Annotated in this window: 408 protein-coding genes, 1 tRNA gene and 20 pseudogenes (1 of these 429 running past the window's edge); 224 read left to right on the forward strand and 205 right to left on the reverse strand. The window is 63.4% G+C overall.

The window, feature by feature from the left end:
* Positions 1-100: 100 nt before the first annotated feature.
* A pseudogene (locus NLY37_RS00005) lies at positions 101-828 on the reverse strand (SDR family NAD(P)-dependent oxidoreductase).
* Positions 829-1,055: 227 nt separating this feature from the next.
* Between NLY37_RS00005 and NLY37_RS00010 the strand changes: the two are divergent.
* Positions 1,056-1,936: pseudogene (locus NLY37_RS00010) on the forward strand (LysR family transcriptional regulator).
* 129 nt (positions 1,937-2,065) lie between these two features.
* Here the strand turns inward: NLY37_RS00010 and NLY37_RS00015 are convergent.
* From NLY37_RS00015 to NLY37_RS00040, 7 genes and pseudogenes are all read right to left on the reverse strand, one after another.
* A pseudogene (locus NLY37_RS00015) lies at positions 2,066-3,534 on the reverse strand (indolepyruvate oxidoreductase subunit beta family protein).
* Positions 3,497-3,658: pseudogene (locus tag NLY37_RS30895) on the reverse strand (indolepyruvate oxidoreductase subunit beta family protein); the annotation flags it as partial. The pseudogenes NLY37_RS00015 and NLY37_RS30895, both read right to left, overlap by 38 nt.
* Positions 3,651-5,773, reverse strand: a pseudogene (locus NLY37_RS00020) (thiamine pyrophosphate-dependent enzyme). The pseudogenes NLY37_RS30895 and NLY37_RS00020, both read right to left, overlap by 8 nt.
* 57 nt (positions 5,774-5,830) lie before the next feature.
* Positions 5,831-6,294: pseudogene (locus NLY37_RS00025) on the reverse strand (MarR family winged helix-turn-helix transcriptional regulator); the annotation flags it as partial.
* Positions 6,294-7,851, reverse strand: a pseudogene (locus NLY37_RS00030) (phytoene desaturase family protein). The pseudogenes NLY37_RS00030 and NLY37_RS00025, both read right to left, overlap by 1 nt.
* 16 nt (positions 7,852-7,867) lie before the next feature.
* Positions 7,868-8,047, reverse strand: coding sequence for a cyclase family protein (locus tag NLY37_RS00035; RefSeq protein WP_286441225.1), 180 nt, complete (start codon positions 8,045-8,047; stop codon positions 7,868-7,870).
* Entirely contained in the window at positions 8,017-8,448 is a 432-nt protein-coding gene (locus NLY37_RS00040; RefSeq protein ID WP_286441227.1) for a cyclase family protein, read from the reverse strand. The genes NLY37_RS00035 and NLY37_RS00040 overlap by 31 nt, the downstream gene beginning before the upstream one ends.
* Before the next feature lie 309 nt (positions 8,449-8,757).
* On the opposite strand from NLY37_RS00040, the gene NLY37_RS00045 reads away from it, so the two are divergent.
* From NLY37_RS00045 to NLY37_RS00105, 13 genes and pseudogenes are all read left to right on the forward strand, one after another.
* The gene (locus tag NLY37_RS00045) at positions 8,758-10,332 is read left to right on the forward strand and encodes a phytoene desaturase family protein (protein WP_023740547.1); all 1,575 of its coding nucleotides are present in this window, start codon (positions 8,758-8,760) and stop codon (positions 10,330-10,332) included.
* 110 nt (positions 10,333-10,442) lie between these two features.
* A pseudogene (locus NLY37_RS00050) lies at positions 10,443-11,973 on the forward strand (ABC transporter substrate-binding protein).
* 184 nt (positions 11,974-12,157) lie between these two features.
* A pseudogene (locus NLY37_RS00055) lies at positions 12,158-13,166 on the forward strand (ABC transporter permease).
* Positions 13,159-14,008: pseudogene (locus tag NLY37_RS00060) on the forward strand (ABC transporter permease). The pseudogenes NLY37_RS00055 and NLY37_RS00060 overlap by 8 nt, the downstream one beginning before the upstream one ends.
* Complete coding sequence (locus tag NLY37_RS00065) at positions 14,005-14,883, forward strand: ABC transporter ATP-binding protein (protein ID WP_023740551.1); 879 nt, start codon at positions 14,005-14,007, stop codon at positions 14,881-14,883. Before NLY37_RS00060 ends, NLY37_RS00065 begins: the two are co-directional and overlap by 4 nt.
* Complete coding sequence (locus NLY37_RS00070) at positions 14,876-15,706, forward strand: ATP-binding cassette domain-containing protein (protein WP_023740552.1); 831 nt, start codon at positions 14,876-14,878, stop codon at positions 15,704-15,706. The genes NLY37_RS00065 and NLY37_RS00070 overlap by 8 nt, the downstream gene beginning before the upstream one ends.
* Before the next feature lie 77 nt (positions 15,707-15,783).
* On the forward strand, positions 15,784-16,383 hold the full coding sequence (locus NLY37_RS00075; RefSeq protein WP_023738334.1) for a VOC family protein: 600 nt from the start codon (positions 15,784-15,786) through the stop codon (positions 16,381-16,383).
* A gap of 141 nt (positions 16,384-16,524) precedes the next feature.
* Positions 16,525-18,819, forward strand: a complete 2,295-nt coding sequence (locus tag NLY37_RS00080; protein WP_286441221.1) for a bifunctional salicylyl-CoA 5-hydroxylase/oxidoreductase — start codon at positions 16,525-16,527, stop codon at positions 18,817-18,819.
* Positions 18,816-19,589: an SDR family NAD(P)-dependent oxidoreductase gene (locus NLY37_RS00085; protein ID WP_023740554.1), complete on the forward strand. Its 774-nt coding sequence runs from the start codon at positions 18,816-18,818 to the stop codon at positions 19,587-19,589. Before NLY37_RS00080 ends, NLY37_RS00085 begins: the two co-directional genes overlap by 4 nt.
* Positions 19,583-20,053: a MarR family winged helix-turn-helix transcriptional regulator gene (locus tag NLY37_RS00090; RefSeq protein WP_023667803.1), complete on the forward strand. Its 471-nt coding sequence runs from the start codon at positions 19,583-19,585 to the stop codon at positions 20,051-20,053. The genes NLY37_RS00085 and NLY37_RS00090 overlap by 7 nt, the downstream gene beginning before the upstream one ends.
* A pseudogene (locus NLY37_RS00095) lies at positions 20,050-20,864 on the forward strand (enoyl-CoA hydratase family protein). Before NLY37_RS00090 ends, NLY37_RS00095 begins: the two are co-directional and overlap by 4 nt.
* Positions 20,864-22,015: pseudogene (locus tag NLY37_RS00100) on the forward strand (acyl-CoA dehydrogenase family protein). Before NLY37_RS00095 ends, NLY37_RS00100 begins: the two co-directional pseudogenes overlap by 1 nt.
* 54 nt (positions 22,016-22,069) lie before the next feature.
* Positions 22,070-22,466, forward strand: a pseudogene (locus tag NLY37_RS00105) (RidA family protein).
* Between the two features lie 23 nt (positions 22,467-22,489).
* Here NLY37_RS00105 and NLY37_RS00110 read toward each other — a convergent pair.
* A pseudogene (locus NLY37_RS00110) lies at positions 22,490-23,582 on the reverse strand (LLM class flavin-dependent oxidoreductase).
* 208 nt (positions 23,583-23,790) lie between these two features.
* Here NLY37_RS00110 and NLY37_RS00115 point away from each other — a divergent pair.
* From NLY37_RS00115 to NLY37_RS00135, 5 genes and pseudogenes are all read left to right on the forward strand, one after another.
* Positions 23,791-24,495: an HpcH/HpaI aldolase family protein gene (locus NLY37_RS00115; protein ID WP_502882090.1), complete on the forward strand. Its 705-nt coding sequence runs from the start codon at positions 23,791-23,793 to the stop codon at positions 24,493-24,495.
* A gap of 126 nt (positions 24,496-24,621) precedes the next feature.
* Positions 24,622-25,770 (forward strand): aminotransferase class I/II-fold pyridoxal phosphate-dependent enzyme, encoded by a 1,149-nt coding sequence (locus tag NLY37_RS00120; RefSeq protein ID WP_286441231.1) that lies wholly within the window; start codon positions 24,622-24,624, stop codon positions 25,768-25,770.
* Positions 25,771-25,899: 129 nt separating this feature from the next.
* The gene (locus NLY37_RS00125; RefSeq protein ID WP_023740558.1) at positions 25,900-26,697 is read left to right on the forward strand and encodes an ABC transporter substrate-binding protein; all 798 of its coding nucleotides are present in this window, start codon (positions 25,900-25,902) and stop codon (positions 26,695-26,697) included.
* Positions 26,698-26,847: 150 nt separating this feature from the next.
* A pseudogene (locus NLY37_RS00130) lies at positions 26,848-27,523 on the forward strand (amino acid ABC transporter permease).
* A 45-nt stretch (positions 27,524-27,568) separates the two neighbouring features.
* The gene (locus tag NLY37_RS00135; RefSeq protein ID WP_023740559.1) at positions 27,569-28,840 is read left to right on the forward strand and encodes a cysteine desulfurase-like protein; all 1,272 of its coding nucleotides are present in this window, start codon (positions 27,569-27,571) and stop codon (positions 28,838-28,840) included.
* Positions 28,841-28,847: 7 nt separating this feature from the next.
* Here the strand turns inward: NLY37_RS00135 and NLY37_RS00140 are convergent, their stop codons facing one another.
* The 3 genes from NLY37_RS00140 to NLY37_RS00150 form a co-directional block, all read right to left on the reverse strand.
* Complete coding sequence (locus NLY37_RS00140; protein WP_023740560.1) at positions 28,848-30,809, reverse strand: 3-hydroxyacyl-CoA dehydrogenase NAD-binding domain-containing protein; 1,962 nt, start codon at positions 30,807-30,809, stop codon at positions 28,848-28,850.
* A 224-nt stretch (positions 30,810-31,033) separates the two neighbouring features.
* Positions 31,034-32,011 (reverse strand): UDP-glucuronic acid decarboxylase family protein, encoded by a 978-nt coding sequence (locus tag NLY37_RS00145; RefSeq protein WP_023667815.1) that lies wholly within the window; start codon positions 32,009-32,011, stop codon positions 31,034-31,036.
* A 179-nt stretch (positions 32,012-32,190) separates the two neighbouring features.
* Entirely contained in the window at positions 32,191-32,373 is a 183-nt protein-coding gene (locus tag NLY37_RS00150) for a hypothetical protein (protein WP_023667816.1), read from the reverse strand.
* Between the two features lie 102 nt (positions 32,374-32,475).
* Between NLY37_RS00150 and NLY37_RS00155 the strand changes: the two genes are divergently transcribed.
* Positions 32,476-33,756, forward strand: a complete 1,281-nt coding sequence (locus NLY37_RS00155; RefSeq protein ID WP_023682723.1) for a nucleotide sugar dehydrogenase — start codon at positions 32,476-32,478, stop codon at positions 33,754-33,756.
* 31 nt (positions 33,757-33,787) lie between these two features.
* Positions 33,788-34,807: an NAD-dependent epimerase gene (locus NLY37_RS00160; protein WP_023695199.1), complete on the forward strand. Its 1,020-nt coding sequence runs from the start codon at positions 33,788-33,790 to the stop codon at positions 34,805-34,807.
* 70 nt (positions 34,808-34,877) lie between these two features.
* Here NLY37_RS00160 and NLY37_RS00165 read toward each other — a convergent pair whose 3' ends face one another.
* Positions 34,878-35,774 (reverse strand): AraC family transcriptional regulator, encoded by an 897-nt coding sequence (locus NLY37_RS00165; RefSeq protein ID WP_023667819.1) that lies wholly within the window; start codon positions 35,772-35,774, stop codon positions 34,878-34,880.
* Positions 35,775-35,921: 147 nt separating this feature from the next.
* Between NLY37_RS00165 and NLY37_RS00170 the strand changes: the two genes are divergently transcribed.
* Complete coding sequence (locus tag NLY37_RS00170) at positions 35,922-36,647, forward strand: SDR family oxidoreductase (protein WP_023682721.1); 726 nt, start codon at positions 35,922-35,924, stop codon at positions 36,645-36,647.
* A gap of 83 nt (positions 36,648-36,730) precedes the next feature.
* On the opposite strand, the gene NLY37_RS00175 is transcribed toward NLY37_RS00170, so the two are convergent.
* The 3 genes from NLY37_RS00175 to NLY37_RS00185 form a co-directional block, all read right to left on the reverse strand.
* Positions 36,731-36,961 (reverse strand): helix-turn-helix domain-containing protein, encoded by a 231-nt coding sequence (locus NLY37_RS00175; protein ID WP_023708113.1) that lies wholly within the window; start codon positions 36,959-36,961, stop codon positions 36,731-36,733.
* A 22-nt stretch (positions 36,962-36,983) separates the two neighbouring features.
* Positions 36,984-37,730, reverse strand: coding sequence for an IclR family transcriptional regulator (locus tag NLY37_RS00180; RefSeq protein ID WP_023740561.1), 747 nt, complete (start codon positions 37,728-37,730; stop codon positions 36,984-36,986).
* 268 nt (positions 37,731-37,998) lie between these two features.
* Entirely contained in the window at positions 37,999-38,868 is an 870-nt protein-coding gene (locus NLY37_RS00185; protein ID WP_023740563.1) for a helix-turn-helix domain-containing protein, read from the reverse strand.
* 92 nt (positions 38,869-38,960) lie between these two features.
* Between NLY37_RS00185 and NLY37_RS00190 the strand changes: the two genes are divergently transcribed.
* The gene (locus NLY37_RS00190; protein ID WP_023740564.1) at positions 38,961-40,505 is read left to right on the forward strand and encodes a 4-hydroxyphenylacetate 3-hydroxylase N-terminal domain-containing protein; all 1,545 of its coding nucleotides are present in this window, start codon (positions 38,961-38,963) and stop codon (positions 40,503-40,505) included.
* 6 nt (positions 40,506-40,511) lie between these two features.
* Positions 40,512-41,021, forward strand: a complete 510-nt coding sequence (locus tag NLY37_RS00195; RefSeq protein ID WP_023682716.1) for a flavin reductase — start codon at positions 40,512-40,514, stop codon at positions 41,019-41,021.
* 10 nt (positions 41,022-41,031) lie between these two features.
* Here the strand turns inward: NLY37_RS00195 and hpaR are convergent, their stop codons facing one another.
* Positions 41,032-41,427, reverse strand: coding sequence for a homoprotocatechuate degradation operon regulator HpaR (hpaR, locus tag NLY37_RS00200; RefSeq protein ID WP_023704722.1), 396 nt, complete (start codon positions 41,425-41,427; stop codon positions 41,032-41,034).
* A 201-nt stretch (positions 41,428-41,628) separates the two neighbouring features.
* On the opposite strand from hpaR, the gene NLY37_RS00205 reads away from it, so the two are divergent.
* The 5 genes from NLY37_RS00205 to hpaH are packed head-to-tail and all read left to right on the forward strand — an operon-like array spanning position 41,629 to position 46,247.
* On the forward strand, positions 41,629-42,015 hold the full coding sequence (locus tag NLY37_RS00205; protein WP_023682714.1) for a 5-carboxymethyl-2-hydroxymuconate Delta-isomerase: 387 nt from the start codon (positions 41,629-41,631) through the stop codon (positions 42,013-42,015).
* 11 nt (positions 42,016-42,026) lie between these two features.
* On the forward strand, positions 42,027-43,544 hold the full coding sequence (gene hpaE / locus NLY37_RS00210; protein WP_023740565.1) for a 5-carboxymethyl-2-hydroxymuconate semialdehyde dehydrogenase: 1,518 nt from the start codon (positions 42,027-42,029) through the stop codon (positions 43,542-43,544).
* A 14-nt stretch (positions 43,545-43,558) separates the two neighbouring features.
* On the forward strand, positions 43,559-44,539 hold the full coding sequence (gene hpaD / locus NLY37_RS00215; protein WP_023704725.1) for a 3,4-dihydroxyphenylacetate 2,3-dioxygenase: 981 nt from the start codon (positions 43,559-43,561) through the stop codon (positions 44,537-44,539).
* Positions 44,540-44,568: 29 nt separating this feature from the next.
* A complete protein-coding gene (locus tag NLY37_RS00220; protein WP_023738348.1) occupies positions 44,569-45,444 on the forward strand; it encodes a fumarylacetoacetate hydrolase family protein in 876 nt (291 codons plus the stop codon).
* Positions 45,438-46,247, forward strand: coding sequence for a 2-oxo-hept-4-ene-1,7-dioate hydratase (gene hpaH, locus NLY37_RS00225; RefSeq protein ID WP_023749145.1), 810 nt, complete (start codon positions 45,438-45,440; stop codon positions 46,245-46,247). The genes NLY37_RS00220 and hpaH overlap by 7 nt, the downstream gene beginning before the upstream one ends.
* 17 nt (positions 46,248-46,264) lie before the next feature.
* On the opposite strand, the gene NLY37_RS00230 is transcribed toward hpaH, so the two are convergent.
* The 6 genes from NLY37_RS00230 to NLY37_RS00255 are packed head-to-tail and all read right to left on the reverse strand — an operon-like array spanning position 46,265 to position 52,716.
* The gene (locus NLY37_RS00230) at positions 46,265-47,296 is read right to left on the reverse strand and encodes a phosphotransferase enzyme family protein (RefSeq protein ID WP_023740566.1); all 1,032 of its coding nucleotides are present in this window, start codon (positions 47,294-47,296) and stop codon (positions 46,265-46,267) included.
* A complete protein-coding gene (locus NLY37_RS00235; protein ID WP_023729177.1) occupies positions 47,293-48,600 on the reverse strand; it encodes an aminotransferase class III-fold pyridoxal phosphate-dependent enzyme in 1,308 nt (435 codons plus the stop codon). Before NLY37_RS00235 ends, NLY37_RS00230 begins: the two co-directional genes overlap by 4 nt.
* Positions 48,601-48,633: 33 nt before the next feature.
* A complete protein-coding gene (locus NLY37_RS00240) occupies positions 48,634-49,983 on the reverse strand; it encodes an aminotransferase class III-fold pyridoxal phosphate-dependent enzyme (protein ID WP_023708115.1) in 1,350 nt (449 codons plus the stop codon).
* A gap of 20 nt (positions 49,984-50,003) precedes the next feature.
* The gene (locus tag NLY37_RS00245; protein ID WP_023726267.1) at positions 50,004-50,666 is read right to left on the reverse strand and encodes an HAD family hydrolase; all 663 of its coding nucleotides are present in this window, start codon (positions 50,664-50,666) and stop codon (positions 50,004-50,006) included.
* On the reverse strand, positions 50,663-51,946 hold the full coding sequence (locus NLY37_RS00250; RefSeq protein ID WP_023740567.1) for a Tm-1-like ATP-binding domain-containing protein: 1,284 nt from the start codon (positions 51,944-51,946) through the stop codon (positions 50,663-50,665). Before NLY37_RS00250 ends, NLY37_RS00245 begins: the two co-directional genes overlap by 4 nt.
* Positions 51,946-52,716 (reverse strand): IclR family transcriptional regulator, encoded by a 771-nt coding sequence (locus NLY37_RS00255; protein ID WP_286441247.1) that lies wholly within the window; start codon positions 52,714-52,716, stop codon positions 51,946-51,948. Before NLY37_RS00255 ends, NLY37_RS00250 begins: the two co-directional genes overlap by 1 nt.
* Before the next feature lie 166 nt (positions 52,717-52,882).
* On the opposite strand from NLY37_RS00255, the gene NLY37_RS00260 reads away from it, so the two are divergent.
* The 3 genes from NLY37_RS00260 (at position 52,883) to NLY37_RS00270 (ending at position 57,072) form a co-directional block, all read left to right on the forward strand.
* Positions 52,883-54,331, forward strand: coding sequence for an APC family permease (locus NLY37_RS00260; RefSeq protein WP_023726270.1), 1,449 nt, complete (start codon positions 52,883-52,885; stop codon positions 54,329-54,331).
* 63 nt (positions 54,332-54,394) lie between these two features.
* On the forward strand, positions 54,395-55,588 hold the full coding sequence (locus tag NLY37_RS00265) for a cytochrome P450 (RefSeq protein WP_023740569.1): 1,194 nt from the start codon (positions 54,395-54,397) through the stop codon (positions 55,586-55,588).
* Entirely contained in the window at positions 55,585-57,072 is a 1,488-nt protein-coding gene (locus NLY37_RS00270; protein WP_023695216.1) for an aldehyde dehydrogenase, read from the forward strand. Before NLY37_RS00265 ends, NLY37_RS00270 begins: the two co-directional genes overlap by 4 nt.
* A gap of 175 nt (positions 57,073-57,247) precedes the next feature.
* Here the strand turns inward: NLY37_RS00270 and NLY37_RS00275 are convergent, their stop codons facing one another.
* The gene (locus NLY37_RS00275) at positions 57,248-59,536 is read right to left on the reverse strand and encodes a mechanosensitive ion channel family protein (RefSeq protein WP_245270684.1); all 2,289 of its coding nucleotides are present in this window, start codon (positions 59,534-59,536) and stop codon (positions 57,248-57,250) included.
* 282 nt (positions 59,537-59,818) lie between these two features.
* Here NLY37_RS00275 and NLY37_RS00280 point away from each other — a divergent pair, with 282 nt between their 5' ends.
* From NLY37_RS00280 to NLY37_RS00315, 8 genes are all read left to right on the forward strand, one after another.
* Positions 59,819-60,421 carry an ANTAR domain-containing response regulator gene (locus NLY37_RS00280; protein ID WP_023667842.1) on the forward strand — a complete coding sequence of 201 codons (603 nt, stop codon included), beginning with the start codon at positions 59,819-59,821 and terminating at the stop codon, positions 60,419-60,421.
* A gap of 2 nt (positions 60,422-60,423) precedes the next feature.
* Complete coding sequence (locus tag NLY37_RS00285) at positions 60,424-61,662, forward strand: CmpA/NrtA family ABC transporter substrate-binding protein (RefSeq protein WP_031245870.1); 1,239 nt, start codon at positions 60,424-60,426, stop codon at positions 61,660-61,662.
* Between the two features lie 343 nt (positions 61,663-62,005).
* Positions 62,006-63,334, forward strand: coding sequence for a CmpA/NrtA family ABC transporter substrate-binding protein (locus tag NLY37_RS00290; protein ID WP_031196724.1), 1,329 nt, complete (start codon positions 62,006-62,008; stop codon positions 63,332-63,334).
* Positions 63,335-63,426: 92 nt separating this feature from the next.
* On the forward strand, positions 63,427-64,317 hold the full coding sequence (gene ntrB / locus NLY37_RS00295; RefSeq protein WP_023682697.1) for a nitrate ABC transporter permease: 891 nt from the start codon (positions 63,427-63,429) through the stop codon (positions 64,315-64,317).
* A gap of 10 nt (positions 64,318-64,327) precedes the next feature.
* Positions 64,328-65,125 carry an ABC transporter ATP-binding protein gene (locus NLY37_RS00300; RefSeq protein WP_023667847.1) on the forward strand — a complete coding sequence of 266 codons (798 nt, stop codon included), beginning with the start codon at positions 64,328-64,330 and terminating at the stop codon, positions 65,123-65,125.
* Positions 65,126-65,129: 4 nt separating this feature from the next.
* Complete coding sequence (gene nirB, locus NLY37_RS00305) at positions 65,130-67,580, forward strand: nitrite reductase large subunit NirB (protein WP_023740572.1); 2,451 nt, start codon at positions 65,130-65,132, stop codon at positions 67,578-67,580.
* Between the two features lie 5 nt (positions 67,581-67,585).
* A complete protein-coding gene (nirD, locus tag NLY37_RS00310; protein ID WP_023740573.1) occupies positions 67,586-67,915 on the forward strand; it encodes a nitrite reductase small subunit NirD in 330 nt (109 codons plus the stop codon).
* A gap of 3 nt (positions 67,916-67,918) precedes the next feature.
* Positions 67,919-70,756 carry a nitrate reductase gene (locus NLY37_RS00315; protein ID WP_023740574.1) on the forward strand — a complete coding sequence of 946 codons (2,838 nt, stop codon included), beginning with the start codon at positions 67,919-67,921 and terminating at the stop codon, positions 70,754-70,756.
* A gap of 132 nt (positions 70,757-70,888) precedes the next feature.
* On the opposite strand, the gene NLY37_RS00320 is transcribed toward NLY37_RS00315, so the two are convergent.
* From NLY37_RS00320 to NLY37_RS00340, 5 genes are read right to left on the reverse strand one after another with little or no spacing between them, the layout of a single operon-like run.
* Positions 70,889-72,184, reverse strand: coding sequence for an NAD(P)/FAD-dependent oxidoreductase (locus NLY37_RS00320; RefSeq protein ID WP_023732255.1), 1,296 nt, complete (start codon positions 72,182-72,184; stop codon positions 70,889-70,891).
* Positions 72,181-73,164, reverse strand: a complete 984-nt coding sequence (locus tag NLY37_RS00325; protein WP_023732254.1) for a branched-chain amino acid ABC transporter permease — start codon at positions 73,162-73,164, stop codon at positions 72,181-72,183. Before NLY37_RS00325 ends, NLY37_RS00320 begins: the two co-directional genes overlap by 4 nt.
* Positions 73,161-74,069, reverse strand: coding sequence for a branched-chain amino acid ABC transporter permease (locus NLY37_RS00330; protein WP_023710022.1), 909 nt, complete (start codon positions 74,067-74,069; stop codon positions 73,161-73,163). The genes NLY37_RS00325 and NLY37_RS00330 overlap by 4 nt, the downstream gene beginning before the upstream one ends.
* Positions 74,066-74,815, reverse strand: a complete 750-nt coding sequence (locus NLY37_RS00335) for a branched-chain amino acid ABC transporter ATP-binding protein (protein WP_023732253.1) — start codon at positions 74,813-74,815, stop codon at positions 74,066-74,068. The genes NLY37_RS00330 and NLY37_RS00335 overlap by 4 nt, the downstream gene beginning before the upstream one ends.
* Positions 74,812-75,612 (reverse strand): ABC transporter ATP-binding protein, encoded by an 801-nt coding sequence (locus NLY37_RS00340; RefSeq protein WP_023740575.1) that lies wholly within the window; start codon positions 75,610-75,612, stop codon positions 74,812-74,814. Before NLY37_RS00340 ends, NLY37_RS00335 begins: the two co-directional genes overlap by 4 nt.
* Before the next feature lie 123 nt (positions 75,613-75,735).
* Here NLY37_RS00340 and NLY37_RS00345 point away from each other — a divergent pair, with 123 nt between their 5' ends.
* The 6 genes from NLY37_RS00345 to NLY37_RS00370 are packed head-to-tail and all read left to right on the forward strand — an operon-like array spanning position 75,736 to position 80,075.
* Positions 75,736-76,458 (forward strand): GntR family transcriptional regulator, encoded by a 723-nt coding sequence (locus tag NLY37_RS00345; RefSeq protein ID WP_023682687.1) that lies wholly within the window; start codon positions 75,736-75,738, stop codon positions 76,456-76,458.
* Position 76,459: 1 nt separating this feature from the next.
* Positions 76,460-76,948: a DUF3830 family protein gene (locus NLY37_RS00350; protein WP_023740576.1), complete on the forward strand. Its 489-nt coding sequence runs from the start codon at positions 76,460-76,462 to the stop codon at positions 76,946-76,948.
* Positions 76,949-77,302 carry a TIGR04076 family protein gene (locus NLY37_RS00355; RefSeq protein ID WP_023682686.1) on the forward strand — a complete coding sequence of 118 codons (354 nt, stop codon included), beginning with the start codon at positions 76,949-76,951 and terminating at the stop codon, positions 77,300-77,302.
* Positions 77,299-78,354 (forward strand): aldo/keto reductase, encoded by a 1,056-nt coding sequence (locus NLY37_RS00360; RefSeq protein WP_023682685.1) that lies wholly within the window; start codon positions 77,299-77,301, stop codon positions 78,352-78,354. The genes NLY37_RS00355 and NLY37_RS00360 overlap by 4 nt, the downstream gene beginning before the upstream one ends.
* Positions 78,351-78,779, forward strand: a complete 429-nt coding sequence (locus NLY37_RS00365) for a hypothetical protein (protein ID WP_023667860.1) — start codon at positions 78,351-78,353, stop codon at positions 78,777-78,779. Before NLY37_RS00360 ends, NLY37_RS00365 begins: the two co-directional genes overlap by 4 nt.
* Before the next feature lie 36 nt (positions 78,780-78,815).
* Entirely contained in the window at positions 78,816-80,075 is a 1,260-nt protein-coding gene (locus tag NLY37_RS00370; protein ID WP_023704754.1) for an ABC transporter substrate-binding protein, read from the forward strand.
* An 81-nt stretch (positions 80,076-80,156) separates the two neighbouring features.
* Here the strand turns inward: NLY37_RS00370 and NLY37_RS00375 are convergent, their stop codons facing one another.
* The 6 genes from NLY37_RS00375 to NLY37_RS00400 are packed head-to-tail and all read right to left on the reverse strand — an operon-like array spanning position 80,157 to position 84,983.
* Positions 80,157-81,179 (reverse strand): LacI family DNA-binding transcriptional regulator, encoded by a 1,023-nt coding sequence (locus NLY37_RS00375; RefSeq protein WP_023740577.1) that lies wholly within the window; start codon positions 81,177-81,179, stop codon positions 80,157-80,159.
* Entirely contained in the window at positions 81,173-81,964 is a 792-nt protein-coding gene (locus NLY37_RS00380; protein ID WP_023704756.1) for a transporter substrate-binding domain-containing protein, read from the reverse strand. Before NLY37_RS00380 ends, NLY37_RS00375 begins: the two co-directional genes overlap by 7 nt.
* Positions 81,965-81,975: 11 nt before the next feature.
* Positions 81,976-82,902 (reverse strand): isoaspartyl peptidase/L-asparaginase, encoded by a 927-nt coding sequence (locus NLY37_RS00385; protein WP_023667864.1) that lies wholly within the window; start codon positions 82,900-82,902, stop codon positions 81,976-81,978.
* A gap of 2 nt (positions 82,903-82,904) precedes the next feature.
* On the reverse strand, positions 82,905-83,639 hold the full coding sequence (locus NLY37_RS00390) for an amino acid ABC transporter ATP-binding protein (protein ID WP_023699816.1): 735 nt from the start codon (positions 83,637-83,639) through the stop codon (positions 82,905-82,907).
* A gap of 1 nt (position 83,640) precedes the next feature.
* Positions 83,641-84,312, reverse strand: a complete 672-nt coding sequence (locus NLY37_RS00395; protein ID WP_023704757.1) for an amino acid ABC transporter permease — start codon at positions 84,310-84,312, stop codon at positions 83,641-83,643.
* Positions 84,312-84,983 carry an amino acid ABC transporter permease gene (locus NLY37_RS00400; protein ID WP_023695231.1) on the reverse strand — a complete coding sequence of 224 codons (672 nt, stop codon included), beginning with the start codon at positions 84,981-84,983 and terminating at the stop codon, positions 84,312-84,314. Before NLY37_RS00400 ends, NLY37_RS00395 begins: the two co-directional genes overlap by 1 nt.
* Before the next feature lie 178 nt (positions 84,984-85,161).
* Here NLY37_RS00400 and NLY37_RS00405 point away from each other — a divergent pair, with 178 nt between their 5' ends.
* On the forward strand, positions 85,162-85,332 hold the full coding sequence (locus NLY37_RS00405; RefSeq protein WP_023740578.1) for a hypothetical protein: 171 nt from the start codon (positions 85,162-85,164) through the stop codon (positions 85,330-85,332).
* A gap of 10 nt (positions 85,333-85,342) precedes the next feature.
* Here NLY37_RS00405 and NLY37_RS00410 read toward each other — a convergent pair whose 3' ends face one another.
* The 4 genes from NLY37_RS00410 to NLY37_RS00425 all read right to left on the reverse strand — a co-directional run bounded on the left by NLY37_RS00410 (position 85,343) and on the right by NLY37_RS00425 (position 89,985).
* Positions 85,343-86,452, reverse strand: a complete 1,110-nt coding sequence (locus tag NLY37_RS00410) for an alcohol dehydrogenase family protein (RefSeq protein ID WP_023740579.1) — start codon at positions 86,450-86,452, stop codon at positions 85,343-85,345.
* Between the two features lie 9 nt (positions 86,453-86,461).
* On the reverse strand, positions 86,462-87,841 hold the full coding sequence (locus NLY37_RS00415) for an aspartate aminotransferase family protein (protein WP_023740580.1): 1,380 nt from the start codon (positions 87,839-87,841) through the stop codon (positions 86,462-86,464).
* Positions 87,842-87,872: 31 nt separating this feature from the next.
* Positions 87,873-89,366, reverse strand: a complete 1,494-nt coding sequence (locus NLY37_RS00420) for an NAD-dependent succinate-semialdehyde dehydrogenase (protein WP_023740581.1) — start codon at positions 89,364-89,366, stop codon at positions 87,873-87,875.
* A gap of 130 nt (positions 89,367-89,496) precedes the next feature.
* Positions 89,497-89,985 (reverse strand): Lrp/AsnC family transcriptional regulator, encoded by a 489-nt coding sequence (locus NLY37_RS00425; RefSeq protein ID WP_023740582.1) that lies wholly within the window; start codon positions 89,983-89,985, stop codon positions 89,497-89,499.
* A gap of 82 nt (positions 89,986-90,067) precedes the next feature.
* Between NLY37_RS00425 and ehuR the strand changes: the two genes are divergently transcribed.
* The 10 genes from ehuR (at position 90,068) to doeB (ending at position 100,161) form a co-directional block, all read left to right on the forward strand.
* Positions 90,068-91,453: a MocR-like ectoine utilization transcription factor EhuR gene (ehuR, locus tag NLY37_RS00430; RefSeq protein WP_286441262.1), complete on the forward strand. Its 1,386-nt coding sequence runs from the start codon at positions 90,068-90,070 to the stop codon at positions 91,451-91,453.
* Positions 91,454-91,577: 124 nt separating this feature from the next.
* A complete protein-coding gene (gene ehuA / locus NLY37_RS00435) occupies positions 91,578-92,363 on the forward strand; it encodes an ectoine/hydroxyectoine ABC transporter ATP-binding protein EhuA (protein ID WP_023667873.1) in 786 nt (261 codons plus the stop codon).
* A gap of 63 nt (positions 92,364-92,426) precedes the next feature.
* Positions 92,427-93,278, forward strand: coding sequence for an ectoine/hydroxyectoine ABC transporter substrate-binding protein EhuB (gene ehuB / locus NLY37_RS00440; protein WP_023686968.1), 852 nt, complete (start codon positions 92,427-92,429; stop codon positions 93,276-93,278).
* A gap of 206 nt (positions 93,279-93,484) precedes the next feature.
* Positions 93,485-94,144 (forward strand): ectoine/hydroxyectoine ABC transporter permease subunit EhuC, encoded by a 660-nt coding sequence (ehuC, locus tag NLY37_RS00445; RefSeq protein ID WP_023667875.1) that lies wholly within the window; start codon positions 93,485-93,487, stop codon positions 94,142-94,144.
* A 34-nt stretch (positions 94,145-94,178) separates the two neighbouring features.
* Positions 94,179-94,838 (forward strand): ectoine/hydroxyectoine ABC transporter permease subunit EhuD, encoded by a 660-nt coding sequence (gene ehuD / locus NLY37_RS00450; protein WP_023686970.1) that lies wholly within the window; start codon positions 94,179-94,181, stop codon positions 94,836-94,838.
* A gap of 8 nt (positions 94,839-94,846) precedes the next feature.
* Positions 94,847-95,626 (forward strand): ectoine utilization protein EutA, encoded by a 780-nt coding sequence (gene eutA / locus NLY37_RS00455; protein WP_023710008.1) that lies wholly within the window; start codon positions 94,847-94,849, stop codon positions 95,624-95,626.
* Between the two features lie 5 nt (positions 95,627-95,631).
* Entirely contained in the window at positions 95,632-96,618 is a 987-nt protein-coding gene (gene eutB / locus NLY37_RS00460) for a hydroxyectoine utilization dehydratase EutB (RefSeq protein WP_023740584.1), read from the forward strand.
* A 232-nt stretch (positions 96,619-96,850) separates the two neighbouring features.
* Positions 96,851-97,843 carry a cyclodeaminase gene (locus NLY37_RS00465; protein WP_023749144.1) on the forward strand — a complete coding sequence of 331 codons (993 nt, stop codon included), beginning with the start codon at positions 96,851-96,853 and terminating at the stop codon, positions 97,841-97,843.
* A 129-nt stretch (positions 97,844-97,972) separates the two neighbouring features.
* A complete protein-coding gene (doeA, locus tag NLY37_RS00470) occupies positions 97,973-99,151 on the forward strand; it encodes an ectoine hydrolase DoeA (protein ID WP_023738380.1) in 1,179 nt (392 codons plus the stop codon).
* 5 nt (positions 99,152-99,156) lie between these two features.
* Positions 99,157-100,161: a N(2)-acetyl-L-2,4-diaminobutanoate deacetylase DoeB gene (gene doeB, locus NLY37_RS00475; RefSeq protein WP_023740585.1), complete on the forward strand. Its 1,005-nt coding sequence runs from the start codon at positions 99,157-99,159 to the stop codon at positions 100,159-100,161.
* Positions 100,162-100,186: 25 nt separating this feature from the next.
* Here doeB and NLY37_RS00480 read toward each other — a convergent pair whose 3' ends face one another.
* Together NLY37_RS00480 and NLY37_RS00485 are read right to left on the reverse strand one after the other, a co-directional pair.
* Positions 100,187-101,683 (reverse strand): aldehyde dehydrogenase family protein, encoded by a 1,497-nt coding sequence (locus tag NLY37_RS00480; RefSeq protein ID WP_023740586.1) that lies wholly within the window; start codon positions 101,681-101,683, stop codon positions 100,187-100,189.
* A 529-nt stretch (positions 101,684-102,212) separates the two neighbouring features.
* Positions 102,213-103,730: a winged helix-turn-helix domain-containing tetratricopeptide repeat protein gene (locus tag NLY37_RS00485; protein WP_027050146.1), complete on the reverse strand. Its 1,518-nt coding sequence runs from the start codon at positions 103,728-103,730 to the stop codon at positions 102,213-102,215.
* A 252-nt stretch (positions 103,731-103,982) separates the two neighbouring features.
* Here NLY37_RS00485 and NLY37_RS00490 point away from each other — a divergent pair, with 252 nt between their 5' ends.
* Both NLY37_RS00490 and NLY37_RS00495 read left to right on the forward strand, forming a co-directional pair.
* Positions 103,983-104,210: a DUF1127 domain-containing protein gene (locus NLY37_RS00490; RefSeq protein WP_023692229.1), complete on the forward strand. Its 228-nt coding sequence runs from the start codon at positions 103,983-103,985 to the stop codon at positions 104,208-104,210.
* 102 nt (positions 104,211-104,312) lie between these two features.
* Positions 104,313-105,494 carry an MFS transporter gene (locus tag NLY37_RS00495; protein WP_023740588.1) on the forward strand — a complete coding sequence of 394 codons (1,182 nt, stop codon included), beginning with the start codon at positions 104,313-104,315 and terminating at the stop codon, positions 105,492-105,494.
* Here the strand turns inward: NLY37_RS00495 and NLY37_RS00500 are convergent.
* The 4 genes from NLY37_RS00500 to NLY37_RS00515 form a co-directional block, all read right to left on the reverse strand.
* Entirely contained in the window at positions 105,485-105,682 is a 198-nt protein-coding gene (locus tag NLY37_RS00500) for a hypothetical protein (protein WP_023740589.1), read from the reverse strand. The genes NLY37_RS00495 and NLY37_RS00500 overlap by 10 nt on opposite strands.
* A 153-nt stretch (positions 105,683-105,835) precedes the next feature.
* Complete coding sequence (locus NLY37_RS00505) at positions 105,836-106,000, reverse strand: DUF3309 family protein (protein ID WP_023667887.1); 165 nt, start codon at positions 105,998-106,000, stop codon at positions 105,836-105,838.
* A 364-nt stretch (positions 106,001-106,364) separates the two neighbouring features.
* Positions 106,365-108,251 carry an ABC transporter ATP-binding protein gene (locus NLY37_RS00510; RefSeq protein ID WP_023740590.1) on the reverse strand — a complete coding sequence of 629 codons (1,887 nt, stop codon included), beginning with the start codon at positions 108,249-108,251 and terminating at the stop codon, positions 106,365-106,367.
* Positions 108,251-110,107: an ABC transporter ATP-binding protein gene (locus NLY37_RS00515; protein ID WP_084558894.1), complete on the reverse strand. Its 1,857-nt coding sequence runs from the start codon at positions 110,105-110,107 to the stop codon at positions 108,251-108,253. Before NLY37_RS00515 ends, NLY37_RS00510 begins: the two co-directional genes overlap by 1 nt.
* A gap of 355 nt (positions 110,108-110,462) precedes the next feature.
* On the opposite strand from NLY37_RS00515, the gene NLY37_RS00520 reads away from it, so the two are divergent.
* Both NLY37_RS00520 and NLY37_RS00525 read left to right on the forward strand, forming a co-directional pair.
* Positions 110,463-110,795, forward strand: a complete 333-nt coding sequence (locus tag NLY37_RS00520; RefSeq protein ID WP_023740592.1) for a toll/interleukin-1 receptor domain-containing protein — start codon at positions 110,463-110,465, stop codon at positions 110,793-110,795.
* An 832-nt stretch (positions 110,796-111,627) separates the two neighbouring features.
* The gene (locus NLY37_RS00525) at positions 111,628-113,229 is read left to right on the forward strand and encodes a S1 family peptidase (protein ID WP_023740593.1); all 1,602 of its coding nucleotides are present in this window, start codon (positions 111,628-111,630) and stop codon (positions 113,227-113,229) included.
* Positions 113,230-113,397: 168 nt separating this feature from the next.
* On the opposite strand, the gene NLY37_RS00530 is transcribed toward NLY37_RS00525, so the two are convergent.
* Positions 113,398-114,306, reverse strand: a complete 909-nt coding sequence (locus NLY37_RS00530; RefSeq protein WP_023740594.1) for a dihydrodipicolinate synthase family protein — start codon at positions 114,304-114,306, stop codon at positions 113,398-113,400.
* Between the two features lie 265 nt (positions 114,307-114,571).
* Here NLY37_RS00530 and NLY37_RS00535 point away from each other — a divergent pair.
* A pseudogene (locus NLY37_RS00535) lies at positions 114,572-115,500 on the forward strand (LysR family transcriptional regulator).
* Here NLY37_RS00535 and NLY37_RS00540 read toward each other — a convergent pair.
* The 3 genes from NLY37_RS00540 to NLY37_RS00550 all read right to left on the reverse strand — a co-directional run bounded on the left by NLY37_RS00540 (position 115,451) and on the right by NLY37_RS00550 (position 117,645).
* The gene (locus NLY37_RS00540) at positions 115,451-116,182 is read right to left on the reverse strand and encodes an SDR family oxidoreductase (RefSeq protein WP_023740595.1); all 732 of its coding nucleotides are present in this window, start codon (positions 116,180-116,182) and stop codon (positions 115,451-115,453) included. The pseudogene NLY37_RS00535 and the gene NLY37_RS00540 sit on opposite strands and share 50 nt — an antisense overlap.
* Positions 116,183-116,345: 163 nt before the next feature.
* Entirely contained in the window at positions 116,346-116,954 is a 609-nt protein-coding gene (locus NLY37_RS00545) for an NAD(P)-dependent oxidoreductase (RefSeq protein ID WP_023667893.1), read from the reverse strand.
* Between the two features lie 52 nt (positions 116,955-117,006).
* Entirely contained in the window at positions 117,007-117,645 is a 639-nt protein-coding gene (locus NLY37_RS00550; RefSeq protein WP_023740596.1) for a DsbA family protein, read from the reverse strand.
* Positions 117,646-117,747: 102 nt separating this feature from the next.
* Between NLY37_RS00550 and NLY37_RS00555 the strand changes: the two genes are divergently transcribed.
* The 3 genes from NLY37_RS00555 (at position 117,748) to frp (ending at position 119,454) form a co-directional block, all read left to right on the forward strand.
* Complete coding sequence (locus NLY37_RS00555) at positions 117,748-118,665, forward strand: LysR substrate-binding domain-containing protein (RefSeq protein WP_023740597.1); 918 nt, start codon at positions 117,748-117,750, stop codon at positions 118,663-118,665.
* Positions 118,666-118,756: 91 nt separating this feature from the next.
* Positions 118,757-119,038, forward strand: a complete 282-nt coding sequence (locus NLY37_RS00560; RefSeq protein ID WP_023740598.1) for a hypothetical protein — start codon at positions 118,757-118,759, stop codon at positions 119,036-119,038.
* 83 nt (positions 119,039-119,121) lie between these two features.
* Positions 119,122-119,454 (forward strand): fluorescence recovery protein, encoded by a 333-nt coding sequence (frp, locus tag NLY37_RS00565; RefSeq protein ID WP_023695254.1) that lies wholly within the window; start codon positions 119,122-119,124, stop codon positions 119,452-119,454.
* 46 nt (positions 119,455-119,500) lie between these two features.
* Here the strand turns inward: frp and NLY37_RS00570 are convergent, their stop codons facing one another.
* The 9 genes from NLY37_RS00570 to NLY37_RS00610 all read right to left on the reverse strand — a co-directional run bounded on the left by NLY37_RS00570 (position 119,501) and on the right by NLY37_RS00610 (position 128,356).
* Positions 119,501-120,529: an ROK family protein gene (locus NLY37_RS00570; protein WP_023695255.1), complete on the reverse strand. Its 1,029-nt coding sequence runs from the start codon at positions 120,527-120,529 to the stop codon at positions 119,501-119,503.
* A complete protein-coding gene (locus NLY37_RS00575; protein WP_031202456.1) occupies positions 120,529-121,254 on the reverse strand; it encodes a ribulose-phosphate 3-epimerase in 726 nt (241 codons plus the stop codon). The genes NLY37_RS00570 and NLY37_RS00575 overlap by 1 nt, the downstream gene beginning before the upstream one ends.
* 4 nt (positions 121,255-121,258) lie before the next feature.
* Positions 121,259-122,080, reverse strand: a complete 822-nt coding sequence (locus NLY37_RS00580) for a sugar phosphate isomerase/epimerase family protein (RefSeq protein WP_023740599.1) — start codon at positions 122,078-122,080, stop codon at positions 121,259-121,261.
* 39 nt (positions 122,081-122,119) lie between these two features.
* Entirely contained in the window at positions 122,120-122,962 is an 843-nt protein-coding gene (locus NLY37_RS00585; RefSeq protein ID WP_023740600.1) for a carbohydrate ABC transporter permease, read from the reverse strand.
* Positions 122,963-122,966: 4 nt separating this feature from the next.
* Positions 122,967-123,863, reverse strand: coding sequence for a carbohydrate ABC transporter permease (locus tag NLY37_RS00590; protein WP_023682645.1), 897 nt, complete (start codon positions 123,861-123,863; stop codon positions 122,967-122,969).
* Positions 123,864-124,003: 140 nt separating this feature from the next.
* Positions 124,004-125,251, reverse strand: a complete 1,248-nt coding sequence (locus NLY37_RS00595; RefSeq protein ID WP_023740601.1) for an ABC transporter substrate-binding protein — start codon at positions 125,249-125,251, stop codon at positions 124,004-124,006.
* Between the two features lie 115 nt (positions 125,252-125,366).
* Entirely contained in the window at positions 125,367-126,512 is a 1,146-nt protein-coding gene (locus NLY37_RS00600; RefSeq protein WP_023686996.1) for an ABC transporter ATP-binding protein, read from the reverse strand.
* Between the two features lie 89 nt (positions 126,513-126,601).
* Positions 126,602-127,552, reverse strand: a complete 951-nt coding sequence (locus NLY37_RS00605) for a PfkB family carbohydrate kinase (RefSeq protein WP_023740602.1) — start codon at positions 127,550-127,552, stop codon at positions 126,602-126,604.
* Between the two features lie 3 nt (positions 127,553-127,555).
* On the reverse strand, positions 127,556-128,356 hold the full coding sequence (locus tag NLY37_RS00610; RefSeq protein WP_023692211.1) for a beta/alpha barrel domain-containing protein: 801 nt from the start codon (positions 128,354-128,356) through the stop codon (positions 127,556-127,558).
* 162 nt (positions 128,357-128,518) lie between these two features.
* Here NLY37_RS00610 and NLY37_RS00615 point away from each other — a divergent pair, with 162 nt between their 5' ends.
* The 3 genes from NLY37_RS00615 (at position 128,519) to NLY37_RS00625 (ending at position 131,680) form a co-directional block, all read left to right on the forward strand.
* Positions 128,519-129,280 carry a DeoR/GlpR family DNA-binding transcription regulator gene (locus tag NLY37_RS00615; protein WP_023740603.1) on the forward strand — a complete coding sequence of 254 codons (762 nt, stop codon included), beginning with the start codon at positions 128,519-128,521 and terminating at the stop codon, positions 129,278-129,280.
* A 254-nt stretch (positions 129,281-129,534) separates the two neighbouring features.
* Positions 129,535-130,683, forward strand: a complete 1,149-nt coding sequence (locus NLY37_RS00620) for a Gfo/Idh/MocA family protein (RefSeq protein WP_023740604.1) — start codon at positions 129,535-129,537, stop codon at positions 130,681-130,683.
* Between the two features lie 64 nt (positions 130,684-130,747).
* Entirely contained in the window at positions 130,748-131,680 is a 933-nt protein-coding gene (locus NLY37_RS00625; protein ID WP_245270690.1) for an alpha/beta hydrolase, read from the forward strand.
* Here NLY37_RS00625 and NLY37_RS00630 read toward each other — a convergent pair.
* A complete protein-coding gene (locus tag NLY37_RS00630; protein ID WP_031194612.1) occupies positions 131,668-132,732 on the reverse strand; it encodes a LacI family DNA-binding transcriptional regulator in 1,065 nt (354 codons plus the stop codon). The genes NLY37_RS00625 and NLY37_RS00630 overlap by 13 nt on opposite strands.
* A gap of 226 nt (positions 132,733-132,958) precedes the next feature.
* Here NLY37_RS00630 and NLY37_RS00635 point away from each other — a divergent pair, with 226 nt between their 5' ends.
* Positions 132,959-134,344, forward strand: a complete 1,386-nt coding sequence (locus NLY37_RS00635) for an FAD-binding oxidoreductase (protein ID WP_023740607.1) — start codon at positions 132,959-132,961, stop codon at positions 134,342-134,344.
* 13 nt (positions 134,345-134,357) lie between these two features.
* On the opposite strand, the gene NLY37_RS00640 is transcribed toward NLY37_RS00635, so the two are convergent.
* The gene (locus NLY37_RS00640; protein ID WP_023740608.1) at positions 134,358-134,846 is read right to left on the reverse strand and encodes a TerC family protein; all 489 of its coding nucleotides are present in this window, start codon (positions 134,844-134,846) and stop codon (positions 134,358-134,360) included.
* 256 nt (positions 134,847-135,102) lie between these two features.
* Here NLY37_RS00640 and NLY37_RS00645 point away from each other — a divergent pair, with 256 nt between their 5' ends.
* On the forward strand, positions 135,103-135,750 hold the full coding sequence (locus tag NLY37_RS00645) for a ThuA domain-containing protein (protein ID WP_023740609.1): 648 nt from the start codon (positions 135,103-135,105) through the stop codon (positions 135,748-135,750).
* A gap of 199 nt (positions 135,751-135,949) precedes the next feature.
* Here the strand turns inward: NLY37_RS00645 and NLY37_RS00650 are convergent, their stop codons facing one another.
* The 4 genes from NLY37_RS00650 to NLY37_RS00665 all read right to left on the reverse strand — a co-directional run bounded on the left by NLY37_RS00650 (position 135,950) and on the right by NLY37_RS00665 (position 143,058).
* Positions 135,950-137,476 (reverse strand): HlyD family type I secretion periplasmic adaptor subunit, encoded by a 1,527-nt coding sequence (locus NLY37_RS00650; protein WP_023740610.1) that lies wholly within the window; start codon positions 137,474-137,476, stop codon positions 135,950-135,952.
* Between the two features lie 3 nt (positions 137,477-137,479).
* Positions 137,480-139,195 carry a type I secretion system permease/ATPase gene (locus NLY37_RS00655; protein WP_023726319.1) on the reverse strand — a complete coding sequence of 572 codons (1,716 nt, stop codon included), beginning with the start codon at positions 139,193-139,195 and terminating at the stop codon, positions 137,480-137,482.
* 105 nt (positions 139,196-139,300) lie between these two features.
* Entirely contained in the window at positions 139,301-142,108 is a 2,808-nt protein-coding gene (locus tag NLY37_RS00660) for a DUF5801 repeats-in-toxin domain-containing protein (RefSeq protein ID WP_023740611.1), read from the reverse strand.
* A 335-nt stretch (positions 142,109-142,443) separates the two neighbouring features.
* On the reverse strand, positions 142,444-143,058 hold the full coding sequence (locus NLY37_RS00665; RefSeq protein WP_286441287.1) for a LuxR C-terminal-related transcriptional regulator: 615 nt from the start codon (positions 143,056-143,058) through the stop codon (positions 142,444-142,446).
* 411 nt (positions 143,059-143,469) lie between these two features.
* On the opposite strand from NLY37_RS00665, the gene NLY37_RS00670 reads away from it, so the two are divergent.
* Together NLY37_RS00670 and NLY37_RS00675 are read left to right on the forward strand one after the other, a co-directional pair.
* On the forward strand, positions 143,470-144,555 hold the full coding sequence (locus NLY37_RS00670; protein WP_245270693.1) for an OmpA family protein: 1,086 nt from the start codon (positions 143,470-143,472) through the stop codon (positions 144,553-144,555).
* Between the two features lie 56 nt (positions 144,556-144,611).
* A complete protein-coding gene (locus tag NLY37_RS00675) occupies positions 144,612-145,856 on the forward strand; it encodes a caspase family protein (protein ID WP_023695269.1) in 1,245 nt (414 codons plus the stop codon).
* 58 nt (positions 145,857-145,914) lie between these two features.
* Here NLY37_RS00675 and NLY37_RS00680 read toward each other — a convergent pair whose 3' ends face one another.
* The gene (locus NLY37_RS00680; RefSeq protein ID WP_023687008.1) at positions 145,915-146,478 is read right to left on the reverse strand and encodes a DUF6931 family protein; all 564 of its coding nucleotides are present in this window, start codon (positions 146,476-146,478) and stop codon (positions 145,915-145,917) included.
* 229 nt (positions 146,479-146,707) lie between these two features.
* On the opposite strand from NLY37_RS00680, the gene NLY37_RS00685 reads away from it, so the two are divergent.
* Positions 146,708-147,244 carry an OmpA family protein gene (locus NLY37_RS00685; RefSeq protein ID WP_023682635.1) on the forward strand — a complete coding sequence of 179 codons (537 nt, stop codon included), beginning with the start codon at positions 146,708-146,710 and terminating at the stop codon, positions 147,242-147,244.
* 79 nt (positions 147,245-147,323) lie between these two features.
* Here the strand turns inward: NLY37_RS00685 and NLY37_RS00690 are convergent, their stop codons facing one another.
* The 8 genes from NLY37_RS00690 to tagH (NLY37_RS00725) form a co-directional block, all read right to left on the reverse strand.
* A complete protein-coding gene (locus tag NLY37_RS00690) occupies positions 147,324-148,937 on the reverse strand; it encodes a caspase family protein (protein WP_023695271.1) in 1,614 nt (537 codons plus the stop codon).
* Between the two features lie 265 nt (positions 148,938-149,202).
* A complete protein-coding gene (locus NLY37_RS00695) occupies positions 149,203-151,599 on the reverse strand; it encodes a M23 family metallopeptidase (protein ID WP_023740615.1) in 2,397 nt (798 codons plus the stop codon).
* Entirely contained in the window at positions 151,596-152,057 is a 462-nt protein-coding gene (locus NLY37_RS00700) for a DUF1036 domain-containing protein (protein ID WP_023667922.1), read from the reverse strand. Before NLY37_RS00700 ends, NLY37_RS00695 begins: the two co-directional genes overlap by 4 nt.
* An 11-nt stretch (positions 152,058-152,068) precedes the next feature.
* A complete protein-coding gene (locus NLY37_RS00705; RefSeq protein ID WP_023740616.1) occupies positions 152,069-154,480 on the reverse strand; it encodes a serine/threonine-protein kinase in 2,412 nt (803 codons plus the stop codon).
* Positions 154,477-155,235 carry a PP2C family protein-serine/threonine phosphatase gene (locus tag NLY37_RS00710; protein WP_023740617.1) on the reverse strand — a complete coding sequence of 253 codons (759 nt, stop codon included), beginning with the start codon at positions 155,233-155,235 and terminating at the stop codon, positions 154,477-154,479. The genes NLY37_RS00705 and NLY37_RS00710 overlap by 4 nt, the downstream gene beginning before the upstream one ends.
* 157 nt (positions 155,236-155,392) lie before the next feature.
* Entirely contained in the window at positions 155,393-158,914 is a 3,522-nt protein-coding gene (gene tssM / locus NLY37_RS00715; protein ID WP_023732201.1) for a type VI secretion system membrane subunit TssM, read from the reverse strand.
* A complete protein-coding gene (gene tssL, locus NLY37_RS00720) occupies positions 158,911-160,437 on the reverse strand; it encodes a type VI secretion system protein TssL, long form (protein ID WP_023732200.1) in 1,527 nt (508 codons plus the stop codon). The genes tssM (NLY37_RS00715) and tssL overlap by 4 nt, the downstream gene beginning before the upstream one ends.
* Positions 160,438-160,688: 251 nt before the next feature.
* Positions 160,689-161,708: a type VI secretion system-associated FHA domain protein TagH gene (gene tagH, locus NLY37_RS00725; protein ID WP_023740618.1), complete on the reverse strand. Its 1,020-nt coding sequence runs from the start codon at positions 161,706-161,708 to the stop codon at positions 160,689-160,691.
* A gap of 271 nt (positions 161,709-161,979) precedes the next feature.
* Here tagH (NLY37_RS00725) and NLY37_RS00730 point away from each other — a divergent pair, with 271 nt between their 5' ends.
* Genes NLY37_RS00730 through NLY37_RS00740 form a run of 3 tightly spaced genes read left to right on the forward strand, consistent with a single transcriptional unit; the run spans position 161,980 to position 165,920 of the window.
* Positions 161,980-164,313, forward strand: coding sequence for a type VI secretion system Vgr family protein (locus NLY37_RS00730; RefSeq protein WP_023740619.1), 2,334 nt, complete (start codon positions 161,980-161,982; stop codon positions 164,311-164,313).
* 1 nt (position 164,314) lies between these two features.
* Positions 164,315-164,749, forward strand: coding sequence for a DUF6484 domain-containing protein (locus NLY37_RS00735; RefSeq protein ID WP_023692191.1), 435 nt, complete (start codon positions 164,315-164,317; stop codon positions 164,747-164,749).
* A complete protein-coding gene (locus NLY37_RS00740) occupies positions 164,727-165,920 on the forward strand; it encodes a hypothetical protein (RefSeq protein ID WP_156933885.1) in 1,194 nt (397 codons plus the stop codon). The genes NLY37_RS00735 and NLY37_RS00740 overlap by 23 nt, the downstream gene beginning before the upstream one ends.
* A gap of 30 nt (positions 165,921-165,950) precedes the next feature.
* Here the strand turns inward: NLY37_RS00740 and NLY37_RS00745 are convergent, their stop codons facing one another.
* The 18 genes from NLY37_RS00745 to tssA are packed head-to-tail and all read right to left on the reverse strand — an operon-like array spanning position 165,951 to position 185,889.
* Positions 165,951-167,003: a hypothetical protein gene (locus NLY37_RS00745; RefSeq protein ID WP_023692189.1), complete on the reverse strand. Its 1,053-nt coding sequence runs from the start codon at positions 167,001-167,003 to the stop codon at positions 165,951-165,953.
* Positions 166,991-168,076, reverse strand: coding sequence for a DUF2169 family type VI secretion system accessory protein (locus NLY37_RS00750; protein ID WP_023692188.1), 1,086 nt, complete (start codon positions 168,074-168,076; stop codon positions 166,991-166,993). Before NLY37_RS00750 ends, NLY37_RS00745 begins: the two co-directional genes overlap by 13 nt.
* 6 nt (positions 168,077-168,082) lie before the next feature.
* Positions 168,083-168,571 carry a hypothetical protein gene (locus NLY37_RS00755; RefSeq protein WP_023692187.1) on the reverse strand — a complete coding sequence of 163 codons (489 nt, stop codon included), beginning with the start codon at positions 168,569-168,571 and terminating at the stop codon, positions 168,083-168,085.
* Positions 168,571-168,963 carry a hypothetical protein gene (locus NLY37_RS00760; protein ID WP_023692186.1) on the reverse strand — a complete coding sequence of 131 codons (393 nt, stop codon included), beginning with the start codon at positions 168,961-168,963 and terminating at the stop codon, positions 168,571-168,573. The genes NLY37_RS00755 and NLY37_RS00760 overlap by 1 nt, the downstream gene beginning before the upstream one ends.
* Before the next feature lie 3 nt (positions 168,964-168,966).
* The gene (locus tag NLY37_RS00765; RefSeq protein ID WP_198024917.1) at positions 168,967-169,776 is read right to left on the reverse strand and encodes a DUF4150 domain-containing protein; all 810 of its coding nucleotides are present in this window, start codon (positions 169,774-169,776) and stop codon (positions 168,967-168,969) included.
* Between the two features lie 29 nt (positions 169,777-169,805).
* A complete protein-coding gene (gene tagF / locus NLY37_RS00770; RefSeq protein WP_023692184.1) occupies positions 169,806-170,348 on the reverse strand; it encodes a type VI secretion system-associated protein TagF in 543 nt (180 codons plus the stop codon).
* On the reverse strand, positions 170,330-173,869 hold the full coding sequence (tssM, locus tag NLY37_RS00775; RefSeq protein WP_286441293.1) for a type VI secretion system membrane subunit TssM: 3,540 nt from the start codon (positions 173,867-173,869) through the stop codon (positions 170,330-170,332). The genes tagF and tssM (NLY37_RS00775) overlap by 19 nt, the downstream gene beginning before the upstream one ends.
* Position 173,870: 1 nt before the next feature.
* Positions 173,871-175,196 (reverse strand): type IVB secretion system protein IcmH/DotU, encoded by a 1,326-nt coding sequence (icmH, locus tag NLY37_RS00780; RefSeq protein ID WP_023709960.1) that lies wholly within the window; start codon positions 175,194-175,196, stop codon positions 173,871-173,873.
* 4 nt (positions 175,197-175,200) lie between these two features.
* The gene (gene tssK, locus NLY37_RS00785; RefSeq protein WP_023692181.1) at positions 175,201-176,535 is read right to left on the reverse strand and encodes a type VI secretion system baseplate subunit TssK; all 1,335 of its coding nucleotides are present in this window, start codon (positions 176,533-176,535) and stop codon (positions 175,201-175,203) included.
* A gap of 57 nt (positions 176,536-176,592) precedes the next feature.
* The gene (tssJ, locus tag NLY37_RS00790) at positions 176,593-177,045 is read right to left on the reverse strand and encodes a type VI secretion system lipoprotein TssJ (RefSeq protein WP_023740621.1); all 453 of its coding nucleotides are present in this window, start codon (positions 177,043-177,045) and stop codon (positions 176,593-176,595) included.
* 3 nt (positions 177,046-177,048) lie between these two features.
* Positions 177,049-178,533: a type VI secretion system-associated FHA domain protein TagH gene (gene tagH / locus NLY37_RS00795; RefSeq protein WP_023740622.1), complete on the reverse strand. Its 1,485-nt coding sequence runs from the start codon at positions 178,531-178,533 to the stop codon at positions 177,049-177,051.
* Entirely contained in the window at positions 178,530-179,573 is a 1,044-nt protein-coding gene (gene tssG, locus NLY37_RS00800; RefSeq protein WP_023740623.1) for a type VI secretion system baseplate subunit TssG, read from the reverse strand. Before tssG ends, tagH (NLY37_RS00795) begins: the two co-directional genes overlap by 4 nt.
* Positions 179,537-181,411: a type VI secretion system baseplate subunit TssF gene (gene tssF / locus NLY37_RS00805; protein WP_023740624.1), complete on the reverse strand. Its 1,875-nt coding sequence runs from the start codon at positions 181,409-181,411 to the stop codon at positions 179,537-179,539. Before tssF ends, tssG begins: the two co-directional genes overlap by 37 nt.
* Positions 181,412-181,414: 3 nt before the next feature.
* Complete coding sequence (gene tssE / locus NLY37_RS00810; protein WP_023740625.1) at positions 181,415-182,170, reverse strand: type VI secretion system baseplate subunit TssE; 756 nt, start codon at positions 182,168-182,170, stop codon at positions 181,415-181,417.
* Complete coding sequence (locus NLY37_RS00815) at positions 182,157-182,606, reverse strand: Hcp family type VI secretion system effector (RefSeq protein WP_023673716.1); 450 nt, start codon at positions 182,604-182,606, stop codon at positions 182,157-182,159. The genes tssE and NLY37_RS00815 overlap by 14 nt, the downstream gene beginning before the upstream one ends.
* Before the next feature lie 52 nt (positions 182,607-182,658).
* Positions 182,659-184,164, reverse strand: a complete 1,506-nt coding sequence (gene tssC / locus NLY37_RS00820) for a type VI secretion system contractile sheath large subunit (protein WP_023682611.1) — start codon at positions 184,162-184,164, stop codon at positions 182,659-182,661.
* A gap of 3 nt (positions 184,165-184,167) precedes the next feature.
* The gene (gene tssB / locus NLY37_RS00825; protein WP_023673718.1) at positions 184,168-184,704 is read right to left on the reverse strand and encodes a type VI secretion system contractile sheath small subunit; all 537 of its coding nucleotides are present in this window, start codon (positions 184,702-184,704) and stop codon (positions 184,168-184,170) included.
* A 6-nt stretch (positions 184,705-184,710) separates the two neighbouring features.
* The gene (gene tssA / locus NLY37_RS00830; RefSeq protein ID WP_023708140.1) at positions 184,711-185,889 is read right to left on the reverse strand and encodes a type VI secretion system protein TssA; all 1,179 of its coding nucleotides are present in this window, start codon (positions 185,887-185,889) and stop codon (positions 184,711-184,713) included.
* Positions 185,890-186,212: 323 nt separating this feature from the next.
* On the opposite strand from tssA, the gene tssH reads away from it, so the two are divergent.
* The gene (tssH, locus tag NLY37_RS00835) at positions 186,213-189,017 is read left to right on the forward strand and encodes a type VI secretion system ATPase TssH (protein ID WP_023740626.1); all 2,805 of its coding nucleotides are present in this window, start codon (positions 186,213-186,215) and stop codon (positions 189,015-189,017) included.
* Here tssH and NLY37_RS00840 read toward each other — a convergent pair whose 3' ends face one another.
* The 6 genes from NLY37_RS00840 to NLY37_RS00865 form a co-directional block, all read right to left on the reverse strand.
* Complete coding sequence (locus NLY37_RS00840; RefSeq protein WP_023704819.1) at positions 189,018-190,253, reverse strand: VWA domain-containing protein; 1,236 nt, start codon at positions 190,251-190,253, stop codon at positions 189,018-189,020.
* Between the two features lie 2 nt (positions 190,254-190,255).
* Positions 190,256-192,508, reverse strand: a complete 2,253-nt coding sequence (locus NLY37_RS00845) for a DUF5682 family protein (RefSeq protein ID WP_023708142.1) — start codon at positions 192,506-192,508, stop codon at positions 190,256-190,258.
* Positions 192,509-192,512: 4 nt separating this feature from the next.
* The gene (locus NLY37_RS00850) at positions 192,513-193,592 is read right to left on the reverse strand and encodes an ATP-binding protein (RefSeq protein WP_023701533.1); all 1,080 of its coding nucleotides are present in this window, start codon (positions 193,590-193,592) and stop codon (positions 192,513-192,515) included.
* 19 nt (positions 193,593-193,611) lie between these two features.
* Entirely contained in the window at positions 193,612-194,688 is a 1,077-nt protein-coding gene (locus tag NLY37_RS00855; protein WP_348626543.1) for a DUF5691 domain-containing protein, read from the reverse strand.
* Positions 194,657-196,447 carry an SWIM zinc finger family protein gene (locus tag NLY37_RS00860; RefSeq protein ID WP_245270713.1) on the reverse strand — a complete coding sequence of 597 codons (1,791 nt, stop codon included), beginning with the start codon at positions 196,445-196,447 and terminating at the stop codon, positions 194,657-194,659. The genes NLY37_RS00855 and NLY37_RS00860 overlap by 32 nt, the downstream gene beginning before the upstream one ends.
* A gap of 98 nt (positions 196,448-196,545) precedes the next feature.
* Complete coding sequence (locus tag NLY37_RS00865) at positions 196,546-197,085, reverse strand: Lrp/AsnC family transcriptional regulator (RefSeq protein ID WP_023687041.1); 540 nt, start codon at positions 197,083-197,085, stop codon at positions 196,546-196,548.
* 48 nt (positions 197,086-197,133) lie between these two features.
* On the opposite strand from NLY37_RS00865, the gene NLY37_RS00870 reads away from it, so the two are divergent.
* Together NLY37_RS00870 and NLY37_RS00875 are read left to right on the forward strand one after the other, a co-directional pair.
* Positions 197,134-198,312 (forward strand): MFS transporter, encoded by a 1,179-nt coding sequence (locus NLY37_RS00870; RefSeq protein WP_023740632.1) that lies wholly within the window; start codon positions 197,134-197,136, stop codon positions 198,310-198,312.
* Positions 198,313-198,372: 60 nt separating this feature from the next.
* Positions 198,373-198,792: a GNAT family N-acetyltransferase gene (locus NLY37_RS00875; RefSeq protein WP_023726346.1), complete on the forward strand. Its 420-nt coding sequence runs from the start codon at positions 198,373-198,375 to the stop codon at positions 198,790-198,792.
* Here NLY37_RS00875 and NLY37_RS00880 read toward each other — a convergent pair.
* A complete protein-coding gene (locus NLY37_RS00880) occupies positions 198,789-199,904 on the reverse strand; it encodes an anhydro-N-acetylmuramic acid kinase (protein ID WP_023749143.1) in 1,116 nt (371 codons plus the stop codon). The two genes, NLY37_RS00875 and NLY37_RS00880, sit on opposite strands and share 4 nt — an antisense overlap.
* Positions 199,905-200,117: 213 nt before the next feature.
* Between NLY37_RS00880 and NLY37_RS00885 the strand changes: the two genes are divergently transcribed.
* The 5 genes from NLY37_RS00885 (at position 200,118) to NLY37_RS00905 (ending at position 204,880) form a co-directional block, all read left to right on the forward strand.
* Positions 200,118-200,801 (forward strand): SDR family NAD(P)-dependent oxidoreductase, encoded by a 684-nt coding sequence (locus NLY37_RS00885; protein WP_023668581.1) that lies wholly within the window; start codon positions 200,118-200,120, stop codon positions 200,799-200,801.
* A gap of 172 nt (positions 200,802-200,973) precedes the next feature.
* Entirely contained in the window at positions 200,974-201,828 is an 855-nt protein-coding gene (locus NLY37_RS00890; RefSeq protein ID WP_023668580.1) for a MetQ/NlpA family lipoprotein, read from the forward strand.
* Positions 201,829-201,911: 83 nt separating this feature from the next.
* A complete protein-coding gene (locus tag NLY37_RS00895) occupies positions 201,912-203,000 on the forward strand; it encodes a methionine ABC transporter ATP-binding protein (RefSeq protein ID WP_023704825.1) in 1,089 nt (362 codons plus the stop codon).
* A complete protein-coding gene (locus NLY37_RS00900; RefSeq protein ID WP_023668578.1) occupies positions 202,981-203,637 on the forward strand; it encodes a methionine ABC transporter permease in 657 nt (218 codons plus the stop codon). The genes NLY37_RS00895 and NLY37_RS00900 overlap by 20 nt, the downstream gene beginning before the upstream one ends.
* A gap of 136 nt (positions 203,638-203,773) precedes the next feature.
* Positions 203,774-204,880 (forward strand): isopenicillin N synthase family dioxygenase, encoded by a 1,107-nt coding sequence (locus tag NLY37_RS00905; RefSeq protein ID WP_023687043.1) that lies wholly within the window; start codon positions 203,774-203,776, stop codon positions 204,878-204,880.
* 161 nt (positions 204,881-205,041) lie between these two features.
* On the opposite strand, the gene fba is transcribed toward NLY37_RS00905, so the two are convergent.
* The 3 genes from fba to mtnK all read right to left on the reverse strand — a co-directional run bounded on the left by fba (position 205,042) and on the right by mtnK (position 208,782).
* Positions 205,042-206,106 (reverse strand): class II fructose-bisphosphate aldolase, encoded by a 1,065-nt coding sequence (fba, locus tag NLY37_RS00910; protein WP_023687044.1) that lies wholly within the window; start codon positions 206,104-206,106, stop codon positions 205,042-205,044.
* A gap of 316 nt (positions 206,107-206,422) precedes the next feature.
* Entirely contained in the window at positions 206,423-207,517 is a 1,095-nt protein-coding gene (gene mtnA, locus NLY37_RS00915) for an S-methyl-5-thioribose-1-phosphate isomerase (RefSeq protein WP_023687045.1), read from the reverse strand.
* A complete protein-coding gene (gene mtnK / locus NLY37_RS00920) occupies positions 207,514-208,782 on the reverse strand; it encodes an S-methyl-5-thioribose kinase (RefSeq protein ID WP_023740635.1) in 1,269 nt (422 codons plus the stop codon). Before mtnK ends, mtnA begins: the two co-directional genes overlap by 4 nt.
* A 137-nt stretch (positions 208,783-208,919) precedes the next feature.
* Between mtnK and NLY37_RS00925 the strand changes: the two genes are divergently transcribed.
* The 3 genes from NLY37_RS00925 to NLY37_RS00935 all read left to right on the forward strand — a co-directional run bounded on the left by NLY37_RS00925 (position 208,920) and on the right by NLY37_RS00935 (position 212,600).
* A complete protein-coding gene (locus NLY37_RS00925) occupies positions 208,920-210,431 on the forward strand; it encodes a sugar ABC transporter ATP-binding protein (protein ID WP_023740636.1) in 1,512 nt (503 codons plus the stop codon).
* Positions 210,432-210,505: 74 nt separating this feature from the next.
* Positions 210,506-211,501 carry an ABC transporter permease gene (locus NLY37_RS00930; RefSeq protein ID WP_023668572.1) on the forward strand — a complete coding sequence of 332 codons (996 nt, stop codon included), beginning with the start codon at positions 210,506-210,508 and terminating at the stop codon, positions 211,499-211,501.
* 46 nt (positions 211,502-211,547) lie between these two features.
* Positions 211,548-212,600: a substrate-binding domain-containing protein gene (locus NLY37_RS00935; RefSeq protein WP_023692173.1), complete on the forward strand. Its 1,053-nt coding sequence runs from the start codon at positions 211,548-211,550 to the stop codon at positions 212,598-212,600.
* 70 nt (positions 212,601-212,670) lie between these two features.
* Here NLY37_RS00935 and NLY37_RS00940 read toward each other — a convergent pair whose 3' ends face one another.
* The 5 genes and pseudogenes from NLY37_RS00940 to NLY37_RS00960 all read right to left on the reverse strand — a co-directional run bounded on the left by NLY37_RS00940 (position 212,671) and on the right by NLY37_RS00960 (position 216,974).
* On the reverse strand, positions 212,671-212,859 hold the full coding sequence (locus tag NLY37_RS00940) for a type II toxin-antitoxin system RelE/ParE family toxin (protein ID WP_348626544.1): 189 nt from the start codon (positions 212,857-212,859) through the stop codon (positions 212,671-212,673).
* A gap of 90 nt (positions 212,860-212,949) precedes the next feature.
* A complete protein-coding gene (locus tag NLY37_RS00945; protein ID WP_023692171.1) occupies positions 212,950-213,210 on the reverse strand; it encodes a ribbon-helix-helix domain-containing protein in 261 nt (86 codons plus the stop codon).
* A 94-nt stretch (positions 213,211-213,304) separates the two neighbouring features.
* Positions 213,305-213,639 (reverse strand): annotated as a pseudogene (locus NLY37_RS00950) (D-alanine--D-alanine ligase A); the annotation flags it as partial.
* A 214-nt stretch (positions 213,640-213,853) separates the two neighbouring features.
* Positions 213,854-215,908: a bifunctional aldolase/short-chain dehydrogenase gene (locus NLY37_RS00955; protein WP_023709180.1), complete on the reverse strand. Its 2,055-nt coding sequence runs from the start codon at positions 215,906-215,908 to the stop codon at positions 213,854-213,856.
* Positions 215,909-216,002: 94 nt separating this feature from the next.
* The gene (locus tag NLY37_RS00960; RefSeq protein WP_023684445.1) at positions 216,003-216,974 is read right to left on the reverse strand and encodes a sugar-binding transcriptional regulator; all 972 of its coding nucleotides are present in this window, start codon (positions 216,972-216,974) and stop codon (positions 216,003-216,005) included.
* Between the two features lie 190 nt (positions 216,975-217,164).
* On the opposite strand from NLY37_RS00960, the gene NLY37_RS00965 reads away from it, so the two are divergent.
* The 5 genes from NLY37_RS00965 (at position 217,165) to NLY37_RS00985 (ending at position 225,778) form a co-directional block, all read left to right on the forward strand.
* Positions 217,165-218,805 (forward strand): acyl-CoA synthetase, encoded by a 1,641-nt coding sequence (locus NLY37_RS00965; RefSeq protein ID WP_023684444.1) that lies wholly within the window; start codon positions 217,165-217,167, stop codon positions 218,803-218,805.
* Between the two features lie 152 nt (positions 218,806-218,957).
* A complete protein-coding gene (locus NLY37_RS00970) occupies positions 218,958-219,563 on the forward strand; it encodes a TetR/AcrR family transcriptional regulator (RefSeq protein ID WP_023668564.1) in 606 nt (201 codons plus the stop codon).
* A gap of 58 nt (positions 219,564-219,621) precedes the next feature.
* Positions 219,622-220,761, forward strand: a complete 1,140-nt coding sequence (locus NLY37_RS00975) for an efflux RND transporter periplasmic adaptor subunit (protein ID WP_023692166.1) — start codon at positions 219,622-219,624, stop codon at positions 220,759-220,761.
* Positions 220,762-221,009: 248 nt separating this feature from the next.
* Positions 221,010-224,147 (forward strand): efflux RND transporter permease subunit, encoded by a 3,138-nt coding sequence (locus NLY37_RS00980; protein ID WP_023740637.1) that lies wholly within the window; start codon positions 221,010-221,012, stop codon positions 224,145-224,147.
* A gap of 275 nt (positions 224,148-224,422) precedes the next feature.
* Positions 224,423-225,778 (forward strand): LLM class flavin-dependent oxidoreductase, encoded by a 1,356-nt coding sequence (locus NLY37_RS00985; protein ID WP_023740638.1) that lies wholly within the window; start codon positions 224,423-224,425, stop codon positions 225,776-225,778.
* A gap of 61 nt (positions 225,779-225,839) precedes the next feature.
* Here NLY37_RS00985 and NLY37_RS00990 read toward each other — a convergent pair whose 3' ends face one another.
* The 16 genes from NLY37_RS00990 to NLY37_RS01065 all read right to left on the reverse strand — a co-directional run bounded on the left by NLY37_RS00990 (position 225,840) and on the right by NLY37_RS01065 (position 243,672).
* The gene (locus NLY37_RS00990; RefSeq protein WP_023668560.1) at positions 225,840-227,549 is read right to left on the reverse strand and encodes a trimethylamine N-oxide permease; all 1,710 of its coding nucleotides are present in this window, start codon (positions 227,547-227,549) and stop codon (positions 225,840-225,842) included.
* Between the two features lie 306 nt (positions 227,550-227,855).
* A complete protein-coding gene (locus NLY37_RS00995; protein ID WP_023740639.1) occupies positions 227,856-230,225 on the reverse strand; it encodes a trimethylamine N-oxide demethylase in 2,370 nt (789 codons plus the stop codon).
* A gap of 354 nt (positions 230,226-230,579) precedes the next feature.
* A complete protein-coding gene (locus tag NLY37_RS01000; RefSeq protein ID WP_084558897.1) occupies positions 230,580-231,212 on the reverse strand; it encodes a sarcosine oxidase subunit gamma in 633 nt (210 codons plus the stop codon).
* Entirely contained in the window at positions 231,190-234,183 is a 2,994-nt protein-coding gene (locus tag NLY37_RS01005; protein WP_031245881.1) for a sarcosine oxidase subunit alpha, read from the reverse strand. Before NLY37_RS01005 ends, NLY37_RS01000 begins: the two co-directional genes overlap by 23 nt.
* A 181-nt stretch (positions 234,184-234,364) precedes the next feature.
* Entirely contained in the window at positions 234,365-234,640 is a 276-nt protein-coding gene (locus NLY37_RS01010) for a sarcosine oxidase subunit delta (RefSeq protein WP_023684437.1), read from the reverse strand.
* A gap of 15 nt (positions 234,641-234,655) precedes the next feature.
* A complete protein-coding gene (locus NLY37_RS01015) occupies positions 234,656-235,909 on the reverse strand; it encodes a sarcosine oxidase subunit beta family protein (RefSeq protein WP_023740642.1) in 1,254 nt (417 codons plus the stop codon).
* A 36-nt stretch (positions 235,910-235,945) separates the two neighbouring features.
* Positions 235,946-237,253 carry a type III glutamate--ammonia ligase gene (gene glnT, locus NLY37_RS01020; RefSeq protein ID WP_023696631.1) on the reverse strand — a complete coding sequence of 436 codons (1,308 nt, stop codon included), beginning with the start codon at positions 237,251-237,253 and terminating at the stop codon, positions 235,946-235,948.
* 32 nt (positions 237,254-237,285) lie between these two features.
* Positions 237,286-238,614, reverse strand: a complete 1,329-nt coding sequence (locus NLY37_RS01025; protein ID WP_023696630.1) for an FMN-binding glutamate synthase family protein — start codon at positions 238,612-238,614, stop codon at positions 237,286-237,288.
* A gap of 6 nt (positions 238,615-238,620) precedes the next feature.
* On the reverse strand, positions 238,621-239,349 hold the full coding sequence (locus NLY37_RS01030) for a GltB/FmdC/FwdC-like GXGXG domain-containing protein (RefSeq protein ID WP_023668551.1): 729 nt from the start codon (positions 239,347-239,349) through the stop codon (positions 238,621-238,623).
* Positions 239,350-239,353: 4 nt separating this feature from the next.
* The gene (locus NLY37_RS01035) at positions 239,354-240,250 is read right to left on the reverse strand and encodes a class II glutamine amidotransferase (protein WP_023740643.1); all 897 of its coding nucleotides are present in this window, start codon (positions 240,248-240,250) and stop codon (positions 239,354-239,356) included.
* Positions 240,251-240,334: 84 nt separating this feature from the next.
* Positions 240,335-240,652 carry a hypothetical protein gene (locus NLY37_RS01040; protein ID WP_023740644.1) on the reverse strand — a complete coding sequence of 106 codons (318 nt, stop codon included), beginning with the start codon at positions 240,650-240,652 and terminating at the stop codon, positions 240,335-240,337.
* Complete coding sequence (locus NLY37_RS01045) at positions 240,649-241,338, reverse strand: hypothetical protein (protein ID WP_023740645.1); 690 nt, start codon at positions 241,336-241,338, stop codon at positions 240,649-240,651. Before NLY37_RS01045 ends, NLY37_RS01040 begins: the two co-directional genes overlap by 4 nt.
* A gap of 42 nt (positions 241,339-241,380) precedes the next feature.
* Positions 241,381-242,775, reverse strand: coding sequence for an APC family permease (locus NLY37_RS01050; RefSeq protein ID WP_023668547.1), 1,395 nt, complete (start codon positions 242,773-242,775; stop codon positions 241,381-241,383).
* Positions 242,776-242,789: 14 nt separating this feature from the next.
* Positions 242,790-242,951, reverse strand: a complete 162-nt coding sequence (locus NLY37_RS01055; protein ID WP_023668546.1) for a hypothetical protein — start codon at positions 242,949-242,951, stop codon at positions 242,790-242,792.
* 27 nt (positions 242,952-242,978) lie between these two features.
* Complete coding sequence (locus NLY37_RS01060) at positions 242,979-243,356, reverse strand: hypothetical protein (protein WP_023668545.1); 378 nt, start codon at positions 243,354-243,356, stop codon at positions 242,979-242,981.
* A gap of 28 nt (positions 243,357-243,384) precedes the next feature.
* Positions 243,385-243,672 carry a hypothetical protein gene (locus tag NLY37_RS01065; RefSeq protein WP_023684429.1) on the reverse strand — a complete coding sequence of 96 codons (288 nt, stop codon included), beginning with the start codon at positions 243,670-243,672 and terminating at the stop codon, positions 243,385-243,387.
* 286 nt (positions 243,673-243,958) lie between these two features.
* Here NLY37_RS01065 and NLY37_RS01070 point away from each other — a divergent pair, with 286 nt between their 5' ends.
* Genes NLY37_RS01070 through NLY37_RS01085 form a run of 4 tightly spaced genes read left to right on the forward strand, consistent with a single transcriptional unit; the run spans position 243,959 to position 247,742 of the window.
* Positions 243,959-245,092, forward strand: a complete 1,134-nt coding sequence (locus NLY37_RS01070; RefSeq protein ID WP_023684428.1) for an aminomethyl transferase family protein — start codon at positions 243,959-243,961, stop codon at positions 245,090-245,092.
* A 41-nt stretch (positions 245,093-245,133) separates the two neighbouring features.
* On the forward strand, positions 245,134-245,730 hold the full coding sequence (locus tag NLY37_RS01075; protein WP_023668542.1) for a dimethylamine monooxygenase subunit DmmA family protein: 597 nt from the start codon (positions 245,134-245,136) through the stop codon (positions 245,728-245,730).
* Entirely contained in the window at positions 245,727-246,692 is a 966-nt protein-coding gene (locus tag NLY37_RS01080) for a PDR/VanB family oxidoreductase (RefSeq protein WP_023740646.1), read from the forward strand. Before NLY37_RS01075 ends, NLY37_RS01080 begins: the two co-directional genes overlap by 4 nt.
* Positions 246,693-246,701: 9 nt before the next feature.
* Positions 246,702-247,742 carry a heme-dependent oxidative N-demethylase family protein gene (locus NLY37_RS01085; RefSeq protein WP_023687065.1) on the forward strand — a complete coding sequence of 347 codons (1,041 nt, stop codon included), beginning with the start codon at positions 246,702-246,704 and terminating at the stop codon, positions 247,740-247,742.
* Between the two features lie 122 nt (positions 247,743-247,864).
* Here NLY37_RS01085 and NLY37_RS01090 read toward each other — a convergent pair whose 3' ends face one another.
* Positions 247,865-248,575 carry a helix-turn-helix domain-containing protein gene (locus NLY37_RS01090; protein WP_023740647.1) on the reverse strand — a complete coding sequence of 237 codons (711 nt, stop codon included), beginning with the start codon at positions 248,573-248,575 and terminating at the stop codon, positions 247,865-247,867.
* A 269-nt stretch (positions 248,576-248,844) separates the two neighbouring features.
* Between NLY37_RS01090 and NLY37_RS01095 the strand changes: the two genes are divergently transcribed.
* On the forward strand, positions 248,845-250,203 hold the full coding sequence (locus tag NLY37_RS01095; protein ID WP_023740648.1) for a trimethylamine monooxygenase: 1,359 nt from the start codon (positions 248,845-248,847) through the stop codon (positions 250,201-250,203).
* Positions 250,204-250,244: 41 nt separating this feature from the next.
* Here NLY37_RS01095 and NLY37_RS01100 read toward each other — a convergent pair whose 3' ends face one another.
* The 11 genes from NLY37_RS01100 to NLY37_RS01150 all read right to left on the reverse strand — a co-directional run bounded on the left by NLY37_RS01100 (position 250,245) and on the right by NLY37_RS01150 (position 261,925).
* The gene (locus tag NLY37_RS01100) at positions 250,245-251,039 is read right to left on the reverse strand and encodes a hypothetical protein (protein WP_023740649.1); all 795 of its coding nucleotides are present in this window, start codon (positions 251,037-251,039) and stop codon (positions 250,245-250,247) included.
* A gap of 154 nt (positions 251,040-251,193) precedes the next feature.
* Positions 251,194-251,331, reverse strand: a complete 138-nt coding sequence (locus tag NLY37_RS01105; protein WP_023740650.1) for a hypothetical protein — start codon at positions 251,329-251,331, stop codon at positions 251,194-251,196.
* 4 nt (positions 251,332-251,335) lie between these two features.
* Positions 251,336-252,136, reverse strand: coding sequence for a hypothetical protein (locus NLY37_RS01110; protein WP_023740651.1), 801 nt, complete (start codon positions 252,134-252,136; stop codon positions 251,336-251,338).
* A gap of 7 nt (positions 252,137-252,143) precedes the next feature.
* Positions 252,144-254,123 carry an ABC transporter permease gene (locus tag NLY37_RS01115; protein ID WP_023740652.1) on the reverse strand — a complete coding sequence of 660 codons (1,980 nt, stop codon included), beginning with the start codon at positions 254,121-254,123 and terminating at the stop codon, positions 252,144-252,146.
* On the reverse strand, positions 254,120-255,199 hold the full coding sequence (locus NLY37_RS01120) for a quaternary amine ABC transporter ATP-binding protein (protein WP_023740653.1): 1,080 nt from the start codon (positions 255,197-255,199) through the stop codon (positions 254,120-254,122). The genes NLY37_RS01115 and NLY37_RS01120 overlap by 4 nt, the downstream gene beginning before the upstream one ends.
* Positions 255,200-255,271: 72 nt before the next feature.
* Positions 255,272-256,246 (reverse strand): ABC transporter substrate-binding protein, encoded by a 975-nt coding sequence (locus tag NLY37_RS01125; protein ID WP_023740654.1) that lies wholly within the window; start codon positions 256,244-256,246, stop codon positions 255,272-255,274.
* Positions 256,247-256,669: 423 nt separating this feature from the next.
* Positions 256,670-257,455 (reverse strand): glucose 1-dehydrogenase, encoded by a 786-nt coding sequence (locus tag NLY37_RS01130; RefSeq protein ID WP_023696617.1) that lies wholly within the window; start codon positions 257,453-257,455, stop codon positions 256,670-256,672.
* Between the two features lie 9 nt (positions 257,456-257,464).
* Positions 257,465-258,229: an SDR family oxidoreductase gene (locus NLY37_RS01135; RefSeq protein WP_023740655.1), complete on the reverse strand. Its 765-nt coding sequence runs from the start codon at positions 258,227-258,229 to the stop codon at positions 257,465-257,467.
* Between the two features lie 106 nt (positions 258,230-258,335).
* Entirely contained in the window at positions 258,336-259,844 is a 1,509-nt protein-coding gene (locus NLY37_RS01140) for a sugar ABC transporter ATP-binding protein (RefSeq protein WP_023740656.1), read from the reverse strand.
* 29 nt (positions 259,845-259,873) lie between these two features.
* On the reverse strand, positions 259,874-260,812 hold the full coding sequence (locus NLY37_RS01145; protein WP_023740657.1) for a sugar ABC transporter substrate-binding protein: 939 nt from the start codon (positions 260,810-260,812) through the stop codon (positions 259,874-259,876).
* Positions 260,813-260,941: 129 nt separating this feature from the next.
* Positions 260,942-261,925 carry an ABC transporter permease gene (locus tag NLY37_RS01150; protein ID WP_050587411.1) on the reverse strand — a complete coding sequence of 328 codons (984 nt, stop codon included), beginning with the start codon at positions 261,923-261,925 and terminating at the stop codon, positions 260,942-260,944.
* Positions 261,926-262,209: 284 nt separating this feature from the next.
* On the opposite strand from NLY37_RS01150, the gene NLY37_RS01155 reads away from it, so the two are divergent.
* The gene (locus NLY37_RS01155) at positions 262,210-263,172 is read left to right on the forward strand and encodes a sugar-binding transcriptional regulator (RefSeq protein WP_023668527.1); all 963 of its coding nucleotides are present in this window, start codon (positions 262,210-262,212) and stop codon (positions 263,170-263,172) included.
* On the opposite strand, the gene NLY37_RS01160 is transcribed toward NLY37_RS01155, so the two are convergent.
* The 8 genes from NLY37_RS01160 to NLY37_RS01195 form a co-directional block, all read right to left on the reverse strand.
* Positions 263,162-263,782, reverse strand: coding sequence for a hypothetical protein (locus NLY37_RS01160; protein WP_156933886.1), 621 nt, complete (start codon positions 263,780-263,782; stop codon positions 263,162-263,164). The genes NLY37_RS01155 and NLY37_RS01160 overlap by 11 nt on opposite strands.
* Before the next feature lie 97 nt (positions 263,783-263,879).
* Positions 263,880-265,367 carry a xylulokinase gene (locus NLY37_RS01165; RefSeq protein WP_023740659.1) on the reverse strand — a complete coding sequence of 496 codons (1,488 nt, stop codon included), beginning with the start codon at positions 265,365-265,367 and terminating at the stop codon, positions 263,880-263,882.
* Positions 265,368-265,387: 20 nt separating this feature from the next.
* Positions 265,388-266,710, reverse strand: a complete 1,323-nt coding sequence (locus tag NLY37_RS01170) for an NAD(P)H-dependent oxidoreductase (RefSeq protein ID WP_023668524.1) — start codon at positions 266,708-266,710, stop codon at positions 265,388-265,390.
* 161 nt (positions 266,711-266,871) lie between these two features.
* Positions 266,872-267,975, reverse strand: coding sequence for a mandelate racemase/muconate lactonizing enzyme family protein (locus tag NLY37_RS01175; protein WP_023740660.1), 1,104 nt, complete (start codon positions 267,973-267,975; stop codon positions 266,872-266,874).
* 17 nt (positions 267,976-267,992) lie between these two features.
* A complete protein-coding gene (locus NLY37_RS01180) occupies positions 267,993-268,700 on the reverse strand; it encodes a GntR family transcriptional regulator (RefSeq protein ID WP_023740661.1) in 708 nt (235 codons plus the stop codon).
* A gap of 180 nt (positions 268,701-268,880) precedes the next feature.
* Positions 268,881-270,035 (reverse strand): efflux RND transporter periplasmic adaptor subunit, encoded by a 1,155-nt coding sequence (locus NLY37_RS01185; RefSeq protein WP_023740662.1) that lies wholly within the window; start codon positions 270,033-270,035, stop codon positions 268,881-268,883.
* A 14-nt stretch (positions 270,036-270,049) separates the two neighbouring features.
* Positions 270,050-273,238, reverse strand: coding sequence for an efflux RND transporter permease subunit (locus NLY37_RS01190; protein WP_023740663.1), 3,189 nt, complete (start codon positions 273,236-273,238; stop codon positions 270,050-270,052).
* Positions 273,232-273,492 (reverse strand): hypothetical protein, encoded by a 261-nt coding sequence (locus NLY37_RS01195; RefSeq protein ID WP_023704858.1) that lies wholly within the window; start codon positions 273,490-273,492, stop codon positions 273,232-273,234. The genes NLY37_RS01190 and NLY37_RS01195 overlap by 7 nt, the downstream gene beginning before the upstream one ends.
* A 242-nt stretch (positions 273,493-273,734) precedes the next feature.
* On the opposite strand from NLY37_RS01195, the gene NLY37_RS01200 reads away from it, so the two are divergent.
* Positions 273,735-274,316 carry a TetR/AcrR family transcriptional regulator gene (locus tag NLY37_RS01200; protein ID WP_023668517.1) on the forward strand — a complete coding sequence of 194 codons (582 nt, stop codon included), beginning with the start codon at positions 273,735-273,737 and terminating at the stop codon, positions 274,314-274,316.
* Between the two features lie 335 nt (positions 274,317-274,651).
* Here the strand turns inward: NLY37_RS01200 and NLY37_RS01205 are convergent, their stop codons facing one another.
* From NLY37_RS01205 to NLY37_RS01235, 7 genes are all read right to left on the reverse strand, one after another.
* A complete protein-coding gene (locus tag NLY37_RS01205) occupies positions 274,652-275,674 on the reverse strand; it encodes a LacI family DNA-binding transcriptional regulator (protein WP_023668516.1) in 1,023 nt (340 codons plus the stop codon).
* Positions 275,675-275,810: 136 nt separating this feature from the next.
* Entirely contained in the window at positions 275,811-276,605 is a 795-nt protein-coding gene (locus NLY37_RS01210) for an ATP-binding cassette domain-containing protein (RefSeq protein ID WP_023668515.1), read from the reverse strand.
* 4 nt (positions 276,606-276,609) lie between these two features.
* On the reverse strand, positions 276,610-277,596 hold the full coding sequence (locus NLY37_RS01215) for an ABC transporter permease (RefSeq protein ID WP_023668514.1): 987 nt from the start codon (positions 277,594-277,596) through the stop codon (positions 276,610-276,612).
* A 109-nt stretch (positions 277,597-277,705) separates the two neighbouring features.
* Entirely contained in the window at positions 277,706-278,638 is a 933-nt protein-coding gene (locus tag NLY37_RS01220; protein ID WP_023687083.1) for a substrate-binding domain-containing protein, read from the reverse strand.
* Positions 278,639-278,934: 296 nt separating this feature from the next.
* Positions 278,935-279,963, reverse strand: coding sequence for an ABC transporter permease (locus NLY37_RS01225; RefSeq protein WP_198024918.1), 1,029 nt, complete (start codon positions 279,961-279,963; stop codon positions 278,935-278,937).
* Positions 279,960-281,504, reverse strand: coding sequence for a sugar ABC transporter ATP-binding protein (locus NLY37_RS01230; RefSeq protein ID WP_050588382.1), 1,545 nt, complete (start codon positions 281,502-281,504; stop codon positions 279,960-279,962). The genes NLY37_RS01225 and NLY37_RS01230 overlap by 4 nt, the downstream gene beginning before the upstream one ends.
* A gap of 137 nt (positions 281,505-281,641) precedes the next feature.
* Positions 281,642-282,799: a fumarylacetoacetate hydrolase family protein gene (locus tag NLY37_RS01235; protein ID WP_023740667.1), complete on the reverse strand. Its 1,158-nt coding sequence runs from the start codon at positions 282,797-282,799 to the stop codon at positions 281,642-281,644.
* Between the two features lie 176 nt (positions 282,800-282,975).
* On the opposite strand from NLY37_RS01235, the gene NLY37_RS01240 reads away from it, so the two are divergent.
* From NLY37_RS01240 to NLY37_RS01265, 6 genes are all read left to right on the forward strand, one after another.
* Positions 282,976-284,253 carry an NAD(P)/FAD-dependent oxidoreductase gene (locus tag NLY37_RS01240; RefSeq protein ID WP_023740668.1) on the forward strand — a complete coding sequence of 426 codons (1,278 nt, stop codon included), beginning with the start codon at positions 282,976-282,978 and terminating at the stop codon, positions 284,251-284,253.
* A gap of 96 nt (positions 284,254-284,349) precedes the next feature.
* The gene (locus NLY37_RS01245) at positions 284,350-285,231 is read left to right on the forward strand and encodes an ABC transporter permease (RefSeq protein WP_023740669.1); all 882 of its coding nucleotides are present in this window, start codon (positions 284,350-284,352) and stop codon (positions 285,229-285,231) included.
* Entirely contained in the window at positions 285,228-286,055 is an 828-nt protein-coding gene (locus NLY37_RS01250) for an ABC transporter permease (RefSeq protein WP_460221946.1), read from the forward strand. The genes NLY37_RS01245 and NLY37_RS01250 overlap by 4 nt, the downstream gene beginning before the upstream one ends.
* A 25-nt stretch (positions 286,056-286,080) precedes the next feature.
* On the forward strand, positions 286,081-287,187 hold the full coding sequence (locus tag NLY37_RS01255) for an ABC transporter substrate-binding protein (protein ID WP_023668506.1): 1,107 nt from the start codon (positions 286,081-286,083) through the stop codon (positions 287,185-287,187).
* Between the two features lie 282 nt (positions 287,188-287,469).
* The gene (locus NLY37_RS01260; RefSeq protein WP_023684396.1) at positions 287,470-288,069 is read left to right on the forward strand and encodes a helix-turn-helix domain-containing protein; all 600 of its coding nucleotides are present in this window, start codon (positions 287,470-287,472) and stop codon (positions 288,067-288,069) included.
* Positions 288,059-289,144 (forward strand): ABC transporter ATP-binding protein, encoded by a 1,086-nt coding sequence (locus tag NLY37_RS01265; protein ID WP_023687090.1) that lies wholly within the window; start codon positions 288,059-288,061, stop codon positions 289,142-289,144. Before NLY37_RS01260 ends, NLY37_RS01265 begins: the two co-directional genes overlap by 11 nt.
* A 440-nt stretch (positions 289,145-289,584) precedes the next feature.
* On the opposite strand, the gene NLY37_RS01270 is transcribed toward NLY37_RS01265, so the two are convergent.
* Entirely contained in the window at positions 289,585-290,289 is a 705-nt protein-coding gene (locus NLY37_RS01270) for an SOS response-associated peptidase (protein ID WP_023740670.1), read from the reverse strand.
* Between the two features lie 186 nt (positions 290,290-290,475).
* Between NLY37_RS01270 and NLY37_RS01275 the strand changes: the two genes are divergently transcribed.
* Positions 290,476-290,829 carry a nuclear transport factor 2 family protein gene (locus NLY37_RS01275; protein WP_023740671.1) on the forward strand — a complete coding sequence of 118 codons (354 nt, stop codon included), beginning with the start codon at positions 290,476-290,478 and terminating at the stop codon, positions 290,827-290,829.
* Positions 290,830-290,918: 89 nt separating this feature from the next.
* Here NLY37_RS01275 and NLY37_RS01280 read toward each other — a convergent pair whose 3' ends face one another.
* Positions 290,919-291,398, reverse strand: a complete 480-nt coding sequence (locus NLY37_RS01280; RefSeq protein WP_023668501.1) for an SRPBCC family protein — start codon at positions 291,396-291,398, stop codon at positions 290,919-290,921.
* On the reverse strand, positions 291,395-291,751 hold the full coding sequence (locus NLY37_RS01285; RefSeq protein ID WP_023687094.1) for an ArsR/SmtB family transcription factor: 357 nt from the start codon (positions 291,749-291,751) through the stop codon (positions 291,395-291,397). Before NLY37_RS01285 ends, NLY37_RS01280 begins: the two co-directional genes overlap by 4 nt.
* Before the next feature lie 163 nt (positions 291,752-291,914).
* On the opposite strand from NLY37_RS01285, the gene NLY37_RS01290 reads away from it, so the two are divergent.
* A complete protein-coding gene (locus tag NLY37_RS01290) occupies positions 291,915-292,262 on the forward strand; it encodes an ArsC family reductase (RefSeq protein ID WP_023687095.1) in 348 nt (115 codons plus the stop codon).
* Between the two features lie 210 nt (positions 292,263-292,472).
* Here NLY37_RS01290 and NLY37_RS01295 read toward each other — a convergent pair whose 3' ends face one another.
* The 3 genes from NLY37_RS01295 to NLY37_RS01305 form a co-directional block, all read right to left on the reverse strand.
* The gene (locus NLY37_RS01295) at positions 292,473-292,829 is read right to left on the reverse strand and encodes a DUF488 domain-containing protein (protein WP_023701480.1); all 357 of its coding nucleotides are present in this window, start codon (positions 292,827-292,829) and stop codon (positions 292,473-292,475) included.
* 9 nt (positions 292,830-292,838) lie between these two features.
* Positions 292,839-294,095: an aminopeptidase gene (locus tag NLY37_RS01300; RefSeq protein ID WP_023738452.1), complete on the reverse strand. Its 1,257-nt coding sequence runs from the start codon at positions 294,093-294,095 to the stop codon at positions 292,839-292,841.
* A gap of 86 nt (positions 294,096-294,181) precedes the next feature.
* Positions 294,182-295,096, reverse strand: a complete 915-nt coding sequence (locus tag NLY37_RS01305) for a LysR substrate-binding domain-containing protein (protein WP_023729300.1) — start codon at positions 295,094-295,096, stop codon at positions 294,182-294,184.
* Between the two features lie 94 nt (positions 295,097-295,190).
* Here NLY37_RS01305 and NLY37_RS01310 point away from each other — a divergent pair, with 94 nt between their 5' ends.
* The 3 genes from NLY37_RS01310 to sbmA all read left to right on the forward strand — a co-directional run bounded on the left by NLY37_RS01310 (position 295,191) and on the right by sbmA (position 298,029).
* The gene (locus tag NLY37_RS01310) at positions 295,191-295,406 is read left to right on the forward strand and encodes a hypothetical protein (RefSeq protein ID WP_031194592.1); all 216 of its coding nucleotides are present in this window, start codon (positions 295,191-295,193) and stop codon (positions 295,404-295,406) included.
* Between the two features lie 81 nt (positions 295,407-295,487).
* Positions 295,488-296,645, forward strand: a complete 1,158-nt coding sequence (locus NLY37_RS01315; RefSeq protein ID WP_023740672.1) for a YbfB/YjiJ family MFS transporter — start codon at positions 295,488-295,490, stop codon at positions 296,643-296,645.
* Positions 296,646-296,760: 115 nt separating this feature from the next.
* Entirely contained in the window at positions 296,761-298,029 is a 1,269-nt protein-coding gene (sbmA, locus tag NLY37_RS01320) for a peptide antibiotic transporter SbmA (protein ID WP_023704870.1), read from the forward strand.
* A gap of 26 nt (positions 298,030-298,055) precedes the next feature.
* Here sbmA and NLY37_RS01325 read toward each other — a convergent pair whose 3' ends face one another.
* Positions 298,056-299,060, reverse strand: coding sequence for a polysaccharide deacetylase family protein (locus tag NLY37_RS01325; protein ID WP_023729303.1), 1,005 nt, complete (start codon positions 299,058-299,060; stop codon positions 298,056-298,058).
* Between the two features lie 192 nt (positions 299,061-299,252).
* Between NLY37_RS01325 and NLY37_RS01330 the strand changes: the two genes are divergently transcribed.
* Entirely contained in the window at positions 299,253-299,915 is a 663-nt protein-coding gene (locus NLY37_RS01330) for a tetratricopeptide repeat protein (protein WP_023692117.1), read from the forward strand.
* A 76-nt stretch (positions 299,916-299,991) separates the two neighbouring features.
* Positions 299,992-301,422: a ribosome biogenesis GTPase Der gene (gene der, locus NLY37_RS01335; protein ID WP_023692116.1), complete on the forward strand. Its 1,431-nt coding sequence runs from the start codon at positions 299,992-299,994 to the stop codon at positions 301,420-301,422.
* Positions 301,423-301,642: 220 nt separating this feature from the next.
* On the opposite strand, the gene NLY37_RS01340 is transcribed toward der, so the two are convergent.
* Entirely contained in the window at positions 301,643-302,551 is a 909-nt protein-coding gene (locus NLY37_RS01340; RefSeq protein WP_023740673.1) for a LysR substrate-binding domain-containing protein, read from the reverse strand.
* 117 nt (positions 302,552-302,668) lie between these two features.
* On the opposite strand from NLY37_RS01340, the gene NLY37_RS01345 reads away from it, so the two are divergent.
* From NLY37_RS01345 to NLY37_RS01375, 7 genes are all read left to right on the forward strand, one after another.
* On the forward strand, positions 302,669-303,964 hold the full coding sequence (locus NLY37_RS01345; RefSeq protein ID WP_023740674.1) for an MFS transporter: 1,296 nt from the start codon (positions 302,669-302,671) through the stop codon (positions 303,962-303,964).
* A gap of 137 nt (positions 303,965-304,101) precedes the next feature.
* A complete protein-coding gene (locus tag NLY37_RS01350) occupies positions 304,102-305,286 on the forward strand; it encodes a cell wall hydrolase (protein WP_023668487.1) in 1,185 nt (394 codons plus the stop codon).
* Positions 305,287-305,552: 266 nt separating this feature from the next.
* On the forward strand, positions 305,553-305,945 hold the full coding sequence (locus NLY37_RS01355; RefSeq protein WP_023740675.1) for an AtpZ/AtpI family protein: 393 nt from the start codon (positions 305,553-305,555) through the stop codon (positions 305,943-305,945).
* A 65-nt stretch (positions 305,946-306,010) separates the two neighbouring features.
* Complete coding sequence (locus tag NLY37_RS01360; protein WP_023696586.1) at positions 306,011-306,769, forward strand: F0F1 ATP synthase subunit A; 759 nt, start codon at positions 306,011-306,013, stop codon at positions 306,767-306,769.
* Between the two features lie 65 nt (positions 306,770-306,834).
* Entirely contained in the window at positions 306,835-307,059 is a 225-nt protein-coding gene (locus NLY37_RS01365) for a F0F1 ATP synthase subunit C (RefSeq protein ID WP_006206606.1), read from the forward strand.
* A 92-nt stretch (positions 307,060-307,151) separates the two neighbouring features.
* Positions 307,152-307,751, forward strand: coding sequence for a F0F1 ATP synthase subunit B (locus tag NLY37_RS01370; RefSeq protein ID WP_023740676.1), 600 nt, complete (start codon positions 307,152-307,154; stop codon positions 307,749-307,751).
* A 10-nt stretch (positions 307,752-307,761) separates the two neighbouring features.
* A complete protein-coding gene (locus tag NLY37_RS01375; protein WP_023740677.1) occupies positions 307,762-308,253 on the forward strand; it encodes a F0F1 ATP synthase subunit B in 492 nt (163 codons plus the stop codon).
* Between the two features lie 214 nt (positions 308,254-308,467).
* On the opposite strand, the gene rnhB is transcribed toward NLY37_RS01375, so the two are convergent.
* Positions 308,468-309,166 (reverse strand): ribonuclease HII, encoded by a 699-nt coding sequence (gene rnhB, locus NLY37_RS01380; RefSeq protein WP_023740678.1) that lies wholly within the window; start codon positions 309,164-309,166, stop codon positions 308,468-308,470.
* Between the two features lie 154 nt (positions 309,167-309,320).
* Positions 309,321-310,475, reverse strand: a complete 1,155-nt coding sequence (locus NLY37_RS01385; RefSeq protein WP_023684378.1) for a PA0069 family radical SAM protein — start codon at positions 310,473-310,475, stop codon at positions 309,321-309,323.
* 150 nt (positions 310,476-310,625) lie between these two features.
* Between NLY37_RS01385 and NLY37_RS01390 the strand changes: the two genes are divergently transcribed.
* Both NLY37_RS01390 and NLY37_RS01395 read left to right on the forward strand, forming a co-directional pair.
* Complete coding sequence (locus NLY37_RS01390; protein WP_023740679.1) at positions 310,626-311,129, forward strand: glycosyltransferase; 504 nt, start codon at positions 310,626-310,628, stop codon at positions 311,127-311,129.
* A gap of 252 nt (positions 311,130-311,381) precedes the next feature.
* Positions 311,382-312,356 carry a hypothetical protein gene (locus NLY37_RS01395; RefSeq protein ID WP_023740680.1) on the forward strand — a complete coding sequence of 325 codons (975 nt, stop codon included), beginning with the start codon at positions 311,382-311,384 and terminating at the stop codon, positions 312,354-312,356.
* Here NLY37_RS01395 and NLY37_RS01400 read toward each other — a convergent pair.
* The 7 genes from NLY37_RS01400 to NLY37_RS01430 form a co-directional block, all read right to left on the reverse strand.
* Positions 312,346-312,777 (reverse strand): GFA family protein, encoded by a 432-nt coding sequence (locus tag NLY37_RS01400; RefSeq protein ID WP_023709898.1) that lies wholly within the window; start codon positions 312,775-312,777, stop codon positions 312,346-312,348. The genes NLY37_RS01395 and NLY37_RS01400 overlap by 11 nt on opposite strands.
* A 124-nt stretch (positions 312,778-312,901) precedes the next feature.
* Complete coding sequence (moaB, locus tag NLY37_RS01405) at positions 312,902-313,456, reverse strand: molybdenum cofactor biosynthesis protein B (protein WP_023732120.1); 555 nt, start codon at positions 313,454-313,456, stop codon at positions 312,902-312,904.
* Positions 313,443-314,336: a 4-(cytidine 5'-diphospho)-2-C-methyl-D-erythritol kinase gene (locus NLY37_RS01410; protein ID WP_023740681.1), complete on the reverse strand. Its 894-nt coding sequence runs from the start codon at positions 314,334-314,336 to the stop codon at positions 313,443-313,445. The genes moaB and NLY37_RS01410 overlap by 14 nt, the downstream gene beginning before the upstream one ends.
* Before the next feature lie 26 nt (positions 314,337-314,362).
* On the reverse strand, positions 314,363-314,548 hold the full coding sequence (locus NLY37_RS01415; RefSeq protein WP_023668475.1) for a membrane protein: 186 nt from the start codon (positions 314,546-314,548) through the stop codon (positions 314,363-314,365).
* A gap of 72 nt (positions 314,549-314,620) precedes the next feature.
* Entirely contained in the window at positions 314,621-315,478 is an 858-nt protein-coding gene (locus NLY37_RS01420; RefSeq protein WP_023740682.1) for a S49 family peptidase, read from the reverse strand.
* Between the two features lie 120 nt (positions 315,479-315,598).
* Positions 315,599-316,393: a tRNA1(Val) (adenine(37)-N6)-methyltransferase gene (locus NLY37_RS01425; RefSeq protein WP_023696580.1), complete on the reverse strand. Its 795-nt coding sequence runs from the start codon at positions 316,391-316,393 to the stop codon at positions 315,599-315,601.
* Positions 316,393-316,617, reverse strand: a complete 225-nt coding sequence (locus NLY37_RS01430; protein WP_023692106.1) for a putative signal transducing protein — start codon at positions 316,615-316,617, stop codon at positions 316,393-316,395. The genes NLY37_RS01425 and NLY37_RS01430 overlap by 1 nt, the downstream gene beginning before the upstream one ends.
* A gap of 220 nt (positions 316,618-316,837) precedes the next feature.
* Between NLY37_RS01430 and NLY37_RS01435 the strand changes: the two genes are divergently transcribed.
* From NLY37_RS01435 to NLY37_RS01455, 5 genes are all read left to right on the forward strand, one after another.
* A complete protein-coding gene (locus NLY37_RS01435) occupies positions 316,838-317,854 on the forward strand; it encodes a polyprenyl synthetase family protein (protein WP_023668471.1) in 1,017 nt (338 codons plus the stop codon).
* Between the two features lie 88 nt (positions 317,855-317,942).
* Complete coding sequence (locus NLY37_RS01440) at positions 317,943-318,611, forward strand: GntR family transcriptional regulator (RefSeq protein WP_023702055.1); 669 nt, start codon at positions 317,943-317,945, stop codon at positions 318,609-318,611.
* 352 nt (positions 318,612-318,963) lie between these two features.
* Positions 318,964-319,554, forward strand: a complete 591-nt coding sequence (locus NLY37_RS01445) for a biotin transporter BioY (RefSeq protein ID WP_023740683.1) — start codon at positions 318,964-318,966, stop codon at positions 319,552-319,554.
* A 109-nt stretch (positions 319,555-319,663) separates the two neighbouring features.
* Positions 319,664-320,080 carry a DUF1284 domain-containing protein gene (locus tag NLY37_RS01450; protein WP_023740684.1) on the forward strand — a complete coding sequence of 139 codons (417 nt, stop codon included), beginning with the start codon at positions 319,664-319,666 and terminating at the stop codon, positions 320,078-320,080.
* A gap of 191 nt (positions 320,081-320,271) precedes the next feature.
* Positions 320,272-322,047, forward strand: a complete 1,776-nt coding sequence (locus tag NLY37_RS01455) for a tetratricopeptide repeat protein (protein ID WP_023740685.1) — start codon at positions 320,272-320,274, stop codon at positions 322,045-322,047.
* A gap of 205 nt (positions 322,048-322,252) precedes the next feature.
* Here NLY37_RS01455 and NLY37_RS01460 read toward each other — a convergent pair whose 3' ends face one another.
* Complete coding sequence (locus tag NLY37_RS01460; protein WP_023687114.1) at positions 322,253-322,714, reverse strand: GNAT family N-acetyltransferase; 462 nt, start codon at positions 322,712-322,714, stop codon at positions 322,253-322,255.
* Positions 322,715-322,914: 200 nt separating this feature from the next.
* Here NLY37_RS01460 and NLY37_RS01465 point away from each other — a divergent pair, with 200 nt between their 5' ends.
* From NLY37_RS01465 to NLY37_RS01480, 4 genes and pseudogenes are all read left to right on the forward strand, one after another.
* Complete coding sequence (locus tag NLY37_RS01465; protein ID WP_023696573.1) at positions 322,915-323,835, forward strand: glycine--tRNA ligase subunit alpha; 921 nt, start codon at positions 322,915-322,917, stop codon at positions 323,833-323,835.
* A gap of 64 nt (positions 323,836-323,899) precedes the next feature.
* A complete protein-coding gene (locus NLY37_RS01470; RefSeq protein WP_156933887.1) occupies positions 323,900-324,175 on the forward strand; it encodes a hypothetical protein in 276 nt (91 codons plus the stop codon).
* 54 nt (positions 324,176-324,229) lie between these two features.
* Positions 324,230-326,317 carry a glycine--tRNA ligase subunit beta gene (gene glyS / locus NLY37_RS01475; protein WP_286441352.1) on the forward strand — a complete coding sequence of 696 codons (2,088 nt, stop codon included), beginning with the start codon at positions 324,230-324,232 and terminating at the stop codon, positions 326,315-326,317.
* Positions 326,272-326,697 (forward strand): annotated as a pseudogene (locus tag NLY37_RS01480) (DALR anticodon-binding domain-containing protein); the annotation flags it as partial. The gene glyS and the pseudogene NLY37_RS01480, both read left to right, overlap by 46 nt.
* A gap of 120 nt (positions 326,698-326,817) precedes the next feature.
* Here the strand turns inward: NLY37_RS01480 and NLY37_RS01485 are convergent.
* On the reverse strand, positions 326,818-327,201 hold the full coding sequence (locus NLY37_RS01485; protein ID WP_245270717.1) for a hypothetical protein: 384 nt from the start codon (positions 327,199-327,201) through the stop codon (positions 326,818-326,820).
* 112 nt (positions 327,202-327,313) lie between these two features.
* Complete coding sequence (locus tag NLY37_RS01490; protein WP_245270720.1) at positions 327,314-327,820, reverse strand: hypothetical protein; 507 nt, start codon at positions 327,818-327,820, stop codon at positions 327,314-327,316.
* 372 nt (positions 327,821-328,192) lie between these two features.
* Here NLY37_RS01490 and NLY37_RS01495 point away from each other — a divergent pair, with 372 nt between their 5' ends.
* From NLY37_RS01495 to NLY37_RS01505, 3 genes are all read left to right on the forward strand, one after another.
* On the forward strand, positions 328,193-329,158 hold the full coding sequence (locus NLY37_RS01495; protein ID WP_023709889.1) for an L-threonylcarbamoyladenylate synthase: 966 nt from the start codon (positions 328,193-328,195) through the stop codon (positions 329,156-329,158).
* 18 nt (positions 329,159-329,176) lie between these two features.
* Positions 329,177-330,607, forward strand: coding sequence for an FAD-binding oxidoreductase (locus NLY37_RS01500; protein WP_023740689.1), 1,431 nt, complete (start codon positions 329,177-329,179; stop codon positions 330,605-330,607).
* A 183-nt stretch (positions 330,608-330,790) separates the two neighbouring features.
* Complete coding sequence (locus NLY37_RS01505) at positions 330,791-331,357, forward strand: DUF6101 family protein (RefSeq protein WP_023684357.1); 567 nt, start codon at positions 330,791-330,793, stop codon at positions 331,355-331,357.
* 173 nt (positions 331,358-331,530) lie between these two features.
* On the opposite strand, the gene ubiA is transcribed toward NLY37_RS01505, so the two are convergent.
* Positions 331,531-332,514 carry a 4-hydroxybenzoate octaprenyltransferase gene (gene ubiA / locus NLY37_RS01510; protein ID WP_023740690.1) on the reverse strand — a complete coding sequence of 328 codons (984 nt, stop codon included), beginning with the start codon at positions 332,512-332,514 and terminating at the stop codon, positions 331,531-331,533.
* Between the two features lie 51 nt (positions 332,515-332,565).
* On the reverse strand, positions 332,566-333,477 hold the full coding sequence (locus NLY37_RS01515; RefSeq protein ID WP_023740691.1) for a LysR family transcriptional regulator: 912 nt from the start codon (positions 333,475-333,477) through the stop codon (positions 332,566-332,568).
* A 91-nt stretch (positions 333,478-333,568) separates the two neighbouring features.
* Between NLY37_RS01515 and NLY37_RS01520 the strand changes: the two genes are divergently transcribed.
* The gene (locus NLY37_RS01520; RefSeq protein ID WP_023740692.1) at positions 333,569-334,363 is read left to right on the forward strand and encodes a phytanoyl-CoA dioxygenase family protein; all 795 of its coding nucleotides are present in this window, start codon (positions 333,569-333,571) and stop codon (positions 334,361-334,363) included.
* A 145-nt stretch (positions 334,364-334,508) separates the two neighbouring features.
* Positions 334,509-335,795: a phosphoribosylamine--glycine ligase gene (purD, locus tag NLY37_RS01525; protein WP_023740693.1), complete on the forward strand. Its 1,287-nt coding sequence runs from the start codon at positions 334,509-334,511 to the stop codon at positions 335,793-335,795.
* A gap of 3 nt (positions 335,796-335,798) precedes the next feature.
* On the opposite strand, the gene NLY37_RS01530 is transcribed toward purD, so the two are convergent.
* The gene (locus NLY37_RS01530; protein WP_023723281.1) at positions 335,799-336,911 is read right to left on the reverse strand and encodes a glycoside hydrolase family 25 protein; all 1,113 of its coding nucleotides are present in this window, start codon (positions 336,909-336,911) and stop codon (positions 335,799-335,801) included.
* A gap of 448 nt (positions 336,912-337,359) precedes the next feature.
* Here NLY37_RS01530 and NLY37_RS01535 point away from each other — a divergent pair, with 448 nt between their 5' ends.
* From NLY37_RS01535 to NLY37_RS01565, 7 genes are all read left to right on the forward strand, one after another.
* Positions 337,360-339,129, forward strand: a complete 1,770-nt coding sequence (locus tag NLY37_RS01535; RefSeq protein ID WP_286441358.1) for an acyl-CoA dehydrogenase family protein — start codon at positions 337,360-337,362, stop codon at positions 339,127-339,129.
* 31 nt (positions 339,130-339,160) lie between these two features.
* Positions 339,161-339,913, forward strand: coding sequence for a crotonase/enoyl-CoA hydratase family protein (locus NLY37_RS01540; protein ID WP_023740694.1), 753 nt, complete (start codon positions 339,161-339,163; stop codon positions 339,911-339,913).
* 199 nt (positions 339,914-340,112) lie between these two features.
* Positions 340,113-341,450: a hypothetical protein gene (locus NLY37_RS01545; RefSeq protein WP_023740695.1), complete on the forward strand. Its 1,338-nt coding sequence runs from the start codon at positions 340,113-340,115 to the stop codon at positions 341,448-341,450.
* On the forward strand, positions 341,443-342,027 hold the full coding sequence (locus NLY37_RS01550; protein WP_023740696.1) for a hypothetical protein: 585 nt from the start codon (positions 341,443-341,445) through the stop codon (positions 342,025-342,027). The genes NLY37_RS01545 and NLY37_RS01550 overlap by 8 nt, the downstream gene beginning before the upstream one ends.
* Positions 342,024-342,617: a hypothetical protein gene (locus tag NLY37_RS01555; protein ID WP_031245892.1), complete on the forward strand. Its 594-nt coding sequence runs from the start codon at positions 342,024-342,026 to the stop codon at positions 342,615-342,617. The genes NLY37_RS01550 and NLY37_RS01555 overlap by 4 nt, the downstream gene beginning before the upstream one ends.
* Positions 342,614-342,817 (forward strand): hypothetical protein, encoded by a 204-nt coding sequence (locus tag NLY37_RS01560; RefSeq protein WP_245270722.1) that lies wholly within the window; start codon positions 342,614-342,616, stop codon positions 342,815-342,817. The genes NLY37_RS01555 and NLY37_RS01560 overlap by 4 nt, the downstream gene beginning before the upstream one ends.
* Before the next feature lie 23 nt (positions 342,818-342,840).
* Complete coding sequence (locus tag NLY37_RS01565) at positions 342,841-343,176, forward strand: hypothetical protein (protein ID WP_245270725.1); 336 nt, start codon at positions 342,841-342,843, stop codon at positions 343,174-343,176.
* A gap of 22 nt (positions 343,177-343,198) precedes the next feature.
* Here NLY37_RS01565 and pdxH read toward each other — a convergent pair whose 3' ends face one another.
* Positions 343,199-343,828: a pyridoxamine 5'-phosphate oxidase gene (pdxH, locus tag NLY37_RS01570; protein ID WP_280938676.1), complete on the reverse strand. Its 630-nt coding sequence runs from the start codon at positions 343,826-343,828 to the stop codon at positions 343,199-343,201.
* A gap of 28 nt (positions 343,829-343,856) precedes the next feature.
* Between pdxH and NLY37_RS01575 the strand changes: the two genes are divergently transcribed.
* Both NLY37_RS01575 and NLY37_RS01580 read left to right on the forward strand, forming a co-directional pair.
* Positions 343,857-344,318 carry an RT0821/Lpp0805 family surface protein gene (locus tag NLY37_RS01575; protein ID WP_023687129.1) on the forward strand — a complete coding sequence of 154 codons (462 nt, stop codon included), beginning with the start codon at positions 343,857-343,859 and terminating at the stop codon, positions 344,316-344,318.
* Between the two features lie 125 nt (positions 344,319-344,443).
* Positions 344,444-345,373 (forward strand): DnaJ C-terminal domain-containing protein, encoded by a 930-nt coding sequence (locus tag NLY37_RS01580; protein ID WP_023692090.1) that lies wholly within the window; start codon positions 344,444-344,446, stop codon positions 345,371-345,373.
* Positions 345,374-345,392: 19 nt separating this feature from the next.
* Here the strand turns inward: NLY37_RS01580 and NLY37_RS01585 are convergent, their stop codons facing one another.
* Complete coding sequence (locus NLY37_RS01585) at positions 345,393-346,028, reverse strand: TetR/AcrR family transcriptional regulator (RefSeq protein WP_023740699.1); 636 nt, start codon at positions 346,026-346,028, stop codon at positions 345,393-345,395.
* Positions 346,029-346,215: 187 nt separating this feature from the next.
* Here NLY37_RS01585 and mddA point away from each other — a divergent pair, with 187 nt between their 5' ends.
* The 3 genes from mddA (at position 346,216) to NLY37_RS01600 (ending at position 348,629) form a co-directional block, all read left to right on the forward strand.
* Positions 346,216-346,950, forward strand: coding sequence for a methanethiol S-methyltransferase (mddA, locus tag NLY37_RS01590; protein ID WP_023740700.1), 735 nt, complete (start codon positions 346,216-346,218; stop codon positions 346,948-346,950).
* 223 nt (positions 346,951-347,173) lie between these two features.
* A complete protein-coding gene (gene fabI, locus NLY37_RS01595; protein WP_023692087.1) occupies positions 347,174-347,995 on the forward strand; it encodes an enoyl-ACP reductase FabI in 822 nt (273 codons plus the stop codon).
* Between the two features lie 46 nt (positions 347,996-348,041).
* The gene (locus tag NLY37_RS01600) at positions 348,042-348,629 is read left to right on the forward strand and encodes a histidine phosphatase family protein (RefSeq protein ID WP_023740701.1); all 588 of its coding nucleotides are present in this window, start codon (positions 348,042-348,044) and stop codon (positions 348,627-348,629) included.
* An 82-nt stretch (positions 348,630-348,711) separates the two neighbouring features.
* On the opposite strand, the gene NLY37_RS01605 is transcribed toward NLY37_RS01600, so the two are convergent.
* Positions 348,712-348,966 (reverse strand): DUF1344 domain-containing protein, encoded by a 255-nt coding sequence (locus NLY37_RS01605; RefSeq protein WP_023685405.1) that lies wholly within the window; start codon positions 348,964-348,966, stop codon positions 348,712-348,714.
* 184 nt (positions 348,967-349,150) lie between these two features.
* On the opposite strand from NLY37_RS01605, the gene aroC reads away from it, so the two are divergent.
* The 3 genes from aroC (at position 349,151) to NLY37_RS01620 (ending at position 351,882) form a co-directional block, all read left to right on the forward strand.
* Entirely contained in the window at positions 349,151-350,266 is a 1,116-nt protein-coding gene (gene aroC, locus NLY37_RS01610; protein WP_286441366.1) for a chorismate synthase, read from the forward strand.
* Between the two features lie 74 nt (positions 350,267-350,340).
* A complete protein-coding gene (ribB, locus tag NLY37_RS01615; protein WP_023685407.1) occupies positions 350,341-351,441 on the forward strand; it encodes a 3,4-dihydroxy-2-butanone-4-phosphate synthase in 1,101 nt (366 codons plus the stop codon).
* A gap of 18 nt (positions 351,442-351,459) precedes the next feature.
* Positions 351,460-351,882: a hypothetical protein gene (locus NLY37_RS01620; RefSeq protein ID WP_023692085.1), complete on the forward strand. Its 423-nt coding sequence runs from the start codon at positions 351,460-351,462 to the stop codon at positions 351,880-351,882.
* 63 nt (positions 351,883-351,945) lie between these two features.
* On the opposite strand, the gene NLY37_RS01625 is transcribed toward NLY37_RS01620, so the two are convergent.
* Positions 351,946-353,169, reverse strand: coding sequence for an MFS transporter (locus tag NLY37_RS01625; protein WP_023692084.1), 1,224 nt, complete (start codon positions 353,167-353,169; stop codon positions 351,946-351,948).
* Positions 353,170-353,288: 119 nt separating this feature from the next.
* Between NLY37_RS01625 and NLY37_RS01630 the strand changes: the two genes are divergently transcribed.
* From NLY37_RS01630 to NLY37_RS01665, 9 genes are all read left to right on the forward strand, one after another.
* Positions 353,289-353,897 carry a TetR/AcrR family transcriptional regulator gene (locus NLY37_RS01630; protein WP_023692083.1) on the forward strand — a complete coding sequence of 203 codons (609 nt, stop codon included), beginning with the start codon at positions 353,289-353,291 and terminating at the stop codon, positions 353,895-353,897.
* Positions 353,898-354,031: 134 nt separating this feature from the next.
* A complete protein-coding gene (locus NLY37_RS30740) occupies positions 354,032-354,406 on the forward strand; it encodes an Imm8 family immunity protein (RefSeq protein WP_023692082.1) in 375 nt (124 codons plus the stop codon).
* Positions 354,407-354,491: 85 nt separating this feature from the next.
* Entirely contained in the window at positions 354,492-355,469 is a 978-nt protein-coding gene (locus NLY37_RS01635) for a hypothetical protein (RefSeq protein WP_023740702.1), read from the forward strand.
* 71 nt (positions 355,470-355,540) lie between these two features.
* On the forward strand, positions 355,541-356,467 hold the full coding sequence (locus NLY37_RS01640; RefSeq protein ID WP_023692080.1) for a histone deacetylase family protein: 927 nt from the start codon (positions 355,541-355,543) through the stop codon (positions 356,465-356,467).
* A gap of 3 nt (positions 356,468-356,470) precedes the next feature.
* On the forward strand, positions 356,471-356,722 hold the full coding sequence (locus NLY37_RS01645) for an exodeoxyribonuclease VII small subunit (RefSeq protein ID WP_023668433.1): 252 nt from the start codon (positions 356,471-356,473) through the stop codon (positions 356,720-356,722).
* 38 nt (positions 356,723-356,760) lie between these two features.
* On the forward strand, positions 356,761-357,027 hold the full coding sequence (locus tag NLY37_RS01650; protein WP_023668432.1) for a DUF2277 domain-containing protein: 267 nt from the start codon (positions 356,761-356,763) through the stop codon (positions 357,025-357,027).
* A gap of 10 nt (positions 357,028-357,037) precedes the next feature.
* A complete protein-coding gene (locus tag NLY37_RS01655; protein ID WP_023685413.1) occupies positions 357,038-357,958 on the forward strand; it encodes a pirin family protein in 921 nt (306 codons plus the stop codon).
* A 102-nt stretch (positions 357,959-358,060) separates the two neighbouring features.
* Entirely contained in the window at positions 358,061-359,974 is a 1,914-nt protein-coding gene (gene dxs, locus NLY37_RS01660; RefSeq protein WP_023685414.1) for a 1-deoxy-D-xylulose-5-phosphate synthase, read from the forward strand.
* 145 nt (positions 359,975-360,119) lie between these two features.
* The gene (locus NLY37_RS01665) at positions 360,120-360,404 is read left to right on the forward strand and encodes a hypothetical protein (protein WP_023740703.1); all 285 of its coding nucleotides are present in this window, start codon (positions 360,120-360,122) and stop codon (positions 360,402-360,404) included.
* On the opposite strand, the gene NLY37_RS01670 is transcribed toward NLY37_RS01665, so the two are convergent.
* Complete coding sequence (locus NLY37_RS01670; protein ID WP_023687142.1) at positions 360,401-360,802, reverse strand: GFA family protein; 402 nt, start codon at positions 360,800-360,802, stop codon at positions 360,401-360,403. The two genes, NLY37_RS01665 and NLY37_RS01670, sit on opposite strands and share 4 nt — an antisense overlap.
* A gap of 146 nt (positions 360,803-360,948) precedes the next feature.
* Between NLY37_RS01670 and NLY37_RS01675 the strand changes: the two genes are divergently transcribed.
* Together NLY37_RS01675 and NLY37_RS01680 are read left to right on the forward strand one after the other, a co-directional pair.
* The gene (locus NLY37_RS01675; protein WP_023740704.1) at positions 360,949-361,728 is read left to right on the forward strand and encodes a TlyA family RNA methyltransferase; all 780 of its coding nucleotides are present in this window, start codon (positions 360,949-360,951) and stop codon (positions 361,726-361,728) included.
* Entirely contained in the window at positions 361,725-362,960 is a 1,236-nt protein-coding gene (locus tag NLY37_RS01680; RefSeq protein WP_023740705.1) for a class I SAM-dependent RNA methyltransferase, read from the forward strand. The genes NLY37_RS01675 and NLY37_RS01680 overlap by 4 nt, the downstream gene beginning before the upstream one ends.
* A 61-nt stretch (positions 362,961-363,021) precedes the next feature.
* On the opposite strand, the gene NLY37_RS01685 is transcribed toward NLY37_RS01680, so the two are convergent.
* The 5 genes from NLY37_RS01685 to NLY37_RS01705 all read right to left on the reverse strand — a co-directional run bounded on the left by NLY37_RS01685 (position 363,022) and on the right by NLY37_RS01705 (position 366,303).
* Positions 363,022-363,411, reverse strand: a complete 390-nt coding sequence (locus NLY37_RS01685) for a type II toxin-antitoxin system VapC family toxin (protein ID WP_023692077.1) — start codon at positions 363,409-363,411, stop codon at positions 363,022-363,024.
* Positions 363,398-363,673, reverse strand: coding sequence for an AbrB/MazE/SpoVT family DNA-binding domain-containing protein (locus NLY37_RS01690; RefSeq protein WP_081732289.1), 276 nt, complete (start codon positions 363,671-363,673; stop codon positions 363,398-363,400). Before NLY37_RS01690 ends, NLY37_RS01685 begins: the two co-directional genes overlap by 14 nt.
* Before the next feature lie 78 nt (positions 363,674-363,751).
* Positions 363,752-365,455, reverse strand: a complete 1,704-nt coding sequence (gene tldD / locus NLY37_RS01695; RefSeq protein WP_023816786.1) for a metalloprotease TldD — start codon at positions 365,453-365,455, stop codon at positions 363,752-363,754.
* Positions 365,452-365,649 (reverse strand): hypothetical protein, encoded by a 198-nt coding sequence (locus NLY37_RS01700; RefSeq protein ID WP_155923284.1) that lies wholly within the window; start codon positions 365,647-365,649, stop codon positions 365,452-365,454. The genes tldD and NLY37_RS01700 overlap by 4 nt, the downstream gene beginning before the upstream one ends.
* A 69-nt stretch (positions 365,650-365,718) precedes the next feature.
* Positions 365,719-366,303, reverse strand: a complete 585-nt coding sequence (locus tag NLY37_RS01705; protein ID WP_023668422.1) for an invasion associated locus B family protein — start codon at positions 366,301-366,303, stop codon at positions 365,719-365,721.
* 363 nt (positions 366,304-366,666) lie between these two features.
* On the opposite strand from NLY37_RS01705, the gene coxB reads away from it, so the two are divergent.
* The 13 genes from coxB (at position 366,667) to NLY37_RS01770 (ending at position 376,600) form a co-directional block, all read left to right on the forward strand.
* A complete protein-coding gene (gene coxB / locus NLY37_RS01710) occupies positions 366,667-367,563 on the forward strand; it encodes a cytochrome c oxidase subunit II (RefSeq protein WP_050485823.1) in 897 nt (298 codons plus the stop codon).
* A 38-nt stretch (positions 367,564-367,601) separates the two neighbouring features.
* Positions 367,602-369,254, forward strand: a complete 1,653-nt coding sequence (gene ctaD, locus NLY37_RS01715; protein WP_023668420.1) for a cytochrome c oxidase subunit I — start codon at positions 367,602-367,604, stop codon at positions 369,252-369,254.
* A 70-nt stretch (positions 369,255-369,324) separates the two neighbouring features.
* The gene (locus NLY37_RS01720; protein ID WP_023668419.1) at positions 369,325-370,269 is read left to right on the forward strand and encodes a heme o synthase; all 945 of its coding nucleotides are present in this window, start codon (positions 369,325-369,327) and stop codon (positions 370,267-370,269) included.
* Positions 370,266-370,421, forward strand: coding sequence for a cytochrome c oxidase system small membrane protein (locus tag NLY37_RS01725; RefSeq protein WP_023668418.1), 156 nt, complete (start codon positions 370,266-370,268; stop codon positions 370,419-370,421). Before NLY37_RS01720 ends, NLY37_RS01725 begins: the two co-directional genes overlap by 4 nt.
* An 8-nt stretch (positions 370,422-370,429) precedes the next feature.
* A complete protein-coding gene (locus NLY37_RS01730; protein WP_023740706.1) occupies positions 370,430-371,056 on the forward strand; it encodes a cytochrome c oxidase assembly protein in 627 nt (208 codons plus the stop codon).
* Position 371,057: 1 nt separating this feature from the next.
* Positions 371,058-371,939, forward strand: coding sequence for a cytochrome c oxidase subunit 3 (locus tag NLY37_RS01735; RefSeq protein ID WP_023668416.1), 882 nt, complete (start codon positions 371,058-371,060; stop codon positions 371,937-371,939).
* Between the two features lie 76 nt (positions 371,940-372,015).
* Positions 372,016-372,156 (forward strand): L,D-transpeptidase family protein, encoded by a 141-nt coding sequence (locus NLY37_RS01740; RefSeq protein WP_023668415.1) that lies wholly within the window; start codon positions 372,016-372,018, stop codon positions 372,154-372,156.
* Positions 372,157-372,169: 13 nt separating this feature from the next.
* A complete protein-coding gene (locus tag NLY37_RS01745) occupies positions 372,170-372,556 on the forward strand; it encodes a DUF983 domain-containing protein (RefSeq protein ID WP_023740707.1) in 387 nt (128 codons plus the stop codon).
* Positions 372,553-373,308, forward strand: a complete 756-nt coding sequence (locus tag NLY37_RS01750; protein ID WP_023740708.1) for an SURF1 family protein — start codon at positions 372,553-372,555, stop codon at positions 373,306-373,308. The genes NLY37_RS01745 and NLY37_RS01750 overlap by 4 nt, the downstream gene beginning before the upstream one ends.
* Before the next feature lie 164 nt (positions 373,309-373,472).
* The gene (ispH, locus tag NLY37_RS01755; RefSeq protein WP_023732092.1) at positions 373,473-374,483 is read left to right on the forward strand and encodes a 4-hydroxy-3-methylbut-2-enyl diphosphate reductase; all 1,011 of its coding nucleotides are present in this window, start codon (positions 373,473-373,475) and stop codon (positions 374,481-374,483) included.
* Positions 374,484-374,490: 7 nt separating this feature from the next.
* The gene (locus tag NLY37_RS01760) at positions 374,491-375,453 is read left to right on the forward strand and encodes a homoserine kinase (protein WP_023740709.1); all 963 of its coding nucleotides are present in this window, start codon (positions 374,491-374,493) and stop codon (positions 375,451-375,453) included.
* Positions 375,450-375,986, forward strand: coding sequence for a ribonuclease HI (gene rnhA, locus NLY37_RS01765; RefSeq protein WP_023692070.1), 537 nt, complete (start codon positions 375,450-375,452; stop codon positions 375,984-375,986). Before NLY37_RS01760 ends, rnhA begins: the two co-directional genes overlap by 4 nt.
* 29 nt (positions 375,987-376,015) lie before the next feature.
* Positions 376,016-376,600: a histidine phosphatase family protein gene (locus NLY37_RS01770; protein WP_023740710.1), complete on the forward strand. Its 585-nt coding sequence runs from the start codon at positions 376,016-376,018 to the stop codon at positions 376,598-376,600.
* 63 nt (positions 376,601-376,663) lie between these two features.
* Here the strand turns inward: NLY37_RS01770 and NLY37_RS01775 are convergent, their stop codons facing one another.
* From NLY37_RS01775 to NLY37_RS01785, 3 genes are all read right to left on the reverse strand, one after another.
* Positions 376,664-377,143, reverse strand: coding sequence for a DUF2938 domain-containing protein (locus NLY37_RS01775; protein ID WP_023740711.1), 480 nt, complete (start codon positions 377,141-377,143; stop codon positions 376,664-376,666).
* An 87-nt stretch (positions 377,144-377,230) separates the two neighbouring features.
* A complete protein-coding gene (locus NLY37_RS01780; RefSeq protein ID WP_023668407.1) occupies positions 377,231-377,713 on the reverse strand; it encodes a peroxiredoxin in 483 nt (160 codons plus the stop codon).
* Positions 377,714-377,824: 111 nt separating this feature from the next.
* Positions 377,825-378,631, reverse strand: coding sequence for a protein-disulfide reductase DsbD domain-containing protein (locus tag NLY37_RS01785; RefSeq protein ID WP_023740712.1), 807 nt, complete (start codon positions 378,629-378,631; stop codon positions 377,825-377,827).
* Positions 378,632-378,846: 215 nt separating this feature from the next.
* On the opposite strand from NLY37_RS01785, the gene NLY37_RS01790 reads away from it, so the two are divergent.
* Positions 378,847-379,455, forward strand: coding sequence for a YqgE/AlgH family protein (locus tag NLY37_RS01790; RefSeq protein WP_023668405.1), 609 nt, complete (start codon positions 378,847-378,849; stop codon positions 379,453-379,455).
* A 195-nt stretch (positions 379,456-379,650) separates the two neighbouring features.
* Here the strand turns inward: NLY37_RS01790 and NLY37_RS01795 are convergent, their stop codons facing one another.
* From NLY37_RS01795 to thrC, 4 genes are read right to left on the reverse strand one after another with little or no spacing between them, the layout of a single operon-like run.
* Positions 379,651-382,539, reverse strand: a complete 2,889-nt coding sequence (locus NLY37_RS01795; protein ID WP_023706671.1) for an EAL domain-containing protein — start codon at positions 382,537-382,539, stop codon at positions 379,651-379,653.
* A 3-nt stretch (positions 382,540-382,542) separates the two neighbouring features.
* Positions 382,543-383,139, reverse strand: coding sequence for a GNAT family N-acetyltransferase (locus tag NLY37_RS01800; protein WP_023668403.1), 597 nt, complete (start codon positions 383,137-383,139; stop codon positions 382,543-382,545).
* Between the two features lie 14 nt (positions 383,140-383,153).
* A complete protein-coding gene (locus tag NLY37_RS01805; RefSeq protein ID WP_023668402.1) occupies positions 383,154-384,446 on the reverse strand; it encodes a M16 family metallopeptidase in 1,293 nt (430 codons plus the stop codon).
* A 14-nt stretch (positions 384,447-384,460) separates the two neighbouring features.
* A complete protein-coding gene (thrC, locus tag NLY37_RS01810; RefSeq protein WP_023740714.1) occupies positions 384,461-385,858 on the reverse strand; it encodes a threonine synthase in 1,398 nt (465 codons plus the stop codon).
* Positions 385,859-385,986: 128 nt separating this feature from the next.
* On the opposite strand from thrC, the gene NLY37_RS01815 reads away from it, so the two are divergent.
* The 7 genes from NLY37_RS01815 to NLY37_RS01845 all read left to right on the forward strand — a co-directional run bounded on the left by NLY37_RS01815 (position 385,987) and on the right by NLY37_RS01845 (position 389,267).
* Complete coding sequence (locus tag NLY37_RS01815; RefSeq protein ID WP_023740715.1) at positions 385,987-386,718, forward strand: hypothetical protein; 732 nt, start codon at positions 385,987-385,989, stop codon at positions 386,716-386,718.
* A 199-nt stretch (positions 386,719-386,917) separates the two neighbouring features.
* Entirely contained in the window at positions 386,918-387,241 is a 324-nt protein-coding gene (locus tag NLY37_RS01820; RefSeq protein ID WP_023740716.1) for an ArsR/SmtB family transcription factor, read from the forward strand.
* Positions 387,238-387,663 (forward strand): SRPBCC family protein, encoded by a 426-nt coding sequence (locus NLY37_RS01825; RefSeq protein WP_023740717.1) that lies wholly within the window; start codon positions 387,238-387,240, stop codon positions 387,661-387,663. The genes NLY37_RS01820 and NLY37_RS01825 overlap by 4 nt, the downstream gene beginning before the upstream one ends.
* 57 nt (positions 387,664-387,720) lie before the next feature.
* A complete protein-coding gene (locus tag NLY37_RS01830) occupies positions 387,721-388,113 on the forward strand; it encodes a VOC family protein (RefSeq protein WP_023687162.1) in 393 nt (130 codons plus the stop codon).
* Between the two features lie 25 nt (positions 388,114-388,138).
* The gene (locus NLY37_RS01835) at positions 388,139-388,360 is read left to right on the forward strand and encodes a hypothetical protein (RefSeq protein ID WP_023668396.1); all 222 of its coding nucleotides are present in this window, start codon (positions 388,139-388,141) and stop codon (positions 388,358-388,360) included.
* A 3-nt stretch (positions 388,361-388,363) separates the two neighbouring features.
* Complete coding sequence (locus tag NLY37_RS01840; RefSeq protein ID WP_023668395.1) at positions 388,364-388,822, forward strand: DUF1801 domain-containing protein; 459 nt, start codon at positions 388,364-388,366, stop codon at positions 388,820-388,822.
* A gap of 13 nt (positions 388,823-388,835) precedes the next feature.
* Complete coding sequence (locus tag NLY37_RS01845) at positions 388,836-389,267, forward strand: DUF1801 domain-containing protein (RefSeq protein WP_023668394.1); 432 nt, start codon at positions 388,836-388,838, stop codon at positions 389,265-389,267.
* A gap of 5 nt (positions 389,268-389,272) precedes the next feature.
* On the opposite strand, the gene NLY37_RS01850 is transcribed toward NLY37_RS01845, so the two are convergent.
* On the reverse strand, positions 389,273-389,959 hold the full coding sequence (locus NLY37_RS01850) for an HAD family hydrolase (RefSeq protein WP_023740718.1): 687 nt from the start codon (positions 389,957-389,959) through the stop codon (positions 389,273-389,275).
* Between the two features lie 188 nt (positions 389,960-390,147).
* Here NLY37_RS01850 and NLY37_RS01855 point away from each other — a divergent pair, with 188 nt between their 5' ends.
* The gene (locus NLY37_RS01855; RefSeq protein ID WP_023668392.1) at positions 390,148-391,281 is read left to right on the forward strand and encodes a site-specific DNA-methyltransferase; all 1,134 of its coding nucleotides are present in this window, start codon (positions 390,148-390,150) and stop codon (positions 391,279-391,281) included.
* Positions 391,282-391,500: 219 nt separating this feature from the next.
* On the opposite strand, the gene NLY37_RS01860 is transcribed toward NLY37_RS01855, so the two are convergent.
* Together NLY37_RS01860 and mutY are read right to left on the reverse strand one after the other, a co-directional pair.
* Positions 391,501-392,112, reverse strand: a complete 612-nt coding sequence (locus tag NLY37_RS01860) for an HAD family hydrolase (RefSeq protein WP_023740719.1) — start codon at positions 392,110-392,112, stop codon at positions 391,501-391,503.
* 22 nt (positions 392,113-392,134) lie between these two features.
* Positions 392,135-393,256 (reverse strand): A/G-specific adenine glycosylase, encoded by a 1,122-nt coding sequence (gene mutY, locus NLY37_RS01865; protein ID WP_023740720.1) that lies wholly within the window; start codon positions 393,254-393,256, stop codon positions 392,135-392,137.
* A gap of 50 nt (positions 393,257-393,306) precedes the next feature.
* On the opposite strand from mutY, the gene NLY37_RS01870 reads away from it, so the two are divergent.
* The 4 genes from NLY37_RS01870 to NLY37_RS01885 all read left to right on the forward strand — a co-directional run bounded on the left by NLY37_RS01870 (position 393,307) and on the right by NLY37_RS01885 (position 399,780).
* Positions 393,307-393,813 (forward strand): DUF721 domain-containing protein, encoded by a 507-nt coding sequence (locus NLY37_RS01870; RefSeq protein ID WP_023687168.1) that lies wholly within the window; start codon positions 393,307-393,309, stop codon positions 393,811-393,813.
* A gap of 167 nt (positions 393,814-393,980) precedes the next feature.
* On the forward strand, positions 393,981-394,712 hold the full coding sequence (locus NLY37_RS01875; protein ID WP_023687169.1) for a DsbA family protein: 732 nt from the start codon (positions 393,981-393,983) through the stop codon (positions 394,710-394,712).
* A 69-nt stretch (positions 394,713-394,781) separates the two neighbouring features.
* Positions 394,782-398,240, forward strand: coding sequence for a chromosome segregation protein SMC (smc, locus tag NLY37_RS01880; protein WP_286441385.1), 3,459 nt, complete (start codon positions 394,782-394,784; stop codon positions 398,238-398,240).
* A gap of 1,231 nt (positions 398,241-399,471) precedes the next feature.
* Positions 399,472-399,780, forward strand: coding sequence for a hypothetical protein (locus NLY37_RS01885; RefSeq protein ID WP_023670691.1), 309 nt, complete (start codon positions 399,472-399,474; stop codon positions 399,778-399,780).
* A gap of 117 nt (positions 399,781-399,897) precedes the next feature.
* Here NLY37_RS01885 and NLY37_RS01890 read toward each other — a convergent pair.
* Both NLY37_RS01890 and NLY37_RS01895 read right to left on the reverse strand, forming a co-directional pair.
* Positions 399,898-399,972: transfer RNA gene (locus NLY37_RS01890), tRNA-Gln, on the reverse strand.
* 110 nt (positions 399,973-400,082) lie between these two features.
* A pseudogene (locus NLY37_RS01895) lies at positions 400,083-400,424 on the reverse strand (VOC family protein); the annotation flags it as partial.
* A gap of 216 nt (positions 400,425-400,640) precedes the next feature.
* Here NLY37_RS01895 and ppdK point away from each other — a divergent pair.
* The 3 genes from ppdK (at position 400,641) to NLY37_RS01910 (ending at position 405,481) form a co-directional block, all read left to right on the forward strand.
* Positions 400,641-403,346 carry a pyruvate, phosphate dikinase gene (ppdK, locus tag NLY37_RS01900; RefSeq protein WP_023742711.1) on the forward strand — a complete coding sequence of 902 codons (2,706 nt, stop codon included), beginning with the start codon at positions 400,641-400,643 and terminating at the stop codon, positions 403,344-403,346.
* A gap of 174 nt (positions 403,347-403,520) precedes the next feature.
* Positions 403,521-404,621, forward strand: a complete 1,101-nt coding sequence (locus NLY37_RS01905; RefSeq protein WP_023742710.1) for a glycosyltransferase family 9 protein — start codon at positions 403,521-403,523, stop codon at positions 404,619-404,621.
* A gap of 89 nt (positions 404,622-404,710) precedes the next feature.
* The gene (locus NLY37_RS01910; protein ID WP_050588449.1) at positions 404,711-405,481 is read left to right on the forward strand and encodes a polysaccharide deacetylase family protein; all 771 of its coding nucleotides are present in this window, start codon (positions 404,711-404,713) and stop codon (positions 405,479-405,481) included.
* Between the two features lie 165 nt (positions 405,482-405,646).
* On the opposite strand, the gene NLY37_RS01915 is transcribed toward NLY37_RS01910, so the two are convergent.
* Both NLY37_RS01915 and NLY37_RS01920 read right to left on the reverse strand, forming a co-directional pair.
* Entirely contained in the window at positions 405,647-406,036 is a 390-nt protein-coding gene (locus NLY37_RS01915; RefSeq protein WP_023731365.1) for a DUF427 domain-containing protein, read from the reverse strand.
* 159 nt (positions 406,037-406,195) lie between these two features.
* Positions 406,196-406,555, reverse strand: coding sequence for a hypothetical protein (locus tag NLY37_RS01920; protein ID WP_023670697.1), 360 nt, complete (start codon positions 406,553-406,555; stop codon positions 406,196-406,198).
* A 327-nt stretch (positions 406,556-406,882) separates the two neighbouring features.
* On the opposite strand from NLY37_RS01920, the gene NLY37_RS01925 reads away from it, so the two are divergent.
* Positions 406,883-408,511 carry a fatty-acid--CoA ligase gene (locus NLY37_RS01925; RefSeq protein WP_023742708.1) on the forward strand — a complete coding sequence of 543 codons (1,629 nt, stop codon included), beginning with the start codon at positions 406,883-406,885 and terminating at the stop codon, positions 408,509-408,511.
* A 122-nt stretch (positions 408,512-408,633) separates the two neighbouring features.
* A complete protein-coding gene (locus tag NLY37_RS01930) occupies positions 408,634-409,416 on the forward strand; it encodes a DUF1499 domain-containing protein (protein WP_023731363.1) in 783 nt (260 codons plus the stop codon).
* 2 nt (positions 409,417-409,418) lie between these two features.
* On the opposite strand, the gene NLY37_RS01935 is transcribed toward NLY37_RS01930, so the two are convergent.
* A complete protein-coding gene (locus tag NLY37_RS01935; protein WP_023742707.1) occupies positions 409,419-410,327 on the reverse strand; it encodes an MBL fold metallo-hydrolase in 909 nt (302 codons plus the stop codon).
* A 117-nt stretch (positions 410,328-410,444) separates the two neighbouring features.
* Here NLY37_RS01935 and NLY37_RS01940 point away from each other — a divergent pair, with 117 nt between their 5' ends.
* From NLY37_RS01940 to NLY37_RS01995, 12 genes are all read left to right on the forward strand, one after another.
* Entirely contained in the window at positions 410,445-411,038 is a 594-nt protein-coding gene (locus NLY37_RS01940; protein WP_023705510.1) for a biotin transporter BioY, read from the forward strand.
* Positions 411,039-411,310: 272 nt separating this feature from the next.
* Positions 411,311-412,192: a glucose-1-phosphate thymidylyltransferase RfbA gene (rfbA, locus tag NLY37_RS01945; protein ID WP_023684600.1), complete on the forward strand. Its 882-nt coding sequence runs from the start codon at positions 411,311-411,313 to the stop codon at positions 412,190-412,192.
* Between the two features lies 1 nt (position 412,193).
* The gene (rfbC, locus tag NLY37_RS01950) at positions 412,194-412,745 is read left to right on the forward strand and encodes a dTDP-4-dehydrorhamnose 3,5-epimerase (RefSeq protein WP_023684599.1); all 552 of its coding nucleotides are present in this window, start codon (positions 412,194-412,196) and stop codon (positions 412,743-412,745) included.
* Between the two features lie 25 nt (positions 412,746-412,770).
* Positions 412,771-413,865 (forward strand): dTDP-glucose 4,6-dehydratase, encoded by a 1,095-nt coding sequence (rfbB, locus tag NLY37_RS01955; RefSeq protein WP_023742706.1) that lies wholly within the window; start codon positions 412,771-412,773, stop codon positions 413,863-413,865.
* Positions 413,862-414,803: a dTDP-4-dehydrorhamnose reductase gene (gene rfbD, locus NLY37_RS01960; protein ID WP_023742705.1), complete on the forward strand. Its 942-nt coding sequence runs from the start codon at positions 413,862-413,864 to the stop codon at positions 414,801-414,803. The genes rfbB and rfbD overlap by 4 nt, the downstream gene beginning before the upstream one ends.
* Entirely contained in the window at positions 414,800-415,798 is a 999-nt protein-coding gene (locus tag NLY37_RS01965) for a class I SAM-dependent methyltransferase (protein ID WP_023742704.1), read from the forward strand. The genes rfbD and NLY37_RS01965 overlap by 4 nt, the downstream gene beginning before the upstream one ends.
* A gap of 76 nt (positions 415,799-415,874) precedes the next feature.
* Entirely contained in the window at positions 415,875-416,972 is a 1,098-nt protein-coding gene (locus tag NLY37_RS01970) for a rhamnan synthesis F family protein (RefSeq protein WP_031246426.1), read from the forward strand.
* 214 nt (positions 416,973-417,186) lie between these two features.
* A complete protein-coding gene (locus NLY37_RS01975) occupies positions 417,187-418,179 on the forward strand; it encodes a class I SAM-dependent methyltransferase (RefSeq protein WP_023742702.1) in 993 nt (330 codons plus the stop codon).
* A gap of 168 nt (positions 418,180-418,347) precedes the next feature.
* Complete coding sequence (locus NLY37_RS01980) at positions 418,348-420,087, forward strand: hypothetical protein (protein WP_023742701.1); 1,740 nt, start codon at positions 418,348-418,350, stop codon at positions 420,085-420,087.
* Positions 420,084-420,782, forward strand: a complete 699-nt coding sequence (locus NLY37_RS01985) for an O-methyltransferase (protein WP_023742700.1) — start codon at positions 420,084-420,086, stop codon at positions 420,780-420,782. The genes NLY37_RS01980 and NLY37_RS01985 overlap by 4 nt, the downstream gene beginning before the upstream one ends.
* Position 420,783: 1 nt before the next feature.
* Positions 420,784-421,773, forward strand: a complete 990-nt coding sequence (locus tag NLY37_RS01990; protein ID WP_031246422.1) for a glycosyltransferase family 2 protein — start codon at positions 420,784-420,786, stop codon at positions 421,771-421,773.
* Positions 421,760-422,674, forward strand: coding sequence for a lysylphosphatidylglycerol synthase transmembrane domain-containing protein (locus NLY37_RS01995; RefSeq protein WP_023742698.1), 915 nt, complete (start codon positions 421,760-421,762; stop codon positions 422,672-422,674). Before NLY37_RS01990 ends, NLY37_RS01995 begins: the two co-directional genes overlap by 14 nt.
* A gap of 85 nt (positions 422,675-422,759) precedes the next feature.
* Here NLY37_RS01995 and NLY37_RS02000 read toward each other — a convergent pair whose 3' ends face one another.
* Both NLY37_RS02000 and NLY37_RS02005 read right to left on the reverse strand, forming a co-directional pair.
* Positions 422,760-423,485 carry an ABC transporter ATP-binding protein gene (locus tag NLY37_RS02000; protein WP_245270990.1) on the reverse strand — a complete coding sequence of 242 codons (726 nt, stop codon included), beginning with the start codon at positions 423,483-423,485 and terminating at the stop codon, positions 422,760-422,762.
* 37 nt (positions 423,486-423,522) lie between these two features.
* Positions 423,523-424,377: an ABC transporter permease gene (locus NLY37_RS02005; protein ID WP_245259960.1), complete on the reverse strand. Its 855-nt coding sequence runs from the start codon at positions 424,375-424,377 to the stop codon at positions 423,523-423,525.
* A 459-nt stretch (positions 424,378-424,836) separates the two neighbouring features.
* Here NLY37_RS02005 and NLY37_RS02010 point away from each other — a divergent pair, with 459 nt between their 5' ends.
* The 3 genes from NLY37_RS02010 (at position 424,837) to NLY37_RS02020 (ending at position 428,475) form a co-directional block, all read left to right on the forward strand.
* Entirely contained in the window at positions 424,837-426,825 is a 1,989-nt protein-coding gene (locus NLY37_RS02010; RefSeq protein WP_031246420.1) for a nucleoside-diphosphate sugar epimerase/dehydratase, read from the forward strand.
* Positions 426,826-426,985: 160 nt separating this feature from the next.
* Positions 426,986-427,918, forward strand: a complete 933-nt coding sequence (locus tag NLY37_RS02015; protein ID WP_023742694.1) for a glycosyltransferase family 2 protein — start codon at positions 426,986-426,988, stop codon at positions 427,916-427,918.
* A gap of 17 nt (positions 427,919-427,935) precedes the next feature.
* Entirely contained in the window at positions 427,936-428,475 is a 540-nt protein-coding gene (locus tag NLY37_RS02020) for a sugar transferase (protein WP_023742693.1), read from the forward strand.
* On the opposite strand, the gene NLY37_RS02025 is transcribed toward NLY37_RS02020, so the two are convergent.
* Entirely contained in the window at positions 428,463-429,398 is a 936-nt protein-coding gene (locus NLY37_RS02025) for an NAD-dependent epimerase/dehydratase family protein (protein WP_023698142.1), read from the reverse strand. The genes NLY37_RS02020 and NLY37_RS02025 overlap by 13 nt on opposite strands.
* Positions 429,395-430,687, reverse strand: coding sequence for an O-antigen ligase family protein (locus NLY37_RS02030; RefSeq protein ID WP_031246419.1), 1,293 nt, complete (start codon positions 430,685-430,687; stop codon positions 429,395-429,397). Before NLY37_RS02030 ends, NLY37_RS02025 begins: the two co-directional genes overlap by 4 nt.
* Positions 430,688-431,101: 414 nt before the next feature.
* On the opposite strand from NLY37_RS02030, the gene cysD reads away from it, so the two are divergent.
* The 3 genes from cysD to cysQ are packed head-to-tail and all read left to right on the forward strand — an operon-like array spanning position 431,102 to position 434,746.
* Positions 431,102-432,007, forward strand: coding sequence for a sulfate adenylyltransferase subunit CysD (gene cysD, locus NLY37_RS02035; RefSeq protein ID WP_023670717.1), 906 nt, complete (start codon positions 431,102-431,104; stop codon positions 432,005-432,007).
* A gap of 2 nt (positions 432,008-432,009) precedes the next feature.
* Positions 432,010-433,947: a sulfate adenylyltransferase subunit CysN gene (gene cysN / locus NLY37_RS02040; protein ID WP_023742691.1), complete on the forward strand. Its 1,938-nt coding sequence runs from the start codon at positions 432,010-432,012 to the stop codon at positions 433,945-433,947.
* Complete coding sequence (cysQ, locus tag NLY37_RS02045) at positions 433,898-434,746, forward strand: 3'(2'),5'-bisphosphate nucleotidase CysQ (protein WP_198020976.1); 849 nt, start codon at positions 433,898-433,900, stop codon at positions 434,744-434,746. The genes cysN and cysQ overlap by 50 nt, the downstream gene beginning before the upstream one ends.
* Before the next feature lies 1 nt (position 434,747).
* Here the strand turns inward: cysQ and NLY37_RS02050 are convergent, their stop codons facing one another.
* The 4 genes from NLY37_RS02050 to NLY37_RS02065 all read right to left on the reverse strand — a co-directional run bounded on the left by NLY37_RS02050 (position 434,748) and on the right by NLY37_RS02065 (position 438,782).
* Entirely contained in the window at positions 434,748-435,890 is a 1,143-nt protein-coding gene (locus NLY37_RS02050; RefSeq protein ID WP_023742689.1) for a DegT/DnrJ/EryC1/StrS family aminotransferase, read from the reverse strand.
* Between the two features lie 298 nt (positions 435,891-436,188).
* Complete coding sequence (locus NLY37_RS02055) at positions 436,189-437,112, reverse strand: carbohydrate kinase family protein (RefSeq protein ID WP_023684582.1); 924 nt, start codon at positions 437,110-437,112, stop codon at positions 436,189-436,191.
* Positions 437,109-437,555, reverse strand: a complete 447-nt coding sequence (locus tag NLY37_RS02060; protein WP_023684581.1) for an RbsD/FucU family protein — start codon at positions 437,553-437,555, stop codon at positions 437,109-437,111. The genes NLY37_RS02055 and NLY37_RS02060 overlap by 4 nt, the downstream gene beginning before the upstream one ends.
* Complete coding sequence (locus NLY37_RS02065; protein WP_023742688.1) at positions 437,556-438,782, reverse strand: ROK family transcriptional regulator; 1,227 nt, start codon at positions 438,780-438,782, stop codon at positions 437,556-437,558. It abuts the gene before it with no gap.
* Between the two features lie 264 nt (positions 438,783-439,046).
* Here NLY37_RS02065 and NLY37_RS02070 point away from each other — a divergent pair, with 264 nt between their 5' ends.
* From NLY37_RS02070 to NLY37_RS02135, 14 genes and pseudogenes are all read left to right on the forward strand, one after another.
* Positions 439,047-440,024 carry a sugar ABC transporter substrate-binding protein gene (locus NLY37_RS02070; RefSeq protein WP_081725578.1) on the forward strand — a complete coding sequence of 326 codons (978 nt, stop codon included), beginning with the start codon at positions 439,047-439,049 and terminating at the stop codon, positions 440,022-440,024.
* A 150-nt stretch (positions 440,025-440,174) separates the two neighbouring features.
* Complete coding sequence (locus tag NLY37_RS02075; protein ID WP_023670725.1) at positions 440,175-441,236, forward strand: ABC transporter permease; 1,062 nt, start codon at positions 440,175-440,177, stop codon at positions 441,234-441,236.
* A complete protein-coding gene (locus tag NLY37_RS02080; RefSeq protein ID WP_245269849.1) occupies positions 441,212-442,015 on the forward strand; it encodes an ATP-binding cassette domain-containing protein in 804 nt (267 codons plus the stop codon). The genes NLY37_RS02075 and NLY37_RS02080 overlap by 25 nt, the downstream gene beginning before the upstream one ends.
* A gap of 140 nt (positions 442,016-442,155) precedes the next feature.
* Positions 442,156-444,618: a glycogen/starch/alpha-glucan phosphorylase gene (locus tag NLY37_RS02085; RefSeq protein WP_023742687.1), complete on the forward strand. Its 2,463-nt coding sequence runs from the start codon at positions 442,156-442,158 to the stop codon at positions 444,616-444,618.
* A 71-nt stretch (positions 444,619-444,689) separates the two neighbouring features.
* On the forward strand, positions 444,690-446,903 hold the full coding sequence (glgB, locus tag NLY37_RS02090) for a 1,4-alpha-glucan branching protein GlgB (RefSeq protein ID WP_023738523.1): 2,214 nt from the start codon (positions 444,690-444,692) through the stop codon (positions 446,901-446,903).
* Positions 446,904-446,986: 83 nt separating this feature from the next.
* Positions 446,987-448,252, forward strand: coding sequence for a glucose-1-phosphate adenylyltransferase (glgC, locus tag NLY37_RS02095; protein ID WP_023670729.1), 1,266 nt, complete (start codon positions 446,987-446,989; stop codon positions 448,250-448,252).
* A gap of 19 nt (positions 448,253-448,271) precedes the next feature.
* The gene (gene glgA, locus NLY37_RS02100; protein ID WP_023705469.1) at positions 448,272-449,717 is read left to right on the forward strand and encodes a glycogen synthase GlgA; all 1,446 of its coding nucleotides are present in this window, start codon (positions 448,272-448,274) and stop codon (positions 449,715-449,717) included.
* A 3-nt stretch (positions 449,718-449,720) separates the two neighbouring features.
* Positions 449,721-451,349: an alpha-D-glucose phosphate-specific phosphoglucomutase gene (locus NLY37_RS02105; RefSeq protein ID WP_023708425.1), complete on the forward strand. Its 1,629-nt coding sequence runs from the start codon at positions 449,721-449,723 to the stop codon at positions 451,347-451,349.
* A 157-nt stretch (positions 451,350-451,506) separates the two neighbouring features.
* A complete protein-coding gene (glgX, locus tag NLY37_RS02110; RefSeq protein ID WP_023705467.1) occupies positions 451,507-453,507 on the forward strand; it encodes a glycogen debranching protein GlgX in 2,001 nt (666 codons plus the stop codon).
* Positions 453,507-455,156: a beta-galactosidase BglA gene (gene bglA / locus NLY37_RS02115; protein WP_023705466.1), complete on the forward strand. Its 1,650-nt coding sequence runs from the start codon at positions 453,507-453,509 to the stop codon at positions 455,154-455,156. The genes glgX and bglA overlap by 1 nt, the downstream gene beginning before the upstream one ends.
* Positions 455,157-455,800: 644 nt before the next feature.
* A pseudogene (locus tag NLY37_RS02120) lies at positions 455,801-456,946 on the forward strand (peptide ABC transporter substrate-binding protein); the annotation flags it as partial.
* A gap of 426 nt (positions 456,947-457,372) precedes the next feature.
* Positions 457,373-458,296: an ABC transporter permease subunit gene (locus NLY37_RS02125; protein ID WP_023684574.1), complete on the forward strand. Its 924-nt coding sequence runs from the start codon at positions 457,373-457,375 to the stop codon at positions 458,294-458,296.
* Positions 458,297-458,305: 9 nt separating this feature from the next.
* Positions 458,306-459,433 (forward strand): ABC transporter permease, encoded by a 1,128-nt coding sequence (locus tag NLY37_RS02130; RefSeq protein WP_023705465.1) that lies wholly within the window; start codon positions 458,306-458,308, stop codon positions 459,431-459,433.
* 47 nt (positions 459,434-459,480) lie between these two features.
* Positions 459,481-459,866, forward strand: partial view of an ABC transporter ATP-binding protein gene (locus tag NLY37_RS02135; protein WP_023705464.1) — the 5' end (the start) only. It continues 1,234 nt past the right edge of the window; the window shows 386 of its 1,620 coding nt (coding positions 1-386); it begins with the start codon at positions 459,481-459,483; the stop codon falls past the right edge of the window.

Raw genomic sequence — 459,866 nt, forward strand, 5'->3', positions numbered from 1 at the left:
TCCGCTGCTTCCGCCCGTGATGACTGCGATCTTGCCTTCGAGTTTTTTCATAATTCTTTGTCTTTCGTTGCGCGCGGGCCAGGTACGGACCGCGCTGGGGTCAGAGTTGAGCCAGGCCGCCGTCGACGGCGACCTCGCTGGCGGTCATGAAGCTGCTGTCCGGCGACGCGAGGAAGGCGGCGCGGCGCCGATCTCCGCCGGATCGGCCATGCGCTGGAGCGGGGTCATCGCGCCGTAGGCCTTCTGGCCTTCCTCGCCTAACGCCTCCTTCGCGAGTTCGGTCGCCGTCGCTCCGGCGACAGCACGTTTACGCGGATGCCGGTGCCCTTCAGGTCTTCCGCCCAGGTCCGCGCCAGGTTGCGCACTGCCGCCTTGCTCGCGCTATAGGCAGTGAACCCGGAGCGCCCGTGGTGCCGGCGCTCGACCCGGTCAGGATGATCGAACCGCCCTGGCTCATCAGCGGCAGCGCCTTCTGGACCGTGAAGATCGTACCCTTCACATTGGTGTCGAAGGTTTCGTCAATGTGCCTGGCGGTGATCTGGCCGAGCGGAAGCGGGCTTCCCGCCCCGGCATTGGCGAAGACGATATCGAGGCTTCCGCGCTCGGCCTTCACCGCAGCGTAGAGTCGGTCGAGGTCGGCCTCATCCGAGACCGAGCCTTAACGGCGCGGGCACCAGGCCCAAGGTCGGCCACGGCTGCGTCGAGCGCTTCCTGCCGGCGGCCAAAGATGAAGACGAAGGCGCCCTCCTCGATAAAGCGCTTGGCTGCGGCGCGGCCGATGCCCGTAGCGCCGGTTATCACAGCGGTCTTTCCATTCAGTCTGTTCATGCCATGCATCCTTCGTTTCGCCGTCTCGTGTCTTTGGCTGCACGGGAAAGCCCGCGAGAGCCTCAAGATGGGTTCGCCGAAGTCGGGCGGTGAGTGCGCAATCGCGCACATCGCTGGTGCGAAAACGATCCAGCTAGATGATTGAAGGCCACGATGACCGCACGAACTACGGCTGATCGTGTTAGTATGGGCTTTGCAAGCCGCACTGCGCTGCGCAGGAATGCACCATGATCGACTGGGATGACGTTCGCTACTTTCTTGCCGCCGCGCGCGGAGGCTCGGTGCGTGCCGCCGGCGCGCGCTCGGTGTGAACCACTCGACCGTGCTGCGACGCATCGCTCAGCTCGAGGAACGCCTCGGGGCGCAGATGTTCGAAAAGCTGCCTTCCGGCTACCGCCTGACGGCTGCGGGCGAAGAGGTCCTCGATCTCGCGACCCAGATGGAAGCGTCGTCGCACCAGCTGGAGACGCGCGTCTTCGGTCGTGACCAGAGCGCGCGCGGACTTTTGCGGGTGACGCTTCCACCGTTCCTCGCCACACACCTGCTCATGCCGGATCTCGCCGACTTCGCGCGTTTGCATCGCGACATCGAGATGGAAATCTTGTCGTCCGGTGAGCTGGCCAATCTGACCAACCGAGAGGCCGACGTCGCGATCCGCATTGTCGCCGACCGCAAGACCCTGCCGCTCAATCTTCACGGCCTGAAGGGACCGGAGCTGTTCAGCGGCGTCTACATGTCTCGCGATCGACTAGCCGCGTGGCGTGCGGGGCCTGATCCTATCCGTGGATAGGCATAGACAATCATGGACTGGGCGCGCGAGGGAGAGTTCACGTCACGGAGTACCGTTCAGGACACCTGACGCCGAGACGCAGATCATCGCGGCGCACCAAGGATTGGGATAACGAAACTGCCGTGCTTCGTTGGAGATGCCGACCCCCTGCTGGTGAGGGTGCCGGGAATCGACGTGCCCATGCATGGGACACTGTGGCTTCTCACGCAAGGCGAGACACGCAAGACGAAGCGGGTGCGGCTCTTCACGGAGTTCGTATCCCGCAGGCTCGCCGCGTACGCTCCGCTTCTCTCGGGGCTGTCCATATCGCGCGACTGACGCCCGGCAGGTCCGCCGGCAACGCTTCCGCAATCCCGTGTGGAAGCCGAGCTGCGGCGCTTGCGGCGTGTTCAATCCGCGAATCCAGTGGGAGTAGGGAAACGGCGGCAGTGGCGTAGAGGTGCCAGCCTAAGCTCGACCTCTTCCCACACCATGATCAGACAACGATGCCACCGTCTTCAGCGCGCCATCGAGCATGTCGCCTTTCTCGTCTTTCAGCGCAGCTTCGCGCAACCGCCTGATCCAGTCGGCAGCGTCATCGCGGCCCTTGACCAGATCGAGCGCCGACAGCACGCGATCGAATTTGGACTGGGCGCGGAGGTGGGTGTCGCTGTAGCCCTTGATCAGCCGGCGGCAGTTCAAGATTTCGACGGCGAGCGCGTAGTCCTGAGGCGCGTGGCTGAGCGCCAGCGCATACCAGCGCTCCAGATGCGCCGTCTCGACCTTGTGGCGCAACAGGCGCCGCCGCCAGCGGCGCAGGCCGCCGATGAACCAGAGGACCGCAAAGCCGGCAAAGCTGTCGGTGCGGATGCGCGGCCATGATTGATGCGCCGGTCGAGAAAGCCTGCAAGTTTCGGTCGGTTCTCGATGTAGCTGCCCAACCCCGCCGGCAAAGTGCCGCAGAACTCCTCGATGCGCGGATGGAAATACTCGGTCACCTGCAGGATGGAGCCGTTCTTGACGCCCACCTCCTTGCGCACACGCCGGTCACGCGTCGAACGTGTCTTGAGATCGGCGACGCGGATCATGTCGTCGTAGCACAGCGCGTTGGCCAGATGCTTGGCGGCAGCGATGGACAATGCATGGGCATGTTCAGCGCTATCCAGCGCGACCGCCTGGTCGAGCCGGTCGAGATACTCGCCGCCATAGGAGATGTCCTGGTAGTCGACGATCTTTCTCAGGCCCCGGAGCGCCATGTCGCGGACCGCCGCGGGCATCAGGTCGATGCGGGCGGCCAGTGCCTGCCAACCCTGCAGCAGGTTCTGCGGACCGCTCACGCGCCCTGCACCCGGAGCGGGGTCGACCGTGGCCGGTTCTGCCGGCTCTGACGCGGGGACCGTCGTACCGCGCGCGCGGTCGTAAGCAACGGCGAAGGCAGCGAGGCTGGCTTTCGCGCCCCGGCCGCCGGCGCCGATCGCTTGCTCATAGCTTTCACGCCTGAACGGCAATGCGTCGGAGCCGGCCAGCGCGCCAAGCAGACTGGCGGAAATCATCGAGCCATTGTTGGCGGCGATCTTTTCCATGTCGAAGGCGATGAAGCGTTTCGATGCAGCTTCCGCCGTCGCGCGTACCTTGGAAGACGAGGCCCGGCCGTCACCCGGCTCGATCTTTTCCGACACCGCCGCAATGCGATGCGAAGAAGCAATGAGCGTGGTGCGATCGGGCGTGACGAAGCCCCTGATGATGGCGCGGCCGGCTTCCATCAGCTCGGCGGCGATCAATATGTCGACGTCGCCCTGCGAAGGCGACAGGGCAAAGACCGGCAGCCGGCCGGTTGTCGCGGGCCATCTCGACGTAATAGATCGTAGCGCCGGTGCGCTGGGCGACGCCGGCGACGGAGGTCGATTGCGCGACGTAACCATTGCGCTCGGCGACATCGGTGATCCAGTCGGCGAGCACGCCGCCGCCCTGGCCACCGACCGCGAGCAAAGCGAGTTTGATCACCGGCTCGGTATCGGCGGCACCGGATTTCGGGCGCAAGGGCGAAGCCTGGTCAAGCATCGGCGAACGTCAACCTACGGCTCTCGCGGCGGCGCTGCATCAGGCCGATCACGGCGCGGCGAGCGCTTTCCAGGAAACGGTCCCAGCGGCCCGGATTGTGCACGACATCGGCGCGGTAGAAGGATGGGCACAGCACGGCGGCGTCCGCCACCTCCCCGCAATTGCCGCAGCCGACGCAGCTCTGGTCGATCGATGCCACCGGATCGTCACGCAAGGGATCGTCGAGCGATTTCACCGACAGCGACGGGCAGCCGGACAGCCGCATGCAGGCGTGGTCGCCGGTGCAGATGTCCTCGTCGACGCCGAATTTCGGCTTGACGACACGGGTCCCTCCCTTGATCGCCTTGTCGACCAGCGGCTTTTCGCGACGCTGGCGGTTGAGCATGCATTCGGAAGAGGCGACGATGACCTTTGGTCCTTTTCCTCCGTCGTCAGCGCCTCGCGCAGCGTGTCCTGCATCTTGCCGACATCGTAGGTGCGGTCGATGTGGCGCAGCCATTTGACGCCCATGCCCTTCACCGCTTCGGTGATCGGATGCTTGGTCGACTTGGTCTTGTTGCCCGCACGCGACGACAATATGTCCTGCCCACCGGTGGCGGCGGAGTAAAAATTGTCGACGATGACGATGACGCCGTCGTTCTTGTTGAACACCGCGTTGCGATCGAGGAGGTCAGGCCGTTGTGCCAGAAGCCGCCATCGCCGACGAAGGGATCGACCTCCGTTTGGCGTCGGGCGAATTGAAGGCTGAAGCCGAGGCCGGCCGAGCCCGTAACCCATGGTGGTGGCGCCAAGCTCGAAAGGCGGCATGATCGAGAACAGGTGGCAGCCGATGTCGGAGGCGATGTGGTGCTTGCCGAGTTCCTGCTCGACCAGCTTTGTCGCGGCAAAGATCGGCCGCTCCGGGCAACCGATGCAGAAGCCCGGCGGACGGCCCGGCACGATATTGATCAGGTCGGCGGTGTCGACGCCGTCGCCGACCTTGTTGGGCGCGCGCACTCGCCCGGCAAGAGATGCGAGGCCTCGGCGCGCAGGAAGGCGCCGATGCCGTCGAGCATGACCTGGCCGGTGTATTCGCCGGCCATCGGCAGATACTCCTTGCCGACCAGCCTGGTACCGCGCCCGGCCTTGTGCAGCATGGCGGCAAAGGCTTGCTCGATGTAGTTGGGCTGGCCCTCCTCGACCACGAGCACCGCCTGCTTGCCTTCGCAGAAAGACAGGAACTCATCGTCTATCAGGGGATAGACGGCGTTGAGCACATAGAGCGGCACATCTCTCCGGCCGAGACGCTGCAAGGCGCGGATGACCGAATTGTACATGCCGCCCTGCATGACGATGCCGACCGAACCGTGATCCGAGCCGAAGAATTCGTTGATCTTGTTCCTCGCGATGAAATCGACAGCCGCCGGCCAGCGTTTTTGCACCTTCTCCTTCTCGTGCAGGAAGGAGGCGGGTGGCAGCACGATGCGGCCGGTGTCGCGGCGCGGCGCGTCGAGCGCATCGGCCACCGTCATCGGCGGCGCTTGTTGTCCTTGGCGATGAAATGGCCGTGGACGTGGCAGCAGCGGATGCGCACCTGCAGCATCACCGGCGTATTGGACGCCTCGGATAGCTCGAAGCCATCCTCGACCGCCTTGACGATCGAAGGCAGGTTCGGGCGCGGGTCGAGCAGCCAGACCTGGCTTTTCATGGCGAAGGCATGGCTGCGCTCCTGCATGATCGAGGAACCCTCGCCATAATCCTCGCCGACGATGATCAGCGCGCCGCCGGTAACGCCGGAGGCAAGGTTGGCGAGCGCGTCGGACGCGACATTGGTGCCGACGGTCGACTTGAAGGTCGCCGCACGCGAATGGGTAATGCACCGAGGCCGCCAGCATGGCGGTGGCGGTGGCTTCCGAGGCGCTCGCCTCGAAATGCACCCGAGTTCGCCCAGAATCTCCTGTGCGTCGGCCAGCACGTCCATCAGATGGCTGATCGGCGCGCCCTGGTATCCGCCGACATAGCCGACGCCGCATTGCAGCAGCGCCTTGGTGATGGCGAGAATGCCTTCGCCCGCAAATTCCTCGCCGGCGCCGAGCCTGAGTTTTTCGACTTCCTTGGCAAAGAGCGTTCGGCCATTTTTCCAACCTTCCGTTGCCGGCGGTGCGGCCGGCGCCTAACGTCTAGATGTCGTGCTTGAATGTTCTTCAGCATCTTCTGCAATGTGGCGATCAGCGCGCGTATTCGGCGTCGTCGACATCGTCGAACATCGCCTCGAACGCGTCATGCATTGCCGGCCAGGCGCGCGCGAACTCGGCGCGGCCGTCATCGGTCAGGAAGACATGGCGGATGCGGCTGTCTGTGACGCCTTGCTCGCGCCGCACGAAGCCTTGCCCTTCCAGCGTGTCGAGCGTGGCTCAAGGTCGACTGCTCGATGACGGTGTAGACCGAGAGGTCGTTGACGGTGACACCGTCGGTGACCGACAGCACGGCGAGCGTGCGGACCTGCGGAATGGTCAGGCCCTGCTTGCGGAAATCGTCGCGCAAGGTGGCGTTGTAGCGCCCCATGATGCGGTTCATCAGATAGGGCGCGAATTGCTGCAGGCGATCTGGCCAAGCGTCGAAATCCGCTGGCGTTTTTCTGCGACCTTCTGCTCCATCACAGCCTGCCCGCCAGAAGAAAGCCGGAGCCGCCGCCGAGCCCTGCACCCGGATGGTGGAGGCGCCGATGTGATAGAGGTTTTTGATGCCGGTCTGATGGTTGCGGCTGGTCTTGAACGGCCGCCACAGGAACGACTGGTCGATGGTGGACGACCCGCCATACGGGTCGCCGCCGACCAGATTGATGTTCATCGCTTCGAGATCGGCCGGTGAATAGGCGCGGCGCGCAATCACGCTGCCCTTGAAGCCATCGATGTGGCTGGCGAGAATGGTTTCGACGCGGTCGGCGTAGGCTTCACGCAGCGCCTCGGTCCATTGTCCGTCAGCCGGTGCATGCAGCGTGCCTGCGGCGTCGCCCTTGATGTGCCTGGGCGCCTCGGGCAGTTGCAGCCACAGGATCGCCTTGCCCGGGCAGCGCGACGGATCGAGCGCATGCGGCTGGCCGACGCAGATGGTCGGCACTTCGGGCAGCATGCCGCGCGCCGCCTCGTTGCAGGCTTTCGAAACGCCATCGAGCCCGGCGTCAGGTGCAACAATGCCACCTGGTCCAGGCCATCACCGCGCCATGCCGGCGGCTTGTTCAGCGCATAGTGAATCTGGAATTGCCTTTGCCGTAGCGATATTTCTGTGTCGCTTCGACATCGGCCTTGGGAGCCTCGCTGCCGAGCAACCGGTGGTAAAGCTGCGTCGGCGTGACCGAACAGATGACGCTCTTGTTTGCTGTAATCGTTTCGCCCGAGGCGAGCCGTACGCCGGTCGCGCGGCCACCGCTCTGGACGATCGAGGCGACATCGGCGGCGGTACGGATGTCGCCACCACGTTCCCTTATCAGAGCTTCGAAGGCGGTGAGCAGGGTCTTCGCTCCACCCTTGACGATCGGCGCCCCGGCCGCTTCCAGCGCGAAGGCAATGACCTTGGCGATCTGCCCTGAGAAGGCGTCTTCCGGTCCGAGCCCGGCGTGCAGCACCCAGGCGCCCACAGCGCGCGGATTGTCTCGGACCGATAGGTGCTTTCCAGCCAGCTGCGCGCCGGCACCAGTGCTTCGCCGAGAAAGGCGGCAAGGCCGCGTGGGCTGCGCCGCCAGGCATCGCGGCCAGCAGTTTCGCCGTCGGATAGGACCACAGGCTGCCGCCGAGCAGGCCGAACAACAGGCCGGCATTGCGCTCGATGCCGCTGACATCGTCGCATGCCGGTCGCCATCGTCGCGGCAATCGCATTGATTGCCGCGACATTGGCGGCGCGGTTGGTGGTGAGCACTGCATGACTGCCGTCCGGCCGCAGCACGCGGTTGGCGTGCCGGTGTGGCAGAATTCCAGCCCGTGCCTGGCGAGATCGCCGCCCAACGCCGCAAAAGCCGGCGAGGTGATGAACAGCACGAAGGGTTGCCATCACGTCATGGATAAAGCCGGGAGCGGTGATCTCCTCGGTACGCACGCAGCCGCCGATGCGGTCATTGCGCTCGAGGACGAGCACACGCGCCCCTTTGCCGCCGAGCATCGCCGCGCAGACCAGCGCGTTGATGCCACTGCAACGATGATGTGATCCGGCTGGCTCACCTTGGCGTGCTTTCACCTAGCCGTTGGATACAAGCGCCAGCGCGCGGATAGGGCTGCCGGTGCCATGCTCGATCTTGAGCGGTGCGGCGATCAGGATGGCGCCCTTTGGAGGCAACTGGTCGAGGTTGCAGAGGCTGGCGAGGCCATAGCGGTTCGCCTTGTGCATCAGCGTGTGGGCTGGAAATGGCGGCTCCATCCCGCCTGCCTTGCATCGGTGCCGATCGTCTCTGAGCCCCAGCCCTTGATATCCTTGCTGATCAGGAACTGGATGGCTTCGGCTGTCGGACCTGGCGTATGTGGGCCGGTTTCGTTGGCGTTGAGGAATTCGGCTTCCGAGCCATTGCGCTTATACCAGTCGGTGCGCATCACCACCCACCCGGCGTTGATGGATGGGCCAGGTCTTGATGTGGTCGACGGTGAGCAGGAAGTCGTGGTCAGCGCGGCTTCCTTCGAGCAGTCGATGACATTGACCGGACCAATGAAATTCTGCGCCGGAATGGTGTCGGTGGCGCCGTCCGGATAGTCCTTGCCGCTGATCCAATGCTGCGGCGCATCGAAATGCGTGCCCGAATGCTCCCAAGCTTCAGCCAGTTCCATGCCCACCACGGGCCGTTCTTGTCATAACGGGAGATGTTATGGATCTCGACCTTTGGCGTGTCGACGGCAAGCTCCGGCGGCAGCTTGATAAGAGGCGTGTCGGGTCCGAGTTGCGCAGAGAGGTCGACCACCCTGATGGCGCCTGAAAGCAGTTGGCCGGCGACTTCGCCGAGGAGTTTTTGCGTGTCCATGGTCTGAAGTTCCCTCTTGTCGGTGATGATCAAGGCTCGTCTCGGCCCTTAATATCCTACTAGACGAAAACATATGCATCTGCAATTATCTTTAAGCATAAAGGAAATGGGAACGGGCGTGAGCGAGTTCGACGCCATCTTTGTCGGGGCGGGCCACAACAGTCTGGCATGCGCCGCGCATCTCGCGCTCAAAGGCTGGAAAACCGGGATTTTCGAGCGCAGCGCAGCAATCGGTGGCGCCGTCCAGACTCGTGAATTCACCCTTCCAGGCTTCCGGCACGATTTCGGTGCAATGAATCTGAGCCTGTTCGCCGGCTCCGCCTTCCACCGGAAATATGCAAATGAATTGAAAGCACAGGGTCTTGAGTTCGCGCCGGTCGCCGACTGTTTTGCCAGCGCCTTCCCGGACGGACGCTGGTTCGGCGTCAGCAACGATCTGGAAAAAACCACCGGCCGCATGGCCGCTTTCTCCGCCGCGGATGCCGCGACCTGGCGTAGACTGGTCGCCGCCTTTCCGGGTGAAGCCGAGCACCTGTTCCGGCTGCTGGGATCGCCGATGAGTGCGCGTGCGCTTGCCGGCACCGCCTGGAACCTGTGGCGCAAGAAAGGCATGTCCGGCGCGCTCGATACGGGACGGCTGCTGTTGTCATCGCCTCGCGCCTGGCTGGAGGAAAATTTCGAGTCCGCGCATGTGCGGGCAACGCTTGCCACCTGGGGCATGCATCTCGACTTCGCCCCCGACATCGCCGGCGGCGCCGTATTCCCCTATCTTGAATCGATGGCCAATCAGAGCTTCGGCATGGTGCTGGGCAAGGGTGGCGCCGACACCATCATCCGCGCGTTGTCGGGCATGGTGGCGTCGGCCGGCGGCACGATCGTCACCGGGGCGGAAGTTGCCGAGATCACCGTTGCCGGCGGCAAGGCATCGGGCGTGCGACTCGCTTCAGGTGAGACACATACGGCCACCAAGGCAGTGATTGCCGGCGTCGCGCCCAAGGCGTTGAGCGGCAGGTTGCTACCCAACGGTTTCGGCGACGCCGGCTTCGACACGGCGATGCAGAAATTCCGGCACGCGCCGGGCACGATGATGATCCATCTGGCGCTCGACGACCTGCCCGATTGGCGCGCCGGCGCGGAGCTTCGGCAGTTCGCTTATGTGCATCTGTCGCCGTCGCTCGACGCGATGTCGCGCACCTATCAGCAGGCGATGGCGGGCATGCTGCCGGACGAACCGGTGCTGGTCGTCGGCCAGCCGACCGCGATCGATCCGTCGCGCGCGCCTCAGGGCAAACATGTGCTGTGGGTGCAAGTGCGCATGCTGCCTGCCGAAATCCTGGGCGATGCGGCAGGCAGGATCGCTCACGCGCATTGGGATCAGGTCAAGGATGCCTACGCCGAGCGCGTGCTCGACATCATCGAGATATACGCACCCGGACTGCGCCCGAAAATCCTCGGCCGTGCAGTGTTCTCGCCAATCGACCTCGAGCGTGAGAACCCCAATCTCGTCGGTGGCGACCAGGTCTGCGGCAGCCATCATCTGGCGCAGAACTTCTTGTTTCGCCCGGCGCGCGGCTATGCCGGCTGGAACACGCCGGTCGCCAATCTGCACCTCACGGGCGCCGCGACATGGCCGGGCGCCGGCACCGGCGCGGCCTCGGGCTACATGCTCGCGCAACAGCTTGGCGGGAGGTAGCTCGGAAGATTTCAGGAGGGCGACGAGAGGCAAGGCGCTGCTGCCCACGAAGCCTGAAGCTATGAACTGGTAGTGCCGCGCAAAGACAACAAACAACAAGGGGAACGACCATGACAATCAACAGACGCGAATTGCTGGGATACAGTGCCGCGGCACTTGGTGCGGCCGCAATCGGCCTGCCGCAGATCGCCAAGGCAGCGGGCGAACTGACCATCGCCTATAACGTCAACCTGCCGTCCTGGGATCCGACCACCGGACCCTCGGCCGTCAACCCGACGATCCAGGGCCTCTACCAGTCAGTGTTCGACCAGTTCATTCCGCAAAAGCCGGACCTGTCCTTTGCGCCTGGCCTGCTCACCGAATGGGGCTGGAACGAGGATCGCACCAAGGTGACGATGACGGTGCGCGAAGGCGTGACCTGGCATGGACGGCTCGCCCTTCACGCCCGAGGACGTGGTCTGGTCGCTGCAGCGGGCGGGCGACGAAAAGACCGGCAATCCGATCCAGTTCGTCTGGAAGAACGTCAACAATTTCAAGATCGACGGCAACAAGATCACCGGCGACGTTCGTGCAGTTCGATCCGGTCTACTTCAAATGGGATGTCGTTCCTGACCGGCTACATCCTGCNGAAGGCCTATTACGAGAAGGTCGGCGCCGAAGGGTTCGAGAAGGCGCCGATCGGCACCGGCCCGTACATGGTGGAAAAATTCGAGCGAAATGCTTTCCTCCGACTGAAGGCCAACCCGCACTATTGGGGCGACAAGCCGGCCTTCGAGAATGTGACGATCAAGTTCGTCACCGACGCGGCGAGCCGCGTTGCCGAAATCGAATCCGGTTCCTCGCAGGTGACGCTGGAGGTCCCCTACGAAGAGTATGACCGGCTGATCGCCAAGGACGGGCTTGCCGGCTCGTGCAAGCCCGTTTCCGACATCGGCATGATCTTCTTCAATGACATCGAAGCGATGCTGGACAAGAACGTCCGCCAGGCCGCCGTCATGGCTGTGGGACAAGGAGCTTCTGGTCAAACGGCTGCTGCGCGGCTATGGCCAGCCGATCGCCACGCTGGAGACCCCGGAGTACACGGCCTTCGACGCCTCGATCAAGGTCGAGCACAATCCTGAAANGNCAAGGAGCTGCTCGCGGCCTCCGGCTATTCGCCGGAAAAACCGGTCAAGTTCACAATCCAGACGACCAAGGGCTTCAAGCCCAAGGATTATGAGATGATCCAGGCGATCGTCGGCATGTGGCGCCAAGGTCGGCATCGAGGCGACGATCGAGGTCTACGAGATCGCCAAGCACTATGAACTGCGCGCCGCCGACAAGCTGGCGCCGGCCGCCTTCTACAATTGGGGCAATGCCATCGGCGATCCGACAACGTCGACTGGTTTTGCCATGTATGGGCCGAGCCCGCACTCGGTGTGGGACAGCCAGGACCTGATCGACATGATCAATCCGCTCTGGGGCGAGAAGGACGAGGCCAAGCGCATCGCCGGCTGGAAGGCTGTCGACAAGTATATCGCCGAGCAGGCCTATGTGCTGCCGCTGATTCAGTATGCGCAACCTATCGCGCATGCCAAGGGCGTCAACGTGGTGCAGCATGTGTCCGGCGCGCTGCTGCCGGCGCTGATGACCCCGGCCTGATATCGGCTTGTGGGCGCCACCCTTCGCTGAGCGGCCCATCCGGCCCTTCGGGCCACCTTCTCCCCGCTGGGGAGAAGAGACCAGCTCAGCTGTCCGTGACCTCTTCTCCCCTCGGGGAGAAGGTGGCCGCGAAGCGGACGAATGAGGGGGCTCTTCGTTAGAAACGCACTGGGCCAACACCAGAATGCTCCTGCAACGATTCCTGATCCGTCTGCTGACGATGCTGATCACGCTGTTCGGCGTGGCTGTCGTCGTCTTCGTCGTGATCCGCGTCGCGCCTGGTGACCCGATCGCCATGATGCTGCCCCCCCGGTGCGACAGATGCCGACATCGACCGGCTGCGTGCACTCTACGGGCTCGACAAGACCATCGTGCAGCAATTCTTCATCTGGCTGTCCGGCGTCGTCAGGGGCGATTTCGGCACCTCGATTTCGCTCAGGCAAGATGTGCTCAGCCTTGTCTTCAATCGTTTGCCGGCAACGCTGGAACTTGCCATCATCGCGCTCGTCATGGCGGTTGGGCTCGGCGGCACGACGGCGATCCTCGGAGCCCGCGAGCGCGGCACGGCGGTCGAAGCCGGCATCGATATCGCCAGCGGCGCCGCCCTTTCCATTCCCGATTTCCTGTGGGGCCTCGTGCTGATCCTTTTGTTTGGCGTGCTGGTGCCGATCTTCGATATCTCCGGCCGCGTGTCGCCGCAGCTCGATCTGCCCTTCGTCACCCAGTTCTATTTCTTCGAGAGCTTGCTTCGGCTGCGCTTCGACCTGACCTGGGATCTGCTGAAACACATGCTGATGCCGGCAGTAGCCTTGGCATTGCCGCTGGCGGCAATCATCGCGCAGTTGCTGAAACAGTCGCTGAAGGAAGTGCTTGACCTCGACTATGTCGTGCTGGCCCGGGTGAAGGGGTTTTCGGAAACGCAGGTTATCCTGCGCGAGGCGCTGAAGAACGCTGCCTTGCCGACACTGACTCTCGTGGGCGTCCAGTTCACCTTCCTTGTCGGCGGCACGGTCATCGTCGAGCGGCTGTTTTCCTACGAAGGGCTCGGCAACATGGCGATCGATGCCGTCATCAACCGCGACCTGCCGCTGATCCAAGGCATCGTGCTGGTGTTCGCGCTGCTGTTCGTGCTGATCAATCTTGGCGTCGACATGATGTACGCGCTGCTCAATCCGAGGCTGCGCCATGGATGAGGCACGCATCGCCCGGCGCGGACTAGGCCCGAGGCTGTGGCTGGCCGGCGGCTGGCTGCTGCTGGCGCTGCTGGCCGCGATCTTCGCGCCGCTGGTCGCACCGCAGGACCCGCTGGCGCAAGACCTGATGCTGGAACGGCTGCCGCCATTCTGGATGAGTGGTGCGGAATCCGGCTATTGGCTGGGCACCGACAGCCTCGGCCGCGATCTCCTCTCCCGGCTGATCTTCGGCGGCCGTATCGCCTTCATCGTCGCTTTCGCGGCGGCGATCGCCGCCTGCCTTGTCGGCTCGACGCTCGGACTGGTCGCCGGCTATTTCGGCGGCTGGGCCGACCGCATCATTTCACGCATCGTCGACGTCTGGATGGCATTCCCGCCGGTGCTGTTCGCCATCCTGCTGGTCGCGGTGCTCGGCACCGGCCTCAGTTCCGTCATCCTCGCCATCGTCATAATCGACTGGACGCGCTTTTGCCGGGTGATCCGCGCCGAAGCGATGGGCCAGTCGCGCACGGACTATGTCGAGAACGCCCGCATCGCCGGCTATGGCCGCATCGGCATCATGCTGCGCGAGGTGCTGCCCAATGTGGTGCCGTCGATCGTGGCACTGCTGTCGCTGGAGATGGGCATCGCCGTCATCGTGGAGGCCATCCTGTCCTTCGTCAATCTGTCGATCTCGACCGACGATCCGACCTGGGGCGGCATCATCGCCGAGGGCCGGCTGTCGATCCATCAGGCCTGGTGGGTGCTGGTGTTTCCGCTCGTAACGCTGATCCTCACCGTGCTGTCGGTTCAGCCAGTTCGGTGAGGCGCTGAAGACACGCTTCGATCCGGTGCTGCGATGAGCGCTTGCCTGGATATTGCCAATCTGAGCGCCGTGCTGCCGAACGGCCAGCGAGTGCTGCGCTCCGTGTCGCTTTCCGTGCAGCGGGGTGAGGTGCGTGCTCTTGTCGGCGAGAGCGGCGCCGGCAAGACGATGATCGGCAAGGCGGTGCTCGGTGTGCTGCCGTCAAGCGTGCGCATCGTCGAAGGCGCCATGCAGCTCGAAGGCCAAGACCTCGGCAGGCTGCAGCCCAAGGCAAGGCGTACGCTGATCGGCGCCCGCACGGCGCTGATCCCGCAGGATCCGTTGACTGCGCTCAACCCGTCGCGCCGCATCGGTCCGCAGATGACTGACCGGCTGGTGCGCATTCTCGGCTGGAGCGGTGACAAGGCGGACAAGCGTATCCGGCAATTGTTGGATGAAGTGCAGATCCGCGATCCCGACCGGGTGCTGAAATGCTATCCGCACGAGCTGTCCGGCGGCATGCGCCAGCGCGTGCTGATCGCCGCCGCCTTCGCCGCCGAGCCACGGCTGATCGTGGCCGACGAGCCGACAACCGCGCTCGACGTTACCGTGCAAAAGCAGATCCTGCGCCTGATCGCCGAGCTGCAGCGCGAGCATGGCACCGCGATCCTGTTCGTCACCCACGATCTCGGCGTCGTTGCAAAGATCAGCCAGAAGGTGTCGGTGCTTTATGCCGGCAAAGTGGTGGAGGAAGCCGAGACGGCTGCTCTCTTCGACGCCCCGCAGCACCCATACACGCGGGCACTGATGGCCGCGACGCCGCGTTACACAGATCCTTTCGCCTCGCTGATGCCGGTGGACGAGACCGTGCTGGCCGGGCTTGCCGCTGAGATCGATGCGGCAGACCAGGCGTGGAGGCGGCCGCATGGTTGAGCCGCTGTTTTCCGTGCGCGGGCTGAAGGTGGCGCTGCCCGACATGACCCGCAAGCCGCTGATCGGCCGCGCGCCGCTGGCCGAGATTTTGAAAGGCCTGGATTTCGATTTGCCGAGAGGTTCGGTGACCGGCATCGTCGGTGAATCCGGGTCCGGAAAATCGACGCTCGGCCGCACGCTTGTCAGACTTCTGGAGCCGAGCGTCGGCAGCATCCATTTCGAGGGCCGCGATATCGCCCATCTGCCGGATGCAGAGCTGCGACCTCTGCGCCGCGACCTGCAGATGATCTTCCAGGACCCGATGTCGTCGCTCAACCCGCGTCGCACCATCGCCGGCATCATTGCCGCGCCGCTCAAGCAGAATGGGCTTGGCGACAGGCTTAAGGAACGCGTCGCCGAGGCATTGCATCGCGTCGGCCTGCCGCAAGGCTTCTCCAGCCGCTATCGTCATGAACTGTCGGGCGGCCAACGCCAGCGCGTCGGCATTGCACGCGCGCTGGCGCTGTCGCCCAAATTCGTGCTCGCCGACGAGATCGTCTCCGGCCTCGACGTATCGACGCAGGCGCAGATCCTCACCCTTTTGGAGAGACTGGCCGCGGAGATGGGGCTGACGGTCGCCTTCATCAGCCACGACCTGTCGGTCATCCGGCGGCTGTGCCAGCAAGTGATCGTGATGCGCCAGGGCATGATCGTCGAGGCGAGCGCCACCGATGCGCTGTTCGACAATCCCAGGGAGACCTACACGCGCGACCTGCTTGCCGCCATCCCACTGCCTGAGATCGACGCGGACTGGTTGCGGCCAGCAACGAAAGCGCCGGCATAGGACTGTTCACCCACCACGCCGAACAGCGGGCTTCGGACGTGCATGAGGGCAAAATCAGCCCGCGAACGGAGGGTAATATGAATTACGCAGCCCGCGGCACGATGCTTGCCGCGATCCTGTTCTGCTCGATGGGAACGGCTTCGGCCGATGCGATCCCCGGCATGCGCGGCCACGACCACACCGGCATCACGGTGCCCGACATGAAGCAGGCAGTCGACTTCTTCACCGAAGTCGTCGGCTGCAAGAAGGCGATGTCGTTCGGTCCGTTCGCCGATGACAAGGGCACCTTCATGCAGGATCTTCTGGGCGTCGATCCGAAGGCTGTCATCGAGCAGGTCACCATGGTGCGTTGCGGTTATGGATCGAACATCGAGCTGTTCAAATACACCGCGCCCGACCAGAAGGATTTGACTCCGAAGAACAGCGATATCGGCGGCTTCCACATTGCCATGTATGTCGATGATGTCGCCGCGGCGAAAGCCTATCTCGACAGCAAGGGGGTGAAGACGCGGATGGGTCCGCTGCCGGTCAAGGAAGGTCCGGCGGCCGGCCAGACCATCCTCTATTTCCAGGCGCCATGGGGATTGCAACTGGAGGCGATCAGCTATCCCGATGGGATGGCCTATGAGAAGGGTGCCGAGACTGTGCTGTGGAGCCCGAAGAACCCGGACAAGTGATTTCCAGAGCGCGCTTGCGGGGCCAGCCCGCAGGCGCGCCACCCGTGTCCAGCAATCGTTCCAACATGAAACTTTAAGCTTGAAATATTTTGTCTCCGGCGCGATACTTGATATGCAGCAAGCGAAGAGGAGATCGCACGGATGAAGGTTGCGGTTCTCGGTGGCGGACCAGCCGGCCTCTACTTTGCCATTTCAATGAAGCTGCGGGACGCCGCCCACGAGGTCACGGTGTTTGAGCGCAACCGCGCCGACGATACGTTCGGCTGGGGCGTCGTGCTGTCGGCCGAAACACTCGACAACCTTGCCAAAAACGACCCGGTCAGCGCTGTATGGATCAAGAAGCATTTCGCCTATTGGGACGACATCGCCGTCATCCATGACGGCGTGCGCACGGTCTCGTCGGGCCACGGTTTCTGTGGCATCGGCCGCAAGCGGCTTCTGATCCTGCTGCAGCGACGCGCGCGCGAACTTGGCGTGAGGCTGATGTTCGAGAGCGATATCGCCGACCCTCAGCACTATATGGAGACGCATGATCTGGTCGTCGCCGCCGATGGGCTGAACTCAAGGGCGCGCAACACCTTCGTCGAAGTCTTCAAGCCCGACATCGACACCCGCAAATGCAAATTCGTCTGGCTCGGCACCAACCAGAAATTCGACGACGCCTTCACCTTCATCTTCGAGAAGACCGATCATGGCTGGGTGTGGGCGCACGCCTATCAATTCGACAGCGAGACAGCGACCTTCATTGTCGAGTGCAGCGAACAGACGTGGGCTGCCTTCGGCTTCGGCGCCATGTCGCAGCAGGAATCCATCGCTGTCTGCGAGCGCATCTTTGAGAAACATCTCGGCGGCCACGCGCTGATGACCAATGCCAATCACATCAGAGGTTCGGCCTGGATCAATTTCCCGCGCGTGCTGTGCGAACGCTGGTCCTACAAGAACCTGGCGCTGATGGGCGACGCGGCGGCCTCGGCACATTTCTCGATCGGCTCCGGCACCAAGCTCGCATTGGAAAGCGCGGTGGCGCTGGCCGAATATGTCAAAACCGAACCGGACCTCGACGCCGCCTTCCGCAAGTATGAGGATGCGCGCCGCACCGAGGTGCTGAAGCTGCAGTCGGCGGCGCGCAATTCGCTGGAGTGGTTCGAGGAGGTCGAGCGCTATCTCGGGCTCGATCCGGTGCAGTTCAATTATTCGCTGCTGACCCGCTCGCAGCGCATCAGCCACGAGAATTTGCGGCTGCGCGATGCCAAATGGCTTGAAAGCGCCGAGGAATGGTTCCAGCGCCAGGCGGGGGCAGGCGGCAACAGGCAGCGCCGGGCGCCGATGTTCGCGCCGTTCAAGCTGCGCGACATGCAGCTCAACAACCGGGTCGTCGTTTCGCCGATGGCGCAGTACAAGGCCGTCGACGGCTGCCCGACCGACTGGCATTTCGCCCACTATGCCGAGCGTGCCAAGGGCGGCGCCGGGCTTGTCTATATCGAGATGACCTGCGTCAGCCCGGAAGGACGCATCACGCCCGGTTGTCCCGGCTTCTATGCGTCCGAACATGAGGTGGCGTGGAAGCGGCTGGTCGATTTCGTCCACACCGAGACCGAGGCTAAAATCTGCGCCCAGATCGGGCATTCCGGGGCCAAGGGCTCGACCCGTGTCGGCTGGGAGGGCACCGACGTGCCGCTCTCCTCGGGCAATTGGCCGGTCATGGCGGCCTCGGCGATTGCATGGTCGCCGCAAAACCAGGTGCCGAAAGCCATGGACCGCGCCGATATGGATTTGGTGCGCGACCAGTTCGTGGCCTCCACCGAAATGGCCGATCGTTGCGGCTTCGACATGCTGGAGATCCACGCCGCGCACGGCTATCTCCTGTCGTCCTTCATCACGCCGGTCACCAACCAGCGCACGGATGAGTATGGCGGTTCGCTGGAAAATCGCATGCGCTATCCCCTGGAAGTCTTCCATGCGGTGCGCGCCGCCTGGCCGGCGCGAAAGCCGATTTCGGTGCGCATTTCGGCCAATGATTGGGTCGGCATCGAGGGTGTGACGCCGGCCGATGCGGTGGAGATCGCGCGCATGCTGCACGAAGCCGGCGTCGACATCTGCGACGTCTCGGCAGGTCAGACCTCGATTGCCGCCAAGCCTGTCTATGGCCGCATGTTCCAGACACCATTCTCGGACCGCATCCGCAACGAGGTCGGCATGGCGACGATGGCGGTCGGCAACATCTATGAGCCGGACCATGTCAATTCGATCCTGATGGCAGGCCGCGCCGACCTGGTGGCCCTGGCACGGCCGCATCTCGCCGATCCCTACTGGACGCTGCATGCGGCCGTGACGCTCGGTGATCGTGGTGTCAAATGGCTGGATCCCTATCTGCCCGGACGCGACCAGATCTACCGGCTGGCCGAGCGCGATGCGGCGTCGGGGTTGAAAGTATGACGACGGCCTCGGCGATCCCCGGCAAGCATGCTTTGGTCACCGGCGGCGGCTCCGGCGTCGGCCGGGTCATCGCACTCGTGCTGGCCGAAGCCGGTATCGAGGTGACCATATGCGGGCGGCGCGAGGCCGAGCTTGCCAAGGTGGCTGGAGAGAACGACCGCATCCACGCCATGTCAGCCGATGTTACAAATGAGGCGGCGATGATTTCGCTCTACTCGCAGGCGGAAGCCATGCGAGGCCCGTTCGACATCGTCGTCGCCAATGCCGGCATGGCCAGCAGCACGCCGGCGTACAAGACCTCGCTTGCCGACTGGCAGCGGACGCTCGACGTCAATTTGACCGGCGCCTTCCTGACGGTGAAGCCGGCGCTGGTCGGCATGGCTGCGCGCAAGGCGGGCCGGATCGTCTTCGTCGCGTCGACGGCAGGACTGAAAGGCTACGCCTATGTCGCACCCTATGTGGCGGCCAAGCACGGCGTCGTCGGGCTGATGCGGGCACTGGCGGCCGAGACGGCGAAATCCGGCGTGACCGTGAACGCCGTGTGCCCGGGCTTTGTCGAGACCGACATGCTCGAAGCATCCGTTCAGCGCATTGTCGAAAAGACTGGCCGCTCGGCTGGCGAGGCGCGGGCGAGCCTTGCCTCGACCAACCCGCAAGGCCGTTTCATCCAGCCGCAGGAAGTTGCCGCGGCGGTGCTCTGGCTGTGCGGCGATGCGGCTGCGTCGATTACCGGACAAGCAATTTCGATCTCAGGAGGCGAAACATGGTAGCCGGCCCATTGCCCGCGCCGTCGGGACCCGGCAAGGACCGGCTGCGTCTCTGGATCAGGCTGCTGCGCGCCTCGCGCACGATCGAGGCCGAACTGCGCGAGCGCCTGAAGAAGGAATTCGATACGACACTGCCGCGTTTCGACGTCATGGCCGCCCTCTACCGCGCGCCGGAAGGCATGCTGATGAGCGATCTGTCGCGCTTCCTGCTGGTATCCAACGGCAATGTCACCGGCATTGTCGACCGGCTGGTTTCGGAAGGGGTGGTCGCGCGCGCGCGCCGCAATGGCGATCGCCGCACATCCATGGTGCGACTGACCGACGAGGGTTCCAAATCTTTTGCCGCAATGGCCGCGGCGCATGAGGGTTGGATCGGAGAATTGCTGGCCAAGGTCAGCGAGGAGGATGCGCGCCGGCTGACCGGCATGCTGACCTCGTTCCGCAGCAACTGGGAGGGACGCGAATGAGTTCGATGGCCGGCCTCAAGCCGAAGCACTTCCTTTGGGAAGTCGAAGGCAGGATCGCCAGGGTGCGGCTCGACCGGCCGGAGCGCAAGAATCCGCTGACCTTCGACAGCTATGCGGAACTGCGCGACACGTTCCGCGATCTCGTCTATGCCGACGACGTCGACGCCGTGGTGTTCCTGCCCAATGGCGGCAATTTCTGCTCGGGCGGCGATGTCCACGACATTATCGGCCCCTTGGTCAAGATGGACATGAAGGAGTTGCTCGCCTTCACCCGCATGACCGGCGATTTCGTCAAGGCGATGCTCAATTGCGGCAAGCCGATTATCGCGGCTATCGACGGTGTCGCGGTCGGCGCCGGCGCTATCATCGCCATGAGCGCCGACATCCGCATCGCCTCGCCGGAGGCCAAGACCGCCTTCCTGTTCACCCCGCGTCGGGCTTGCCGGCTGCGATATGGGCGCGTGCGCGATCCTGCCGCGCATCATCGGCCAGGGCCGTGCCGCCGAATTGCTCTACACCGGCCGCACGATGACGGCGGCGGAAGGCGAGCGCTGGGGCTTCTACAACAGGCTGGTCGATGCCGCAGTGCTCGAGGCCGACGGCGCTCGAGATGGCGGCGCGCATCGTCTCGGGTCCGACCTTCGCGCACGGCATCACCAAGACGCAGCTCAACCAGGAATGGTCGATGGGCCTCGACCAGGCAATCGAAGCGGAAGCGCAGGCGCAGGCGATCTGCATGCAGACGCGTGACTTCGAGCGCGCCTACAAGGCCTTCGTGGCCAAGGAAAAACCGGTGTTCGAGGGGAATTGATGGCAGACAGGAGCTTCCTCAGCTGGCCGTTCTTTGAAGACCGGCATCGCGAACTCGCCGAACGCCTTGATGCCTGGTGCGCCAGGAACCTGCCCGTCGATCACCATGACGTCGATGCCGCCTGCCGCGAGCTGGTGGCGAAACTTGGCCGCGACGGCTGGCTGAAGCCGACGGCGCTCGATACGGACAATCCGGGACCGCTCGATGTCCGCACTTTGTGCATCACCCGCGAGACGCTGGCGCGCCATGACGGGTTGGCCGACTTTGCCTTCGCCATGCAGGGGCTCGGCACCGGCGCGCTCAGCCTGTTCGGCACGCCCGACCAGCAGCAATGGCTGGCAAAGACCAGGGCCGGCAAGACGATTTCCGCCTTCGCGCTTTCGGAGCCACGCTCCGGGTCGGATGTCGCCAACACCGAAATGATGGCGAGCCGCGATGGCGACTTCTATATCCTCAGCGGCGAGAAGACCTGGATTTCCAATGGCGGCATTGCCGATCTCTACGTCGTCTTTGCCCGCACCGCCGAGGCACCGGGGTGCCAAGGGACTTTCCGCCTTTCTCGTACCCGCTGATACCAAGGGGCTTGGCATCGCCGAGCGCCTTGAAGTGATCGCGCCGCATCCGCTGGCGCGGCTTTCCTTCGATCAGGTCCGGGTGCCGGCCTCGGCGCTGATCGGCAAACCGGGAGACGGCTTCCGCATCGCCATGTCGGTGCTTGACGTGTTCCGCTCCACGGTCGGCGCGGCGGCACTCGGCTTTGCCCGCCGGGCGCTGGACGAAAGCATCAGCAGGGTGGCCGAGCGCAAAACTTTTCGGCGCTCCGATGGCAGAGCTGCAGATGGTGCAAGGCCATATCGCCGACATGGCGCTGGACATCGATGCCGCAGCGCTGCTGGTCTACCGCGCTGCCTGGACCAAGGACATGGGCGCGGCTCGTGTCACCCGCGAGGCGGCGATGGCTAAGCTGTTCGCCACCGACAAGGCGCAAGAGGTGATCGACAAGGCTGTGCAGCTGCATGGGGGGGGACGGCGTCCGCAAGGGCCATATCGTCGAGAGCCTCTATCGCGAGATCCGCGCGCTACGCATCTACGAGGGCGCATCCGATGTGCAGAAGGTGGTGATCGCACGGCAGGTGATGGGCGCGGCCTGACGGCGATGTATTTGATTTGAGATTGATCTTTAAGAATACCGGGGAGGCTTGAAAATGCACGAGATCCTGCAGCCGGAGGGCTGGGCGAAACCGGTCGGCTACGCCAACGGCATTGCTGCGCGCGGCAGGCTCGTCTTCGTGGGCGGACAGGTCGGCTGGAACGGGCAGTGCCAGTTCGAGACCGACGATTTCGCCGGCCAGGTGCGGCAGACGCTGCAAAACATCGTCGCCGTGCTGGCGGGAAGCCGGCGCGGAGCCACGGCACATCACCGCGATGACCTGGTATTTCACCGACAAGGCCGAATATCTCGGCAATCTCAAGGGTATAGGCGAGGCCTATCGCGAGGTGATCGGCCGGCATTTCCCAGCGATGGCCGCCATGCAGGTGGTGGCGCTAGTGGAAGATCGCGCCAAGATCGAAATTCAGGCAACCGCCGTCATTCCGGATTAACGAATTCGTTATTCCCGGATTGATCAGCAGCGCAGCCCCGCCCGCTTCAGCAGCGGAAATACGTGGTCGCAGAAATAGGGCAGTNCCTGGGTGTAGTTGACGAACGACAGCGCGATGCCCTGGTAGCCATGCCCGGCTATTGCCGCCATCTCGGCGGCAATCGTCTCCGGCGTTCCAACCAGCGGGTAGGTGCCGGCGCCGCCGGCGAAACGCTGCCGGTAGCGGTCATAGGCATGCGGGTCATGCGACTGCGAGAACTCCTTCTTGCCTGCCATATGAGCATCGACCGCATCGTGGTCGACCAGATCGACGGCATAGCGCGTGTAGTAGGCCTGCGCCTCTTCCATGGTTGGACGGCAGACGACATGCGCCACCGTGTAGACGCCGACGTTGCGGCCAACCTTGTCGGCCCGCTCGCTGATGTCGGCGACATGCTTGCCGGCATCGCTCATTTCCGAAAAGGTCGTGAACAGATAATCGCATCGGGCGGCGGCGAAATCCCGGCCCGGGCCACCGAAAGCAGCGTTCATGGTCACCGGGCGTGGAACCTGCAGGCTCGCCGGCCGGCTCACCGCCTCCTTGAGGGCGATAGTAGGTGCCTTCATAGTCCAGAGGCTGGTCCGAGGCGTAGAGCTTTTCCAGGATTTCGATCCATTCGGCGGCCTGGTCGTAGCCCTTCTCGACCAAAGGCGTGCCGAACATGCCGAATTCCTTCGGGTTCCAGCCGCAGACGATGTTCAAGCCGGCGCGGCCCTGGCTGATATGGTCGACAGTTGCCAGCGCCTTGGCGGCATAGAGCGGATGCACCAGCGGCACATGCACGGTCATGAACAGGCCGATCTGCTCGGTGGCCACCGCCAGAGCTGCTGCCCAGGTGAAGGTCTCGAACGACCATTCGCGCACCTTGTTGCGGCCGCCAAAGCCACGCCAGCGCGCGATCGGAAGCATAAATTCCAGCCCGGCGCGGTCGGCGATCTGCGCCGCCGTCAGATTGTCCTGCCAGCTTGCCGTCCAGCGTTCCGGCACATCGGTGATGGCCAGACCGCCATCGGCATTGGTCGAAAAGACGCCGAGCTTCAGTTTGTTCGAGCCGTGCAGGGGATGCGTTTTGATCATCATGGGAACTCGTGGCGGGAGACCGACACGCTAGGCCCGCGCAAAAATATTTCAAGCCTGAAATAGCTTCGCCTCGCCGCCGATTGCGGATATCAATTTGGAGGGGAAAAGGGGATGGATATGAACGCGTTCCGTCAGAAGTGGCATCGGCAAGACCAATCTCGTCGGCTCCTTCGCCGCTATTCCCCATCCCGTCGCCGTCGAAGTGATGGCGCTCACCGGCCTCGACTTCGTCTGCATCGACTGGGAACATGCCCAGATCGCGCGCGACACGATCGAAACCATGGTGCGCGCGGCCGACGTGCATCGCGTGCCGGCCATGGTGCGTGTTCCCGGTCATGCGCCGGAAGCTATCCAGGCGGCGCTCGACAGCGGCGCACAAGGCGTGCTCGTGCCGCGCGTCTCGACCGCTGCTCAGGCCGAGGCGGCGGTGAAAGCCTCGCGCTATCCGCCGCTGGGCGAGCGCGGCGTCGGACCTGGCCGCGCGGCCGGCTATGGCTATCGCATTCCCGAATATCTGGCCGCGGCCAATGACAGGGTGGTCGTCGCGGTCCAGGTCGAGACATCGGAGGGGCTGGCCAACATCGAGGCGATCGCGGCCATAGACGGCATCGATGTGGTCTTCGTCGGCCCCGGCGATCTCTCCGTGTCGATCGATGCGATCGGGCCGAAAGGCGTGGACAAGCTCGATGAGGCGATCACAAGGATCATCCGCGCGACCGTCGCGCATGGCAGGACATCGGGCATATTTTGCGCCAGCCCACAGACGATCAGCCAGTGGGCCGCTATCGGCGCGAGCTTCTTCGTGCTGGCCAGCGATTACGATGTTTCTTGGCGCCGGCGCTGCGGCCAACTGCACCGCTGCGCGCGCCGAGCTGCGGTAGACGGGCGGGATCGGGCAAAAACTTTTTAAGCTTAAAACTTTTTCCTTGAAAAGCGCAGCACATTGGATAGCATCCAAACTCGATGGCGACTGTCGTGCCGGTGGGGCTTGCCGGGCAGTCCGTCGCGGTGCTCCGGGTGGGAGGGGTTTCAGTCCTTGTCGTTCATACTGCCCCAGTCATCGTCCAGCGCGCGTTATGCTTTCGACGGCGTACGTGCCCAGATCCGTGACCTGCACACCGAAAACATTGCCAACCTTGCCGTGCGCGCCCGAGAACTGGGCGACGTGATCGCGCTCTGGTACGGCGAAGGCGACATGGTGACGCCGGCCTTCATCCGCGATGCCGCGAAGGCCGCCTTCGATGAAGGCCAGACGTTCTACGTCCCTAACATGCGTGGGCACCCCCTACTGAACGAGGCGCTGTCGGAATACCAAACGCGCATTCACGGCCGGACGATCCCGATTGCGCGCACCACGGTCACGCCCGGCGGCATGCAGGCGCTGTACCTGGCGCTGGAACTGCTGGTCGATACTGGCAGCAACGTCGTCTATGTCGCGCCGCAATGGCCCAACATCCACAACGCCATCCATCTGATCGGCGGCGAGCCAAGGCCGTTTTCGCTCGACTTCAAGGGCGACTGGCATCTCGATCTCGACCGGCTGTTCGCCACTTGCGATGCGCGCACACGCGCGATCTTCCTGTCGACGCCGTCCAACCCGACCGGCTGGACCGCGTCGCGCGAGGAGATGCAGGCGCTGCTCGACTTCAGCCGGCGCACCGGCATCTGGATCATCTCCGACGAGGTCTATGGCCGGCTCTATTTCGACGGCAATGTTGCTCCTTCCATCCTGCAGATCGCCGAGGATGGCGACCGGGTGCTGTCGGTCAACAGTTTTTCGAAGGCGTGGGCGATGACCGGCTGGCGCATCGGCTGGCTGACGCATCCGTCGGGGGTGGCCGACCAGCTTGGCGCCATGACGCAGTACATCAACAGCGGCACCGCCGCGCCTATCCAGGCAGGCGCTGTCGCCGCCATCCGCCAAGGCGAGCCGCTGGTCGAGGAGATCAGGCAGCGGATCAAAACCGGCCTCGACCTTGCCTATGACAGGCTGGCCCAGATTCCCGGCATCATCCTGCCGACGAAACCGCGCGGGAGGCATGTATGCCTTCTTTGCCATGAACGGCGAAAGCGACGCCCGGCAGGCCTGCGCCAGGATACTGGAGACGGCGCGCGTCGGGCTGGCTCCCGGCCACCTCTTTGGAAATTCGGCAGCGGCCTTCCTGCGGATGTGCGTGTGCCGTGAACGCGACCAGATAGCGACCGCGCTCGAGCGCATGGTCGCCGCCATGAATTGACGCCCCGCTGGGAGGTGGGACGGCAACAAACCGTGCGGGAGCAAACCCGCCCGATCAACAACCAGAGGGAACACAAAATGAGCTTCACTCGTCGCAACCTGCTTCTTCTCGCCGCCACGATCGGCATCGCTGCCGGCCCGGCCACCGCCTTTGCCGCCGATGTGCTCAATGTCGGCGCCTACCCGACCAATCCGCCCTTCGAATACAAGAACGAGAGCGGCACTTTCGAGGGCTTTGAAGTCGACATCGTCAACGAAGCGGCCAAGCGTGCCGGCATGACCACCGACATTGCCGACCTCGGCTTCCAGGCGCTGTTCGCGGCTGTCAGTTCCAACCGCATCGATGTCGCGATCTCCTCGATCACCATCACGCCGGAGCGACTGAAAACGCTGTCCTTCACCCAGCCCTATTATGACTCCGACATGGGCATTGCGACGAAGACCGATAGCGCTGTTAACACCGAGGCCGACCTCAAGGGCAAGATCGTCGGCGTGCTTTCAGGCTCGACCGGCGAGACCTGGGTCAAGGCGCATCAGGAGGCTGACGGCTACAGCGACGTGAAGGGCTATGACACGCAGCAGAATCTTCTGCTCGACCTCAGCGCGGGCCGCGTGGACGCCGCCGTCAGCGATATTCCGGGCATGGAATACTCCTTCACCAAGATGAAGGACCTGAAGGTCAAGCAGCGCATCAAGACCGGCGAACAGTACGGCCTGATGATGAGCAAGGACCATCCGATGCTCGGCAAGCTGAACGACGCGCTGACCGCGATGAAGAAGGACGGAACGCTGGCCGCGATCCACAAGAAGTGGTTCGGCAGCGACGCGCCAGCCGATTCCTCGACGGTCAAGGAAATGCCGCTGCCCAAGGCCTGACCGGCAATGCACTTAAATCGTGCCGGCTCCCAGGCCGGCACGATTCATTTCACGCTCCGGCGCCTGCTGCCACACGGATAGCCTCATCGGAGGCAAGGTCGATTGGTTTTAACTTGAGCATCCTTTGCTCTGGGGTTCGGGAACGCTCCCATGTCGCTGATCGACACCTTCTTCAATCCTGACGTGATCATGTCCAGCCTGCCGGCGCTGTTGCGTGGCTTCCTGAACACGCTGCTGCTCGGCATTTTGAGTATCGGCATCGGCATTCCCATCGGCCTGGGGATCAGCCTGTTGCGGCTCTATGCGCCGAAGCCGCTGCGCTGGCTGGCGGTCGGCTACACCGACATCTTCCGCGCCCTGCCGGTGCTGGTGGTGCTGATCCTGATCTACTATGCGCTGCCCTTCCTCGGCATCCGTCTGTCGTCCTGGGCCTCCGCCGTGACGGGCGTTCGCCATCATCATGTCGGCCTATTCGGCAGAAGTGTTCCGCTCCGGCATTGAGAGCATTCCGAAAGGCCAATTCGAGGCAGCACAGGCGCTCGGCCTGCCTTTCCTTTTGACCTTGCGCAAGGTGGTGCTGCCGCAGGCGATCCGCGTCGTCATCCCGCCGATGACCAGCAATTGCGTCTCGATGTTCAAGGACACGTCGCTCGCTTCCACCGTTGCGCTGCCGGAACTGTTGAAGGAAGCGACCAACGCGCAATCGCTCTATGCCAATCCCTCGCCGCTGATCGGCGCCGCTTTGGTCTATCTCATCTTCCTCTGGCCCATGGTCCGCCTCGTCAGCCTGCTCGAAGACCGCTTCAAGACCGAGAAGACGCGCTGACCTCATCAACCGTCCCGCTTCCCAAGCCATTCGCAGGAGATACAGTTGAGCAATTCCCAAGCCGCCGGCGGCTTTCCGGTCGACACCATCCGCGCCATGTTTCCGGCCTTGCAGCGCGCCGGTGATTTCATCTTCATGGACAACGCCGCCGGCGCGCAGATCCCGCAGAGCGTGCTCGACGCGGTGACCAATCACCTGGTCTCGCACAATGTGCAGCGTGGTGGTCGCTATGGGCGCTCGGTCACGGTCGACCAATCGGTTGCGGATGCTCGGACGAGCGTGGCCTTGCTGATCAACGCCTACAGTCCGTCGGAAATCTGCTTCGGCATGAACGCCACCTCGTTCATTCGCCTGGTCAGCCTCGGCATCGGCCAGATGCTGGCCAAGGACACAGAGCGCGACGAGATCGTCATCACCGATATGGACCACGACGCCAACATCGCCACGTGGCTGGCGCTGGAGCCCGCCGGAGCCAAGTTCAAATGGTGGCGCATGCGCGAGGACGGCAACCTGCATGTCGACGACCTCAAGCCGCTGGTTTCCGATCGCACCCGTCTCGTCGCCTGCACGGTGACCGCGCATTCGATCGGCTCGATCGTCGAAGTCGCTTCGGTGGCCGCGATCGCGCATGCGGCCGGCGCCGAAGTGTTCCTTGACTGCGTGCATTACGGACCGCACGGGCTGATCGACGTGCAGGCCTGGGACTGTGATTATCTCGTCTGCTCCGGCTACAAGAATTTCTCGCCGCATATGGGCTTTCTGTGGGGCCGCTTCGAAACGCTGAAGCGGCTGCCGACCTTCCGCGAGGATTTCATCCCCGACGAGCCGCCTTACAAGGTCGAGGCAGGCACCTTCATCTACGAGAACGTCTCGGGCATGGATGCCGCAGTGCAGTACCTGGAACTGATCGGCCGCAATCTGGCGCCCTCCAACAACCGCTCGCGGCGCGACAACATCGTTGCCGGCATGGGCGCCATCCGCGATTACGAAGTGCTCCTGGCGCGTGAGATGCTCGCCGTGCTCAAGGGATGCAATGCCACGATCTACGGCGTCGCCGAGGAAGCCCGCATCAACGAACGCGTGCCGACATTCTGCTTCAACATCGGCAAGCTGTCGCCGCAGCGGATCGTCGAGGAAATGGCTGACATGCAGATCGGCATCCGCGACGGCCATATGTATGCGCCCCGGCTGATGAAGCGTCTCAACCTGTCGATGGACAGCGGCGCCATCCGCGCCTCGCTGGTCCATTACAACACGGTCGACGAGGTCAGGCGTTTCGGCGAGGCACTGCGCGCCGTCATCGCAAGGCTGTCGTAGCTGGTCCTTAAACCTCTCCGGCGCGGAACATCGGCCCGCCCTTGTGGGTCGGGAAGCCATAGCCGTTGATCATCACCAGATCGATGTCGGAGGCACGCGCCGCGATGCCTTCGGCGAGTAATGCCTTGCCCTCGTCGGCCATTGCCGCCAGCAAGCGCGTGACGATCTCATCGGGCGAAAAGCGGCGCGGCACGATGTCCTTGGCCGCCCGAACGGCCTCGATCAGCGCCGCCACTTGCGGGTCGCTCCTGCGCTCGCCGTCGGAATAATCGTACCAGCCGCGCCCGGTCTTGCGGCCGAAGCGGCCGGCCTCGCACAGCCGGTCGGCGATCTCGACATAACGTGCTTGCGGATCGCGCATCGCCGCCTGTCGCTTGCGCCGCGCCCAGGCTATCTCCAGCCCAGCCATGTCGTTGACCGCGAAGATCCCCATCGGGAAGCCCCAGGCCTCCAGCGCGGCATCCACCTCTTCCGGTGCTGCGCCATCCTCCACCATGAACTCCGCCTCGCGGCGGTAGGCCGAATAGAGGCGGTTGCCGATGAAACCCTCGGTAACGCCGCACACGACAGGCAGCTTGCCGAGTTTCCTGACGAACGCGATAGCCGAGGCGAGCACATCGGGCGCCGTCGCCGCGCAATCCACCACTTCGGTGAGCCGCATGACGTTGGCCGGGGAGAAAAAATGCAGGCCGGCGATCCGTTCGGGCCGGGCGGTTGCCGAGGCGATCTCGTCGGGGTTGAGGTAGCTGGTGTTGGTCGCCAGTATGGCGTCGGGGCGGACGATACGATCAAGCTTCCGGAAGAGTTCGGTTTTTACCGCGAGATCGTCGAACACTGCCTCGATGACCAGATCGGCCTGCACCAGCCTGCCGGCGTCACTGGCCGCTTCAAACCGGCTCAGCGCCTCCCTGCGGGCATGATCGGTGAGTCGGCCGGATTGGACCGACTTGTCGAGAAGGCCGGCGATCCGCTCGTATCCTTTTGCCGCGGCGTCGTCGTTCTGCTCGATGCCGATTACGCGATAGCCGGCATTCAAGGCCGAGACCGCGATGCCTGCACCCATCAGGCCGGTTCCGACGATACCGACGGTCTCGACCTTGCGAGGCGTGATACCCTCCAGCCTGTCGACTTTGCTGGCTTGCCTCTCGGCAAAGAAGACGTGGCGCAACGCTGCCGCCTCGCGAGAATCCCGGAGGCGCAGGAAGGTCGCGCGTTCGTGCACAAGACCGTCCTCAAGTCTGGCCGTGGACGCGGCCCGGACCAGTCTCACGGCCTCTGCAGGCGCGATCTGTCCACGGCTGCGGGAAAGCACCTTTCTTGCGGCTGCCGCGTCGGCCTCAGGTTGCGAGCGCGGGACGGAAAGCGCACCCGTGCGCCGCAGCGGTTGGCCAACGAGACGGCGGGCGACATCGAGCGCGCCTTCGGGAAGATCGTCCGCAATGGTATCGATCAGACCGAGAGCGAGAGCTTCGTCGGCATTTGCGGGCCGACCCGTGCCGATCAGGTCAATTGCGGCGACCGTGCCGATGAGGCGGGGCAGGCGTTGGGTTCCGCCGGCCCCGGGCACTAACCCGAGCTTGACCTCGGGCAGGCCGAAGCTGGCCGCCTTGCTGGCCACCCGGTAGTGGCAGGCCAGCGCAATCTCGCAGCCGCCGCCGAGCGCCGCGCCGCCTACTGCCGCGACGATCGGTTTGGCGAAGCTCTCCATCGCTTCGATCACGTCAGGCAGTGTGGGCCCGATAGCGGGCTTGCCGAATTCCTTGATATCGGCGCCACCGATGAAGGTGCGCCCAATGGCGGTCAGCACCACGGCAGACACTTCATCCGACGCCGCACGCCCAAGCGCAGCCATCAGTCCGGCCCTGACATGGAGGGACAGCGCGTTGACCGGCGGATTTTCGATCGTGACGATGAGAACGCCATCGACGATCTTGCCTGTGACACTCTCGGAAAATCGTGCTGTGTTCATGGAGTTTTATTCCGGAACAACGGCAAATCTTCCTCCTCCTTCTGCTCTCCGCCAAATGCCGGTGTCCCGGCTCGGACGGATGAAGCGCCATGGATCTTCAAAATAATTTCAAGCTTAAAATAATTAGAATTCGAAAAACTTCAAGCCTACCGGAGTCGACTGCAAAAGGCGTCGCTACCACGACGGTGATCGGTCAGACTTGACGGTTGCACTGCGGTGCCGGGTCAAGGCGAGTTTGTGGAAACCTTCGGCAGCAGGGCTTTGAAATAGTCGATCGTCTGTTGCAGCCCGGCTTCTAAAGTCACCGTCGGCTCCCAGCCGACAAGCCTTTTGGCAAGGGTGATATCGGGCTGGCGGTGCCGCGGATCGTCTTGCGGAAGATCGCGGTAAATTATATCCGAACCTGATCCGGTCATCTGCGTCGTCAGTTCGGCCAAGCGCCTGATCGTTACTTCCCTTGGATTGCCGATGTTTACTGGACCGGTCACCTCCGGCCCCGTATCCATGAGGCGCAGCATGCCGCTCACCAGGTCGTCGACGTAGCAAAACGACCTTGTCTGTGAGCCGTCGCCGAAAATGGTTATCGGTTCACCACGAAGCGCCTGCACGATGAAATTTGAGACAACCCTGCCGTCTGCCGGGTGCATGCGCGGCCCGAACGTATTGAAAATCCGCGCGACCTTGACCCACAAGCCATGTTGTCGGTGATAGTCGAAGAACAGCGTTTCGGCGCAGCGTTTGCCTTCATCGTAGCATGAGCGCGGCCCGATCGGGTTTACATTGCCCCAGTAACTCTCGGGCTGCGGATGCACAGACGCGTCACCATAGACCTCACTGGTGGAGGCCTGAAAGACTTTGCATTTCAGCCGCTTTGCCAATCCAAGAACATTGATGGCGCCGTGCACGGCGGTCTTGATCGTCTGAACCGGGTCGTACTGGTAGTGAACAGGCGAGGCCGGACACGCCAGGTTGTAAATCTCATCGACTTCGACGTAGAGCGGAAAGGTCACGTCATGGCGCATGAATTCGAAGCGGGGATGCTTGGCCAAATGGTCGATATTGCGCTTTGATCCGGTGAAAAGGTTGTCGACACACAAGATTTCGTCGCCTCGTTCCAACAGGCGGTCAATAAGATGCGAGCCGATAAACCCTGCGCCCCCGGTAACGAGAATGCGTCTGCGGCTGTCATAGAGTCTGGCCAATTTCTGCTCCCAGGCAAATGCTGATCGACCAGATATCGGTCGCCACACGCAGGATACGACGTGTCCGCAGCCAATGCACAAGGACCAAACTGAAATTTCGCAGATCCGCTCGGTGCCGATGCGAATTCCGATCCCGGCATTTGGTTTGATCAGAAGGCACGATTGAGGCCGATAGTGGCCTATGGATTGGCAGCAGAGAATATCAGCCCTGTCGTCAGGGCCGCCGCTGCGTAGATGGCCGGCAGAACCTGACGGTTCACCCCAATCCGCAGCAGAGAGTGGCTCGAAACCCGGTCCTGCTGGATTTTATCCACAACATCGATGGCATCGGCGGATGGCAACATGAAAATGGCAACGACCATTTTTCGTGAGACATTCCTCTTCGCGATAGAGCATCGTTGAATTGGCCAACAGCCTGCCATACAAGCACGTCGGCTCAACAGGTGGCTCGAGGAACCCCACGGATGTCCGAACGCATTGCAGTTATCGGCCTGGGTTATGTCGGCCTGCCGGTAGCCATTGCCTTTGGGAAGGTTTTCCCCGGCACCATAGCTTTTGACATCAGCGAGCGTCGGATCGGGGAATTGCGTGGCGGCGTCGATCGTACGGGGGAAGTTGACGCAACGGCGCTCAAGGAGACCTCGATAGGGCTGACCACCGACCGGGAGATGTTGAAAGGCGCTACTTTCTTCATCGTTGCCGTGCCAACCCCTATCGACGCAAATCGCGCTCCCGATCTAGCTTCTTTGAAACTGGCGTCCGAACTCGTCGGCGAGGCGGTGAGCAAAGGCGCCGTCGTCGTTTTTGAGTCGACAGTCTATCCAGGTGTGACCGAAGATTTCTGTGGGCCGATCATCGAGCAGGTTTCCGGCCTGCGACATCCCCGCGACTTTGCCCTCGGCTATTCGCCCGAACGCGCCAACCCCGGCGATCGAGAACACTCGCTGCAAAAGATCGTCAAAGTCGTCTCCGGCGAGAATAACGAGACGCTGGAGCGCGTCGCGAACGTTTATGGCCGTATCATCGATGCCGGCGTCTACCGCGCCCCGTCGATCAAGGTGGCCGAGGCAGCGAAGGTTATCGAGAACACCCAGCGCGATCTGAACATCGCGCTGATGAACGAACTGGCAATGATCTTCGAGCGGCTCGATATCCGGACGCAGGATGTTCTTGATGCTGCGTCGACGAAATGGAACTTCCTTCCCTTCAAACCGGGGTTCGTCGGCGGCCACTGCATCAGCGTCGATCCATATTATTTGACCGCCAAGGCCGAGGCCGAAGGTTACCATCCGCAGATCATCCTCGCCGGACGTCGCATCAATGACGGCATGGGGGCCTTCGTCGCCCAGCAGGTTGTCAAACGGCTGATTGGTTCTGACACGCCCGTCAAAGGGGCTTCTGTCGGCATTCTCGGGCTGACATTCAAGGAGGACGTGCCGGATTTGCGCAACAGCCGCGTTTTCGACATGGTCAAGGAACTAAGGCAGTTCGGAATTATCCCTAAAGTCCATGATCCCCTTGCCGATGTCGAAACCGCTCGGCGTGATCACGGCGAAACAATCCTGCCGCTCGATGAGATAAACGATTTGCAGGCGCTTGTTCTGGCGGTGCCTCACAGGCAATATCTCACCAACGAAAGAGCGCGTCTTTTTCAAATGATCAGGCCGGGGGGGACACTGTTCGATGTCAAGTCGGCCATCAAGCCCAATGAAGTTCCCGACAACATAAAATACTGGAGCTTGTAAAGCTCGCCTGAAATTAACGCTAGGATATGCAGTGACATCAAGCAGGCCGATACTGATCACCGGCGCAGCCGGGTTCATAGGGTTTCATCTTTGCCTGAGGCTGCTTGCCGAAGGACGCCAGGTTATCGGCCTCGACTCCATGAACGAGTATTATGACGTCAGCCTGAAGCAGGCTCGTCTCGAGCGGCTGAAAGCGTTTTCGAATTTTTGTTTCGAGCATGCCGATCTCACGGAGCGGGACCGTATTTCGGAGCTCTTCCTTTCGGCCGCGCCGGAGGTTGTCGTCAATCTCGCGGCGCAAGCCGGCGTACGCTATTCGATCAGCAATCCGCACGCCTATGTGGAAAGCAACCTCAGCGGCTTTGTCAACATCCTGGAAGGATGCCGGCAGGCGTCCGTCGGCCATCTGGTCTATGCATCGTCGAGTTCGATTTATGGCGGCAGCACCCGCATGCCGTTTTCCGTGCACGATCCGGCGGACCATCCGCTCAGCCTTTACGCCGCAAGCAAGAAGGCGAACGAGCTGATGGCGCACACATACAGCCATCTGTTTGGACTGCCGACCACCGGGCTGCGTTTTTTCACCGTCTATGGTCCGTGGGGGCGGCCGGACATGGCGCTGTTCATCTTCGCCAAGGCTATCCTCGCCGGCGAGCCGATCGAGGTCTTCAACTATGGCAACATGCAGCGGGATTTCACCTATATCGACGACATTGTCGAAGGTATTATCCGCGTCATGCAGCAACCCGCGACACCCAATCCTGAGTGGAAAAGTGTCGCGCCAGACCCAGCGACCAGCAACGCCCCGTTCAGGATTCACAACATCGGCGGCAATTCGCCCGTTCAACTGAACCGATTGATCGAGGTGCTCGAAGACGCGCTGGGACGCAAGGCAAACCGCAACCTCAGGCCACTTCAGCCAGGCGACGTTCCGGCAACTTTCGCCAATGTCAGCTCGCTCGAGGAGGCGACCGGCTTCAAGCCCAAAATCCCGATCGAAATAGGGGTTCCGCGCTTTGTCGAATGGTACCGGGAGTTCTACCGAGCATGATCGGACGCTTCGCCACCTGGAGGCGGCTGGCTCCTGACCAGCCATGGCTGGCGCATGCCGCTCGGAAAACTCAATAAGCCGCAGCCGAACTGGGTGTCGCCTGAAGGCGGTCAATATCTTTCCGGGGCGGCGCACCGAACAGGCGACGATATTCTCGGCTGAACTGCGAAGGGCTGTCATAGCCCACCGCGAACCCGGCCGTGCCTGCGTTTGCGCCGCCGGCAAGCATAATCCTTCGCGCCTCCTGCAGGCGCAGCTGCTTCTGGTATTCGAGCGGGGTCATGCGCGTAATCGCCTTGAAATGGGCATGAAGGGACGACGCGCTCATGCCTGATGCCGCCGCAATCTCTTCGATGCGCAGTTGTGCCTGGAAATGATTGCGGATCGTGGCGATGGCGCGGCTGACCTGGTTCAGGTGGCTGTCCACCGACGCCATCTGGCGAAGCGTGTCACCGTGCGGTCCGGTGAGGAGCCGGTAAAGGATTTCGCGTTCGATCAGCGGCGCCAGCACGGTGACGCTCTCGGGGCGATCGAGCAGCCTGACAAGCCGACAGGCGGCATCAATCAGGTCGGGGTCACTTGGATAGGCAGCTAACACCGGCAGATCCCTGCTGGGGGATGCACGTCCTTCTTTCACAAGCAGTTCGGCCAGCGCGGTGGAATCAAAATCTATCTTGCAACAGAGGTAGGGCGCCGCCGGGCTCGCCTCCAACACATGCCCGACCAGCGGCAGGTCGACCGAGACGAGCAGGTAGCTCGATGCGTCATAGACCACGCTCTGGTCGGCCAGCGAGACGCGCTTCGATCCTTGGGCGATTATGCAAAGCGACGCCTCGTAGACCGCAGGCACGGGTGCACTGGGCTGGTTGGCGCGAATGAGCGACAGCCGCGGCACCGCAGTGCCGGCCATGCCAGATTTCGGCGCAAAGCGGGTGATCAGCTCGGCGAGTTCATTGATTTTCTCCATGCCGCATAAATCTTCATGGCGCGAAATGTTGCAAGGCATTTCGAGTTCATTTGGAGGATCGTGCAAACTCTTTGGACGATCACGCTACCGGCCTTTGCCGGTTCGCGCCATCTATCTCCCCGTCACCGCAGCGAAAAAGGAACGATCATGACGGGACTTAAAGACAAGGTTGTACTCATCACCGGCGCCTCCAGCGGCATCGGCGAAGCGACGGTTCGGGAACTTGCCGGTGCCGGCGCCAGACTGTTCATCGGGGCCCGCCGCACCGAGCGGCTCAAGGCGCTGGCCGCAGAAATAGGCAAAGGCGTCGCGTGGCGCGAACTCGACGTGACTGACGCGGCGAATTTCGACGCCTTTGCCGATGCCGCTCATGCCGAATTCGGGCAGATCGATGTGCTGGTCAACAATGCCGGCGTCATGCCGCTGTCGCCGCTTGCCGCGCTGAAGCGCGATGAGTGGTCTCGCATGATCAATGTCAACATCGGCGGCGTGCTGAACGGGATCGCCGCGGTGCTGCCGCGCTTCGTCGCCCAGAAGAATGGGCATATCGTCAATGTCGCCTCGGTCGGTGCGCATATCGTGCTGCCCACCGCGGCGGTCTATTGCGGCACGAAATATGCCGTCTGGGCAATCACCGAGGGGCTGCGGCAGGAGCATGACGACATCCGCGCCACGATCATCTCCCCCGGAGTGACCGCAACCGAACTGGGCGACGATATCAGCGATCCTCAGGTCGCCACGGCTCTGAAAGAATGGCGGCAGAAGTCGCTCACACCGGACGCCATTGCACGGGCGATCCGTTTTGCGCTTGATCAACCCGATGGCGTGGACGTCAACGAAGTGATCGTGCGGCCAACCGCTGCCAATATGTAGAACTTGCTGCCGGATGCCGGCTTTCGGCGAGCTAGGGCGCTCTCCGAGATCCGGCAACGGCCCACCCCTTAATGCACCCGCCCTCAGCCTCTGGCGCAACTCCCGCGGGCCACATCGTACCGGCTCTCGAACGCGCGCGAAAAATGCGCACTCGAATTGAACCCGCAAGCAAAGGCGATTTCCGAGATCGTGGGCGACGCTCGGGCGGGCGACAACAATTCTTCCTTGCTGCGCTCCAGCCGCCTGTCCCAGACGAAGCGTTCCGGTCTCGCGGCAAGGCCGGTGCGCCGCTGGGAACTTAACCCGCTAATCATCTCCCCTGCGACGGTAGAGATGTCAGGCTTCGCCGGCCAGGCGCGCTGAAATCAGCCGCGCCGCCTTGATCACCGCTTCGCCCTGGCTGGCCGCCATGCTGTCATCGGCGCGTGACACAGGCGAGGCCACCGCCAGAGTGCCTAAAGGACGGCCATCGGAGCCGAGGATTGCCGCGGCTATGCTGTGGACGCCTTCTTCATAGCCTTGGGAGCTCGAGGAATAGCCGCGCTTGGCGGCAAGCCGGATCGCCTTCATCAGCCTGTCGGGCTGCGTCACCGTGTGTGGCGTGAAGGTCGGCAACGGCTTGTCGACATAGGCCTCGGCCGCTTCCTGAGGCGAAGCGGCGAGAAAGGCGATGCCGGAGGCGGTGCCGTGCAAGGGCAGCACCTGGCCGACATCGACATTGACCCGGTTGGCCTTTGCCGACAGCTCGACATGGACCGTCAGCAGTGCGCCGGCGCTGAATTCCGACAGATGCACCGTCTCGCCGGTTTCCAGCGCCAGCTCGCGAACCACAGGTGCTGCCACGCGCAAGAACGGAAAATGCGCGTCGCGAAAGCGGGCCAGCCGCGACAGGCCGGCGCCGAGCCGGTAGCGGCGGCTTGCCGGCTCCTGTTCGATCAAGCGGTGGTCGGCCAGCGCCATCAGCAGGCGCCGCGCCGTCGCCTTGTCGAGGCCGGTTTTGCGGGCGAGCTCGGACAGGCCGATCTCCGGTTCGCCGAGCGTGAACTGTTCCAACAGCGATATCGCTTTGCCGACTGTGCTCATCGTGCATCCTCAAGATACTTCGCATGGGAGGGAAGCCAATCCACCTTGCAGTCCGCTCATAGCACATAAAATGGTGGTTCAAATAACGAACCGTTTGGAAGCGACAAAAAACACCAGCAAGTTTCGCGGCGACATCAATCTCGATGCGCCGCGCCGTGCGCGGGGTGATGCTGCGCGGCAACACCTATCAACAGGTGGATCAACTCGGCGGCGCCGTGCCTGGCCGGCGTGTCGGCCCAAACGCCTGATCCTGGCCGGCGCGGAAGCTTCAACTCTGCCCCAGCTGCGCGCGGCGCCAGGCGGCGGGCGCCTGGCCAACCCGCTCCCGGAAGAAGCGTGAGAAATAGGCCGGATCTTCGAAGCCGATTTCGTAGGCGATGTCCTCGACGGTGCGCACGGTGAACAGCAGCAAGCGCTTGGCCTCCAGCAACCGTCGCTCGCCGATGAGTCGCTTGACGCCGCTGCCAAGCACCGTATGGGCGGCCTTGTCGAGAAGATGCGCTGTCGTGGCCAGCGCCTCGACGTAGCGGTCGACGGGCCAGTTGTCGCGGAAATGCGCATCGACCAGACGGCGCAAGCCGCGCGCCAATGCAGCATCGGAAGAGCCAGTGGCATCCATTACCTCGGGACCAAGACGCGCGATGTGGGAGAGCGCGACGGCAATCAGCGCCGGCAGGGTCTTGTCACTCCCGGCCTGCGCCTCGGCATATTCGGTGGCGATCATCTCCAGCACCGCCGCAAGCCTTTTCCACGCGACGTGCTGAGAAAGGCTATCGGCAAAGACCGGCCGGTCCAATGACAGCAGGCTGTGAGCGGCTATTGCCGCAAGCGCATCATCGGCGACCGAAACGACGATGGCGTCGGTGCCGGGCCCGATCGAGAAGCCATGCACGATGGTGCTCGGCACGAAGCTGACGGCCGGTGCCGAAAAGTCCCAGGATTGGTCTTCGATGCGGTAGGTGCCGGAGCCGCTGGTCCAGTAGGTGATCTGGCCCATTTGCGGATGTTTGTGCGCGGCAACCTGGCCGAGATGAATGTTGCTGCGCGCAAGCACCGTCTCGACATGCAGGAAGCCGACATCGAGCGGCCGCACCGGCTCGCCATAGACAAAGAAATCAGGGATGGAATTGAGGCTCATGGCGCCGGAAAAAGTCCAATCGGTTTTGCCGTTACGTCCTAACCGATCCTTGCCAGGAGCGCTAGAGTTGATGCCATAAGTGGAGGAACATCATGCGATCGGAAGACTTTCGTGCCGACAATGGGCGCCCGTTCACCGGGGCCGAGTATCTGGAGAGCTTGCGCGACGGCCGCGAGGTCTACATCAACGGCGAGCGCATCGCCGATGTCACCACCCATCCGGCGATGCGCAATTCGGCGCGGTCGCTGGCGCGCCTCTATGATGCGCTGCACGATCCCAAGCGGCAGGGCACGCTGACCTCGCCTACCGATACCGGTTCGGGCGGCTACACCCACAAATATTTCCGCGTCGCCAAATCCTCCGGCGAACTCGCGGCCCAGCAGACCGCGATCGCCGAGTGGTCACGCATGTCCTATGGCTGGATGGGCCGCACGCCCGATTACAAGGCGGCACTGATGAACACGCTCGGCGCCAATGCCGACTGGTACGGCCCGTTCAAGGACAATGCGCTCGCCTGGCACAAGCGTGCGCAGGAAGCCGTGCTGTTCATGAACCACGCCATCGTCAACCCGCCGATCGACCGCCACAAGCCGGCCGAACAGGTGAAGGATGTCTTCGTCCACATCACCAAGGAGACCGACGCCGGCATCTATGTCTCCGGCGCCAAGGTGGTGGCGACGTCCTCGGCGCTGACCCACTACAATTTCCTGGCGCAGAGTTCGGCGACGGTCACCGAAGATCCGTCGCTGTCGGTCATGTTCATCGTGCCGATGAATGCGCCGGGGGTAAAGATGTTCTGCCGCGTCTCCTATGAGCAAACGGCCAACACGGCGGCGGCTCCGTTCGACTATCCGTTGTCGTCGCGCTTCGACGAGAACGATGCCATTCTGGTGCTCGACAATGTCTTCATCCCCTGGGAGGACGTGCTGTTGCTGCGCGACGCGCAGAAAATCCTGTCCTTCCATCCGGCTTCGGGCTTCATGCATGGCTATTGCTTCCAGGGCTGCACACGCTTTGCCGTCAAGCTCGACTTCCTCGCCGGCCTGCTGGCAAAGGCGCTGCGCGCCACCGGCGGCGATGCCTTCCGCGGCAACCAGGCGGCGCTGGGCGAGGTGATCGCGCTCAGGCACATGTTCTGGAGTTTCTCCAACGCCATGGCTTATAATCCGATCCCCTGGGCGAATGGCGCTGTCCTGCCCAACCTGGAAGCAGCCCTTGCCTACCGGACTTTCATGTCGGAAGCCTATCCGCGCGTCATCGACACGGTGCGCCGGGTGATCGCTTCTGGGTTGATCTACCTGCCGTCATCAGTGCGCGACTTCAACAATCCCGAGATCGACAAATACCTCGCGCAATATGTGCGCGGTTCCAACGACATGGGCCATGTCGAGCGCATCAAGATCATGAAACTGTTGTGGGACGCGACCGGCACCGAGTTCGGCGGCCGCCACGCGCTCTACGAACTCAACTATGCCGGTGCGCCGGAAGAGGTGCGGCTGCAGGTGCTGAAGGGCGCCGAACGCGGCGGCCGGCTGAAGGCCATGGAAGAACTGGTCGATACCTGCATGGCCGACTATGACGAGAATGGCTGGACGGGAGATACCTGGCTCAATCCGCTCGCTTCATCGGCTGGGTGATGTCAGATGGCCACGCAGATTTCGAAGGCCGATTTCCGCGACGCCATGGCAAGGGTCTGCGCGCCGGTCAACATCGTCACGACAGATGGCCCGGCCGGGCGCGGCGGCTTCACCGCCACCGCCATGTGCAGTGTGTCGGACGAACCTCCGACACTGCTGGTGTGCATGAACGGACGCTCGGCGCAGGCGGCCATGTTCCTCGCCAACCGGCGCTTCTGCGTCAACGTGCTGACGCATGACCATATGCACCTGGCCGGCAAGTTCGCCGGCGCGACCAGGGACATGGAGGCACGCTATTCGGCGGCGCGCTGGCAAACGCTGACCTCGGGGACGCCGGCGCTATCCGATGCGATCGTCAATTTCGATTGCGAGATCGAGGATGTGCACATCGTCGGCACGCATAATGTCATGATCGGCCGCGTTATCGACGTCAGGCACGGCAGCGGCGGCTCGGCCTTGCTCTATGTCGACCGCAATTACACGCAGCCGACGCGGCTTGGCAGCTTTGGCGGCTGAGCCGCAGCAATCAGCTCTCGCCGGCGATCAGGCTCTCCAGCAGATCGAGCAATTGCTCGAGCCTCTCATGTCCGAAGCGCTGTTCGATGTCGCGGTAGATGACGAGGCGTTCCGGCGACAAGGCATCGATCAGGGCGGAACCCGCCGGGGCGATCGTCAGCACGACACGGCGGCCATCGCCTTCCGCCTTGTTGCGGGTGATGAATTTTCGGCCCTCGAGCGTCTTGATGATGCGTGTCAGGCTGGGCGGCAGCACCGAAGCGCGATCGGCAAGTTCCGTCGCCTCGACAGGGCCGGCCTCGCTCAGAACGCGCAGCACGCGCCATTGCTGTTCGGTCACATCATGCGCCGCCAGCATTGGACGAAACCGCGCCATCACCACTTCGCGGGCATGGAGCAGCGCCATCGGCAGAGAACGACGGGTGTTTTCAGGCAGCAAGAAGCAGCGTCCCCAATGATGCGGGCGGTCGGCGGGACCGCACGCCAAAACCTGACCTTTCCATCCCGTATCGTCGCCTCAACTTGGATGCAAGGCTTGACTTCAGTGATGCTGCATGTAATTAACGCGTTAACTACAGCAGTGGAACAATCCGGGGAACGAGACGCGGTGCCTCACTTTTCCATCGAGTATTCGGCCAACCTCGATGCCAAGGTCGACATGAGCGAATTGTGCGCGCTGGTGTTGCGCACCGTGCTCGGCACCGGGCTGTTTGAAACCGGCGCGGTGCGGGTGCGGGCCTTCCGCGCGGAGGCCTATGCGATCGCCGACAGCTTACCGGAAAACGCCTTTCTCGACATGTCGTTTCGCATTGGAACCGGCCGCAGTGCCGAGGACAAGAAACGAACCGGGGAGGCGGTCTTCTCCGCCGTGAGCGAATACCTCGCCCCCCTGTTCGAGACCCCGCATTTCGCTCTTTCCCTGGAGATCAGGGAAATCGATCCGGTCCTGAGCTGGAAGAAAAATGCAATCCACGCGCGACTGCGCGGCAAGTGACGGAAGCTGATATGTCCGACCTCGAAGGCAATCTGAAAAAGGCCGAGGCCTATCTGGCCCGTTTCAAGCGCGACGGCGTGCTGAACCAGATCGGCGGCGAAGCGGAGCCGGCGGTGGATGGCTCGACCTTCGAGGCCATGTCGCCGGTCGATCTCAAGCCGCTGGCCAAGGTCGCGCGTGGCAGTGCCGCCGATATCGACCGCGCCGCCAAGGCGGCAAAGGCGGCGTTCCCGGCCTGGGCCGCCATGCCGGGCGACGGGCGCAAGAAGCTGCTGCACAAGATAGCCGATGCGATCGAAGCGCGCGCCGAGGAGATCGCCTTCGTCGAGTGCATGGACACCGGCCAGGCGCTGAAATTCATGGCCAAGGCCGCGCTGCGCGGCGCCGAGAATTTCCGCTTCTTCGCCGACCGCGCGCCGGAAGCGCGCGACGGCGAGACGCTGCACACGACAGGCCAGGTCAACATCACCACGCGCGTGCCGATCGGCCCGGTCGGCATCATCACGCCGTGGAACACGCCGTTCATGCTGTCGACATGGAAGATCGCGCCGGCGCTGGCGGCAGGCTGCACCGTCGTCCACAAGCCGGCCGAATTTTCGCCGCTGACCGCTCGCCTGCTGGTCGAGATCGCCGAGGAGGCCGGCCTGCCGAAAGGCGTGTGGAACCTGGTCAACGGCCTCGGCGAGCACGCCGGCAAGGCGCTGACCGAGCACCCTGACATCAAGGCGATCGGTTTTGTCGGTGAGAGCCGCACCGGCTCGATGATCATGAAACAGGGCGCCGATACGCTGAAGCGCGTGCACTTCGAACTGGGCGGGAAGAACCCGGTGATCGTCTTCGCCGACGCCGATCTCGAACGTGCGGCGGATGCGGCCGTGTTCATGATCTACTCGCTTAACGGCGAACGCTGCACCTCATCGTCGCGGCTGCTGGTCGAAGCCTCGGTCTACGACACATTCACGGATCTGGTCGCGGAGAAGGCAAAGCGCATCAAGGTTGGCCATCCGCTCGATCCCAAAACGGTGGTCGGTCCGCTGATCCATCCGGTGCACGAGGAAAAGGTGCTGTCCTATATCGAGATCGGCAAATCGGAAGGCGCGGTGGTAGCCGCCGGCGGCGGCAAGTTCGCCGGTCCGGGCGGTGGCTGCTATGTCAGCCCGACGCTGTTTACCGGCGCCACCAACAGGATGCGCATTGCCCAGGAAGAGATTTTCGGGCCGGTGCTGACTGCCATTTCCTTCAAGGACGAGGCCGAAGCGCTGGCGCTGGCCAACGACACCCAATACGGCCTGACCGGCTATCTCTGGACGTCGGATGTTACCCGCGCCTTCCGCTTCACCGATGCGCTGGACGCCGGCATGATCTGGGTCAATTCGGAGAATGTGCGGCATTTGCCGACGCCGTTTGGCGGCGTCAAGAATTCCGGCATCGGCCGCGACGGCGGCGACCATTCCTTCGATTTCTACATGGAGACGAAGAACATCGCCTTCGCCACTTCAGCGCACGCGATCCAGAAACTCGGCGGCTGACCGGAGGACATCGCATGCCACTGCCCAAACCAAACCTCTATCCCGCCTTCAACATCGTGCGCCTCAGCCATGTCGAACTGGCGGCCACCGACCTTGCGAAATCCCGCGCCTTCTATGTCGACACGCTCGGCCTGCAGGTTACCGACGAGACATCGGACGCCATCTATCTAAGGGCCCTGGAAGAGCGCGGACACCACTGCATCGTGCTGAAGAGGGCCGGCAGCGCCGAAGCACGCGATCTCGGCTTCAAGGTTTTCTCGGATGAGGATCTCGACAAGGCCGAGCACTTCTTCAAGGCAAAAGGCCTGCCGGTCGAGTGGGTCGAGCGACCGTACCAGTCGCGCACCTTCCGCACCCGCGACCCGCACGGCATTCCGCTCGAGTTCTTTGCCCAAATGGAAAGGCTGCCGCCGATTCATCAGAAATATGCGCTCTACAAGGGCGTGAAGCCGCTGCGCATCGACCACTTCAACTGCTTCTCGCCCAATGTCGACGAGTCCGTCGCCTTCTACAACGAGCTTGGCTTCCGCGTCACCGAATACACCGAGGATGCCAGTAGCGGAAAGCTGTGGGCGGCCTGGACGCACCGCAAGGGCGGCGTCCACGACATCGCCTTCACCAACGGTGTGGGTCCGCGCCTGCATCACGTCGCCTTCTGGGTGCCGACACCGCTCAACATCATCGACCTGCTCGATCTGATGGCGACGACGGGTTACCTCGCAAATATCGAGCGCGGCCCCGGCCGGCATGGCATTTCCAACGCCTTCTTCCTCTATGTCAGAGACCCGGACAATCACCGCATCGAGATCTACTGCTCGGACTACCAGACGGTCGATCCGGATCTGGAGCCGATCAAGTGGGACCTCAAGGACCCGCAGCGCCAGACGCTGTGGGGCGCGCCGGCGCCGAAAAGCTGGTTCGAGGAGGGCAGCACCTTTGCCGGCGCGGCCGCACGCCAACCGGATTTGACGGCGTCGCCGATCATCGCACCGTGACCACAGACGCGAACCTGACGGAGACCGGGATGACTGCACCTGGGCGGCTCGCCACCTTCACCGTCGGCGGCAAGACGCGCTATGGCGCGGTCACAGATAAGGGCGTCGTCGACCTGTCGGCGCGGCACAGCCAGTGGCCGACGCTGCGCGAAGTGATCGAGGCCGGCGTGCTACGGCGGCTGGCGGAAGAGGCCGAAGCCTACGCCGTCGATTTTCCAGTCGGCGCCATCGCTTATGAAATCCCTCTGCCGTCGCCGGAAAAGATCATCTGCGTCGGCGTCAACTACCCGGACCGCAACGAAGAGTACAAGGACGGCCAGGCCGCGCCTTCCAACCCGTCGCTGTTCATCCGCTTCCCCCGCTCCTTCGTCGGCCACGACGCGCCGCTGGTGCGGCCGCCGGAATCGCCGCAGCTGGACTATGAGGGCGAGATCGTCATCGTCATCGGCAAGGGTGGACGACGCATCGCCGAGAGGGATGCGCTTGACCATATCGCGGCACTATCCCTGTGCAACGAAGGCACCATTCGCGATTGGGTACGGCACGCCAAGTTCAACGTCACGCAGGGCAAGAATTTCGACCGCACCGGCTCGCTCGGTCCGTGGCTGGTGCCGTTCACCGACGAGGCGCAGATTGCCGACATCGCGCTGACCACCCGCGTCAATGGCGAATTGCGCCAGCAGGACCGCACCAGCCGGATGATCTTCTCGTTCCGCAAGATCATCGCCTATGTCTCCACCTTCACCACGCTGGTGCCAGGCGATATCATCGTCACCGGTACGCCGACCGGCGCCGGCGCCCGCTTCGACCCGCCGATCTGGCTGAAGCCGGGCGACGTGATCGAAGTCGAAGCCGACGGCATCGGCGTGCTCCGCAACGGGGTCGTCGACGAGGCAGCATCGTGACCCCCGAGCAAGTTGAAGATGCCGCGGCAAGGCTGTTCGAAGCCGAGCGTTCGCGCCGCCAGATCCGTCTGCTCAGCCTCGATTTTCCCGACGCGACGATGGAGGATGCCTATCGCGTCCAGGCAGCGCTGGTGAAACGCAAGACCGATGCCGGGCTGACCCCGAAGGGCTGGAAGATCGGCCTGACATCGAAGGCGATGCAATATGCGCTCGCCATCGACACGCCGGATTCGGGCGTGCTGTTCGACGACATGTTCTTCAACGACGGCGCGACGATACCCGTCGGCCGCTTCATCCAGCCGCGCGTCGAGGCCGAGATAGCCTTCGTCATGAAGGCGCCGCTGAGGGGCCCAGGCGTGACCATCTTCGACGTGCTCAACGCCACCGATTATATCACGCCGGCGCTCGAAATCCTCGACACGCGCATCGAACGCGTCAATGCCGAGACAAAGAAGGCGCGCACTTTCTTCGATACGATTTCCGACAACGCCGCCAATGCCGGCATTGTCGTCGGCGGCCGGCCGCAACGACCCGATGAAGCCGATATGCGCTGGATCGGCGCCATCGTCTCGCGCAATGCGGAGGTCGAGGAGACCGGGCTTGGCGCCGGCGTGCTCAACCATCCGGCGATGGGCATTGCCTGGCTGGCGGACAGGCTCGCCCGCTACGGCATGTCCATCGCGGCCGGCGAGGTGGTGCTGTCCGGATCGTTTGTGCGCCCGGTCGAGGCGCGGCCCGGCGATACCATCGTCGCCGACTTCGGCAGCTCGGGAACGGTCAGCATCCATTTCGCCAAGAGCTGACGGCTCTCATCGGCTCGTCAGTTGGGCTGTTCGCCGCGCAGGTAGTCAATCACCACATCGGCTGCGATGGTCGACATCCGCAAGCCGACATCCCTGGTGATGTCGCCTTCGACGCGGCTTTGCACCCAGCCAAGAAAGGCGAAGGCACGCAACGCGGCGAATAGAGGCAATGCGGCGATGTCCTGCGGGATCAGCGCACGCTCTTGCTGGTAGCCGTCAAGCAAAGCGGTTTCGATCAGCGGGTAGATCGCCTCCTCGCGGTTCTGATAGAGGGCGACGGCAAGGTCGTACATGTGCCAGCCATGGCCGCAATCGTCGAAATCGATGATGCGCACCGCGCTGTCATGGATGAGCACATTTTCGCGCACCAGATCGGCGTGGATGATGCCGAAATTGCACGCGCTGCGCTCATGTTCCGACAGCGCCTTCACTGCCTTGTCGCGCGCCTGCAAGACCAGCGCGCGGCGAGGACCATCGAGAAAGGGCGAGGTCTCGAACCGGCCCCAGACCGGGTTCGCACCGAAGAAGCCGTCGAAGTCCCAGGCATGGCGGACGAAGCCCGCGGGCGGCGTCCACGAGGCAGTGACATTGTGCATATGGGCGATGGTCCGCCCGATCGCCGTGAAGATCTGGATCGACTGGTCGGCCGTGTGGGCCAGTGGCACGCCGCGTGCGCCCACGGCGCGGCCCTCCAGCCAGCTCAGGCAATCGGCCTGCCGGGGCTGCGCCGAGGTGGCCGTTCTGACAAGCACGAACGGATCGCCGGCCTGTGTTGCGACGCAAGACGGCGTGGCGACGCCGGCGGATTGCAGGAAGCCCATCCATTGCAGTTCCGAACGCAGCGCGGCGTCCGTGTGGTAGCCGAGCCGGTGGATGCGCATGGCTGCCGGCTGGCCATCCGGCAGCCGCACGCGGAAGACGGCGTTCTCGCGGTGCTTCAGAAGTTCCGGCTCAGAGTTGCGGACGCCCCAATGTTCGAGCGCACGCCTGGCGAGCTCCGTGACATCGGCTGCCGTTTCGGGCTGGGATTGGGTGGAAACAGAATTCACGCCGGCACTCCGCCGACTTGGCCCAGCACCTCGTCCAGCAGGCCGATCAGGAACTCGGCATTGTCGCGCGAGAACGGCATGGGCGGGCGGATCTTGAGCACATTGCCGTGGATGCCGGTCTTGCCCATCAGCACGCCGCGATGGCGCATGCGATTGGCGACCTGCTCGGCAATGTCGGGCGCCGGTTCGCGCGTGTCGCGGTCGTGGACCAGCTCGGCGCCGAAGAACAGTCCGGCCCCCCTGACCTCGCCGATGCACTCATGCCGATCGGCCAGCGGGCGCAGCAGGCCAAGCGCATAGGCGCCGACGTCTTGCGCGTTGGCGACAAGGTTTTCCTGTTCGATGACGTCGAGGACGGCATTGGCGACTGCGCAGGAGACCGGGTTGCCGCCAAAGGTGTTGAAGTAGCGGAAAGCGTCGCGGAAGGTCGCCAGTATCTCCTTGGTGGTGACCACGGCCGCGATCGGATGGCCATTGCCCATCGGCTTGCCCATGGTGACGATGTCGGGGACGAAGCCGGCGCGCTGATGGCCCCAGAAATGGCTGCCGGTGCGGCCGAAGCCGGGCTGCACTTCGTCGGCGATGACCAGACCACCGGCTTCGCGCACGGCCCCCAAGGCGTCGTCGAAAAATCCGGTGGGCAGAGCCGGGAAACCTTCATTGGCGAGCAGCGGACACAAGATGATGCCAGACAGGCCAATGCCATCCTGTGCCAGCGAGGCGATCGCTTGACGCACGGCGTCGCCAAAGGCCTTGCCATTGGCCATCGCATCGGGATGGCGATAGCTGTCGGGGGCCGGCACCAGCCTGACATGGGGGGCGCGGCCGCGGATCGGAGGCATGCGCGTGCTGAGCTGCGAAACCGCCGCCGTGTTGCCATGATAGGTGGCGTCGGTGGCGATGATGCCCATATTGCCGGAGGCGGCCTGCGCCATGCGCAGCGCTATGTCGTTGGCCTCGCTGCCGGTACAGGTCAGGATTGCGGTGGCGAGGCTTGCATCGAAGGTCGCCGTCAGCCGCTCGACATAGTCGAGAATTGCGGTATGCAGATAGCGTGTGTGGGTGTTGAGCAGGCTTGCCTGACGGCACAAGGCCTCGACCACATGCGGGTGGCAATGGCCGACATGGGCGACGTTGTTGTAGGCATCGAGATACTTGCGGCCGTCGGCATCGTAGAGCCAGACGCCTTCGCCGCGCACCAGGTGCACGGGCTCGTCGTAGAACAATTGCGATTTCGCGCCGAGCAGGCGGGCACGCCGCTTGACGAGCGCTTCCTCGCTCGGGTTCTTCTCAGATTGGGTCATTGCGTACCAAACTCCATTGCGTCAGCGGGTCCATCAGGCCCTCGACAGACCTGCATCGATGGCCTCGCCGATCTTTGCCACGTCGGCGGCGCCGATGATCAGCGGCGGCGACAGGATGATGTTGTTGCCGGACACGCGCAGCATGACGCCGGCGTCATAAGTGGCTTCCGAAACCACGGCCATGGTCTTCTTGTCCACCGGCTTTTTCGTCGTGCGATCGGAGACCAGCTCTAGCGCAGCCATCAGGCCCTTGTACCTGATGTCGCCGACGATCGCGTGCTTGGCTTTTAGCCCCTCCAGCGTCGCCGCCAGCTCGATGCCGCGCGCGGCTGCATTCTCGTCCAGGCGAAGCCGTTTGGTCTCGGCAAGTGCAGCCAGCCCTGCCGCGCAGCCGACAGGATGGCCGGAATAGGTATAGCCATGACCGATCGCCCCGAAGCTGGTCTTGTCGGCCTCGAAGACGTCGGCGACCTTGGCGCCGATCAAGGTGGCGCCGAGCGGGAAATAGCCCGAGGTGATCGCCTTGGCGATGGTCATGAAATCCGGCTTCACGCCGGATAGCCGCGAACCCGACCAGGCGCCGGTGCGACCGAAGCCCGTGACCACCTCGTCGGCGATCAGCAGGATTTCGTGGCGGTCGCATATCTCGCGGACCAGCGGCATGAAGCTGTCATGCGGAACGATGACGCCTCCGGCGCCGAGAACCGGCTCCATGATGAAGGCGGCAATGGTGTCGCCGCCCTGGAAGGCGATCTCGTCCTCCAGCGCTTTGGCGCACAGTTTGGCCAGCCGCGCCGGATCGGTCTCGTCGAACGGATTGCGGAAGGTCCAGGGTGCGGGAATGTGGAAGACGCCGGGCATAAGCGGCTCATAGTTGCGGCGGAAATTGGCGTTGCCGTTGACCGACGCGCCGCCGAAATGTGTGCCGTGATAGCCCTTCTTCAGGGCAAGGAATTTTGTCCGGTCGCCCTGGCCGCGGATCTTCCAGTATTGGCGGGCGAGCCGCAGTGCGGTTTCGACCGAATCCGAGCCGCCCGAGGTGAAGAAGGTCCGCACCATGCCTTCCGGTTCGAACCATTCGCTGAGTTCGTAAGCGAGCTCGATCGACGGGCCGGTCGACGTGCCGCGAAACCCGGAATAGTAGGGCAGGGCGCTGAGCTGGTCGGCGATGGCCTTCTTGATGGGGTCGCAGGAGTAGCCGAGATTGACGTTCCACAGGCCGCCAACCGCATCGAGCACGGTGTTGCCGTCGATGTCTGTGACCATCACGCCTTCGCCTTTCATGATCACCTTTGGCGGGTTGGCCCGCATCTCGGCCGGGTGTGCCATCGGATGCCAGATCGGCTTGGCGTTTTTCTCGGTGAGGAAATTGATGTCGCGCATCGCAAGGCTCCGCAAATGTCTCAGGAGATGAGGTCGAAATGGCCGAGGGCCTCGGCATAGGAAAGTGCCGGTCGCGCGACGTCGAAATGAACCGTGCGCATGCCGGCGGCACGGCCGCCATCGACATTGCGCTGCTGGTCGTCAACGAACACACAGGCGCCGGAAGGCAGGCCAAGCGCCTCGGTCACCAAGGCATAGGCGCGCGGATCGGGCTTGAGGATGCCGGTATAAGTGGCGTCGACGATGGTGTCGAACAGCTCGAGCAGCGGCAGCCGCTGACGGAAGCCGGCGCCATAGAACAGATCTAGCTCGTTGGACACGATCGCCAGGCGAAATCCCGCCGCATGCACGGTCCGGATTGCGCGGACGGCTTCGGGCCGCACGATCTTTTCCGGCTCGGCTCCGCGTGCGCGCTGGACGAATGTCTCCATCGCCTGCCAGTCCTCGCCGACGAGCCGGCCGACTTCGCTGGTGCGGGTGCGCCAATAATCGCGCTCGCTGATCTCGTCGGCCTGCATTGAGCGCCACAGCGGATCTGAATCCGGGTCGAACGGCCCGTACCATTGCAGCGTTCCCGGCGCGAGGCCGAGCGCCTGTTCGGTCAAGGCATGGGTCTCGAAAAGGGTCCGGGTGACGACGCCGCCGAAATCGAGGACGAGCGCCTGGGCAGGAACAGCGCTCACGCAGCCACTCCCTTGGCCGGCATGCCGCGCGGGATGATGCCTTCCTCGACCCAGCGGTCGAAGATTTCGAGCGCCTTGCCGACGAACTCGTCGCTGTTAATGTGGGCGTCGATCTCGTGGAACTCGACGCCGGCGGGAATGGTCTTGCGCATCTCATCGGTGAACGCCGCGAGGGCTTCGGGTTCGTACAGCGGCTCGCCCTGCGCATCCCATTCCTGGATGCCGCCGGAGGGCAGGATGAAAGCGGAGCGCCCCTTCGACGCACCGAGCTTGGCGGCGATGGTCCTGGCGACTTCACGGCGGTCGGCGGCATCGACGGTGATCGAGCCGATCAACCTGTTATGAGCATGGAATGGCCGCTGCGCGAACTTTGTCGGCAGCGCCTGCCAGGTCGGCAAATCGACCATGTCCACGGCGCCAGGGGCTGCGATCTGCGGAATGCCGCGGGCGCCGGCATTCTCGAGCCGGTCGGCGCCGGAGCTGACGACCGAGCCGGCAAGATGATTGGTGATCTCCTGCAGGCTGAAGTCGAACACCGCGCAGAAATGGTCCTGGCTGGCGATCGATTCGAAGGCCCGGCCGCCCATCCCGGTGGTGTGAAAGACCGCGACATCATAGCCGCGCTGCTCCAACGCCGGCTTCAGCGTCTTCATATAGCGCAGGCAACTGCTGCCCAGCGAAGTCATGCCGATGGTCGGTCCGACCGCCGGGGCCGAAGCACGGGATGCAAGCACGATCCTCGCCGCACCGACGACCGCGCCGCAGGCCTGGGAAAGGACCAGCTTGCAGATGGTGTTGAGGCCGTAGAGCCCGCCTGCCCACAGGATCATCATCAGGTCGGGCGCGACACGCTCGGGCGGAATGAGATGCGAGTAGGCGATGGTCGAGACGACGAATTTCGGCACGCCGAGCGGCAGGCACAGCGCGACATCGAGCGCCAAATCGGTTCCCATCGAACCACCGATGGCGATGAAAGCGTCGATCTCGCCGCGCTGGTGAAGTTGGCGCACCAGCTGAACGGCGCCGACGGCCATCAATGTCATGGCGGTGTTTTCATCGCCGCTCGAGACGATTTCGGCCATCGTCACGCCAGCGGCCCGCGCAACGGCATGCTTGTCGTGATCGGGACTATAGGCGGGGGCGCCCAGCACGCTGACATCCATCATCACGGCGCGGCCACTGGATGCCTCGATACACGCTTTCATGAACAGCAGTTCGTCGGTCTTGGTGTCGCCCGTGCCGATGACCAGGATGCGGGGCGTCGCCATATCTGCAGACATCAGGCCTGCCTCCTCAGGGTTTGCAGGTTTTCGCCATTGAGGCGCATCGAAATCTCCCGTGCCGCGGTCACAACCGCAAGCCCTCGTTCCACGATCGCAGCCGGTGTCGTCCTGGCCTTCGGGGCTGCCACCGCAATTGTCCCCAGCGCAAGTCCGTCGGCGGCGCGGATTGCAGCCGCGACGCCGATCACGCCGTCCTCATGGCCCTGGTCGCAGATCGAATAGCCGCGGTCGCGCGCCTCGCCGATCGACTTTGAAATGGCGGCCGGCTCGACGAGGGTATGATCGGTGAAGGCCTCAAGCGAACCTGTCAGGCATGCTTTCACGGTCGCGTTGTCGGCGAAGGCGAGATAGGCGATGCCGGAGGCGGTGGAATGCAGCGGCAGAAGCTGGCCGACATCGATGTTCACCCGGTTTGCCCAACTTGAATGCTCGACATGGACGGTGATCAGCCTGTCGACGCCGAATTCCGACAGATGCACCGTCTCGGTTGTCGAACCCGCCAAATCCTGCGCCACGGGAATTGCCGTTTGCAGGAACGGGAAGCAGGCTTCGCGGATACGCGCCAGCCGCGACAGGCCGGCGCCGAGGCGATAGTGCCGCGTGCCGGCATCCTGCTCGACGAAGCCATGGCCGCCCAGCGCCATCAGCAGCCGCCGCGTCGTCGCCTTGTCCAAGGCGCACCGCCGCGCGAGATCGGAAAGTCCGAGCTCGGGCTCGTCCGCCGTGAACAGCTCCAGAAGTGAAATCGCCTTGCCGACCGTACCCATCCAGCCTCCCGCTCGGATAGAAACTTAATGTGTGAATTAACTTGACAGGCATCCGCATTCTTTGCAAGTCTATATTCAAAATAAGGGTTCAAATAATGAACCGATGGCATTCAGGGAGCAGGCCGAGCGGCCGCGAACCCACGGGTTCGTAAAACTGGAGGGACAAATGTCAGCAGTTTCGGAACAGGCGCCCGCCAACAGGCTGCGCAAGAACAGTCTTGGCGTCGGCGCTATCACCTTCATGGTGATTTCGGCGGCGGCGCCGCTCACCGCGGTCGCCGGCGGCACGCCGCTCGGCATGCTTATGGGCAATGGGGCGGGCTTTGCCGGAACCTATCTTATCGTGACCGTGTTGCTGCTGCTGTTTGCGGTCGGCTACGTCGCCATGTCGCGCCATGTCGGCAATGCCGGCGCCTTCTATGCCTATGCCGCGCGCGGGCTCGGCGGTTTTGCCGGCGGCGCAACCGCAATCATCGCGATCCTGTCCTACAACGCCATGCAGATCGGGGTCATGGGCCTGCTGGGGGCCGCGACCGCCGGCCTGTTCGCCGGCTGGGGCATCGACCTGCCCTGGTGGGTGTGGAGCTTCATCGCCGTTGCCATCGTCGCGGTGTTGGGCTACCGCCAGGTCGACCTCTCGGCCAAGATCCTGACGGTGCTGGTGCTGTGCGAATACATCGTGGTGCTGGTGTTAGACCTCGCCATCCTCAAGACCGGTGGCGACAGCGGCCTCTCGGCGGCGCCGTTCAGCTGGAGCCAGATCGTCAGCGGCTCGCCCGCCATCGCCATCCTGTTCTGTTTCGCCGCCTTCATCGGTTTCGAGGCGACGACGATCTACGCCGAGGAAGCCCGCGACCCCAAGGTGACCATTCCGCGCGCCACCTATTTCTCCGTGCTGCTGATCGGCGTCTTCTACATGGTCACGGCCTGGCTGATGGCGGTCGGCGCCGGCGTCGACAAATTGTTGCCGGCACTGCAGGCGCTTCAGGATCCGACGACTTTCCTGTTCGGCCTGTCCGACCGCTACGCCGGAACCATGCTGTCGCACGCCATGGGCATCCTGTTCGTGTCGAGCCTGTTTGCCGGCGTGCTGGCGTTCCACAACGCGGTTGCCCGCTACATCTACGTCTCGGGCCGCGAGAAGCTGTTGCCTGAAGCGATCGGCGTGACGCATTCAGTGCACCAGAGCCCGCATGTCGCTTCCGTCATCCAGAGCGTGTTGGCAGCGATCGTCATCGGACTGTTCGCGATACTCGGCCTCGATCCGGTTCTGGCGCTGTTTTCCTGGCTGACCAATGTCGCGACGCTGGGAGTCATCGTCATGATGGCGGTGGCCTCGCTCGCCGTGGTGATGTACTTCCGCGCCAACCCGTCGACGCAGGAGAATGCGCTGAAGACCACCATCCTGCCTGGGCTGGCCTTCATCGCTTTCGTCGTCATCATCTACCTGATCGTCATTAATTTCGGTGGCCTGTCGGGCGCCAGCGGCTTCCTCGGCGCGTTGCTGCCGGGGTTGGTGCTGATTGCCGCGGTGGTCGGCCTGCTGCTTGCCGGTGCGTTGAAGAGCCGGGATCCGGTTGCCTTCGAAAATCTCGGCGTGCCGCTGAAGGACTAGGACAAAGGACAAGGGGGTAGCGCGTTCGGCGCCGCCCCTTTCCATCGCAAGGGAGTAACGGCGTTGAGCTTTGCCGAGAGCATCACCGTTGAGGCGCTGGAAGCCGATCCGTATCCGATCTATGCGAAACTGCGGCGCAGCGCGCCTGTCGCTTTCGTGCCGGCGGTCAATCTCTGGTTCGTCACCCGCTGGAAGGACGTCGAGACCGTCGCAAAGTCACCCGACATCTTCTCCGCCGTCGTCGGTACGTCTCCGGTCGAACGCTCGTTCGGCAAGCCGACCATCATGACCACCGACGGCGAAACGCATAGACAGCTGCGCCAAGGCGTCGATCCGAAATACCGGCCGCGCACCGTCGCCGCCTATGCCGGCGATCTCGTACGGTCGATTGCCGAACCTTTTCTCGACCGGATCGCCGAACAAGGCTCCGCCGAGCTGATGGCGGATTATTTCGAGCCGGTGTCGACGCTCAGCCTGGCGCGCTCGCTTGGCCTTGCCGACATCGACATGCCGACGCTGCGCCGCTGGTTCTATGGCCTTGCGCAGGGCGCCATCAATTTCGAGAACGACCCGAAGCGGCAAGAGATCGCCGACGCGATCAGCGCCGAGGTCGGCGCAGCCATCCGGCCGACTCTGGATAGACTTGCGCGCGCCCCCGACGGCTCGGCGCTGTCGCATATGCTGCATGACGGCATGCCGGAAGGCACGACGCGGCCGATCGATTTCTTGATGCCGAGCATCAAGGTCATTCTGCTTGGCGGCATGCAGGAGCCCGGACATGGTGCCGGTTCGATCCTCGCCGGCCTGCTTGCGCATCCCGAACAATTGCGGCAGGTGCTCGCCGATCCCGAGACCTTTGTGCCCAGGGCTGTCGATGAAGGCTTGCGCTGGGTGGCGCCGATCGGAACCCAGACGCGGCAGACGACGCAGGCGGTCGAGCTTGGCGGCGTAACCATCCCTGCCGGCGCCGCGGTCGCTGCACTTGTCTCCTCGGCAAGCCGCGACGAGAGCCGCTTTGCCGATCCAGACCGCTTCGACATCAACCGCAGGGAAGGCAATCATGCCGCCTTCGGCTTTGGTCATCATTTCTGTTCGGGCCGGTTTTTCGCGCGCGAGCAGATGTGCCTTGCGTTAAGGCTGCTGCTCCTGCGCTTCCCCGATCTCAGCTTGGTGCCAGGCAAGGTGCCGGTGTTTCGCGGCTGGGAATTCCGCGCGCCAACCACGTTGTATGTTTCCCTGGGAGTCCGCCACCAATGATCAGCCAGAATGCCATCGACGCGCTGCGCAAGACGGAGATCGGCGAGCGGGGCTTGTTTATCGACGGCGTACAGGCCGTAGCGACGAGCGGCGCGACGCTGGCGGTGATTTCGCCGATCGACGGCCGCCCTTTTGCCAGCATCGCTGACGGCAATGCCGCTGACATCGATCGCGCGGTCCGATCGGCGCGAAAAGCATTCGAGAAGGGTTCATGGTCGCGCGCCGCCCCTGCCTTTCGCAAGAAGGTGCTGACGAAATTTGCCGAGCTGATCGAAAAACATGTCGATGAGCTGGCCGTGCTTGGCGTGCGCGACAACGGCACCGAGATCGGCATGGCCTACAAGGCCGAGCCGCTGTCGGCGGCCGGCACCATCCGCTACTACGCCGAGGCGATCGACAAGGTCTATGGCGAGATCGCGCCGACGGCCGACAATGTGCTCGGGCTGATCCACAGGGAGCCACTCGGTGTCGTCGGCGTCATCGTGCCGTGGAACTTCCCGCTGATGATCGGTGCCTGGAAGATTGCGCCCGCACTGGCCACCGGCAACAGCGTCGTCGTCAAGCCGCCGGAGATCGCCTCGCTGACCTTGCTGCGGCTGGCCGAACTCGCAAGCGAGGCTGGACTTCCCGAAGGCGTGTTCAACGTCGTTACCGGTCATGGTGCTGTCGCCGGCGAAGCGCTTGGCCTCCATATGGATGTCGACGCCATCGCCTTTACCGGATCGGGGCCGGTCGGCCGGCGGCTGCTCGAATACTCCGCCCGTTCCAATTTGAAGCGGGTCTTCCTCGAGCTTGGCGGCAAGTCGCCCAACATCGTCTTTGCCGACGCTCCGGACCTGAAGCAGGCGGCGGTCGTCTCGGCTAACGGCATCTTTCGCAATTCAGGCCAGGTCTGCGTGGCGGGCTCGCGTCTGCTCGTCCAGTCGTCGGTCTATGATCTTTTCATGGACGAACTTGTCTCGGCAACCACGCGGCTCAAGGTCGGCGACCCGCTCGATCTCGCCAGCGATATCGGTGCGGTATCGAGCGCCGAACAGCTGGACAAGAATCTCGGCTTCGTCGCCATGGCGCAAGCCGAAGGCGCCCGTCTCGTCGCCGGTGGCGAACGGATACTGACCGAGACCGGCGGCAGCTACATGGCGCCGACGATCTTCGAGAACGTGACGCAAGAGATGCAGTTGGCGCGCGAGGAGGTGTTCGGACCGGTGCTCGGCGTGATGCGCTTCGAGACCGAGGAGGAGGCGGTGCATCTGGCCAACTCCACTGTCTACGGACTTGCCTCGGCGGTGTGGACCGCCAATCTTTCCACGGCCCATCGCATGGTGCGCGCCATCAACGCCGGTGTCGTCCACGTCAACACCTATGGCGGAGCCGATATCACCGTGCCGCTTGGCGGCGTCAAACAGTCCGGTTTCGGCCGTGACAAGTCGCTGCATGCGCTGGAGAAATTTGTCGACCTCAAGACCGCCTGGATTGCGCTCTGAGCCTCGCGGAAAGGCCAGCATATCTGCTCTTTTCGTCAAGCTTGGCCTCAGAACGCCACGCTGGTGCTGGTTGGCGGCGATCAGGTCGTCGCTATCGGCAGCTCGACTAGCGTGGTGTCGCGGGTCCAGGCTTTGCGCGGAAAGCCGTGTTGCGACCGGCGGGTATCACAGCGTCCTACTCCGTTGTGCCGGCTTTTTTTCTGCGCCGATTGGTGTGCGACTGGGCGACGGCCATTCGTAATTCAGGTGTGACCTCCAAACGCGCATTCTCTGTCCCATGCGGGTCTTGCAGCCCCTGGACGTGGACGGTCGGGAATGGGAGCTCGATGCCCTGCTCCTTGAAGGCCTGGCGGAGGCGCAAAAAGAACCTGCCTTTCATGCTGAAGGCGCCTCCAGGTCTGGTCGTGACCTTGACCCTCAAGACGATGCCGTACTCGCCGAACTCCTGCACCCCCTGCATCTTGATCGGTTCGATCACCCAGTGTTTGAACTCCGGATCTTCCGCCAGTTCCAGGCCAATTCGCTTGATCAGTTTGCGAGCAAAGTCGATATCGGTGTCATAGCCAACGGTGATGTTGAATTTGTCGGTGACCCAGTCACGGCTCTGGTTCTGCACGGCGCCGAGTTCGCCGAAAGGTATCGTGAACAGCGGACCACGATGGTGGCGCAGCTTCACCGAGCGCAGCGAAAAGCTCTCCACCGTACCCCTGTAGCTGCCCGATGAAATGTATTCGCCGACACGGAAAGCATCGTCGAGCAGATAAAACACGCCAGAAATCACGTCCTTGACGATGGTTTGCGCGCCAAAACCCACGGCGACGCCGACGACGCCGGCGCCGGCGATCAGCGGGCCGATCTGGATGCCGATCGAAGCGAGCATCATCAGCACCGCCATCACGATGATCACTGCTAGCAGAATGTTCTGGATGATCGGCAACAGCGTGTGCAGCCGCGCCTGATGCGGATCGAGGGTGAGGATGTCTTCTTCGCTCACCACCGCTTGCGGTATCGCGACGCCCAGCTTTCGTTCGATCAAGGCTTTGATGATCGACCAGCCGAAATCGGCAGCAAGGGCAATGACCACGACGTTGATCAAGCCGCGCAATATGAGCATGGTGGTCGTATCGCTGCCGCGCATGGATTGCATGTCCAGGCCCAGTACGCGTGCGAGAAGGTAAGCCGCCGCGAGGATGAAAATCATCCGGATACCGCGATCGATGACAGCGATCGTCACCGCCGGGATCGTCGGCCGGCCGGCATCTTCCGAACCGGGCCGCAGGACGAAATTAACCCCGCGCTCTGTCAGCACAATTGCCAAAGGCAGGAAGAATGCGGTGAAGGTAAACCAGAAGAATGTGTAGAGGCCGGCAATGCGTTCGAGGAACAGAACGACGAAGTAAGCCGTCAACAACCATGTCACTGCCGTGTGACCGCTGTGGCGCGCGCCGTCTCGCTGCGTTCTTGGCCGACGCCAAATGGCCAGCAGGAAGAGCAACAGCAGGATGAAATCGGCGCACACCGACAGGACCATCATTCCGTCCTGGTCTATGCCGAGACCCGGCAAGAGGACAAACGCGGCGGCGAAGAAGGCGAAAACGCCGACGATCCGGGGCAGCCAATAAGCCCAATGGTCAGCAGCTCCGTTGGTGATCGGCAGGGCACGAACCTCGATGGCGTGCTCGACCTCCATGAAAGAAGGGACGAGCGTGGCCATCACGTATAGGCGCACAGCCCACGTAAAGACCGCAGCCATCAGAAATGTCAGCACAATCTCGCGGATGAGCGCTGGCCAGTCGAACAGCATGAACGCGCCGGCGCTGCCCAATGCGAACGAGCCGATCATCATGCTGGAATAAAGCGTGCGGCCGCCGATCTTCTTGGCCCGCCCGATGGGCGTATCTCTGGGTTGCGCGATGATCCAAAGACGAAATGGACGGGTGAGCTTGTATATTGCCCAGGTGAGCGCCAGGCCGGCAGCGATAAAGATCGCAATCAGCAACAATATGCTGACGGAGCCCTTGCTGGACATATCGTCCATTGTCTGGGCTCGGACGCGCGCGAACTGGCCCGGCAGTGTGGGCACGGTTCGCACGATTTTCTCGATGTGATGCTTGATCCGATCGAGCGTCGAGGATGCCATTGTATTCATCTGGCCCGGTGCGGCCGCGGCGTCGGCCCGCGGAGTGCTAGCCGCAGCAGGCGCTTCCGTTGAACCAGCGGCCGGATTTCGTTGCTCGGCCACCCAGGCCTTCACCGATGGATCGTCGAGAAGCTCGAACAGCTGTTTGACCTTGTCGGGCGTGACGGCGGCCGGTGCCTGGGCCTGTGCGGGACCAGCCAACAGGAGGGCGATGCCAAGGACGAGCGGCCCGGCTATCAGGACGAACATCGCCGTCAGGTTCCCGGGACGCCGTGCTGGGCGCGCCGGCTCCCTGGCCCCTAATCGTCGTTTCATGAGCAGCATCGTGCGGTAACCTTCCGGTCAGATCGGCGAGCAAGGACAGCTATGTCCGTCGTTGCCCCCACCTTTAACAAGCCGATGTTGCGGTGCAAGTCTCATCGCACCTAGACCGTAGGGTAGGGCACCAGGCGACCGGCAAGGCTGTCATCACCAGTGCCAGCGTTGCGCTGCATTCCTTGTCCCGACCACCTAGACCGGGTCGTTGTCGGTCGGGGTTTGCTCCGCGGCGGGAGCCTGTGACCATGCCGCATTGCACAATTTTGCGACCTTGCCCACAATGCACGCATGGTCCGCAGCTCACTCGCCGTCCTGGTCATCGACGAAAACCGTATCCGCGCCGCGATCATTGAGGCAGGTTTGCGCGAGGCCGGCCATGAGCGGGTCACCGTCATCCACGACGTGACCGGCATTGCGCGGCGAATCGCCGAGATCGAGCCGGACGTCATCGTCATCGACCTGGAAAACCCGAACCGCGACATGCTGGAAAACATGTTCCAGCTGTCGCGTGCGGTGAAGCGGCCGATCGCCATGTTCGTCGACCGATCGGACCAGGCATCGATCGAAGCGGCGGTCGATGCCGGCGTTTCGGCCTATGTCGTCGACGGCCTCAGGCAAGAGCGCGTCAAGCCGATCCTGGACATGGCGGTCAGCCGCTTCAACGCTTTCTCGCGCATGGCGCGCGAGCTGGAAGAGGTTCGAGGGGAGCTTGAGAGCCGCAAGGTGATCGACCGTGCCAAGGGCATCCTGATGAAGTCGCGCGGCCTGACCGAAGAGGCCGCCTACACGCTGCTGCGCAAGACGGCGATGAACCAGAACCGCAAGATCGGCGACATTGCCCAGAGCCTGGTGACTGCCGCCGGGCTGCTCGGGCCGTCGGAGGACGAATGAGCATGAGCGCCGAGCACCAGATCACCGCCGGCTTCATGCCGCTCTTCGACAGTGCCGTGCTGGTTGCGGCGGGTGAGCTTGGATTTGCCGCGCGCGAGGGCATCGATCTCACACTGCACCGCGAGACCTCCTGGGCCAACATCCGTGACCGCATCGCCATCGGCCATTTCCACCTGGCGCACATGCTGGGGCCGATGCCGCTCGCCTGCAATCTCGGGCTGACGCCGCTTGCTTCCGAGACCATCGTGCCGTTTTCGCTCGGGCTTGGCGGCAATTGCGTCACCATCTCCAACGCCGTCTGGGAAGGCATGGCGGCACACGGCGCCATACCCGATCTCGAGCCCGCGCGCGCGGGCGCAGCCCTTCGTGCCTTCATTCGCGAGCGCGCCGGGGCTGGCGGCGATCCGCTGCGCTTTGCCGTGGTGCACCCGCATTCGGGGCATAATTACGAACTGCGCTACTGGCTTGCCGGATGCGGCATCGATCCGGAGCGCGAGATCGAGATCGTCATCGTGCCGCCGCCCTTCATGGCCGATGCGCTGGCCGCTGGGCGGATCGACGGCTACTGCGTCGGCGAGCCCTGGAACAGCGCCTCGGTCGCCGCCGGCACCGGCCATATCGTCACCGTCAAGGCGCTGCTGTGGCGCAACAGTCCGGAGAAGGTGATCGGCGTGCGCAAGGCCTGGTCGCAGGAGAACCCGGTCGCGCTGGCAGCATTGCTGCGCGCACTGCATCATTCGGCGCGCTGGTGCCAGGATCGGGGCAACCACGCCGAACTGGCTGGTGTGATGGCTCAAGCTGGCTTCCTCGGCCTGCCACCAGCTGTCCAGATGCCGATCCTGACCGGCCATCTTGAACTGGGCGGCGGCGCCGAACTGGATGTCGACGACTTCTTCCTGCCCTTCGACAAGGCGGCGAACTTTCCGTGGAAGAGCCATGCGCTGTGGTTCTATACGCAGATGGTGCGCTGGGGGCATGTCGAGCACACGCCGGAAAACCTTGTTATCGCCCGTGACTGCTACCGTCCCGACCTCTACCGCTCGGCGCTAAAGCCGCTTGGCGTTGCACTTCCCGGCGCCAATGCGAAGGTCGAGGGCGCGCTTAAGGTCGCCACGGCTGTCGGTGCGACCGGGGCAGGCCTGGTGCTTGGGCCGGACGGCTTCTTCGACGGTCAGACCTTCGACCCCGACGAGATCGACGGCTACATAGGGCGCCAGAAAGCGGCTCGCGCGGAAGCCTGATCATTCTCGCGCCATTCTTGTGCATTGCACAAAAAATGTGCGTGCGATTGCTGTAGTGAACAATCTTTGATCTGCTTGCGATGTCGCCTCGCGTGCCGGCATCTGGCGCGTAATGTTGATTTCATTTAGGTTTTTCGTTTCACCCAAAACTGGCACGGTTCCTGCTTTGAATTAGTCAGGCCCTTCGCGGGTCACGGAACAGGCGTCCAATGGCGGGCGCACAGGCAAAGCTGCCGCTCAGGACAACGACGCGATCCCGGATGTACGGACGCGCGAGGCCTGGACGGCGGCTTTTTTGTTTTGGGCCACTCGACGAAGCCCTCGCGTTCAACCGGAGATCACGATGAAAGAAAAAATAGGGAAATGGATCGGGACGGGAACATCGCTCAAGGATGTGACGCGCCGCGATTTTCTTGTCAGCAGCGCCATGACGGCCGGCCTGTTCGTGGCGGCCCGCAAGCTCTTCCCCTCGGGCGCCTATGCCGCCACGACCGCTCCGGAGGTCACCGGCGCCAAGCTCGGCTTCATCGCGCTGACCGACGCGGCGCCGCTGATGATCGCCAAGGAGAAGGGGCTGTTCGCCAAGTTCGGCATGCCCGACGTCGAGGTGCTCAAGCAGGCCTCCTGGGGCGCGACGCGCGACAATCTGATGCTCGGCGGCGAAGCCAACGGCATCGACGGCGCTCACATCCTGACGCCGCTGCCCTATCTCATGCACATCGGCAAGGTGACGCAGAACAACCAGCCGATGCCGATGGCTATCGTGGCGCGGCTCAACTACGACTGCCAGGGCATTTCGGTTGCGCAGGAATACGCCGGCACCGGTGTCGGTCTCGACGCCTCCAAGCTGAAGGACGCCTTCGCCGCCAAGAAGGCGGCTGGCAAGGAAATCAAGGCCGCCATGACATTCCCGGGCGGCACGCATGATTTGTGGCTGCGCTATTGGCTGGCCGCCGGCGGCATCGATCCCGACAAGGACGTCTCGACCATCGTCGTGCCGCCGCCGCAGATGGTCGCCAACATGAAAGTCGGCAACATGGACGTGTTCTGCGTTGGCGAACCGTGGAATGAACAGCTCGTCCACCAAGGCGTTGGTTTCACCGCCGCCACCACCGGCGAACTGTGGAAGGGTCATCCCGAAAAGGCGCTCGGCCTGCGCGCCGAATTCATCGACAAATACCCGAACGCCACCAAGGCGATCGTGATGGCCGTCATGGAGGCCCAGCAATGGTGCGAGGCCACGGAGAACAAGGACGAGATGGCCGCCATCATCGGCAAGCGGCAATGGATGAACGTGCCTGTCGCCGACATTATCGGCCGCCTCAAGGGCGACATCAACTACGGCAATGGCCGCGTGGCCACCGGCACTGACCTCTACATGAAATTCTGGAAGGGTGGCGTCTCCTATCCCTACAAGAGCCACGACAGCTGGTTCCTCGCCGAAAACATCCGTTGGGGAAAATTCGCGCCGACCACCGACATCAAGACGCTGGTCGATCAGGTCAATCGCGAGGATATCTGGCGCGAGGCGGCGAAGGATCTCGGCGTTGCCGCAGCCGATATTCCGGCCTCGTCGTCGCGCGGCGTCGAGACCTTCTTCGACGGCAAGATTTTCGACCCGGCCAACCCGTCGGCCTATCTCGACAGCCTGAAGATCAAGGCATCGGCTTGACCAGCGCAAACGGTGCGTTGCGCCGTTTGTCGCCCCAGCGCAACGGCGCTTCGCCGTTGTCGCCCGCATCGACCCCGGAGTTATTGTCAGACATGTCCATCCAAGCCATTGAGGAAACCACGGTGAAGGCGTTCCCCGCGAAGCCTGCCGCGGTCATCGCTTTCACCGCCAAAGCGCGGCGCCGCTTCGACCCGATCGCGATCGCCGGCAGGCTGGCCACCGCCCTGGTGCCGCCGGTCATCGTTATCGCCTTCATGCTGGTCGTGTGGCAGATCGCCTGCTCGTCGCCGACCGCCAGCCTACCGCCGCCCAGCCAGGTGTGGAACGAGGCCTATGACCTGATCGCGCATCCGTTCTTCAACAACGGCCCGCAGGATATCGGCCTTGCGTGGCGGGTGCTGATCTCTCTGCAGCGCGTCGCCATCGGCTTCGGCCTGGCGGCGATCGTCGGCGTCGCGCTCGGCGCCCTGGTCGGCCAGTCGATCTGGGCCATGCGTGGCCTCGATCCGGTGTTCCAGATACTGCGCACCGTGCCGCCGCTGGCCTGGTTGCCGCTGTCGCTGGCTGCTTTCCGCGATTCCAGCCCGTCGGCGCTGTTCGTTATCTTCATCACCTCGATCTGGCCGATCATCATCAACACCGCCGTCGGCGTGCGAAACATTCCGGAAGACTACCGCAACGTCTCGCGCATCTTGCGGCTCAACCAGTTCGAATTCTTCGTCAAGATCATGGTTCCGGCCGCCGCACCCTACATCTTCACCGGCCTCAGAATCGGCATCGGCCTGTCCTGGCTCGCCATCGTCGCCGCCGAAATGCTGACCGGCGGCGTCGGCATCGGCTTCTTCATCTGGGACGCCTGGAACTCGTCGCGGCTGCCCGACATCATCGTCGCGCTCGCCTATATCGGCGTCACCGGCTTCTGCCTCGACCGCCTGGTCGCTGCGGTCGGCGCTTTCGTCACCCGCGGCACAACGGCAAAGTGAGGAGAGGGCGATGACGGCCTATCTGAAGCTCGACCATATCGACAAATCCTTTGCCCGCGGCGGTCAGGTCAGCGAGGTGCTCAAGGACATCAGGCTGACCATCGACAAGGGCGAATTCGTCTCCATCATCGGCCATTCCGGCTGTGGCAAGTCGACCTTGCTCAATCTGATCGCCGGGCTGACCAAGGTTTCCGCCGGCGCCGTGCTGCTTGAAAACAAGGAGGTCGACAGCCCCGGACCCGAGCGCGCCGTGGTGTTCCAGAACCACAGCCTGCTGCCATGGCTCACCGTCTACGAAAACATCAGCCTGGCGGTGTCGAAAGTCTTTGGCCGTTCCAAGAGCAGGACCGAGCGACATGACTGGATCATGCGCAATCTCGATCTCGTGCAGATGGCCCATGCCAAGGACAAGCGGCCGGCCGAAATATCGGGCGGCATGAAGCAGCGCGTCGGCATTGCCCGGGCGCTTGCCATGGAGCCGAAGATCCTGTTGCTCGACGAGCCGTTCGGGGCACTCGACGCGCTGACGCGCGCCCATCTGCAGGATGCGGTTATGGACATCCATTCCAGGCTCGGCTCGACGACGATCATGATCACCCACGATGTCGACGAGGCGGTGCTGTTGTCCGACCGCATCGTCATGATGACCAACGGTCCGGCGGCAACCATCGGCGAGGTGCTTGCGGTGCCGCTGCTGCGGCCGCGTCGACGCGTCGAACTCTCTTCCGACCGCACCTTCCTGCGCTGCCGCGAAGCGGTGCTGAAGTTCCTCTATGAACGCCACCGCTTCGTCGAAGCCGCGGAGTAACGCCATGACCGAAAAACTCGTCATCATCGGCAACGGCATGGCCCCTGGGCGCATGCTGGAGCATCTGCTCGAACAGGCGCCGGGCCGCTACACCGTGACCATCTTCAACGCCGAGCCGCGGGTGAACTACGACCGCATCATGCTGTCGCCGGTTCTCTCCGGCGAAAAGGCCTATGAGGAAATCATCATCCACGGCGACGGCTGGTACATCGCCAACAACATCACCCTCTACAAGGGTCACAAGATCGTCGCCATCGACCGGGCGGCCAAGACCGTCACCTCCGATCACGGCGTCACCGAGCCTTACGACAAGCTCGTCATCGCCACCGGATCGGTGCCTTTCATCATTCCGGTGCCCGGTCACGATCTGCCGGGCGTGCTGACCTATCGCGACCTCGACGATGTTCAGGCCATGATGCTTGCCGCCCAGTCGCGGGCCAAGGCCGTGGTCATCGGCGGCGGCCTGCTCGGGCTGGAGGCGGCAGCAGGTTTGAACGCCCAAGGCATGGACGTCACCGTGCTGCATGTCATGCCGACATTGATGGAGCGTCAGCTCGATCCAGCCGCCGGCTATCTCCTGCAGCGCGCGGTGGAACAGCGCGGCATCAAGGTCATCACCAAGGCCAACACCCAGGCGATCACCGGCAACGGCAAGGTCGGGCAGGTGGAGCTTGCCGACGGCACTATTATCCCGGCAACGCTGGTGGTGATGGCGGTCGGCATCCGGCCGAATGCGGCGCTGGCCAGGGAGGCCGGCATAGCCGTCAATCGTGGTATTGTCGTCGATGCCGGCATGCGCAGCAACGACCCCGACATCTACGCGCTCGGCGAATGCGCCGAGGTCTACGGCCAGGTCTACGGGCTAGTCGCGCCGCTCTACGAGATGGCGCGCGTTGCCGCGAACCAGTTGGCCGGCAACGAGGCAGCGGCCTTCGTCCACATGGACACGCCGACCAAGCTCAAGGTCACCGGCATCGACCTGTTCTCGCTTGGCGACTTCGCCGAAGGCGAGGACCGCCAGGAGATCGTGCTGCGCGATGCCGCCGCCGGCGTCTACAAGCGCCTTGTCCTGAAAGACGACCGCATCATCGGCACCGTGCTTTATGGCGAGACGGCTGACGGCGCCTGGTTCAACGACCTCAAGAAGAAGCAGACCGACATATCGGAGATGCGCGACACGCTCATCTTCGGCCAGTCCTACCAGGGAGGTGCCCCGCTGGACCCTATGGCGGCCGTTGCAGCCTTGCCGGATGATGCGGAAATCTGCGGCTGCAACGGCGTTTGCAAGGGAAAGATCACCGGCGCGATCACGGCCAAGGGCCTGGCTTCGCTCGACGACGTGCGCGCGCACACCAAGGCATCGGCTTCCTGCGGCTCGTGCACCGGGCTGGTCGAGAAGCTGATGGTGCTGACCATCGGCGACAAGTACAACCCGGCCGCCGTGCAACCGATGTGCGGCTGCACCACGCTCGGTCACGACGAGGTGCGCCGGCTGATCATCGCCAAAAGCCTGAAGACCATTCCCGCCGTCATGCAGGAGCTGGAATGGACGACGTCCTGCGGCTGCGCCAAATGCCGACCGGCGCTCAACTACTACCTCGTCTGCGACTGGCCGAACGATTATGCCGACGACTACCAGTCGCGCTTCATCAATGAGCGCGTCCACGCCAACATCCAGAAGGACGGCACGTACTCGGTGGTGCCGCGCATGTGGGGCGGCGTCACCAACGCCGCCGAACTGCGCGCCATCGCCGACGTCGTCGACAAGTTCGAGATCCCGATGGTCAAGGTCACCGGCGGCCAGCGCATCGACATGCTCGGCATCCGCAAGGAGGATTTGCCGGCGGTCTGGGCCGATCTCGGCCAGGCCGGCTTCGTCTCTGGCCATGCCTACGCCAAGGGTCTGCGCACGGTGAAGACCTGTGTCGGCTCCGACTGGTGCCGCTTCGGCACGCAGGATTCGACCGGCCTCGGCATTCGCATCGAGAAATTCATGTGGGGCTCGTGGACGCCGGCCAAGGTCAAAATGGCGGTGTCGGGCTGTCCGCGCAACTGCGCCGAGGCGACCTGCAAGGATGTGGGCGTGATCTGTGTCGACAGTGGCTACGAGATCCATTTCGCCGGCGCCGCCGGCCTCGACATCAAGGGCACCGAAGTGCTTGGCCTGGTCAAGACCGAGGACGAGGCGCTGGAGCTTATCGTGGCGCTGACGCAGATGTATCGCGAGCAGGGCCGCTATCTCGAGCGTATCTACAAATGGGTCAAGCGCATCGGCATCCCCGAGATCAAGCGCCAGATCATGGACGACGGCGCCAAGCGCAAGGCCTATTACGAGCGCTTCGTCTTCAGCCAGAAATTCGCCCAGGTCGACCCGTGGTCGGAACGCGTCTCCGGCAAGGACAAGCACGAGTTCAGGCCGATGGCTTCGGTCGGGTTTGCGCAGGCGGCGGAGTGATCAAAATGGACTGGATATCGATCGGCTCACTCTCCGACATCCCGCGCCGTGGCGCGCGCTGTATCGCTACACCCGAGGGTAAGATCGCCGTCTTCCGCACGCAGGACGATCAGGTCTACGCCATCGACGACCATTGCCCGCACAGGGGTGGGCCGCTGAGCCAAGGCATCGTCCATGGCACCGCCGTCACCTGCCCCTTGCACAATTGGGTCATCTCGCTGGAGACGGGCAAGGCGCTCGGCGCCGACCAGGGCGCGGTGCGCACCATTCCTGTGCGCATCGAGGGCGAGCACCTGTTCATTGCGCTGAAAGCGCTGGCCAGCCGCGCGGCCTGAAGCATGGAACTTGGCGAAGCGCGCGAGGTGAGGACCACCTGCCCCTATTGCGGAGTGGGTTGCGGCGTGCTGGCGAAGGTCGCCGCGGACGGTGAAGTCAGCGTCCGCGGCGACCCCGACCATCCAGCGAACTTCGGCCGGCTCTGCTCCAAGGGCTCGGCCCTCGCCGAAACCATCGACCTCGACGGCAGGCTACTCTACCCGGAAATCCGCGGCCGCCGTGCCGGCTGGGACGAAGCGCTCGATCTCGTCGCTTCGACCTTTTCGCAAACCATCGCCGAGCACGGTCCGGACTCCGTCGCCTTCTATGTCTCCGGCCAGTTGCTGACCGAAGACTATTATGTCGCCAACAAGCTGATGAAGGGCTTCATCGGCTCGGCCAACATCGACACCAATTCGCGGCTATGCATGGCCTCCTCGGTTGCCGGCCACCGCCGCGCCTTCGGCTCCGACACCGTGCCCGGCACCTACGAGGATCTCGAGCTCGCCGACCTGATCGTGCTGGTCGGCTCCAATCTCGCCTGGTGCCATCCCGTGCTCTTCCAGCGCATCGCGGCGGCCCGGGAAAAACGACCGGAGATGAAGGTCGTGCTGGTCGACCCTCGCCGCACCATGACCGCTGATATCGCCGACATTCACCTAGCGATCGCGCCGGATGGCGACGTTGCTTTGTTCACTGGTCTGCTCGCCTGGCTCGGCCAGCACAACGCACTCGACCGCGCTTACATCACCGCCCACACGACCGGCTTCGGGCAAGCGCTCTTCGCTGCCTCGAAACTCGATCTTGCCGGCGTTGCCGCCGCCACCGGCTTGAGCGAAGAGGAGCTTGCCCGCTTCTATAGCCTGTTTGCCACCACCGCAAAGACAGTGACGGTCTACAGCCAAGGCGTGAACCAGTCGTCTTCGGGCACTGACAAGGTCAACGCCATCATCAACTGCCATCTCGCCACCGGCCGCATCGGCAAACCTGGGGCAGGACCGTTTTCAGTGACCGGCCAGCCCAACGCCATGGGCGGCCGCGAGGTCGGCGGCATGGCCAATATGCTGGCCGCCCATATGGAGATCGAAAACCCCGAGCACCGCGACCGCGTGCAGCGTTTCTGGAATGCGCCGGCCGTCGCCCCAAAGCCCGGTCTGAAGGCGGTCGAGATGTTTCAGGCGGTGGCCGCCGGCCGCATCAAGGCATTGTGGATCATGGCCACCAACCCGGTCGACTCGATGCCGGATGCCGATGCGGTCGAGGGGGCGATCAAGGCTTGCCCGTTCGTCGTGGTTTCGGATGTGCTGGCGAGCACGGACACCATGCGCCACGCCCATGTGCGGCTGCCCGCCGCCGCATGGGGCGAGAAGGACGGCACCGTGACCAATTCAGAGCGCCGCATCTCGCGCCAGCGCAGCTTTCTTGCTGTGCCCGGTGAGGCGCGGCCGGATTGGTTGATCGTCGCCGAGGTGGGCAAGCGGATGGGGTTTGACGAGGCGTTTTCCTATTCGTCGCCAGCGGAAATCTTCGCCGGACACGCCGCGCTGTCCGGGTTCGAGAATGACGGCGCACGGGATTTTGATATTGGCGCTTATGCTGGTGTTGATAAGGAGGCCTATGCAGCGCTTGAGCCTTTCCAATGGCCGGCGCCGAGCCCAGCCACCCCCCTCTGGCCTGCCGGCCATCTCCCCCGCAAGGGGGGAGATCAGCCGTCGCCTCGGCCTTCGCCAATTACCAACGATGCAGAAGATATGCCGGCGTCAAAGCTGCCAATCTCCCCCCTTGCGGGGGAGATGTCCGGCAGGACAGAGGGGGGTGTTCAAGCGGGACTTGACCCTTCCAGCACCCGCTTCTTCGCCAACGGCAATTTCTACAATCCCGACCGCAAGGCCCGCTTCATCGCCATTCGTCCCATCGTCGAGACACACACCAGCCCGGACTATCCGCTGATCCTCAACACCGGCCGTGTTCGCGACCATTGGCACACGATGACCCGCACTGGGAAAAGCCCACGTCTCTCCCAGCACATGGCCGAGCCCTTTGTAGAGATCCACCCGGCGGATGCCACGCATCACGGCATTGGCGACGCCGACATCGTGCGCGTCTCCAGCCCGCGCGGCGATGTGCTGGTGCGCGCGCTGGTGACGGCACGCCAGCGCCAGGGCAGCGTGTTTGCGCCGATGCACTGGACTGACCAGTTTTCGGCAAAAGGCCGGCTCGACACGCTGACCGCGCCTCTGACCGATCCGGTTTCCGGTCAGCCTGCGCTGAAACATGTCGGCGCCCGCATCGAGAAGTTCGCCGCGAGAGCCTTCGGCTTCGCCGTGGTGCGCCGCAAGCCGGTGGCGGTCGCAGCAGATTACTGGGCCGTGGCCAAATGCAAGGGCGGCTGGCGGGTGGAGCTTGCCTTTGCTGACGACGACATCGACTGGGCCGGTTTTGCTGGTTCGCTTTTCGATGTTCCCGTAGCCGATACGCTCGCTTATCACGACCGCGATACCGGCCAGCATCGTATTGCTGCCTTCGACGACCAGCACCTCGCCGGGGCTTTGTTTATCGCGTCGGGACCGGTGGCGGTTTCGCGGGGTTGGGCGGCACAGCAACTCCAGGAGGTTCACACCAGCCAGCGCGAACGCTTCAGGATCGTCGCCGGTCGCGCCGGCGCCGATCGGCCCGATGCGGGCGCGACCGTCTGCTCCTGTTTCAGCGTCGGGGTCAACCAGATCGCGGCGGCAGTGGCAGCCGGGTGCGCGACAGTCGAAGCCATAGGCGGCGCCCTGAAGGCCGGCACAAATTGCGGCTCCTGCCGGTCCGAGATCCGGGCGGTCATCCAGGCCAATCGGGTTCAGGCTGCGGAGTAGATGCGGCTGGCTGGGGAGGGGATCTGACGATATCCTCTTGGGCCACCATGGTCATCGATTGCGGAAGGTGGTGGCGGTCCTTTTCGGGCCGCCATGAGCGCGCCGGCAGGGGGGATCACCTGGCTTGGCTGTCTAATCCAGCCGGTCGCGCAGGATGCTCCAGGGGAGCAGCATATTCGGTGCATAGCGCACGAGCTTATGCAGCGGGATCGGCGCTGGCGGCGCGAAGGGGAGCGGCAGATCGCGGGCGTCCGTTCCGCTCGCCCAGTCCGCCAGCACTTTGCCCATTGCCGTGGTCATGGCGATGCCGCGACCGTTGCAGGCGAAGCCGGCGATCAGGCCCGGGCCGAGGTCGATGAGACGCGGCAGGAAATCCGGCACCACCGCCGCCACGCCTGTCCAGCTGTAGGCAAGCGGCGGCAGGTCAGGCAAATCGAGATGCCTGGCGAGCCGTCGCCAGATCGTTTGCGGCATGCGCGTCTCAGCGCCGGCTCCGACGACATGCATGCCGCCGCTGATCAGCCGGTTCTGGCCATCGAAGCGGCACGTGAACAGGTTGCGCCTGGTGTCGCCGACGCCCTGGCCGCCGGGCAGCAGGCGCGCGCGTATGGCCCGCGACAGCGGCGCAGTGGCGATCTGGAAGACTTTCAGCGGGATATAGGTCCGCGCCAGTGTCCGGTTCAGTGCCCCGCCATAGGCGTTGGTGGCGATCACCACCTTGCCCGCACGCACGGCGCCGGATGCGGTCGTCAAGGTCCAGCCATCCGCAGCGCGGTCAATGGAAGCGACGCGCGTCTGCTCGAAGATCCGCGCGCCGGCTTTTTCGGCGGCATCGGCTAGGCTGCGCGCATACTCGACCGGATTGAGGACGCCGCCAGATCTGTCCATCCAGCCGCCGGCATAGCCGTCGATGCCGGTGAGCTCCGTGACCGCCATGGCATCGAGCGCAACGGTCGGCCTGCCCCGCGCCGCCCATTGCTCGGCGCGCGATCGCGTCTTTTCCAGCGCGGCGGACGAATGCGCCGGCTGGATCCAACCATTCTGCACAGCGTCGCATTCGATGCCGTGCCGCTTGATCAGCCCGAAGACCAGGTCGGCGCTGCCGGCGGCGAAGTCAACCAGGCGCCCGCCGCGCTCGGGTCCGAGTTCGGCGATGATGTCGTCTGGATCCCGCTTGGCGAAGTTCGGAACGACGAAGCCGGCATTCCGGCCGGTCGCACCCCAGGCAAGGAATTCGGCTTCAAGGACCGCGACCGAAAGCCCTTTCTCGGCGGCATGCAATGCCGTCGAGAGGCCGGAAAAGCCGCCGCCAACGATTGCGAGATCGACGTCGAGCCCGCCTTGCAGCGTGCCCCGGTCGCGGCGGTTGCGGCTGACGGCATGCCAGAGTGAAACGCCATGCACGTCTTGCCGGATCATGGCATTCATGGTCCGGCCTCGTTCTCGCTGGCCGCCGCCTTTGTCTGTTTGCCGGGCTTCGGCCGGCGCGGCCGGTCGCCGAACAATCCGTTAGGCCGGATCAGCAGGATGACGCAGAGCATGACGCCGATGGCGACGATCTGCAGCGAGGCCGCGCGTGCCTGCTGCTCGGGCGCAAACAGCACGCTGGTCAGCGTGCCCGACCCCGCCCATATCGCCCAGACCAGGATGCTGCCGGCGATGGCGCCGGCATTGCTGCCCGAGCCGCCGACGATCAGCATCACCCAGACCTGGAAGGTCAGGATCGGCAGGTAATTGTCCGGCGCGATGAAGCCGGTGAAATGCGCCTGCAAAGCGCCGGCCAGCGCCATGATGGCGCCGCCGACGGCGAAGGCCTGGACGCGGTAGAAGCGCGCGCTCTTGCCTAGCGAAATCGCCGCTCGCTCGTCCTCGCGCAGCGCCTTGAGCACGCGGCCCCACGGACTGCGTGACAGGTGCTCCAGAGCGAGATAGGCCATCAGCGTCACAGCCGAAACGACCGCGAGGTTCGACAGGTTGAACAGCAGCGGCGTCTCGGCAAGGCTGCCGAAAGGACGCGGAATGAAGCCGATGCCGAACGGGCCGCCCGTGAGTTTCTGCGCGTTGAGCGCGACCAGCTGCACGACGACGGCGACGCCGAAGGTGGTGATCGCCAGGTAGTCTGATCGCAGACGCAGCGTGGCCATGCCGGTAAGTGCTGCGGCGATACCGCCGACGATCATGGCGCCCGCCCAGCCGGCCAGGATCGGCAGACCGAAGCCGCCGAAGCGCGCGGCATCGTCCGGGGTCGTGAGCAGCGCCGATGTATAGGCGCCGATGGCGACGAAACCGGCAAGGCCGACATTGAACAGGCCGGTCAGCCCCCACTGCAGATTGAGCCCCAGCGTGACCAGCGAAAAGATCAGCGCGGTGGTCAGGAAGAAGGCGCCGTAGCCGAGCAGGTCCATCAGCGTTCCCTCACACCAAACAGGCCGATCGGCCGCACGAACAGCACCGCCATCAGGATGATGAAGGAGATTGCGGCGCGCCATTCGGCGCCGATCAGCTGCACTGCGCCGGCTTCGGCGAGGCCGATGATCAGGCCGCCGAGCACGGCGCCTGGAATGCTGCCTATGCCGCCGAGAATGGCGGCTGCGAACATCGGCAGCAGCATGTCGAAGCCCATGAACGGGCGGATCTGCACCAGAATGCCGATCATCACGCCGGCCACGCAGGCCAGCGCCCCGCCGATGATCCAGGTGACGCGCACCACGGAGGCAACATCGATGCCGACGATGCGGGCCAGGGCCGCATTCTGGCTCAGCGCCTGCATGGAGCGGCCGGTCTGCGTGCGGGTCATCAACAGATGCACGCCGAGCACCAGCACTGCGGTCAGCAGCAGCAGCGCGATCTGATCGGGCGTGATGCGGATGCCGAAGCCGACCGGCATGGCGATCTGGATCGCCCGGCTGAAATAGGTCGGGCGTGAGCTGAAGGTGAATTCGAGCAGGCTGCGCAGCGCCATCGAGGCGCCGAAGCTCGCCATCACCACGATGATGGCTTGCCCCTGCGAGCGCAGCCGCGAAAACAGCACCTTGTCGAGCAACAGCGCCAGCAGGGCGGTGAAAGCCATGCCGACAACCAGCGCAACCAGCAGCGGCCAGCCGAAGGATAGCGGACCAATGGGCGCCACCTTGCCGAACATCGCGCCGATGGCGCTGACGACGGCGAGCGTCGCATAGGTGCCCCAGGCCATGAAGTCGCCATGGGCGAAGTTCGAGAAGCGCAGGATCGAGTAGGTCAGCGTCACGCCGATGGCGCCAAGGCCGATCATCGAGCCGGTCAGCAGCCCATCGACGACAAATTGCAGGCTCATGCCGCGCCTCCCTTGCCGACGGGGGACGGGCGTTGGCCGAGATAGAGTTCGGCGACGACAGGATCGTTCCACAGTTCGGAAGCAACGCCCTCGTGCCGGTCCTTGCCGTCGACCAGCACATAGGCGCGGTCGCCGATGGCAAGCGCTGCCTTGGCGTTCTGTTCGACCAGCAGGATGGTGACGCCGGACTTGCGGATGCCGGCCAGCATCTCGAACACCGTCGATACGAATTTCGGCGACAGGCCGGCCGACGGTTCGTCGAGTACCAGCACCTTGGGATGGACGATCAGGGCGCGCGCGACGGCAAGCATCTGCCGCTGTCCGCCCGACAGATTGCCGGCGGCGGTGCGGCGCTGGCGGACGAGGTCGGGGAAGGCCGTGTACATTTCCTCGATGCGGGCAGGGATTTCGCGTCGCTCGAGGATGCCGCAGGCGACTTTCAGATTGTCCTCGACCGACATCAGCGGGAAGATGTTCTCCGTCTGCGGTACGAAGGCCAGGCCGAGCCGAACCATGGTGTGGGCGGGAGCAGCAGTTATGTCCTTGCCGTCCAGGAACACCGCGCCGCCGGTGATCGGGACAAGGCCGGCGATCGCCTTGATGAAGCTCGACTTGCCGGCGCCGTTGGGACCGAGCACGACGACGATCTCGCCCTTGCCGACGGTGATCGAGGCGCCGCGCACGATCGGCACGCCGGGCTCGTAGCCGGCTTCGAGGTTGCGCACGTCGAGGACGGTCTCGTTCATGTGGCGCCCCCGAGATAAGCCTCGATGACGCGCGGGTCGCGGGCGACCTCTTCCGCCGTGCCTTCGCTGAGCAGTTGACCGCTCGCCATGACGAGGACGCGATGGCAGAGCCGCGTCACCATGTCGATATTGTGCTCGATCAGCAGAAAGGTGATGCCGTGCGCGTTGATGTCGCGGATGCGGTCGATGATGATCTCGAGCAGCGTTGCGTTGACGCCGGCCGCCGGCTCGTCGAGCAGGATGATCGCCGGATCGGCCATCATGACGCGGGCGAGTTCGAGCAGCTTGCGTTGACCGCCGGAAAGCACGCGCGCCGGTTCGTGCGCCAGCCGAGCGAGCGAGACGAGCTCGAGCAGCTCGAGGGCCTTTGCCCTGGCTGCTCTTTCCTGTGCCGCCACTCGCCACGGCGTGACGAAGTTGGCGAGCAATTTTTCGCCGGCTTGGCCCTGCGCCGCCAGCATGATGTTTTCGATCAGCGTCAGATTGGGCAGGGGGCGCGGGATCTGGAAGGTGCGGCCAAGACCACGGCCGATACGCAGATGAGCGGCTTCGCCGGAGACGCGCGTGCCATTGAGCAGGATATCGCCGCTGGTTGGCAATATGCTGCCCGCCAACAGATCGAACATCGTCGTCTTGCCGGCGCCATTCGGCCCGATCAGGCCGAGGATTTCGCCCGCTTTGACATCAAACGAGACATCGTCGACGGCGACAAGGCCGCCAAAACGCCTGACGACGTTTCGTGCCGTCAGAACTGGCGCACGGGTCTCCTGCCGTTGGCGCTCCGCTGCATCGCTCATCAAACCCTCTGGCCGAAGACGATGTTGTCGCCTCCTGATTTTTGATTTGTGATCACACTTGCGTTGATCACGCTATTCGGCTTTAATTTCATTCGCAAGCCGAAAACGGGGCAAATGCCGGTAATGCAGAAGGCTGCCATCGACAAGAACAACGGGACGATCGCAGCCCAGCTTACGCCGGTCGGCCGCGAGACGGTGCAGGATCGCGTCTATTCCGAGTTGCGCCGTGCTCTGATCGGTGGCCTTTTCGAGCCAAACCAGGTGCTGACTATCCGCGGTCTCGCCGATGCGCTGGTCACCTCGACCATGCCGGTACGCGAAGCGCTTGGACGGCTGATCACGGAAAAGGCGCTGGAGGCGCTGCCCAACCGCTCGGTGCGCGTGCCGCCGATCACGCTGGAGCGCATCGACGACCTCCTGCGCGCCCGCTCACTCATCGAAGGCGAAGCGATCGCGCTTGCCGCCACGCGTATGAGCCCGCGCCAGATCGCTTCGATCGAAGCCATGCTGGGCGAGTGGGACGAGATGCGGGCCCTGAAGCACAAGAAGGATATCGACCGCGAAGCGACGCTCAACCAGAGCTTCCATTTTGAGATCTACCGCTGCTGCGGCTCGGCTGTGCTGATCCCGATGATCGAAAGCCTCTGGCTTCAATCGGGACCCTGCATCCGCGTCGCCATCTATGCCTTCTCCGAGGCCGGCGAGGTCGATACCGCGCACTATCACCGCGGCATTGTCGCGGCACTTGCCAAACAGGATGCGCTAGCGGCGCGCGAGGCGCTGGTAGCCGACATCAGCCGCCCCTTCGCCTTCCTGCGCGACAAACTTCAATCGGCGAAGGACTGACATGCCCAAGCCCGCCATCGGCATCACAGAACCACGCTCGAAGCTTTCCGTGACGGCGCTGCTATTGCCCGAAAAGGCGCCGGAGAATGCCGCCTTCCTGCTGGCTTATCTGGCGCAGCCACGCATCATCCCAGGCATCCATGCGATGTGGACAGGACCGGAAATCTCGTGCCCGGTTCCGTCAGCCGATCTCCACGGCCAGGCCTATGCCCAGTCTTTGCCACCGGAGAATGCAACGCTGACGCCGCAGCCCGGCGATATCGTGCTGTCCTATGTGCCGCCACGCGTGTGGGGCGGCAATCCCAAAGCCATCTTCGATATCGGCCTGTACTACGGGCAGGGGGCGCGGCTGCTGTTCCCGATCGGCTGGCTGGCCGGCAGCGTGGTCGCGCAAGTGCTTGCCGGAGAGCGCGATCAGTTTGCCGCCGCCTGCGGCGTTATCCGCCGCAACGGCGCCTGTGACATCACCTTCAGCCTGGTGGAGGCCTGAATGGCCGACGACAGTTTCGAACTCTTCGATCTGCGCGTCGAAGCGGTCATCCCCGAGGGCAAGCCGGTCTATTGCGGCGCCAGGGCCGGCGACTATTTCGAACTCAAGGGCGAAATGCTGTCGCTGCCGGCGGGGCAGGGTTTTTCGATTTACTCGATCTCCGCCGTGTTGCCGCTCCTGGCGGCAAAGCAGCGCCCGACGCATGCAAATGACTGGATGACCTCGGATGCCGAGATCGCCTGTCCCGATCCCAATTGCGCCAGCCGGCTGCGGATCGTCAGGCTGGCCAAGCGGCGGTTCAGCCATGCCCAAACCACGGCTGTGCCGCTGCCGAAGGAGACCGACAAAAGATGAGCGCCAGGACCGTCGAACTCAGCCCCGGCTATACGATCTCGCGCGTCATCCGCGGCGGCTGGCAGCTGGCCGGCGGCCATGGCGCTATCGACCGCAGGCAGGCCGTGACCGACCTCATCGCCACCTTCGATGCCGGCATCTGGACCTATGATTGCGCCGACATCTACACCGGCGTCGAGGAACTGATCGGCGCCGCGCGCCTGCGGCTGGCCGGCGAGCGCGGTCTCGATGTTGCGGCCAGGATGAAGGTGCACACCAAGCTGGTGCCGGACCTCGAACGACTGGCAAGCATCAGCCGCGACTACATCAGGGGCATCGTCAATCAGTCGCTTCGCAGGCTGAAGACGGAGCGGATCGATCTTGTGCAGTTTCACTGGTGGGATTATGACCAGCCTCGTTACGTCGAGGCGATGGGTTGGCTCGACGAGCTTCGGCTGGAAGGCAAGGTGCGCAATCTCGGCACCACCAATTTCGATACGCCGAGGCTAGCCGAAATCCTCTCCGCGGGCATCCCGCTGGTCAGCCAGCAACTGCAATATTCAGTGCTCGACCAGCGGCCGGCAAACAGCCTTGCGGACCTTGCCGCTAAGAACGGTGTCCGCTTCCTCTGCTACGGCTCGGTGGCGGGCGGCTTCCTCAGCGACAAATGGCTTGGCGTGGCCGAGCCCTCCACGCCGCTCGAAAACCGCTCGCTGGTCAAATACAAGCTGATCATCGACGACTTCGGCGGCTGGGAGCTGTTCCAGTCCCTGCTCAAGGCGCTGAAAGCGGTCGGCGATCGCCACGGCGTCGACATCGCCACCATCGCCTCGGCATGGGTGCTCGAGCAGCCGCAGGTCGCGGCCGTCATTGTGGGTGCGCGCAACCAGGCACATGCGCTGGCCAATACGAAAATCATGGACGTCGCGCTCGACGCCGACGATCGCGCGCGGATTGCTGCCGCCATCGCACAAGGCACCGGCCTCGCGGGCGATGTCTACGCGCTGGAGCGCGACCGTCATGGCCGCCACGGCTCGATCATGCATTACAACCTCAATGCGGGGAAGAAATGAGCGGAGAGCCTTCCCTTTTTTCGCGTGCCAGCGCTGAAATCATCGACCTGCATCGCTTCTTCGTCGACTGGTTTGTCGCCGCGCGAGCCGACGCTGTGGAGTTCGGCCGCTTCGAGGCTGTCATGGGCGAAGGCCTCACCATGGTGGCGCCGAATGGCCAGATCCTCGATCGCGACGCGGTCGTAGATCATGTCCGGACAAGCCGCGCCACTTGCGACGACGGTTTTGCCATATCGATCGAGGACATCAGGCCGGGTTGGCAGGACGCGGACACGATCGTCATCTTCTACATCGAGGCGCAACTGCGCGCCGGCAAACACAGTCGCCGGCAGTCCAGTGCGGTCTTCACCACCAGTTCATCGGCACCAAACGGCGTCGAATGGCGGCATCTGCATGAGACCTGGCTGCAGGCGCCGGAAGGCTGAACAGGCAAAAGTTCAAACAAGAAAAGGGGAACGGCAATGAAGAAGACGATACTTCAAATCACCACAGCACTGGCTCTCGTGACGATGGCCGGCGCCGCACACGCAGCGGACTGCAAGATCACCGTCGGCCTGGTCATGGAGCTCACCGGTCCGGCCGGCGAATACGGCCAGGCCGGCGCGAAGTCCGTCGAAATGGCCTTCCGCGACATCAATGAAGCCGGTGGCGTACGCGGCTGCGATCTCGCAACCGACACGCGCGACAGCCAGAGCCAGGGCAATATCGCGGTCGATGCCGCGACCCAGCTGGTACAGGTCAAGAAGGTGCCGGTGATCATCGGCGGCATCATCTCCTCGGTGTCGATCCCGATTTTGACCTCGGTCACCGGGCCGGCCAAGATCGTGCAGGTGTCGCCGGCTTCGTCCTCGCCGACGCTGACCGCCCTTGGCCGCGACGGCAAGACCAACGGCATCTTCTTCCGCACCATCACGTCGGACGCGCTGCAAGGCGTGGCCGCCGCCAAATACGCCATCGACAAGGGCTTCAAGAAACTGTCGATCATCCATGTCAACAACGACTTCGGCGTCAACATGGTGGCCGAATTCTCGCGTGCCTACAAAGCGCTCGGCGGCACCATCGTCTCCGACACGCCCTACAACGAAAAGCAGTCGAGCTATGCTTCGGAAGTGACGGCGGCGATGGGAGGCGAGCCGGACGGACTCTACCTCGTCAGCACGCCGGTCGACGGCGCAACGGTCGCCCGCACCTGGATATCGCAGGGCGGCGTGCAGAAATTCCTGCTCAATGACGGGATGAACAGCCCGGACTTCATCGAATCCGTCGGCGCCGACTATCTCAAGGATGCCTATGGCACCTCTTCCGGCACCAGCCCGACGGCCTCCACCGACTACTTCCTGAAAAACTACAAGGAGTTTTCGGGTATCGAGCCGTCGAACCCGGCAGCCGACCGTTCCTATGATGCCGGCGCCATTGTCGGCCTCGCCATTGCCATTGCCGGCTCCGAGGATCCAGCCAAGATCAAGGATGCCATGTACAAGGCGGTCGATCCGGCCGGCACACCGATCTTTGCAGGCAAGGACGAATTCGCCAAGGCGCTCGGCCTGATCAAGGATGGCAAGCCGATCCGCTATGAAGGCGTCATCGGTCCGGTCAGCTTCGACAAATATGGCGACATCACCGGCCCGTTCCGGTTGTGGAAGATCGTCGACGGCAAGGTGACGACCGACGGTGAAATGACAACCGACGACGTCAACGCGCTGCAGGCGAAATTGCAGTAGGCGCTGGTACATTGTCCGGCGCGATCTCCGTTCGATCTCTGGGAGATCGACGCCGGACAAGCAGTCCAACATCGGCGCTAGTTACGCGGTCAAGCGCGAAATCAGCCGGGTCAATATAACGACAGGCGGCTGGCCGGGCATGAAGACCTGCGGATTGGAGAGGGCGCCAACGATATGACCCACATAGTCTGATTTGTCGTAGCCGATTGACGATATCGGGTAGGCGTAGAAATTGGTCAGGGACACATTGTCGAAGCCATAGAGGCGGAAGCGGCTGGGCCGGTTGTCGGGGAAATCCGCCCGGCAGACATCCAGAACACCCATGGCCATCGCGTCGGACGTACAAAAGACCGCATCTGGACAGCCGCGTTCCGTCAGGCCGACTGCCGCCGCATGACCCGACTCGTAGGAATAGTCTCCCTGGATCGTCTGCAGCAGTTCAATTCCATGATGCCGGAACGCTCCGAGGTAGTGGCCGATGCGCAGCTGTTCGACGCGCGAGGACGAACGGCCGGTCAGCAGGCTGGCCGTGCGCACGCGCTTGGCCGCCGCATCCGCCACGGCCTCGGCGATGCCGACGCCTTCATCGGGAATGACGGTGGGTGACAGATCGTCATGCAGTCCGTTCAGCATGATGACCAGGTCCGAGCGAAACATGCGCCGCACCGTCGCTGCATCGGCAAAGTCGGAGAACACCACGGCGGCATCGACATGATAGGCAACGCCGTTGCGCAGAAAATCCTCGACCCCTTCCGCCGAGCCGATGCGGATGAGGATGACCTGCTTGCCGATCGACTGGATTGCGTCGAGCAGCCGGTCGAACAGGTCGAGATCTGAAAGGTCGTGAATGTGGTTGACCACGACGGCAACCAGATTGACGGTCTTGGTGGTCAGGCTTTGCGCCAGGAGATTGGGTTTGTAGCCGAGCTGCGCGGCGGCCTGCACGACACGTTCGCGTTTGTCCGCCGAGACCGGTCGCGGTCCGCTCGACAGCGCACGGCTGGCCGCGGCACGCGACACGCCTGCCAGCCGCGCGACATCGGCGATCGTTGCGACGGCGCCTCGAGTGTGCGCCGATCGGTTACCGGTAGTGGGTGTCACCACAGCGGGTTGAGCGCCGGCGGGTTGGAGTCCGGCCCCCACCACTTCTTGTAGGTCGTCTCATAGGTGCCCGACTGGATGAAGTCGGACACGAACATGTCGAGCCAGCGGACGAATTCGGGATCGCCCTTGGCGACCGCGATGCCGATCGGATCGTTGGAATAGAGGCCAGGCAGCGTCACCAGGCTCGGTGTCTTGGTCGCGAGGTAATCGAGCAGCGAGGAATCCTCGATCGCCGCATCGACGCGCTTCTGTTGCAGCTGCAGAACCCCGTCGGGCGCGAACTGGTCGACATAGACGAGCTCTGCTTCCGGCACGGCCGCCTTGAGGAAGGTTTCGCCCGTGGTGCCGCGGCCGACGACAACCTTCTTGCCGGCGAGCCCCTTGAGGTCGGTTATCCCGGCATCCTTCTGGACGATGACGCGCAGCCCGGCCCGGTTGTAGGGGATGGTGAAGTTGACGGTCTTGGCCCGCTCGAGCGTTGCCGAGGTGTTTGCGACCGCGACATCGATCTGTCCCGACACCAGCATGGAAATACGGGCATCGCCCGAGACGTCGACGAACTCGACCGGCACCCCGAGCTTTTGCGCCAGCAGCGTCGCGACATCGACATCGTAGCCGACAGGGTTGTTTTGTGCATCGCGAAAGCCGATCGGCTCGCCGCCGAGCGATACGCCGATGCGAATGGTGCCGCGTGAGCGGATGTCGTCAATCATGCCGGCAAGGGCCGGAAAAGCCGAACCGGCCACGATGGCCAGCGCGGCGAAGGCACGCACTACGGTTTTCATGGTTCCTCTCCTTATTTTCTAGTGACACGTTTTGCTGCCCGCAATTCGGGTGCGGGCATGGAATCCTTCCAGAGCCAGTAGCGGACCTCGCCCTCGCATCTGAAATTCACCACCTCGTGGTTCTGCTCGGCGTCGACGGCGTGGATGACCACTCCGGCCAGGAAGCCGGTGTCGAGTTCAGCCAGTTCCTCGACCGCCAGCGCGACCGCATCCGACAGGGATCGGCCAAGCTTCATGGCCAGCACGACGGTCCGTGCGGTGGCGCAGCGCATCGTCATCTCGCCGGTATGGGTGCACGCCGCCGCGCCATAGCGGCTGTCGGCGTAAAAGCCTGCGCCGGGAATGGGAGAATCGCCGAGCCGGCCCGGATATTTCCACGCCCAGCCCGAGGTCGAACTCGCGGCATGGACGCCGCGCCGCGCATCCGCCGACAGGAAGACGGTGGTGTCGCGGACCCGCTCGGGATCGGTGATAGTACGGCTGAGCGGCGCCAGATCGATATCGGGGAATTTCGCCAGCTGTTGCGGTGTGAGTTCCTGTTGCAGCCGCTCCCACCAGACGCGCTTGCTGTCCTCGAACAAGACTTCGTCTTCGGCAAAACCGATTTCGCTGGCAAAGCGCCGCGCCCCTTCGCCGGTCAGCATCACATGCGGCAGGCGCTTCATTACCTGCTGCGCCAGGGCAGCGACCGCCAAGGTCCTTGGCACGGCGCCGACTGAACCGACCTCTCTTGTATTGCCGTCCATGACGCCGGCGTCGAACTCCATCTCGCCCAGCATGTTCGGCCAGCCGCCATAACCGACGCTGCGAACCTTGACCTCTTTCTCCACCATGCCGATGCCGGCAACCATCGCGTCCAGGCTGACGGCGCCATCGCGCAGCATTTGCACCGAGGTTTCGAATCCCGGCCATGCTTCGTTGTTGGCTAACAGCAGCATTCCTAGTCCTTGCGCATCTTGGAGAGAAACTGCGCAACCCGCGGCTGCGCCCGGCCGCCGTCCGCGGCGAAGAAACGATCCGTTGGCAGATCGACCACCAGCCTGCCCTTGTCGAGGAAGACGATGCGGTTGGAAATCTCGCGCGCGAATTCGATCTCGTGGGTGACGAACAGCATCGTCGTGCCTTGCGCGGCGAGCTTTGCCAGGATGGCCAGCACCTCGGAAGTCATTTCCGGGTCGAGCGCGCTGGTCACTTCATCGAGCAGCAGATAGCGCGGCTGCATGGCGAGCGCCCGGCAGATGCCGACACGCTGGCGCTGCCCGCCCGACAACTGCGCCGGGTAGGCGTTGGCCCGATCGGCGAGGCCGACGGACTCGAGCAGCTTGCGCGCCAGCGCCTCGGCCTCAGGGCGCGGCATCTTCAGCACCTCGATCGGGGCGAGCGTAATGTTCTGAAGCGCGCTCATATGCGGATAGAGGTTGAACAGCTGGAAGACGGTGCCTGAGCGCTTGCGCGCCTCGGCCAGCTCCTTCGGCTTGCTGACATCGAAATCGTCGACCGTGATGCGGCCCGACTTCAGCTTTTCGAGGCCGTTGATGCAACGGATCAGTGTCGACTTGCCGGACCCCGACGACCCGAGGATCGAGACCACTTCGCCGGGCGCGATCGTCAGGTCGACGCCGTCCAGCACAGTGACCTCGCCGAACGCTTTGTGCACGTTTTCGATCTTGAGCATGTTAAAGCCCCCGCCAGGCGCTGTGCGCCCGCAGGCGGTTTTCAAGACGCTCGCCAAGCAGGGCGACCAGCTTTGCCGCGCCATAGTAGAGCAGCCCGACGACGGTCCAGACCACGAACGGCTTCAAGGTTCGCATGTTGAGGATGTGGCCAATCTTGGTCAGGTCGACGACGCCGATGACAGAAATCAGCGACGTCACCTGAAGCTGGTTGACCAGCAGCGCGACGAGCGGGCCGACCGCGAAGGCGGCAGCCTGGGGCGAAACGATATGGCGCAGGACCTGCCACCGGGTCAGGCCGAAGACACGCGCGGCCTCGACCTGCTCGCGTTCGATCGACTCGATCGCCGAGACCGCGATGACATAGACGAATGCCGCGGTGTTCGCCGACAGAGTGATGGTCGCTGCGGTGACCGGCGTCACCCTTATATGCAACAGCGCCGGCAGGCCGAAGAACACCAGGAACAGCTGCACCAACACCGGCGAGTTCTTCAACAGCTCCGACAGGAAGGTGACGACCTGGGCCAGAACCGGCACACGGTAGAACCGCACCAGCGCCCAGCTCAGGCCAATCAGCAGTCCGATCAGAGAGGTGACGAGAAACAGCGCGACGTTGGTGCCGAGACCTTGCGCCAGCAGGATCAGGTCGTAGGAGGTGAAATCGCTGAACCGCATCAGCCGACCGCCTCCATCATGTCCCGATTGAGATGGCGGTGGAGCAGGGTGACGCCCAGCGAAACCAGATAAGTCAGGGCCGCATAGGCACAGAGCAGCACCACATAGACCTCGAAGGGCCGATAGGTCTGCGAGACCACGATCTGGGCTGAGCCGGTGAGCTCGTTGAGCGTGATGGTCGAGAGGATCGAGGACGTAAGGATCATGTTGATGAGCACGGATCCGAGCGGTCGCACGGAGGTGCGCAGCGCAATCGGCAGCACGATGCGGGTAAAGATCTTGCGCCTGGACAGGCCGCTCACTTCAGCGGCGTCGATGATGCCCTGGTCGATGGCGAGGATGCCGGCTCGAATGATGTCGGAGGCATAGGCGCCGCCGGCAATGGAAAGCGCCACGACGCCGGTGGTGAAGGCGTCGATGTAAATGCCGAGCTCGGGCAGGCCGTAATAGAAGAAGAACAGCTGGACGATGAACGGCACATTGCGGAAGAGATCGACGTAGACGAAGGCGATCCGTCGAAGCAGTGCCGAGGCGGAGGTGCGTGCGATCGCCACCAACGCGCCCATGACGACGCTTCCCACCAGCGACAGCGCGCAAGCCGCCGCCGTAAGTTCGGCGCCGCGCGCCAGAAAACCCAGATGCGGGAGCAGAATGGACAGATCGAAATGCACCGGCGGTCCCCAGTGAAACCGGTTTCACTCTTTTGGCTTTCGCCTCGTCTGTCAAGATGCAGGGTCTGGTTGCCGGCCTGTGGCTTGCATTCGTTGCGATGATTCCGGTTCGCCTCATGCGCGCTATGTCTCAAGCGCCGGCAATTCGCCGCCGGCTTTCAGCTCGAGGACGCCGCCTATGCCAGCGGCGCGTCGCCGCAATCCCTCGGCCATGGCGGCTGGGGGCGGCGCGCTCGATTTTGCCGATCCCGGCGCCGGTGTCGGATTCGGCTACGTCACCAACCGCATGCTGGGTTTCGACGACTCCACGCCGCAAGGTGTTGATGATGCCGTTTACGACGAGCTCTGACGTAGGGGCGTTATGTGCGGATATTCGGGTTCCACATGGCGTCCGGCACGATCACCAGCTTGCCGACGAAGTCCTTGGCGATGAAGTCGGCCTGCGCCTTGTGGAAATCGGACAGTTTGTAGACACCGCCGACCAGCGGCCGGATTTTCTTCGCTTCGATGTATCCAACGATGCGGCGGAAGTCGGCGCGCGTCCCCTGGCTCGATCCGTGCAGTTGCAGCTGCTTCAGATACATGGTCCGGAGATCGAGCTGCACAACCGGACCGGCAATCGCGCCGGCGGTGGTGTAGCGGCCTTCGGGCCTCAGGATGCGCAAGAGGTCGTTGAAGATCGCGCCGCCGACGAGATCGGCGACCACATCGATCGGCTGGCCGCCAGTGGCTTCATTCACGGCGGCGGGAAGATCGGCAACCCCACGGGTAATAACCGCTTCGGCGCCGATGTCGCGCACCGCCTGCTCCTTGCCCTTGCCGACGACGGCGTAGGGAATGGCGCCGCGCGCCCGCGCCAGCTGCACGATGCCGGAACCGACGCCGCCTGAGGCGCCCGTGACCAGCACGCGCTCGCCGGCTTTCAGCCCGGCGCGTTCCAGCATCTGCTCGCCGGTGAGGTAGGCGCAGCAGAAAGTGGCGAGTTCGATGTCGCTCATCCCGGTGTCGACGACATGAGCGTTCTCGGCCGGCACTGTCTGGTACTCGGCATACCCGCCATCGCGACCGTGGCCCATATAGTCGATGTCGGCGAGGGAATCGTCGTCGCGGTTGTAGATCGAAAAATCGACCATTACCCGTTCGCCGATACGGCCCGGGGAAACGCCTTCGCCGACGGCAGCGATGGTGCCGACCGTGTCGGTGCCCTGGATGCGCGGGAAGGTAAGCGTGTTGCCTTGCCGCCGCCACGTCGACACGGCGGCAGCGTCCTCCTCCGTGCCATAGGCGCCCTGGCGTACCCAGACATCGGTGTTGTTCATACCGCAAGCGCTGACCTTAACCAGCACCTCGCCGGCGGCAGGCACAGGCACTTTCACATCGCTGCGATAGACGAGCTTTTCCGGTCCGCCATGCCCGGTGAGCAGCACGGCGGCCATGGTGGCGGGGAGGGTCTTGGTCATGGCATTCATGGGTCGATCTCAGAGATTGGAAAACACGCTGTTGACGGCATCGGCGGTTTTCGAAACGACGATGTCGGCTTCCTCACGCGTCAGGCAGAGCGGCGGCGCGAAGCCAAGGATGTCGCCCTGCGGCATGGCGCGGCCGATGACACCGCTGGCGGCAAGTGCTGTCGCCACCTGCGGCCCGATCTTGAGCGAAGCATCGAAGAACACCCGGTCGTCCTTGTCGGCGACGAACTCGACCGCCGCCAGCATGCCGTCGCCGCGCACGTCGCCGACGTGTCTGTGGCCGCCGACAGCCTTGGTCAGTTCGGCGCGGAAATAAGCGCCGGTCTCATCGGCGTTCGTCACCAGGTCCATCTCGTCGATCAGTTCGAGATTGGCGACACCTGCGGCAACGCAGATCGGGTGCGCCGCATAGGTCCAGCCATGGCCGAGCGAACCGAGCTTGTCGGAGCCCTGCACCAGCACCTGCCACATCTTGTCGGCGACGATGACGCCCGACAGCGGCGCATAGGCCGAGGTCAAACCTTTGGCGATGGTGATCAGGTCCGGCTTGATGCCATAGTGGTCGGAGCCGAACATGGTGCCCAGACGGCCGAAGCCCGTCACCACCTCGTCGGCGACCAGCAGCACGTCATATTTCTTCAGCACCGCCTGGATTTTCTCCCAGTAGCCGGCCGGCGGCGGCACGATGCCGCCAGTGCCGAGAATCGGCTCGCCGATGAAAGCGGCGACGGTTTCGGGACCTTCAGCCAGGATCATCTCCTCAAGCTTGTCGGCGCAATGCTGCGAGAACTGCTCCTCGCTCATCGAGCGGTCGGCGCGGCGGAAATAATAGGGCGCCTCGGTGTGCAGGACCGGTGCGCGCGGCAGGTCGAAGGCATTGTGGAACAGGTCGAGCCCGGTCAGTGATCCCGTCATCACGCCCGAGCCGTGATAGCCGCGCCAGCGCGAGATGATCTTCTTCTTCTCCGGCCGGCCCAGCACATTGTTGTAGTACCAGATCAGCTTGATGTTGGTTTCGTTAGCGTCGGAACCGGAGAGGCCGAAATAGACCCTCGACATGCCCTTCGGCGCGCGGTCGATGATCATCTTGGCCAGCGTGATCGACGCCTCGGTGCCGTGGCCGACATAGGCGTGGTAGTAGGCGAGGTTCTTCGCCTGGGTGGCGATGGCGTCAGCGATCTTCTGGCGGCCATAGCCGACATTGACGCAATAGAGCCCGGCGAAGGCGTCGATGCTCTTCCTGCCATTGTTGTCCCAGACGGTGACGCCCTCGCCGCCGGCCATGATGCGGGTCGGCGATTCACCCCGCGCATGCGTGCCCATATGGGTCGAAGGATGGAAGAAATGGTCGCGATCCCAGGCGTTGAGTTCGTTGGACTGGTCGAGCATTTTTTGACTCCTTGAGAGATGGCCGGACGGACTATGCGACGTCCAGACAGAGGTACTTCAGATCGGTGAAAGCTTCGAGCCCGTGGCGCGAGCCTTCGCGGCCGATGCCGGATTGCTTGACGCCGCCGAAGGGGATCGGCGCTCCGGTGATCTTGACGCGGTTGATGGCGACCATGCCGTAGTCGAGCGCGCGGCCCATACGTTGCTGGCGGGCGCCGTTCTCGGTAACGACATAGGCGACGAGGCCATATTCTGTGGCGTTGGCACGGGCGATCACCTCGTCCTCACTGTCGAACGGCGTGACGGCGGCGACCGGCCCAAAGGTCTCCTCGCGCATGATCAGCGCTTCGTCGCTGACATCGGCCAGCAACGTCGGCTGGTAGAACAGCGGCCCGGCCTGATGCCGCTTGCCGCCGGTGAGGCAGCGCGCGCCACGAGCGATGGCATCGGCGACCTGTTCCTCGACCTTCGTCACGGCGCGCTCATGCATCAACGGTCCGATATCGATCTTGTCGCCAAGCCCATTGCCGGTCCGCAGCGCCTCGATACGCCTGGCGAAGGCGGCGCAGAAGCGATCGTAGATCGGGCGCTGGACATAGATGCGGTTGGCGGCAAGGCAGTCCTGGCCCGATGTGGCAAACTTGGCATCGATGGCGATGTTCACGGCCTTGTCGAGATCGGCGTCGGCAAAGACGATCAGCGGCGCATGGCCGCCAAGCTCCATCACCAGCCGCTTCATCGTCGGAGCACTCTGTGCCGCGATCAACCGGCCGATCTCCGTCGAGCCGGTAAAGCTCATGGCGCGGACGCGCGGGTCTTCGCACATGCGCCCGACGATCGTTGCCGCCTTGCCGGTGATGATGTTGAAGACACCTGCGGGCAGGCCGGCACGTTCGCCGAGTTCGGCCAGCGCAAGCGCCGACAGCGGTGTCTCGGATGAAGGATGCGCGACGATGGTGCAGCCGGCCGCGAGAGCGGCGGCCGCCTTGCGGGTCAGCATCGCCGCCGGAAAATTCCAGGGCGTGACGACGCCGACAACGCCGAGCGGCTCGCGCCTCACCATCATCTCGGCATTCGGCAGATGGCTGGTGACGCTCTCGGCGTTAGGGCGCTTTGCCTCTTCGGCATACCATTCGACGAAGGAGGCGGCGTAGTCGATTTCGCCAAGCGATTCCTGCAGCGGCTTGCCCTGTTCCAGTGTCATCAGCAGGGCCAGATCATCCTTGGCTGCAATGATCAGCTCGAACCATTTTCGCAGAATTTTGGACCGCTCCTGCGGCAGCAACGAACGCCAAGCCGGAAAGGCACGTGCGGCGGCGTCGATTGCTTTGGTCGTCTGCCCGGCATCGAGCGCCGCGACAAATGCGACAGTGGTGCCGGTCGCCGGATCGGTAACCTCGAAACTCTTCGCCGCTCCGCTTGCCGTCCAGTGACCGTCAACATAGGCGAGATCGCGCAGCAGCCGGCGGTCGGCGAGGAGATCAAGCGCTTCGTGGCGATGCGAGCGGGCGAAATGCGCGGACATGGTCGAGGCCTCCCGGTTCGGACTGATGCGGGAAGACTATCGGCCAGAAGCAGACAGAGAGGCTGTTTGCATGGCTTGAAGGAGAGAGAGTCTCTCTATTGTGTCGTTCCGGCAGATATTCTCTCCGGCTTCACGACGATGCGGGCAGCAGGTCGGCGATGGGGAGAACGATCTCTTCCTTCACCGTCTTGGTGACGATGTAGGTGAAGTAGCGGTCGATGCCGATCTCGCGCTCCAGCAAGCCGTCGACCAGCCGCTGATAGGCGTCGATGTCGCGCGCCATCACCTTCACCACATAGTCGACGCCGCCGCCAACCGACCAGCAGGCGACGATCTCGGGGATGTCGCGGATGACGCGTTCGAAGCGGTCGAAATCGGCCTGGCGATGGCTGGCCAGCGTCACCTCCATCAGCACCGTTGCGACCGGCGCCACGACGCGCATGGCGATCCTTGCGTGATAGCCCGAGACGATGCCGGCCTTCTCCAGCTTGCGCAACCGCATCCAGCACGGCGTCGGCGACAGCCCGACCTGTTCGGCCAGCGCCAGCTTGGTGATGCGCCCGTCGCGCTGGATGGCGTCGAGTATCCTGAGGTCGACCGCGTCGAGTTTCGATGTCATCGGCGTCCGCTTTTTGTCGGCATCACCATGACGGCGCATTATTTCGATTGTCAATTGCACTGATTTCGATCTCTATTAAGTCATGACATCATGGCAACCCGACCCTGCGCTCATCCGCCGGCCAGCCTATCAAACGCTGGCCGACCAGTTCGCCCGCGCCATTCATGACGGGCGGCTGGCCAAGGGCGCGCGGCTTCCAACGCATCGAAGGCTGGCAGACGATTTAAAACTGTCGGTGCAGACGGTCAGCCGCGCCTACGAAGAACTGATCCGGCGCGGCCTGATTTCGGGCGAGATCGGCCGTGGCAGCTTTGTCCAGACGCAGCGCCGCGACCCGGAGCCGCCCTATCTGCCGGAGCGCCTCGGCGAGGTCATCGATCTGTCAATCCTGAAGCCGGTCTGCGAGCCGATGCATTTGGAGCGGCTGAAGCAGGCGCTGGGCTGGCTGGCCGAAAACCTGCCATCCAGTTCGGCGTTGTCGTTCCGGCCCAACATGGTGTTCCCGCGTCACCGCGCGGTGGCTGTCGAATGGCTGAAACTGTGTGGGCTCGACACCTCCGCACAGAATATCAGCCTGACCAATGGCGCGACCGCCGGGATGACCGTGGCGCTGATGAGCGTTGCGCCGCCGGGATCGACTGTCGCCACCGAGGCCATCGGCCACCACACGCTGGTGCCGCTGGCGCGCTATCTCGGCTTCAACCTGGAAGGCCTGCCGATCGACGGCAATGGCTTGATCCCCGAGGCGCTGGACGAGGCCTGCCGGCTCACCGACATTCGCGCGGTATTCGTGCAGCCCTCGGTGATCAACCCGACGGCGACGCTGATGGACGCCAGACGGCGCGAAGAGATCGCCGCGGTCGCGCGCAAGCACGACATCGCCATCATCGAGAACGATGTGCTGGGTCCCTTGGTGGAGGACCGGCCGCCGCCTGTCGCGGCCTTTGCACCGGAGCGCACGCTCTACGTCACGTCCTTCACCAAGATCACCGTACCTGGCCTGCGCATCGGCTATCTCGCAGCGCCGGATCGCTACGTCGCGGCGGTGGCCAACCGGCATCTAGTGTCGAACTGGATGGCGACGCCGCTGGTGGCCGAGATCGCCACCAAATGGGTGACCGACGGCACCGCGATGGAACTCGTCCGCTGGCAGCGCACGGCCTTACGCCGCCGCCAGGATATCGCCGCCGAGGTGCTGGCCGGGGTCGACTACCGCGCCAGGCGCGACGGGCTGCATGTCTGGCTGCAGCTGCCACCCGACCGCGCCGAGGAGAGTTTTGTCGCCCAAGCCCGTTTGCAAGGCGTGGCAATAGCGCCCGGCACCTCTTTTCGCATTTCGGATACGCCTTGGCACCCGGCGGTGCGCATCTCGCTAGGCTCGACCACCGAGGGGGAACTGCGCGCCGGCTTAGGCGTTGTCACCAAGCTGCTGCTTGGCGATCCGGAGCATCTGCTGCTCGCTATCTGAGCGGAAATTGCCCTGAAATCATGCAGCGCCGGAAATATTGTCATGATTTTATTTTCCCAATTGACATGATTTGGCGCGTTCCCCATCGTTAAGGGCACAGGCTTCTCCAGCAGGGGAAATTCATTTGTCCACACCCATCATCAAGGTCGACGCCATTTCGAAGAGCTTCGGCTCGTTCAAGGTGCTGGACGGCCTGTCGATGCAGGTCATGCCCGGCGAGAAGCTGGCGCTGATCGGCCCGTCCGGCTCGGGCAAGACGACGATCCTGCGCATCCTGATGACGCTGGAGAAGATCGACGGCGGCCATATCCAGATCGATGGCGAGCAGCTCTACCACATGGAGCGCAACGGCCAGCTGCTGCCCGCCGACGAGCGGCACCTGACCAAGATGCGGCAGAAGATCGGCATGGTCTTCCAGCTGTTCAATCTGTTTCCGCACAAATGTGTCATGGATAACGTCACGCTGGCGCCGATGCTGACCAAGGGCACGCCTCGCGCCGCCGCTGAAAAGCGGGCCATGGAACTGCTCGACATGGTCGGCATGGCCGACAAGGCGAAGTCGATGCCGGCGCAGCTGTCCGGCGGCCAGAAGCAGCGCGTGGCGATTGCCCGTGCGCTGGCATTGTCGCCGAAGATCATGCTGTTCGACGAGGTGACGTCGGCCCTCGATCCGGAGCTGGTCGAGGAGGTGATGAATGTCATGCGCAAGCTCGCCGCAGAGACCGACATGACCATGCTGCTGGTCACCCACGAGATGGGCTTTGCCCACGACTTCGCCGACCGCGTGCTGTTCTTCGACCGCGGCAAGATCGTCGAAGAGGGCAAACCAGACGAGATTTTCCGCCATCCAAAGCAGGAGCGCACGCAAGGCTTCCTGAAGAAGATCATCGCGGCCGGACATCGTGTCTGACCGCTTTGCGGGGCGGAAGACCGCCCCAGACAAAACCAAGAAGACAACAAGGAGTTGGGAACAATGAAGAAACTTGGCATTCTGGCCGGCGTCGCCGGTCTCGCACTGACGGCGGTGCTCGCCGCGTCGAGCACCGGTTCGGCCGATGACGGCAAGCTCGAGCAATTGAAGGCACAGGGCTTTGCCCGCGTCGCCATCGCCAACGAGCCGCCCTATACTGCGGTCGCTGCCGACGGCAAGGTTTCGGGTGCGGCGCCCGACGTGGCGCGCGAGGTCTTCAAGCGCCTCGGTGTTGCCGACATCGTCGCTTCCATTTCGGAGTATGGCGCGATGATTCCCGGCCTGCAGGCCGGCCGCTTCGACGTCGTCACCGCCGGCCTGTTCATGAAGCCGGAGCGTTGCGCGGCGGTCGTCTATTCCGAGCCGGTGCTGTGCGACGCCGAGGCGATGCTGGTGAAGAAGGGCAATCCGAAGGGCTTCAAGAGCTACGAGGACGTCGCCAAGGACACGTCGGCCACCATCGGCGCGCCGGGCGGCGGCACCGAGGAGAAGCTGGCGCTCAACGCCGGCGTGCCGCGCGAGCGCGTCATCGTCGTGCCGGACGGCCAGAGCGGCCTGAAGATGCTGCAGGACGGTCGCATCGATGCCTATTCGCTTCCCGTCCTGTCGATCAACGACCTCGTCAAGAAAGCCAACGATCCGAACCTCGAAGTCATCGCCCCGGTGGTCGGAGCGCCGGTCTATTGCGACGGCGCCGCCTTCAAGAAAGGCGATGAGGCCCTGCGCGATGCCTTCGATGTCGAGCTCGCCAAGCTGAAGAAATCCGGCGAGTTCGCCAAGATCATCGAGCCCTACGGCTTCTCGGCCGCAGCCGCGATGTCGACCACGCGGGACAAGCTCTGCGCGGCGAAATAGCGCCGTTTTTGCCTTCTCCCTGTTCACGGGGAGAAGGTGGCCCGAAGGGCCGGATGAGGGGCGGCGCCAGGTTCTGAGAATTTAGCGCTGCCCCTCATCTGCCTGCCCGTCCTCCGCAGCAGCTGCGCTGCAGCTTCGGAGGGTGGACTGGCATCTTCTCTCCGTGAACGGGGAGAAGGAAGCTAACCGCCAACGTTGGAACCCGAATGACCCAGTGGTCCGGCTACCTCGGCCTGATATTGCAGGGAGCGCTTGTCACCATCGAGCTGACGCTGATGGGGTCGGTGCTCGCCCTGATCATGGCCTTCCTCGCCGGCATGGGCCGCGTGTCGCGCTTCTTTGCGCTGCGCTGGCTGGCCACCGCCTATATAGAATTCTTCCGCGGCACCTCGATCTTCGTGCAGCTGTTCTTTGCCTATTTCGTGTTGCCGTTGATCGGCCTCGAACTGACCCCGCTGCAGGCGGGTGTGCTGGCGCTGGGCCTCAATGTCGGCGCCTATGCGGCCGAGGTGGTACGCGGCGCCATCCAGTCGGTCGGCCGCGAACAATATGAAGCCTGCATCGCGCTCAACCTCGGCCGCTGGCAAGGTATGCGCCATGTCATCCTGCCGCAGGCGCTACTGGTCATGCTGCCGACCTTCGGCAACAATGCCATCGAACTGCTCAAGGCGACCTCCGTGGTGTCGCTGATCTCGCTCGCCGATCTCACCTTTCAGGCGCAGGTCGTGCGCTCGCAGACCGGCAACACGCTGGCGCCGTTCACCACCATCCTGATCATCTATTTCGCCCTGGCGCTGATCATCTCCTGGGGCGTGCGTTCTCTGGAACGCCGCATGGCGCGCGGCCTCGACGGGGTGCGCGTCTGATGGCCAATGCCCTTCTGATAAATTGGGCCTCCTGATGGATTGGGATTGGAACTTCGTCTGGGAGATCCTGCCGACGCTGATCCAGGGCGTGAAGATCACCATCCTGGCAACGCTGCTCGGCTCCGTGCTGGCCGCTATCGTGGGTCTGGGCATCGCGCTGGCGCGACGCTCGCCCAACAAGGTCCTGTCGCGCACCGTCGGCTGGGCGGCCGAATTCATCCGCGGCACGCCACTTCTGGTGCAACTTTATTTCATCTTCTATGTCCTGCCGGATTTCGGCATCCTGTTGCCGCCGCTGGTCGCCGGCGTCATCGGGCTCGGCCTGCACTACGGCACCTACACGGCGGAAGTCTATCGCGCCGGCATCGACAACGTGCCGCGCGGCCAGTGGGAGGCGGCCAAGGCCTGCAATCTGAGCGCCACGCAGACCTGGACCAACATCATCATTCCGCAAGCGATCCCACCGATGATCCCGGCTTTGGCCAATTATTTCATCGCCATGTTCAAGGAGACGCCGCTCCTATCGGCGATCACCGTGCTGGAGCTGATGAACCAGGCCAAGAGCGTCGCCAACACCTACTACCGCTACATTGAGCCGATCACGCTGGTCGGCGCTTTCTTCCTCGTTATCAGCCTCTTCTCGGTCGTGCTGCTGCGCTGGCTGGAACATCGCTACGGCAAGATCGAAAGGTAATTCTCAAGATGAAACCGCTGCCCGAGATCAGGCTGATGCCGACAAGGCCGGCGCTCGACGCGCGTCCGCTGGAAAAGCGCGTCGGCCTGATCATCCTTGCCACCGACCACACCAGCGAGCCGGACTTTCGCCGCATGGTGGCGAGCGAGCGGGTCGGCGTCTATGTCGCGCGCATTCCCTACAAGAATCCAACCACGCCCGAGAATCTCCGCAAGATGCAGCCCGAGCTGGCGGCGGGTGCTGCCCTCATCCTGCCCGATGAGCCGCTCGACGCGATCTGCTACTCCTGCACCTCGGCCTCGGTGGTGATTGGCGACGCTGAAATCGAGGCCGCGATCCAGTCTGCCAAGCCGGGTGTTCCCGTCGTCACGCCGCCGATGGCCGGCGTGCGCGGGCTGCAGGCGCTGGGCGCGAAAAAGATCAGCATCCTCACCCCCTACACCGTCGAAACCTCCAGGCCGATGGCAGCTTACTTCGCCGAGCGCGGCTTCGAGATCGTCAGCTTCACCTGTCTCGGCTTCGAGGACGATCGCGAGATGGCGCGCATTGCGCCGGCAGCGATTGTCGATCTCGCACGAGAGGCGACACACGCTGAGGCCGATGCACTGTTCGTGTCCTGCACCGCATTGCGCGGAGCGCTCGCGGTTCCCGGCATGGAACAGGCGATCGACCGCCCGGTCGTCACCAGCAATCAGGCCAGCGCCTGGAATTGTTTGCGGTTGTGTGGCGACGGGACGTCGCATCCCGAATTTGGCCGTCTGATGACGCTGCCTTTGCCGCGCGATTGACGATCATGACGACAGTCACCCTTAACGATATTCGTGCCGCCCGGGAGCGAATTGCCGGCAAAATCGAACGCACGCCGACAGGGTTATCTCACAGCCTTTCCGAACGACTGGGCATCCCCGTCCACCTCAAGCTTGAACACCGCCAGACCACCGGCAGCTTCAAGCTGCGCGGCGCCTCGAATGCCGTTGCTTCGCTGAGCGCCGAGGAGAAGGCGCGCGGCGTGGTCGCGGCGTCGACCGGCAATCATGGCCGTGCGCTGGCCCATGCTGCGAAGCTCGAAGGCATGCGTGCGGTGATCTGCATGTCGCGACTGGTGCCGGGCAACAAGCTCGACGAAATCCGTCGGCTTGGCGCGGATGTCCGCATGATCGGCAACAGTCAGGACGAGGCGCAGCAGGAGGTCGAACGGCTGGTGGCGCAGGAGGGACTGGTGATGCTGCCGCCCTTCGACCACCCGGCCATCATCGCCGGGCAAGGCACGCTCGGACTGGAGATGATCGAGCAGGTCCCGGATGCCGCTCTCGTCCTGGTGCAACTCTCCGGTGGTGGACTCGCCTCGGGCATCGCCGCCGCCGTCAAGGGCGTCAGCCCCGGGACAAAAATCATCGGCGTTTCGATGGCGCGTGGTGCTGCGATGAAGGCGAGCCTGGATGCCGGTCGCCCGGTCGAGGTGGAAGAACTGCCGACGCTGGCGGATTCGCTCGGCGGCGGCATCGGTCTCGGCAACCGGCTGACCTTCGCCATGTGCCGCGATCTGCTCGACGACGTCATCCTGCTCAGCGAGGACGAGATCGCCGCCGGCATCCGCCATGCCTATGAACAGGAGCGCGAGATCGTCGAAGGCGCCGGAGCGGTCGGCATCGCTGCGCTACTCGCCGGCAAGGTCAGGGCGACCGGGCCGGTGGTCGTTCTTCTCTCGGGCCGCAATATCGACATGAACACGCATCGCAAGATCGTCTGCGGTGACGCAATCGCGGAGCGCGCGGCATGAAAACTCTCCCACGCCGAATTCCCGCCCACCCCCCTCTGTCCTGCCGGACATCTCCCCCGCAAGGGGGGAGATCGGCAGCTTCGATGCGGTCGCTATTCTTGCTGCGCTGGAGATTGGAGAAGGCAGGAGTGCAGTCCAATCTCCCCCCTTGCGGGGGAGATGGCCGGCAGGCCAGAGGGGGGTGTGACGGAACACTATCCTTCGTGGTGCGCGCTAGTACGGAGCGCGACACATGAGTCCGATGACCATCCTCACCGAGAAGGAACTGCGCACAATCGTGCCGCTCGATCTCGACGCGGTCGCCTGCGTCGAAAACGCTTTCCGCGCGCTCGCCACATTGCCGGTGGCGATGCCGCCGATTCTGCGGTTGGACATTCACGAGCAGCGCGGCGAGGTGGATGTGAAGTCCGCCTATGTGCCAGGAATAGACGGTTTCGCCGTTAAGATAAGCTCCGGCTTCTTCGACAATCCGAAGCTCGGTCTGCCCAGCGGGGGCGGCATGATGGTGTTGCTCTCGGCAAGAACCGGTGTGGTCGAGGCGCTGCTGCTCGACAATGGCTATCTCACAGATGTCCGCACCGCTGCTGCCGGCGCCGTCGCGGCGAAGCATCTGTCGCGGCCGGATTCGTCCGTCGCCGCAATCTTCGGCGCCGGCGTGCAAGCCGGGCTGCAACTCGAAGCACTCATGTTGGTGCGGCCGATCGCCGAGGCACGTATCTGGGCGCGCGATGCGGTCAAGGCGGAGACGGCCGCAGGCGCGCTGCGCGAAAAGCTCGGCATTCTCGTGCGCGCCGAGCCGGATGCAGCCAAAGCAACCATCGGCGCCGACATCATCGTCACCACCACGCCGTCGACCGAGCCGCTGATCAAGGCCGGCTTTGTCGTTGCCGGGCAGCACATCACCGCCATGGGCTCGGATGCCGAACACAAGAACGAGATCGCGCCGGCGATCCTGCGCATGGCCGATCTCTATGTCGCCGACAGCGCCAAGCAGACACGGCGTCTGGGAGAACTGCATCACGCCATCGCATCGGGCGTGATGGGAGCCGATGCCGCGGTCACCGAACTCGGCCAGATCATCGCCGGCGAACGGCACGGAAGGCGCTCACCCAGCGACATCACCATCGCCGACCTCACCGGCACCGGCGTGCAGGATACGGCGATCGCCACGCTCGCTCGCAACCGGGCGCGGGCGGCCAATGCCGGAACCATTTTTGAAAGCTGATGCTGGCCAAAGCGTGATCCGGAAGTGGAACCCGGTTTTTCCCAGAGATCACGTTCAAACAAGAACGACGAGCCTGTTTCCAACAAAGTTGAAACAGGCTCCAGGCCCAACAAACGAGGACCAAGAACAATGCAGCCGAACCTAAAATTCTCGCGTGGCGAATTTGCGGATCGCCTCGCCAAGACGCGAAAAGCCATGGAGGGGAAAGGCGTCGATCTGCTTGTTATCAGCGACCCATCCAACATGGCCTGGCTGACCGGCTATGATGGCTGGTCGTTCTATGTGCATCAGGCGGTGATCGTGCCACCATCGGGCGAGCCGGTCTGGTACGGTCGCGGCCAGGATGCCAATGGCGCCAAGCGCACCGCCTATCTCGCGCATGACAACATCGTCGGCTATGCCGACCACTACGTGCAGTCGACCGAGCGCCACCCGATGGATTTTTTGGCAAGCGTGCTTAGTGATCGCGGCTGGGGCAAGCTGACCGTCGGCGTCGAGATGGACAATTACTGGTTCTCGGCTGCCGCCTTCGCCGCGTTGCAGAAGCACCTGCCCAACGCCCGCTTCGTCGACGCGACAGCGCTGGTCAATTGGCAGCGCGCGGTGAAGAGCCCGACTGAAATCGACTATATGCGCAAGGCGGCTCGGATCGTCGAAGCCATGCACCAGCGCATCGTCGACAAGATCGAAGTAGGCATGCGCAAATGCGATCTGGTCGCCGAGATCTACGATGCCGGCACGCGCGGTGTCGATGGCGTCGGCGGCGACTATCCGGCGATCGTGCCGCTGCTGCCGTCGGGCGCCGACGCCTCGGCGCCGCATCTCACCTGGGACGACCAGCCGATGAAGTCGGGCGAGGGCACCTTCTTCGAGATCGCCGGCTGCTACAACCGCTACCATTGCCCGCTGTCGCGCACCGTCTTTCTCGGCAAGCCGACACAGGAATTCCTCGATGCCGAGAAGGCGACACTGGAAGGCATGGAGGCGGGGCTGGCGGCGGCAAAGCCCGGCAATGCCTGTGAGGACATCGCCAACGCCTTTTTCGCCGTGTTGAAGAAATATGGCATCGTCAAGGACAACCGCACCGGCTATTCCATCGGTCTCTCGTATCCGCCGGATTGGGGCGAACGCACCATGAGCCTGCGCCCCGGCGACCGCACCGAACTCAAGCCTGGCATGACCTTCCATTTCATGACCGGTCTCTGGCTGGAGACCATGGGACTGGAAATCACCGAATCCATCCTGATCACCGAAACCGGTGTAGAGTGCCTCGCCAATGTACCGCGCAAACTGGTGGTGAAGAATTGAGCCCGATGCCTAGCCTCCGCCCTTCCCCGATCGCCCCGACCGTCGATTTCGACAAGGACGGCGTGCAACATGGTTTCCTGCGCCTGCCCTACAGCCGCGACGACTCGGCCTGGGGTTCGGTGATGATCCCGATCTGCGTCATCCGCAACGGCAAGGGGCCGGCCGCGCTGCTCACCGGCGGCAACCATGGCGACGAGTATGAGGGGCCGCTGGCGCTCTACGATCTCGCCCGCACGCTCGATCCCAAACAGGTCAGCGGCACGGTGATCATCGTGCCGGCGATGAACTATCCGGCCTTTCGCGCCGGCACCCGGACGTCGCCGATCGACAAGGGCAACATGAACCGCTGCTTTCCCGGCCGTCCCGACGGCACGGTGACCGAGAAGATCGCCGACTACTTTCAACGCGAACTGCTGCCGCGCGCCGACCTCGTCTTCGATTTCCACTCCGGCGGCAGGACGCTGGATTTCGTGCCCTTCTGTGCCGCCCACACGGTGCCCGACAAGGCGCTGGAGCAGAAAGCCTTAGACGCGGTCGCCGCGTTCTCGGCCCCGTTCTCGATGCGCATGATCGAGATTGACTCCGTCGGCATGTATGACACGGCGGCCGAGGAATTGGGCAAGGTCTTCGTCAGCACCGAGCTTGGCGGCGGCGGCACCTCGCGTGCCCAGACCGTGCGGATCGCGCGGCGCGGCATCAACAATGTGCTGCGCCATGCCGGTATCCTTGATGGTGCGGTCGAGAAGGGCAGAACTCAGTGGCTCGACATGCCGTCAGGCGATTGTTTCTCCTTCGCCGAGGACGACGGCATGATCGAGACCATGGTCGATCTCGGCGAGCCTGTGAAAGAAGGCGCGGTGCTGGCGCGCATCCATTCCACCGGCCGCACTGGCATCGCCCCGCAGGAGATCAAGGCAAAAATGTCCGGCATGCTGGCTGCGCGGCATTTCCCCGGCCTGGTCAAAGCCGGTGACTGCGCGGCCGTCCTGGCCGTTTTGGTTTCATCGTGATTTCGCATAGAACGCCGCGCGAATATCACTCGGTCTGGATCCAGACCGACTTGGTCTCCAGATACTCGTGCAGATGCTCGATGCCGCCCTCGCGGCCATAACCCGACATCTTCATGCCGCCGAACGGCACCGCCGGGTCGATGGCATGGTACATGTTGACCCAGACCGAGCCGGCCTTGACCCGGCGCGCAAGCTTGTGGGCGGTGCCCAGATGCGTGGTGAAGATGCCGGCGGCCAGGCCATAGGGCGTCGCATTGGCGCGCGCCACCGCTTCGTCGAGCGTGTCGAAGGGCATCGCCGAAATCACCGGGCCGAAAATCTCCTCGCGCGCGATGGTCATCTGGTCCGACACGGCGCCGAAGACCGTCGGCGCAATGAAGTTGCCGCCATCGTAGAGCTCGCCGGTCAGCCGCGAGCCACCGGCGACCAGTTCGGCGCCTTCGTCGCTGCCGGCCCTGATATAGCCCTCCACCTTGCCTGCCTGCCTGGCATTGATGAGCGGTCCGATTTCCGTCTCTGCCTCGATGCCATGGCCGATCCGCAGTCTGCCGGCGAAATCGGCGAGCCGGCGGACGAACTCGTCATGGATTTCGCGCGCCACGAACAGCCGCGAGCCGGCAATGCAGATCTGGCCCGAATGCACGAACACCGCCATCGCCGCGATCGGAACAGCCTTGTCGATGTCGGCGTCGCGGCAGACGATGATCGGCGACTTGCCGCCGAGCTCCAGCGAAACGCGCTTGAGGTTAGCCACGGCTGCCCGCGCGATGGCCTGGCCGGTCAGCGTCGATCCGGTGAAAACGATCTTGTTGACGTCTGGATGTTCGGCGAGCCGCGCACCGGCTTCGGCCCCGGTGCCGGTGACGACGTTGACGACGCCGTCGGGCACGCCGGCTTCCTGCATCAGTTGCGCGATCAGCAGCGGCGTCAGCGACGCATCCTCGGACGGTTTCAGCACGATGGTGCAGCCTGTCGCCAGCGCCGGCGCGATCTTCCAGATCGAGGCGGCGGTCGGCGCGTTCCAGGGAATGATCGCACCAACGACGCCCACCGGCTCGCGCCGGGTGAAGGTGACGATCTCGCCGGGAATCGAATTGTCGATAGCCTCGCCATGCAGCGCCGTCGCCATGCCGGCATAGAAGCGCAGCATGCCGATGACGCGGCGCCGGTTGGCGAGCGTGCGCGTGACCGGCAGCCCCATGTCCAGCGTGTCGGAAACGCTGAGCTCTTCCCAATGCGTCTCGAACAGATCGGCGATCCTGAGCAGCACGCACTGCCGCTCGTAGGGTGAGAATTTGGACCATGGGCCTTCGAAGGCCGCGCGCGCGGCGGCCACCGCCACGTCGATATCGGCAGCCCCGCCCCGCGGCACTGTCGCCAGCACCTCGCCTGTTGCCGGATTGAGTGCCTGCATGCCCTGGCCGGACTGCGCCGCGACCCACTTGCCGCCAATGAACATCGGTCGGAATTCGCCATGGTACAACGCCGTGGCCTTCGCCTTCGGGTCGAAGTTCAGCGTCATCTTTTCCTCCTCGCAATTCCGTGGCGACTATTACTCCCGCCGCCGGCCTCAAACAAGGAAAGCTAAAGGGCGCTCAGATAATCAGGTTGTGCGGACTTCCCGATCACGCCAGCCGCTAGAGCGTGATCCAGAAAAGTGGGAAACGGTTTTCGGAAAAGATCATGCTTCGACAAACGGCATCTAGAAAATCATCCGGCATCTAGAAAAATCGCGAGTTGTCGGAGCGCGTCGCTGAAAGCTCAACGAGGCAAGCCGATCATTGCCCACGGCGACCGCGATGCCGGCATTGCAGACGAGAGCGCAATCAGGCAGTCGCCAGCCGCCACCCAGCGCTCACCCGTGGCCGGATCGATCGTGGCCGTTCCAGCCGGCTTCACCGTGACAGAGGTTTCGCGCGCCGCTTCGCTGCAATCGCTGTTGGATGACTGCACGCGGAAGCAAGATCGGTCGAGCGGCCTCGCGACTTGCAAACATTGACAGATTGAGCCGCAACCGACGGTGCCTGGCATCGATCGAGCACGCCGGTCCGTCACTCCGGAAGGCCGGCCTTTCGGAAGCCATCGACGAAATGGTCGAGCGTGGCCGTGTCGCGGAACGGCTCCGTCTCGACCCAGTGGCGGGTGGTGAAATGTGGGTTCGCGACAAGGAAAAGGTCGACCTCGGCGCGCGCCTCATCGATCCGGCCGAGTTGCGCAAGGCTTGCCGCAAGGAAACGGCGCGAGCTTGTCCGATACGTCTCGTCCCGGCGCGTCGTCTCGACCGCGGCTTCATAGTCGCGCGCCGCATATTGCGCCTGGCCGAGCGTCAGGTAGTACCAGCTTGCCGGAAACGGGTTCAGCCGGAACGCCTTGCCGATATAGTCGAGGCCGTCCTCGACGCGCCCGGCCAGGACCGCGATGTCGGACAATGTCGCCCAGGCATCGGCCTCGTTCGGGTCGAGTTCGAACGCCTTGGCAAATCCCACATCCGCTTCGTCGAATCTGCGCTCATAGGCAAGCAGGTTGGCAAGCACCCAGTGGCAGCCGGCATCGTTGGGATCGATCGCCACAGCCTTGCGCGCCAGTTCCAGGGCAAGGCCGCGGGCAGGCTCAATGGGCTCTCCCCAATGCACCCATCCCATCCAGTGGTTCATGGCAAGCCAGCGATAGGCTTCGGCATAGTCCGGATCGAGCGCAAGCGCGCGCGTCAGCAACAGATGCGCTTCGCGCGCCGTCTCCGGCGAGACGTCGATCAGGTTGCGGGCCCGCACGCACAGATCGTAGGCCTCGAGATTTCGGGGCCGATTGCGCGGCAGCGGCGCGCGCAGCCGGCCAAGCAGCGCCTCGACGATCTTGGCCGTCACCTCGTCCTGAACGGCAAAGATATCTTCCAGGCCGCGATCGAAGCGGTCTGCCCATAAATGCTCGCCGCTCAGCGCGTCGACCAGCTGGGCGTTGATGCGCACGCGCCCGGCGGCGCGTCTGGCGCTGCCCTCCAACAGATAGCGCACGCCAAGTTCCCTGGCGACCTCGCGCACATCCACCGCCTTGCCCTTGTAGGCAAAGGTCGAGTTGCGCGCGATGACGAACAGGCCGCCGATCCTCGACAGGTCGGTGATCAGGTCTTCGCTCAACCCGTCGGCAAAGGCTTCCTGCTCGGGGTCGTTGCTGAAATTGGCAAAGGGCAGCACGGCTATCGACGGTTTGGCGGGCAGCGGCAAAGCCTGTCGCTTCTCGTCGCCGAGCTGTTCGATGGCGCCGGCGAAGCGATAGCCGACGCGCGGAACGGTCGATATCCATTCTCCGCCGTTCGTGGCCGGACCCAGCAGCTTGCGCAATTGCGCAATCTGGACGGTGAGGTTGCCTTCCTCAACGGCGGTGCCTGGCCATGCCGCATCCATCAACTCGGCCTTGGCCACGATCTCGCCGGGCCGGGCGACGAGCGCCGCCAGCAGCTGCAGTCCGCGGTGGCCGGCGGCGACGGGAACTTGGTCCCGAAGGAGCGTTCCCGCACCCGGATCGAGCACGAACGGACCAAAGGCAAAGCGCGATCCCTGCATAACGCGCATCTATAGAGCAATTCCAGGAAAGGTGTGAAGGCGGTTTTCCCACGGGAAAGCGCAGAGCGCTTCACGGACGTATGGCGTCAAAACAAAGAGTTGAGCACCTCGTCGTTTCGATGAATCGGCGAGGTGCTCTAACTGCTTTGGAACTTTTGAGAACTATTTGGCCGCGCTTAATTACGGCGCCGTCCGCATGCGGCAGAATTCAACCTCTTTCAAGCCGAGGGCTGTCGCTCCTCAAACCGAATGGAGGTTGCCATGAACGATACCCTTGCTTCTGCTCGTGCAGCCTTGCCGGAAAAGGCGGTGTCATCGGGCCGGCGTCCGACGGGCCCGCGGGGCATGATCGCGGCCTGGCGCGAGCGGATACGCTTTCGCTGGGACCTCAAGCAGATGGCGGAGGCCAATCCGCACCTGATCGACGATATCGGTCTTACCAGACGGCAGGTCGAGGCCGAAATCGTCAAACGCTTCTGGCAAGTGTGAGCTGATGTCGCGGATAAGACCCGCCCGCCTGTTTGGGCGTACCGCGGGGTTTTGCCGGCATTTGCACTTGCCGGAACGTGCCGATCCTGCTTCGAAGTCGGCATGAGCGCCGAAGACGCGACGTCACCGCCGGAGAACCGCATCGCATGGGCCGCGATGGCCGGCATCATCGCGACAGTTACGGTGTTCGCCATAGCACAGGGGCTGACGTATCCGCTGCTCAGCTTCATCCTGGAACGGCAAGGGACGACACCGGGCCTTATCGGCCTCTCGGCCGCGATGACGCCTCTGGGTTTCATTGTATCATCGCTCTTCACGCCGGCGCTGGTCCGGCGGGTGGGTGCGGCCCGCCTTGCGGTTGTGTGTTCGATCCTGGCAGCAACCGTCCTGATCGCGATTGCCTGGACGCAGGATGTATGGGCCTGGATGCCGTTGCGCCTCCTGCTCGGCTTCTTTGCCAATCCGCTTTACGTGATCAGCGAAACCTGGCTGGTCTCGATCACACCCGCCGCACGCCGAGGCCGCATCATGGGCCTTTATTCGTCGATCGTTTCGGCCGGCTTCGGCCTCGGCCCGCTGTCGCTAGGCTTGGTCGGCACGCAAGGATGGCCGCCCTTCATCATCGGCAGCGCGGCTTTCCTGGTCTGCGGCCTGATCGTGCTTGCCGTCGCGCCGCGCCTGCCCGACATGCCGCGTGAGGGCGAAGCGGTGTCGGTCGGCGGCTTCTTCGCGCTGGCGCCGCTGCTCTTGTTCGCAGTCTTCACGGCTGCCGCCTTCGAGCAAGTCCTGCTTTCGCTGTTCGCGGTCTATGGTGCCGCGCTCGGCAGCACTGAGCAGCGCATCGCTTCGCTCATCACCTGTTTCATCGCCGGCAATGCCGTGCTGCAGGTCGTGCTTGGGCGCGCCGCCGAACGGTTTGGCTCGAAGCCGATGATGCTGTTCTGTGTCCTGGCTTGCCTGGCCGGTTGCCTGCTGTTGCCATTGCTCTTCGCTACATGGCTTATCTGGCCGCTCTTCTTCGTTTGGGGCGGTGTCTCGTTCGGGATCTACACGCTGTCACTGATCCAGCTCGGCGAGCGTTTCACCGGTCAAGCCTTGATCGCCGGCAATGCCGCCTTTGCGTTCGTATGGGGCACAGGCGGCATCGTCGGCTCCCCGGTGGCCGGGCTGGCGATGCAACTGACCGGACATCAGGGACTGCCATCGTCGCTTGGCATCCTGTGCTGCGTGCTGGTGGTGTTTCTGCTGACGGAACTACGGCGGGTTGACCGCGTTCAGGCGTGAGGCGTGCCTGCCATTGCTGCCTTCGGGCCGATGCTGCCCTTGTCGACAAGAGCGAGAAAGGCCGAACTCGCCTGGTCGCCGTCCTGGGTTTCTCGAAGCGTCCGATCCGCCTCGATGAACGCCACGGCCGCCAGGCGGGTGTCGGGGTCTGCAGCATTACGCCCGCCGCCTTCGGATCGTGCCACCATTAGGATATCCCAGCTCGTCGCGTTCGCTCTCGCTCGCGCCGACGCCGGCCCAGCGTTTCCGGACCAGCAATGTCTTCAGCTGCCATGTCTTCAAACCTCAATGTCAGGCGAAAACGCGGCCGCCGTAGAACTCGGCGGCCGCCAATGGCGACGCTATATTCGCCCGAGAACAACCAGAATGATCACGATGATCAGCACCAGCCCGAGGCCACCGCCGCCATAGTAACCAGTGCCGTAGAAGGGGCCGCCGCCGAGGCCGCTGAAGCCGCCGAGCAACGCGATGATCAGGATGATAATAAGAATCGTACCCAGGCCCATATGCCGTCTCCTTCGCTGCCGCGCCGTTCACGGCGCGGCTCGAAGAACTAAACTCCCAGCAAGCCTTCCTGTTCCCCGGCGATTTTCATCCGACGGCTAAGGAACGAAAGTCATCATCACGGCGTTTGCTGAGGTTCAGGCGCAAACTGAGCGTGCATCGCGCGCTGGGCGGCGCGTAGAATTCAGAATTTAGGGGGGATCGCCCTCAAGGCGACCGGCGGCTCGTCCACCTGAACGCGCCGGCAGGCGTGACGCCGGGCTTGCGCTGGAAGGCGAGCTGAAACGTGTCGACATCTGAAGCCGAATTGGTCGACGACGAGTTTTGGCCCCGCACCATTTCCAGTCGAGCTGAACCGGCAGCAGCTCACGTCGCCTTGCCGGCCAGCGCGCCTATGTCTTCCTCGGCAATATCGTCGAACGATGCGTAGTTCATGTTGTAGAGCCTGGCATAGAGGCCCTTGGCCGCCATCAGCTGCTCGTGGTTGCCGCTTTCGACGATCTCGCCGTTCTGTAAGACGATGATGCGATCGGCGCCGCGTATGGTCGCCAGCCGGTGCGCGATGACCAGCCCGGTGCGGCCTTCCAGCAGCGTGACCAGCGCTTTCTGGATCAGCATCTCGGTGTAGGAATCGATGCTCGCCGTGGCCTCGTCGAGCACCAGGATTTTTGCGTCGGCGACCAGCGCCCGGGCGAAACTGATCAGCTGGCGCTGGCCGAGGGACAGATTGCCGCCGCGCTGTTCGAGCTCGGTGTCGTAGCCATCGGGCAAATGCTCGATGAAGTCGTGCGCGCCGACGGCCTGCGCGGCGCGCACAACCTCTTCGCGGGTAGCCGATGTCTTGTGGTAGCGGATGTTCTCCAGCACCGTGCCGGAAAACAGGAATGGCTCCTGCAGCACCATCGCCACCTGGTCGCCGAGCGAATCCTGCGTCACATCGCGCACATCGTGGCCGCCGACCCGCACCTCGCCCGACCAGACATCATAGAAGCGGTGCACCAGCGCCATGCAGCTCGACTTGCCCGAACCGGTCGGACCGACAAGCGCAACCGTCTCGCCGGGATTGACGCGGAAGGACATGTTTTTCAGCACCGGCTGGTTCTGCCGGTAGCCGAAAGTGACGTTCCTGAACTCGACCGAACCGTCCATGTCGCGCGTCAGCGCCACCGCGCCTTGTTTGTCGCTGACGTCGACCGGCACGTCCAGCACTTCGGAGATGCGTTGGCCCGACGCCATTGCGCGCTGCATGACACTGTACTGCATGGTGAGCGAGCGGATTGGGTCGAAGAAGCGCTGGATATAGAACAGGAACGCCACCATGACGCCGATGTCGAGGCTGTGCGACAGCACCATCGAACCGCCGACGACGATCACGGTTGCCATCGCAATGCCGGTCAGCGTGTCGACGATCGGCACCATCACCTGCGCATATTTGGCCGAGGTCAGGTGAGCCCTGAGATTGGCCAGCACCTTCTCGTCATAGAGGTCGAAATTGACGTGCTGGCGTTCGAGACTCTGCACCGTGCGCACGCCATGGATGCCTTCCGCCAGCGCCCCATTGGCAATCGAGTTGGTCTCGTGCGCGGCCATGAAAGCGACCTTGGCGCGCGGCAACCAGAACAGGCGCACGACGAACAGCACCGGCATGGTCGACAGCGTCAACAGGCCGAGACGAAAATCGAGCCACAAAAGCACGCTGACGATGCCGAACAGAAGCACGATGTCGCCCACCGACATGACCGACGTCTCAAGGAATTCCTGCATCGAATTGACGTCGCCCTGCAGGCGCGACATCAGCCGGCCCACCTCGGTCTTGTCCATGAAGCTCAGCGAGACGCGCTGCAGATGGCTGAACATGGCGCGGCGCAAGTCCGACAGCACATTCTCGGCCACCTTGCCGACGACACTTTCCTGGACATAGCTGGCGCCATAGTTGATCAGGATGATCAGAGCGAAGGCGCCGATCGCCCAGTTCATCACCGAGCGGTCGGCCTTGCCAGCGGCCATGCCGTGGTCGATGGCGTAACGGATGACCAGCGGGATCGCCAATTGCGTCAGCGTGAACACCAGCACAGCGGCAACCGAGATGAAGATCCGGCCCTGATACGGTTTCACGAAGCTCCAGATGCGGCGCACGATACGCGGATCGTAGACCTTGCCGAAGACCTCTTCCTCGTCGCGGTGCGAACCGACGACGGCCCTGGTGGGCCGCCGGCTGGTGTCTTCCTTCTGGTCGTCGTTTTGTGTCGACATTATGCGGCTCCCACCGCCACCGGCAAATCGTCGTCCGGCCGCAGCTGCAGGTCGTAAAGCGCGCGGTAGCGTCCACCCAGCGCCAGCAATTCCTGGTGCGTGCCGCGCTCGGCGATCCGGCCATTCTCGACGAACAGGATCTGGTCGGCATGCATCAGCGAGCTCAGCCGGTGCGAGATGATCAGCGTCACGCGGTCCTTGGCGAAGCGCTTCATCGCGGTACGGATTCGCTGCTCGGTGCCGGCGTCGACAGCCGCGGTGGAATCGTCGAAGACCAGCACCGAAGGCCGCAGCATCAGGGTGCGGGCGATGGTCAGGCGCTGCCGCTGGCCGCCGGAAAGCGATGACCCGCGCTCGCCCACGACCGTGGTGTAGCCGGCCGGAAGCCCGATGATGTAATTGTGCAGCTGGGCGTATTCAGCCGCCTGCCCGATGCGGGTCTCGCGCGCCCACGGATTGCCATAGGCGATGTTGTTTTCGATCGAGGTGGTGAACAGGAAGGCGTCCTGCTGCACGACGCCGACCGCCTTGCGCAGCGATTGCAGCGTGACCTCGCGGATATCTTGCCCGTCAATCGTGATCGCGCCCGACGTCACGTCGTAGAAGCGCGGGATCAGATGCGCGATGGTCGACTTGCCGCTGCCCGGCGGGCCGACAATGCCGACGGTCTCGCCGGACCTGGCCTCGAAGGAAATGCCCGACAGCGCCGGCCGGCCGCCGGCGCCCGCGTAGCGGAAGCCGACATTGTCGAAGCGCAGCACGCCTTCGCTGACCACGAGATCCTTGGCATCAGGCGCATCCTGAATGTCGAGTTCGGCGTCGAGCAGCTCGAACAGCCTTGTGCCGCAGGTCGAGGCGCGGGCGAACGAGTTGACCATCAGCCCGAGCTGGCGCACCGGCATCTGCAGGATGGTCATGAAGGTGAGGAATTGGGCCAGCGTGCCGACGCTGATCTGGCCCGCGATCACCTTCTGGCCACCGAACCACAGCACCAGGCCCATGGCAGCCAGGAAGGAAAAATTCATGGCGCTGGTGTTGGAGACGCGGATGTCGACGCGCTGGTCGGCAAGCTCCAGCGCCGACTTCTTGGCGCGGTCGAATTTTTCCAGCTCATGCCGCTGCGCCGCAAAGGCGCGCACGACGCGGATTCCGCCGAGGTTCTCGTCCATCACCCGGCTCAGCACTGACAGCCGCTCCTGCAGCGTCAGCCAGGTGCTGCGCAGCCTGAGCTGTGTGACCGAGGAGCGCCAGGCGACGAACGGCACGAAACTCAGACTGAGCAGCCCGAGCTCGAGATCGGTGCTGATCAGGAGATAGGAGCCGACGCCGATCAGCACGCCGAGCAGCACCACGCGCAATATGCCGGTGGAAAAGAACATGCGCACGCCGTCGAGGTCGAGCAGGCCAAGCGTAATCAGGTCGCCGGTATGCACCCGGTCATGGAAGGAAAAGCTCAGCCGCTGGATCTTTTCGTAGAAAGCCAGGCGCAGCTCATAGCCGGTGCGGTGGCCAACGGCCTCGCCATAATAATTCTGCGCCATGGTGAAGAGGCCGCGCAGGATGCTGACGACGAGCAAGGTGATCGCCGTCGTCCACAGCGCCTGCTCAGCCGCCGCGCCGCCGCCTCCAGCCATCACGCCTTGCGCCTGGTCGATGGCGTGGCCCAGCAGGCGCGGGATGAACAGCTGCAGCGTCGCGGCGATAAAGGTCGAGGCGATGGTGATCGCAACCTGCCAGGGATGGCGCAGCGTCATGCGCACGATGCGCAGCAGCGTGCTGAGGCCCTTGCCCCAAGACGCCTCCGCCACATGGGCAAACGATTTGCCGCGCTTCGCCGCGCCGCTGGTTGCGTCCATTGCCAAGGAAATATCCAATCCGGTCCGGACATTAGCCCAGACGAATGAAGAAGACTCAGTTTCAGATGCCGCGATCGTACGCCTCCATTTTGACCGTTCAAGGGCCAATGGCGGTATCGCACTGTGCCTGAAATGAAAGTGAATACTCGGCATCGGCCCAGCTGGATTTGCCTGTGGGGTAGTCATGCCTTCACCAGGCTGATCGCACGTTTGGCTGCTCCATGCTCTACTCGCGACTCTCAGGTGGTTGATAGCAGTCCTTCAATTTTCCTCGATCTCTTCGCTATTTCTTCTTCGTATACTTTCCCCGCATGACGATGTGTGTCAGTATTTATTGTCGCTGGGGGGCGATAACGTGTCACGCATTTTCATCAGCCATTCGAGCCGCAACAATGCCGAGGCGCGTGCCATACGCGACTGGCTGATTTCCAATGGCTGGGACGGCTATTTTCTCGATCTGGACCCGGAGCGCGGCATTGTCGCCGGCCAGCGCTGGCAGCGCGCACTGCACGAGGCGGCCAATCGCTGCCAGGCGGTGCTGTTCCTGGTCAGCGCGGCATGGTTGGAGTCTGAATGGTGCGAGAAGGAGTTGATGCTCGCCCACAAGCTCGACAAGCCGATGTTCGGCGTCATTATCGATGACAAGGTGTCGATCGCCTCGCTGCCGCCCAAGCTGAAGGATTTTTAGCAGGCAATGAGAATTGGTATAAAATTGCCTCCGACCGATCTCGGTCGGTAGTAATCCGGCGTGCCAACGGAGGTGTTCGGGAGGTTGGAACGGGTTTTATAATGAAAGGCTCTGATGTCATTGAGGGCTATGGTTCGGGGATTGTTATTGTAACGTGCGCTCACGTTGTTAAGGGAGTTGAATTAGTTGACGCATACTTTCCGAGCGTAGATGAAAGTAATGATGTAGAAATCGGAAGTATAGTTTTTCAGTCTCGGGCAAGTGAGCTAGATATATCTATTTTCCCTATAGAGCATGGTTTGCTGTTTGGGCCGTAGCCATAGATGATGTAACGCCAGACAGAGAAGCTTCAGTTTCATTCGCGCCGGCAATGGACACTGATGGAAATTCGTCAAAAACGTCTCTGGCCATGGTCGGATATTGTCGGTGTTGAGCCTTCCATCGGATTCCAGCTTTCCATTATGCAGCCGCTTAAAAGACTGCGATAGAAAGAAAATTGGAAGTCGACTTTCATCCACTATAGGTAGCCGACTTTGGTACACCTATGCTTCGGGCCCTGGCGCAAGTGGATCTCCCGTATGTAGCGACTACCCACCAGAATGGAGGCAAGGATATGGTCCATGACATACCCCTCAACTTAACCCGGGACGATTTCTCCGGAAGCCGTGTTGCCGCGAACCAGCTGCGAGCAAGCGCAGTGCCGGCAGGAGACGTACTGCGCTGCTTCAGATCGAGGGATATCTCGCAGCCCCTATGATTTCATTGCGGCTTACGGGCCGGCGGCGGACCGAATGACACAGGCAAGAGAGCCGTAGGGACGGGGAACAAGACAATGGACGACTACAAGGAACTCATCGAACAGGCAATTTCGGCCAATCGCAGGTATGATCTGAGGGAACTGCGAGAACTCTGCGAGCGGCTGGGGATGGCCCTGCCGGAGCCTTCGGACAGCGCGGGGGCGCTTGGCGCGGCGCTGATGAAAGAACTTCGGCGCAACCGCAGGTACGACCAGATACAGATGCTGGGTGAGACGTTCATCAAGGCCGGTTACTGCACGCCGCGTATCTGGACCATCTATGCGCAAGCCCTGGTCGACCGCGGCAATCAGGTGGCCGCAATCGGCATTCTGGGAAATCTTGCTTTGGAGGCCTCGGCCGAGGAGTTCGCCAAGGAAGCGTCGGAGATTCACGGCATACGCGGGAGGGCATGGAAGGACATTGCCTATGAGGCGATAGGACAAAAGCGCCTCAATGTAGCAAAGAGAGCATTAAAGAGCTCCTACGAGTGCTACTCGAAAGGATTGGAAACCAATCCCGACGATGTCGGAATGCTGGCATGGCACGGGACGCAGATCGTTGCCGTGGCACATCTCGCTGAAAGCCACGAGCTGCCCCATGATTTCGGCTCGAAGACCGAGCTTGCCAAAGATATTCTGAAACGCATGGCAGCTGACTATCGCGGCGACGGCAAGGATGACCCGTGGATCCCCACAGCGGCAGGCGAGATGTGCGTAGCGCTTCAGGACTATGCAGGGGCGCGTGATTGGTATCAAAAGGCGATCGGGTCCGAGCGCACCGACAATTTTACCCTTGCCAGCGCGCATCGGCAGCTTTCGCAAATATGGCGCATTGGCGAGATCGAGGAAGGCGCCATAATCGGAGGCCTCGTTCTGGACGCTCTCGTGGAGATGGGGGGAGGCTTCCATTTGACGAAAGGCAATGCCGACCAGCTTCAGGCCCTGATCGGCACAACGCCCCCGGTCTCACTCGTGGCGCTACGATTTGCGATGAAGTCGGCTGAATCGATCGCGATGATTCGTTCCGGCTTTGCCCCCCTTGGCACGGGCTTCCTCCTCTCCGCGGCCGACATTGGGCTCGACCCCGCAATCGGGCAGGTCGTGATAACCAACGCTCACGTGGTCAGCGATCCATCGCAGAGCGGGGCCGCATTGCCGGGAGACGTTCAGGTCACGTTCCAGCTTCAGCCCGGCAACAAGGTTTACACGGTGGCGAAGATTGTGAAGTGTCTTTCCGTAGGAACTCACGATTGCAGCGTGTTGAAGCTCAACAAAGACGTATCCGACATCGATCCTTTGGAAGTGGTGGATTTGCCGTTGGTGATGCCGCCCGATCCAACCGCGGTGGTTATTGGCCATCCGTTGGGGCAGGAAATTTCTTTTTCGTTCCTCGACGGCCGGCTTGTGGCGTTCGAGCCTCTGGCGGAAGCAAAGCCGCAGCGCATGCACTATCGATCGCCGACCGACAATGGCAGCTCAGGCAGCCCGGTGTTCAATCGCAATTGGAAAGTCGTGGGCATCCATCACAAATATGTCGAGAACGCCTCGCCGCTGGACGGCAAGGCGGGGGTTTATTCTGCCAATGAAGGCATCTCCATGGGATCGATCTGCCGGGCTTTCAAAGCTGGCCTGGGATAAGCGATCCGGTTGTCATGCCGTTGCGCGAATCCTGCCTCGGTTTGTGTAGAACAAAGCGGCTCCATTGTGAGGAGACAATCCGGGCTTCACTCGGCACGTTACTTCACGAAATCGGGACGGACGTTGGCTGTCGTGGCGCTCGGTGGCGGTTCGACGCTGTGCTGAGCCTCAGTTGCGGCCAATATGATCGGCTGCGGGACCGAGCGCCGTGAGCAGCGCCTTGCCGCTTTCCAGCGTCGCATTCTCATGCGGCGCGCGCAGGTTGAGCCAGCGTTTGTCGCCGGAGCGCACCGCCAGCACGGCCTTCATTGCCGGGATCAGGCCGGCATCCTGGATCACCTTGCGGAACGCCCTGATCGCGGCGTCCGCTTCCGTGACGTCTTGGCCAGCGATCGTCGCGTCGTAGAGGGCGCGGATGGCCCCAGCGTTGAGATTGACGGTCGCGGAGATACAGCCCGCAGCACCACTGGCGAGCCCCTTGGTCAGTTGCGCCTCCGAGCTGGGGAACACCGCGACGTCGGGTGCGGCGGCAATCACCGCCGCCGTGTTGTTCCAGTCGCCGGCGCTATCCTTGTAGGCGACGACCGTCTCTGGAAACGCCGCGCTCAACCGGGCGGTCAGGGCAGGGCTTACCGGCACGCCGGAGTTCTGCGGGATGTGGTAGAGGATCATCTTCAGCGCCGGGTTGGCCACCCTTTCGATCAGCTCGCTGTAGTAGCGCGCCTGGCCATCGTCCCCGGCGGCCGTGTAGAAGAACGATGGCAGCACCATCACGGCGGCGCAGCCGAGGCCGACCGCGTGCTTCGACAGTTCGACGGTTTCGGGCAGTGCGTTGACGCCGGTGCCGGGCATCATGCGCCCCGGCGAAATGCCTGATGCAACCAGCCATTCCAGCGCCTGCATGCGCTCGTCGAGCGAGAGCGACAGTGCCTCGCCCGTGGTGCCGAACGGCGACAGCAAATGGGCGCCCTGGCCCAGCACCCATTTAGCATGTGAGATCCACAGGTCACGGGCAATGCGGCCATCGTTCTCGAACGGCGTCAGGATCGGGGCGATGGTTCCTTGCGGGCGGGGCATGTCGGTCCTTCCATCGGTGCTGGAAATCAGCTTGGCATAGAGCATACGTGCGATGCGATCTGCCAGAGGCGATCTCTTGGGCCACCGCGCCGGCCGTGGGAAAACTTGCGGGTCATTGCCGCGAAATTCTGGCCCCTTGGTCTGCCGCAACCAGATGACGCCGGCGTCAATGGGTTGCAAATGGACCGGGGTTGCAAATGGACCAGGGTTGCAAATGGACCGGCCAAGCCCGAAATATCGGACTGAGACCAGATCCGGAAACGGCATGCACCCACGATTGCTCAAGACCTTCCTCGCCGTGGCGCGGCACCGCAACATCACCCAGCGCGGGAGGTTCATCTGGCGCAGTCGAGCGTCAGCGACCAGATCCAGTCGCTGGAAAGCGAACTTGGTATCGTCCTCTTCATCCGCTCGCGCCACGGCCTCGATCTGACGACGGCCGGCGGCGCGCTGAAACCCTATGCGGAAGAGATTCTGCAACTGGCGGAGGAGGCGCGTATTGCCGTCGAGGCAACGACGGGAATGACCGCCGGAACGGTTACGGTCGGCGCGCTGGAGACGATTGCCACTGTCAAACTTCCGCAATGGCTGGCGGCCTTTCGAGGCGACCACCCGGAGATCGGTCTGCGGCTCAAAATCGCCGGCAGCGATGCCCTGCTGCGGCAGCTCGAAGAAGGCGAGATCGACGTCGCCTTCTGTTTCGACAAAGGCGGTCTGGACGAACGTCTGGCCCGGCGCACGATATCGGCCGAGCCGCTGGTCCTTGTCGCCTCACCCGAACATGCGCCCGCATCGGGGCAGAGCGACCTGGCCGCGCTCGCCGTGATGCGTTTCGTGGTGACGGAAACCGGATGCGTCTACCGGCATCTGTTCGACACTGCCTTTGCCGAGATGGCAGCGCCAGAACTTGCCGCCGAAGTCGGCAGCATCGGCGCCATTGCGGGCCTGGTGGCGACTGGTGTCGGCATGGGCCTGGTGCCGCGGCTGGCCGTTGCCGACGCGCTCGATCGCGGCGAGATCGTCGAATTGCCGTGGCCGGGGTCGGCCCGCACGGCGTCGCTGGTCCTGATCTGGCGCCGCCGGCGGGTTCAGCCGCCGGCGCTGAAACTGCTGCTGGCGGCCGCGGCCAGGAATTTCGCTGCGCTCAGATCAGCCGGTGACCGCCCTCGACATGCAGAACCGTCCCTGTCGTAAAACCGTTGCCCATCAGAAAGGCGATGGCATCGGCAATGTCGTCCGGCTGTCCGACGCGGCCGACCGGCAGGCGCCTGGCCATTGCATCGAGCGTCTCGTCCTTCTTGTCGCCGGCCACAAAACTCCAGATCGGCGTGTCGACCCAGCCCGGCGAGACGGCGTTGACACGGACCGGCGCCAGCTCGACCGCCAGCGCCCGCACCAACCCTTCCAGCGCAGCGTTGACAGCGGCAACGACCGAGCCGCGCGCCGCCGGCCGGTAGGCGGCAATGCCTGAGGTGAAGGTGATGGAGCCGTTGGCCGAAAGCTGCGGCGCGCCATGCTTGGCGAGCAGCAGCGGCCCGTAGAATTTGCTTTCGACGACCCGCTGCGCCGCCTTCAGGTCGAGTGAAGGCAATAGCTCATAGGCGCCTTCGATGTCGGCGGCGGTGCTGACGATATGGTCGAGCCGGCCAATTCGCTTGAACAGGTCAGCGACCTGATCCTCCCTGGCGATATCGGCCGCGACGGCGCTCAAAGCGGAAGGGTTCTGCAGCGCCTCGCCGGCACGCTTGAGCCTGGCTTCACTGCGGCTGACGATGATGACTTCGGCGCCTGAGTCCAGGCACCGCCTTGCCACCGCCAGCCCCATTCCGGAGCTGCCGCCAATGATAGCGATTTTCGATTTTGCGATGTCTGCCATGTTTCCGTTCCTGTCCTGAACCGCTCCGGCGAGAGTCGCAGACCGGCGGCAGGAGTGGAAACGGAAGAAAGCGATAGTGCCATCGGAGGCTCCGATGGCACAATCGTCGATAGGAACCGACGCGGGCCGCTCCGTCGAGTGCCCGCCTGTCAATGAAGTGCGCTCAGTAGCCGACCGTAAAGCGCTGCTTGATATGCGCCGGCTTTTCGATCTCGTCAGCCATGACGATGGCGTAGTCCTCGAAGGAAATGCTGCTGCCCTTGTCGGACGTCAGCAGCGTGTCCTTGCCGATGCGGTATTTGCCGGTCCGCTCGCCGGCGACGAACAGCGCCGAAGGCGACAGCAAGGTCCAGTCGAGATCGTCGACCGTCCGCAGCGTGTCGAGGAAGTCGGCGCCCTTCTGCGCCTCGGCCTTGTAGATATCAGGGAAGGTCGGCGTGTCGACCAGGCGCTTGCCGGGCGCAACCTCAAGGCTGCCGGCGCCGCCGACGACGAGGTAGCGTTTGACGCCGGAAGCACGCACGGCTGCGATGAGCGTATCGGGATCGCTGTCGAGGAAATGAACCGAGGAGATCACCGCGTCATGACCCTTGATCAGGGCGGCAAGGCCATCCTTGTCGAAGACGTCGCCCTTCTTGGCAGTCACGCCCGGAAGTGCCGCGATCTTGTCTGGATGCCGGGCAATGGCGGTGATGCTGTGCCCGCGATCGGAGAGTTCCTTAAGCAGGCGGGAGCCGACCTGGCCGGACGCGCCGATAAGTGCGATTTTCATGGGGATTTTCCTTTCGTCTGGGGAGAATTTCATCTGGGGAGAATTTCTGGGATTACGCCGCCTCGATGTGAGCGACGAGATTGTCGTAGCTGCCGAACAGCGCGTTGGCGCCGATCAGGCGCGGCGCCGTTTGGCCGATCACCGCCAGCGCGGGAACGCCATTGGCATGCAGCCGTTGGAACAACATCCGCCCGCGGCTGACCAGGTCGTGATGCTTCGCCAGAAACGGCTGCGTCGGCGCTTTCAAGAGCTTTGCCGCGTCGCTCATGCCGGCGTCGGTCAGTACCGCGGCGACGCCGTCAACCGTCACAATATCGCGGCCGTCGACATAGCGCGCATGCTGGATCGCCTTCAGTGCCGCAAGTTCCTGGCGCCAGTCGTCCAGCCCGGCGGCGTTGATGCCCATGGTGGCAGCGGAAGAATCGAGCAAGGTGCCGCTGACATTGAGCACATTGTCGAGATAGGCCTGGCTGAAGCGCTGTCCGCTCAGCCGCGCGATGCGCTGGTCATTGTCCCAGGCGTGGGCGGCAAAACCTGTATCCAGCGGCCGCGCGCCGGCACCGGAGAAAAGCCCCACCGGCAGCAGTTGGAGCGCGGTCCCGCCGGCGGCCAGTCGATCAAGCATCGGCGTGGCGCCATAGCACCAACCGCAGAGCGGGTCGAAAAGATAGGTTAGGGTTGCATTGGTCATGGCGGCCTCATTCTGTTGCCCGATAGATGACAGCTGGACCGCTTGCGAAAAATAGCGATCAATCATACAAACTGTCTGATAAAATCAGACAATGAGTGGCCTGTGACCGAACTCCTCAATCTCAATCGGCTCGTCTACTTCGCCACCGTGGTGGAGACCGGCTCGTTCACGGCCGCTGCCGACCGTCTCGATGTTGCCAAGGCTGTGGTTAGCCATCAGGTCGGCAAGCTCGAAGAAGAGCTTGGCGCCACGCTGTTGCGGCGCACGACCCGGCGCGTGACGGCGACCGAAGAGGGTCGTCTGTTCTATGACCGGACCGCGATCATCCTGCGCGAGGCGGAGGCAGCCTATGGCGACATTTCGCAGCGAGCGGCGCAGCCGACGGGGACGCTGCGGCTGACGGCGCCGCTCGATTATGGCGAGAAGGTCGTGGCGCCGACCATCGCCGCCTACATCAGAAAATACCCGAAAATGCGGGTCGAGACGATCTTCGACGATGCGGTCAGCAACCTGGTCGACGAGCAGATCGATCTTGGCATCCGCGTCGGCTGGCTTGCCGATTCCAGCAATCTGGCGCGGCGGCTGGGCAGCCTGCAGCAATTCGTCGTCGCCAGCCCGGAACTGGCCGCCAGGCTGCCTGGGGAAGCCAGCCCCAGGCGGGCGAAGTCGCTGCCCTGGGTCGGCAACGCCCAGTTGCGCGGGGTGGGCCAATGGCTGTTCTCGAGGGGCACGGAAACGGTGCTGGCCGAACTCAACCCTGTCGTCAGTTGCGACAAGACACCGGGCGTTCTGTCCTGCGTGCTGGCCGGCATCGGCCTCGGCATCTTTCCGGACTACAGTGTCGCCGACGACATTGCGCGGGGACGGCTGGTGCGGGTGTTCGCGGATTGGACCTTGCCGTCCGGGGGCATCCACGCCGTCTTCCCGCCGGCGCGCTTCAGGCCGGCCAAGGTGCGCGCCTTCGTCGACTTGCTGGTTGCGGCGGAAAGGCGGCGGGCGCGCAGTGCCGTTACAGGCTGATTTCGGCGCTGGCTATGGTAATCAGGGAACCTTTGTTCGGCCCACGCTTTTGGATATGCTGCGATTCCGAACCGTCAGAAGGGTATTGCCGATGACCATCAAGATCCTCGCGACCTCCGCCCTTGTTCTCGCGCTTGGCTGCAGCCTGTCTACCGCAGCGCTCGCCAAGGAGAAGAAGCACCGCCATCGCCAGCCGGAACCGGAGCAACGCTACGTTCCCGCCCATCGCGACCTCTTCTATGCCCTGTTCGACGGCCCGCGCTACTATGATAAGATGCTGGTCACCACGGCTGCCGGCCCCTGCTCCTACGACAGGGTCGGGCCGGACGCGAATGCGCTGAACAAGGTCAACGATCACCATTGCGGGAAGTAGAACGGCCCCAAAAGCGGGGCTGTCCTGCGCCTGTCGCGGGTTCTACCGGATGCCGGCCACCGCGAACTCGATAGAGATAGCCGATGACCGTCGAAAAATGGTCTCCGTCCGAAAGGAAGGCCGCTCGCAGAGCCTATGACGCAGCGCTGAAGGTGGCGCTCGACAAGACGCTGGCTGAACTCAAGAGCAGGGCCCACGTTGCGGCAACGCCTTCCGAAATGTGGGACGTCGAAGACTTTCTGCGGCAGCAGCGACGGAAGATCGACCAGATGTTCGACTATCGCTATTCACAGCTAATACAGGTCTTCGCCAATCTCATCCGGCAAGGCTATCTCGAGGAGAATCTCTTTGTTGGCTTGTCGGAAGACAAGCGGCAAACGATCCGAAAATACGCCAGCTGGAATCGCGAAGGGTAGGGGTCCTCTTCGGGGACCCTGGCGCTGCGCGCCGCGCAGTTTGAGCTCAGCCGTGGCTTGCCTCTCTGGCATCGGCGGTCGCGCCTCTGTCCTTGTCGTCCTGCGCCATCGCCAGCGGCGCACCCGGTTCGCCTTCCCACAGGATCAGGCTGGCGGCACCGATCAGCCCGGCGCGGTCGCCGAGTTCAGCCTGCACGATCGGCACGTCGCGATAGGCCGGCATCGCCCGCTGCTGGATGACCGCTCTGATCGACGGTGCCAGAAGGTCGAACCCGTTGGAAAGGCCGCCACCCATGACAATCAGATCGGGCGAATAGAGATGCAAGACATTGGTGAAGCCGATGCCCAGCCATTGTGCTTCCGCCTCGATCAGGTCGAGAGCGTTGGCGTCGCCGGCCTTGGCAGCCTCTACGACATGCCTGGCCGAGACGTCGCCGTCATTTGACAGCCGTCGTAAGAGCGAGCCGTCGCCCGGCGCGGTCAGTCGCGTGGCGCGGCGGCCGAGCGCGGTTCCGGAGGCAACGGCCTCGAAGCAGCCGATGGCGCCGCAAAAGCAGCGGTCGCCTTCACCGGTGATGGTCATGTGGCCGATCTCGGCCGCCAGTCCGCGCCTGCCGTGATAGATGTGGCCATCGGCGACGACGCCGCCGCCAATGCCGGTGGACACAGTCACGAACACCAGCGATCCGCTGCCACGTCCGGCGCCAAAACGCCATTCGCCGAGCGCCGCCGCATTGGCGTCGTTTTCCAGCCGCACCGGCAGCCCGAAATGCCGCCCCAGAATGTCGATCAGCGGCACGTCGTGCCAGCCGGCCAGCGTTGGCGGCGCAATGACGATCCCCGCCTTGGGGTCGAGTGGCCCCGGCGCACCGACGCCGATGCCGGCGACGTTTGCCTGCGGGTGTTCCCTAAGCAGCGTGCCTGCCAGAGCGACGATCTGGCCGATCACCGCCTCCGATCCCGCACCGGCAAGCGTCGGCGCCGAAGCATGAGCGACGATACGGCCATCGCTCTCGACCAGCGCACCGCGCAGCGCCGTGCCGCCGAGATCGAAGGCGAGCGCAAGCTTGGTCATCAGGCGGCGACCTCCAGCCCGTGCAGCCAGGCCATGCGCCGGGCAAGGTCGGGATCGCCGAAGGCCAGCGAGCCCAGCACCACGGTCTCCGCACCTGCGGCGCGCAGCAGCGGCACGGTCTCGTGGCGGATGCCGCCATCGGCGGCAAGCACGATGTCGGCCTCGCGGCCGGCTTTGCGCATCAGCGCGCGCGCCTCGATCAGGCGCGGACACGCCTGCTCCGACAGGCTCTGGCCCTTGACGCCGATGGAGGTGCCGAGCAGCGTCACGAACGCCACTTCCGCCAGGAAGGGCGTGACGGCCGCGACCGGTGTTTCCAGCCGCAGTACCACGCCGGCCTCGGCCCCGAGTTCATGCGCCAGTTTCACGGCGCGCAGGCCGGTCTCGCCGTTTTCGGCGTGCACGCTGATCAGGTCGGCGCCGGCCTCGATGAACTGGCGCGTCTGTTCTTCGACGATCTCGGCTTCGACCATCAAATGGACATGGATCGGCTTCGCGGTGAGCTTGGCGATGCGCGCCACCAGGTCCGGGAAGAACAGGAAGCCAGGGGTGAAGCGGGCGTCGGCGACGTCGATATGATGGACATCGGCATGGGTCTCGATGCGCTTCAAATCGTGCTCCATATTGGCGAGGTCGGCCGACCACAGCGAGAACTCGCCGATCAGCCGGTTGCGCGGCAGGGCAGCGATCGCGGCGGGGCCGGACAGGGGCTTGTTCGTCGTCATCGTCTTAGGCTCCGTAGCCGCGCATTGTCTGGCGGTTGGTTTTGACGGCGCCGGCAGGGTCGGCGGCGGCCGTTTCGGACTCTTCCTCCAGCACCAGCCAGCCGTTGAAATTGGGTGCAGCACCAGCGATCTCGATCACCTTCGCCGTGTCACAGACGCCCTTGCCGAGCATCGCCCAGGTTCCATTCGCGTCGACATCCTTCAGATGCACATAGCGGATGCGGTCGCGATAAGTGGTGAGCGTATCCGCCATGTCCTGGCCACCGCGCAAGATGTGGCCGGTGTCGGGCACCCAGCCCACCAGCGAGGCGTCGAGCAGCCCGAAGATGCGGTCGTAGTTGGCGCGGTCGAACAGCAGCGTGTTGTGATGCGAGCTTGGATGCACCGCGACCTGGACGCCGGCCTCGCGCCCGAGCTCGCCGGCTTTGTTGTAGACCTCGGCGGCGATGGCAAACTTGTCGTCGCGCGGCCCGTCGGAAACGATCGTGGCCGAGCCCATCGACACCAGCGCGCCGGGAAAGGCGGCGGCGAAGTCGATCCAGCGTTTGGCGGTCTCCAGGTCGGCGCCGATCTCATCCCTGAGCGTGAAACCGCTCTTGGAGCCGAAGGCGAAGGAGACGAGCGTCAGCCCGGATGACTTCAGCGCGGCGGCGAACTCCGCTGGCTTGGCGGCATAGCGGCCGATCATCGTGTCGGTGATCTCGATCCCGGCATAGCCGCCATCGGCGATCGCCTTGAGCAGATCGTCCGGGCCGCCGGCGAAACGGTCGCCGAGCATTTCCCAGGTAAAGGTCTGGCAACCGACTTCCAGGTCTTTCACGGTCATCCTTTCATTCCTTGATTCCACCTCCGTTGGAGGGACATCCTACTTGACCGACCCTGCGGTCATGCCGGCGAGGAAGAACCTCTGGGCAACCAGGTAGATGACCAGGAGCGGCAGCGAGCCGAGCACGCTCATCGCCATCATCTGGTTCCATTCGAAGGCGTGTTGCCCCATCAACAACTGGATGCCGATCGGGACGGTGCGCATGGACGTCGACTTCGTCAGTGTCAGCGCAAAGAGAAATTCGTTCCAGCACAACAGGAAGGTGTAGACCGACGTCGCCACGATACCAGGCAGTGAAATCGGCACGATCACCCGCCACAGTGCGGTCCAACTGGTGCCGCCGTCGACAGCCACCGCTTCATCGAGGTCGTGGGGCAAGGTGTTCAGATATCCCGTCATCAGCAGGATCGCATAGGGCAGCGTAAACACCAGATAGGTCAGGATCAGCGCGACATAGGTGTCGAAGATGCCATACGAGACGACAAGCCCGAAGAAGGGGATCAAAAGCGTGATCGGCGGGATCGTCTGCGTGCTGATGATGAGAGTGTTGAGGCTGCCCTTGCCGCGGAAATTGAAACGGCTGAACCCATAGGCCGCCAGCAAGGCGATCAGCACCGTCAGCACGGTCACCGCTCCGGCCACGAAGTAGCTGTTGAAGAAGAAGCGCAGCTTTACCGGGTCGCCCAGGATGGCCGCATACGCTTCCAGCGTGAAGGCCTTCGGCAGGACGGTTGGTGGCAGGGCGAAGATTTCGGTGTTCGACTTGAACGAGCTGCTCAGCATCCAGTAGATCGGGAAGGCCGCGAAAAAGAGCCCTGCGGCAAGCGCGACATGCAGCGCGGCGGTGATCAGCCTGTCTTTCGGCGTGTGCATTTTCCTCATGTGACTACCGAGCCTTTTGATAGCGGATGTAGAACAGCGTCAGGCCGAGAGAGATCAGCAGGATGACCACGGCGCTCGCCGAGGCCTGCGACAGGTTGTAGCTCGAAAACGCCAGCTTGTACGTGTAGGTGCTGAGGACCTCGGTCGAGTAGATCGGACCGCCACCCGTCGTTATCCAGATCAATGGAAAGACCTGCATGGTCCAGATGAAGTCGAGCAGCGAGATGCTGATGATGATCGGCATCAGCTGCGGTATGGTGATGAAGATCAGCTTCTGGTAGGCCTTCGCGCCGTCGATATCGGCGGCCTCGTAGAAATCCTTGGGAATGCCCTGCAAGCCTGCGAGCAGGCTGACCATGAAAAGCGGGTAGCCCGCCCAGATATTGGCGAAGGTGACGGCGTGCAGCGCGGTCGCGGGCGAGGAAAACCACTCGACCTTGGAACCGATGATGCCCATCTGCATGAGAACACTGTTCACGACACCATTCGGCTCAAGCAGAAGGCGCCAGATCACCGCGATAATCACCGCGGTGAACAGCCAGGGCAGTATGTACAGCACGCGCAGGATGTTGCGCAGCGTCGGATTGATGCGGTCGCTGTTCAGCATGAGTGCGAAGAGCATGCCGATGGTCATATGGAAGACGACACTCATGCAGGTGAAGTAGAGCGTGTGCCACAGCGAGGCCCAGAACACCGGATCGGCAAAGATCGCCTGGTAGTGTTTCAGTCCGGCAAAGGACGGGTCGCGACGCAGCACCGCGCTGTTCTGGAACGAATAGCCAATCACCGTCACCATCGGCAGCAGCATCAGAAGGCCGATTATGAGGAGCGATGGTGACAGATAGAGATAGGGTGCGACCGCTCGTTTCAGTCGATGGTGGGAGCGCTTCTGCCCGGTCATGTGCGACCTCTGGGATGTGCCTTCAGGAGGAAGGTGCGCTTCAAAAACAGGTCCATCTCAAATTGCCGATCCGTTGTTGACGGGTGGCCTGGCCGAGGCCGGGCCACCCGGTGGAAGATAGCAAACGGGCAATGGGCCGCTCAGAATTTCGCCGTCCAGCCCTTTTGAGCGTTGGTTGCGGCTTGTTCCGGAGACTGCTCGCCGGCAAGCATCTTCTGAGCCTCCACGTCGAACTGGGTCATCAGGTCTTCAGCCACCGGCAGGCCCGTGAACTCGTTGGCGAGATAGCCGGTCTTGAAGATTTCGAAAGCCTTGGCGAAAGCCTTGTCCGAGGTCACGAAATCGGGCTTGGCGTTGACGTTGCCCGGGAAGGCGTTTGCAAGCGACACGAGCTTGGCATTCACCTTCTCGCTCATCAGATATTGGACGAGCTTCCAGGCTTCATCCTGATGTTTCGAGGCGGCAGAGATGCCGATGCCCCAGGAGGCATAGGGAAGGCCGCGCTTGCCGCTGTAGTCCGCCACGACCGGGACCGGGATGAGGTCGAAGTTCAGCTTGGGATTGCGTTTGCGGATGAGATTCACATGGGCGAGCGAGTCGATCATCATTCCGACCCGATCGTTGACGAATTCCTCGACCTTCTCCTGCTCGGTCTTGGTGGCAATGCCGGGCGAGATGACGCCGGCGTCGTTCAGCGATTTGACGAAAGTGAGCATATCGACGACCGGCTTGCCCTCGAGAGCCGGCTTGCCTTCAGCCATCATCGATTGACCCGAGGCCCAGACCCACGACATCAGGTCGTTCTGGACACCGGACGGCGTTTGCAGCGACAGGGGCAGCACCCAGCCATACTGGTTCTTGTCGGCATGGGTCATCTTCTTGGCGGCTTCGAGAAACTCCGCGCGGGTCGACGGCAGCTTGGTGACGCCTGCCTGGGCGGCGAGGTCCAGATTGACGAAGACCGGATAGACGAACGAAGCCACGGGAAACATCACCGCCTTGCCGTCCACCTTGATGATATCCGCGACCTGGGTCTTGTCGAACCCGCTCGCATCCATCATCGGGTTCATGTCGGCCAGCGCACCCTGCGCGTTCAGATTGTTCACCCAGGCGCCGTCGAGACCGACGACGTCGCTGAGCGTTCCGGTTGCGGCGCCGACCGAGATCTGGTCTCGCGTGGTCGCATAGGGACCGCTGACCAGCGTCACCTTGATGCCGGGGTTTGCAGCCTCGAAGTCGTTCATGATTGCCCTGAGCGATCCCGCCGGCAATTCGGGCTCCCACCATTGGGTGAATTCCAGCGTCGTGTCCGCCATGGCGCCGGTTGCACCAAGCAACCATGCGGCCGCGGCTATTTTCAGCATCGCGGGTCGTATCCGAAACATCATTTTCTCCTCCTTCTTCAAGGTCGGCCGCACAATGCGGACGATCGTCTGTTCATTCAGAAGCCTTCTTGTATCTTCCGCAGGCACCTCGCTCCCGCCCGCGGTCTTCCGCAGATCTTCAGATCGCCAGATGCGTTTCGGGATCGAAGAAATGGAACTTGGCATCATCCACGGCCAACCGGATTTCCGAGCCGGAGCGGACGGCGCTGATCGGCTCGAACCTCGCCACCGCGTTCGACGCCAGGCCGAAATCGTCCACCGCATCCGGATCGCCGGAGTCCACCCGGACCGCGTCGATGTTCATGTGGACGATCTGTTCGGAGCCGAGTTCCTCGATCGAGGTCACCCTGGCCGGTATCGTCTGATACTTGCGACCGGATTCAAGGCTGCTGTCATAAAGATCCTCCGGTCTGATCCCGAACACGACCTTGCGCCCCGCATACGACCTCAAGGCCGGCCTGCGCACGAAGGCTGCATCCTGCAGCCGGACGGCGAAGTCGCGAAAAGCGAGCTCGCCGCCCTTCAGGGTCGCCTCGAAAAGGTTCATCGAAGGAGAGCCGATGAAGCCGGCAACGAAGGCGTTAACCGGCGATTCATAGAGCCTCTTGGGTGTGTCGACCTGCTGCAGCACACCGCCTTTCAACACCGCGACTCTGTCGCCCATCGTCATCGCTTCGATCTGATCGTGGGTCACGTAAATGGTCGTGACGCCGAGCTGCTTTTGCAGGCTGGTGATTTCGGCGCGCATTTGCACACGCAGTTTCGCATCCAGATTGGAAAGCGGCTCGTCCATGAGAAAGGCGGCCGGCTCGCGCACCATGGCGCGGCCCATGGCAACCCGTTGACGCTGCCCGCCTGACAGGTTCGCGGGTTTGCTGTCCAGCAAAGACGTCAGCTGAAGAGTTTTGGCGATCTCGTCCACGCGCTTCTTGCGCTCGGCCTTCGGCTTGCCTGCCAGCCGCATCGAAAAGGCGATGTTTTCGGATACCGTCATATGCGGGTAGAGCGCGTAGCTCTGGAACACCATCGCGATGTCGCGGTCCTTGGGCGGCATGTCGACGACGTCGACCCCGCCGATCCGAAGGCTGCCGCTGGTGATGTCTTCCAACCCCGCGATCATTCGCAACGCCGTGGATTTGCCGCAGCCGGAAGGCCCGACGAGGATCAAGAACTCGCCGTCCTTGACCGACAGGTTCAACTGGTCGATTGCGCGAAAACTGTTCCCGTAGGTTTTGCAGATCTTCTCAAGAATGACTTCTGCCATATTCCTGCCTCCACAAGTATAAGCCCTGATTTTTATGATTCTCCTGGGCTTGTGTTCGCCTGCGAAATGTTTCGTCGGATCGTTTCAGGTCATACTCCAGCATCCACATGCGCATTTTTCAGGTCGACTGCTGACGGCGCGTTCGCCGATGCCAGGAGTTGCGTGACCTGGTCCTCGGTCGGAAGCGCCTCGCGCCCGCCACGCCCCGTTATCGAAACGGCCGCCGCCGCGGCCGCGAATGCGATCCGGCCCGCGGTGTCGGCTCCGCGCGTCAACGCATGGGCATAGGCGCCATGAAAGCAGTCACCCGCGCCCGTGGAGTCGACGACCGCAACCCGGTGCGGGGGCAGGTGCCAGAGACCTGTCTCTTCACGGCCGCGATAGTACACACCCCTGCCTCCATCGGTCAGAACCACGGCGGATCGCGATGGCAACCACAAGGCATCGAGCATCTCGGCAGGCGCTCGGCGCCCCGTGGCAGTCCGTGCAAAGCTAAGTGGAAGAATGAGATGGTCGCAGAGCGCGATCAGCCGTTCCGTGGCGGGACCGCTGCTCCATTCGATGTCGCCCAGGATCGCAAGGCCGAGATCGCGAGCCCGAGCCACGACATCCAGCGACCCGGTCGCATAGCTATCGACGATCAGGACGGTCGCGCGGCTGAGGATATCGTCCGGAAAGTCCGGAGCGGTGCCCAGCATCGCATCGTCGTCATACGCGATGAACCTTTCCCCGTCCGAGCCGACGGTGATCCGCGAGTGCACCGGGCGCGCGTCGGGATGGCGCGGCGCGAATGCGGTTTCAATACCGCTCGCCACGAGATCGAGCTGCACCGCGTCGTCCGAGGCACTGGCCAGCCATCCGACGAACCCGGCGGTTCCGCCGAGCCGCGCGACGGCGGCCAGCGCCGTCGCGACATTTCCCCCGAAGGCGCGGGTACTTTGCAGAACCTTACCCTTGCCCGCCGACAATGGCTGATCGACGTAGACGATGTCGTCGATCGCAATAGCGCCGAAGCCGAGGATCGAGGGGATGGTGGGCATCGTTCAGGCACCCGCCTTCGCCAGGGCGTCTTGCGCCGAAAGGCCGTCATGGATGACGCCGCGAAAGGCAAGCGCTGCCTTCTCCGGATCGCCGTGCCCCCAGAGATTGCGGCCGACCACGGCGCCGCGCGCGCCGGCACGGATGGCATCCGCCGTCTGCTGAAGCGCGCCGAGCAGCGTATCGGTCTTTGGACCGCCCGCGATGACAACCGGCACCGGGCAGGTCCGGACGGTCTCCCGGAACGACTCGAAATCCCCGGTGTAGCCGATCTTGATCACGTCGACGCCGGACTCGTAGCCGATGCGCGCCGCATAGGCGATCTCGTCGGGGGTGAAGACGATCTTTGCTCCGTCGGTGAAATCGCGAGGGTAGATATGCGCCACCACAGGCATGCCGTAGCGGGCCGCCGCATTCACCGAATCGGTCAGCCAGCGTATGTATTTGCCCTCCGTCGCGCCGCGCACCGGAATGGCCACGGCCAACGCATCGGCCCCCGCGCGCACCGCGTCCTCGGGCGTTGCGATCAACTCGCTGATGCGATCGTCCGCGGTGAAGCAGCCCGCCTGAATCACCAGGGAAGCTTTGCCCGCATATTGCGGCCACAGATGGCGCGCGGTGCCAGGCTGGATGCTGACGTAGTCGGGTTTGCCCGCCATGACGCGTGCGAGCGCACCCGGCAGGTCGGCAAGGCCGCCTTTGCGCACGTCGCCATAGCCGACGAAGTGGTCGACCGCGCCGCCAAAAAGGTTCCCCGATGGATGCGAGAAGAGGCGCGCGAGGCGCACCTTGGTTCCTAGGCTCATGAGTCCAAAATTCCCTGATCGGTTGATTTAAAAATGCTCGATCCAGTGTTTCCGAAAGAAAAAAGAAAAACAATCTTTCGAAAGCTTTCGAATCTGCATATTTCCGGTAAGGTGAGCCGAGGCCGGCGCGATTGCTCGGCGCAGGCAGGCAAGGGCAGGGCAATGTTGTCGGAGCAGAGACGCCAATCGATCCTGGGCGAGGTGCAACGCAGCGGACAGGTTCGCATCAAGGACCTGTCGGACGGGTTTGGCGTGTCGGAGGTCACGGTGCGCTCCGACCTCGAAATACTGGACCGCAAGGGACTGCTGACCAAGACCCGTGGAGGAGCGGTGACCCGGACCACCGATTCGACGACGGCCGCGTTCGCGCGGCGGATGCAAACGAACCTCGACGCAAAGAAGCGCATCGCCCGGGCGGCGCTCGACCTTTTCGAGGACAACCAGTCGATCATCTTCGACGGTGGCTCGACCTTGATGCAGCTTGCCATGCAGTTACCGCCGCTCAGCAATGTCGTGGTCGCGGCCACGGCCATGAATATCGTGCAGCATCTTATGCATCGTCCCGGGCTCGACGTTCATATGATCGGCGGCCGGGTCTATCCCGACACGGTGAGCACGCTGATCACCGATGCCGACACGGCTCTCGGCGGCCTGGTAGCGCATCAGGTCTTTGTTGGAGCGCATGCGATAGACTCGTCACTGGATGTGGTCGACGTGAACGAAGACATGGCGCGAACGAAGCGAAACCTCGTTCGCATGGCCCGGCGCGTTGTCCTGCTCGCCGATTCGAGCAAATGGGGCGTCAGCGGGACGTCCAAGGCATTTTCGCTGTCGGCCGTCGATCTGGTGATCACCGACGATGGCCTGCCCGGTCCAATACGCAGCGAGCTTGATAGGATCGGGGCCAAGGTGATCTATGCCTGAACCCATCCCGGTCTCTGATGCGCGACGGAAAGCGCGCATGAGCCACGGGCTTCGCAGCGGCCGTCGGCCGTTTTTCATGCCGGTCATGTTCTCCTCCTCACGCTGGCGGCCTCCCAGTGCACGCCAGAATTCTCATAAGCTCTATAAAAATTTTACGCGCGTCAACATTTAAAGTCCTGTATAGCGGATTGCGGGGGGTCGTGGGAACTGCAACGGTTGCGCAGCATGCCCTTGGCTTCGGAGGAAAGCTGGAAATGCACGGAAAATCAGAGACAAAGCTCGGCATCGGTGTCATCGGCTGCGGCAACATCTCGATGACCTATCTGCGCAATGCAGCGCTCTTCGGTGGTGTCGAGCTACGCGCCTGCGCCGACATTTCCGCTGACATGGCCGAGCTGCGCGCCAGGGAATACGGCATCCGCGCCCTCGGCGTTGACGCGCTGCTGGCCGACCCCGATATCGACCTCGTGCTGAACCTGACAATCCCGGCGGCGCATTTCGACATTTCGTTATCGGCGCTTTCAGCGGGCAAGCACGTCTTCACCGAAAAGCCGTTGGCAACCTCCGCCGCCGACGGCCGCCGGCTTGTCGCCGAGGCGGCCAGGCGCGGCCTGCTGATCGGCTCGGCGCCGGACACATTCCTCGGCGCCGCCGGCCGCCGCGCTCGCCGGCTGATGGATGACGGCGCCATCGGCAAGCCGGTGACCGGCACCGCCTTCATGATGGGACGCGGCATGGAGCACTGGCATCCCAATCCGCAATTCTACTATCAGCCCGGTGGCGGCCCGGTCTTCGATATGGGTCCCTATTACCTGACCATGCTGGTCAATCTGCTCGGCCCGGTCGAGCGCGTCATGGCGATGGCTACACGCGGCCAGGAGGAGAGGCTGATCACGGCCGACGGGCCGTTCAAGAACACGACATTCAAGGTCGGCACGCCGACCAACATAATGTCGCTGCTCGAATTCCGCTCGGGCGCCACCGTCACCTTCGGCGCCTCCTGGGACGTGTTCAAACACTCCAACCATCCGATCGAACTGCACGGCACCGAAGGCTCAATGAGACTGCCCGATCCCGACACGTTTGGCGGCACCGTTTCGCTGTCGGAGCGTGGCGCCGACTGGGCCGATTTCGCCAGCGAGAGCGAACTCTATGGCGACCGCAACTGGCCCTATGCGGCGCCCGACCGCGCCAATTACCGCATGCTCGGCGTCGCCGATCTGGCGCGCGCGCTGGCCGCGGGCAGAAAGCCGCGCGCCTCCGGTGAGCTGGCGCTGCATGTGCTTGAGATCATGGAGGCGATCCTGGCTTCGGGCGAAAGCCGTGGCTCGGTTGCCGTCAACGGCACGGTCGACCAGCCGCCGCTGCTTGGCGAAGACGAAGCCGCAACCCTGCTTGCCTGACGGAGGTTCGCCCGTGACGCCATCGCCACCGTCCCCGTCGCCCCTAGATCCGGAGGCCCGGCATGTGCTCGAGCTCGGCAGCCAGGCCGGCGCGCCGCCGTTCGAAACGGGAACGCCTGAGCAGGCGCGCCGTGCCTACAATGAAGGCTTCCCGACCCTGCAAGGCGAGCGCGAGCTGGTCGCGTCGATCAGCGAGCGCATCATTGCAGGACCCGGCGGTCCGCTGAGGCTCAGGATCTATCGCGGGCAGGGCGCGCCTTCGGCAGGCGCTCCGGCGCTGCTTTATCTCCATGGCGGCGGCTGGGTAATCGGCAATCTCGACTCGCATGACGAGATCTGCCGCTGGTTCGCCAACGAGGCGGGCGCAGTCGTCGTTTCCGTCGACTACCGGCTGGCGCCGGAACACAAATTCCCGGCGGCAATAGAGGATTGCCGAGCGGCACTTGCTTACATGCAAAGCGCCGCGGACGAGCTCGGCATCGAGGCTGCCCGCATTGCGGTTGCCGGCGACAGCGCGGGCGGCAATCTCGCCACGGTGCTTGGCCTGCTCACCCGGAGGGACAAAAATCCGCCGGCAGCGCAGCTTCTGTTTTATCCCAACACCGATGCTGGGCAGACGGCCGACAGCTATCGCCGCTTCGCTGCAGGCTTTGGACTGACCGCCTCGACCATGGCCTGGTTCCGAGATCACTATATCCGCAATGCCGCCGACATCGGCGACTGGCGCACCTCACCGCTGAAGGCGGAGAACCTCGCCGGTGCGCCGCCCGCCTTCATCGCCATCGCCGGTCACGACATCCTCGCCGACGAGGGCGACGCCTATGCCAGGCGTCTGCAGCAGGCCGGCGTGCCGGTCGTGCTGGAACACTGGCCCGGCCAGATCCACGGCTTCGTCTCGATGGGCCGTCACGGCCCGGCAGCGAGACAGGCGGTTGCCGCCGCCATTGCCGCGTGGCGAAGCTTCGATCCTGCCTTTGGAAAGGTTCAAGCGGACTGACGCATCACCAGGGCCGCGTCGAGGCTGACCTTCGGCGCGACGTTTGCCCTATCCTCGTTGAGCAGAGCGAGCAATGTCTCGACGCTGCGCCCCGCCATGGCGGCAAAATCCTGCGCGATGGTGGTCAGTGCGGGGCAGGTGTAGCGGCTCAGCGGATGGTCGTCATGGGCGGCGATACGCAGGTCGCAATCGGCCTTGCGGCCGATCTTCAGCCCTTTCGCGAAGGCTGCCGCCATCACGCCGAAGGCCAGGCGGTCATTCGCACACAGTATGGTCTTGCCGGGCAGACCCCCGGTCTTGCCGGGCAGACCTCTGGTCTTGCCCGGCAGGCCGCTGGCCCCGAGCATCTGTTCCATCTGCTCGTAGCCGATGCGCTCGAAATCCCATGTGTAGTCTCGGGTGTTGCCGATAACCACCGGCTCCTGGCCAAGCTGACGCATCGCGGCGACGTAACTGTTCAGGCGCTCCGGCGAATTGTGATTGACATGCGGGATGTCGAAATAGACCGGGGCGTCGCCGGAGCGGCAGAGATAGTCGACGATGGTCGAGACACTCTGGGCGTTGTTGTTGCCGACAAAGGGCGTGCCGCCTTCAAGATAGGTGTCGAAATAGACGACCGGCATTGTCTGGGTCAGCTTCTCCAGCGTGCGCCGGTCCGAGCGCAAGCCGAGCGGCGCGATCAGCGCGCCCGAAACTTTCAGCGACAGGATGGTACGTGTCGCCTCCATTTCGAGCTCGGTCGAGCCATGCGAGGAGATGACGATCGGCCAGTAGCCCTCGTCGCGCAGCCGAAGTTCGATGCGGCTGACCATTTCGGAATAGAAGGGGTCGGTGACCGTCGGTACGACAATGCCGATGGCGCGGGTGCGCTTGCGGTTGAGGTTGCGGGCAAACAGATTGGGCTGGTAGTCGGATGAGCGCAACGCCTCTTCGATGCGCTTGCGCGTTGCCGGCTTGACGCTGGTCGGATCGTCGAAATATTTCGACAGCGTCGGCCTCGAGACGCCGCAGGAGCGGGCGAAATCCTCCATCGTCTTGTGCGTCATCGGCATTCAATCCCTCGTCTGGCACGCGCCAGAACCTCGGTCATCCCTTGACGCTGCCCACGGTCCTGCAGCCGGCGCGTCTGCCACGCAACGGCAGACGAAATTTACAGGAAACGTGAGTGGGTTCAACGCGCAATGACAGATTATACCGTGCGTAAATTTGTTCAATTGACGCGAAAATTGTCGCGCATCAAAGTCTCGGTCACAAAGAGCGCTGAAAAGTCCAGGCACCATGACACAACAGATCGATCGGCTTCTTTCCCAGCTATATCGTCGGCTCGATGCCGCCGCGATTGTGATCGGCGATGCTATCGATCCGCGCTATGGCGACGACCTCTCCGGCAAGGGCGGCGGCCAGCCCGAACTGGTCTTGCGTCCGCGCAACGCCGCCGACGTCGCCGAAATCCTGCGCCTATGCAGTGGTATCGGCCAGAAGCTGGTCGTCCATGGTGGCCGCACCGGGCTGGCAGGCGGCGCGCGCGTGCAGCCGGGCGAAGCGGTGCTGTCGCTGGAGCGCATGACCGCGGTCGAAGCGCCCGACCGCGCCGCGGCAACCATCATCGCAGAGGCCGGCGCGCCGCTGCAAATGGTGCAGGAAGCGGCCGATGCAGCCGGCCTGATGTTCGGCGTCGATATCGGCGCGCGCGGCACGGCGACGGTCGGCGGCAACATCGCCACCAATGCCGGCGGCATTCGCGTGCTGCGCTACGGCATGTACCGCGCCCAGGTTCTGGGGCTGGAGGCCGTGCTTGCCGACGGTTCGATCCTGACTTCGTTGCGTGGCCTGGCCAAGGACAATTCGGGATACGATCTCAACCAGCTTTTCATTGGCAGCGAAGGCACGCTGGGCGTGGTTACTCGCGCCTGCCTGCGGCTGCATCCCAAGCCCGCCACCGAGGTTGCCGCATTCTGCGCGCTTGGCTCGCTGGGGGCGGCCATTGCGCTGCTCGACCTGCTCAAGCAGCGGCTCGGTCCCTTGCTGTCAGCCTATGAGGTGAATTTCTCGCCGCTCTACGGCTCCATGATTGCCGGCATGGCGGCGCCGGCGCCGCTGCCGGCCGGCGCGCCGGTTTACGTGCTGGCCGAGATCCAGGGCAACCAGGCCGAGCTGGACGGCGAGCGTTTCGCTTCGGTGCTGATGCAGGCGGTCGAAGACGGCATCGTCGCCGACGTGGTCGTCTCGCAGTCGCCGCGCGAATTCCGTGCGCTATGGGATGTGCGCGAAGAGGCCAACCGCTTCCTGTTTGCGATCGAGGGCATGATCGGCGTCGACATCAGCATCCCGTTGGCGACCATGGCGGATTTCCTGCGCAACGCCGAAGCCGCGATCCACGCCGTCGACAGCCGCGCCGAGATCTACGTCTTCGGCCATCTCGGCGACGGCAATCTTCACTATCAGGTCGACACCACGGAACCGGCCGCCGCCTATGAGATCATCTATCGCGGCGTTGCCGCATGCGGTGGCGCCGTCTCGGCCGAGCACGGCATCGGCCTCGACAAGAAGAAATGGCTGAACCTCGTGCGCAGCGACGCCGAGATATCAGCCATGCGCCGGCTGAAGGTGGCGTTCGATCCGCACAACATTCTCAACCCAGGGCGGATTTTCGATATCATTTGATCGCCAGGAGGATCTAGCTTGCAACTGGCGAGAGCAGCGCGTGGAAGTCGACCGTTCTCATCTGCTCGACGCCGTCCAGAGTCATATTTCCCGCGACATAGACGATGATTGCCAGACCGAGCCAGCCGATCCAGCGATACCTGGCAAGCAGCGCCGCCACCAGCGTCGAGGCGACCGCCATCAGAACCACCGACAGGATGAGACCGAACACCAGCGCATTCATGTCGTGGGCGGCGGCGCCCGCCACTGCCAGTACATTGTCCAGCGACATCGAGACATCGGCGACGACGATCTGCAGGATCGGTGCGCAGCGCCTTGGCCGGCCGCGCCGTCTGCGGATCACCGCCGCTGCGGCAATGCCGGCGATGATCGCCTTCTGTCGCAACGCCTTGGCGAGGCCTGCGGCCGCCATGCCGATCACCACGACATTGTCGCCAGAGAGCACAAGGTTGATGGTGATGACTTCCAGATAGGCGGCGACAGTCGTCTGGTCGAAACTCATAAAGCGGTCTCCCCGGAAGGCTCCGGCTGGTTGCGGGCGCATCGACCGATGTCTGCGCAAACGCGAAGACAGCTGATTTGAGTGCAGCCCGGTATTGAAACAAGACGCCAGCGCGGCCAATCGGTCCTCATCCACGGAATTCATCGCCGGGTCGTGATTTCCGACCAGAAATGCCCGTCCCAGAATGCCCGTCATGGAAGGAAGACAAAAGCGTTCCGCTTGCCTATCAATATTGCCGACCAAAGGAGAGACGAGCATGAGCAAGACGGCACTGATTTTCTGGGGCGGATGGGAAGGCCACACGCCGGCTCGCAGCGCCGCTGTCGTCAGCGAGTTATTGACCGGGCATGGCTTCGAGGTGCGGACAGAAGAGGGCACATCGGCGCTTGCCGATCCGCAGCTCCCGGCCATCGATCTGATCGTGCCGGTGATCACCATGTCGACGATCGATAAACCGGAGCTGCAAAACCTCACCGCCGCCGTCAGCGGCGGGACCGGCCTTGCCGGCTTCCACGGCACCATGGGCGACAGTTTTCGCAACGAGCCGAACTATCAGTTCATGACCGGCGGCCAATGGGTCGCGCACCCCGGCGACATCATCGACTACCGTGTAGACATCATCAGCGACGATCCGATCGTCAGGGGTATCGAGGGTTTCGCCTACCATTCCGAGCAGTATTACATGCATGTCGACCCTAGCAACGAGGTGCTGGCGACGACGACGTTCAGCGGTGAGCATCTCGACTTCATCGACGGCGTCGTCATGCCCGTGGTCTGGAAGCGCCGCTATGGCAAGGGCCGCGTCTTCTTCAGCGCGCTCGGCCACACCGCGGATGAGTTTTCCGTGCCGCAAATGCGCACCATCTTCGAGCGTGGGGTGCTGTGGGCCAGCCGATCGGCCTGATCCCGGGCTTGGCGTCAAGCTGAGCGCAGTGGGACGGATTGCTTATAGCGATCGTCCAGTTCCGCGAAGCGGCGCTCCCGACACTGCTGGGGGCGCGCTGGCGAAGGAATCGCCAATGCCATGACACTCGAGCCGTATCGTTCGACGGGCGGCTTTTCGGAGGATTGGATGGCGTCGGGATACGGGAAAGTAGAAGACTCTAATTCTCTCTGAATCCTCGATTGAGCGAGTCGCGAACCGGCGCCAGCATATAGTCGAGCAGTGTGTGCTCGCCAGTCAGGATCATCACTTCGGCAGGCATGCCGGGCGACAATTTTACGTCATGGAGGTTTGCGAGGTCAGCCATATCGACTTTGATCTTGGCGAGAAAATAGGGTTCTCCGGTCCTCTCGTCCGTCAGCCGGTCGGCCGATACCGAGGTGAGCAACCCGTGGATTTGCGGAAGATGCCGTGTTGGATAGGCTGACAGCACAACGCGTGCCGGCATGTCCGGATGCACCATGTCGATGTCCCGCGGCTTGATCCGTGAATCGATGACCAGGTTGGACTCATTCGGAACGATATCGAGGAGGGGCTGGCCGCTGGAAATCACGCCAGATTCAGTTGTGACACGCACGTTCATCACTGTTCCCGCGATCGGCGCGACAATGTCAGTCCTGGCCAGCACATCCTGACGCGAGGGTAACAGGCTCCGCAATTCGGCCAAATCGCCGCGCACCTTGCCAAGATCCTCGTTCGCTTTCTCACCATCCTGTTGCCGCAAATTGAGAAGCTGCAGCTCGGTCTCGCCGATCTGCTGTTCGTTGCGCGCGACCTGCGACCGGTTCGACGCCTGGCTCGCTCGGATGTCGGCCTGGGCACGCTGCAGCGCAAGGATCCGCGGCAGGCGCTCCAATCCCTTTTTGTACATTTCCTGTGCCGAAGCGATCTCGCGGTCGATCAGCCCCAGTTGCTCCTCCTCGGCTGCGATCACTTCCCTGGACCCGGTGATTTGCTCCTCTATCTGCCGTATCCGCTTGTTGAGGATCTGCTCGCGCCCCTCGCGAGTGGCAAGGCGGCTGCGAAGCAGTTCCTGCTCTTCAGCGGCCACTTTCTGCCCGGCCTGGTTGTCAGCCGATGTCAGTTCCTTGGGAAAAATGATTTGATCTTCTCCGGCAAGCTCCGCACCCAAGCGCGCTTCGACCGCCAGCAAGCGAATGTAGCGCGCATGCAGCTCGTCGTAGCGGCCCTGTGCATCGGTCGTCTTCATGCTTATCAGAACCTGGCCCGCTGTGACCTTGTCGCCATCCCGCACGTGGATCATCCCGATGATGCCGCCCTCCAGATGCTGAACGGTCTTCCGGTAGCCGTCCGGGCTGACGATGCCGGGGGCCACGATGGCGCTGGCCAGGAGGGCCACGTCTGACCAGAGGGCGATGCCGCCGACAAAGAACAGCGCGGAGAAATAGCCGAGTATACGCGCTGGACGCGTCCGGCGATTCAGGTCGCGCTTGCTATCGCGATATGTAGACGAACGCCGCCGGACAAGCCCGACAAGCACGAGCACGAACAGCGCGGTGGCAGTTGCAGCCAGCGCGGCGCGCGCCGGCACGTCCAGGCTGTCGAAACGGTTCGAAGCCGCCGCAGCTAGATCTCCAGCAGCGACAACTAACCTGTCCAGCACGTCACGCAGGCTGGCCATCAGCATGTCCATCATCTTCGACAGGTCGCTAAATCGGTCGCTCATGGCTCACTCCGCCGCCTTCAATTTTGCCGGAACGACGACGCTGGTCTTGTCTTGCCCGGACGACGGCACGGCAGTCGGTTTGCGGTGACCGCCCAGCGCGCCCAGCACCTCGTCGCGCGTGCCGAACATCTTAACGGTGCCGTCGTGCATGAAAACGACATGATCCGCCGTACGCAGCAGGTTCGTCTGGTGGCTGACGAGAATGACGGTGCAGCCCCGTTCCTTCAAATGGTGAAGAACATTGAACAGAGCCATTTCACCATCGCCGTCGAGGCCAGTGTTCGGTTCGTCGAGCACGACGAGCGCGGGATTGCCGAATAGCGCCCGGGCGAGAGCGATGCGCTGACGTTGGCCACGCGAGATTCGCGCCCCATGCGGCCCCACCTCCGTTTGATAGCCATTTGGCATCCGCAATATCGTCTCGTGGATACCTGCGGCCTGCGCCGCGGCGATCACTGCGGCACTATCGACATCGCGCAAGCGCGCAATGTTGTCGGCGATCGTTCCCGGAAACAGCTCGACCTGCTGCGGCAGGTAGCCGATGTGCATTCCAAGCTGGTCCGAAGGCCAACTCGCGAGCTCTGCGCCGTCCAGCCTTACATGACCGAGCGAAGGCCGCAACGTTCCCACCATGAGGCGGCAAAGTGTGGTCTTGCCGGAACCCGACGGACCAATCACGCCGCAGGTCTCGCCGGCCTCGACGTTGAACGATACTTTGTTCATCAGGGCCTGCTGTGTACCCGGCGCATGGTAGTGTGCGTTCTCGAGCCTTAGCCGGCCTTGCGGGCGGGGTAAGGTCACTTCACCGCCCTGCCTAGAATTGGTGTCCGCGAACAGGCGCATGAGGTTGCGACGCGCGGTGCGAGCGGTAACCAGGCTGCGCCAGGCTCCGATCGAGCGTTCTATCGGCGCAAGCGCGCGGCTCAGCAGTACCGATGCCGCGATCATCGATCCGGCCGTCAGTTCGCCGCGCAAGACAAAGTAGGCGCCAAGTCCCAGCACGGCCACTTGCAGGGCCATGCGCAGCGAGCGCGACAGGCTCCCGATGCTGGTCGTGCGACCGAGAAGTTGCGCCTGGATGGTCATCAACGACTGCTGCTTTTCTTCCCAGCGCTGCAGCGCCGAGCCCGACATGCCGAGCGAGCGCAACGTCTCAGCGCCATCGATGTATTGGCCGGCCGCGACCTGGTTGCGACGCAGCTCTGCCGACGTTTCCTGGCTCCTGCGGCGGGTAAAGAAATCATTGGCGAGCGCGCCGCAGAACAAAAGGATCGCCCCGATGAGTCCGAGCACGCCCAGTGCTGGGTGCAGAAGCCACATGAACGCCAGGAAGACGGGCGTCCACGGCGCGTCGAGAAAGGTCAGCATGCTGTCGCCACCGACGAAACCGCGCAGGTCCGCTACGTCCTTCAGGCCGGCCTCGACGTTGCTACCCGCGAGGCGAGCCTCCATGGCTCGTTCGATCACCGGGACGTTCAACTGGTCGTCGAGCCATTGGCTGATATGGCCGAGGATCATGCGGCGGGCTTGTTCCAAAAGGCCATAGACGGCGATCGCGCCGATCACCGCCAGGGTGAGCCACACCAGCGTGTCGATCGACCCGCTCGACAGCACCCTGTCGTAGATCTGCAGCATGTAGACGGTGCTGGCGAGCATCAGGACGTTTGCAAGCAGGCTGAAGATGAGCAGGGCGGGCGCCTGGCGCCGGGCCAGATGCATTACCTCTTCGAACTGCGGTCTTGGCTGCGGCACGGCTCGCCCCCCATTGTGATGCTTTGGATTGTGCCGGCCGGGCGCCAGGAAAGGCGCCCGCCCGGTGTCGGGTCAGATGATGCCGTCCGGGGCGTCGACATGGACCGAGAACGTGTCGGTAAAGCTGTCATTGTCGCCGTCGACGAGATTGGCCGTGAAATCCAGGTCGAGCGGCGCCGGGTTGGACTCCTGCTCGAGCGAGAACTGAATCACGGGGATCTTGACGGTGCCCACGCCCATGATGAGCTGGACCGCCTCGATCTGCTTCGCGCCGCCGTCGATCTCGAAGTACTTCCCGCCCTCCGCGACGTCAGGAATGAGCGGGTCGTGGCGCGGGGCATTGCTGAGCATGCCCGCCGTCACGTCGGTAGGACCGCTGACGGTACCGTCCGTATAGTAGACGATGTAATAGAGGTCTTCCGTAGCCGGGTTGTAGCCGCCGACGGAGTTGTCGATATAGACCGTGACCTTATCCACGTCTTGCTGGGGATTGACCACGAAGCTCTCGTCGCCCGAGGTGATTGAGGTGCCGGCGAACAGCGGGGTACCCCCGCTCTTGCCGTCGAGGTTGTTGTTGTTGACGCCGATGCCCGAAGTCGACACGTTCATCTTCGATGAGCTGTTGATCAGGCTGGTGGCACCATACCCCTCCAGCGTTGCCTCGGTAGGGTCATTGTTGACCAGGTCTTCGATGTCGTTCGGGAAACTGCCCGCCCCATTCTCCAGGGGAGCGGTCACCAGATTGCTGAAGAAGATGACGTCACCGTCGTGACCGGCCGGCGGGAATTGCAGCGTCTGCACCGCGTCCGGACCGCCCGCCTTCAGCGAACCCTGTGTGGTGTCGAAGGTCGTGATCGTTCCGGGAGGGGTGTCGACGTCAAGGTCGTAAGTGCCGTTGACCGGATCGAAGGTCAGTGTGAAGTCCACGTCTTCAGCCGTGCCGTCGCCGTTGAAGTCATCGTGGATCGAGCCTGTGAAGGTGTAAGGGTCTGCCGCGTCCGGTGTCAGGGATAGGCCCGACGTTACCTTCGGGTTGGAGTCGATTGTATAATCGTCCAGCGTTACGCCCAGCAGGTTGAACCCGTCGGCGTCTGGGTCGTGCGTCCAGGTGCCATGGGCGCCACTGTCGTAGTCACCGGTTGCGTTCTCCACAGCAATTGCCGGCCCGGTGTCTTCGAAGGTGAAGGCACCGCCTATGTCGACCGAGGTGTGCGCGCTGTCGCCGTCGCCGTCGGTTGCGGTTGCGGTCAGGCTCACCAGGTTGGCGGCAAGGATGACCGGAGTGTCCGCCTCTACGGGATCGGTTGGATCGCCATGGACAACCGCACGCGACTGGTCGAGGGTCACGTTGCCGTCGGCATCGACCGAGATGCGGAACACCTCATCCGTGCCGGCAGTGCCGACGATGTCGCCGCCGACAACATTGAGAAGCACCTCAAGGCCGCTGAGCGTATCGAACACGCCGCTGGCGACGTTACTGCCGCCGCCGAGTACATCCAGCGTGTAGGTCACATCGTCGGTGGCCGCTGGTCCATCGACGCCAAAGTTCGGCGTGAACAGCGCCGCGAAGCTGGTCGAGTCGTCGGTAACGAAGTCCGAATCGCCGACCACCAGGGTCGGTACGTCATTGCCGGACGGCACGATCGATGGGCCGTCATCGTCGAAGTTGATCAAGGAGCCGACCTCTGCGCTGGCGACGTTGGTCTGATCTGTGCCGAAATGCACTTCCTTGACATCGAAATAGTCTTTTTGCGCGTCAATGTTCTTGATGGTGAAGCGGTCAAAGGTTCCGTCTGCGGTGAAATCGACCGTCACACCCTCGCCGACATTGTGAAGGATCACTCCCAGGTTGGTGTAATCAACCGTGATGCCCAGGGTGGCGGCATCCGTTACCACGCCGTTCAGCTTGAAAGTCACTGAGGCGATGTTGACTTCCGCATCGTTGTCATCACCCGGTAACGTGGCGCCTTTCGCGTTGTCATCATTGTTGTAGGCGTGGACCTCTATGTCAGCCACGGTATGGGTCGGAGTAGACTGCGAAATCGAGAAACCCGCGGTGGAGACGGTCTCGATGTGATCTGTGTAGTTCGGCGCGGTCGGCGTATTGGTAAAGTTCTTGCCGGCGCTCTGGGTGCCGCCGTTGATCAGGTCGATCTGAAGCTCACGGCCAAAGCGCACGTCTTGAGATGAGACGCCCAGGCCTTGCGTGCTGACATTGACTTCAGCCTGTACGCCATTGTCATGAGCCGTGACCAGGATCTTCTGCGTGCTCGCCGTGTCGGCGTCGAGGATATACCACTTGTTGTGTCCGGGAGGGGCGTCACCAAGCGAGCTGAAATTCAGGACGCTGGTCCCGGTGACCGAGGCGTAGACTAGCTGATCCAGATCGATTAGATCGACGTCCGCGTTGTCAGGGTCCGGATTCATCAACGCCACGTACTGGACCAGGTACAGGTCCGCGTCGCCGTCCAGCGCAAACGAGAAGGCGAGGGGATCGAGTAATGGATCGGGCTCGCCAACTGAGGTCGGGTCAGAGGTCCCAATGACGCCGATCACGACGTCTGCATTGTTCGGGTCCTGGAACAGCCAGACATAATTGCCATCGACCGTCCGGATGCCGGTGACCGCGCCGTCGGTGGGTGAAAACGCAGTTCCCGAAGAGTCCTGGGCGAGAACGACCGAGGTGATGGTCTCCCCTGGGTCCGCAGAGGCCACCACGAAGTCCTCCTTGAAGGCGACCTCCAGCGCGGTGCCAAGATTCAGCAGATATTGCAGCGTGGTGTTGGTGCTGTACAGCGGATCGGATGGGTCAATATCATTGTCCGTGAGGCCAGCGCTCTCATCGATGATGATGTCATGAGCTGTGATGTCGATTGCCATGGAGATTCTCCCCTTTTTGAACAACATCAAGAAAAGGGGTTCACCCCCACCCGATGTCGGATGCACCTACCCCAGGGCATCCGCCGGCGCACAGAATTGCGGCCGTTTATCCTCCATTGTGCCGCCGACGCAGAGGACGCGTCCATTCGCGGTTCGATAGTGTTATGGTGAATGCCCCTACCTGATCGAACGATATACATCCTTCGAAAGATCGAGCCGCGACAGGCGCTCGCGGGCAACCGCGTTGGTATGGATCGATCGATATGCCGTGGGTTTCCGGCCTTTTGCCGGCATCCTGTCGACGCAGCTTGCCTTGCAGCGCGCCGAAGGTAGGATCAAAGCCCGCTTTTGTGACTTGGTCCCAGATGGTCGGAAGCTTCGCCAAAAGTCGCCCAGGCGAGTTCCGCCCTGCTGCCGAGGCGGAGCTTCTCGTAGACGTGATGCAGGTGCATCTTCACCGTGCCTTCGGATACATGCAGTCGCTGCGCAATGATCTTGTTGCGCAGGCCGCGTGAAACAAGGCCGGCGACTTCCGTCTCGCGTCCAGTAAGCTTTGGCGCGCGGTGAGGCAGCGGTCTCGGCGTCAGCAGATGCTGGAGGATATGGTCGTCGACCCACTTTCGGCCGCCTGCCACTGCATTGGCGCATTCGACAAGGTAGCTGTGGCTGATGCCGTCCATCAGCAGGCCGTCGGCATCGAGCTTGGGGATTTCGTTGAAGTCGAATCCGCCGTTTGGCTGCAGGATGTAGATGATGCCCAAAGGGCTGCTGGTGGCTCTCAGCCTTGCGGAAAGGCCGGCCGTCTGCCGGTCCACACCATCCAACCCTATGATGACAAGATCGGGCCGGTGGCGCTCCACCAAGGGGAGAACCTCAATCGTGTGGTGGCATTCTGCGACAACGCTGTGTCCCGCCTTCCGCAAAACCCACTCCAGACCGGCGAGATACACCCCCCGCGGGTCCGCGACTACCAAGCTCGACATGGGAACACGTCCGTAAAAAACGCAACGAACTTTGTTTAATATGTCAAGAAACCAGAGCTTCGGTCCATTGTCAAGGAGTTGCTAATATTGTAGTATATTCAAGGCTATGAATGGCATTTTCTGCGTTCGACAGGCCCGCCGAAGCGCTCGTGATCGCGCAAGGCGCCTCTGGATTTGACGCCTGTTAAGCTGCCAGTGATGACGGATTTTTGAGCTGTCTTCTCCCCTTGGGCAGACAGGCGGAGCTACTCGCAAAGCCAAATCATATGTTCTATGCTCGCTGGCATCACTGCGTTCGACAGCCGTGATCGGAACTGAGGTCTGTTGTCCTGAGGCGGGGCATCAATGTTCGAGGTCGGCGGATTTTTTCGGCAACGAATGCCGTTCTCAAAGGGCCGGCGCATCGTCGGCGCCCTTGCTCTCGTCGCCGCTGTATTCGGCCTGTTGCTGCTTGCGCCGGAAGTTGCGAATGCGCAGCCGAACTGGACGCTCGATCCGGCGAATTCGACACTCACCTATCAATCGGTGAAGAAGAACACCATTGTCGAAACCAACAAGATCAGGAACCTCTCGGGCACGCTGACATCGGATGGCGCCGCCAAGGTCACGTTCGACCTCAACTCGGTCGACACCGGCATAGACCTTCGCAATGTTCGCATGCGCTTCCTGTTCTTCGAAACCTTTAAGTTCCCGACGGCGGAAGTGACGGCGAAAGTCGATCCCGCCGCTATTGCCGATCTCGCCACCAAACGGCGCATGAGCGCGCATATCCCGTTTCGCCTGAGCCTGCACGGCGTCGACAAGGACCTTGAGGCCAATGTAGTGGTCACCATGATCACCGACAGCATGGTGTCGATCGCCTCGGAGGCGCCGGTCGCCGTGCATGTCGAGGATTTCGGCCTGTTGCCCAACATCGAAAAACTCCAGCAGGCGGCCAATGTCAGCAGCATCGTCCCGACGGCTTCGGTGTCGTTCGACTTCGTCTTCACCGCTGATGGGGCCAAGCCGGCGGCGGCGCCTGCCGTCGCGGCCGCAGCCCCAGCCGGTGCCGGGCCGGTCGCCACAGATGCAGGCAAGACGTCCTTCAGCGACGATGAATGCCTGAACAGGTTCGAGGTGCTGTCGCGCACCGGCGCCGTCTATTTTCGCCCAGCCAGCGCTCGGCTCGATGAAAAGAGCCGCCCACTGCTGGCCGAGGTGGTCGGCGTCGTCGGCAAATGTCCGAAACTGAAGGTCGAGGTTTCGGGCCATACCGATTCCGACGGGTCGCCGACGGCCAACAAGAACCTGTCGGAACGGCGCGCCAAGGCGGTCGCCGACGCGATCATCGCTGCGGGCATTCCATCGGCGCAGATCACGGCTTCCGGCTATGGCGAGGAAAAGCCGGTGGCGCCGAACGATACGCCGAAGAACAAAGCGCTGAACCGGCGGATCGAGTTCTCCGCCACGCCGCTCTCCAACTGAGCCGGTCCTTAACTGAGAAGGCCCGTCAACCGAAAAGGAATCCGGTGCGTTTGGACATGATTGCAAGTTGCGGCAACTTCATGCGCGGCATCGGCCTCGCCGTGCTGGCGCTTGCGTTGACCATGACCATTACCATGACCGCGGCCAGTGCCGAACGCCGCATCGCCCTGGTGCTCGGCAATTCCCATTACCGGAACGCGCCGGTGCTGCCCAATCCGGTGAACGATGCGCAGGCAATGTCCGATCGCCTGAAGGGGCTGGGCTTCGAAATCGTCTCCGGCCTCGATCTCACCAAGGCGCAGACGCAGGAAAAGATCGCGCAATTCGCGCGGCAGGTGCGTGGCGCCGATATCGCGCTGTTCTTCTATGCCGGTCATGGCCTGCAGGTCTCGGGCAGGAATTACCTGCTGCCTGTCGATGCGGCGCTGGAGGACGAGACCTCGCTCGACTTCGAAGCCGTGCAGGTGGACTTCATCCTGCGGCAGATGTCGCGCGAGACCAGCATCAGGCTGGTGTTCCTCGACGCCTGCCGCGACAACCCGCTCGCCGATGTGCTTGCCAAGGAGACTGGCGGCGACAGCACGGCAAGCAGCGGCCTTGCCGAAATACCGATCGAGAATGGCGGCGCCGGCACGCTGGTCGCCTTCGCTGCCAGTCCCAACCAGCTCGCCTATGACGGACCGGGCGAGCACTCGCCATTTTCGGCGGCGCTGCTTGCCCATATCGGCGAGGTCAACGTCTCGATCACCGAAGCGATGAACCGGGTTACGTCGGATGTGTTCAAGGCCACAGCCGGACGCCAGCGGCCCTGGATCAACGTTTCGCTGACCACCGATGTCGTGCTTCACAAGGTCGATCTCAAGGCGCCGCTGATCGTCGGCGATTCCGGCCCGGCTGCGCCCGAAGGCGATACGCAGGCGCGCACCGGCGCGGCCGCCAATCCGCCGGGTACGGACGCCGGCGAGCAGGCGCTGGAACAGCTGCGTGAGGAAATTCCGAAGCTGGGCTCGGACGCGCCAATCCTTTTCGATGTTCCGGTCAATTTCGGCGACCCGGCGATCGACGGCAAGAGCATCGCCCAACTCATCCAGGGCAAGCCGCACTTCAGTCCGGTCGAGGGCCTGGAAAAGTCCGTCTGGGACAACCAGTGCAGCAACTGTCATCAATGGACCGAGGAGCGGCTGTGCGACCAGGCCAAGACCTACGTCACCAATGATGCCTCGGTGTTGCGCCTGCAACACCCGCTGGGCACGCGCTTCAAGGTGGCACTCGGCAAATGGGCGCAAAACGGCTGCAAATGAGACCGCCAACAATGGGTTGGATCAGATTTCAATGAAATCTCATCACGATCCAGAGCAATCAGGCTCGGCGCAGCGCCTCGGTTTCGGCCAGATGGATGCCCATCTCGACAAAGGCGGTGAGCACGGAGAAACGGTCCGCCACCGCAACCCGCGCCAGTCCGGCCAGTATGCCGGCATTGACGGCATGCGCAGCCGGCAGCGGCCGCAGCCTCGACCCGTTGGTCTGCGGCGTCAGGCCATTGATGTGCCGTTGCGCCGCTAGCGCGATCCAGCCGGCAGGCGTGTGCTGCTGCGTCATCGCCGCCCCGGCGACAGCCTCCCGGCGGGTTGCATTGTTGGGGTCGCCGACCCACTCCTGGATCAGTGTCAGCGTTGCGAGGTCCTGCTCTTCGAGCAGCTCGGTCAGATGCCCCAGGCACTCATGGCCCCACCAGATTGCGGCCCGGTCAGGCAGGAGATAGGCGCAAAAGGTAATCGCTTCCTCGGGGATGCGCCCGGCCATCAGCCGGCGGCAGAACTCGAGCGAGGGTTGGTCGGTCGGAACGGCCGTCATGTCCCGAGCGACAGCCGTGTTCGCGGCGAAGAGATCGCGTGCGGTCTGGAATCGAAGCCCGTTGACCATCGCTGCTGTTATCCTCCCCCAGCCCTCACTCAACCCGCCTGCGAGGCGCGGGTCAAGTCTGTCGACCACCACATGTCCATGACGTTGTTCACAGACAAACGCCTCACGGTTTGGTATATTCCACAGCCGACCGTGATCTCGACAGATCATTGTCGAACAGGAAGAGTTGGCCCGGATCCATGGATCGGGCCTGAGTGAAAATCGGATGCTCGAAACGGGAGTAACCGTTATGCAGCGGCACATTTCAGTCTTGGCATTGGCGACCGTGCTTTTCTCGACTCACGTCTATGCCGACCCACTTCAGAAATCGGAAGACATTGTGAAGTTCTTTGCCGGCACGATCGATCACGGCGCGGCACGCGGGATTTGTGTCGGCACCGAGGACGAGTGCAAGAGCAAGACCGGCCAGAAAGAAAAGCCTCCGGAGAAGACCGGCCTCGATATGCTGATCAATTTCAGCCTGGATTCGTCCGAGCTCGACGCCAAGGCGCGCAGCGAACTCGACGAATTCGCCAAGGCGCTGAAGGACGATCGGCTGAGCAAGCTGTCCTTCGTCGTCGAAGGCTATACCGACGCATCCGGCTCGGCGACCTACAATGAGGGGCTGTCGCAGCGCAGGGCGCAGTCGGTGACGGCCTTCCTCGAATCCAACGGCATCGAAGCCACCCGCATCAAGGCGGTCGGTCTCGGCGAGGCCAATCCACGCAACCCCGACCCCTACGATCCCGTCAATCGCCGGGTCGAGATGCGGATCAAGGCGCAGTAGCGTCGCCGGCTGCGTTTTCCGGCCATCAACGCCGCGCGTCCAACGGACACGCGGCGTTTTTGTCGTTCGATGTGATCGATCAGTTCTTGAGCACGCCGCCGACCGCTACGCCGGTGCCGAAGATCAGCGCCTTGGTCAGGAAATCATTGTTGTCCCGCGGCGGCGGCTCATCCTCGCGCACGACCTCCCGGTTGCGCCTTTTCTGCACGAACTGCTGCTGTCGGCGCGGCTTCTGGGCGTACTGCTTCTTGCGTGGCTTTTCCGCCACCGGCTTCAGCGTGCGGGCCTTCTGCACCATCTGTTTTTTCGGCTTGTCCACGCCGGCCTGGTCGGCCTCATGCTTGGCACGCACGGCCTCCATCATCGGATCCGTCTGGATAACCAGGAATGCCAGTTGCTCGCGCGTCAGGAAGGTGGTCGGAGGCAGCCCGTTCCCCTCTTGCCAGTCGCCGATCGCTTGCCGGGTCTTGGCGCCGATATTGCCGTCAACGCGGCCAAGCTCGTTGCCCAGCGCCTCGACGCGCAATTGCAGGTCGATGCGGCCCTGGCGATCGAGACCGATCGCGTTCTCCGTCGCCTCGGTGCCCAGCACCTTCTTCATGTCGTCCGAAATGCCGACCGAGGTGCGCACGGCAGAACCCGAGTTCGCTTCGTCGGCATCGAGCGCTGCCACCTGCCGTTCCTGGGCTTTCGGATCGTTCAGCGCATCGATGTTGAGCCGCGCCACCGTGGCGAAGCGGCCATTCGGGAACTGTTCGAGATAGGCTTCGTAGAATGGCGCGGTGTTGCGCTTCGAGGCCTCGTCCCAAAGCCGCTGCTCGACTTCCCACGAAGGCGGTTCGCTGGTGACGGGGGCAGGGGCGGGCGCTGTCGCGGCGTTCGCGTCGTCGGCGGCCGGTTTTGCCACCGGCACGGCTTCGGCGGCCGGTTTGCCAAGGAAAACCTCGCGGCCCAGCGATGCGTTGTGCCATGGCCGCTGGCGGCCTTGCGTGGTCTCGGCCACTTCGCCGCGCACCCGCGTCAGCGCGCTCTGGATCTCGATGCCGGGTTCGGTCAGGTGCCTGGCGAGCGCGGTCGAGTAGGGGCTGTCGACGCCGTTGCCGTCAAAGGCGATGGCGCCCGGGTCGGTGGCATAAGCAATCAGGATGCCGCCGGTGCCGACGCCCTCTGATTTAGGGTCGATCGGCGCCAGGCCGGTGCCCAGCGCGGTGGAGCGGGTCTTCGGCATCGCGGCCGCCAGTGTGCGTGCCAGCGGATTGTCGCGGCAGGCATCGAGGATGATGACGCCGACCGCCGGGTCGGGTGGCAATGCGGCCATGAAGTCGTCGATCTGGACGGTGCGGGTCTTGAGATAGGCAGGTGACGTCAGTTCGGCGTCGACCGGGATCAAAAAGTTCTTGCCGTCGACCTGCATGCCGTGGCCGGCATAGAAAATGACGGCGAGGTCGGCATCGTAGGACTGCTCGGTGAATTTGCTGATCAGGCTGTGCATGCCGGCATTGTCCTGGTCGACGCCCTCGATCACCTCGAAGCCGGCATTGCGCAGCGTCGATGCGATGAGATGCGCGTCATTGGCCGGATTGGGCAATTCGACGGCATGGACGTATTTGCTGTTGCCGATGACCAGCGCGACGCGTTTGACGCCACCGGCATCCGGCGCCGCCGCCTGGACGGTGCCAAGCGCGGTCAGCATTAACAGAAAAAATCCGCTCAAAAGGACGGCAAACGCTTTCATGGGATCGGCCCTCCGCCCCAATGGGGCGCGTTATTGATGGCTGCGCATGCTAAATTTCACCAGCGACTGTATCGCTTCTGCCAAAATGGCTGTTGGGCGTATGTGATCCCAGCCACAGTTTTGGTTCACAAGGACCCAAAAACCTTCCCAAATATCCGCAAACATACCATTCGCCGGCCTCAGAACCAATCGGCTTGGCGAAAGCCGGGGCGAACTGCCAGCTCTAGCCCGGCTCAAGAGTATTTTGGATCGAGCCGACCAGTGCCGTTATCGCCTGCTTGTATTTTTCGAACTCCGGCGATGTCTGGCGGACTTCCGTCGTCGTCTGCTGGCCCGCATCGGTGGTGGCGGGCGTCGGCAATTTGCGGCCCATCTTCCGTTCCGCCCAGTCGACGACGTAGCTGGCGGTCTTGCCGGCAAGAAACGGGTTGGCCTGGATAACGGACGAGCCGAGCACGGCGCTCAACTGCGCCGATCCCGGCGACGCCAGCACCTGATGTGCGCCTTCCATGCCGAGGAAATGGCAGAGATAGAGCCGGCCGGCGGTAATCTGATGGCCGCGCGCCTTGAGATAGGCTTCGCCCTCGCGCGCCAGATTGCGCACCATCTCACGCGAGATGGTGGCGTCGTAGCGCAAAGCGAGCAGGTCTGCGGTCGACAGCGAGCGCGCCAGTTCGGGACGATAGGTGTTCATCATCCGGATCCAGGTCTTGGATATGAACTGGCCGGCGCCTGTCGCCGAAGACAGCGGGTTCTTGGCCCGCGCGCTACCGCCCGATTCGACGTGGACGATACGGTCGGTCAGGGTTTCGACGGCGGGATCGCTGGAAGTGACGGCGATTGCAGCGGTCACTGTTCCGAGCGGATCGATCGCCTGACCGCTTTGATAGAGTTCGAAATGCAAATGTGGCCCGGTCGACAGGCCGGTGGTGCCGATATAGCCGATGATGTCGCCGGCCTTCACCTTGGTGCCGACACCGCTGGCAATGGCGAATTTCGACATATGCGCGTAGCGCGTCTCGCGGCCGCCGCCATGGGCGATCTTGACCACATTGCCGTAGCCGCCGCCGTCGCCCTGGAAGATGATCTCGCCGTCGAAGGCTGCGGCGATCGGGGTCCCCACGGGTGCTGCCCAGTCGACGCCTTTGTGGATGCGAACAACGCCCAGGATCGGATGCTTGCGCGGCCCGAAGGTCGACGTCATGACTCCGTTGACCGGCGTCACCATGCCGTTGGTCACCGTCAGCGAGCGCACCTGGTCATCGCCCGAGACGCAGGAAAACTGGCCGTCGCTCTGCTGGAAAACGAAACAATCGAGGCTCTTTTGCGTGCCTTGGATGCCGACATAGAGCACCCGTCCGTCGGTCTCGTTCTTGCCGCGCGGCGTCTGCGAATAGATCAGCACAAGGCGCTGGTCCTCGCTGGCGAAAGCATCCAGATCCTGTCCGCGCGACAGATACATGATGGCTTCGCCGATGATGCCGCTCGGCACATTGTTGCGGGCCGCCGTCGAGTAGATCGCGTCGAGCAGGCGGTATTGCCGTTTCTGCGTGCCTTCGGTCTCGGCGCCCGAATAATTGAACAGGTCCTCGCGCACCCACGGGTCGACGCCCGACACGAAGGCGCCGGCCGCGTTGCGTGTCAGCGTGCCGACAAAGACGTTCCTGGCGTAGATCGAGACCTGCATCAGCGACATCGTCGCGGTCTCGCGCGTCGGCCTGAACCCGCGCATCGCCACGACATAGCCTGGCTGCAGGCCGTCCTTGTCGAACAGCGCCTTCAGCCCCTCGCCGGCAAGCTTTGCGTCGTCGGCGGAAAAATGCGCATCAAGCGCCACGCTGTCCAGGCTGCGGTCGTTGAGGATTTTCACGAAAATGTCCTGGGTCGCCTCGAAGCGCTGGTATTCCGAGCTGACGGTGGCAACGCTGGTGTTGTTTTCGACCGCTGTCTTCTGAAAGGCGGGGAGTGCTGCTTCGCCCTCATCGATGGTCTCGCCCCAGCCGGCCTCGGGGTCATCGGCCGCCGTCGATGCACCCGGAGCGACCTGCGGGTCAGGAGCTGGGCCGGAGGCCGCCGGAGCCCCGTCCGCGCCGGGCGATGGTTGAAGATCGTTCTGCAGGTCATTCTGCGGATCGTTGGGTTCGGCGGGTGGCGCGACCGCGGTCTTCCGCTGCGCCTGAAAGAAAGCGAAATCCTCTTGCGTCGAGGGGATCGTCGTCATGAATTTTTCGCTGGCGCTCAGCATCACGTCGGAGAGAACCATGATCTGAGGGGAGATGCCGGCCTGGTCGAGCTCCGTCGGGCGCGGCATCCCGCGGCTCTTGGCGGCGCCGGCTTCTGGCGCCAGTGTGATCCACATCGGGTCGCCGGCAAGGTCGATGATGGCCGGCACGTAGACCGATGCGTCGGCCGGTACGTCGTCCGAGCCTTCGACGGCGTGCAGTTCCTCGTCCTCGTCGCCAAACGACCAGTAGTCGGCGGTGAGATAAAAGCCGGTGGCAATCGCGGCGAGGACGATTGTCGCCAGGCCAGCCGCCAGTCCGAGCCAGATCCTGCGCCTGCGCAGCGCGGCGCGCGCCTGCTTCTTTGCTTTGAAGCTGGTGTCGATGCTGTGCGTCACGGCGCGCTTCCGGTCAGGAAGAAGGTCCAGCGCACCTGTTCCTGCGTGTCGACTTCGAGAAACTTCGCCGCGATATGGCCGCGCTGCCAGCATTCATCGATGCCGCGGATCGAGAACCGCCGCCGCTCGATGCACATGTCGGTGGAGCCTGCCAGAATGGCGTGGCCGAAGACATCCGTCGCGTAGATGTAGATGTAGCGGTTGGTCAGCTCCTCGCGGATGACGTTGACGCATTGATTGGCGCCGATGGTCCACCAGCCATCGGTCTGGTCGGCATCGTCGACCTTCTGACCGACGGCAAGATTGACGACGTCGAGCGTCTGGTTGCAGACGGTGAATTCGGCGCGCGCCTGCCCGGTGGAAAGAAGCGCCAGCAACAGCGTCGCGACCGCGCTCGCGGCGAGCTTCACGCGCACGTTCCGGGCAAGCAGGACGGGATCTCGGCGACGGCGTTGCATCGGCGTCGGTGCTAGCCGCCGAGGCGGAAGTATTTGGCGGTCGCCGAAAATCCCGAACTCCTGGCGCCGATCTCGTCGAGTATCCTGGGCAACAGCACCGAGGCCGGCGTCGGCGTTGTGAAGTCCGCCGCCTTAATGTCCTGCGGCCCGGTGATCACCATGATGATCTGCGGCAACGCCTTGCCTGCCGCCTTGTCGGCGGCGCCGAGCCCGATCGGGATCGAGAAGGTCGCCTTGTCGGCTTGTACGACAACATGGTCGTCGAGGTTGAAGGCGATGCCCCTGTGGTCGATCAGGAACACGCTCGACACCAGCCCGCCATGCGTCACCAGCGTGCCGTCGATCGGCGAGCCGTCCGGCACCGATGTCTGGTCGAGGACAAGCTGCGGCCTGTCGGCCGTGCTCGCGCCCATGAAACGCAGGAAGCCGGTGATCCCGCATTGCGGGGGCTGGATAAGGCGGACGCTGATATCCGGCTCGACATGGAACTTCGCCTGGAATTCCCCAAGCAACTGTTCGAAGGGTGGCACCGACGTGCCGAAGCCCTCGATCGCGACACCCTTGTCGGCGGCCGACGTCACCGTCGCAAAAAAACAATCACCACCATTGAAGGCGCGTACCCAGGTGACCCGCTCGGCGGCCGCATCGGCCGGTGGCGGCACCTCCGGCTTGGGCACGTTCATGGCAATGTCGGGCTCGGCCGGCTTGTCGGCCTGCTCACCGCTGGCAATATCGGGCTGGCTCGGCTTAGGCTCCGCGGTCGGTTCAGGCGCCTGCGTGTCCGGCTTGGGCGCCTGCGCGGTCGGTTCAGGCGCCTGCGCCTTGGGCTCGGGCGCTTGAGCGGTGGGTTCCGGCGTCGGTGCTGTGGGCGTGGGTGCCTGGGCCGTTGGTTCAGGTGGTTGCGTGGCCGGCGCTGTCGCCTTGGGCTCTACCGGCGGACTGACAGGCTCGGGGTTCTTCGCGGCATCGGACTGTGACGGGCCGGATGGCGGTTGCAGCGCGACGGTCTTGTCGATTGGTGCGGCCGGCAGCGGGGCCGTAGCGCTCGACGCGACTGGTGGCGTCGGCTGCGGCTCGACCGGCGCTTTGGCCTGATCTTCAGCCGCAGTCTCCGCTGGTTGCGTCTTTGGCACCGTCTTCTCGACCGGCGCAGTGTCCGGAACGGGCTTGTCAGCGACGATCGGCTTTGTCAGTTCGGGTTGGAGCGGCTTGCCGGTGTCGGTGACGCGAGGCCGGTCTCCGAATCCCACGATACCCGATGCATAGAGCCCTCCAAGCGATACCACGGCCACCGCCGACAGCACCGCGATCGTCAGATTTCTGCCTGTAGTAGCAGGCTTCGGCGGTGTGCTTGCTCGCTTGGGAGTTTCAGCAGCCGGTTTCGGCTGCGACAGGTGCGCCGGGCGCACGTGCGGCACGAAAGACGGCTCCGCCGTGCCGCTTGGCGGGGCCGAACCGAAGCCTTGGGCCGGCGAGTCCCCGACCTTCGAGACAGGCCCTGCGGTCTGCCCGGTTCGCGGCAGACCGGGCCGGGGCGCGAGCGATGCCGGCGGCAAGGTCGCGTCGCTGTCGTCGCGCGTCAACCGGGCGATTTCGGCCATGCTGGCCGGTCGATCATCCGGGTCAGGCTGCAGCATCGCTTCGACAATGTCCCTGAAATCGGCATCGATGCCGGAGAGATCAGGGACGGTCCGCCGTTTTTCGACGATCTCGTATTGCGAGCCGCCCATATCGATCGGCTTGCCGCGCAGCGCCGCCGCCAGCACCAGCCCCAGGCTGTAGATGTCGGACTGTTCGCTGACCTCGCCGCCATAGAGCCCGAGCTGCTCGGGGGAGACGTAATTGTATTTTCCGGCAAACTTGCCGCCGATCAGCGTCTCGCCACCGACCGCGGCCGATCGCGCAATGCCGAAATCGATGATCTTTGCCCGCTCGACCCGACCTCCCGGCAGGATGATGTTGTCGGGCGACAGATCGCGGTGGATGGCGCCGGCCTGGTGCACGGCGCTCAGGCCCGAGGCCAGCCGGTGGCACAGTTTGCGCACATCCGGAGTCGCCATCGCCCCGCCGCGCATGACGTCGTACAGCGACTGGCCGTCGACGAATTCCATCGCCAGATAGGGCCGCCCGATGCCGGGATCTATGGTGAAGACGTGGTAGCGCACGACCGCGTCATGCGACAGATGGTTGAGGATCGAGGCTTCCTTGCGAAACAGCGACAGGATCGTCTGGTCGCGGGCGAATTCCGGCAGCACGATCTTGATCGCGACATGATCGCCGGTCTGGATGTTGTGGCCGCGATAGACTTCGCCCATGCCGCCCGACGCGATGCGTTCGTCGAGCTCGTAGATGCCGCTGAGCTGCGTGCCGACGCTGGTATCCGCCATGTTGGGCAATAGCCGGGTCTTGTCGTCGGAGCTCATCGGTCGTAGCCTCCTGCTCGGGACAGGCCATTGCCTTTGTCTTTGATCTTGACCAGAACGATGGTAACGTTGTCCGTGCCGCCGCGCTCGAGCACCATGGTAAGCAGCTTTTCGCAGGCAGCCTGCGGCGCTGCCGAGAGCACTGCTGCCGCAATTTCCGCGTCGCTGACATGCGCCGTCAGCCCGTCCGTGCTGAGGATGAAAATGTCGCCGGCAAGGGTCTCTCCTTGCTGGAAGTCGATGGCGATCTCATCATTGACGCCGATAGCGCGCGTAATAACGTTGCGGCGCGGCCAGTTCTCCGCTTCGGCCGCGCTGATCGCGCCGCTGTCGAGCAGTTCCTGGACCTCGGTGTGGTCGCGCGAAATCTGCGAGATCGCGGCGTTGCGCACGAGATAGACGCGGCTGTCGCCCGACCACAGGCAGGCGAACCTGCCGTCCATGGCCAGCAGTGCGGCAACGGTGGAGCCGATGGTCACGCCGCGTGAACGCGAAATCCGGCGGATCTCGGCATGGGCCCGGTTCAACCGGTCCTCGAAGCGCGCGCGCAGATCCGGCGCCGAACTGGCGATGCCGATCGTCGCCAGATGCTCGACAATGCTTGCCGAAGCGACTTCTCCGGCCTCGTGCCCGCCCATGCCGTCGGCCACCACCCAGAGGCCGATCCGCGGCTCGACCAGAAAGCTGTCCTCATTGTGGTCGCGCACGCAGCCCTTGTGGCTCACGCCGTAGCTCTCAAAGGCGGCATCGTTCACTTGCCTACGCTCCGCAACGCCTTGGCTGACGTGCCTGGCCAGTCTGCCACAGCCCCATTCATTAGAGTATCGAAATCTAAGCCGCTGATGACGGACCGTGTGGTGCCGCCGCTGTCTCTGCGTCCTGCAATCGCTGGTCCTGCCATGCAATTCCCCATCAGAAAGCCTTCGGACAGCTGAACGCGGAAAGCGCCGGCAGCGTGAATGGGTTGCCGTTCTCCCCGGTCTTGATCGTGTAGGCGACATCCCGTCCGCCGATGACGAAATGCGCTTCGAGACTATCGCCATTGGCGGTGACCTGCCCCTTGTCCAGCAATCGTTTCAACGCCCAGGGACCGTCGAACTTGATTGCGGACTCGCGGCCGGGCAGCTCCGGCGTCAGGCTGAGACTGGCCGAACCGGTCTTGCCCGGCCACGGAATCAGGCCCGGCGTGTTGCCGGCCTGGGTGGCCTGCAGCACCTGGCCGTCGATATTGAGCAGCGCCATGTCGGCATCGCCATGCAGCGACAGCGGCGTGAAGGTGATGTTGATCGACGGCACCGGCCCGCCGAGCGGAAAGAAAGCCGCGCGGATTTGTGCCGCGAGCTGAAAGTTCTTCAGCGTCGATTTCGCCAGATTGCGGCCGAACCTGGTGTCCTGTTTCCAGTCCCAGTCCTGGCCGCTCATGTCGACCAGCGACGCCAGGTTCTGCGCGAAGAACCGGTCAAGAACCCCGCCCGGAGAAAACAATCTCGCAAAATCCGCCATGGCGACATCGTCGGTGCCGGCGGGGGCAAATGGAAAGCGCCCGGCAATCACCTCTTCGCACGGACGGCCGACGGTCTCCTCCAGCATTTCGTTGAGATGCGTGGTCGATGTTTCGGCGACGGTGCCCTCGAAACCGTCCGCCGCCGCGCTCACCATCCTGGCCAGCGCCTTCGGCAGCCGCGAAGCATTGGCGCGCAACGTCGAGATCTGCAGCTGCAGATTGGCGTTGGCCTGGTCCGTCTGGGCGGGGACATCGGCGGCCAGCCGCATGCTCTGATAGATTTCGCGGAAATTCTGGGTGAGGGCGTCGAGCGGCCGCTGCCCCGGCGCCCCGGCCACCAAAGCCTGGAAAGACCGGAACTGGGCTTCGATGTTGGCGCCGGGATCCTGGTTCTGGGTGCTGACAAAGGCGGTCCCGGCCCGGCTCTGCGATTTGCGCGCCGCAAGCTCGATGCCGATGCGGGCGAGGCCCTTGGCGCGCGCGGCGATTTCCTGGTCGCTGACTTGAGACGGCGCAGCCGGATTGCGCTCTTGCGTCAAAGCTGTTTCGCGCGCGATCGCCTCGAACAGCTGCATCAGCGGCGAACTCGGTGATCCCGCTGCGGACAGCGCCAGATATTGCGGTTTGTCGGCGGCCATTGCCTTGAACTTCAACCTGTCGAGCACCTCGTTCCACGCCGCCGCAAAGCCCTTGCCATAGCGATCGAGCAGCTCCGGGCCGAGCTTGAGCAATTCCTGGTCGAAACCGCCTTGCTCGCCGCTCGAGCCGATCACCCATTGATCGTCGACCAGCGCCTGCGCGCTCCTGGCAAGTTGCGCCAGATAGAAGTCGAAGCCGGCATGGGTGTAGAGACCGGGGACGCGAAGGCCGGCGAGATCGTTTCCGTCATTGCGCTCGAACAGCATCGGCGCCTCCGCGCCGGCTTGCGATGACACCGAAAAATCGTCCAGCGCCGCCGCATAGGTGGCCGACTGGATGAGCGCGGTGGCGCGATCGGCAAGGCTCATGCGGCCGAGCGAGCGCTGGGCGGATTCGACCAGCCCGCGGTTGAGTTCGAACGAGGGATCCTGGTCATCGTCGAGCGCCAGCATGGCGCGCAAATGCTTCTCCAGTTGCGCCCGGCCGTCGCGATTGTGGGCGCCGGGATAGCGGTTCTGTTCCCAGTCCCGCTTCAGCCAGGTGACGACCAGCTCGTCATCCACTTTCGGCGCCTTGCCGCCCAGCATCAGGTAAATCTTCAACGGCTCGTACAGCGCCATCGGATCGGCCATCCTGGCCTCGATCGTGCGTTCGAGCTGGAACAGCAGGCGCGAGCGGAACATCCGCTCCAGCCCCTGCCGGTAGGCGGTCTCGGAGGCCGAAAGGATACGTTCACGCTGGCTGAGGCCGAACGTCGCCGTGGCCGGGGTGGGCTGGTCTCTCGTATCGTAGCCGTCCGGCAGGCCGCGCAGCGCATCGAGCGCGCCGATGACGGTTTCGAGGTCGGCATCCAACACCGTCGTGCTGGCCAGCAGCGGCGCGGCTGTCGCGCGGTATTGGCCTGCCGCCTGGCCGGTCGCGGCGACCAGCGATTTGTTGGTCGTAAAGCTCAGGCCGAGAACGCCAAGCGCGGCGATCGCTATGGCCGCGATCGCTGTCAGGCCGGCGTAGCGGGCGATCGCAACGCGCCTGTCGGCCGCCCTGTCATAGGACACCCAGCCGGACTCGGCGAAAATGACGCGGCTCAACAGATCGTGCAGGAAGAAGCTTTTGCCGGTGCCGGAAAGATGCGCCTGGGCATTCCTGCCGAAACTGCGGCCTATGCTGCCCAGCAACTGGTCGATCGGCGTGCCTTCCTGCGTGCCGGAAGAAAAATACAGGCCGCGCAGGGGGGCGTTCAGCTGCTTGCGCGTCGGCTCGAAAACGCCCTCGAGGAAATTCACGATCCGGCCTTTCAGCGCACCGAGCTGCGCGGCGAAGCCGAAAATGGCGATGCGCGCGACCGGATCGGTCTCCGCCTGCAGCCGCTCGCTCATCTCTTCGGTCAGGCGCTTCACCAGCGCGTCGAATTCGGCTGGCGCTTCTGCGACCATGTTCAGGCCGCGCTCGGCGGTCTGGAAGGTCGCGCCCCACACCTTGCGCCGGCGTGCTTCGTCGAAACCGCCGAAATATTCCATGAATCCGGAGACCAGGTCGGCCTTGGTGAACAGCACGTAGACGGGAAAGCGGACCTTCAGGACCTCGTGGATTTCCTGCAGGCGGCTGCGGATCTCGGCGACACGGGCCGCCTGCTCTCCGTCCGCCATCAGATCGGCAAGGCTGATCGCCAGGATGACGCCATTGATCGGCTGACGCGTCCGGTGCCGCTTGAGCAGCGACAGGAACGCCAGCCAGCTTTTGCTGTCGGTCCGTGCATGGGAATCCTGCGTCGTGTAGCGCCCGGCCGTGTCGATCAGCACCGCCTCGTCGGTGAACCACCAGTCGCAATTGCGCGTACCGCCGACACCCGCCACCGGCTGCGCCTGGCCCGACCCGGCAAGCGGAAAGTTCAGGCCGGAATTGACCAGCGCGGTGGTCTTGCCGGCGCCCGGCGGGCCGATGACGATGTACCAGGGGACGTCGTAGAGGAAGTTGCGCTTGCCGCTCGACTGCCTGAGCGTCGCGACTGCTTCGTTCATGCGAGCTTCCAGCACCTTTGCATCGCTGCCGTCATCCTCGGCGCTGGCCATGGCGGCCTCCAGCGCCTTCTGCGCCTTGCGCCTGCGCCAGAACCGGATTGCATAGATGATCGCCACCGTTCCGACGACGATGCCGATGATCGCTGCCCGCAGCCAGATGGGATCCAACGGCCGGGCGCCGGCAAAGCGGATTAACGGGCCGGCGTACCAGACCGCGGCGGCAAAGCCGGCGAGCGCGAGCGCGCTGAAGATGCGCAGCAGCCAGCCGGTCACAGCATCTCCTCCCGCGGGATCATTACATCGACACGGCGGTTTTTGGCGCGGCCCTCCGGCGTTGCATTGTCGGCGATGGGCTCGTCCTCGCCCTTGCCCTCGACCTTTGTCCGCGACGGATCGCTGAAATGCGCTGCGATCATCTTTTCCACCGACTGGGCACGTGCGACGGAGAGGTCGAAATTCGATTTGAAGGCGCTGGTCTTCTTCGGTTTGACGTTGTCGGTGTGGCCGACGATCCGGATCGGCCCGCGCTCCGCGTCGAGAGCCGCCGCGATGCTGGCGGCCACCGGCTCGAACTCCGGCTTGACCTCGGCTCGTCCCGACTGGAACAGCAGGGCGTTGCTGATTTCCACGATGATGAAATCACCCTTAGTGCCGACGCTGACGCCGCGGCCTTCGATCTCCTTGGCCAAGGCAGTGCGGATGCGATCGACCTGCGCAATCGTCGTTGGCGCTGCGACGACCTTCACCTCCTCGGTCAGCGGCACGAAACCGGTGCGCTCGATGGTGACCGGCGTCGCCGGATTGAGCGCCAGCAACTCGCCGGCAATAGCCTCGCCATCATTGGTGATGAGGACCCGCAGCGTGAAAAAGGCTGCGGTCAAGCCCGCTGCGGTTGCAGCGGCTATGGCCCAGAGCGGAACCCGCCTGGAGCCTTGCGCCGATGTGACCGACAAGCCTTGCCAGCGCGGCGAGATGTCGTCGTCACCGAGGATGCGGAAATAGGCTGATGTCTCGTAGACGTCGCGGCGGACCCGTTCGAGGCTCTCGCGCGGCTGGCCGCGATACTGGCCTTCGAAGCCAAGCGACAGGCAGACATGCATCAGCTCGATGAGATTGCGATGAGGTTCCGGCGTCGCCAGCACCGTGTTCAGCGCCTGGAAAAAACCGGCGCCGGTGGGTTTGACCTGGAAGAAGCGCTGCAGCATGGCCTGCTGCGCCCAAGCATCCCGGCTGGAACCGGGCAGATTGGCGACGATATCGTCGGCGGTTTCGCAAAGCACATAGCTGGCGATTCGCGCATCCTCTTCCGAGGTATCGGTCCTGGCGATCTTGCGGTCGAAATCCTCGATCAGGCCGGCGACATGCTGCGCCAGCTTCTCGGCCGGTCTTTCGACAGCCATCAGCCGCAGATGCCCAAGCAGCATCAGCAAGGGCGCCGCGGCAGCGACGATCGGGTTGGCCGCGCCATAATCGACGGCATCGCTGGCGCCGAGCAGCGCATCCCATGGCGTTTTCCCCGCCGTCCCGGCTGAGCCGTGAACGGGCGGATCGGCCGGCGCGTTGGCGAAGGGCGTTCCCTGATAGATCACCGTCCCCGTGACGTCGGACGGCGGCTGGCGGCCGGCGTTGGGATCGAAAACCGTGGGTTCCGGGACGCTGGCAGGGGCGATCACCGTACTGCCGGGGGCCGGCGCATCGCGGGCGAGAACCGTCTTTTGCTTGCGGCCGGGATTGGGGCGGCTGGGGCGGATGACGGTTTTGCCGGTCGGATCGAAAGGATCATCCTTCGAGCTCATCGCCGATCCCTGCCTCTACGCCCGCGCGCCGCGACGCACAGCGCCATGTCCGCGCGAACGCGGACCGCAGGACGCTATCTCGCCGTGACATGACATGTGCCGCAGAACCCCGAGGTCGACCAACCGTACCCGCGTGCTCAATCGTCGTATGTGATCGTAGTCTCAGAAGGTTGCGATGGAAACCCGGCGCAATTTTGGTCGCGGCGGGCGCCTGGGTCGGCCTTCACGGTGTCTTCAGAAGTGCGCGGAGCTCAGCCCTTGCCGGTCTTCTGTTTGGCGGCCTTGGCATAGGCTTCGCTGAAATAGCTGAGGAATATGTCCAGCATGCCGTTCTCGTGCGCTTCCTCCTTGGCCCGCCAGGTCGCGACCAGTGCGTCCCAGGCGCGCGTCTTCTTCGAGGCAAAGGAGGATGGCGGCAGTTTTTTCGCAATCGCCTCGGGCGACAGATCGTCAAGCAACCGCGACAGCGCTGCCTGCATGGCGGCGAAGGTGGCGAATTCATGCGTTTTGAGGTCGTGGAAAGCGTCTTCGATGCTGTGCCGGGCATCGAGATAGCCGGCCCTGCGCCGCGCGAACATGATGTCGAGGATTTCGTCTGTCCCGGGCACGAACTTTAGCGGATTGTTGTCGGCGGAATTGATCATGGTGCGGTCGCTGGTCTTGGCCAGGACTTTTGCAGCGGCGCGCGCCTTCAACAGCAGCACCAGTTCGTCGACGACGATGCGCAGCACCGCGCCGATCTCGCCGGCCACCTCCTGCGGCTGGCGCAGCAAAAGCACCTCTGGCGGAATGCCGGCGCCGGCGGCAATCGCGCGCAGGATCTCGTCGGCTTGCTGCGGCCGGCTGGAGAGCGAAGCGGGCGGCGCGGTCGGTGACCGTGGCGATGCGGCATGGTCTGGAAAGGATCCAACGGGCATCTGCCGTTGCGTCGAACCATGGCCACCGAAGGCTGGGTTCCCGTCATCGATCGATACCGAGACGATATAGCGGCCGATCCGGAGCCGGTCACCCTGAGCCAGCCGGTGCGGGCCGGTCAGGCGCTGGCTCGACCCGTTGACGAATGTGCCGTTGCGCGAGACGTCGTGGAGAAAAAAAGCGCCGCCTTCGTAGCGGATTTCGCAATGCCGGCCGGAGATGAACTTGTCCGGATCGGGCAAGGTCCAGGCACAGTTCTCCCGCCCTATCTCGAAGCCGCGGTCGCGCGATGCGTAGCCGGGCGGCAGCCCGGCAGGCAGGACATCGACATTGCTGATCTGCAGACTGATGAACATGCGCTATGGACCGTCGACCGCTGCCGTTTCCATTGATCCGATGTGCCACAGTCTAGCAGCTTGCGGGCACAGCGGGAGAGCGGCGTTTCACACTGGCGAAAGCGGCGCCAACAGCAACTGCCTGCCGCTTGTCCTCTTTGGTCTGCCATAGAACATGTGGTAGGCTCAACATGGCTTGGGTGGCAAGTTGCGAAATGTCCCTGAACGTGAGGTCGTTAACACAAGAAGGGCATCGAACCTGCCACACTAGCGCTCAGGAGGGGCACGACCCATGCCGAGTGAACAACGCGCCGCGCTTGTGCAGACGCCGGTCGGCGCCGAACTGTTGACTTTCACGCATCTCGTCGGCCGCGACGAGATCAGCCGCTGCCTTGCCTACACCGTTGGATTTGTCTCGACCAATGCCGATATCGACCCGCTGAAGATGCTGGGCGGCGCCGTTTCGATCGAAGGCGAGGCCGATCCCAAACGCTGGTTCAGCGGCCTTATCGCCGAGTTTCGCCTTACCCGCATCGAAGATCGGCTGGCTCACTATGAGGCGGTCGTCAGGCCGTGGCTGTGGTTCCTCGGCAATACCACCGACTGCCGCATTTTCCAGGACAAGACCGCCGTCGAGATCGTCGAGGAGATCTTCTCCAAATATGGCGGCATCGCCAAGTTCGAGAAGCGCTTGCAAGGCTCCTATCCGCCGCGCGAATATTGCGTGCAATATGACGAGAGCGACCTCGATTTCGTGCAGCGGCTGCTCGAGCATGAAGGCATAATGTACTTCTTCGAGCATGCCGAGGGCGAGCACACGCTGATCCTGGCCGACGCCATGAGCAAGCTGAAGCCGGCGCCGGGCTATGAGACGGTGCTATATCAGTTCGAAGGGCAGGGCTCGCGCCGCGACGTCGAATACATCACCGACTGGATTCCAGGCAGCGCGGTGCGCCCCGGCGCCTATGCCCACACCGACTATGACTTCGAAAAACCCGCCGCCGATTTGATGGCGAAGTCGGCGCAGCCCTTCGGCCACAAGCAGGCCGCGGGCGAGAACTATCGCCACCCCGGCGCGCATCTGGAAGTCGGGCGCGGCGACAGCCTGGCGGCGATCAGGCGCGAAGAAATCCAGGCGCCACACCTGCGCATTGCCGCCGTCGGCACGGTGCGCGGCCTGTTTTCCGGCTGCACCTTCAAGCTCGACGGCTTTCCGCGCGACGACCAGAACAAGGACTATCTGGTGCTCAGCGCCGAGTACCGACTGTTCGATCCGGGTTACCGCGCCGGCGTCGACACCGATGGCGAGAATTTCAAGGTGGTGCTCGGCTTGGCGCCGACCTCAGTTGCTTATCGGCCGCCGCGCATGACGCCAAGGCCGATCATGCGCGGGCCGCAGACGGCGACGGTGGTCGGTCCCTCCGGCGAGGAGATCTTCACCGACAAATATGCCCGGGTGAAGGTGCAGTTCCACTGGGATCGCCTCGGCAAGAAGGACCAGAAGAGCTCCTGCTTCGTGCGGGTGTCGCAGACCTGGGCCGGCAGCGGCTGGGGCTTCATCCAGATCCCGCGCATCGGCCAGGAAGTCATCGTCGATTTCATCGAAGGCAATCCGGATCTGCCGATCATCACCGGCAGGGTCTACAACGCCTCGCAGATGCCGCCCTACGGCCTGCCCGGAAACGCCACGCAGTCGGGCTGGAAGTCCAACTCGTCGAAGGGCGGTGGCGGCTACAACGAGCTGATGTTCGAAGACAAGGCCGGCTCGGAGCTCGTCAACTTCCAGGCGCAGAAGGACCATCACCTTCTGATCAAGCACGACCGCAACAAGACGGTGCAGCACGACCAGTCCGACCGCATCGACCACGACGCCAAGCACTCCGTCGGCCACAATCTCGACGAGGACGTCGGCAACAACAAGACGGTCAAGGTCGGCGTCGATCAGACGACGAATATTGGCTCGAACGATACAGAGACGGTGGGCAAGAATCGCTCGCTGACGGTGGGGGTCGATGAAACGATCGGCATCGGGTCGAACTCGACGGAGACCATCGGCGCCAATCACACGCAGACCGTGGCGATCGTGCAGACGATCACGGTGGGCGCGGCCCGCGTCGACAGTGTCGGCGCGGCAGAGACCAGAAGCGTCGGTGCGGTGCAGACGAACCAGATCGGCGCATCGCGCTCGATGACGGTGGGCGCCGGACAGACGCACACAATAGGCGCGGCGGACAGCTGGACAATCGGCGCCGCCCAGAGCGTGACCGTTGGCGCGGACCAGAGTTTCGCTATCGGCGGTGCGCAGTCGTCGCAGATCGGCAAAGCCAGGTCGGCAAAGATCGCCGCCGACGATGCGACCGATGTCGGAGGTGGGTACGCGCTCAAAGTCGGCAAGGGCAGCGGCATCCAGGTTGCCGAAGACAGCACCATCAAGGTCGGCAAGAAGCTGATGATCGATGCCACCGACGAGATCACGTTGGTATGCGGCGATGCCTCGATCAACATGAAGAAGGATGGCACGATTTCCATCAAGGGCAAGGACATCCGCATCCAGGGCAGCGGCGATGTTCAGGTCAAAGCTGACGGCGACGTCAAGATCAAGGGTAGCAATGTCTTCAACAACTGAAATGACTGGACGCGACGAATCGGTTGAACGCATCGACGGGGTCGTCATCGGGCTGTTGATCGGCTTCGAGGATGGCGCGCCGCTGGTGGTGTTCGTCGGCAATCCCGGCGAGACGGCGCTCAGGGCTCGCAGCCTGGCGAGGCTCGACTCCTCGGCAGTCGGCGCGGAGGTGGCGCTGCTTTTCGAAGGCGGCGATCCGAGCCGCCCGCTCGTCGTCGGGCGCATCGTGGAACCGACACACACGAGCGAACAAGTGCAGGTGGTTCGCGACGGCGAAACCGTGACGCTGAAGGCCAAGGAGCGTATCGAGCTGCGTTGCGGCCTGGCCTCCATCATCCTGGAGAAGAACGGCCGCATCTCGATCCGCGGCAGTCAGTTGAGCAGCCAGGCAAGCGGTGTGAACCGTGTGCGGGGTGCGGCTGTTCATCTCAACTGAGACGTCCATGCAGCAAATTGCGACAATCCCGGCGATTATCGAGCAGCATGTCGAGGATGCCGCGTTCCTGTGGCACCGTCGTGCAAAGGAGATCGACGGTCCCGTGATGGGCGCTTTCGACATCGGCCGTATTGACCAGCGGCTCGACGCCAATCTCGATGGGCTGTTCGCGGCGGGCCAGGCAGCATGGGATCTCGCGGCGGCACGCTTTGCCGACTACCAGGAGCCGCCCGAACTGTTTCTGCTGGGAGCTCTGGCATTCGAATGGCAATCCGCGCCCGCTATCAAGTTTGTCCTCGAGAGTGCGGGGCCGCTTGGCAAGCGTGGGCTGTCGGCGCTGTCCGGCGCGGTTGCGCGCAGCTCGCCTGACAGGTTGAAGCCGTTCGTTGCGCGCTGGCTGGATTCGCCAGTCGCAATGGAGCGTGCGTTGGGCGTCGGCGCACTGCATCACCACAGCGTCAATCCCGGACCCAGGCTTGCGCAGTTGCTGACCGACCGTGACGCCGAAGTGCGTCGCCGGGCGTTGAAGCTTGCGGGTGCGCTGCGCCGTCGCGATGTGGTCGGCGAGGTTGCGGCCTGTCTGCAGGCGCGGGGCGCCGACGAACGGCTGGAGGCGGCGGTAGCGGCCTGCCTGCTGGGCGAGGCGCGGCTGGCGCAGCCCGTGCTCGACAAGATGCTTGTCAGCCACCCGAAGCTTGCGGGAGCCGCCATGGAAATCCGGCTGCTCACCACACCATCGATTGCGGCGCAGTCTTGGTGGCAGCAATTCGCATCCTCTCCAGCAACGCGGCAGGTGGCAGTCGCGACGAGCGGACTGCTGGGTGACAAGACGATAGTGCCGTGGCTCATCGAGAAGATGCAGTCGCCGGAACTTGCCTACGCTGCAGGGCTGGCGCTGCGCGACCTGATCGAGATTGATTTTAACGATACAGATGTGTTCGTCACGGACGCGGCCAAGCTCGGGCCGGAGTTCGAGACTATTGAGGCGACGCCACTGCCCTCTGCTTCGCAGGCACAGGCTTGGTGGGACAATGGCAGGGGTCCGGCGAGGTTCGAAAAATTCCAATCCATGCGGCGGCTGAAGGTGGATGCCATCAGGGGAGCGCTTGCCAACGCGGAGATCGCGCTGACCAACTGGCGGCGTTCACAGCCAATTCCGGCGTGGATGTGAAGATCCGTCCAGCTCCGCGGGGAGACGCGATCAGCCGCGCCGGACCGCGCTCACAAGCGCGGCAGCGCGCATGCCGGCTTCCGAAGTGGCTTCGCACATGGCGACTTTGCCAGGGGCATAGGCCTTGGCGAAGCTGTCGGCGGCAATGAGCAGTGTGAGCGCGCCGGCACCGGCGCCGATATCGCCTATCGTCATCGCGGGATAGGCCATTGGAAGGGTCTCGCGGCGCGTCCGGTAGAAGCGTGGACGTCCGATCAAACCCTCCCAGGCGCTATACCGTTCACCATTGTCGTTGCTGACGATAAACTTGATGTCGGGCTCGGTCGGCCCCTTGCCCTCGATTGCGGCGCGGCAGGCAGCTACCAAAGCTCGACCCTGGCTGTGATTTTCCGACAGCACGGAGTTTTCCTCCAAAGCAGCGCCGACGCCGTGAATAACGCATTGGGCCGGCAAATCGCGACCGGGCGAACGGCGCAGGCAGACGATGGCGGCGCCTTCGCCCGGCACAAGGCCTTGCGCGTTATCCTCGGCCTTCAGGCGGTTGGCGGCCATGAGGCGGGCGATATCCTTGTCGTTCACCAGGCTGTCGACGCCACCCAGCAGAACCTGCTCAACACCCGGCGTTGCAAGGAGGTCCGCCGCCTTGCCCAGCAGTCCGATGCAGGCCGCCGCGCCACCGTCGACCACGCGCGAGGTGGGATGGAACCTTTCGCCCAGCGTGTCTTGCAGGTCGGTGAGAAACACGCTGGCCGGCCTCTCCGAGAAGGCCAGATGTTCCCGGAACGCCTCCGGCGTCACCAGCAGCAAAGCGCTGGCGCCAGCTGCGACACCACCCTTTTCCAGCGCCTCGCTCACGGCGCGTGCAGCCATGCTGGTGAGCCACGCGTTTTCGGTGAGGCGAAGGGAGTAGTGCGAGGGAATGCGGGAAACGGTCTGATCGTCGCCGAACGGGTCGACGAGGGTACGCCGCTCGAACGCGGAAAGGCTGGCCCGAATCGCCGCCAGTGTCTGGCGCGCATTGAGGCCGGCCGGTGTAACGGCGCCACCGCCCATAATGTAGATCGGAGCCTTCAGCCCAGCCATGTCGCCCTCTCGGCAATCAGTCCGTCGTCGCCGCGCGGGCTGAGATAGGCTTTGCGCTTGCGTCGAGCGAGGAGAAAGGCTGGCGTCACATGGCCGAAGACGATCTCCCTGAGTGCGGGTGTGTTGCGCCTGGTGACCATGGACAAGCGCGACTTCAGCGTAACGCGGCGCAAATCCGGCTCGATGATGACCGTGTCGATGCGGAAGGGACGATCCTCCGCACGGTCGTCGTAAAGCAGGCGGATTGGCGCCACGACGCGCGGCAGATGGAAGTTCCAGCGGCCATCCGGCGTCATGCCGATGACGCTGATCTCCTCGCCTTCGTTCAGCTGCTGTAACTGCTGATCGGCGGGCGCGCAGAGATTGTAGCGCGCATCGAAATCCCTTGGCGGAAGAGGCCATTGATTGTCGATCCAGGCCTGATCGTAAGTACCCGCCAATGGCAGTCTTGGATGCCAGCCGCGGCCAACCACCCCAAACCCGGCCGGCCTTGACTGATCGGATGGGCTACGGAACGGCTCATTGGCATAGGTGACGTTTGGTGCGTGTGTCTTCACGGCTTTGTCCGCAGAGCGGGCATGATGGAAGCCGACGCCAAGCGGATTGCGTAGATCGGTCCTGCCGTTATCGTCGGTTCCGCCATATGCACGCTCGTAGACGATCGGCATCCTGGCGAAGGGATGCGGCTGGCTGTAGCCGCCCGCATCGTAGAGGCGATCGCCGGTCACGTTGAGCACCTTGCGGATGCTGGCGAGCTTCAACCCGACCTGCATTTCAGCGACGCGCCCTTCGCGCGGCGCGTATGCTTGGCCGTTCAAGATCACGTCGATCCCAGGCTTGGTCCACGCAATCTCACCTTCGTAACGGGTTGACGAGCAGGCAGGGTCGCCGAACGGTACGTCTCCAAAGCTCACCGGGAGTTGCTCCGCGGCCGGCTGAAATTGCCTGGCATCTTCCGACATATCGAAGCTGGCCGAGAAAACGGCTAGGAAAACCTCATTGCCGTCCGCATTTGCCTGGACAAACGTGCCGGCAACGAATGGCGTACGATTCTCGATCCAGATCGCAAACATTATGGTTCAGCACCAATTGCCTTTTTCGTTCTGACCGATGGGCCAATAGGGCATGCAGGCGACAAGCTTGACCAACTCCTGCTCGCCGGCGTCGATCAGCCATTGCAGCAGGAAGGTCTCGGCCGCGACCCCAGCCTCTTCGCCCGCAGTGACGTTGACCGTGACGCATTTCAACCAATAGCGGCGTATCACCCAGACCACATTCGGACTGGCTGCGGCACCTGCTACGCGGTCGTTGAAGGCTTTCTCGAGGGCCTTCTCGCGGCTGCCCTGAAGCTCTTCTTCGGTGGAGATGATGTCTGTCCACCACTCAACCGCAATGTCGTAGGCATCCGTCAACTCCGCCACATACTCGGCGAACAGGGTTTTGTGCATCGGGCTGGCCTCGTCGTGCCCGCGAGCGACGCGGATGTCAGACGACGGGGCGACATCACGAGGCTGCGCCAGCAAACGCCTGATACCGAGTTCGGGACTGTAGCGTGTGATCAGTGCCACTATTCAACCTCGTCGTCGGGATTCATGGCCATCGGCACGAAGCACAGGCCATCGATGATAGGTTGGAGTTCCGGGGCGAAATGCCGGATGTTGATGATGAGGATTTCGACAGGCCACTCGAAACTCTGGCTTCGGCCGCTGCTGTCAATGCCCCATTTCTCCTCCGGCTCGTCGCCCTCAGCGACTTGCGCATTGTTCCAGGCAACAATCTCAAGATAATGCTTGCGGAAGATCGCCAACACCCGCGGATGCCCCGCGATACCCGTCGGCCAGCGCTTCCAGACTGCCTGCCCCTCATCTGCGACCATGTCGTCCCACCAATCCTCCAACTCAGGCTGGATGGTGAGCAGTTCGCCTATGTAGCTGTCTCTGATTTCTTCTATGTCACGCATCGCTCATCGCCCAAGTTTCACAGGCATATCGTCGATAAAGTTCTTGGCATAGCTAGCGGCTGGAGAGCCTTGCGATGTTGAGCACCTGCCACAATGCGGCTTGACCGACTGCGGCGTCGAAAAATGAGCCAAAAATGCGTCGGGCGATATCTTCATGTTGCAGCCACCCATCTCCCACGCGACGCAAAGCGGCGGTTGATGATCATGGACCATCTCCTGCTTCATCTCGCCCTTGGGAGGAGTTGCAACCAGCTTCGAGTGGCGACCCCTTCTGGTCTTTTTGCATTGCCAGCAGGCCTTGCCATTCACCTTGGCCGCCTGGTCATCGTTGCGCTTGGGGCGGTGTGCGACCCGGTCGTATTTTTCCGCACACTTCGTGGTCTTTTGGTCTTTGGTCAAGGTCGCCAGAAACTTGTTGAACGCGGCCGGGTTGACGCAATTGGGCGGCGGGTCGCTGGCGGTATTCTGGTCCATCGTATCGCCATGACGGTCGACGCCTTTGCCTTCCGCCTTTACCGTGAACGACCATAGCTTGAAGACGCCCTTGCCCTTGATTTTGTGAGTTATGACCCCCGCGCCGAGGCCTTGGGTGGCCGGCTCGTTGCCGGTGCTGGTGGAGATTTCCGAGGCATTCTCGATGGCTGTCGGTTCGCCATCGATCTTGACGCTCTTCGTGCCCTTGGTCAGGTCGGATGACGACAGCATATTGACGTAGGGTACCGGAACCGGACCCGCGGGCGGGGATGGCGGCGAGAGGCAGACATCGCCGGGCGCAATGCCTTGGCCGTTGCTGCCCTTGTGGAAAAAGCCCATCTTCTCGGCATAGACAGTGAGCCCCATGGTCAGAACTCCTGCGGCACGGCGCGCGCCGCGCGCATCGCCGGCAGCGCGTTGTCCGCGAGGTCATGAATGTCAGCAAAGGCGAGTTCACGCACCTCCCAGTCATCCGTCCAGAAGACTATGCGCTTCACAGTGGAGAATTCCCTTGGCGGTTCCAATGCCCGCAGGTGCGCCGCGATATACTCCTGATCCCAACGTTCGTTCACAGTCAGTTTGGCGATGTTGGCCATGCCCTCGAACCATGGATCCGTAGCCTCTGGCATCGCGCCAACGCCTACGACAGCGAACGGATAGCGGCGGCCGACACGGTCCTGACTCATACGCCAGGCGCCGGCGCAGGGTTGTTCGCCGAAAATCGCGTCCTGAACGATGAAACGCCAGACTCGGTCGTCGATATCCTCGTGCTCATCGGGCCGGTCGCGCAACTCCATCGACATCCAGCGGTCCCAGCGGTCGATGAAAGTCCGCGGCAGGTTTACGGCGACGAAGTCCCCGGTCGCTGGAATCTTGCCGAAGAAGCCGGTGTTCAGATCTGCGGCGGACATGAGAATTTCTTGAACATCTGGAGGTTGTAGGGATTTTCCACGCTCGCCGCCTTGAGCTTGAAGTCGGCGTACATGCCTTTCGTTCCGAGCCGCAGGCTGTAGACGTCGGACAGCGACGTGCCGGTGAAGCGGCCTGCGCGCAGCATCCTCAGCCACGCCCAGCTTCCCGTCTCGTTGAGCATGATTTCGGGCGAGCCGTCGATCGGCTGGAAGGCGAGCGAGATGACGCCGGTGCCGTCCTTGCCGGGCCAGGTCATCGGTTGCGGTCGCGTCGCATTGTTGAAATAGACCAGGTTCTGGCCATCGAGGTTGAGCGTGACGCGGGTCACGTTGGGCGACAGGTCGGTCGGCTCGAGCGTGAAGGCCATCACCGGGCCCTGGCCGCCGGGAAAGAGATCGTCGCGGATGCGCCGCGCCTGCTCGAAGGCGGCGAGCGCCGATGGGTCGAGGCCGAAATCGGCACGCCATTTCCAAGGCTGCGCCGAGGTGTCGACATAGCCGATGAGATGGTCGTTGATGAAGCCGTCGATCATCCCTGCCGGTCCGAACAGGCGGGCGAAGTCGCGCACGTTGACGTCGACGGCACTGTCGGGGCTGAACGGATAGCGGTCGTTGAGCGCGGCCTGGCAGAAGGGCAGGATGTCGGCGCGCCAGATGGCGTTGAGCTCGGAGGCCACGGCCTTCTGCGTCAACCCGCTGGTGTCGCCGGCAATGCCGCTCAGCCAGGTGTTGACCGGGTCGGGCAGGATTTGCGCCTGGCGGGCGACGGCGCCGGTCAGTTCGGCAAGCCCGCCCTGTTTCTTGATCGCGTCCTGCGGGTCGGGATTGGCGGTCACCGTCTGCAGCACGTTGGACAGCGCCGTCAGCGCGACGACCGCGGCATCGAGCGCCGGCGGCTGGCCGTCGACCTCGGCAATCGTGCTCTTGAGCGGCTTGAAGTGTTCGGCCACCAACGTGCCGGTCAGGTCGACTTCGCTGGCCGATCCTGCGCGCGGCAATAGCTTGGCGCCGGTCTTGACGATCTTGCCCAGTTTGCCGAGCTTGCCCAGCAGTTTCGAGCCGCCCTTCGCCGCCGCCTTGTCGTCACCGGCCGGCGCGTCGTCCGAGCGGGTGAGGTCGACCTCCTGGACCACCGCCGTCAACAGCCGCTTCAACGCGGAATCGGCACTGGAAAGGTCTTTCAGATTCTCGCTGGCAATGTTGAGGTCGCTGAGCGGCGCCAGCCGCATGTCGCGCAAAAAACTGTCCCACTGCGCGATATAGTCGTCATAGTAGAGCTTCAGGATATCTTCCGACAGCGCCGACACCGACGTCTCGGAATTTTCCGAGCAGCCGCCGGCAAACACCGCGCGGTCGAGTGCCGCCTGGGCGGCGACATCCTCGACCCGGTCGAGGATCGCATCGTGGAAGCCGTCATAGGTGAAGGCGCCTGATATGCCGACGCGCAGCGTCTTGTCGGAGCGTCGCGAAAACACCTTGGCGCCGTTCGGCCCGGCGAAATTGGCGGGGATCCATTCCTTCAATCCGGCCACCGCCGGATCGGCCAGCAATTGCTTGTAGGCCCGCGCCGGCAGCGAGATCGTGCAGACCGTTTTCAGCGCTTCGGCGACCAGCGCCTGGTCGGGCGCGATGTAGCTGTCGTCGACCGCCATGCGGCGGATCGCTGCCAGCTGGTGTTCTTCCGCATCGGCTGTCGGGAAGGGCGCGGCCGGCGCGAATTCGGGCAGGTCGTTCACCCACCAATTCTCGACGAAGTCGGAGTCCATCTGAGACAGGCCGGTCATCATGCGGTAGGTCTTGAGCGCCCCCAGCATGAAGTCCGGATCGCGGATCTGCCGCCACATGGTCGCTTCGAGCAGCGCCACCATCCGCGGCTCCAGCACGTTGCGCAGAGCGTGGTCATAGGTGTCGGTCTGCGCCCGCATCATCTCGGCCGAAGCCGATGGTCCGAGCAGGTCCTGTGCCTTGTTCGGAGGCGCAGTCCTGGCATTGACGACTTCGTCCATGGCGGTCAGGGCAACGTCCATAGCCGGCTGCAGCACCGAGGCGGGCGTCGCGGCGGTCGACGTCAGCGGCGCCTGCAGTGCTTCGAACTGGCCGGCTTGCGCGGCGATGGCGTTGCGGTTGTCGTAGTAGGACCAGGTGAACAGGCCGCCGGCGAGTATGGCCGCAGCCGCGCAGGCAGCGGCGGCACCGCGCCAGATCCAGCTGCGGCGGCGCTGCGCCGGCGGATCGAAGGTGCCGAGCCCGGCCTCCTTGAAGATCACCTCGGTCAAAAGGTTCTTGAGGAAGAAGCTGCGCTTCTCGAAGCGCTGCGCCGGCATCGTGCGTCGTGCCGGCAGGCCGAAGGAGGAGGCGAGCGCCGCGGTCAGCCGGTCGGTCGGCGCGCCTTCCTGGGTCGCCGAGGTCAGATAGAGGCCGCGCAGCCAGGCCGCCTCCTCGTAGCGGCTCTCGCCGAACATCGCCTCGACCAGCACCTGGATCGGCTCGGACAGGCTTTGCAGCTGTGCGGGAAAGCGGAAGATCTCGGCCCGTTCGGCCAGCTTGTCCTCGTCTTCCAGCCGCGGCACCAACCGCTTTTCCAGCCCCCTCGACAGCGTCGTGATTTCGCCCGCGATCGTCTTGGCGTCGACGCGTGCATCGAGCGGGAAGGTCGTCCCCCATACCTGTTCGCGCGCCGCCGTCGACAGGCCGCTGAAGAAGGCCTCGAAGCCTCTGATCAGGTCGGCCTTGGTCAGCATGAGATAGACCGGCAAGCGGATTTCCAGCCGCTCCTCGAGCTCGGCCAGGCGCCTGCGGATCTTGCGGCCATGCGCCTTGACGGCTTCGTCGCCCTCGGACAGCGCGTCGATCCCAAGCGCAACGATGACGCCGTTGAGCGCACGACGGCCACGATGCTTCTTCAACAGATCGAGGAAGCCCAGCCATTCCACGGCGTCGACATCGGGCTGGCTTTCCTGCTGGACATAGCGGCCAGCGGTGTCGATCATCACTGCGTTTTCGGAGAAGAACCAGTCGCAGTTACGGGTACCGCCGATGCCCTGCAGATCGTCGGTCAGGTCGATCGGAAAGTTGAGGCCGGATTGGCGCAAGGCCGTCGTCTTGCCGGTCGCCGGGGGGCCGACGATCACATACCACGGCATCTCGCGCAGGAACTTGCGGCCGCCGAGCTTGCGGCGCTTCAACTCGACCATGACGTCCTGGAACTTGGCGCCGACCGCGGCGACGTTTTCCTCGCCCGGGCTGAGCCGCTTTTCCTCGACCGGGGCGGAAATCTCGGCGACGAACATGCGATTGGCGCGGATCGCGCGGCGCTGCGCGACAATCAGCCAGATCAGCCAGAAGATCACCAGAAGAGCGATGATGACGATGCGCACCGTCTCCGACGCCATCGGCACATAGTCGCCGACCCGTACGATCGGGCCGAATACCCAGATGATCAGCGACAGCAGCGCCAGGCCGATCAGCGTCCACAGGAAACGCGAAGTCAGGACCGCCCAGAGGAAGCGCAGGATGAACATGTCACAGCCTCTTTTCGACCAGCACTTCGACGCGGCGGTTCAAGGCCCGCCCTTCGCGTGTGCCGTCGTCGGCCACCGGATCGGTGGCGGCCCGGCCTTCGGAGCGCACGCGCTCCTTCGGCACGCCGTTCTGAATCAGGATATCGGCAATTTCCGCGGCGCGGGCTTCCGACAGCCGCTGGTTGGTGGACAGTGGGTTGGTCTTTTGCAAGGGAACGCCGTCGGTGTGGCCGACCACGGTGATATCGCCGATCAGCTCCTGGTTCTCGAGGATCACCCTGGCGACCGAGGCGATGAGCGGATCGAAGCCGTCTGTCAGCTGCGCGCGCGACGACTGGAAGAGTTCGGGATTGGAGGCCTGGATGACCAGCCGCGCCAGCGACACGCTCTCCGTGCCGCTCAGCGCTCTCTTGAGCTCGTCCGGCGCCGCCGCCTGGAATTCCGGCAGCAGCGCGAAATCCACGGCCACCGGCGGCGGCGCGTCGACCTTCGGCGAAGCGCGGGTGACATCCGTACGCGTCGGCGGCGGCAGTGCGCGCACCAGCGCCGAAAGCTCGACCGCCTGGCTGCTCAGGCTCATCGACAGGCCGATATGGATGGCTGTCGCGATCACCGCCGCTGCCGCAACCATCACCCAGATCGGCACGATGAAGCGCTGCGGTTCGTCGGAGGCGATCACGCCTTTCCAGTTGGGCGACAGCGGTGCGCCTTCGCCGTCGCTGTCGCGCAGGAAACGCGCGGCCGCCACACGCACGGCATTGAGCGAACGGTCGCCCGAGCGGCCCGGCACGCGATATTTGCCGCGGAAGCCGAGCGCCATGCAGTGATATTGCAGCTCCAGCATTTCGCGGTCGCGGTTGGGGTGGCGCTCCAGCTCTTCAAGACGGGCGAAGAATTGCGCGCCGGCGTCGACGTCGCCGCGCAGCATCACCACCAGCGGCTGGCGCGGCCAGGCGCTGGCCCCGCCCCACGGCGTATTCAGCGCCAGATCATCGAGCAACGCAGCCACCAGCCACGCGGCCTGGTCGGCGCGCTCGAGCGAGGAGCCCTGCGCCATGGTGGTGTCGCGGCAGCGCACAAGTTCGTCGAGCAGCCTGGTGCGCAGGGCTTCCGGGTTCTCCGGCGGCTGCGCGTTTTCGAGTTCGGGTGCAAATTCCAGCAGCGGCGAGAACGCGTTGACGAGCACGTTCGGATGCGCGCGCGCGGAGCGCTTCGCGGTGACGCCCGACGCCGGCAGCGGCATGGCGCGCGGCGTCGGCGCTCCGCTCAGGCGGATGCGCGTCCGCTCCCGATCCTCGGACAGTCCGAACGGATCGTCCCTGCTCATCATCTCACCTGTTGACCGAGTAGCAGTCGACCTGCGGTTCGCTGGGCAGCACGCCCGAAACGCCGATCACAAAACCCGGCGCTTCGAGCAGCGAGGCCCAGTGCTCGCTTTTCTGGTCCAGTTCGAGACACAGCCGGTCGCCGTCATAGGGAATTTCGCGCGGCTGCGAATGAAGGGGCTTCAGCGGAATGCCGGGCAGGCGTGATTTCCACAGCCCTTCGAATTCGCTGGCCGAGCCGACCGTCGCCTGGTTGACGAAAATCTTGCGCAAGGCATCCTCCGACAGTTCGGAGCCGATCCGCACCACGATGCGGCTCGCCACCAGAAGTTTCGGGTTGTCGATGCGGATCTTCCACACATTGGTGGCATGGCGCATGACCGGCAGGGCGCGCGATTTCGGCTCGATGTAGCGCAGGCTGAGGATCAGCGAACGCAGCGCATCGGCCAGCGCCGAATAGGCGGGTCCGGGCGCCATGTGGTCGTAGACAGGCAGTTCGCCGAGCCGCCTTGCGCTCGAACCGTAGGTCGCCATCGAGCCGGCAAGGCCGGCAAGTTCCATGTAGACCTCAGCCGGATGGAAAACGTCCTGCGCCAGCATGTGCGCCAGCCGCGGCCGCGCGGCGTTGACCAAATTGAGGATCAGAAGATCCTCGACGCTGCGGCCGGGGCCGCCCAGCACCATCTTGCCATGCGCCTCGGCGATCTGGTCGAGGCCGGTGACCACTTCCTGCAGCAGGCGGCTGTACCAGGACGCCGCGCCGATGACCAAGGTCGGCGGCAGGAAGGTGTCGTCCAAGGCCACGCCGCCATCGGCGCGCACGCCCTTGAGTTCGGCCACCGGCAGCGCGGTGTAACCGCCGACGGCCGTGCCCGGCGTCAGCAACAGCGCCTGCGGCCGCGCAATCTCGATTTCCTCGGGGTCGGAGCCGCCATGCACGGCGTCGCGCACCGAGACGATCCGGCCGCGATAGCGCGCGCCGGACGGCTCGGCGTGAGCGGGGTCGAAGCCGACGCCGCCTGGCGGTTCGAGCGGCAGCGCTATCAGCACCGGTCCAGCGCCCATCTCCGGCGTCACCGCCAGCGGCCGCGGCGCATCCATCGTCTCGGGGATCGCGAACGGCGTCCCGTCTGGAAAGATGCCGCGTGCCGAGAGCACCGAGATCTGGCCGGCATCGAGCTGTGCCTGATCGAGCGTCAGCGTTCGAAAGCCGAACGTATGCAGATGCCCGGCCTGCAAGGCGCCGCGCACCGTCGCTTCGAAGAAGCGGTCCTGTTGCTGGAAATGCTGGGTGCGGAGGAACAGTCCCTCCGACCACAGCACCCTGTTTGCATCGCTCATGCCGGCACTCTCTGCTTCCTGCTCATCATGTTGCGCGGCTTTGCGGACCCGCCGCCGCTAGGCGGAAATGCCGCCGCTGCCGAGCTTCACATTGACGGTGAACTTCGATCCCGGCGACACCGACTTGGTCGTGCGCCAGTTGCGTCCGGTGGGTTCCCTGATCAGCGCGACGAAGCCGAGTGCGGCCACTTCCGGTTCGACCGTGATGGTCTTCGATGCGGTCTTGCCGGGTCCGACCGAAATCGTATCGGAGCCGATGAGATCGCCGCCAAGTGCCGCGCCGGCGCCGCCCTGCAGGGCGAAGTAGTCGGCCGAATTGAAAGCGCCGGTGCTCTTCAGGCGTAGGATCATTACAGTCACCGGCCTGTCGCCGCCGCCCGGTCCCGGGTTCATGCCGGCGCCGCCGGCGAGGTTTACGGTGATGACGGATGGTTTCGGCGGGCCGCTCTGGCAAGCCGTCAGCAGTCCCGTCGCTCCGATGGCAAAAATAAATTCGCGTCTGTCGATCATGTCTCAGTCCTCCTCATATGCATCACGAAAATCAGCGCCGATCTCGCCCAGAAAACGCGTCTCGGCGCTGTGAGCGATTTCACGGTGGCGTTTCTGGTACAATTCCCAGAGCTTGGCGCCGCGCCCGCCGGTCAGCAGATTGCCGATCGCCGAGCTCGACTTCAGTTCCTGCTCGATCGCCGCCGGATCGAAGCGGTCGATCATGCGCTTGAGCGCGCCCTGCACGCCGCGCCAGGCGCGAACGTGATGCTGCGCCAGATCGCGCACCGCGTCCTGGATCGCCGCTTCGGCGCCGAGGAAACCGGGGCTGCGCTCGGCCAGAATGGTTACCAGCGCATCGTCGACCGAGGGCAGGAATTTGAGCGGGTTGACCTCGGACGCGCCAACCACGGTCTGCGCGACGCGAGCGTTGCCCTTCTCTTCGGCGCGCTTGCGCAAAAGCTGCATCAGCCCATCCATCATCAGCCGGTACTCGCGGCCGAATTTTTCCATGTCGGCCACCGGATCGCCGCCGGGAAAATCGGCCTCGTCCATGCCCATGCCGCGCAGGAAAGCGGCGCGCAATTCCGCGTCCGACGGTCCGGCTGACGGCCGCGCCGCGGATTGGCGGACAGGAGCGCGTGGTGGCGGTGGAGACGGGGGAGGCGGTGGCTGCGGTGGCGATGGCTCGACCGCGCGGACTGGCAGATCCCAGGGCGCTGCAGAGAGGGCAGGCGAGGGCGCATCGGTTGCACCGCCATCCGTCGCGCCGGCGTCGAGGCTGGTGGACCCGGCAGGGCCGAAACCAAACCCGTCATCGTAGGCCGGCGGCTTCTCAGGATTGGATCTGCTCGGCTCTCTCGACAGCGGCGCGGAGTCGAGGCCGAAGGGATCGTCGAACGATGGCTTGGCGCCGTTTCTGTCAGTGGGCTCGGCCACCGGCGTTGCCACAGGGTCGAGGCTGAACGGATCGTCGAACGCCTGCGAGCTGCGTTCATCGGACCGCGCACGCGCGAATGCGCCGGGCACCGGCTTTTCGAATGGATCGGGCAGGTTGGCAGGGCGTGGCCGTCCCGGCTCTTCTTCCGTGGTGGACGAAAAGAAATCGTCGCCGCCGAGGCTGACCGGCGCCCGCGACGCCGCCGGCTTACTGGCAGGCGCTGAAGGCCTGGAGGCCGGCGCCTCGGTCTTCGCCGTCTGCAAATCGACCCACACCACATAGTCGCCCAGTCGCAGTCGCATGCCGCTTTGCAGGCGCGCGGTATTTCCCGCGCCGAGCGGGCTGGCGGCATCGTCGATGAACAACCCGCTGCTGGAGGTATCGGTGACGAAATAGCCGCCCTGCTTGCTGGTGATCTTGCAGTGGGCGCGCGAGACGAACATGTCGGGATCGTTGATCTGCCAGTCGGCGTCGGCGCTGCGGCCGATTACCAGCTCGCCCTCGTCCAGCCGCGCCTGCCGCGTGACTTGCGCGCGTGGTCCCTGTTCGAGAGTCAGAAGCAGGCTCATGCCGCCACCTCTTCCCGCCAGCCGACGATGGTCCGCAACCGCATGTCGTCGGCGTCCCCCTTTTCGACCGGTCGCGCCAGCCAGGTGGTGCGGGCAAGCTGGACGGTGCCGAGCTTCGCCGGCGGCACTGCCTTTGCCGCAAGCACGATCCTGAGATCGACATCGATGGTCTCGCCGATCAGGTCGCGCACCGCCTGCTTCAACAGCTTCAGCCGCTCGCCGCCGGGCAGGAAGGCCTTGTAATCGACATAGCTGAGCGCACCGATGCGCAGTTCGATCCGGCTTTGCCGGCTGAAGCTGCGCGGGCCGATGGTGGCGCTGCGGCCGAGTGTGGCATAGCTGCCGGCAAGCCGCGTCTGCAGCGCCTTGGGGATGGTCATCCAGGCCGCGACGAACTCCTTCAGCACCACCGGCACTTTGAAGGCTTCGGCCAGGAACAGCGTCAGTCGCTCGGGGCCGTCGACTTGGGCAGCGAGCGAGGCGGCCTGGCGAAGTTTTACTGTATCGAGTTCGGCATCCTGCGTGCCCGGCAGCCCGATGCCGGCCATCGCTTCCAGCATGGAACGGACGCGGCCGCCGACACCGCGTTCGACCTGCACAGCCGGATGCGCATCCGCCCAGGCCCGATAGTAGAGTGCGATCATCCTGTGCTGCAGGATATTGACAAAATCGACGAAGGTCGTGTCGCTCGTCTGCCGCGCCTCGGCGCCGGCATACCAGCGTTGCGACAGGCGATCGAGCACCCAGCGCGTCAGATGCAGTGGCATCGGCCCTTCGGGTCCGAGCAGGCCGAGATTGTTGACCGTGACGCGTGCCGGCGACTTGTCCGTCGGCTCGCGGAAATCCACCACGTCCTGCACTGCGAAGGACAGCCGCACATTCTGGCCGAGCCTTGCCGGCTCGCGGTCCGGCCGGCCGGAATGGCCGAACAGGCCGCCTTGCCGTTCGAGCCGGCGCAGCAGTTCGAAAAAGTCGAAACTCTCGGACAGGGTTGCGGCTCGCTCTAGATCAGGTAGCGATTGCCGGGCGTCATCGGCCATGGCACATCCTCCTGTTTCTGGAGCAACCGCGTGCGCGTGCGCACGAACCCGTTAATGCCGGCATGGCGGGCAAACAGCCGCGACAGCAGGCCCGACAGCAGCAGAGTGCTCTGTCCCGCCAGCACCGACTGGTCGACATGCAGCGTCACTTCCGTGCCGCGGCCGAAGCACATCGGCCCTTCGATCGCCAGCCTTTCGATCACCGCGCGCGAGTCGATGCGCACGATCGAGCGCACATTGCGGGCGAGCCCGGGGTCGCCGCGCTCGGCATAGAGATCGAGCAGCGCGTGCAGCGGATCGACGCCGCGGCCTTCCTTGGCCAGACTGAGGAAGTTGAGCGCCAGCTGTGACACCAGCCGCCAGGCCAGGTCGTCGGCGCGCGACTCGCCGTCGGCGCCGGTCGGCAGCGCTGCCGGGATCGCCGGCTGCGGCGAACGCAATGCGCCGAGCAGCCGGACCGTCTCCACAGGGTCGCCGGCTTCCAGCGTCAGGGTCGGCGTGTCGTCGAGGATGGCCAGGTCGCGATTAGTGCAAAGCGCCATGATATCGACGCGCTTGAGCGGCCTGTTGGCCTGGCTGTGGACCGGGCGCGAGATCGCCAGGAAGACGTCGTCGCCGGCATAGGAGGTGCGGGTCACCCCCTGGCGCCGCTCGTCCTCGGTTGGCCGGCGCGGCCGCCGCTCGGTCGAATAGACCCAGCCGCTGCCGCGGTTTTGCCCGAGGCTGAACAGCTCCGGTATCTCGGCATCGGGCCCCTCGGCATCGGCGTCCTCGACGCGGATGACCCGGTAGATTTCAAAGTCGCGCGCCCGCGTACGGTCGGCATGCAACACCTGCCGCGTCTTGCGCTGGTCGAGCTCGATGACGTTGCACTCGCGCTCGAAGAGATTGATGATCGGCGTCGCGAACAGATCAAAATCCGCCGGCGTCAGGTCGGCGAGCTCGGGCACGGGACGCCTGAACAAAAAGACGATTTCGAGCCCGGCCTGGCATTTACGCACGACCGGCAGCAAGCCGGTGACGCGCGTATAATGGAAGCGCTCGGGCATCATGAAATATTCGCGTAGCAGGCGGTAGCCTTCGAAGGTCGGCCGCGTGCGCGGCATCAGCGCTTCGGCATCTGCGATGCCCACCATCTCCGGCGCCGGTAGCGGCGACAATGGATTGGTCTTGCCTTCCGGTCGTGCGCCGACACCGGAGCAGACGCCGAAGATGGCGTCGAAGATCAGCGGCGCCTTGGTGCGGTTGGCGAAATAGAAGTCGAGCCGGTCGAGCGCCAGTTCGTCGAGCTTGCCCTTTCCGGTCCGGGCAAGCGTGATGCGAAGTGCCGCTTCGCCACCCTTGCCGCTGATCGGGCCAATACCGGCGGCGGCAAGCGCGCTGCGGTCCTGGAAATAGCCGACCGAACTGATCGCGATCGGAAACAGCGTCATGTCCTGCGCGGTGGTGAAGGTGCAGCGCGTCGACAGGCCGGCCTGCAAGCTGGAGACCAGCCGCGTGCCGCGCTTGACGACATGGCCGGCAAGCATCGTCTGCACCTGCTGGCCGGGCTTCAGCACCACCATGGCGGTTGCCGGCGCCGGTGTGACCAGATCGGGGTAAAGCACGTCGAGGATGCTGCGCGAAAACCGCGAGCGCTCGGCATCCACCTTCAGGCGCGTGCGCGCGGCGAGGAAGGCGACACCGTCGAGCAGCCGCTCGACATAAGGGTCGGGACACGGCACCGTATCCAGCGACAAATTGCGGGCGACCGCCGGATGCATGTCGGCGAACTCCGCCGCCAGCCCGCGTATGTGGGACAGTTCCTCCTCGTAATATTCTACGAAGACCCGGTCCATCTCTCAGGCTTCCCTGAACTCGGTGCGCGCCAGTCCGTTGTCGAGATTGATCGTCGTGCGCAGGCGCATGCGCTCGGGCGTCGGCGTCATGATCAGCACGGCGTCGATCTCGATCTTCAGGCCGGTCTTGTCGCCGAGGTTGACCGTGACTTTCGTCGCGCTCTCCTTCAGCCGCGGCTCGAAGGTGGCAAGCACGGCGCGGATCTCGCGTGCCAGAACATCGCGGTCGAAGTCGCGCGACGACCGGCCCGAGAAGGACGGCACGCCATAATTGACCACGCTGCGGCGCACCTCCGGAAAATCGGCCAGCGATGTCGGACTGTCGGTCATCTGCTCGGCCTCATGATCGGAAAGCAGCGGCGCGGACTCGTAACGCTCGGTGTTGAACAACGCCTCGATGTCGCGCCGCACGGCTTCGCGCAGCACATCGGGCGACACCACGATGCCTCGGCTTTCAAGCTCGCCACGGTGCCGGTTCTGAAACGCCAGCCGGTGCAGCCGGCGCTTCTGGTCGGGGTTCAATGCGTCATCGGCGTCGATGCGCCTCGGTCCGTCTGCCAGCAGCTCGTCCAGGCGCTCTGCGCCAAGCTCCTCCTGCAGAGCCTGCCTGAGCCCGTCTATCTCCGAGCTCAGGCCCGGCAGGTCGTTGACGAGGCGGTCCCACAGCGAAGGCTGTACCGCCTCGCGCTTGGCCCGTGAACCGCCCGCCTGTACTTTGTCGGCGGCAGGGCGCTTTGCTCGCCCCTCACTTGCCGACATAGACATCCATTTCGGCTTCGTCATTGTCGTCATAGACGAACTTGATCTTCTTGTAGGCGAAGGAGACTTCCTCCTGGATCAGGTCGGCTTCATCATCGGCCTGCGACATGTCGTATTCCATGATCGAGGCGTCGGTCAGGGTAACGACCAGATAGTCCTTGCTCTCGCCGTCGATGGTCCGCCGAGCGGAGAATTTGACCTCGTCCAGCGCCTTGTTTTCGAACAGGGCCTTGGCCAGATAGGGTGAGGCCTTGTCGTAGTGCTTGGTGAACTTGATCATGCCCATCGACACGCGGCCTCGGCGCGAGAGGGAATTGGGGTCGTAGGGCGCGACCATCTTGTAATCGACGCCATGGATTTCGATCTCGTCGTCATGGCCGTCGCGCGTGCTGGGCCCCTTGATATCCGGAACTTTCAGAAAACCATCGATCTTCATTGTGGGCATTTTCGTTCTCCACCGCTTTCAAACAAAGGTTTGGTTGCTGCAATCAGGTCTTCACGGACGGCAATTCCGACACCAGCCTGAGCGAGGCGTTGATGCCCTCCAGTTGGTAGTGCGGGCGCAGATAGAAGCGGGCGTTGTAGTAGCCCGGCCGGCCCTCCACGCTGTCGACCTGCACCTCGGCGGCGGCAAGCGGACGCTTGGCGCGTGCCTTGTCGTCGGCGAAGGCCGGGTTGGCCAGCACGTACCGGTTGATCCACTCGGTCAACCAGATCTGCATGTCGGTGCGTTCCTTGAACGAGCCGACCTTGTCGCGCGCAATCGCCTTGAGGTAGTGGGCAAAGCGCGAGACCGGGAACAGGTAGGGCAGGTTGGCAGAGAGCCGCTCGTTGGACTGGGCGTCGGGGTCGACCAGGCGGCCCGCCCGCGTCTCGTCATCCTGCAGCGAGTGGGCGCCGATGAAGGCCGCGAGATCGGTGTTCTTGCGGTGCAGGATCGGCATCAGCCCGAGCTTGGCCAGTTCCGCCTCGCGCCGGTCGTCGATGGCGACTTCCGTCGGGCATTTCATCGCGATCGAGCCGTCATCGGTCGGGAACGAGTGCACCGGCAGGTTAAGCACCGTGCCGCCATTTTCGACGCCGCGGATCTGGGTGCCCCAGCCATAGAGCTTGTGGCTGCGGTTGATGTTGACGCCCATCGGGAAGGCAGCGTTCATCCAGACATATTTGTTGTGGTCGCCCTGCACTTCCTCCTCGAAGGAGAAGCCCTTGACCGGCACGGTCTCGGAGCCGTAGGGCAGCCGCGCCAGCACGCGCGGCATGGTCAGCCCGATATAGCGCGCATCCTCGCTCTCGCGCAGCGATTGCCACGAGGCGTAGGCCGGGTTGGAGACGATCTGCTGCAGGTCCTGCGGGTTGGGCAGTTCCTGCCAGCTGTCCATGCGGAACAGCCGTGGCGAGGCGGCGGCGATGAACGGCGTGTGCGCCGAGGCGCAGATGCCGGAGATGTTGCGCAACAGGCCGACGTCGCGCGGGTGGTTGGAGAACTCGTAGGCGCCGATGACGCAGCCGATCGGTTCGCCGCCGAGCATCGAATACTCGTCGGTGTAGACTTTCTTGAAGATCGGGCTCTGGTCCCACATCTGGCCTTCATAGTCTTCGAGCGTATCGGCCAGCTGCTCCTTGGAAATGTTCATCACCCGGATCTTCAGCTTCTGATCCGTCTCGGTGTTGTTGATGAGGTACCAGAGGCCGCGCCAGGTGCCTTCCATCTGCCGCACTTCCGGCGCGTGCAGGATTTCGTTGACCTGGGTCGTCAGCATCTTGTCGATACCGGCGATCAACGACTTGATCGACTTGATCGAGTTGGACGAGATCGTCGTCGTCTCGGAGCGCGACTGCGCCGCCAGAGCCAGGTTGCGCACCAGCTGCTGCAGCTTCTCGCTGTCGTCCTTCTTGACCTTGAAGTCCTTCTCCAAGAGCTGGCTGAATTCACCGAGATCGACGGCCTCGGCCTCGGCGACGGATGCTGCGGTCTTTTGCTGTTCGGCCATGATCTATTCCTCACCCTTGTCGTCGGACAGCGCCTGGGCGGCGATCTGGCCAAGCAGCGGCTGGTTGTTCAGCAATTGGGCGATGCGCTTTTCGGCATCGACGCGGCCGTCCATGAAGCCGAGCAGCTCCTCGAGCTGGCGCCGCATCTTGAGGATTTCGGCCAGTTGCGGGACCTGTTCGGCGATCTTGTCGGGGGCGAAATCGCCCATCTTGGTGAAGGTCAGGTCGAGCGCCAGTTCTTCGTCGCGCTCCTGTCCCTCGGCCTGCGGCAGCGTGTTCTTCACCCGCGCCTTGACCCTGGGTCCCAGCGCTTCCATGAATTTGGGGAAGCGGTTGGCATCGGTCTCGACAAAGGAACGGTCGAGCACCGTCTTGGACGCTTCCCTGGTCTGCGATGCGCCCGACAGGTCGGCCATCACGCCCATGACGAACGGCAGTTCAATCGTCGTCGGGCTGCCGTAGGTTTCGACATCGTAGGCGATCTGCACGCGCGGGGCGCGATTTCGCTCGATGACCTTCGCTTTGCTTTCGGCTGGCATGTGTTGCTACCTTTCATCCTTCTGGGCAGTCTTCTTGGCGTCGGGAACGCCGGCGAGCAGCCGGAATTCCTTGAGCCCCGACGGGGCGAGGTCTTCCATCAGTTCAACGAAATCCATGTGCACCATCCTGCGCACCCGGCGGGCGAGATGCGGGATCGGGCTCGACGGCTCGGTGCGGTCGTAGAACGCGACCACAAGGTCTAGGCACTTCACCACATCGTCGCGCGAGGAAATCCTGTCCGGGAGCCCCGCACCGGTCTCAGCGTAGCTTGCCATCGTCTCGGCTCCATGACCGTTTCTGACCGGCGCGGCCGGGCTTGCCGCGGCAGCAGCCGGGCTGGCGGCTCCCTTCGTCGCTGCCTCTTCCGTGGTCTCGACCGCCGTGTTGCGTTCCAGCGTCGTCAGCACGCGCTGCAAAAATCGTTTCAGGTCCGGGACGGCAGCCCCGTTGCTGTCAAGACGGGCATTCAGGGCCGTATCGACCGCGTCGAGCGCCTCGATCGCTGCGTGCGCCCCGGCGATGAGCGCTGTCATCTGTTCACCGGCCTGGTCCTGATGGGCGGCACAACCGCTGCCCACCCGGTTCAGGAGCTGTCCGTGCGCGCTGACCAGCGCTGCCTTCTCCGTGGCATTCAATCCCGACGCCGCTTCCTGAAGCATGACGCGATCGTCGAGCGCACCCTGTTCGAGATCGCGTCCGCTGATCGGCCCGATGGGACGAGGAGCGAAGAAGACCATCTGCCTGAGGTTCGCCAGCAGGCCTTCCTGGCCGTTCTGCAGGTCGGCCAGCGCGTTGAGGCGGCGCAAGGCGGCCTCGCGTGGTTGGGGGCTGGCCCGCAGCGCCGGATGCATCGTCTCCCAATGCGTCTCGAAGGTCCTTGAAATCAGGGTCAGGCCCTGTGCCAGTCCGGCCAGCCCCTCTTCATTGGCCAGCGCCCGTGCGACAATGACAAGCAAGCGCAGGTCGCGGCCATGCGAACGCAACTCCTCGGCCTTGCCGAGCACGGCAGGCCAGTCGACCGGAATGGTCGATTGCGCGGCTGGCTTGTTGCGCCCGTCATGGACGACCTTGACCTGCGGCTCCGTGAGCCGCTCCAGCTCATGAAAAGCCGGATCGTTGCGCAAGTCTTCGCCTGACGGATTTTCACCGTCCAGCGGAGCAAGCCAGAGTGCGAGATCGATCACAGATACCCCCGGCGACCGGCTCTAAAACCGTACGTGACCCAACGTTAGCACACGGTTGCATATTCCCACAATTCGCCATCCGCTCAAAAGTTAACGAGCGCTAATGAATGTCGGTGCAACTGCGTCTCGGATGGCGCAATTCATGGCGCGCCTGCCCGACCTCGTATGTGAAGCGCATCGCATAGGATTATAAAAAATCGTGGTTGTCTGCATTTGGCGGCGCGGGACTCTCCACAAAGAGAAAGGCCGGCTGCATCAAGCGCTTTGTCAAGCGGCTGCTTATGTGGCAGGCTGTCGACGGGCAGATTGCAGGAGCACGTTCGATGGAACAGCGCCGGTCGTCGCAGGGGTTCAAACGCAAGGAACTGGTTGGCAAGCTCAATCCGGTCTGCCTGCGCGCCTTCAAGGCCGCCGCCGACAGCGCCAAGCTGCGCGGCAATCCTTACGTCGAACTCGTCCATTTCATAGAACAACTGGTGCTGTCCGAGCGTTCGGATGTGCAGATGATCATTGCCGATGCCGGCGTCGATGCCAGCCGGCTTACCACCGAAATGACCCGCGCCGTCGACAAGCTGCCCTACGGCGCCACCTCGATCGAGGAATTTTCCGACCACATCTTCCACGCCATCCAGGAAGCCTGGAATCTGGCGACGCTGGAATTCGGCATGGAGGAGGTCCGCAGCGCCCATATCGTGCTCGCCTGCCTGAAGACGCCGGTGCTGGAAGGCCTGGTGGCGAAGATCAGCGGCGAATTCGACAAGATCGACGCCGACGGGGTCATCGCCCGCTTTGCCGAGGTGGTGGACGGTTCGCTCGAAGCCCGCGCCACGGCAGCAGTGGCTCCCACCGCGGAGGCGCCGCGGCGAGCTCCGGGCGGGGATTCCGCGCTGGCCAAATACGCCACAGACCTCACCCAGCGCGCCCATGACGGCAAGATCGACCCGGTCGTCGGCCGAGACCCGGAGATCCGGCAGATCATCGATATCCTGATGCGGCGCCGGCAGAACAACCCGATCCTGACCGGCGAGGCCGGTGTCGGCAAGACCGCGGTGGTCGAGGGGTTTGCCCTGCGCATCGCCCAGGGCGACGTGCCGCCGCCCCTGCAAGGCATCAGCGTGCGCATGCTCGACGTCGGCCTGATGCAGGCCGGCGCCAGCGTCAAGGGCGAGTTCGAGAAGCGCCTGAAGGCGGTGATCGACGAAGTTCAGTCATCCGAAACGCCGGTCATCCTGTTCATCGACGAGGCGCACACGCTGATCGGCGCCGGCGGTGCAGCGGGAACCGGCGATGCCGCCAATCTGCTGAAGCCGGCGCTGGCACGTGGCGAACTGCGCACCATCGCCGCAACCACCTGGGCCGAATACAAGCAGCACATCGAAAAGGACCCGGCGCTGACCCGCCGTTTCCAGGTGGTCAAGATCGACGAGCCGTCGGAAGCGGTGGCCGTGCTCATGCTGCGCGGTGTAGCCGGCGTGCTCGAACAGCATCACGAGGTGCAGATCCTGGACGAGGCGATCGAGGCGGCGGTCGGCCTGTCGCATCGCTACATCCCGGCGCGGCAATTGCCCGACAAGGCGGTCAGCCTGCTCGACACGGCTTGCGCCAGGGTCGCGATCTCGCAGCATGCGACGCCGGCCGAGGTCGAGGACATTTTGCGGCGCCGCCAGGCGCTCGAGGTCGAAAGCGGCATCATCGGCCGCGAGGCAGCGATCGGCATCGAAGTAACTGACCGGCAGGCGCGGGTCGAGGCCGGGCTCACTGAGACCGGGACCATGCTCGCCGCCGCCGAGGAGCGCTGGGAGCGCGAAAAGGCGCTGGTTGCCGAGATCCTCGAACTGCGCGCGCGGCTGCGCGGCGACGGCGTCCCGCTAGATGCGGTGGCGGCAGCTGAGGCCGATGCCGAACCAGCAGCGCCGGACGAAGAAAAGACCAAGGTCCCCAAGGCTGAACCGCCCAAGGCCGAAACGTCCGAGCCTGAAAAGCCGAAGGCCAAAGCGTCCGAGACCGAAGCGCCGGCTGCCGAAGCTGCGCCGTCAGATCCTGTCGCCGATCTGGCGCGGCTGCGTGAACTCATGGCCGAGCTTGCCACGGCGCAAGGCGAGACGCCGCTGATCCTGCCGTCGGTCGACCGCAATGCGGTAGCTGCCGTGGTCCAGGACTGGACCGGCATCCCGACGGGACGGATGCTGTCCAGCCAGACCGAAAAGGCGCTCAAGCTCGCCGACACTTTGTCCGAACGAGTCGTCGGCCAGGATCACGCCATGGAGATGATCGCCAAGCGCGTGCAAACCAGCCGCGCCGGGCTCGGAGCGCCGGAAAAGCCCGTCGGCGTGTTCCTGCTCTGCGGCCCCTCCGGCGTCGGCAAGACCGAGACGGCCCTGGCCTTGGCCGAGACGCTCTATGGCGGCGAACAGAACCTGATCTCGATCAACATGTCCGAGTTCCAGGAAGCCCACACCGTCTCGACGCTCAAGGGCGCGCCTCCCGGCTATGTCGGCTACGGCAAAGGCGGCATTCTCACCGAGGCCGTGCGCCGAAAACCCTATTCGGTGATCCTGCTCGACGAGGTCGAGAAGGCCCATCCCGACGTCCACGAGATCTTTTTCCAGGTCTTCGACAAGGGCATGATGGATGACAGCGAGGGAAGGCGCATCGACTTCAAGAACACGCTGATCCTGCTGACGTCCAATGTCGGCTCCGAAGTCATCATGGAGCGGACCGGCAACGGCACGGTGAGGGCAGGGCTCGACGGCCTCGATGCTGCACTGCGCGCTCCACTGCTGAAGGTGTTTCCAGCGGCCTTCCTCGGCCGCGTCGTGACCATCCCTTACTATCAACTCTCGGATTCGATGATCGAGGCCATCACCCGCCATCAGTTCGGCAAGATCGCGCGGCGGCTGCGCGCCAGCCACGACGCCGAACTGGTGATCGGCGACGGCGTCATGGCGCTGGTCAAGGCGCGCTGCACCGAAATCGAGTCTGGTGGCCGCATGATCGACGCCATCCTCACCAACACGCTGTTGCCGGAACTCAGCCGCGGCGTGCTGAACCGGTCGCTCGACGGCGAGAAGATGACCAAGGTGACCGTCAGCGCTTCCACTGACGGGTTTGCCTATTCGTTCGAATAGTCAGGCCTGACTGCTCGGCTCCGTCTCGGCGCGGATCAGCTTTATGTCGGCGCCGGCTGCCCAGGCGCCGATATCCTCGCGCCGCAACGCCGCCGCCATCATGTCGGGAAACAGGTCCGGCGTGCAGGCGAAGACCGGTATGCCAAGTGCCGCGACCGAAGCCGACATCGCCTGATCATAGCCCGGCCGGCCCTGATCGGTCAGCGCCAACAGCACGATGACATTGACGCCGGACCGGACCAGCGCCGCAAGCCGCCGCAGCAAGTCCTGGCCGTTGCCGCCCTCATAGAGGTCGGTGATCAGCACGAAGTGGGATTTGGTCGGCCGCTCGATGCGGTCGGCGCAATAGGCGACCGCCTGGTTGATGTCGGTGCCGCCGCCGAGCTGCACGCCAAACAGCACCTCGACCGGGTCGCTGAGCTCTTCGGTCAGGTCGACGATGGCCGTGTCGAAACAGACCAGCTTGGTGCGCACGACCGGCAGCGACGCCATCACCGCGGCGAAAATCGAGGCGTAGATCACCGAGCTCGCCATCGAGCCGGACTGGTCGACGCACAGCACCACTTCGTCGAGATCGACCAGCCGGCGTTGCTTGCGCATGAAGCCGACCAGTTTTTCCGGCACGACGGTTTTGTGCTCAGGCTGGTAGTGGCGAAGATTGGCCGAGATGGTGCGCGGCCAGTCGATGTCGCGTTGGCGCGGCCGGTTGGTGCGTCGCGACTTGTCGAGCGCGCCACGGATCGCCTCGGCGGTCTTCTGCTCCAGCCGCTGCATCAGCTTGGCAACGATGTCGGCGATAATGGTGCGGGCGATGTCCTTGGTCTTGGCCGGCATCACCGAACGCAGCGAGATCAGGTCGGCGACGAGGTTGACGTCGGCCTCGATCGCCTTGAGGAATTCCGGCTCCATCAGCATCTGCTTCAGGTTCAGCCGCTCAAAGGCATCCTTCTGGACGATCTGGACCACCTGGGCGGGAAAGAAGGAGCGGATATCGCCCATCCATTGCGCCACGCGTGGCGCCGAGCGGCCGAGCCCGCCGCGCCGCTTGCGCGGGTCGGCATCCGCATTGGCGCCGTCGCCGTAAAGCGCATCGAGCGCCGAAGACAGTTTTTTGTCATCACTGGAAAGGGCGGAGGAAGCCTCGTCATCGGCGCCGATCGCCAGCCGCCAGCGGCGCTCGCGCCCGCTATCGGAGGATGCTGGGCCGGGTTCGGGCACTTCGGCTTCGTCATCCATTGTCACACTCCGCCCGCCAGCAATGGCCCAAGCCGCTCCAGGTGACGGCGCCAGCCCTCGCCGCCATCCGGCGCCGGCGTCAGGCCGGCCGGCAACCTTGCGGTGCGGCCGAGCACGGCCTCGATCAACCGCCGCCGCTCCATCGAGTCCAGATTGGAGAAGACGCGGCGCAGCAATGGCAGATGCGCGATGAAAGCGTCCTCGTCGAGCGATTTCAGCCACCCATCGACGGCGCCGCGCAGGCCCTCGTCGTAGATCAGCCGCTGGCCGGCAGTGCTGAAGAAACCTTCGAAGAACCCCGCTGCCTGGGCGACCGGCGTCCCCGGCGACAGCCTGCGTCCGAGCAGCCCGGCGGCGTCCTCTGCCGACAGTTGGCCGGCTTCATAGAGCAGATGCGCGGCGCAGCCGGCGAGCAGCGCCGTCGAGCCCGGACCTTCCAGCACGCCGGTCAGGCCGTTGCGCCATGCATCGAGCACGCCTTCGCCGGGCTCGACCAGCCGGATCGCCGTGTCGGCCTTGCGCACAGCACCGACCAGCGTGGTGGCGGCCTGCTCGTCCAGGTCGCGCACCGCATAGGGCAGCGCGATCGCGCCTTCGACGATCAACCGTTCCAACAAACCGGACAGCCGGTTGGTTTCGGTCTTGCGCGCCTCGCCGTAACGGATGATGTCGGCAAGCGGCGGCACCGAGGCCAGCATCTCCAGGCATTCGCTGCTGTGCGCTGCGCGCGCCTCCAACGCTACAAGGCCGGCGCTCGCGGCCTCCGACAGATCCGCGGTAATGGCGCTCTGGACAAGGGCGGCAAGCGTGTCGAGGCTCGCGGCCGCACCGAGCATCTGGATCAGGCGGCCATTGGCGGCCTTTTCGATAGTCGGGCCGTAGATCAGGTTCTCGACCAGGCGCACGGCATATTCCGGCTCCCAGGCCAGCGTCCATTTTTCGCGAAAGGTGCCGCGGCTGCGGCCGGCGTCGGCCAGCCTGCCCCATTGCACGCCAAGCACGTTCAGCCGGTGCAGCAATGTCGAACGAAACAGTCCGCTTTCGCTGCGCAGATCGACCGACAGCTCGCGTTCCAGCGCCTCCGGCTTCAGCCGCGCCGCCTTCTGGTTGCGCTGCAGGTCCTCGATCAGCGGCGCCAGCGGCGTGTCGGGCGGAATCTCGCCGACATCCGCGCCCAAAAGCAGCTCGGCCTCGACCAGCGCCCACAGCACCGCTTCGCCGTTGAACAGCGCCGCGATCGCGGCATCGCGCAATTCCTCGAAGCCGGGCTTCGGCCGCTCGCGAATGGCAGCCAGTGTGCGCGCAAGCCGCTCGGCCTCGATCAGCGACGCGGTCGACACCAGATGGCCCTTCGCCCGCAGCACCGCCGCGATCGTCGCCAGCCACAGCGTCGCGGCGTCGCGCCGCCCTCGTGTGAGCCACAGATGTTTGCACCAGCCGGGTGCGACGACGCCAGCGCCATAACCATAGCCCAGCGCAAGACGCGGCCCGGTCCATGGCGCCCATGTCATGATGCTTTTGCGCCGGGCAATTCCCTTGATCAGCGCCTGGTCGTTCTTCTGCGTGTGCGCGGCCTGCAGGGCCGGCACATGCCATGCGCCGCAGACGACGGCGATCGGTCCGGCGAATTCCTTGCGCGCGGCGGCGATTTCCAATCGCATATGCGCTTCACGCTTGGCCTCGAACGGCGCGATCGCACCTTCGCCGTCGCGCAGCGTCGTCATCGCATCGGTGATGGCAGCGAAGATTGGACCCGGCTGCGGATTCTGCTCGATAATGTCGGCCCACCAGCTTTCGCCATCTTCATAGCCGGCGGCCGCAGCCAGCGTGCCGATCGGGTCGCGATGCGATGCGGGCTCGCCATCCTCACCGGTTTCGTCCTTGGGTTCGGGCTTGTCGGCGTCAGCCGTTTTGTCGGTGTCGTCGGTTGCCGGTGCCGCGAACCGTGCCGATGACGGCAGGTCGATGAACCGCAATGCCGCCTTGTTCTCCACCGCCCACACCGCCGCCTGGTATTCCGGCGAGAACTCGGCGAACGGCCAGAAACTTGTCGCGGCCGGGTCGTCCTCGGGGTAGCAGAGCAGCGCCACCGGCGGCTGCATCTGCGGGCGCGCCAGCAATGGCAGCAGGGCGGACGCGTCGCTCGGCCCTTCGATCAGCACCGCGACCGGCTGCAAGTCCCGCAGCGCCTGCACCAGGCTGTCGGCGGAGCCCGGCCCGTGATGACGGATGCCGAAATAGGCGACGTCGCTCATGACCTCAGATCGCTGCGTTCAGTGCCGCGTAATAGCCGGCATAGTCCGGCCGCTTCTTGAGCACCGTTTCGAGATATTCCTCCAGCACCACCTTGTCCTGCACCGGGTCCTTGACGATCGCTCCGACAAGGCTGGCGGCGAGGCCTTCGGCGCCGAGTTTGCCGCTGTCGAACCACGCCGCCTGGCTGAGGCCGCCGACCATGGTGGCGATCGCCTCGGCGGTCGACAATGAACCCGAAGGCGTCTTCAGCGTCACCTTGCCGTCAGCGGTTGCGCCCGAGCGCAGCTCGCGGAAAATGGTCAGCACGCGCGCAATCTCCTCGCCGACATTTTTCGGCACCGGCAGGTCGAGCCCGCCGGCCATCTCGTCGACCCGCTTGGAGACGATCGCCACCTCTTCCGCCATGTCCTCGGGCAGCGGCAGCACCACCACATTGAAGCGGCGTTTCAGCGCCGAGGACAGCTCGTTGACGCCCTTGTCGCGGTTGTTTGCGGTGGCGATGATGTTGAAGCCGCGCTGGGCATAGAGCGACGTGTTGAGTTCCGGGATCGGCATCATCTTTTCCGACAGCACGGTGATCAGCGTATCCTGTACATCGGAGCCCATGCGCGTCAACTCTTCCAGGCGGCATAGCTTGCCGCTCTCCATGGCGCGGTAGAGCGGCGTCGGCACCAGCGCCTCCTGGCTCGGCCCTTTGGCCAAAAGCTGCGCATAGTTCCAGCCGTAGCGGATCTGGTTCTCGTCGGTGCCGGCCGTGCACTGCACGATCAGCGTCGAGTTGCCCATGATGGCGGCGGCGAGATGTTCCGACACCCAGGACTTGGCGGTGCCGGGAACGCCGAGCAACAGCAGCGCGCGGTCGGTGGCGAGTGTCGCCACCGCGGTTTCCATCAGCCGGCGGCGGCCAACATATTTCGGCGATATCACGGTGCCGTCGCTTGCCTTGCCGCCGAGCAGATAGGTCAGCACGGCCTTCGGCGACAGGCTCCATCCGGCCGGCTTCTGGCGTTCGTCATTGCGCGCCAGCGCCTGCAGTTCAGCGGCATAGGCCTGCTCGACAGGGAGGCGGATGGCTGCGTTCATGGTGCTGTTCTCCGGATTGTCATGTGTTGGTTCCCGTCAGGGCCGCGTTGAGGCGCAGGAAAGCGAGCGAGGCTGCCGCCGGCGGCATGCCAGCCGCAACGACATGCTCGATCAATTTTTCCGCTGTCGCCGCAGTGGCCAGAAAGCCCATCGTTTCCAGCAGGTCGTCGGCGGTTCGCTTCATAGCGTCATCATCGCCGGCGACAGCCGAACGCAATGCCGCCAAGCCCTGGCCGTTCGTCAGGTCGGGCCATTCCAGCCAGTTGGCTTCGAAGCCCTCGGCAAGGGTGAGCGCGCCAATATACTGCGGCGTATCTTTCAGGATCAGTCTGACCAGGACACGCTTCCTGCGGCTATCCAGGCGCGGTGTCAGGTGCAGCACGAATAGTGCCGGCTTGCCTCCCCCGGCGACTAGTGTGTCGGCCATCTGCGTTACGGCAGCGTCGCTGCCCGACGCTGCGACCATTCGTGAGATCTGGATGTCCGCATTTTTGTCGGCACCGAATTGCCAGGCTGCAATGAAATCGGGTTCGCTGACCCCAAATCGGGAAGCGAGGTCGACCAGGTTGCAGGTCTCGAACAATTCGGCGCGGCGCTTTTCCTGCGCCGGGGATTTGAGCTTTGCCGGCGTGTAGGTGGTGCGGCGGCGGATGAAGCCGGATTTGCCTTCTGTGATGAAGGCGGCGAGTTCGGCAACGGGGCCGTCGGCTCCGTCGTTGCCCGGCCGGCCATGCTCGCCCAGCCTTGCCAGCAGCCGGCCCGCCAGCTCCCGCACCTTGCCGGAGCGGTCGGTGGCCAGGCTTTTCAGGAATGGCGCGTCCGTGGGCGTCAGGTTGAAATGCATGAGTTCGATGAGCGCCAGCCGGACTTCAGCCGGCTCGCCCGTCGCCTTGGCTTCCATCAGGCTGCGGGCCGTGGCCGGATCGCGACGGCGCATCTCGGCCAACGCGATACGGCGCGCGGCGGGGTAAAAGTCATCCCAGTTCTGCGCCGTCAGCTGCTCCTGCGGGGCAATCTTCAGCCCCTCGACGCTGGCCTGCCAGTCGATCCACGGCGCATAGATGTCAGGGCTGTTCTGGTCTGATGCCGACGGCATCCAGTCCATCGGATGCAGCACGTAGCCGCGGCTGGCGACGAGCGTCGCGACACGCGACTTGCGCTGCGCATCGGCGGCGTTCTTCAGGGCCGCCCGCAACAGCGGCCGCAACCGCTCCGGCAGCAGCGGCAGGCCAAGCCTCGGCAGCGGCGGGCGCCGCTTCAGCGTCTTCGGCGCCGACGGCCGCAGGCCGACATCGAGCGCCTGCGCCGCGATCGCCAGCAGACGTCGCTCCCGTTCGTCTGGGCTTGCGCCACCCGCGATCTCCTTCCATGCGGTTGGCGCCAGATCGAACGCGGTTCCGCCGGTGATCCAGCAGTCGCGCATCGTCGCCAGGCCGATTAGTTCGAGCTCGTTCATGACAGATCGAGCCTCCCGAAGCCGCTTTGCGCGGCCAGCAGATCGAGCCGCGCGCCGTTCCAAAGCGCTGCCGTGGCCGCGAGGTCGAGGCCAAGCACGGTCTGATCGACGGTCCCGCTAACAGGCAGGGCGATCCCTTGCGGTCGTGCGCCGCTTGCCACCAGGCGGTGCCGCGCTCATCGAGCAGGATCGCGCCGGCAGGCAGCATCAGCGGGCTATCGGTCGACCAGGGCGCTGCGTCCTGGTGCGCCGCATGCGCCGCGAGCGGGTCCTTGACAGCGTCGAGGCCGAAATCCGGCCAGGCGCCCGACACGACGTCGCCCTTGCGCTCCGCCACCAAGGCCCGCAGTGGCTGGCGCGACGGGTAGAATACCAGGCGGGCGTGGAACCGGTCACCGGGCGTGAACGCCGCCGAGCGGCGGCCGGCCGAAGCCGGAAAGAAATCGAGCAGCAGCGCAAACTGCGGCGTCGGGCTTTTCAGATCGAGCAGCCAGGTCGAATGGCTGACGAGACCGTCGCGGCGGGTCTCGATCTTCTCGCCTACGACCTCCCAATGGCTGTCGACCTGCTTCGCGTCGGGACTGGACAGAACCTGGTCGCGGGTTTCGGACGCCGACACCAGTCGCTTCAGCTCGGGATCGTCGGGCGCCGAGCGCCAGGCTTTGGCCAGCAGCACCAGCTTGCCGAGTTCGCGGATCGCCGCGTCCGGCCGTTCCTCGCTGCGCAGCGCCATTAGCCGGGCCGGGATTTCGTCGATGCGTCCGGCAAGCGCCGTCGCCTTCATGTCGACAAGCCGCGCCGCAATGCGGCGGCAGCGCTCGCTGCTGGCGTCGGCAAAGGCGGAAAGGCCGAGCCGCAGCTGGTCGGCAATCCACTGGTCGAGTTCGTCCAGCGCGCCTGCCACCGCGGTGCGCGTATCTTCCGCCCGCTTGCGCTGCGCCGTCTCGCGGCGCTCCGTCGCGGCGGCGTCATCGACGGTGCTTTCCTCTGCGTGCGAGGCCTCGCCAATGCTCTTGCCAGACGCGCCCCTGCCAGACTTTGCGTCGACCGGCGGGGGCGCACTCTTCCTGCGCCGGCCAAGCCAGTCATTGACCCATTCCGGCGTTGTTTCGGCTGATGTGAAGCTGGCCGGCGCCGTGGCGGCGATCCACATCAGCGCCAGCGTGTGCTTGCAGGGAAATTTTCGCGACGGGCAGGTGCATTTGTAGCCGTGGTCGCCGGTGTCGACGACGGTGCGATAGGGGTTGGATCCCGAGCCCTGGCATTCGCCCCAGATCAGCGCCTGCTGCTCGTTCTTCTCCAGCCGCGGCCAGTTCGAGCGCTTGGTGAGCTTCGAGGCGGCGCTTAGCGACGCCTGATCGGGGGCCAGCGCCTCGATGGTTTTCAGTTCGAATTCCAAGCCGCGCCTCTCGTCACCCCAAATCAATGCCTGGCATCAATATAGGGTGCCGTTTGTGAAGGATTGTTGTGGCCCCGGCAAGACGAAGATAGCGCAGATCAGTACAACGGCGTGGCCATATGCCGGGGCGTCGGCCATTGCGCCGTGATCTCGGGCTGCACCGGGCGCTCGAGATAGGTCGACAGCACGACATAGCTTCGCGTCGAGGTGACGCCGGGCGTTTCGTAGAGACGCGCCAGCAGGCCTTCGAGCGCCCTGGTGTCCTCGGTGCGGACCTTGAGAAGCATGCAGGTGTCGCCGGCCACCGAATGGATTTCCTCGACCTCAGGATATTGGGAGACGGCCATCAGCTCCGGTGTCTTGCCCCAGCCCTTGGTATCGATATGCACGAAGGTGAGCAGCGGCTTCTTCACCGCCTTGGGGTCGATGATCACAGCCGTGCCGCGGATGGCGCCGCTGCGCCGCAGGCGCTTGACCCGCTCATGCGCCGCCGGCGGCGAAAGGCAGACGCGTTCGCCAAGTTCGGCGTAGCTGATCGTCGCATCCTCGACCAGCACGCCTAATATTTTTCGGTCGATTGCGTCGAGCTCGCGGGGAGCTACCTTGTTCTGCAGAACCCCATCTGTTTCTTCGTCCATATCGAAATTCCTTGTTGTCGCGGAATTCAGTTCGGCCATTATGACCCGATGACGAACGCGCATCAAGCTGCAACGCTCCATCAGCCGATCCCGGCGCTGGCCTACCTCCTGACCGGCTGCATCGCCGTCGTCGGCTCGAACTCGCTGGTCCTGGGTCCAATTGCTCCGGCAGTCGCCGCATCCTTCGGCACCAGCGTGCCGGCGGTGATGGCCGCGTCGGCTGCCTTCGGTCTCGGCACTTCCGCCAGCGCTTTGTTCCTCGCCCGCTATATCGACGGCGTCGGCGCCCGCCGCATGCTGCAGGGCGCTCTGCTGTTGCTGGCGGTCGGGCTTCTCGCCAGCGCGCTGGCGCCGACGGTGATCATGCTGGTCGCGGCCCAGGCCGTCGCCGGCATCGCCGCCGGCGTCGCCATGCCGGCCATCTATGCCAGTGCAGCGGCAATTACGCCGCCCGGCCGCGAAAGCGGCACGATCGGCGTCGTGCTGACCGGCTGGACGGTCTCCATGGTGGCCGGCGTGTCGCTGTCGGCCGTGCTTGCCGATCTCGTGCACTGGCGCGCCGTCTTCGCCGCCGTCGCGGTGCTTTCCGCCATTGCGCTTGCTGCCTTGTCGATGACCTCGCTCAGCGACGTCAGGAAGAGCGGCCCGGCACCGTCGCCGTTCGTTGCGCTGGCCATTCCGGGGATCGTGCCGCTGCTCATCGCCTGCACCGCCTTCATGACCGCTTTTTACGGCGTCTACGGCTATCTCGGCGATCATCTGCACCAGGATCTGGGCGAGCCCGTCAGCGCCAATGCGCTGGCCGCGCTCGCCTATGGCGCCGGCTTCGGCGCCGCGGCCTTCCTCGACGGCGTCATCGACCGCATCGGCGCGCGGCGCGTCATGCCCTTCGCCTATCTGCTGGTCGCCGTCGTCTATGTCGCCATCGCGCTCGCAAGCAGCAATTTCGTGCTGATCCTGGCTATGATCGCCATATGGGGCCTTGCCAATCATTTCGGCCTGAACGTGCTGGTGATGCGCCTTACCGCGCTCGATCCGTCGCGCCGTGGCACCATCATGGGCCTGAACAGTTCGGTCACCTACTTCGCCGTCTTCATCGGCACCACCAGCTTCGGGCCGCTTTATTCATCGTTCGGCTTTGCCATCTGCGCGATCGTCGCCGCCGTGCTGATGCTGGTTGCGGCAGCAGCGGGGTCATGGCGGTCGCCTCCGCCCATCAAGCCGTAAAGCTTGCGTCCTCATCCCGTCCTTCGCTAGAGCTTGGCTTGCCATGCGAGCCCCGCCCGGATGAAGACGACGCTTGAAACCACTGCCGACCCCTCGTCAGACGACCTCGCCTTCCTGGCCGAGCGGCTGACGGCGTTCAATGACGGCGATGTCGGCCCCTCCGGCCGCAAGCCGATCGCGGTCTTCGTTCGTGACGAGCACGGCGCTGTCGTCGCCGGCATTTCGGGATACACCGCCTGGGGCTGGCTCTATGTGCAATGGCTGTGGGTCGACGAACGCCTGCGCGGCCAGCATATGGCCGGCGACATGCTGGACGCTGCCGAGCGCGAAGCAGTCGCCCGGGGCTGCCAGAACGCCTGGATCGACACGTTCAATCCGACAGCGGCCAAAGTCTATGAGCGGCAAGGCTACCGGCGCTTCGGCGAACTGCCTGACTTTCCCACCGGCCGCAGCCGCATCTTCCTGCAGAAGAAGCTCTAACCTGCCAGCCGCCCGCCTTGCATCGGCTGCGGCACGCCGGTGGTGCTGGGAAAGCTGATCGGCAGGCCGCGCAGCACGCGCACGGCAAGGAAGGCAAAGCATTCGGCCTCCACCGCATCGCCTTTCCAGCCCAGTGTCTCGGCCTGCACCACCTCGACGTTGGCGCGCCTCGCCAGCATCGCCATCATCGTCGGGTTGCGGCGGCCGCCGCCACTGACCGCTAGGCGCTTCGGCCGGCGCGGCAACAAATCGAGCGCCTTGCCGACGGCCGAGACGGTGAAGGCCGTCAGCGTCGCCGCCCCATCCTCTGCGCTGAGGCCGTCGGCCATGGCGGCGCCGAAGTCGAAACGGTCGAGCGATTTCGGATAGGGCTTGGTCAGATACGGATGCTGGAGCAATTTGGCCAGCCGCACTTCATCGACGGTGCCGGCCGCGCCCAGTGCGCCGTCGCGGTCCATCTCGCCGAGGCCGTTTGCCTTGATGAAATCGTTGAGCGGTGCGTTGGCCGGGCCAGTGTCGAAGGCGACGATGTTGTCCTTGCCGTCCCACCAGGTCACGTTGCCGACACCGCCGAGATTGAGCACAGCGGTGTCCCCGCTGGCGTCGGCTTCCCTCAAAAGCGCCGCGTGGTAGGCAGCCGCCAGTGGTGCGCCCTGGCCGCCAGCGCGCACATCGTCCGAGCGGAAATCATAGGCGACCTTGGCGCCCAGGATCGAATGCATCAGCTCGCCGTCGCCCAACTGGCGCGTATCGCCGCGCCGCCCGGGTTGCGGGGCACGATGCAGCACGGTTTGGCCGTGAAAGCCGACCACGCCGATATCGCCCATGGTCAGGCCGTAGCTTTCGACAAGGTCCTTCACCGCCGCCGACTGCGCCCGCGTCAGCGCCTCCTCGGCTTCGGCAAAGATCGCCGGCTCCGGCCCGTCGAAATTCCACACCCGGGCCTGACGCAGCGTCTCCTCCAGCAAGGCACGGATCGCTGCGGGGTAGGGGGCCAGCGTATAGGTGCCGAAATCGGCGATCCGCTCGCCATCGGTCTTGATCAGCGCCACGTCGATATTGCCGTCAAGCACGGTGCCGGTCATCAGGCCGACGGCCCAGATTGGTTCCACGGTCGACTCCCTTGCGACACCGTTTGCGATTCCAACGCAATCACCTGTCGGACGGATTGTCTCGCCAGGCAAGACCCTGGCCGCGGTCGATTGCTCCGAACCTGCCGGCAGAGTTTTTCACCGAACAGCGAAAATCGAGCAACGCCGTTCTTGCGTCTCGCCGCTCAAGACGCCAGCTATGAGACGAACACGTCATCGCCAAGGAGAAACGACATGGCATCCGAAGTCGCAGTGATCGCCGGCGCGGGTGCGGGCCTGAGCGCCTCTTTGGCACGCCTTCTCACCACGGAAGGCTATCGTGTGGTGCTGGCCGCCCGCAACACGGCCAAACTCGCGGCGCTGGTCGGGGAAACCGGCGCGCTGGCCGTCGAAACCGACGTCGCCGATCCGGCCTCCGTCGCCGGCCTGTTTGACGCCGCCGACAAGCAAGGCCCGCTGGCCCTTGCCGTCTTCAATGCCAGCGGCCGCACGCGCGGCCCGATCGCCGAGGTCGATCCCGATGCGGTCAAACAAGCCTTGCTTGTCGGCGCCTATGGCGGCTTCCTGGTCGGCCAGCAAGCGGCGCGGCGGCTGCTTGCGCGCGGCTCCGGTTCGATTCTTTTCACCGGCGCCTCCGCCAGCATCAAGGGCTTTCCCAACTCCGCCGGCTTTGCCATGCCGAAATTCGGCCTGCGCGGTCTGGCTCAGTCGATGGCGCGCGAACTCTTCCCGAAGAACATCCATGTCGCCCATTTCATTATCGACGGCCAGATCGAGCCGGTCGGGACGAAACCCGAGCGACCGGACAGCCAGCTGTCGCCCGATGCGATCGCGCAGACCTATCTCGCGACCCATCGCCAGCATCGCAGCGCCTGGAGCTTCGAGGTCGAGCTGCGGCCCTTTGTCGAGACATTCTGACCGGTCCGGCGTGACCGTTCTCGCAATTGCGAAATCTTTGAGAGAATATTCCCGGCTTCGTGTTTGAGAAGAAATGCGGTTCTTTGATCCGGCAAGCAGCATTGCCGATGATGTCGTCAAGGCTTGGTATTCCACCTCGCCGCAATGACTTCAGGATTACGAGGGATCGACAATGTCCGAACGCGGAAACGCTTCCAGCTCTCTTCTTTTTTCAGCCATCAGCCGGCGAGCTGCCCTTGCGGCACTTTTTGCCTCGGCCGTCACGCTTGCCGGTCTGGCTCAGCCGACGCCGTCCTTCGCCGAGGACAAGAAGTCTATCAAGGTCGGCATCATCAGCGGCGAGGATGAGGATGTCTGGCGCGTCGTCGTCGCCCAGGCCGCCGAAAAAGGCCTGACCGTCGAGACCGTGGTGTTCAACGACTACACCCAGCCCAACGAGGCGCTCGAGCGCGGCGAGATCGACGCCAACGCCTTCCAGCACCAGCCCTATCTCGACAACCAGATCAAGACCCAAGGGTACCACATCGTGCGCGTCGGCTACACCGGCGTCTGGCCGATCGGCCTCTACTCCAAGAAATACACCAAGGTTGCCGACCTGCCCGAAGGCGCCGTCATCGGCTTGCCCAACGACCCCTCGAATGAGGGCCGCGCGTTGCGCGTTCTGCAGAACGAAGGCGTGATCAAGCTGAAGGACGGCACCGGCATCCTGGCGACCACCGCCGACATTGCCGAGAACCCTAAGAAGGTCGTCATCAAGGAACTGGACGCCGGCATTGTCGGCCGCTCGGTCGAGGATCTCGACGCGGCTGTCGTCAACACCGACTGGGCGCTGAAGAGCGGTCTCGGCCCGGACAACCGCATCGCCCAGGAGCCAGTGGCCGACAACCCCTACCGCAACTTCATCGCCGTGAAATCCGGCAACGAGAACGAGGCGTGGGTGAAGACGCTGGTCGCGTCCTACCAGAACGAGGCGGTCAAGGCCGAGTTCGACAAGGTCTACAAGGGCACCGGGATCAGCGCCTATTGATTGGCGCCTGGTTGTCAGGAGCAGGCGGCCCGCTGTTGAGCGGGCCGCTGTCGCATTTGTCGAGCGTTGAAACGGACAGTGAGATGAACCAGCACGTCACGGCCGAGGCATCCGGTCCGGTCAATATATCGGCCGGGCAAGAAGATGTCGTACGCCTCGTCGACCTCAAGCGCCGCTTTGGCGCGACGCCTGCGCTCGACGGCGTCTCGCTGACGGTGAAGAAGGGCGAGATCCTCGGCATCATCGGCCGCAGCGGAGCCGGCAAGTCGACGCTGATCCGCTGCCTCAACGGGCTGGAGCGGCCGGACTCCGGCGACGTCTTCATCGAGGGCCGCGAGATCGGCCGGCTCGGCGAGCGTGAATTGCAGCCGCTGCGGCGTCGCATCGGCATGATCTTCCAGCACTTCAATCTGCTGTCGGCCAAAACCGTGGAGGACAATGTCGCGCTGCCGCTAAAGATCGAGGGCCGCCCAAAGGCCGAACGGCTGGCGCGCGCCGCCGAATTGCTCCACCTCGTCGGCCTGTCGGAGAAGGCGAAGGCCTATCCGTCCTCGCTGTCGGGCGGCCAGAAGCAGCGCGTCGGCATCGCCAGGGCGCTGGCCGCGCGGCCAGCGCTGCTGCTGTCCGACGAGGCGACCTCAGCGCTCGATCCGGAGACGACGCGCTCCATCCTGGCCTTGCTGAAAGACATCAACCGGCAGCTCGGCCTGACCATCCTGCTCATCACCCACGAGATGGAGGTGATCCGCTCGATCGCCGACCGCGTCGCGGTGATCGATGCCGGGCGCATCGTCGAGCAAGGCCCGGTGTGGTCGGTCTTTGCCGAGCCGCGTTCCGAAATCACCAGGAGCCTGCTCGGCGGCATCCGCCCGCAACTGCCGGCCGAGATTGCCGGCCGGCTTGCTCCCGGAGGCGGCGCCGAGCTCATCCTCAGGGTCGACGTCGCAGGTGAGGCCGCGCGCGGTCCGCTGCTGTCCGATCTTGCTGTGGCGGTGCCGGGGCCTTTCCGCCTCGTCCATGGTGGCATCGACCATGTCCAACAGCAGCCGGTCGGCACGCTGTTCCTTGCGGTCGCGGGCAACGATCCGAAACATCTGTCGAAAGTAATCGCATTCCTGAAGGCCCGCGACGCGCGGGTGGAGGTGCTTGGCCATGTCGCCGGTTCTGTTTGAACTTCTGCTGCGTTCGATCTGGGAGACGGTCCTGATGACAGCCGCGTCCGGTCTCATCTCGCTCGTCTTCGGACTGCCGCTCGGCCTGGCATTGATTGCCACCGAGCGCGGCGGCATTGCCGAAAGCCTGTGGGTGAACCGCGCGCTCGGCGCCGTCATCAACGGCTTCCGCTCGGTGCCTTTCATCATCCTTCTGGTGGCGCTGATCCCGGTGACGCGGCTGATCGTCGGCACCTCGATCGGCACCTGGGCGGCGATCGTGCCGTTGTCGATTGCGGCGACGCCCTACTATGCCCGCATCGCCGAAGTGTCGCTGCGCGAGGTCGATCGCGGCCTGATCGAGGCGGCGCGCGCCATGGGCGGCAACCGCTGGACGATCATCCGTGAGGTGCTGGTGCCCGAAGCTTTGCCCGGCATCGTTGCTGGTTTCACGGTGACGCTGGTGACCCTGATCGGCGCCTCGGCCATGGCCGGCGCCATCGGTGCCGGCGGGCTTGGCGACCTCGCCATCCGCTACGGCTACCAGCGTTTTGAGACCAGCGTCATGGTCGCCGTGGTCATTGTGCTGATCATCCTCGTTTGCGGCATCCAGTGGGTCGGTGACCGGCTGGTCGCCAGGCTGGACCGGCGCGGATGAGCGCCACGAACGTTATTTGCCGGCAGGCTGCCAAACGCAGCGCCGGCTTTCTCTATCGGCGCCGAGATTGGATTGCGCGTTGCTTTGATCGGACCGGCCTGCGTGCCACCGTGACAGCGGAACAAGGAGCTTGACCATGCCCAGGATCGTACCCGTGCTTGATCTCGGCCGTCTCGAACAGGGCGCTTCCGAGCGGCGAACGTTTCTCTTCGACCTGCGCACGGCCGCGCGCGATGTCGGCTTCTTCTATTTGACCGGCCACGGCATATCGGCTGCGGATACCGCAGAAGTGCTCGACGCCTCGCGCCGGTTCTTTGCCTTGCCGGAAGCCGACAAACTGGCGATCGAAATGGTGAAGTCCTCGCAGTTCCGCGGCTATACGCGCGCCGGCGGCGAGCTGACCAAAGGCAAGGCCGACTGGCGCGAACAGCTCGACATCGGCGTCGAACGCCCGGCCATCGAACAAGGCCCCGGCGTGCCCGCCTGGACGCGGCTGCAAGGGCCCAACCAGTGGCCGGCCACGCTGCCCGAGCTGAAGCCGGCGCTACTCGCATGGCAGGCCAAGGCGACGGCGGTGGCGATCCGGCTGCTCCGGGCCTTCGCTTTGTCGCTCGATCAGGCCGAGGACGCCTTCGATCCCGTCTACCGGGCCGAGCCCAACCATCGCATGAAGATCGTGCGCTACCCCGGCCGCGACGCCACCGGCGACAACCAAGGCGTCGGCGCGCACAAGGATGGCGGTTTCCTGACGCTTCTGTTGCAGGACGAGAGCAAGGGGCTGCAGGTCGAATATGACGGTGCCTGGGTCGACGTCGATCCGCTGCCCGACACGCTGGTGATCAACATCGGCGAACTGCTCGAGCTGGCCTCCAACGGGTATCTGAGAGCAACGGTCCACCGCGTGGTAACGCCACCGGCCGGTGTCGAGCGGATTTCGGTGCCCTTCTTCTTCAGCGCCCGGCTCGACGCCACGATCCCGCTGCTCAACCTGCCCGAGGAACTGGCGGCCGAGGCGCGGGGTCCGGCCAGCGATCCCGACAATCCGCTGTTTCGCAATGTCGGTACCAATGTGCTGAAGAGCCGCCTGCGCTCGCATCCCGACGTGGCGCGCCGGCACTACGCCGATCTCCTGGAAACCGGCGCTCAGCCGGCTGAAATCTTGGAAGACAAGAACGAAATTTCCGCATCCCGCATTGTTTTAGAAAGCCGTTCGTCGCCAACCGCAGCGAATGCGCGCATATAGGAATTATCGTTCGGCGGTTTCCTCCCATTCCACCGAACGGTGTTCCCCTCTGAAGGTTCTTGACCTTCTTTTGGCCGGGCTGCTTTCGCGCCCGGCCTTTTTTATGTCAATAGCTCTTCTTTCTTCCCCACAAGGGGAGAAGGAAGAGGCGCCAGGGGACTTCACCCAAACTTCGGATCAAGGCTGCCCGACTTGTAGCGCTTGGCCATCTCAGCTACCGGCAGCGGCTTGATCTTCTGGGCATTGCCGGCGGTGCCGAACTGCTCGAAGCGCTCCTTGCACAGTTTGCGCATCGCGGCCATGGCCGGCGTCAGGTATTTGCGCGGATCGAACTCGCTCGGGTTTTCGGTCAGCACCTTGCGGATGGCGCCGGTCAGCGCCATGCGGTTGTCGGTGTCGATGTTGATCTTGCGCACGCCGTGCTTGATGCCGCGCTGGATCTCTTCCACCGGCACGCCCCAGGTCGGCTTCATCTGGCCGCCATATCTATTGATGATTTCCTGCAGGTCCTCGGGCACCGAGGACGAGCCGTGCATCACCAGATGCATGTTGGGCAGGCGGCGGTGGATTTCCTCGATGACGTTCATCGCCAGCACCGCGCCGTCCGGCTTGCGTGAGAATTTGTAGGCGCCGTGGCTGGTGCCCATGGCGACAGCCAGCGCATCGACATGGGTGTCCTTGACGAACTCGACCGCCTGTTCCGGATCGGTCAAGAGCTGGTCGTGGCTGATGGCGCCTTCGACGCCGTGGCCGTCTTCCTGCTCGCCGCCGCCGCTCTCAAGCGAACCGAGCACACCGATCTCGCCTTCCACCGACACGCCGCCCCAATGCGCCATGTCGACGACGCGCCGGGTGATGCCGGAATTGTAGGCATAGTCGGCCGGCGTCTTGCCGTCCTCTTTCAGCGAGCCGTCCATCATCACCGAGGTGAAGCCGTACTGGATGGCGGTGACGCAGGTGGCTTCGTTGTTGCCATGGTCGAGATGCATGCAGACCGGGATGTCGGGGTGGATTTCGACCAGCGCGTCGATCAGCTTGGCCAGCACCACATCATTGGCGTAGGCGCGGGCGCCGCGGCTGGCCTGCAGGATGACCGGCGACTTGGTCTCCTCGGCCGCCTCCATGATGGCGAGGCCCTGTTCCATATTGTTCATGTTGAAGGCGGGTACGCCGTAGCCGTATTCGGCGGCGTGGTCGAGCAATTGTCTCAGTGTTATGCGAGCCACCCAATAGTCTCCCGTATCTGGTTTCAAGCGCAACGTCGCGGGCCGGCCGGTTGCCGGCCTAGATGCTTCTGGCCGGATTTCGCCAGAACCGCAACCGTCAGCGGCCATCGTGGCCGCAATTCTTGTTGCAGGGCTGAAATCCGGTAGCCAGCCGGTGAGGCGCTAATCTCCCCCATTGAGGGGGAGATGGCCGGCAGGCCAGAGGGGGTCGGTTCGACTGGAGCGCTAGCATCATCTGTCGGTGCTGGGAGGTCGCGTCAGGACGCGCCGACCCCCTCTGTCGCCTTTGGCGACATCTCCCCCTCAAGGGGGGAGATTATCCGCGTTCGGGGAACATCGCCTTCAACCCTTCGCGCGAAGCCTTGGCCAAACCGCGCTCGGTGATCAGCCCTGTCACCAACCGTGCCGGCGTCACGTCAAATGCCGGATTTGCCGCCGGCGTCGCTTCGGGCGAAACCCGCACCTGCGCGATCTTGCCGTCCGCCGTCTTGCCCCAGACCAGCGACACCTCGTCGCCGGAGCGTTCCTCGATCGGGATTTCGGTCAGCCCATCACCCACCGTCCAGTCGATGGTCGGCGAGGGCAGAGCGACGTAGAAGGGCACCTCATTATCGGAGGCGGCGAGCGCCTTGAGATAGGTGCCGATCTTGTTGCAGACGTCGCCATTGGCCGTGGTGCGGTCGGTGCCCACGATCACCATGTCGACCGCGCCACGCTGCATCAGATGGCCGCCGGCATTGTCGACGATCAGCGTGTGCGGCACGCCGTGGCCGGCCATCTCCCAGGCGGTCAGCTGGGCGCCCTGGTTGCGCGGGCGCGTCTCGTCGACATAGACATGGACCGGAATGCCGGCCTCGACGGCGAGATAGATCGGCGACGTGGCGGTGCCGTAATCGACCGTCGCCAGCCAACCGGCGTTGCAATGGGTGAGGATGTTGACCGGCTCGCCCGGCTTCTTGCGTGCCGCGATCTCCTTGATGATGGCAAGCCCGTTCTCGCCGATGGCGCGATTGAGATCCACATCCTCGTCGGCGATTTCCGCGGCGCGCTTATAGGCCGCCTCCGCGCGCTGTCCCAATACGATCGGCCTGAGGAACCGCCGCATCTCGTCCAGCGCCCAGCGTAGATTGATCGCAGTCGGCCGCGTCTTGTGCAGCGTCTCCCAGACCGCGTCGAGCGCTTCGTCAGACGGATCGTCCGCCATCTGGATGGCGACGCCGTAGGCCGCGGTGACGCCGATCAGCGGCGCGCCACGAACCCACATGTCACGGATCGCGGTGGCGATGCCGGCAACGCTCCCGATCGTCTCGACCCGGAACTCGTGCGGCAGCCAGCGCTGGTCGATGATCTCGACCGAACGCTGGTCGTCGCTCAGCCAGATGGTGCGGTAGTGGCGCTCGCCGACGTTCAAATCCTGCTCTCCCGTTCGATCAAAGCGGCCAGATTATTGACCTCGTCCATGCCGTGAATCTGGCGCCGGTTGACGGCGATGTGACGGCCGAATTTCAGCGCCTTGGCCTCGCAGGAGGCTCGCAGATCCTCGTCCTCGATGGTCTCGAAATCGGCATTGTGGGCGAGGCCGAGGATGCGCCGGTGCACCTCGATGCCGGCAAAGCCCAAGAGGTCGGTCCAGATCTGGTGCAGCACATGGTCGAGCGCCTGCTCCGAGGCGAGAATGTCGCCCTGATCCTCGAACAGGCTCTTCTGGTAAAGCATGCCGGTGCGCTCGGTGCGCCATAGATGCGAGAACTCGGCGCGGAACACCGTCCAGGTGTCGTTGGTCACCCCGAGCAGATAGGCACGCATGGCGTCACGCTTGCCCTTCTGTTCATGGCCGCGCTGCGAGAAGTAGGACATCCAGAAATTGGCGAGCAGCATGCCGACGTCGAAGGCCATCGGACCGTAGAAGGCGAACTCCGGATCGATCATCCGCGTCTCGGTGTCGGTGACCATGATCGAGCCCGAATGCAGGTCGCCATGCAGCAGCGTCTCGGCGTTGGCGGCGAAGATATGCTTCAGCCGCTGCGCTTCGACCTTGAGGTCGCGGTCGGCACGCAGTTCGGCAACCAGGCCGTCGAGCTGCGGCGAGGTGTGCCGGTTCAGCTTGGCGTCGAAATAGGGATCGGAAAACACCAGGTCTTCCGTGATGCCGCAGAGCTCGACATTGTCGGCGAACAGCGCCAGGTCGGCCTTGCGGTCCTTGGTCGGCATGGAGAGATCAGAGCCGCGGAACAAAGTGCGGGCCATGAACAGGCCGATGTCGCGGGCAATATTTGGCAACTCGCGGCCGCCGATCAGGGCACGGCGCAGGATGATGTGCGGCGGCGCCAGATATTCCATGATGATCAGCGCCTGGGCTTCGTCGAAATGGAGGATCGCCGGCACCGAACCCGGCGCGCGCGCCTCTTGCCGCGTCAGCGCGTGATACTCGAAGAAGGAGCGTTTGAGCGGCAACGGCCAGCTGTCGCCGACGAGGCGAACATAGGGCAGGGCCTGCTTGACCACGGCCGCACCCGAGCCGCCTTCGACGATGAAGACGAGGTTCAGATTGCCGTCGCCGACCTCGCGCACCTTCCAAGGGCCCTTGCCGATTTTGGCGCACAGCGCTTCGTTCGTACCGAGGCGCGTTGCAAGCGTCTCCACCGACAGTGCTTCAAACCGCAATTTCGCAGTCATTCCTCACCCTCCCGCTTGCTCGCTCCAATCATAGTGGAGCGATGGCGGTGAGGCCAAGCTAGGAAGCTGACTGGCAATTGTCAATCGAGTTGACAATTGATGACGTAGCCCATAGCGTCATCTTCAGGGAGGAACGAATGGGCAATGATGCCGTGTTCCGCGTGGACGGGCTGAGGAAATCCTTCGGCCATATCGAGGTGCTTGGCGGCGTCTCGCTCGAACTGCATGCCGGTGAGATCACCGTGCTGATGGGCGCCAACGGCGCCGGCAAGTCCACCCTCGTCAAGATCATCAGCGGCGTCTACGACCATGACGGCGGCATCATGCACCTCGCTGGCGGCAACTTTGTGCCGAACACGCCGGCAGAGGCGATCCGCGCCGGTGTCGTTACCGTGCACCAAAACATCAATGACGGCGTCGTCGCCGATCTCGATGTCGCCACCAATCTGACGCTCGACCGGCTGAGCGGCAAGGGCGCGCCGCTGCTGTTCAACCCCGGCCGGGTGCGCCGCGAAGCCAAAGCGGTGGCCGACCGCATGGGGCTCGCCATCGACCTCAAGGCCCGCATCAGCGACCTGTCGCTGGCCGATCGCCAGATGGTGGCCATCGCGCGCGCCATGGCGCACCAGCCGAAAGTGCTGATCCTCGACGAGCCGACCTCGTCGCTGTCCAGCGCCGAGGCCGACCGGCTGTTTGCGCTGCTCGACCGCTTGCGCGAGCAGGGCGTCGCCATCCTCTACATCTCGCATCGCATGTCGGATATCAGGCGGCTGGCCGACCGCATCGTCTCGATGCGCGATGGCGTCATCTCAGGCATCTTCGACAGCAAGCCTCTCGACTATGAGGGCGCCGTTAACGCCATGCTCGGCCGCAAGATCCATCTTGACCGCATCGAAGCCAGGAGTTCTGCCGAGCCGATCCTGACCGTCGATGCCTTCCGCATCGCCCCTGGTGCCCGGCCATTCTCGCTGACTCTCGGCGACGGCGAGGTCGTTGCCATTACCGGCCTCGTCGGCGTCGGCAAGACCGCGCTCGCCGAGACGCTGTTCGGCTTGCGCAAGCCGCTGTCCGGCACGATGACTTTATATGGCAAGCCCTATGCGCCCGCGTCGACCGGCGAAGCCATCGCCGCCGGCGTGTTTCTGGTCGCCAAGGACCGTGGCGAAAACGGCATCGTCGGCGGCTTCAACATCCAGGAAAACATCAGCCTGCCCTTCCACAAGCGCATGTCGCGCTTTTCAGTTCTCAAACGCGGCCTTGAACGCACTATTGCCCGCCGGCAGATCGAGGATCTCGGCATCGTCTGCCGCTCGGAGAAGGACGAGATGACCACTCTGTCGGGCGGCAACCAGCAGAAGGTGATGGTGGCCCGCTGGATGGCGCAGGACGCCCGATTGTTCATTCTCGACGAACCGTTCCAGGGCGTCGATATCTCCGCCAGGCGCGACATCGCCGCCAAGCTGAGGGCCAGCGCCAATGGCCGCGCCACGCTGCTGTTCGTCACCGAACTCGACGAGGCACTGGAGACGGCCGATCGCATATTGGTGATGTCCGAGCAGACCATCGTCGGCGAACACCGCAACGCCGATGTCGATCTCGACCGTCTGCTGGCCGAAGTCGCGGGCGGGCCGTTGCACAGTGCGGCCTGAGCCACGATGATTGAAGAACTGAGGGTTGGAATGGAGTGCACGGGTTTGAGTTGGGTATTGACGGCGGGCGCTGAATGACGCTGCGCGATTACGCTATCCGCTACGGGTTCATCGTGCTTCTGTTCGGGCTGATCGCGTATTTCGCCATCGCCGCCGACGGGTTCGTCTCGCCGCAAAGTGCCGTCTTCATTTTCCAGTCGGTCGCCATCACCGGCGTGCTGGCGCTGGGCGTCACCGCCACACTGGTTGTCGGCGGCTTCGATCTCTCGATCGGCTCGGTCGCCACATCGGCCATGATGGCGGCTGCCTATGTCATGGTGGTGCTGGAGCAGAACGTTGTCGTCGCTGTCCTCATCTGCCTGCTCATCGGCGCCCTTGTCGGCCTCATCAATGGCTGGCTGATCGTCTATATGCGCGTGCCCGATCTGCTGGCGACGCTCGGCATGATGTTCCTGCTCGTCGGCTTGCAGCGCATCCCGACTGAAGGACGCTCCATCGCCACCGGTATGACAATGCCGGACGGCTCGGTCGCCAACGGCAAATTCTCCGACGCCTTCCTGGCGCTCGGCCGCCACCGCTTCGACTTCTTCATCCCGAACCTCATTCCGGTCTCGGTGGTCGTGCTGATCGTGCTCGCCGTGCTGATCTGGTTCTTCCTCGAATACACACGCTTCGGCCGCATGATGTATGCCGTGGGCAGCAATGAACGGGCCGCCGAACTCGCCGGCGCGCCTGTCAAGGCATACAAGATCTGGGCCTACGTCATTTCAGGAGTTTTTGCCTCGATCGGCGGGATTTTGCTGGCCGCACGGCTTGGACGCGGTGACATCGCGTCGGGTAATAATCTGCTGCTCGATGCGGTTGCCGCGGCGCTGATCGGCTACGCGGTGCTCGGCGCCGCCAAGCCGAACGCCTTCGGCACCGCCATCGGCGCGCTGTTCGTCGGCATCCTGCTGCAAGGCCTGACGATGATGAACGCGCCTTACTACACGCAGGATTTCGTCAAGGGCGTGGTTCTCGTCGTCGCCCTTGTCTTTACCTTCGCCCTTTCCGGCCGGGGCAGGAGATAGAATGGCTGCCGGGACAGTTTTGGGTTCAACAAACGGAGGAAACAACGTGAACATCACAAGACGACTTTTGGGGAAGGTCGCGCTCGGATTGGCCGGCGCAACAATGCTGATGCAGGTCCCGGCCTTTGCCGCCGACAAGCCGGCGCCGTTCGACAAGCCCGGCGTCAAGATCGCGCTGGTGCGCTATCTCTCGACCGGCGATTTCTTCCAGGCCTATCTCTCGGGCGTCGAGTCCCAGTCCAAGGCGCTCGGCATCGATCTGCGTGTGCTCGACAGCCGCCAGGACGCCGCCCTTCAATCCGACATGGTCGACCAGGCCATCGCACTCGGCGTGCAGGGCATCATCATCCAGCACGGGCTGACGGAATCGATGAAGGACGCCGCCCAGCGCGCGGTCGATGCCGGCATCAAGGTCGTCGCCTTCGACGTCAATGTCGAAAACCCCAAGATCCCGCAGATCGAACAGTCCGACAAGGACCTTGCGCGCCTGGCGCTCGAGCAGGCGGTCAAGGACAATGGCGAGAGCTGGAACGCCGGCTATGTCTATGTCGCTGGCATCGCGCCGCTCGACCGCCGCAACGAGACCTGGGTCGACGTGAAGAAGAAACATGCCGGCATCAAGGAAGTCGCGATGTTCGGCACGCTCGACAACCCGATCGCCAACTCGGTCGCCAACCAGGCGCGCTCGGTGCTGCAGGCGCATCCCGACATCAATGTGATGTTCGCGCCCTATGACGAGTTCGCCAAGGGTGTGAAGATCGCCGTCGACGAGGCGGGGCTGAACAAGAAGATCAAGATCTACTCCGCCGACATCTCTACCTCGGACATCGCGGCCATGCGCGAGACCGACAGCGCCTGGGCCGCCACCGCCGCCACCAACCCTGCCGTCGTCGGCCAGGTCTCGGTGCGCGCGCTGGCGCAGCTGCTCGCCGGCGAGGACCCCGGCCACAACGTCATCGTGCCGCCGACGCTGATCACCCAGAAGGACCTGATCGACAAGGACATCAAGAACATGGAGGACCTGTCGGCCAAGCTGCCGCAATTCGCCCATGCCGATGTCGCCATGCCGGCCTGGATGCCGAACCCGAACGCGAAGTAGGATCGGACATCTGATAGATGCGAAGGGCGGCATGGGCCGCTCTTTTCATATTGATCGTAAGCCTGCCGGCCTACAACCAATGGTCTGGATCGCGCATCCCGTGGACAATCGCCACAGCGATAACACCATCGGGCTGCGGCTCGTAGATGATGATATAGCGGCCTTCGACGAGCACGCGGGCCGTTGCGCTTAACTCGGGCCGTGCGCTGCCCATCTTGGGGTGCTGCGCCGCCGGCTCCAGTCTTTCGAAAATGCGCATCAACAGTCTGTCTGCTGCCTTTCATTGTCGGCGGCGATGGTGTGCCAGATGTCTCGCAAATCCTGCGAAGCGCGCGGTGTGAGCCTATAGCTAGCCACGGGCGCGGCGTTCTGCCTTCAGGCTGCCGATGAACTCGGTGGGGTCGACAGCCACTGGCTTGCCGCTGCCCATCCCGTCGGCATAGGCCCGCTTCAAGTGCTGGAGTTCGAGCGTGCGCAATTCCTCGCGCTGCTCCCATAAGCGCAGGGCGTCGCGGACAATCTCGCTGTTGGAAGCATAACCGCCACCTTCGATAGCGCTTTGCAGGCGAGCTATCTGCTGCGCGGTGAGGGATATGGTGAGGGTGCGCATAGGTTCGTTTTTCATACCCACATTATAATGCATCCAACAAGGTCTAACAATATCTGTTAGGAATCTGCCCCTGCATCATGACCGCCCGACGCGCACCAGCCACCGCGCCGTCCTCGCCATGCAGGCGTGCAGCACCGGAACACCATATTCGATGGCAGGCAGGTCATGCGGCGCCCTTGGCGGGATCGCCAGCATCCGCCATGCCCGCCCGGCGGCAGGCAAAGCTGCGTCCCATCAGACGGTGTCGCCAGCGCGCCGTCCTTGAAATCGCTCAGCAGCCATTGGCCTTCGCGGGTGACGAAGGTGGGAACGGAGTCGTATTTCGCCGATCCAGAGTACGCATGACATGGTTGCCGAAAGCAGCGAAACCTCATGCTCGGCGGAGCGCCCGCCGAACAGCACGCCGACACGAAGTCTCTTCGCAGCCATCGACAACTCCACCAAGGATCAGGGTCGGAGCTCGCATGCGAAACACAAGGCGCGCCCTAAAGTGGTCGAGCAATAGGCCAAGGATTGGAGTGGATTTTGACCAGTTCGAGCAGTTTTTCAGCACGACCTGCAAAAGCAGTTCTCCGCCTGGAGTCCTTCAGGTGGGAGAGCGGTTCGTCGTTTTGGTGAACGATGAACCGCTCCAGGTCTATGTCTAGCGCAGCGCTGCGGCGATGTTGCCACCGTCGACCGTCGTCACATCGGCGGTGGTGCGTTCGGCCAATGCTTGGTGCAGGAAGGCCTGCGCCACGTCTTCTGCCGTCACCTCCTGTCCGAGCAGATTGCCCGACATGTATTCCTTCTCCGACACGCCGCGCGCGCCGGAACGGCTGGCGATCATGGCGTCGGTCAACAGGCCGGAGCGGATGCGGTCGGCGTTGACCGCATTGGAGCGGATGCCGTGCGCGCCGTAGTCGAGCGCATATTGCCGGGACAGGAATAGCGTCGCCGCCTTCGGCACACCATAGGCGCCGAATTTCGGACCCGGGTTGACCGCCTGCTTGGAGGTGTTGAACAACAACACACCGCCGGTGCCCTGTTCCAGCATGATGCGCACCGCGTTCTGCGCCGCCGACTGGTGGGCGAAGAAGTTGAGCTCGAAACTCTTGCGCAGCAGGGCATCGTCGAGCTCGCCGATGCGGCCTTCCCAGGCGGCACCGGCGTTGGAGACCAGAATGTCGACGCCGCCATAGACGGCGACAGCTTTGTCGAAGGCGGCGCGCAGCTCGGCCGGGTTGGTGATGTCGGCGCCGACGCCGATCGAATTGTTGCCGGCTGCCTTTGCCGCCTCGGCCGCCCTGGCCGCATCGAGATCGACGACGACGGCATGCGCGCCATTGGCGGCGAACAGTTTTGCCGTCGCAGCACCGATCGCGCCGGCGCCGCCAGTGATCAGCACCACCTGGCCGGTCAGCGGCTTCGGCTTGTTGGAGGCGAGCTTGGCCTGCTCAAGCGACCAGTACTCCAGCGGGAAGAGGTCGGCCTTCGATAGAGGATGGAAGCTGCCGACGGCCTCGGCGCCGCGCACCGCCTCGATCCACATCTCGCCGACATCAGATGCGATCTTCGCATCCTTCAGCGTGCGGCCATGGCCGAACATGCCGAGGCCCGGCACCAGCGTCAGCCGCGGCATCGGGTCGAGCATGGTGCGCTGGACGTCGTCCAGCGCATCGTTGGTTTCGAAATAGGCGCGATAGTCGTTGGCGAAGGCGTCGACATGGCTCTTGATGACGGCCTTGTAGTCGCCAATCTTGTCGGCGTCTGGCGCCGGAACCGCCATCGGTCCGGTCTTGATGCGGATCGACAGGTCGGGCGTCGACACGCCGCGTCCGGCATAGTCTGCAATGCCGGCCGAATTGATGAAATCGACAATGGCATCCGAGGTGCGGAAGTCGCTGATCATGCGGTCGAAGCGGCCTTCGCCACGCGCCACCGCCACCGCGCCACGCAGCATCGGCGCGATCGCTGCCGGCGTTGCGAGCTTGGCCGGCAGTGCGGCTTTCGCTGCCTTCGGCTTGCCGTTCTTCGCCACATAGTCTTCGGCCACGTTCACATAATGGATCATGCGGTCATAGGCCTGCTTCGCAGCGTCGCCGAAGGTGAAGATGCCATGCTTGTCGAGGATCAGGCCTTCGACGCTGGGGTCGGCGTCGTAGACATCGGCGGCCACCTTGGCGAGGTCGAAGCCCGGCTTGATGTAGGGCACGTACCCCATCTTGTCGCCGAACACGGTCTTGATCAGCGGCTTGCTGTCCGCCTGGTCGACGATGGCGAGGATCGCGGTCGAATGCGTGTGGTCGACGAATTTATGCGGCAGGAAGGCGTGCAGCAGCGTCTCGACCGATGGATTGGGGGAGGCGGGGTCGATGAGGTTCGCCCGCTGCAGCGCCACCATGTCCTCGTCGGCGAGGCTGGCCAGCGCACGCGCCTTCAGCAGCGCGCCGAGCTTGACCGCCGGCAGGCCTTGCGGCTCGATCACACCCATGTCCCAGCCGCTGCCCTTGACGCACAGCACATCCCATTCGTCGCCGACGAGATCGGTGGCCTTGGTCTTGCAGGAGGTGTTGCCGCCGCCATGCAGCACCAGCCGCGGCTCGCCGCCGAGCAGCCGGGTCGTGTAGACGCGCAGCGCGAGGTCGCGGGCAACGCCCTTTTTCGCATAGTCGGCAACCAGTCTTTCCGCGTCGCCGTCATTCCAAAGGTTCTTCATGTCGCTATGTCCGCTTTGCTGTCTTTGATGTTGCTGTGAACAGGAGTGCCGCGACGCCTTGATGACAATGCGCCTGCTGCTGGGATTTCGTTGGTCAGGAAGCCTTTTTTGCCCCCGCACTGGCTCCGGCATGGTCGAGCAGCCGCCGCGCCATGCTGGCGCCGACGACGAGATGCGTGCAGAGTCCGCCGGCGAGCGCGGCGAGCAGCGGTTCGAACTTGCTGTCTTCCTGCACCACCATCAGCCGCTTTTCGATCTGGCGCAGTGACGACAGCGAGGCCGAGATGACGCGGCGGTTGTAGCTGCAGTCGAGCGCCTTGCCGGTGGCATCGATGATCTGGCCGGCAACGACGCCGGCGGCGCCCGCTTCGCGCAACAGCCCCATCTCGCCGGGGCTGAGCGCGCCGCATTTGACGACATGGCTGTCGCCATCGACGGTGCCGACCGAATAGAGCGCCAGATCGCAGTTGGCAATATCGGCCAGTTGTTCGCGGATCACCGGTTCGGCGCGCAGCCCATGCGCCAGCAATTCCGTCGTCAGCACCAGCGGCGCGTAGAAATTGAGGCCCTTGGCGTTGAGCCGCCGGGCGATCTCCATCGTGCACTGGTCGGGACGGTAGGAGTAGGGCGCGCCGAGATTGCCGCAGAGCTGCACAACGGTGACGTCCTGCAGGTCGGCATAGGACATGACGTCGGCGATGGTGTAGACGGTGCGGCCCCAGGCGACGCCGATCCGGTCGCCCTTCTTGACCAGTTCGAGAAAGACGCCCGCCGCCAGCACCGCAACGTCCGTCGAAGGGTCGACGACATAGGCATTCTCCGGCGCGATCCACACCGCATCAAGCTTGAGCGCGTCCTCGAGCTGGCGCGCAAGCACGTCGTCGGTGAACAGCTGCGTCGAGGTCGAGATGTTGACGATGCCGGTCTCGCGCGCCTTGCGCAAATACATCGCGACCGAGGCGCGGGAGATGTTAAGCTGGCTGGCGACCTGGTCCTGGCGCAGGCCATGGGCATAATAGAGCCATGCGGCCTTGTGGATAAGCTGTTCTGCCGGTCGGATCGCCATGCCGTCTCCTCGGCTGACATTATTCACGGCTCTCGACAAAAGTCAAACTGGCGTGGGTACACGATACCTCTTTGCCCATCGAATCTGGACGATCATTGCGCCAAATGTGCCCGGTCGGGAATCGCCGATGGTGACGTGGCGGGAAGCTGTGGTTAGAAGTTCTCAACAATGAAAATTCGGGGAGCACGGGATGGGCAGTCCCTACGAGCAGGATCTCGGCAAGAACGCCGCCAACCATCAGCCGCTGACGCCGCTCACCTATCTGGAGCGGGCGGCAAGCACCTATCCCGATCATGTCGCCATCATCCATGGCAGCCAGCGCATCACCTATCGCACCTTCTGGCAGCGCTCGCTGAAGCTCGCCTCGGCTCTGTCGAAGCGCGGCATCGGCAAGGGTGATACGGTGACCGTCATGCTGTCCAACACGCCCCCCATGCTGGAGGCGCATTTCGGCGTGCCGATGGCCAAAGCGGTGCTGCATTCGCTCAACACAAGGCTCGATGCCGCCGTCATCGCGTTCCAGCTCGACCATGCCGAGACCAAGGTGCTCATCGTCGACCGCGAATTCGCTGCTGTCGTCAAACAGGCACTGGCACTGGCCAAGGTGAAGCCGCTGGTCATCGACTATGACGATCCCGACTATGCCGCCGATGCACCCTATCCCAAGGGCGAGCGCATCGGCGCGATCGACTATGAGGCGTTCGTCGCCGGCGGTGACCAGGGCTACGCCTGGTCGATGCCCGACGACGAATGGGACGCCATCTCGCTCAACTACACCTCCGGCACGACAGGCAATCCGAAGGGCGTCGTCTACCACCATCGCGGCGCTGCCCTGATGGCTTACACCAACACCATCCATGCCGGCATGGCCAAGCACGCCGTCTATCTGTGGACGCTGCCGATGTTCCACTGCAATGGTTGGTGCTTCCCATGGACAATGGCCGTCCAGGCCGGCACCCATGTCTGCCTGCGCTGGGTGCGGCCGAAGCCGATCTACGATGCCATCGCCGACCACGGCGTCACACATCTTTGCGGTGCGCCGGTCGTCATGTCGGTGCTCATCAACGCCAGCGATGAGGACAAGCGCCACTTCCCGCAGACCGTTACCTTCAACACCGCTGCCGCGCCGCCGCCGGAAGCCGTGCTGTCAGGCATGGCCGATGCCGGCTTTGCCGTCACCCATCTCTACGGCCTGACCGAGACCTATGGCCCGGCGGTCGTCAACGAATGGCACACCGCCTGGGACGGTCTCGACAAGGGCGAACGCAGCGCCAGAAAGGCCAGGCAGGGCGTGCGCTATGCCGCACTCGAAGGCCTGACGGTGATGGACGCGGAGACGATGCAGAAGACGCCGGCCGACGGCGAGACCATCGGCGAGGTCATGTTCCGCGGCAACATTGTCATGAAGGGCTATCTGAAGAACAGGAAGGCGACCGACGAGGCTTTCGCCGGCGGCTGGTTCCACTCCGGCGACCTCGGCGTCATGCATCCCGACGGCTACATCCAGCTCAAGGACCGCTCCAAGGACATCATCATCTCCGGCGGCGAGAACATTTCATCGATCGAGGTCGAGGAAGCCCTCTACAAACACCCGTCCGTGGCGTCCTGCGGCGTCGTCGCCAAGGCAGACGACAAATGGGGCGAGGTGCCGGTCGCCTATGTCGAGCTGAAGCCCGGCAAGGTGGCAAGCGAGGCCGAGATCATCGAACACTGCCGCGCGCTGCTCGCCCGCTTCAAGGTGCCGAAGGCGGTGATTTTTGCCGAGATCCCGAAGACATCGACGGGGAAGATCCAGAAGTTTCAGCTGCGGGAAATGGCGAAGGGATCTTAGTTCCAGAGTGCAACGGCACGCGCAAGGTCGAGTTCGCGCACACCCTCTGTCACAAATTATACGCGTACGTCGAATTCGCATTGACACTTCCCTCTTTTCGATTTACGACTGACGAAAGTTGAAATTCGTCACTCATAAATCGACAGAGAGCCATGTCCGAAGCCGCCAGCATAATGGCCGACTCCACCCGCCAGGAGAATGTCACCCGCATTCTCGACTGTGCCGAACGCCTGTTCCGGCACTATGGTTACGGCAAGACCAATGTCGCCGACATCGCCCGCGAACTCGGCATGTCGCCGGCCAATATCTACCGTTTCTTCGCCTCCAAGGTCGAAATCCACCAGGCCGTCTGCGGCCGCATGCTCCTCGCCAGCTACAACATGGCCTACGAGATTTCCCGGTTGCCGATCAGCGCCGAGGAGCGGCTGCGCCGCTACGTGCATGCGCAGTACAAGATGACGCTGGAAGTCATGCTCGACGACCAGAAGGTCCACGAAATGGTCATCGTCGCGCTCGAGCGCGACTGGGGCGTCATCGACAAGCATATCGACAGCATTCACGACCTGTTTGCCGAGGTCATCCGCGAGGGCATCGAGGCCGGCGAGTTTGCCGACCAGGATCCGGTCATCGCATCGCGCTGCTTCGGCGCCGCCACCGTCATTCTCTGCCACCCGCAAATGGTGGCGCAGTGCCTTGCCAAGACCAATCGGGCGATGCCCGACGATCTCATCGATTACGCGATCAAGGCTCTGAAGTAATAGCCGCCGCCCGCCGGGCGCCGGTGTCGACCGTTCATCTCCAGTCGGGAGCACGAAAGTGTCTTTGTCCAGTTCCATCATCCGCAAGCTGCCGGTCGCCGGCCTGATCGTCGCCACGCTCGGGCTCGCCGCCTGCAGCCAGGAGAAGACCGAGGTCCAGGACATCATCCGTCCGGTCAAGGTGGTCGAGATCGGCCAGGCCGAAAAGAGTCGCGAACTCACCTATTCCGGCTCGGTGCGAGCCCGTACCGAAATGAACCTCGGCTTTCGCATCTCGGGCAAGGTCACTGAGCGCCTGGTCGACATCGGCCAGCATGTGACGACAGGCGATGTGCTAGCCCGTATCGATCCCACGGACTATGAGCTGTCGGTCAAGAGCGCCAAGGCCAGCCTCGACGCCGCCGAGCGGCAGGTCGAGACGGTCGATCTGTCCCGCAAGCGCGCCGAACAGCTTTTTGCCAAGAACTTCACCTCCAAGTCGCAACTCGAACAGGCGACGCTGAGCTACAACCAGGCGGTAGCGACGCGCGATGCCGCCCGCTCTACCCTTGCCCAGGCGCAGAACCAGGTCGTCTACACCGATCTCAAGGCGAGCGAGAACGGCATCGTCACGGCGGTCTCGGCCGATGTCGGCCAGGTGGTCGGCGCCGGAACGCCTGTGATGACCGTCGCCGTCGACGGCGAAAAGGAAGTGCTGATCGCGGTTCCCGAAATGGACATCGCCGCCTTCAAGCCGGGAAAGGACGTCAAGGCCAGCTTCTGGTCCGATGACGCGCTGGCGCTCTCCGGCAAAGTGCGTGAAGTCGCCGGCAGCGCCGACCAGCAGTCGCGCACCTTTGCCGTCCGCGTCTCGCTGCCCGACGACCCGCGCGTGCTGCTCGGCATGACCGCCAACATCGAGGCCTCGGTGGCCAAGAAGCAGGAGATGGTGTCGATCCCGCTTAGCGCGCTTGCGGAAAAGGATGGTCGCAAGATTGTCTGGACCGTCGACCGCGCCGGCGAGACGGTGCACGAGCGCCTGGTCAAGGTTGCGGAGTTCACCGCCGACGGCGTCAGCGTCGCCGACGGGCTCAAGCCGGGGGATGTCGTCGTTGCCGCCGGCACCCAGTTCATGACCGAGAATCTCAAAGTCAAGCTGACCGGCGATGCGGTCCAGGCCGCCTCTGCGGAAGGCGATGCCGCAAAGGCCCTGCGCTGACGGCAGGCATGAAGCCGGCTTGATCGTCGCTTCGGCGAAAGGGCTGGGCAAGCGAATTCAGGGTTTCCGGGCGGCGAGCGCCCGATGGTCGAGACGCCAAGATCGAGTTCCCCCGCATCGATCCGCGCGTCCCACCGCGATGAGTGTCTCTCCGCTCGGAAAGCCTCGCCGCCCGGAAGCCAGCATCGGAATATCCTAGCTGCATGCAAAGCGCATGCGCGCACGATCAACGAATTGGACTGACGCCGATGACCACCACCGACAGCACTGAAAAGCAGCCTTTCAATCTTTCGCGCTGGGCCATCGGCCATCCCTCGATCGCGCGCTTCCTGTTCGGTCTGATCATCATTGCCGGCGCGCTCGGCCTGATGCGCATGGGCCAGAAGGAAGACCCCGATTTCACTTTCCGCGTCATGGTCGTCCAGGCGATCTGGCCGGGCTCCTCGATCCAGGAGATGGAAGACCAGGTCGTCAACAAGATCGAGCGCAAGCTGCAGGAAACGCCGCACCTCGACTTCGTCCGTTCCTACACCCGCGCCGGCAGCGCCATCATCACCGTCCAGATCAAGGGCGACACCAATGCAGAGGAGGTGAAGGACGCCTTCTACCAGGTGCGCAAGAAGGTTGGCGACATCTCCGGCGACCTGCCGCAAGGCCTGCTCGGGCCCTATTTCAACGACGAGTTCGGCGACACCTTCATCACCCTGCACTCGATCGGCGGCGACGGCTACAGCTATCCGGAGCTGAAGAAATTCGCCACCCAGGCTCGCGACATGCTGCTGACGACGCCGGGCGTCGAGAAGGCCGTCATCATCGGCGACCAGCCGGAGAAGCTTTATATCGACCTCTCGTCCAAGGCCCTGGCCGAACGCGGCCTGACGCTGACCGACCTGCAGAACGCCATCAAGGGCCAGAACAATGTCGATCCGGCGGGCTCCGTCGACACCGGCCTGCGCTCGGTGCGCATCTCGGTCGAGGGCGATGTCACCAGGGCTGCCGACATCAGGGAATTGCGCCTGCGCGCCGGTGGTCAGGTGACACGTCTTGGCGATATTGCCACCGTGAGTTCCGGTCTCGAAGATCCCTATCAGCGCAAGTACCGCTTCAACGGCCACGAAAGCGTCCAGGTCGGCGTCGTCATGGCCAAGGGTTTTAACGTCAGGGACGTCGGCACGGATGTCGAGGCGACCTACAAGCGTTTTGAGGAAGCGCTGCCCTACGGCGTTGCGGTCGACCAGATTTCCAACCAGCCCGAGGTTGTCAAGGACGCCGTCAACGAGTTCATGGAGGCGCTCGGCGAGGCGCTGCTGATCGTGCTTGCTGTCTCGCTGCTGTCGATCGGCTGGCGTTCCGGCCTGGTCATCGCCATTGCCATTCCGCTGGTGCTGGCCGCCACCTTCGCCATCATGTACGAGCTCGGCATCGATCTGCAGCGCATTTCGCTCGGCGCCCTGATCATCGCGCTCGGGCTGTTGGTCGACGACGCCATGATCGTCGTCGAGATGATGGAGCGCAAGCTGGAAGAGGGGCTGGTCAAGATCGAGGCGGCGAGCTTCGCCTATTCCTCGACCGCCTTCCCGATGCTGAGCGGCACGCTGATCACCATCGCCGGCTTCATCCCGGTCGGCTTCGCCGCCTCGACCGCCGGCGAATATGTACGCACGCTGTTCTATGTCGTCGGGATCGCGCTGGTCGTGTCGTGGTTCGTCGCCGTCTATTTCACGCCGTGGCTGGGCTACATGATCCTCAAGCAGCGCAAACACGCCGGCAACCATCATGACGCCTTCGACACCGGCTTCTACCGGCGGCTGCGCGCCACGGTCGGCTGGGCGGTGCGCCACCGCATCATCGTTCTGGTGATGACGCTGGTCACCTTCGCCACCAGCCTGTGGGCGTTCCAGTTCATCCCACAAAACTTCTTCCCGCAATCCTCGCGGCCGGAAATCCTCGTCGATCTCTGGTTGCCTGAGGGAACCTCGATCAAGGAGGTCGAGACGCAGGCCAAAGCGCTGGAAGCCCGGATGATGGACGACAAGGACAAGCGCTTCATCGCCACCTATATCGGCGAAGGCGCGCCGCGCTTCTTCCTGCCGCTCGACCAGCAATTGAGCAATCCGAACTATGCGCAGCTTCTGGTGATGGCCAATGACGAACCGGCGCGCGAGCGGCTGATCCTCAAGCTGCGCTCAATCTTGGCGCAGGATTTCCCTTCGATCCGCTCCAAGGTCGACCGTCTGTTCCTCGGCCCGCCGACCGGCTGGCCGGTGCAGATGCGCATCATGGGTCCGGACCGCCAGGAGGTGCGCCGCATCGCTGACCAAGTGAAGGCGAAATTCGCCGAAAATCCGCTCCTCGGCGCCGTCCATGACGACTGGCTGGAGCCGGTACCGGCGATGAAGCTGGTCATCGACCAGGACCGCGCCCGTGCGCTTGGCGTCACCTCGCAGCGCATCCGCCAGATGCTGCAGGCAGCGATGTCCGGCGCGCCGCTCGATGACTTCCGTGATGGCGAGGAGACGGTTTCCATCGTCGCCCGCGAACCGGACGCCAGCCGCAGCCTGCTGTCCTCGGTCGACTCGGTCTATATCCCGACCGATTTCGGCGGCTTCGTGCCGCTGTCGCAGGTGGCCAAGGTGGTGCCGGTGCTCGAGCAGGGCGTCGAATGGCGGCGCGACCGCCTGCCGACCATCTCGGTGCGCGCCACGCTGCCGGATGGCGTGCAGTCGAACGACGTCGTCACCAAGCTCTACAATGACATGCAGGGCATGCGCGGCGGCCTGGCGCCCGGCTACAAGATCGAGATCCAGGGCGGTGCGGAAGATTCCGCCGAAAGCCAGGCCTCGATTGCCGCCAAGGCGCCGATCATGCTGGCCGTCATCGTCGTGCTCCTGATGATCCAGCTGCAGCATTTCGGCAAGGCGATGCTCGTGCTGGCCACCGGTCCGCTCGGCATCATCGGTGCGGCGGCGGCTCTGTTGATCAGCGGCGCGCCGTTCGGCTTCGTCGCCATCCTCGGTGTCATCGCGCTGCTCGGAATCATCATGCGCAACTCGATCATCCTGGTCGACCAGATCGATCAGGACATCGCCAGGGGGATGGACCGATCGGAGGCCATCATCGGCTCGGCCGTGCGCCGTTTCCGGCCGATCGTGCTGACGGCGATGACGGCGGTGCTGGCGCTGATCCCGATCTCGCGTGCGGTGTTCTGGGGACCGCTCGCCTACGCCATGATGGGCGGCATCCTCGTCGCCACCGTACTCACCATCCTGGTGCTGCCGGCAGGCTACGCGCTGTTCTTCGGCCGCGAGCCGAAGCAAGGCAAGAAGCCAGCTGATGAGGCGGTGCAGGACAATGACAGGCCGCCACTTGCCCTGGCCGCCGAGTAAGCGCTGCTGGCGCACAGGATCTTCCTTGGAAAAGGCTGGAACGCCGTACGCTTGACGTGCGGCGTTCTGGCTTTCTCGTTGCCGGTGGCACCGAGCACCCAGGCAAGTATCTCAACACCAGGCGGGTTCATTAAAATAGGTTGAACCGCCACCTGTATGAAAATGCTTCGCGGCGCCGGTTTTGCAAAACAGAATTCCTTTCCAGGACGGCAAAGCCGTCCGATCCTGCTTACATATCGGAGCGGCAACGCTCATTCGCATCAGGTGATCATCCCATGGTAGACAATAAGCAATTGCGGCTCGGCGCCTTCATGCGTCCGGTCAGTCTTCACACCGGGGCCTGGCGCTATCCCGGCTCATATCCCGATGCCAACTTCAACTTCGCCCATCTGAAGCGCTTCGCGCAGACGCTTGAGGCGGCGAAGTTCGACGCCTTCTTCATGGCCGACCATCTGGCCGTTCTCAACATGCCGATCGAGGCGCTACGGCGCAGCCACACGGTGACCTCGTTCGAGCCGTTCACGCTGCTGTCGGCGCTCGCCGCCGTCACTGATCATATCGGCCTTGTCGCCACCGCATCGACGACCTTCGACGCGCCCTATCACATTGCCCGCCGCTTCGCCTCGCTCGAGCATATCAGTGGCGGCCGCGCCGGCTGGAACATCGTCACCACATCCAATCCCGACGCCGCGCTGAACTTCGGCCTCGACGAGCATGTCGAGCACGACGAGCGCTATCACAATGCGCGGGAATTCTACGATGTGGTGACCGGCCTCTGGGACAGCTTTGCCGACGACGCCTTCATCCGCGACGCCGAGAGCGGGCTCTATTTCGATCCCGCGAAGCTGCATGTGCTCGACCATAAGGGTGAGCATCTCTCGGTGCGCGGCCCGCTCAACATTGCGCGGCCGGTGCAGGGCTGGCCGGTCATCGTCCAGGCCGGCGCATCTGAGGCCGGGCGGCAGCTGGCAGCCGAAACGGCGGAGGTGATCTTCGCCGCCCATTCCGATCTGGCATCCGGGCAGCGCTTCTTTGCCGATGTCAAAAGCCGGGCCGAGAAGCTCGGCCGTTCGCGCGACGACATCAAGATCCTGCCCGGCGCCTTCGTCATCGTCGGCGACAGTGTCGAGGAAGCACAGGCCAAACGCGCCAAGCTCGACAGCCTGGTCTATTACGAGAGCGGCATTGCCTCGCTGTCGATCGCGCTCGGCCATGACGCGTCGGCCTTCGACCCCGACGCGCCCTTGCCCGAAATCCCCGAGACCAATGCCTCGAAGAGCGGCCGCGAGCGCGTCATCGAGCTGGCGCGCCGGGAGAATTTGACCGTCCGCCAGCTGGCGCAGCGGCTCGGCGGCTATTCCGGCCTTGCCTTCGTCGGCACGCCTAAAACCATCGCCGACGCGATGGAGGAATGGTTGCTTGCCGAGGGGTCAGACGGCTTCAACGTCATGTTCCCCTATCTGCCAGCCGGGTTGGACGACTTCGCCGAGAAGGTGGTGCCCGAGCTGCAGCGGCGAAAGCTCTTCCGGCGCGAGTATGAGGGCACGACCTTGCGCGAGAATCTCGGCCTGAAGCGTCCGCCGAACCGGTTCTTCGAAGGCTCTGAAGCGGTCATCCGCAAGGCCGGCTGACGTCTGCCACAAAAAGAAACGGGCGCGCCGAAGCGCGCCCATTCTTTTCAAGCCATCACTTTCAGATGACGAAGTACCAGTTGGCGAGCAGCATCACCACCAGGCCGGCGACCAGCGTCAGGTAGGGCAGCATGCCTGCCTTTTTGACCGAGAGGTCTGCGCCCGCCATGCCGAGGTCGGCCAGCATGTGGTCGGGGAACTTGCCCTTGTCTTGGACGTAGTGCCGGTAGCAGAACACCGGGATGATCAAGGCGGCTGTGATCAGGCCGGCCCAGAGCGCCATCGGGTTCCACACCTTGGCGCCGGCGCCCATGAAGATGGCGTTTACATAGGCGAAGATGGCGCCGAGGCCGAGCAGCCAGCTCGGCGCCTTCCAAGGCCGGTTGATGTGGCCGTTGTCGATGCGGTGGATCCAGCCGGCATTGAGGTTGAGGAAGTTGAAGATGATGTAGCCGCAGTTCGACACGGCGAGGATGAAGAAGAAGCTCGTCGCGTCGGCCGAGGCGATGGCCAGCACGATCAGGTTGAAGACGAGATCGGTCCACATGGCGCGCGTCGGCGCGCCATGCTCGTTGACGTGGCTGAGATAGCGCGGCAGCCAGCCATCGACCGAGCCCTGGTAGAGCGTGCGCGACGAGCCGGCCATTGCCGTCATGATGCACAGCACCAGCGCCAGGATCATCAGCATCACCAAGAGGCTGTGGATCAATGCGCCACCCCCGACCATGCCGGCCAGTGCATCGGCGACACCCGAGCCGTCGACGATCGGCGTCGCCAGCATGCCGTTGAGGCCCAGCACGCCCTGGAAGGTGAAGGGCACCAGGATGAACAGAAGCATGCAGAGCAGGCCGGAATAGAAAATCGCCTTGAACGTGTCGGTGCCCGGGTTCTTGAACTCCGATGTGTAGCAGACGGCGGTCTCAAAACCATAGGTCGACCATGCGGCGATGAACATGCCGCCCAGCACCAGCGTCCAGCCGGCAATGTTCCACGAGCCGGGCTCCGGCGCGTAAGCCGCCGCCAGCGGCACCAGCGGCGAAAAGTTCGCCCAGTTGATCTGGCCGGTGACGATCGGCACGACACCGACGATCAGCATCGGGATGATGACCAGGAGGCCGATATACTTCTGCACATTGGCGGTGCCGAGAATGCCGCGATGCTGGATCGAGAAGATGATCAGCATCAGCACCGCGCCGATGAAGAAAGTGGCATTGAGGGTGAAGGAGACAGGACCCAGCGTGTGGCTGAACAGCGTCCAGTTGCGGATCGCCGGCGTGGCCGCCGCGGTCACCGCGGCGATGGCGTCGGCAGGCACCGTTCCGGCATGCGCCGCGATATAGGCGACGACGTCCGGCGACGCCTCGGTGAACAGCGGCACCGGCGCCAGCGCGTTGAGAATATAGGCGGCGGCGATCGAGCAGCCCAGCGACAGCACCGGCGACCAGGCGAACCAGTTGCACCACACCGACAGCGGCGCGATGAACTTGGAATAACGCAGCCAGGCGGTGGCGCCGTAGATCGAGGCGCCGCCCGACTTGTTCGGGAACAGGCCGGCGATCTCGGCATAGGTGAAGGATTGCAGGAAGCCCATGATCATGGAAGCGATCCAGATCCCGAAGGCCAGCGTTCCCGTCGTTCCGGCAATGCCGCCGATCGAAAACAGGACAAGGGCAGGAACGCCGCTCGCCACCCAGAAGGCGCCGCGCCAGTCGATGTTGCGGAGCAGCTTGCCTTCAGCGGGCTGCTCCAGGGCAGTGGTAATCGTGCTCATCTGTCTGAATTCCCCATTTTGTGTTCCCGGCCGGTGATGCCTCGGCTTCGCGAAGCTTGTTCCCCGGTACATGACCGCACGACTCCAGTGTTTCCACTCAGTCGTATTTTTTTCTTAACAGTGAAGATTGATCCGGCGCGCTTTCACGTCAAGTGATTTGTGGCGTCGTGCACATCACGGTTGCGAAACGCTCGCTTTGTCCTTCTCCCCTTGTGGGGTGAGAAGCGGTCCGCGGTAGCGGACGGAAAGCCAATTGCTTTCGAGCTTCGAACGCCCTGAGCCTGCGAAGGGCCGGGGGTGCAACCCTCAGGATCGCGGCCTGGTCTTTTGCGGATCGTAGTGAGCGAAGGCCACCACCCGCGCCGGCAGCCGCTTGGCATGACCGTCGAGCTTGCCGATCTCCACCTCTGTGCCGATTGCCGCGTGGGTGACGTCAAGCCTCGCCAGAGCGATGTTTTTGTTCAGCACCGGCGAGCGCATGCCCGAGGTGACGACACCGATCTGGGCGCGGCCGATATGGACGCAATCCCCATGGCCGACGGCGACATTGCTGTCGATGTCGAGGCCAACGAGCTTGTGCTGCGGATGTTCCTTGCGCCTTATCAGAGCCTCGCGGCCGATGAAATCGTCGGTCTTGGCCTTCAACGGTACGGTGAAGCCAATGCCCGCCTCGAACGGGTCGGTCTGGTCGGAGAATTCGTAACCGGCGAAGATCAGCCCGGCTTCGATGCGCACCATGTCGAGTGCCTGCAGGCCCATCGGCTTCAGCCCGTGCGGCTGGCCGGCCTCCCAGATGGCATCCAACACTTTTTCGGCGTCGCGTGGGTGGCACCAGATTTCGTAGCCGAGTTCGCCGGTATAGCCGGTGCGCGACACCACGACCGGAATGCCATTGCCGCCGCCGATGCGCGCGACAGCGAAGCGGAACCATTCGAGTTCGTCGATCGACGGTTGCAGCGGCGAGGTCCAGACCACCTCTCGCAAAATGTCACGGCTCTTCGGCCCTTGGACAGCGACATTGTGCATCTGGTCGGTGGACGAGCGCACCAGCACGTTGAGGCCAAGCTTCTTTGCCGTCTCGCGCAGCCATTCGCCGGACAGGTCATCGCCGCCGACCCAGCGGAAATTGTCCTTGCCGAGCCGCAGCAGCGTGCCGTCGTCGATCATGCCGCCATGCTCGTAGCACATGGCGGAATAGACGACCTGGCCGACGCCGAGCTTCTTGACGTCGCGAGTCAGCGTGTATTGCAGCAGCCCTTCGGAATCGGGACCGGTGACCTCGAACTTGCGCAGCGGCGACAGGTCCATGATCACCGCGTCCTGCCGGCAGGCCCAGTACTCGGCGATCGGCCCCTCTTTGGCGAAAGAATTGGCCAGCCAATAACCCCGGTATTCCACGAAGTTGCGGGTGTGCTTGGCGAAGCTTGAATGGAAGGCGGTCTCGCGGGTCATTTTCGGTTCCGAATCGGGCGTCATGCGTCTGGCGATCGCTCGCGAGAATTTGTGTTGGCCGGAATAGGTTCGCACATGGATGTCGGTCGGGTTCCAGCCATTGGCCGGTGTCGTGTCGTCGGGACAGGCGGAGGAGACGCAGACGATGTCGGTGAGCGCCCTGAGCAGGACATAGTCGCCGGCGCGCGACCACGGCTCATCCGACACCATCACGCCATGGGCGTCGATCTCCGTGTTGAAGAAGAAGTTGATCGCCATCCAGCCGGCGCGGGGCGTCACGCCCTTGTCGGCCAACGCGCGATTGAAATTCTCCGAGCAGTTGGTGTGGCCGGGATAGCCGATGTCGTCATAATATTTGGCCGCACACGCGAGCGCGAAGGCGTCATGCCGGCCGCACGTGTCCTGGATAACCTCGACCAATGGCTCCATGTCCTGGTCGTAATATTTCGAGTGAAGGCCGGGCATCGGGTAGCTCGACCCCATCAGCGTGCGCGTGGTCGTAACGTCGAGCGGATGGTCCAGCCCCTTGTCCAGCTTGCGCGCCGAGAAGCACTGGAAATCGGTGCACTGGCGGCCGTCGACATCGATGATCTGCAGGTAGTCGCCGGCCTTGACGAAATAGGATTCGGCTGTCGCCGAATGGACGCGCAGATCGAGCACCAGATCGGCAAGCGGATCGGCCAGCTGCGACTTTGTCTTCAGGCGCACGGTGGCGCGGCGCACCATGACGGTGAGCGGCGTTGCCGTATCATGGCCGTCGACGAGCATCGGCCCGCCGGGCGCGGCAATCAGCATCGCGCCGTCGCGCGTGACCGTGAATGCCTGCTCGGTGCCGGCAGGCGTTGCGCCGCCGAACACACGCACCGCCTTGGGCTCGTCGAGCTGCACCTGGCGGCGCTCAAGGCCACGACGGACGGAAGCCAGGCTGTCATCGCCCTCGGCCAGAAGCGCCTTGATCCCGGCGGCATTGCTGTTGGACTTTTCGCCGAGGATGGAAGGATCGGTGGCGCCGGTCCTGCCCCAGGCCAGCAACTCGCAAGCCTGCCCGCCCTCGACATTGCGCACGGTGAACGTATCGCCGGCCTCGACCTCGATCAGCACCGCGCCATTGCCCTGGATCGTATACCGCTCCATGCCCGGCGGCAGCGCGATCTGGCCGGGCCTCAGGATGAGGCTCGGCCGCGGCGGTCCGGCTGCGACAGAGGGGTAGGGCGACTGGCTCATCTCAGCCTTGCGGTTCGAGAAACAAGTTTGCCTGTGTGTAAAATTATTTTAGCAGCAAGAATAGCAGCGCGGTTGGGTTTGGCAAGGTGGAGGGTGGCGTTCTCGCCGCGGTCGCTAAGGCCGAACCTTGCCGATCAGCCCTATCTTCCGAACGTCAGCGCTGCCCCTCATCTGGCCGCCGCCATCTTCTCCTCGTAAACGGGGCGAAGGACGCTGTCGTCGCCGGCTTCGCCAATCGCCAACGTTGCAGGATGAGCGCCGAGGCTGCGGCCAGCTTCTTTCTCCCCGTCACTATACCGGGAGAAATGCCCGGCAGGGCAATGAGGGGCGGCGCCAACATCTGAAACTATCGAGCTAAAGCTCCTCGGAATGCTCGATAGCCACACCATACTCCGCAGCCGAATCCAACATCGTGTGCCACAGACTTTCGGCAAACGTCGCAAACACCAGGAGGTTGAACACCGCCTGCCCATCCGCCTTGTCACCACCACGCCAGAGGGTGACGCTGGTGTGATCCATCGAGGTCGCGGCAGCAGCGCCAACCGGAAACGCATCGGGATGCAAATCAATCGACGACAGTTTCGCCAGCATGGCGCGCGCCTTGAGGCCGCAGATGCTGATCAGCACGCGTGCATGCGATTGGTCGGATAGCGAAGCGGAAGATGCAAAGGTCTGAGCGAGCACCTCAGTCCTGCCACCCTTCGACAGGACAAAAAACTGATCCGGTCCCGACCAGATCAGCGTCGCATCAGCGGTGCCAACTGCCTTCGGCGTTTCCGGAGCCGCGACGCCGAAACGAGCGTTCGCGGCCTCGGCCAAATCACCCGCCTTGCCGCGCCGTGCCATCACCTGGACGAGGTCGAAATTGCGGATCTCGGTCAGCGACACACCGGCATCGCCTTGCGGGCCGCAAGCGCCAGGAGCGAGCGCGCGCTCGAGCGGGCTGCGAACATCCCAGAAAAAGTCAGCCACGCTGGCGCCCTCCATCGGGATCGTAGAAGACGGGATTGCAGAGTTCGATATCGTAGTCTTCACCGCGCAGCGGATCATGCGCGTGGACGATCTCGCCGATGCGTTCGCGGCCGCGCTCGACAAGGCCGAGACCGATCCACTGGTCGAGCGTCGGCGAGAAGCAGACCGAGGTGACGTAGCCCTGGTCGTTATCAGGCCCGGGCGTCTGGCCCTTCGGGATGATGTGCGCGCCGGAGCGCAGGCGGCGCGCCTTGTCGACCGGCTTGATGCCGACCACGACCTGCCGGTCCGGCGCCACCAGCGCCTCGCGGCCGGCCATGACGCGACCGATGAAATCCTTCTTGGTCGACATCATCTTGCCGAGACCGAGATCGGCGGCGGTCGTCGTGCCGCTCAGTTCCGGTCCGGCGACATGGCCCTTTTCAACGCGCATGACGCCGAGGGCTTCTGTGCCATACGGCGTCACGCCGAACGGTTTTCCCGCCAGCATCAAATTGCGTGCCATCGCTTCACCGTAACGCGCCGGCACCGAAATCTCGAACGCCATCTCGCCGGAGAAGGAGATGCGGAACAGCCGCGCCTTGATGCCGCCGCGCAAAGCGACTTCGCGCACGCCCATGAATGGAAAACCTTCGTTCGAAAGGTCCTCGGCAGGGTCGACGATTTCCTTCAACAGGTCTCGCGTCCTTGGCCCGGCAATCGAGAATTGCGCCCACTGGTCGGAGACCGAGGTGAGTTGCACGTCGAGTTCGGGGAATAGCACCTGCCGGCAGAATTCGAGATGCTGCATCACCAGCCCGGCCTTCGCCGTGGTCGTGGTGAGGAAATAATGGTCATCGGCCAGCCGCGAGGTCGTGCCGTCATCATAGACGAGGCCGTCCTCGCGCAGCATCAGCCCGTAGCGGGCTTTTCCCACGGCAAGGTTTGAGAAGGTGTTGATGTAGACGCGGTCGAGGAAGGCGCCGGCATCGGGGCCGTGCACATCGATCTTCCCCAGCGTCGAGACATCGCAGAAGCCGACGCCCGAGCGCACCGCCTTGACCTCGCGGGTCACGGATTCCAGCCAGTCCTTCTCGCCCGCGCGCGGATACCATTGCGCGCGCTTCCACAGGCCGGTCTCGACAAAGATCGCGCCTTGTTCGGCCGCCCAGTGATGCGACGGCGTCAGCCGCGTCGCATGGAAATTTTCGTCGCGATGATGGCCGGCAAAGGCGCCGATGGCGACAGGCACGTAAGGCGGCCGATAGATGGTCGTGCCGGTCTCGGGAATGGATTTGCCCGACACCGCCGCCATGATGGCGAGGCCGGCGACATTGGACGTCTTGCCCTGGTCGGTCGCCATGCCGAGCGTGGTGTAGCGCTTCAGGTGCTCGACCGATTCAAAACCCTCGCGCTGCGCCAGCTCGATGTCGGACGCGGTGACATCATGCTGCTGGTCGACGAAAGCCTTGCCTTTGCCAGCGACATGCCAGAGCGGGGTCAGCGAGAACGCCTCGTCGTCGGCGACCGGTGCCGATCCCGCATTGCCGATCCGGCTGGCGTCACGCGCCGCTGCGGCGCCGGCCTCGAAACCTGCGCGCAGGCAGGCGCCTAGCCCGAAGTCGCCATTAGCCGCACCTGCGGCGACCATACCGGGCGGCGCGCCGTCCGGCACGAAGGCGGCGATGTCGTCTCGCCATTTCGGCCGGCCGCGATGGTAAGAGGTGAGCCCGACCGCCGGATTCCAGCCGCCGGAAACGGCAAGCCCGTCGGCCTCGACCTCGGCGCGCGCGCCGCCGGTCAGCGACACCGCTATTTTTCTTACGCCGTCCTTGCCGCCGTCGACGCCGCTGACCGAACCATGCAGCACGGTGAAGCCGTTCCTGGAAGCGAGAGAACGATGGGCAGGCGAGACGTCAGGCCGCGCGTCGATCACCGCCGCGATCTGCAGCCCGGCGCCGAGTGCCGTCTCGACCGTGCGCCAGCCATCCTCATTGTTGGTGAACAGCGCGATCCGCTTTGCCGGCGTCGCCGCATAACGTGTGACGTAGGTGCGGATGGCGGACGCCATCATCACGCCGGGCGTGTCATTGCCGGCAAAGACGATGGGACGCTCAATCGCGCCGGCGGCGACGACGCAGCGCTTGGCCACGATGCGCCACAGGCGCTGGCGCACCTGATGCTCGGGCGGCACCGGCAGATGATCGTTGACCCGCTCGATCGCGCCATAGGTACCGCCGTCATAGACGCCGAACAGGGTCGTGCGGGTCATGATGCGGACATTCGGCATCGAGCTGAGCTCGGCCAGTGTGCGCGACAGCCACTCCGCGGCCGGCAGACCGTCGATCGTGCCGCCATCCGACAACAGACGGCCGCCGGGCGCAAAATCTTCTTCGCACAGGATGACGCGCGCACCGCTGCGGCCTGCAGCGAGTGCGGCGGCGAGACCGGCCGGACCAGAGCCGGCGATCACCACATCGCAATGCGCCCAGGCCTTGTCGTAGTGATCCGGATCGGGGGTGACCGCCGCGCGACCCAGACCCGCGGCGCGTCGGATCGCCGGCTCGTAGACCATTTCCCAGAATTTTGCCGGCCACATGAAGGTTTTGTAGTAGAAGCCGGCGACGAAGATCGGTGCGAACAGCTGGTTCACCGACATCACATCGTGGCGCAGCGACGGCCAGCGGTTCTGGCTGGCCGCTTCGAGGCCTTCATAGAGTTCGGCCGTCGTGGCCTTGGTGTTGGCCTCGCGCCGTGCGCCGGTGCGCAGTTCGACCAGCGCGTTGGGTTCTTCCGAGCCCGCAGTCAGAATGCCGCGCGGACGATGGTATTTGAACGAGCGGCCGACCAGCTTGACGCCATTGGCGACCAGCGCCGACGCCAGCGTGTCGCCCTGGAAGCCGGAAAATGTCGTGCCGTCGAAGCGGAAGGTGAGGGGGGTGGAACGGTCGATGAGACCGCCGGATGAGAGACGATGAGAGGTCACGATGTCCAGCCTCTGATCCATATGGTGTCATGGCGAAGGATGGCGCCGCCCCTTACCCTCCCCCTTGTGGGGAGGGTCGCTGCCCAGCAGCGGGGTGGGGGTGCGGCACCGACCCCCACCCGGACCTGCGGTCCGACCTCCCCACAAGGGGGAGGTAGGGGGCTGGCGCTTTTCGCGACGGCTGTGGTCTCGACAGAATAGCTCATGTCTCCACCTGGCTCGCACCAGCCCCCGCCGCCGGTTCCACCGCCGAGATCTCGTGCGTCAGCGTGTTGCGGGTGACCTTCAGCCAGGCCCGGCAGCCACCGCCGTGATACCAGTTCTCTGCCATCACGCCGGCGATGTTGTCGCGCAGATAGACATAGTCGTAGACGGCATCTTCGCCGGCATCCGCCGCCGGCCGTACAGGCTTGGCATCGCCGAGATAGCTGAACTCGCCGAGTTCGCGTTCGCCGCAGAAAGGACAGGTGATACGCATCTTGTTCCGGCCGCCTCAATGCAGGTTCGGTTGGGCGCCTTGGCCCTTTTCGTCGATCATGGCGCCGCGCTGGAAGCGGTCGAGCCGAAACAGCGCCGCCTCCTTGTGCGTTTCGTCACGCGCCAGAAGATGGGCAAAGACCAAGCCGGAACCGGGCGTCGCCTTGAAGCCGCCATAACACCAGCCGGCGTTGAGGTAGAGCCCATCGACCGGCGTCTTGTCGATGATCGGCGAGCCATCCATCGACATGTCCATGATGCCGCCCCATTGGCGCAGAAGCCGTACCCGGCCGATCATCGGGATCAGCGCCATGCCGCCTTCGCAGACATCCTCCATGACAGGCAGATTGCCGCGCTGGGCGTAGGAATTGTAGCCGTCGATGTCGCCGCCGAAGACCAGCCCGCCCTTGTCCGACTGGCTGACATAGAAATGCCCGGCGCCGAAGGTCATGACGCCGGGGATGAGCGGCTTGATCGCCTCCGAGACGAAAGCTTGCAGCACATGGCTTTCGATCGGCAGGCGCATGCCCGCCATCGCTGCGACACGCGACGATGACCCGGCGACTGCCATGCCGACCTTGCCGGCGCCGATCTTGCCGCGCGACGTCTCGACGCCAGTCACCTTGCCGTTGCCGTCCCGGACAAAGCCGGTGACCTCGCAGTTCTGGATGATGTCGACGCCGAGTTCGCTCGCCGCATGGGCATAGCCCCAGACCACCGCGTCATGCCGCGCGGTGCCGCCGCGGCGCTGCAGGAGGCCGCCCTGCACGGGAAAGCGCGCATGGTCGAAATTCAGGAACGGCAGCATCTTCTTCAGCGCCGCCTGGTCGAGCAGTTCGGCATCGATGCCATTGATGCGCATGGTGTTGCCGCGCCGCGCATAAGCGTCGCGCTGCGCATCGGAATGATAGAGGTTGAGGACGCCGCGCTGGCTGACCATCGCGTTATAGTTGAGGTCCTGCTCCATCCGCTCCCAAAGCTTCATCGAAAGCTCGTAGAAGCCGGTATTGCCGGGCAGGCCGTAATTGGAACGGATGATGGTGGTGTTGCGGCCGGCATTGCCGGAGCCGATCCAGCCCTTTTCCAGCACGGCGACGTTTCTGATGCCGAACTCGCTGGCGAGGAACCAGGCGGTGGCGAGCCCATGGCCGCCGCCGCCGATGATCACCACATCGTAGTGGTCCTTGGGCGCCGCATCGCGCCAGGTGCGCTGCCAGTTCTTGTGGCCGGAAAGGGCAGCACGGGCGAGCGAGAAGAGCGAATATTTCATCAGGTCATTCCGAGGTCGCTCGCACCGCTAGGACGATTATATGTCCAGCGTGTGGTCGCGCTCCCATTGCGTGAAGTGCGAAGCATAGGAATTCCATTCCTGGTGCTTCAGCTTTAGATAAGCCGACGAGAATTCCTCACCCAGCGCCGCCTTGAGCGATTTGTCCTTGTCGTATTCGCGAAGCGCGTCGAGCAGATTGAGCGGCAGCTTCGGCGCGCCTTTCACCGTGTGGCCGTTCTGGTACATGTCGATGTCGTAGCGCTTGCCGGGATCGGCCTTGGAGCGGATACCGTCGAGACCGGCGGCAATGATGACGGCCTGCAGCAGATAAGGGTTTGCGGCGCCGTCCGGCAGCCGCAGCTCGAAGCGGCCGGGGCCGGGCACGCGCACCATGTGGGTGCGGTTGTTTCCGGTCCAGGTCACCGTGTTCGGCGCCCAGGTGGCGCCCGAAATGGTGCGCGGCGCGTTGATGCGTTTGTAGGAGTTCACCGTCGGGTTGGTGATCGCGGCCAGCGCCGAGGCATGTTTCATGATGCCGCCGAGGAAATTCTTGCCCTTGGCCGACAGGCCGAGCTCCATCGCATTGTCGGCAAAGACGTTGACCTTGCCGGCCTTGTCCCACACCGAAATATGGGCGTGGCAGCCATTGCCGGTCAGGCCCTGGAAGGGCTTAGGCATGAAGGTCGCGCGCAGGCCGTGCTTTTCCGCCACCGACTTGACCATAAACTTGAAGAACGAGTGCTTGTCGGCGGTGGCGAGCACATCGTCGAAGGCCCAGTTCATCTCGAACTGGCCGTTGGCGTCTTCATGGTCATTCTGGTAGGGGCTCCAGCCCAGCGCCAGCATGTGGTCGCAGATCTCGGCGATGACATCGTAGCGGCGCATCACTGCTTGCTGGTCGTAGCAGGGTTTTGAAGCCGTGTCGTATTTGTCGGAGATGACGCTGCCGTCCGGCGAGATCAGGAAGAACTCAGCCTCGACGCCGGTCTTGACATGCATACCGTCAGTGGCGGCTTCCGCAATCAGCCGGCGCAGCGTGTTGCGTGGCGCCTGCTCGACTTCCTTGTCGTCCATGATGCAGTTGGCGGCGACCCACGCGACATCGCGCTTCCACGGCAGCTGGATCACCGAATCCGGATCCGGCACCGCCAGCATATCAGGATGCGCCGGCGTCAGGTCGAGCCAAGTGGCGAAACCGGCGAAGCCGGCGCCGTCCTTCTGCATGTCGGCGATCGCCTGCGCCGGCACCAGCTTGGCGCGCTGGCCGCCGAACAGGTCGGTGTAGGAAATCATGAAATATTTGACGCCGTTCTCTTTGGCGAATGCGGCGAGATCGTTCCCCATTATAGCTCCTCGCTTATTTTGATGTGATTTTGTTAGAAGCCGTTTTTCCCCGGTATCCAGTTGGTGCCGGCCAGCGGCACGCCTGCCATGGCGGCGGCTTCGATGGTGAGGGCTACGAGATCCTCGGGCTCGAGATTGTGCAGGCTGTTCTTGCCGCAGGCACGCGCAATGGTCTGCGCCTCCAGCGTCATCACCTTGAGGTAGTTCGCCAGCCGCCGTCCCGCGGCGACCGGATCAACCCGCTTCATCAGTTCGGGGTCCTGCGTGGTGATGCCCGCGGGGTCGCGGCCCTCGTGCCAGTCGTCATAGGCGCCGGCGGTGGTGCCGAGTGCATTGTACTCCGCTTCCCAGCGCGGATCATTGTCGCCGAGTGCGACCAGCGCTGCCGTGCCGATCGACACCGCGTCCACGCCGAGCGCCAGCGCCTTGGCGACGTCGGCGCCGTTGCGAATGCCTCCGGAGACGATCAGCTGCACCTTACGGTGCATGCCGAGATCCTGCAGCGCCTGCACCGCCGGCCTGATGCAGGCAAGCGTCGGCTGGCCGACATTTTCGATGAATACTTCCTGGGTGGCCGCCGTGCCGCCCTGCATGCCGTCGACCACGACGACATCGGCGCCGGCCTTCACCGCAAGTGCTGTGTCATAATAGGGGCGGGCGCCGCCGACCTTGACGTAGATCGGCTTTTCCCAGTCGGTGATCTCGCGCAGTTCGAGGATCTTGATCTCGAGATCGTCCGGCCCGGTCCAGTCGGGATGGCGCGAGGCCGAGCGCTGGTCGATGCCCTTCGGCAGCGTACGCATCTCAGCGACGCGGTCGGAAATCTTTTGTCCCAGCAGCATGCCGCCACCGCCGGGCTTGGCGCCTTGGCCGACGACCACTTCGATGGCGTCGGCGCGGCGCAAATCCCTGGGGTTCATGCCGTAGCGCGACGGCAGATATTGATAGACCAGTTGCTTGGAATGGCCGCGCTCTTCCTCGGTCATGCCGCCGTCGCCCGTGGTGGTCGACGTCCCGGACAGGGTCGCGCCACGGCCGAGCGCTTCCTTGGCCGGGCCGGACAGCGAACCGAAGCTCATGCCTGCAATGGTGATCGGGATCTTCAGCTCGATCGGCTTCCTGGCGTAACGCGAGCCGAGCACGACGCTGGTGTCGCAACGTTCGCGATAGCCTTCCAGCGGGTAGCGCGAAATCGACGCGCCGAGGAACAGCAGGTCATCGAAATGCGGCAGCTTGCGCTTGGCCCCGGCGCCCCTGATGTCATAGATGCCGGTCGCCGCGGCGCGGCGGATTTCGGAAAGCGTGTAGTCGTCGAAGGTCGCGGATTTGCGCGGCGTCGTCGGCGGGTTCTTGTAGGTCATGCTGCCTCAATACGCGTCGGCGTTGTCGATATTGAAATTGTAGAGCGTGCGCGCCGAGCCGTAGCGCTTGAATTCCGACGGCTTGACGCCGGTGACGCCGGCGCGGTCGAGCAGTCCCTGCAGCAGTTCGATATGCTCGGGCCGCATCTCCTTGGCGATGCAGTCGGCGCCCAGGCTTTCGACCTTGCCGCGCACGAACAGCCGCGCTTCGTAGATGGAATCGCCAAGTGCGTCGCCGGCATCGCCCAGCACCACCAGATTGCCGGACTGCGCCATGAAGGCCGACATGTGGCCGATATTGCCGTGCACGACGATGTCGATGCCCTTCATCGAGATGCCGCAGCGCGACGAGGCGTTGCCCTCGATGACGAGCAGCCCGCCCTTGCCGGTGGCGCCGGCATACTGGCTGGCGTCGCCCTTGATGACGATCGAGCCCGACATCATGTTTTCGCCGACGCCAGGCCCGGCCGAGCCGTGCACGGTGATGGCAGCGCCGTCATTCATCCCGGCGCAGTAGTAGCCGACGCTGCCGCGCACATCGATGCTGACAGGCTGGTCGACGCCGACGGCAACCGAATGGCTGCCCTTCGGGTGCAGCACTTCCCACGCCGTTTCGTTGGAGCCGGGCGTCAGATTGTGCAGCGCCTGGTTCAGTTCACGCAGCGACGACACGTCGAGATCGAAGACCCGGGACGCCTGGTCTTGCGCCGCCTTCGAAAGTTTGGTTGCCGGCATGGGCTCAATGCTCCCAGAAATAGACGGTTGCGGGTTCCGGTTCCCAGACCCTCGCATTGTCTATGCCGGGCAGTTTGGTCAGCGCCCGATATTCCGAGCCGAAGGCGACATACTGATCGGTCTCGGCCATGACGGCGGGCTTGCAGGCGATCGGATCGCGCACCACGCCGAAACCGTTCTTGGTGCCGACGACGAAGGTGAAGAAGCCGTCGAGGTCGGACAGCGTGCCTTCCAGCGCCTCGCCGAGGTTCTTGCCATGCGCCATCTGCGACGAGAGATAGGCGGCGGCGACCTCGGTGTCGTTCTCGGTCTCGAATTTCATGCCCTCCCGCACCAGCTCGCGCCGCACATTGTTGTGGTTGGACAGCGAGCCATTGTGCACCAGGCACTGGTCGGCGCCGGTCGAGAACGGATGCGCGCCCATCGTGGTGACGGCCGATTCCGTCGCCATGCGGGTATGGCCGATGCCATGCGTGCCGGTCATCGAGCGGACGTCGAAACGGTCGACGACCGCTTCCGGCAGACCTACTTCCTTGTAGATTTCCACCGCTTCGCCGGCGCCCATGATGCGCACGTCGGGGCAGATTGACTGCAGCGCTTCGCGCGCGGCATCGACCTTGTCGGGCGCGGTTCTCAACACTGCATGGGTGGACTTCACCGCTATGCTCACCGGCGCGCCGATGGCCTTCGCGAGTTCGGCGTCGAGGCCGCGGAAATCGCGCTCGGGCTTCGCGGACTGGATGGTGATCTTGGCTTCATTCCTGGAAGGCGCGCCATAGATGGCGATGCCGGCGCTGTCGGGGCCGCGATCGCTGAGCGATATCAGCATCTGCGACAGCATCGAGCCGAGCTGCGGCTCAAGCGACTTGTCTTTCAGAAAAAGTCCGACGATTCCACACATGTCAGCCTCCCGGCGTTACCACTAGACGATGATGTATCGAATGCGTCGTGCGAATTCAATCATATGAAAAAAATATTCCTGTAGTTACGTATCCGGCTCGATGCGGCCTTGTGAACTATCGCCGCCGTCGCGGGCGCTGTGAATCCATGTGGCGGTGCGGATGCGGGCTATTCTGTAGGCATCGAGGATCGACAGCGCATAGATCAGGAAGCCGCCGGCGTGGCGGCCGACGAAGCTGGCATCGGCCGGCGCGATCTTGGCCGTCACCCAGGCGAGGATCACCATGAAGAACAGGAACTGCAGGCCGCGCACGGGCACGCCCAGAATGACGTGGCCGCTGGCCGGTAAGACGAGGGCAGCGCCGAGCACCAGATACGGGTTTGTCGGTGCGGGTGCGCTCATGCGACCTGCCTTTCCTGTCGGTTGATGGCATCGCGCAGCACTGAGGCCGAGGTCAGCAGTCTCTCGACCAGCGTTGGATCCAGCCTTGCGCCGCCGAATGCGGCCTGCCGGAACACGCCGTAGCGCGCCCGCTCGGCCTCGGCCAGCAGCCAGACGATGCGCACGCCATTCGGGGTGATTAAAAGTTCCTTGGCGCGGCCTTCGGCAAAGATGTCGAGATGGCTGGCGATGAGGTTCTGCGGAAAGCGCGCCGCCCTGAGGTTGGTTCGCAGCACCGCTTCGGCCGGGAAGCCGGGTGCCTTCGGCAGTGTGTGCTGGAGGTGGTCGAAATTGGAGAAGGTCGTCGGCGAGCCCGGCCGCATCATCATGTCGAAGGTCGCCGGCACCGCAACCGGCTCTGTGATCGTGACACTCAACCATCGCGCCGGCAGCTTTCGCGTCGCCAGCGTGTCGACGATGGTGCGCAGCTGCACGCGCTGTCCGTTCCACGAACCCGCCCAGGTGACAACGCCGGCTGTGTTATCAGAGACATCAACGGCATCTGTGATGACGGTCCGGATGCTGGCTGCCTCGGCTGCAAGATCAGCCTTGGCCTTTTTGCGGCTGGCGCGCGCATGCCAGGCGAGGTGCAGGACGAGAGCCACGGCGACCGCCCCGGCCAGCAATGCTGTCGTCACGTCAGACACCTCGTCACGCCATGCCCGCCCAGACCGGCAGGCCCTCTCCTGTCAATAGCCCTGCGGCTTCGGCCACGGCATGGTGAACTGGTCGCCGCGACGCACATAGCGGTAACGGTAGAAGTGGAACCACAGCGAGATCAGGAAGTAGAAGGCGACCATGGCGATCAGCTGCGTGCCGTAGCCGAGGAAGATCGCAAAGAAGGTCACCACGCAGAGGCAAAACAACACGATGGCCGGGATCGGGTGGAACGGGTGCGTATAGCCGCGGCGGATCGTGCCCAGCGGCCACTTTTTGCGGAACATCATGATGTTGATGCTCATGAAGGTGTATTGCAGCACGCCCGACAGGATCGAGAAGGTGATCGCCTGGTTGAGGTCGGCAATGAAGGCGAAGGCGAGCGCGATCGGCAGCAGGAACAGGATCGAGCGATAGGGCGTGCGGTATTTCGGGTGCACGGCCGAGAACCATGTCGGCAGATAGCGGTCGCGTCCAAGCGAGAACCACGCGCGGGCCGCATCGTTGATACAGCCATTGGCCGACGCCAGTGCCGCGAGCAGCGTGGCGACGAACAACAGGTTTTCCAGCAGCGGGCTGCCGGTCAGCTTGCCGGCGTCCCACAAGGGATAATAGGTGATACCGAGGTACTCCCAGGGCATCAGCGAGGCGCAGACATACCAGGTCATGGCGGCGGCGATCAAAAGCGTGATCATGCCGGCCATGGTGCCGTAAGGCAGCGAACGCGCCGGCGAGCGCACTTCCTCGGCGGCCTGCGTGGTGCCTTCGATGCCGAGATAGTACCAGATGCCGAACTGGAAGGCCGCGATGACGCCGATCCAGCCATAGGGCAGCGCATTGCCGGGGGTGACCAGCTCGTTGAGCTTCAGCACAGCACCCTGCGTCCAGGGGCTGACCGAGAAGAACAGGATAACGATCGAGACATAGGCTATCGCCGTGATGACGAAGTTGACGTTGAGCGTCATCAGCACGCCGCGATAGTTCAGCCATGCCAGCACGACGATGGTGGCGGCAATGAAGGAGTTGTGGGTGAGCCCTTCGACGCCGGCCTTGGCGACGATGGTGTCGCCGAGCAGGATGGCGTCCGAAACCTCCAGCATGGTGTAGGCAAAGACCAGGAACAGCGCGACGTTGAAGGCCATCAGGGGCCCGACAATGTGCTTAGCCTGCGCGTATTGGCCGCCGGCGGCGGCAACCGTCGATGTCACCTCGGAGTCGATCATGGCGACCGAAGTGTACAAGAGCCCGACCACCCAGCAGACGATCAGCGCCGCCAGTGCGCCGCCCTTGTCCGCCGAGAAATTCCAGCCGGTGAATTCGCCGACCAGCACGATGCCGACGCCAAGCGCCCAGACATGGGCCGGGCCGAGCACGCGTAGCAGTGAAACTCTGTCGCCGTGTATTGCCGGTTCAAGCGTGATCGTCATTGTTCAATCCCCACTCAGATCCGGTGTTTTTCGGAAGCGGCTTCAAGCTCGCCTTCGCGCGAGGAAGTCAGCACCTCCTCGGAATAGGTCGTGTCGATCTTGAACCAGTCGTAGAGCATCCACAGCGCAAGCACGACCGAGATGCCCCACGATGCGTAAGAGAGTGCGACCCACATGAGCGTGCTTCCCCAAAATCTCTGGCGTTACTTGTCGTCGAACTTTTCGTTGATGACGTCGCGATATTCGCGGTCGGAGGCGCGGAACAGGAAGACGAAATAGCCGATCAGCACCGCCGCCATGATGATCAGCGTCGGCCAGTCGATGATGTAGTGGAAGCGGTTCTGGATGATGTCGTGCGCGGTCTCCGGCGTATAGCCGAGCTTTTCCCAGATCGAGGCCATGGTCGGGTTCTGTCCCAACGCTTCCCAGGTCTTGGCATCGAGCGCGTCGATGGATTTCGCCGCACCCGCCAGGCCGAGTTTCAATGGCAGCCACAGCGCCACGAAAATGGCGACCACGACGACCACGATATCGAAAATCTGCCCGGCCTTGCCTTGTTCCGGCGGCGTGTAGCGCGACATGTCTTCTACCCCTCAGGACGTTCTGTTTTCAGGACTTGCGGCTGCGGGCCGCGTCGGCGTTCTTGATGTCGAGACCGTAGATGAAGTCCTTGTCTTCCTTGTAGTGATTGACCATCGCCAGGATGGCGGCCGTGTTGAAGATCAGCACTGCGGCCGCCGCGATCGCGACGACGATCTTGATCCCGGTGTCCGGGATGTAGGGCCATGTCATGACGAGCACGAAGAGGATCGTCGCCCAAAGGCAGATGATCAGCAGCGCGGATCCGCGCAGGTCGGAACGGTACAGCGCTTCGATGCGCTGCTGCAGGTCTGACATCGGTTTTCCCCTTTTTCCAGCGCCCGACCCCGAATTGGCCGCCCGCTGCCCTCTTTCAACAGAGTGAAATTTTTTTCATAAATTCGGGCCGAATCCAGCAATTGTCAAGCCGATTTTACGTTGGGTTAACCGTTTGTCCCCAGCCGCGAATTTTGCCTGACAATGAAATTATTTGCTTGCGGGTATTGCGGCATCAGGACGTTTGCGATCAATATTCGACCAAATGCTCCCGCCTCCGCGCAGGGAGCCGGGAACACAATAGAATTTTCGAACGGAGGATTTGCGCATGACGGCATCCTGGAGATTTTCGACCCTGGCGGATCGCCATCGCGCGTTAGGCTCGAAGCTCGAAGACTGGAGCGGCATGGGCACCGCCTGGACCTACGACAAGGACGCCGACGAGGAATACACCGCCATCCGCACCAGGGCCGGGCTGATGGATGTGTCGGGCCTGAAGAAGGTTCACATCACCGGGCCGCACGCCTCACACCTCATAGACCTGGCAACGACGCGCGACGTGGAGAAGATCTATCCCGGCAAGTCGGCCTATGCCTGCATGCTGAACGAGGCCGGCAAATTCACCGACGACTGCATCCTCTACCGCACCGGGCCGAACGCCTGGATGGTGGTGCACGGCTCCGGCACCGGCCATGAGGAATTGCAGCGCGCTTCCGTCGGCCGCGACGTATCGTTGCGCTTCGACGACAATCTGCACGATCTGTCGCTGCAGGGGCCGACCGCGGTCGACTATCTCTCAAAGCATGTGCCGGGCATTCGCGACCTCAACTATTTCCATCATATGCAGACGCAGCTGTTCGGCTTTCCCGTCATGATCTCGCGCACCGGCTACACCGGCGAGCGCGGCTACGAGATATTCTGCCGCGGTCAGGACGCCGGCACCATCTGGGACAGGATCCTCGACGAGGGCAAGAGCGCCGGCATCATTCCGTGCCGCTTCACCACGCTCGATATGCTGCGCGTCGAAAGTTATTTGCTGTTTTATCCCTATGACAACTCGCAGAAATATCCGTTCGAGAACGAAGGCCCCGGCGACACGCTGTGGGAGCTCGGCCTCGACTTCACTGTCAGCCCCGGCAAGACCGGCTTTCGTGGCGCCGAAGAGCATTACCGCCTCAAGGGCAAGGAGCGCTTCAAGATCTACGGCGTGCTGCTCGACGGCAAGCAACCCGCGGATGAGGGCGCGCCGGTCTATCGCGACGGCAAAAAGGTGGGCGTGGTCACCTGCGCCATGTATTCGCCGCTGGTCGAGAAATCGATGGGCATCGCCCGCCTCGACGTCGACTGCGCGGTCAAGGACACCAGGCTCGAGATCCGCAACAAGAGCGGTTCGATCAGGGCGACGGCGCAGCCTCTGCCCTTCGACGATCCCAAAAAAACCAAGCGCACGGCGAAAGGCTGAGGCACAATCGACAGCGAGGGTTTCGAGGTACGAAGTAGAGAATGGCAGCCAAAACGATCATCAGCCGGCCCATTTACGGAACCCTGTCCCCGCAGCCCGGCAAGCATCATCTTTTCGTGGCGGATGCGGAAGGCGCGCTGGCGATCGTCGATATGGCAAGGACGGCGCCCCCCGGCTTCTTCGACGGCGCCGAAATCGTCTTCATTCCCGGGGCCGACGGCAAGCACGTTGCCGCTCTTGAGGCACTGAAGTCCGCGCAATTTCATGTCGCGCCAACCTTCGCCAGCCTGCTGCCCCGGCTGAAGCAGACGCTTGCCAACGCGCATATGGGCCTGCGCCTCTATCTCGCCGGCACCGAAGGGCTGATCGGCCAGGCCATGCAGGTGGCGCTCGAAGCCGGCATCGATCATACCTCCATGCAGACCGAGCATCGCGGCTCATTGGCGCGGCGCATGCAGTGCGTGCATTGCAAAGGCATCACCGAAAATGTGACGACGCAGCCGGCCACCTGCGCGCATTGCGGCCTGCTGCTTCTGGTGCGCGATCATTATTCGCGACGGCTGGCAGCATTCCAGGGCGTCTGCATAAATGCCGAGGATCGCTCGGAGATACCTCCCATCGAGGAGGTCTTCCCATGAGCACCGGCACCACCAAGCTCGATGTCGTCGTCAGCGACGTCGTCCCGGTCAACGAACTGGTGACGCGCTTCCATTTCCGCCGCCGTGACGGTGAGCTTTTGCCGACCTTTTCCGGCGGCGCCCATGTCGTGGTCGAGATGCGCGATGCCGACCGCACAAGGCTCAATCCCTATTCGCTGATGGGGTCGCCGCTCGACACCCGCGAATACACCATCTCGGTGCGCCGCGACGATGTCGGCCGCGGCGGCTCGTTGTTCATGCACCGGAGCGTCAACCCCGGCCTGGAGATGGTGGTCAGCTACCCCGTCAATCTGTTCTCGCTCGACCTCAGGGCCAAGAAGCATCTGATGCTTGCCGGCGGCATCGGTATCACGCCGTTCATGGCGCAGACCGCGCAGCTCGCCGGGTCCGGCGGCAATTTCGAGCTGCACTACACCTGCCGCACCGCCTCGCTCGGCACCTATGCCGATGTGCTGCAGGAGCGCTATGGCCGTCGCGTCCGGCTCTATCACGACGACCGCGACGAGCGCATCGAACTCGACCGTCTCTTGTCCTCGCAGCCGCTCGGCACCCATCTCTATGTCTGCGGCCCGACCGGCATGATCAACTGGGTGCGCGAGCGCGCTGCGGCTCTCGGCTGGCCGGCGGAGACCGTGCACTACGAGCATTTCGCGGCACCCCAGCCCGGCCTGCCGTTCGACGTCACACTTGCCGTCAGCGGCAAGACCATCCGCGTCGGCGAGCAGCAGAGCCTGCTCGAAGCGATCGAGGCCGCCGGCGTCGATCCGCCCTATCTCTGCCGCGGCGGTGTCTGCGGCCAGTGCGAGACCAACGTCATCTCGCATGACGGCAAGTTCATCCACAACGACCACTGGCTGAGTGAGGAAGACCACCGTTCCGGCTGCAAGATCATGCCGTGCGTGTCGCGCTTCGAAGGCAAGTCGCTGGTCCTGGAAAGATAGGAGGCGAGCTTGGGCATCACCTTTCGCAAGGAAACGTTTCGGGACGATTTCACCTTCAGGAACAGCCCGGAACACATCAGGCGGTTTCCGTTCCCGTTCCACGAAGACGCCTACATGTATGCGGTCAACATCGAGCCGCATGTGGTTGGCCCCAAGGGCAGCGTTCTGGAAAACCTGATCGACGTCGACGAGCACTATGTCGCCGAGATGCAGGACCGTGCACTGGTGCTGGCCGACGATCCGCTGCGCTGCCAGTCGCTGCCGCACATGACGCTGGCCGGCTGGGACCTGCTCGAACTGTTGATGGAGCAACAGGCACTTGGCTATCCCGAGCATTTCACCCTGACCCGCGACGGCGACCGCTGGCGCTGGATCAACCGGCCGCTCGGCATCGACGACACCTTCACCTTCGGCGACACCTCGACACTGCCTTACGGGCCGATGGAGTACATCACCCGCCAGAGCCAGGGTGATTTCTGCATCCTCGATCAGCGCGACGGCAATCTTTGGATGGACGCCGGCATGGTCACCACCCAGGCCGACTGGTCGCTCGATTTCGACATCGGCATGAATTTCTTCGAATGGCACGCGCCGGTGCCGCTGGCGCATGAGAAGGGGATTTTCGTCAGGGCGCTGAAGTTCCTCACCAACATCCAGCAGGGCAAGCCGGCGCGGCGTCTCAACTGGACGATGACCATCAACCCGCGCCTCGACACCAGCCCGGAGAATTACCACAAATGGGGCCCGGACCGCGCGACGGTGACGCCCGAAAATGTCGGCGACAAGGTGCATCTGCGCGTCGAACTGCAAAGCTTCTGGCGCCTGCCGCGCTCGAACGGCATCGTCTTCCCGATCCGCTGCTATCTCATCAAGATGGACGAACTGGTGACACAGCCGAAATGGGCAAGACGACTGCACCGGGTGATCCGGGATTTGCCGGAAGAGCTGGCCACCTACAAGGGCCTGACGCGGTATCGGCCGACATTGGTGGAATGGCTGTCGAAGCTGGATGATGGCAGTGCGACGTCACCGGGGTTCGGGCCGGACTAAAGGCCCCCTCATCCGGCCGCTGCGCGGCCACCTTCTCCCCGAGCGGAGAAGAGATCGCCAGCGCTGACGCCAGACTCCTCTCCCCTCGGGGCAATCCGGGTGAGGGGGCTGCGGCGGTCCGACTACCCCGCGCTCTGCGGATAGCAAATAATCGACAGATACCGCATCGGAAGTTTCGTCAGTTGCTCCGGCCCGTGCGGCGCATCGGCGTCGAAGAACAGGCTGTCGCCGGGCTTCATCGGATAGAGGTTGCTGCCGTGCCGGTACACCACCTCGCCCTCCAGCATATAGAGGAATTCCATGCCCTCATGCTGGAAGGTCGGGAACACATCCGAATCCTCGGTCAGTGTGATCAGATAGGGTTCGACGACGACGCCGCTGGTGTTGGAGCCGATATGGCCGAGCAGATTGTATTGATGGCCGGCGCGGGTGCCGCGGCGTTCGACATCGAGGCCTTCGCCGGCCTTGACGAAGACGGCGCTGCGCTCTTCCTCGAATCGGCGGAAGAAGGCGGTGACGGGAACGCCGAGCGCCCTCGACAGCGCCTGCAGTGTGGTCAGCGACGGCGAGGTGATGCCGTTCTCGATCTTCGACAGCATGCCCAGCGAAATGTCAGTGGCGACGGCGAGATCGGCAACGGTGATGCCGAGCTTCTTGCGGAAGGCGCGCACCTCGCGCCCGATCGCCACCTCCAGCACTTTTTCGCGGGTGTCGCGAATGGCGTGCGGATTCTGCGTCAGCGGCGCGCGGATGGGTTTTCCGTCCACGGAGGCCTTTGCCGGTGGCTTTGCCCTTGTCGAAGCAGTCTTGGAGTCGGAACTTGTCTTCGCCATCTCGCCCCCGAATCCCTGTGACTTTATTTCACTCCAGGTGAACATATTCGGTGCCGATACAGAAACGCAACCGCGCAGCAAGCCCGTTAAGTCGAATGGTGTCCGCACCGGATTTGCGCCGTCATCGGTTTTTCCGGAAATCCGCTGGGGCGAAACGCGGTTTCGTCACAAGGCCTGTTGACAGCATCCAAGAGGCAATTACTGTCCTGTGAGTGAAATTTGTTTCGTAAGAGCAATTCCAAAAATCGAATGACACCGGGAGGCCTGCCATGAAAACGCGCGTTGCCGTCATTGGAGCGGGGCCATCCGGTCTGGCCCAGCTCAGGGCCTTCAAGTCGGCTGCCGACAAGGGCGCCGAGATCCCCGAAATCGTCTGCTTCGAAAAGCAGTCCGACTGGGGTGGCCTATGGAACTACACCTGGCGCACCGGCCTCGACGAGCATGGCGATCCCGTCCACGGCTCGATGTACCGCTACCTCTGGTCGAACGGACCGAAGGAGTGCCTGGAATTCGCCGACTACACGTTCGAGGAGCATTTCGGCCGCCCGATCGGATCCTACCCGCCGCGCGCGGTGCTGTGGGATTACATCAAGGGTCGCGTCGAGAAATCAGGCCTGCGCGAATGGGTACGCTTCAACAGCCCGGTGCGCATGGTGACTTTCTCCGACGAGACGAGGAAATTCACCGTCACCGCGCATGACCGCACCAACGACGTCACCTACTCCGAGGAGTTCGACAATGTCGTCGTCGCCTCAGGGCATTTTTCCGTTCCCAACGTTCCCTATTTCGAGGGCTTTTCCACCTTCAACGGCCGCATCCTGCACAGCCATGATTTCCGCGACGCGATGGAGTTCAAGGGCAAGGACATACTGATCATCGGCCGCTCCTATTCTGCCGAGGACATCGGCTCGCAGTGCTACAAATACGGCGCCAGATCGATCACCTCCAGCTACCGCTCCAAGCCGATGGGGTTCAAATGGCCGGAGAACTGGAAGGAAGTGCCGCTGCTGCAGAAGGTCGTCGGCAAGACGGCGCACTTCAAGGATGGCACCACCAAGGACGTCGACGCCATCATCCTGTGCACCGGCTATCTGCATTCCTTCCCGTTCCTCACGGAAGAGCTGAAGCTGAAGACCGCCAACCGCATGTGGCCGGACGGGCTCTATGAGGGCGTCGTGTGGGAGAAGAACCCGAAACTGTCCTATATCGGCATGCAGGACCAGTTCTACACTTTCAACATGTTCGACGCCCAGGCCTGGTTCGCCCGTGACGTCATCATGGGCCGCATCAAGCTTCCGTCGGTACAGGCGATGGGCGAGCACGGCGCCAAGTGGCGGGCACGCGAAGAGACGCTGGAAGACGCCGAGCAGATGATCTGGTTCCAGGGCGACTACACCAAGGAATTGATGGACCAGACCGACTATCCCGGCTTCGACGTCGAGGCGGTCAACCAGACCTTCATGGAGTGGGAGCACCACAAGGCGGAAGACATTATGAGCTTCCGCGACCACGCCTACCGCTCGCTGATGACCGGCACCATGGCGCCATTGCACCATACGCCGTGGCTGCAGGCGCTGGACGACTCGATGGAAAGCTATCTCCAGGTGAAGGGCGTGGCGGCGGAATAGGTCGGCGTGATGCAAAACAATGCGCCGGCACCGGCACGGTTTCAATCCAGAGGGTAGTCGGCAGCCGCATCGGTCTCCGTCACCTTTGCCCAAACCAATTCGCTATAATAGGCGCCCTCCGGGCCGGTGCCGTAAATAGACAGTCTGTCAGCCATCAGCAGATGTGTCATATCGTTGAGTGCCCGGCCGGTCGGCTCCTCGGGCCAGGCGAAGACGCCGTCGGTTTTGGCGCCGAACCTCACATCGGTGCAGCCGAAATCGATCTCGACCTTCCAGGACAGCAACGGCCTGATATCGCTGGGCGGCGGGCGCGGCGGATCGGGCTGCTCGAAGTGATGGTCGACCGAGACTCTCGTCGGCACTGCCGGGGTGATACCTTTGGCTTTGAAGGAGGCGATGGCGTCGTCGCCAAATCGTGCGAGCAGGCCAGCGTGCCATAACCGGTAGGTCGCGCGGAAAAAGCCGCTGACCCGGATAGATTTGCCGTCGTTGTTGAAGACGTTCACAGCGGCGTAGAAACGGCGCAGTCGTGGCGCCAGCGCCCGCCAGTCGCATTCGGCCGGTGTCCCCGGCGTCGCGATGAAATCGTCAAGCAGATCGCTGCCGCGCACATTGGCGTTCAGCACCGTGCAATCCTCACCATGGATATGCCAGTGCCGCCGGAGCTCGGCTGCTGCGATGCCGGGCTTGCGCAGCTCTTCCACCGAGGCGCGAACCCGACCAATCGCGTAGGACGTAGCCGCATCCAACGTCTCAAACCCCGAAACCACATGCTCGCCGGTTTTGGCCATGTCGAAGACGACGACAGTAAAAGGCGGTTCGCGCTGATCGGGCATTCGGCAGCAAGCTCAGGCTGGTCGAGGATGAAGCAGCTTTCCGCGCGAAAATGCGTCAAAGTCAAGAGCTGGAGCGCGGCCTGCCATTTCCAAAGAGGCGAACTCCAGAAGAGGCGAAACCGTTCTATCCGAGCCGTGCTTGAGCTTTCGCGGCTCAGGGGTCGAAGACCGACCGCGATGATGTCGATGGCAGGTTGTTGCCAGCCCGCGACAATGCCGCGACTTTGGACAGTGCGATGGACACTTCCGGGTCGAGATCGCGTGTGCCGACCGCGGTGCAGGTGACGATCATCCTTTCAATCCAGCGGATAGTCGGGAGGCGCCTCCGTCTCCGTCACCTTGGCGGTTAGTATCTCGCAGTCGTTGGCCCAGTCGGGGCCATCGCCGCGCATGGCCATCATGTCGGCCATCAGCAGGAACTGCATGGTTCTGAGCGCCCAGTCGGTGGGCTCTTGCGGCCAGGCGAAGATTCCGGCGGCGTCGCCACCGAACTTCACGTCGTGGCAGACGAAACCGACCTCGACCTTCCAGGATCGGAGTGCCGCGCCCGGCGGCGGATAGGGCGGGTCGGGCAGCTCGAAGTAATTGGCGACCATGAGCTTCGTCGGCTCCGCCGGCTCGATCTCCTTGGCTTTGAAGGCGGCAATGGCGTCGTCGCCAAAGCGCTCGAGCAGGCCGTCACGCGACAGCCTGTACGTCGAGCGAAAGAAGCCGCCGGCCCAGACGGATTCGTTGTTGCCGTTGGAGATCAGTAGCGAGGCGCGGAAGCGGCGCAGCCTGGGCGCCAGCGCCTGCCAGTTGCACTCGGCTGGCGTCGCCGGCGTCGCAATGAAATCATCGAGAAGATCGCTGCCGCGCACATCGACGTTCATCACCGAACAGTCTTCGCCATAGAGGTGCCAGAGCTGGCGATGCTCAGCAGTGGCGATGCCGGGCTTGCGCAACTCCTCCACCGAGGCGCGAACCCGCGCAATGGCGTAGGACGTCGCCGCCTCCAGCGTCTCAAACCCCGAAACTACGTGCTCCCCGTCCGGCTCGCCGGTCTTGGCCATGTCGAAGACGAGTACGGCAAAAGGCGGTTCGCCGGGATTGGACATTCAACAATTACCCTAGTCTTGCCCGCGCCTTCGCCGTCCAGGCATTGAACAGCCGGTCTGCGACGATGCCGATGAAAGCGATGGCGAGACCCGCGACAATGCCGCGTCCGGAATCGGCCTTGGACAGCGCGATGAAGACTTCCTGGCCGAGGTCGCGTGTGCCGACCATGGCGCAGATGATGATCATCGCCAGCGCCATCAGGATCGTCTGGTTGACTCCCAGCATGATTTCGGGAAGCGCCAGTGGCAATTGTACCCGAAAGAAGGTCTGGCGCGGCGTGCAGCCGGAAACCTTCGCCGCCTCGATCAGCGCCGGCGGCACTTGCCGGATGCCGTGATTGGTGTAGCGGATCGCCGGCACCACGGCGAAGGCGACCGTGGCGATCATGGCGGTGACGTCGCCGACCCGGAACAGCATCACCACAGGAATGATGAAGCAGAAGGACGGCAGCACCTGCAGCGTGTCGATGATGGGCGTGACGATCTTTTCGAAGCGGTCGCTGCGCGCGGCCATCAGGCCAATCGGGATGCCGATCAGGCAAGCGATGAAGGCCGAGATGCCGCAGAGATAAACCGTCGCCATGGTCTTTTCCCACAGGCCGGTGACGGCGCAGAAGGCGGTCAGCGCGGCGACGAGGGCGGCGAGACGCAGGCCACCGAGCTGGTAGCCGGCGAGGCCGAGCAGGGCCACCGCGCCGAGCCACGGAAAGCCTTCGCAGAAGGCGCGCAGCGGGTTCAGTACATTGAGGATGAGCGCCACGCGAAACGCTTCGATCACGTCGAAGAAGTTGATCGTCACCCAGCTCACCGCCGCCTTCCACAGTGGCGCAGTGGTGAAGGTGATCGCCTTCGGCACCGCCGCGAAGGCCGGTACGAACAGGCCGAGCAGCGTCGTCACGACCAGGATGGCGATGGCCAGCGACAGATTGGGATAGCGCCGCCAAACGCTCTGGTTCGCCTGCCGTTGAACGTGGCCTTTTGCCTGCTTATGCGCGATCGCCTGGCTCAGCCGGTCGAGCGCGATTGCGAGCGCCACAATGGCGAGCCCGGCTTCCATCGCTTCGCCGACCTTCAGCGCACGCAGCGCCAGCAGCACATCATAGCCGAGGCCGCCGGCGCCGATCATCGAGGCGATGATCACCATGTTCAGCGCCAGCATGATCACCTGGTTGACGCCGATCATCAGTGTCGGCCGCGCCGACGGCAGCAGCACGCGCCACAATTTCTGCCGCGCCGTGCAGCCGGCCATCTCTGAGAAATCGTCGATCTCGGAGGGCACCCGCGACAGACCCAGCATCGTTGCCCGCACCATCGGCGGCGTGGCGAAGATGGCGGTGGCGATCATCGCCGAGACCGGGCTGTTGCCGAACAGAAGCAGCATCGGGATGAGATAGGCGAAGGTCGGGATGGTCTGCATCAGATCAAGCGCTGGGGAGATGATCAGCCGCTCGGCCCATGGCTTGCGCCACGCCCAGATGCCGGCGAACAGGCCGGTGACGATGCAGAAGGGCACGGCGATGGAAATCAGTGCCAGTGTCAGCATGGCGCTGGTCCATTGGCCGAACAGCGCGGTGTAGAGGAAGCAGCCGCCGACCAGTAGGCCGAGTTTTCTACCGCCCACGGCGTGCCCGGCGATGAAGGCGGCTACGCAGACGCCGATCCAGGACAGGCGCGGCAGGAAATAGGCATCGGCGCCGTGACCAATCTTGAAATTCTTGGCCAGCAGGTCGAGCGCGAAATCGAGGGGAACGCCGAGCACCGCGGTGATCGAGCGGGTCAGCCAGGACAAGTTCGACTTGATCCAGCGCATCAGCGCACTGACCCAGTCGGCGACCGGGATAACCGCCTCGGCCGGATAGTTGACGGCCCAGGGCAGTCTGTCCTGCAGCAGAAACACCACCAGCACGGCGGCCAGCGCCAGCGCCCAGACCAGCAGCCAGCGCTGAACCGGTGGCCTCGTTTGGCTGGCGCTTGCCGTCACCGTCATGCGCCGGCTCTCGTATGCTCGATACCGGCCAGCAACTCGATCACCGATTGCGGCGTCACCTCGCCGATCGGCCTGCCGCTGCCGTTGACCACGGCGAAGGGCTTACCCGACGCGACAATGCTGGCCGAGAAGCTGGCGATCCTGGCGTCGGGCGAAACCGTGCCGCCATGTTCGGCGCCATCGCAGGCACGCATCAGGCTGCGCGCCGAAATCACCTTGGCGCGGTCGACATCGCGGGTGAATTCGGCGACATAGTCGGTCGCCGGGTTGACAACCAGCTGTTCCGGCGTGCCGGTCTGGATGACCTCACCATCCTTCATGATGGCGATGCGGTCGGCGAGCCTGATCGCCTCGTCGAAATCATGGGTGATGAAGACGATGGTCTTGTGCAGCATGGTCTGCAGCCGCATCAGCTCGTCCTGCATCTCGCGGCGGATCAGCGGGTCGAGCGCCGAGAACGGCTCGTCGAGGAACCAGATCTCCGGCTTGGTCGCGAGGCTGCGGGCAATGCCGACGCGCTGCTGCTGGCCGCCGGAGAGTTCGCGCGGATAGAAATGCTCGCGGCCGCGTAAGCCCACGAGATCGATCACCTCCCGCGCTCTCGCTTCGCGCGTCGGTCGATCCTGGCCCTGGATGCTCAGGGGAAAGGCAATGTTGTCGAGCACGTTCAGATGCGGCAGCAGCGCAAAATTCTGGAACACCATACCCATGCGATGACGCCGCAGTTCGATCAGCGCCGCATCGGAAATCTTGAGCAGGTCGTTGCCTTCGAATTCGACCTTGCCGTGGGTCGGCTCGACCAGCCGCGACATGCAGCGCACCAGCGTCGACTTGCCGGAGCCGGATAGCCCCATGATGATGAAAATCTCGCCCTGGCGGATTTCGAGATCGACGGCGCGCACCGCGCCGACCAGTCCGGCCGCGGCGATGTCGGCCATGCTGGCCTTGCCGTCACGCTCGCGGATGAAGCTGGCCGCGTTCGATCCGAACAATTTCCAGACATTGCGGCAGGCAAGCTTTATCGGCCGCACATCCTTGGGCGTACCAGCCGCCTGCGGTTCAGTCGCTTCCGTCATCCAATGGCCCTTCTGGAGAATGAAGATATGGACCCGGCCGTTACGGCCGGGTCCGGCCTTCAGTCGGAGCCATCACTGCGCCCAGGCTTTCCAGTCGGCTTCGTGGGCGGCGATCCAGGCGGCCGCGACGTCTTCCGGCGTCTTGCCGCCGAGGTCGATCTCGCCGCTCATCTTGTTGAGCTCATCGGTGTCGATCGTGTAGGCCTTGGCCACCTTGTAGGCGATCGGCCATTTGTCCTTCATGCCGGACCAGGAGTATTTCCAGATTTCGCCATGCGGCTTGCCGCAATCATATTTGGCATCCGGGTTGGTGCCCCATTTCGGATCGGTGTAGCACTCGGGCGTATACTCCGGGAATTCGACCCACTCGCCCTTGTACTTGGCCGGCGCCCAATGCGGCGAATAGATCCACAGCATGATCGGCGCCTTGCGCTGATAGGCCGAGTCCAACTCGGCGAACATCGCCGCGTCGGTGCCGGCATGGATGACGGTGAAGGGCAGCTTCAGCGCCTCGACGCGCTCGTCGTCAAAGCCTTCCCAGGTTACCGGGCCGCCGAGATAGCGGCCCTTCGGCGCCGTCTCCGCTGTCGAGAACGCCTCGGCGCATTTCGGGTCCTTCAGCGCTTCCCAATTGGGCAGGCCGGGGCATTTCTCCTTCATATATTCGGGAAACCACCATTCCTCCTTGGCCTTCGGCCCGAGCTTGCCGAGCCGCTCGGTCTGTCCGGTGGCGTCTGAAGCCTTCATCGCTTCGCCGGCCGTCGTGTCCCAGAACTCCAGGCCGACATCAAGGTCGCCATTGGTGAGGCCGGTGGTCAGGCTGGAGAGGTAGTCGGCTGTCGGATATTCGACGGTATAGCCGAGCTTTTCGAGGATACCGCCAAGGATCTTGGCGTTGAGGTTGACGCTGGTCCAGTCGAACAGCGCGATCTTGATCGGGTCGTTGGATTCAGGTGCTGCTGCGTGGACCGGTGATGTAAGCGCACTTGCGGCGGCAAGCGCAAGGGCTCCCATTGATAGGTTCGAAATCACACTGCGAAATGACATGCTTGTTCTCCTGTCAAACCATGTGGAAATTTCTTGATCGTTCCCTTCTTGCGTCTTTTCTTGATTGTGTTGGAAAGGCGGGTCGTTACGCAAGCTCGTTCGCACCAAGCCAGTGCCGCAGCCGCAACTTGCGCAGGCGAAATGGTTGCTCGACTTGGTGTTTATGTGATGCCGGGCGGGCCCGCGTCATGGCATCGGATGGATTGCTGCGTGAGCAATCGTCAACAGATCGATCGCCGCTCCAGCGGCGCTCTCAGACGTGCGAGCCATCAAGGTCCCATGGTCTCGGCCGGCAAGCCCCATCCCCGCCAGGCCGTTTCATGAGATGAAATTATATATACCAACGTTCATGCGGCGCAACGGCTGATGCCCTGTGCACTGCGGAATTTCAGACTGGCGATTGCCAACCGCCAGAGCTGACGTTCACGACATGATCAGGCCGCCATCGACATTGATGGTTTGGCCGGTGATGTAGGTGGCGTCGTCGCTGGCGAGAAAGCTGACCAGGCCGGACACGTCCTCGCCGCTGCCGGCGCGTCCCATCGGGATGTTCTTCACCCATTCGGCCATCAGCTCGCCGGGCTTGTAGTCACCCATCAGCTTGCCCCAGGCGGCGTCGTTGTAAGCCCACATGTCAGTGTCGATAATGCCGGGGCAAATCGCGTTGACGGTGATCTTTTCCTTGGCCACTTCCTTGGCCAGGCTCTGGGTGATGCCGACGACGCCGAACTTCGACGCCGCATAATGCGGCGTGTAGATGAAACCCTGCCGCGCCTGGCCCGATGCCGTGTTGATCAGCCGGCCGCCATCGCCATGCTTGCGGATGCGGGCGATCGCTTCCTGACAGCACAGGAACACGCCCTTGGTGTTGACCGCCATCACCTTGTCCCACTCGGCCTCGGTCATCGCCTCGATCCGGGCGATGGTGATGACGCCGGCATTCTGCACCGAAATGTCGACACGGCCGAATTCCTTCTCGGCGAGGTCGTAAAGCGCGGTGACCTCATCCTTCCTGGTAACGTCCATGCGCATCGACGCGACCTTGGCGCCTGCCGCTTTCAGGCCGGCGGCGACGTCCTCGACGCGGGTATCGATGGCGCTGACCACCACCGCGGCACCTTCCTCGGCGAAGCGCTTCGCCATCGCCGCGCCGATGCCACCGCTCGCGCCGGTGATGACCGCAGTCTTGCCTTCAAAACGCTTCTGCATCTTTTCTCCTTACCAGCAGACAAAACCGCCATCGACGATCAGGTCGATGCCGGTGACGTAACTCGCGGCGCGGCTGGCCAGGAACACGGTCGGGCCGACCATCTCTTCCGGCGTCGCCATGCGCCCCATGGGCGTGTCGCGTTCGAAGATCTTGACCTGTTCGGCGACCTCCGGCCGCTTGTTCATCGGCGTCAGCGTGTAGCCTGGGCTCACCACATTGACGCGCAGGCCGCGATCGGCCCATTCCATGGCGAGGCTTTTCGACATGTGGATGACCGCCGCCTTCGACGAATTGTAATGCGCCTGGGTCAGGCCGCGATTGACGATCGAACCCGACATGGAGGCGATGTTGATGATCGAGCCCTTGCGCCGCGTCAGCATGGCGCGCGCTTCGGCCTGGCAGGACAGGAACACGCCGCTGACATTCACGTCGTAGATTTTCTGCCACTTCTCCAGCGACAGCGTCTCGGCGGCCTCGGCTCCTGCAATGCCGGCATTGTTGACGGCGATGGTCAGCGCGCCGAGCTCCTTTTCCGTGCGCTCGACTGCGGTCGCCAGGTCGGCCTCCGACGTCACCGTCCCGGTCAGCACCACCGCCTTGCGGCCAAGCGCGGCGATCCTGTGCGCGGTCTCATCCAGCCCGCCTTTCGAGGCATGGCCGAAACAGGCTATGTCGGCGCCGGCTTCGGCGAGCCCGATGGCAATGGCCTGGCCGATGCCGCTGCCGGCGCCTGTTACCAGCGCTACGTCGCCGCTGAGATCGAATAGTTTCATGTTGTTCCCCCTCCTGAAATGAAGGGGCGCCAGTCTTTGCTGGCGCCCCGCGCGGTCCGGTCCTTGGGAGGATACCACCTGCTGCGCTTTGTTCCGACTCCTGTCCTCAGCTCGTGGCGAGTTCCATCACCGCGACATTGCTGGCCTCGCTGCGGCCGAGAATGCCGCGCTGGCGGCCGCGGCTCAGCACCAGCACCCGGTGCGACAGACCCAGCACCTCCTCGAGGTCGGAGCTCACCACCACCACCGCCATGCCGGAACGGGCGAGGTCGGCAATGACGTCGTAGATTGCCGCACGCGCACCGACATCGATGCCGCGCGTCGGCTCATCGAGGATGAACACCTTCGGCGGTCGCGACACCCATTTGGCGATGATCACCTTCTGCTGGTTGCCGCCGGAAAGCTTGCTGACCGCCTGGCCAGGTTTGCCCTTGACCCCGAGCCTTGCGATGCCGGCTTCGGCGAATTTCTGCACCGCTTTCGGAAACACCCAGCCTTTCGGCGCGACATGGTCGAAATTGCCGAACGCCAAATTCTCGCCGATGGTCTGGTCGAGAACGACGCCTTGCGCCTTGCGGTCTTCCGGCACCAGCACGACGCCGGCCTTGATGGCTGCCGCTGGCCCGCTGAGATGCACCGGTTTGCCGGCAACGCGCACCGAGCCCGACGAGATCGGATCGGCGCCGGCGATCGCCCGCACCAGTTCGGTGCGGCCGGCGCCGATCAACCCGGCAATGCCGAGGATCTCGCCTGCTTTGACCGAGAAGGAAACGTTGTTGAAGCTCTTCTCCGGCGAGGACAGGTTGTCGACCTCGAGCAGCGTCTCCTCGCGCGGCGGCGACAGATGCGGGAACATCCGTTCGACCGAGCGGCCGACCATCTGCTCCACCACTGTGCGCACGGGAATATCGGCGCGCTCGTGGCGGGCGACGATGCGTCCGTCGCGCATCACAATCACGCGGTCGGCAATCTGCGCGATCTCGTCGAGACGATGGCTGATGTAGATGAAGGACATGCCCTCCGCCTTGAGCTTGCGGATCTGCTGGAACAAAAGCTCCGTTTCCTCGCCGCCGAGCGCTGCGGTGGGTTCGTCGAAGATCAGCAATTCGGCATTCAGCGTCAGCGCCTTGGCGATCTCGACCTGCTGCTGGGCGGCGATGCGCAGCGTGCCCACCTTGCGCTCGGGCGAGACGTCGAGGCCAAGCCGCTTCAACTGCGCCGAGGCATTGGCGTTCATTGCTGCGCGGTCGATGCGGCCGCCGCGCATCGGCAGGCGCCCGACATAGACGTTTTCCGCCACCGACAGATCCGGCAGCAGCTTCAGTTCCTGATGGATCATGCCCACACCGGCATCGATTGCCGCGGCAGGCGAGGCGGGGGAATAAGGTTTCCCCCGCCAGATGATGGTGCCCGCGTCGGGCCGGGTCGAGCCGGCGATGATATTGGACACCGTCGACTTGCCGGCGCCGTTTTCGCCGAGCAGCGCCACAACCTCGCCCGGCCGCACCTCAAAGCTTGCATCGGCCAGGACCTGGACCGGTCCGTAGCTCTTGCAAAGGCCGTTGACGAAGAGCCCGTTGTGCGGGCTTTCGCTGTGGCGAGGATCAGGAGACATCGTGGCGCTCTCTTAAGCGGTGCCGGTCGTTACGGATGCTTGGCGATGAACTGCTCGACATTGTCCTTGGTGGTCAGCGTCGCATCCTGCAGCTGTTCGGCCGGAACGCTCTCGCCCGCCACCAGCTTGATCGCCGCATCGACGGCGAGCCGGCCCATGCCTTGCGTCTGCTGCGTCGCGGTGACGTCGAACACGCCGTCCTCCAGCGCCTTGAGCGCGGCCACGTCGCCATCGAAGCCGGCAACCCAGACCTTGTGGCCGGGATTGGCCACCTTGACCGCCTGTGCCGCACCCAGCGCCAGCGCATCGGCCTGGCCGATGACGATGGAGACATCGGGATGCGACTGCAAAAGGTCCTGCGTCAGCTTGAAGCCTTCGTCCTGGTGCCAGCCTTCGCTCCACAATTCGCCGACCACCTTGATATCGGGATAGGCCTTGAGCGCTTCGCCGCAGCCCTTCGAGCGATCCACTTCCGGCGTGGTGCCCTTCTGGCCGTGGATGATGATCAGTTCGCCTTTGCCGCCGGCCTGCTTGGCGATGTAGTCGCACACCGCCTGCGCCGAGGCGACACTGTTGGTGGCGATGAAGGTGTCGCCGGGCGCGCCGTCGGCGTTGCGGTCGACATTGACGACCGGGATGCCGGCAGCCTTGGCGGTCTTGGTCGGCACGGTGGCGGCTGTGGCGCCGGCCGGAATGTAGATCAGCGCGTCGATGTTCTGCGTGATCAGATCCTGCACCTGGCTGACCTGGGTCGCTGAATCGCCCTTGGCGTCGACGGTGACGATCTCGATGCCCTTCTCCTTGCCGTAGGCTTCGACCGACTGCTTGATCTGGTTGAAGAAGTCGGCCTGCAAATTGGCCACGGCGAGGCCGAGTTTCTTGGCCTCCTTGGCCGAGGCCATGTCGGTCAGCCCGAGCATAGGAATGATGGCGGCAGCGGCGAGCAGCAGTGAACGTTTGGTCAGCATGTTTTTCCTCCGTTGATAGTCAAACTGTCCCGCCAGCGCATCGCGCCCCTTGGAACATCCCAGTTTCGGATCGACCGATCCGTCTATCGCCCGGACGCTCCGGGCGAATTCTCAATTGTGCCCCGTTCTCTATCGCGCCCTGCGCCGCCAGGTATCGCTGGCGACCGCCAGCGCGATCACCACGCCGATCACCACCTGCTGGATGAAGGGCGAGACGCCGAGCAGATTGAGCCCGTTGCGCAGCACGCCGATGATGAGTACGCCGACCGCGGTGCCGCCGATCGAGCCGATGCCGCCCGACAGGCTGGCGCCGCCGATCACCACCGCCGCGATGGTGTCGAGCTCATAGCCGAGGCCGGAACTCGGCTGCACCGAATCCAGCCGCGCGGCGAGCACGATGCCGGCAAGACCCGCAAGTACGGCGCAGATGGCGTAGACCCAGTTGGTCAGTGACTTCACCGGAATGCCGGAGAGCCGCGCCACCTCGGCGCTGCCGCCGATGGCGTAAAGGCTGCGGCCGGTGGCGCGGTAGTTGAGGAAGATGGCGAAGACGATCGCCAGCACCATCATCACCCCGACTGTGACCGACAGGAAGCCGAAATGGCGGATGATCGACAGGCTGGTGAACCAGTCGGGAAAGCCGACAATCTGCGAACCGTCGGTGATCATATTGGCAAGACCGCGCGCCACCGACATCATCGCCAGCGTCGCGATGAACGGCGGCAGCCGGGTGACGGTCACCAGCAGGCCGGACACCAGTCCGCAAAGGCCGGCGACGACCAGTGCTGCGACGACGCCGGCCGCAAGGCCGAGATTGAGATAGTCGGGGTGGGAGACAAAGCCCATCACCATGGCGGCCAGCGCCAGCACCGAGCCGACCGAGAGATCGATGCCGCCGATCAGGATCACCAGCGTCATCCCGATTGCCATGATGCCGAGCACCGTGATCTGGTCAAGTACGTTGAGGATGTTGCGCACGGTGAGGAACGTGTCGGTGGTCAGCGTCAGCGCCAGGCAAAGCAGCAGCAGCCCGATCAGCGGCCCCATGGTTCCGGCAAACAGCGCCGAAAGCTTCGCGGCCGTCGCACCTTGAGTGCCGGGCGCGGCTTTCAACTCGCCAGCCTTCGACTCGCTTGCATCATTACTCACGGCCACTTCGTCTCCTCCGTCAGCGAAACGACGATGGCCTGCCGTCCGCTCTTGTTCACCAGGCACCTCCCTGTGAACAATTTATCTTTGATATGCAATTTTGTTCAGCTAAACTGTTCACTAGAAAATTGTCAAGAGCCGTTGCGCCATTCGGCGGTGGTTTGCGCCACAGGGCGGTTTGTCCTAGGGAAGGCCAGGGGGCGGCGCTTGCGGAAATATTTCCGAAATCTGCCGCGGGAGGGCAAAAGATGGCGACCGTCGAAAATGAGAAGGCCTCGCGCTTCCCCGATGCCGAGCTGAAGGCCCGCGCCGCCTGGCATTACTATGTCGAAGGTCTGACGCAAGAGCGCATTTCCGAGATCCTCGGCGTCGGCCGCATCAAGGTGCACCGGATCCTGTCGGCTGCCCGCGAGGAAGGCATTGTCCAGTTCCGCATTCGCGACAGTGTCGTCGAATGTGTGCAGCTCGAGGAGAGCCTGAAGCAGCGCTTCGGGCTAAGCCAGGCGGTCGTGGTGCCGTCGGCCGCTGATCGCAGCAACGCGCCGCTGATGATCGGCCACGCGGCTGCCGCCTATCTCGCCGACAATGTGAATGCCGGCGACGTCATTGCGCTGGGCTGGGGCCGCACGCTGAAATTCGCCATCAACGAATTGCCGAGGCGGCCGATCGCCAGGACGACGGTCGTCTCGATGCTCGGCGGCCTCACCCACGCGCAGCCGCTCAACCCGACCGAAAGCGCGTGGGAGTTCGCCGAAAAGATCGGCGCTGAATGTTTCCTCCTGCCGGTGCCGGTCTATGCCGACAAGCCGGAACAGCGCGATGCCTTCATGAGCCAGCGCAGCGTTCAGGATGTGGTCTTCCGCGCGCGCCGCGCCAACATCGCCGTGCTCAGCGTCGGCTCGTTTTCCAAGGACAGCCCGATCGCCAATTACGGCTTCATCAAACCGAGCGAACTCGAGGAATTGCAGGCGGCCGGCGCGGTCGGCGACCTCTTGTGCCATTTCATCGACGCCGAGGGCCACCCTGTCGACCATGAGGTCAACCGCCGCGTCTGCGCCTATCCGCTGCAGGATCTGTCCGATATTCCGAGCATCATCCTGGTGTCAGGCGGTCAGGAGAAGGTCGCCGTCATGCGCGCGGCGCTCGCCAACACCAGGATTTCGGTGCTCATTACCGATGAAGATGCGGCCAAAGGCCTGCTCAACCGTTGAGCGCTGTCCGGCGTCGGTCAGAATTCGCAGGGCTCCGGACGATTGTCGTCCGACCAGTCGGCCAGTGCGATCGGCACGAATTTTCCGCGACCGGTTTGCCGTCGTCCAGGTCCTTTGAGGCAACGCCTCTGCCGGTGAGAAAATTGATGTCGCAACCGCCCAGCGTCGTCTCGACCGAGCCGTCGGCTTTCTGCACATTCCAGTCCCAGTCGCGACTGTAGCCGGCGACAAGGAATTTACCGCCGCACCAGACGATGGCCAGCGTCGCATCCCATGATTTGTTGGCGCCGCAGCCGAAGCACGAGGTGACGACAAGCGATCCCTTGCCCTTGCTTTCGAGCCCGAGAATACGGTCCTGCGTCAGCGCCTTTTTAACAAAGTCAGGCTTGCGCGAAGGATCGAGCTTTCCTTCGCCGGCAGCCAGATAGATCGAGAGATCCGCCAGCCCGCTGTCGGGATCCGCCGCGATCGCGGCCCGATCCATCCTGCCGTCATTGTCCATGTCGAGCGTGACCTCGAAGGGCGGCTCGTCCTGCGCACGCGCCGTCATTGGAGCTGCCGCAAGCGCGACAATCCAGGGCAGGGCGGCAAGGTGAAATACTGCTTTCATGAGCCCGATGAGTCTAGCATTGGCCGGGCAGGACGCAAAATCGGCAAGCTGGGCAGGTTGGGCATGGGAGCCTCACGCAGGCAAACTGCGCTTGAACTCAGATCGCACCGAGCCGCGCGTGGATGTCCCGTGTCGCGTGATAGAGGTCGCGGTAGATCGCCTTGCGCGCCCGGTAAGCCGGCACCAGCGTCATATCCGGATCGACACGCCTGGCCGGCGCCGCCGCCATTGCCTTGGCGGCGTCTTCCGCCGAGGCGAACCAGCCGATCGCCGAAGCCGCCAGCATGGCCGCGCCAAGGGCCGCCGCCTCGTTGACCGGCGACACGAACAGCGGCCGCTCCAGCACGCTGGCCATGATCTTCATCAGCAGCGCCGAATTGGTGCCGCCGCCGGCGGCAATCATCTCTCCCGGCTTGCCGCCGCTTTCGGCCTCCATCGCCTCGCTGGCGATGGCCTGCTCCAAAGCGATGCCTTCCAGCGTGGCGCGGAAGAGATGCCTGGGCTCATGGTCGAGCGACAGGCCAACAACGGCGCCGCGCGCCGCGCCATCCCAATAGGGGCTCATGACGCCGGCCCAATAGGGCATGACCAAAAGACCGTCGCCGCCGGCCGTAACATCGACCGCACCCTTCTCCAGTTCTGCCGCGGAAGACGCGCCGGTGGTGCGCACGATCCAGTCGACCAGTTGCATGCCCGAGCGCAGCACGGTTTCCAGCATGAAGCCGGAGCCGGTCGGCGAGACCAGCGTGCGAAACGCGTCCGATGTGGTGACCGTGCCGGAATAGCAGCCGCTGACGACGCCGGAGCCGAGCGAGAGATAGCTCCTGCCGGCACCATAGACGCCCATGCCGAGACCCATGGCCTGGCCATCGCCGGCGCCGGCGACAATTGGCGTGCCCGCTTTGAGCCCAGTCAGCTGGGCAATGCTTTCGGCAAGGCCGCCGCAGATTTCGCCTGGGCCGATCAGCGCCGGCAACTGCCGTGGCTGCAGCCCTGCAGCCGCGACAAGCTCAGGGTGCCATTCGCCTGTCGCGACATCGAGCAAGCCGAGCGGGTCGGCACTTGCCGTGCTGGTAACCAGCCGTGCGGTCAGCCGGTGAACGAAGAAGCCATGAACATCGACCAGGGCGGCGGCGTTGGCCAGCACCTGCGGCTGGTGTTCGGCCAGCCAGGCGATGGCATAGAGCGCCGGCGTCGGATCCGGCGGCTTGCCGCTCCAGTCGCGGATCGTCTCGCGGCCAAGCTCGGCCGACAGCTTGGCGACTTGAGGCCGGGCGCGCTCGTCAAGCCACAGGATCGCCGGGATGAGCGGCGTGCCGGCCTGATCGATCAGGGTGAAGGTCTCGCGCTGATGGGCTATGGCAATTGCCGCCACGCGCGCGGCGCCGACCTTGTCGGCAACCTGCTTCAGCGCACTGATAAGGGCTGCCCACCAATGTTCGGCATCCTGCTCGAAATGGCCGGGCTTCGGATTGGCCAGCGGATAGGCCTCGCGCGCCTGGAACAGCTCCGCGCCGTCGCGGGTGAAGGCGATTGCCTTCACCGCCGTCGTCGAGGCATCGATCCCGATAACGACATCGTCCATCACAGGGAGATCCCGAAGGTTCAGGCGGCGTTGGTCACAAACTGTCCGTCCGACTGGTCGAGACGACGGCGGATCTGCGTTATCACCATCGAATCGTCGGGTACACAATTTTCATAGGTGAGGAAGTCGCCGGTCTTGACCGGCTTGACCACCTTGGCGCGTTCGGCAATCCCGAGCGGCAGCGCGCCCTTGGCGCGGGCGTCCTCCCAGGTCATGGCGAAGCCGCGATAGTCGTTCTCGCCGATCATGCCCAGCGACTGCCCGGCGCCGAGATCGCTTTTGGCTACCGCCACCGCTTCGGCGACCGGATGGTCGAGCGGCTCCATGTCGGCACGTTTGTAGACAACGGCGCGCGCCGCCGACAGTGGCACTTCAAGGCTTGTCAGGTGGTAGGGACGGTAGATCGTGAAATAGGGGCCCTTGCCGACCTTGAGGTCGACCATGCGCTCCAGCACGCGCGGATGCCTCGTTTCGATGATGCAGAACACGCCGGGCGCCACGCCCTTGCCGATGGAATAGTCGACCACGCCCTTGCGGTGCAGCACGCCGCCATCCTCGCGCGGGCAAAGCACGCTGGCCAGTTCCTCCAGCGTCGCCGTCGGGCCGTGCATGCCCGGCACGTCGGGCACCAGCCCGGTGGCGTTGGCGATAGCCACCATCTCGATCGCCGTCTTGGAACCGTCGACGAACTCGACCAGCATGCGCGCATTCATATTGCGCTCGGCCGCTTCCTTCTCGTAGTCGGCGGGCATGGCGTCGATCTTGAGCGGGTTGTTTTTGCCCTTGCCGGCGGCGATGATGTTGAAGCCGAGGCTCTTGGCGAAGCCGATGATCTCCAGCGTGCAGGCGGGTTCGTCGCCGGCCGCACCGGTGTAGACCACGCCGGCCTTGCGCGCTTCCTCCTTGAGGAAGCGGCCGATCGTAATGTCCGCCTCGACATTGAGCATGACGATGTGCTTGCCGTTCTTCATCACTTCGAGCGCAAACAGCGTGCCGATGTTGGGATTGCCTGTCGCGTCGATGATGACATCAATGCGGCCGGCCGCGGCCAGCGCATGCAGATCTTCGGTGACAGCGATCTTGCCGGCCTCGATGGCGCGGTCGATGGCAGAGGCGTTCGCAGCCTGGACGATGTCGGAGCGGTCATGGCCGGCGAGCAGTGCGGCATCGATCGCCGCTTGCGGGCGCACCTCGGAAATGGCACCGATCCGCATGCCCGGCATCAGCGCCACCTGGACGACGATGTCGGTGCCCATCTGCCCGGCGCCGGCGAGACCGATGGTGATAGGCCCTTGGGCTTCAGCGCGCTGCAGAAGTTCCGCTGCAAATTGCGGATGGGCCATATCGCTTCCTCCAGTCACGACGCGCCGCAGCGTCAAATCATCATTTTGAACATTCCTATTTCCATTTGAAAAATATTTCAACCCGCAAATCGGAGAATGGCTGCAGGACCAAATCTCCCACGGAGGATTCGTGGGGTGACAGCTTCATGCTGCGCTTGATCTCAGCCGATCTCTAGGAAAGGCTTGCCGAGCAGGTCGGGCACGACATCGATGCCGAGGCCGGGCCCGTCGGGAATGCCCATGTGGCTGCCGGTGACCGGTGGGGCGTTGGAGGCCGTGCGCACCGTCACCCACTCATGGAAGGCGATGGCGTGCAGCCGGCGTTCTTCCGGCGTCGACAGCGACAGATGCGCCATCGCCGCCGTGTCGATCTCGGCGCCGCCCGTATCCTCGACGGTGATCATGAAACCGAGATCGACGGCGACGTCGCGGATTTGCCTTGTCCTGGTTACGCCGCCAAGCCGCGAGATCTTCAGCGTCAGCCCGTCGGCGGCGCCCAGGCGATGGATTTCCAGCATCGCCTCGAGCGAGATGACGCTCTCGTCCAGCACCATCGGCTTGTCGAGCATGCGGCGCACCGACATGTTCTCCTCGATCGTCGTGCAGGGCTGCTCGAACGTGTAGTCGATGCCGCGCGTTGCATCGGCGAACTGCCGCGCCTGGTAGGGTGTCCAGCCGGCATTGGCGTCGCAGAAAATCACCGTGCCTTTCGGCACGGCCGAAGCGACTGCGCTCACCCGCTCGATGTCTTCATGCACATTGCCGCCGACCTTGACCTGCAGCCGGCGGCAGCCTTCCGCGATGATCTTTTTGGCCAGTGCCGCCATCTGGTCGAGCGTGCCGTGGGTGACGACGCGGTAGGTCTCCGCTGTGTCGCTCTCGCGGCCGCCAAGCATGGTCACGAGCGGCACGTCGGCGGCCCGGGCCGCCAGATCCCAGCAGGCCATGTCGAGCGCCGACTTGATGTAAGGATGGCCCTTGAACACCGTACCCATCAATCGGCCGATGCCGGCGAGGCCACGCGGGTCCTGGCCGATCAGGTGCGGCGCGATCTCGACCACGCCCGCGCGCGTTCCCGCCGGAAAGGCGGCCGAATAGAAATTGCCGAGCGGCGCCATCTCGCCCCAGCCGGTCACGCCGCTGTCGGAGGTGATGGCGACGATCACCGCATCGAAGCAGTCTGCAACCCGCCCCTTTGACATGCGGTAGGGCCCGTCCACGAAGGGCTGCACGACGCGATAGGCCTTAATGGTTTTGATCTGCACTTGTCTGTCCGTTGTCTCTAGGTGTTGAGGAGGGTCAGCCCTTCGATGTTCCGCTGATCGAGGCCACGCGCATAGGCAAGCAGCTCTTCGAAATCGAGGTCGATATGCTCGCGCGCATGGCGCTGGGCAGCGCGCATGTCGGCGCCCTTCAAGAGCCGCACATAGGTTTCGTGGAGATCTTCGGCCGGCACCGGCTCGTTGCGGGCCCGCTGGTGCAGGGCAAAGTACATCTGCAGCCGGCTGGTCAGCCGCTGCCAGGTTTCCAGCAGCACCGAATTGTCGGCCCATTCATAGATCAGCCCGTGCAATTGCAGTGCGGTCTCGATCTGGCGGGTGGTGTCGCGCGCGCGCGTTGCCTGCTTCACCGCTTCGTGGCGGCGGTCGAGTTCATCGAAGAAGCGCTGGTCGCGCAGCTTCCATGTCCGCTCGATGGCGAATTCATCGAGCACCTTGTTCAGCGAGTAGGCGTCGTCGATATCTTTGGCGGTGACATCGATGACGAAGGTGCCGGCATAGGGAATGCTGGTCAGGATGCCTTCCTGCACCAGCTCGCGCATAGCTTCGCGCAAAGGCGCGCGGCTGACCCGCATCTGCTCAGCGATCCTCAGCTCGCTCAGCTTTTGGCCGGGTTCCAGCTGGCCGGTCAGGATCGCCCGCCGCAACAGCGCAACGATCTCGGCTCGGCGTGTCGTATCCGCGATCGGATTGAAGTCCAGCTTGGCCATTCCGTCACTCCAGTGAGAGCCGGAAACAGACAAGCAGATTGTCGACAATCCTACAATATGTCTATTCCGGATTCTTGTGCCTTGCGGTTACTCCAAAAACGGCGTGCGGCGCTCCATAAAAAAACGGCGCCCTCGGCGTGGAAGCCGAAGGCGCCGCAGGACCGGGGCTGATGGGGGTTATCAGCTGGCCGGTTTCTCCTGGGGCAACGGCGAGATCGGCATTCCTGGTCCGATCTTCTGCAGATTGCCCGTGATCACCTGGTCGCCTTCGGCAACGCCGCTGAGGACCGCCACAAGGTCGCCGCTGGTCGCGCCAAGCGAGACGATGCGCTGGTCGACCGTGTTGCCCTTGCCGACGACATAGACATATTTGCCGAGCTGGCTCGAACCCAGCGCCACCTGCGGCACCATCAGCGCGTCGGGCAGCTGCTTGATGTGCAGCCGCACGCGGACATACTGGCCCGGCAGCAGCGAGAACTTCGCATTGCCAATGGTGGCGCGCGCCGTAATCGTGCCGGTCGAGTGGTCGACCGTGTTGTCGATGAAGGTGAGTTCGCCCTTCTGGCTGGCTTCGGTCTCGCCGGGCAGCAGCACCTCGACCTCGATCGGGCCGGCGGCGCGGGCCTGTTCGATTTCGGCCAGGTCCGTCTCGCTCGGATTGAAGGTGACGTAGATCGGGTCGAGCTGCACCAGCGTGTTCAGCACCGTGCCGGCGACGCTGACCAGCGTGCCGACCGAAGCCTGGTTGCGGCCGACGCGGCCGGCAAACGGAGCGTGGATTTCGGCGTAGCTCAAATTGAGCTCGGCCGTGCGCACCGCCGCCTGGTTGACGGCAAGCGACGCTTCGGCCTGGCGCAAGGTGCTCGTACGCTGGTCGAACCCATCCTTGGCCAGATAGCCGCTCTTGGCGAGTTCGGAGCCGCGGCCGAGATTGGAGCGCGCATAGTCGAGGCTCGCCTGGTCGCGCTGCACTTCGGCCTTGGCCTGGTCGAGAGCCGCCTTGAAGTCGTCAGGCGAGATCTTGTAGAGCAGATCACCCTGGCGCACATCCGCGCCGTCCTTAGCCGTCTGCTCCTGCAGATAGCCGGGCACGCGGGCCTGCAAGGTGACGCTGCGGATCGCCTCGATGCGGGCGGCGTAGTCAAGGTAGATCGGGATCGTCTTCTTGACCACGCTCGTCACCGGCACCGGCATGACGAATGCCGCAGGTGCTGCCGTCGCTGCCGCCGTGCCGGCATTGAGGCTGAGATTGCCCATGTCGAGGAAGTGGACGCTTGCCACCGAGATCGCTCCCAGGGCGACGGCCGTTCCCAAAGCTATTTTCCATTTACGCATTTTGGTCTCCAATTCTATTCGGCTGCTTCGGCCAGGCGCATCGGCGCTGGTTCGGCAGTCGGTTCATTATTGTCCTGGTCATGAGCAGCGTTCGGTTCGCTGCGCACGCGGCCTTCGCGCAGCTGTTCGATGACCGCGTAGAAGACTGGCACGAACACCAGCGACAGGATGGTCGCCGCGACCATGCCGCCAAACACGGTGGTGCCGATCGACTGCCGGCTTGCCGCACCCGCACCCGTCGCAAACATCAGCGGCAGCACGCCGAGGATGAAGGCGAAGGCCGTCATCAGGATCGGCCGCAGCCTCAGCCGCGCAGCTTCCATCGCCGCGTCGACAATGCTCAGTCCCTCCTCGCGCCGCCGCCTTGCAAACTCGACGATCAGGATCGCGTTCTTGGCGGCGAGGCCGATCAGCATGACGAAGCCGATCTGCGAGTAGACGTCGATCTGCATGCCGCGCAGGAACAGGGCTGCGAAGGCGCCGAACAGGGCCAGTGGCACCGCCAGCAGCACCATGAACGGCATCGCCCAGCTCTCATACTGCATCGCCAGGATCAGGAAGACGAAGACGATGGCGAGGCCGAAGACGACCGACGCGATCGATCCTGCCTTGAGCTCCTGGAAGGTGATGCCGGTCCATTCGAAACCGAAATCCCTGGGCAAAGCGGTGGCGGCGGCCCGTTCCATCGCGGCAACCGCCTGGCCCGACGAGAAGCCGGGGGCTGCGCCGCCATTGATCGTGGCCGAGGCGTTGTTGTTGTAGTGCGGCACGGTTTCCGGGCCGACGAACGGCACCAGTTTGCCCAGTGTGCTCAGCGGCACCATGCCGCCGGAGGCGTTGCGCACATAGAGCCGCGAAAGGTCGCCTGCGTCGGCACGTGCATCCTTGTCGGCCTGGATGGTCACCCGGAAGGTGCGGCCGAACAGGTTGAAGTCGTTGACGTAGAGCGAGCCGAGATAGATCTGCAGCGTGTTGAAGACGTCGGGCAGGTTGAGGCCGAGCAGTTTGGCCTTGCTGCGGTCGAGGTCGTAGTTGAACTGCGGCGTCGAGGTCGAGAACGGCGAGAACAGCTGCTGCGGGTTGATTTCCGGCTGCTTGCGCGCCTCGGCGATCACGGCTTGCGTCGCGTCGTTGAGGGCTGAACTGCCGCGCCCGGTGAGATCCTCGACGACGAATTCGAAGCCGCCCGTGGTGCCGATACCCGGGATCGAAGGCGGATCGAAGGACAGCGCGAAGGCTTCCGGAATCTGCATCAGCTTGCCGCGCACGTCGGCGACGAGCTTCGACGCGCTCTGGTCGGGGCCGCGCTCTTCCCACGGCTTCAGGATGGCGAACTCGACAGCCGAGTTCGACTGCGCCGCACTGGTCAGGAAGTTCAGGCCGCTGATCGAACCGACAATCTCGACTCCGGGCGTAGCTTGGAGGATGTCGCGCGCCTTCTGGGCCACCGCGTCGGTGCGCTCCAGCGAGGCGCCGTCAGGCAGCTGGATGACGACGAAGAAGTAACCCTGGTCCTCGACCGGAAGGAAGGTCGAGGGCAGCTTCTGCCAGACGAAGTAGGTGGCCACCAGGCCGGCCGCGAACAGACCGAGCATGATCCAGCGCAGCCGGATGAGGATACGCACGCCGTGCGCATAGGCATGCGACAGTCTGTCGAAGCCCGTGTTGAACCAGCGGAATGGGGCGAACTGCGTCTCGCCGCGATGGCGCAGGAAGGCGGCACTCAGCGCCGGGCTGAGCGTCAGCGAGTTGAAGGCGGATATGCCGACCGAAATCGCCACCGTCAGCGCGAACTGATTGTAGAGCTTGCCGGAGACGCCGGGAATGAAGGCGACGGGCACGAAGACGGCCATCAGCACTGCGGTGGTGGCGATGATCGGTCCGGTGACCTCGGCCATCGCGGCCTTGGTCGCCGCCAGCGGTTTGAGGCCCGCCTCCAATTGTCGCTCGACATTTTCGACCACCACGATGGCGTCGTCGACGACGAGGCCGATGGCCAGCACCATGCCGAGCAGGGAGAGCATGTTGAGCGAGAAGCCCATCATTTCCATGACCACCATCGTCGCCACCAGCGACACCGGAATGGCGATGGTCGGGATGATCGTCGTGCGCCAACTCTGCAGGAAGATGAACACCACGGCCACGACCAGCACCAGCGCTTCGCCAAGCGTGATCAGCACGTCGTGCATCGATGCCGACACGAAGCGCGTCGTGTCGTAGTGCATGGCGTAGCTGACGCCCTTGGGGAAACGGGCCGACAGTTCCTGCATCTTGTCCTTGACGTGCTGCTGCAGATCGAGCGCGTTGGAACCGGGCATCTGGTAAACGGCGAGCACCACCGTCGGGTCCTTGCCGAAGAAGGCCGACGACGAATATTGCAGCGCGCCGAGCTCGATGCGGGCGACGTCGCGCAGTCGCACCAGCGAGCCGGTGCCGGTGTTGGCGCGCACGACGATGTCGCCGAACTCCTTGGGGTCGCTCAGGCGGCCGACGGCGTTGACCTGCATCTCGAAGGCGGTGCCGGCGGGCGCCGGCGACTGGCCGATCTTGCCGGCCGCCACCTGGACGTTCTGTTCCGAGATGGCATTCTGGACGTCGACAGCGGTGATGCCAAGATTGGCGAGCTTGTCCGGGTCGAGCCAGACGCGCATCGAATAGCGACGCTCGCCGAAAATCTGCACATCGCCGACGCCGGGCAGTCGCTTCAGCGGATCGACGACCTGCAGATAGGCGAGGTTGCTCAGCGCCACCGGATCGACCGAACTGTCGGGCGAGGTCAGGTTGACGATGAGGACGAAATTCGGGTTCTGCTTCTTGATCGTCACGCCACCCTGGTTGACGATCGCCGGCAGCGACGAGGCGGCTTGCGAAACGCGGTTCTGGACGTCGACGGCCGCGGTGCTCAAGGAATAGCCGACATCGAAGGTGATGGTGATGGTCGAGGAGCCGTCATTGGAGCTCGACGACGACATGTAAGTCATGCCTTCGACGCCGTTGATCTGCTGTTCCAGCGGCGTCGTCACCGTATCGGCGACCACTTGCGCGCTGGCGCCCGGATAATGCGCGCTGACCACGACCTGCGGCGGCGTGATGTCGGGAAACTGCGAAACCGGCAAAAGGAAATAACAAATCGTCCCGGCGAGCACCATGATGATGGCGATGGCCGAGGCGAAGATCGGACGATGGATGAAATAATTTACCACGACACGCAAACCTCTTTAGAAGAACCGGCCTCTTTAAAAGAATGGGCAGACCGGGACAGCCGCCTGCCGCGCACCGAACCCGGGTCCTGCAAAAAATACGAAGACGGCGCCGCGCCGCTGAGGCCCTGCTCATCGGCAACGGTCCTCAGCATCGCTTCGAAGGCGCGCGGGTTGACGCGGTCCGCTTTCATCACCAGCCGGATCATCGGATCCCGGATGGCTTCATCGATGGTCAAATCCTTGCGCTGCGACATTGGAGCGTCTCCATTCCAGCGGCCCGCATCGGATGATCGCGAACCGGTTTTCATCTCTTCACCGGCCGGAGCCGCATGACCTGCAATTTTCACCCTTTGTGATCTGGCAGGACCAGTTCACGGCCTTGTTATTGACGGAAGGCCACATAGGTGTTACCAGTAAGTAACATTCGGATAGTTACAGACCGGTAACACCCTAGTCAAGAGGTGAACCGAATTTTTAGGGAGACAAGGAGACTGCGATGGCAGACGGCATTACCGATCGTGTGCGCCCCCGGGATCGAATCCTGGAGACGGCGCAGGACATGTTTCACAAGCATGGCATCAAGGGCGTCGGTGTCGACGCCATCACGGAAGCCGCCGGCACCAACAAGATGACGCTCTACCGTCATTTTGAGTCCAAGGACGAACTGATCGTCCAGTGCCTGCGCGCGTCGGCGGCTAAAGGCGCCGCGATGTGGGACCAATTCGAGGCTGAGCATCCCGGCGACAAGCTCGCCCAGTTGCATGCCTGGATTCGCATGGCCGCTGCTTGCCTGGCGGCTGACGGTCGCGGCTGCGACATGGCCAATGCCGCCGCCGAATTGACCGAGCCGGACCATCCCGCCAGGAGCGTGATCAAGGAGCTCAAGAGCGCTCAGCGCGATCGCCTCGTTGCGCTGTGCCGGGATGCGGGCATCGGTCAGGCCGAGCTTCTGGCCGATACGCTGTCGCTGCTGTTCGAAGGGGCGCGCGTCAGCGTGCAGACCATGGGCTGCCAAGGCCCCAGCACGCAGTTCGTGCGCATGGCTGAAGGCCTGATCAGCTCTTTCAGGGCGCGCTGAATTCCAGCTTTCGGAGTTGAGGAGTCCCCATCATCCGGCGGGGCTTTTGGCTATTCTCCGAACTTGCCCGTCAACTCTAATTTAGATTCATTTGAGAATGAAAAAAGCCCGCTGCCGGGAGGAGGTGGCAGCGGGCCGATTTCGAACGAGATGCGGGAGGAGGTGCACCGCGCTCAGCGTCGGCATCGCATCTGGGAGGAGTAGATGGCCGACACCCAGATGAGTACGAGTTGCCCAATGATTCGGCAACAATGAAAGTTGCATGGCTGCTGTGCAGATTTGCGGCATCTACCCCGACTTGTCGTACAAATCGGACAAACCGCCACGGCGCGACTTCACTGCACCGGCACGTTTTCCTTGAAGATCAGCCGTGGCTCGATGAACTTCTTCGTCAGGTATGGCGCGGCGGATGCGATCGAGCCAAGCAGGCGGATCACAGATTGCTCCGCGATCAGCCGCGCATTCTGGTCGATGACGACATCGGCGAGGTCGTCGACGAGATAGCCGCGCGTTTCCTTGGTCAGGTCGTGGCAGATGAAGACCGGCTTCTTCTTTGGCTTGGCCTCGAGCAGCGCTCTCGCCACACCTGAGCGCCCGGCGCCGACGCAATAGATGCCGAGCAGTTCCGGCTCGTTGTGCAGCGCCTGCATCGTTGCGGTGTAGCTGCCCTCCGGTTCGTCATTGATCTCGACCGCACTCGAGACCGTGAGATTGGGGAATTCCTCTGTCAGCACCGACCGAAAGCCCATCTCGCGCTCCTCGTGCCCGCGATAGGAACGCGAGCCGACGACCATCGCCAGATGACCCTGGCGGCCATTGAGGAAGCGCCCCATCAACAGCGCCGCCGTGCGTCCGGCAACCCGGTTGTCGATGCCGACATAGGCCGAACGCGGGGCGGCTGGAACGTCGGAGACCAGCGTGACAAGGCGGATGCCTGCCTCGACCACATCGCGCAATATGTTGCGCGTTCGCGGATGATCGACGGCAATGACGCCGACGCCATTGGCCTTCAGCGACAGATTTTCAACCGCCGCCTGCAGCGCTGCCGGCGAGATGCCGCCGAGATTGTGGATCCGGCACGAGGCGACCAGCGGCAGGCGCCCCGCATAGTCCTCGATGTGCCCGGCGAGGTCGATCATGAAACCGTTGGCGCCGATCGGCAGGAAGAATTCAAGATGCGCCGGGCGCGACGGCAGCGTCACCTGATCGACCACCGGCAAATAGCCGAGCTGCTTGGCCGCCTCCATCACCCGTTGGCGGTTGGCGGCGCTCGCGCCGGCCCGGTTGTTCAGAACCCGGTCGACGGTCGCGGTCGACAGGCCGCAGCTCCTGGCTATGTCGGCAACGGTGGCTTTCATGGCTGTAGTCATAGAGCATGATCCCGAAAAGTGGGAACCGGTTTTCTCGGACAAACGGGAACCGTTTCGTCAAAAGGTCATGCTCTACAACGAGTTAGAGCGGATGCGTTTCCGTGCCAGACGGCGCGAAGACGGTTCAGCCGTGCGATGGCCCGCCTTCGATGATGGCGTCGCGGATCTCCTTGTCCGACATCCCGGTGATGATGCGTTCGACCTCGGCCACGCTGGTCTTCTTCGGGTCGATGTCGTCGGCCACCACCTTGCCCCGGCGCATGACGACGATGCGGTCAACCACCTGGAAGACATGGTGGATGTTGTGGGCGATGAAGATGCAGGAATGCCCGGAATCGCGCGCGTTGCGCACGAAGCTCAGCACGCCTTGCGTCTCGGCGACGCCGAGATTGTTGGTCGGCTCGTCGAGGATGATCAGGTCGCTGTCGAAGTGCATGGCGCGCGCGATGGCGACGGCCTGCCGCTCGCCGCCGGACAGGGAGCCGATCGGCGTCGTCGGCGGGATGTTCTTGGAGATGCCGACCTGTTTCAACAGGTCGCGGGCGACATTGTTCATCGCCTCCTGGTCCATGCGGTTCAAAAAACGCGGCGGTTTGATCGGCTCGCGGCCGAGGAACAGGTTGCGTGCGATCGACAGCTGCGTCACCAGTGCCGAATCCTGGTAGATCGTCTCGATGCCGTGCGCGATGGCGTCGCTGGTGCTGCGCAGATTGACCTTCTTGCCACGGATGAAAATGTCGCCGCTGGTCAGCGGCACCGCCCCCGACAACACCTTGATCAGCGTCGATTTGCCGGCGCCATTGTCGCCGAGCAGGCCGACGATCTCCCTTTCGTTGACATGAAAATTGGCGTCTTCGAGCGCCTGCACGCGCCCGTAGGACTTTTTGATGTTGGACATGCGGATGAGCGGTTCAGCCATGGTTCTAGGTCCCTGCCTGATGCCGGCGTTCCAGCCATGAGTGCAGCGCCATCATGCCGAGGATGATGGCGCCGATGAAGATGTTGTAGGCCAGCCCGGGCACGCCGATCAGCACGATGCCGTTGCGCATGACGCGCAGGATGAGGATGCCGAGCACGGTGCCGATGATGGTGCCGCGCCCACCGGTCAGCGCCGTGCCGCCGATCACCACCATGGCGATGACTTCGAGCTCGTAGCCGGTGCCGCTGTTGGGGTTGGCGGCCGACGTGCGCAGCGACGAGATGACGCCGGCAAGCGAAGCCATCACCGACGACAGCACGAACAGGCCGATCTTGACGCCGCTGACGTTGACGCCGCGCGCCCTTGCGGCGCCTGGATTGCCGCCGGCTGCCTGGATCCAGTTGCCGGTCCGGCTTTGCGTCAGCACGTAGCCCAGCGCGATGGCCGCCGCGATGAACCAGAAGAGCGACATGTAGATGCGGAACGGGCCGATGAAGAAATCACCGACCAGCGCTTCGGCCAGCCAGCTGCCCTCGGCGCTCCACGTCCGCTGCGGAAAGCCGTCGGTGACGAACAGCGCGGTGCCGCGCACCACCAGCAGCATGCCGAGCGTCACCAGGAAGGATGGGATTTTCAGCTGCGTGACGAACCAGCCATTGACCAGGCCGATGAAGGCCGCGATCAGCAGCGCGGCGAGGAAGCCGACCTCCAGCGAGGTCAGGCCGCTGTTGAACAGCGTCCACATCAGCACCGGCGAAAAGCCGAACAGCGAGCCGACCGACAGATCGAATTCACCCGACGTCATCAACAGCGTCATCGCCAGCGCGATCAGCCCGAGCTCGACGGTGAAGGCCAGCGTGTTGGAGATGTTCTGCGGCGACAGGAAATCGTGGTTGATGCTCCAGAACACCGCGATTTCGACGATGAGCAGAACGAAGGGCCCGAATTCCGGCCTCGCGATCAGGCGTTGGATGAGCGAACGGTTTTCCACTGATAACCTGCGACAGGAAGGGGAAGGCTGAGCCCAGCGCGCAACGCGAAGGGCTCGGCGAAAAGACAGTCGCGACCGAGACTGCGGCCGCGACTGTTGAAGGTCTGGGTTATTTGCCGGACAGGATGTCGTCGTAGACCTGCGCGGTGTCCTTTTCATAGAGCGCGCCGGTGATGACGTTGAAGCCCGGAGGAATGCCTGACGCCGCCATGTTGGCCAGCGACAGCGCGACGTAGCTGGTCGCCTGCGGGTCCTGCCACTGGCCGGCATTGACGTAGCCGGTCAGCACTTCCTGGGTGGTGTCGAGCGAGTTGCCCCAGCCGACGACCGGGATTTCGCCCGGCTTGATGCCGGCCTGGTCGAACACCCGCTTGATCGAGCCGGTGACCAGATCGCCGAGGCCGATGATTGCCTTGACCTTGGCCTTGTTGGCGGTGAGATAGTCGACCATGCGGTTGATGGCTTCGGCCTGGTCGAGGGTCGCTTCGGTGATCTCATAGGTGATCCCCAGCGGTTCGAAGACGCTCTTGATGCCTTCCTCTTCCTGGACGCCGTAGGTGGCGCCGGGGATTTCGACCGGCATCCAGACGAAGTCGCCCTTCTTCACCAGGCCCTTGTCGACCAGATATTGCGCCCAGTGCTTGCCGAAGGTGACGTTGTCGCCGCCGACATAGGCGTCGAAGCTTGCCTTGGGATCGGGCGTGTTGAAGTTGATGATCGGGATCTTGGCCGTGTTGGCTTCCTTGGCGATTTCGATCAGGCTGCCCGGATCGGGGCTGGTGGTGACGATGCCGTCGGCCTTGGCCGAGATCGCGGCGCGCACGGCCTCCTGCTGCGAGGCAACGTCGCCATTGTGGAACGAGGTGTTGACGGTGTTGCCGGTGTCCTTCGCCCATTGCTTGGCGCCGGCCAGGAAGTAGGTCCAGACCGGGTCGGCCGGGCCGCCATGCGAAATCCAGTAGAACGTCTTGGCCTGTGCCGCCGCCGGAACGGCCAGCGCCACAATCAAGCCAAGCACGAGTAATCGTAGCCTCGTCAGCATTTGCTTTCCTCCCATGTTGAAAAACGACCTCCACGTCCGACGATGATCCGGGCCGTGCCCTTGATCCTCTCCTCCTGCCAGCGCCGACCCGGATGCGCAGAGCATCTTCTTTTGCGGCCGATGGCAAGCCTCTATCCGCCCAATGGATGGTGGCGCGATGCAACGCGCCATCATCGATCCCATCAGATCGCATCAGTTAGAGGGCAATTCCAGGAAAAGTGTGAAACGGTTTTCCGTCCGGAATTGCGTCAACCAAGAGATAGAGATATTTCCCGGCAAGCAGGCGGGGCTTAAACTCAGGCGCGCGGATTTTCCTGGAAGCGCTCGGCCTGGCGGATGCGCAGCACCTTGTCCAGCCGGTCGAGCGCGAGCGCCAGCACCATCACCGCGCCGATCACGAAGGGGCTCCATGCGGCGTCGATGCCGAACAGGGTCACGCCGCTCAAGATGACCTGGACGATCAGCATGCCGATCACCGCACCGAAGACGGTGCCGCGCCCGCCGGAAAGCGAGGTGCCGCCGATGATCGCCGCGGCAATCGCCATCAGCACGAAACCGCGGCCTTGGTCGACGTCGGTAACGGGAGAGCCAAGCCACAGCGCGCCCGCCAGCCCCGAGACGATGCCCATCAGCACCAGCGTCTGCAGCCGCACAGCACCTGTCGGGATGCCGGCATAGAGCGCCGCCTGCGGATTGCTGCCGACGGCCTGGATCCGGTAGCCGAAGCGGCTGCGGTGAAGCACGAGGTGCATCACCACCGCCATTGCGACGAAGACAAAGACAGCCGTCGGCACAAGGCCGAACAGCTTGCCGTGAACGATCTCAAAGAAGTCGCCGCCTGGGCTGGCCGGAGCTGTCGCTTGCATCTTGACGGCCACCGCCGCCAGGCCCCGGAACATTGCAAAGGTGCCCAGCGTAACGACGATGGCCGGCAGTCGCAGCGCCACCACCAGCAGGCCGTTGACGAGGCCGAGCCCGGCGCCGAGCAGCACGCCGGCAAGGGCGGCAAGCCACGGGTCGATGCCGGCGGCCAGAAGGAATGCGGTGAGAAGGGCCGCGAGATGGAATATCCAGCCGACGGAAAGGTCGATCTCGCGGAGTGCGAGCACGAACACCATGCCGATCGCCAGCATGCCGGGATACGCAGCGGTTTCCAGCAACGACAGCACATTGGCCTCATCGAGGAAATCCGGCCGGGCAAAGCCTGTAATCGCCACCAGGACAACGAGCCCGATGAGCGGCCTGAGTTCGACGGGCAGGCGAAGGCTGCGCTTCGGGTGGGCAGCCGAACCGGCAAGCTGTAGCATGGGATCCAATCGTGTCATGCCATGGCTCCCACGAGTTTCTTTTTCGGCCGCTCCGCCTCCGGCATCTCGCCGGTGGTGGTCAGTTGCAGCACTGTCCTTCGCTTCATCTCGGCGCCGGACAGCTCGCCGGCGACCCGGCCGCGGTGGAAGACAAGGACGCGGTTGCTGAGGTTGGTCAGTTCGGACGGCTCGACCGAACGCAGCAAAACGATACAGCCATTGGCTGCCATCTGCCGGATCAGCGCATAGATCTTGCGCTTGGCAGCCGCCTCGATACCGCCAGCCGGATTGTCGAGGAGCAGCACTTGCGGCGCCGTCTCCAGCCATTTGGCGATTACGATCTTCTGCTGATCGCCGGCCAGCAGCGAATTCACCGGCGCGTCCGGCAGGCCCTTGATGCGCAGCGCATCGATCTGCCTTGCGGCGGCGGCGATCGCGGCCTTGGGCGAGTAGCGGCGAGACCCCCAGTTGCGGGCGCCGGTAGCGATGTTGCCTATGTTGAAGGCCAGCGACCGGTCGGGCATCAGGCCGTTGCACAGGCGGTTGGCCGGCACCAGGCCGATGCCGCGCCGCGCCGCTTCGGTCGGATTTCCAGGCAAGCCGTAGCCGTCGGGGAGCCGCACCCTGCCGCTTTGCGCCTCGCGCAGGCCAAACAGCATCTCGAACAGGTCTTCAACGCCCGACCCCTCAAGCCCGGCCAAGCCGAGGATCTCGCCGGAGCGGGCGGTGAAGCTGACGCCGGAAATCCGGCCGCCGCTCAGACCCTCCACCGTGATCCGCGGCCTTATCGTGCTGGCATTGGCCGGCAGTGCAGGCGGGAACAGGCTGCCGCGCTGCTGGCCGATCATGGCGTCGATCACATCGGCTTCGCTCAACGCCGAGCGCTCACTTGTCAGCACGTCACGGCCGTTGCGCATCACGGTGACCTGGTCTGCGATCGCAAACACGTCCTCCAGCCGGTGCGAGACATAGAGCACGCTCGTGCCCTTGGCCTTGAGGTCACTTAGTACGGTGAACAGGTGCTCGGTCTGGCGCCGGTCGAGCGCAGAATTCGGTTCATCGAGGATCAGCAGCCTCGGGCCTTCCAGAATTGCGCGGCCGAGTTCGACATAATGCCGTTCGCCCATGCCGAGTTGTCCCACAGGAGCGTGGACATCGACGTCGAGCTTGAGTTGCCGAAGCAAGGTGCGGCTGCGTGCCTCCATTTCGCGCCTGGAGACGAAGCCATTGCGCAACGGCTCGCGATTGACGAACAGATTGGCCAGCACCGAGCGGTCGGCAAACAGGCCGAGCCCCTGGTGGACGACGCCGAAGCTGTGCTTGCGTGCAGCGATCGGGCTGTCGACGGTGACGATCTGGTCGCCGACGCGGATGGTGCCGCTGTTGGGCCGGAGCACGCCGGCAAGCACCTTCACCAGCGTCGACTTTCCGGCGCCGCTTTCACCGACGACAGCATGGATGGTCCCCTGTCCGACAGACAGGTTCATATCCCTGAGCGCGACAACGCCGCCATAACGCATGGCGAGATTGCGCACCGATATCATCGGCAAACCGAGCATGCGATTCGGCCCCCACAGACCGCGCCCCGATCCTGGAGCGAATTTCCGATACAGTCACCCGGATTCCGCTAACAAACGGCTTACAGGGACCGGATACGAACGTTTATCGGCTATCCGTTCGTCCCGCTGCTCCGAAATCAGATCAGGTCGGCCTTGGCGAGGTCCCGCATGAGATGGCTGGCGCCGTAGGTCCAGTGCGGGCAATCGGGCGACAGAAGCACGCGGTTCACCAGCGCGCCGAATTTCTCCGACGAGATGGTGACGATGTCGCCGATCTTGTGGGTGAATCCCTTGCCCTTCTCGCCGCGATCCTTCGACGGCACGAACATGGTGCCGAGATAAAGCGCCAAGCCGTCGGGATACTGGTGGTGCGGCCCCATGGCGGCCGCGACCAGCTCTTCGGGCGAACGGCTGATCTCGGCCATCGAGCTCGCGCCCTCCAGCGAAAACCCGTCCTCGCCCTCGACCTTCAGCCGCACAGTGGCGCGCTTGACATCGTCGATGGAAAAGCTTGCGTCGAACAACCGGATGAAAGGCCCAAGCGAGGCCGAGGCATTGTTGTCCTTGGCCTTGCCGAGCAGCAGCGCCGAGCGTCCCTCGACGTCGCGCAGATTGACGTCGTTGCCGATGGTCGCGCCGACGATCTTGCCGGTGCTGGCGGCGATCATGGCGATCTCCGGCTCGGGGTTGTTCCAGGTGGAGACAGGATGCAGCCCGACATCGGCGCCGAAGCCGACGGACGCCATCGGCTGGCATTTGGTGAAGATCTCGGCGTCGGGGCCGATGCCGACTTCCAGATATTGCGACCAGGCGCCGCGCTGGATGAGCTTGGCCTTGATCTCAATCGCTTCGGGTGAGCCGGGCTTCAGCTTCGACAGATCGTGGCCGATCAGCCCGGCAATGTCGGCGCGGATGGCGTCGGCCTTTTCCGCCGAGCCGCGCGCCTGCTCCTCGATGACGCGTTCGAGCAGGCTGACCACGAAGGTCACGCCCGACGCCTTCACCGCCTGCAGGTCGACAGGCGAGAGCAGATAGGGTTTTGCCGGATCGCGGGTGGCCTGAAAACTGTTGGCGGCGATCGCGTCGAGCGAGCCGATCGGTTCGCCCTTGGCAGAGCGCACGTGTCCGGCCGGATCGGCCATCTCGCAGATGTCGCGCACTGTGGGTGCGGTGGTCGAGGTGACGTCGAAAACGATCCCGTCGCGCACGGTGACCACCAGAGGATGCGAGGCATCGCTTGCCCTGGCTCGGCCGATGAAGAGCCCGTCGGCGGGAAGCTGCGTTGGGTTCGTCATGGCTTACGGTCCTTTGATGATCGAGATGGCAGCTGGGCCGCGGCACTTTCACCGGATTCACGCCAAAGGTCTATCCCGTGGCGCAGGCAATTGTCGGTTCTGACATGAGGCCCGCTCTTTCAAAAAAATGAAACTAGCACTAGAATTTTCATTTTCCGCATACTCCAGGTGAAGCCTTGCCCACACCGTTTTCCGTTCCGATCTGGCAGAAGCCGCAGACCGCATCCGCCTTCCAGTTGCTCGTCACTGCGCCGGTCGACGTTGCCATCGTCGGCGGCGGCTTCATGGGCCTGTCGACCGCCTTGCACGCAGCCCGGCTCGGTCTCGGTGTACAGGTGCTGGAGGCCGGCGGGATCGGCCAGGGCGCCTCGGGCCTCAATGGCGGCCAGGTCATTCCCGGCCTGAAATATGATCCCGAATGGCTGCTCGAGCATTTCGGCCCCGAGCGTGGCCGGGCGCTGGTCGATTTCGCCGCCTCGGCGGCGGATACGGTGTTCGATCTCATCCGCGACGAAAAGCTGGCGGTGCAGTTCACGCGCAAGGGCTGGATCCAGGCCGCGCATACCGAAACCGCATTGAAAGCGGCGGCGAACAGGGATCTTCAATGGCGGGCGCGTGGCGCCGATGTCCGGCTTCTGAATGAAAGCGAGATCGCCGATATGACCGGCGCGCAAGGCTATCTCGGCGGCTGGCTCGACCGCCGCGCCGGCATCATCGATCCGCTCGCCTATACAGTGGAACTGGCGCGCATCGCTGCCGCCGCCGGCGCCAGCATTGCCGAGCGGCAGAAGGTGGTGAAACTCCGCAAGGAGGCCGGCCTTTGGCGTGTTTCAACCGAAAACGGCGCCGAGGTGCGGGCGAAAGCGGTTGTCCTGGCGACGAACGCCTATACCGATGGACTGCTTCCGGGCCTCGCCGAAACGATCGTGCCGCTGCATTCCTTCCAGGTCGCCACCGCGCCGCTGTCATCCAACCTTGCGGCAACGATCCTGCCGGAAGGGCAGGCGGTGTCCGACTCCAGGCGCATTCTCGTCTACTACCGCAAAACAGCCGACGGCCATCTGGTGCTTGGCGGCCGCGGCCGCATGGCGCGGCCGAGGAGCGAGGCCGACTGGGCGCATCTGCAGCACGCGCTGGTGCGGCTTTATCCGGCGCTCTCCGATGTCGTCATCGAGAAGCGCTGGTTCGGCCGCGTGGCGATGACACCGGATCACCTGCCGCACATCCATGAGCCGGAAAAGGGCCTGCTCGCCGTGGTTGGTTGCCAGGGCAGGGGCGTCGGCCTGATGACCGCGCTGGGAAAACGCATGGCGGGCTACCTCGCGGGCGGCGATGTCAATCAATTGCCGTTCCCGCTGTCGCCGGTCCGGCCGATCCCGTTCCACGCCTTCCGCCAGGTCGGCGTCGCCGCGACCATCGCCTGGTACCGGATGCTCGACGCCTTCGAGCGCTGATTGGGTGCCGGTCGCCTAGGCCTCGTGGATTCAGCTTGACAGTTTCACAAATATGAAAAAAGCTAAGCCGATTTCATATTTCCGTTGAGCAGTCCGATGTCGAGCATCGTTGCAACAGAAGCGCCGGCAGGGTCGTCCCGAGGCTTCCGCTTCGCCATGTTGCTGCCGGGCGGGCTGGTCACCTTCTTCCTGATCCTGTTTGCGCTCGGCCTCGTGCTGTTCCTCGCCTTGCGCGGCAATGACGGTTCGCTGCTCGGCGCCGGCTTTACGGCAGGCAACTTCATCACCGTGGTCTCCGATCCGCTCTACTGGACGGTGACGCTGCGCTCGCTGGTGATCGCCGGCCTGGTGACGCTGGCGACCGTCGTCACCGCCTATCCCGTCGCCTACTATCTCGCCTTCTATGCCGGCCGCCGCCGCAGCCTGCTTTTGTTTCTGGTGACCCTGCCGTTCTGGACCAGCTATCTCCTGCGCGTCTTCGCCTGGAAGATCGTGCTCGCCTACAACGGCGTCTTGAACTCGGCGCTGATCGAAAGCGGCATCTGGTCGGAGCCGACGCTGGCCTTCCTCAACACGCCGGCGGCGGTGGTCGTCACGCTGGCGCATGCCTATGCGCCCTTCGCCATCCTGCCGATCTATGTGGCGCTGGACACCATCCCGAAATCACTGCTCGAAGCCGCCTCCGATCTCGGCGCCAGACCGTTCACGGCGTTTCGCCGCGTCGTCTTGCCCAATTCGATGCCGGGCGTTCTGGCGGCCGCCCTCGTCGTCTTTGTGCCGACGGTCGGCGACTATGTCACCCCGGCCATGGTCGGCGGTCCCGCCAGCACCATGATCGGCACATTGATCCAGTCGCAGTTCGGCAAGGCCAATGACTGGCCGTTCGGGGCGGCACTTTCAGTCTGCGTGATGCTGGTCATCCTCTGCGTGGTGCTGGTCGCACGCGGCGCCGACCGCAAATTCGGCAGCCGCACATGAGCGCGGCGCGGAGAGATGATGGCCGCGGCTGGCTCGGCGTCTATGTGCTTGCCTATCTCGTCTTCCTCTATCTGCCGGTGCTGTTGATCCCGCTGTTTTCCTTCAACAACTCCATCCAGGCCGCGTTTCCGCTGCAGGGCTTCACGCTCGAATGGTATGCCACGCTCTATGGCAATCCGGCGCTGTCCGGCGCGCTTTTGAACAGTCTCGTCATTGGCGTCGTGGCCGCCGCCGGCGCCACGCTCTGCGGCATCACCGTCTCCTATATGGACCTCTACGGTCGTTCGCCGCTCGCCGCCACCATCAGCGCCATCTCCAGGCTGCCGATCCTGATCCCCGGCGTCATCGTCGGCATATCGTTGCTGATCCTCGTCAATCTCATCGGCCTCGGCCCGTCGCGCATCGCCATCGTTCTCGGCCACATACTGGTGGCGCTGCCGACCACCGTGGTGATCATGCGCAGCCGGTTTGCCGCAATTCCGAAAACCGTTCGCGAGGCCGCACTCGATCTCGGCGCTTCCGACTGGACGACCTTCCGGCGGGTGATGTTGCCGCTCTCGCTGCCGGCCATCGTCTCGGCCTTCATGCTGGCCTTTCTGATTTCCTTCGACGAGTTCATCGTCGTCTTCTTCCTCGCCGGCACCGAGCCGACGCTGCCGCTCTACATCTGGAGCCAACTGCGTTTTCCTCGCTCGCTGCCGACCGTGATGGCGCTGGGGACAGCTATCCTTGCTGTGTCCGTCATCATCGCCGGCATCGCCGAAATCCTGCGCCATCGCGGGCTGAGCACAGCCCGTCGGACGGCGCCCACCAGTCCAGCCTGAACCATAACAAAAGAGGAGAACCGAAATGGCATTCGACCCGAAATCAATTACTGGGCTGAAATCGATCACTGGCCCGAAATCGATCACTGCAAAGACAGCCCGCACCGGGCTTGCCGCGCTTGCAATCGTCCTGTCGTCGACTGTCGCCTTCGCCGCCGACAAGCTGCAATATTTCACTTGGTCCGGCTATGAACTGCCAGACTTCAACAAAAGCTTCCTGACGGCCCATCCCGATGGCGTCGAGGCCTCGATCTTCGGCGACGACGACGATGCCTTCACCAAGGTCAAGGCCGGCTTCCGCCCCGATATCGCCCATCCCTGCTACGACAAGGTGGCGCGCTGGAACAAGGAAGGCCTGCTGCAGCCGATCGATACCAAGCGCATCAAGAACTGGGATTCGATCTTCCCGGTGTTCAAGAACCTGCCCGACATCCAGGCCGGCGACGGCAAGGTCTGGATGGTGCCGTGGGATTGGGGCAACACCTCGATCCTCTACCGCACCGATCTGGTGAAGAACCCGGAAGCGAGCTGGAACCTTCTGTGGGACAAGCAATATGCCGGCCGCATGGCGACCATCGATGCCGTGCATGACACGCCGATCGTTGCAGCACTTCTGGCCGGCGTAAACCCCTTCGATATGACGCCGGAGCAGATGGACAAGGTGGCGGAAAAATTGCGCGAGCAGCGTCCGCTGCTCTCCAACTACACCACCGACATGACCTCGGTCGAACAGGCGCTGGCCAGCGGCCAACTGGTCGCCGCCATGACCTGGAACGCGTCGGCAACCTCGCTGAAGAAGCAGGGCGTGCCGGTCGAGTTCATGAAGCCGAAGGAGGGCATGCTGACCTGGGCCTGCGGCTTCGTCATGCTCAAGGACGCCAAAAACGTCGACCTCGCCTATGACTTCATCAACAGCCGGCTCGACGCCGACTCGGGTAAGTACCTGATCCAGGCCTACGGCTATGGGAGCTCGCTGAGCACCGCCTTCGCCGGCGTGGCGAAGGACGAACTGGACAAGCTGCAATTGCCGGCGGACCCGGAGGTGATGCTGAAGACCACCATCTTCACCGGCCCGATGAAGCAGAACGACGATGTGGCGAAGATGTTCGAGAAAGTGAAGGCGGGCGGCTGAGGGATCCATCGCCGACGGTTGCGCTGCCCCTCACCTGCCTGCCGGCATCCTCTCCCCGTATAGTGACGGGGAGAGGGCGCTGTCACCAGCGATTTCGCCAATCGCAAAACGTTGCAGAAAATGGCGCCGAGTTTGCGACCAGCCGCTTTCTCCCCGTCACTATACGGGGAGAAATGTCCGGCAGGACAATGAGGGGCAGCGCCGACGGCAGGTAATTGTGACTAATCTCCTGAAGCCCGCGGGTCTTGCCGCCGCGCCAAAGACTGCAACAAGGACCAACTGATGGACATGCTTGAAGCGAAACCAAAGGCCGACGCCGACATTCGCGTCGGCCGGCGCGTGCGGGCGCTGCGGCTGGAGCGCAATTTGTCGTTGGCCGAGCTGGCAGCAAAAGCCGGCGTCTCCATCGGTGCGCTGAGCCAGATCGAGCGCGGCCTGTCTTCGCTGCGCGTCAAGGTGATCTGGCCGCTTGCGGCCGCGCTCGACATCGAGCCTTCGGCGCTGATCACCGACGGCAACGAAGCCGCCAACGATCTCTATTGCGTGCGCGCCGACAAAAGGCGGCAGCTCCCGGTCAAGTCGGAAGGCATCGCCAAGGCGCTGCTGTCGCCGCCGGGCGCGGCGCTGACCGGCCTCTTGGTGACCGTGGAAGCCGATGGCGGCACGGCGGAAGCCTATGCGCATATCGGTCACGAGTTCGGCTATGTCCTGTCGGGCGAGGTCGAACTGGTGGTGGACTCGACAAAATACGTGCTGAAGAGCGGCGACTCCTTTGCCTTCAAGAGCACGCTTCTGCACGCCTTCCGCAATCCCGGCACCGAGCCTTGCCAGATCCTCTGGGTCAACACCACCAAGCCGTCCGAGGTTCGCGATGGCGCCTGATGCGCTGGTACGCCTGGACACGGTCTCGAAGGTTTTCCCCGGCGGCATTGTCGGGCTCGACGCCGTCGATCTCGACATTATCAGCGGCGAGTTCATCACCCTGCTCGGGCCCTCGGGCTGCGGCAAGACCACCAGCCTGCGCGTCATTGCCGGTTTCGAGAGCCCGTCGAGCGGCAAGGTGCTGCTCGATGGTCGCGACATCACCGCGCTCAGGCCGTTCGACCGTCCCGTCAACACCGTGTTCCAGGATTATGCGCTGTTCCCGCATATGAACGTCGCCGAGAATGTGGGCTTCGGCCTGTCGCTGCGCAAACTGTCCGGCGCCGAGCAGGCAAAGCGCGTCCGCGAAGCCCTCGACATGGTCGGCCTCGCCGACAAGCTCGGCGCCCGCGTTTCCGAACTGTCGGGTGGCCAGCGCCAGCGCGTCGCGCTCGCCCGAGCCATAGTCTGCGAGCCGCGCGTTCTGTTGCTCGATGAACCGCTGTCGGCGCTCGATGCGCATCTGCGCGAACAGATGCAGGTCGAACTGAAGCGGCTGCAGTCGCGGCTCGGCACCACCTTCGTCATGGTCACCCACGACCAGACCGAAGCGCTGTCGATCTCCGACCGCATCGTCGTCATGAACAAGGGCCGCATCGAGCAGATCGCGCCGCCGGCTACGCTTTACGACCGGCCGGCGACGAAATTCGTCGCAAGCTTCATCGGCACCATGAACCTCTTGCAATCGCGCTTCATCGGCCGCGACGGCGACCGCCTGCGCTTCGCCGCTGGCGGGCTTTCGCTGGAAGCAACATCTGAAACCGGCGACACACCCGGCGAAGGCACTGAGCGCACCATCGGCGTTCGCCCCGAGGACTTGCTGGCCACCACCGATGCCGCCGCCGGCACCGCGCCGGCGCGCGTCAACTCCATCGTCTTCCACGGCCGCACGCTGCGGCTGCATGCTGAGCTGGGGCAGGGATTGCCGGTGGTGATCGATGCGCCGCGCCAGGCCGAGGGCTTTCAATTCAGCGTCGGCGACGTGGCGCATATCAGCCTGCGCCGTGGTGCCAACTGCCCTATGCTGCCAAGCTGATCCAACCCAATCCCTTCATCGACGGTTGGATTTAACCTGCTGTGAAGATCGCCAAGGTGGAATTAAGTGTGAATTGACTCGCAAAGGAACATATTCCTACTTTGCGGGATGCCCGAACTAAGCACCCGACCGCGCCGAAATGTGCAAACCCTCTGCTTGGCGCATGAAGTCGGGCAGCTAATTCGTGTTCGATGTCGGAACTGCAACATCACTCGACACTATCTGCCTGGCGATCTCGCAAAGCTGGTTGGTGATATCCCCTTTTGGGATGTGGAGCGGCACATGCGGTGCGAGCGCTGCAAAGGTCGTGAGCTCGATGCAGGCATCATTCTGCCAAGCGCTGCTGAACGCCTTAAAATTCGCGTCAGACGTCTTGTCGAAATCCGCATGGTTCGCCGGGTAATCTGGCGAGACGACGATTGAGGAGAGCCGATTTCGGGCTAAAACAGAGACCCTTGGGCCGGGGCCTGTGGTGGGAACTTGATCTGTGTGGCTGGCTTCTCAACGATCACCAACGCGTCGTTGGGCGCCGTCCGCTGCAAACGCCGTGCTTCCGACCATGGCGCCGTCAGCCAAGCCTCGGTTTCCTCCGGCGTGGTGAGGATCACGGGCATAGCCTTCTCATGTATCGGCGCAATGAGAGCATTAGGCTTGGTGGTCATGAAGGCGTATAGCTCGAAGTCGCCGGGACCGTCCTTGACCTTTCGCACGCCCTGCCAAGACGTCCAGAAACCAGCGAAGAAGAACAGCGGCCGGCTCTCGCCACGGGCAAACCAGTAATTTCGCTGGATTCCTGTTTCCGGGTCTTTATCGTTCGCCGCAGGGCTGGGCTCGGCAAAGCTGGTCACCGGCACGACACATCTGTGCTCGACGCCCACATATTGCTGCCAGTGCGAATATTGCGGATTGCGAACGTTGGTGGTGCCGTAGTCGGCCTTACCTTTCATGCGCTCGGGCGGCGTTGGCAAACCCCAAAGCAGTTTCGCCAGTTCACGCTCCCCATCCGCCCTGTTGCGAACGACCAGCCCAGGTTGATTGGGATAGACATCAAGCGAAGGTTCGAGGTTGCCGCTGATATCGCGCAATGTGCGGGTCCATTGGCGGACCGCCTCTTGCGTCGTCGTGATGTTGTAGAGGTTGCACATGCACCCAGCATTGCGGAATTGGCTTTTGTCTGCAACCGAAGTCGCTGTCCGACGCCGCCGCAATCGTCGTCACATAGCCGCGCTATATCATCGTCCTGACACACCTTGTCAGCTGTCGTGCGGGTAAAGGTGGCGGGCCGGCAAGCGCTTCCCTACTTCAAACCAGTCTGAACAGGAGGAACACACATGACCATCGCGGATGTTGCCAAGGATTTCACCGAAATGCTCCAGCAGGGGGATCACCTGGGTGCTGGTGAAAAGTACAATGCCGATGATATCGTCAGCCTCGAAGCGATGGACGGGCCGATGGCCATTGCCCGTGGCAAGGAAGCTCTCAGGCAAAAGGGCGAATGGTGGCAAGCGAACCACGAAGTCCATGGCGGCTCTGTCGAAGGCCCCTATGTCAACGGCGACCAGTTCGCGGTGCGCTTCAAGTTCGACATAACGCCCAAGGCCACCGGCGAACGGGTCACCATGGACGAGGTTGGCCTGTACACGGTCAAGAACGGCAAGATCACCGAAGAGCGCTTCTACTACTGAGCCCGGGTGCCGTAGGGTTCCGGCGCACTTCGCTGCACGACCCAAAAACCAGGCGGCCGGGACAAAGTCCTGGCCGCAGTGGGAAAAGCTCAAATGGTCTTCACATACTGCGCCAACTGATCGGCCACCGTGCCCCAGCCGTCGAAGAACCCCATCTCTTCATGATTGTTGCGGGTAGCCTCGTCGCGATGGATGGCCGTTGCCGTGTAGCGCGTGCCCTTGTCATCCGACTGAAGCGAAATGACTGCGGTGATGAAGGGCTCGCCGGAGGGCCGATAGCCCGGCAGCAGCGCATCGGTCCACACCAGCCGCTCGTTCGGCACGATCTCGAGATAGCAGCAATGGCGGTCGTTGACCTCCTTGCCGTCGGGTGATTGCATGCGCGTCCGGAACAGTCCGCCCGGACGAAGGTCGATCTCGCAATCGGTGATCAGCCAGGGCTTGGGCGTGAACCATTGCTTGACATGCTCCGGCACCGTCATCGCGCTCCACAAGAGTTCGCGCGGCGCGTCGAGCTTGCGCTCCAGCACAAGGTCCAGTCTGGGGTCGGGCTTGAAGGGATAGCTCACTTTTCTTGCTCCTTGAGGCTCATCACATAGGCGTCGAATTGATCGAGTCGGCGCTCCCACAGCGTGCGCTGTTCGGCCAGCCAGTTTTCGGCGAGCTGCAGCGGTTCGGGCGCCAGCTGATAGGTCCTGGTGCGGCCGATTTTTTCCGATCGCACCAGACCGCAGCCTTCCAGCACTTTCAGATGCTCGATGAAGGAAGGCAGCGCCATCTCGAAAGGCTGCGCCAACTCGCTGACCGAGGCGGGACTGCGGTTCAACCGCTCGACCACGCGCCGCCGCGTCGGGTCAGCCAGCGCGCGGAAGATGCCGTCGATCGGCGGGAGACTTGTAGTTGGGGCGTGGAGGCTTGGCATGGGCGATCCTGAGGTCCGTCGACGGGTATAGAAATATACTTAGGAAAATTCCTTAGTATTGCAAGCCCTAAAAATGGGCTGATGTGACCGGGGTGCTGGCAAAGCGGGAAGGACGGTTTTAGGCTGTCCGGCGGATTCGACCACCAGTCAAGGGAAGCGCGTTTTGACGATCACCATGTACGGCATCACCACCTGCGACACGATCAGGAAGGCGCGCACCTGGCTGGAGGGCCACGATGTGCCTTACCGTTTTCACGACTACCGGGCCGAGGGGATAGAGGTGGGCAGACTGGATGGATGGATCGGCAAGGTTGGCTGGGAAAAGCTGCTCAACAAGGGCAGCACGACCTTCCGCGAACTGCCCGACAAGCACAAGCAAGGGCTCGACGAGAAGAAGGCCAGGAAGCTGATGCTGGCCAACCCGACGATGATCAAGCGCCCGGTGCTCGAGGTCGGGGATGAGATTTTGGTGGGGTTCAAGCCGGAGGCTTATGAAGGGGTGGTGAAGTAGCGTAGCCTCGCTTCGTCATCCTGTGGCGAAGCTAGGTTCGAAGCGACGCAGCGCAGACCATGGGATCCTGTCGGTCTCCTTCCCACCCCAAACATAGCATGGGAACAACACACAGGATCCTCGGGTCAGCCCGAGGATGACGAACGCGTGGAGGGCGATCGCTAATTGTGAAGGCTTTCGCTTGCGGCGTATGCAGCGGTTCGCTGTCTCTCAACCCGTCCCGCGCAAATACCCCGCCAACGCCACCGCATTGTTATGCGCCTCGTCATGCGCGCCATAAAGCAGCGTCACCTTGGCCTTGCCGAGCAAGCCACGCAGTTGCGCCACCGCTTCGCTATTCCCATCCAGTTCGACCGAATACCGCACCTGAAACTCCGCCCACCGCGCCGGCTCATGTCCGAACCACCTCCGCAATTCATCGCTCGGCGCGATGTCCTTCAGCCACAGCGTCAGCGCGGCATCCTCCTTGCTGACGCCGCGCGGCCAGATGCGATCGACCAGCACCCGCTGCCCGTCATCGGGCGCGGGTGCTTCGTAAATTCGCTTGACCGTCAGGTCGAAGGCCATCCGCCCCCTTTACGCCCACTCGCCCTTGCGCATCACCGGCACGCGGCGGCCATCCTTGTGCACGCCGTCTATGTCGATCTTGTCCGAGCCGATCATCCAGTCGATGTGGATAAAACTCTTGTTGCCGCCGCGCTGGGCGATTTCGTCCTGGCTGAGCGAGGCGCCGTCGACGAAGCATTTTGAATAGCACTGCCCGAGCGCGATGTGGCAGGCGGCGTTCTCGTCGAACAGCGTGTTGAAGAACAGCAGGCCGCTGGCCGAGATCGGCGAGGAATGCGGCACCAGCGCCACCTCGCCGAGCCGGCGCGAACCCTCGTCGGTGTCGAGCACTTTCTTCAGCACGTCCTCGCCCTTCGAAGCCTTGGCCTCGACGATCCTGCCCTCTTCGAAACGCACCGAGATATCGTCGATCAGCGTGCCCTGGTAGGACAGCGGCTTGGTCGAGGAGACATGGCCGGAGACGCGCCGTGCATGCGGCGTGGTGAAGACCTCCTCGGTCGGGATGTTCGGATTGCAGGTGACGCCGTTCTTGGCGGTCGAGGCGCCGCCCATCCATTCATGGCCATCGGCCAGCCCGACGGTGAGGTCGGTGCCCGGGCCGCTGAAATGCAGATCATGGAAATTGTGCTCGTTCAGCCACTTTGTGCGGCCGCGCAGCGCTGCATTGTGCGCCGTCCAGTTTGCGATCGGGTCTTCCACATCGACCCGTGATGCCGAAAAGATCGCATCGGCAAGCTTGACCACGGCGACATCGTCGGCATCGCCGGGGAAGACCTGCTTGGCCCAGGCGAGATCCGGGTAGGCGACGATGTTCCAGTTGATGTCGAAGCCGGTGATCTTTTCCAGCGCCGGCTGGTAGGCCATCGAGTTCGCCTTGTTGGCGCGCGCCACTTTCGCCGGGTCCTGCGCCGACAACAGCGACGGGTCCTCGCCGCGCACGGCAAGCCGCGCCGCATTGTTGGAAAAGGCCTTCGCCATGCCTTCATATATCCAGCCGGCGGCGCGGTCGAAGCCGGCATCCGCGCCGTAGCGGAAGCGCGCCAGCGTGATCTCGTCATCATTGAAGATCGGCGTTACCAGCCCGGCGCCCGCCTTGTAAGCGTGCTCGACGATGCGCCTGGTCAGCGGCAGGGCTGCGATCGACGAGGTCAGCACCAAATCCTGCCCCGGTTGCAATTGCAGCCCCACCTTGATGGCGACTTCCGCCAGCCTGTCGAGCTTCACCGGGTCGATGGTTGCGGAAACGCCGCGCGAATGTGTGGTCATGATCCTGCCTGCCTTGGTCTTGGAGGTGAAGCTTCCAACATAGATCGGCGCGGCTGTGCTTTCCAGCACCGTCGCGACGGACAGCCCTAGGCAGCGCTTTCCAGTGCGCTGAACTGCGCCACGGTCGCCGCGATTTCCTCGCGGATCCAGATCTTGAAATCGCGCACCTTGCGGCTTTCGGTCTTGGTCGCCGAGGTCACCAGCCAGTAGCCGAGGCCGCTCTGCGCCCGCACGCCGAAAGGCGCGACGAGGCGGCCGTCGGCCAGCGCATCGGCGGCCAGCAATTGCCAGCCGAGCATGACGCCATGGCCGGCGATCGCCGATTCCAGGCACAGCATCGGGTCGGTGAAACGCGCACCCTTGCGGAAGGTGACTGGTTCGACGTCAGCGGCTTTGAACCAGCTCTCCCAATTGATCATCGCCCGCTCGTCGGTGATGGCGCAGGTCTGCGCGAGGTCTTCGATCGATTTCAGTTTCTCGGCGATCACCGGCGCGCAGACCGGGAAAACTTCCTGCGCCAGAAGCAGCTCCGCCCGCCCGCCCGGCCATTTGCCGTCGCCGAGCCGGATGGCGATGTCTATGTCGGAGCGTTCGAGATCGGCGAGCCGCACCGAGGCGTCGATGCGCAACAGCACATTGGGATGCCGGTCGAAGTGACGTGACAGCCGCGGCAGCAGCCATTTCGAAGCGAAGGCCGGCGCCACCGACACCACCAGCGTGCACTGGCTCGCCTCGTCGGCCAGCGCCACCGCTTGCGCCAGCTCGCGAAAACCGGCGCCCAGTCGGGCGGAAAAAACCGTTCCGAATTCGGTCAGCACCAGCCCGCTTGCGGTGCGTTCGAACAGCGCCTGTCCGAGCTGCTTTTCAGTGCGGTTGATCTGCTGGCTGACGGCGCTGACCGAGACGTTGAGTTCGCCGGCCGCCGCCGCGAGCGAGCCGAGGCGGGCGACGGTTTCGACGGCGCGCAGGCCGTTGAGATGGACGCGGTTCAGCATAGCCATTTCAGTTTTTCTAAACCGGCGCGGCTGAAATCTCAATTGAAAGACAGCCCGACAAGGCAGATTTTAGTGGGACAGTCAGACCGAGGAGGCGAGGATGACGATCGTATCATTGTTCAAGATCTTAGCCGCTGCCGGCCTCCGGCCGGACCGCTATGATGGGATGCACGGCGGCGATGTCATCGACTGGGTTACCGACCCATTGTCGCATCCGGTGCTGGACACCATGTCGGAACGCGAACTCGGAGATATCCCGTTCCGGCTGACGGCGCGCCGCACCGCCTACGAGACCGGGGCGCTCGGCTGCGGCTGAGATGCGGGGGCGTTAGTCGCGCCCGCTGGCCCAACACAAAGCGGATTGTTTCATCGGTCGCCAATTCTATGGTGCGCTGCAATGAACGCCGCTCCATCACCCTTGGGCCTTGCTCTCGCTGGCATGATCGCCATGGCCGTCGCCATGGGCATTGGCCGTTTCGTCTACACGCCGATCCTGCCCGGAATGATGGAAGAACTGCATCTGTCGCCGGCCGATGCCGGCTGGATCGCGTCGGCCAATTATCTCGGCTACCTCGTCGGCGCGCTTGCGGCGGCAGGCGGCTGGGCGCATGGGCGCGAGCGCCTGCTGATGTTTGGCGGCCTTGCCGCCAGTGCTGCGCTCGCCGCCCTGATGGGGCTGAGCGAGACGATGACCGCCTTTGTCGTCCTCCGCTTCCTTGCCGGTCTCGCCAGCGCCTTCGTCATGGTGTTCATGGCCTCGATCGTCTTCGGTCACCTGGCAGCCGCCAACAGAAGCGACCTGCAGGCGCTGCATTTCGGCGGCGTCGGCCTCGGCATCGCGGCATCCTCAGCGCTGATGGCGGTTCTGGTCACCGAACATGCCGGCTGGGCTTCGGGCTGGCTGTGGTCGGCAGCGATTTCCGCCGGCGGCCTTGCGATGGTCGCCTTGCTCGCCGGCGGCACCGCACCTGGCCGCGGCGTGGCCGACCGCGAACCGGCACTGCCGAGGGACCGGTCGTTGGCAAAAGTCATCGTTGCCTACGGCCTGTTCGGCTTCGGCTATGTGGTGACGGCGACCTTCCTGGTCGCCATCGTGCGCCAGGGCGGCGGCGGCCGCGTCTTCGAGGCAAGCGTCTGGATGGTCACCGGCCTTGCCGGCTTTCCCTCGGTCTGGCTGTGGCAGAAGGTAGCGGCACGGATCGGGCTTTATACCGCCTATGCCGTGGGCTGCCTGGTCGAGGTGGTCGGCGTCACCGCCAGCGTCGCCATCGGCGGCACCGCCGGGCCGCTGCTGGCGGGCGTCCTGCTCGGCGGCACCTTCATCGCCATCACCGCGCTCGGCCTGCAGACGGCAAGGCAGCTCGTGCCGGAGGCGCCGCGCCGGATTTTTGCGCTGATGACCGCTTCCTTCGGCATCGGCCAGATCGTCGGCCCGATCGTCGCCGGACTGCTGGCGCAAGCCTCGGGCAACTTCTTCCTGGCCTCGATCGTCGCTGCTGGCGTATTGCTGGTATCTGCTGGGATCACCTGGTCGGCCGCGCCAAAATCGCCATGATTGTGGTCTTGCTCGATGCCGGGCATCGGGTACGGGCATTTGCTTTCCACCTAATGTGTGACTTTATGCCCGCCGAACCCCGCTGATTTGCGCACCGACCGAGGATTTCACCACAGTGTTCGTATCCTTCTTCCCGCAGCCGAAGCTGTTTTTCATCTCGGCCGTCGTCTGGACTGCGGTTCTCGTGGCAGCCTGGTTCCTCGGTGCTGACCAGCTTGGCGCGTTTCTCGGCTTGCCTCCGGCTCTTGCCGACGCGCCGCCCATCATAGGCGTCTCGGTGTTCTGGTCGCCTCCGTTCCTCTGGTTCTACATCTACTATGCGCTTGGCGTTTTGATATTCTATGGCTTCTGGCACTGGTATTCTCCGCACCCGTGGGACCAATGGTCTATCCTCGGCAGTTCGCTGCTCCTGTTCACGACCTACTTTCAGGTGCAGGTAAGCGTGGCGATCAACGCATGGTATGGACCATTCTGGGACCTCATTCAGGGCATCGTTAGCAAAACGGTCAAGGCAACCGAGGCTGATCTTTACGCTCAAATAATCACTTTCCTCGGTATCGCTCTTGTCGCGGTTACCGTGTTCGTTTTGACAAACTTCTTCGTCAGCCACTGGGTGTTTCGCTGGCGCACTGCGATGAACAATTACTACATGTCCTATTGGCCGAAGCTGCGCCATATTGAGGGCGCTGCACAGCGTGTGCAGGAAGACACGATGCGGTTTTCCAAGATAATGGAAGACCTTGGCACTAGCTTCGTCGATTCCATCATGACGCTTATCGCTTTCATGCCGATCCTGCTCAGTTATTCTAAGCATGTCACAGAGTTGCCATTGATCGGTCATGTTCCTCAGCCGCTGGTTTTGGCTGCGATCTTCTGGGCAGTCTTCGGTACAGTCATCATTGCGACCGCAGGCATCAAGCTTCCTGGCTTGCAGTTTCGTAACCAGCGCGTCGAGGCAGCATATCGCAAGGAACTCGTCTACGGTGAGGACGATCCGGCCCGGGCGCAGCCGCCGACCGTCGCGGAGCTGTTTGCGAGTGTGCGGCAAAACTACTTTCGCCTGTATTTCCACTATGTGTATTTCAACGTGGTCCGCTATCTTTATCTTCAGACCAACAACGTCTTCTCCTACTTCCTGATGGTGCCTTCCATGATCGCTGGAACGCTGACGCTGGGTCTCATCAACCAGGTCAGTTCAGCCTTCAGTCAGGTAACCAACTCATTCCAGTATCTCGTCAATTCTTGGTCGACGATTGTCGAGCTTCTGTCAGTTCACAAGCGCCTTCGCGCCTTCGAGGCGACGATTCGCGGCGAGCCGCTGCCCGACATTGACCGCCACTTCATGGAGCGTCAGGAACAGGCAAAGGAACCCGACCCAGCTTGATCCTATCTGCATAGACGGTTGGCGGCTCAGCCGCCCACCGCCGCCTGCCTCTCGCTACCACGTTGCCGCTGCACATAATCGCGAAAACTGATGCATTCGACGTCGGCTTTCACGCAAGTCTCGTCGGCAAAGCGCTCCAGCGCGTTCCAGTAGGCGCCGTTGTTCATCGGCGTGAAGTGGAAGCTCAGCACCAGTGGGATGCGCTTGCCCTGATATTGCTTGTCGAAGGCGGCGCGGAAGGCCTGGTAGGTCCGATCGCTGAACTCGGCTGCCTGGCTCGGCCGCTCGAAGCCGCCGGAATGCCTGACATAGAGATTGTAGTCCATGGCGATCACCAGCCTACCATCAGGGCCTTCCGGGATCTGCGGCAGCGAAAAGCGGGTCAAGCCGCCGCCGGTCGGCGGCTCGACCGGGCCTTTCGAAACGCCGCTGGCATCATAGTGGTAGCCGGCTTCAGGCAGGGCCTCATAGAGCCCTTTGCTGGTCGAGAGGTACGGCGCGCGAAAGCCGACAACGGCATGGGCAATATCGCGCCATCCCTTGGGCTCGGGTTCAATACCGTTGATCGCATAGGCGTTTTCCAGAATGCGCTCGAACGAGGCGAATTCCTTCAGCCAGTCGGCCTTGCTCCAGTCCTTGCCGTCGAAATGGCCGCAGCCATGGCTGGCGATGTCGTGGCCTTCCGAAGCGGCGAGCCCGATCTGATCGAGCCGATCGGCGACGTCCTGCTTCGAAGCGGCAAAGCCGATGTTGGATTTGCCCGCGGACTTGGCCGGAGCTGTGTAGTCGGCCCGCGTCTGCGGCGACAGCAGGAAGACGCAGGACAAAAAGTAGGTGAAATGCGCGCCGGTGCGCTTGGCCAGCGCCCGGCTGCGCTGCCATTGCGAGATCTCCCGGGCGCTATCGAACGAGATGATGACGATCTGCTTCGGCTTTGCCGGGGCAGGCGGCGCCGGCGGGTCGGCGAAAGCCGCACCAGCCATGGCAAGCACGGCTGAGGAAAACGCAACAACGCGGGACAAACGTGGCATCGGCAATCTGGGCTTGATCTGGAGGCAGTCCAAGCCGGCTATCGGCAAAATGTGGCGTGGGTGCGATCAACGTCGGCAGCTATGCGCCCGGCGATTAGCCGATTTTCCTGCCGAGCCCCTTCCATGCCCGCGAAATTTCGCTAAAACGCGGGCTCAAGAAGCGCCCCTGTTGGGCAGCAATGGTTTTGATTGATGTCCGACGACAGTTTTATCCGCGAAGTCAACGACGAGATGCGCCGCGAAAAGGCGCAGGCGCTGTGGGATCGTTTCGGTCCGGCGCTGCTTGGCCTTGCTATCCTGGTGGTGCTCGGCACCGCTGCCTTCGTCGGCTACCGCTATTGGGATGAGACCCGCGCCAACCGCTCGGGCGATGCCTTCTCGCAGGCGCTGAAGCTTGCCAATGACGGCAAGAGCGACGAGGCGCTGACAGCGCTCGAACAGCTGGAAAAGGATGGCTACGGCGCCTATCCACTGCTCGCCCGTATGCGCGCCGCAACCGTCAAGGCCGACAAGGGCGACTTTGCCGCCGCCGTTACGGATTTCGATGGCGTCGCCGCCGACACCGCCATTCCGCAGGGCATTCGCGACATGGCGCGCCTGCGGGCAGCCCTGCTGCTCGTCGACCACGGCTCCGTCGCCGATGTCTCCAGCCGCGTCGAGGCGCTGACCGCCGACAATAACACGCTGCGCCACACGGCGCGCGAAGCGCTCGGCCTTGCCGCCTGGAAAGAAGGCAAGACCCAGGATGCGCTGAAACTGTTCGACCAGATCGCCGCCGATGACGGCGCGCCGCGCAACGCGCGCCAGCGGGCGACGCTGATGTCCGAACTGATCCGCGGCTCGGGCGCGTCATGATACGCATCACCCAAAGCCTGCCCTCGGGCCTGACCCAAGGGCGCGCTGCGGTTTGGGCGATGATATGGATAGCCGGATGAGCTTCAAAGTCGCCATTATCGGCCGGCCTAACGTCGGCAAATCGACGCTTTTCAACCGGTTGGTCGGAAGGAAGCTGGCGCTTGTCGACGACACGCCGGGCGTCACCCGCGACCGTCGCGTCCACGCGGCCAAACTCTACGATTTGCATTTCGATGTCATCGATACCGCCGGCTTCGAGGACGCGGCCGCCTCGACGCTGCCCGGCCGCATGCGCGCGCAGACCGAGATCGCCATCCGCGAAGCCGACCTGATCTTCTTCACCATCGACGCCAAGTCCGGCCTTTTGCCCGACGACCGCACCTTTGCCGAAATCGTGCGCAAGTCCGGCAAGCCGGTCGTGCTGGTCGCCAACAAGGCCGAGGCCAAGGGCGCCCAGGGCGGCATGCTGGAAGCCTGGGAACTGGGCTTGGGCGAGCCGATCCCAGTCTCGGCCGAGCATGGCCAGGGCATGCCCGATCTGCGCGACGCGGTGATCGAGGCGCTGGGCAAAGACCGCGCCTTCGGCGAGGAAGAAGACGAGGCCGAGGACGTCGCCGCCAGCGAAGTGCTGATCGGCGAGGACATCACCGATCCCGACGCCGAACCCGCCTATGACGACACCAAGCCGATGCGCATTGCCGTCGTCGGCCGGCCCAATGCCGGCAAGTCGACGCTGATCAACGCGCTGATCGGCGAGGAGCGGCTGTTGACCGGCCCGGAAGCCGGCATCACCCGCGATTCCATCTCCGTCGACTGGGACTGGCATGGCCGCCGGCTAAAACTGTTCGACACTGCCGGCATGCGGCGCAAGGCCAGGATCCACGAGAAGCTGGAAGTGATGTCGGTGCAGGACGGCCTGCGCGCCATCCGCTTTGCCGAGATCGTCATCATCGTGCTCGACGCCACCATCCCTTTCGAGAAGCAGGATTTGCAGATCGCCGACCTGATCATCCGGGAGGGCAGGGCGCCGGTCATCGCCTTCAACAAATGGGACCTGATCGACAATCCGCAGGAACTGCTGGCCGAGTTGCGCGAAAAGACCACACGGCTTTTGCCGCAGGTGCGCGGCATCCAGGCGGTGACCGTTTCGGCCGAGACCGGGCGCAGCCTCGACAAGCTGATGGATGCCGTCATCAAGACGCACAAGGTGTGGAACAGCCGCGTTTCCACCGGCAAGCTCAACCGTTGGCTGGAAAGCATTCTGGCGCATCACCCGCCGCCCGCCGTCGCCGGCCGCCGGCTCAAGGTCAAATATGTCACCCAGGCCAAGACCCGGCCGCCGGGTTTCGTCGTCCAATGCTCGCGGCCCGACGCGATGCCGCAATCCTATGTCCGCTATCTCTCCAACAGCCTGCGCGAAGCCTTCGACATGCCCGGCGTGCCGATCAGGATAGCGCTGCGGACTTCGGACAACCCGTTCGCGGGGAGAGCGAACAAGCGCAAGTGAGCGCAAATAAGCTTCAGGCTGGCGGGACAGCACCCCCCTCTGCCCTGCCGGGCATCTCCCCCTCAAGGGGGGAGATTGGCAGCTTCTCTCTCGCACCTTTTCCCCAGCGTTTGTGATTGGCGAAAGCAAACGTGACAGCCAATCTCCCCCCTTGCGGGGGAGATGTCCGGCAGGACAGAGGGGGGTGTGACGGAACGCTACGCTGGACAGCCGCTTCCGTCTAGGCGACCTCTCTCAACCGCTCGTCCTGCGGCAGCGCCGCCACCGCCGCCTGCCACAAAATATCCGCCAGCCGCGCCGCCACCGGGTCCAGTTCGGCGTCTTTCTGGTGCATCACCAGCGCCATGGTCGGCAGCGCGGGCAAGCCCAGCGTTTGCGGTGCCATCGCCCTGACATTGGCCGGCAGGCCGATATCCGTGCGGATGGTCAGGCCGAGCCCGGCGGCGACGGCCGCCCAGATGCCGCCAAGGCTGGGGCTGGAGAAGGCCATCCGCCATGGCAGGCCGGCGCGGTCGAGCGTTTCCGTCGTCACTGTGCGCAGCAGGCATGGCGCTTCCAGTGCCACCAGCGGCAGTGCCTCGGCCTCGCGCAGCCTGGTCTCGATCAGCTTTGCCGGCCCGATCCAGCGCAATTGCGCGTCGCCGACATGCCGGCTGTAAGGCAGCGCCTGGCCGCTGTCCCAGGCCAGCGCAATGTCGAGATTGCCTGATGTGATCCGCTCGGCGAGTTCATAGCTGCGCCCGATCCGCGCCTCGATCTTGACCTTGGGGTGAGCGCGGGCGAAGCGTCCGAGCACCTCGGGCAGCACCGCCTCGCCGAAATCCTCCTGCAGGCCAAGCCTGACCCAGCCTTCCAGTTCGACATCGTGGATGGCCGAGGCCGCCTCGTCGTTCAACTCGAGCAGCCGCCTGGCATAGCCGAGCATGGTTTCGCCGGCTTCGGTCAACGCCAGCCCGCGGCCCGACTTGCGGAAGATCGGCGTCGCCGCCTGGTCCTCCAGCTTCTTCAGTTGCGCGCTCACCGCCGAGGTCGAGCGTCCAAGCCGGTCGGCGGCCTTGGCGAAGCTGCCGAGTTCCATGCCGGTGACGAAGCTTCGGAGGACATCGAGGTCGAAGGTTACGCGGCGCATCTCAACGATCCTGTTTTTCGGGAACGATTGTAAAAAAATTCCCGATATTCGGGATGAAGTTATGGCGGTAAAGACGAGGCGTCAAGGTCCCGAGAGGGCATCAACAGGAGTCCCGCCATGTCGATTGCCGACGCAAATTGTGAGCCAGGCCGGGTTGGCCGAGCCGCCGCCGTCAGGTCGAAGGCTGAACGATTTCGCGCCAATCATCGCTGGAAGGTGCTTGGCATCGGCGTTGCCGCCAATGCCAGTTTCTCCGCCACCTTCGCCGGCATACCGGCGGCGGCGGTGTTTCTGCGGTCGGGCTATCACTTGAGCAATGGCAATCTCGGCCTGGTCCTCGGCCTTCTCGGACTGGGCGTTGCCTTGAGCGAACTGCCCTGGGGTCTGCTCACCGACCGCTGGGGCGATCGCGGCGTGCTATTGACCGGCCTTGGTGCGACCGCGGCGTGGCTCGCCCTGATGGCGTTGTTCATCGTGCCCTCAGTGACCTATGTGCCTGGCGTCGCAATGCTGGCCGCATGCCTTCTGGTCACCGGCCTGCTCGGCGGCAGCGTCAACGGTTCCAGCGGCCGCGCCATCATGGCCTGGTTCCACGAAGGCGAACGTGGCTTTGCCATGAGCATCAGGCAGACCGCGGTGCCGCTCGGCGGCGGGCTCGGCGCGCTGGTCCTGCCGTCGCTGGCATCGGTGCACGGTTTCGCGGCGGTCTTCGGGCTGCTGGCCGCCATGAACGCCGTCTCTGCGCTGTTTGCCTGGCGATGGCTGCACCAGCCGCCGGAACTGGACAATGCCGGCAGCATGGCCATGGCAAAGTCGGGCGGTCCGGCGCCGCTTCGCAATGTCGAGGTCTGGCGCATCGCCACCGCCATCGGCCTGCTCTGCTTTCCGCAAGTGGCGGTGCTCACCTTCGCCTCCGTCTTCCTGCACGATTTCGCCGGCATGGCCACGCTCACGATCAGCGCCAGCCTTGCCGCGGTGCAGACCGGCGCGATGGTGATGCGTGTCTGGAGCGGCCGCTTCACCGACCGCCATGGCAACCGCCGCTGGTTCCTGCGCCTCTGCAGCATGACGAGCGCGCTTGGCTTCGCGGCCGTCGGCCTGCTGGTCCTGGCGGCAGGAGCCACGCCAGACGCCCATGCCGCGTTGATCCCGGCGATCGACGTGCTGCTGGTCGTTGCCGGCATTTCGGTCTCCGCCTGGCATGGCGTCGCCTACACCGAACTCGCCACGCTTGCCGGCGCCAGCCGCGCCGGAACCGCGCTCGGTCTTGCCAACAGCTTCGTCTTCATCGCCTTCTTCGTGGTGCCGACCGCCATTCCGGCTTTGCTGCTCATCTGGTCGTGGCCTGGCGTCTGGCTAGTGGGCGCGCTCTGCGCCATGATTGCATGGCCAATTTTCCTGCGGCCGAACTGACGGGTTGGCCGGCCTGCAAGCGGCGTCCCATTTCGGGCCGCTTCGGAAAAACACGATCAACCGCGTTAACCCCGCATCAAGGTTAATGCTTCACTTTGGCTCTCCAGTGGCTCAGTGGCGTTTCTGGAGAGTTCCCCGTGCATCGACGTGTCCTGAAGCGGCTGGCCGCCGCCGCCGGTGAGAAAAAACGTTCCTTCGTATCGCCATTGGTCATCGGGCTCGGCATCTGGATCGGCTTTCCAACTGTCGTCGCCTACCAGGACATGGGCAGCTTGATTTCCGGCCTCGAAGCCTCGGGCACCCGCTGGAACTCTTATGTCGAGCGCTCCGTCGCCGGCTCGGTTCATGCCGCCGAAATGCCTTTCATCGATTCCGTCACCACCGGTTCGCTCTCGGGCTCGGGCGTGCGCCTGCCCGGCGTCGGCAAGGTCTCGTTTCGCGGCAAGGGCAATGTCGCCGGCATCACGCCCGACGAGGACCGCATCATGCGCGCCGACAAGAAGGGCCGCATCATCCAGGTCTCGCCGGTGGCGCCGCCGAAGAACTTCAATGCCGGCTCGATCTTTCAGCGCACGTCCTCGCTGCTGCGGCCGAGCATGGACAGCGGCCTGAAGCTCGCCTTCGCCAAGCCCGGCATCAAGGGCAAGGAAATCCAGATCGCCCAGGCCTTCCACACCAACGTGGACAAGAAGCCCGATCCCGGCGTGCCGGCCATGCTTGCCGCGTTGGTCAACAATGACAGACCGGACGTGCTGGCCACCGCCTATGCCCAGGCCGAACCCGATTACGCCAAGGCCTCACCCTTCGAAGCGCTGCTGCAGGACGAGGAGCCGAGCAGCGGGCGCTTCATTCCGCCGATGGCCAAGGGTGACCACTCGTGGATCCAGAACCCGCTGCCGGCCAGCGTCTTCTCCACGAAGGAGCAGGCCTGCCTCGCCAACGGCATCTATTTCGAGGCGCGCGGCGAATCCGTGCGCGGCCAGGCCGCCGTCGCGCAGGTCATTCTCAACCGCGTCCGCAATCCGGCCTATCCGAACTCGATTTGCGGCGTCGTCTACCAGAACGACAACTGGCTGAACCGCTGCCAGTTCTCCTTCGCCTGCGACGGCCGCAAGAAGCGCATCGAGAGCCCCGCCCACTACAAGACCGCGCAGGACGTCGCGATGGCGGTCACCGCCGGCAAGATCTTCATTCCCGAAGTCGGCTCATCGACCCACTACTACGCCAACTACGTCCATCCGGGCTGGGCGCGCACGATGCAGAAGATGACCAAGATCGGCCTGCATATCTTCTACCGCACGTATGGCGGCGGCTGGAGCTGAGCCCTTCGGCTTGCCCGTCCCAAACGGACCGCAAAAGGCCCCGGAAGCCGAAATCGGACAGCGGTCGCCGGACGGATTCGGGGCATGTGCCGACCCCATAGTGCCGGGCACGATGTCGCACCTCGCCAAGTGACTGATTCCAATAGAAAAAATACATGGCTTTGAAGTCCCGCCCGTGGCTTGACGGGCGCAAACCCTCTAACTATGTTGCCGGCGACTTTAGAAGCGGACGGACGGTGACGGTCTGACCGGGCAGGGGGGTTACGATGGCCGACAAGAACGGGCCAGACGGAACCGGAGAAACCGGCCGCGGCAGCAAGCACGAGGCCGAACTCCGCGACGAAGATCTCGAACGCCGCCGGCGTGAGCTTGGAGCATCGCTTGCGACAAGACGGCCGGATCAGCTCGAGGGGAATGACGGCGCGAAAGCGACGGCCGGATATGGCCAGGCGCTCAAGCTGTCCAGCGAGTTCATCGCCGGGATAGTGGTGGGTGTGGGCCTTGGCTGGTTTCTGGATCGTGTGGCGGGAACCTCGCCATGGGGTCTGGTCGTCGGCTTGTTGCTGGGCTTTGGCGCCGGCGTGCTCAATGTCCTGCGTTCGTCAGGTGTTGTGTCGGAATTCGGAAAAAGCGAGAAGTCGCGCGATCCGAAAGAATGAAATGGCGCGCCGCCAATGGCGCACAAGGACACTTAAGGCCGCTCGCGGCTTTGACGGGGATGTAAATGGCTGCTGACAAGGTCGATCCGATCCACCAGTTCCATATCGTCAAGCTGATTCCGATCAATATCGGCGGCTATGACCTGTCCTTCACCAATTCGGCTCTGTTCATGGTCGCGACCGTGGCCATTGCATCGGCGTTTCTTTACCTCTCGACCGCAAGCCGCAGCCTTGTTCCCGGCCGCCTGCAGTCGGTTTCGGAAATGGCCTACGAGTTCGTCGCGAACATGTTGCGCGATGCAGCCGGAACCCAAGGTATGAAGTTCTTTCCCTTAGTGTTCTCGCTGTTCATGTTCGTGCTTGTTGCCAATCTGCTTGGCCTTTTTCCTTATTTCTTCACCATCACCAGCCACATCATCGTCACCTTCGGCCTGGCCGCGCTGGTGATCGGAACCGTCATCGTCTATGGCTTCATGAAGCACGGTCTGGGCTTCCTCAAGCTTTTCGTGCCGAAGGGCGTGCCCATCCTGATGATGGTGCTTGTCGTTCCGATCGAGGTGATTTCCTTTGTCTCGCGTCCGGTCAGCCTATCGGTTCGTCTGTTCGCCAATATGCTCGCCGGCCACATTACCCTGAAGGTGTTTTCCGGGTTTGTGGTCAGCCTGAGTGCGCTCGGCGCGCTCGGCGTTGCGGGATCGATCCTGCCGCTGGCGATGGCTGTGGCGCTGACCGCGCTGGAGTTGCTCGTGGCGCTCTTGCAGGCATATGTGTTCGCCGTGCTCACCTGCATGTACCTGAATGATGCGCTGCATCCTTCGCACTAGATAGAATTTCCGGCATCTTTCGCCGGATGGAATTGCAACGAATTACAGATCCAAAGGAGTTTAAAATGGACGCAGAAGCAGCAAAGTACATCGGCGCCGGTATCGCTTGCCTGGGCATGGGCGGCGCGGGCATCGGCCTCGGCAACATCTTCGGCAGCTACCTGGCGGGCGCCCTGCGCAATCCGTCGGCCGCCGATGGCCAGTTCGGCCGCCTGATTTTCGGCTTCGCCGTGACCGAAGCTCTGGGCATTTTCTCGCTTCTCATCGCGCTTCTCGCCCTGTTCGGCTGAGCCCCTGTTCGGCCAATTATCGGTCGGACGAGCATTGGGAAGAATTGGCTGGCCGCATTCCTGCGGCCATGCCTGATATCAGGGGATAGTCCATGTTCGTGACATCTGCGTTTGCGCAAGAGTCCGCACCCGCTGCTGAAGGCGCCCACACCGGTACGGAAGGCGACACGCATTCCGGCACCGGCGTGCCTGCCGAGGCGCACGGCACGTTCCCGCCATTCGATCCGGCGACGTTTCCGTCGCAGCTTCTGTGGCTGGCGATCACGTTCGGGCTGTTCTATTTGTTCCTGAAGAAGGTGGTGATGCCGCGCCTCGGCGGCATCATCGACGTCCGCAGCGATCGCATCACGCAGGACCTCGACCAGGCCGCCAAGCTGAAGGGCGAGGCCGACGCCGCCGTTGCCGCTTACGAGCAGGAACTGGCGGAAGCCAAGGCCAAGGCCAACGCGATCGGCCAGCAGGCCAACGACGCTGCCAAGGCTGAAGCCGAGGCTGCCCGCAAGAAGGTCGAGGCCGCCCTCGACAAGAAGCTCGGCGAGGCGGAGGCCAGCATTGCTTCCATCAAGGCCAACGCCATGATGGAAGTCGGCACGATTGCCGAGGACACCGCTTCAGCCATCGTCGATGCGCTTGTCGGCGGCAAGACCAGCAAGGCCGAGATCTCGGCTGCGGTCAAATCCGTGGCCCGGTGAGGAGCACATCATGGACGCCACATCTCTCGCAACGCTCTGGGCAACGGTTGCCCTCGTCATTTTCCTCGGCGTTGCCGTTTACATCAAGGTGCCGGGCCTGATCGCCAAGTCGCTCGACGCCCGCGCGACCAAGATCAGCGACGAGCTTGCGGAAGCCCGCCGGTTGCGCGAAGAGGCCCAGCAATTGCTCGGACAGTACCAGAAGAAGCGCAAGGAAGCCGAGCAGGAGGCCGCAGCCATCGTCGCTGCCGCCAGGCGCGAGGCCGACATGCTTGCCGCCGAGGCGCACAAGAAGACCGAAGACTATGTCACCCGCCGCACCGCGCTTGCCGAGCAGAAGATCGGCCAGGCCGAGCGCGAAGCCGTCGCCGAAGTGCGCGCCAGCGCCGTCGACATCGCCGTCGAGGCGGCCCGCACGCTGCTCGCCGGCAAGATCGACGCCAAGGCCGGCGCGGATCTGTTCAAGTCCGCGCTGCAGGACGTGAAGGCCAGGCTGAACTGAGCGGGGTTAACTCGCTGACATCAAGCCGCCCGGGCAACCTGGCGGCTTTTTTGTTGAGCGCGGACAATCTCCCCTCTTGAGGGGGTCGCCAAAGGCGACAGAGGGGGTCGGTGCGACCGGGCGCGACGCTCTTTCTGCGGCCAGTAAGGGCTAGCGCTTCACGCGCGGCGACCCCCTCTGGCCTGCCGGCCATCTCCCCCTCAAGTGGGGAGATTTAGCTGTCCAATCCGACAAACCCTTCTTCTTCCATCACCTCAACTCCACCCAGCCTGAACGGCGCGAATGATGCCCGGTGCAGCCTTGCCACCTGACCATGCGCTTCGATCGCGATGCGGTGCCGCACGGTGGCGTAGCCCATATGGACTTCGAACCCGTAGCGTTCGTGGTGGCTGCCGCAGCCGCACATCATGCGGTCGCGCATCACCTTGGCGACAATCGAGGCGGCGGCGATCGATTGCGAGCGCTGGTCGCCCTTGATCAGCGCGCGGCCTTCGCAGAGGAGGCCCGGCGGCACATCGCGGCCATCGGCCAGCGCCAGCTTCGCCTGGATCGGCAGGCCGGCAAGGGCGCGGCGCATGGCTTCCAGGCTGGCCTTGAGGATGTTGCTGCCGTCAATGCCTTCGGCGCTGACCGAGGCCATCGACACGCCGAGCGCTGACCCCAGGATTTTCAGGAACAGCGCCTCGCGCTGCAAATGGTTGAGCCGTTTGGAATCGTCGAGCCCGTCGGGAATGTTGGCGGGATCGAGGATCACGGCCGCCGCCACCACCGGCCCCGCCAGCGGACCGCGGCCGGCCTCGTCCATGCCTGCCACCGGCCACAGGCCTTCGGCCATCGCCTTCGTCTCGAAGGAGAAGTCGGGCTTTTCGACGATTTCGAAAAGAAGCGGAGAATCGGAACGCGCGCGAGCCATGTTGCGGCGAGGTTCGCATCGGCTCCGATTCTCCGCAAGTCCCTCCAGGGTCGAGTGGGGCAAGACCGGGAGGGCACCGTCTGCAGGCCGGGGGACAGGCCGGACGGGATTCTTGGGTCGCCTGCCAACCACGAGGGCAGGGCAGGCGCTACTTTCAGAGCAGCATCAGCTGCTCGGTCGCCTTGGCGGCGGCTACAAACTGGTCGGTTCGGAGCGTGCGCCGCTCGGCGTTGAGGCCGAGCCGCTTGGCCGTGATCTCGAAGCGCCGGCCGATCTGCCAGGCATAGGGGCCGGCGCCTTTCATCCGCTTGCCCCATTCCGAATCATAGTCCTTGCCGTCGCGCATCGAACGGATCAGCGACATCACGTGCCGGTAGCGGTCGGGATAATGGCGCAGCAGCCAGTCCTTGAAGATCGGCGCCACCTCGAGCGGCAGGCGCAGGATCACATAGCCGGCCTCGCGGGCGCCTGCGGCGCGTGCCGAATCGAGGATACGCTCCATCTCCTGGTCGGTCAGGCCGGGGATGATCGGCGCCACCATGACAGAGGCCGGGATGCCGGCATCGGAAAGCTGCCGGATCGCCTCGAGGCGCTTGGTCGGCGTCGACGCGCGTGGCTCCATGGTGCGCGCCAGCATGCGGTCCATCGTCGTCACCGACAGCGCCACCTTGGCCAGCCCGCGTTCGGCCATGCGCGACAAGATGTCGATGTCGCGCGTCACCAGATGGGATTTGGTGACGATGCCGACCGGATGGCCGCGCGCCTCCAGCACTTCGAGGATCTCGCGCATAATCCGGTATTGTTTCTCGATCGGCTGGTAGGGATCGGTGTTGGTGCCGATGGCGATGGTGCGCGGCTGATAGCCATCCTTCGATAGTTCCTTGTCGAGCAGCCGCGCCGCATCCGGCTTGGCAAACAGCTTCGCTTCGAAATCCAGCCCCGGCGACAGGCCCATGAAGGAATGCGTCGGCCGGGCGAAACAATAGACGCAGCCATGCTCGCAGCCGCGATAGGGGTTGATCGAGCGGTCGAAGGAAATGTCGGGCGATTCGTTGCGGGTGATGATGGTGCGCGGCTTCTCGACCTGCACTTCGGTCTTGAACGGCGGCAATTCCTCCAGCGAATTCCAGCCGTCGTCGAACACATGCCGGCTGACCGGCTCGAACCGGCCGGACGGGTTGATGCCCGCGGAACGGCCGCGGTTGCGATCCGGACGGACGCGCATGCCGCTCTGTTCGATCATCGCATTGGCCATCTCGGCTCGCCCTGCTCCGAAAGCAGCAATGTCCGCACGCACGATATGTTCCATTTTGGCCCTTTCCCAAGGACTGTCGGCTGGCTGTCGAATCGCTCTGTTCATGAAAATAATCCTATTTCGCTGATGAGAACAAAGCAAGAACTTTTTCGTTGGGCCATGCAAAACTGGCGCTGCGCAGGGCTTTCCGCTATTCGGCTAAAAATGCTCAGCGTTCTCATCGAAACCCGGGATGACGAAGAAGGCCTTGCCCGCACGCTCGCCTCGTTGATCGGCGGCGCGGTCGAGGGCGTGGTGCGCGATGTCATCGTCTGCGACACCGGCTCGACCGACCAGACGCATCGGGTTGCCGATCATGCCGGCTGCCACTTCGTGGTCGGCGGCATTGCCGCGGGAATCAGGCAGGCGAAGGGTGACTGGCTGCTGTTTCTGGAACCCGGCGCAAGGCTGGCGGAGGGCTGGATCGACGACGTTGTCGCTCACACGGCGCGGCAAACCATGCCGGCGCGCTTTTGCCGTGCGCGCGGCAGCCGCACGCCGTTCCTGTCACGGGTGTTTTCGGGCAACCGGGCGCTGGCCGAAGGGCTGGTCATCAGCAAGCGCCAGGCCGCTGCCCTGTCGAAGAACGCGCACAGCGCCGAAGCCCTTGCGCGCGGTCTCGCCACCAGGCGGCTGGACGCCGAAATCTGGCTGGCGCCGAAGAAGTGATGTTTCTCCCTTTTCCCGTTCCCAGGGAGAAGGGTGCCCGAAGGGCGGATGAGGAGCAGCGTCGGCGTCTCATCCGCATTGGCACGGTCGCAGCACCATCCCTCTTTTTCGCCGCAAAAAGCTATTGTGCATTGCACAAAAGCTGACGCGGGATTAGCATTCCGTTGATGCGGGATATCGGGGTTTGGGTAGTGCCGGAGCGGTAAGCAAGCACCGCGTCGTCGTTGCTGCCGTTCATATCTGAGGACCCCGATGAACCTTTCGTCCCCTGACAAATCCGGCGCCCCCAGTCTGGAAGCCATTGCCCGCAACGGCAGCCTGCTCCGCCGCATTGCGGTGCGTATCCCGACCTATCTGTCCGACCTGCGCGAAAATCCCGCATGGCTGCCGATGTTCGTGCTTGCCCGCACCATGCCGGCGCGCAAGCTGCACTGGCTTGGCGCCAAAGCCGCGCGCCCCGCGCAGAGTGCCGGAGCGACGATGTTCAGGGGCGTCCACCTCAAGTCGATCGTCGCGGCGCTGCGCACCGATGGCCTGTTCTCCGGACTGGTCCTTCCGCAGGCAATCCACGAAGAGATCGCCAGCTTTGCTCAGAGCACGCCGTGCTTCGGCAATTTCGACCGCCGGCTCGAATTCATGCCCGGAGAACACGCAGAAGCCGAGAAGCGGTTCGGCCGCTCTTTGCTCAGCGGACACTATTTCGAGCGCATCCTCGGCTGCAAGGCGGCACTCGCCATCCAGAACGACCCGCTGCTGCTCGACATCGCCCAGCACTATCTGGGCGGGCAGGCAAAGCTGATCACCACGCGTGTCTGGTGGAGCTTTCCGACCGGCGAGGCTTCCGACGCCGACAAGAACCTTGCCTCGCTCGGCAAATATCATTTCGATCTCGACGACTGGCGGATGCTGAAATTCTTCTTCTATCTCAAGCCCTGCGATGCCGGCACCGGCCCGCATGTCTATGTCAAAGCCAGCCACAACAGGCGCAGCCTCAAGCACCAGCTGACGCTGCTGGTCGGCCATCCGGCGCAAGACGTGCTCAAGGTCTATGGCGACGACAGCCCGGTCACGCTGACCGGCGAGGCCGGCCTCGGCTTCGTCGAGGACCCGTTCGGCTTCCACATGGGCACCGTGCCGTCCACCACGCCACGGCTGATGATGGAGGTCGGCTTCGGCGTCTCGCCGCCCTCGCGCCGCCGCTTCCACGGCGAGCCGGTCATCCGCTGACGCCGGAGCGGATCTCGACCGGCATCCAGCGCGCTTGCCGCCGGGCAATGCGACCCTCTTTGTTCTCGGCATCATAGTCCATTGGGACCGGCTCGCGGTTGAACCGCGGCCGGTCATCCAGCGCATTGACGATGACGATCGCTCTCGGTTCGCCGTCGGTGGTCACAGCAGCGACATAGACGCCGCAGTCCCGGCAGATGAGATAATCGGCGGTGCGCAATCCGAACCGGTATCGGTGCAGCCGAGCCTCGTCCTCGACCGAGACGATCAATCGGCCCTGCGGATCGGCAGCGGCGCGCGAACCATGCCGGACACAGAACGCGCACTGGCAGGCGCGGATCTCCACCTCGGCCGGCTCGATTCCCGTTTCGAACGTCAGGTGGATGTTGCCGCAATGGCAGCCGCCGCGGTGCGCGCTCATTGGATCTCTTCCGTCTTGACTTGGCGACAGACTATCCGCCCGACGACCCGGAGGAAATGACCTCTCGAAGGCGCAGCCGCCATTCTGCCTGACAAAGGCAGCACTTGGCCGGCTTTGCCTTGGTTTACGAGGCGGCCTTGCCGCGCCGCAAATGCTCGTCCAGGCGCGGCATGATCTCGACGAAGTTGCAGGGCATGTGGCGGTAGTCGAGCTGCGGTTTCAGGATGCCGTCCCAGGCGTCCCTGCAGGCGCCGGGCGAGCCCGGCAGCACGAAGACGAAGGTGGCGTTGACGACGCCGCCCGTCGCCCGACTCTGCACTGTCGAGGTGCCGATCTTGTCGTAGGAAATGCGGTGGAACACTTCGGAAAAGCCATCCATGCGCTTCTCGAAGATCGGCTCCAGCGCCTCCGGCGTCACGTCGCGGCCGGTAAAACCGGTGCCGCCGGTGGTGATGACGACATCGATGTCTTCGTCGCGCGACCAGCCCAGCACCTTGTCGCGGATTTTCTCCCGGTCGTCGGTGACGATGTCGCGCGCGGCCAGGACATGGCCGGCCTCGACGATGCGATCGGCCAGCGTCCGCCCTGATTTGTCGTCGGCAAGGCTGCGCGTATCGGACACCGTCAGCACCGCGATGCGCACCGGGATGAAGGGGCGGCTTTCGTCAATTTTGGTCATCGGCCCCCTCTGAAGCGATGCTTCGTGTCGCGGCGACAAACCACTCCGGTTCGCGGCTGCGGATCTCGGCGGCGGCGCGCTTGGCGACATTGCCGGTCTCGAACAGTCCGAAGCATGTCGCGCCGGAGCCCGACATGCGCGAGAATCCAGATCCGGCCCTGTTCAGCAGGGAAAGCGCTCGGCCGATGGGCGGCTGGATCGCCTGCGCCGCCGGTTCGAGATCGTTGCGGGTGATCTCCAGCCAGTTGCGGACACTGTGGAAGTCAAATGCACGCGGCAGCGGCGGCAATCCCTCATTGTCGCGTTTCTCAAGTGCGTTGAACACATCAGGCGTCGAGACGGCGACGCCGGGATTGACCAGCACCAAAGCGAGCGCCGGAAAATCCGGCACCAGCGACAGCTCGTCGCCGACGCCACGCGCAACCAGCGGTTTTGCCGCAAGACACATCGGCAAGTCGGCGCCGAGCGTGAGACCGATCCGGCTCAGTTCGGCCTCGCCGATGTCGAGCCCCCAGGTCCGGACAAGACCCTGCAATACCGCCGCCGCGTCGCTTGAGCCGCCGCCGACGCCGGATGCGATCGGCAGGTTCTTTTCCAGCCGGATGGCAACCGGCGGCGTGCTCTGCTGGCCGGCCTGCCTGCGCAGCGCCTCGCGCGCCTTCACCACCAGATTGCTGTCGTCGATCGGCACGGAAGTCGCGTAACGGCCCGATACGGAGAACCGGTCGGCGTCGGCAGGCTCGATCTCGACCCTGTCGCCGAAGCGGGTGAAAACGACCAGGCTCTCGAGCAGATGGTAGCCGTCGGCGCGCTTGCCGGTGACGTGCAGCGCCAGATTTATCTTGGCGGGCGCAAGCCACGTCCGGGCTGCGGCATCCAAACTGTCGGCTGCTGACGGGATGATGATCAGTCCTTGGCCAGGCGGTATTCGCCGGTCTTGGGATCCTGGACCAGCGTGCCGTTGGTGCCGTTGGCTGCCTGCTTTTCGGTGCGCCGCACCTTGGCGGTCACACGTTCGGCCTCGCGGACGAAGGTGCGGTAGCCGAAATAAGCGGCTGCGCCGACAACTGCGAAGAAAATGATCTGTGGCATTTCAAAGCTCCTCCCTCGCAAGGCGGCAAGGCAGACTGTCAAGCCCTCATGCTAGACGCTTTCCCTGCTTTTTCAAAGCCCGAAGCGAGCCCACAATGCGCGCTCTTCCGCCGCATCGATCATGCCGCTTGCGGCGGCGGCGGCAATATCGGGCGCTGAAAAGTTCGAGCCGAACAGGCCGATGCGGCCAAACAGGCCACGCGGCGCGGTGACCAGCCTGAGCTGGGTTTTCGCGCCGAAGCGGGTTTTCAGTACCGTGCGCATGTCGCTCAACGCATCGACGAGGCCAAGCTCCAGCCCTTTCTTGCCGGTCCAGAACAGGCCGGTGAACAGGTCCGGATCGTCCTTCAGCTTGGTGCCACGGCGTTCCCTGACCAGGTCGATGAAGGTCTCGTGCACTTCCAGCTGCAGCGCCTTCAGGCGCTCGACGTCTTCCCTCTTCTCCGGCTTGAACGGGTCGAGCACCGCCTTGTTCTGGCCGGCGGTGTGGACACGGCGCTCGACACCGATCTTCTTCATCAACTCGGGAAAGCCGAACGAGGCCGAGACGACACCAATCGAACCGACGATGGAGGACGGATCGGCAAAGATCTCGTCGCCGGCGACCGCGATCATGTAGCCGCCCGAGGCCGCCACATCCTCGACGAAGACCAGCACCTTTTTGTTCTTCTCGACCGCGAGGTCGCGGATGCGCTTGAAGATCAGCCGCGACTGCACCGGCGAGCCGCCAGGCGAATTGATTGAAATGGCGACGGCGGGCGCATCGAACAGGAACGCCTTTTCGATGAGGGCGGCGGTGGACGCCAAGGACAGGCTCGGCCGGAACGGGCCGCCGCCGGCCATGATGGTGCCATGCAGCCTGATGACGGGAATGGTGACGACGCTGGATCGCCAGGATTTCGGCAGCAGGCGGTTGAAAAGGCGTTTCACGAGGTGGCTGTCTCCAAATGGCTTCAACGCATGTAGGGATTTGCCGGTCAACGGCAATGCTGCAATCCATCTCAGCCAACTGTGTGCCGGTTTTGCGGCAACGACACTGACGGGCCTAAATCAATCGCCAAACAGCGACGCCAGTCCGTTGTTGATCATCTCGGTTCGTTCCGACGGGCCGTCGCCCGTTTGCCCATGCAGCATCAAAGGCGGGCGGATCGACAGCTTGCCGCGCGCGCCGAGCGCTGCCCTGACCACAATGCGGATTGCGGCTGCTTCCGGGCGCGGATGCACGGCCAGCATCTCGGCGTCGCCGAAGCGGCCCGACAGCGCATCGAGGAGGTCGCCAAGCTGTTCCGGCCGCGCAATGACGGCCAGGCCCCCGCGCGGCTTGGCGACGGCAGCCGCACTCCGGATCCAGCTTTCGAACAGCCCGTCGTCCATGACATGCGCCTGCCGCCGCAGCGGATCTGGCGTGGCGCGGTCTTGCGCCGCGTTGAAGGGCGGGTTCATGATGACGAAATCGAAGGAATTGTCGGCGAGGCCGGCTTGCGTCCGCGCCCGGCCTGACAGCGTGACGTCGGCGGTCAGCACCGAGGCGCGATTGCCGAGATGCGCATTGCCGGGATGGGCGAGCGTGGTTGTGGCGAAGCCTGCCATCTCGGCCGACCGTTCGACGAGCACGACCTGCGCCTCTGGGCAGCGCGACAGCACGGCGAGACCCGCCGCACCGGCGCCGGCGCCGAAATCGGCGAGGCGTCCAGAAAAGCCGGATGAAACTGCTGCCGCCAGCATCATGGCATCCATCCCGGCGCGATGCCCTGTCCTGGGCTGGACAAGCCAGAAGCGGCCGCGATGGAAGGCATCGACCGTATGGGCCGGCGTATCGCTGGTAAGCGCGCTCGCTTCAGCCATTATGTCTGGCGGATTTCGTTCTCGATGCCGGCGTCTTTCAAGATGCGCCGCGCCTGATCGGCCTGGTCGGCATCGACCATCACGCGCTTCTGCAAAAGACCGATCGACCCTTCGAGAATGCTCATGTTCTGGTCGGCGACGAAGCAGGCAATCCCGGCATCGCGCATCAGCGATTCGACAAAGGAGATGATCACGGCATCGTTGGTGCGCACGAGTTCTATCATCGGACGAAGTTCGCAGGTTGCAGCGTTGATGTAAACGCTGGAGCATGGCGCCGAAAGTGTGGAGCGGTTTTCGGGCAACGGCATGCGGTCGCTAAGGTTGACACGCCGTCACCGCAGCCGCGCCAATTCGCCTCTTGCCGTGCCCGTATGTGCCGCCCTAGAGTCCCAGGCGGGACCAGGGTGCCGTCGCACGCGTGATCAAAGACGGGAGTGTTTGTTGGTGGGTGTCGTTCTCAACATCGAAAACGGGAAGCGGGAACCCGCCTCCATCAAGGATCTCATCGACCTGACAGCAGCCGATATGGGGCGCGTCAACAAACTGATCCTGTCCAAGGCCGGCTCCGACGTCGAGATGATCCCGGAGGTCGCCAATCATCTGATCTCGTCGGGCGGCAAAAGGCTGCGTCCCATGCTGACGCTCGCGGCGGCCCAGATGTTCGGCTATTCCGGCGAGGGCCACGTCAAGCTCGCCACCGCGGTCGAGTTCATGCACACCGCCACGCTGCTCCATGACGACGTCGTCGACGAGAGCGGCATGCGGCGCGGCAAAAAGACTGCCCGCATGATCTGGGGCAACCAGGCGAGCGTGCTGGTCGGCGATTTCCTGCTCGGCCAGGCTTTTCGCATGATGGTCGATGTCGGTTCGCTGGAAGCGCTCGACATCCTGTCCAGCGCCGCCTCGATCATCGCCGAGGGCGAGGTGATGCAGCTGGCGGCCGCCAAGAACCTCGATACCACCGAGGACGAGCATTTCGCCGTCATCAAGGCCAAGACCGCGGCGCTGTTCTCGGCTGCCGCCGAGGTCGGTCCGGTCATCGCATCGGCGACGCGCAACGATCGCGCCGCATTGCGCTCCTACGGCATGAATCTCGGCCTTGCCTTCCAGCTCATCGACGATGCGCTGGATTATGGCGGCTCCAGCCAGGAGCTGGGCAAGAATGTCGGCGACGATTTCCGCGAAGGCAAGGTTACGCTGCCGGTCATCCTCGCCTACCGGCGCGGCACCAAGGCCGAGCGCACCTTCTGGAAGCGCGCCATCGAGGACAATGTCACCGACGATGCCGGACTGGAAAAGGCCATCGGCCTGATGACCCGCCATGGCGCCATTGCCGACACCATCGGACGCGCCCGCCATTTCGGCGAGATCGCCCGCGACGCGCTGGCGCCGCTGGAGGCGACGCCGCAGAAATCGGCGCTGATCGACGTCATCGACTTCTGCATCAGCCGGGTGAACTGACCCGCGCCTGGCGCCAAAGCAAGTTTGCACGCAAAATCGGGCAATCACCGCTCGACAATCGGCAGCAGTGCAAATTATCTATAAAAACATGGCAAAGACCGCAGACGACACCATCGCCGTGCGCATCAGCAAGGTGCTGGCGGATCGCATCATATCGGGCGCGATCGAACCCGGCGCCCGGTTGCGGCAGGATCACATCGCCGAGGAATTCCAGACCAGCCATGTCCCGGTGCGCGAGGCCTTTCGGCGCCTGGAGGCGCAAGGGCTGGCGGCCAGTGAGCCCAGGCGGGGCGTACGCGTCGCTGCTTTCGATCTCGGCGAGGTAAGGGAAGTCGCCGAAATGCGGGCAGCGCTCGAAGTGTTGGCGCTGCGCCATGCCGCGCCGCATCTGACGGCTTCCATTCTCAATCTTGCCGAAGAAGCCACAAAGGCCGGCGACAAATCCCGCGATGTCCGCTCTTGGGAGGAGGCCAACCGCACCTTCCACCGGCTGATCCTGGCGCCCTGCGGCATGCCGCGGCTGATCGCCACCATCGACGATTTGCACGCAGCAAGCGCCCGCTTCCTGTTCGCCGCCTGGCGCTCGGAATGGGAAATCCGCACCGACCAGGATCATCGCGCGATCCTCAGCGCGCTGCGGCAAGGCAACACCGAATCGGCCGCCGCCACGCTTGGCCGGCACGTGCAGTGGATCGGCCAGAAACCAGTCAAGACCGCGTCGGGCAAGATGCGCGAAGCGTTTGCCATCGTCGGGTAGGGACGAAGGGACAAGTCGTCGGATTCCGCGCGTAGCGATCCTTCACACCCCCTCTGTCCTGCCGGACATCTCCCCCGCAAGCGGGGAGATCAACAGCTTTGCCGTTGCGTTAGTCCTGCAACGTCGGCCATTGGCGAAAGCAAAGGCGACATCCGATCTCCCCACTTGCGGGGGAGATGGCCGGCAGGCCAGAGGGGGGTGCTGTCCCGCCAGCCTTTCCAAATGTCCTTTATTCGACACGCAAGCCCAAGCCTTTTTAGGGGTGAGGGTTGCCATTCCCGCGCAAATATGGATTCGATAATAGATCGAACAACAGAATTATCTATAATTTCAAACCAGCTAGGAAGCAACCATGACCGACATCGCCTTTTCGCCGTCCAAGCCGTCCTTCAGCCCGTTGCGCCTGCAAACCCGCTCGCATAGCTGGCAGGCCGCGGCCGTCGTCCTCGGTACGCTGTTTCTGGCGCTGTTGTCCCAGATCGAGGTGCCGATGGTGCCGGTGCCGGTCACCATGCAGACCTTCGCCGTGACGCTGGTCGGCGCACTTTATGGCTGGCGGCTTGGCGCCATGACCATCATCGCCTGGCTCGCCGAGGGCGCCGTGGGCTTTCCTGTCCTGTCCGGAGGGGCAGCGGGCGCGTCGTATTTCGTCGGGGCAACGGGCGGTTATCTCTTCGCCTTCCCGCTCGTCAGCGCGCTTGTCGGCTGGCTGGCCGAGCGCGGCTGGAACGGCAACCGCGTGCTGCTCGCCTTCGCCGGCATGGTCCTCGGCAACCTCGCCTGCCTGGTTCTCGGAACGGCCTGGCTCGCCGTCATGATCGGCCTCGAACAGGCCATCGCCTTCGGTTTCCTGCCGTTCCTCGTCGGCGGCCTGCTGAAATCGGCGCTCGGCGCCGCGACGCTCAAGCTGTTTTCCGGTAAGGCGGACCCGGCAGGAGCATGATCCCGAAAAATGAGTCCGGTTTTCGGAAGAGATCATGCTCAAACAAAAAGATGGAGCCCCATCCCGATACCATCGGGATGGAACAGGCTCCGCTCGCGCGTCCTGACCGATGACCGTCCGGCTGCGCTCCCACCATCTGCTTTGCCTGCTAACCTATATCGGCGAAGGGTACAGCGCAGCCTTCGTCGCCAATTATGACGTGATCGCGAAACGTCTGGGCCGGGGCGAGGATATTCTGATCGTCTCCGGCCCCGACGACATCTGTCGGCCGCTGCTCGGCGAGGCCGAGCCCCACTGCTTGCGCGAAAGCGCCGCAGGCCGGGACGAGCTGGCAGCACGCGATGTCGGCAAGCTGCTGACCCGGCCGATCCGGGCCGGCGTCCGCTTCAGCCTCGACGCGGCAACGCTTGCCGCCTTGCGCGCGGCCTTTTCAGCCGGCGTGACGCGTGAGGCCTGCCAGGGTTGCGAGTGGGCCGGCCTGTGCAGCACGATAGCGGCAGGCGGATATCGCGATGTCAGGCTGTAGCTCCCAACCCCGATCTGCTATTGTCGGAACTGACAGTGTCTGCGTCGCCATGGTTTGTTAATCGGGTGACCCGATTGTGAATTCGGCCCGGATTGAAGCCTGACCCCAAAAAGGCCATGCTTTGTCAGGAAACATCGAGTCTATGGCTTCTCCGCGCCGACGCGGGATGGCGCTTGGCTGAAAGGGATACGATGCGGCAAGGACGTGCGCGCTGGCTCGCGGGGCTGGCAATTGTGGCAGGGATGGCGATTTCTCCGCTGCCTGCCTACGCCAAGGAATCGACCGACCCGGTCAAGATCACCTCCTTCTCGGGCGCCTATCTCGCCGCCCGCATCGCCGAAGGCGACAACGACCTCGACAATGCCATCGCTTATTACAAGCAGGCGCTCGCCTTCAATCCCGGCGACACCTCGCTGCAGCAAAGCCTGATGCTGTCGCTGATCGCGCAAGGCCGCTTCGAGGAATCGCTGGTCTATGCCGACAAGCTCAAGGCAGTTCCCGACGTCGAGCGCTTCTCGCGTCTGGCTCTGGCGGTCGATTCCTTCCACAAGAAGGATTTCACCAAGGCGCAGTACTGGCTCAAGCTGTCGCTCGAATCCGATCTCGACCGGCTGATTTCCGGCGTCATGTCCGGCTGGGCACAAGAGGGCGCCGGCGACCCCACCGGGGCGATGGCCTCGATCGACAAACTGCAGGGGCCTGACTGGTTCGGCCTGTTCAAGTCCTTCCACCGCGCGCTGATCGCCGATGCCGCAGGCCTATCGGACAAGGCCGACGCGCTTTATGACGCGACCCTGACCGACGTCACGGCCGGCGGTGCCGCGCCCGAGACATGGATGCGCAACGCCCAGGCCTACGCGTCTTTCCTGGCGCGCAAGGGAAACAAGAACAAGGCGCTCTACGTGCTCGACAAGGCCGAGGCGTTCGCGCCCGGCAAGCTCGACATCCAGGCGCTTCGCGACAGGATCAGCAAGGGCGACAAGATCGAGCCCTTCGTCGCCAGTCCCTCCGAAGGCGCCGCTGAAATCCTGCTCGACCTCGCCATCGCGCTCAATCGCGGCGGCGGCGAGCCGTTCGTGCGCCTCTATCTGCAATATGCGCTCGCGCTCAAGCCCGACAGCGACGCCGCTTTGGTGCAGCTTGCGGCCGTTGCGGAGCAGCTGAAGGACGGCGAAGGCGCCATTGCGCTCTATAGCCGCATTCCAGCCTCCTCGCCGCTGAAGGAGCTTTCCGACCTGCAGCTCGGCCTCAACCTTGCCGATCTCAACCGTCACGACGAGGCGATCGCCCATCTCAAGGCATTCGTCGAAGCTCACCCCGATGACATGCGCGCCTATCTGGCGCTGGGCGGGGTCTATGCCTCGAAGGAGGATTTCCGCTCCGCCGCCACTCTCTACGACAAGGCGGTCGCGGTGCTGAAGACGCCGACCAATGCCAACTGGAACATCTACTATCAGCGCGGCATCGCCTATGAGCGGCTGAAGGAATGGCCCAAGGCCGAACCGAACTTCCTCAAGGCGCTGGAACTGTTCCCCGACCAGCCGCAGGTGCTGAACTATCTCGGCTATTCCTGGGTCGACATGAACATGAACCTCAAGGAAGGGCTGGCGATGATCCAAAAGGCCGTCGACCTCAGGCCGAGCGACGGCTACATCGTCGATTCGCTGGGCTGGGCCTATTTCCGCATGGGCCGGTTCGAGGACGCCGTGCGCGAAATGGAGCGCGCCGTGTCGCTCAAGCCGGAAGATCCGGTGCTCAACGACCATCTCGGCGATGCCTATTGGCGCGTCGGCCGCAAGCTCGAAGCCACATTCCAGTGGAACCAGGCGCGCGACCTGAAGCCGGATCCCGATGTGCTTGCCATTTTGCAGCAGAAGCTGATGAAGGGCCTGCCGCCGATCGAATCCAACACGGCGCAGGAAACCCCGAAGGTCAAGCCGGCCACCCCGCCAGCGCCGAAGGGGTGATCGGGCCATACTTCTTATGAAACGGGGCTCGCTGAGCCCCGTTTTTTCGGCTTGGCGTCTTAGAGCAATTCCAGGAAAGTGTGCGCGGTTTTCCGTTCGGAATTGCGACAGAAACAAAGAGATAGAGACGCCCTATCGCGATCGTCATTCTATGGCGGAGCAAGGAGCGAAGCGACGCGGCGCAGACCCAGCGTTGGCGCTCATTCTAGAACAGCTTTCGGTAGACGACGAACCCCGAGAGATCGCCGATCTTGTCGTAGAGCTTCATCGCCGTGTGGTTGGTTTCGTGTGTCAGCCAGTAGACGCGGCTGGAGCCTGCGGTTTGCGCCCTGGTATAGACGTCTTCGATCAGTGCCCGGCCGACGCCCTTGCCGCGCGACGCCTCATTGGTGAAGAGATCCTGCAGATAGCAGTTCGGCGAAATCGCCGTCGTGGTGCGGTGGTAGAGATAGTGGACAAGGCCGAGAAGCTTGCCTTCGCTCTCGGCGACCAGCGCATGCATCGGCTCATAGGCATCGAAGAAGCGCGACCATGTCATTGCAGTGATGTCACCGGGCAAGGCGGTCTCGCCCGAGCGGCCGTAAAACGCATTGTAGCCGTCCCACAGCGGCAGCCATTGCTCGTAATCCTCTCGGGTGACGGGGCGTACGGTGAACTGGCCTTGCATGGCTGAACCTTTGTCGTTGAAGCTGGGCGAGCAAACGGCCACCGGCACCGTCCGGCAATGGGCCAGTCCGAAGCAAAGCGTTCAACCTCTCATCAAGGCGGCGATAGGCGCTGCCTTGACGCCTACCGGCCCGGCAACTAGGGAATGGCATCATTTCAGCGCTTTCCGAGGCCGCCGTGACGTCAGACAGTCCAGTCCATATGCATCCCAGCCGCTCGTTCCAGGGGCTGATCCTGACCCTGCACAATTACTGGGCCGCCTATGGCTGCGTCATCCTGCAGCCTTACGACATGGAAGTCGGCGCCGGCACCTTCCATCCGGCCACCACGCTGCGCGCGCTCGGGCCCAAGGGCTGGAACGCCGCCTACGTCCAGCCCTCGCGCCGGCCCAAGGACGGCCGCTACGGCGAAAACCCCAACCGGCTGCAGCATTATTACCAGTACCAGGTGATCCTGAAGCCCAATCCGCCGAACCTGCAGGAACTCTATCTCGGCTCGCTCAAGGCAATCGGCGTCGATCCGTTGCTGCACGACATTCGCTTCGTCGAGGACGACTGGGCAAGCCCGACGCTTGGCGCCTGGGGGCTCGGCTGGGAGTGCTGGTGCGACGGGATGGAAGTGTCGCAGTTCACCTATTTCCAGCAGGTCTGCGGCATCGAATGCGCGCCGGTGGCGGGAGAACTGACCTACGGCCTGGAGCGGCTGGCCATGTATGTGCAGGGCGTCGACAATGTCTACGACCTCAACTTCAATGGCCGAGAAGGCGCCGAAAAAGTCACCTATGGCAATGTCTTCCTGCAGGCCGAGCAGGAATATTCCAGGCACAATTTCGAATATGCCAACACCGCCATGCTGCTCAGGCATTTCGAGGACGCCGAAGCCGAATGCAAGGCGCTGCTCGCGGCCGGCGCCCCGGCTTCGAACGACAATCTGCCGATGCACCGCATGGTCTTCCCGGCCTATGACCAGTGCATCAAGGCCAGCCACGTCTTCAACCTGCTCGACGCGCGCGGCGTGATTTCGGTGACCGAGCGGCAGAGCTACATCCTGCGGGTGCGCAATCTGGCGAAGGCCTGCGGCGAGGCATTTTTGCAGACCCAGGCCGGCGGGCTCGCCGCCTGAGGTTCACTTCATCATTTCGGGGGACATGTTGATTGGGGCCAACATCGGGCCAGTCGATCCGGCCATGGTCCGCATAGCCTGCCGTACGCCCGGCATTGAGAAGGCGCCATGCACTTGCGCGGCGAAACAGGCGCTGAGCGCGATGATCTGGAGGAGTCTCGATGCCGTTTTCATGGTCGTTCAGCCAATAGGTCCCTGCCTGAGCGTTGGTCGCTTCAGCGCTGCGTTTGGTTCATGGAAATCTTTGATCCAAGGACGGGCGGGCTGGTTGCGGCCCGACAGCGCCTTGAAAATTTTAGAAAATCGCCCCTGGCCGACGATCGGCAAGCGCAAAGGGTGACAGCGGCCAGCCGAGTTGCTATGCCCCGCCGACCATTTTCGCGCGAGCCTAACCATGCCTGATCTTTTGCTAGAACTTCGCTCCGAGGAAATTCCCGCCCGCATGCAGCGCAAGGCGGCGGGCGATCTCAGGAAGATGCTGACCGACGGTCTGGTCGAGGCGGGTCTGACCTATGACGCCGCGCGCGAATACTGGACGCCGCGGCGCCTGGCGCTCGATGTCAGGGGCTTGACCGCGCGCTCGAAGGACATCCACGAGGAGATCAAGGGGCCGTCGACGGCGGCGCCGGAACAGGCGGTGCAGGGTTTTCTGCGCAAGGCAGGCCTTGCCTCGGTTGCCGAGGCGCATGTCCATTCCGATCCGAAGAAGGGCGATTTCTACGTCGCCCATATTTCGAAGCCGGGCAGGGCGGCGGAAGAAATCGTCGCCGAACTGGTGCCGGCCATCATCCGCAGCTTCCCGTGGCCGACATCGATGCGCTGGGGGCCGGCTTCGGCCAAGCCCGGTTCGCTGCGCTGGGTGCGGCCGCTGCAGACGATCCTGTGCACCTTCGGCCCGGAGACCGAGGAGCCGGTGGTGGTCGATTTCGAGATCGATGGCATCCGCTCGGGCAATATCACCTATGGCCATCGTTTCATGGCGCCGGGTGAAATCACCGTGCGCCGCTTCGACGATTACGTGACCAAGCTGGAAGCGGCCAAGGTCGTGCTCGATGGCGACCGCCGCAAGGAGATCATCCTTGCCGACGCCCGCAACCTCGCCTTCGCCAACGGGCTCGATCTGGTCGAGGACGAAGGGTTGTTGGAAGAAGTGTCGGGCCTGGTCGAATGGCCGGTGGTGCTGATGGGCGAATACGAGGAGGCCTTTCTCGCCATTCCGCCCGAGGTGGTCCGGCTGACCATCCGCGCCAATCAGAAATGCTTTGTCACCCGGCCGCAAGGCGACGGCGAAAACCTCTCCAACCGCTTCATCCTCACCGCCAACATCGAGGCCAAGGACGGCGGCAAGGAGATCGCGCACGGCAACGGCAAGGTGGTGCGTGCCCGCCTGTCGGACGCGCTGTATTTCTGGAAGACCGACCAGGGCGATCTGCCCGATCTGGGAGAGCTCGAGGCATCGGCAAAAAAGTTCGGCCTCGATCTGAAGAAACCGCTCGACCAGCGCATGGCCCGCCTCGACCATCTCAATGTCACCTTCCATGCCAAGCTCGGCACGCAAGGCGAGCGGGTGGAGCGGATCAAGCGGCTGGCGCAAGAGATCGCGCCGACAGTGGCGCACTCCATCTTCCCCCTCGAGGGGGAGATGGCCGGCAGGCCAGAGGGGGTCGCTTCGGCTGCCGCGACGCCGTCCGGTCTCTCGAAGAAAGAGGGAGTTGGCGCTCCACGCGAGACGACCCCCTCTGTCGCCTTCGGCGACATCTCCCCCTCAAGGGGGGAGATTACCGCGCTCGCCGCTCGCGCCGCTGTGCTGGCCAAAGCCGACCTCACGACCGAAGCAGTGGGCGAGTTTCCGGAACTGCAAGGCGCCATGGGGCGCAAGTATGCGCTGCTGCAGGGTGAGCATCCGTCCGTGGCCGCGGCGATCGAGGAACACTACAAGCCGCAAGGTCCGTCCGACCGCGTGCCGACCGATCCGGTGTCGATTGCCGTCGCACTCGCCGACAAAATCGATACGCTGGTCGGGTTCTGGGCGATCGATGAAAAGCCCACGGGCTCGAAGGATCCTTACGCGCTGAGAAGGGCCGCACTGGGCGTGGTGAGAATCCTGATCGAGAATGGGATCTCACTGCCGCTGACATCGCTCTTCGACAGTGCCTATCAAACGGCGAGTTATCTCGCGTCCAAGGCTGGACGGGCCTTTGGCCCCGACCTCCTCGCCTTCTTCCACGACCGCCTGAAAGTCTATCTCCGCGACCAGGGCGCTCGGCATGATCTCATTGACGCCGTGCTGGCAGGTGGTGGAAGCGCGCCAATCTCCCCCCTTGTGGAGGCGGCGAAGCCGACAGAGGGGGGCGCTGTCCCGCCGACCTCTCATTCTGGCGCGCCCCCCTCTGCCCTGCCGGGCATCTCCCCCACAAGGGGGAGATCGGCCAATCGCAGTCGGACGACCTCCTGCAGATCGTGCGTCGCGTCGAAGCTCTAGGGTCCTTCCTCGACACCGAGGACGGCAAGAACCTGCTCGCCGGCGCCAAGCGGGCGGCCAACATTCTGGCTGCCGAGGAGAAGAAGAAAACGCGCGTCGCCGCGACTGTTGAGCCGGCGCTGTTTCGCGAGGAGGCCGAGAAATCGCTGTTTGCGGCGGTGAATCAGGCGGAGAGAGAAGCCGGCGAAGCGATTCAAAACGAAGACTTTTCCGCCGCCATGCTGGCGCTTAGCGTGTTGCGTGAAGCGGTTGATTCATTCTTTGAACGCGTTCTCGTGAATGATGAGGACCAGGCCGTGCGCGCCAACCGCCTGGCGCTGCTGGCTCGCATCCGCACGGCCACCGATCAGGTCGCGGATTTTTCCAGGATAGCTGGCTAAAGGGCAGATAAGCCCGAAGACAGCGACGACAAGGGCGGTGCTCACACGCCGCCCTTCTTGTCCGGAACCAACGTGTCAGTCTCGAGGCTGACTCCGTCAGTCCTCCCGAGGTTGACGAAATCAATCCTCCAGAATGCTGACATGCACGCTGTCTGAATAGACGTCGACCTGGATCAGCGGCTCGCCATTGACGATGGCGTTCCGTGTCGAGGAGCTCATCGCGCCACCGCGCTTCAGCATGCGTTCCAGATACGCGCGATCATCATTGCTGCGGAACCAGTCATCGCCCTGGTCGCCGGCATCGCGCCGGTGGAACTTGTGCCAGTTGGCACGGTCCTGCCGCACCATCTGTGCTGCGCTGCTCAGCTCATAGCCGTCGCTGGCATGGTGGTCGCGATCGGAAATGCGCGCGACGTAGGACCCTAGCTCGTCACCGGCCTGCGCGCCGCCGACACCTATAGGTGACGCCAGCAACAGGCCGGCAATAGTCAAAGATTTCGTCATGTTCATGATAACCCCTCGCTCTCCTAGAACCCGGCGCGCTCATGCCAAACCCGATTGGCGAAATTGGGGCCGCCGCCGCCAAGCCGATCGTGCGCCGGGGCGTCGATCGGCGTCAAGCGGAATGGATCGGCCGACTGTCTTGGCCGACTGTCTTGGCTGAATGGCCTACTCGGCTTTGCCGACGCCCTCGATCGGCTGCTGCGGTGTTGCTGCCGGCTGCGGCGCTGCCGGTTGCGACTCGGGCTTGCCGTTCGATGCCGTTGCAGTTCCTGCTGGTGCGGTCTCTGCCGTCGTCTCCGCTGCCGGCGCCGCGGCGCTCGCCCTGGCCGGAGCCGGCGCGGCGAAGGCGCCGCCGACGATGCCGCCGCGAATGATCATCGGATCCGTGCCTAGGCTTTTCGGGGATCGCCGCGACCTTTTCATAAGTCACATCGGGCTGGGCATCGCCGAGTGCGACGATCGATGGCGACGAGGCGATCCTGACCGGTTCGGATCCGCCAACCTTGATGACCGATGGCGTCGAGGTCGAGACGCCGAGAAAGACGATCGACGAGGCGTGCGCCCCACCGGTCATCGCCGCCAGGGTGAAACCAAGCGCTCCAAGCACACGCATCGACATCGAAACCGTCCCCTTGCCCGACAAGCCGCCAGCCCTAACCGCAAATAGCCTTAACCCCAGTGGATTGATGCCGGCTTGCAGGGAAACGTAGCATTTTAGGCATTGATAATTCGCCAACGCCGGCTTGCCCGAAAACCACTGCCGTATTAGAGCAATTCCAGGAAAAGTGAGTAGCGGTTTTCCGTCCGGAATTGCGCAAAAACAAATACTTAGAGCGTTTCAGCGAACCGCTGAACCGCTCTAATGCATGTCGCTCAAAAGTGGCCCCGGTTTTGAGAGAACGACATGCATCAAAACAAAGACCTAAAGCGCGTCGCATGAATCCGGTTCAGCGCGACGCGCTTTAGGTCCGGTGCCTGTGAGGTGAAGCGAGTGGCTGAGATACTATCCGTCGGCGAAGCGATGGAGCAGGCGTTGGCGCTGCTTGAGGGCGGCGACGTCGTCGCCATCCCGACGGAGACCGTCTATGGACTGGCCAGCGACGCGACCAATGGCGTCGGCGTCGCCCGCATTTTCGAAGCCAAGGGCCGGCCGCGCTTCAACCCGCTGATCGCCCATGTCGCCGATCTGGCGATGGCCGAGCGCATTGCGATCTTCGACCCGCTTTCGAAGCGGCTGGCCGAGGCGTTCTGGCCGGGGCCGCTGACGCTGGTGCTGCCGCTCCGACCCGGCAACGGCATCCATCCGCTGGTCACCGCCGGGCTCGATACGATCGCGCTGCGCATGCCGAGGGGGTTCGGCGGCGAGCTGATCGCCAGACTCGGCCGGCCGTTGGCCGCGCCCAGCGCGAACTCTTCGGGCAAGATCAGCGCCACGACGGCGCAAGCCGTCGCGGCCGATCTCGGCGCCAAAATCCAGCTGGTGGTCGATGGCGGCGCCACCCCGGTCGGGCTGGAATCGACCATCGTCAAGGTCGAAGGCAACAGCGTGCGGCTGCTGAGGCCAGGCGGCATCGCTGCCGCCGATATCGAGGCCGTCACCGGCATTAAGCTGCAGCGCGGCGCGACAGCCGGCATCGAGGCGCCCGGCATGCTGGCGTCGCATTATGCGCCGCGCGCATCGGTGCGGCTCGATGCACAGAGTGTGGCTGAAGGCGAGGCCTTGCTGGCCTTTGGTGGCGACCGCGCCGAAGGCTGGCAAGCGGCGGCCGCCTTGCGCAACCTGTCCGCGTCAGGCGATTTGCGCGAAGCCGCAAGCAATCTGTTCGCGTATTTGCAGGAACTCGACCGCAGCGGTGCGGCGACGATCGCCGTCGAGCCGATCCCGTTCGATGGGCTCGGCGAGGCGATCAACGATCGGCTGTTTCGTGCCGCTGCCCCCCGTGACAAGCTCGATTGAGCGCCATAGTTTGCGCCGATGAACGACTCCCCCTTCGACCTCGATCCCGCTCTCATCGACCGCTTCACTGCCATTGTCGGCGAAAAATATGCACTGCGCGACCAAGCCGATATTGCGCCGTATCTTACCGAGCGGCGCGGGCTGTGGCACGGTAGGACGGCCTTGGTGCTGCGTCCCGGCAGCGTCGACGAGGTGAGCCGGATCATGCGGCTGGCGAGCGAGACGGGAACGCCGGTCGTGCCGCAAAGCGGCAACACCGGGCTGGTCGGCGCCCAGGTGCCGGATGCCTCCGGCCGCGAGATCGTGCTTTCTTTGTCGCGGCTGAACGGCATTCGCGAGATCGACGTCTTCTCCAACACGGTGACCGTCGAAGCCGGCGTCATCCTGCAGACGCTGCAGGAAGCCGCCGACGCCGCCGACCGGCTGTTTCCGTTGTCGCTTGCCGCGCAAGGGTCCTGCCAGATCGGCGGCAATCTCTCGTCCAATGCCGGCGGCACCGGCGTGCTTGCCTATGGCAATGCGCGCGAACTCTGCCTTGGTGTCGAAGTCGTGCTGCCGACCGGCGAGGTGTTCGACGATCTGCGCAAACTGAAGAAGGACAACACCGGCTACGATCTGAAGAACCTGTTCGTCGGCGCCGAAGGCACGCTCGGCATCATCACCGCGGCGGTGCTGAAACTGTTTCCCAAGCCCAAGGGGCGCGAAGTGGCCTTTGCCGGCCTGTCGTCGCCGGAAGCAGCGCTTTCGCTGTTCAGCCTGGCGATGGACCGGGCAGGGGCGGCACTCACCGCCTTCGAGCTGATCGGCCAGCGTCCTTATGATTTCACGCTGCGCCATGCGCAGGGCGTCACGCGGCCGCTGGTGCAGCGTTGGCCATGGTATGTGCTGATGCAGGTGTCGTCGGGCCGTTCGGCCGAGGACGCCAAGGCGCTGATCGAGGAGGTGCTGTCGGCAGGCCTCGAGCAAGGCATCGTCGGCGACGCGGTGATCGCGGCCAGCCTGGCGCAGGGCGACGCCTTCTGGAACTTCCGCGAGGTGCTGCCGGATTCGCAAAAGCCCGAAGGTGCTTCGATCAAGCATGATATTTCGGTGCCGGTGGCATCCATCCCGGCCTTTATCGAAAAGGCGGCCGGTGCAGTGGCTTCGGTCAGTCCGCAGGCGCGCGTGGTCTGCTTCGGCCATATGGGCGACGGCAATCTCCACTACAACATCTCCCGGCCGGAGGGCGGTGACGACGAAGCGTTTCTCGGCCTCTACCACGCCATGAACCATGCCGTGCACGATGTCGTGCGCTCCTTCCACGGCTCGATCTCGGCCGAGCACGGCATCGGCCAGTTGAAGCGCGACGAGCTGATCGCCACCGCGCCGCCAATGGCGATCGAGCTGATGCGCCGGGTGAAGGCCGTCTTCGATCCGGCCGGCATCATGAATCCCGGTAAGGTTATCTGATCCTTTCAACATTTTGTGGCTGGTCTCATTCCGATAACCATCGCCTGAGATCAGCAAAATTTAACTGACTTTCTTAAGCCGGGCGGCAGAAGCTCGCGCTAATGTTTCACACAACGAGGCCGGGAAAACCGGCCCGGAGAGACCCGCAAAACGGCTCTCAGGAGAAACACAGGAAGGCAGCAGATGAACAGTGTATTGAAGCCCGTCTGGGCCGGGCGCAACATGCGCCTCGACCCATTCCGCCTGCCGCAAGTGGTGAGCTATGCCACGCGCGACGACTATGGCGACGTTACCTTCACCATCGACCAGCGCGGCGCCGTCATCCGCCGCACGCTCGAGATGAGCGGCGTGCCGGCGATCATCGCGCTGCCCGCCAACGCGTTTCGCGGCGTCGCCGCCCGCGCGATGGAGGATGCGCAAGGCAATGTCACGGTAACCCTCGAACTCCTGCACAACGACCCGATGCTGTCGGTGCCGCTGCTGGTGGCCGACGATCTCGACGACGTCGCCGCCGACTGGCGCGCCTGGGCCGATGCTTACCGGCTGCAGATGCTGCTGATCGAATCCGACGGCATTGCCCGCACGCTTGAGGAATCGCTCGGCGCCGCCATCAAGGCGCTGCCGGCCAAGGATCGCCGCAAGGGCCGGGTCTCGACCACGCGCCGCCCACGCTTCCTCGCCCGCCGCAGGGCCGGCGATCTCGGGCTGAGGCTGGTTATTGATGGCCAGGAGATTATTTCGAGAGAATAGAGCGCTCTTCTCCTTCCCCCCTTGTGGGGGAAGGTGGATTGCCGCGAAGCGGCAAGACGGATGAGGGGTGTTCCAGGGAACGCCAACGCCTCACTCCGCTGGAGCACCCCTCATCCGTCTCGGCGCTGCGCGTCGATCCACCTTCTCCCACAAGGGGAGAAGGAAGAGGGAGCCTACACCAGCGGCTTCAGCGCCACCCACAGCGCACCGCCGATCAGGCCGAGGAAGATCAGCCAGCCGACCTGGTTGTTCGATTTGAACAGCCGCAGGCATTGATCGGGATCGTCGATATCCAGAACCGCTATCTGCCGCGCCATATGGGCGCCGGCGGCGATCAGCCCGGCCAGCGCCACCACAGGCGCCTGCGCCGAGGCGAAGGCGATGGCGAAGCAGACCAGCGTGCCGCCATAAAGCCCGACCAGCCAGGTCTTGGTGTTGTCGCCGAACAGCCGCGCCGTCGAGCGCACGCCGACAATGGCGTCGTCTTCCTTGTCCTGATGCGCGTAGATAGTGTCGTAGCCGATCACCCACAGGATTGAGCCGATATAGAGCATGACGGCCGGGCCATCGAGATCGCCGAACTCCACCGCCCAGCCCATCAGCGCACCCCAGGAGAAGGCGAGCCCGAGCACCAATTGCGGCCAGTTGGTGAAGCGCTTCATGAAGGGATAGACGGCAACGATGACCAGCGAGACGATGCCGAGCGGAATGGCGAAGTCGTTGAACTGCAGCAGCACGACCAGCCCCAGCAAGGCCTGGATGACCAGGAACGCCCAGGCTTGGCGGCGCGTCACCTTGCCGGCCGGCAATGGCCGCGAGCGCGTGCGCTCGACCTTGTTGTCGATGTCCTGGTCGACAATGTCGTTATAGGTGCAGCCGGCGCCACGCATGGCGACGGCGCCGACAAAGAACAGGAACAGGAACCACGGCGACGGCAGCAATGTGAGCAACGGGTCTGCCGGGCGGGGATAGGCGCTGGCCGCAAGCGCTGCCGACCACCAGCAGGGCCACAGCAGCAATTGCCAGCCGATCGGCCGGTCCCAGCGCGCAAGCTGCGCGTAAGGCCACAGCCAGCGCGGCAATATCTTGTAGACCCAATGGCCGCTCGGCGCGTCGGCGACGCGGCCCTGTGCGGCTTTCGACTGGATGGTTTCCATCGTGCTGGAGTGGCAGCAGCGGCGTGCGCCGTCAAGCGGCCGCATTGTCGCTCAGGCGGTGAAAATATCGTGGCTGGCAAACCATGCCTTCGCCACCTCCGTGAAGGCCAGCGCCGCCTTCGACAGCCTTTGCCTTGTGTCATGGGTGAGGATGATGCGCTGCATCGGCAGCGGATCGGACAGCGGCTTGCAGACCAGCGGCAGCCCGTCATAACTCCTGTCGCCATAAGGCCTGGTGTAGCTCACCGCGACGCCGAAGCCGTTGGCGACCATGCTGCGCTGCAGTTCGAACGAACTCGCCGTCGATTGCGAGACCGGCGACAGGCCGCGGCTGAGGAACAGGTCCAGCATATGCTGCCAGCTGTGCGGCTGGTCGGTGGTGATCAAGGGATGGGTCGCCAGCTCCGCCAGGCTGACGCTGGCCTGGCTGGCCAGCGCGTGGCCTTGCGGCAGAAGCGCGTGTGGCCGCAGCTCATGCAGCAGGATGCGGGCGAAGTGCGAGGGCAGGCCGAGATCGTAGGTCAGGCCGAGATCGATTGCCGCATCGCCGAGCCGCCGGCCGAGCGTCTCGAAGGTCTCGTCGCGGACCACCACGGTGACCGCCGGGCAGCGTTGCGAAAAAGCGCGGATCAGCGCCGGCGCGAAATAAGGCGCCAGATCCTCGAAACAGCCGAGCACAAGTTCGCCCCCGACATCGGCGTCGCGCGTCCCGAGCCCAACCAGTTCGTCCGCTTCGGCCAGCACCTGCTTTGCCTTCGCCACCGCGCTGCGGCCGAACGAGGTCAGCGCGATGCCGCTGCCGCGCTGGCGCACGAACAGTTTCTGGCCGAGCGTCGCTTCGACATTGTCGATCGCCACCGAGATCGAGGGCTGCGAGACGTTCAGCATCCGGGCGGCCACGGTGACGCTGCCGTGACGGGCAACAGTGACGAGGTAGCGCAGCTGGGTGAGGGTCAGGTTCATAGGGTAAAGCTATAAGAGGGATGAGAAGTTATTATTTTACGCGATGTGCGGCGGCTGCGATAGTCGGTCATCGAAACAGGGAAGACATGAGATGGCCGCCAGACATATTGATGCCGCAGCGATTGCCGACTACCAGCGCGACGGCGCGGTCTGCATACGCGGCGCCTTCAAGGACTGGGTCGGCACCATCGCCGCCGGCATCGAGCGCAACATGCAAAACCGCAGCGCCACGGCTTCGGACATCGCCAACGGCAAGGGCAGCTTCTTCGACGATTACTGCAATTGGGAGCGCATTCCCGAATTCGTCGACGTGGTGCGCAATTCCCCGGCCGCGGAACTCGCGGCAGCGGCGATGCAGTCGCGCAGCGCCCAGTTCTTCCACGACCATGTGCTGGTCAAGGAACCGGGCACGCAGAAGCCCACGCCTTGGCACCAGGACATCCCGTATTACTTCGTCGATGGCACCCAGACCGTCAGCTTCTGGATTCCGATCGACCCGGTCAAGGAAGCGACGCTGCGGCTGATCGCCGGCTCGCAGAAATGGGACAAGATGATCCTGCCGGTGCGCTGGCTAGATGACAGCAATTTCTATGCCGGCGAGGGCGACTACCTCCCCGTGCCGGATCCAGACAAGGACCCGTCGCTGAAGGTGCTCGAATGGGAGATGGAACCGGGGGACGCCATCCTGTTCGACTTCCGCACCGCGCATGGTGCGCGCGGCAATCCGACCGCGGCGCGGCGCCGGGCGCTGTCGCTGCGCTGGGTCGGCGACGATGCGCGCTATGTCGAGCGCCCCGGCCGTACCTCGCCGCCCTATCCCGGCCATGACATGAAGCCCGGCCAGAAACTGCGCGAGGACTGGTTTCCAGTGGTCTTCCAGAGCTGAGCCGCGAGAGCCGCGCTTCTGCTTCGGCTCGCCGATGCGTGCGACGTTGCCGTGCGCAACCGGCAAGCAGCGGACCAAAAGTCTTGACCCGCGCTGCGCAGCGCAATAGCGCAGTCCCTGTCGTGAAATGACAAGGGACATCGGCATGCGCGTTTTGTTGATCGGCTCCGGCGGCCGCGAACATGCCTTGGCCTGGAAGATCGCGGCCTCGCCGCTTTTGACCAGGCTCTATGCCGCGCCCGGCAATCCGGGCATCGCCCACGAGGCCGAACTGGTCAAGCTCGACATCGCCGACCGTGCCGCTGTTGCCAGCTTCTGCCAGGACAACGCGATCGATCTCGTCGTCGTCGGGCCGGAAGGGCCGCTGGTCGCCGGCATTGCCGACGATCTGCGTGAGCAGGGCATCCGCGTCTTCGGCCCGTCGAAGCGGGCAGCGCGGCTCGAAGGCTCGAAAGGTTTTACCAAGGACCTTTGCGCCAAATACGGCATCCCGACCGCCGCCTATGGCCGCTTCACCGATCTTGCCTCGGCGAAAGCCTATGTCGAAAAGGTCGGCGCGCCGATCGTCATCAAGGCCGACGGGCTTGCCGCCGGCAAGGGCGTCACCATCGCCATGACGCTGGACGAGGCGCGCGCCGCCCTCGATGCTTGTTTCGACGGCGCATTCGGTGACGCCGGCGCTGAGGTAGTAGTCGAGGAATTCATGACCGGCGAGGAGGCGAGTTTCTTCTGCCTGTGCGACGGCACGACCGCACTTCCCTTTGGCACCGCGCAGGACCACAAGCGCGTCGGCGATGGCGATACCGGCCCCAACACCGGCGGCATGGGCGCCTATTCGCCGGCGCCGGTGATGAGCCCCGAAATTGTCGAGCGCACCATGCGCGAGATCGTCGAGCCGACCATGCGCGGCATGGCCGAGCTTGGCGCGCCGTTCGCCGGTATTCTGTTTGCCGGGCTGATGATCACCGACAAGGGGCCGAAGCTGATCGAATACAATACCCGCTTCGGCGATCCCGAGTGTCAGGTGCTGATGATGCGGCTGAAGGACGATCTGCTGGTGCTGCTCAACGCCGCCGTCGACGGCCAGTTGGCGCACAGTTCGATCCGCTGGCGCGACGATGCCGCGCTGACCGTGGTGATGGCGGCACAGGGCTATCCCGGGACGCCGGAAAAAGGCTCGGTCATTCGGGCTCTCGACGAAGCCGCTGGCGAAGGCGTTGAGATTTTCCATGCCGGCACTGCCATCAATGGCGGCGCGCTGGTCGCCAATGGCGGCCGCGTGCTCAACGTCACGGCATCAGGCAAGACGGTGGGCGAAGCGCAAAGCCGCGCTTACGCCGCGCTCGACCGTATCGACTGGCCGCAAGGCTTCTGCCGCCGCGACATAGGCTGGCAGGCGGTGGCGCGGGAAAAGGCCAGCGCCGCCACATAAGCCTCAGCGCTCGCGAACCAGTTCCGTCGAAGCGGTGCTGACCGGGTCGGCGGCCTGCGAGAAGGCGGCCTCGAGCAGAGCCTCCGAACGATACGTGGTCCGCTTCCAGGCGACATACTCGGCAATACCGAAGCGCGCGCGGCGCGGCACCGTCTTGACCACCGGCATGCGGAAGGCGGCGCGGAATGTCTGCCAGCGCGCGCCGAGCACCGCCACCATTTCCTCGACCGTCGGTGGCGTCGCCACATCGGCGTATGTGATGGTGACTTTGCCGGCGAGCCCGGCCGCGCGCGACACCGGCACCGGTATCGAGGCGAGGTAGTCGGGCGGCACGTCGATCAGGCCGCCGAAGGGCCATTGCTGGCGCAGTGCCGCCGCGTCCATCGGCGCGACGTTGACGTCGATGTCGTTGGGCGTGCCGGCGACGCGGTAGGGGCAGCGCAGGCGCCCGCAATTGGCCTGCGCCGAGAACTGCCACAGCGCATAGCCCTGCCAGTTGCCCATCGGAAAATGCACGTCGATGTCGGGCTTGTAGCGCGCATACCAGAGCGGCAGCCGCGACAGCAGACGGTATTGGTAGCGGTTGTCGGCGATGTACTGGGCGGTCTTGCCGTTGGTGTAGAGGATCGGGAAACGGCCGAGCCGCCGGTGCACCTGGCGCACGAATTCCTCGGCATCCTCGAGCGACATCCATTGCGAGGGGTCGTTGCCTTCGAGATCGAGGGCGAGCAGATCGTCAGGGGCTGGCTCGGCGAAATCGATGAAACTGTTGGCCTGCTCGAGCGGATTGCCGGGGCGGGCAAGATGATAGGCGCCCCATTTCAGGCCGAGCGCCTTGGCCACCACCTTGCGCGTCTGAAACAGCTCGCGCGTCACCGCAAAGCGTTTCCACAATGTCTTGCAGAGTTTGACCGTAGGCTCGTCGCCGTAGCAGAAATAGGGCGGCGGCAGCCCGTCGGAGGCCTTGTTGATGAAGCCGACAATGCGCTTGTCGGTGGCAAGCTGCGCCCAGTCGATGGAATTGTATTCATAGGCGTCGACCACCAGCGCGCGGTCGCCATCCCGCCAAGGCTCGGAAAAGTCCGAGGCTGTAGCCGCTGACGTCAGCGCCATCATCGCCGCGAGAGCGATCGCTGAGCGGCGAAGAAGATGCGCCGGCGTTTTCAAACAGGGGATCCCCGCTGACCAAACACCGATGGTGGACCGGTATGGTTAAGGAAGTGCTTTCGGGCAGGAGTCCTGTCGCTCTCGCGATTTCGTCATTCTATGGCGAAGCAAGGAGCGAAGCGACGCGGCGCGGACCATAGTATGCATTCCGCGACTTCGAAGCGTTGCCACGGCGCGGAATTCTGCACCGTTGCGCCCCTGGCGCGAGGTCGCGACATGGTACTCGGCATCCGCTACGCTCCTGCTCCACCTGTGGACGACGAAGTTCGATGAAAATCCGCGTGACAAAGTTTGACGTTTACGTAAAAAGAAGGTCGGAGGCCGCCCAGAGGCGGATGGTTTTGCATCGGCCCGGGTCCTAGGATCGAGCAGTCGGAGCAGCGGAGGAGAAAGCGGCATGTACAAGGCCCCGGTCGACGACATTTCGTTCACGCTCAAGCATGTCGCCGGGCTCAAACCGGCGCTCGACAGCGGCGCGTTCGGCGACCTCGGCGAAGACCTTGTCGACGCCATCCTGGCCGAGGCCGGCCGCTTCGCCAGCGAGGAAGTGGCGCCGCTCTACAAGATCGGCGACGAGCACGGCGCGGTGCTGAAGGATGCAGCCGTGACCATGCCGCCCGGCTGGAGGGCGCTTTACCGCAGCTGGATCGGCGGTGGCTGGAACGCGCTGTCCGGACCGGAAGAATTCGGTGGCCAGGGCCTGCCGACCATGCTCGGCGTTGCCGCGCTCGAAATGTGGAACTCCGCCGCCATGGCCTTCGGCATCGGCCCGACGCTGACCATGGGCGCCGTCGAGGCGCTGGACAAGCATGCCTCCGAAGCGCTGAAGGCAAAGTATCTGGCAAAGCTCGTCTCCGGCGAGTGGATGGGGACGATGAACCTGACCGAGCCGCAGGCCGGTTCCGATCTCGCCGCCTTGCGCAGTCGCGCCGAGCCTGCCGGCGACGGCACCTACCGCATCTTCGGCCAGAAGATCTTCATCACCTATGGCGAGCATGATTTCACCGACAACATCATCCATCTGGTGCTGGCGCGGCTGCCCGACGCACCGGCCGGCACGCGCGGCATCTCGCTGTTTTTGGTGCCGAAATTCCTGGTCGACGAAGACGGCTCGCTCGGTGCCCGCAACGACGTCTTCTGTTCCGGCCTCGAGCACAAGCTCGGCATCCATGCCTCGCCGACTTGCACCATGATCTATGGCGACGGGTTCCAGGGTGCTGCGCCCGGCGCCGTCGGTTGGCTGATCGGCGAGGAGAACAAGGGGCTCGCCTGCATGTTCACCATGATGAACAACGCGAGGCTTTGCGTCGGCATGCAGGGCGTGGCAGTGGCCGAAGCCGCGACGCAGAAGGCGATCGCCTATGCCAATGAGCGCCGCCAGGGCAAGGCATCGGACTTTTCAGGCGCCGGGATGGCGCCGATCGTCCATCACCCCGACGTGCAGCGCAATCTCTTGACCATGAAGGCTTTGACCCAGATCGCCCGCGCCATCTCGTATTCCTGCGCCTATGCCATCGACTTTGCGCGTGTGTCGACAGGCGAGGAGGCCGCGCATTGGCGCGATCGCGCCAATCTGCTGACGCCGCTGGCCAAGGCCTTTTCCACCGATATCGGCGTCGATGTCGCATCGCTCGGCGTCCAGGTCCACGGCGGTATGGGCTTCATCGAGGAGACGGGCGCGGCCGCGCTCTATCGCGACTCCCGCATTGCGCCGATCTATGAAGGCACCAACGGCATCCAGGCGATCGACCTTGTAGCCCGCAAATTGCCGCTTGGCGGCGGCGAGCATGTGCATGGCTATATCGCCGAACTGAAGGCCATCGCCGACGAGGTGCGGACCTCGAACCTGCAGGGCTTCGGCCGCACCGCCGAAGCGCTTGACCAGGCGTTCGACGATCTCACCGAGGCGACGCGCTTCCTGCAGAAGCTGCTGGCCGACGGCCGTCTGGACGAAGCGCAAGCCGGTGCGACCCCCTATCTCAGGCTGATCTCGCTTGCTGCCGGCGGCGCTTATCTGGCGCGTGGCGGACTTGCCCAGCAGAGCCGCATCGCCCTTTGCCGCTTTTTCGCCGAAAACCTGCTCGGCGAAGTCAGCGCCTTGAAGGAACGCGTCATCGATGGCGCCGAGAGCCTCGCTACCGCCGGCAAGGCGCTGATAACGGCCTGAATACCAGAGCGCTCACCAGGGAAGAATGACCGTGACAGACCATATTCTCGTCGAGCGCCAGGGCGCCATCCAGATCATCCGCATGAACCGTCCCGACAAGAAGAACGCACTGACGCGCGCCATGTACGCGACAATGTCCAAGGCGCTGGCCGATGGCGATGCCGACCCGGCGGTTCGCGTCCATGTCTTCCTCGGTGTGCCTGGCGCCTTCTCTTCCGGCAACGATCTCGCCGATTTCCTGGTCATCGCCACCGGCGGTGAGGGCGGCAACGAGGTCTGGGACTTCCTGATGGCGCTGGCCAAAACGGAGAAGCCGATGGTCTCCGGCGTCGACGGCATTGCGGTCGGCATCGGCACCACGCTCAATTTGCATTGCGACCTGACTTTCGCCACGCCGCGCACGGTGTTCCGCACACCCTTCGTCGACCTCGGCCTGGTGCCGGAGGCGGGCTCCAGCCTGCTGGCGCCGCTCATCCTCGGCAGGCAGGGCGCCTTTGCGCTGCTTGGACTCGGCGAAGGTTTTTCCGCCGAACGCGCCAAGGCCGCCGGCCTGATCTATGAGGTGGTCGAGGAGGACGGGCTAGAAGCCGCGGCACTCGCCGCGGCCGGCGCGATCGCCGCCAAGCCGCCGCAGGCGCTGAAGATCGCGCGTGACCTGATGCGCGCCCCGCGCCACGAGCTTGTCGCCCGCATCAAGGTGGAGAGCGAGCATTTCTCCGAGCGGCTGAAGTCCGACGAAGCGCGCGCCGCGTTGACCGCCTTCATGACGCGTAAGAAGGCATAGGCTCACGCCAAGCTGTATCCGATCTTGGCGGTGGCGGTAGGCGTCAGGGGAAAACCGCTCAAGGGTTGTCAAAGCGCTTCGGCCTGCACTATTTCTCGCTCGATCCTGGCGGCCAGGTGGAGAGGACATGACCCGAGAATTTGTCATCGATGCGCACAGCATCGAAGCCGGCGCCCGTTGACGGGTTGAACGCCGGGACATGCTTGCCGATTTTGCAAGGCCGCTCGGCCTGACGTTCAGGCTCTGGTGGCGCTTCTGGCCGCAGCTGATCGCCATGGTGCTGTTGGGCATTTTGGGCGGCGACCTGTTCATGCAGATCGCCGCGCGCGCCGCCTTCCTCAACCATATGGCGGGCTTGGCGCTGCTGACGCTCGTCGCCTTGACGCAGCTCATCGTCACCGTCGCCATGTTCCAGACCCTGCTTCCCGGCCTGCCGGCCATCCGCGCGGCGCAACAGGGCGCGCGGGACAAAGCCTCCGAGAAAACATCTGGCGAAGAACCGAGCAGCAGCGCCGCAAGGCTGACGCACATGGTCACTGTCGCGCTCCTGCCCTTCTTCGCCTACTACGCCGCCTGGGGTTTTCTCGGCGACACGGTGCGGCAATATTCGCGCGTCACCCTCGACATGGCGCCGTTCGGCGAAGGCTCGGGTAATGTGCTCGATGTGCTGGATTCGCGCTGGCTCATATTTTCCGTTGTCATCTCCTGGCTGGTCAGGCGTTTTGCCCAGGCGATGCAGAAGCGCGGCGGCGCAAATTCCTTCTGGCAAATCGTGGTCGTGATCTGCGAGACCAACTGGATCTTCGTCGGTCTGTACGTCATCTCGCGCTGGAAGGACGACATCATCGGCTGGATCATGAGCCGCAACATTTTTTCCGTCCTGCAAGCTGCAGCCGACGGCGTGGCCAATCCTGTTTCCACCGCCTTTGCCGAGCCGATGGTTCCGGTGGAAGTCACTTCCGTCGACACGACGACGAAGCTCATCGCGCTGTTCTTCTTCATGCTCCTGCCGGTGATCTGGCTGGTCATGACGGCGTTGATCTATGGCTATGATGTACGCGACGACAAGGAACTGCTGCGCGTGCACGACCGGGTCGAGCGCCTCGGCGCCCGCTATCGAAGCATCCCGAAATTCATGCGCGACTTCGTCGAACACTTCATCTCGGGCTATCGCTCGCGCTATCTGCCGATCGCCAATGGCGTGTGCATCACCTTGAGTTCGGGCCTTGTCCTCGTGCTCACCCTGATCGTCGGCTATCGTCTCATCGACTGGCTGGCCGCCTGGGCGTGGCTCGGCGCGACGCGCATCGCCGGCCCGCACGATCTCGACATCTGGCAGGTGCTGTCCGAGGGCGTGTCGCTGCTGTTCGGCAGTGCCTTCCAGGACTCATCGACCGGTATTCTGGTCGAGCCGTTGCGCATCTGCTTCCTCGCGGCGATCCTCGAAACGGCATTTGCGCTGCCCAAGCGCCGGGCCAGCGAGGCTGCGCAGCCGGCTGGTCCGGCCGGTCCGGAAGGCGAGGCGCAGAATGCTTGAAACCGCCCGCTCGCGGCTGAGAGCATGGATCGCCGCAGGCATCGGCACGGCGGCCGCGATTGCCGTTGCCGGTGTGCTGGGCGCTTTCGGAGCAAGGCACGCGCAAGTGCCGGCGCTGGCCCCAGCCGGCCCGATCGAAACCGGGCAATGGCTGCTGCGGCCGGTGAAGGCCTATGTCAGCGCCGAGAAATATGTCTATGGCACGTTGCGCAAGCCCGGGACCAAAGCGCTGGTGTTCGAGGTCGACATGACCAACCGCACGGCCCAGTCGACGAAGGATTATTTCGAACTCCTCCGGGCAAGCCAGCCGGCTGTCGACCCGGCGACAAAACCGTACATCGTGCTGACGCGCGACGAGACGCTGTCGCCGGAACTGCACCCTGATATGCCGGAGCGCATGGTGTATATCTGGGAACTGCCGGAAAGTGCTGCCGCTCCGGCCAGCCTCGATCTGACAGTCATCCGGAAAATCTACAAACAGCGCGACAATCTCTTTGGCCTGCCCGGCTGGTTCAATCCGAGCCCGGTCGGCACGCTGACCATCCCTGTCGCACCCGATGCTGGAGGCCAGCCATGATGCGCAGACTGGCCAATCTCGTCCTGCTGCTCGCCGCCGTAGCGCTCTGCTACGGCTTGCAGGTTTCGAAGCCGCACTATGCCGACCTGATCGGCCCTATCCCGGTAAGGGGCAATGTGGGAGAGACAATCGTTGGCCGCAGCTTCGAGGTGCGCGCGAAAAAGCTGGAGTTTGCGCGCAAGCTCAAGGCCGACCGGTTCGGCGAGACCAAGGTGCTGACCACCGGCGGCGTGTGGGCGGTGGTGACGGTCGAGTTCGCGGCCAGGGCTGCGTCGACGATCGTCGCGGTCGCCTCATGGCGCGGACCAACGGGCTTGACCTACGACCACACCGAGCGGCTGTCCTTCATCAACGGGTTTCTCCCGGTTACTGTCGACCCAGGCCTGCCGCGGAGGGCCAGGCTGGTCTTCGAGGTGAGGCCGGAGGAGGCCGGCAACGCGACGGTGCTGATCTCGAGCAAGCTGATGGCGGCGCTCGATTCGCAGGCCGAGATTTCGATCGGACCGGTCGCAGCCGGTTCCGACGGCATGCCTGCCGGCACCGTCGGCACGCTCGATCTGACGCAGCCGATCGATGGGCAACCGCAATGACGGCGCTGATTGAGGATAGAGGGCTGACGGAGAAAAAATGGCGCCGCCGCAGCCTTTGGGTGCTGCTTGTGCTCGTTCCCCTGACCCTGGCGGTGCAGGCCTATGACAGCGTCAAGGCGCTGCTCGGCGACAACGATCTGTTCGAGCGCCGCGTGGCCTGGGGCAGAGCGCGCATTTCGGCGGCAGCGAGTGGAAGCTGACTGATCTGCGCGGCGCCTTCGGAATGAAGAACCTGCCGCCCGATTCCGTACCGGTGCTCGCGGATTTCGCAGTGACCATCGGCGATCCCGACCTGCAGAACCTCTGGCTTGGCTGCAAGGTGATGCTGATCGATGCCGAGGGAAGGCGCTGGTCGCCGACATCGGCGGTAAGGCTGAACGCGCCGGACAATGTTCAGACCTGCATTTCCGCGATGTTTTCGGGCGCCAAGGCCGGGCACACGATCAAGCTGCGCGAGACATTCCTGGTGCCGAAGGACGTCACCAGGACTATACGACCAGCGGTCGGCGTTGCCAGCGAACGGCCGCATTTCCTGCTGTTCCAGATGGAGAAGGACTGATCTCCGGCGGCCCCGGCGATCCTCAGGGATAAAGCCGTGTCTTGTCCCAGCCGCCTTCGGCGTTGCGCGAAAAGACCAGCCGATCGTGCAGCCGGAATGGCCGGTCGTGCCAAAACTCGATCGCCTGCGGCACGATGCGGAAGCCCGACCAGTGCTTTGGCCGCGGGATTTCGCCGATAGGGTAGCGCGCCGTGTATTCGGCCACCGCCTTCTCCAGGGCAAAGCGGCTTTCCAGCGGCCGCGACTGTTTCGAAGCCCATGCGCCGATCCGGCTGCCGCGCGGCCGCGTCGCGTAATAGGCGTCGGCTTCAGCGTCGCTGACCATCTCCACCGGACCGCGTATGCGCACCTGGCGGCGCAGCGATTTCCAGTGGAAACACATCGCCGCCTTCATGCTGCCAAGAATCTCGCGGCCCTTGGCGCTCTCGAAATTCGTGTAGAAGACAAAGCCGCTTTCATCGAAACCCTTGAGCAGCACCATCCGCACATCCGGCATGCCGTCGGCATCGACGGTTGCAAGTGCTACGCCGTTGGCGTCGTTGATTTCGCTTTTCTTGGCGTCCTCCAGCCACTCAGCAAAGAGCCGGAACGGCTCGGCGGCTTCGGTAAAGTCACTACTTGTTAACTCAGTGTCACTCATAGTTTTTCTCAAATCGTCTCGAGCTTCAGGAGGTTGCCGATTGTCGCGTATCGCGCAAGCTTTTGACAGCGGGCAATGGAGCGTTATCGCTTCGGCCAGTTCGAAAGCCGTGATCGTGATTATCGCCCTGCCGCTTGCCGCCTGCGGCGCCGGCGGCTTCAGCCTGGAAAAGGCCGAGGTCGACCGTTCCATCGTCACCTCAAGCGCGCCGGCGAGGGTGACATCGACGGACGCCGACAGCGCTTCCGACCAGACCACGATCGGCAATGCGGTGTCTTCGGCCGACATCGAGGAGCTTCGCGGCCAGGCCGTGCCCTGGGCGAATGCCGACACCGGCTCGCGGGGCTCCATCACCGAACTCGCCGAAGTGCAGGACAACGGCCAGGCCTGCCGCAGCTTTACCGCCTCGCGCGAAAGCTTCGACGGCGTCGCTTTGTTCAAGGGGCAATTGTGCATCGCCGCGGCCGGCGGCTGGCACATGCAGGACTTCAAACCGCTCTGATTTTTCGAGGTTTGCGGGCGCTGCAATTTCAACCCTCGATAAGCCTGTGCGCCACTGGAATTTCTTCCTATGGGAGCGCATATAAGGGCCAACGTGGATTTAACTCATTTTCCAGGGCAGGACGCATGCGCGACCCCTATGAGGTGCTGGGCGTTGCCAAGAACGCATCGGCCAAGGACATAAAATCGGCCTACCGCAAGCTCGCCAAGAAGTATCATCCGGACCAGAATCCGAATGATCCCAAGGCCAAGGACCGTTTTGCCGCCGCCAATCAGGCCTATGAGGTCGTCGGCGACGAGAAGAACCGTGCGGCCTTCGACCGCGGCGAGATCGACGCCGACGGCAAGCCGAAATTCCAGGGCTTCGAGGGCGCAGCCGGCGGCGGCGATCCGTTCGGTGGCTTCCGCCGCCAGCAGGGCGCCGGCGGCTCGCGCTTCGAATTCCGATCGGGGCGTCCGGGCGGCGATCCGTTCGACGGCAACAGCGACATTTTCAGCCAGATCTTCGGCGACGCCTTTTCCGGCGCGCGCGGCGCCGGAACAGGCGACCGCCGCCAGCAGGCGACCGCCGCCGATCTGAACGTCACGCTCGACGTCACCATCGAGGAGATAGCGACCGCCGAAAAGGTGACGGCGATGTTCCCCGACGGCCGCAAGATTGCGGTCAAGCTGCCGGTCTATGTCGAGGACGGACAGACCATCCGGCTGAAGGGCCAGGGCGAGCAGGGGCCGGGACAGCCGGGCGATGCGCTGGTCAAGATCCGTATCCGCAGGCACCCGCGCTACCGCATCGAGGGCCGTGACCTGCATGCCGATCTGGAGGTAGCGTTGGCCGACGCGGTGCTGGGCGCCAAGGTGCCGGTCGACACGCCGACCGGCAGGCTGGCGGTCAACATTCCGGCTTGGTCGAGCTCCGATAAGGTGCTGCGCCTGAAGGGCAGGGGCTTGCCGGAAAAGGCGGGTGGCCATGGCGATCTCTACGCCCATGTCCGCATCATGCTGCCGGAAGGCGGCGACAGCGAACTCGAAGCGCTGATGCGCAGCCGCAAAGGCTGACGCGGCCCGACTTGGCTGGCTAGCTGCCGGGCGCTGCTTCCTCCATCCGCCGGATGGTTTCGCCGAAGCGGCGCAACGCCTGCCGCACCGGGACATGCGGGCTCTCGATCTCAAGCAGGATCATCGTCTCGCTGCCGAGGAAGGCGGCGCTGACCAGGCTGGTTACTTCGGCGGCGGAGAATGGCCCGAGGCCGCCGAACCGCCGCTCCGCCTCTTGCGCCAGTCCGTCCAGCAGTTCGAACCAGCCGCGCAGGTCGCGGCGCACCGCCTTGGCGATCTCGGGGCTCGACAGGCTTGCCGCGATCATCTCGTGCAGGATCCGGACATAGCCGGACGCCAGATCATCGTCGAGGAAATCGCAAGCGCGCTCCCAGCGTTGCCACAGCGGCATCGGTGCCGCAAAAGTCTCCGCTTGGCGCTTCAGCAGGCCCTCGTTCAGATGGTCGAGCAGGGCCAGGAACAGCCGTTCCTTGGAGCCGAAATGGTAATGGATCTGGCTGAGCGGAACGCCGGCGATCTCGGCAACGCGGCGCGTCGACAGATCGGCATAACCGCCTCGATGGAGGCATAACTCGGCAGCCGAAATCAGTTCGGCGCGCGTGTCGCGCTTTTGCTTGTTCTGCGGTGGGGTAACGGCTTGGGCAGCGTCCGTCATGCGGCGTGGCTGCCGCTGGTAGCGGTGCAATCTGGGCGGATCATAGCTTCTCCTGTCCGGGGCTGGACGTCCCTCCACTCTATCTCGGTCGAGCGACCGATCAAGTTGACTCGTCAGAGAATTTATGGTTTTTGACACTGAATTCGGTCGACCGACCGAATCCTGATGCTTGCATGGAGGGGCAGTCATGGCGGGCGTAATCACCCTTATCTACGGCGTTGCCGCATACCTGATTTTTCTCGGTTCGTTTCTCTATGCGGTCGGTTTCGTCGGCAACCTGGTCGTGCCGAAATCCATCGATTCCGGAGTCGCTGGAAGTCCGGTCGAAGCCGTCGTCGTCAATGCGCTGCTGCTCGGCCTTTTCGCCGCCCAGCACAGCATCATGGCGCGGCCGGTTTTCAAGCGCTGGTGGACACGGATTGTCCCGCACGCGGCCGAACGCAGCACCTATGTGCTTTTGGCCAGCCTCATCCTGCTGCTGCTCTACTGGCAATGGCGGCCGATCCCCGGTCTCGTCTGGACGGTCGAGAACCCGGTCTGGGTCGCCGTCATCCATGGCGTGTTCTGGCTCGGCTGGGCGGTATTGTTGACCAGCACCTTTCTGATCAACCATTTCGAACTGTTCGGCCTGCGCCAGGTTCTCGCCGCTTTGCGCAAGAGCGAACCGGCGCCGCCCGTGTTCAGGACGCCGCTGTTCTACAAATGGGTCCGGCACCCGCTCTATGTCGGCTTTCTCCTCGCCTTCTGGGCGACGCCGTCGATGACATGGGGCCATCTTCTGTTCGCGGCGGGCAGCACCGGCTACATCCTGCTCGGCATCTTCCTCGAGGAACGCGATCTCGTCGCGATGTTTGGCGATCAGTACCGCCTCTACCGCAAGCAGGTGGGAATGCTCATTCCCTGGCGCAAAATGGCGGGATAGGGCCGATGCGGTGCCGGCCAGCCGATTCGGCTGGTCGGCCGGCCCGGGCCGTCAAGGCGCGCTGGCCGCAGTGAGGCGTTCAAATCTCACAACAACGTTATTATCCCCCATTCGTTGTCACGCCGAGTGTCTGAATTGAACGCGCGCCCCGTCTGTGCTTGATGCGCCTTTCTGCCTGTGCGATAGGCACTCCAAAGCAGAAAACCTTTCGGAGAGCGCTGACATGGCGGGTGGACAGGGCCTTATGGCCGGCAAGCGCGGCCTTATACTGGGCGTCGCCAACAACAGATCGATTGCCTACGGCATCGCCAAGGCCTGCGTCGACCATGGCGCCGAGATCGCGCTGACCTATCAGGGCGAGGCGTTCAAGAAGCGCGTCGAGCCGCTGGCTGCGGAACTGGGCGCCTTTGTCGCCGGCCACTGCGATGTCACTGATCCGGCGAGCCTCGACGAGGTGTTTGCCAATGTCGCCAGGCATTGGGGCGGCAAGCTCGACTTCCTCGTCCATGCCATCGCTTTTTCCGACAAGGACGAGTTGACCGGACGCTATGTCGAGACGACGCGCGACAATTTCCTGCGCACCATGGACATTTCGGTCTATTCCTTCACCACCATCGCCAAGCGCGCCGAAGCGCTGATGACCGATGGCGGCTCGCTGCTGACGCTGACCTATTATGGCGCTGAAAAGGTCATGCCGCATTACAACGTCATGGGTGTCGCCAAGGCCGCGCTCGAAGCCAGCGTGCGCTATCTCGCCGTCGACCTCGGCGGCAAGAAGATCCGCGTCAACGCCATCTCGGCCGGGCCGATCAAGACCTTGGCTGCTTCGGGCATCGGCGACTTCCGCTACATCCTCAAGTGGAACGAATACAATTCGCCGCTGAAGCAGACCGTCACCCAGGAAGAAGTCGGCGATTCCGCCGTGTATTTCCTGTCGGACCTGTCGCGTGGCGTCACCGGCGAGGTGCACCATGTCGATTCCGGCTATCACGTCGTCGGCATGAAGGCGGTCGACGCGCCAGATATTTCGACCGTCAAGGAATAGTTCTGCCGCGGTTTCCGCCTGCCTGTCCTGATTTCCGGAAGACCCGATGGTTCCGCTCGTCTACATCGTGCGCCATGGCCAGACGCAGTGGAATGCCGAGTCGCGGCTGCAGGGCCAGGCCGACACCGATCTCAACGCACTCGGCCGCGAGCAGGCGACCCGCAATGGGCGGCGGCTGGCCGAACTGATCCAGAACCCTGAGGATTTCGACTTTGTCGCCAGCCCGATGAAGCGGACGCGCGAGACGATGCAGCGGCTGCGCTTGGCGATGCAGCTCGATCCCGATGCCTACCGCACCGACCCGCGTCTGGTCGAGGTGCACTTTGGCGACTGGCAGGGCTTTACCTATGCCGAACTCGATGCGCGAATGCCGGGCTCGGCGAAGGCGCGACGGCGCAACAAATGGAATTTCCAGCCGCCGGGCGAGGGCGCCGAAAGCTACCAGATGCTGCTCGAACGGGTGAAGCCGTGGTTCGACGCGCTCGACCGCCAGACGGTCTGCGTCACGCATGGTGGCGTCGTGCGGACCCTGTTCAGGATGGTCGAAGGTGTTTCCGAACACGAAGCGGCAAACCTGGAAGTGCGGCAGGACCGGGTGCTCAGGCTGCAGGACGGGCGTCTGGATTGGCTTTAGGTTGGAGCGGATAAACAGGACGACCGTCCTGTTTATCCGGGCAGGGCTCCGCCGAGCGGCAAGACCCTGTTCGGCGCCGGTCTTATTCGGTGTCGGGCAGTTCCATATCGGTGACGACGTTCTCGCCATTCGTCACGTCATAGGCAATGACGATATCCATGCCCGGCTTCAGCGAATCGAGATCGGTCTCGGCGTTGAGCTTGAAGGACTTACCGTCCTCCAGCGTCAGCGTCAGCGCGTCCTTGTCGACCTTCTTGATCAGGCCTTCGGTCTGGCCGGCATAGGCGGCGGTGGAAATCAGCAACATGGCGGCAGCAGCGCCAATCAGGGTACGCATCGTCGTCCTCTTTGTCATTGCGCCTGCACAGATGGCGGCGAGCTTTCAACGGGCGGATGGAAGAGAGCAGAAACCAACCGAATGTGTCAAAACTAAAACCGCCGGATCACAGTTTGACCGCTGTGGAAAACGCCAATAGAACGCACCCTTGATCCGGTTCCGCTGCCGGGCAGGGCTAAAATTCATGTCTCACAACACGTTCGGCCATCTCTTCCGCGTCACCACCTGGGGCGAAAGCCATGGCCCGTCGCTCGGCTGTGTCGTCGACGGCTGCCCGCCCGGCATCCGCTTCACGCGGCAAGAGATACAGGCCGAACTCGACAAGCGCCGTCCCGGCCAGTCGCGTTTTGTGACCCAGCGCCGCGAACCGGACGAGGTGAAGGTGCTATCCGGCTTCATCCTCGACGAGGACGGCGAGACGATGATCACCACCGGCACGCCCGTCTCGATGCTGATCGAGAATGTTGACCAGCGCTCCAAGGACTATGGCGAGATTGCCCGCCAGTACCGTCCCGGCCACGCCGACTACACCTATGAAGTCAAATACGGCGTGCGCGACCATCGCGGCGGCGGTCGTTCCTCGGCGCGCGAGACCGCCGCGCGCGTGGCCGCCGGCGCCTTGGCGCGCAAGGTGGTGCCCGGAATGGTGGTGCGCGGCGCGCTGGTCTCGATGGGCGAAAAATCGATCGACCGCGCCAACTGGAACTGGAATTTCATCGGTGACGCCGAAAACCCGTTCTTCACCCCCGATCCGGCCTCGGTTCCGGTCTTCACCAGCTATCTCGACGGCATCCGCAAATCCGGCTCCTCGGTGGGCGCGGTTATTGAAATCATCGCCGACGGCGTGCCAGCCGGCCTTGGCGCGCCGATCTATGCCAAGCTCGACCAGGACATCGCGTCCGGCCTGATGTCGATCAACGCCGTCAAGGGCGTCGAGATCGGCAACGGTTTCGAAGCCGCGCGCATCACCGGCGAACAGAATGCCGACGAGATGCGCATCGGCAATGACGGCAAGCCGGTCTTCCTGTCCAACAATGCCGGCGGCATTCTGGGCGGCATCTCGACCGGCCAGGCGATCGTCGCCCGCTTCGCCGTCAAGCCGACCTCGTCGATCCTGACGCCGCGAAAATCCATCGACAAGGACGGCAACGACGTCGACGTCATGACCAAGGGCCGCCACGACCCCTGCGTCGGCATCCGCGCCGTGCCGATCGGCGAAGCCATGGTTGCCTGCGCCATCGCCGACCATTATCTGCGGCACCGGGGACAGACAGGCCGGGGATTAGGCAGTAGGGATTAGGCAATAAGCCAGCCCGTACTTCCTTCCCTAACTCCTACTGCCCAACCCCTATTCCCTGCGAGCGAAGCGAGCCAATGCCATACGATCAGAAGAAAATCGTCGAAGCCATCCGCGCCTTCGAGCGCGGCGAGATCGTCGTCGTCATGGACGATGACGGGCGTGAGAACGAGGGCGACCTGATCGTTGCCGCCGTGCATTGCAGCCCGGAGAAAATGGCCTTCATCATCCGTCACACCTCCGGCATCGTCTGCACGCCGATGCCGCGCGAGGAGGCCAAGCGGCTCAATCTGCAGCCAATGGTCGCCGACAATGATTCCGCCCACACCACGGCCTTTACCGTCAGCGTCGATTTCAAGCATGGCACCACCACCGGCATTTCGGCCGAGGACCGCACGCTGACCGTGCGCAACCTGGCCAACGGCAATGTCGGCGGTTCGGATTTCGTTCGCCCCGGCCACATCTTCCCGCTGATCGCTAGGGAAGGCGGCGTGCTGATGCGTTCGGGCCATACCGAAGCCGCGGTCGATCTCTGCAAGCTTGCCGGCCTGCCGCCGGTTGGCGTGATCTCGGAGTTGGTCAATGACGACGGCACCGTCAAGCGCGGCCCGCAGGTGGCGAGCTTTGCCGAGGAACATGGCCTCAAGCAGGTTTCGGTCGCCGACCTCATCGCCTACCGGCAGCGCAAGGAAACGCTGGTCGAACGCGTCGCCTGCTCCGAAATCGACACACTCGGCGGCAAGGCACAGGTCTTCACCTACACGCTGCCCTGGGATTCCATGCACCATGTCGCGGTCGTTTTCGGCGACATCCGTGACGGCGAGGACGTGCCGGTGCGGCTGCATTCGGAGGATGTGGTGACCGACGTGTTCGGCACCAGCCACCGGCTCGACGCCATTATGAAGGCGATGGGCGAACGCAAGCGCGGCGTCATCGTTTACCTCCGAGAGGGTTCGGTCGGCGTCGCCCATCAGGAGCGCAACCGGCCGATGAGTGCCGACCGTGAGGACCACGAAGAGGCCCGCCGCCGTGAGAACGAGTGGCGAGAAATCGGCCTCGGCGCGCAGATTCTCAAGGATCTCGGCATCTCCTCGATCAATTTGATCGCCTCGCGCGAACGCCACTATGTCGGGCTTGAGGGCTTTGGCATTCATATCGCCAAGACCGAGATTTTCTAGGGGACAGGGGGCGGTCGGATGAGCTTCGAGGCCTATCTCAATTGCTTTGAAGATGGCGAAGAGAGCTACTTCCCCACATCGATCGTCGAGGATGCCTTCGCGCCGTTCGTCACCAGGCGTGAACCTGAATTCACCTGCTGGGTCGTCGCCTATGACGATGCGTCGTCGGCCGACCTCTATCTCAATTTCGACCCCGGCGATGCCTCGCGATGTTCAGGCTTCACCGTCGCGCGGCCGCCCGACGATCCGCGCCTCTACGAAGCGCTGTGGAAAATCCTGCGTGTCACCAGCTCGGTCGTGTATTGCGCCGGAGAATGTCCGCCGATGGTCGGGCGCGCTGAAACAATACCCCATCTGAACCCGGATATGGTCGAGACACTGGGAAGTCCCGTCGTCGTTGTTGATGGGGACGAGATTCGCAACAGGTTTGAACACTCCTAGGAAGCCCGGCTTCTTCAAGGTGAACGGCGTCCGTTCCGTGAGCTGAACCGGACGCTTGTGCTCCTATTCCGCGGGAACGGCGGCCGCGTCGCATCCGTCCAGCTCGCATTCATGGGTGGCCAGGCTGCGCTGGCCGGCGAGCACCGTGACCAGTGCGATAGTGCCGGCCGCCACCGAGACCCAGAACCCGTTCTGAGCTCCAAAGGCGTCCACGACGGCGCCGGCGGCAAACGAGCCCAGCGCCATGCCGATGCCAATCCCGGTCATCACCCAGGTGATCCCCTCGGTCAGCATCGCTTCCGGCACGTGCCGCTCGATCAGGCCGAAGGCGGTGATGAAGGTCGGCGAAATCGCCACGCCGCTGATGAACACGGCCAGCGCCAAGAGCGGCACGGTGCCGGCCGTTAGGGGCAGCAATGTGCCGAGCGCGACAAGAGCGACCGCGATGGCCAGTTGGCGCTGCAACGGTGCTTTCAGATTGAGCGCGCCGACAACGAGGCCGAGCACGAACGATCCCAGCGCATAGACCCCGATAACGAGGCTGGCGGCGCCCGGTTGGCCGAGTTCCTTGGTGATCGCCACCGTGCTCACTTCCGTCGTCGCGAAGGTGGTGCCGACGAAGATCAGGGCGAAGGTGATGATCTGCACTGGGCGCAGCCGGATTGCCGAGCCGCTTGTGACACGATCCACCGGCCGCACTTGCGGCTCGGTCGAGCGCTGCAGGATGAAAGCTGTCGAGCCGATGGCGAGGAACAGCGTGCTCACCAGAACACCAGCTTCGGGGAAGAGGGCGGCGCTCAAGCCCACCGACAGCGATGCGCCTGCGATGTAGACGAGTTCGTCCGCAGCCGACTCGAAGGCGAAAGCGGTGTTCATCTGCGGCCGGCCGCGGAAAATCTCGGTCCAACGCGCGCGCACCATGGCCGGCATGCTGGGCATGGCGGCAGCCGCCAATGCCGACACGAACAATGTCCATAGCGGCCAGTCCTGATTGGCTGCCGCAATCAGCACCGCAAAGGCGATCACGGTGACAATGGTGGTGGGAACAACGATACGCGTCTGGCCGAGCCGGTCGACCAGCCTTGAGATTTGCGGCGCCACGAAAGCATTGCTCAGCGCGAAGGTCGCCGCGACGGCGCCGGCCAGCCAGTATTCGCCATGCGTTTGCGACAGCATCGCCACGAGTCCGATCGGCGCCATGGCGATCGGCAGGCGCGCCAGGAAGCCGGCGCTGGCAAAGCCCTTGGCTCCGGGGGCACGAAAGATTTCGGCGTAGGGGTTTTGCATTGCGGGCTCCTCGACAAAGGCCAATTCAACAATTACATACGATGCGTATGATTGTAAGATAGTGCATACGCGGCGTATGTCAATTGGCATACGATGCGTATGTGAATAAGGCCAGAACCATGCACAGACCCCGCAAGGAGATGATCGCCGAAACGCGCGCCAAGCTGATCACGGCGGCCCGCCATGCCTTCGGTACGATCGGCTATGCCGAGGCGTCGATGGACGATTTCACCGCCTCGGCCGGGCTGACGCGCGGCGCGCTCTACCATCATTTCGGCGACAAGAAGGGGCTGCTGCAGGCGGTCATCGCCGAAATCGATGGCGAGATGGCGGTTCGCATAAATGAGATCGCGTCGAAAGCGCCGACCCGCTGGCAGCATTTCGTCGACGAATGCACGACCTATATCGAAATGGCGCTGGAGCCCGAAATCCAGCGCATCATGTTCAGGGATGGCCCGGCCGTGCTGGGGGATCCGGCGCAATGGCCGAATGCCAATGCCTGCGTCGGTTCAATGACCGATCATCTGACCGCTCTGCAGCAGGAGGGGGTGGTCGTCCCCGGTGTCGACCCCGAAACCGCCGCGCGGCTGATCAACGGCGCCAGCAGCCAGGCGGCGCAGCGCATCGCCAATTCGAGCGACCCCGAAGCGACGTCGAAGACCGTGGTGGCGGCCTTCAAACAGTTGCTCGAAGGGTTGCTGAAGAAGCAGGGTCCTCAGCCGGTCTGAAATCTCACCGCCGAGACCCGGCATTTTGGCAGTGGATCAGTTTGAGATTGCGGACATCGTTGCGCTGATCGAGGCGAAGGAAGCTGAGAAGCCGATGGTGCGGGCACCTATAGAAAGCGTGGAGAATTGCCCCTATGAGAGCACAATACAAGGGTCACCGAGTTGTAGAGACCAAAGCTGGCACATTCGCCCTTGACACGTGGAAGCCGCGCGATCCCACCGACTTTTCCATTACTATAGATTTCTACGCGGGCCCAGAAGGAGATGCGAGCGCCGACGCATTTACGGCGACAGTCTGCTCTCCGAACTATTTTCTTCGCTCGCAAAGCGGCAACGTGTTTTCTGGAGACAGCGTAATTTTCATGCTCAGATTCGACTACGCTGAACTGGAAAAGTTTCTCATAGATCGTTGCGCAGCTACCGAGGGCGATACATGGGACGCGATAGCTGCGCAACTAACGAGGCTGGGACGCTGGGAGTTCGACTATCACCTTCAGATTTCAAACTGACCCACGACTCGGGATTTGCCGATGTTGACAATTCCAGGCCCGGGATCATCCTCGCCGTCCATTCTCTGAGGGGAGATTCGGGCGCATGTGGGATTTCGAAATCGGCAGGTCGGTGTCCATCATGATCAGGACATGGCCGTTCATCGTCTTTCGCATGATCGTCTATTTCGGCATCACGCTGGCTTATATCGTGGCGACCGGCAGCGGCGCCTCGGTCGGCTATGGCGTCGGCCACATCTCCACCGATCCCGACGGGCCGCTGTCCTTTGCACTCTGGGGCGGCATCGTCGGCATTGGCGTCGTTTCGATCGCGCTTTACTGGATCCGCGAATACATCCTCTACGTCGTCAAAGCCGGCCATATCGCCGTCATGGTCCATCTGATCGACGGTAGGGACGTTCCCAATGGCCAGGACCAGATCGCCTACGCCAAGGATGTTGTGAAGGAGCGTTTCGCCGAGGCCAACATCCTTTTCGTGCTCGACCACCTGGTCAAGGGCGCCATCCGCGCCATCACCGGCCTGATCGGCGGCATCGCCGCCTTCCTGCCCATTCCGGGCCTCGGCGGCCTGGTCGCTTTCATCAACACAGTCATCCGCCTGTCGCTGACCTATGTCGACGAGATCATCCTCGGCTACAACATCCGCATCAACTCGTCCTCGCCCTTCGAGACGGCGCGGCAAGGCGTCGTGCTCTATGCCCAGAACGGCAAGACCATGGTCAAGAACGCCGTCTGGCTGGCGGTGATCATGTGGGGCGTGTCCTTCGTCATCTTCCTGCTGATGCTGGCGCCGGCCGCCGCCATCATGTGGTTCATCCCGGGGCAGCTCGGCGGCTGGGCCTTCGTGCTGGCGATCCTGCTGGCCTGGGCCTTCAAGGCGGCATTCATCGAACCCTTCGCCATCGCCTGCCTGATGCAGGTCTATTTTAGGACGATTGAAGGCCAGGTGCCGAACGCCGAATGGGACCAGCGGCTGGCCGAGGCGTCGTCCAAGTTCCGGGAGCTCAGGGACAAGGCGCTGGCCTCATTCGGCGGCTCGCGCTGGACGCAGCCGAGCACCTAAACCCTGTTGAACGTCGGGGCGGCGCGGCGTCAAACCATGGTCAAAGCGGCCGGGCGCGCCTATATCGGGTCATGGTCACAAGGCTCTACACCCATCCGATCTTCCTCGAACATCTGACGCCGCCCGGTCATCCGGAGCGACCCGACCGCTTGCGCGCCATCGAGCGCGTGCTCGATGACGAGGCCTTTGCGGCGCTCGATCGGGTCACGGCGCCGCAAGGCGACGAGGCGACGATCCTCTATGCCCACCCTGAGGATTTCGTGGCTCGGGTCCGCGCCGCGATCCCTGAAAGCGGCATTGCCCCGATCGACGCCGACACCAGCGCCAGCCCGAAAAGCTGGCAGGCGGTGGTGACCGCCATCGGCGCGGCCAATGCCGCCGTAGACGATGTCTTCGAGGGCCGTGTCGCCAACGCCTTCGTCGCCGCGCGTCCGCCCGGCCACCATGCCGAAAAGACCACGGCGATGGGCTTTTGCCTGTTCAACACCGCGGCCATCGCCGCGCGTTATGCGCAGAAGAAACACGGCGCTGAGCGCGTCGCCATCGTCGACTGGGACGTCCATCACGGCAACGGCACGCAGGACATCTTCTGGGACGATCCGTCGGTGCTCTATTGTTCGACGCACCAGATGCCGCTCTATCCCGGCACGGGGGCCAAGACCGAAACCGGCGCCGGTAACATCGTCAACGCGCCGCTGGCGCCACAGACCGGCTCAGAGGTCTTTCGCGATGCCTTGCTGTCGCGCGTCCTGCCGGCGCTCGACAATTTCGCGCCCGATCTGATCATCATTTCCGCCGGTTTCGACGCCCACCATCGCGATCCGCTGGCCGAGATCAACCTCAACGAGGGCGATTTCGACTGGGCGACCGGCCAACTGCTGGAGCGCGCCGGGCGCCACAGCGGCAACCGGCTCGTCAGCCTGCTCGAGGGCGGCTACGATCTGCAAGGACTGGCATTTTCGGTGGCCGCCCATGTCGGGCGGCTGATGAAGGGGTAAAGTATGGCTGGCGAAGCAAATGAAGACGTCAAGGCGATGAGCTTCGAGCAGGCACTCGACGCGCTGGAGAAGATCGTCGATGATCTCGAACGCGGCGACGTGCCGCTCGACCAGTCGATCAAGATCTATGAGCGCGGCGAGGCGCTGAAGGCCCATTGCGACCGGCTGCTGAAGGCGGCCGAAGACAAGGTCGAGAAGATCAGGCTGTCGCGTGATGGCAAACCGGTGGGAACGGAGCCGCTCGACGCGGAGTAGTGGAATGGGGCGGGCATAAAGCAGATAGGAGTTCAAGCATGTGCAGAAACATCAAGACCCTGTTCAATTTCGAGCCGCCGGCGACCCATGACGAGATCCGCGACGCCGCCCTTCAATTCGTGCGCAAACTGAGCGGAACGACGCGCCCCTCGCAGCGCAACCAGGCAGCCTTCGACCGCGCCGTCGAGGCGATCGCCGAATCGGCGCATGAATTGCTGCATTCGCTGGAAACCACGCATCATCCGCGCAATCGCGAAGAGGTGGCGGCCAAGGCAAAAGCCAAATCGGCGCTCCGCTTCGCCTGAAGACATCCAGATGAGTTTCTTCCCCGGCAAGGACCCTGAGCCTGGCGATGCCTTCGCCAGCGACCAGATCGAGCTCATGGTCATTCCAAACGCCAAGGACATTGGCGGCTTCCAGGTTCGCCGCGCTCTGCCGACGGCAAAGCGGCGGCTGGTTGGTCCCTTCATCTTCTTCGACCGCATGGGGCCGGCCATCTTGCGCGCCGGGCAGGCGATGGATGTGCGCCCGCACCCGCATATCGGGCTTTCCACCGTCACCTATCTGTTCGACGGCAATATCAGGCACCGCGATTCGCTCGGCACCGAGATGGTCATCCAGCCCGGCGACGTGAATTTGATGACCGCCGGCCGCGGCATTGTCCATTCCGAGCGCACGCCCGAAGAACTGCGCGGCGCGCCGATGTCGGTCTCCGGCCTGCAGACATGGCTGGCTTTGCCCGACGGCAAGGAGGAAGTGGCGCCGGTGTTCGAGAACACGGCCGCGCTCCTTCTGCCCGAGATCGACGCCGAAGGTGTTTCCGGCCGCGTGGTGATCGGCGATTTCCAGGGACTGCGCTCGCCGGTAAGAGCCGACACCGAGACGCTCTACGCCGATCTGAGGCTGGCGCCCGGCGCCAGCGTCAAAATTCCCGCCGACGCCGAGGAACGCGCCATCTACACGCTGGACGGCGATGTCTCAATCTCGGGCGACCGTTTTCCGGCCGAACGGCTGCTGGTGTTCCGGCCTGGCGACGAGATCGTCGTGTCGTCCGAGCGCGGCGCCCATTTCATGCTCTTCGGCGGCGCTTCGCTCGGCTCCCCGCGCCACATCTGGTGGAACTTCGTCTCGTCGTCGAAGGAACGCATCGAACAGGCCAAGCAGGAATGGAAGACGGGCCGCTTCGATATCGTTCCCGGAGACGAGGAAGAGTTCATTCCGTTACCGGACAATTAACGTCAGCATCACCCGCGTCACTGACACGCATTTACATTCCGGCGACGCAGGCATATTTCGCCATGGATCGACGCGCATCATAGCTGAGCAGGCCCTTTACCAGTGAACGCAACGCTGCATACGCCGCTTCTCGACAAGGTCCGCATTCCAGCCGACCTGAAGAAGCTTGACGAAAGCGAGCTGCCGCAGCTGGCCTCGGAGCTGCGCGCCGAGCTGATCGATGCCGTCTCGCATACGGGCGGGCATCTCGGCGCCGGCCTCGGTGTCGTCGAACTGACGGTGGCGCTGCACTATGTCTTCAACACGCCGGAAGACCGCGTGATCTGGGATGTCGGCCACCAGGCCTATCCGCACAAGATCCTGACCGGCCGCCGCGACCGCATCCGCACGCTGCGCCAGGAGGGCGGCCTGTCCGGCTTCACCCGTCGCGCCGAGAGCGAATACGACCCGTTCGGCGCCGCGCACTCCTCGACCTCCATTTCCGCTGGCCTCGGCATGGCCATGGCGCGCGACCTCTCCGGCGGCCACAACAATGTCATTGCCGTCATTGGCGACGGCGCCATGTCTGCCGGCATGGCCTATGAAGCCATGAACAATGCCGGCGCGCTCGATGCTCGCCTGATCGTCATTCTCAACGACAACGACATGTCGATCGCGCCGCCGACCGGCGCCATGAGCGCCTATCTGGCGCGGCTTGCCTCTGGCAAGACCTATCTTGGCCTGCGCGACTTCGGCAAGAAACTGACCTCCTATCTCGGCAAGCGTGCCGATCGCGCCATCAAGCGGGCGGTCGAGCATGCGCGCGGCTACGTCACCGGCGGCACGCTGTTCGAGGAGCTTGGCTTCTACCATATCGGCCCGATCGACGGCCACAATCTCGAGCATCTGATCCCGGTGCTGAAGAACGTCCGCGACCATGCCGACGGTCCGGTGCTGATCCATGTCGTGACCCAGAAGGGCAAGGGCTACGCGCCGGCCGAGGCTGCGGCCGACAAATATCATGGCGTGAACAAGTTCGACGTCATCACCGGCGCGCAGACCAAGGCCCCGGCCAATGCGCCGGCCTACACCAAGGTGTTTGCCGAAAGCCTGGTCCAGGAAGCCCGCCTGGACGAACGTATCGTCGCCGTCACCGCCGCCATGCCGAACGGCACCGGCCTCGATTTGTTCGGCGAAGCGTTTCCGACCCGGACCTTCGATGTCGGCATTGCCGAGCAACATGCCGTGACCTTCGCCGCCGGCCTCGCCAGCGAGGGCTACAAGCCCTTCGCCGCCATCTATTCGACCTTCCTGCAGCGCGCCTACGATCAGGTCGTCCATGATGTGGCGATCCAGAAACTGCCGGTGCGTTTCCCGATCGACCGCGCCGGTTTCGTCGGCGCCGACGGCGCCACTCATTGCGGCGCCTTCGACACCACCTTCCTGGCGACGCTGCCGGGCTTCGTGGTGATGGCGGCCGCCGACGAGGCGGAGCTTCGCCACATGGTGCGCACCGCCGCCTATTATGACGAAGGCCCGATCGCCTTCCGCTATCCGCGCGGCAATGGCGTCGGCGTCGACATGCCGGAGCGCGGCTCGGTGCTCGAAATTGGCAAGGGCCGCATCGTCAGGGAAGGCACCAAGGTGGCGCTTCTGTCCTTTGGCACAAGACTGCAGGACTGTCTGCTGGCGGCCGAGGAACTCGGCGCGGCAGGGCTTTCGACGACGGTTGCGGACGCCCGCTTCGCCAAGCCGCTGGACGAGGATTTGATCCGCCGTCTCGCCCGCTCGCACGAAGTGCTGGTGACGGTGGAAGAGGGGGCTGTCGGCGGTTTCGCCAGCCACGTGCTGCAGTTCCTCGCCCATGAAGGCTTGCTGGAAAGCGGTCTGAAAGTTCGGCCGCTGGTGCTGCCGGACGAGTTCACCGACCACGCCAAGCCGGAAAAAATGTATGCCGATGCCGGGCTCGACGCGGCCGGCATCGTGCGCACCGTGTTCGTCGCGCTCGGCCATTCCGCGCGCGCGCAGCGCGCCTGAATCAAACCTCACGCAGCTGAAGCAGTTGCCTGTGCAAGCCTGACACTTTGTTAACGCTTCTCTTTGGCGTTTCGCTTACCGTCTCTTTTGGCCGTTTTTCAACGCCGCCCTGCTAGAACTGCCTCCAGGCAGGGAGTTAAAAACAATGCGAACGCTTCTGTGCGGCGCGGCCCTTTTGGCCGTCATCGCCCCGCCGGCCATGGCCGAGACGCGCTATGACCGCAAGCTCGAACAGGCGGTGGCAGGCATCGTCGCCCGCAAGATGGGCGATATCAGGGGCGCTTTTTCCTACAAGCAGGTGCCGCAGCTTGTCGTCGTGCCGGACGCACCAGTCGTTGCTGTCGAGCGCCCGCGCAAGCAGGCTTCAGATGACGGAAGCGACGGCCTGATGCCGGCCGTTGAACGGCAGGTCTCACGGACGATCTTCTAAAACCACATATCGCGCACGCAGCGCCCATCGCGCGGCAGGTCGTCATAAGTGTCCAGCCCGTCGAAATGGTCGATCGGCAGGTCGGCGACCGCCTCCGGCGGTGCCAGCCTGACATTGACGGCGATCCGCGTGCGGCCGCTGTCGCTGCGGCGCAAACCGCGCCAGGCAAGCACACAGGCACATGTCGGGCAAAACAGGATTTCCAGCGACGGCGTCTCCTTGCCGGCGCGGGTGTAGGACTGCACGGGCCCCGCAAGCCGGATACGCTCGTCGACAAAGTCATAGGCCCAGAGCGTGCCATAGCGGCGGCAAAGCGTGCAATTGCAGGCCGTGATCGGGCCGGGATCGCCTTCCAGGGTCCAGTGGGCGGCGCCGCAATGGCAGGTTCCCGTCAGCATTCGTCTTCCTCCGCATTGCCTGAGCCTCTACATCTTGCCGGACTGGCTGCGCTATTCAACCGGGCGGACTGGCTTGCGGCCCGGGTCTCGACGTCCTCCTATGCCAATGTCCTTGCCTTCGCGGCCGGCTTTCGCCATGAAGGCCGATGAACTCCCCTCTGCCAGCCAGCACACGCCAGCGGCTCGACGAATTGCTCGTCCAGCGCGGCCTGTTTGCGAGCCGCTCGCGCGCCCGCGACGCGGTCGAGCGCGGCACCGTGACGGTCGACGGCGTGGTCGCCCGCAAGCCCGGCCAGACGGTTCTGCCGCACTGTCTCATCGTCATCGACGATCCGGCGCAGGGTTATGTCTCACGCGCGGCGCTGAAGCTGATCGCCGGGCTCGACCATTTCAGTCTCGATCCTGCGGGTAGTGAAGCTCTCGATATCGGCGCCTCGACCGGCGGCTTCACCCAGGTGCTGCTCGAACGCGGCGCGGCCCATGTCACGGCCATCGATGTCGGCCACGGCCAGATGCATCCCGACATTGCGGGCGACCCGCGCGTGACGGTCATCGAGGGCCTCAACGCTCGCGAGCTCACGGCTGCCGATCTCGGCGGCCGCATCCCGGATTTCATCGTCTCCGACGTCAGCTTCATCTCGTTGAAACTGGCGACGCCACCGGCGTTGGCATTGGCTCGGGACGGCGCTCGTGCGGTGTTTCTGGTCAAGCCGCAATTCGAGGCCGGCCGCGAGGCAATCGGCAAGGGCGGTCTGTTGAAAGACCCTTATGACGCCGCCCGTGTGGCCGGCTTGCTGCAGGAATGGCTCGAAGGCGTCCCTGGCTGGCGTACATTGGGCCTGCACATGTCGCCGATCGAAGGCGGCGACGGCAACCGCGAATTCCTGCTTGCCGGGATTAAGGATGCCGGGACCAAGGACCGATGAGCACGGGCTTCACCATCAAGAGACTGGGTTCGCAGGGCGACGGCGTCGCCGAGACGGAAACCGGCGAGATGTTCATTCCCTTCACCCTGCCCGGCGAGACCGTCACCGCCGCGCGCGAGAGGGATCGCGCCATGCTGATGGCGGTATTGGAGACGTCGCCGCTGCGTATCGATCCGGCCTGCCGGCATTTCACCGAATGTGGCGGCTGCGCCGTCCAGCATCTGCAAGCCGACGCTTACCAGCAATGGAAACGCGACAAGGTCGTGCACGCCTTGAAAGGCATTGCCGGCGACATCGGCGCCCTGGTGCCGTGTGCGCCACACACACGCCGCCGCGTCGTGCTTGCCGCCAGGCGCGCCAACACAGGCATGCTGCTTGGCTTCCATCGCCATCTGTCGCCGGAAATCATCCCCATCGAGGAATGTCCGATCTCGCTGCCGGAGATCGTTGCCGCGCTCGATCGTTTGAGGTCGGTCGCCGACCTGGTTTGCGCCACCACCAAATCGTTCCGGATGGCGGTCACTGTGACGGGCTCGGGGCTTGACGTCGCTGTCTATGAGTCGGGCAAGCTGGGCGAGAACCAGCGCCGGGTCGCCTCCAACTTCATCATGGCCAATGGCTTTGCCCGGCTTTCGATCGACGACGAGATTGTCATCGAGCCGAAAAAGCCGGTGGTCATGTTCGGCACCGTCGCTGTCGCCATACCGCCTGGCGCCTTCCTGCAGGCAACGCAAGCCGCCGAGCAGACGATGGCCGATCTCGTTGGCGGACATCTGAAGCGGGCCAGGAAAGTCGCGGATCTTTTCGCCGGCTGCGGCAGCTTTGCGCTTCGGCTGGCGGCCAAATCCGAAGTCCACGCGGTCGAAGGCGACGCGGCAGCCCTTTCGGCGCTCGACCGCGGATCGCGCTTCGCCACCGGCCTGAAGCGGGTAACCGGCGAACGCCGCGACCTGTTCCGGCGGCCGCTGACGTTCAAGGAGCTGAATGCTTTCGATGGCGTCGTCTTCGACCCTCCGCGCGCTGGCGCCGAGGACCAGTCGAAGCAGATCGCCCGCTCGGATGTGCCGTTCGTCGCCGCCGTCTCCTGCAATCCGGTGACGCTGGCACGCGACCTGCGCATCCTGATCGACGGCGGCTACATCTTGAAGAGCGTCACGCCCATCGACCAGTTCCTGTGGTCGCCGCATGTCGAGGCCGTGGCGCTGCTGGAGAAGCCGAAACGGCGACGTTAATCCGCCGATTTTCACAAGGCCGTGCTTGAGTTTGCCCCCCCCGCAAGACGTAGCCGGCAAACTAGCCTTCGCGAACGCTTTCGTACCCGGCCGCTTGTGCGGCCTTGATGAACTTACGGTCGAAGGACACAAATGCTGAGCAGTGCGAGGACTTGCCCAGATGGAGCGCATCGGCGAAATCCATTCCCGTCTCGGCTAGATCGACCGCGGAAGAGACGATCGCAGCATCCTCTATCTCGACAGTGGGAAGCCCGCCGAACACCCGCAGTGCATTGACGATCGAGGCCTGATCATAACCATAGCCGCTGCGCAGCACCCACTCAGCCTCCAGGATCACCGTGACGGCGACGAAAACGGGCTGACCGTCGATCAGCCGCCGGGCTCGCGGGGACTGCTCGGGATCGTCGTTCGTCAGATACCTGACGACAACGTTGGTATCAATCGCGAGCATGGCGCCGCCGTGCTTCAGCAAGGACGGCCGCGTCCATCTCCTCCAAGGTCTTCGGTCTGCCACTGTGCGGCAGGACACCAAAGACATCTTCTGGTCGTGTCGGGGCAAAGGCAGGCGCCGGTCTCAAAAGTACACCGTCCGGTGTGTCTTCGACCTGCAGGCGCGTGCCCGCGCCCCAGTCCCTCCGTTTGCGGATAGCGCTGGGCAGGATGACTTGTCCCTTGGTCGAGACGGTCGTTATAAGTTTTTCGGTCGCAGCCATCGCGAAGGACCTTTGCGTAAGACGAACGTAAGATAGCCCTATCGCGGAAGGTATTCAAGCCCGCCGACGTCTCCTCGCTCAAACCCTGGTGCCGCCGACCGTCATCTGGTTCATCCTGAGATGCGGCTGGCCGACGCCGACCGGCACGCCTTGTCCGGCCTTGCCGCACATGCCGATGCCGGTGTCGAGTTTCATGTCGTTGCCGATCATCGACACACGGTGCATGGCGTCCGGTCCGTTGCCGATCAGCATGGCGCCCTTGATCGGCTGCGTCACCTTGCCGTTTTCGATCATGTAGGCCTCGGTGCAGCCGAACACGAACTTGCCTGAGGTGATGTCGACCTGGCCGCCGCCGAAGGATACGGCATAGATGCCGTTCTTGACCGAGGCGATGATCTCGTCCGGCTCCATGTCGCCCGCCGTCATATAGGTGTTGGTCATGCGCGGCATCGGCTGGTGCGCATAGCCTTCGCGCCGGCCGTTTCCCGTGGCTTTCATGCCCATCAGCCGGGCGTTCTGGCGGTCCTGCATGTAGCCGACAAGCTTGCCGTCCTCGATCAGCACATTGCGGGCCGAAGGCGTGCCTTCATCGTCGACGGTCAGCGAACCCCGCCGCTCCGGCATGGTGCCGTCATCGACCACGGTAACGCCCTTGGCGGCGACCTGCTGGCCGAGCAGGCCGGCAAAGGCGGAGGTCTTCTTGCGGTTGAAGTCGCCCTCCAGCCCATGGCCGACGGCTTCGTGCAGCATCACGCCTGGCCAGCCGCTGGACAAAACGATGTCGAACGTTCCGGCCGGCGCGGGAATGGCTTCGAGATTGACCAGCGCCTGCCTGAGCGCCTCCCTGGCCGCATGCTTCCAGGCGTCCTCGACCAGGAACTCGCCGAACGCCTTGCGCCCGCCCATGCCATAGGAGCCGCTTTCCTGGCGGTCGCCGTCGCCGACGACGACGGAAACGTTGATGCGGACCAGCGGGCGGATGTCGCGCACGATCTGGCCGTCGGCGCGCACGATCTCGACATGCTGCCAGGACGCCGCGAGCGAGGCCGTCACCTGGCGCACGCGCGGGTCCTCGGCGCGCAGCCATGCGTCGATTTCCTGCAACAGCTTGGCCTTGACCTCGAAGGAGGGCGAGGGGATCGGGTTCTCCTCGCCATAGAGATGGCGGTTGGTGCGCGCGGGTGCCGCGGCAAGCGTGCCGGAATAGCCGCCCCTGACTGTCGAGACGGCGTCGGCGGCGCGCAGCAGCGACGCCTCCGAAAGATCGCTGGAATGAGCGTAGCCGCTGGCCTCGCCGGCCACGGCGCGCAGGCCAAAACCCTGGTCGGTGTTGAAATTGGCGGTCTTCAGCCTGCCATTGTCGAACATCAGCGCTTCGCTCTCGCTGTATTCGAGGAACAGTTCGCCGTCGTCGGCGCCGTTCAGTGTGTCGGCGACGATCCGCTTGATGCGATCATCTGAAATGTCGAATTGGCCGGTCAGGCTGTTCATGGCAGGTCCGCTCACAGGAGGAATGGTGTTGCCACGATGTAGGCGCGAAGACGCGCCTGCACAATCCGCAATGACGATCCGCAGCAGGTAGGAGCGGGTAGCCCCGCCCCTGAACATGACATCCATCTTGAAGTTCGACCCGTCACCCGAAAAGGCCTTCACCCAGCGATATTTCTTGTTCCATTCATTGGCCTGGTCGGCCGTGAAGGGGTCGGTATAGCCCGAGGAGAACTGGATCGACTTGCACTTCTCATGGTTTTCGCAGCCATAGAAGTAGATGACATATTTCATGCCCTGAAGCCGGCCCGAGACCATCGGATCGCCCCGTCGTCCTTGTCCATCTTGGCCGAGCCATAGCCTTTCGCAAGCTCGAAAATGACGGCCGGATCGGGCGCCGTGATGATTTCGGAATCCTCGGCAAAGGCGACGGAAACGGCGCCGGTCAGGATTAGACCGGTCGACAAAAGCAAAGAACAAGCACGCATGATGACCCCCACAGCCAAAGATCAAACCCGTGGGAATTGTGAGGAAAGACGGTTTCGCAAGCATCAAGCTCAGGGCAGGGCGGCAAAACCGTCGGCGAAGCCCTTGAGGTCGACGGGGATGCCGATGCCTTCTTCCGGCGTCTGGAAGACGATGAAGGTGGCCGACGTCCCGGTCTTCAGCGTATCGAGCAGCGGCTTTTCGAGAATGACCTCGGCATAGCAGCCGTCTTGGAAGCAGCGCACGAAATAGGCGCGGCCAATATCCTTGCCGTCGACATTGAGGCCCAGGCCATTGGGCAGCAGAACGCCGAGCGGGGCCAGCACGCGCAGGATCTCGGCCTTGTTGTCGGCGGTGCGCAGGACGACGACGGACAGTCCCATTTCCGGGCGATCCTCGGCAACGACGTTCTGCATCATCACGCATTGTTCCGAGGTGGCGCCGGCCGGCGTGTCGCAGATGATCGACCACGCGCCATGCGTTGACTTGACCGTGCCGCTGGGCTGCGCTGCATTGGCGACGCCGGTTGCGGACGAGCCGATACCGATCAGGGCGGCGAGAAAAACGACCTTCGCCCCGCTTCTCGAAAGCCAAGCGCTTTTCGAATGCCAGGCGCTCTTCGAATGCCAGGCGTTTCTCGAAAGCCAAGAGGTCATGACGGCTCCATTGCGAATCACGGCACTTTAAGCCGCGCCAAGGCCAAGTAAAGGATAGGGCGACCGCCGGTCAGCCCCGGCAGGCGCAATAATGCGCTTTTCCCTAGCAAATTCGCCCGAATTGCGACCGTCGGGCGCATTCCTGACACAAGCCCGCATAGCCTGTCTGTCGACGACCCGCGCGGGCCACGAGGCCGTCGAAACAGCGCGGCAGCACTTGCGCGCAAAAATGCCGCACGGTTTCGCCCGCTCCTTTCTTGCGGAGGGAAATAGAGTATGGTTTGAACCACCCTTGGGACTGTCCGGGATTCCCATCCCGGCATTGTTCGATATTCTTGCGTCGCGATCGCGAGGAACCGGGAGATGAAGAGGGCGATGAGAAAATTCCCAGCAAGCGCCAAATTGATGGCAACGGCAGGCGCCGCCGCCGCATTTTTCGCCGGTGCCTCCGCCCATGCGGCCCAGCCGCAGCCGTGGGAGATGACTTTTCAGCCGCCGGCGACAGACATGATGCGGCAGATCGAGTGGTTCGGGAACTACACGATGTGGTTCGTCGTCCCGATCACTGCTTTGGTTCTGGCGCTTCTCGCCTGGTGCATCTTCAGGTTCCGCGCCAGCAAAAACCCGGTTCCGTCAAAGACCAGTCACAACACGCTGATCGAGATCATCTGGACAGTCGGGCCGGTCGTCGTCCTGCTGTTCATCGCCATTCCCTCGTTCCAACTGCTGACGGCGCAGTACACGCCGCCGGAAGAGGCCAAGCTGACCGTCAAGGTAACGGGCAATCAGTGGAACTGGGACTATGAGTACCAGACCGAGAACACGCTCTCCTTCAACTCGGCCATCCTGCAGGACGCCGACCGCGCCGCGATCGGCAAGGAAGACCGCAAGGTCTATCCGCGCCTGCTGGCGGTCGACAACGAGCTGGTCGTGCCGGTCAACACCATGACGCGCGTCCTGGTTACCGCAGCCGACGTGATCCATTCCTTTGCCGTGCCGGCCTTCGGCATCAAGATGGACGCGGTTCCCGGCCGCACCAACGAGACGTGGTTCAAGGCGGAAAAGGAAGGCATCTATTACGGCCAGTGCTCGCAGCTCTGCGGCAAGGACCATGCCTTCATGCCGATCGCCGTCCGCGTCGTATCCGATGCGCAGTACAAGACCTGGCTGGCAGCAGCCAAGACCGACCTCCCCGGCGCCAACAAGGCGCTGATGGCCGAGGTCGACGGTACCAACAAGGTAGCGGCCGCCGGCAATTGATGCCGCGGGTTAGCAAGAATTAGGGAACGGAGCCGACCATGGCAGAAGCTGCAGCTCACGACGACCACGACCACAAGCCCTATCATGGCTGGGTCCGGTGGGTGTACTCCACCAACCACAAGGACATCGGCACGCTCTACCTGATCTTCGCGATCTTCGCGGGCATCGTCGGCGGCGCGCTTTCGGTCGTCATCCGCATGGAGCTGCAGGAGCCGGGCATCCAGATCTTCACCGGTCTGGCGCAGATGGTCTATGGCATGAACGGCGATGCCGCCATCGACGGCGGCAAGAGCATGTACAACGCCTTCGGCACCGCGCACGCGCTGATCATGATCTTCTTCATGGTCATGCCGGCGCTGATCGGCGGCTTCGCCAACTGGATGGTGCCGATCATGATCGGCGCGCCTGACATGGCCTTCCCGCGCATGAACAACATCTCGTTCTGGCTGCTGCCGCCGGCCTTCCTGCTGCTCATCGCTTCGGCTTTCATGCCGAGCGCGCCCGGCGCCTATGGCGTTGGCGGCGGCTGGACGCTCTATCCGCCGCTGTCGACCTCCGGCCAGCCCGGGCCGGCCATGGATCTGGCGATCCTGTCGATCCACATTGCCGGCGCGTCCTCGATCCTCGGCGCCATCAACTTCATCACCACCATTTTCAACATGCGCGCGCCGGGCATGACGCTGCACAAAATGCCGCTATTTGCCTGGTCGGTTCTGATCACCGCCTTCCTGCTGCTCTTGTCGCTTCCGGTTCTGGCCGGTGGCATCACCATGCTGCTTACCGACCGCAATTTCGGCACCACCTTCTTCGCCCCGGATGGCGGCGGCGATCCGATCCTGTTCCAGCATCTGTTCTGGTTCTTTGGTCACCCCGAAGTGTACATCCTGATCCTGCCGGGCTTCGGCATCATCAGCCACATCGTCTCGACCTTCTCGAAGAAGCCGGTGTTCGGCTATCTCGGCATGGCCTACGCCATGGTCGCGATCGGCGCCGTCGGCTTCATCGTCTGGGCGCACCACATGTACACGACCGGCCTGTCGCTCGACACGCAGCGCTATTTCGTCTTTGCCACCATGGTCATCGCCGTGCCGACAGGCGTGAAGATCTTCTCCTGGATCGCGACGATGTGGGGCGGCTCGATCTCGTTCAAGACGCCGATGCTGTGGGCGCTGGGCTTCATCTTCCTGTTCACGGTCGGCGGTGTCACCGGCGTCCAGCTCGCCAACGCCGGCCTCGACCGCTCGCTGCATGACACCTATTTCGTCATTGCCCACTTCCACTATGTGCTGTCGCTGGGTGCGGTCTTCGCCATCTTCGCCGGCTGGTACTACTGGTTCCCCAAGATGACCGGCTACATGTACTCGCCGGTGATCGCCAACACCCACTTCTGGGTCACCTTCGTCGGCGTCAATTTGATCTTCTTCCCGCAGCATTTCCTCGGCCTGGCCGGCATGCCGCGCCGCACCATCGACTATCCCGACGCGTTCGCCGGCTGGAACATGGTGTCGTCCTACGGCTCCTATATATCGGCCGTCGGCGTGGTGATCTTCCTCTATGGCGTGTTCGAGGCCTTCCAGAAGAAGCGCGTCGCCGGCGCCAATCCGTGGGGCGAGGGTGCAACGACGCTCGAATGGCAGCTGCCTTCGCCGCCGCCCTTCCACCAGTGGGAACAGCTGCCGAAGATCAAGTAAGGCAGCCCGAATACGAAACCGCCGGCCCGCCGGCGGTTTCGGCCAACGGAATGATTGGACTTATGTACGCATGGCCCTTGTCGACGACCCAATGATTGACGAAGCGGGCTTTCGCATGTCGGAAGCCACGTCGGGCGATTTCTTCGCCCTGCTGAAGCCGCGCGTCATGTCGCTGGTGGTGTTCACGGCCTTTGTCGGCATGGTCGCTGCGCCCGTGACCATCAACCCGCTGCTGGCGGTGATCGCCATCCTGGCCATTGCCATCGGCGCCGGCGCCTCGGGTGCGCTCAACATGTGGTACGACGCCGACATCGACGCGGTGATGAGCCGGACCGCCGGCCGCCCGGTACCGTCCGGCCGTATCCTGCCCGGCGAAGCCCTGAGCTTCGGCCTTGTGCTTTCGGTGCTGTCGGTGATGACGCTGGGCGTGCTGGTCAACTGGCTGTCGGCGGCGCTGCTTGCCTTCACCATCTTCTTCTACGCCGTCGTCTATACGATGTGGCTGAAGCGCTCGACGCCGCAGAACATCGTCATCGGCGGTGCCGCCGGCGCCATCCCGCCGGTCATCGGCTGGGCCGCGGTGACCGGAACAGTGAGCCTGGAAAGCCTCGTCCTGTTCCTGATCATCTTCCTGTGGACGCCGCCGCACTTCTGGGCGCTGGCGCTGTTCAAGTCCGACGACTACGCCAAGGCTGGCATCCCGATGATGCCGAACGTTGCCGGCCAGGCCTCGACCCGCCGCCAGATCTTTGCCTACGCCCTGATCCTGGCGCCGATCGGTGTGCTGCCCTGGGTGCTCGGTTTCACCACCGCCTTCTATGGCGTCGCATCAGTGGCTCTCGGCGCCGGCTTCGTCTGGTATGCCTGGAAAGTGCTGTGCATGACCGATAGCGACCGCGTCATGAAGCCGGCCAAGGCTCTGTTCGCCTATTCGCTGCTCTACCTCTTCGCCATCTTCGCCATCTATCTTGCCGACTGTGTCGTCGGTCGCGCTTTGGCCATCGGTGGAGCATGACCATGATCGACAAGAAGCTTGAACTGGTCACGCTGACCGAAAGCCAGAAGAAGGCGCGGCGCAACCGTTCGGCGGCGATCGGCGTCGCGCTGGCGATTCTGGTCGTCATCTTCTACGTCGCGACCATCGTGAAATTCGGCCATACCGGATGAGGCCGATGATGACCCGCCAGACCGTGACCGATCCCAGGAAGAAGAACACCAACCGCGTCGTCGCCGCCGTCTGCGTCGCCTTCTTCGGCGGCATGATCGGCATGGCCTACGCCGCGGTGCCGCTCTACAAGATGTTCTGCCAGGCCACCGGCTATGGCGGCACCACGCAGCGCGCCGAAAAGCAATATGCCGGCCGCATCCTCGACCGTGACATCACCGTGCGCTTCGACGCCAACACCAACGGCATTCCGTGGCAGTTCCAGCCGGTCGCCCGTTCGGTCACCATCAAGATCGGCGAGACCACGCAGGCGCATTACAGCGCCACCAACAAGTTCGACCGCGCCGTTACCGGCCGCGCCACCTTCAACGTGCAGCCGGAACTGGCGGGCCCCTACTTCAACAAGGTCGAGTGTTTCTGCTTCACCGACACGACGCTGAAGCCCGGCGAGACGCTGGACATGCCGGTCGTGTTCTATGTGGATCCCGATATCGTCAACGTGCCGGAACTGAAGGACTTGAACACGATCACCCTGTCCTACACCATGTTCCCGGTCCAAAAGAACAAGCCGGTGGCGTCATCGACGCCGAACAGCAGCAGCAAAGTTTCAGATACCGAAGCAAATCTCGGGGGTTGATATGGCAGACGCGCACGCAAAACCACAACACGACTACCATCTCGTCAACCCGAGCCCGTGGCCCTTCCTGGGGTCGATCGGCGCGCTGGTGACTGCAGTCGGCGGCGTCGCCCTGATGCAGTATCTCAAGAACGGCGATTTTCCGATTTTCGGCCACAACATCGCCAATCCATGGCTGTTCTTCATCGGCCTGGTCATCGTCCTCTACACGATGTTTGCCTGGTGGTCGGACACCATCAAGGAAGCGCATGAGGGCCACCACACGCGCGTCGTGTCGCTGCATCTGCGCTACGGCATGATCATGTTCATCGCTTCGGAAGTGATGTTCTTCGTTGCCTGGTTCTGGGCCTATTTCGATGCCAGCCTGTTTCCGAGCGAAGTGCAGAATTACGCCCGCACCGCTTTCACTGGCGGCGTCTGGCCGCCGAAGGGTCTCGAAGTCCTCGATCCGTTCCATCTGCCGCTCTACAACACCATCATCCTGCTTCTGTCGGGCACCACGGTGACATGGGCGCACCATTCGCTCATCCATGGCGACCGCAAGGGCCTGATCAACGGCCTGGTGCTGACCGTCGGCCTCGGCATGCTGTTCACCATGGTGCAGGCCTACGAGTACATGCACGCTCCGTTCGGCTTCAAGGATTCCATCTACGGCGCCACCTTCTTCATGGCGACCGGCTTCCATGGCTTCCACGTCATCATCGGCACCATCTTCCTGCTGGTCTGCCTGATCCGCGCCTGGAAAGGCGACTTCACGCCCAAGCAGCATTTCGGCTTCGAGGCGGCTGCCTGGTACTGGCACTTCGTCGACGTGGTCTGGCTGTTCCTGTTCGCATCGATCTACGTCTGGGGATCGGTCGGCGCGGTGATCGAAGGCCACTGACGGCTTTCACCGAACCGACAAATCAGAAGGGCGGTCGCGGCAACGCGGTCGCCTTTCTTCTTTTCGGCGCCCATCAATGGCCAACGGATTCGGCTGGTCGGGCTGGCTGCTTCAATTGGTCGACTGGACCGATGGCTGCATTGGGGTTACCGACTGCGACATGGACGAAATCTGGACTATGGTGCCGGATGGAACGCTGATCGAAATCGAGCCATAAAGCATGACTATCCATGAGTGAAGACAGGGCGATCTGGCCACCCATCGAGCCGATCTCGGCCGGCCTGCACGGACGCTGCCCGCGCTGCGGCGAAGGACGGCTGTTTTCCGGCTTCCTTACCGTCGGCAAGCGCTGCAACAATTGCGGCCTCGACTATTCCTACGCCGATGCCGGCGACGGCCCGGCGGTGTTCGTCATCCTGATCATCGGCTTCATCGTCGTTGGGCTGGCGCTGTGGGTGGAGGTGAAGCTGAGCCCGCCGCTGTGGCTGCATTTCATCATCTGGATACCGCTGGCCGTGGCGCTGTGCCTGACGGCGCTGAGGTTGATCAAGGGGGTGCTGCTGACGCTTCAATACGCCAACAAGGCGGCCGAAGGCCGCCTGGACCAGGGGCAATGAACGAGGCGCTGACGAAGCCCGCCGGCCGCTCGCGGCCGAAGACGGCATTGCTGCTCGGCCTCGGCCTGGTGGTGTTCGTCATCCTGCTCGGGCTTGGCACATGGCAGGTGCAGCGCCTGTACTGGAAGGAAGCCCTTCTGCAGACCATCGACCAGCGCACCCATTCAGCGCCGCAGCCGCTGGCGGACGTCGAGAAGGAATTCGCTGCCACCGGTGATGTCGACTACACGCCGGTCACCGTCAGCGGGACGTTCCTGCACTCCGGCGAGCGGCATTTCTACGCCACATGGGAGGGCGACGCCGGCTTCAACGTCTATACCCCGCTGGCCCTCGACGATGGCCGCTATGTCCTGATCAACCGCGGCTTCGTTCCCTATGATCTCAAGGATGCCGCCAAGCGCCCGCAAGGGCAGGTGACCGGCAAGGTCACGGTCACCGGCCTGGCGCGCAACCCGCTGCCGGCCAAGCCGTCGATGATGCTGCCCGACAATGACGTGGCCAAGAACATCTTCTATTGGAAGGACCGCGATGCCATGGCGGCGAGTGCCGGCCTGCCGGCGCGTGCCGTGCTGGTGCCGATCTTCATCGACGCCGACAAGACGCCGAACCCGGGCGGGCTGCCGGTCGGCGGCGTCACCATCATCGACCTGCCGAACTCTCATCTGCAATATGCCTTCACCTGGTTTGGCCTGGCGGCGGCTCTTGCCGCGGTTCTGATCGTCAGGCTGCGCCGTCCGGCAAAGACTGAATGATCCAGAGCATGATCCCGAAAACTGGGAACCGGTTTTTCGGACAAGATCATGCTCCAACAAAGAGTTGGATCAGGTTGACCATTCAACCTGATCTCAACTGCCCTTGACAGGGCAGGGGTGCACACCTCATTTCGCGTCACGATACGATCAACCGATCTGGAATCATGCTGCAGACCGCCACAAAACCACCGCTGACGATCCGGCTCTGCCAGCCGCGCGGCTTTTGCGCCGGCGTCGACCGCGCGATCCAGATTGTCGTGCTGGCGTTGAAGAAATACGGCGCGCCGGTTTATGTCCGCCACGAGATCGTTCACAACCGCTATGTCGTCGAAGGCCTGCAAAGCCTTGGCGCGGTTTTCATCGAGGAACTCTCGGAAATCCCGGCCGAGCACCGCAAGTCGCCGGTTGTCTTCTCGGCCCACGGCGTGCCGAAATCGGTGCCGGCCGACGCCAAGGCACGCGAGCTCTTCTATCTCGACGCCACCTGCCCGCTGGTGTCCAAGGTGCACAAGCAGGCGATGCGCCATCAGCGGCTCGGCCGCCATGTGCTTTTGATCGGCCATGCCGGCCATCCCGAAGTGATCGGCACCATGGGCCAGCTGACGGAAGGCGCCGTCACGCTGATCGAGACCGAAGCCGACGCTGGGACCTTTGCCCCCGCCGACCCGGAAGCGCTCGGCTTCGTAAGCCAGACAACGTTGTCGGTCGAAGACACTGCCGGCATATTGCGGGTGCTGCAGGAGCGCTTCCCGCAACTGCATGCACCGGCCGCCGAATCGATCTGCTACGCCACCACCAACCGCCAGGAAGCGGTCAAGGAAACCGCCGCCGGCGCCGATCTCTATCTGATCGTCGGTGCGCCCAATTCCTCCAATTCGCGCCGTCTTGTCGAAGTGGCGGAGCGCGCCGGCGCCACCATGTCGCTTCTCGTACAGCGCGCCGCCGAAATTCCGTGGAATGACTTCACAAACATCTCGACGCTCGGCCTGTCTGCCGGCGCGTCGGCGCCGGAGATCATCGTCGACGAGATCATCGACGCCTTCCGCCAGCGCTTCGAGGTGACCATCGACCTGGCGATCACGGCCACCGAAACGGAGGATTTTCCAGTCATGCGGGTTCTGCGCGATGTCGAACTGACGCGGGCCGACATGGCCTTCGTCAACGGAGCCGCGTGAAGAGCCCATGGCGGTCTACACCGACGTCAATGAGGGCGAACTCGGCGCGTTCCTGAGGGCATATCCTGTCGGCGAACTCTTGTCCTACAAGGGTATCGCCGAAGGCACGGAGAATTCGAATTTCCTGCTGCACACCTCAAGCGGCTCTTACATACTGACGCTCTACGAGAAGCGCGTCGACAAAGCCGACCTGCCGTTCTTCCTCGGCCTGATGGGCCATCTCGCCCGCAAAGGCATTTCCTGCCCGCTGCCGGTGACCGCGCATGACGGCACCGTCATCGGCACGCTGGCCGGCCGTCCCGCGGTCATCATCACCTTCCTCGAAGGCCTGTCGCTGCGGCGGCCGACAGCGGCGCATTGCGCGGAGGTCGGCAAGTCCCTCGCCGCACTGCATTTGGCCGGGCAGGATTTTGCGATGACGCGTAACAACGCACTGGCCATCGAGGGCTGGCGCAAACTCTGGAATGCCTCGCGCGACCGAGCCGACGAGGTCGAGCCGGGACTGGCGGCCGAGGTCGACGCGGATTTCGCCGACTTCGGACGCCATTGGCCGCAAGGCCTGCCGGCAGGCATCATCCATGCCGATCTGTTTCCCGACAATGTCTTCTTCCTCGGCGAGAAACTGTCCGGCCTCATCGACTTCTATTTCGCCTGCAACGACCTCTACGCCTATGACGTCGCCACCTGCCTCAATGCCTGGTGTTTCGAGAAGGATTTCTCCTTCAACCTGGCCAAAGGCACGGCGCTGCTGGCCGGCTATCAGAGCGTGCGGCCTTTGAGCGAGGGCGAGAAAGCAGCGCTGCCGATGCTTTCGCGCGGTTCGGCGCTGCGCTTCATGCTGACCCGGCTCTATGACTGGCTGACCGTTCCCGAGGGCGGGCTGGTCATGAAGCGCGATCCGACCGAATATATCCGCCGCATGCGCTTCCACCGCGCGATCAGGTCGCCTTCGGAATACGGACTGACATGACCAAGCAGGTTGAAATCTTCACCGACGGCGCCTGCTCGGGCAATCCCGGTCCCGGCGGCTGGGGCGCCATCCTGCGCTTCAACGGCAAGACCAGGGAATTGTCGGGCGGCGAGGCCGAGACGACCAATAACCGTATGGAGCTGCTGGCCGCCATCTCGGCGCTGAATGCGCTGAAGGAGCCGTGCGCCGTCGAGCTTCACACCGACAGCAAATATGTCATGGACGGTATCTCCAAATGGATCCATGGCTGGAAGAAAAACGGCTGGAAGACCGCCGACAAGAAGCCGGTCAAGAACGGTGAACTGTGGCAGGCGCTGGATGAGGCCAATCGGCGCCACAAGGTGACCTGGAACTGGGTCAAGGGCCATGCCGGCCACACCGAGAACGAACGCGCCGACGAACTCGCAAGGGAAGGCATGGCGCCGTTCAAGAGGGGCTCAGCCAAACCTGCGGCGCCGAAAGTGGCGCTGAAGCCGGCGGCATCCGAGAAGCAGCCGGCGCCACGGGCACGGCGCTCGACCCAAAGCTATTGAGCTCAAGCTATCGGCAGGGGATCTCACTCATGCCGATCGTATACTACATCACCCATCCCCAGGTTCAGATCGATGCCAACGTTCCCGTGCCGCACTGGGGGCTATCCGAGATCGGACGAGCGACAGCATCAGCCATGCTCGATCAGCCATGGGTCGGATCGATCCGCCGTGTCGTCTCGTCGGCCGAACGCAAGGCGATCGAAACCGCCGAGATTCTTGGCAAACACCTCGGCCTCGCGGTCGAGGTGAGGGAGCGCATGCATGAGAACGATCGGTCGGCAACCGGCTTCCTGCCGCCGCCGGAGTTCGAGGCGGTCGCCGACCAGTTCTTCGCCAACCCGCACAAAAGCATTCGCGGCTGGGAACGGGCCATCGACGCCCAGCAACGCATTGTCAGCGAGGTTGAAACGGTGCTGGGTGCTGCCGACGGCGGGGACATTGCCTTCGTCGGCCATGGCGGCGTCGGAACGCTCTTGCTGCTCTCGCTCAGCGGCCGCGCAATCAGCCGCGAGGCGGATCAGCCGGCCGGCGGCGGCAATTACTTCGCCTATGATGTCGGCACGCGCCGCGTCGTCCACGGATGGCGGCCGATAGACAGTCTGGCGCCGCGCTAAAGCGGATGTCAGGAGATCATCGATACCGTTGCCGCGATGAAGCCGCGCGAATAGAACCTGTCCTCAGCGGATCAGCAGGGCCGTGCCGTAGAGGCCGAGCGCGAATACCGTGTGCGAGATCACGTTGAAGGCGCGGATCTGCATCGCGTTGGGGCGCTTTGAGGCAGCCCAGCCGGCGCCCATGCCGGGCGCCAGCAGGAACCAGCCGGCGCCGATGGTGACCATGCCGAGGATGAAGGCCGGCAGGAAGGTCGGCGCGTCCAGCCATGCCGTGCCCACCAGCGACACCAGGATGAAGCCGTAGACGATGCCGGTGACATAGTGGAAAGCCCAGCCCAGCGCCTGCTCATGCGCATAGGGTGCGGCTTGGGCGATATCGTCGTGGAAAACCTTGCCTTCCCTAAGGTGCCAGACCCAGCGGCCGGGCGGCCCCCAGTTCGGCCGCGGCTGGCTGAGCGCCAGATGCAGGAACAGCGCCCAAAGATCCATCAGCACCGTGGCGCCGATGCCAATCGCAATGCTGCGCCAGATGATGTCAAACATCGTCGATGTCCCCCAAAGCAGGCAATCCGGCTGGAAGCGCGTGGTCGTCAGGCCATGGCGTTCATGAGCCGAGGCGGCCGCCGCGGTTTAGAGCTGGCTCAGAATGTGAGCGGCACCCGACGTGTCGACTCCTGGCTTGGTCTCGACGTTGAGCGCGGTGACCTTGCCGTTGTCGACGATCATCGAGAAGCGCTTCGAGCGCAATCCCATGCCGCCGCTGGAATAGTCGGAGTCGAGGCCGATCGACTTGGCGAAGTCGCCATTGCCGTCGGCGAGATAGAGGATCTTGCCTTGACCGCCGGTGAAATTCGCCCAGGCGCCCATGACATGGACATCGTTGACCGACACGACGGCGATGGTGTCGACGCCGCGGGCCAGGATGGCATCGTGGTTCTCGAGATAGCCCGGCAGATGATTGTTGCTGCAGGTCGGCGTGAAGGCGCCTGGAACGCCGAACAGCACGACCTTCTTGCCCGCGAAAATCTCGGCCGAGGTGATCACCTTGGCGCCGTCGGCGGTCATTTCCTTGAAGGTCGCATCGGGCAGTTTGTCGCCAACGGCAATCGTCATGATGGTCCTCGTGTGAAAAGCAGGGAAGGTTTCTTGCGATAGCGAAATCGGGCATCTCCCGCAACCGCCGACAAGGCCTGGATCAAGGGAAAGCCCTAATCGGGTTCGGTATCAGGGGAACGGCAGAACGCCCTCGACCGCGCCTTCGGCACTTGTCAGGGTGTAATACAACCCGCCATCGGTCGGTGTCGTCGACGGCCGGTCGAGGATCGGAATGGTAAATACCAGCCGGCCGTCCTTTTCGCTGCGTGCAGGCGCCCCGAACATATAATCGCGTCCCCCGGCGACGAATAAATCCGCCGCCTCCGGATCTCCGGGAAAAGTCGCCTCGACCATCAGCGTCTCATGGTCGCCCGGCAGCACCTTGATCCCGAAATCGGGCTTGGCAGGCGCGGGCAAGGTGGCGAGTGCAGCCTTCACCAGCGCCGCATCCTCGGCATTGTCGGGATCGGCGGCGGGATCGACGCTCAGCCGCGTCTGCACCGGAATACAGATCGTCTCGCAGATGCCGAGAAAGATGTCGGCATCGATGACGGCCGCATCCCCAGGCGACGACAAAGTGAATGTCACCGGCAGCGAGACCGGATGGTTGTAGCCGGCCCATTTGCCGTAGCCGTCGTCATGGCGCTGCGGCGGCGGGAAGGAAAACGCCGCATCGGTGATGTTGGTGCTGGCCGAAACGTCGATCTGCGGCGGCACGCCGGCGTCGCCCGGATCGCGCCAATAAGTTTTCCAGCCGGGCTTGAGCGCGATGTCGAGCACGCCCTGTATGCGACCGGCCTCGTCGGCCTTGCCTGTTGTCACCAGCCGCACCTTGCCGCCTTCGCTGTTGTACCATTCCGACGAGGAGGCGGCGGCGGGCAGGACTGCTCCGCATCCGATAGCAAGACCGAGCAGCAGGATTTTCAAGCTTTGCATGGCGTTGATTTGATCGTCAGTTCATGGCCGCGCAATGTTTTCATGGCGCTCTGCGTATCATATTTGCGTGACCTTCGGGCAAGGAACAGTTGGCTTCAAGCAATCGGCCGAGTGAAGTTCGCAGTCAAGATTCCGTTGTTCCAACCGTTGGGCTTTGGCCGAATCGCACGCGGCGCATCTTTTCGGCGTCCCGGAAACGCGTTACGCTCCAGTCCATGGACTTGTTGCGCCACAAAAAGACAGCCGGTGGACGCGGCTTTCTTGACGACCAGTTCCTGATTGCCATGCCCGGCATGAAGGACGATCGCTTCACGCGCTCGGTCATCTACATCTGCGCGCACAGCGATGAAGGCGCCATGGGCCTGATCATCAACCAGACGCAACAGATGCTGTTTCCCGATCTTCTGGTGCAGCTCGGCATCATGAACGAGCAGGAGGCGATCAGGCTGCCGGCGCAGGCTCGCGACTTCGTCGTGCGCAATGGCGGCCCCGTCGACCGTAGCCGCGGCTTCGTCCTGCACTCGGGCGACTACCGGGTGGAATCCTCGCTCACCGTCTCCGACGATATCTGCCTGACCGCCACGGTCGACATATTGCGCGCCATCTCGTCCGGCCGCGGCCCGCGGCGCGCGTTGATGGCGCTCGGCTATTCCGGCTGGGGCGCCGGCCAGCTGGAAACCGAGATCGCCGAGAATGGCTGGCTGACCTGTCCGGCCACGCCGGAGCTTCTGTTCGACGCCGACATCGAGCGCAAATACGACCGCATCCTGGCATCGATCGGGATTGATCTGGCGCATTTGAGCCTGGCCGCGGGGCACGCCTGAGGCCTCGCCTCGCCGACGTTCCGCCGAACCTTCGCGACTAGCCGAAGCCGCCCGCCACTTTCGTCATCCTAGGGTCTGCGCCGCGTCGCTGCGCTCCTTGCTTCGCCCTAGGATGACGAAGGCGCGGTCGCTTCAGCTAATTTTCGGGGTTCATTCCAATGTAACCACGCGCCTGCACGACGCATGCCTCACCCGTCACGCCTGCGTCATCGGGTACTGCTCTTTCAACGCCTTCAGCACCTGGTCGCCTGGCATCGGCGCGCCGAACATGAAGCTTTGCACATATTCGCAGCCCATTTGGCGCAGTTCCAGCGCATCGCTTTCGTCGGAAATGCCCTCGGCCACCACCGACAGGCCGAGTTCATGCGCCATGTTGACCATGGATTTGAGCAGCACCGCCCGCTTCGGCGTCGCGTCGTCGACGAAGCTCTTGTCGATCTTGATGGTGTCGAAGGGGAAGCGGGTCAGATAGGCGAGCGAGGAATAGCCGGTGCCGAAATCGTCCAGCGACAGGCCGATGCCGAGCTGCTTGAGCTTGGTCAGCACATGCGAGGTTTGCTCTGGATTGTCCATCACCAGCGATTCGGTAAGTTCGAGCCGGAAGCAGCGCGGCTTCAGATTGGCGCGCGCGATGACCGAGCGGACATCGCTGACCAGGTCGCGGCGGATCAGCTGGCGACTGGACAGATTGACCGACACCGACAGCGGCGTGTCGCCGATCTGCTTTTGCCAACCGGCGAGGTCTTCGGCCGCCTGCTGCATGGCAAACAGCCCAAGCTGCACGATCAGGCCACAGCTTTCGGCGACCGGGATGAAATCGCCCGGCGGGATCATGCCGCGGCGCGGATGGTCCCACCTCAGCAGCGCCTCGAAGCCGGCAATGCTGCCGTCCTCCAGCCGTACGATCGGCTGGTAGGCAAGGGTGAACTCACGCCGCTCGATGGCGCGGCGCAGATCGGATTCGAATTGCAGCCGGTCGGTGCCGACGGTGCGGAAGGCCGGCCGGAACGGCTCGATCCTGTCACCGCCGAAGCGCTTGGCCTGGTGCATGGCAAGCTCGGCGTCCTTGACCATGTCTTCTGCCGAAGTCTGCGCCGAGGTCCAGGTGATCAGGCCGATCGAGGCAGTCAGCACGATCTCGCGCTTGGCGAAGGTGATCGGGTTGTTGATGGCGTGCTTGATGGCGTCTGCCACCGCCGCGATGCGGGAGGGTTCCTGTTCGGAGAGCAGCATCAGGGCGAACTGGTCACCGGCAAAGCGCGACAGCGAATCCTTCGGTTTCAACAGCCGGTGCAAACGGCGCGCAATGGTGAGCAGGATGGTGTCGCCGGCCGAGATGCCAAGCCCGTCATTGACCTGCTTGAAACGGTCGATGTCGATGACGAAGACGGTCGGGCGCACCTTCTCTTCGGTGCGCGCGATCGAGATGATGGCTTCCAGCCGGTTCATCAGAAGTTCGCGGTTGGGCAGGCCGGTCAGATTGTCGTGAACGGCATCGTGCAGCAGCCTTTCCTCGGACTTTTTCTGCTCGGTGACGTCGACCATGGTGCCGACGCAGCGAATCACTTCGCCGTCCGAGCCGATCACCGGCCGCGCCCGAAGCAAGAACCAGTGGTAGTGCCCGTCGGCGCCGCGCAGGCGGAAATTCTGCGAGACCCGGCCGCGCCGATGTTCGAGCACCACGTCGAGGGTGGTGCGGAACGTGTCGCGGTCGTCGGCATGCAGCACCGGCAGCCAGTTGCGGGCCGCACCCCCCAGGCTGTTGGGCGCCAGGCCAAGCTGGATGCTGACGTCGGGCTTGGTGACGACGCGGTCGCGCAGCACGTCCCAGTCCCACACCGTGTCGCCGGAGCCGGCGACGGCCAGCGCCTGGCGCTCAAGATCGGAGAACAGGCCCTGATGCAGCGCGCCGCCGGCAAAGGCATGCTGCATGACGGTGAAGCCGATCAAAAGGATGATCAGGATCAGCCCGCCGCCCAATGCCGGCTGGGCGATGTCGTTGTCGAGCATGCCGGTGATTGCCATCCACGACCCGCACAGCCATAGCAGCACCATCACCCAACTGGGCACCAGCATGATCGCACGGTCGTAACCACGAAGACCGAGCAGGATGATGAGGCCGAGCCCGGTCAGCGCGGTGGCGGCAAAGGACAGCCGGGCAATACCGGCGGCGACGGCCGGATCGATGATGGCCACACCCGCAATCAGCACCAGACCGAGGATCCAGACCAGCGCGCCATAGCTGAAATGGCCGTGCCACCGGTTGAGGTTGAGATAGGCGAACAGGAACACCACGAAGGTCGCCGCAAGCGCCACCTCCGTTCCCGCCCGCCACATCTGCTCGTTCCCGGGCGATATCTCTATGATCTTGTTTAGAAAGCCGAAATCGACGCAGATATAGGCAAGTACCGCCCACGCAAGTGCGGCTGTCGCCGGAAACATCGAGGTTCCCTTGACGACGAAAAGGATGGTCAGGAAGAGCGCCAGCAGCCCGGCGATGCCGATAACGATGCCGCGGAACAGCGTATAGGAATTGACCGAGTCCTTGTAGGCTTCCGGCTCCCATAGATAGACCTGCGGCAGCTTCGGCGAGGCGAGTTCGGCGATGAAGGTGATCACCGTTCCCGGGTTCAGCGTCACCCGGAACACGTCGGCGTCGGAGCTTGACTGGCGGTCGAGCGCGAAGCCCTCGCTGGGGGTGATCGCGGCGATGCGGGTGGCGCCGAGATCGGGCCAGAAGATGCCGGAATTCACCAGCCGGAAATGCGGCGCCACGATCAGCCGGTCGAGCTGCTGGTCGGTGGTGTTGGCGAGCGCGAACACCGCCCAGTCGCCGCTCGAGCGCGCGTCATTGGCCTCGACCTCGATGCGCCGCACGATGCCGTCGGGACCGGGCGCGGTCGACACCTGGAAGTTTTCGCCCTGATTGACGTAGATCTGGACGGCGCGCGACAGGTCGAGCGCGACATCGTCGCGGGCAATCTTGATCGGTTCGACGGCGAAGGCCGGGAGCGCCGCGCAAAGCGTGACGACAACCGCCAGAACAAAGGCCAACAGCGACCCGTTTCGCAGGAAATTCGTCAAAAATCAGTCCTTCGTTCCAGCGCCCGGCGGATCGTCCGCGATCCGGGCGTAGAGGTAGTGGTCCTGCCAGATGCCGTTGATCCTGAGGTAGGATCGCAGAAGTCCTTCGCGCCGGAATCCGGCTTTTTCAAGCACGCGGATCGACCGGACATTGTCGGGAATACAGGCAGCTTCGATCCGGTGCAACCTCAGCGTATCGAAGGCGAAGCGGCAGACCACCTTGACCGCGTCGGTCATCAGGCCGCGGCCGCCGAACCGCTCCCCGATCCAGTAGCCGACATGGCCGCTTTGCGAGACGCCGTGGCGGATATTGCCGAGCGTAATGCCGCCTGCAAGCTTGCCGCTCGCCTTCTCGAAGATGAAGAAGGCGATGGCGGTTCCCTGCGCATAGTCTTCGCGGTAGCGGCCGATGCGCAGCCGCCAGGCGGTGCGGTCGAGTTCATCGGGCGTCCAGCGCGGCTCCCACGGTTCGAGGAAGGCACGGCTTTCGCCGCGCACCGCCGACCATTCGCGATAGTCGTTGGTGTAGGGCACGCGCAGCATGACCCGGTCGCCTTTCAGTGCCGGCAGGTCACGGCGAAAGAAAGGGAGCGCGAACACCGGCGCTTGAAGGCTTAGACGGCGAGCTTGCGGGCCGTGGTGTGCGTGCCCGCAAGCGAATCGAGAATCGCCTCATAGGGCGCGAGCGTACCCACCGGTCCAACCGCAGTCAGCGTCGGCTTGGTCGAAAACAGCCGGGACGAAAGGTCGGTCAGCCGCTCGACGGTCAGCGCCGACAGCCGTTCCATCAACTCCTCCTTGGCGATCGGCCGGCCGAACAGAAGCAGCTGCCTGGCGATCTGCGAGGCGCGGCTGGCCGGGCTTTCAGCCGACATGATCAGGCCGGCGCGATATTGCGCGCGGGCGCGGTCGAGCTCTTCCTGAAGGATATTCTCGCCGGCCTTCTGCAGCTCGTCGATAATGACCGGCACCAGTTCGGCAATGTCGCTCTGCCCGGTCGCGGCATGAACGCCGAAGATGCCGGTATCGGAAAAACCCCAGTGGAAGGCATAGACCGAATAGCACAGGCCACGCTTTTCGCGGACCTCCTGGAACAGCCGGGACGACATGCCGCCGCCGAGGATCATCGACAGCACCTGCGAAGCGTAGAAATCGCGCACATGATAGGCTCGGCCTTCGAAGCCGAGCACGATCTGCGCGTCCATCAGGTCGCGATCCTCGCGGAAATCGCCGCCGACATACTGCGCATATTGCGGCATCGTGCTGTCGGACTTGCTGCGGAAACCGCCGAGCTGCTTTTCGACCTCGCGCACGAAATTGTCATGCTTGATGTCGCCGGCCGCGACGATCACCATCTTCTCGGCGCCATACTGGCGCTCGATGAAATCATGCAGCTGTTTGGAGGTGAAGGATTTGACGGTTTCCGGCGTGCCGAGGATCGAGCGGCCGATCGTCTGGTGGCGGAAGGCGGTCTCGGTGAAACGGTCGAAGACGATGTCGTCGGGCGTGTCGTGCGCGGCGCCGATCTCCTGCAGGATCACATGCTGCTCGCGCTCCAGTTCCTCCGGGTCGAATTCGGACTCCTGCAGGATATCGGCAAGGATATCCACCGCCAGCGGCACATCGTCGGACAGCACCCTGGCGTAATAGGACGTCGTCTCGACTGATGTGGCGGCATTGATCTCGCCGCCGACATCCTCGATTTCCGAGGCGATCTCGAAGGCCGTCCGCCTTTTCGTACCCTTGAAGGCCATATGCTCGAGCAGATGGGCCATTCCGTGCTCGTCGTCACGCTCATTGCGGGCGCCGGACTTGACCCAGGCGCCAAGGGCAACGGATTCGAGGCTTGGAAGGGTTTCGGTGGCGACTGTCAGGCCGTTCGACAGACGGCTTACCTCAACACCCATATGGCAAGTACTCCCTAACGCGCTGCCCTTGAGTGGCGGCTCACGTAATCTTCCACCATTTTCAGGTCGGATGGAAGTACCGTGTACTTTTCGTCGGCTGACATCAAGGACCCCAGCCATGCCGGCAGGGCCGGCGACACGCCGCAGGCGGCTTCGACCGCGGCCGGGAACTTGGCCGGGTGCGCCGTGCCCAGCACCACCATCGGCACTGCACCGTCAGCCTTGCCGGCGGCGACATGCACGGCCGCGGCCGTGTGCGGATCGAGCAGATAATTGCTGGATTCGAGCGTTGAACGGATGGTGGCGGCAACCTCGTCCATATCAGCGCGTCCGGCGTCGAATTCGGACCGCATCCGGTCGATTTCTGCGGTTTCGATGGTGAAGGCGCCGGATTGCTTGAGGCCGGCCATGTAACGCCGCACCGTCTCTGCGTTACGGTCGCAGGCCTCGAACAGCAGTCGCTCGAAGTTCGACGATACCTGGATGTCCATCGATGGCGACGTCGTCGCAAACACACCCTTGGTGCGGTATTCACCGGTCGCGAAAGTGCGCGCCAATATGTCGTTGTCGTTGGTGGCGACGATCAGCCGCTCGATCGGCAGGCCCATCTTCTTGGCGGCGTAACCGGCGAAAATGTCGCCGAAATTGCCGGTCGGCACGGTAAAGGAGACCGGCCTGTCCGGCGCGCCGAGCGAAAGCGCCGAGGAAAAATAATAGACGATCTGGGCCATGATGCGGGCCCAGTTGATCGAATTGACGCCCGACAGCGACACGCGATCACGAAAACGATGATCGTTGAACATATCCTTCAGCAGGCCCTGGCAATCGTCGAAATTGCCTTCGATCGCCAGCGCCTGGACGTTGGCGGCAGTCGATGTCGTCATCTGCCGCTGCTGCACCGGCGAGACGCGGCCATGCGGGAACATCACGAAAATGTCAGTTCGGTCGCGGCCGGCGAAGGCATCGATGGCGGCGCCGCCAGTGTCACCCGAGGTCGCGCCGACGATGGTGGCGCGCTGGCCACGCTCAGTCAGTACATGGTCCATCAGCCGGGCAAGCAGCTGCATGGCAACGTCCTTGAAGGCCAGCGTCGGACCGTGGAAGAGCTCGAGGATGAACGTGTTGGCGCCGGTCTGCACCAGCGGGCAGACGGCCCGGTGGCGGAAGGTGGCATAGGCTTCTCGCACCAGGCGCTCGAAGACGGGTGCGGCGATCTCGCCGCCGAGGAAGGGCGTCAGCACGCGGATGGCGAGGTCCGCATAGGGCAGGCCGCGCATGGCGCGGATCTCGGCTGCCGAAAACTGCGGCCATGTCTGCGGCACATAAAGCCCGCCGTCGCGGGCCAGCCCCGCCAGCACCGCATCGGCAAATCCAAGCACGGGCACATCCCCGCGGGTACTCACATAGCGCATCGTCAAAGGTCCATTGCTGCCGCCGGTTTCATCCACGGCAATTGGTTAATTTTCCGAGCCGCCTCAGTCGCATTTTTGCCGTGGCGTTGCTATACGTCACCAACTTTGCGAGAGGGAAGTGCAGTTTCATGGCGTTTCATAGGTTCAACCGTCGCTTTGTCGCGGGTCTGGCGCTAACGGGCTTTATGCTTGCCGCCGCCGGTTGCCAATCGAGCGACAATGGCATCCTCAATCTCGGTTTCGGCAAGAAGACCGACCCGAATGCGCCAATACCGCCTCAGGATCCCAAGGTTCTCGCCAGCCAGTTGCAGGCCTACTGCCCGAAAGTGACGGTGCGTGACGGCACCGCATACTTCAATACCTACGCCAAGGGCGCGCCGCAGCCGAAAAAGAAAAAGGCTGATGCAACACAGGATGCCGAGGCCGCTGCCGCCGCGCAGACGGCGCCTGACGGCTCCATCGTCGATCCGAACAAGGATCCGGCCAAGATCATCTACCAGGCCTCGATCAGCGATGTGAGCCGCGATTGCAGCCGTGCCAACGGCCAGTTGACGATGAAGGTTGGGGTTGCCGGCAAGATCGTGCCGGGACCGCTGTTCGCCCCCGGCACCATCACCATGCCGATCCGCATTGCCGTCATGCACGGCCCCGACGTACTTTATTCGCAGATCCACCCCTATCAGATCCAGGTCAGCGATCCCTCGACCGCCACCCAGTTCGTGTTCACCGATCCCAACGTCGTCGTGCCCGAACCCTCCGCCCGGGATTACACTGTCTATGCCGGCTATGACGACACCGCGCCGGCGGCGGTGGACAAGAAGTCCGGCAAGAAAAAGAAGCGCGCTCCCGCGACGAACTAAGCGCCTGGGCGCCGTCGCTGCTGCGACGGTGCCGGTCAACTCTTTGAAAGATCCAAACGATCCGATCGTAATCCTGCAGGCGTGCGCCTGCGGCAGGTCGCGTCTGCGCTTTAATCTCGATCCATTCCGCCAGCGCACTTGACTCATCCATATCCCGGCGGTTATACGTCAATCAATAGCTCGCAGGTTATTGATCTCGATGCCGGACGCCCACGATACTTTGTTCAGAACGCTTGCCGACCCGACCCGGCGGGCCATCTTCGAGCGCTTGTGCCGCCAAGGTGAGCAGACCGTGGGGGCGCTGACGGCGCAGTCCGGGGTTTCGCAACCGGCGGTGTCGAAGCATCTCGGCGTCCTGAAGCTGGCCGGGCTGGTGCGTGACCGCCACGCCGGACGCCAGACCCACTACAGCGCGCAGCCCGAGGCACTTGGTCCGCTGACCGACTGGACAGTTCAAATGACAGGATTCTGGGAGGGCCGCTTCGATGACCTCGAAAACCTGCTTAAAAGGATGGACCAGTGAGCAATCCCGAACTGCGCACCGTCGTCGTCGAACGTGAAATATCCTGGCCGGCGGAGAAGATCTGGCGCGCGTTGACGCAGCCGCATCTGATGGAGGAATGGCTCATGAAGAACGATTTCAAGCCTGTCGTCGGCCACAGCTTCAATCTTCGCGGCGACTGGGGCGGCGTGCTCGATTGCGAGGTCCTCGCCGTCGAGCAAGGCAGGACGCTGTCCTACAGCTGGGATTTTGCGCATGAGGATGCCGCCTACAATCTGAAGAGCGTGGTGACGTTCACGCTCACGCCCACCAGCAAGGGGACCCATCTGCGCGTCGAGCAGTCGGGTTTCCATCCGAGCCAGAAGCAGGCCTATGGCGGAGCCATGGCCGGGTGGCAGCAATTCCTCACCAAGCTGGAGCAGCTTCTGGCGAAGCCGGATTGAAGCCTGCCGGTACCATGCCCTGATCGCGGGGCACCGAATGCAAAAAGGAGGAAATCGATGAAGATCAAGCTGACCAGCGTCTATGTGGACAACCAGGACAACGCACTGCGCTTCTACACCGACGTGCTGGGCTTTGCCGTGAAGGCCGATTTCAGCAATGGGGCTTTTCGTTGGCTGACCGTCATCTCACCCGATGAGCCCGAGGGAGCCGAGCTACAGCTGGCGCTCAACGACAACCCGGCCGCCAAGGCCTACCAGCAGGCCATCTTCAAGCAGGGGCAGCCCGCGCTCATGCTGTTCACCGACGACGTCAAGGGTGATTACGAGCGCATCAAGGGACGCGGCGGTGCGTTCGCCATGGCGCCGACAGAAGTGACCGGCTCGACTATCGCCCAGCTCAACGACAGCTGCGGCAATCTCATCCAGATCACCCAACTGGCGCGTTGGTAGGCGCTGGTTTCAAGAGGAAGTTGCAATGAACTTGAGCAAATGGATACGTCAAACCCATCGTTGGCTGTCGATCATCTTCACGCTGACCGTGGCAGCCAATTTCATCACCATGGCGTTCGGGCAACCTCCGGCCTGGGTGGTCTATTCGCCGCTGCTGCCGCTATTCCTGCTGCTGTTCAGCGGCCTCTACATGTTCGTGCTGCCTTACGTCGCGAGATCGCGTGGCGAGCAGGGCGCGCAAGGGTAGGACATGGCCAAGGCGCCGGGAAAATCGAAGGTCGCAAAACCGGCCCCAGACAAGCCGGAAAAGCCGGTCCTGCTTTCGGGCGGCAACCCGCAGATCCCGAAGGCCTATGGGGACGCTCCGGTGCAGGCCTATATTGCTGCCATGCCGGGCTGGAAAAGCGATGTCGGGCGCTGGATCGACGCACTTATCGTCAGCGCCGTCCCCAGCGTCTGCAAGGCGGTGAAGTGGAACTCACCGTTCTATGGCATCGAGGGCGAGGGTTGGTTCCTCAGCCTGCATTGCTTCACCAGATACGTCAAAGTCGCCTTCTTTCGCGGCACGTCGCTCGATCCTGTGCCTCCCGGCGGTTCCAGGCAAAAGGAAGTGCGCTATCTCGACATCCATGAAGGCGAAGAGATCGACGAAGCCCGCTTCGCCTCCTGGGTGAGCCAGGCCAGCCGATTGCCCGGCGAGAAGATGTGAACGGAGGCAGACCATGAAGGTCAGCATGTCGAGCAAGGACGAGGGAGGCGCCTCTGCCTCCGAGCGGATAGATGCCCGAATCCGGGAGCTGGACGATTGGCGGGGCAAGACGTTGGCCAGCCTGCGCAAGACCATCCTCGACGCCGACCCGGAAATCATCGAGGAGTGGAAGTGGATGGGCAGCCCGGTATGGTCGCGCGACGGCATGATCGCCGTCGGCAACGCTCACAAGGACAAGGTGAAGCTGACCTTTTCTCACGGCGCCAGCCTGCCGGATCCCGACAGGCTGTTCAACAACGGGCTCAACGGCAAGGTGTGGCGCGCCATCGATGTGGCGGAGGGCGACGAGATCGATGCGGATGCGCTGAAAGCGCTCGTCCGTGCCGCGATTGCCTACAACAGGGCAAAGAAGAAACCGGCCAAGTCGGCCAAAGCCAAGGACTGATCGGTTCAGGCGTCCGACCATTCCGACAGAGCGGCAACCACACTTTTCAGTTCGGCCCAGCGGCGGATGACGGTTTCGGCGCCGGCTTCGGTCAGCACATCGGCATGGCCGGGATAGCTGTGCGCGGCGCCGGTGAAGCCGATCACGCGCATGCCAGCGGCCCTGGCGCCGGTGACGCCGTGCACCGAATCCTCGATGACGAAGATGTTTGCCGGATTGGCGTTGAGTTGCTGCGCCGCGATCAGGAACACATCCGGCGCGGGCTTGGTTTTCTTGCTTGGTATTTCCAGCGCTGAAAAAATCCGGCCGGCGAAGAACGGCAGCAGGCCCACTTTCTCGAGCATGAACTCGATCCGCTCCAAGCGTGAGTTCGAGCAGACGCAGCGCGGCGCGGTGACCGCGGCGACCGCCTCGCGCACGCCGTCGATGGCGCGCACGTCGCTGCGCAGTTTGCGGTCGACCAGCTCTTCGGCCCGGTCGATCATCGAGGCCTGGAACGGGATGGCGGATTTTTGCTCGACCCGCATCATGATGTCCTTGAAGGTCAGTCCGGCATAGGTTTCGGCGTATTCCTCAGCCGAGATTTCATATCCGGCCAAGGTCAGCAATTCGGCCTCGACGCGGGCTGCGATGATTTCGGAATCGACGAGCACGCCGTCGCAATCGAAGATGACAAGATCTGGCTGGGGCATGGCAATCCGAACGAGGGAGGGTGATGGAGGCCCGGCAAGGCTCAAGCGGCGCGACATACACCAACGGGCCGGGCTGCGCAAATTGACGACGTCAGGGCTGCCTGGACCGTTGCGTCCTTCACCGAATATTTACGCTGATCGGTAACCATAACGGGGAGTAAACAGTAACGCGTGCCTTGGGTGTAAAAATGTCTGCCGTGCGTCTTCTCGCCGACCTCTCCCACGCCCCCCAGCAATCCGAGTGGCTGGACACGATCCTCAAGGGCGATTGTGTCGCCGCGCTCGACCGGCTGCCGGAAAAATCCATCGACGTCATCTTCGCCGATCCGCCTTACAATCTGCAACTCGACGGCGATTTGCACCGGCCCGACCAGTCCAAGGTCGACGCCGTCGACGATGACTGGGACCAGTTCGAGAGTTTCGAGGCCTATGACGCCTTCACCCGCGCCTGGCTCCTGGCGGCACGCCGCGTGCTGAAGCCGAATGGCACCATCTGGGTCATCGGCTCCTACCACAACATCTTCCGCGTCGGCGCCAAGATGCAGGATCTCGGCTTCTGGATCCTCAACGATGTCGTCTGGCGCAAGACCAACCCTATGCCGAATTTCCGCGGTCGCCGCTTCCAGAACGCGCATGAGACCATGATCTGGGCTTCGCGCGACCAGAAGGGCAAGGGCTATACCTTCAATTACGAAGCCATGAAGGCATCGAACGACGACATCCAGATGCGCTCCGACTGGCTGTTCCCGATCTGCACTGGCGGCGAGCGGCTGAAGAACGACAATGGCGACAAGCTGCATCCGACGCAGAAGCCGGAAGCGCTGCTCGCCCGCATCATGATGGCCTCGACCAAGCCGGGCGACATCGTGCTCGACCCGTTCTTCGGATCCGGCACAACCGGCGCCGTGGCCAAGCGGCTTGGCCGCCATTTCGTCGGCATCGAGCGCGAGCAGGCCTATATCGACGCCGCCAATGAGCGCATCGATGCCGTGCGGCCGCTGGAAACCGCCGATCTCACCGTGCTCACCGGCAAGCGCGCCGAGCCGCGCGTCGCCTTTGTCAGCCTCATCGATACCGGGCTTATGCAGCCCGGCGCCACGCTTTACGATGCCAAGAAGCGCTGGTCGGCCAAGGTACGCGCCGACGGCACGGTGGCGATCGGCGACAGCGCCGGCTCGATCCACAAGATCGGCGCCGAAGTGCAGGGCCTGGACGCCTGCAATGGCTGGACCTTCTGGCACTATGAGCGCTCGGGCGGCCTGACCCCGATCGACGAACTGCGCCGCATCGCCAGGCTCGGCATGGAACGGGCAGGGGCCTGACGCTACCACATAAAGGTCGGCGCCCTACGGCGCCCCCCTCTGGCCTGCCGGCCATCTCCCCCACGAGGGGGGAGATTGCGCGTTTCATTGTTTTCGCCAACTTTCGACGTTGTAAGAAAGAGCCGTGGGCGAGCTGCCAATCTCCCCCCTCGTGGGGGAGATGCCCGGCAGGGCAGAGGGGGGCGCCATAAAGCGCTACCTTCGACCCCTCTGCGTAGCTCAGGTCGCGATGCCATACCGCTCAAGGTCCGCCTTGAGCGTTTTTGCATCTGTGAACAGCACAGCATTCCAGCCAGCCGCCCTGGCTCCGTCGACATTCCTGGGGCTGTCGTCGATGAACAGCGTGGCTGACGGTTCGAGACCGAACGCGGCGACGTGATGGTCGTAGATGGCGCGGTCGGGCTTGATCTCACGGATATCGGCCGACACGGTCACGCCGCGCGGGCGGCTAAGGAAATCGAAGCGCAGTCTTGCCTCGGCAAGCGTGTCGGCGGCGAAGTTCGTCAGCATGGTCACGTCGCGGCCGCTCTCGATCAGGCCGAGCATGATGGCGACGCTGTCCTCATAGGCATGCGGCACCATGTCGTTCCAATAGCGCCGGAAATTGCGAATGTTTTCAGCATGATCCGGGTAATCCGCGATCAGCAGCGCTTCCGCCTCTTCCCACGTCCGGCCACGATCCTGCTCGATGTTCCAGTCATGCGTGCAGACATTGTCGAAGAACCACTTGCGCTCTTCGGCATCGGGAATGAGGCGGCTGAACGGAATGTTCGGATCGTAGTGGAGCAAGACGCGGCCGATGTCGAACACGATATGGCGGATTTCAGTCATTTCTGGCCTTTCAAAGCGAATGCTAGTCAATCGGGCGGTGTTTTTTGGTTGCGCCCGGTATCGCTGCTTCGATGACCTTTTTCATGACGGTCGGCAGCGCTTCTCCGGAAATGTCATGGGCCAGCGACCAGAAATGCCCTTCCGGCGCATCACTTTTCACTTGAGCGTGAAAAACTTCGAGCTCGAGCGCGAAATGGGTGAAGACATGCGCGATCTCTCCAGCGCGCCGCCAGTCCGCAGGGAAGGGCGCTGCCTCCGAAGTGGTTGCACCGTCGATCCGCGCTGTCCAATCTGTGGTCGGCACCTCGGTCATGCCGCCGAGCAGGCCCTTGTCAGGCCGCTTGCGCAACAGGATGGCGCCGTCGCCGCGCTCGGCGACGAAGGCGGCACCCCGCCTGAGTGGTTTGTCGACCTTGGGCAGGCGGACCGGAAAGCGCTCGGGGTCGCCGGACAGGATGGCGCTGCAATCCTCGCGCACCGGGCACAGCATGCAGCGCGGCCGTCTTGGCGTGCAGATCGTGGCGCCAAGGTCCATCATTGCCTGGGCGAAGTCGCCCGGCCTTGTCTGCGGAACCAGTCTTGCGACGAGCGCGCGGATTTCAGGCTTTGCCTCGCTGAGCCGCGTTGCGATCGAATAGAGCCGCGAGATGACACGTTCGACATTGCCGTCGACGACCGCCGCCGGACGGTCGAAGGCGATCGCCGCGATCGCCGCCGCCGTATAGGCGCCGATCCCCGGCAATTCCCTCAATCCCGTTTCGTTGTCGGGAAAACGGCCGCCCTGGCTCGCAACCAGATCGGCGCAGGCCTTGAGGTTGCGCGCCCGTGAATAATAGCCGAGCCCGGCCCAGGCCTTCATCACATCCTCGGCCGGCGCAGCCGCCAGCGCCTTCACATCAGGCCATTTCTCGACAAAGGCGCGAAAATAGGATTTTACCGCTTCGACCGTGGTCTGCTGCAGCATCACTTCCGAAAGCCAGATGCGATAGGGGTCCGGCCGTGCACCGCCGGCCGCGGCGTGCGGCGTGATCCGCCACGGCAGTTCGCGATGGTGCGCGTCGTACCAGGCAAGCAGACGCGCGGCGATCTCTCCCGATAGAGTTGGTCCGGATGCGGCCTTGCGGGTCTGTTCGTGCAGTGCCATTGATCGCGGGCTGGCTCTAGGCTGGTGAGGAGCGTGGCTGGAGAACGTACATGGCAGGGAGAACGCCTTACGGCAATCCCGTTCCGGTGAGCGATCTCGCGACCGCGATCCTCGACCCCGTGCTGCGCAAGCGGGCCGGCATTTCGATCGGGCTGGTGCAGTCATGGGAAGAGATCGCCGGCCCCAGGCTCGCCGGCCATTCGCGCCCCGAAAAAATCCAGTGGCCGCGCCGCATGCATGAGGACGATCCGTTCGAGCCGGCGGTGCTGGTCATCGCCTGCGAGGGCATGGCCGCGCTGCACCTACAGCACGAGACCGGCGAGATCATCAACCGCGTCAATGCCTTTCTCGGCTTCAACGCGATCGGCAGGATCCGGATCGTGCAAAAGCCGGTGCTGAGGGACAAAGCCCGGCCGAAACCGACGCCGAGAGCACTGACTTCTGTCGAAAAGGCCAAATTGTCCGATACCGTCGGCAAGATCGAGGATGAAGGCTTGCGCGCCTCGCTGGAGCGTCTTGGCGCCACAATTCTTGGCCAAAGGAAGCGGCCAAGGTAATCAACCGGTAATCAGTCGGTCATGAACGCGTCATCTATCTCGCGCATTCGTGATCCTGCATGTAGAGTTTGGCGATTGGAATGGGGACGGCGATGCCTTAATTCCCGCCAACTCTCGCCTTTTCTAGCCTTTGCGTTGCAAAATCAAACCACAGTCAGGTGATTCGCATGAACCGTAGCTTGTCCCGCAGAAACCTCCTGTCTTCGCTGGCCGTCATTCCGGCAGTGGCTATGCTCGCCGCATGCAGCGATTCAGGCGAGGATGCCAAAGCAGCGGATGTGAAGCCTGCGGCTCCCGCGGTGCCTGCTTCGACGCCTGCCACTCCGGCCGCCGTCAAGGTCCCGGAGTCTTCCGGCAATGTCGACATGGCCGAACTGCTGAAGCCCGGCGCTTTGCCCGACAAGCAGCTCGGCAAGGATGACGCCAAGGTCACCATCGTCGAATATGCTTCGATGACCTGCCCGCATTGTGCGCATTTCGCGGCGACCACCTTCCCTGAGTTGAAGACCAAATACATCGACACCGGCAAGGCGCGTTACATCCTGCGCGAATTCCCGTTCGATCCGAGCGCCGAGGCCGGTTTCATGCTGGCGCGCTGTTCGAAGGACAATTATTTCCCGATGGTCGACGTGCTGTTCAAGCAGCAGGCCAACTGGGTCGGCGTCAACAATACCAAGGATGCGCTGCTGCAGATCTCCAAGCTCGCCGGTTTTACACAGGAGTCCTTCGAGGCCTGCTTGACGGACCAGAAACTTCTGGACGATGTGAGATCGGTCCAGAAGCGCGGCGCCGATGAATTCAAGGTCGACTCGACACCGACCTTCTTCATCAACGGGAAAACCTACAAAGGTGCGATGTCGATTGAGGAAATATCGGCCATCATCGACCCTCTGCTCTGACGTCCAGGCGGCGCCGGAGCGACTGCGCTTCGGCGTCAGCGCACCTTTGTGCCTTCCAGGCAGGCGCGAATGAAGTTTTCGCGCCTTCGCCTCCTCGGCTTCAAGTCCTTCGTCGAACCCGGCGAGTTCGTCATCGAACGCGGCCTGACCGGCATTGTCGGGCCGAATGGCTGCGGCAAGTCGAACCTTGTCGAGGCGATGCGCTGGGTGATGGGCGAAAGCTCATACAAGAACATGCGCGCGTCCGGCATGGACGACGTGATCTTTTCCGGCTCGGGAACGCGCCCGGCCCGCAACACCGCCGAAGTCACGCTGTTCCTCGACAATAGCGACCGGACCGCGCCCGCCGCCTTCAACGACGCCGATGAATTGCAAGTGTCGCGCCGCATCGAGCGCGAAGCCGGCTCGCTCTACCGGATCAACGGCAAGGAAGCCCGCGCCAAGGACGTGCAGCTTCTGTTCGCCGACCAGTCGACCGGCGCGCGCTCGCCATCCATGGTCGGACAGGGCCGCATCGGCGAACTGATCCAGGCCAAGCCGCAGGCGCGCCGCGCGCTGCTCGAAGAAGCCGCCGGCATTTCCGGCCTGCACACGCGCCGTCACGAGGCCGAGCTTCGGCTTAAGGCGGCCGAACAAAATCTGGAACGGCTGGACGATGTCGTCGGCGAACTGGAGAGCCAGATCGAAAGCCTTAAGCGCCAGGCGCGCCAGGCATCGCGCTTCAAGAACCTGTCGGCCGATATCCGCAAGGCGGAAGCCACGCTCTTGCATCTGCGCTGGACGCTGGCCAAGATCCAGGAGGGCGATGCGCGGTCGGCGCTGGCGGTTGCCACAGCTCTGGTCGGCGACCGCGCCGCCGCCCAGATGGCTGCCGCCCGGGAGCAAGGCATCGGCGCCCACCGGCTGCCGGATCTGCGTGACGCCGAGGCCGCGGCTGCCGCCGCCTTCCAGCGGCTGTCGATCGCCAAGGCGCAGATCGAGGAGGAGGCAGGCCGCATCCGCGCCCGCCAGGCCGAACTCGAGCGCCGGCTGCAGCAGCTCGACGGCGACATCGCCCGCGAAGAGCGCATGGTGCGCGACAATGCCGACATCCTCGAGCGCCTGCGCGAGGAAGAAGCGACACTCAACTCCGAAAATGCCGGTGCCGCCGAACGCGAAGCCACCACGCGCGCCGCTTTCGAGCAGGCCGGCGCAACGCTTGTCACAAGCGAAGCAAAGCTCGCCACGCTAACCGCCGAACGCGCAGAGGCCGCCGCCTCGCGCAACCAGATCGAGCGCACGCTGCGCGACACCGCCGAACGCCGCGATCGCTTTGCCCGCCAGCTGGCCGATGTCGACCGCGAGCTATCGGAGATCGTCTCGAAAGTCGCCGGCCTGCCCGATCCCGCCGAGAAGCGCGCTTTGGTCGAGGACGCGCTCGCCCGGTTGGAGGAAGCCGAGGCCGGCGCCATTGCTGCCGAACAGGCTGTCGCCGAGGCGCGCGCCACCGAGAGTGCCGCCCGTCCGCCGCTGCAGGACGCCAGGGCCGAACTCGCCGGCATCGAGACCGAAGCCCGCACGCTGGCCAAGATCCTCAATGCCGCCAGCGGCGATCTTTTCCCGTCGGTACTGGAGCAACTCAGCGTCGAACGCGGCTATGAGACGGCCCTCGGTGCTGCGCTTGGCGAGGATCTCGACGTGCCGCTCGACCGCAGCGCGCCGGTGCATTGGGGCGAAAGCCAGGTTCAACCAGGCGATGCGGCTTTGCCGGAAGGCCTCAAGAGCCTCGCCAGCGTGGTGCGCGCGCCTTCGCAGCTTGGCCGCCGGTTGGCGCAGATCGGCATCGTCGATGCGGCGGACGGCAAACGCCTGCAGACGCTGCTTGCCCCCGGCCAGCGGCTGGTCAGCCGTGACGGCGCGCTGTGGCGTTGGGATGGCTTGACCGCCAGCGCCGATGCACCGACCGCGGCCGCGCAGAGGCTGGCGCAGAAGAACCGGCTGGCCGAGCTCGATGCCGAGGCGGTGCAGGCGACGCAGATGATGCGTGAGGCAGAGGCTGCCCTTGCCCAGGCCGAACAGGCGCTGCGTGAGGCGAGCGAGGCCGAACGCAACGCCCGCCAGGCCGGGCGCGATGCCCAGCACGGCCTGGACGCCGCCCGCAGCGCGCTGGCCGAGGCCGAAAAGGCCGGTGGCGAGCTGGCAAGCCGCCGCGCCGCCCTGGACGAGGCGCGCGCGCGAATCGTCGACAGCCATGAAGAAACGGCCGCCGCCTTCGCCGAGGCCGAAATGCTGCTGCAGGACGCCCCCGATCTCGGCGACCTGCAATTGCAGCTTGAACAATCCGCCGCCAATGTCAGCCGCGATCGCGCAACCTTGGCCGACGCGCGCGCCGTCCATGAAGGCCTGCGCCGCGAAGCCGAGGCGCGCACGCGCCGGCTCGACGCCATCGGCGCCGAGCGCAGCAACTGGTTGCAGCGGGCCGAAAACGCCTCGACGCAGATTGCCTCGCTGGGCGAGCGCAGGGCCGAGGCCGAGGCCGAGCGCGAAACGCTGGCCGACGCCCCCGACGAGATCGACGCCAGGCGGCGCGCGCTGCTGTCGCAGCTGACCGAGGCCGAGACCTTGCGCAAGGCGGCCGCCGACCGTTTGCAGGAGGCCGAGAACAAGCAGGCCGAGCTGGACAAGGCCGCCACCGCGGCCATCCAGTCGCTGGCCGATTCCCGCGAAACCCGCGTCCGCGCCGAAGAGCGATTGACCGCCGCCGATGAGCGCCGGCTCGAGGTCGAGGCGCGCATCCAGGAAACGCTGAACACGCCGCCGCATCTGGTCATTCGCCATACTGGCCTGGAAGCCGACAGCCCGATGCCGGAAATGGCCGAGATCGAGCGCCAGCTCGACCGGCTGAAGGTTGAGCGCGAGCGGCTCGGCGCCGTCAATCTGCGCGCCGAGGAAGAGCAGAAGGAATTGTCGGACCGGCTGGAGACCATCGTCTCCGAGCGCGAGGACATCATCGAGGCGATCCGCAAGCTCAGGCAAGCGATCCAGAGCCTGAACCGCGAAGGCCGCGAACGGCTGCTTGCCGCTTTCGAGGTGGTCAACGGCCATTTCCAGCGGCTGTTCTCGCATCTGTTCGGTGGCGGCACGGCCGAACTGCAGCTGATCGAATCCGACGACCCGCTCGAAGCCGGGCTCGAAATCCTGGCACGTCCGCCCGGCAAGAAGCCGCAGACCATGACGCTGCTGTCCGGCGGCGAGCAGGCACTGACGGCGATGTCGCTGATCTTTGCCGTGTTCCTGACCAATCCGGCGCCGATCTGCGTGCTCGACGAAGTCGACGCGCCGCTCGACGATCACAATGTCGAACGCTTCTGCAACCTTATGGACGAAATGGCCGCGACCACCGAGACGCGCTTCGTCATCATCACCCACAACCCGATCACGATGGCGCGCATGAACCGCCTGTTCGGCGTGACCATGGCCGAGCAGGGCGTCAGCCAACTGGTCTCGGTCGATCTGCAGGCCGCCGAGGCGATGCGCGAGGCGAGCTGACGCAGCATGCTTTGTTGATTTCGTCGGCGATGGCGTCGATCCGACTGTTGCAACAGGACCGTCGCCCTTGCGACCTGCTTGCGACGCGCATTCTGTAAGGTTCGAAGAGAAGGAATTTAAGCGCCACCTGAGAGCGAACGCCAAAGCCCACATGCAAAGCGCCCGGCCAACGCGAAAGCGATGCCTACAAGGCGCAGATGGCAATAGGCTCCGACCGCAATTCAGCTGCCACGTTTATCGGAAGCCCAGGAAGCTCAGTATCGCAATCACGATAACGACTGCTCCGATGAGCCAGATTATGTTGTTCACCGTATCTCTCCCGAACTAGTTGCTGGGAGTGAACTCGTAAGAGCCTACTAATGTTCCCGCATTTTCTGCGTCGAAACAAAATGGCGGCCATCGCTTCGTCGATTGCCAGACCAAGGTCCGAACAGGGTATGACTGAAGTCCTGACGTCGGAGCCATAGGCCTGAAGGCGGGCAACCTATGCCCTCCCGATACATTGGAACCGGGCTGCCGAGCATGAGTCCCTTCATCGGTGGTCAATCGGGTGCCCGCCATTCCTGAGAGGTTAGCGGGCACCCGATTGTCGTGACACCGCCAACGGCGTGCGTTTCAATAGCGAGGCTAACAGTGACCTTTGTCCAGAGATCTGTGCGTGACGGCGCAACCCGACCCGCAAACGACAACGACAGTCCTGCGGAGGTTTCTTCCGTTCTTGACCTCATACCATCGGCTGACGACGACAAGGTCGCTGAGCTTGTCAGGCGAACAGAGCGCCTGGCAATCGCAGTGGTTATCGGAATCGCGGTTCTGCTGATCTTGGCGCCGGTGGTTTACCTTGCACTTTCTTACGGGATCTGAGACGGCCCGACTTAGGCGATCTAAGATGGCCTGATTGGTCTCGTAAATCTCACAAATTGTGCCGACGGTCTTCCTCGCAAGACGGGTGTTTCCCGTCACAGATCAGGAGATCGAACGCGACGACATAGAAGGGTCCTGTGCAGCGCTCCTTTGTCGAGTGGCGTAACCCTGGTGGTCGGCTTGAAAGAGCGCCTTTACCAGAAGTTGCCAACAGGAGCTGCTGTCGCAACTTCTTCTTTCGATACGCCGTGTTGCACGGGAGCAGCCGTCACTGATCGCGCCCGTGGACCGACGACGCTACTCGGAACCAAAGGGATGGGACGCGGTTATCCCCGCGAAGGGATAATTAGCAGGTGGAGATATTACAATGAAAACAATGATCGTGAGCGCCTTGGCGCTGTTCATTGCCATGCCGACGATAGCTCCGGCAGCCGAAGCTGACGTGGTCATCACGACCCACCATCGACATCATCACAGGAGCGTAAAGGTCATCAATGACCAGGGTCAACGCCTTCATCACCGCAGACACGGCACGGTTGCCTTCTACGACCACGGCCGCAGACATCATCGCCGGGATACGGTCATCGTGACCGGCTCGATCGAGCGCAGCCATCATCGCTATTATCGACATCATCGGCATCATCCCGTTGTCATCCAGGACGACAACGATTACTGATCCTCTCCGCACGGCCCCGGCTCTGTCAACGGAGTCGGGGTCGCGTGGGAGTCAGATAGCTCCTGACGGGAGCCATCGATAAGGTCGGTAAATCATTGATTCCAAAGGCATGTGATTTGGCTGGGGCGCCAGGATTCGAACCTGGGAATGTCGGTACCAAAAACCGATGCCTTACCACTTGGCGACGCCCCAGCAAGCGAGCTTTGCCCGTTGCGCGCGGCCTTATAGGACGAGCGGCACGAAAGCTCAATGCCGAGTTGGCCACTGTGCAAAACTGATCCACCGCTTGGCGCGGGGACGCATTCGCCCCAGACCGCCAACTCGTTGCCAGCGGGATCGGTGAAATGGAACCGCCTGCCGCCCGGGAACGAGAATATCGGCTTGACGATCGTGCCGCCGGCGCTTTCGACAACGTCGAGCGTTGCTTCCAGATCCTGCGAATAGAGCACCGGCAATGGTTTCGCCGGCGCCTCCGCTGCATCGGCCTGGAAGCCGCCATCGAGCCCTTCGCCGAAGGCCGAATAGGTCGGCCCGTAATCGGTGAACGACCACGAGAAGGCGGCGCTGTAGAAAGCCTTGACGCTGTCCAGCGTTGCGCCGGTCGCGGGCAGTTCGAGATAGTCGAGTTTTCCGTTGAGTTTCATCACGCTGTTCCCAACTTGTTCCCTATATGTTCTATATCCTGGGCAGCGATCCGGCAAGTCTTTTCGACGCAGCTTTTGCTTAATCGATTGTAGTCGCCGGGCTTCGCTGCCACACCTTGCCTTTCGCACTGCAGCATAATAACGCTCGGGTCGGAGCGCGGGGGAACCGGGTCTTGGCCCCGGGGTTCTAATCTTCCGAGAACTTGGAGGGCGAGCATGACCAAATGGGTCTACACCTTCGGCGATGGCGCCGCGGAAGGACGTGCGGGCGACCGCAACCTTCTCGGTGGCAAAGGCGCCAATCTGGCCGAGATGTGCAGTCTTGGCCTGCCGGTGCCGCCGGGCTTTACGCTCACCACCGAAGTCTGCAACGCCTATTACGCCAACGGCAACAGCTATCCGGCCGCGTTGCAGGCCGATGTCCTCAAGGCGCTGGACCATATCGGGCAACTGACCGGGCGCCGTTTCGGCGATCCGTCGAAGCTGCTTCTGGTCTCGGTCCGCTCCGGGGCCAGGGCCTCGATGCCGGGCATGATGGACACCGTGCTCAATCTCGGCCTCAATGACGAGACGGTCGAGGCGCTGGCAGCCGATTCCGGCGATGCCCGCTTTGCCTATGACAGCTACCGCCGCTTCATCCAGATGTATTCCGATGTCGTCATGGGTCTCGACCACGAAGTGTTCGAGGAAATCCTCGAGGACCAGAAGGCGAGCCTCGGCCACGAGCTCGACACCGAACTGACAGCGCAGGAATGGCAGAGCGTCATTGCCCTCTACAAGGCCAAGGTCGAGGAGGAGCTCGACAGGCCGTTTCCACAGGACCCGCACGAGCAGCTGTGGGGGGCGATCGGCGCGGTGTTTTCCAGCTGGATGAACAACCGCGCCATCACCTACCGGCGCCTGCACGACATCCCGGAAAGCTGGGGCACGGCGGTCAATGTCCAGGCCATGGTGTTCGGCAATATGGGCGAGACGTCAGCCACTGGCGTCGCCTTCACCCGCAATCCCTCGACCGGCGAAAAGATGCTCTATGGCGAGTTCCTGGTGAACGCGCAGGGCGAGGATGTCGTAGCCGGCATCCGCACGCCGCAGAACATCACCGAGGCGGCGCGCATTGCCGCCGGCTCGGACAAGCCGTCGCTGCAGAAACTGATGCCGGACGCGTTTCGCTCCTTCGTCGACATCTCCGACCGCCTGGAACAGCACTACCGCGATATGCAGGACCTCGAATTCACCATCGAGCGCGGCAAATTGTGGATGCTGCAGACGCGTTCCGGCAAACGCACCGCCAAGGCGGCGCTGAAGATCGCCGTCGAGATGGCGCGCGACAAGCTGATCACGACGGAGGAGGCGGTCGCCCGCATCGATCCGGCCTCGCTCGATCAGCTGTTGCATCCGACCATCGACCCCAAGGCCGCGCGCGATGTCATCGGCGTCGGCCTGCCGGCTTCTCCGGGCGCGGCGACCGGCGAGATTGTTTTCTCCTCGGGCGATGCCGAGGATCTGAAGACGCAAGGTCGCAAGGCAATCCTGGTGCGCATCGAAACCAGCCCCGAAGACATTCACGGCATGCATGCTTCGGAAGGCATCCTGACCACGCGCGGCGGCATGACCAGCCACGCCGCCGTGGTCGCGCGCGGCATGGGCAAGCCTTGCGTTTCGGGCGCCGGCTCGCTGCGTGTCGACTACAAGGCCGGCACGCTGATGTCGATGGGCCAGACCTTCCGCAAGGGCGACATCATCACCATCGATGGCAGCAACGGTCAGGTGCTGAAGGGCGCCGTGTCGATGCTGCAGCCGGAACTGTCGGGCGATTTCGCCGCCATCATGGAATGGGCCGATGCGGTGCGCCGCATGAAGGTGCGCACCAATGCCGAGACGCCGCTCGATGCGCGCATGGCGCGCTCCTTCGGCGCCGAAGGCATCGGCCTCTGCCGCACCGAGCACATGTTCTTCGACGGCGAGCGTATCGTCGCCATGCGCGAGATGATCCTGGCCGACACCGAGAAGGACCGCCGCACCGCACTTGCCAAGCTGTTGCCGATGCAGCGCTCGGATTTCCTCGAACTGTTCGAGATCATGGCCGGCCTGCCGGTGACGATCCGGCTGCTCGATCCGCCGCTGCACGAATTCCTGCCCAAGACGGAAGCGGAGGTGGCGGAGGTCGCCGCCGCCATGAACGTCTCGCCCGACAAGCTCAGGCAGCGCACCGAAGCCTTGCACGAGTTCAACCCGATGCTCGGCCATCGCGGCTGCCGCCTCGCCGTCTCCTATCCCGAGATTGCCGAGATGCAGGCGCGCGCCATTTTCGAGGCCGCCGTCGAGGCCGGCAAGAAAGCCGGCGCGCTGGTCGTTCCCGAGATCATGGTGCCGCTGGTCGGCCTGGTGAAGGAGCTCGACTACGTCAAGGCGCGCATCGATGCGGTCGCCAAGGCTGTCATGGACGAGACCGGCGTCAAGATCGACTATCTCACCGGCACGATGATCGAGCTTCCGCGCGCGGCGATCCGCGCCCACGTCATCGCCGCTACGGCCGAGTTCTTCTCCTTCGGCACCAACGATCTCACCCAGACCACCTTCGGCATCTCGCGCGACGATGCGGCGTCCTTCCTCGAGACCTATCGGCAGAAAGGAATCATCGAGCAGGACCCGTTCGTCTCGCTCGACATCGAGGGTGTCGGCGAACTGGTGCGCATGGCTGCGCAAAAAGGCAGGGCGACGCGGCCCGACATCAAGCTCGGCATATGCGGCGAACATGGCGGCGATCCGGCCTCGATCCGCTTCTGCGAAGAGGTCGGCCTCGACTATGTATCGTGCTCTCCCTACCGGGTGCCGATCGCAAGATTGGCCGCAGCCCAAGCCGCGGTGCAGATTGCCAAAACAGCAGTGCCGCGCCCCAAAAAGAGCGCCGCGGCATCCTGATTTCGACACAGTCCTTTCGGTATCGATGAAACGGCCACCCCTGGGTGGCCGTTTAGCGCTAAGCTTACGATTTTGTAAGCAAATTCACGCTGATGTGCGCGCCCCAACACGCAATCCCGACATCGTTTCTGCCCAATTTCACGGCCCCCCAACCCGCCCGGTGCCGAGAAAAAGATGTTACAGATTTCGCCCAGACCCTTCCGCTCGATCCTGATTATCCAGACCAAGTTCATCGGCGATGTTGTTCTGTCCTCCACGCTCGCCAAGAACCTGCAGCTCGAATATCCCGGTGTCAGGATCGTCTTCCTCTGCGAGGCGAGCCTCGCCAGTTTCGTGACCGCCCACGGCATCGCCTCGGAAGTCGTGACCTTCCGCCGCGCCGCCATGCGCGGCACCCCGCTGGAGCGTGGACGCGAACTCTATTCGATGATCAGCCAGCTGCGCCAATTCCGTTTCGACCTGACCATCGACCTCACCGATTCAAAGACATCGCGGCTCATCGTCAGGTTCCTCAACGCCAGCACCCGCATCGGCTACAATCCTCCGGAAAGGCCGCTGCGCTGGCATGAGCGCCAGCCCGCCAATGTCTTTGCCGAGCCGTTCGGTTTTGGCGAACGTCACTATCTCTACCGCTACCTTTCGCCGCTCGAGCCGCTCGGCGTCGGCCTGCGCGTGCGGGTGCCGTCGATTCGGCCATTGCCGATGGAGACGGCGAGGGCCCAGGCATTGCTGGACAAACACCATTTGCGGCCAAACGGCTTTATCGCGGTGCATGCCGGCGCAAGTTTTCACGGCCGGCGCTGGCAGCATGAACGCTTTGCCGCCGTGATCGACACGATTTCGCGCGAAACCGGACTGGATTTCGTACTCGTCGGCGGCCCTGACGAGCGCAAGCCGGCCGAGCAGATCCTCGCCAGTGCCGCGTCGATCATCAACCTCGTCGGCGCGCTGTCGCTGGAAACGCTGCTGGCGGTGTTGCAGCAGGCGCGGCTGTTTGTCGGCAATGAGAGCGGCCCCATGCACATGGCAGCAGCGGCCGGAACGCCGGTTGTCGGCCTGTTCGGCCTGACCAGCCCGACCGTCTGGGGACCGGTCGGCGTGCCCAGTCTCGCCTTGCAGCCATCCATGCCGTGCAATTGCGTGGCGGGCAGCCTGTGCAATCCGCTCGATCCCAGCAAGGCCTGCTGTGTCTGGCGCCTCGAGGTCGAACCGGTCGTCGCGGCCGTGCGCGAAGTCCTGTCACGCACGCATGTGGAACTGGAACACGCCGTCTGACGGTGCGCGGCGGTCACATTGTCGGGATATCAGCTTTCTCACGGCCACTATCCCGATTTCCGCCTTGTTGCGGGTCCTGGGATGCGGCTATGACAGCGCCGATTCTCAGACAAGACAGGCATCCCTTGCAAAAGCTGTTTTGCGCCTTGGCGCTATCTATCCTGGCCGTGTCCTCGGCCCAGGCCGCGCCGCTTGTCGAGCCGGCGCTGCATCTGAAGGCTGAGGACGGTAGCAGTGTGGGCCGCGTCGCGCTTACGCTCGACGCCTGCGGCGGCCAGACCGATACGAGGATCCTGTCGGCGCTGGTGGAGAACCGGATTCCGGCGACGATCTTCGTCACCGGTATCTGGCTGAAGCGCAACGCCGCCGCCGTCGAGATCATGCGCGCGCATCCGGACCTGTTCGAACTGGAAAACCATGGCGGCCATCACATCCCGGCCGTCGACACGCCGCGCAAGATCTACGGCATCCGCAGCGCCGGCAGCCCGGAAGCGGTGCAGGCCGAAGTCGAATCGGGCGCTGCCGCTCTCGCTGGCACCGGCGAGCCGGCGCCGAAATGGTTTCGCGGCGCGACCGCCGAATACAGCCCGTCGGCTATCGCCATGATCCGCAAGCTTGGCTTCAAGGTCGCCGGCTTTTCGATCAACGGCGATGGCGGCTCGTTGCTCGGCGCAACAGAAACTGCCCGGCGCATCGCCGCCGCCAAGGATGGCGATGTCATCATCGCCCACATCAACCAGCCGACCCACGCCGCCGGCGAGGGCGTCGTGCAAGGTCTGCTCGCGCTGAAGGCCAAGGGGCTGACGTTCGTGCGGCTGGATGACGCCGACGGTGTCGGCAACGACGGGACGACTGATTAGGATCAGGCGGCGGCAGGCAGTTTCATCTCCTTTGGACTGACGTCGCCGACGTTTGAGATTAGCCGAGGCCTCTGAGCTTCGTCATCCCAGGATGAAACAGGAGCGAAGCTCCGTCGCGAAGACCCTGGGATGACGAAGCGAGCAACGGCGGCTTGAGTCGCTTGCTCAGGCCGGTGCTGCTTCGATCGTCACCCTGTCAGGATAGAAGGCGCCGTGGTCGCGAATCTCAGCCATTTCGTCGAACGGCTGCTCATAGCCCCACATTGCGTCCTTGCCGGTCTCGCCGGCCGGCAGCACGCTCCAGTAGCTGGCGTCGCCCTTGTAGGGGCAGTGGGTCGACAGGGTGGTTTTGCCGAGCTGGGTGAAGTCGATGTCTTCGAAGGGGATGTAGAATGCCTGGCGGTAGGGCGGTTCGGACAGAAGCTTCGCCCGCGTCGATGAGGCGATCACCGTATCGCCGGCACGCACGACCACGGTACCCCGATAGGGTTCGACGGTGATGACCTTGCCGGGATTGCTCTGAAAGCCGGGGGCGGGGTTGGCGATCTGGTCCATGCGGGGTTCTCCTTGTTCGATTGGGAGCACAGTCCGATTGAGAGCGTGCGGGGTTGCTTCCCATGTCCCTAAAATGTGTCTGGAGAACTCGTTGCGCAAGCCTTCGCCAGTAGGCCAGAGCTGGCCTTCCGATCACTAAAAACGATCCCGCGTGGAATGCTAGGCTGCGGTCTTGAACACGTCCATTAGGCCGGCATAGGCCGCGGCAATACCGGCTACCGGGTTGGTGCTTCTTGACGTCGTCTCGACCTTCAGCGGGCCGCCGCCGGTCGGCAAGGTGAGCAGCAGGAACTGGCGATTGCCGCCGTCGCCGATCGATGCGGCGGCGACATGCTGGCCTTCGCCTTCGTTTTGGACGCACATTTTGAACAGCAGCGTGCCGCCGACCGCCTCAAGGGCGCCGCCGACCACCTCGACAAATTCGTCTTCGGAAACCTTTTTGGCCTCCGGCACGAGATCGGCCAGACTTGCGGCAAGCGTGTCTTCAAGCTCTTTGTCGTCGAGTTGAATATCGTCCAACTGCACGTCTTCGGCCCCGCTGTCAGCCAGCTGCCTGTCGTCGATCTGCCTGTCGTCGATCTGCCTGTCGTCGATCTGCCTGTCGTCGATCTGCTTGTCGTCGAGCTGCGTGTCCATGCGAACCTCTTTCAGTCGCCAATCCGCACCCCTACCCCGTTAACGAACCTTAACGTCGACGATGGCCGGATTGTGGCGGTTTTCCCCGCCTTTCGATCACTGCTTGCTTCAGCCGTTAACGGTTGGAGACGTCATGGCTGGACAATCCGTCCGTTCGTCCCACAATGGAACAAAAGACGGGAAAAACGAGGAAGCAATGGGAGGAACCAGATGCTCGGACTGATGCAGGAATGGCCGCTGCTCTGCCACAAGCTGATCGACAATGCCGAGCGGCAGCACGGGACGCGCGAGATCGTCTCGCGCTCGATCGAAGGTCCTGTCGTTCGCACCACCTATGCTGAAGTTCATCGCCGCGCGCTCAAGGTCGCTCAACGGTTGGAGCGCGATGGCTTTGTGCTCGGCGACCGCATCGCGACCCTGGCCTGGAACACGGCGCGCCACATAGAGGCCTGGTACGGCATCATGGGCATCGGCGCCATCTACCATACGCTTAACCCGCGTTTGTTCCCCGAGCAGATCGTCTGGATCATGAACAATGCGCAGGATAGAGGGATCTTCGTCGACCTGACCTTCATGCCGCTGCTGGAAAAGATCGCCGGCGCGGTCAAATCGCTGAAAAAGGTGATCGTCCTGACCGACAAGGCGCATCTGCCTGAAACGACGCTGCCGAATGTGGTTGCCTATGAGGACTGGTTGAACGAGGCCGATGGCGACTTCGCCTGGAAGGTTTTCGGCGAAAACACCGCAGCCGGCATGTGCTACACCTCCGGCACGACGGGCGATCCCAAAGGCGTGCTCTACAGCCACCGCTCGAATGTGCTGCATGCCATGATCGCCGCCATGCCCGACGCCATGGGCCTCTCCGCGCGGGACACGATCCTCCCCGTCGTGCCAATGTTTCATGCCAATGCCTGGGGCCTTGGCCAGAGCGCGCCGATGATCGGCGCCAAGCTGGTCATGCCCGGTTGCAAGATGGACGGCGCCTCGATCTACGAGCTGCTCGACACCGAGAAGGTGACCTTCAGCGCCGCCGTGCCGACCGTCTGGATGATGCTGCTGCAGCATCTGGAAGAGACCGGCAAGAAGATTCCCTATCTCAGCAAAGTCGTCATCGGCGGCTCGTCCTGTCCGCGCGCCATCACCAGGAAATTCCAGGACAATTACGGTGTCGAAGTCATCCATGCCTGGGGCATGACCGAAATGTCGCCGCTCGGCACGCTGTGCACTATGAAGCCGCAGTATCAAGCGCTCGAGGGCGAGGACCGGCTCGATATCCAGGGCAAGCAGGGCTACCCGCCCTTCGGGGTCGAGATGAAGGTGACGGATGACGACGACAAGGAACTGCCTTGGGACGGCAAGACCTTCGGCCGGCTGAAGGTGCGCGGTCCAGCCGTCGCCAGCGCCTACTATGGCGGCGTCGGAGCCGAGCAGTTCGACAAGGACGGCTGGTTCGACACTGGCGATGTCGCCCATATCGATTCCGGCGGCTACATGCAGATCACCGATCGCGCCAAGGACGTCATCAAGTCGGGCGGCGAGTGGATATCGACCATCGACCTGGAGAACCTCGCCGTCGGCCATCCCGATGTCGCCGAGGCCGCGGCGATCGGCGTCCATCATTCGAAATGGGGCGAACGGCCGTTGCTGGTCGTGGTCGCCAAACCCGGCAAGGAGCCGAGCAAGGCCGACATACTGGCGTTCATGGACGGCAAGGTGGCGAAATGGTGGGTGCCCGACGACGTCGCTTTCATCAGCGAAATCCCGCACACCGCCACCGGCAAGATCCAGAAGATCACCTTGCGCAAGCAGTTCAGCGACTACCGCCTGCCGACGGATTGACCCGGACCGTGCGTTTCCTTGACCTTCAAGCTACCGGCGGCAAAAACGTTAGGGCAGGGGATGTTCAATTTGAGCATCCTTTGCTCTAAGCGTCTGTGCGGGTTGGGGCGGTGCTGAAGACAATGGAAATTGACGAGCGGCAGACATCGAAGGCGGCCGGCTGGTCGCGGCGCACGGGCGCTTTTGCCCTGGTCCTGCTGCTCACCGTGCTGGCCGGCCATCATTTCGAACTAGTCGAAACGCCGGCCTTCCTGTGGGTGCTGGCGATCGTCGCCTTGCTTGCCGCGTTCGCTTTGCTGTTTGCCGGCCTCGCTTTGTCCCGGCTGTGGCATTTCGGTGACCGTGGCGGCCGCGACCTCTCGGTCGGCGCCCTGCTGGCGCTGCTGGTGCTGACGCCCTACGGCTTTGCCACCTATTTGGCGGCGACCACGCCGCCCCTGAGGGACATTTCGACGGACCTCGACAATCCGCCGGTGCTCGACACCAGCGACCGCACCAAGGACATGAACGTGCTCGCGCCGCCAACGGCTGGCGAAGCGCGCCTGCAGGCCGACGCCTATCCGCTGGTCACCGGGCACAGCTACAATCTGCCGTTCGAAACCGTCGTCGACGCCGTTGAAACCGTGCTCGACCGCCGCGATTGGCAACTTACCGCGCCATATCCGGTGACGGACGGTCAAGACGAGGTGACGATATCGGCCGTTGCCCGGAGCTTCGTCGTGGGCCTGCCCGCCGACGTCGCCATCCGGGTCAGCAATGATGGCGACACCATCGTCGTCGACATGCGCTCGGCCTCCCGCTACGGCCGCTACGACCTCGGCGACAATGCGGCGCGCATCGTCGGGTTCCTCGCCGAACTTGATCAGGAAGTTGCGGGCCAGGTGGGTGCGGCGCCGGCTGAGTAGTTCTACCCCAGCGGCACAAAAACGCCGTCGATGGCCGGGTCACCCTGGGTAGCAACCAGGCCGCGCGCCACCAGGTCCTCGAGATGGGCAAGCACCGACAGGCCGGCGGCGCCATGCAGGCGCGGGTCGGTGTCCCTGTAGATCGCCTTGACCATGTCCGGGATTGTCCGGTCGCCGCCCCGGATCCGTTCGAGGATCGCCCGTTCGCGCATCTTGCGGTGAGTCTTCAGCCCGCGCATGAAGCTGCGCGGCGCATTCACCGGGCCGCCATGGCCGGGCAGCAGCAGGCGGTCGCCGCGCGCGATCAATTTATCCAGCGAGGCCATGTAGTCGGCCATCGCGCCGTCCGGCGGCGCCACGATCGACGTCGCCCACGCCATCACATGGTCGGCCGAAAACAGGATGCCGGTGCCTTCGAGCGCAAATGCCGCGTGATTGGCGGTGTGGCCCGGCGTCAGCACCGTCCGGATCGTCCAGCCATCGCCCTCGACCAGCGTATCGTCGGGCAAAGTGACATCCGGCACGAAACCGGTGTCGGCGCTGGCGTCGAGCGGATTGATCTCGGCGATCCGCAGCGGCCTTGCCGGGCGGTGCGGGCCTTCGGCCAGCACGGCGGCACCGGTGCGCGCTTTCAGCCGGGCGGCCAGCGGAGAATGGTCGCGATGCGTGTGACTGACGAAAATATGGCTCACCGGCCGGTTTGCGATCACCTTCAGCAACGTCTGGAAATGCGCTTCATCATCCGGACCCGGGTCGATCACCGCCAGTGTGTCGCGGCCGACAATGTAGCTGTTTGTGCCGTGAAAGGTGAATGGGCTGGGGTTTTTGGCGGTGACGCGCAAGACCTCGGGCGCGACGGTGACGCCCTGGCCATAGGCGGGATCGAAGCTGGTGTCGAATTTGAGCGCCATGGCGGTGTCGTTGAATCTCTGTTCAGGAAGACGGCAAAACTGATTGCCGCATAACACGGAAGCCAATATAGAAAAACGCAAGGCCGCGATCTGCGGCAATCCGGATTGGGGAAGACCATGGCACTTGCAACGACGATGCGCCCGCTTGTTTCTCTCGCTTTGCCCCAGGAGGGCGCGCAGCGCCTGGCAACCCAGCTTTTGCTGGCGATCGCCGGAACGCTGCTTTTGACCCTGTCGGCCAAGACGAAAGTCGTGCTCGGGCCGGTCGACATCTCGATGCAGACGCTGGCCGTCCTGCTGATCGCCACCGCGTTTGGCCTGCGGCTTGGCGTCGCTACCCTGCTTCTCTACATGGCCGAAGGCGCCATGGGCTTCCCGGTCTTCCAGAGCACGCCTGAAAAGGGCATCGGCATCGCCTACATGATCGGCGGCACCGGCGGTTATCTCGCCGGCTTCGTCGTCATGGCAGCCATTGTCGGCTGGGCCGCCGACCGCGGCTGGGACCGCCACCCGATCAAGCTGTTCAACGCCATGCTGGTCGCCGAAATCGTCATGATGGCCATGGGCTTTGCCTGGCTGGCCACCCTCATCGGCGTGGAAAAGGCGTGGCAGTTCGGCGTTTTGCCGTTCGTCCTCGGGGATTTGATCAAGGTTGCGCTCGCCGCCAGCCTGGTGCCGGCAGTATGGTCGCTGCTGCCCAAGCAGCCCTGAAACCGGACAAATGAATGAGCCGGCGGGCCCAGGGCCCGCCGGCTTTTTGTTGTCACGCGTCCGCCAGCCGATGGTGCAAGCCGGTTGCCAAATCGCCACGCCCATTTGCATCGTCAGCTTGTGCCTGGTCGGTCAAATTGCCGCGAGGCGGCAGATGCAGAGCAATTCTGGCGCCGATCCACGGCCGAGATTGAATTGACAAGCCATTGCGCGAAACCTAAGCACGGGCAACTTGATTTCGAGGCGGGGGCCGGTAATTCAAGGAGAGCTTGTTGAAGGGAATAATCCTTGCAGGAGGCAGCGGGACGCGTCTGTATCCCCTTACATTAGCGATCTCTAAGCAGATTCTGCCGATATACGACAAGCCGATGATTTTTTATCCGCTGAGCGTCTTGATGCTCGCCGGTATCCGCCAGATTTTGATCATTTCGACACCTCGCGACTTGCCGGTGTTTCGGGAGTTGCTGGGCGACGGTTCGGATTTCGGGGTCGAATTCTCCTATGCCGAGCAGGCGCAGCCCAACGGGCTTGCCGAGGCCTTCATCATCGGCCGCGACTTCATCGGCAAGGATAATGTGTCGATGATTCTCGGCGACAACATCTATTTCGGCGACGGCCTGTCGCAGCTCTGCCGCACTGCTGCGCAGCGCCAAAGCGGCGCGTCGGTGTTCGCCTACCATGTCGAGGACCCGCAGCGCTACGGCGTGGTGTCGTTCGACAAGCTCAGCGGCACGGCTTTGACGATTGAGGAGAAGCCGCGGGAGCCGAAGTCCAACTGGGCGGTCACCGGCCTCTATTTCTACGACAATGAGGTCGTCGACATCGCGTCGACGATCAAGCCCTCGGCGCGTGGCGAACTCGAGATCACGGCGGTCAACAACGTCTATCTCGAGCGCGGGAAATTGCACGTGCATCAGCTCGGCCGCGGCTATGCCTGGCTCGACACCGGCACGCATGACAGCCTGCATGAAGCCTCTTCCTTCGTGCGCACGATCGAGCACCGCCAGGGGATCAAGGTCGCCTGTCCTGAAGAAATCGCTTTCGAGCAGGGCTGGCTGACTGCCGACAAGGTGCTTGAGCGCGCGACGCGCCTGGGCAAGAACGAATACGCCGCCTATCTGCGCCGGCGTGTCACTGAGCTGACGGAGAACTAGAGTGGACTTCAGGCAGCTTGGTCTTGATGGCGTGCTCGAGATCGTGCCGAAGCGGCACGGCGATGCGCGCGGCTATTTCATCGAGACCTGGAATGCCGAGCGCTTTTTTGAAGCCGGCATCGACCTGCGTTTCGTCCAGGACAATCACTCCTATTCGGCGGCGGCAGGTGTCGTGCGGGGGCTCCACTATCAGCTTCCTCCACGCGCGCAGGACAAGTTGCTGCGTGTGATCAGAGGCAAGATTCTCGACGTGGCGGTCGACATTCGCCGCAGCTCGAAAACCTTCGGCAAATGGGTCGCGCTCGAAATATCGGCCGAGAAAGGCAACCAGATCCTGGTGCCGAAGGGTTTCGCGCACGGCTTCGTCACGCTCGTGCCGGACACCGAGGTTGTGTATAAGGTCACCGACACCTATTCGCCGGCGCACGACCGATCGATCCGTTTCGACGACCCCGACATCGGCATCGATTGGCCATCGCCCACCGGCGGCTTCGAGCTCTCGGCCAAGGACCTCAAGGCGCCGCCGCTCGCCACGGCCGAGGTGTTCGCATGACGCGCGACGATGTGAGGAGAGCGCCATGAATTTTCTGGTGACAGGCGGTGCCGGCTTCATCGGCTCGGCGGTGTGCCGGCATTTGTGCGCCAATCCGGCCTACCATGTGACCAATCTCGACAAGCTTACCTATGCCGGCAATCTCGCCTCGCTGCGCACCATCGAGAATGCGCACAACTACAAATTTGCGCAGGCCGACATCTGTGACGAGCGGGCGGTTCTCGACATCCTCCACCGCGACGAGATCGACGTCGTCATGAACCTCGCCGCCGAAAGCCATGTCGACCGCTCGATCGACGGACCCGGCGCCTTCATCGAGACCAACATCGTCGGCACCTACCGGGTGCTGAATTCTGCGCTCGAATATTGGCGCGGCCTTGGCGAGGACAGAAAAGCCCGCTTCCGCTTCCATCATGTCTCGACCGATGAGGTGTTCGGCGATCTGCCCTTCGACGGCGGCATGTTCGTCGAGGAAACGCCCTACGCGCCGTCCTCGCCCTATTCCGCCTCGAAGGCGGCGTCCGACCATCTGGTGCGGGCCTGGCACGAGACGTACGGCCTGCCAGTCGTGCTCTCCAATTGCTCGAACAATTACGGGCCGTATCACTTTCCCGAAAAGCTGATCCCGCTGGTCATCCTCAACGCACTCGACGAAAAGCCGCTGCCGGTCTACGGCGCCGGCGCCAATGTGCGCGACTGGCTGTTCGTCGAGGACCATGCCCGTGCCCTGGAGCTGGTCGCCACCAAGGGCCAGCCGGGCGAGAGCTACAATGTCGGCGGCAATTCCGAACGCACCAATCTTGGCGTCGTCGAGACGATCTGCGACCTGCTCGACATCAGGCGTCCGCGCAGCGGCGGCAGGAGCTACCGCGATTTGATCAGCTTCGTCACCGATCGCCCCGGCCACGACCGCCGCTATGCCATCGATGCCTCCAAGATCGGCAGGGATCTCGGCTGGGCGCCGGCGGAGAGTTTCGACAGCGGCCTGGCAAGGACGGTCGACTGGTTCCTCGACAACAAGTGGTGGTGGGGACCGATCCGCGAGCAGTGCTATGCCGGCGAGCGGCTGGGGCACGTCCAGTCCCATGGCCAGGTTGAAGGCAGGAAGGGCGCGGCGTGAGGCTGGTTGTCACCGGACGCGACGGTCAGGTCGCCTCCAGCCTGCTGGAGGCCGGGCAGAGGCGCGATGGCATCGAGGTCGTCGCCGTCGGCCGGCCGGCACTCGACCTCACGCAGCCCGATACGGTGTTCGAATCGCTCGCGGCCGCGCGGCCGGATATCGTGGTGTCGGCCGCCGCCTACACTGCGGTCGACCGGGCCGAGGACGAGCCAGACCTTGCTTTCGCGGTGAACGCCGTCGGCGCCGGCAAGGTCGCCGAGGCGGCGGCCCGGCTCGGCGTGCCCGTCATCCATCTGTCGACCGACTACGTCTTCGACGGCACCAAGGACGGCGCCTATGTCGAGACCGACGCCACCGCGCCGCTCGGCGTTTACGGCGCTTCCAAGCTTGCCGGCGAACTGGCGGTGGCGGCTGCCAATCCGCGCCACCTGGTCCTGCGCACGGCCTGGGTCTACAGCCCGTTCGGCAAGAATTTCGTGAAAACCATGCTGCGGCTGGCCGGCGACCGCGACGAGATCGCTGTCGTCGCCGACCAATGGGGAAATCCGACGTCGGCGCTTGATATTACCGACGCGATCCTGCATGCGGCGGCGACGTTGCGCGATGACTTTGACGGCTACGGCATCTATCATCTCGTCGGCACCGGCGAGACCAACTGGAGCGGCTTTGCCCGTCATATCCTGGAGACAAGCCGGGCGCTTGGTGGACCGCACGCGCGGATACGCGACATCGCGACCAGCGACTATCCGACCAAGGCAAAGCGCCCCGCCAATTCACGGCTGTCGACGGCGAAATTCGCTGATACGCTTGGGTGGACCGCGCCGGACTGGCGGCAATCGACGGAGACCGTGGTGCGCCGGCTGATGCAAAACCTTGTTGATGATTATCCTCCTCTTGTTGAGACCATGCGCTTGTCTGGCATCGTGAAGCAGCGATGATCCCCTTCACCTCGACGACATTCCGGTTCCCTGACCAGGTAGCTCCGTCTGCCTGGATCGAGCATGTTCCATTCATGTTCTGGCTGTTTGATGCGCTACGGCCAAATCGGTTTGTCGAGCTTGGCACGCACACCGGAGTCTCTTATTGCGCAGCCTGTCAGGCGATCGAACTGTTGAGCCTCCCTTGCACCGGCTGTGCAATCGACACCTGGAAGGGTGACGAGCATGCCGGCTTCTACGACGAAGCGGTGTACTCCGATCTGGCCGCCTACCACGCACCAAGATATGCTGACTTCTCGCGCCTCATGCGGTCAACTTTCGACGATGCCGTCGACGATTTCGAGGACGGTAGCATCGACCTGCTGCACATCGACGGCCTGCACAGCTACGACGCTGTCCGACATGACTTCGAGAGTTGGCAGCCGAAACTAACGCAAAACGCCATTGTGCTCTTTCACGATACGAATGTGCGCGAGCGCGATTTCGGCGTCTTTCGCCTGTGGGGCGAGGTCTCGTCGGGTCGGCCGCATTTTGAGTTCCTGCATGGATATGGCCTGGGCGTTTTGGGGATTGGCAAGAAATATCCAAAGGCAGTTGCAGCGCTTTTCGCCGCCGGCAAACAGGATAGCGAGCGGCAGGCCGTGCGAGACACCTTCGCTCATCTTGGCCAGGCGGTTGCCCAGCGCGGAACTGCCGTCCAGGCGGCAAGGCAGGTGGAAGCGGAGTTTGCGCTGAGCCGCAAGGAGTGGCAGCGACAGATTGAACAGCGCGACGCGGAGTTTGCGCTGAACCAAGAGAATTGGGTGCAACAGCTCGAAAGGCGCGACAACGAGATTGCACGAGCACAAGAGGCCACTAGCGCGATCGAGGAAAGGCTAAGGCGAAGCGAATTCGCCGTTCGAGAATTGCGGGACTCAACAAGCTGGCGGGTGACCGGACCAATGCGAGCGCTTTCAGCACATATAAATTGGCTGTTGCGGAGCGTGCGTAGTTGACGACTAGCGATTGGACCTAAGAGCCACCGGTGATCAAGAATGGCATGGAATATTATTGTGAATGGGAAGTAGAAACGTGGCGAAAAAGTTTATTGGTAAGTTGATCGCAACTCCGCTCAAGTATTGTGCTCGTGCTGTCTTTCACTACCCAAAGGTGGTTTCCGCGTTACTGCGCCGCTTTTCGGGGAAGAATAGCTTTATTACGGAGAGCATTGAAGGCAGTCGTATATTCGAGAATGGGAGATTTGCTATCTTTCTGATATGGCAGCCACATAGTCTTCCATGGTACGTCCAGAATGCTCTCGATGCGTTTGCGGAAGCAGAAATAAATGTCATCGTGGTTGCAAATCATGCCCTCAACGAATCGATGAAGGCAGCGCTTTCTTCGCAAAGTCGTTGGATACTCTCGCGAGATAATACGGGATTCGACATTGGCGGTTTCCAGGACGCAACACATTTCGTGCGCGAGAACTTTGAGATTGATCGTCTGATCTATCTCAACGACAGCATCTATCTTTTCAGGGAAGGTCTGACGGAGATGATGCAGCGGCTCTCAACCTCGAAAGCTGACATATGCGCCGCATTCGAGAATTGGGAGATTTTCTACCATATCCAATCGTTCTGCTTCTCGATGTCGCGCCGCGTGCTGGACTCCTCCGCAACAATAAAGTTCTGGAAAAATTACCTGCCTGTTAATTCGAGAAAATGGGCTATAGATGCAGGTGAAATTGGGTTGTCAAGAGCAATTATACCGGGTTCAAATGAAATAGATTTGATTTATTCACCAAATGATATCAAACCGCACCTAAAGGATCTTACGTCAAGCGAATTGGTTGCGATGAACACCAGTATTCCGGTCGCGCTTCGCTTCAAGAAGAAGGAAGTCAAAGGCTCTCGGCGAATTGAGATACAAGGTGAGATACTGAATCGAATATCGGGACGCTCCCAAATTCACACGGGCGGGTTTCTATATCGGAAGTTTCTGAGATGCCCGATTCTCAAGCGAGATCTCGTGTATCGCTTGCAGTATTCAATCTATGATGTTGAGGCCTGTCTCCAAGAGCTCGGTCATGAAGGCCACATTGATGAAATTCTGTCGGATATGAGGCGGAAGGGCATTGGAACTCAAATGGGGTTCTTGAAGAGGATCCAGTTCAGCGATGGAATCATATGACGAATCGGGCATTTCGAAGACTGGCGCGGCTGCCGTCGACGGCCACGCTTCGCAACCCCCGCGAAGTTGGTAGCTCCTTTCAAGGGTAGAGGCGGTACACTCGCCTGTTTCAGAGGATGTGCGTGCTGCATATCGATCGGAGGCAGAGAAATGCTGGCTTTGGTTGGTCAACACATTTGGCTAGCATCGGCCATTCCTGGCACCGGGAGGATACATGGACAGGACAGAATTGCTACTTTCACTATTCGATTCGAGCGGCTTTGGCCTTGAGGTCGGTCCAAGCTACAACCCGCTTTTACCAAAAACCGGTGGCTTCAACGTCGAAACGATCGACCATGCAGATGCTGCGACCTTGCGTGAGAAATATAGCAACAATGCATCAAAGATCGAAGAGGTCGACTACGTTTCGGACGGACGCAGCTTGCTTGAGGTCATTGGCAAAAAGGAACGGTACGATTTCATTTTCGCTTCGCATGTCATCGAGCACGTGACCGATATCGTTCGGTTTATCCAGGACTGTGAAACCCTTCTGAAACCCGATGGCCGGCTGGTTCTGGCCGTGCCGGACAAACGCTATTGCTTTGATGCATTGCGCCCTCTGTCCACTGTTGGACAGGCGCTGCAGGCGTACACAGAGCAACGCAAACGGCACGCGCCCGGAATCATATTCGACCAAGCCTCGTACACTTGCACCAAGGCGAAACAGATCGTCTGGATCGAGCCGACCTTTGATGACGTCGATTTGGTGCGAGGCGGCGAAGAAGCCAGGACACTGTTCGAAAGCGCACAGGCCAGCGACGACTATCTCGACGCGCACGGATGGCAGTTCACGCCGACGTCGTTCCGGTATCTGATCAAGAAACTTCGCTCACTCGGATACATCAAATCGGGCGAACTGGCCTTTCACAAGCATGAATCCCCCCGCCCAAGTATGCACGAATTCTACATAAGCCTCTCGAAGGCCGCTCCAGCGCTGCAGAAACCCGACATCGATCTGCTCAAGGAGACAGAGCGCGAATTGCGTGAAATGCGCATAAGCCGAGACGATAAGTACGACTTCGACGCCGCAAAACAACTCGATGCTGCCAAGCAGCAGATTCAGTACCTCACAGCAAGGAACGATGCCCTGCTGCAGTCGACATCGTGGAAAGTAACTGCCCCGCTACGATATATTCGATCGGCGTTCCTGCACCTCAGCATGGGGTGAATATCGATGCGTTTCGGCCGCGCCGGCTTGTAGGGCTTCGCATCGGGCCTATCTGTTGCTCCGCCGGCCAGGCGTCGACTTCGTGGTTGCGCAACTCAGCGTGTTGTGCGAGGTGCCAACTACCACAAGGCAAGATGCAGTAATCTCAGGATCAACGGTATTGAATTGATGTCGACCGACGTTCGTACAGGTTCTATCAGCCGCTCAGTTCCCGTTTTCCTGGTTGCTTCCTTTGGGCCGATCGCGCTCTTCCTGGTTGCGCTCATCCTGACAGTGCAGGCGAGAGGGGTTCCTGACAATGACTATTGGGACATTTTCTCCCCGATGATCAGATCGCTGGACGGGCTCCCAGCGGCATCGGACCTCTATGCAAAATCGAACGAGCATATCGTTGCTGGCGCAAAGCTCTTCTATCTCCTGAATTTCCATCTCTCCAGCGGGGACAATTTCGGCCTCTCAGCCATTACCGCCGTCTTCTCGCTTCTCATCGCTGTCGCTCTTTCGTATGCACTCTCACTCTCTACGAAATCCAAGTGTGAAACATTTGTCATCGGGATAGCCGTATCGCTTTTCGTCTTCAGTCCACTCGCTGCACACAACTTCTTTCTTGGTATGAGCGGAGTAGCCTGGATTGGCGCGAATCTCTTCACGGTCCTGGCTGCATTGACTTTTTGGCAATCAGCCGAGCACGATAATCCATATGGCTATGTCGTTGCGATAGCATTGGCAGCCATTGCTGCCCAATTCTACAGCACGGGCCTCACTGCATTGTGCGCGATCGGCATCCAAGGATTCTGCTCAGACAAAACGAGGCGGCTTGGTATTGCGATTTTCGTGATAGGCGTAGCCTACGTGATTATGATCGCGCTGCTTCAGCACGTCCCCGCGCAACACGGTTCACGCAATTTCAATCCAGTACAGATCGTCCTGTTCTGCCTTACGTTCATCGGTGGTGGCATCGTAACTTCCGAATCCGCGGCAATTCCGCTTGGCGCAATCGCAATTTTGGCAGCCTTCCTGATTGCGGGATTTCGCATTCTGCGGCCTGACGAGAGCAGCATTCGATCAGCCTTTTGGGTTGCGATTATGGCATATGCGGCCATGACGAGTGGGCTGGCGGCAATTGGTAGATCAAATTTGTGGGGAGACGCGGCAGCCCTGGCGAGCAGATATGCGACCATTCCAGAACTTTTCTGGGTAGGATTGTTTGGAGCAGGCTTTTGCCTCTTTCGGCATACTGCTTTTGGTCGTCGTTTCTCGATCGCGATATTTGCTACCGCAGCCGCAATAGTTCTGGTGAATGGCACGCCGCGGGTGGCGGAGGCTCTTGCAAGGGCTGAAGGAAAAGATATCGCAACGTTGGCGTTGTCTCTCGGTGTCAGAGACCCTGACCTCATGCAGTACGTTACACCAGTGCCGGATCAGTACTATGCGCTTGAGGACTATCTGAAGAAGTTCAATCATGTCCCATTCGACGGAAGAGATTTTGGCTGTCCCTCGCTGGGAACGCAGATGACTATCTCCAGCCAGCCGGGCAATATAACGGGCTTTGTAGATGCCGTGTCCAAAACACAAGATCCGCAGTGGGCACGCGTCTCAGGTTGGGTCGCAGACAAGTCGGACAAACGGCCTCCACTACTGGGTAGCGATCTCCTTTCCACCTACCGCTGTATTGCTTTCCTTGATGGCAAGGGAACGGTTGTAGGGTTGGGATTGGGAGGATTGCACCGGCCGGACGTGGCAAAGGCCCTTGGTGGACGGCCACGTGACGACTACGGCTGGAGCGGATACATCGATCTCCAACTTCTCTCTGGCCCGCCCGCCCTTCGATCGATATATGCAGGTTTAGTCACGCCGTCTGGATGGGCAAAATTGCAAACACCAATTGAAGTCGGAATTCAGTTTTGAAAAACGCCTACGTAAGCGCTGTAAGATTCGCGAGGAAGATTGCTGACCGCTGTGGGTTACTTGCAAGCCTGGAACGATCGAACAACCGCTCGGCCCTCTGGATTAGAAGTCTATTTGGTATCTACGACAGCACCGACCTGGTTCGACTTGATGTGCCATGGTGGACGTTCTCGGCGATTGATGCCGTGGAAATTTTCCTGGCTTCGCGTAACCGCAGAGCCCGGGTTTATGAGTTTGGTGCCGGCGCTAGTACCATTTGGTTGGCGAAACGAAGCGGCTCAGTCGTTTCTGTCGAGCATGACGCCACGTTCGCACAATCCATGGGCAGCATGTTTGGTGTCTATCCGAACATCACCGTGCGGGTTGTGGAGCCAACAGCTGCTGCCAATTCGACTAAGGCCCGGTCCAATCGAAAGGGTTATACGGAAAGCTCGTTCGATCACTATGTATCATCGATTGATCAAGTCGAAGGCACATTCGATCTTATCGTGATCGACGGTCGAGCTAGGGTCTCATGTCTGGCGAAGTCGGTCGGCCGCCTATCACCTCGTGGCATGATTCTGTTCGACAATAGCAACAGGCTCGAATATCGCGAGGCCATCAACTCCTGCGGCCTGCAGGAACGGGTGATGCGCGGATTGGCGCCGGCATTGCCATTCCCCAGCCAGACCTCCCTTCTGACATTGAGGGCCTGACGTGCAGACTGTATCGATAGTGGTGCCCGTAAAGGACGAGCAAGACACTGTTCGGGAGCTCATTATCCAGATCGAGGCGGCCTTTGAGCAGATCGATGCGGCGGAAGCCTCGCTCAAAGAGATCATCTTTGTAGACGATGGGAGTCGGGACAATACCTGGAAGGAGATTCTGAGCGCCACTGAGGCCCATCCTCATGCAAAGGGTATCCGCCTTCGGCGGAACTTTGGCAAAGCAGCGGCGCTCCAGGCCGGCATTTCAAGTGCCCTGGGTAACGTCATCGTCACGATGGACGGAGACCTTCAAGACGACCCGAAGGAAATTTCACGTTTTCTGGACGAAATCCGCGCTGGTTCCGATGTCGTTTCGGGGTGGAAGCAGGTGCGCCATGATCCGCTCGGCAAGACGCTGCCGTCAAAGCTTTTCAATCGAGCGACAGCGAAAGTCTCCGGCGTCGACTTGCACGATTTCAATTGCGGTTTCAAAGCGTACCGCCGAGAGGTTTTCAATAACATTCGCCTCTACGGTGAGCTGCATCGCTTCATCCCAGCCCTAGCTCATGCGACCGGTTTCCAGGTCAGTGAGATCGTCGTCCAGCATCATCCTCGCCGCTTCGGAAAATCCAAATACGGAATTGGTCGCCTTCTGAAGGGCTTCTTGGATCTGCTGACGGTTGTGACCATCACTAAGTTCAATTCACGTCCCGGCCATCTTTTTGGTGGTCTCGGCATGGCCGTCTTCGCGATCGGGTTTATGATTTTCTTGTTTCTCTGCGCACGGTGGTTTGGCGGCGAAGCAATCGGCGGCCGCCCGTTGCTGCTTGTTTCGACGCTCCTGATGATCGTGGGAGTGCAATTCACTCTGTTCGGCATGGTGGCTGAGTTGATCGTTGCGACTCGCGGCGACGATCGCAACCCGAACATTATCGCTGAGGTCACGAATTCGGACGGCAGATCGGTTGTGAAGCCGTTCGACGCTCATGCAAAGCGCTAAGATCCTTCGTACTGGCGGTGTTGTCATTGCTGTGGCCGCAATGTTCTTTGTTGTGCGCTCCGTCTACGGGTACGCTGATCAGCTCTACGAAATGTTGCAGATACCCCAGTTCATCCCCGTTGTTTTGGCCGGTGCGATTTTTTATGCGCTCGTTCTACAGCTTGTTGGACTGGCCTGGTTCACCCTCTTGGCCTCAGTCGGAGAGAAGGCAATCGCTCCATTTCTTGCCCTGCGTATTTTCGCGCGTACCCAAGTCTATAAGTATCTGCCAACCAATGTGGTTCACCTTGTTGGCCGCTTTGTCGTGGCGTCTCGATTGGGTGCTTCAAAGGAAGCGTTGTCTTACGCACAGATGATGGAGATTGTTTTGATGGTCTTGGCTGCCGGAAGCGTGGCACTCCTTTTCTCATTCTCTTTTGTGCTTCAGGCAGGTGAGGATTACGGAATAAATCGTTATCTAGCCTCCGCAGCCTATCTTGTAGGTGGACTAGCAGCTTTTGTGCTGGCCCCTATTGTTGCTGGTCGATATTTCAAGCAGAGCCGCAGACACGTCACCTTTTCGATGGCGGCGCTAAGTATCGCTTCTTATGTTCTTTTTTTTCTTGCTAATGGTTTAATCGTCATCGTCCTTGTCCATGTACTGTACGGACCCACGATGGAGTGGAAGATGGTGATCGGCGTGTCAGCCGCTGGCTGGCTGCTTGGTTTTGTTGTGCCAGGGGCGCCAGGTGGATTGGGTGTTAGAGAGGCGGTCTTCATCGCAGGCCTTACGACGATCGGCATACCAGCGGCCACCTCCACTGCCGTTGCAATTGCACATCGGGTTGTCACTCTTTTGGGCGATGTTCTTCTGTCAGGTCTTGAGCTTGGGTATCGAAAATGGATGGCAGAACCAGAGTAGCTTCACACGTGGCTAACCGAATTTCATGGCATGGTGCGCTAGCGGGGCAGCGATTTTTGATGCGATGAAGCCTGTCGTCAAGAATTTATCTTGGTCGCGACAAAGCAGTTTTTCCAACTTGTGAGGTTTTGACCGACTTCGTCGTAAGCGATTCCACCCGGCCACTTTTGAGCGTCAGTTTTTTTGTGCACACGCTTTCGATCAGGCTCTCATTATGGCTTGCCAGAACGATGATGCCTGCCTTTTCCGCGAGTTCGTCCATACGCCTTTTGGCCTTGTCCTGAAAAGAGGCGTCGCCCGCTCCGATCCATTCATCCATCAGAAGGATTTCCGGGTCTAGCGACGTTGCCATTGAAAACGCAAGCCGCGCGGCCATGCCCTGGCTGTATGCCTTGAACGGCAGGTCAATGAAGTCGCCGAGTTCGCTGAAGGCAATGATGCCCTCCATTTTTTCTTCGATCTCGGCTTCCGTCCAGCCGTTGATCAATCCGCGCAAGACGATGTTCCGGCGCCCAGTGGCCTCGCGGCGAAAGCCTATGTTGATGTTGAACAAGGCGTCGACCTTGCCTTCAATCTCTATGCTTCCTGCCGACGGCTCGTAGATACCGTAAAGCACCTTGAGAAGTGTTGTCTTGCCGGCACCGTTTGGGCCAACTAGGCCCAATCGGTCGCCCGCCTTGAGCTCGAAACTGACGCCGTCGAGAGCTTGCACATACTGCTTTCTGCCTGAGCCTTCAATTTTGCCGCCTGGCCCGCTCACACGCCGATCGGGCGCGGAAAGCGTCAGCCTCTCATGCAGTTTGTAGACCAAGCTAATATTGTGCAACTTTATGGAAACCATCGAAAACTCAGATGATGAAGACGACTTGCTTGCGATACCGGCCAAGCAGCAGCAATGCAATCGCCCATACAGTCAGAGAGATGGTGCCGGTTACAGCGAAAGCGTGCATTGGCAATTCGTCACTGATGATCGGAACTCGAACGATCTCTAGAAAATAGGTGAACGGGTTCCAGTGATAGGCATATTTTTGAATGCCGTCTTGCCCATCATACACCCAGAAAACGGGCGTAAAAAACATGCCAACCCGCATCATGTTGCCGACGATGAACTCACTGTCCGGGAAGAAAGCGCCAAGAAAAGCGAAGACCGTGATAACGGCTGGGGTGGCAATCAGGATCATGAGCAGTCCCGCGAGCGACCACAGCCAACCAGCATTGAGCCCGGACCCGCTCAGGAACAGAATGACAACGCAACCCACGATCGCATAGCCCGCGCGGATAATTGATTGCAGCGCCAATCGCATCACATACACAAACAACGGCAGCGTGGTACCTTCTATGAAGCTCTCTTCGCGTTTGAAGAGCGATACGCTCAAGCTGATGACCTCCATCAGGTAGAACCACACCAGAAGGCCGATGGCGACATAGGCAGCATAGCCCGCAGCATCGTTGCCGGCGGGCTGGAACACGAATACGAACGTGCCGACGAACGCTACGTAGTTGACCAGCAGCCAAAGCGGGCCGAGCGTCGTGCGCCTATGCTGATCGCCGATGTCTTCGTGAGCAAGCGCAATCCAGACCCGGTGCAGCTTCATGGCCTTGCTGATATCGTCGACAGCGCCGTTTAGTGCCGCAATCATCGTTCCTAGTGTCGCAGTCTTTTGTTGTTGTGATTCACGTCCCATGGCCGTTGGACCGGCCAAAGGCGCCCTTCATAGCCACTGCGGCACGCATTTGGCAACGCATTGCGTCGCAATGAAGTCGCGATGGACCACGAATCGCTTGCGACAGGTCGACGCCCCTTACCTCGATATCGCAATCGGCGCACTGCGCGAATCGTAAGTTCATGCCTCTGATTATGAGCAGAGGCGCATCCTGGCACTTGGCTACAATCCCGGCAGAGGCTCAAGGCGCGCCGTTTACCCCAGCGGCTCGATATTTTGCCATACTTGGCGAAAACCTCGTTCGTTCAATTATTTTCAATCCCTTAACCAAAGGGTCCGCCAAAAAAATTAGTGGCGATCACTACAACTCCACGCTATGCGATACAAAGCGGCGGGGCTGGGGATTGGCACTCTAAACAGGTGATCGGTGACGGGTTTCCGTCGCTCTTGCACCACGTTAGTGTCCATGTCCTTGCGCCTGGAGTTCAGTACTACCCAATGACATCCTATGTAGAGGTCGTGTCCGGACTTCGGCCGAAGATGCGGCGCGCCATTATAATGATCCAGGATCTGGTCATGGTCCTGGTCGCGGTGGCGCTGAGTCTGGGGCTTTCGCAGTCGAGACTTTCATTCGACGCGCTCTCCACGGCCGGCCTGGCGTGCTGGGCAAGTATTGTTCTTCTCAGCCATATGCTGTTTCGCTATTGCGGCCTCTACAACACCGTGTGGCGTTTCGCCTCCACGCCGGACTTCTTCAACATCCTGAAGAGCTGCGCCATCCTGACCGTCACGCTCTATGTCGTCTCGCTGGCGGTTCGATCGTTTCAGCCGGTGACCGGCCTCAACGAGCGCCAGTTCATCGTCTTTTTCCTCGTCTCCTTCACCATCATATCGGCGCCCCGGCTCTACTACCGGTTCCTGCGCGACGGTGCGAGCTGGCGAATCCTGAGCCGCAACGCAAACAATGTGTCGATCAAGCAGGCACTGTTCGTCGGCAGGCTGGGCGAGGCCGACGTCATCATCCGCTTCACGCGCACGGCCGAGCCGGCTGAATATTCCATCGCCGGCATCATGGCCATCGAGAACGGCGCCCCGCTGGGCACGCAGATTCACGGTGTTCCGGTGGTGGCCGTGCGGCCCCGCCTGGTCGAGGTCCTGGAAGAATATACAAGGGGCACCAAAAGCCTCGACATGCTGATTTTCGGCAATGGCACCGAACGCGAGATCGAGGAATATTCGGAGCTGGTCCGCGTCGCCCGTCACAGCGGCATCGCCGTCGTCCAGTTCTCCGGCGTCTCCGAGCTCGGGCAGGGCGGAAAGCTGGTTCTCGACGCTGTCGAAATGGAAACCATCCTGCGCCGTTCCACGGTTCCTTCCGATATTGAGCGGATCGGCGGCTTTGTCGGCGGCAAGCGCGTCCTGGTGACCGGCGGCGCCGGCTCCATCGGCCGCATCCTGGTCAAGCGATCGCTGGAACTCGGCGCCGAGGCGGTTCTGGTCGCCGATATCTCCGAGTTCGGGATTTTCCAGCTCGACCAGCAGGTCGACGAAAAGGATCATGCCCGGCTCAAGAGCCGCATCGTCGATGTCACCGACCGGCGCCAGATCACCCGCGTCGTCAGCGATTTCAAGCCCGACATCATCTTCCACGCCGCCGCGCTCAAACATGTGCCGCTGCTCGAGGAAAACTGGGAATCGGCGATCCAGACCAATATTTTGGGGACCCTCGTCTGCGCCGAGGTTGCCGCCAAATGCGGGGTGCCGCAGTTCCTGCTGATTTCCAGCGATAAGGCGGTCGATCCGACCTCGGTGCTCGGCATGACGAAACGCGCCGCCGAGCAGATCGTCTCTTCGCTGCACGAAACGCACGCCACCGAACCCAATGGCCGTCGCTCCGGCACCAAGTTCATCGCCGTGCGGTTCGGCAATGTCTTCGGCTCCAACGGTTCGGTCGCCACCATCTTCCAGGCGCAGATCGAGGCCGGCGGTCCGGTCACCATCACCGATCGCCGCATGACCCGCTACTTCATGACGGTGGCCGAAGCCGTCGACCTCGTCATCATGTCGGCAGCCGATGCCGAGCGGCGCCAGGGCAAGGACGATTACGCCATCTATATGCTCGACATGGGCAAGCCGGTGCCGATCCTCGAAGTCGCCGAAACCATGATCCGCATGGCCGGCAAAAGCCCCTACACCGACATTCCGATCCGTTTCACCGGGATCAGGCCGGGCGAGAAGCTTCACGAGGTGCTGCATGGCGGCAATGAGGAGATTGTCGCGCTCGATATCCCCAAGATCTTCGGCCTCAGAACCGATGTCGTGGGATGGCCCAAGGTCCAGGCGGCGCTGACGTCGCTGCAGGCGGCCATGCGCGACCAGGACAAGGCCGCCGCGCTCGCCGTCATGGCCGGGCTTCATCAGGCGGAAGAGCCTCAAGCCGACGCGCGCCGCGAAACCATTGCGAAAACAGTCGGGCAAGCGGGTTAGAGCAATTCCCGGAAAAGTGTGAAGCGGTTTCCCGGGAAATCGCGTAGCGCTTTCCCTGAGGAATTGCGTAAAAACAAACATGCTGTCCTGATCGACCGGGATTGGCTATTGAAACCAATCCGATGGCCGTTCCCAGGCGCTTGCAGATGATTCTGAACCAGTGAGCAGACAAGATCAGCGCGTGGCCGTGCTGCTGGGCACGAAAGATGGCGCGGCTTTCCTTGACGAGCAGCTCGCGTCGCTGGCTGCGCAATCGCATCCTGTTGTCGACCTCTGGGTTTCCGACGACGGTTCGACAGACGGCACTTCGGCCATTATCGGCGCCTGGCAGAGCCGCTGGCCCAAGGGCCGGTTGACCCTGTCGAATGGTCCTCGCCAGGGCTTTGCCGCCAATTTCCGCGCGATGATCATCGATCAGCGCATCGAGGCCGACTACTACGCCTTCTGCGACCAGGATGACATCTGGGAGCCGGATAGGTTGGAGAGCGCTATTGCCTGGATGCAAGGGCACGATGCCGCAACGCCGCTGCTGTTTTGCTCCAGGACCGCGACCATGTCCGAAACCGGAGCGGCGCAAGGGTATTCGCCGCTGTTCCAGCATCCACCCGCATTTCGCAATGCGCTGGTGCAAAGCATTGCCGGCGGCAACACGATGATGATCAACCGCGCCGCGCGAAAGTTGCTGGCAAAGGCATCAGCAAGGACCGAGTTCGTCAGCCATGACTGGTGGACCTACCTGATCGTCACGGCTGCCGGCGGCATTGTCCGTTATGACCCGCGGCCGCTGGTGCGCTACCGCCAGCATGAGGCAAATCTGGTCGGCGCCAACGTGTCGTGGAAGGCGAGGCTGTCGCGGCTGGGGCGCCTCTTCAGGGGCGAGTTCGCCGTCTGGACCGATCACAATCTGAGCGGCCTGGCGGTCAATCGTGACATCCTCACGAGGGATGCCGCCGCCTGTCTCGGCCTGTTCATCAGGGCGCGAAAGGGCGGTATCTTGCGACGCCTGCGCCTTCTCAGAAAAAGCGGCGTCTACCGGCAGACGCTGGCTGGGACGCTTGGGCTCTATCTGGCCTTCATCTGGCGGCGGATCTAGAGCATGCAGACACGGCCATGAGGGAACCCAAGCGAGCTTTCGACCTGGCGGTGGCGGCGCTGCTGCTGCCACTGGCCTCGCCTTTCGTACTGCTTGCCATGCTGGCAATCAGGACGACGTCGCCTGGACCGGCACTCTTCTCTCAAACCCGTGTCGGCCAGCACGGGGTGCCGTTTGCCTGCCACAAGCTGCGCACGATGGTTGTGGGAACGCCGTCTCTGCCCTCGCATCAGGCGCCGGCAATGTCCGTCACTGCCGTCGGCAAGGTGCTGCGGAAATTCAAGATCGACGAGCTGCCGCAGCTCTGGAACGTGCTCAAGGGCGAGATGAGCCTGGTTGGGCCGCGTCCATGCCTGCCCACGCAAACCGAATTGATCGAACGCCGCAGGCAATTGGGTGTGCTTGCCGCACTTCCGGGCATTACCGGGCTGGCACAGATGAAAGGCATCGACATGTCGGATCCGAAACTCTGCGCCGAAACGGATGCCGAATATCTCAGGGGAGCCTCGATCGGACTCGACGTCAAAATCCTGCTTGGCACAATCTACCGGACCTGACGGGCCTGTCGTGCAAGTTCCTCAATCCGGCCGAGCGTGTCGGTTTCAGGCATCCAGCCTTCCGAGATCAGCAGTGACGGGTCGCAAATCTGTGTCGCCATGGAAGCGTCGTACGCTGCTTTTCTGCCAAGCAGTGTGGCGAACAGCCTGAATGGCCAGGCCGGCACAGGAACGAGCCGGGTCGGAACGTCGTATCCGTGCCTGAATGCAGTCAAGATTTCGAACATCGCAACGGGGGAAGCATCGCCCAGGACATAGGTCGGGCGCGGTGGCGTGGGACGAGTCAAAAGATGCGCCACGGCGCCAGCCACCGCGTCGCGCGATATCAGCGAACGAACTGCGGTGAAAGCGCCTGAGGGCAATGGTAAGGCAATGGCGGCAGCCCGCATCATTCCACGCAGGTTTCCCTTCATGCCTTCGCCATAGACCGGCGGCAGGCGCAGCGCGGTGGCATCGGAGGGCCTGGACGCATAGGCTTCCAGTGTCTTGATCTCGCCTTCGCGTTTCGAGCGCCCGTAGGCGCATTGCGGGGCAGGGAGCGTCGCCTCGCTGATCGTTCCGCTGAAACCGGGACCGGCTACTGCCCGGATCGACGACAGATAGATGAAGCGCCCGCTTGTCCGCGAGGCGGCCGCGCGCGCCAGCTGCGCGGTCAGTGTCGCGTTGGCTGCCATGAAGTCGGCTTCGCTCGCCTTGCGGTCATTATTGAGCGCCGCACAGTGGACGACATGGGTGATATCTCGCATCAGCGCCTGGTATGCCTGAGCCGGTGCGTCGAAGTCCGGCAACAAAACCGCATCGCTCACGGGATCGAGCCGTTCCGGGTGGCGCGATGCCATGCGCACCCCGAACCCGGCTTCGCGCAGCTGGTTGACGACCTGCCTGCCGATGAAACCCGTCGCGCCTGTGACCAGCACTTTCACGGCCGGCTTGCCTGGGGGGCCGGGGCCGGTGCCTGTTGTTCCGGCAGCATTTGTTGCCGGCCCGATGCAAGATATGTCCCGGACACCAGGAACACCATCAGTGTGGCATCGAGGATGTCGTGGCCGACCAGGATGCCGGTCAGGCCGCCGATGAGGTAGGTGATCGCAGTGACGACAATCATCGTGGCGCCGAACCGCTCGATCGCGTCCGTGCTGGTGCGCAGCACGATGGCCGCGTTTCTCGCGGCAACGAAGAACACAGCCGCGAGCGTTACGGCTCCAAGCAGCCCGGCCTCCACCAATGCAGTCAGGAAGCCATTGTGAAAATGGCTGAAGCCCGTGGACGGCATGTGGAACTGATTGTGGAATCCATCCTTTATCAGCTCACGGCTTGCAGCAATGCCGTGACCGAAAATCGGCATGTCGTGGAAGGCGCTCAGCCCAATCTGCCAAAGTGCGGCGCGCAAGCCGAGCGCGGTCGTGTGGTCGCCCTTCGTGGCGAGCGCATCCCAGTCGCTGAACAGGAAGGCCGCGCGCTCGGAAATGATGGGGAGACCGATGACAGCGATGACGATGCCGGTCGCCCCCGCAATCAGCAAAAGCCGAATGGCGTTTCTGTTGTTGAGCTTGCGACGGTTGATCAGCAGGATCGCGATGCCGGCCACCAGCATCGCCAGCCAGATGATCCGCGATCCCGAATAGACAATGGCGACCGCGCCGGCCAGTGTCGCGCAGGCCAGCAACGCCCTGTTCTTTTCGACACCCGATAAGGCGCCTGCCAGGCACATCATCATGCTGAGGCAGGCGACGGTCGCGAACACGATCGGATTGCCGGCGCCGCCTTCGGCCCGTATGCCCAGCCCGTGATATTGCACGACCGCCAGCAGCACGGCGCCAAAACAGGCGGCGGCGCTCGCCAGCACGACGATGCGCGTCAGCGTGGTTTTCTCGGTGATGCTCCAGGTCGCATATGAGACTGGGAAAAACAGGAAGGTGATCAGCCCTGCCAGATGCGGCGCATCCCTGGCGATCGAATTGTTGACGATGGAGGCGAACACGCTGGCTGCGCAATAGGCATAGATGGCCACCGTCATCGCGGTCATCGGCCGGTCAATGTTGAAACGCCGTCTTTTCAACGCAAGCAGAAGCACCGACCACAGGCCGCCACCATTGAACAAAAAGCTGACCGCCGATCCCAGCACCGGCGGGAAAAAGAAGCACAGAATGGAGAAGCTGATGTTGATCCGTGACGGCGAAACGTGCTGCTTGATGGCGGAAATCGGGGTCAATGCTCTGGTTCACAATGCGCTGGGTCGCTTGGCGACGGACGATGTTTGGCGGCGGCATTTGCGGCATGCCGCCCGGCGCAGGTTCAGGAGCCGGTATAGCGGCTGGGTGCGGTTTTCGAAAGTGCGACGAGGTCGGGCCGGCGTTTCTTTCGGTCCAGGCAAGATTTTTCCCGGCCTTTGAATGCTATCGCTCCGTCGGGCAGGAATTTTCGGATTCTAGGCTTTTCATGGAAAATTCGTTGCCGATCGGTGTGGCCGCCGGCCTTTCCAGCGTTGTTATATCAGGTGGCGATCTGCTAGAACGCCGGCACGAACCGATAGTGTCCAGCAGTGAAGCTTGAACCGGGCGGCTGAAAAGGACGCCCGATCCATCTGATGCAAGGTCTGGATTGCACGAGAGAACGCTCACAGTCCATGAACATCGCGCTTACGCACCTGCAGCGGCTCGAGGCCGAGTCCATCCACATCTTCCGTGAGGTTGCCGCCTCCTTCTCCAAGCCGGTGATGCTCTATTCCGTCGGCAAGGATTCCTCCGTGCTGATGCATCTGGCGATGAAGGCCTTCTATCCGGCCAAGCCGCCTTTCCCCTTCCTGCATGTCGACACCACCTGGAAGTTCCGCGAGATGATCGCCTTTCGCGACCAGATGGCGCAGAAGCTCGGCTTCGACCTGCTGGTCCACGTCAATGAAGACGGCGTGCGCGACGGTATCAACCCCTTTGACCATGGCTCGAACACCCACACCCATGTCATGAAGACGGTGGCGTTGCGCCAGGCGCTCGACAAATACGGCTTTGACGCTGCCTTCGGCGGGGCTCGGCGCGACGAGGAGAAGTCGCGCGCCAAGGAGCGCATCTTTTCCTTCCGCAACGCCCAGCATGTCTGGGACCCGAAGAACCAGCGGCCGGAGATGTGGAAGATCTTCAACACCCGCATCGCGCCGGGCGAATCGATCCGCGTGTTTCCGCTGTCGAACTGGACCGAGCTCGATATCTGGCAGTACATTCTGCAGGAAAACATCCCGATCGTGCCGCTCTATTTCGCCAAGGAGCGGCCGGTGGTCGAACGCGACGGCATGCTGATCATGAAGGATGACGATCGCATGCAATTGCGCCCCGGTGAGACGATGGAGAACCGTCTGGTGCGTTTCCGCACGCTCGGCTGTTATCCGCTGACCGGCGCCATCGAATCCGACGCCGACACGCTCGAAGCCATCGTCGGCGAGATGCTGACGGCGCGCACCTCCGAGCGCCAGGGCCGCCTCATCGACCGCGATGAAGCCGGCTCGATGGAAAAGAAGAAGCGCGAGGGATATTTCTGAGCATGCGCCATATCCTGGCCAAGAGCCTCGCTCCCACCGACGGCGTGCGCGAATACATGGCGGCGCAGGAGAAGAAGTCGCTGCTGCGCTTCCTCACCTGCGGCTCGGTCGACGACGGCAAGTCGACGCTGATCGGCCGTCTTCTGTCCGACACAAAGCAGATCTTCGAGGACCAGCTCGCCGCACTCGAGCGCGATTCCCGCAAGCACGGCACCACTGGCGACGACATCGACTTCGCGCTTCTGGTCGACGGCCTCGAGGCCGAGCGCGAGCAAGGCATCACCATCGACGTCGCCTACCGCTTCTTCGCCACGCCCAAGCGCAAGTTCATCGTCGCCGACACCCCCGGCCATGAACAGTACACCCGCAACATGGCGACCGGCGCATCGACTGCCGATCTCGCCATCGTGCTGATCGATGCGCGCCAGGGTGTGCTGCGCCAGACCCGGCGCCACTCGATCATCGCTTCGCTGCTCGGCATCCGCCATATCGTGCTTGCCGTCAACAAGATCGACCTCGTCGATTTCGACCAGGCGGTGTTCGACCGTATCGTCGAGGATTACCGGCAGTTCTCGCACGAGCTCGGCTTCCAGACGATCGTGCCGATCCCGATGTCGGCCCGCTATGGCGACAATGTCACCAGCCGCTCCGGCAAGACGGCGTGGTATTCCGGCCCGTCGCTGATCGAGCATCTCGAAACCATATCGGTCGACGAGGCCGCGGTCGAACTGCCGTTCCGGTTTCCGGTGCAGTATGTCAACCGGCCCAATCTCGACTTCCGCGGCTTTGCCGGCACCATCGCGTCCGGCTCCGTCGCGCAGGGCGACGAGGTGGTGGTCGCCAAATCCGGCAAGGCCTCGCGGGTCAAGCGCATCGTCGCGCAAGGCGGCGATCTTGCCCAGGCGGTGGCCGGCCAGGCCATCACCCTTGTGCTCGATGACGAGGTCGAGGTCTCCAGAGGCAACATGCTGGTGTCGCCGGCGGCACGGCCGCAGGTCGCCGACCAGTTCGCCGCCAACATCGTCTGGTTCGACGAGGCAGCGCTGCTGCCGGGACGCTCCTATATACTGCGCACCGAGACCGACCAGACCAGCGCCACCGTCACCGACCTGAAATACCGCGTCAACGTCAACGACTTCGCTCGCGAGGCGGCGAAGTCGCTCGAGATGAACGAAGTCGGCATCTGCAATATCTCGACCCGGGCGCCGATCGCCTTCGACACCTTCGCCGACAATCGCGATACCGGCGCCTTCATCCTGATCGACCGCATCACCAATGCCACGGTCGGCGCCGGCATGATCCTGCATACCTTGCGCCGCGCCGAAAACATCCACTGGCAGTCGCTCGATGTCGGCAAGCGCGGTCGTTCCGACTTGAAGAGCCAGCGTCCCGCCGTGTTCTGGTTCACCGGCCTTTCCGGTTCGGGCAAGTCGACCATCGCCAACCTGCTTGAGAAGAAGCTGTTCGCTTCCGGGCGCCACACCTACATTCTCGACGGCGACAATGTCCGCCACGGCCTCAACCGCGATCTCGGCTTCACCGACGCCGATCGGGTCGAAAACATCCGCCGTGTCGCCGAAGTGGCAAAGCTGATGGCCGATGCCGGGCTGATCGTCATCGTCTCCTTCATTTCGCCCTTCAGCGCCGAGCGGCGCATGGCCAGGGAGTTGATGGCCGACGGCGAGTTCGTCGAAGTGTTCGTCGATACGCCGTTCGAGGAATGCGCCCGACGCGACCCGAAAGGCCTTTACGCACGGGCGCTGAATGGCGAGATCAAGAACTTCACCGGCGTCGATTCCCCGTATGAAGCTCCCGAAAATCCCGAAATCCATCTCAAGACACTCGGCAAGACGGCCGAGGAGATGGTAGAGGCTCTGGAACACTGGCTGAATGAGCGCGACATTGCCGAAGACCAATATGACAGCGGCGGCGGCATCTGACGACGAAGTGGTGCTCGACGTGTTCGAGCGCCTGGCGCTCGAAGCCGGACGCGAGGTGATGCGGGTCTTCAAGGCCGGCTGCGCGGTCGACAGCAAGTCGGACTCCTCGCCGGTCACGGAAGCCGACCGCGAGAGCGAGACGATCATCCTCGCCGGCCTGCGTGCGGCCTATCCCGATATTCCCTGCGTGGCCGAGGAAGAGGTCGCCGAAGGCATTGTGCCGCCCGATCTGGATGGCGCCTTCTTCCTGATCGATCCGCTCGATGGAACGAAGGAATTCGTCAACCGCCGGACCGATTTCACCGTCAACATCGCGCTTGTCCGGCACGGCGTGCCGGAGATCGGCGTCGTCTTCGCACCGTGCAGCGGGCGGTTCTTCTCTGGACGGCCGGGCTGGGCCGAAGCAATCGAGGTCGATGGCGACTTCCGTATCGTCGGCCGCCGGCGGATTTCGGTTAGGAGGGCGGTCACGCCGCTGGCGGTCGTTGCCAGCCGCTCGCACAACACCCCGGAGACCGAAGCCTTCATCAAGGATCTCGGCGCCGCCGAGATCGTCTCGGTCGGCTCATCGCTGAAATTCTGCCTGCTCGCCGCAGCCGAAGCCGACATCTATCCGCGCTTCGGCCGCACCATGGAATGGGACACGGCGGCCGGCGACGCCGTACTGCGCGCCGCCGGCGGCATGACGCGCACGCTGGACGGCGAGCCGCTCACCTATGGCAAGCGCAAACAGAGCGACGACGAGGATTTCGCCAACCCGCATTTTATTGCGAGCGGGAAGGCGGCGGACGCGGCGTAACTTACGCCGCCGCTACATGCGCCGAGTTCGAGCCAATGTAGTTGCGGATCGTCTCGATGATGCGGTCCTGGTCGGCTTCGCTGAGATAGGGATGCATCGGCAGGCACAGGATGCGCTTCGGCAGTTCCTCCGAAACCGCAAGCCCGGTCGGCGTGCGCGGATAGTCGCGATAGGCGACCTGCTCGTGCAGCGGCTTCACATAATAGATCACCGAAGGGATGCCCTTTTCGCCGAGATGCGCCCTCAACCCGTCGCGCTTCGGCGTCTCGATGGCGTATTGCGCCCAGGCCGAGCGGCCACCGCCCAGATTGCGTGACGCCTTGACGATGTCGCCGAGACCTTCGGCGTAGCGCTTGGCCACCACCTGGCGGGCGACCATCTCGTCTTCGAGGATGGCGAGTTTCTCGATCAGGATCGCCGCCTGGATCGTGTCGAGGCGTGAATTGATGCCGACGCGGACATTGTCATACTGCGTCTCGCCCTTACCGTGGAACGCAAACGAGCGCAGCTGGTCGGCCAGCGCGTCGTCATTGGTGAACATCGCGCCGCCATCGCCGTAGCAGCCCAGCGGCTTGGCCGGATAAAAGCTGGTCGAGCCGACATGGCCGAAGGCGCCGCACATTGTGCCGTCGGCCGAACCGCCGATCGACTGCGCGGCATCCTCGATCACCAGCAGCCCTTCGCGCTTGGCAATCGCCATGATCGCCTCGTAGGCGGCGGCAAGCCCGAACAGGTCGACGGGAATAATCGCCTTCGGCTTCAGCCGGCCTTCCTTCTTGATCATGGCGATCGCCGCCTCGAGGCTGGCGATGTCGATGTTGTAGGTCTCGGCGTCCACATCGACGAAAACCGGTTCGGCCTTGGCAAGCGCCACCACTTCCGCCGTCGCGGCAAAGGTGAAGCTCGGCACGAACACCGCGTCGCCGGGGCCGATACCGGCGGCAAACAGCGGCAACAGCAGCGCGTCGGTGCCGTTGGCGCAGGCCACGACATGCTTGGTGCCGATATAGGCTGCGAGCTTGTTTTCGAATTCGGTGACTTGCGGTCCGAGGATATAGCGGCCTTCCTCGACGACATTGTCGATCGCGGCCTTCAGCCGGTCGCGGATACGTTCGCGCTGCGCGCCAAGATCGATGAACTGCATGTCGGCCTCAAAAACGGTGTGGTGCGGGCTGCCCCGGGGACAATGACACGCACAGAAACAACAACTTAACCGGGCCGCTGGTACCAGAGTTGGGCCGGTCTAGAAAGCCGGACCGGCCGCGGGACGGGTTGTCTAGGTGTCGCAGCCTGTTACTTCAGGCTTTCCCTGCATTGCCGCAAGATGCCGGAAATCCGGGCTTCGCCGCCTATTAATCCGGCTAATTCAGTGCGTCTTTCCGGCTCGCGGAAACATAAAGTGATCGGCTGCTTGCAGCGGCTGGCGGCGGACTAAGCGTGGATCAGGCGATTTCGTGCCGCCAGGGCGGGTTGGCGCCGGCCCGCGACACGGTCACCGCCGCCGCTTTTGCGCCGAGCGCCAGCGCCTGACGGATGGCGTCCTCCGAAAGGCCGCCGATCCCGGCCTTGGTGAGCAGGCCTTGCTCGTGCAGCGAGGCCAGAATGCCGGCATTGAAAGTGTCGCCGGCGCCGACCGTGTCGACCACCTCCACCTTATGCGGCATCACCGTGACCTTGTGTTCCCTGCTGTAGCCGACGGCACCTTCGCTGCCGTGGGTAACGACGATCAGCTTCGGGCCGCGATCCAGCCAGTTGCGGATGACGTCCTCATGCGAGCCGGCCTCGCCGAACCAGTGCAGATCCTCATCCGATAGCTTCACGATGTCGGCCATCGCCATCATCGAGCGGATGCGCCGGAGGTGCTTGGCTTTGTCGGGGATGAAGTTCGGCCGGATGTTGGGGTCGAGCATCATGACGCGGCGTTCGTGCTCGCGTTTCATGAATTCTTCGTAGGCAGCACCCGCCGGGTCCGAAATCAGGCTGATGGCGCCAAACAGCATGGCTTCGATCTCGGCGCCCAGTTTCGGCAGATCCTCTGTCGTCAGCATGCGCCCGGCGGTGTTTTCGTCGTAGAAAGTGTAGGTCGCCTGGCCGTTGGTGAGCCGCACGAAGGCGAGCGTGGTCGGGCGAGGGGAGGTGTGCGCATAGGTGGAGCTGACCTTGCTTGCGCCGAGCGCCTCGCGGAACTGGCCGCCGAACAGATCCGACGACAGGCCGGAAAAGAAGCCGGCGGGCGCGCCGAGGCGGCCAAGCGCGATCGCCGTGTTGAACACCGCGCCGCCGACATAGGGCGCAAAGGCCGGCTCGCCCTGTGTCGTGGTGCGCGGCAGCATGTCGATCAGGGCTTCGCCGCAGCAGAGGATCATGATTTCTTGTTCTCCGGCGGATAGATCACGCCCTTGCGGATGATGATGTTGGCGTAGAGCCGGGGTTCGCTGGTCCCGACGATCGCATATGCCGACCGGACGCGTGCATAGAAGTCGGCGCCCGCCAGCGCAACCACCTTCCGGCCCGGCGCGCGCCTGGTGCAGATCGTTTCGATTTCATGGTGGACCGGATCGGCGACCGAGGGATCGCCTTTTACCGAGGCACGAAACAGCGCTTCCGGCACGAAGTCGTCCACCGGCAGCACGCTCAAAATGGCGTCAAGCACCGGTATGAGGTGAAGACCGTCGGCGCGGATCAGCCGGTTCGCCTGTTCTTCCGCCGGATAGTTGCCGTCGACAAGCGCGATCTCGTCGCCATGGCCCATGGCGCGCAATGTCGCCAGAAGCTCCGGACCGAGCAGCGACGGAATACCAATCAGCATTCAGGTGCTCCGGGAAATGGTGTTCGAACCGATGAGGAAGCGTTCGGACAACGGCAGGCTGGCGCCGCCCAGCGCCCGGGCATGGATGCCGACGGTGCCTTCGCGTACCACCGGAAGCTTCAGGCCTTCGCCGTCAATCGTGCCGATCGCCTGCCCGACGGCATCGACGAGCCGGCGGCGTACGGCGAGCGGCATCCAGCCATCGATCACCGCGGCCTCGAAGTCGATCACCGAGGACGCCGCGACAATGGCGTAGGCAAGCGCCTGCGAGGCGCTGGCGATCCAGTCGTCCAGATCGGCGCCGATCTCGCCCCATTCCTGCGGCGAGGTCCAGAGATAGGAGCCGTCAATGCCGCGTGCGTTAAGCGCCTTTTCCAGCATGGCGATCGAGGCGACGTCGATGAGCTGCGTCGGCTTGCCGTCTGGTCCCGGCACCGGCATCGAACCCAGCGCCCCGGCATTTCCGGTTGGCCCGCCGAACAGCCGGCCGTTGAGCACGATGCCGCCGCCGGCAAAGGCGCCGATATAGAAATAGACGAAGTCGCGCGCCCCGCCGGTCTGGCCGAACACCAGTTCGGCGCCGCAGGCGGAGGTGGCGTCATTCTGCAGATAGACCGGGAATTCGCACTGCGCCTGGATGTCGGCACGGATGTCGCGATGGCGCCATTCGTCCATGATGTCGCGCGGCGCGCCGGCGGTGTCGGCCCAGTTCCACAGTTCGAACGGCATGGCGATGCCGAGCCCGGCAATGCGCTTGTCCTGCGCCGGTGTCAGTTCGGCGCGCATCGTCTTCATGCCTTCGGTGACGAACTCAACCGTCTCGCGCGGCGCCGGATAGCGGTAGGAGTGCTGCAGCATGGAACGCACAGTTCCGAGGAAATCGATCAGCACCAGTTCGGCGCTGCGGCGGCCGATCTTGAGGCCGATGAAGAAGGCGCCTTCGGGGTTCAGCGCCATCGGGATGGAGGGCTGGCCGATCTTGCCGCGCAACGGCGCCTGGCGCAGCAGCAGGCTGTCTTCCTCCAGTTCGCGCATGATGACCGAGACGGTCTGCGCTGAAAGCCCGGTCATGCGCGCAATGTCTGATTTGGCCAAGCTGCCGTGCTGGCGAACCAACGACAGCACCAGCCGCTCATTGTGGTCGCGCATGCCGCTCTGGTTGGTGCCACGGTGGAGACGGCTGGCGGCCGCCTCGGGCGAACCGTGCCTCGCAATGCCGGTCTCCACCCTTGTTCCTTCCCTTGGTTTATTCTTACTGCTTTTGCGGCAGAATGAGTGAACCGCGCAAAGCTGTCAATAATAAATAAGAGTGATTTAATTATTGACAGGCGGCTCCCGCTGGTGTCATTTGAGGGCGCGTCCACACTGGGAGAACTTCAGTGGATGCGCTCGAGATGCCGGTTGGCGGCATCCGCATGGTTCCATGGGAGGAAGATCGTGACCAAAGCTTTATTGAAGTCCACCGTGTTCGCCGCGGCGGGCCTCGGCCTGATGGCGTTTGCTTCGACAGCATCGGCCGCCGGCGTCGGCGCCTGCCTGATCACCAAGACCGACACCAACCCCTTCTTCGTCAAGATGAAGGAGGGCGCGACCGCCAAGGCCAAGGAACTTGGCGTCGACCTCAAGACCTATGCCGGCAAGATCGACGGCGATAGCGAGAGCCAGGTGGCGGCGATCGAAAGCTGCATCGCCGACGGCGCCAAGGGCATCCTGATCACCGCGTCCGACACCAAGGGCATCGTGCCGACGGTGAAGAAGGCGCGTGACGCCGGCCTGCTGGTGATCGCGCTCGATACCCCGCTGGACCCGATCGATGCCGCCGACGCGACCTTCGCGACGGACAATCTGGAAGCCGGCAAGCTGATCGGCGCCTGGGCAGCCGCGACCCTCGGCGACAAGGCCAAGGACGCCAAGATCGGCTTCCTCGACCTGACCCCCTCACAGCCGACCGTGGATGTGCTGCGCGACCAGGGCTTCATGATGGGCTTCGGCATCGACGTGAAGGATCCCAACAAGATCGGCGATGAGGACGATGCCCGCATCGTCGGCCACGACGTCACCAACGGCAATGAAGAAGGCGGCCGCAAGGCGATGGAAAACCTTCTGCAGAAGGACAACTCCATCACCGTCATCCACACCATCAACGAGCCCGCCGCTGTCGGCGCCTACCAGGCGCTCAAGGCGGTCGGGCTCGAAAGCCAGGTGCTGATCGTCTCGGTCGATGGCGGCTGTCCCGGTGTGAAGTCGGTGACCGAAGGCGTCATTGGCGCCACCTCGCAGCAATACCCGCTGCAGATGGCGGCACTCGGCATCGAGGCGATCGCCGCCTTCGCCAAGGACGGCGCCAAGCCTAAGCCGACCGAAGGCAAGAACTTCTTCGACACCGGCGTCAACCTCGTCACCGACAAGCCGGCCAATGGCGTGAAGTCGATCGACACCAAGGAAGGCCTCGCCAAGTGCTGGGGCTGATGGCTGTCTGACAGCCAGCGACAAGCTGACGGCCGGGGGCTTGATCCCCGGCCGCTTCGGGTGGACGATGCGTCACGCGAATAATCCCGGCAGCAGACCGGACAGGCGCGAGCGGGTATCGGCATGGAGCTGAAGCCCAGGGGAGGAAACATGGCTCAAGCACAGGAATTCGAGAAGGTTCTCTCGAGCAGCGACACAAGCGTTGCCGCCTTTGACGAGCACAAATCGGCCGTCAAGCGCATCCAGCATTTCCTGCACTCCACGCCGGCGGCGGTGCCGCTGATTGTGCTGGTCCTGTCGATCGTAATTTTCGGCATCGCCATTGGCGGGCGTTTCTTCTCATCCTATACGCTGACGCTGATCCTGCAGCAGATCGCCATCGTCGGCATCCTCGGTGCCGCGCAGACACTGGTCATCCTGACCGCCGGCATCGACCTGTCGATCGGCGTGATCATGGTGATTTCGGCCGTGATCATGGGCAATTGCGCGGTCAGCTACGGCATGCCGGCCGTGCTCGCAGTGCCCATCGGGCTTGCCGCCGGCGCAGCCTGCGGCCTGCTCAACGGTTTGCTGGTCGCCTACATGAAGCTGCCGCCGTTCATCGTCACGCTCGGCACCTGGAACATCGTCATGGCGACGAACTTCATCTATTCGGCCAATGAGACGATCCGCGATACCGACGTCGACGCCCAGGCGCCGCTACTGCATCTCTTTGCCCTGAGTTTCAAGATCGGCACAGCGGTGCTGACACTGGGCGTCATCGCCACGGTCGTGCTCGTTTTGATCCTCTGGTACGTGCTCAATCACACCGCCTGGGGCCGCCATGTCTACGCCGTTGGCGATGATCAGGAGGCGGCGAAGCTGTCTGGCATCCAGACCAAGAAGGTGTTGATGACGGTCTACACCCTTGCCGGGTTGATCGCCGCTTTTGCTGCCTGGGTTTCCATTGGCCGCAACGGCTCGATCTCGCCGTCAGCCGCCGTCACCGACTACAACCTGCAGGCGATAACCGCGACGGTGATCGGCGGCATTTCACTGTTCGGCGGGCGCGGCTCAATTCTGGGCACGCTTTTCGGCGCGATGATCGTCGGCGTCGTCTCGATGGGCCTCAACATGCTGGGCGCCGATCCGCAATGGAAGGTGCTCCTCACCGGTGTGCTGATCATCGGCGCCGTGGCGATCGACCAATGGATCAGAAAGGTTTCGGCATGACCGTGGAACCCATCCTCACCGCGCGCGGCCTGATCAAGCGCTATGGCCGTGTCACCGCCCTCGACAATGCCGACTTCGACCTCTACCCCGGCGAAATCCTGGCCGTCATCGGAGACAATGGCGCCGGCAAATCATCGCTGATCAAGGCGATTTCCGGCGCCGCCGTGCCCGACGAAGGCGAGATCCGTCTTGAAGGCAAGGCTGTCGCTTTTAAATCGCCCATGGAGGCGCGCGAGGCGGGCATCGAGACGGTCTACCAAAACCTGGCTTTGTCGCCGGCCCTGTCGATCGCCGACAACATGTTCCTCGGCCGCGAGATCCGCAAACCCGGCTTCCTCGGCGACTGGCTTCGGATGCTGGACCGGCCGGCAATGGAAAAGCGCGCCCGCGACAAGCTGACCGAGCTTGGCCTGATGACCATCCAGAACATCAGCCAGGCGGTGGAAACGCTGTCGGGCGGCCAGCGTCAGGGCGTGGCGGTGGCGCGCGCCGCCGCTTTCGGCAGCCGCGTGGTGATCATGGACGAGCCGACCGCGGCACTCGGCGTCAAGGAGAGCCGCCGCGTGCTGGAACTGATCCTCGATGTCAAGAAAAGAGGCCTGCCGATCGTGCTGATCTCGCACAACATGCCGCATGTCTTCGAAGTGGCCGACCGTATCCATATCCATCGGCTGGGACGTCGCCTCTGCGTCATCGATCCCAAGCAATATACCATGTCCGACGCCGTCGCCTTCATGACGGGAGCGAAGGTTCCGCCGGAGGCTGCACTCGCTGCCTGATCCGCTCGACGGATAAATTGCCGCAGGGGAACTGGGGGCATGCTGGTCTAAATCGATTGAACGTATGTTGCGATGCACTAGGATAGGCTGGGACTGAGAGCGAAAGCCGGTATGATCGCAGCACGATCACGAGAGGCAGTATGACGCGAACAATGACAGCCAAAGCCCCCGATCTCGAAATACCCGATCCCAAGACGCTGGCCGACGAAGTCTTGCTGGCTCTCAAATACCGGGTCGGCAAAGGCACGTCCGTTGCTACGCAATATGATTGGCTGACCGCCTCGATCAAGGTCGTGCGCGACCGCATCGTCGATCACTGGATGCAGGCGACGCAGGAGGCCTACGCCCAGCAGGAAAAGCGCGTCTATTACCTGTCGCTCGAATTCCTCATCGGCCGGCTTATGCGCGATGCCTTCTCCAATCTCGGCCTGATGGACAATATGCGAGAAGCGCTCAAGTCGCTGGGCGTCGACCTGGACCTCATCGCCGGGCTCGAACCGGATGCGGCGCTCGGCAATGGCGGTCTTGGCCGGCTCGCCGCCTGCTTCATGGAAAGCATGGCGACCGTCGACATTCCGGCCCACGGCTACGGCATTCGCTACGCCAACGGCATGTTCCGCCAGGAGATCCATGACGGCTGGCAGGTCGAACTGCCCGAAACCTGGCTCGACCACGGCAACCCCTGGGAGTTCGAGCGGCGGGAGCGTGCCTTCGAGGTCGGCTTCGGCGGCTCGGTGGAATCGATCACCTCCAAGGATGGCCGGCTCGAGCGTCACGTCTGGAAGCCGACCGAGCATGTCCAGGCCGTCGCCTACGACACGCCGGTGGTCGGCTGGCGCGCCAACCGCGTCAACACGCTGCGGCTTTGGTCCGGCATGCCGGTCGATCCGATCCTGCTCGACAAGTTCAACGCCGGCGACCACATCGGCGCGCTGGCCGAAAGCAACAAGGCCGATGCCTTGTCGCGCGTGCTTTACCCCGCCGATTCCCACAAGGCCGGCCAGGAACTGCGGCTGCGGCAGGAATATTTCTTCTCCACCGCGTCGCTGCAGGACATCGTCCAGCGCCATCTCAGCCAGTATGGCGATCTGGCCTCGCTGCCCGACAAGGCGGCGATCCACCTCAATGACACCCATCCGGCGATCGCCGTGCCAGAGCTGATGCGCCTGCTGATGGACGTCCATGGCCTGGATTTCGACCAGGCCTGGGACATCACCAAGCGCACCTTCGGCTACACCAACCACACGCTGCTGCCCGAAGCGCTGGAAAGCTGGCCGGTGCCGCTGTTCGAACGGCTTTTGCCGCGCCACATGCAGATCGTCTACGCCATCAATGCGCAGGTGCTGCTTGAGGCGCGCGCCACCAACCAGTTCTCAAACGAGCAGATCAGCCGCATCTCGCTGATCCAGGAAAATGGCGACCGCCGCGTGCGCATGGGTAACCTGGCCTTTGTCGGCTCGCACTCGATCAATGGCGTGTCGGCGTTGCACACCGAGCTGATGAAGGAGACGGTGTTTGCCGATCTCCACAAGCTCTATCCCGACCGCATCAACAACAAGACCAACGGCATCACGCCACGGCGCTGGCTGATCCAGTGCAATCCAGGCCTCACCGCGCTCGCCCGCGCGGCGATCGGGGACCGTTTCCTCGACGACATCGACGCCATCAAGGGGCTCGAAGCCTTTGCCGGCGACGCCGCCTTCCGCGACAAGTTCGCCGCCGTCAAGCGCTCCAACAAGGTCAAGCTCGCCAATCTGGTCGCAGACCGGCTCGGCATCAAGCTCGACCCGTCGGCGCTGTTCGACATCCAGGTCAAGCGCATCCACGAATACAAGCGCCAGCTGCTCAACATCCTGGAAGCGATCGCGCTCTACGACCAGATCCGCTCGCATCCCGAGCAGGACTGGATGCCGCGCGTCAAATTCTTCGGCGGCAAAGCGGCGCCCAGCTACCACAATGCCAAGCTGATCATCAAACTGGCCAACGACGTCGCCAAGGTCATCAACAGCGACCCGTCGGTGCGCGGGCTGCTGAAAGTGGTGTTCGTGCCGAACTACAATGTCAGCCTGGCCGAGGTGATGATGCCGGCCGCCGACCTGTCCGAGCAGATTTCGACTGCCGGCATGGAGGCGTCGGGCACCGGCAACATGAAGTTCGCGCTGAACGGCGCCTTGACCATCGGCACGCTCGACGGCGCCAATGTCGAGATCAAGGAATGCGTCGGCGACGACAACATCTTCATCTTCGGCCTGAGCACGGCGGAAGTCGCCGAGCGGCGCAGCAATGGCTACAACCCGCGCGCCGTGATCGAGGGCTCCCCTGAATTGGCGCAGGCTGTTGCCGCAGTATCGTCGGGCGTGTTCTCGCCCGACCAGCCGGATCGCTACCGCGAGCTGGTCGACGGTCTCTACAACAGCGATTGGTTCATGGTGGCGGCGGATTTCGACGCCTATGCCGCCGCCCAGCGCGATGTCGACGCCGTCTGGCGCAACAGCCCCGATTGGTACGCGCGCGCTATCCGCAACGTTGCCCGCGTCGGCTGGTTCTCTTCCGATCGCACGATCCGCCAATATGCGAAAGAAATCTGGAACGTGCCCGCCTGATATGATTGCATGAGGCCACGAGCAACGGGTCTTGTGCACAAGAACTGGTTCCCAGGGAGGGACACCGCCTGATGAAGAAACCGCGCGCGACCGCGACGACGAGCGGGTCGGACGGGCTGGCGTCAGCCGGCGATGTCGCCGCAATTGTTGCAGGCACGCATGGCGATCCTTTTGCAATCCTGGGCGTGCATGATGCCGGCAAGAGCCTGGTTGCCCGCTGCTTCGTCCCCAATGCCGAGTTCGTCACCGCATACACGCTGGCCGGCAAGAACGCCGGCGAACTCACGCGGCGCGACGACGCCGGTTTCTTCGAAGGCAGACTGTCGATCAAGAAGCGCCAGCCGCTGCGGTATCACGCCAAAAATGCCGGCGGCGACTGGTGGCTGACCGATCCCTATTCCTTCGGCCCGGTACTCGGCCCGATGGATGATTATTACATCGCCCAAGGGTCGCATCTCAGGCTGTTCGACAAGCTCGGCGCCCATCTCCTCGACCATGAAGGCGCGTCGGGCGTCCATTTCGCGGTCTGGGCGCCCAATGCAAGGCGCGTCTCCGTGGTCGGCGACTTCAACGAATGGGACGGCCGCCGCCATACGATGCGCGACCGCCGCGACACCGGCATCTGGGAGCTGTTCATTCCCGATATCGGCGCCGGCCACCCCTATAAATACGAGATCATTGCCCCGGACGGCGTGCGCCTGCCGCTCAAGGCCGATCCGTTCGCCTTCAAGTCGGAATTGCGCCCGGCCACAGCCTCAGTGACGGCGGTGCCGCCGGCGCATGAATGGGGCGACGAGGCGCATCGCGCTTACTGGCGAAAGGCCGATCCCCGGCGCGAAGCCATATCGATCTACGAGGTCCATGCCGGTTCGTGGCAGCAGCACGATGATGGCAGCTTCCTGTCATGGGACGAACTCGCCAACCAGCTGATCCCCTATGCTGTCGAGACCGGCTTCACCCACATCGAGTTCCTGCCGATCTCCGAACATCCCTATGACCCGTCATGGGGTTATCAGACAACCGGACTTTATGCCCCCTCGGCGCGCTTCGGCGACCCCGACGGCTTCGCCCGTTTCGTCGACGGTGCGCACCGCGCCGGCGTCGGCGTCATCCTCGACTGGGTGCCGGCGCATTTCCCGGTCGACGCGCATGGCCTGGCCAATTTCGACGGCACAGCACTTTATGAGCATGCCGACCCGCGCAAGGGTTTTCATCCCGACTGGAACACCGCGATCTACAATTTCGGCCGCCGCGAGGTGGTGTCGTTCCTGGTCAACAATGCGCTGTTCTGGGCCGAGAAATACCATGTCGACGGTTTGCGCGTGGATGCAGTGGCCTCGATGCTCTACCTCGATTATTCGCGCAAGGCCGGCGAGTGGATCCCCAACGAGAAGGGCGGCCGCGAAAACCTCGAAGCGGTGTCCTTCCTGCAGAAGATGAACAAGGAGGTCTACGGCCACCATCCCGGCGTGATGACCATCGCCGAGGAATCGACCTCATGGCCGAAGGTCTCGGCGCCGGTGCATGAAGGCGGGCTGGGCTTCGGCTTCAAATGGAACATGGGCTTTATGCACGACACGCTGGAGTATTTCGCCAAGGAGCCGATCTTCCGCAAACATCACCACAACGACCTGACCTTCGGCCTGACCTACGCCTTCTCCGAGAATTTCGTGCTGCCGCTGTCCCATGACGAGGTCGTGCACGGCAAGGGCACGCTGCTCGGCAAGATGGCCGGCGACGACTGGCAGAAGTTCGCGACTTTGCGCGCCTTCTATGCCTTCATGTGGGGGTATCCCGGCAAGAAGCTGTTGTTCATGGGCCAGGAATTCGCCCAGCGCCGCGAGTGGAGCGAGGCGCGTGCGCTCGACTGGAACCTGCTCGACTTCCACCCGCATCGCGGCGTCTGGCAGACGGTGCGCGATCTGAACTATCTGTATCGCTCGCGCCCGGCGCTACATGCGCGCGACTGCGAGCCGGACGGCTTCTCCTGGCTGATCGTCGACGACAAGGAAAACTCGGTCTTCGCCTGGCTGCGCAACGCGCCCGGCGGCAACCCGATCGCCGTCATTTCCAACTTCACGCCAGTGCCGCGCGACAATTATCGCGTGCCATTGCCCAAGGTCGGCAAATGGCGCGAAATCATCAACACCGACGCTTCGGACTACGGTGGTTCGGGCAAGGGCAATGGCGGTGTGGTCGAAGCCAGGGCGGAAGGAGGAGGCATTTCGGCAACGATGCTTTTGCCGCCGCTGTCGACGATCATGCTTGAACTCGTTGCGGACTAGGTCCGTCAACTCGTTACGGATTAGGTCCGTCGACTCGTTGCGGACCGGGCGATGCTCCAGACTGGTAATTTGGGAGGGTAAAAATGGCAGACTTGAAGAGAACCCAGCCGCTGGCGCGCGATGCCATGGCCTATGTGCTGGCCGGCGGCCGCGGCAGCCGGCTCAAGGAATTGACCGACCGCCGCGCCAAGCCGGCTGTCTATTTCGGCGGCAAGACGCGCATCATCGATTTCGCGCTGTCCAATGCGCTGAATTCCGGCATTCGCCGCCTCGGTGTCGCCACCCAGTACAAGGCGCATTCGCTGATCCGCCACCTGCAGCGCGGCTGGAACTTCCTGCGCCCGGAGCGAAACGAAAGCTTCGACATCCTCCCGGCCTCCCAGCGTGTCTCGGAAACCCAGTGGTATGAAGGCACCGCCGACGCCGTCTACCAGAACATCGACATCATCGAGGCCTATGGGCCGGAATACATGGTCATCCTGGCCGGCGACCATATCTACAAGATGGACTACGAGTTGATGCTGCGCCAGCACGTCGATGCCAATGCCGACGTCACCGTCGGTTGCCTCGAAGTGCCGCGCATGGAAGCGACCGGCTTCGGTGTCATGCATGTCGACGGCAAGGACAACATCATCGCCTTCGTCGAAAAGCCCGCCGACCCGCCCGGCATTCCCGACAAGCCGGAATTCGCGCTGGCCTCCATGGGCATCTATGTCTTCAAGACCAAGTTCCTGATGGAACAGCTGCGCCGCGATGCGGCCGAGCCAGGCTCCAGCCGCGACTTCGGCAAGGACATCATCCCCTACATTGTCCAGCACGGTAAGGCGATCGCGCATCGCTTCGCCAAATCCTGCGTGCGCTCGACGGCCGAGAACGAGGCCTATTGGCGCGATGTCGGCACGGTCGACGCCTACTGGGAAGCCAATATCGACCTGACCGACATTACCCCCGAACTCGACCTCTACGACCGTGACTGGCCGATCTGGACCTATGCCGAATTGAAGCCGCCGGCAAAGTTCGTGCATGACGAGGATGGCCGGCGCGGTTCGGCCGTGTCCTCGCTGGTCTCAGGCGATTGCATCGTCTCGGGTGCTTCGCTGAAGCGCAGCCTGATCTTCACCGGCGCGCGCATCAACTCCTATTCGACGCTGGAAGAGGTCGTCATGCTGCCCGACGTTCATGTCGGCCGGAACGCAAAGTTGAAGCGCGTCGTCATCGACCACGGTGTAAGGATACCGGAAGGGCTGGTGGTTGGCGAAGACCCTGTTCTCGACGCCAAGCGTTTCCGGGTTTCGGAAAAGGGCATCTGCCTGGTCACGCAGGACATGATCGACAAGCTGAAGCTGTAAGACGGGATACCATAGACGCATGCAGGTTCTGTCGGTCACGCCCGAAATATTCCCGCTGGTCAAGACCGGCGGACTTGCCGATGTGACCGGCGCATTGCCGATCGCGCTGGCCGCCAAGGGCGTGACCATGCGCACGCTCATCCCTGGCTTTCCCCAGGTGATGGACGCCTTCAAGAAAAAGAAAGCCGTCTACCAATATCCGCTGCTGCAGGGCGGCAAGGCTTCGGTCCATGCCGTCAAGATCGCCGGGCTCGACCTGTTCGTGCTCGACGCGCCGCATCTCTACGACCGTCCGGGCGGCCCCTACGGCAATGCGGCGGGCGCCGATTGGCCCGACAATTGGCGGCGTTTTGCTGCGCTGAGCCAGGTCGGCGGCGATATCGCCGGCGGCGCCATCTCCGGCTACCAGCCCGACCTGGTGCACGCCCATGACTGGCAGTCGGCGATGACGCTGGCTTACATGCGCTACGGCAAGGCGGTCGGCGTACCGTCGCTGATCACGGTTCACAACCTTGCCTTCCAGGGTCAGTTCGGCGCCGGCATTTTTGGCGAGCTCGGCTTGCCGGCCGCGGCGATGGCGCTCGACGGCGTCGAATATTATGGCGGCGTCGGCTTCCTCAAGGCCGGCCTGCAGGCGGCCTGGGCGATCACAACGGTGAGCCCCACCTATGCCCAGGAAATCCGCTCGCCGGAATTCGGCATGGGCCTCGACGGCCTCATCAACATGCGCTCTTCCGACCTCTACGGCATCGTCAACGGCATCGACACCGACATCTGGAACCCGGAGACCGACAAGCATCTGGTGTCGGCCTACTCCGCCGCGACGCTGAAGGCTCGCCTTCCCAACCGGGCGGTTGTCGAGGACCGCTTCAGCCTCGAGCGCGACGACAGTCCGATCGTCTGCGTCGTCAGCCGGCTGACCTGGCAGAAGGGCATGGACATACTGGCGGCTGTGGTCGACGGCGTCGTCGCCACCGGCGCGCGGCTGGCGATCCTTGGCTCAGGCGACGCCGGCCTGGAAGGCGCGCTGCTGGCTGCCACCGCCCGCCATCGCGGCCGTGTCGGCGTCGTCGTCGGCTATGACGAGGGGCTTTCCCACACCATGCAGGGCGGCTGCGACGCCATCGTCATCCCGTCGCGCTTCGAGCCTTGCGGGCTGACCCAGCTTTACGGCCTGCGCTATGGCTGCGTGCCGGTCGTCGCCCGCACCGGCGGCCTTGCCGACACCATCATCGACGCCAATGAAGCAGCGATCTCGGCCGGTGTCGCCACCGGCTTCCAGTTCGCGCCCAACAATGGCGGCGCCATGCTGCACGCCATCCGCCGGCTGGTCGATGCGCATTCGAGCCCGGCCGTCTGGGAACAGATCCAGCGCCAGGGCATGAAGGCCGATGTCTCCTGGGACAAGAGCGCCGACAAATACGTTGAACTCTACCGCCTGCTGCTTTCGAAAAGGGTTGCCTGAAGCATGATCCGGACCGTCGCCACCAAACCCTATCTCGACCAGAAACCCGGCACGTCCGGCCTGCGCAAGAAGGTGCCTGTCTTTCAGCAGGAGCACTATGCCGAGAACTTCATCCAGTCGATCTTCGACGCGCTGGAGGGCTTTGAGGGCAAGACGCTGGTGATCGGCGGCGACGGCCGCTTCTACAACCGCGAGGTCATCCAGAAGGCCATCGCCATGGCGGCGGCCAACGGCTTCGGCAAGGTGATGGTCGGGCAGGGCGGCATATTGTCGACGCCGGCGGCGTCGCATGTCATCCGCAAATACAAGACCTTCGGCGGCATCATCCTGTCGGCCAGTCACAATCCGGGCGGCCCGCACGAGGATTTCGGCATCAAGTACAATGCCGGCAATGGCGGCCCGGCGCCGGAAAAGCTGACCGACGCGATCTTCGAGAAGACCAAGACGATTTCGAGCTTCAAGACGGTTGACATCGACCAGATCGACATTGACAAGATCGGCACGGTGACCGCCGGCGGCATGGCGGTCGAGATTATCGACCCGGTCACCGACTATGCCGAATTGATGGAGAGCCTGTTCGACTTCGACGCCATCCGCGCCAATTTCAAATACGGCTTCCGCATGCGCTTCGACGCCATGCATGCGGTCACCGGCCCGTATGCCAAGGAAATCCTCGAGCGCCGGCTCGGCGCGGAGAATGGCACCTGCCGCAACTACAAGCCGCTGCCGGATTTCGGCGGCCATCACCCGGATCCGAACCTGGTCCACGCCAAGCATCTCTATGACGAGATGATGGGACCGGATGCGCCCGATTTCGGCGCCGCTTCCGACGGCGACGGCGACCGCAATCTCATCATCGGCAAGGGCATTTTCGTCACCCCGTCGGATTCGGTGGCCATGCTTGCCGCCAATGCGCAATTGGCGCCGGGCTACAAGGACGGCCTCAAAGGCATCGCCCGCTCGATGCCGACCAGCGGCGCTGCCGACCGCGTCGCCGAACAGCTCGGCATCGGCATCTACGAAACGCCGACCGGTTGGAAGTTCTTCGGCAATCTGCTCGATGCCGGCATGGCAACGATCTGCGGCGAGGAAAGCGCCGGCACCGGCTCGAACCATGTCCGTGAAAAGGACGGGCTGTGGGCGGTGCTGTTGTGGCTGAACATCCTGGCCGTGCGCGGCGAAAGCTGCAAGGACGTCGTCACCGAACATTGGGCGACCTACGGCCGCAATTACTATTCACGTCATGACTATGAGGAGGTCGAAACCGAGCGCGCCAACGCCCTGGTCGACGAGTTGCGCGCCAAGCTCGCTTCGCTGCCCGGCACCAGCGTGCGCGGCCTGAAGATCGCCAATGCCGACGACTTCGCCTATCACGATCCCGTCGACGGTTCGGTGAGCAAGAACCAGGGCATCCGCATCCTGTTCGAAGGCGGCTCGCGTGTCGTGTTTCGTTTGTCCGGCACCGGCACGTCGGGTGCTACGCTGCGCGTCTACATCGAGCGCTACGAGCCGGACAGAGCGCGGCATGATCTCGACACGCAAGAGGCGCTCGCTGACCTGATCGCGGCTGCCGATGAGATCGCCGGGATCAAGAGCCACACCGGGCGCAACAAGCCGAGCGTGATTACTTGAGGGTGGTGACGTCTTTACCCTCCCCCTTGTGGGGAGGGTCGATCCGCGCAGCGGATCGGGTTGGGGGTGCTCGTAAAGCGCTTTCCCCGCGCCGACCCCCACCCCGCTCACTTCGTTCGCGACCCTCCCCACAAGGGGGAGAGTGGAGGATGCGCCGATGACCCAGCTCGGCGCAACCGTCACTCCCGAAGGCATCCGCTTCGCCGCCTGGTCGTCATCCGCGCGGCGCCTGTGGGTGTCGATCTTCGACGACACCGGCGCCCGTGAAATCGACCGGCTCGAACTTCAGCCGGAAAGCGAGGGCGTCCATGCGCTGTTCGTCGCCGGCCTTGCCGCGGGTACGCGCTACGGCTTTCGCGCCGACGGCGAATATGCGCCGGAGCGCGGGCTGTGGTTCGATCCCGACAAGCTGCTCACTGATCCCTACGCCGTCGAGATAGACCGGCCCTACCAGCATCATTGGCGGCTTGCCGCCCGGCGCAACGAAGGCGCCGACACCGCGCCACTGATGCCGAAGACCATCGCGCGGGCTCAACCGAAGCCGCTGCCGGCCAAGCCGCCTTTGTTCCAGCCAGGCGGCCTGATCTACGAACTGAACGTCCGCTCCTTCACCAGGCTGCATCCGGACGTGCCCGAAGCGCAGCGCGGCACCATTGCAGCCCTTGCCCATCCGGCTATCGTCGAACATCTCAAGAAGATCGGCGTCTCCGCCGTTGAGCTGATGCCCGTGACGGCATGGGTCGATGAGCGCCATTTGCCGCCGCTGGGCCTCAGCAATGCCTGGGGCTACAACCCAGTCACCTTCATGGCGCTCGACCCGCGCCTGGCGCCCGGCGGCCTCGCCGAGTTGCGCGATACTGTGGGGGTGCTGCGCAGGGTTGGCATTGGCACCATCCTCGATCTCGTCTTCAATCATACCGGCGAAAGTGACCGGCTCGGGCCGACGCTGTCGCTGCGCGGCCTCGACAATCAAGCCTACTACCGCAGCGAGCCGGACGGCAGGTTGGCCAACGATACCGGCACCGGCAATACCATCGCCTGCGACCATCCGGTCGTTCGTGACATGGTACTCGACACGCTGCGCCATTTCGTCCGCCAAGCCGGCGTCGACGGTTTCCGCTTCGACCTGGCGCCGGTCCTCGGTCGCGTCGATGGCGCATTCGATCCGGCAGCCCCGTTGCTCGAAACCATCGCAACCGATCCCATCCTTGCCGACAGGGTGCTGATCGCCGAGCCCTGGGACATCGGCCCGAATGGCTATCAGCTCGGCAATTTCCGGCCGCCTTACCTCGAATGGAACGACCGCTACCGCGACGACGTCAGGCGCTTCTGGCGCGGCGATGCCGGCGCGGTCGGTGCGCTGGCGACAAGGCTCGCCGGCTCCTCCGATGTGTTCGGCAGGGAGGGCCAATCCGCCAGCCGCACGGTCAACTTCATCGCCGCGCACGATGGCATGACGCTGGCCGATATCGTCGCCTATGAAGCCAAGCACAACCAGGCCAATGGCGAGAAGAACCGCGACGGCCACAATGAGAACCTGTCCTGGAACAACGGCGTCGAGGGCGAAACCTCGGACAAGGCGATTGCCGAGGCCCGTTCCCATGATCGCTTCGCGCTGCTCGCCACTCTGTTCGCCTCGCGCGGCACCATCATGCTGACGGCGGGCGATGAATTCGGCCGCACGCAAGGGGGCAACAACAACGCCTATGCGCAGGACAACGCCATCACCTGGCTCGACTGGGCCGGGCGCGACGTCGGGCTGGAAGCCCATGTGTCCGCGCTCGCAGCTCTGCGCGGCGCGGTGCCGGCGCTTTCCGATACGCGCTTCCTGACCGGAGAGCCGCCGGCCGGTTCTGAAACGCCCGACGTCGCCTGGCTGACCGAGACCGGCGCGCCGCTCGGCGAAGCCGACTGGAACGATGGCTCGCGCCATCGCCTCGTCATGCTGCTCGGCGATGGCGGGGAAGGCCGCCTGGCTGTGATCGTCAATGGCGATCGCCGCCAATGCGTCTTCACGCTGCCCGCGCGGCAAGGGTTTGAATGGCAGCCGGCTGTTGAAGCGCAAGCGGTCGACCTCGCGTGGCCGCTGCCCGGCCGCAGTGTCAGTTTCATGATCGAGCGCCGGACCGCAAAGGCCCGCGCCAGGAAGGGTCCGTGATGGCCGACGACAATGCCCAGCCGGGACCCGAACAGAGCGCCGACTGGTGGCGCGGCTGCGTCATCTACCAGATCTATCCTCGCTCCTTCCAGGACACCACCGGCGACGGCAGCGGCGACCTCTCAGGCATCACCTCACGGCTGGCGCACGTCGCCTCGCTCGGCGTCGACGCCGTCTGGCTGTCGCCCTTCTTCAAATCGCCAATGGCCGATATGGGCTACGACGTCTCCGACTATCAGGCGGTCGATCCGATGTTCGGCACGCTCGACGACTTTGACGCGCTGGTTGCCGAGGCGCACAGGCTCGGCCTGAAGGTGATCATCGATCAGGTGTTGTCGCACTCCTCCGACAAGCACGAATGGTTTGTAGAGAGCCGTGCCAGCAAGGATAATCCCAAGGCTGACTGGTATGTCTGGGCCGACACCAGGCCGGACGGCAACGCGCCCAACAACTGGCTGTCGGTCTTCGGCGGCCCGGCCTGGGAGTGGGACGCGACCCGCCGGCAATACTACATGCACAATTTCCTCGCCTCGCAGCCGGACCTCAACTTCCACAATCCTGAGGTTCAAGACGCGTTGTTGCAGACGGTGCGGTTCTGGCTCGAGCGCGGCGTCGACGGCTTCCGCCTGGATACGGTCAACTACTATGTCCACGACCGCTGGCTGCGCAGCAATCCGCCGCTGGCGTCGAGCGTCGCCGGCACCAATGGCGAAACCAACACCTATCTCTTCCAGGAGCATCTGTTCGACAAGACGCAACCGGAAAACCTCGGTTTCCTCAGGCGCTTCCGCGCTTTGCTCGACGAATATGACGGCCGCGCCAGTGTCGGCGAGGTCGGCGACGAAGGCCGTTCGCTGCAGACGCTGGCCGCCTACACATCCGGCGGCGACAAGCTCAACATGTGCTACACCTTCGACCTGCTCGGTCAGCAATTCTCAGCCGCCCATGTGCGCGGCTGCGTCGAGGCCTTCGAGGCAGCTGTCGCCGACGGCTGGGTCTGCTGGGCGTTCTCCAACCACGATGTCGTGCGCCATGTCAGCCGCTGGACGCGGCCGGGCGGCGATCCAGATGCGGTGGCGACATTCGCTATCGCTTTGCTCTCCTGCCTGCGGGGCTCGATCTGTCTCTACCAAGGCGAAGAGCTTGGGCTGGAGGAGGCGGAACTGACCTTCGAGGATCTGCGCGATCCCGTCGGCATCCGTTTCTGGCCGGGGGTAAAGGGCAGGGACGGCTGCCGCACACCGATGGTCTGGGAAGCGGGCGCCGACAATGCCGGTTTTTCCTCGGGAAAACCCTGGCTGCCGGTGCCGGAAAGCCACCGCGCTCGGGCGGTCGATATCCAGAACGCCGACGACAAGTCCGTGCTCGCCGGCTACCGGACGATGCTCGCCTTGCGCAAGGCGCATCTGGCGCTGGTCAAGGGCCCGATCCGCTTTCTCGATACCGACGGCGATGTCCTTGCCTTCATCCGGCAGGGCGAGGACGAGATATTGCCCTGCGTCTTCAATTTCGCCGACAAGCCGGCCGACTGGCGGCTGCCGCCGGATCTCCAGCCTGTCGAGGCGATCGCTCTGGGTGGCGGTGCCGTCCTGCAGGAGGAGGGGCTGTTGCTGCCGGCCCTGGGCTGGTTTGTCGGCAAGGTTGGCTGATCTTTCAGGGACGCCGTCCGGCTTCAAAAAAGATCGAGTCCGCATGCAACCGTGCCGAGTGATCCGCGCAACGTCACCGGCGCCACGTTTTTCATTTTCGGGCTTCTTAGGTACTTTCGTTGAGCTTCGCCACGAACTGCATTCCTGGAATGTTTCCAGATGGTTGCGCTAATGACAACTGCTGAGGGCAAAATGCAAAATTGCAGGACAACCGCAAGCTGCACCCAATTGAACCTGATAGTATAGATTAGCTATGGCTGGTTTAGGGTGAGGATGCTCACTTAGCGTCAAGCAAGACTCGGTTGAAATAATATTTCCGTCTGTCTAGTCTCCTGCCACCAGCTGCCGGAACGGGAACCGGCGGCGCGCTCGAAGGGGCCAGAAATCGGTTCCGGGGCGTCAACACTCGTAAGGCGCAGCCGATGGGCAGCGCCACAGGGAGAGACTTCATGCTGAAAAATATGCTGAAGGCGACGCTTGTCGCCGCGACCATGACCTTTGCCGCAGGCACGTTCCTGACGCCGGCCCTTGCCGAGACCGTCTATAACAGAGGCAGCGCCGCCGAAGCGGAGACGGTCGATCCGCACAAGACCTCGACCGTCTACGAAGCCGATATCATACGCGACCTGTTCCAGGGACTGGTCATGCACGATCAGAAGACGAACCTCATCCCGGGCGCCGCCGAAAGCTGGACGGTATCTGATGACGGCACCGTCTACACCTTCAAGCTGCGCAAGGACGGCTTGTGGTCGGATGGCAGCCCGGTGACGGCGGACGACTTCGTCTATTCCTTCCGTAGGCTGGAGGATCCGGCGACCGCCGCCGAATACGCTTCCATGCTCTATCCCGTGAAGAACGCCGAGGAAGTCAACACCAAGAAAGGCAAGCCCGAGGACATGGGCGTCAAGGCGATCGACGCCAACACCCTGGAAGTGACGCTGAAGGCGCCGACGCCATACTTCCTGGAGATGCTGACCCACCAGGCTACCTACCCGGTCAACAAGGCCTCGATCGACAAGCTCGGCGCCGACTGGATCAAGGCGGGCAATCTCGTTTCGAACGGCGCCTATACATTGGCCGAGTGGATTCCCAACGACCACATGAAGCTGGTCAAGAATCCGAAATTCTGGGATGCCGCGACCGTCAAGATGGACGTCGTCAACTACATCCCGACCGAAGACCGCTCTTCGGCGATGAAGCGCTTCGAGGCCGGCGAACTCGACAGCTACGGCGACCTGCCGACCGAACAGCTCGCTGACCTCAAGACCAAGTTCGGCGATCAGGTCCGCGTCGGACCGTATCTCGGCACCTATTATTACGCGATCAAGACCGACAAGGCGCCCTGGGACAATGTCGAGCTGCGCAACGCCATCTCGATGGCTATCGACCGCGACTTCCTGGCCGAAAAGGTCTGGCAGAATTCCATGCTGCCTGGCTATTCGATGGTGCCTCCGGGCATCGCCGGCTACACGCCGGCAATGGCCAAATACGCCGACATGCCGCAGATCGACCGCGAGGACGCCGCCAAGAAGATCCTTGAGAAACTCGGCTATACGCCCGAGCATCCGCTGAAGATGGAGATCCGCTACAACACCTCGGAAAACCACAAGAACACCGCGGTTGCCATCCAGGAACAGTTGAAGCCGCTTGGCGTCGAGATCACGCTGCTCAACACCGATACCAAGACCCACTATTCCTTCCTCGAGCAGAAGGGCAACTACGACGTGGCGCGTGCCGCCTGGATCGCCGACTACAAGGATCCCGAGACCTTCCTCGGCATCACCCGCAAGGCCAGCGGCAACAACTATTCGAACTACGTCAGCCCGGCATATGAGGCGGCCATGGACAAGGCCGCGGCTGCCGGCGGCAAGCCGGAAGAGCGCATGAAGGACCTCACCGAGGCCGAGCGCATCCTTGTCGATGACGTCGGCAACATTCCGCTTCTCTACTACAGCTTCCACGATATCGTTTCCTCGAAGCTGCATGGCTTCGATGACAATGTGATGGACATCCATCCGTCCCGCTTCGTCTCCAAGGACTGATAATCATCCTTGACTGGACCGCCGCGCCCCATTTGGGCGCGGCGGACTGGTCGGTCATCGCACCGGTCCGAAAGTCGTGGTCGATTTTCGGCAAGCCCGGTGCGAAGATTTGGCGCCGGAGCGTGGCAATGCGTCCGTATGGACGTATGTCGCTCTGGCCGAAGCGGGGCGCCGATGCTGCGATACATCTTACGGCGGCTTTTGACCGCCATTCCGACGCTGTTCGTCATCGTGACCATGGCGTTCTTCCTGATACGCGTCGCACCGGGCGGCCCTTTCAATCAGGAGCGGGGCCTCAGTCCCGAGATCAGGGCCAATCTGGAAGCACAGTTCGGCCTCGACGATCCGCTCTGGCTGCAATATGCCCACTATCTCGGCAATCTCCTGCGCGGCAATTTCGGGCCGAGCTACAATTTGCCTGACTTCACCGTCACCGAACTGTTTGCCAAGGGGCTGCCGATATCGGTCCAGCTCGGCACCTCCGCGCTGATCCTGGCGCTGCTGCTTGGTTCGGTGCTCGGCACCATCGCCGCGCTCAACCAGAACAAGCTTGGCGACTATACGGTGATTGCGCTGGCGACCGCCGGCAGCACTATCCCCACCTTCGTCATCGCTCCTGTGATTCAGCTGGTGTTCGGATTGACCTGGAAGCTGTTGCCGATCGGCGGCTGGGGTGATGGCGCATTGATCAACAAGATCGGCCCGGTGCTGACGCTGGCCTTGCCGCAGATCGCCATCGTTGCCCGCCTGATGCGCGGGTCGATGATCGAGAGCTTGCGTTCGCATCATATCCGAACGGCGCGTGCGCTCGGCCTCTCCGACTGGTCGGTGGTGGTCAAGCACGCGCTGCGCGGCGCCATCCTGCCGATCGTTTCCTTCACCGGCCCGGCAGCCGCGGCGCTGCTCACCGGTTCGGTCATCGTCGAGACCATCTTCTCCATTCCCGGTGTCGGCCGCTATTTCGTCGATGCCGCGCTCAACCGCGACTACACGCTGGTGATGGGGACCGTGGTGGTGATCGCGCTCTTCACCATCGTCTTCAACCTGATCGTCGACGTCATGTACGCGGTCGTCGATCCGAGGGTACGCTATGACTGAGGGTGCGCTATGACTGACATCACAGCCGCCGCCGCTCCGCCGGCCGTCGTCGGCCGCTCGCTCTGGGGCGACGCATGGGCGCGCCTCAAAGCCAACCGCGCCGCCATGTTCAGCCTCTATTACCTGGCCTTCATTGGCGTCATCAGCATCTTCGGCCCCTGGTTCGTGCCGCATCAGTACACCACCATCTATGCCGACTATGTGCGCACGCCGCCAAGCTTTTCAGCCTATCCGAAGCCCGACATGATCGAGACGGCGCTCAAGGATGCCATCAAGCGCATGCGCGTCGACATCAAGGAGTGGAAACTGGACGGCAGTCGCGTCACCGTCACCGTCACCTCGACCAGACCGATCGACGACCGCAACATCCGCTATCTCGACCGCTCCGATGCCTTCGACGATACCAAGATAGAGAGCAAATCGGCCGACGGGCTCGAATTGACTATGACTGCGTCGGTCAAACAGCAGTACTTCCTGTTCGGCACCGACAACACCGGTCGCGATCTTCTCTCGCGAACGCTGATGGCAGGGCGCATCTCGCTGGCCATCGGCCTGCTTGCCGGCATTGTCGCCGTGGTCATCGGCGTCCTCTACGGGGCGGCGGCCGGCTTTTCCGGCGGCAAGATCGACGAGGTGATGATGCGCATCGTCGACGTGCTCTATTCCTTGCCCTTCATTTTCTTTGTCATCATGCTGGTGGTGTTCTTCGGCCGCAATTTCGTGCTGATGTTCCTGGCGGTCGGGGCGGTGCTGTGGCTCGACATGGCGCGCATCGTGCGCGGCCAGGCGCTGTCGATCCGGCGGCAGGAGTATGTCCAGGCGGCCGAAGCCATGGGCGTCGGCCAGCGCGGCATCCTGCTGCGCCATGTCATCCCCAATCTGCTCGGACCAGTGGTGATCTACATGACGCTGCTGGTGCCGCAGGTCATCATCCTGGAAAGTTTCCTGTCCTTCCTCGGCCTTGGCGTGCAGGAACCGATGACCAGCTGGGGCGTGCTCATCTCCGTCGGCGCCAAGAACATCGGCACCGCCAACTGGCTGCTTTTGTTCCCCGCCTTCTTCCTCGTGTCGACGCTGTTTGCACTGAACTTCGTCGGCGACGGCCTGCGCGACGCGCTCGATCCGAGAGACCGATGAAGATGGGACCGATAAAGATGGGGACCGATAAGATGGGGACCGTTGCGATGGAAACGCCCGAAACGATCCTCAGCGTCAAGGACCTTCGCGTCCGCTTCCGCACGCTCGACGGCGCGGTCGAAGCGGTCAAGGGCATCAACATCCACGTCAAGGCAGGTGAAACCGTTGCCGTGGTCGGCGAATCCGGATCCGGCAAGAGCCAGACCATGATGGCGGCGATGAGCCTGCTGGCGTCCAACGGCGAGGCGACGGGTCACGTCGATTATCGCGGCCGCAACCTTTTGACCATGAGCAAGCCCGACCTCAACAAGGTGCGCGGCGCCAAGATCAGCATGATCTTCCAGGAGCCGATGACCTCGCTCGATCCGCTCTATTCGATCGGCAACCAGCTTATCGAACCGATCCGCAAGCACCGCGGGCTGAACGCAGCCGA

Origin of the sequence: Mesorhizobium sp. C395A (genome assembly GCF_030323205.1) — a bacterium.
Lineage (GTDB): Bacteria > Pseudomonadota > Alphaproteobacteria > Rhizobiales > Rhizobiaceae > Mesorhizobium.

Excerpts from the sequence above, each read along its gene's own strand:
- NLY37_RS00035 (WP_286441225.1), bottom strand. The coding sequence starts at position 8,047 with ATGGAGCCGCCATTTCCAGCCCACACGCTGATGCACAAGGCGAACCGC.
- NLY37_RS00040 (WP_286441227.1), bottom strand. The coding sequence starts at position 8,448 with ATGGAACTGGCTGAAGCTTGGGAGCATTCGGGCACGCATTTCGATGCG.
- NLY37_RS00065 (WP_023740551.1), top strand. The coding sequence starts at position 14,005 with ATGAGCGCTTGCCTGGATATTGCCAATCTGAGCGCCGTGCTGCCGAAC.
- NLY37_RS00070 (WP_023740552.1), top strand. The coding sequence starts at position 14,876 with ATGGTTGAGCCGCTGTTTTCCGTGCGCGGGCTGAAGGTGGCGCTGCCC.
- NLY37_RS00075 (WP_023738334.1), top strand. The coding sequence starts at position 15,784 with ATGAATTACGCAGCCCGCGGCACGATGCTTGCCGCGATCCTGTTCTGC.
- NLY37_RS00080 (WP_286441221.1), top strand. The coding sequence starts at position 16,525 with ATGAAGGTTGCGGTTCTCGGTGGCGGACCAGCCGGCCTCTACTTTGCC.
- NLY37_RS00085 (WP_023740554.1), top strand. The coding sequence starts at position 18,816 with ATGACGACGGCCTCGGCGATCCCCGGCAAGCATGCTTTGGTCACCGGC.
- NLY37_RS00090 (WP_023667803.1), top strand. The coding sequence starts at position 19,583 with ATGGTAGCCGGCCCATTGCCCGCGCCGTCGGGACCCGGCAAGGACCGG.
- NLY37_RS00115 (WP_502882090.1), top strand. The coding sequence starts at position 23,791 with ATGGCGCTCACCGGCCTCGACTTCGTCTGCATCGACTGGGAACATGCC.
- NLY37_RS00125 (WP_023740558.1), top strand. The coding sequence starts at position 25,900 with ATGAGCTTCACTCGTCGCAACCTGCTTCTTCTCGCCGCCACGATCGGC.
- NLY37_RS00140 (WP_023740560.1), bottom strand. The coding sequence starts at position 30,809 with ATGAACACAGCACGATTTTCCGAGAGTGTCACAGGCAAGATCGTCGAT.
- NLY37_RS00150 (WP_023667816.1), bottom strand. The coding sequence starts at position 32,373 with ATGGTCGTTGCCATTTTCATGTTGCCATCCGCCGATGCCATCGATGTT.
- NLY37_RS00155 (WP_023682723.1), top strand. The coding sequence starts at position 32,476 with ATGTCCGAACGCATTGCAGTTATCGGCCTGGGTTATGTCGGCCTGCCG.
- NLY37_RS00165 (WP_023667819.1), bottom strand. The coding sequence starts at position 35,774 with ATGGAGAAAATCAATGAACTCGCCGAGCTGATCACCCGCTTTGCGCCG.
- NLY37_RS00170 (WP_023682721.1), top strand. The coding sequence starts at position 35,922 with ATGACGGGACTTAAAGACAAGGTTGTACTCATCACCGGCGCCTCCAGC.
- NLY37_RS00175 (WP_023708113.1), bottom strand. The coding sequence starts at position 36,961 with ATGATTAGCGGGTTAAGTTCCCAGCGGCGCACCGGCCTTGCCGCGAGA.
- NLY37_RS00180 (WP_023740561.1), bottom strand. The coding sequence starts at position 37,730 with ATGAGCACAGTCGGCAAAGCGATATCGCTGTTGGAACAGTTCACGCTC.
- NLY37_RS00185 (WP_023740563.1), bottom strand. The coding sequence starts at position 38,868 with ATGAGCCTCAATTCCATCCCTGATTTCTTTGTCTATGGCGAGCCGGTG.
- NLY37_RS00190 (WP_023740564.1), top strand. The coding sequence starts at position 38,961 with ATGCGATCGGAAGACTTTCGTGCCGACAATGGGCGCCCGTTCACCGGG.
- NLY37_RS00195 (WP_023682716.1), top strand. The coding sequence starts at position 40,512 with ATGGCCACGCAGATTTCGAAGGCCGATTTCCGCGACGCCATGGCAAGG.
- hpaR (WP_023704722.1), bottom strand. The coding sequence starts at position 41,427 with ATGGCGCTGCTCCATGCCCGCGAAGTGGTGATGGCGCGGTTTCGTCCA.
- hpaE (WP_023740565.1), top strand. The coding sequence starts at position 42,027 with ATGTCCGACCTCGAAGGCAATCTGAAAAAGGCCGAGGCCTATCTGGCC.
- hpaD (WP_023704725.1), top strand. The coding sequence starts at position 43,559 with ATGCCACTGCCCAAACCAAACCTCTATCCCGCCTTCAACATCGTGCGC.
- NLY37_RS00220 (WP_023738348.1), top strand. The coding sequence starts at position 44,569 with ATGACTGCACCTGGGCGGCTCGCCACCTTCACCGTCGGCGGCAAGACG.
- NLY37_RS00235 (WP_023729177.1), bottom strand. The coding sequence starts at position 48,600 with ATGACCCAATCTGAGAAGAACCCGAGCGAGGAAGCGCTCGTCAAGCGG.
- NLY37_RS00240 (WP_023708115.1), bottom strand. The coding sequence starts at position 49,983 with ATGCGCGACATCAATTTCCTCACCGAGAAAAACGCCAAGCCGATCTGG.
- NLY37_RS00250 (WP_023740567.1), bottom strand. The coding sequence starts at position 51,946 with ATGTCTGCAGATATGGCGACGCCCCGCATCCTGGTCATCGGCACGGGC.
- NLY37_RS00255 (WP_286441247.1), bottom strand. The coding sequence starts at position 52,716 with ATGGGTACGGTCGGCAAGGCGATTTCACTTCTGGAGCTGTTCACGGCG.
- NLY37_RS00260 (WP_023726270.1), top strand. The coding sequence starts at position 52,883 with ATGTCAGCAGTTTCGGAACAGGCGCCCGCCAACAGGCTGCGCAAGAAC.
- NLY37_RS00270 (WP_023695216.1), top strand. The coding sequence starts at position 55,585 with ATGATCAGCCAGAATGCCATCGACGCGCTGCGCAAGACGGAGATCGGC.
- NLY37_RS00275 (WP_245270684.1), bottom strand. The coding sequence starts at position 59,536 with ATGCTGCTCATGAAACGACGATTAGGGGCCAGGGAGCCGGCGCGCCCA.
- NLY37_RS00280 (WP_023667842.1), top strand. The coding sequence starts at position 59,819 with ATGGTCCGCAGCTCACTCGCCGTCCTGGTCATCGACGAAAACCGTATC.
- NLY37_RS00285 (WP_031245870.1), top strand. The coding sequence starts at position 60,424 with ATGAGCGCCGAGCACCAGATCACCGCCGGCTTCATGCCGCTCTTCGAC.
- NLY37_RS00290 (WP_031196724.1), top strand. The coding sequence starts at position 62,006 with ATGAAAGAAAAAATAGGGAAATGGATCGGGACGGGAACATCGCTCAAG.
- ntrB (WP_023682697.1), top strand. The coding sequence starts at position 63,427 with ATGTCCATCCAAGCCATTGAGGAAACCACGGTGAAGGCGTTCCCCGCG.
- NLY37_RS00300 (WP_023667847.1), top strand. The coding sequence starts at position 64,328 with ATGACGGCCTATCTGAAGCTCGACCATATCGACAAATCCTTTGCCCGC.
- nirB (WP_023740572.1), top strand. The coding sequence starts at position 65,130 with ATGACCGAAAAACTCGTCATCATCGGCAACGGCATGGCCCCTGGGCGC.
- nirD (WP_023740573.1), top strand. The coding sequence starts at position 67,586 with ATGGACTGGATATCGATCGGCTCACTCTCCGACATCCCGCGCCGTGGC.
- NLY37_RS00315 (WP_023740574.1), top strand. The coding sequence starts at position 67,919 with ATGGAACTTGGCGAAGCGCGCGAGGTGAGGACCACCTGCCCCTATTGC.
- NLY37_RS00320 (WP_023732255.1), bottom strand. The coding sequence starts at position 72,184 with ATGAATGCCATGATCCGGCAAGACGTGCATGGCGTTTCACTCTGGCAT.
- NLY37_RS00330 (WP_023710022.1), bottom strand. The coding sequence starts at position 74,069 with ATGAGCCTGCAATTTGTCGTCGATGGGCTGCTGACCGGCTCGATGATC.
- NLY37_RS00335 (WP_023732253.1), bottom strand. The coding sequence starts at position 74,815 with ATGAACGAGACCGTCCTCGACGTGCGCAACCTCGAAGCCGGCTACGAG.
- NLY37_RS00340 (WP_023740575.1), bottom strand. The coding sequence starts at position 75,612 with ATGAGCGATGCAGCGGAGCGCCAACGGCAGGAGACCCGTGCGCCAGTT.
- NLY37_RS00345 (WP_023682687.1), top strand. The coding sequence starts at position 75,736 with ATGCAGAAGGCTGCCATCGACAAGAACAACGGGACGATCGCAGCCCAG.
- NLY37_RS00350 (WP_023740576.1), top strand. The coding sequence starts at position 76,460 with ATGCCCAAGCCCGCCATCGGCATCACAGAACCACGCTCGAAGCTTTCC.
- NLY37_RS00355 (WP_023682686.1), top strand. The coding sequence starts at position 76,949 with ATGGCCGACGACAGTTTCGAACTCTTCGATCTGCGCGTCGAAGCGGTC.
- NLY37_RS00360 (WP_023682685.1), top strand. The coding sequence starts at position 77,299 with ATGAGCGCCAGGACCGTCGAACTCAGCCCCGGCTATACGATCTCGCGC.
- NLY37_RS00365 (WP_023667860.1), top strand. The coding sequence starts at position 78,351 with ATGAGCGGAGAGCCTTCCCTTTTTTCGCGTGCCAGCGCTGAAATCATC.
- NLY37_RS00370 (WP_023704754.1), top strand. The coding sequence starts at position 78,816 with ATGAAGAAGACGATACTTCAAATCACCACAGCACTGGCTCTCGTGACG.
- NLY37_RS00380 (WP_023704756.1), bottom strand. The coding sequence starts at position 81,964 with ATGAAAACCGTAGTGCGTGCCTTCGCCGCGCTGGCCATCGTGGCCGGT.
- NLY37_RS00385 (WP_023667864.1), bottom strand. The coding sequence starts at position 82,902 with ATGCTGCTGTTAGCCAACAACGAAGCATGGCCGGGATTCGAAACCTCG.
- NLY37_RS00390 (WP_023699816.1), bottom strand. The coding sequence starts at position 83,639 with ATGCTCAAGATCGAAAACGTGCACAAAGCGTTCGGCGAGGTCACTGTG.
- NLY37_RS00395 (WP_023704757.1), bottom strand. The coding sequence starts at position 84,312 with ATGCGGTTCAGCGATTTCACCTCCTACGACCTGATCCTGCTGGCGCAA.
- NLY37_RS00405 (WP_023740578.1), top strand. The coding sequence starts at position 85,162 with ATGCCAGCGGCGCGTCGCCGCAATCCCTCGGCCATGGCGGCTGGGGGC.
- NLY37_RS00410 (WP_023740579.1), bottom strand. The coding sequence starts at position 86,452 with ATGAATGCCATGACCAAGACCCTCCCCGCCACCATGGCCGCCGTGCTG.
- NLY37_RS00415 (WP_023740580.1), bottom strand. The coding sequence starts at position 87,841 with ATGCTCGACCAGTCCAACGAACTCAACGCCTGGGATCGCGACCATTTC.
- NLY37_RS00420 (WP_023740581.1), bottom strand. The coding sequence starts at position 89,366 with ATGTCCGCGCATTTCGCCCGCTCGCATCGCCACGAAGCGCTTGATCTC.
- NLY37_RS00425 (WP_023740582.1), bottom strand. The coding sequence starts at position 89,985 with ATGACATCGAAACTCGACGCGGTCGACCTCAGGATACTCGACGCCATC.
- ehuR (WP_286441262.1), top strand. The coding sequence starts at position 90,068 with ATGACATCATGGCAACCCGACCCTGCGCTCATCCGCCGGCCAGCCTAT.
- ehuB (WP_023686968.1), top strand. The coding sequence starts at position 92,427 with ATGAAGAAACTTGGCATTCTGGCCGGCGTCGCCGGTCTCGCACTGACG.
- ehuC (WP_023667875.1), top strand. The coding sequence starts at position 93,485 with ATGACCCAGTGGTCCGGCTACCTCGGCCTGATATTGCAGGGAGCGCTT.
- ehuD (WP_023686970.1), top strand. The coding sequence starts at position 94,179 with ATGGATTGGGATTGGAACTTCGTCTGGGAGATCCTGCCGACGCTGATC.
- eutA (WP_023710008.1), top strand. The coding sequence starts at position 94,847 with ATGAAACCGCTGCCCGAGATCAGGCTGATGCCGACAAGGCCGGCGCTC.
- eutB (WP_023740584.1), top strand. The coding sequence starts at position 95,632 with ATGACGACAGTCACCCTTAACGATATTCGTGCCGCCCGGGAGCGAATT.
- NLY37_RS00465 (WP_023749144.1), top strand. The coding sequence starts at position 96,851 with ATGAGTCCGATGACCATCCTCACCGAGAAGGAACTGCGCACAATCGTG.
- doeA (WP_023738380.1), top strand. The coding sequence starts at position 97,973 with ATGCAGCCGAACCTAAAATTCTCGCGTGGCGAATTTGCGGATCGCCTC.
- doeB (WP_023740585.1), top strand. The coding sequence starts at position 99,157 with ATGCCTAGCCTCCGCCCTTCCCCGATCGCCCCGACCGTCGATTTCGAC.
- NLY37_RS00480 (WP_023740586.1), bottom strand. The coding sequence starts at position 101,683 with ATGACGCTGAACTTCGACCCGAAGGCGAAGGCCACGGCGTTGTACCAT.
- NLY37_RS00485 (WP_027050146.1), bottom strand. The coding sequence starts at position 103,730 with ATGCGCGTTATGCAGGGATCGCGCTTTGCCTTTGGTCCGTTCGTGCTC.
- NLY37_RS00490 (WP_023692229.1), top strand. The coding sequence starts at position 103,983 with ATGAACGATACCCTTGCTTCTGCTCGTGCAGCCTTGCCGGAAAAGGCG.
- NLY37_RS00495 (WP_023740588.1), top strand. The coding sequence starts at position 104,313 with ATGAGCGCCGAAGACGCGACGTCACCGCCGGAGAACCGCATCGCATGG.
- NLY37_RS00500 (WP_023740589.1), bottom strand. The coding sequence starts at position 105,682 with ATGGTGGCACGATCCGAAGGCGGCGGGCGTAATGCTGCAGACCCCGAC.
- NLY37_RS00505 (WP_023667887.1), bottom strand. The coding sequence starts at position 106,000 with ATGGGCCTGGGTACGATTCTTATTATCATCCTGATCATCGCGTTGCTC.
- NLY37_RS00510 (WP_023740590.1), bottom strand. The coding sequence starts at position 108,251 with ATGTCGACACAAAACGACGACCAGAAGGAAGACACCAGCCGGCGGCCC.
- NLY37_RS00515 (WP_084558894.1), bottom strand. The coding sequence starts at position 110,107 with ATGGACGCAACCAGCGGCGCGGCGAAGCGCGGCAAATCGTTTGCCCAT.
- NLY37_RS00525 (WP_023740593.1), top strand. The coding sequence starts at position 111,628 with ATGGACGACTACAAGGAACTCATCGAACAGGCAATTTCGGCCAATCGC.
- NLY37_RS00530 (WP_023740594.1), bottom strand. The coding sequence starts at position 114,306 with ATGCCCCGCCCGCAAGGAACCATCGCCCCGATCCTGACGCCGTTCGAG.
- NLY37_RS00540 (WP_023740595.1), bottom strand. The coding sequence starts at position 116,182 with ATGGCAGACATCGCAAAATCGAAAATCGCTATCATTGGCGGCAGCTCC.
- NLY37_RS00545 (WP_023667893.1), bottom strand. The coding sequence starts at position 116,954 with ATGAAAATCGCACTTATCGGCGCGTCCGGCCAGGTCGGCTCCCGCCTG.
- NLY37_RS00550 (WP_023740596.1), bottom strand. The coding sequence starts at position 117,645 with ATGACCAATGCAACCCTAACCTATCTTTTCGACCCGCTCTGCGGTTGG.
- NLY37_RS00560 (WP_023740598.1), top strand. The coding sequence starts at position 118,757 with ATGACCATCAAGATCCTCGCGACCTCCGCCCTTGTTCTCGCGCTTGGC.
- frp (WP_023695254.1), top strand. The coding sequence starts at position 119,122 with ATGACCGTCGAAAAATGGTCTCCGTCCGAAAGGAAGGCCGCTCGCAGA.
- NLY37_RS00570 (WP_023695255.1), bottom strand. The coding sequence starts at position 120,529 with ATGACCAAGCTTGCGCTCGCCTTCGATCTCGGCGGCACGGCGCTGCGC.
- NLY37_RS00575 (WP_031202456.1), bottom strand. The coding sequence starts at position 121,254 with ATGACGACGAACAAGCCCCTGTCCGGCCCCGCCGCGATCGCTGCCCTG.
- NLY37_RS00580 (WP_023740599.1), bottom strand. The coding sequence starts at position 122,080 with ATGACCGTGAAAGACCTGGAAGTCGGTTGCCAGACCTTTACCTGGGAA.
- NLY37_RS00585 (WP_023740600.1), bottom strand. The coding sequence starts at position 122,962 with ATGAGGAAAATGCACACGCCGAAAGACAGGCTGATCACCGCCGCGCTG.
- NLY37_RS00590 (WP_023682645.1), bottom strand. The coding sequence starts at position 123,863 with ATGACCGGGCAGAAGCGCTCCCACCATCGACTGAAACGAGCGGTCGCA.
- NLY37_RS00595 (WP_023740601.1), bottom strand. The coding sequence starts at position 125,251 with ATGATGTTTCGGATACGACCCGCGATGCTGAAAATAGCCGCGGCCGCA.
- NLY37_RS00600 (WP_023686996.1), bottom strand. The coding sequence starts at position 126,512 with ATGGCAGAAGTCATTCTTGAGAAGATCTGCAAAACCTACGGGAACAGT.
- NLY37_RS00605 (WP_023740602.1), bottom strand. The coding sequence starts at position 127,552 with ATGCCCACCATCCCCTCGATCCTCGGCTTCGGCGCTATTGCGATCGAC.
- NLY37_RS00610 (WP_023692211.1), bottom strand. The coding sequence starts at position 128,356 with ATGAGCCTAGGAACCAAGGTGCGCCTCGCGCGCCTCTTCTCGCATCCA.
- NLY37_RS00615 (WP_023740603.1), top strand. The coding sequence starts at position 128,519 with ATGTTGTCGGAGCAGAGACGCCAATCGATCCTGGGCGAGGTGCAACGC.
- NLY37_RS00620 (WP_023740604.1), top strand. The coding sequence starts at position 129,535 with ATGCACGGAAAATCAGAGACAAAGCTCGGCATCGGTGTCATCGGCTGC.
- NLY37_RS00630 (WP_031194612.1), bottom strand. The coding sequence starts at position 132,732 with ATGCCGATGACGCACAAGACGATGGAGGATTTCGCCCGCTCCTGCGGC.
- NLY37_RS00635 (WP_023740607.1), top strand. The coding sequence starts at position 132,959 with ATGACACAACAGATCGATCGGCTTCTTTCCCAGCTATATCGTCGGCTC.
- NLY37_RS00640 (WP_023740608.1), bottom strand. The coding sequence starts at position 134,846 with ATGAGTTTCGACCAGACGACTGTCGCCGCCTATCTGGAAGTCATCACC.
- NLY37_RS00645 (WP_023740609.1), top strand. The coding sequence starts at position 135,103 with ATGAGCAAGACGGCACTGATTTTCTGGGGCGGATGGGAAGGCCACACG.
- NLY37_RS00650 (WP_023740610.1), bottom strand. The coding sequence starts at position 137,476 with ATGAGCGACCGATTTAGCGACCTGTCGAAGATGATGGACATGCTGATG.
- NLY37_RS00655 (WP_023726319.1), bottom strand. The coding sequence starts at position 139,195 with ATGCATCTGGCCCGGCGCCAGGCGCCCGCCCTGCTCATCTTCAGCCTG.
- NLY37_RS00660 (WP_023740611.1), bottom strand. The coding sequence starts at position 142,108 with ATGGCAATCGACATCACAGCTCATGACATCATCATCGATGAGAGCGCT.
- NLY37_RS00670 (WP_245270693.1), top strand. The coding sequence starts at position 143,470 with ATGCCGTTCTCAAAGGGCCGGCGCATCGTCGGCGCCCTTGCTCTCGTC.
- NLY37_RS00675 (WP_023695269.1), top strand. The coding sequence starts at position 144,612 with ATGATTGCAAGTTGCGGCAACTTCATGCGCGGCATCGGCCTCGCCGTG.
- NLY37_RS00680 (WP_023687008.1), bottom strand. The coding sequence starts at position 146,478 with ATGGTCAACGGGCTTCGATTCCAGACCGCACGCGATCTCTTCGCCGCG.
- NLY37_RS00685 (WP_023682635.1), top strand. The coding sequence starts at position 146,708 with ATGCAGCGGCACATTTCAGTCTTGGCATTGGCGACCGTGCTTTTCTCG.
- NLY37_RS00690 (WP_023695271.1), bottom strand. The coding sequence starts at position 148,937 with ATGCTGACCGCGCTTGGCACCGTCCAGGCGGCGGCGCCGGATGCCGGT.
- NLY37_RS00700 (WP_023667922.1), bottom strand. The coding sequence starts at position 152,057 with ATGCAACGCCGTCGCCGAGATCCCGTCCTGCTTGCCCGGAACGTGCGC.
- NLY37_RS00705 (WP_023740616.1), bottom strand. The coding sequence starts at position 154,480 with ATGAGCTCCGACGACAAGACCCGGCTATTGCCCAACATGGCGGATACC.
- tssL (WP_023732200.1), bottom strand. The coding sequence starts at position 160,437 with ATGAGCTCGAAGGATGATCCTTTCGATCCGACCGGCAAAACCGTCATC.
- tagH (WP_023740618.1), bottom strand. The coding sequence starts at position 161,708 with ATGTTCATCAGTCTGCAGATCAGCAATGTCGATGTCCTGCCTGCCGGG.
- NLY37_RS00730 (WP_023740619.1), top strand. The coding sequence starts at position 161,980 with ATGCCGAGTGAACAACGCGCCGCGCTTGTGCAGACGCCGGTCGGCGCC.
- NLY37_RS00735 (WP_023692191.1), top strand. The coding sequence starts at position 164,315 with ATGACTGGACGCGACGAATCGGTTGAACGCATCGACGGGGTCGTCATC.
- NLY37_RS00745 (WP_023692189.1), bottom strand. The coding sequence starts at position 167,003 with ATGGCTGGGCTGAAGGCTCCGATCTACATTATGGGCGGTGGCGCCGTT.
- NLY37_RS00750 (WP_023692188.1), bottom strand. The coding sequence starts at position 168,076 with ATGTTTGCGATCTGGATCGAGAATCGTACGCCATTCGTTGCCGGCACG.
- NLY37_RS00760 (WP_023692186.1), bottom strand. The coding sequence starts at position 168,963 with ATGCGTGACATAGAAGAAATCAGAGACAGCTACATAGGCGAACTGCTC.
- NLY37_RS00765 (WP_198024917.1), bottom strand. The coding sequence starts at position 169,776 with ATGGGCTTTTTCCACAAGGGCAGCAACGGCCAAGGCATTGCGCCCGGC.
- tagF (WP_023692184.1), bottom strand. The coding sequence starts at position 170,348 with ATGTCCGCCGCAGATCTGAACACCGGCTTCTTCGGCAAGATTCCAGCG.
- tssM (WP_286441293.1), bottom strand. The coding sequence starts at position 173,869 with ATGTTCATCCTGCGCTTCCTCTGGGCGGTCCTGACTTCGCGTTTCCTG.
- icmH (WP_023709960.1), bottom strand. The coding sequence starts at position 175,196 with ATGAGCAGGGACGATCCGTTCGGACTGTCCGAGGATCGGGAGCGGACG.
- tssK (WP_023692181.1), bottom strand. The coding sequence starts at position 176,535 with ATGAGCGATGCAAACAGGGTGCTGTGGTCGGAGGGACTGTTCCTCCGC.
- tssJ (WP_023740621.1), bottom strand. The coding sequence starts at position 177,045 with ATGATCGACAGACGCGAATTTATTTTTGCCATCGGAGCGACGGGACTG.
- tagH (WP_023740622.1), bottom strand. The coding sequence starts at position 178,533 with ATGAGCCTGCTTCTGACTCTCGAACAGGGACCACGCGCGCAAGTCACG.
- tssG (WP_023740623.1), bottom strand. The coding sequence starts at position 179,573 with ATGGCCGATGACGCCCGGCAATCGCTACCTGATCTAGAGCGAGCCGCA.
- tssF (WP_023740624.1), bottom strand. The coding sequence starts at position 181,411 with ATGGACCGGGTCTTCGTAGAATATTACGAGGAGGAACTGTCCCACATA.
- tssE (WP_023740625.1), bottom strand. The coding sequence starts at position 182,170 with ATGTCGGCAAGTGAGGGGCGAGCAAAGCGCCCTGCCGCCGACAAAGTA.
- NLY37_RS00815 (WP_023673716.1), bottom strand. The coding sequence starts at position 182,606 with ATGAAGATCGATGGTTTTCTGAAAGTTCCGGATATCAAGGGGCCCAGC.
- tssC (WP_023682611.1), bottom strand. The coding sequence starts at position 184,164 with ATGGCCGAACAGCAAAAGACCGCAGCATCCGTCGCCGAGGCCGAGGCC.
- tssB (WP_023673718.1), bottom strand. The coding sequence starts at position 184,704 with ATGCCAGCCGAAAGCAAAGCGAAGGTCATCGAGCGAAATCGCGCCCCG.
- tssH (WP_023740626.1), top strand. The coding sequence starts at position 186,213 with ATGGAACAGCGCCGGTCGTCGCAGGGGTTCAAACGCAAGGAACTGGTT.
- NLY37_RS00840 (WP_023704819.1), bottom strand. The coding sequence starts at position 190,253 with ATGGATGACGAAGCCGAAGTGCCCGAACCCGGCCCAGCATCCTCCGAT.
- NLY37_RS00845 (WP_023708142.1), bottom strand. The coding sequence starts at position 192,508 with ATGAGCGACGTCGCCTATTTCGGCATCCGTCATCACGGGCCGGGCTCC.
- NLY37_RS00850 (WP_023701533.1), bottom strand. The coding sequence starts at position 193,592 with ATGAACGCAGCCATCCGCCTCCCTGTCGAGCAGGCCTATGCCGCTGAA.
- NLY37_RS00855 (WP_348626543.1), bottom strand. The coding sequence starts at position 194,688 with ATGCCGTCGGCATCAGACCAGAACAGCCCTGACATCTATGCGCCGTGG.
- NLY37_RS00865 (WP_023687041.1), bottom strand. The coding sequence starts at position 197,085 with ATGGACGAAGAAACAGATGGGGTTCTGCAGAACAAGGTAGCTCCCCGC.
- NLY37_RS00870 (WP_023740632.1), top strand. The coding sequence starts at position 197,134 with ATGACGAACGCGCATCAAGCTGCAACGCTCCATCAGCCGATCCCGGCG.
- NLY37_RS00875 (WP_023726346.1), top strand. The coding sequence starts at position 198,373 with ATGAAGACGACGCTTGAAACCACTGCCGACCCCTCGTCAGACGACCTC.
- NLY37_RS00885 (WP_023668581.1), top strand. The coding sequence starts at position 200,118 with ATGGCATCCGAAGTCGCAGTGATCGCCGGCGCGGGTGCGGGCCTGAGC.
- NLY37_RS00890 (WP_023668580.1), top strand. The coding sequence starts at position 200,974 with ATGTCCGAACGCGGAAACGCTTCCAGCTCTCTTCTTTTTTCAGCCATC.
- NLY37_RS00895 (WP_023704825.1), top strand. The coding sequence starts at position 201,912 with ATGAACCAGCACGTCACGGCCGAGGCATCCGGTCCGGTCAATATATCG.
- NLY37_RS00900 (WP_023668578.1), top strand. The coding sequence starts at position 202,981 with ATGTCGCCGGTTCTGTTTGAACTTCTGCTGCGTTCGATCTGGGAGACG.
- NLY37_RS00905 (WP_023687043.1), top strand. The coding sequence starts at position 203,774 with ATGCCCAGGATCGTACCCGTGCTTGATCTCGGCCGTCTCGAACAGGGC.
- mtnK (WP_023740635.1), bottom strand. The coding sequence starts at position 208,782 with ATGACTGCGAAATTGCGGTTTGAAGCACTGTCGGTGGAGACGCTTGCA.
- NLY37_RS00925 (WP_023740636.1), top strand. The coding sequence starts at position 208,920 with ATGGGCAATGATGCCGTGTTCCGCGTGGACGGGCTGAGGAAATCCTTC.
- NLY37_RS00930 (WP_023668572.1), top strand. The coding sequence starts at position 210,506 with ATGACGCTGCGCGATTACGCTATCCGCTACGGGTTCATCGTGCTTCTG.
- NLY37_RS00940 (WP_348626544.1), bottom strand. The coding sequence starts at position 212,859 with ATGCGCATTTTCGAAAGACTGGAGCCGGCGGCGCAGCACCCCAAGATG.
- NLY37_RS00945 (WP_023692171.1), bottom strand. The coding sequence starts at position 213,210 with ATGCGCACCCTCACCATATCCCTCACCGCGCAGCAGATAGCTCGCCTG.
- NLY37_RS00955 (WP_023709180.1), bottom strand. The coding sequence starts at position 215,908 with ATGAAGAACCTTTGGAATGACGGCGACGCGGAAAGACTGGTTGCCGAC.
- NLY37_RS00960 (WP_023684445.1), bottom strand. The coding sequence starts at position 216,974 with ATGGCGATCCGACCGGCAGAACAGCTTATCCACAAGGCCGCATGGCTC.
- NLY37_RS00965 (WP_023684444.1), top strand. The coding sequence starts at position 217,165 with ATGGGCAGTCCCTACGAGCAGGATCTCGGCAAGAACGCCGCCAACCAT.
- NLY37_RS00970 (WP_023668564.1), top strand. The coding sequence starts at position 218,958 with ATGTCCGAAGCCGCCAGCATAATGGCCGACTCCACCCGCCAGGAGAAT.
- NLY37_RS00980 (WP_023740637.1), top strand. The coding sequence starts at position 221,010 with ATGACCACCACCGACAGCACTGAAAAGCAGCCTTTCAATCTTTCGCGC.
- NLY37_RS00985 (WP_023740638.1), top strand. The coding sequence starts at position 224,423 with ATGGTAGACAATAAGCAATTGCGGCTCGGCGCCTTCATGCGTCCGGTC.
- NLY37_RS00990 (WP_023668560.1), bottom strand. The coding sequence starts at position 227,549 with ATGAGCACGATTACCACTGCCCTGGAGCAGCCCGCTGAAGGCAAGCTG.
- NLY37_RS00995 (WP_023740639.1), bottom strand. The coding sequence starts at position 230,225 with ATGAGCCAGTCGCCCTACCCCTCTGTCGCAGCCGGACCGCCGCGGCCG.
- NLY37_RS01000 (WP_084558897.1), bottom strand. The coding sequence starts at position 231,212 with ATGGAGGGCGCCAGCGTGGCTGACTTTTTCTGGGATGTTCGCAGCCCG.
- NLY37_RS01005 (WP_031245881.1), bottom strand. The coding sequence starts at position 234,183 with ATGGATCAGAGGCTGGACATCGTGACCTCTCATCGTCTCTCATCCGGC.
- NLY37_RS01010 (WP_023684437.1), bottom strand. The coding sequence starts at position 234,640 with ATGCGTATCACCTGTCCTTTCTGCGGCGAACGCGAACTCGGCGAGTTC.
- NLY37_RS01015 (WP_023740642.1), bottom strand. The coding sequence starts at position 235,909 with ATGAAATATTCGCTCTTCTCGCTCGCCCGTGCTGCCCTTTCCGGCCAC.
- glnT (WP_023696631.1), bottom strand. The coding sequence starts at position 237,253 with ATGGGGAACGATCTCGCCGCATTCGCCAAAGAGAACGGCGTCAAATAT.
- NLY37_RS01025 (WP_023696630.1), bottom strand. The coding sequence starts at position 238,614 with ATGACCTACAAGAACCCGCCGACGACGCCGCGCAAATCCGCGACCTTC.
- NLY37_RS01030 (WP_023668551.1), bottom strand. The coding sequence starts at position 239,349 with ATGCCGGCAACCAAACTTTCGAAGGCGGCGCAAGACCAGGCGTCCCGG.
- NLY37_RS01035 (WP_023740643.1), bottom strand. The coding sequence starts at position 240,250 with ATGTGTGGAATCGTCGGACTTTTTCTGAAAGACAAGTCGCTTGAGCCG.
- NLY37_RS01040 (WP_023740644.1), bottom strand. The coding sequence starts at position 240,652 with ATGAGCGCACCCGCACCGACAAACCCGTATCTGGTGCTCGGCGCTGCC.
- NLY37_RS01050 (WP_023668547.1), bottom strand. The coding sequence starts at position 242,775 with ATGACGATCACGCTTGAACCGGCAATACACGGCGACAGAGTTTCACTG.
- NLY37_RS01055 (WP_023668546.1), bottom strand. The coding sequence starts at position 242,951 with ATGTGGGTCGCACTCTCTTACGCATCGTGGGGCATCTCGGTCGTGCTT.
- NLY37_RS01060 (WP_023668545.1), bottom strand. The coding sequence starts at position 243,356 with ATGTCGCGCTACACGCCGCCGGAACAAGGCAAGGCCGGGCAGATTTTC.
- NLY37_RS01065 (WP_023684429.1), bottom strand. The coding sequence starts at position 243,672 with ATGTCAGACCTGCAGCAGCGCATCGAAGCGCTGTACCGTTCCGACCTG.
- NLY37_RS01070 (WP_023684428.1), top strand. The coding sequence starts at position 243,959 with ATGACGGCATCCTGGAGATTTTCGACCCTGGCGGATCGCCATCGCGCG.
- NLY37_RS01075 (WP_023668542.1), top strand. The coding sequence starts at position 245,134 with ATGGCAGCCAAAACGATCATCAGCCGGCCCATTTACGGAACCCTGTCC.
- NLY37_RS01080 (WP_023740646.1), top strand. The coding sequence starts at position 245,727 with ATGAGCACCGGCACCACCAAGCTCGATGTCGTCGTCAGCGACGTCGTC.
- NLY37_RS01090 (WP_023740647.1), bottom strand. The coding sequence starts at position 248,575 with ATGGCGAAGACAAGTTCCGACTCCAAGACTGCTTCGACAAGGGCAAAG.
- NLY37_RS01095 (WP_023740648.1), top strand. The coding sequence starts at position 248,845 with ATGAAAACGCGCGTTGCCGTCATTGGAGCGGGGCCATCCGGTCTGGCC.
- NLY37_RS01100 (WP_023740649.1), bottom strand. The coding sequence starts at position 251,039 with ATGCCCGATCAGCGCGAACCGCCTTTTACTGTCGTCGTCTTCGACATG.
- NLY37_RS01105 (WP_023740650.1), bottom strand. The coding sequence starts at position 251,331 with ATGATCGTCACCTGCACCGCGGTCGGCACACGCGATCTCGACCCGGAA.
- NLY37_RS01110 (WP_023740651.1), bottom strand. The coding sequence starts at position 252,136 with ATGTCCAATCCCGGCGAACCGCCTTTTGCCGTACTCGTCTTCGACATG.
- NLY37_RS01115 (WP_023740652.1), bottom strand. The coding sequence starts at position 254,123 with ATGACGGTGACGGCAAGCGCCAGCCAAACGAGGCCACCGGTTCAGCGC.
- NLY37_RS01120 (WP_023740653.1), bottom strand. The coding sequence starts at position 255,199 with ATGACGGAAGCGACTGAACCGCAGGCGGCTGGTACGCCCAAGGATGTG.
- NLY37_RS01125 (WP_023740654.1), bottom strand. The coding sequence starts at position 256,246 with ATGTCATTTCGCAGTGTGATTTCGAACCTATCAATGGGAGCCCTTGCG.
- NLY37_RS01130 (WP_023696617.1), bottom strand. The coding sequence starts at position 257,455 with ATGCAGAAGCGTTTTGAAGGCAAGACTGCGGTCATCACCGGCGCGAGC.
- NLY37_RS01135 (WP_023740655.1), bottom strand. The coding sequence starts at position 258,229 with ATGAAACTATTCGATCTCAGCGGCGACGTAGCGCTGGTAACAGGCGCC.
- NLY37_RS01140 (WP_023740656.1), bottom strand. The coding sequence starts at position 259,844 with ATGTCTCCTGATCCTCGCCACAGCGAAAGCCCGCACAACGGGCTCTTC.
- NLY37_RS01145 (WP_023740657.1), bottom strand. The coding sequence starts at position 260,812 with ATGCTGACCAAACGTTCACTGCTGCTCGCCGCTGCCGCCATCATTCCT.
- NLY37_RS01155 (WP_023668527.1), top strand. The coding sequence starts at position 262,210 with ATGGCGACCGTCGAAAATGAGAAGGCCTCGCGCTTCCCCGATGCCGAG.
- NLY37_RS01160 (WP_156933886.1), bottom strand. The coding sequence starts at position 263,782 with ATGAAAGCAGTATTTCACCTTGCCGCCCTGCCCTGGATTGTCGCGCTT.
- NLY37_RS01165 (WP_023740659.1), bottom strand. The coding sequence starts at position 265,367 with ATGGACGATGTCGTTATCGGGATCGATGCCTCGACGACGGCGGTGAAG.
- NLY37_RS01170 (WP_023668524.1), bottom strand. The coding sequence starts at position 266,710 with ATGGCCCATCCGCAATTTGCAGCGGAACTTCTGCAGCGCGCTGAAGCC.
- NLY37_RS01180 (WP_023740661.1), bottom strand. The coding sequence starts at position 268,700 with ATGGCCAAGCTGGACTTCAATCCGATCGCGGATACGACACGCCGAGCC.
- NLY37_RS01185 (WP_023740662.1), bottom strand. The coding sequence starts at position 270,035 with ATGCGTAAATGGAAAATAGCTTTGGGAACGGCCGTCGCCCTGGGAGCG.
- NLY37_RS01195 (WP_023704858.1), bottom strand. The coding sequence starts at position 273,492 with ATGTCGCAGCGCAAGGATTTGACCATCGATGAAGCCATCCGGGATCCG.
- NLY37_RS01200 (WP_023668517.1), top strand. The coding sequence starts at position 273,735 with ATGGCAGACGGCATTACCGATCGTGTGCGCCCCCGGGATCGAATCCTG.
- NLY37_RS01205 (WP_023668516.1), bottom strand. The coding sequence starts at position 275,674 with ATGAAAGCCACCGTTGCCGACATAGCCAGGAGCTGCGGCCTGTCGACC.
- NLY37_RS01210 (WP_023668515.1), bottom strand. The coding sequence starts at position 276,605 with ATGGCTGAACCGCTCATCCGCATGTCCAACATCAAAAAGTCCTACGGG.
- NLY37_RS01220 (WP_023687083.1), bottom strand. The coding sequence starts at position 278,638 with ATGCTGACGAGGCTACGATTACTCGTGCTTGGCTTGATTGTGGCGCTG.
- NLY37_RS01225 (WP_198024918.1), bottom strand. The coding sequence starts at position 279,963 with ATGACACGATTGGATCCCATGCTACAGCTTGCCGGTTCGGCTGCCCAC.
- NLY37_RS01230 (WP_050588382.1), bottom strand. The coding sequence starts at position 281,504 with ATGCTCGGTTTGCCGATGATATCGGTGCGCAATCTCGCCATGCGTTAT.
- NLY37_RS01235 (WP_023740667.1), bottom strand. The coding sequence starts at position 282,799 with ATGACGAACCCAACGCAGCTTCCCGCCGACGGGCTCTTCATCGGCCGA.
- NLY37_RS01245 (WP_023740669.1), top strand. The coding sequence starts at position 284,350 with ATGTCGAGCATCGTTGCAACAGAAGCGCCGGCAGGGTCGTCCCGAGGC.
- NLY37_RS01250 (WP_460221946.1), top strand. The coding sequence starts at position 285,228 with ATGAGCGCGGCGCGGAGAGATGATGGCCGCGGCTGGCTCGGCGTCTAT.
- NLY37_RS01255 (WP_023668506.1), top strand. The coding sequence starts at position 286,081 with ATGGCATTCGACCCGAAATCAATTACTGGGCTGAAATCGATCACTGGC.
- NLY37_RS01260 (WP_023684396.1), top strand. The coding sequence starts at position 287,470 with ATGGACATGCTTGAAGCGAAACCAAAGGCCGACGCCGACATTCGCGTC.
- NLY37_RS01265 (WP_023687090.1), top strand. The coding sequence starts at position 288,059 with ATGGCGCCTGATGCGCTGGTACGCCTGGACACGGTCTCGAAGGTTTTC.
- NLY37_RS01270 (WP_023740670.1), bottom strand. The coding sequence starts at position 290,289 with ATGTGCAACCTCTACAACATCACGACGACGCAAGAGGCGGTCCGCCAA.
- NLY37_RS01275 (WP_023740671.1), top strand. The coding sequence starts at position 290,476 with ATGACCATCGCGGATGTTGCCAAGGATTTCACCGAAATGCTCCAGCAG.
- NLY37_RS01285 (WP_023687094.1), bottom strand. The coding sequence starts at position 291,751 with ATGCCAAGCCTCCACGCCCCAACTACAAGTCTCCCGCCGATCGACGGC.
- NLY37_RS01295 (WP_023701480.1), bottom strand. The coding sequence starts at position 292,829 with ATGGCCTTCGACCTGACGGTCAAGCGAATTTACGAAGCACCCGCGCCC.
- NLY37_RS01300 (WP_023738452.1), bottom strand. The coding sequence starts at position 294,095 with ATGACCACACATTCGCGCGGCGTTTCCGCAACCATCGACCCGGTGAAG.
- NLY37_RS01305 (WP_023729300.1), bottom strand. The coding sequence starts at position 295,096 with ATGGCTATGCTGAACCGCGTCCATCTCAACGGCCTGCGCGCCGTCGAA.
- NLY37_RS01310 (WP_031194592.1), top strand. The coding sequence starts at position 295,191 with ATGACGATCGTATCATTGTTCAAGATCTTAGCCGCTGCCGGCCTCCGG.
- NLY37_RS01315 (WP_023740672.1), top strand. The coding sequence starts at position 295,488 with ATGAACGCCGCTCCATCACCCTTGGGCCTTGCTCTCGCTGGCATGATC.
- NLY37_RS01325 (WP_023729303.1), bottom strand. The coding sequence starts at position 299,060 with ATGCCACGTTTGTCCCGCGTTGTTGCGTTTTCCTCAGCCGTGCTTGCC.
- NLY37_RS01330 (WP_023692117.1), top strand. The coding sequence starts at position 299,253 with ATGTCCGACGACAGTTTTATCCGCGAAGTCAACGACGAGATGCGCCGC.
- der (WP_023692116.1), top strand. The coding sequence starts at position 299,992 with ATGAGCTTCAAAGTCGCCATTATCGGCCGGCCTAACGTCGGCAAATCG.
- NLY37_RS01340 (WP_023740673.1), bottom strand. The coding sequence starts at position 302,551 with ATGCGCCGCGTAACCTTCGACCTCGATGTCCTCCGAAGCTTCGTCACC.
- NLY37_RS01345 (WP_023740674.1), top strand. The coding sequence starts at position 302,669 with ATGTCGATTGCCGACGCAAATTGTGAGCCAGGCCGGGTTGGCCGAGCC.
- NLY37_RS01355 (WP_023740675.1), top strand. The coding sequence starts at position 305,553 with ATGGCCGACAAGAACGGGCCAGACGGAACCGGAGAAACCGGCCGCGGC.
- NLY37_RS01360 (WP_023696586.1), top strand. The coding sequence starts at position 306,011 with ATGGCTGCTGACAAGGTCGATCCGATCCACCAGTTCCATATCGTCAAG.
- NLY37_RS01365 (WP_006206606.1), top strand. The coding sequence starts at position 306,835 with ATGGACGCAGAAGCAGCAAAGTACATCGGCGCCGGTATCGCTTGCCTG.
- NLY37_RS01370 (WP_023740676.1), top strand. The coding sequence starts at position 307,152 with ATGTTCGTGACATCTGCGTTTGCGCAAGAGTCCGCACCCGCTGCTGAA.
- NLY37_RS01375 (WP_023740677.1), top strand. The coding sequence starts at position 307,762 with ATGGACGCCACATCTCTCGCAACGCTCTGGGCAACGGTTGCCCTCGTC.
- rnhB (WP_023740678.1), bottom strand. The coding sequence starts at position 309,166 with ATGGCTCGCGCGCGTTCCGATTCTCCGCTTCTTTTCGAAATCGTCGAA.
- NLY37_RS01385 (WP_023684378.1), bottom strand. The coding sequence starts at position 310,475 with ATGGAACATATCGTGCGTGCGGACATTGCTGCTTTCGGAGCAGGGCGA.
- NLY37_RS01390 (WP_023740679.1), top strand. The coding sequence starts at position 310,626 with ATGCTCAGCGTTCTCATCGAAACCCGGGATGACGAAGAAGGCCTTGCC.
- NLY37_RS01395 (WP_023740680.1), top strand. The coding sequence starts at position 311,382 with ATGAACCTTTCGTCCCCTGACAAATCCGGCGCCCCCAGTCTGGAAGCC.
- NLY37_RS01400 (WP_023709898.1), bottom strand. The coding sequence starts at position 312,777 with ATGAGCGCGCACCGCGGCGGCTGCCATTGCGGCAACATCCACCTGACG.
- moaB (WP_023732120.1), bottom strand. The coding sequence starts at position 313,456 with ATGACCAAAATTGACGAAAGCCGCCCCTTCATCCCGGTGCGCATCGCG.
- NLY37_RS01415 (WP_023668475.1), bottom strand. The coding sequence starts at position 314,548 with ATGCCACAGATCATTTTCTTCGCAGTTGTCGGCGCAGCCGCTTATTTC.
- NLY37_RS01425 (WP_023696580.1), bottom strand. The coding sequence starts at position 316,393 with ATGGCTGAAGCGAGCGCGCTTACCAGCGATACGCCGGCCCATACGGTC.
- NLY37_RS01430 (WP_023692106.1), bottom strand. The coding sequence starts at position 316,617 with ATGATAGAACTCGTGCGCACCAACGATGCCGTGATCATCTCCTTTGTC.
- NLY37_RS01440 (WP_023702055.1), top strand. The coding sequence starts at position 317,943 with ATGGCAAAGACCGCAGACGACACCATCGCCGTGCGCATCAGCAAGGTG.
- NLY37_RS01445 (WP_023740683.1), top strand. The coding sequence starts at position 318,964 with ATGACCGACATCGCCTTTTCGCCGTCCAAGCCGTCCTTCAGCCCGTTG.
- NLY37_RS01450 (WP_023740684.1), top strand. The coding sequence starts at position 319,664 with ATGACCGTCCGGCTGCGCTCCCACCATCTGCTTTGCCTGCTAACCTAT.
- NLY37_RS01455 (WP_023740685.1), top strand. The coding sequence starts at position 320,272 with ATGCGGCAAGGACGTGCGCGCTGGCTCGCGGGGCTGGCAATTGTGGCA.
- NLY37_RS01460 (WP_023687114.1), bottom strand. The coding sequence starts at position 322,714 with ATGCAAGGCCAGTTCACCGTACGCCCCGTCACCCGAGAGGATTACGAG.
- NLY37_RS01465 (WP_023696573.1), top strand. The coding sequence starts at position 322,915 with ATGCATCCCAGCCGCTCGTTCCAGGGGCTGATCCTGACCCTGCACAAT.
- NLY37_RS01470 (WP_156933887.1), top strand. The coding sequence starts at position 323,900 with ATGGTCCGCATAGCCTGCCGTACGCCCGGCATTGAGAAGGCGCCATGC.
- glyS (WP_286441352.1), top strand. The coding sequence starts at position 324,230 with ATGCCTGATCTTTTGCTAGAACTTCGCTCCGAGGAAATTCCCGCCCGC.
- NLY37_RS01485 (WP_245270717.1), bottom strand. The coding sequence starts at position 327,201 with ATGACGAAATCTTTGACTATTGCCGGCCTGTTGCTGGCGTCACCTATA.
- NLY37_RS01490 (WP_245270720.1), bottom strand. The coding sequence starts at position 327,820 with ATGTCGATGCGTGTGCTTGGAGCGCTTGGTTTCACCCTGGCGGCGATG.
- NLY37_RS01500 (WP_023740689.1), top strand. The coding sequence starts at position 329,177 with ATGAACGACTCCCCCTTCGACCTCGATCCCGCTCTCATCGACCGCTTC.
- NLY37_RS01505 (WP_023684357.1), top strand. The coding sequence starts at position 330,791 with ATGAACAGTGTATTGAAGCCCGTCTGGGCCGGGCGCAACATGCGCCTC.
- ubiA (WP_023740690.1), bottom strand. The coding sequence starts at position 332,514 with ATGGAAACCATCCAGTCGAAAGCCGCACAGGGCCGCGTCGCCGACGCG.
- NLY37_RS01515 (WP_023740691.1), bottom strand. The coding sequence starts at position 333,477 with ATGAACCTGACCCTCACCCAGCTGCGCTACCTCGTCACTGTTGCCCGT.
- NLY37_RS01520 (WP_023740692.1), top strand. The coding sequence starts at position 333,569 with ATGGCCGCCAGACATATTGATGCCGCAGCGATTGCCGACTACCAGCGC.
- purD (WP_023740693.1), top strand. The coding sequence starts at position 334,509 with ATGCGCGTTTTGTTGATCGGCTCCGGCGGCCGCGAACATGCCTTGGCC.
- NLY37_RS01530 (WP_023723281.1), bottom strand. The coding sequence starts at position 336,911 with ATGATGGCGCTGACGTCAGCGGCTACAGCCTCGGACTTTTCCGAGCCT.
- NLY37_RS01535 (WP_286441358.1), top strand. The coding sequence starts at position 337,360 with ATGTACAAGGCCCCGGTCGACGACATTTCGTTCACGCTCAAGCATGTC.
- NLY37_RS01545 (WP_023740695.1), top strand. The coding sequence starts at position 340,113 with ATGCTTGCCGATTTTGCAAGGCCGCTCGGCCTGACGTTCAGGCTCTGG.
- NLY37_RS01550 (WP_023740696.1), top strand. The coding sequence starts at position 341,443 with ATGCTTGAAACCGCCCGCTCGCGGCTGAGAGCATGGATCGCCGCAGGC.
- NLY37_RS01555 (WP_031245892.1), top strand. The coding sequence starts at position 342,024 with ATGATGCGCAGACTGGCCAATCTCGTCCTGCTGCTCGCCGCCGTAGCG.
- NLY37_RS01560 (WP_245270722.1), top strand. The coding sequence starts at position 342,614 with ATGACGGCGCTGATTGAGGATAGAGGGCTGACGGAGAAAAAATGGCGC.
- NLY37_RS01565 (WP_245270725.1), top strand. The coding sequence starts at position 342,841 with ATGAAGAACCTGCCGCCCGATTCCGTACCGGTGCTCGCGGATTTCGCA.
- NLY37_RS01580 (WP_023692090.1), top strand. The coding sequence starts at position 344,444 with ATGCGCGACCCCTATGAGGTGCTGGGCGTTGCCAAGAACGCATCGGCC.
- NLY37_RS01585 (WP_023740699.1), bottom strand. The coding sequence starts at position 346,028 with ATGACGGACGCTGCCCAAGCCGTTACCCCACCGCAGAACAAGCAAAAG.
- mddA (WP_023740700.1), top strand. The coding sequence starts at position 346,216 with ATGGCGGGCGTAATCACCCTTATCTACGGCGTTGCCGCATACCTGATT.
- fabI (WP_023692087.1), top strand. The coding sequence starts at position 347,174 with ATGGCGGGTGGACAGGGCCTTATGGCCGGCAAGCGCGGCCTTATACTG.
- NLY37_RS01600 (WP_023740701.1), top strand. The coding sequence starts at position 348,042 with ATGGTTCCGCTCGTCTACATCGTGCGCCATGGCCAGACGCAGTGGAAT.
- NLY37_RS01605 (WP_023685405.1), bottom strand. The coding sequence starts at position 348,966 with ATGCGTACCCTGATTGGCGCTGCTGCCGCCATGTTGCTGATTTCCACC.
- aroC (WP_286441366.1), top strand. The coding sequence starts at position 349,151 with ATGTCTCACAACACGTTCGGCCATCTCTTCCGCGTCACCACCTGGGGC.
- ribB (WP_023685407.1), top strand. The coding sequence starts at position 350,341 with ATGCCATACGATCAGAAGAAAATCGTCGAAGCCATCCGCGCCTTCGAG.
- NLY37_RS01620 (WP_023692085.1), top strand. The coding sequence starts at position 351,460 with ATGAGCTTCGAGGCCTATCTCAATTGCTTTGAAGATGGCGAAGAGAGC.
- NLY37_RS01625 (WP_023692084.1), bottom strand. The coding sequence starts at position 353,169 with ATGCAAAACCCCTACGCCGAAATCTTTCGTGCCCCCGGAGCCAAGGGC.
- NLY37_RS01630 (WP_023692083.1), top strand. The coding sequence starts at position 353,289 with ATGCACAGACCCCGCAAGGAGATGATCGCCGAAACGCGCGCCAAGCTG.
- NLY37_RS30740 (WP_023692082.1), top strand. The coding sequence starts at position 354,032 with ATGAGAGCACAATACAAGGGTCACCGAGTTGTAGAGACCAAAGCTGGC.
- NLY37_RS01635 (WP_023740702.1), top strand. The coding sequence starts at position 354,492 with ATGTGGGATTTCGAAATCGGCAGGTCGGTGTCCATCATGATCAGGACA.
- NLY37_RS01640 (WP_023692080.1), top strand. The coding sequence starts at position 355,541 with ATGGTCACAAGGCTCTACACCCATCCGATCTTCCTCGAACATCTGACG.
- NLY37_RS01645 (WP_023668433.1), top strand. The coding sequence starts at position 356,471 with ATGGCTGGCGAAGCAAATGAAGACGTCAAGGCGATGAGCTTCGAGCAG.
- NLY37_RS01650 (WP_023668432.1), top strand. The coding sequence starts at position 356,761 with ATGTGCAGAAACATCAAGACCCTGTTCAATTTCGAGCCGCCGGCGACC.
- NLY37_RS01655 (WP_023685413.1), top strand. The coding sequence starts at position 357,038 with ATGAGTTTCTTCCCCGGCAAGGACCCTGAGCCTGGCGATGCCTTCGCC.
- NLY37_RS01665 (WP_023740703.1), top strand. The coding sequence starts at position 360,120 with ATGCGAACGCTTCTGTGCGGCGCGGCCCTTTTGGCCGTCATCGCCCCG.
- NLY37_RS01670 (WP_023687142.1), bottom strand. The coding sequence starts at position 360,802 with ATGCTGACGGGAACCTGCCATTGCGGCGCCGCCCACTGGACCCTGGAA.
- NLY37_RS01675 (WP_023740704.1), top strand. The coding sequence starts at position 360,949 with ATGAACTCCCCTCTGCCAGCCAGCACACGCCAGCGGCTCGACGAATTG.
- NLY37_RS01680 (WP_023740705.1), top strand. The coding sequence starts at position 361,725 with ATGAGCACGGGCTTCACCATCAAGAGACTGGGTTCGCAGGGCGACGGC.
- NLY37_RS01685 (WP_023692077.1), bottom strand. The coding sequence starts at position 363,411 with ATGCTCGCGATTGATACCAACGTTGTCGTCAGGTATCTGACGAACGAC.
- NLY37_RS01690 (WP_081732289.1), bottom strand. The coding sequence starts at position 363,673 with ATGGCTGCGACCGAAAAACTTATAACGACCGTCTCGACCAAGGGACAA.
- tldD (WP_023816786.1), bottom strand. The coding sequence starts at position 365,455 with ATGAAATATGTCATCTACTTCTATGGCTGCGAAAACCATGAGAAGTGC.
- NLY37_RS01700 (WP_155923284.1), bottom strand. The coding sequence starts at position 365,649 with ATGCGTGCTTGTTCTTTGCTTTTGTCGACCGGTCTAATCCTGACCGGC.
- NLY37_RS01705 (WP_023668422.1), bottom strand. The coding sequence starts at position 366,303 with ATGACCTCTTGGCTTTCGAGAAACGCCTGGCATTCGAAGAGCGCCTGG.
- coxB (WP_050485823.1), top strand. The coding sequence starts at position 366,667 with ATGAAGAGGGCGATGAGAAAATTCCCAGCAAGCGCCAAATTGATGGCA.
- ctaD (WP_023668420.1), top strand. The coding sequence starts at position 367,602 with ATGGCAGAAGCTGCAGCTCACGACGACCACGACCACAAGCCCTATCAT.
- NLY37_RS01720 (WP_023668419.1), top strand. The coding sequence starts at position 369,325 with ATGGCCCTTGTCGACGACCCAATGATTGACGAAGCGGGCTTTCGCATG.
- NLY37_RS01725 (WP_023668418.1), top strand. The coding sequence starts at position 370,266 with ATGACCATGATCGACAAGAAGCTTGAACTGGTCACGCTGACCGAAAGC.
- NLY37_RS01730 (WP_023740706.1), top strand. The coding sequence starts at position 370,430 with ATGACCCGCCAGACCGTGACCGATCCCAGGAAGAAGAACACCAACCGC.
- NLY37_RS01735 (WP_023668416.1), top strand. The coding sequence starts at position 371,058 with ATGGCAGACGCGCACGCAAAACCACAACACGACTACCATCTCGTCAAC.
- NLY37_RS01740 (WP_023668415.1), top strand. The coding sequence starts at position 372,016 with ATGGCCAACGGATTCGGCTGGTCGGGCTGGCTGCTTCAATTGGTCGAC.
- NLY37_RS01745 (WP_023740707.1), top strand. The coding sequence starts at position 372,170 with ATGAGTGAAGACAGGGCGATCTGGCCACCCATCGAGCCGATCTCGGCC.
- NLY37_RS01750 (WP_023740708.1), top strand. The coding sequence starts at position 372,553 with ATGAACGAGGCGCTGACGAAGCCCGCCGGCCGCTCGCGGCCGAAGACG.
- ispH (WP_023732092.1), top strand. The coding sequence starts at position 373,473 with ATGCTGCAGACCGCCACAAAACCACCGCTGACGATCCGGCTCTGCCAG.
- NLY37_RS01760 (WP_023740709.1), top strand. The coding sequence starts at position 374,491 with ATGGCGGTCTACACCGACGTCAATGAGGGCGAACTCGGCGCGTTCCTG.
- rnhA (WP_023692070.1), top strand. The coding sequence starts at position 375,450 with ATGACCAAGCAGGTTGAAATCTTCACCGACGGCGCCTGCTCGGGCAAT.
- NLY37_RS01770 (WP_023740710.1), top strand. The coding sequence starts at position 376,016 with ATGCCGATCGTATACTACATCACCCATCCCCAGGTTCAGATCGATGCC.
- NLY37_RS01775 (WP_023740711.1), bottom strand. The coding sequence starts at position 377,143 with ATGTTTGACATCATCTGGCGCAGCATTGCGATTGGCATCGGCGCCACG.
- NLY37_RS01780 (WP_023668407.1), bottom strand. The coding sequence starts at position 377,713 with ATGACGATTGCCGTTGGCGACAAACTGCCCGATGCGACCTTCAAGGAA.
- NLY37_RS01785 (WP_023740712.1), bottom strand. The coding sequence starts at position 378,631 with ATGCAAAGCTTGAAAATCCTGCTGCTCGGTCTTGCTATCGGATGCGGA.
- NLY37_RS01790 (WP_023668405.1), top strand. The coding sequence starts at position 378,847 with ATGGACTTGTTGCGCCACAAAAAGACAGCCGGTGGACGCGGCTTTCTT.
- NLY37_RS01805 (WP_023668402.1), bottom strand. The coding sequence starts at position 384,446 with ATGGGTGTTGAGGTAAGCCGTCTGTCGAACGGCCTGACAGTCGCCACC.
- thrC (WP_023740714.1), bottom strand. The coding sequence starts at position 385,858 with ATGCGCTATGTGAGTACCCGCGGGGATGTGCCCGTGCTTGGATTTGCC.
- NLY37_RS01815 (WP_023740715.1), top strand. The coding sequence starts at position 385,987 with ATGGCGTTTCATAGGTTCAACCGTCGCTTTGTCGCGGGTCTGGCGCTA.
- NLY37_RS01820 (WP_023740716.1), top strand. The coding sequence starts at position 386,918 with ATGCCGGACGCCCACGATACTTTGTTCAGAACGCTTGCCGACCCGACC.
- NLY37_RS01830 (WP_023687162.1), top strand. The coding sequence starts at position 387,721 with ATGAAGATCAAGCTGACCAGCGTCTATGTGGACAACCAGGACAACGCA.
- NLY37_RS01835 (WP_023668396.1), top strand. The coding sequence starts at position 388,139 with ATGAACTTGAGCAAATGGATACGTCAAACCCATCGTTGGCTGTCGATC.
- NLY37_RS01840 (WP_023668395.1), top strand. The coding sequence starts at position 388,364 with ATGGCCAAGGCGCCGGGAAAATCGAAGGTCGCAAAACCGGCCCCAGAC.
- NLY37_RS01845 (WP_023668394.1), top strand. The coding sequence starts at position 388,836 with ATGAAGGTCAGCATGTCGAGCAAGGACGAGGGAGGCGCCTCTGCCTCC.
- NLY37_RS01850 (WP_023740718.1), bottom strand. The coding sequence starts at position 389,959 with ATGCCCCAGCCAGATCTTGTCATCTTCGATTGCGACGGCGTGCTCGTC.
- NLY37_RS01855 (WP_023668392.1), top strand. The coding sequence starts at position 390,148 with ATGTCTGCCGTGCGTCTTCTCGCCGACCTCTCCCACGCCCCCCAGCAA.
- NLY37_RS01860 (WP_023740719.1), bottom strand. The coding sequence starts at position 392,112 with ATGACTGAAATCCGCCATATCGTGTTCGACATCGGCCGCGTCTTGCTC.
- mutY (WP_023740720.1), bottom strand. The coding sequence starts at position 393,256 with ATGGCACTGCACGAACAGACCCGCAAGGCCGCATCCGGACCAACTCTA.
- NLY37_RS01870 (WP_023687168.1), top strand. The coding sequence starts at position 393,307 with ATGGCAGGGAGAACGCCTTACGGCAATCCCGTTCCGGTGAGCGATCTC.
- NLY37_RS01875 (WP_023687169.1), top strand. The coding sequence starts at position 393,981 with ATGAACCGTAGCTTGTCCCGCAGAAACCTCCTGTCTTCGCTGGCCGTC.
- smc (WP_286441385.1), top strand. The coding sequence starts at position 394,782 with ATGAAGTTTTCGCGCCTTCGCCTCCTCGGCTTCAAGTCCTTCGTCGAA.
- NLY37_RS01885 (WP_023670691.1), top strand. The coding sequence starts at position 399,472 with ATGAAAACAATGATCGTGAGCGCCTTGGCGCTGTTCATTGCCATGCCG.
- ppdK (WP_023742711.1), top strand. The coding sequence starts at position 400,641 with ATGACCAAATGGGTCTACACCTTCGGCGATGGCGCCGCGGAAGGACGT.
- NLY37_RS01905 (WP_023742710.1), top strand. The coding sequence starts at position 403,521 with ATGTTACAGATTTCGCCCAGACCCTTCCGCTCGATCCTGATTATCCAG.
- NLY37_RS01910 (WP_050588449.1), top strand. The coding sequence starts at position 404,711 with ATGACAGCGCCGATTCTCAGACAAGACAGGCATCCCTTGCAAAAGCTG.
- NLY37_RS01915 (WP_023731365.1), bottom strand. The coding sequence starts at position 406,036 with ATGGACCAGATCGCCAACCCCGCCCCCGGCTTTCAGAGCAATCCCGGC.
- NLY37_RS01925 (WP_023742708.1), top strand. The coding sequence starts at position 406,883 with ATGCTCGGACTGATGCAGGAATGGCCGCTGCTCTGCCACAAGCTGATC.
- NLY37_RS01930 (WP_023731363.1), top strand. The coding sequence starts at position 408,634 with ATGGAAATTGACGAGCGGCAGACATCGAAGGCGGCCGGCTGGTCGCGG.
- NLY37_RS01935 (WP_023742707.1), bottom strand. The coding sequence starts at position 410,327 with ATGGCGCTCAAATTCGACACCAGCTTCGATCCCGCCTATGGCCAGGGC.
- NLY37_RS01940 (WP_023705510.1), top strand. The coding sequence starts at position 410,445 with ATGGCACTTGCAACGACGATGCGCCCGCTTGTTTCTCTCGCTTTGCCC.
- rfbB (WP_023742706.1), top strand. The coding sequence starts at position 412,771 with ATGAATTTTCTGGTGACAGGCGGTGCCGGCTTCATCGGCTCGGCGGTG.
- NLY37_RS01965 (WP_023742704.1), top strand. The coding sequence starts at position 414,800 with ATGATCCCCTTCACCTCGACGACATTCCGGTTCCCTGACCAGGTAGCT.
- NLY37_RS01975 (WP_023742702.1), top strand. The coding sequence starts at position 417,187 with ATGGACAGGACAGAATTGCTACTTTCACTATTCGATTCGAGCGGCTTT.
- NLY37_RS01980 (WP_023742701.1), top strand. The coding sequence starts at position 418,348 with ATGTCGACCGACGTTCGTACAGGTTCTATCAGCCGCTCAGTTCCCGTT.
- NLY37_RS01995 (WP_023742698.1), top strand. The coding sequence starts at position 421,760 with ATGCAAAGCGCTAAGATCCTTCGTACTGGCGGTGTTGTCATTGCTGTG.
- NLY37_RS02010 (WP_031246420.1), top strand. The coding sequence starts at position 424,837 with ATGACATCCTATGTAGAGGTCGTGTCCGGACTTCGGCCGAAGATGCGG.
- NLY37_RS02020 (WP_023742693.1), top strand. The coding sequence starts at position 427,936 with ATGAGGGAACCCAAGCGAGCTTTCGACCTGGCGGTGGCGGCGCTGCTG.
- cysD (WP_023670717.1), top strand. The coding sequence starts at position 431,102 with ATGAACATCGCGCTTACGCACCTGCAGCGGCTCGAGGCCGAGTCCATC.
- cysN (WP_023742691.1), top strand. The coding sequence starts at position 432,010 with ATGCGCCATATCCTGGCCAAGAGCCTCGCTCCCACCGACGGCGTGCGC.
- cysQ (WP_198020976.1), top strand. The coding sequence starts at position 433,898 with ATGAGCGCGACATTGCCGAAGACCAATATGACAGCGGCGGCGGCATCT.
- NLY37_RS02050 (WP_023742689.1), bottom strand. The coding sequence starts at position 435,890 with ATGCAGTTCATCGATCTTGGCGCGCAGCGCGAACGTATCCGCGACCGG.
- NLY37_RS02055 (WP_023684582.1), bottom strand. The coding sequence starts at position 437,112 with ATGATCCTCTGCTGCGGCGAAGCCCTGATCGACATGCTGCCGCGCACC.
- NLY37_RS02060 (WP_023684581.1), bottom strand. The coding sequence starts at position 437,555 with ATGCTGATTGGTATTCCGTCGCTGCTCGGTCCGGAGCTTCTGGCGACA.
- NLY37_RS02070 (WP_081725578.1), top strand. The coding sequence starts at position 439,047 with ATGGCGTTTGCTTCGACAGCATCGGCCGCCGGCGTCGGCGCCTGCCTG.
- NLY37_RS02075 (WP_023670725.1), top strand. The coding sequence starts at position 440,175 with ATGGCTCAAGCACAGGAATTCGAGAAGGTTCTCTCGAGCAGCGACACA.
- NLY37_RS02080 (WP_245269849.1), top strand. The coding sequence starts at position 441,212 with ATGGATCAGAAAGGTTTCGGCATGACCGTGGAACCCATCCTCACCGCG.
- NLY37_RS02085 (WP_023742687.1), top strand. The coding sequence starts at position 442,156 with ATGACGCGAACAATGACAGCCAAAGCCCCCGATCTCGAAATACCCGAT.
- glgB (WP_023738523.1), top strand. The coding sequence starts at position 444,690 with ATGAAGAAACCGCGCGCGACCGCGACGACGAGCGGGTCGGACGGGCTG.
- glgC (WP_023670729.1), top strand. The coding sequence starts at position 446,987 with ATGGCAGACTTGAAGAGAACCCAGCCGCTGGCGCGCGATGCCATGGCC.
- glgA (WP_023705469.1), top strand. The coding sequence starts at position 448,272 with ATGCAGGTTCTGTCGGTCACGCCCGAAATATTCCCGCTGGTCAAGACC.
- NLY37_RS02105 (WP_023708425.1), top strand. The coding sequence starts at position 449,721 with ATGATCCGGACCGTCGCCACCAAACCCTATCTCGACCAGAAACCCGGC.
- glgX (WP_023705467.1), top strand. The coding sequence starts at position 451,507 with ATGACCCAGCTCGGCGCAACCGTCACTCCCGAAGGCATCCGCTTCGCC.
- bglA (WP_023705466.1), top strand. The coding sequence starts at position 453,507 with ATGGCCGACGACAATGCCCAGCCGGGACCCGAACAGAGCGCCGACTGG.
- NLY37_RS02125 (WP_023684574.1), top strand. The coding sequence starts at position 457,373 with ATGCTGCGATACATCTTACGGCGGCTTTTGACCGCCATTCCGACGCTG.
- NLY37_RS02130 (WP_023705465.1), top strand. The coding sequence starts at position 458,306 with ATGACTGACATCACAGCCGCCGCCGCTCCGCCGGCCGTCGTCGGCCGC.